Raw genomic sequence first — 338,719 nt, forward strand, 5'->3', positions numbered from 1 at the left:
CGTCCCCGCCGTCGTCGTCGCCGGAACGCTCACCACGGTCCTCTGGATGGTCACGGGCCGCCTCGGGGACTGGCTGTCCGGGGCCGCGTCCGCCGTGCCCGGCGCCCTCGTCCGCGCGCTGCTCCCCCACCCGGCCGCGCCCGTCGCGGCAGGTGTGCCGGTCTCCGGCAGCACGCTCCTCACCGCCGTGCTCGCCGGGGCCCTGGTCGCGGCCGGCACGCAGCTCGCGGTACGGCGCCTGCCCGCCGGCACGGGCCGGTGGGCGACGTTCCTCGCCGTCTGGTTCGCGGTGGTCGCGGCGTCCGCGCTCGCCGCGACGGCCGCGTGGTTCGCGGGGGTCACGCTCCCATGGCGCGCCGACACGATCACCGAGCTCGTCACCACCGCGCTCGGCGGCTGGTGGGGACTCGTGAACGGCCTGGTCGTCGGGCTCGCCGTCGCCGCGACGCGCGCGCTGACCGACCGGCGCGACGACCCGGCGGGCACGCGGCACACCCGCGCCCCCGCCACCGTGCGCGCCTGGCCGGCCGCCCTCGCGGCAGGCACGGCGACGGGCGTGCTCTGGGCGGCGGTGGGCGTCGGGAGGACCGTGCTCCCCGGCGCGGTCGACCCCCAGTCGCCGTGGGGCGTCGCCCGGGACGTGGTGCTGCTGCCCTCCGCACGGCTCGCCGTCGACCGGGACGCTCTCCTCGCCGACCCGGTGCACCTCGCGCTGCCGCTCGGCGTCGGGCTGGCCGTCGGGCTGCTCACCGCCCTCGCCGCCCGCCGGCTCCCCCCGGCGGAGGGCCGCTGGGCGCTCCTGCTCTCCACCTGGCTCGCGTGCGTCGCGGGGGCGGCCGTCGCCGCGGCGGTGCCCGTCGCCGTCTCGACCCTCACCTCCGGCGGCGTCCTGCCCGACGTCGGGCGGGTTCTCCCCGTGCTCCAGGCCGGTCTGGCGTGGGGTCTGGTGTGCGGGGTCCTCGTCGCGCCGCTCGCCGTCGTCGTGCACCGGGCGGCCGGTGCCCGGCCGCGCGACGGCGCGGAGGGTGTCGAGGAGCCGTGGCCCGCACCCGCGACGACGGAGCCCACCGAGCAGCACGACGCCGTCGCCGCCGACGTCGCCGCGGGCCCGGCGGACGCGCGTTCCGAGGCCGACGACGCGAGGACCGACGCGCACCAGCGCGACGAGGTCCCGCGCGGGCGTGAGGTCCCGGGCGGCGTGCCTCGGCCCTCGGTCGTTCCTGCTCCGGCCACGCGATCGTCACCGCGACGTCGTCGCGCCGACACCGCGACGCCCTAGCCTCGGCCGTGACCAGCAGACCGGGACGACCGGAGAGGGCACAGCGACGATGACCCTGACGATCACGCTCGTACGACACGGGCAGACCTACCTCAACGCACGACGGCACCTCCAGGGGTCGTGCGACTCCCCCCTGACCCGCACGGGGCGCGCGGGCGTGCGCGTCACCGCGCAGCACCTCGCGCGGCACGACTTCGCGGCCGCGTACTCCTCGCCGCAGGGCCGCGCGGTCCTCACCGCGATGGAGATCCTGCGCCACCACCCCGACCTCCCGCTCACGGTCGACCACGACCTGCGCGAGCTGTCGTTCGGCTCGTACGAGCGGCGTCCGGAGTCGCACCTCGACGCGGTCGAGCCGTGGGCGGAGCTCGTGCCGCGCGTGCTGGCCGGCACCCATCCCGGCGTGGGCGGCGGCGAGGCCGGCAGGGACTTCATGGCCCGCGTGCGCGCCGTCTTCGCGCGGGTCGTCGCCGCGCACGACGACGCCTCCCGCCCCGGTGCGGTGCTCGACCGGCACGTGCTCGTCGTCGGGCACGGCCTCACGCTCGGCACGTGGCTCGCGACGCTCGACCCGTCCGGGCTCGTCGCGCTGCCGAACGCCTCGGTCTCCACCGTCGAGGTGGCCGACGGCGTCCCGCGCGTCCTCGCGGTCGGCGTCGACGTCGCCGGTCACGGCCACGTCGCGGCACGCCCCGCGCCCGCGAGCGCCGCCGTCCCCGTCTGAGGACCGCTTCCCCCACCCGCCGGGGCAACCGCGTGGTCGATCGGCACCCGGGAGGTCGTCGCTACCGCGCGGCGCGGCGGACGGCCCGGGCGCGGGCGTCGTCGTGGGCGGCGCGCAGCAGGTCGAGGACGAGCTCGGTCGTGCGCTCGGCCGGGTTGACGACGCACACCCAGCCGAGCGCGCCGTAGACCGGGTGCGGCACGACGACGTCCGTCTCCCCCACCTCCGACGCCGCCCCGTCGCGTGGATCGGTGCCGAGCAGGTCGCGGAAGCGGTCTCGGCCCACGTGCACGTTGACCCTCCAGCGGCCCTCCTCGCCGAGGCGCGAGGCCGTGTCGTCCGGGTAGTCCTTGGTGACGACCGTGCCGTACGGCTGCCCGTGCGGGATCTCGCCGTCGGGGGCGTAGTAGAAGAAGTGGTCGCCCCACGCCAGCTCGGGGAGCTCGCTGCCGGGTCCCGGCGAGAGCACGAGGACGCCGTCGAAGGACCGGACCGTTCCGAGGATCTGCTCCATACTCATGGTTCGAGTGTGCTCTTGAAGTGCTTCTGGAGGGTTGGCGTGACGAGCTCGGGGCTCGGGGCAGAGGGCGAGGCACCGCGGCCGCTGCGGACGTCCGACGTCGCGCGCGCGGCCGGGTGCTCGGTCCAGCAGGTGCGCGACCTGGAGGCGCTCGGCGTCCTGCCGCCCGCCGGCCGGTCCGGGAACGGGTACCGCACGTTCGGCGACGAGCACGTCCTGGCCCTGCGCGCGTACCGCGGCCTCGCTGCCGCCGTCGGTCCGGTCGTCGCGCGGCGGGTGCTGCGCGACGCGCGCTCGCTCCCCCTCGACGAGGCGGCGGCGCTGGTCTCCGGGCTGCACGTGACGCTCGCACGCGAGCGGGACGAGGCGCTCGCGGCCCGGCGCGCGCTCCTCGTGATCCGGGCGGAGCACGACGGCTCGGCCGGCTCCCCCGACAGCGCGACCGCGGCGACAGCCGATCCCGACGGGTCGGTGCTCACGATCACGGAGCTCGCCGCCGCACTGGGCGTCCGGGCGTCGACGCTGCGGTTCTGGGAGCACGAGGGGCTCCTCGCGCCGGAGCGCGTCGCGTCGCGCACGGGCGCGGTGTCGGCCCGCCGCTACCCGCCCGAGGCCGTCCGCGAGGCCCGGGTCGTCGCCGCCCTGCGGGCTGCCGGGTACCGGGTCCCGGACGTCCGGCACGCGATCGACGCGCTCCGCGGGACCACCGGTCCGGCCGACGCCGCCGACCCGCTCGCCGCGCTCGACGCGCGGCTCGACGCGATCGCGCGCCGCACCCTCGCGCTGCTGGAGGCCGGGCACGACGTCGCACGCCTGCTGGCGCGCGAGCCGGGCCCGCCCGGGTGACGCTCGGGGAGGTGCTCGAGGATGAGCTCGGGTCGACGTCGGGGACTCGCGTCCCGTCACCTGGCCGCCCCTCGAGCGTCGCCCGGCGTCCACCGGAGCGTCATGCGGCATTCGTAGCGTCGCCGGGGCAACCGTCCCGACGTTCGGAGGACCCGATGACGACCACCCGACCACGCACCGTGCGCGGCACCGCCGCCTCGGTCGCGGGGGCCCTGCTCGCCACCACGCTCGTGACCGCCGCGGCCACGACCGCGACCGTCCCGCTCGCCGCCCCGGCCACCGCCGAGCCCGGCGACGTGCTGCTCGCCGAGTCGTTCGACGGCGACGACCTCCCCGAGGGCTGGACGCCCGTGCTGGGCGACTGGCAGGTGCGCGACGGCCGGCTCGTCGGCGACGCGCCCGACGGGTCGTCGCCCGCCCGCATCGTCTTCGGGCAGTCGGCGGAGAACTACCGCCTGGAGGCGACGCTGCGCTTCGAGAGCGTGGACAACGCCTCGCGCTGGGCGGGCGCGATCCTCGACGTCGCGCCCGACGGCGCGGTCCCGTGGTGGCAGGCGGTCCTGCGCAGCACGACGACCGCGCACAACGGCGTCGAGATCGCGCAGCGGACGGCCGCGGACGCGTGGAACGTGCCGTACACGGCGTCCGCCCCGACGGACGCGGCGACGGGTCGCGACGTGCGCCTGTCCGTCGAGGTGCAGGGCGCCGCGGTCACCTACGCGCTCGACGGGAAGACCCTCCTGGAGGGCCGGATCGACCGGTCACGCGAGGGAGCGCTCGGCTTCGTCACGGCCGGGGCGACCGTGAGCGTCGACGACGTCACCGTCACCGAGATCGAGCCCGCGTCCTACGTGGGCGACGACGGGGAGCTCCCCGTCACGGTCGCCCACCGCGGCTACTCGTCGGTCGCGCCGGAGAACACGCTCGCCGCCGTGGCGGCGGGCATGCGCACGGGCGCCGAGTACGTCGAGATCGACGTGCACACGACGGCGGACGGGCTGCCGGTCGTGCTTCACGACCAGACCGTGGACCGCACGACGGACGGCACCGGCGACGTGGCCGTGCTGCCGGGCGCGCAGGTCACCGCGCTCGACGCCGGGTCGTGGTTCTCCCCCGCGTTCGCCGGCCAGAACCTGCCCACGTTCGCCCAGGTGCTGGACCTGCTGGAGACCGGCTCGTCGACCCTGCTGCTGGAGATCAAGGGCCCGGAGACGTCCGCCGAGGTCGAGCGCGTCGTGGACATGGTCGTCGAGGCCGGGCTCGAGGACCGCGTGGTCCTCCAGTCGTTCGACGTCGCCGCGCTGCGGTACGCGCGCGAGCACGCGCCGCAGATCCCGCGCGGCCTGCTGCGCGGCTCGCTCGACGCCGACCCCGTCGCCGTGGCGCAGGACCTCGGTGCCGTCATGTACAACCCGTCGGCGACCGCGCTGCTCGCCCGCCCCGGCGTCGTCGCGGACCTCAACGAGGCCGGCATCGCCGTCATGCCGTACACCGTGAACTCGGCGGCCGACTGGGCCCGGCTCACGGAGATCGGCGTCGACGGCGTCATCACCGACCGCGCCGGCGCGTTCATCGGCTGGAAGCAGGCGCGCGAGCAGGAGGCGCCGGCCCCGGCCGCACCGACGGTCGAGGTCGTGAGCCCGGCCGAGGGCGCCGAGGTCGAGCGCGGCGGCACGCTCGTCGTCGCCGCCAGCGCCACCGACGCTGACGAGGTCACGCTCACGCTCGACGGCGAGCCAGTCGCGAACGGCGCGGCCGTCGCCGCCGCGGACCTCACGCTCGGCGAGCACACCGTCGTCGCGACCGCCCGCGGCGCAGGCGGCGAGGCGACGGCGGAGCGCACCGTCGTCGTGACGGTCACGCCCGAGGGCCTGCGCTCCCGTGTCGCGGTGCTCGACCTCCCGCCCGGCCAGCTCGTGGGCGCGCTCAGCGCGGTCGAGGCGGGTCGCTGGGAGTCGGTGCGGCGGACCGTCCAGAAGTTCGTCGACGACGCGGCGACGCGCGAGCGTCTGCTCGAGGAGATCGACCACCTCGACGGCCGCTGACGCCCCGCGGAGCGCCGTGGGAGGGGGCCCGTCCCCGGTCGTGCTGCGACCGGGGGCGGGCCCGCTCACGTGTCGGCGAGGAAGCGCCGCCGCTCGGAGCGCGCGGACCCCAGGCCGGCCCAGCCGGCGAGGGCGAGCACGCCGCCCGCGATCCAGACGACGACGGACCAGTCGGGCGGACCGTCCGAGCCGACGACGGCGCCGCTCGTCGCGAGGATCGCCGCCCCGAGCCCGAGCAGCGCGAGGCCCAGCACGAGCAGCACGACGTCCCGCACGGTCTTCCCCGTGCCGCGCCGGGGCGCGCGCGCCGCGAGCGCGTCCCTCTCGGCCGGGGTCAGGGGCGCCGTCGGGCCGAGGGGCTGGACCCGCTCGGCGCCGTGCCGGAACCGCGCCGGGTCGTCGACCGCCTCGACGAGCGCCGACGGCAGGCCGAGGAGGTACGCGAGGTCGGCGACCGGGTCGCCGGGCCACGTGGACGCGGCGAGCAGCGCGCGCAGCCGGCCCGGGTCGCGCGGCTCGCCGAAGGTCTCGACGAGCGCGTCGTACGCACCCTCGGTCCCCGAGGTGGACAGGTCCGTCCACGTGTCGTTCCAGCTCCCGAAGACCCACGGCCGCCCGGGCGTCGTGAGCGTCCACGCCACCCCGGCCCCCGCCCGCTCGAGGCTGATCATCGCCTCGCCCGGACGCAGCCCGCGCTCGATCGTCGACCGCGCGCGGAACTCCCCCGTGAGGGCCGCCGTGAACGCCTCCCGGACCTCGTCGTCGGGCGCACCCGGGACGGAGACCGGCGGCCGCTCGACGGTCCAGACGGACGTGCGCTCGTCCGTCGCGCGCACCCACGCCGACCCGGCACGGCGCACCGCGGCGCGGACGAACGCAGCGTCGGAGCGCACGAGCTGGACGACGGCGTCGGGGGCCGCCGAGTCGGTCGCCGGCAGATCGGCGACCGCGGCGAACGTGTCCAGCAGGTCGTCGGGGTGCTCGAGCTCGCGCAGGCGCTCCGGCGCGGTCGCCGCGTCCCGCAGACCGACGAGCGCGGCGACGGCCGCGAGCACGTGGCTGGGGTCGCCGTCGAGACGCATCGCGTGGTCGGTGCTCGTCCCGGACGGGTCGACCGGCGCCCACGTCACGACCGCCGGCGGAGCCACCGCGTCGGTGCGGGCCGCGAGGATCGCGCTCACGCCGTCGGGCAGCGGGTCGGACCCGGCGTCGAGCTGCACGACCCACGGCGCCGGGACCAACGCGTCGACGCGCGCGAGCGCCTCCGCGACGGACCCGGGCGCGTCCGCGTCGTCGGCGCACGTGCCGTCCTCGGTGTCGACCTCGGCGAACGTCCAGCCGCGCTCGTCGGTCGGGCCGACCCGCCCGTACTCGAGGTCCGCGGCGCGCAGACGGACGACGACATGGTCGTGCGGGGTGCGGGTGACGACGTTCACGGCGTCATGATGCCGGACCGCAGTGCCCCAAGGGACCGCGCACCACCAGGCGAGCGATCGCGCTGTCAGCGAGCCCGGTCGTAGACCAGGGCGAGCTCCCCGGTCGCGCCCGTCTCCTGGTACGCGACCGTCCAAGCGGTGGCGGGCAGGCCGTCGTCGAAGAGCCGCGGCCCGCCGCCCACGACCACGGGGACGAGCAGGAGGTACAGGCGGTCGACCAGGTCGGCCGCCAGCAGGGCCTTGATGACGCTCGCGCTGCTGTTGACGAGGATGTCGCCCTCTCCCGTGCCGCGGAGCTCCGCGACGACGTCCGCGGCGGGGCCGTCCACGACCCGCGCGCGGTCCCACGGCGCCTCGGCCAGCGACGTGGAGAGCACCACCTTCTCCGTGTCGACGAGCCAGCGCGCGTACGCGCGGTCCCGCGGGTCCGCGGTGTCGTCGTCGGCGACCGGCGGCCAGTAGCCGAGGAACCCCTCGGCGTTGACGCGGCCGAGCACGGCCGTGGTGGCGGCCGCACACATCCGGGTCATCTGGTCGCGCGCCGTGTCGGTGGCGACGTACGGGGCGAACGCGCCGAAGTCCCCCGGGCCTCCGGGGCCGTGGTAGCGCCCGTCGAGCGTGAGGGCGAGGTTCGCGGTGACGAGGCGTCCGGTCGAGCGGGTCATGAGGTGCTCCCTGTGTCGGTCATGTCGGTGTCGGTCGTGTCGGTCGTGTCGGTGTCGTGCGGGCTCGCGACGGTCGCCACGAGTGTGTCGAGGCTCTGCCCGAAGCCGATCTCGATCCCGGCGACGAAGTCGGCGGAGTCGACCGTGCTGTCGGCGACCCGGAAGCGGACGTCGAGGGTCGTGCCGTCGCCGTCCGGACGGAGGTCAAGGTCGACGTGCGCCGTGAAGGCGACCCTCCCGTCGGGGAGCACCGGCGAGAGCCGGTAGGCCAGGCGCTCGCCCGACCTCGCCTCGACCACCCGGCCCTCCGCACGTCCGACCACCACGTCGGACCCGTCGACGTCCTCGACGTCGCGGTACTCGTGCAGGATCCGACCGCCCGGCCGCGCGTCGAACACGAGCTCGGACACGCGCAGGTCGTCCGGCGTCCACCACCGGGCGAGCAACGGGGCCTCGGTGAGGTGGCGCCACACGACGTCCGGTGCGGCGGCGAGCGGCCGGGTGAACTCGAACGTGCGGCCGTCCGCCCAGCCGGACCCCCGCGCGGCCTCGCGCTCGGACGACAGGCTCTTCCCGTACTGCGCGAACGTCTCTCCCGACTCCTCCGTGGCATCGGCCAGGGCGGTCAGCGCCCCGGCGAGCTCACGGAGCGCCTCGGGGCGCACCGCGTAGATCCGACGCTGACCAGAGCGCTGGGACACGACGACGCCGGCCCGCTCGAGGGTCTGCAGGTGCTTGGTCGTCTGCGGCTGACGCGCGGCGGCGAGCTGCGCGAGCACGCCCACCGGCCGGGGACGCTCGGCGAGGAGCGTGACGAGCCGCCACCGGACCGGGTCGGCGAGCGCGGCGAGAAGGGCCTCCATGGAGGAGATGATTCCCCAGCACGAATATTCCTGTCAAGGAATATGTCCCTCGAGCAGTCAGAAGCCCTCCGGCGGTGTGTACTGCGACAGCGTGAGGAGCGCACCCTGGGGGTCGCGGATCTCGGCCTCACGCGTCCACTGCGTGTCGACCGAGGACAGCACCGTGCCGCCGGCACGCTCGGCCGACGCGGCGGCCTCGTCCCGGTCCGCGACGGCGAACGTCACGGAGTGGTGCGCCGGCCCGCCGTCCTCGACCACGCCTGCCACGACGTCGCGGAACCCCGGCGGCGCACCCTCCTGGTTCGCGTCGATCTCGGGGTAGACGGTCCGGGCGAGGTGGTCGCCGTAGCCGGGGACGCGCGCCATGCCCGCCCCGAGCTCGGGGCTGACCTCCCACCCGAGGAGCGGACCGTAGAAGTGCAGCGCCCGCGCGACGTCGGGCGTGTGCAGGACGCTGAAGTTCCACGTGCCCGGCTCGTTGACGCGCTGGGCGCCGACGCGGGTGCCGGCCTGCCAGAGCCGGAACGTGGCGCCCTGCGGGTCGCGGACGGACGCCGTGCGCCCGGGCGGCCCGATCGTCGTCGGGCCGTCCAGGACCTCTCCGCCGAGGTCGGGGACGCCGCGCGACGAGGCGTCCACGTCGTCGACCGCGACGTACGTGATCCACCCCGGCGCACCGGTCCCCGTCGCGACCGCCGCGACGTCCTGCCCGCCGAGCGACGCGACGACGTAGCGCTCCCCCGTTCCGGGCGGCAGCCTGTCCTCGAACTCCCACCCGAAGAGGGCGCCGTAGAACGCGAGCGCGGCGTCGACGTCGGGCTGCTCGGTGTCCACCCAGCACGGCACGCCGTGCGGGTAGGTGCGGACGGGCCGGGACTGCGAGGTGTCCATGGCCCCAGGGTCCCACCGCCCACCCACGTCGGCAGGTCCTGCCGGGCGTTCACCCGCCGGTCACCTCGCCGCCCTTCCGCGCGCTGACGGGCGTGCGTACGGTGGCGGAGAACCTCTCGACGACCACCGTCCCCGACGACGAGGAGCCATTGTGTCCACGAGACCCGTTCACCGGGCCCAGCCCCGCACCGCACGCACCGTCCTGGCCTCCGCCCTCGCCGCAGCCCTCGCCCTGACCGTGGGGACCGTCGGCGCCGCCGCGAGCCCCGCCGTCGCGCACGGCGGCCACGGCCACGGGAACGGGAACGGCCACGATCGCGGGACGCTGCGCGTCGCGACGTACAACGCGAGCCTCAACCGCGCCGCGGCGGGCGAGCTCGAGGCCGACCTCTCGACCCCCGACGACCCGCAGGCCGCGACCATCGCCGAGGTGCTCCAGCGCACGCGGCCCGACGTCGTGCTGCTCAACGAGTTCGACCACGTGCCGGGCGGGCGCGCCGTCGACCTGTTCCGCGACAACTACCTCGAGGTGTCCCAGGGCGGCGCGGCGCCGATCGAGTACCGCTACGCGTACGTGGCGCCGTCGAACACCGGGATCCCCAGCGGGTTCGACCTCGACAACGACGGCACGGTCGGCGGGGGCGACGACGCGTTCGGGTTCGGGGCCTTCGAGGGCCAGTACGGCATGGTCGTGCTGTCGCGGTACCCGATCGAGACGGACGGCGTCCGGACCTTCCAGCACTTCCTGTGGAGGGACATGCCCGGCGCGCTGCTCCCCGACGACCCCGCGACCGCCGCACCCGAGGACTGGTTCACGCCCGAGGAGCTCGAGGTCGTGCGGTTGTCGAGCAAGTCGCACTGGGACGTGCCCGTGCGGGTCGGCCGCGAGACGGTCCACGTGCTCGCGTCCCACCCCACGCCGCCCACCTTCGACGGCTCCGAGGACCGCAACGGGCGACGCAACCACGACGAGATCCGGTTCTGGGCGGACTATGTGACGCCGCGGGCGTCGCGGTACGTGTACGACGACGCCGGCCGCCGCGGGGGCCTGCACCCGGGCGAGAGCTTCGTCGTCCTGGGCGACCAGAACGCCGACCCGCTCGACGGCGACTCGGTCGACGCCGCGATCGACCAGCTCCTCGGCCACCGGCGCGTCCAGGACCCGGCGCCCCGGTCGGCCGGCGGCGTCGAGGCCGCCGGGCTCCAGGGCGGCGCGAACGCGACCCACCTCGGTGACCCCGCGCTCGACACCGCCGACTTCGCGGACACCGCACCGGGCAACCTGCGCGCGGACTACGTGCTCCCGTCGCGCGACCTGCGCGTGCGCGACGCCGGCGTGTTCTGGCCCGTCCAGGCGGACCCGCTGTCGCGGCTCACCGGCGTCTTCCCGTTCCCGAGCAGCGACCACCGGCTCGTGTGGGTGGACCTGGCCGTCCACGGCTGACCCACCGGTCCCGCGTCGCCCCGGGTGCTCGTCGCCCGGGGCGACCGTCCTGGACCGCGACGGCCGCCGGGTGCACACTCGGAGGTCTGTGCTCACCGCCGACGCACAGCAGACTCCCGGCCGGCGCCTCGCCGGTCGCACGGCACGCCCTCGGCACCTGTGGCGCGCCACGTCGTCCGGCCCGACGACCACCTCACCCACGTCCCCGGCGCGACGCGCACGCGTGCTGCCCCGCAGCACGGTGACGACACCCCTGCCGCGCCCGGGACCGCCGGACCTGGAGCACCCATGAGAAGACTCCGCACCGCCCTGCCCGCAGGCGTCGCCGCAGCGACCGCCGCCCTCGTGCTCGTCGCGAGCCCCGCCGTCGCGCACGGCGGCAGGCACGACCCGCGCCCACCCACCGTGACCGACGTCGCGACCGGGCTCGTCACCCCGCTCAGCCTCGCGGTCGGGCCGCGTGGCACGACCTACGTCACCCAGAACTTCCCCGGCCTGCTCACGGCCGTCGGGCGCGACGGCACGCCGAGCGTGCTCTACGCGTCGCCCGACGGCGGCGAGGTGGGCGGCGTCTCCTACGACGACCGCCGGATCACGTTCACCGAGACGCAGCTCGGCGAGCAGGGCCCGGTCGCGTCGGAGGTCTCGACGCTGCGCACGGACCGCTGGGGGAACCCGACGGGCACGCCCCGCGTCCTCGCGGACACGTTCGCGTACGAGCAGGCGAACAACCCCGACGCGGGCGTGACGTACGGCCTGCGCGAGACCGACCCGGCGTGCGTCGCCCAGGTGCCCCCGGCGCCGGTCCCGGGCCTGTACACGGGGATCGCCGACTCCCACCCGTACGCGACGACCACCTCGCGCGGCACGACCTACGTCGCCGACGCGGGCGCGAACGCGATCCTGTCGATCAGCGACCGCGGGAAGGTCCGCACGGTGGCCGTCCTCCCGGCCCAGCCCGCGGTGGTCACCGCGGAGGCCGCGGCGGCCTTCGGGTGGCCCGACTGCGTCGTCGGCGAGACGTACTGGTTCGAGCCCGTCCCCACGGACGTCGAGGTGGGACCGCGCGGCGTGCTCTACGTGACGACATTGCCCGGCGGTCCGGAGGACGCGAGCCTCGGCGCGCGCGGCGCCGTCTACACCGTGGACCCGTGGAAGGGGAAGGTGCGCCAGGTCGGGTCCGGGTTCGTGGGCGCGACCAACCTCGCCGTGACGGACAAGGGCGCGGTCTACGTGGCCGAGCTCTTCGGGGGCAAGATCTCGCAGGTCGGCAAGCGCGGCCCGAGCACGGTCGTGGAGGTCCCGCTGCCCGCCGGGCTCGAGTGGGACGGCAAGGGGCTGCTCGCGACGACGAACGCGCTGCCCCCGGACGAGACCTCACCGCCCGACGGGCACCTCGTGCGCGTCGACCTCGGCAAGCACCGCGGTCGCTGACGGCGGAGGCGGCCGCTGACCGCCCTGCTGCTCGGCCCGGGCGCCTCCGCTGCGGCGGGGGCGCCCGGCCGCGCGAGGCCGAGCGCACCCCGCCCCCTCGGGCTCGACGAGCCGCGCGTCGGCGTCGAGGGCCCAGCGGGTGCGCCGCCCGACGTCCGTGAGCACGGCCCGCAGCCCGTCCGGCAGGGCACGGTCCGCCTCAGCCCGACGACGCGGCACGACGCAGGGCGTCGAGGCTCACCCGGACGTCGTCGTCCGTCGTCGCCCACGAGCTCACCGACACGCGCAGCACCGCGCGGTCGTGCCAGCGCGACCCGGACATCCAGGCCGTGCCGTCGTCGAGCACGCGTCGCACGACGTCCTGCGTGCGCGCGTCGTCGCCGAACGCGGCGCACACCTGGGTGAAGACGACGTCGTTGAGCACGACCGCACCGTCGAGCGTCCGCATCCCCTCCGCGAACGTCGTCGCGTGCCGGCAGAAGCCGTCGACGAGGCCTGCGACGCCCGAGCGTCCGAGGGCGCGCAGCACCGCCCACACGGGGAACGCGCGCCCGCGGCGCGACAGCTCGGGCACCTTGTCGAGCGGGTCGCCCGTGTCGCTCTGGATGAGGTAGTCCCCGTGCATGCCCATCGCCGCGCGCAGCGGCGCGGGGTCGGCGACGATCGCGAGCCCGCAGTCGTACGGGACGTTCAGCGTCTTGTGCGCGTCGGTCGCCCACGAGTCCGCGCCCTCGTACCCCGCGACGAGGTGCCGGTACGACGGCGACGCGGCGGCGAAGAGCCCGAACGCGCCGTCGACGTGCACCCACGCGCCGTGCCGGTGCGCGACGTCGACGGCCGCCGCGAACGGGTCGAACGCCCCCGAGTGCACGTTCCCCGCCTGCAGCACGACGATCGTGGGCCGCGCGGTCGGAGCGAGGCCCGCCGAGGTAGAACCGTGGTCCGCCGAGGGAGAACGCTGGTCGACGGGTGCGCGCAGCGCCTCGTCGAGCGCGGCGCCGGAGATGCGGCCCTGGCCGTCGGCGGCCACGACCTCGGGCGCGCCGAGCCCCAGGTAGGACAGCGCGAGGTCGACCGACTCGTGCCGTTCGGCGCCCACGAGCACGCGGACGCGCGGCGCACCCGTGAGACCGTCGCGACGCACGTCCCATCCCGCGCGGCGCAGCACCTCGCCGCGCGCCGCCGCGAGCGCCGTGAAGTTCGCGGTCGTGGCGCCGGTGACGAACCCGACCGCGCCGGCGGCGGGCAGCCCGAGCAGGTCGAGCAGCCACGCGCTCGTCACGTCCTCGACGGCGGTGTGGGCGGGGGTCACCGTGCGCAGCGCGGAGTTCTGGTCCCACGCGCTGGTGAGCCAGTCGGCCGCCAGCGCGGCGGGATGGCTCCCGCCGATCACCATGCCGTAGAAGCGACCGGACGGCATGGCCGTGAGGCCGGGCCCGCACGCGGCGGCGAGCAGGTCGACGACGTCCGCGGCCGACGCCGGGCCGTCGGGCAGGTCGGTGCCCAGCGCGGCGACGACGTCGGCGACCGACGCCCGCGGCGGGACGGGCCGTGTCGCGAGGGAGTCGAGCCACGCGGCCGCGTGCTCGTGCGCCCGCAGGAGGGCGGCGTCGCGATCGTCCATGACCGCTCCTGACCGGGCCGGACCCGCGCCGGCCCTCCCGCCAGGCTGGACCCGCGCCGGGCCGGGGTCAACCGATGGGCGGCGATCCGGTACGCGCGTACTTCTTACGCCCAGGCAATCACCCGGCAACACGCCGTCCCTAGCGTCGGGCGGGCCAGATGTTCCCCCGACGGAAGGCCCCCTGTTGAGAACGTTCACCCTGACCCTGTCCGGCCGCGCTGTCGCGGCCGTCGTCGCGCTCGTGCTGGCGTGCGCGGCGCTCGCCGCGACGGTCGCGTACACCGTCGCCGACTCCCGGGCGTCGGCCGCCGCCGCACGCGCCGAGGGCGCCGCGGCGCCCGTGCTCGCCGCCGGGACCGCCCCGGCCAACCCGCTCGGCATCACGTCCGCGCAGTACGCGACCGCCACGGCGACCGCCGCTGCGGAGAAGCCGAAGGTCGTCGTCGTCGCGACCGGCGGCACCATGGCCGGCAAGGCGACCGGCCGCGACACGTTCACGAGCTACCGCGCCGGCACGTACCTCATGGAGGACATGCTGAACACGCTGCGGCCGGAGCTCGACGCCGTCGCCGACGTCACCGCCGTCCAGTTCGGCAACGCCGGCTCGTCCGGCTACTCGATGGAGCAGTTCCACGCGCTCACGCTCGAGGTCGAGAAGCAGCTGAAGACCGCCGACGCCGTCGTCGTGACGACCGGCACGGACACCCAGGAGGAGTTCGCGTACTGGCTCGACCTCACGGTGCGGTCGCGCAAGCCCGTGGTCACGTCCGGCTCGATGCGCCCGTGGGGGTCGGGCGCCGGGCCGGACTCGAGCCTCGTGTTCGGGACGGACGCGCCCGCGAACCTCTACAACGCGATCAAGGTGGCGGCGTCGCAGCAGACGTTCTGCTTCGGGACCGTGCTCATGCTCAACGACGAGATCCAGGCGGCCCGCGAGGTCACGAAGTCGAACTCGTACCGCACCGACACGTTCCAGACCCGCGAGTACGGCGTGCTCGGCTGGATCGACGGCGACAACATCACGCTGGGCCGGGCACCGGCACGCGTGCTCGCGTGCGACACCGAGGAGTGGTTCACGCCGTTCGACCTCGCGAAGGTCGACCCGAAGACGCTCCCGCGCGTCGAGATCCTCATGTCCTACCAGCAGGCGGGCGGCGAGGCCGTGACGGCGTTCGCGAACGCGGGCGTGCAGGGCATCGTCACCGCGGGCACGGGTGCAGGGGGCATCTCGTCCGCGATGAGCCAGGCGCGCACCGCGGCGATCCGCGACAAGGGCGTGTGGTTCGTCTCCACGACGCGCACCGGGTCGGGGTCGTCGTACGGCGGCGGCAACGGCATCATCGCGGGCGGCGACCTCACGGCCGTCAAGGCGCGGCTCCTGCTGCTCCTGTCCCGGGCCTTCACGGATGACTTCGCGACCGCGCAGGGCTGGTTCACGACCTACGGCAACGCGTCGTTCGACCAGTCCGCGACGGCGGACGACATCGGCGCCGAGCCGGGCGCCACGGCGGTCCGCTTCTCGGGCACCGCGACGCCGTCGTGCAAGGCGGCGGGCAAGCAGCTCTGGCTGACCACCTCGGTGACGAACACCGACACGGCGCCGATCGACGTCCGGGTGACGACGGTCTCGGGCGAGCACAAGTTCACGAAGATCCCCGCCGGGCAGACGGTCGAGAAGACGTTCTCGGTCAAGGGCAAGACGCTCGACGCCGGCGAGGTGTCGCTCGTGGCGTACAAGAACGTCGACGGCCAGGGCGTCCAGACGGAGGGCACGGCGGCCTACCCGGAGACGTCGTGCGGCTGACCGCCTGACCGCACGGCCGAGCACGACATGAGGGTCGTCATCGAGTCGATGGCGACCCTCACGTCGTGCTCGCGGGCGGGCGGTGTCGTGCTCGGCACGCGCAGCGGTTCCGGAGCCGGCCGGTTAAGCAGGTCTCCTCACGAATCGCCTAGGGTGGGACGTGGAAGTGCGACGCCGCGCCCGTGCCGACCCGACGAGGGGGACCCATGACCGACCCGACGCCGACCGCCGCACCGCCGACGTTCGTCGTGACCGAGCAGCAGTTCGACGCGATGTTCCCCGAGCGGAACCCCTTCTACACGTACGCCGGGCTGGTCGCGGCGACGGCCGCGTACCCCGGGTTCGCGACCTCCGGCGGCGACCGGGTCGCCCGACGCGAGGCGGCGGCGTTCCTCGCGAACGTGAGCCACGAGACGCACGGTCTGGTGCACGTGGTCGAGGTGAACACTGCGAACTACCCGCACTACTGCGACCCCGCCCAGCCGTACGGGTGCCCGGCCGGGCAGGACGCCTACTACGGCCGTGGCCCGCTCCAGCTCTCCTGGAACTTCAACTACCGGGCGGCCGGCGAGGCGCTGGGCATCGACCTCCTCGCGGACCCGTGGCTCGTCGAGCAGGACCCGACCGTCGCGTGGCAGACCGCGCTCTGGTACTGGAACACCCAGCCCGGCACGGCCTCGATGACGTGCCACGACGCGATCGTCGGCGAGCACGGCTTCGCCGAGACGATCCGGTCCATCAACGGCCCGCTCGAGTGCGAGGGCGGCAACCCCCGCCAGATGACCAACCGCGTCCGCCTCTTCCGCCACTACGTCGAGATCGTCGGCACCACGACGGGCGACCACCTCACCTGCTGACCCCGCCCCCCGTCCCGCCGAGCACGGGGTTGCTGTCGTTCTCCGGGCGATGACGACAGCAACCCCGTGCTCGGCCGCGTGCAGGGTCGTTCTCGGCGGCGGGCAGGGTCGGGGTCAGCCGCAGGTGAGCGCGTCGTACGGGACGGCGACGGTGCGGCCGTCCGCGGTCGCGGTCGCCTCGCCGGCGGGGACGGTCGCGGTGCGGGCGGGGAACGACTGGTAGGCGCTCGCCCCCGGCGCGACGTCCGCGACGACCCGCGAGCCGTACGGCGTGGCCAGCTCGACGTCGACCGGCTCGTCCCCGGTGCTCGTGGCACGCACCGCGACGTAGGCCTTCCCGGCGAGGCACCGCGCCTGGGCGGTGACGTCGAGCGTCGGGCCCGCACCCCCGCCCGGCACGACGGCGTCCCACGGCACGCGGCCCACGAACACGTCGGCAGCGCCCGCGTTCGTCGTACCGGCTGGCGCGCCGTACGTGAGTCCGGTGAGCAGCACCGCGCCGTCGCGGCCGTGGGCGGCGGGTGCGGGGGCCGCGAACAGGTTCGCGTCGTCCCACTCGTCGGCGCCGTCGCGCTCGCGCGACCCGGTCTGCGTCGCCTCGCCCGGGGTGCCGTCGGCCGCGACGGGGAACGTCACGACGTCGACCCCGCCGACGGCCGTGCCCAGCGCGCCGTACGTCGTGCCGACGACGAGCACCGCGTCGTCGGCACCGAGCACGCCGGTCACGCCGCGGTCGTCGGTCGACGTCCCGACCTGCGTCGTCCACAGGACCTCGCCCGCGGGGTCGAACGCCCGTGCCACGACGTCGTTGTCCCCGAGGTTGCCGTCCTCGCCGAGCGCCCCGCGCGTGTGCCCTACCGCGACGACCGACCCGTCCGAGCGCGCCACGAGGCCGTTGACCTGGTCGTTCTCGCTCGTCGCGACGGCGCGCAGCCACTCCTGCTCGCCGTCCGCGCCGTAGCGCGCGACCCAGCCGTCGTTCGCGCCCGCGCGCTCGGCCCCGGGCATCCCGCCGCCCGACACCCCGCCCACGTACACCCCGCCGTCGGGCGAGGCGGCGACCGCGAGCGCCTTGTCCTCGCCGGGCCCGCCCACCTGGCGCAGCCACAGCAGCTCGCCCGTCGCGGAGACCCGGCCGACCAGCGCGTCCTTGTCCCCGGCGCTCGGCGCGTCGCCCACGGCGCCGCTCGTGTACCCGGCGACGTAGGCGCCGCCCGCGCCGTCGGGCGCGACGGCGTAGAAGCGGTCGGCCGCGCCGGGGTCGCCGGTCTGCAGCGTCCAGGCGCGCTCGCCGTCGGCGGTGACGGCCGCGACGAACCCGTCGTCGCGCGTCGTGCCCGGGTGGGCGCCGTCGAGGTCGCCCTTGGTGTACCCGGCGACGAGCACGCCGCCGGCGGCGCCCGGCACGACGCCGTACGCGCGGTCGTCCGCGGCCGTCGCGACCGCGTGCCGCCAGACCTCGGTGCCATCGGCGTCGCGCCGCACGACCACGGTGTCCAGCCCGCCCGCGGGCTCGTACCCGTCCCACGCCCCGGCGAGGTTCAGCGCGACCGCGGTGCCGCCGTCGGGCAGGGCCGTCACGCCGCCCGCGCGGTCGTCGCCCGCGGAGCCGAGGAGCTCGGCGTCCCACGGCGCGGCGGGCGTGGTGCGCAGGCGCGCCGAGACGTCGACGACTCCCTCGCGGAACGCGGGCCGCCAGACGTCCCAGTCGTGGCCGCCGTCGAGCACGCGCAGCTCGGCCGTCACGCCCGGGACGCGGCGCGCCTGGTTGTAGAGGCGCGCGGACTCGAAGTCGATGTCGTGCGTGGCCTCGGCGGGGTCGGGGTTGGCCCACTCGTCGTCGCCGACGGCGACGAACAGGTGCACCGGGAGCGCCGGGTCGAGCGCCGCGAGCGCCGTCGGGTAGGACAGCTCGGTGTACCGGTCGGCGTCGAACGGCGCGGGCCCGACGCCGTAGCCGCCGTGGTCGCGGGCCGAGGAGTCGGCCGGCGGCTGCGGCACGTAGACGGCGGGGCTCAGCACGATGCCCGCGGAGAACGTGTCCTGGTGGGCGAGCGTGAACCGCAGCGCGCCCGCGCCGCCCATGGAGTAGCCGCCCACGGCGCGTGCCTCGCGGTCCTCGACCGTGCGGTAGGTCGCGTCGACGTGCTCGACGAGGTCGCGCGTGAACGCCGTCTCGACGGCCGTGCCGAAGCCGGCGCCCGTCGCGTCCCCGGTGTACAGCGAGTCCGTGTACCAGGAGCCGCGGTCGTTCCACGGCGCGTCGGGCATGACGACGACCATCGGCTGGATCTCGCCCGCCCCGATGAGCTCGTCGAGGTCGCCCGTGACCTGCCGCCACGCGGCCTGCGTGTCGCCGCGGCCGTGCAGCAGGTAGAGCGTCGGGTACTCCTGCGCGGCGTCGTCGTAGCCGGGCGGCAGGTAGACCGTGTAGTCGATCGGCCCGGCCACCGAGTCGGCGACCCGCCCCGCCTCGACCGTGCCCTGCTCCGCGGCGGTCGCGGGCAGCGCGAGCCCCAGCCCGCCCAGACCGACCGCGAGGGCCAGCGCGGTCCCGACCGCCGTCGTGCCCGGCCGCCGGTGCGGCCGTCGTGCTGCGTCCATCATGTCTCCTCGTCGAGATCCGGTGATGTGCTGCCCCCTCCCTCGTCCCGCCGAGCACGACGCTGCTGTCGTGACCGGGCCGATGACGACGGCGACGTCGTGCTCGGCCGGGAGGAGGGTCGTTCTCGGCGCGGCGCGCACCTCGGCCGCGCCGGCCCGCCGCGCTAGCCGGCCGCGCGGCGGTCCGCCAGTGCCAGCACGGTGCGGGCGCGCTCGACCATCGCGACGTCGAGGAACGTGCCGTCGGCGAGTGCGACGACGCCCGTGCCCGACGCCGCGGCGTCGCCCACGCGCTCGACGACCTCGCGCGCGCGGTCCACCTCGTCCGGGGTCGGGAGGAACGCGTCGCGGATCGTGTCGAGCTGCCCGGGGTGGATCGCGGTGCGGCCGCAGAACCCGAGCGCGCGCCCGGCGCGGCACGACGCCGCGAGCCCGTCGAGGTCGCGCACGTGCGTGAACGCGGACATCGCGGGCGACGGCAGCCCCGCCGCCCGGGCCGCGACGACGACCCGGCTGCGCGCCCACGCGAGCCCGGCCTCGTCGTCGACCCGCAGGTCGGAGCGCAGGTCGGCCTCGCCGAGCCCGAGGGACGCGACCTGCGGCGACGCCGTCGCGAGCTCGAACGCGCGCTCGACGCCGAGCGCCGACTCGACCAGCAGGTGCAGCGCCCGCCCGGGGAGCGCCGCCGCGAGCGCGCGCACCTCGTCGGCGGACTCGACCTTCGGCGCGCGCGCCCCGACGGCGAGCGGCAGCCCGGCGAGGGCCGCGACGTCGGCGGCGTGCCACGGCGTCGCGGGGTGGTTGATCCGCACCTGGACCCCGCGCGCGGCGGCGGCCTCGTCGAGCAGCGCGACGGCGTGCGCCCGTGCCTCGTCCTTGCGCGCCGGCGCGACGGCGTCCTCGAGGTCCACGAGCACGACGTCGGCCGCGGACCCGATCGCCTTCGCGACCCGGTCGGGCCGGTCCGCGGGCACGTACAGCAGCGTCAGCGGCGGCGCGGCGCCCGGCCGGTCGCCCCGGCCCGTCACACCGCCCCCTCGGCCCGGAGCTCGGCGACGCGCTCGGGCGAGAAGCCGAGCTCGCCCAGCACGGCGTCGGTGTCGGCGCCGTGGGCGCGGCCGGTGAAGCGGATGACGCCGTCGTTCTCGGACATCCGGAAGAGCGGCCCCTGCATGAGCATCGGCCCGAGCTCGGGGTCCTCGATCTCGTGGATCGTGCCGAGCGCGCGGAACTGCGGGTCGTCGACGATGTCCTGGGCGTCGTAGATCGGCGCGACGGCGGCCTGCGCCTCCTCGAACGCGGCCACGACCTCGTCGCGCGTGCGCTGCGCGATCCAGCCGCCGACGGCCTCGTCGAGCAGGTCGGCGTGCCGCGCGCGCTCGACGCCGCTCGCGAACCACGGCTCGTCGACGAGCTCAGGGCGCCCGACGAGGCGCACGACGCGCTCGGCGATGGACTGCGCCGACGTCGACACCGCGACCCACTGCCCGTCGCGCGTGCGGTAGGTGTTGCGCGGCGCGTTGTTCGCGGACCGGTTGCCGGTGCGCGGCTGCACGGTGCGGAGCTGGTCCCAGCGCGTGATCTGCGGCCCGAGCATCGCGAGGATGGGCTCGATGATCGCCGTGTCGACGACCTGCCCGTGCCCGGTGCGCTCGCGCGTGGACAGCGCGACCATGACGGCGAACGCGGTCGCGAGCGACGCGACGCCGTCCGCGAGCCCGAACGGCGGGAGGGTCGGCGGGCCGTCGGGCTCGCCGGTCATCGCGGCGAACCCGCTCATCGCCTCGGCGAGCGTGCCGAACCCGGGGCGGGTGCGGTACGGGCCGACCTGCCCGAACCCGCTCACGCGCGCGAGCACGAGCCGCGGGTTGTGCGCGGACAGCTCGTCGTAGCCCAGGCCCCAGCGCTCGAGCGTGCCGGGCCGGAAGTTCTCGATGACGACGTCCGCCCCGGCGACGAGCGCGAGGAACACCTCGCGGCCGCCGTCGCTCCCGAGGTTCGCCGTGACCGTGCGCTTGTTGCGCCCGAGCGTCTTCCACCACAGGTTCACGCCGTCCTTCGCGGCGCCGTGCGTGCGCGACGGGTCGGGCTTCGTGGGGTGCTCGACCTTGACGACGTCGGCGCCCAGGTCGCCGAGGTGCATCGCCGCCATCGGCCCGGCGAACAGCGTCGACGCGTCGACGACGCGCAGGCCCGCGAGCGCGCCCGCGGCCGGGTCGCGCGAGACGCGCGGTGCGTCCGTCATGCCGTCACCCCCGTCTCGTCGTCGGCGAGGTCCCACGCGCAGCGGAACCCGACGGTCGCGCCGCGCGCGAGCCCCAGGCCGGGGACGAGGAGCTTGACCGCGTAGTCCGCCGCGTGGCGCCCGCCCTCGACGTACCAGTCGGAGCCCTCGGCGCGGTAGTCGCTCCCGCCCTTGATCATGACGAACCGCGTGCGGCCGTCCGAGTGCTCGGAGGCCGTCCAGCTCCACACGGCGGGTTCGCCGCGCGTCCAGCCGGGCTGCTCGGCCGCGAGCTGCCACTCGTCCTCGGTGGGCAGACGACCGCCCCGCCACGCGCAGTAGGCGCGCGCGTCGTCGAGGTCGACGAACGTCACGGGCTCGTCCTCCGTGCCGGGCACGGGACGGCCGTCCGCCCAGTGCGCGAGGAAGCGGTGCGCGACGGCGGGCGTGTAGCCCGTCGCGGCGAGGAACTCCGCGAACTGCGCGTTCGTGACGTCGCCCCCGACCGCGACCGGGGTGGCGAGCTCGCCGTCGCGCTGGAGGGTCCGCGCGTCGTGCAGGCGCGGCGGGAGCGGCTTCCACTCGTCCACGTACGGCGCGCCCTGGTACATCCCGGTCTCGCGCGCGCGGTACCGGACGGTCAGCACGTACGGCCCAGCGGGCACGACGACGGCGCCCGTCCCGGGCGCCACGCTCGCCCCGGGTGCCGCGACCCTCTCGGCAGCGGGTGCGAGACGCCGCGCGAGGCGGTGCGGGAACCGCGCGTCGGGGTCGTGCGGCGCGGTCTCGTCGAGCGCGGCGACGACGTCGCGCAGGTGCGGCAGCCACGCGGGCTCGGCGGCGCCGTCGGCCACGTGCAGCACCGCGGCAATGCCGCGGCCGGGCACGCGCCCGGGCGCGCCGCCCGGGAGCAGGGGGCCGTCGTGGTCCGTCTCGCCGCGGTTGACGACCGTCCACAGGGTCACGCCGTCGAGCTCCCAGCGCGACGCGTACACCCCGGCGGCCTCGGCCTCGGGCGCGAGCTCGGCGAGCGGCGTCCACTCCCCCTCCAGGAGCAGCGGCCGCGCGGCGCGCTGGACCGTGACCAGGCGCTTGACCGTCGCGGCGTCGCGCCGCGACCAGCCGACCCACACGCCGAACACGACCTCCCACACCATGACGCCCACGCCGTTGAGCCACGCGGACTGGAGCTCCTCGGAGTGGTCGCGGTGCCAGCGGCGCACGTGGTGCTGCATGTGCCGACGCTCGTACCAGTGCGCGCGCAGCACGCCGGGCACGGGCGAGTCGGCGAAGAACTGCGCCCACGACGACGAGTGGTCCTCGATGCGCTCGACCGGGAGCTTCGACTCGCCCTCCAGGACGATCCCAGGACGCGCCGCCTCGAGGCGAGCGACGAGCTCCGGCTCCGCCTTCTTCAGGGTGTCCAGGAAGACGCCGTCGGCGCCGAGCTCGCGCACGACGGCCGCGAGCTCGGTGAGGTCGTCGTCGCCGCGGCGCGTGCCGACGTCCCACGGGTTGTAGTCGACGAACACGTGCAGGCCCGCGTCGTGGAACGTCCGCACGAGGTCGACGATCCCCGGGACGTCGCGGTAGAAGTCCCACTGGTTGCGGTCGTCGATCCCGATGACGGGGTACGCGTGCCACAGGACGACGGCGTCGAGGCCGCCGAACCGCTCGCGCGCGTCGGCGAGGAACCGCTCGGTCGTGAACCGGTGCTCCTCGAACGAGTACAGCAGCTCGTCCCACAACCAGACCTGCGCGACCGTCGAGCAGCCAGCGGCCCACGCCGCGTCCGGGCGGTCGTACGCGGCGCCCGTGTACCCGTGGCGGCGACGTGCGTCGTCCCGCCACGCGGCGAGCCGCTCGCGCCACGCGGGGCGGTCGGCGCGGTCGGCCGGACCGACGAAGATCTTCGCCTCGTCGAGCGCGCGCGACTGCTCGGGCGTGAGCGGCCCGTCGAGCGGGACCTCGGTCGGCCGGTCGATCGGGCGCGGGACGAGCGGGTCGAACGTGTAGGTCATGGTGCCTTTCCCTCGGCGGGCCGGGCCCGCGCTCGGACGTGCTGCGGACGGGCTCAGGTCGGTCGGGTGGGGTTCTCGGCCCGCTCGGCGAGCGCGACGACGTCCGCGGCGTCCGGCACGGCGTCCTGCGCGCCGGGCCGGGTCACGGCGAGCGCGCCCGCGGCGGCGGCCAGCCGGGCGGCGTCCGGCAGGTCCGCGCCGCGCGCGAGCGCGGCGGCGAGGACGCCGCAGAACGTGTCGCCCGCGCCGGTCGTGTCCACGGCCTCGACGGGGATCGCGGGGACGGTCGTGAGCAGGGGCCCGCCCGCACGACGCTCCGCCACGAGGCTGCCCTCTCCCCCGAGCGTCACGACGACGGCCGGCACGCGCTCCAGCAGCAGCCCGGCGAGCACGCTCGGCTCGCCGTCCCCGGAGGCCCCCGCCAGGTCCGCCGCCTCGTGCTCGTTGACCACGAGCACGTCGACCTCCGCCCAGAGGTCGTCCGGCAGGTCGCGCGACGGCGCGGCGTTGAGGACCAGCAGCGCGCCCGGGCGGCGCGCCGCGGCGGCGGCGCGCACGACGTCGAGCGGGATCTCGAGCTGCGCGAGCACGACGTCCGCGGCGGCGATCCGCTCGGCCTGCGCCGCGCCGACCGTCACGTGCGAGTTCGCGCCGGGCGCGACGACGATCGCGTTCTCGCCGTCGGGCGAGACGGTGATGAGCGCGGTGCCCGTCGCGGCCTCCACGCGCTCGACGAGGTCCGTCCGCACCCCGCCGCGGTCGAGCGACGCGAGCAGCAGGTCCGCCGCGTCGTCGTGCCCGAGCGCTCCGACGAACGTCGTGTCGGCGCCGCCCGCGCGCGCCGCGCCGACGGCCTGGTTCGCGCCCTTGCCGCCGGGGTTGCGCCGCAGCTCGCCGCCGAGGATGGTCTCGCCGCCGCCGGGATGGCGCGGCACGTCGACGACGAGGTCGACGTTCGCCGACCCGACCACCACGACCCGTCCGGACGTGCCCGGGACCGTGCCGTCCGGCGTCCCGTGCTGCGTCCGGTCAGGTGTCCCGTCCGACGTCGTGCTCATGCGCCTGCCTCCTCCGTGGCTCCCTGCGCGGCTCCCCCGGCCACCTCGACCGGCGTCGCCGCGAGCGCGACCGTCCGCGCCGCGAGGTCCACGATCCTCTGCTCGCCGCCGGGCAGCGAGGTCGCGATGTGGCCGTCGAGCGGGCGCGTCCACCGCTGGCCGATCCCGTCGACGCCCTGCAGCGCACCCACCACGCCGCCGACCGTCGCGCCCGCGGAGTCGGTGTCCCAGCCCGCGGTGACGGCGATCGCGACGCTCGCGCCGAAGTCGCCGCGGCCGTCCGCACCGCGCCCCGCCGAGAGCGCGTAGGCGATGACCGCGGCGTTGTTGAGCACGTGCACCCAGTGCAGGTCGCCGTACGCGGCGTGGATCGCGTCGAGCCCGGCGCGCACGCCCGCCTCCGACGCGTCGCCGTCGCGGCCCGCGTCGCGGCCGAGCCGGATCGCGGCGGCCAGCCGGCTGCCCGGCGGCACGACGGCGTCCGCCGCGTCGAGCACCTCGTCGACCGTCTCGCAGACCATGGCCGCCGACGCGAGCGCGGCCGCCCACATCGCGCCGTACACGCCGTTGCGCGTGTGGCTCAGCCGCGCGTCCGTCCACGCGAGGCGCGCCGCCTCGCGCACGTCGCCGGGCGAGACCCAGCCGAGCACGTCCGTACGGATGAGCGCGCCGATCCACTCCCGGAACGGGTTGTGGTGCGTCGCCGTCTCCGGCACCGGCCGCGCGTCGAGGATGTTGCGGTAGGCGGCGCGCTCGGCCGTGAACACGCGGCCCGCGGGCAGCGCGTCGAGCCAGAGCTGCGCGACGTCGTCCGTCGTGAAGCCGCGCCCGTGCCGCTCCAGCAGGGCGAGCGCGAGGATCGGGTAGTTGAGGTCGTCGTCCTCGGGCATCCCGTCGATGTTCTCCTCGAGCGACGTCGGGGCGCTGCGCCGGTTCCACGGCCAGCGCGCGGCGACGTCGTCGGGCAGCCCGACGGCGGTGAACCAGCGGTCGAGGGGCCACCGGCCCGTCGCGCGCAGGATCTCCTCGATCCCGGCGCGCGGGATCTTCTCCACGGGCTTGCCGAGCAGGCAGCCCGCCGCGCGCCCGGTCCACGCGCCGAGCACGCGGTCCGCGTACGCGGCGTCGGCGGCGGTTCCGGTTGCCGCACCGGCCGCGATGCCGGCGGAGGACCCGACGGCGCCCGGGCGGGTGGGCAGGCCGGGCGCCGCCGGGAGCGTGGTGAGGATCGCGTCCCAGTCGTCGGGCTCGTGCGGCGCGGGCGCCGCGGGCAGCGCGTCGAGCTCCACGAGCAGGTCGCGCGCGAGCGCACGCAGCTCCGGGGTCGCGGGGACGGGGCCGGCCCCGCTCACCGCGGGGGCGGGGTCGCCGCCCGCGGCGACCCAGCGCTCGCGCACGTCCGCGAGCGCCGCAGCGTCCTTGCCCTCCGCCGCGGACTGGACGAGCTCGTGCGCGAGCAGGTCCTCGGGCTGGGCCCAGGTCAGCCTCACGCCGGGCCACCCGCCCGCGCGGCCCGCGCCGCGCCGTCGTGCACCCCGGGGGCCGGCCCGTCCACGGACGCGTTGCCGAGCTCGGCGAGCGCGCGCAGGCGCGACGTGGCGCGCTCGCGGTCCGCACGGAGGATGTCGGCGGCGGCCGACGCCATGAGCCGGCCGGTCTCGCGGATGTCCATGCGGCTCGCCTCCTCGATCGCGTCGAGCCACTCGTCCGGCACGACGGCCGTCCCGCCCAGCCCCGCGCACACCGCACCGGCCATGACGGCGATCGAGTCGGCGTCGCGCCCGTAGTTCACGGCGCCGAGGACCGCGCCGCGGAAGTCGCCGCGGTGCCCGAGCACGAAGCCGAGCGCCGCGGGAAGCTCCTCGATGGACTTGGTGCGCGACGGGCGGCGCGCGTCCATGGACATCTGCCGGTACGCGGGCCCGACGGAGTCGAACGGCGCGACCGTGTCACGGATGAGCCGCGCGAGGGCGCGCTCCTCCTCGTCCGTCGTGGGCGCCGTCGTCCAGCCGTCGAACGCGTCGACCACGGCCCGGAGCGCCGCGGCCGTGCCGTCGTGCGCGACGTCGAGCGCGGCGTGCACGACGTCGTCGACCGTGGCCCCCGGCGCGACGGACGCGGCGACCATGGCCGCGAACACGCCCGCGGCCTCGCGGCCGTAGCTCGACTGGTGCGCGCCGGTGAGGTCGATCGCCTCGGCGTACGCGCCGCGCGGGTCGCCCGCGTTGGCGAGGCCGACGGGCGCGACGTACATCGCGGCGCCGCAGTTGACGACGTTCCCGACGCCCGCCTCGCGCGGGTCCACGTGCCCGTAGTGCAGGCGCGCGACGATCCACTTCTCGGCGAGGAACACGCGCTGGAGCAGCAGCGCGGTCGACTCGAGCTCGGGGATCCAGCGTGGCTCGCCGATCATGAGCGGCACGAGGTCCTCGGCCATCGCGTACGCGTCGAGGTGCTCGCGGCGCTTCGCGTACACCTCCACGAGCGCGCGCGTCATGAGGGTGTCGTCGGTGACGTGCCCGTCGCCCTTGTGGTAGGGCGCGATCGGACGCGCGTCCTGCCAGTTCGGGTACCAGGGCTCGACGATCCCGGTCACGCGCCCCCCGTGGCGCTCCTCGATCTGCTCGGGGGTCCAGCCCTCGGTGGCGCCCCCCAGCGCGTCCCCCACCGCCGCTCCGGTGATCACTGCCACCGCTCGGTCGTCCAGCCAGGTCACGGTCCACTCCCTGTCGATCTCTCTCGGCGCGGGTCGCGCCCGGTGCGACCCGTGGGGGCCGCGGTTCCCGGCGGGGCGGCCGTCCTTCGGCCGCCCCGCCGCTTGTCCTGCTACTTGGTGATCTCGTCCCAGCCCGACTCGAGCTCGGTCGCGAGCTGGTCGGCGTCGATCTCCTGGGCGAGGAACTTCTGGTACGCGGGCGTCGCGACCGTGTCCTTCCACTGCGCGTACGCGTCGACGAACAGGTACGGGGCCGAGGTGAGGTACTGGCCGGACGAGAGGATCGTCGACCAGCCGTTCTCGTCGCCGAGCGAGGCCGCCATGGCCTCCTGCGCCGACGTGGTGGCCGGGATGAGCGCGTCCGCCTCGTTGAGCGCGGCGAGGTTCTCCGTGTCGGTGAAGAACTCGATGAACTCCGCGGACTCCTCGACGTGCTCGGAGTCGATGTTCACCGAGAGCGTCTGCGGGTTGGCGGCCTGCTCGGCGCCGTCGGGGCCCTCGAGCGGGGGCAGCACGACCCAGTCGAAGCCCTCGGGCGCGTCGTTGGCGATGTTCGCGGCCTGGAACGAGCCCTGGATCGTCATGGCGACCTGGCCGCCGTAGAACGACGCGAGCGTCTCCGAGCCCGACTGCGTGAGCGTCACCGGGAGCACCGTGTTGTCGGTGTGCGCCATCTCGTCGACGAGCTCCGGCAGGGCCATCTCGCCCTCGCCGATCGTGATGCTCGCGTCGGCGCCGGTGCCCTCGAAGTACTGGCCGCCGAAGCCGGGCGCCATGGCCATGAACGCGGCCGTCGGGCTCGCGAGCCCCCACCCGAGCCCGTACGCGCCGTCCTTGGTGGTGGCCTTCGCGATCTCGCGCAGCTCGTCCCACGTCATCGTGTCGCCCGTGGGGATCTCGACGCCCGCGGCCTCGAGCATCGTCCTGTTGGCGAACACCATGTAGGACTGCAGCTCGGTCGGGTACGCGATGACCTGGTCGTCGACCGTGACGGAGTCGAGGATGCCCTCGGGGATGTCGGCGCGCTTCTCGTCCGACATGTACTCGGACAGGTCGGCCAGGTAGCCGTCCACGGCGAAGGGCACGATGCTCGCGGCCTCGTAGTGGATGATGTCCGGCGCGGCGCCGCCGTTGAACTGCGTGATGAGCTTGTCGTAGATCCCGTCCCAGCCCGCGGGCACGATCTCGACCTGGACGTCGGGGTTGGCCTCGTTCCAGTCCGCGACGATCTTCTCGGTCGCCTCGATGGCGGCCGGCTGGTCGGACAGCGACTGGAACTTCAGCGTGACCGGGCCGCCGTCGGCGCCGTCGTCCCCGCTGCCGCCCCCGCTGGAGCAGGACGCGACGAGCAGGGTCGTGATCGTGAGGCATGCGGCGATGGACGCACCACGAGTCTTCATGGTTCTACCTTTCGGGTGGGGGCGGTTCGGGGGTTCATGGGGTCACCCCTTGACGGCGCCGGACAGCAGGCCGCCGGTGAGCTTCTTCTGCATGATCGAGAAGAAGACGATGCTGGGGATGGCCGCGAGCACGGAGCCCGCGGCGAGGGGGCCGAGCGCCACCTTGCCCTCGCCGCCGATGAACATCTTCAGCGTGATGGGCAGCGTGTAGTTCTCGGGTGACTGGAGCAGCACGAGCGCGAAGAAGAACTCGTTCCACGACGACACGAAGCTGAACATCGCCGTCGCGACGATGCCCGGCATGAGGAGCGGGAAGACGATCGTGCGGAGCACGGTGAACCGGCTCGCGCCGTCCATCGAGCCCGCCTCCTCGAGGTCGACCGGGATCGCGGAGACGTAGCCCTGCATCATCCACAGCGCGAACGGCAGCGTGTACGTGGTGTGGACGAGCGTGAGCCCGACGAGCGAGTCCGTGAGGCCGATGGTCCGCAGGATGAGGAACAGCGGCAGGATGATGAGGATCACCGGGAACACCTGGCTCACGAGGATCCAGCCCACGCCTGCCGCGCGGATCTTGCCGCGCAACCGCGCGAGCACGTACGACGCGGGCAGCGCGATGACGATGACGAGAGCCGTCGAGACGACCGCGACGATCGCGCTGTTCCACGCCGAGCGCACGAGGCCCTGCCGCGAGAGCGCCTGGGAGTAGTTCTCCCAGTGAAAGTCCTGCGGGATCAGGCTCACGGTCAGCGAGTTGAGCTCGCCCGACGACTTGAGCGACGCGGAGATGAGCCAGAGCAGCGGGAAGCCGAGGAAGAGGATGTAGAACGCGAGGGCCACGTACTGGGCCGGGCGGACGAGTGCGCGCACGGGTCAGCTCTCCTTCTCGGAGCGGAACTGCGACCGCAGGTAGATCGCGAGCAGGAGGACGACGACCACCACGAGCACGACGCCCATCGCGGCGGCGTAGCCGATGTTCCGGTTCTTGAACGCCTCCAGGTAGGTGAAGAGCATCGGCAGCATGGTCCGGCCGCCAGGCCCGCCCTCGGTGAGCACGTAGACCAGCGAGAACGAGTTGAAGTTCCAGATGAAGTTCAGCGACGTGATGGACGTGATGATGGGCCGCAGGCTGGGGAGCGTCACCGCGGTGAAGCGGCGCCACGCGCCCGCGCCGTCCATCGCGGCGGCCTCGTGGAGCTCGTCCGGGATCTGCTGGAGCCCGGCGAGCAGCGTCACCGTGGTCTGCGGCATGCCGACCCACACGCCGACGACGATCACCGCGGGCAGCGCGGTCGAGAAGTCCGCGAGCCAGTTGATGTCGTCCGGCAGGCCCAGAGCGCCGAGGAATGCGTTGAGCGGCCCCGCGTTGGGCGAGTAGATCATCTGCCACATGATCGCCACGACGACCGGCGGCATGGCCCACGGGATGAGCGCGAGCACACGCGTCAGCCCCTGGAGCCGGAGCCCGGAGTTGAGCAGGAGCGCGAGGCCCATCGCCGCGACGAGCTGGAGCAGCGTCACCGAGACGGCCCAGATCATGCCGATGCGGAACGAGTCCCAGAAGAACGAGTTGTCGGCGAGGCGCACGAAGTTGTCGACGCCCACGAACTGGTAGTCCGGGTGCCGCACGAGCCGGGCGTCGGTGAACGCGAGCGCGACGCCCATGACGAGCGGCGCGACGCTCAGCACGAGGATCGGCAGGAGCGACGGCATGACGAGCGCGATCGCCTCGCGCCGCTTGGCGCGGGCCATCCCGCCGGTCCGTCGCGGGGCGCCACGGTCGGGGCGACGGGCGGCCGCGGCGTGCGGGTCGCCCGCGAGGGTCGGCGCGCTCATCGGGAACCCCCTCCGGCGTCGGCGGTCGACTCGCGCACCGCGAGCCGGGGCCCGACGGCGCGGTGCCGCCCGGCCTGCGCGTCGCCGTCCACGAGGTCGACGACGAGCTCCGCGGCGATGCGCCCGCGCTCGGTCGAGCCGAGCGAGACGCTCGTGAGGCTGGGCTGGAACACGCGGCCGATCTCGGTGTCGTCCATCCCGGTCACCGCCACGTCCTCGGGGACCGACAGCCCGCGCTCGCGCACCGCGCGGATCGCGCCGATGGCGAGCAGGTCGTTGGCCGCGACGATCGCGTCCGGGCGGGTGGCGCCGTCGGACGCGTCGAGGAGCGCGCGCGTCGCGGCGAGTCCCGCGGCCACGGTGAAGTCCGTGGCGACGACCGCGTCCGCGCGCTCCCCGCTGAACCCGTCGGCGCGCGTCGCGGCGTCGAAGCCGCGCTGGCGTGCCTCACCCGGCGTCGTGTCGAGCGGGCCGTTGAGGAACGCGAGCCGGCGGCGGCCGAGGTCGAGCAGGTGGCGCACGGCCTCGCCGATGCCGCCCGCCGAGTCGGTGGAGACCGAGTCGATGCCGTGGTCGGCGAGGCTGCGGCCGATGACGACGACGGGGACGGGCGCCTGCCGGATCTCCTCGACGAGCTCGTCGTCGGTGCGCAGCGGGCTGAGGATCATGGCGTCGACGAAGCCGCTCGACAGGCTGCGCACGAGCTCGACGGTCGAGGTCGTCGTGTCCCCCGTCGTCATGACGACGACGCGGTAGCCGTGCGGCGCGAGGACCTCGTGGATCGCCGTCATCATCTCGACGTAGACGGGGTTGCCGATGTCGGCGACGGCGAACGCGACCTGGAACGTCTTCTTCAGGCGCAGGGACCGCCCGATGGCGTCCGGGCTGTAGCCGAGCTCGGTGGCCGCGGCGCGCACGCGCTCGACCATCGCCGGGCTCGCGCCCGTCCCGTGCAGGGCGCGGGAGGTCGAGGCCAGGGAGACCCCGGCCCGCTGTGCCACCTGGATCAGCGTGGCGCGTGATGACGTCACTGTCGTCCACCTCGTCGTCGAAGGATCGCGTCTGGAAACGTTTCCAACTTCCCACCCAGGGGAACCCTGGAAACGTTTCCGGGTTGCGGACACTCTCGCACCCGCCCCGCCCGGACGTCAACCCCGCACACCCGCCTTCATCCCGGCGGCAGCGAGGTAGAGCCCTGGTCCCGCGAGATAGAACCGAGGTAGGGACCACGGCTCTACCTCGCGGGACCAGGGCTCTACCTCGCGGGACCAGGGCTCTACCTCGGCCTCCCACGGGTACGGGGATCCTCGTACGGGGGTTGTCCACGACGACACGGCGCGGTCAGGCTCGAACCGACCCGACCACCGACGAAAGGTGCACCGATGCACACCCGAGCCCCGGCGTCGTCCTCCCCCGCGGCGCCCACCGCGATCACCGCACGCCCCGCGACCCGACCCCTCGCCCTGCTCCTCGCCGTTCTTCTCGCGCTCGTGGGAGCGCTCTCCTGGACCGTCGCCGGCCCGGCGTCGCGGGCGCACGCCGCGACGTGCGCACCCGCGTGGAGCGCCGGGACGGTCTACCTGGGCGGCGCCGTCGTCTCCCACGGCGGCCAGAACTGGAAGGCCGGCTGGTGGACCCAGGGCGAGACGCCCGGCACCACCGGCGAGTGGGGCGTCTGGCGCTCGCAGGGTGCGTGCGGCGGCGGGACCGACCCGGGCAACCCCGGGAACCCCGGCACCCCGAGCGGCTTCGTCGTCTCCGAGGCGCAGTTCAACCAGATGTTCCCGAACCGGAACCCGTTCTACACGTACCAGGGCCTCGTCGACGCGCTGTCGGCCTACCCGGGCTTCGCGACGACGGGCGGCACTGAGGTCGCCAAGCGCGAGGCCGCGGCGTTCCTCGCGAACGTCAACCACGAGACCGGCGGGCTCGTCCACGTCAAGGAGATCAACACCGCGAACTACCCGCACTACTGCGACTACTCGCAGCCGTACGGCTGCCCTGCGGGCCAGAGCGCGTACTACGGCAAGGGCCCCGTCCAGTTGAGCTGGAACTACAACTACAAGGCCGCAGGCGACGCGCTCGGCATCGACCTGCTGAACAACCCGTACCTCGTGGAGCAGAACTCGGCCGTCGCGTGGAAGACCGGGCTGTGGTTCTGGAACACGCAGTCCGGTGCGGGCTCGATGTCCGGGCACCAGGCGATCGTCTCCGGCGCCGGCTTCGGCGAGTCGATCCGCTCGATCAACGGCTCGATCGAGTGCAACGGCGGCAACCCGGCCCAGGTCCAGTCGCGCGTGACCGCCTTCCAGCGCTTCGCCCAGATCCTCGGCACGACGACGGGCGCAAACCTCTACTGCTGACCTCGCCGTCCCGAGCAGGTGAACGTGGCCCGTCCCGACGCCGGGGCGGGCCACGGTCGCGCGCGTCGCGGGCAACAGCACCGGGCGATCGAACCACGGTTCTACCTCGCGCAACCATGGTTCTACCTCGCGTGACCGCGGTTCTCTCTCGCGGGGTCTCGGCTCTGGCTCGGTGCGTCAGAGGGTGGCGAGGAGGTCGCGCATACGGTCGATCTCGCCGCCCTGACCGGCCGCGGTCTCGGCCGCGATCTCGTTCGCGAAGAGGTCCTGGCCCTCGACGAGCACGACGTCGACCATGGCGAGCGCGCCCTCGTGGTGCTGGATCATCCCCTCGAGGAAGAGGCGGTCGAACTCCGCGCCGCTCGCGGCCTCGATCGCGGCGAGCTGCTCGTCGCTCAGCATGCCGGCACCAGCGCCGTGGCCCTCGTGCCCGCCCGCACCGCCACCGGGCGCGCGCGGGCCGGTCCCGCCGTCGTCGTCCACTCCGTCCGGGACGGCCAGGTCGCGCGCCTGCAGCCACGACGCGAGCGCGTGCACCTCGGGGCCCTGCGCGGCGGTGACGCGCTCCGCGAACGACCGGACGGCGTCCGACCCGGCGCGGTCGGGCGCGAGCGCCGCGATCTCGAGCGCCTGGAGGTGGTGCTCGATCATCCCCGTGACGAACGCCGCGTCCGCCTGGTTCCAGGAGCCCTCCTCGGGCGTGGCGCCGTAGTCCTCGGGGGCGACCGTCGTCGCTTCCTCGCCCGGTCGACCGGGCTGGACCACGACGCTCGACGGTGTCGGGGTCGGCGCCGGGTCGGGCGTGCACGCCGCTGCCCCCAGCACGACGCCGAGCACGACCGCGCCCCAGGTCAGGGCACGTGCGCCCATGGCCGGGGCTGCGTTACGGCTGGGAAAACTCTGCACCCGTCCTGTTCCCTCCGTGTAAAAGGTCGCCGGGAACTGCCCGGTTTGAGTGGTACAGATCACATCTGCCGGTCAGAATTCGCAGAACCCTACCAAGGAGGTGTTTCCCAGGTGCATCGAACGACGCACGGGCAGACGCGCCGGCAACGACGCCGGGTCCTGCTCGCCTCGTCCATGGCGGCCACGCTCGCCGTCTCCTCCCTCGCGGTCGCCTCGTCGGCGGCCGCCGAACCGTCCGACGGCTCTCCCGAGGCGGTGGCCGCGCTCACCGAGCAGGCCGCCGCCTCGCTCGCGGACCTCCCCGCCCAGCGCATCGCTCCCCTCGCCCAGGCCACCGACGTCCTGGCGCCCGGAGAGGTCGCCGGCAGCCCCAACCTGACCCACGTCGCGAACATCCCGAAGAACGGCGACTTCACGCCCGAGGGCCAGTACAGCACCGACCTCGCGTTCCAGGGCCGGTACGCGTTCGCCGGGAACTACGGCGGGTTCACGGTGTACGACGTCGCGAACCCGACAGCCCCGCAGCAGGTCGCCCAGGTCGTCTGCCCCGGGTCCCAGAACGACATCTCGGTCTACGGCGACCTGCTCGTCCTCAGCACCGACTCCTCGCGCAGCAACGACTCGTGCGAGAACGTCGCCCAGAGCGCCACGATCAAGGACTCGTGGGAGGGCATCAAGGTCTTCGACATCTCCGAGCCGACGTCGCCGCAGTACGTGGCGTCGGTCGAGACCCAGTGCGGCTCCCACACCCACTCGCTCGCGCCGTCGCAGGACGGCGAGGAGCTGTTCGTCTACGTCTCGTCGTACAGCCCGAACGCGGCGTTCCCCGACTGCCAGCCGCCGCACGACCTCATCTCGGTCGTGCAGATCCCGCTCGACGACCCCGCCGCGGCGGAGCTCGTCTCGACGCCCGTCCTCTTCCCCGACGGCGGCAACCCGGGCGGCAACGGCTCCAGCACGACGTCGGGCTGCCACGACATCACGACCTACCCGTCGAAGGACCTCGCGGCGGGCGCGTGCATGGGCGACGGCATCCTCATGGACATCTCCGACCGCGCGCACCCGGTGGTCACCGAGGTCGTCCGCGACACCACGAACTTCGCCTTCTGGCACTCGGCGACGTTCAACAACGCCGGCACCAAGGTCGTCTTCACGGACGAGCTCGGCGGCGGCGGCGCGCCGACGTGCAACCCGACAGTCGGGCCCGAGAAGGGCGCGGACGCCATCTACGACATCGTGGACGGCGAGCTCGTGTTCAAGAGCTACTACAAGATCGAGCGCGAGCAGGCCGCGACGGAGAACTGCGTGGCGCACAACGGCTCGCTCATCCCCGTCCCGGGGCGCGACATCATGGTCCAGGCCTGGTACCAGGGCGGCATCTCGGTGTGGGACTTCACGGACTCGGCGAACCCGGTCGAGATCGCGTGGTTCGACCGCGGACCGCTCTCCTCGGAGCGTCTGATCCTCGGCGGCTCGTGGTCGGCGTACTGGTACAACGGCGCGATCATCTCGAACGACATCCAGCAGGGCCTCGACGTGCTGCTGCTCGACGACCCGGTGACGAACGCCGCGAAGTCGGTCGTGACGGACGAGTTCAACCCGCAGGCCCAGCCGACGTACATCGAGCCGCCGGCGTGGTCGAAGACCACCGCGTACGCGGGCGGCACCACGGTCACCTACGCGGGCGCCGTCTGGCGCGCGCAGTGGTGGACCAAGGGCCAGGTGCCCGGCGCCGACGCGTGGGGCCCGTGGGAGGAGATCGCCGGGGTCGACGCGGACGGGGTCGGCGCGTGGAAACCGAGCCGGGTCTACGTCAAGGGCGACACCGTGACCCACGAGGGAACGACGTACACCGCGAAGTGGTGGACCCGGAACCAGGAGCCCGGCGACCGCTGGGGCCCGTGGGAACCGCAGGACTGACGCGCCTCGCCCGGGCGCCACGCCCGAGCGGGGCGCCGGGCTGACGCACCCGGCAGACGGCGCCCGTCCACCCCGGTGGGCGGGCGTCGTCGCGCGGGGCCCGTCAGCACGTGCCCACCCGTAGGATGCGGCCGCATGACCGGGAACCTGCTCGACGACGGCGCGCGCTGCCCGTGCCTCTCCGGCGACACCTACGGGTCGTGCTGCGGCCGGTACCACGCCGGGTCGCCCGCGCCGACCGCCGAGGCGCTCATGCGCTCGCGCTACAGCGCGTTCGCCGTCGGCGACGCCGACTACCTCCGCGCCACGTGGCACCCCTCCACCCGGCCCGCCGACCTCGAGCTCGACGACGACGTGGAGTGGCGTCGGCTCGACGTCGTGCACACCGAGGCGGGCGGCCCCTTCGACACGACAGGGGTCGTGGAGTTCGTCGCGCACCACCGCTCGCGCGCCCACCCGGCCGACCGCGGCCGGCTCCACGAGGTCAGCCGCTTCGTCCGGGAGGGCGACCGCTGGTCCTACGTCGACGGCGTGGTGCAGGGCTAGCGCCCTCCAGTCCGGCACCCTCGGGGCGTCCCGGAGGCTCAGGCGACGCGGTGGCGCAGCGTGCCCACCCCGCCGACCTCGAGCGCGACCTCGACCCCGCCCTCGACGGGCACGGCCGACCGGTGCGCACCCGTGAGCACGACGTCCCCCGGGCCGAGCTCGAGGTGGCGCGTGAGGAACACGAGCTGCTCGACGACGTCGTAGGAGAGCCCCGCGGTGGTGGACCGCGCTCGCTCCACCCCGTCCACCGCGACGACGAGCGCGGCGTCGTCGAGCGTGGCGGCGGTGTCGATCCACGGGCCGAGCGGCGTGAACCCAGTGCCGTTCTTCGCGCGCGTCATCATCGCGTCGAGCGGCACCTGGTCGTCGGCCGTGAGGTCGTCGGCGACGGTGCAGCCGAGGATCGCCCCGGGGACGTCGTCGGGCCGCAGGTCGCGGCACGGTCGCCCCACGACGACCGCGGCCTCCGCCTCCGCCACCAGGCGCCCCAGCGCGCGGTCGTGCCGGACGACGGCCCCCGGCCCGACGACCGTGCGCGCCGACTTGAGGAACGCCTGCGGGGGCAGCGCCCGCCCCTCGGGTCCGCTGTTGTGCGCCATCCCGACCACCACGCGCGGGCGGCACGGCGCGAGCAGGGCGCCGTCGAGCCCGGGGTCGTCGGCGCGGACCCGCACGCCGCTCGACGCGGGCAGCGCCGGGCGGCCGTCGCGACCTGTCGCGGGCTCGGGGACGTCCGCGACGAGCACGTCCCAGGCGTCGCCGTCGAGCACGGCGGCGCGCGGACCGTGCGCGGTGCGCAGGCGCGCGATCCTCATGACGACCCGGCCCGGTCGCCCGCGGCGGCGCCCTCCGGCCGGTCCACGAGCCGCAGGGGCACGCGCGCGAGGACGATGCCCCGGCGCTGCCAGGTGTAGGCGACGAGCAGCGTCGTGCCGTCGGTCGTCGCCGCCGGGTAGGAGTACTCGCCGCGCCCGTCCGTGACGATCCCCGTGTCGCCGGCCGCGAACCCGCTCGGCGGCCCGTCCCCCCGCAGCGCGGGCACGGGGGCGCCGGGGAGCGTGGCGGGTGCCTCGGTCCCGTCCTCGAGGTCCAGCACGCGGTGCCAGGTCAGCCCGTCGTCGTCCGAGATCGAGACGCTCAGCGGGCACCGCGCGCCCCACGCCTCCCCCACCGGGTTGTGCACCAGGGCGACGCGCCCGCTCGGGAGCCGGACGGCCGTGAGGCCCGAGTTGTTGTTCGGCAGTCGCGTGGGTGCGGCGGGCGTCCACGTGCGGCCGTCGTCCGCGGACGTCGTCCGGTAGACGACGCCCTCGCTCGACCGGCAGACGGCGACGAGACCGGACCGCCCCGACCAGAGCGCCGGCTGGATGACCCCGGCGCCGCGCAGCCTCGACCGGTCGAGCGGGACGTCCGCGAGCGCCCAGCTCGCCCCGGCGTCCTCGGAGCGGTCGAAGCGCGCTCGCCAGACGGGGTCCGGTCCCCCGCTCTCGACCGAGGACGGGGCGAGCCACGCGCCGCTCGGGGTGACGACCGGCGGGTTCTTCACCGGTCCCCGGCCACCGCTCGCGTCCCCGGGGACGAGCTCGCGCGGCGCCGTCCACGTCCGGCCGTGGTCGGCGGACGTGCGGTACCAGGTCACCCAGCGCGAGATCCGGGCGCCCCGGTGGGCGAAGAGCCAGAGCCGCCCGTCGGGCGCGACGGCGAGCACGGGGTTCCACCACGCCACGTCGTCGTCCTCGCCGAGCACGACCTGCGGCTCGCCCCAGGCGCCGTCCTCCTCGCAGGCGAGCCAGATCGCGTTGTCGGGCGTGCCCTCCCGGGTGCCGGCGAACCATGCGACGAGCGTGCGCCCGCCCGTGCGGGCGACGGTGGACGCGTGGCACTGGGCCCACGCCTCGCCGTCGCCCGACACGAGCAGGCGCTCCACGGGCGTGGTCACCGGACGGTCTCGCCGACGACGTTGAGGTCGCGCCGGAAGGTCTCGGGCGTCTTCCACACGGTGACCATCGTGATGAGCGCGCCGACCATGACGTACAGCGCGACGAGCTGCCAGCGCGACCCGTCCTCGCCCGCGAGCGCGGTCGCGATGAACGGCGTCAGGCCGCCCGCGACGATCGACGCGATCTCGCGCCCGGTGGCCGCGCCGGAGTAGCGGCGGTCCGCCGGGAAGAGCTCGGCGAAGAACGCCGGCTGGATGGAGTTGATGGCGTTGTGCCCGAGGTTCAGCATGAGGACGTACCCGAGCACGATGAGCACGAAGCTGCCCGTGTTGAGCAGCCCGAAGAACGGGAAGGCCATGACGAACACGACGAGGGCCCCGAAGAAGTAGACCGGCCGGCGACCGATCTTGTCGGAGACCCAGGAGAAGATCCCGTGGGCGGGGAACGCGAGGACCGCCATGATGAGGATCGCGGTGTTGAGGCTCTCCTTCTCGATGCCGAGGTGCTGCGGGCCGTAGCTGAGCACGAAGACCGTGAGCAGGAAGTACGGCAGGGCCTCGGCGAAGCGCAGCCCGACGATGCGCAGCAGGTTGCGCCAGTCCTCGAGGAAGACGCTCGCCAGCGGCCCGCGGGCGGGCGCCTGCGGCGCGGGCTCGGCGGCCGCCGCAGCCTCGCGCTCCTGGCGCTCACGGATCGCGGCCTGGCTGGCCTCGAGGTTCTCGACGGTGAGCGAGCGGTTGCGGCCCTCCTTCTCGAGCCCGGCGACGGCGTCGGTGAAGACCGGCGTCTCCTCGAGCGAGCGGCGCATCCACAGGCCGACGGCGAGCACGACGGCGGAGAGCCAGAACGGCACGCGCCAGCCCCACGACTGGAGCTGGGCGTCGTCGAGCGTGTACACCCAGGCGAACACGAGGGTGATGAGGATCTGCGCGGAGAAGCCGCCGGTGTTCGGCCACGACGTGTAGAAGCCGCGGTGCCGCGGGTTCGTGGACTCGAGCACGATGATCATGGACCCGCCCCACTCGCCGCCGACGGCGAAGCCCTGGACGAGCCGGAGTAGGACGAGCAGCGCGGGCGCGAGGAGGCCGATCGAGTCGTAGGACGGGAGGAAGCCGATGAGCAGGGTCCCGGTCCCCATGATCGCGAGCGTGAGGACGAGCGTGGACTTGCGCCCCTGCTTGTCGCCGCGGCGGCCGAAGAACATGCCGCCGAGCGGGCGGGCCAGGAACCCGACGGCGAACGTGCCGAGCGACGACAGCGTGGCGACGAACGGGTTCTCGGACGGGAAGAACACGGCGGGGAAGACGATCGCGGCGGCGGTGCCGTAGACGAGGAAGTCGTAGTACTCAAGCGTGTTGCCGACGAAGCTCGAGAGCGTGACCTTCCAGGCGTACCGCCTGCTCGTGAGCGGGGCCGCGGGTGCGGTGACGGACATCGTTGTTCCTTCGGTGCGGGTTCCGCTGATCTCAGTGTGAGGGCTCCCGGGTCTCAGCGGCGAGGGCCCGGGCCCCTCCCGTGGCACCCGTCCGGGGTGCCGCGGGTCGAGCGGTGTGGAGCGTGGTCAGGCGGCCGCGAGGTCCTGCCCGGCCGCGGCGAGAGCCGCGCGGATCTCCGCCTTCACGGCGTCGGACGGCGGGTCGACCGGCATGCGCGTCGTCCCGCCGGGCAGCCCCTGGACGTCGAGGCCGTACTTGAGCCGCGCGATGCTGGGCCCGAGGGCGGCGACGAGCCGTTGGACGACCGCCTGCGCCCGCACGACGGCGGCCGCGTCGTCCGCGGCGAGCGCCGCCCGCAGGTCCGCGAACGCGCGCGGCGCGACGCCGGAGACGCCGGACACCGTCCCGCGCCCGCCGGCCGCCACGACGTGCGGGAGATCGGCGTCGTTCCCCGACCAGAGCGCGAGCCGCGGGGCCGCGTCCCGGTACGCGTCGACCCGGGCCGAGGCGGCGCCGGACGTCTTGACGCCGTCGAGGCCGAGCTCGGCGAGCTCGGCGAGGAGCTCGGGCGAGACGTCGGAGCACGCGACGTCCGGGAAGACGTAGGCGTAGAGCTCACCGTCCGTCGCGGCCCGCAGCGTGGCGTAGTAGCGCACGACGCCCGCGTCGCTCGCGGTGAGGTAGTAGGGGGTGATCGCGGCGAATCGCCGGACACCCGCGTCCTCGGCCGCGCGCAGGTGGCCGAGCGCCTCGTGCACGGAGGCGGCACCGACGTGCGCGATCGTCCGGTCGGGGCCGAACACGTCGGCGGCGGTCCGTACGAGCGCGGCGCGCTCCGCGGCGTCGAGGGCCGGGAACTCGCCCGTCGTCCCCACGGCGAACACCCCGTCGACCTCGGGCTCCACGTGGGCGAGCAGCGCGCGCAGCGCCCCCAGGTCGAGCGCACCCGACGCGTCGTAGGTCGTGACGGGCGGGGTGATGATCTCCGGTGCCGTGGTCATGGCACGTCTCCTTCGGCTCTCTCGCGTCGCTGCGCGGGCGCTGCTTCGCGCCGCCGTCAGCATGGCATCGTTTACTGTTAACAGTCAACCGTCAACGAAGCATGGCCGGTGACACGACGACGCCCCGGCCTGCCGAGGCAGACCGGGGCGTGCGGGAGGGGGCTCAGCGGCGGGGCTGCTGCAGCGCGTCCTTCATGCGGCGGCGCGAGCCCGCGAGGTGCTCGTCGAGATAGGCCAGCGCCTCGTCGAGGCGCGGCGTCCGGATCGCGTCGAGCAGCCGCTCGTGGTCCGCGCACGACGGGTGCAGGTCGACGTCCTGCTTGTTCGTCTCCTGGAGCATGACCGCGAACGTGGGCTCGATCTGCTCCCACAGCGTGCGCAGCCGGCGGTTCGGCACGGCGGCGTACAGCGTGGAGTGGAACGCGAGGTCGTGGGCGGCGTACGTGTACCAGTCACCGGCGTCCGCCGCCTCGCGCATCCCGGCGAGAGCCGCCTCGCTCGCGGACCAGTCGACCTCGTCGGCGTGCTCCGCCGCCGCGCGCACGGCGACCGCCTCCAAGGCGCTGCGCACGTCGTACAGCTCGTCGACGTCGGCGGCGCCAACGCCGCGCACGACGTACCCCCGGCGCTCGGACTCGACGAGGTGCTCCGCCGCGAGGACCCGCAGCGCGTCGCGGACGGGGCCGCGCGACACGTCGTACTGGCGCGCCACGCCCTCCTCGACGAGCCGCTCCCCCGGCGCCAGCTCCCCCCGGACGATCGCGACCCTCAGGACGTGGGCGAGACGATCCCCCAGCGACCCCGCACGCACCGTGTCGACCGACAACCTCGCCCCTTCGTCCGCACCCCCGACGGGGCCGCCGACCGGCCCCATGACCGGACCATTGTGCCGCAGGCGCGCGGGTAGGACCCGGGCGCCGGGCTACGCTCGCGGTCATGACCCGCATCGTCGACGTCGCCCGGCACGCCGGCGTGTCCACGGCCACGGTCTCGCGGGTCCTCAACGGCAAGACCGTACGACCCGAGCTCGCCGCGGCCGTCCGTGCAGCGGTCGAGGACCTCGGCTACGTGCCCGACCGGACGGCGCGCTCGCTCCGACGGCGCTCGAGCGACGTCGTCGCGCTCGTCCTGCCCGACGTCGAGAACCCGTTCTTCACGGCCGTCGCGCGCGGCGTCGAGGACGTCGCCCAGGAGGCCGGGTACTCCGTCGTGCTCTGCAACACCGACGACGACCCGGCCAAGGAGGAGCGCTACCTGGCGGTGGCGGAGCACGAGAACATGGCCGGCGTCGTCGTCGCCCCCGCGAGCGCGGCGCCCGAGATCGCCGCGCTGCGCGCCCGGCGCCGCGCGGTCGTCGTGATCGACCGCCGGGTGGTTCAGGACGTGGACCAGGTGGTCTTCGACAACGTCGCGCTCGGGCGACAGGCCGCGCAGGCCCTGGTCGAGCGCGGGTTCCGGCGGATCGCGTGCGTGACCGGGCCGGTCGCGACGAGCACGGCCGTGGACCGGGCACGCGGCTGGCGGGAGGCGCTCGACAGCGCCGGCCTCACCGCGGACCACCTCCTGGTCCACGCCAACTTCCGCGTCGACGGGGGGTACGACGCGACCGTCGCCCTGCTGAGCCGGACGGACCCGCCGGACGCCGTCCTCGCGACGAACAACCTCGTGGGCGTCGGGGTGCTCCGCGCGCTCGCCGACGCGCACGGCCGCCCGGCGGCGTCCCCTGCCGACGCGGGGCGCGACCGTGGACCGGGCGGTGGGCCGGCGCTCGGGGTCGGCATCGTGGGCGACCTGCCCTTCGCCACGTCGCGCACGTCCGACGTCGCGCTCGTCCCGCTCGACCCCCGGGCGCTCGGCACGACCGCCGCGCGGATCCTGCTCGACCGGCTGGCCGGGGCCGACGACCCGGCGCGCCGCGTCGTCCAGGGCACGCCCGCCGGGCCGTGAGCCAGTCTCAGCCCGCGGGCGCGGCGCTCGCAGCCGCGGGCAGCACGTCCGACGCGCGCCCGGCCTGGCCGAAGAGCACCATGCGCTCCTCGACGAGCCGCTGCGCCCACTCCCGGCCGAGCGCGAGGTAGCCCGCCGGGTCCACGTCGCCGGGCGACGCGGCGAGCGCGACGCGGACGCCCGCCGTGAACGCCATGTAGTGGTCCATGCCCTGGTTGATCTTGCGCACGCCGAGGCTCGCCGCCCGGGCCTTCTCGGCGTCCGGGACGCCCCACGACTCCGGCAGGTCGCCGCCGTGCGCGTTGATCGTCGCCCGGAGGTCGGCCGGGAGCCCTGACGAGCCGTGCATGACCAGGTGCGTCCCCGGCACGCGCCGCGCGATGCGCTCCACGAGGTCCATGTGCAGCACGGAGCCGTCGGGCGGGCTCGTGAACTTGTAGGCGCCGTGCGACGTCCCGATCGCGACGGCGAGCGCGTCCACCCCGGTGCGGCGCACGAACTCCTCGGCCTGGTCCGGGTCAGCGAGGACGATCTCCGCGTGGCTGCGACCGTCCTTCGAGCCGCCGATCGTCCCCAGCTCGCCCTCCACGGACACGCCGTGCGCGTGCGCGTGCTCGACGACGCGCCGCGTCACCGCGACGTTGTCCTCGAACGCGGCGGGGCGGCCGTCGGGCCCGAGCGAGCCGTCGATCATGACGCTCGTGAACCCCGCCGCGACGGCGCGCGCGCACGTCGCCTCGTCGGGACCGTGGTCGAGGTGCAGCGCGACCGGGACGTCGGGGTACGCCGCGATCGCCGTCCGCAGGGCGGACCACCACAGCGCGTCCGAGGCGTACGGGTGGGACCCGGCCAGGGTCTCGACGATGACGGGGCTCTCCGTGGCGCGCGCGGCGTCGAGCACCGCCGTCGCCATCGCGAGGTCCGCGACGTTGAAGGCGCCGACGCCGTAGCCACCCCGGGCGGCGGCGTCGAGCAGGGTACGGTTCGTGACGAGGGTCATGGCTGACCTTCCTGTCGTGTCGTCGGGAGCGTGCCGCCCGGGCGGACGGCGACGGGTGCGAGCGAGAGACGGGCGGAGGCGACGTGACGCAGGACGACGACCGGACCGCGGGAGCGGGTGGCCGGTCCGTGCGGCTCGCCGACATCGCGGCGCGCGCGGGGGTGTCCATCAAGACGGTGTCGCGCGTCGTCAACGACGAGCCGCACGTCGCGGCCGCGACGCGGCGCCTCGTGGAGGACGCGATCGCCGAGCTCGGGCTGGAGGGCGAGTCGCGCCCGCGCGGCCGCAAGCGGCGCACGGGCGTGGTCGGGCTGGTCTTCCCGGACGTGCGCAACGACTACTTCGCGGCCGTCAGCCGCGCGCTCCAGGAGCGGCTCGCCAACGTGAGCCCCACGCTGCTGTCGGCGGACTCGGACGACGACCTGCACACCGAGGAGGCGATCCTCACCGCGTTCCGTCGGCTCGACGTCGACGGCATGGTCATCTTCCCGACCGGCGCCCCGGGCCTCGTGGAGTTCGCGCAGTCGGTGCCGACCGTCGTCGTCGACCGCACGGTGCCGTCCGTGCGCGGCCTCGTCGACCACGTGCTGCCGGACGCGCGGCACGCGGCCGAGCAGCTCACGCTGCACATGATCGAGCAGCACCGCGTGCAGCGCGTGTGCCTGGTCGCGGGCGACCTCGCGGTCTCGACGCTGCGCAACCGGCACACCGCGTTCCAGCGCGTCGTGAGCCGGACGGGGACGGAGAACCACGTCCTCGCCGGCCTCACGACGTCGGAGGAGGCGGCGACCGCGGCGTACTCGCTCTTCCGGACGCTCGAGCCGCCGTTCGGCGTGCTCGCGACGAACAGCCTCATGTTCTGGGGCGTGCTCACCGCGGCGCAGCGCCTCGGTCTCAAGGTGCCGTCCGACGTCGTGCTGACGACGTTCGACAACGTGCCCGGCGTCGGGACGACGGGCCTCGTGCCCACGAACGCCGTCGCCCCGGCGGCGACGCTCGCCGCCCGGACCGTCCAGCTCCTCACGGAGCGCATGAACAACCCGTCGTTGCCGCCGCGCCTGCTCGACATGGACTACGACATCGCCTACGGCACGACGTGCGGGTGCGTGCCGATCGACCCGGCGCGCAACGTCCTCGGCTAGGCGGCCCGGCCGGGCGCCGGGCCCGGCCGGGGCGGGGCGCTGCGCGCCGGACCCGGTCACAGCGTGTGCGTGATGCCCAGCGACGCGTAGTCGAGGACGATCGGGTCGTCCGTCACGGCGCGCGCGGCGGAGAGGACCTTCGCCGCGCTCTCGACCGCCACGCTCGTCTTGAACGCGTCACGCAGGTTGGGCCCGACCGTGAGCAGGCCGTGGTTGGCCCAGACGACGGCGTTGCGGTCCTCGAGGTACCGCGCCATGTCCCGCCCGAACTCGGTCGAGTTGCTCAGGGCGAACGGCATGACCGGCACGTCGCCCTTGGTGTAGATGACCATGTTGACGAGCGCGCCGCGGATCGGCTCGCCCAGCACGCCGAACACGTTCGCGTACGTGGGCTCGGTGTGGACGATCGCCTGGACGTCGGGGCGCGCGGCGTAGACGGCGAGGTGCACCGTCACCTCCGACGACGGCTGGAGCCGCCCCTCGACGACGTTCGCGTGCTCGTCCACGACCACGAGGTCGTCCGGCGTCATGCGGTCGTACTCGAGGTCCGTCGGGGTGATGAGGAACGTCGACGTGCCCGGGATGCGGAGGCTGATGTTGCCCTGCGTGTTGAAGTTGAGCCCGAGCTTCACGGACTCCAGGCAGTACGCGAGGACGTCCTCGCGCGCGGCCTGCAGGTCGAACGTGTCCAGCGTGGTCATGCGATCTCCTTGAGTGCGGTGCCGTCGACGGTCTCGACGGCGAGGGACGTGCTGACGGGGGTGAGGAGCTGGTGCAGCGAGTCGAACGTCGCGCGCTGCCGCGCGTACCACGCGGCGTGCCGCGGGTCGGGGCTCGCCTCGTGCACGACGGCGGGGGCGGGCAGGTCGAGCACGCTCGCGAAGGTGCCGGCACCGAGCGCGGCGAGGAGCGCGGCGCCCCGCCCCGCCGCCTCGCGCACGACGGCGCGCAGCGGGACCCCGGCCGCGTCGGACCGGGCCTGGAGGGCGCCGAGGTTGGCCGAGCCGCCGCCGACGGCGTGCACGTCCACCGGGTCCACCCCGCGCTCCGCGAGCGCCGCCCGGATCTTCGCGAGCTCGAACCCCGAGGCCTCGACGAACGCGCGCGCGATCTGCGCCGTCGTCGTCTCGAGCGTCAGGCCGAGGAGCGCACCCCGCGCGGCGGGGTCGTTGTCGAGCGTGCCCGACCCGGCGAGGTAGGGCGCGACCAGGAGCGGGGGCGGGTCGACGGCACCGACCTCGTAGAGCGACGCCCACGGGTCGATCCGGTCGTGGTGGACGATCGACGAGAACCAGTCGAGCGCGAAGCCGCCCGCCGCCGTGCCCGCGAGGGTGACCCACAGGTCCGCCCCCACGGGGTAGGTCGCGAGCCCGGTCCCGCCGAGCCGCTCCGGCCGCGCGCGCGTGCCCACGGTGAGGCAGTCGCTCGACCCGAACGAGAACACGGCCCGTAGGCCGGGGCGTCCGCCCCCGCCGAGGAAGGCCGCGGCCTGGTCGTGCACGCCCGCGACGACGGGCGTCCCGGCGCGCAGCCCCGTCCGGGCGGCGGCGTCCGCGGAGACCGCGCCGATCACGTCGCCCGCGGCGACCACCGGGGACAGGAGCGCGGCGGGCACGTCGAGCGCGTCGAGCACCGCGTCGGACCAGGCGCGGGTCCGCACGTCGAACGCCCCCGTGCGGGCGGCCATCGTCAGGTCGACGGCCGGTGCGGCGCCGAGCCGCGTCGCAACGAAGTCGTCCAGGGTGCGCACCGCGGCGGGCAGCACGCCGTCGGGCAGGAGCCCGCGCACCTTGTGGACGGAGAACATCGGGTGCAGCGGCTGGCCCGTGATCTCCTGGACGGCGTCGCCGCCGAGCAGCTCGCGGAGACGGTCCGCCGAGCCCGCGCCGCGGCCGTCCATGCTCAGTGGCGCGGGACCGAGCGCGCGGCCGGCGCGGTCGACGGGCACGACGGCCTCGCCGAGCGTCGAGAAGGACAGGGCCTCCACCGGGTCCGCGGCCACCGCGGGCTCGGCGACGACGTCGCGCACGAGCGCCTCGACGCCGACGAGCACGGCCTCCGCGTCGACGTGCGCGCGGCCCGGCGCGGGGCGCACGACCGTCGTGCGGCGCGAGCGCGCGACGAGCTCGTTCCCCCCCTCGTCGTACACGCCGACGCGCGTGCCCGTGGTCCCGAGGTCGATGCCGAGGTAGCTCACTTGACCGACCCCGCGAGACCGTTCACCAGGTACCGCTGGATGAACAGGTAGACGACGACGATGGGCACGGAGATGAGCACGAGCACGGCGAACAGCGCGCCGGGCTGGCTCAGGTAGATCCCGCGGTACGCGAGGGGGACGAGCGTCAGGGGCTTGAGGTCGTTGTCGCTGATCGCGACGAGCGGCAGGAGGAAGTCGTTCCACGTCATCATGAGCTGCCAGATCACGACGACCGCGGCGGCTGCCTTGCCGAGCGGGAAGTAGATGCGCCAGAAGATCGTCCACGCGGACGCGCCGTCGACGAGCGCGGCCTCGTACGTCTCGTCGGGGATCGCGAGGTAGGTGGTGCGGATCATGATCACGGCGAACGGCAGGCCGAGCGCCGTGTAGGCGAGGACGAGCCCGAGCAGCGAGTCGTAGAGGCCGATCGCCTGGAGGATCTTGAAGACCGCCACGACGATGCTCGCCATGGGCAGCACGAGCGCGAGCAGCAGCCCGACGAACACGACGCCCCGGAACGGCACGCGCAGACGGGCGAGGGCGAACGCCGTCATCGAGCCGAGGAGGACGACGAGGAGGATCGACGGGACCGACACGAGCAGGCTGTTGAGCAGGTGCTGGAGGATCGGGTTGGTCTCGAAGATCGTCACGTAGTTGCGCAGCGTCGGCTCCTCGGGGAGCAGGCCGAGCGCCGTCGTCGAGGGGTTCGACGTGGGCAGCAGCGAGATGCCGACCACCATCACCACGGGGACCATCCACAGCGCGGCGAGCGGGCCGAGCACCCAGTGCGACCACCGCGGCGGGGCCTCGACGTCCTTGCTGCGACCGTGGCCGCGCCGACGGCGGGCGGGTGCGGCGGCGGGCGCCGTGGTGTCGTCGGCCGTGCGCCGCGCGCGGTCGGTGCCGGAGCTGAGCGCGGTCATGACTTCTCCCCCGTGATGAAACCGGCCCCGAACGTGCGCAGCATCGCGACGGACGAGCCGATCGCGAGGACGAGCAGGACGACCGAGATCGTCGCGCCGTAGCCGAACGACTGGAGCTGGAAGGCTTCCTTGAACATGTACGTGGGCATGAGCTCCGACGCGTGGTTGGGCCCGCCCTCGGTGAGCACCCACACGAGCTCGAAGGTCTTGAGCGAGCCGATGATCCCGAGCAGGACGAGCGAGAGGTGGGTCGGCTTGAGGAGCGGCAGGACGATGCGCCGCACGAGCGCCCACCCGCTGGCCCCGTCGATGCGCGCCGCCTCGAGGACCGAGTGGTCGAGCAGCTGCAGGCCGGCGAGGTAGAACAGCATCGAGAAGCCCGACCACATCCACACGTTGACGACGATCACCGTGACGATCGCGGTCGACGGGTCGGACAGGTAGGGGCGCGTGAGGACCTCGAGGCCGGTCGCCCGCCCGAGCTGCGCGAGCACGCCGTTGAACGGGTCGAGCAGGCGCTGCCACACGATGCCCACGACGACGGGCGACAGGACGGCGGGCAGGAAGAAGATCGCGCGGTACACCGTGCGTCCCCGCAGCCGGGTGTTGAGCAGCCACGCGAGCGTGAAGCCGATGACCGCCTGCGGCACGATCGTCAGGAGGATCCACAGCAGCGAGTTGCGCAGCGTGATGTGGAAGACCGGGTCCTGGGCGAGGTCCGCGTAGTTCTGGACGCCGACCGGCGTCCCGGCGTTGACGCCGTCCCAGTCGAGCGTGCTCGCCTGGACGTTGAACACGATCGGGTACACGACGAACACCGCGAAGAGCAGGAGCGCGGGCGCGATGAAGCCGAGCGCGACGAGCTGCTGGCGGCGACGCGTGCCGCGTCCCGTCGACGTCGTCGCGCGCGGCCCGGCGACCCGCGGCGTCGCCGCCGCGGGTCGCCCGGAGACGAGGGCTGCCATCGTCAGCCCAGCCCGTCCTGGACCGCCTGGACCGAGGCCGCGGCCTCCTCCGGCGTCGACTGTCCCGCGGCCACCGCGGACAGCGCGTCCGCGACGGCCGTGTCGATGTCCGGCGACTCGAAGTAGCGCGAGTACTGCACCTCGGGCATCCAGTCCTCGGTGAACGTCGTCCACATCTCCTGCTGCTTGTCGCTCGTGAACTCCTCGGGGTCGAGGCCCTGCACGGCGGGCAGGTCGTTGAACGTGTTGATGAGCACCTGGGCGCCGTCCCCGGCGATCCAGTCGGTGAGGACCTGGCACGCCAGCTCGGGGTTCTTCGCGTCCTTCGAGATGCCGAGCGCGACGTCGATGCCGCCGACGAGCTGCGGCTCGGGTGCCCCGCCGGGGATCGTCGGGAACAGGAAGGGCTCGTAGCCCTCCATGCCCTGCGAGAGCGGCGGGATGTCGGCGCGCGAGGGGTCGGACTGCTGGATCCACCAGGCCCCGAGGGGGATCATCGCGGCGTTGCCCGCCTCGAACTGGTTGACGCCGTTCGGGTAGGCGTCGAGCGCGAGGGCGCCCTGCTGGGCGATGCCGTCGGTGAACAGCTTCTGCCAGTACGTGAAGGCCTCGACGATCCCCGGGTCGGTCCACGACGCCTCGCCCGACTCCGCCTGGTGGACGAGGCCCGGCTCGATGTTGTTGGCGATCTGGAGGAAGACGACGTTGCGCAGCCACGAGTCCTTCGCGGGCAGGAGGAACGGCGCGGCCGAGCCGCCGCCGAGCGCGTCGACGGCGCTCTCGAGGTCGGCCCACGTGGCCGGGGGCTCGATGCCGGCCTCCTCGAGGAGGTCGGAGTTGGCCCAGAGGTTCACCGTCTGCACGAGGAGCGGCAGCGCGTAGTAGTGCTCGTCCCCCTCGGGGTTGCCCATCCGCGCCTGCTCGAGACCGATGGGGAAGAACTTCGACTCCCAGTCGTCGCCCCAGGTCTCTGCCGCGCACTCCTCGAGCGGCATGAGGTTGTCCCGGTACTGCTGGGTCAGCGCGCCGGGCTGGAGCCCCACGATGTCGGGCATCGTGCCCGAGCTCGCGCGGGTCTGCAGGTCCACGACGTACTCCGGGTAGTTGAAGATCGTGGCGTCGATCGTGACGTCCGGGTTGGCGGTGGTGAACGCGTCGATCATCTGGCGCGTGGTCTGCTCGATCGGGCTCCAGGAGCGGAACGTCACCGTCGTCCCGCCCCCGCCCCCCTGGCCCGACTGCTCAGGATCCGCGCTGCCCGCGCACGCCGCGAGCGACGTGACGATCGTGAGCGCGACTCCGGCCTGGATGCCGCGGCGCGCAGTTCGGGGAAGCTTCATCGCGTCCGTCCTCTCTCCGTCGTTGGATGCGAGGGCCTCATCGAACGTCTCCGGGTCGAGGCCGTCAACGGCACCGCCGCCTCCTCCGCGGCCGCGCCGGCCCCGTGTCGTCCGCGCCTGTCCGGTGGCCACCGCCACGCGAGCGCGGCGCTGTCGCCGGTGACGAGCCACCGGCCGACAGCGCGGTGTCCGTTGTCCGACAACGGCGCCGCCGGGGAGCGCGAGACTCTGCGGCACGCGCCGACCGTGCGGGTGCCGCCGGGGCCGGGTGACAACCGGGCCCGCCGTCGCTGTCCCGGGGCGGCACGGGTCGGGCACGGACCCCGCCACCCCGCACCGGCACGCAGGTCACAGTTGCGTCACCGCCCGCACCTGTCTCACATTTCGAGATTTCGCCGGGCAACGGCGCAGGTCGGGGCACCCGTTGTGTCTGTAATCGATTTCTGTCATGCTGATCGTCATGCCCAGACCCCTCGTGACCCCGGGCCTCGTCGGCGTCGACGTCGGCACGTCGAGCAGCAAGGGCGTGCTCGTCGGTCCCGACGGCGCGATCCTCCGCTCCGCCACGCGCGCCCACGCCGTGGACCGGCCGGCACCCGGTCAGGTCGAGATGGACGCCGCCGTCTGGTGGGACGAGCTCGTCGCGATCGTCACCGAGCTCACCTCCGACCTCGCCCCCGGCGCCGTCCGCGGCGCCGACGTGCCCGCCGACCTCGAGGTCGCCGCCGTCGGGGTGTCCGGCATGGGCCCGTGCGTCCTGCTGGCGGACGAGGCCGGGACGCCGGTGCGCCCGGCGATCCTGTACGGCGTCGACACGCGCGCGACCCGTCAGATCGCCGAGCTCGACGCCGCGCTGGGGCGCACCACCGTCCTCGATCGCTGCGGCTCCGCGCTCTCGTCCCAGGCCGTGGGCCCCAAGATCGCCTGGGTGCGCGAGCACGAGCCCCAGGCGTGGTCGCGCACCCGACGGCTGTTCATGCCCGCGTCCTACCTCGCGTTCCGGCTCACCGGTGCCTACGTGCTCGACCACCACTCCGCGTCGCAGTCGACGCCGCTCTACGACCCGCGCACGCACGAGTGGATCGACGACTGGGCCGACCTCGTCGCCCCCGGGCTCGAGCTCCCCGCCCTGCGCTGGCCGGGGGAGGCCGCGGGCACGACGCGCGAGCCCCTCGCCGGGGTCCCGGCGGGCACGCCGGTCGTGACCGGGACGATCGACGCCTGGTCCGAGGCCGTGAGCGTCGACGCGACGCACGTCGGGGACCTCATGCTCATGTACGGCACGACGATGTTCCTCGTCGCGACCGTCGCCGAGCCCCTGCGCAGCGAGTCGATGTGGGGCACGGTGGGCGCCTACCCCGGCACGCACAACCTGGCCGGAGGGATGGCGACGTCCGGCGCGATCACGTCGTGGCTCCGCGACCTCACGGGCAGCGGGTCGAGCACCGGCTACGCCGAGCTCCTCGCCGAGGCCGAGGCGTCGGGGCCGGGCGCGAACGGTCTCCTCATGCTTCCCTACCTCGCGGGCGAGCGGACACCGGTCCAGGATCCCGACGCCCGCGGCGTCGTCGCGGGCCTCACGCTCTCGCACTCGCGCGGGGACCTCTACCGCGCGGCTCTGGAGGCGACCGCGTTCGGGGTGCGACACAACGTCGAGACCCTGCGCGACGCCGGCGCGGAGATCTCCCGCGTCGTCGCCGTCGGCGGGGGCACCCAGGGCGACCTGTGGACGCAGGTCGTCTCCGACGTCACCGGGCTCCCGCAGGTCGTCCCGACGCGGACGATCGGCGCGAGCTACGGCGCGGCGATGCTCGCCGCCGGTCTGGTGCACGAGCACGGACGCCTCGTCGACGTCGCCGCCTGGAACCCGCCCGCGCGCGTCGTCGAGCCGGACCCCGCGCTCCGCGCGACCTACGACGAGCTCTACGGGCTGTACCGCGACCTGTACCCCGCGACGAGCGACGTCGTGCACGCGCTCGCCCGCCGGACGGACGGTCCCTCGGCACCCACGGCCCCGACCCGCTCCGCCCTCTCCCCCGACCGCGCCACCCTCGAAGGAGCACCCGCATGACCAGCAGCACCTACGCCGTCCCCACGCTCGCGCCGGAGCCCCAGGCCCCGGAGCGCACGGTCTACCTCGTCGCGTCGGGCGACCTGCGCGAGTCCGCGAACGTCGCGGGCTGGCCCACGCAGGTGGAGCTCGAGCGCGTCCTCACCGACGCGTTCGCCGCGAACGGCTGGAAGGTCGTGCGGGCCAACGAGGTGGACCCCGAGACGGGGCACGGGTTCATCAGCTCCCAGCGCATGGGGCTCGAGGTGTTCGCGACGATCCCGCCCGACGCGCCGCTCGTCGTCGCGGAGGCCGTGTGGCAGTACAGCCACCACGTGCTGGCCGGGCTGCGCACGCACCGCGGCCCGATCCTCACGGCCGCGAACTTCGCGGGCGACTGGCCGGGCCTCGTCGGGCTGCTCGGTCTCAACGCGGGCCTGACGAAGATGGGCCGCCCCTATTCGACCGTGTGGACGGTCGACGGGAGCGACGCCTGGTTCCAGGACGCGATCCGGTCGTGGGTGACGACCGGCACGATCGAGCACGACGACTCGCACGTCCACCCGCTCCCGGAGCTCCCGGACAGCCCCGAGAAGCAGCTCGGCGAGGCGCTCGCCGCCCAGCTGCTGCGGGAGAAGGCGATCATCGGCGTCTTCGACGAGGGCTGCATGGGCATGTACAACGCGATCTTCGACGACGAGCTGCTCAACGGCCTCGGCATCTACAAGGAGCGGCTGTCGCAGTCCGCGCTCTGGGCGGAGATGCAGCGGGTCGGCGACGACGAGGCGGACGCGGTCCAGCGCTGGCTCGAGGACGCCGGCATGACGTTCCGGCTCGGCACCGACGAGGCCACGGAGCTCACCCCGGCCCAGCTGCGCTGGCAGCACAAGATGTACATCGCCGCGCTGCGGATCGCCGACGACTTCGGGCTCGACGCCGTCGGCATCCAGTACCAGCAGGGGCTCAAGGACATCTGCCCGGCGTCGGACCTCGCGGAGGGCTTGCTCAACAACGTCCAGCGGCCGCCGGTCCGGTCGCGCGACGGCCGGCGGGTGCTGTGGGACGGCCAGGCGTTCCCGCACTTCAACGAGGCGGACGAGGGCGTCGCCGTCGACGCGCTCGTGACGAACCGCGTGTGGACCGCGATGGGCCTGGACCCGGCGACGACGCTGCACGACGTGCGCTGGGGCGAGGAGCACGACGGCCGGTTCGTGTGGGTCTTCGAGATCTCGGGCTCCGTGCCCGCCTCGCACCTGGAGGGCGGCTACGCGGGCGCCGAGGGGTGGCGCCAGGACCCGGTGTTCTTCCCGGCGGGCGGGTCGACGATCAACGGCGTCTCCAAGCCCGGCGAGATCGTCTGGTCGCGCGTCTACATCGCCGACGGCGTCCTGCAGGTCGACCTCGGGCGGGCCTCGGCCGTCTCCCTGCCCGCAGAGGAGACGCGCCGCCGCAAGGAGGCGACGAACCCCGAGTGGCCGATCATGCACGCGGTGCTGCACGGCGTGAGCCGTGACCAGTTCATGGCCCGCCACAAGGCGAACCACCTCAACGTCGCGTACGCGCCCGACGCCGCGACGGCCGACCGCGCGCTCGAGGCGAAGGCCGCGTTCTTCGCCGCGCTCGGCATGCCCGTCCACCTGTGCGGGGACACGGCGCTCACGCGCTGACCCCCGCTCCCGCGACCCCGGGCGGGTCGCTCCGCCGCGCTCGTCCCCCCGGCCGCGGCGGGGCGGCCCGCCCGGCCTCTTCCGCGTCAGCGGGCCGGCCTGGCGGCACGGGCGGGCTCGGCGGCACGGAGGGGCCGACGGCGCGCGAGCCCGTGCAGGACGAGGGCCACGAGCACCGCTCCGAGCAGCGCTCCGGCCGTGTTCATCACGACGTCCTGCACGGTCGGGACGCGGCCGGGCAGGAGGTTCTGGGTCAGCTCGATCGCGACCGACAGCGCGCAGCCCGCGAGCGTCGCGACCCCGACGGCGCGCCGTACGCCCAGTGCCGCGCCGCGCCGTCGTGCGGTCACGCCCCGCAGGAGCGGGACCCCGAGCACGCCGAACGGCCCGAACATCACGACGTTCGCGAGCGCCTCGAGCACGGCCAGCGTGAGGGGGATCCCGAGGCCCTGGAGGAACCCCAGGGTGGCCGTCGCCCAGCCCGGCGCGTCCGTGGACTGCGGCGAGGGCCACAGCGTCACGACGAGGACGGCGGCGAGGTAGGCGGCGAACGTCCACGTCAGCAGGCGCATCCGGTCAGCGTACGGGGGCGGGCACGGCCCGAGGCGGGACCCGTGGGACGGCCACGCTCCCTCCACCGTTCCCCCTCCGGCGCGCCCCGACGTGGCCGTCTCGCCGCGCGTGTCACCCGGACCCTCGGTTCACTGGGCGCCATGGTCTCCCTCGGTTTTCACGCGTCCCACGAGCAGATCGCCCCGGCCCCCCTGCTGCGTGCCGCGCGGCGCGCGCAGGAGGTCGGGTTCGACGTCGCGATGTGCTCCGACCACCTCGCGCCCTGGAGCGCGCGACAGGGCGAGTCGGGCCACTCCTGGTCGTGGCTCGGGGCTGCGCTCGCCACCACCGACCTGCCGTTCGGCGTCGTCACCGCGCCCGGCCAGCGCTACCACCCGGCGGTCGTCGCGCAGGCGATCGCGACGCTCGGCGCGATGTTCCCCGGCCGCTTCTGGGCCGCGCTCGGCTCCGGCGAGGCGATGAACGAGCACGTCACGGGCGCTCCGTGGCCCACCAAGGCCGACCGGGACGCCCGCCTGCGCGAGTGCGTGGACGTCATCCGCGCGCTCCTGGCGGGCGAGGAGGTCACGCACCACGGCCACGTCACGGTGGACCGTGCGCGCGTCTGGTCGCTGCCCGACGTCGTCCCGCGCCTCGTGGGGCCCGCCGTCACCCCGGCGACGGCGCGCCGGCACGCGGACTGGGCCGACGGCCTCGTCACCGTGAACCAGCCGGTCGAGTCGCTGCGCCGCGTCGTCGGCGAGTACCGCGACGCGGGTGGGCGCGGCCCGCTCGCCCTGCAGGTCCACGTGTCCTGGGGCGACGACGACGAGGCGGCCTACGCGGTCGCGCACGACCAGTGGCGCTCCAACCTGCTGCCGCCGAGCGTCAGCTGGCACCTCGAGACCCCGGAGCAGTTCGACGCGGTCGCGGACCTCGTGCGCCCCGAGGAGGTGCGGGGGACGGTGCTCGTCGAGCACGACGCCGAGCGGTTCGCGGACCGCGTCGCCGAGCTGGCGGCGTGCGGGTTCGACGAGGTGTACCTGCACCACGTGGGCCAGCAGCAGGACGCGTTCCTCGACGCGGCGGGCGCGACGCTGCTGCCGCTCCTGCGGTCGGCGACCACGACGACCGGCGGAGGCGCCGCATGAGGATCAGCGACACGGGCGACCTGTGGTGGAAGAACGCGGTGATCTACTGCCTGGACGTCGAGACGTTCATGGACTGGAACGACGACGGCGTGGGCGACTTCGCCGGGCTCGTGCAGCGTCTCGACCACCTCGCCGACCTCGGGGTCACGTGCCTGTGGCTCATGCCGTTCTACCCGACCGCCGACCGCGACGACGGCTACGACATCACCGACTTCCTCGCGGTCGACCCGCGGCTCGGCGACGTCGGGGACCTCGTCGAGCTGATCCGCACGGCGCACGACCGCGGTATCCGGGTGATCGCCGACCTCGTCGTCAACCACACCTCCGACCGTCACCCGTGGTTCAAGGCCTCGCGCTCCAGCACGGACAACCCGTACCGCGACTTCTACGTGTGGCGCGCCGACGAGCCGCCGCCCACCCAGGACCAGGTGATCTTCCCCGACCAGGAGGGCGGCATCTGGACGCAGGACGACAAGACCGGCGAGTGGTACCGGCACCGCTTCTACCGCCACATGCCGGACCTCAACACCGCCAACCCGCACGTCCGCGACGCGATCGCGAAGACGATGGGTTACTGGATCCAGCTCGGCCTGTCGGGGTTCCGCGTCGACGCGGTCCCGTTCTTCCTCGGGGACGCGGCCTCGAACCCGTCCGACGAGATCGAGGACCCGCACGACTTCCTGCGCGCGCTGCGCTCGTTCCTCTCGCGCCGCACGGGCGACTCGATCCTCATGGGGGAGGTCAACCTGCCGTTCGAGGAGCAGCGCCTCTACTTCGGCGACGACGGGACGGGTGACGGGAGCGAGTCCGGGCCGTCGAGCTCGGAGCTCACGCTGCAGTTCGACTTCAACGGCATGCAGGCGCTGTACCTGTCCCTCGCGCGGCACGACGCCGGCCCGCTCGCCGCGTCGCTCGCCGCACGTCCACCGATCCCCCACGACGCGCAGTGGGCGACGTTCGTGCGCAACCACGACGAGCTCACGCTCGACAAGCTGTCCGACGAGGAGCGCCAGGAGGTCTTCGCCGCGTTCGGCCCCGAGGAGGACATGCAGCTCTACGGGCGCGGGCTGCGCCGTCGGCTCCCGCCCATGCTGGGCGGGGACCCGCGCCGCGTGCGGATGGTGTACTCGCTGCTCTTCGCGCTCCCGGGGACGCCCGTCCTCTACTACGGCGAGGAGATCGGCATGGGCGAGAACCTCGCGGCGGACGGGCGGCTCGCCGTGCGGACCCCGATGCAGTGGACGTCCGGCCGCAACGGCGGCTTCTCGCGAGCCCCCGCACGCCGGCTCGCCGGGCCCGTGCCCACGGACGGCTACGCACCCGAGCACGTCAACGTCGCGGACCAGCGGCGCGACCCGGACTCGCTGCTGACGTTCGTGCGCCTGCTCGCGCACCGCTACCGCGAGTGCCCCGAGCTCGGCTGGGGCGACGTCGACGTGCTCGACCAGCCGGAGCCGGCGGTCCTCGCGCTGCGCAGCACGTGGCAGGAGGCGTCGATGGTCACCGTCCACAACCTGTCCCCGGACCCGGTCGTGGTCCGGCTCGCGCTCGGGGAGCTGCCCGCCGAGGCGCGCCTCGTCGACCTGCTCGACGCGGACGACGTCGAGCCGGACCCCGACGGGAGCGCCGAGGTCCGGCTCGACGGCTACGGCTACCGCTGGCTGCGCGTCACGCACCCGGGCTCGCGGCGGCTCCTGTGATCCGGCGGCCGGTCAGCGGTGCCCCGGGCGCGCGACGCGCGACGGTCGTCAGCCGTCGTGGCCCGGCTCGTCCGGGCCGACGGGCCGGCCGGGCGAGGACGGCCAGTCGGGCGGCGAGTCCGGGACCGGGTCCGAGGGCCGCGGCTCACCGGGCACCGGGTCAGCGTGGCTCGGGTCGTGCGGCGGCTCCGACGGGTCCGGGGGCGGCCCCGGGGACTTCGGTGGCTCGACGGTCGGCTCCGCAGGTCGAGCGGGCTCGACCGGTCCGCCCGGCTCGACCGGTCCGCCGGGCTCGACCGGTCCGCCGGGCTCGGCGGGGCGGTCCGGATCGGCAGGGCCGGGGCTGTTCGTGGTCATGGCTGCACCTCCGCTGCTCACGGCGCCCGGTCGGGCGTCCCCTCGACGCTAGGCACGTGCGCGCCCGCTCGCTCGCCCCGGCGACCCTCCGGGCGCCCGCAGGCCGCGGTGCGTTCCTCCGATGACCCGAACGAGCGTCGTGTACACGGTGGGGCACTCCACGCGTCCCGTCGAGGACTTCCTCGCCCTCCTGCGAGAGAACGGGGTGCGGCGGCTCGTGGACGTGCGCACCGTCCCGAAGTCGCGGCACAACCCGCAGTACCACCGGGACGCGCTGGCCCCCGTCCTGCGCGCGCACGGCATCACCTACCGCTGGGTCCGGGAGCTGGGCGGCCTGCGGCGCGCACGGCCCGACAGCCCGAACGCCGCATGGCGCAACCTCTCGTTCCGCGGCTACGCGGACCACATGCAGACCCCCGAGTTCGCCGCGGCGGTCGACGACCTCGTGCGGCGCAGCACGCACGACGACCTCGTCATCATGTGCGCGGAGGCGGTGCCGTGGCGGTGCCACCGGTCTCTCGTCGGGGACGCCCTGGTCGTGCGCGGCGTGGAGGTGCGCGACATCGTCTCTGCCGCACGCCCGCGTCGGCACACGCTCACCTCGTTCGCGCGCGTCGAGGGGACGCGCGTCTGGTACCCGCCGACCACGGACGACCCCGCGCACGACGCGGACGGAGCACCGGCACCTCCCCCTTCCCCGGGGACCGCCCGTTCTTCGCGGTGAGCGCCCTCACGGGTCACCCCCCTGCCGGTGACGCGCCGTCGCCGCCCTGGAGTGCGGCGGCCACGATCTCCTCGACCGTGGCGGTGTCCGGCGTCTCGCCGGCGAAGAGCAGGTGCCCCGTGCCGATGAGGGTGCGCGCGAGCGTGTCGGGATCCACGCGCGTGGCGGACGGCCCGCGAGTCGTCTCGACCCGGAGACGCTGTGCGAGTGCGACGGCCGCCTCGGTCAGGACCGGGATCCCGCGCGGGGTCGACGACCGGAGACGTGCGCGCAGGCCGTCCCGGGCGATCGTCAGCCGGACCAGCTCCAGCGTGACGGGCGTGAACACCACTTCGAGCGCACGGACCATGCTCGACACCTGGTGCACCTCTGCGAGTCCGGCGAGGTCCGCCTCGACGCGCGCGACGTGCCTGCGCACGAGCTCGGCCAGGAAGTCGTCGAAGTCGTCGAAGTGCCGGTGCAGCACCCCTTTGGCGACGCCCGCCTCGTCGGTGACGGACCGGCTCGTCAGGCCGCCCGCGCCGTCGCGCGCGAGGACGCGCTCTGCCGCTTCGAACAGCTGCGACTGAGCGTCGCGCAGGGCCACTCCGGTCGGCATCCTTCTCCCGTCACGTCGACAGTGGGCATGCGCCCACTTAAAGTGGGCGCATGGTCACTTTATCGCCCTCGCCCGAGCCCCTACCGCACGAGCAGCGCCGGATCGCCGAGTCGTTCGGCACCGATGCCGCCCGCTACGACCGCACCCGGCCTCACTATCCGCGGGCCCTCGCCGACGCCGTCCTCGACGGGCTCGGCGGTCTGCACGTCCTCGACGTGGGCATCGGGACCGGGTTGTCCGCGCTCCCGTTCCGGGCGGCCGGGGCCGACGTCGTCGGCATCGAGATCGACGAGCGGATGGCCGAGGTCGCGCGGGCCAAGGGGTTCGTCGTCGAGACGGCCAGGTTCGAGGAGTGGGACCCGGCGGGACGCATGTTCGACACGGTGATCGCCGGGCAGACCTGGCACTGGGTGGACCCTGACGCGGGCGCCCAGCAGGCGGCGCGGGTCCTGCGCCCCGGCGGACGCGTCGCCCTGTTCTGGAACGCCGCCGAGCCCGAACCGGCGGTCGCGTCCGCCTTCGCCCAGGTCTACCGGGACATCGACACCGGTCTGCCGTTCACCCCCTTCGCCGCGCCGGCCACCACCGGGCAGGACCGGTTCCTCGAACCGGCCGAGGCGGGGCTGGCGCGGACCGGCGACTTCGCCGCGCCCGAGCGGTTGCAGCTCGCCTGGACCGCCACGATCACCCGGCAAGCCTGGCTCGACCAGGTTCCGACCAACGGAGGTCACCACCTCATCCCCGCCGACCGGCTCAGTCGGCTGCTGGACGGGCTCGGCGCCGCCGTCGACGCTCACGGCGGAACGTTCACGATGCGGTACACCACCCACGCCACGGTGGCGCGGCGCCTCTGACGGAGACGCACCGACGAGCGCCGCCAGGCGATCGGGTCCTTACGCTGGGCACGTGACCTCGTTCGCCTCGGACAACTACTCCCCCGCCCACCCCGACGTCCTCGCCGCGCTCGCGGCCGCGAGCGCCGGGCACGAGATCTCCTACGGCGAGGACCCTTGGACGGCGCGCCTCCAGGACGCCGTGCGCTCGCGCTTCGGACCGGACGCCACGGCGTACCCGGTGCTCACGGGCACGGGCGCGAACGTCGTCGCCCTCATGGCGATGCTGCCGCGCTGGGGTGCGGTCGTCGCGACCGAGCACGCCCACCTCAACACGGACGAGAACGGCGCGCCCGAGCGCGTCGGCGGAGTCAAGGTGCTCACCGTCCCGGCGCCGGACGGGAAGCTCACGCCCGACGCCGTGGAGCGGTTCGCGGGCGACCTCGGCGACCCGCACCGCGCGCAGCCGCTCGTCGTGTCTCTCACGCAGTCCACCGAGCTCGGCACGCTCTACACGCCTGCCGAGATCCGTGCGGTGGCCGACGCCGCGCACGCCCGGGGCATGCGCGTGCACCTCGACGGCTCGCGCCTCGCGAACGCCGCCGCGGCGCTCGACGTCCCGCTGCGCGCCCTGACCACCGACGCGGGCGTGGACGTGCTGTCTTTCGGCGGCACCAAGAACGGGCTCGCGCTCGGTGAGGCGGTCGTCGTGCTCGACCCGTCGGCCGTCGACGGCGTCGAGTTCGTGCGCAAGGCGACGATGCAGCTCGCGTCGAAGATGCGCTACGTCTCCGCCCAGCTCCTCGCGCTGTTCGAGCCGGTGGGCGACGTCGTCGCCGAGGTCGACGAGGTCACGGACGCGGACGAGCTCTGGCTGCGCAACGCGCGGCACGCCAACGCGATGGCGGCGCGCCTGCGCGCCGGGCTCGCGGACGTCGTCGTCCCCGCCGCGCTCGGTCCGGACGAGTCCGTGCCCGCCCCGACGTCGGGCCTGGCCTTCACGCAGCCCACGCTCGTCAACGCGGTCTTCGCGACGCTCCCTCGCGCCGCCGTCGAGCGCCTGCGCAAGCGGCACCGCTTCTACGACTGGGGACCGGGCGAGACGCCCGACCGGGTCGAGGTCCGCTGGATGTGCGCCTGGGACACGACGGCGGACGACGTGGACGGGTTCGTCGCCGACGTGCGCAGCGTCCTCGCGGTCGCGCGCTGACCGGGCGAGGATGGGCGCCATGACTCCCGTGAGCCTCCCCACCCCTGACGACCTCGTGCACCTGCGTCGCTGCGTCGAGCTCGCGCGCGAGGCGCTCGACGACGGCGACGAGCCGTTCGGCTCGCTGCTCGTCGACCGCGACGGTGCCGTGCGGTTCGAGGACCGCAACCGCGTGAAGGACGGCGACGCGACCCGGCACCCGGAGCTCGAGATCGCGCGCTGGGCCGCGGAGCACCTGACGCCCGAGGAGCGGCGCGGCGCGACCGTCTACACGTCCGGCGAGCACTGCGCCATGTGCAGCGCGGCCCACGCCTGGGTCGGGCTCGGCCCGATCGTCTACGCGTCGAGCACGACGCAGCTGCTCGGCTGGCTCGAGGAGTGGGGCGTCGCACCCGGGCCTGTGCGACCGCTCGCGATCGGGGACGTCGCCCCGGGTGTCGCCGTCCGCGGGCCGGCCTACGAGCTGGGCGCCGAGATCCGGACCCTGCACGCGCGTCTGCACGGCGTCGGCTGAACGCGACCGGTCGCGCCGAGACGCCGCCGCGGCGGGGGGCGCCCGTCAGGCGCCGAGCGCGTCCGCCACGGTGCGCGCGACCTCCGGCCGCGCGAGGTAGCCCGCCGGACGACCGTCGTCGAGCACGACGGCCGCAGCGTGGTGGCCGGGCGCCGCGTTCGCGACGACGAGGTCCTCGATCGCGGGCGTCGCCGGGTCGAGCGGGAACGCCGCCCGGCCGAGGCCGTGGAGCGCGAGCGCGTCGCGGCGGTCGCGCACCGCGACCCAGCGGCGCACCGGGGCGGGCACGCGCAGCGGCGCGCGGGCGGCGAGGACGTCACGGATCGCCCGGATCGCGAGCGGGGACCCGAGCGTGAGGAGCAAGGGCACGTCCCACCGCGCCGCGCCCGGGTGCTCGCGCAGCACCGAGTACGCGACGACCGACCCCAGCGAGTGCGCGACGACGACCGCCGGCCCGTCGACCGGGATCGCCGCCGCCACGGCGTCGTCGATCGCCGTGCGCACGGCGTCGTCGTGCAGGTACGCCCACACGTCGCGCGCGAGCAGCACGACGACGGCGCCGCTCAGGCCGGGCACGTACCGGTCGAGCGCCGACAGCAGCAGGTTCAGCCACTCCCCGCCGTCTCCCGACGTGGCGCCCTCGGGACGCGCAGGCACCGTCGCGCCCGCCGCGCGCAGCACCTCCTCGGCGACGTCGGCGACGAACGCGACCTCGGCGTCGGGCAGCGCCCGCGCGGCGTGCACCGTGACCGGCGGCGGCTCGGCGTCCCCCGCGACGAGTCCCGCGAGGGTGTCGCCGTAGAAGACGAACGACGTGTCGGCGTCGTCCAGCACGAGGTCTGCGCCGGCCGACGCGAGGCCCGCGTCCAGCACGGCGGTCCACGTGCGATCGAGCGCGTCCGCGTCGAGGCCCTGGCTGTCGCGGCCGTGGACGAGCACGAGTCGGGTCACGCGCCGAACCTACCGGCTGCCGGTGTCGCCCGGAGGGTCTACCGTCGGCCCCAGGAGCTAGCCCCCGAGCACCCGAGGTACCCATGAGCGAGCCGACCCTGACGGAGCACAGCACGACCGCCGAGATCCACGTCGCACGCCCCCCGCAGGTCGTGTGGGCCGAGCTCATGCACCCGAGCGCCCGCTGGATGCTCGGCATGAACGTGGAGACCGACTTCCTGCCCGGGAGCCGGGTCACGTTCGAGGGCCACTACATGGGCCGCGAGTTCGCGGACTGGGGCACCGTCGTGGCGGTCGAGCGCCCGCGGCTGCTGCACTTCACGCACTTCTCCCCGACGATGGGCCTGCCCGACGTCCCCGAGAACTACCACGACATCGCCATCACGCTCGAGCCGGACGACTCCGGGACGCGCGTACGCGTCGTCGAGCGCAACATCGAGACCGCCGAGCGTGCCGAGCGTGCCCACGCGCTGTGGAGCAAGGCGCTCTCGACGCTCGCGGGCCACGACTGAGGACGGGCTCTCGCGCGAGAGCAGCAGCCCCGGTACGACGACGGGCCGGTCACCCCGCGAGGGATGACCGGCCCGTCGTCGTGCGGCCGGGACCGCCGCACGCCCGCGCGTCAGGCGCTGCGGCGGCGCCTCGTCACGACCAGGAGCGCGGCGCCGCCGAGGACGAGCAGCGCCCCCAGCCCGGCGAAGAGGGCCGTGCTCGCGCCGGTGGTGGCGAGCGCACCGCCGTCGGACCTGGCCGTGTTGGTGAGCGTCACGTCGATCGACCCGCCGCCCGTCACGGTCACCGTGGTGACCTTCTCGCCGTCGACCGCGAAGTACGGCGTGCCCCAGTCGACGCCCGCGACCGCCGGGAGGTCGACCTCGCGCAGCGTCACGACCGTGCCGTGCGGCAGGCCCTGGGGCCCGTCGACGACGGTCCCGTCCGCACGCAGCGCGAGCGTGCCCGTGACGGCCTGGTCGCCGACCGTGTACTCGTAGGCGACGGTGAACGCCGTGTCCGCGGGGACCTTGGACTTCGACTCGCCCGCGACGACCTTGTGGACGGAGAACCCGCCCACCGCGACGTCGGCCGTGTTGGTCAGCGTGACGAGCGTGCTCTCGCCGTCACCGACCGTCACGGACTGCGGGCTGAACTCCGCGGCGCCCCACGTCACGCCCGGCACCGCGGGTCGGACGGTCTCGGCGAACGTCACGACCGTCCCGACCGCGAGGTTCTGCGGGCCGTCGACGACCGCCCCGTCCGCGGTGACGACGAGCGTCCCGGTGGTCGGCACGCCGTCGAGCTCGTAGGAGTACTCGACCGTGAACTGCGCGTCGCCCGGCACGGAGCCCGCGGCACCGCCGACGACCTCCTTGGCGACCGAGAAGCCGCCCGCCCGGCCGTCCTGCGCGGTGTTCGTCAGCGTGACCAGCACGTTCTCGCCGTCGGCGACGGTGACGCTGGCCGGGCTGAACACCGGGGCACCCCACACGACGCCCGGCACGTCCGGCAGGTTCGTCTCGGTGAAGGTGACGACCGTGCCCACCGGCAGGTTCTGCGGGCCGTCCGCGACGCTGCCGTCCGCGAGGACCGTGAGCGTGCCCGTGACCGGGGTGCCGTCGAGGTCGTACGCGTACTCGACGGTGAACGCGGTGTCGGCCGCGACCAGCGACGCACCCGCGCCCGTGACCGCCTTCGCGACGGAGAACCCGCCCGCGGCCGCCGCCGTCGCGTCGTTCGTCACGACGACGGCGGCGGTCTCGCCGCTCTCCGTGACGGTGAGCGAGCCGGGCTCGAACGTCGGGGTGCCCCACACGACGCCGTCGACCTCGGGGAGCCCGGTCTCCGCGAACGTGACGACCGTGCCGAGCGGGAGGCTCACGCCCGCGTCGACCGCGCCGCCGGCCGCGGCGACGACGACCTCACCGGTCGTCGAGCCCTCGTACGACGAGCCCTCCGGGAGCTGCGCCGTCCACGCGACCGTGAACTCGGTGCCGTCCGGGACGAGCGCCGCGGTCGCGCCGGAGAGCTGCTTCTCCACGGAGAACGACCCGAAGAGCTCGGTCGCGGTGTTCGTCACGCCGACGGTGACGATCTGGCCGTCGGCGACGGTCACCGACGCGGGGTCGAACGTCGGGGTGCCCCACTCGACGCCCTCGACCTCGGGCAAGGTCGGCTCCTCGAACGTCACGACCGTGCCGGCCGGCAGGTCGCGCGGACCGGCGACGACGGTGCCGTCCGCGAGCAGGACGAGCGTGCCGCTCGTGTCACCGTCGTAGGAGATCCCGTCCGGGACCACGGCGGTCCACGCCACGGTGAACTCCGTGCCGGCCGGGACGCGACCGGCACCGGTGCCCTCGACGGACTTCGCGGCCTGGACGCCGCCCACCTGGAGGGTCGCGGTGTTGGTCACGACGACCTCGGCGTTCTCCCCCTCCGCGACGGTGACCGCCGCCGGGCTGATCTGCGGGGCACCCCAGATCACGCCGGGCACGCTCGGCAGGTCCACCTCGGTGAACGTCACGACGGTGCCCACCGGGAGGTTCTGCGGGCCGTCGACCGGCGTGCCGTCCGCCAGGACGGTCAGCGTGCCCGCGACGGGCGCACCACCGAGCTCGTAGGAGTACGAGACGGTGAACTCGGTGTCGGCGGGCACCGACGTGGCGCCGGTGCCGGCGAGGGCCTTGGCGACCCGGAACCCGCCCGCGGCGGTCTGCGTCGCGGTGTTCGTCAGGGTCACCAGCGTGTTCTCACCGTCGCCGATCGTCACCTCGGACGGGGAGAACTCCGGTGCGCCCCACACGACACCCTCGACGTCGGGCAGCTGCACCTCGGTGAACGTGACGACCGTGCCCACCGGGAGGTTCTGCGGGCCGTCGACCGGCGTGCCGTCCGCGCGGACGGTCAGCGTCCCGGTGACCGTGGTGCCGTCGAGCTCGGCGGAGTACTCGACGGCGAACGCCGTGTCGTCCGGCACGAGCCCGGACGCCTCACCGACGACCGACTTCGCGACCGAGAACCCGCCCGCGGGCGCGTCCGTGGCGGTGTTCGTCACGGTCACCAGGGCGTTCTCGCCGTCGGCGACCGTCACCTCGGACGGGGAGAACGACGGCGCGCCCCACACCACGCCCTCGACCTCGGGCAGCTGCACCTCGCTGAACGCGACGACCGTGCCGACCGGAAGGGTCTGCGGGCCGTCGACCGGCGTACCGTCCGCCCGGACGGTCAGCGTGCCCGAGACGGGGGTACCGTCCAGCTCGTAGGAGTACCCGACCGTGAACTGCGTGTCGGCCGGCACGAGGTCGGACGCCCCGCCGACGACCGACTTCGCCACCGCGAACCCGCCGACCTGCCGGGCGGCGGCGTTGGTCACCGTGACCAGCGTGTTCTCACCGCCGCCGATCGTCACGGTCGACGGGTCGAGCACGGGCGTGCCCCACGCGATGCCGGGCACCTCGGGGAACACCGTCTCCTCGAACGTCACGACGGTCCCGACGGGAAGGTCCTGCGGCCCGTCGACGACGGTCCCGTCCGCGAGGACGGTCACCGTCCCCGTGGTCGCGCCGTCGTACGCGATGCCGTCGGGGACCTGCGCGGTCCACGCCACCGTGAACGACGCGTCCGCCGGGACGGCGGCCGAGCCGGAGCCCTCCACGGCCTTGCTCACGGAGAACCCGCCGACGGCGAGCGTCGCGGTGTTGGTCAGGGTGACGGCGGTCGTCGAGCTCGCGCCGATCGTGATCTCGGCGGAGGGGTCGAACGCGGGGGTTCCCCAGACGATGCCCGGTAGCTCCGGGAGGGTCGGCTCGGCGAGCACGACGACGGTGCCCTCGGGCAGGTCGGAGGGGCCGTCGACCACGGTGCCGTCGGCGCGCAGCGTCAGGGTGCCGGTCGTCTCACCGTCGTACTCGACGCCGTCCGGGACCTGCGCGGTCCACGTCACCGTGAACTCGGTGCCGGCCGGGACGGAGGCCGCACCGGTGCCCTCGACGAGCTTCGCGACGGAGAACCCGCCGTCGCCGCCCGCGACGCAGTCGAACGGTCCCGGGCCGATCCACGGGTAGTTGTGCTGCTCGTTGCCGGATCCGGCCGTCGTCAGGTCGTTCCCGACGTAGACCCGCCCGTTGGTGCTCGACGTGATGGTCGAGCTCGCGACCGGGGCGAGGATCGACCCGATGAACTGGCCGCTCCCGGTGATGTCCACCTGCTCGGCGTCGACGAAGTTCCACAGGATGCGCGACGAGGCCTCGCCGAGCGCGGCGCTGCCCAGGTCGTCCACGCGGACACCGTTGTAGTCGACGTAGTTCGCCGACACGGCGACCGGACCGCCGACGACGTTGATCACGACCGGTGCGTCCGCCGGGATACCGCTGAAGAAGAACTCCGAGGCGCCGTCGAGGTCCGCCGCGTCGATCGTGAACGCCTGGAGCGTGGAGTTCGACGGGTCGGTGCTCGTGAACGTCACGCGCCCGCCGGACCGCTCGACCTCCCCGGTGGCGGTCGTCGTGCCGAGCGAGGCCGACGTCGCCGTGATGACGTCCTGGAAGTCGGCGAACGGCGACATCGCAGCCGCCTGGCCCATGCCGTCGGTCACGGGGGCGCCGTTCGTCTCGGGCTGGGCCGCGGGCGCGGTGACGGTCCCGCCCACCTGGACCGCACCGCCGGGCGCGAGGCCGGCCCCGACCTCGACCCGGTTCTCCCCCACGATGGTGAGGTCGCCACCGACGGCGAGCATGAGCGCACCCGGGTCCGGGGCGATCTGCGACCCGACGCCGACGGTGCCCACGTTGAACAGCCCGTCGGGGTTCTTGTCGAAGGTCGCGTCGCCGCGCACGAGGAGCAGGCCCTCGGACTCGGCCGCCGCGCCCGTCGCGAGGTAGTTGCCCCCCGCGTACACGGCCACGTTGTTGTCGGTGAACGCCGGCGGCAGGTTGCCGATGCCCGGCATCTCGCCGGGAGCGGGGCACTGCCCGGGGGCCGCCGCGGCGGGTGCGGCACTCGGTCCGGCGACGACGACGAGCGCTCCGGACAGCGCGAGCGCTCCGGCCGTGGCTGCGGCGAGCAGCCGGCGCGGGATACCGGCCCGCGGGGCCGTGAGGGGGGACGGTCTCCAGGTCATGGCTTCTCCAGTCGACGAGCGCCGAGGTTCTCCCGGCCTGCGCTTCCTCTCGTAAGAGCGCTTTCCGACTGGGTCATGACGACGCCTCCGTCGTGACGTCCGTCACACGATGCCCGGAGGGGCGCGGGCTCGGTAGCGTAGGGCGCGGAGGTGTCACGTGACCGCTCGCGCACGCACGGTGTGGATCGTCGCCGCCGTCGTCACCGCGGTCGCCGCCGTCGCGGCGGTCGCCTGGTACGTCACCCGCCCGGGCCCCGCTCCGGCGCCGTCACCCTCGGGCGCGCCGACCGCTTCCCCCGACCCGTCGCCGTCGGGCACTCCCCCGACTCCGTCCACCCCGCCCGAGGACCCGCTGGCCGGGTGGACACTCGAGCAGAAGGTCGGCCAGCTGTTCATGGTCGGCGTCGACGTGAGCGACCCGCAGCAGGTGAGCTACGACGCGGTGTCGCAGCTCCACGTCGGCAACGTGTTCCTCGCCGGGCGGTCGCAGGCGGGCACGGGCCCGACGGCGGACCTCGTCGCCGGCTTCACGGCGCTCGTCTCGCCCGAGACCACGAACGGCACCCCGCTGTTCGTCGCGACGGACCAGGAGGGCGGCTACGTGCAGGTGCTGCGCGGACCCGGGTTCTCGCAGATCCCCACGGCCACGGACCAGGCGACGCTCGACCCAGCGACGCTGCAGGCGGACGCGACGACGTGGGGCGGCGAGCTCGCGGCGGCCGGCGTGAACCTCAACCTCGCGCCGGTGATGGACCTCGTGCCCGAGGGCACGGCTGCGCAGAACCCGCCGATCGGGTACTTCCAGCGGAACTACGGGTTCACGCCGGACGCGGTGACGGCCCACGCGAACGCCTTCAGCGCCGGCATGGAGGCGTCCGGCGTGGACGTGGCGATCAAGCACTTCCCCGGGCTGGGCCGCGTCACCGAGAACACCGACACCGACGCGGGCGTCACGGACGACGTGACGACCCGTGACGACCCGTCCGTCGCCGTCTTCGCCTCGGGGATCGAGGCGGGCGCCGCGTTCGTCATGACGTCCACCGCCGTCTACACGCAGATCGACGGGTCGCTGCCCGCCGCGTTCTCGCCCGTGGTCGTCGACGGGATGCTCCGCGGCGACCTGGGTTTCGACGGTGTCGTCATCACGGACGACGTGTCCGCGGCGCAGCAGGTGCAGGCGTGGTCGCCCGCCGAGCGCGCCGTCCTGACGATCGACGCGGGCGGAGACATGGTGCTCGCGTCCGCCGACCCGAGCGTCGTGCAGCCGATGGTCGCGGCCGTCGTCGAGCGCGCGACGACCGACCCGGCGTTCGCGGCCAAGGTGGACGCCGCGGTGCTCCGCGTGCTCGCCGCGAAGCAGCGGCTGGGCTGAGCCCGGGCGGTATAACTGACGCCATGGCTGCCCGACGCCCCGCCCCCCGCCCGACGCTCGAGGCCGTCGCGGCCGTCGCGGGCGTCTCCCGCGCCACCGTGTCCCGCGTCATCAACGGCGTGCCGACGGTCGACCCGGCGATCGTCGAGGTCGTCGAGAAGGCGATCGACGAGACGGGCTACGTCCCCAACCTCGCGGCCCGCACGCTCGTCACCCGACGGACCGGGTCGGTCGCGCTCGTGGTCTCCGAGCCGACGGAGCGGCCGCACGCCAGCCCGTTCCTGGAGCGCCTGTTCACCGACCCCTACATCGGCCGGGTGACGGCCGGGGCGCAGCAGGTGCTGCGCCCGCGCGACATCCACCTGGCGATCCTGCCCGCCGACCCGCCCGCGCACGACCAGGTGGTGCGGTACGTGCGGCAGGGCCACGTCGACGGCGTCCTGCTCATCACGTCGAGCTCCGGCGATCCTCTTCCGGCACGGTTCGCCGCGCTGTCCACGCCGGTCGTCCTGTCGACGCACCTCGACGGGGCGGACGAGTCGGCCGGGGTGAGCTGGGTCGACCTCGACCAGGCGGCCGGCGGTCGGCTCGCGGCGGAGCACCTCGTGGCACGTGAGCGGACGCGCCTGGCGACCGTCGCAGGGCCGTCCGACGTCCCCTTCGCGCGCGCCCGCCTCGACGGCTTCCTCGACGCGGTGCGGGCCACGGGCCTCCCGGAGCCGCTCGTCGTCGAGGGCGACTTCACGCGCGCGGGCGGCGAGGCGGCCGCGCGCGAGCTGCTCGCGGCGCGACCGGACGTCGACGGCGTCTTCGGGGCGAGCGACCTCATGGCCGACGGGGCGTCGACGGTCCTGCAGGAGTCCGGGCGCCGCGTCCCGGAGGACGTCGCCGTCGTCGGCTTCGACGACTCGACGGTCGCCCGCCAGGCGCACCCGCCGCTCACGACGGTGCGGCAGCCCGTCGAGGAGATGGCGGCCGAGATGGCGCGCCTCCTGCTCGCGGCCATCGACGACCCGGAGACCGAGGCCCGCTCCGTCCTGTTCGACCCGAGCCTCGTGCTGCGCGACTCCGCCTGACGCCGCCTCGCGTGCCGCGCCAGGTCAGTGGCCGCCGCCCGCGACGAAGGCGATGCCGCCCGCGATCGCCAGGACGACGACGCCGAAGCACACCAGAGCGCCGACCTGGCGACCGCGCGTGGCGCGCTCGACGCGCACCGTGCGACCGTCGGACGTGAAGCGACCGTCAGGGGTGCCGACCTCGACGGGGACGGCGCGACCGGCGGCGAGCCGGACCCCGAGCGCGAAGAGGGCGGGCAGGCCCGCGCCGACGACGAGGCCGGCGACGACGACCTTGAGCAGCGAGTCGATCTCGACGAACACGGTTGTCTCCTCCGGGCTGCCGGGGTCAGACGCTCGCGCGCTGGCGCGCGGCGGGCGGGGTCACGGTGGGTGTGCCCGCGGCGGGCACGGGCGCCGCGGCGGCCTGCGGCTCGGCGTCGGTGAACGGGTCGGCCGCGTCGAGACGGCGCTCCAGCGCGACCTCGCGCGCCTCGACGACCTCGGTCTCGAGCCCGGCGTCCACCGCGCCCTCCTCCCAGGCGTCGTTGACGTTGTTGTGGTCCACGGGCTTGCGGCGGGACGCGACCCAGATGGCGACCGAGGTGGCGACGAGGATCGCGAACACGACGACCGTCCCGGCCACGCCCCCGATCCCGTGCTGGATGCCGTAGCACGCCGCCCCGACGAGGCCGGCGGCCGGGAGGGTGAGCCCCCACGCGGCGAGCATGCGGCCCGCGACGCCCCAGCGGACCTTGGCGCCCGGCATGCCCACGCCCGAGCCGAGGATCGAGCCGGTGGCGACGTGCGTCGTCGAGAGCGAGTAGCCGAACAGGCCGGACATGAGGATGACGGCCGCGGACGACGTCTCGGCGGCCATCCCCTGGCGCGTGTCGATCTCGACGAGGCCCTTGCCGAGCGTGCGGATGATGCGCCAGCCGCCCAGATAGGTGCCGAGCGCCATGAAGAACGCGCAGGACAGGATGACCCAGAACGGCACGCTCGAGTCCGCCGGGACCGCGCCCGCCGCGATGAGCGCGAGCAGGATGATGCCCATCGACTTCTGCGCGTCGTTGGTGCCGTGCGCGAGCGAGACCAACGACGCGGAGCCGACCTGGCCCCAGCGGAACGCGCGCGTCGAGACGTCCTCGGGGACGTCGCGCGTGAGGCGCGCGACGGCCCACGTGCCGACGCTCGCGACGCCGACCGCGATGAGCGGGGCGAGCAGCGCCGGGATGAGCACCTTGGCGGCGACGCCGCTCCAGATGACGCCCTGCGTCCCGACCGCCGCGAGGACCGAGCCCACGACGCCGCCGACGAGCGCGTGCGACGAGCTCGACGGGATACCGAACAACCAGGTCAGCAGGTTCCAGGTGATGCCACCCACGAGCCCCGCGAGGACGACCTCGAGGGTGATGACGTTCGCGTCGACCAGCCCCTTCGCGATGGTCGCCGCGACGGCCAGGGAGAGGAACGCCCCGACCATGTTGAGGACCGCGGAGAGGGCGACGGCGGTCTTGGGCTTGAGGGCCTTGGTGGCGATGGACGTGGCCATCGCGTTGCCCGTGTCGTGGAAGCCGTTGGTGAAGTCGAAGGCCAGTGCGGTCACGACGACGAGCACCAGCAGGAGCGTCTCGGTCACGTCGTCCATGGTGGGGTCATCGCCGGAGCGCGCTCGACCATCCTGTGGATTCTTCCGCCACTGTTCACCGACAGTTCATCCGGCGTTCGAAGCCGCTGTTCGAACGCCGGACGAGGCCTGGCCGAGCAAGGTCGGACGCCCCGCGAGCACGGGCGGTCCGACCGTGACGCGGCACGGCGCGAGGTCAGGCGGAGGTCGGTGCACCGAGCGCGGCGAGGGCGTCGTCGAGGTCGTCGACGACGGTCGCGACGGCCTCGCGCTGCGTCCGCGCACGGTCCGCCTCCGCGGCGACGGCGGCACGCGCCGCGCTCAGATCGGCGTCGAACTGCTCGGCGCGCGCCTGCGCGTCCGCCCGCTGGCCGCGGGCGCGCCGCTCGCCCGAGAACCACTGCCACGCCGCGACCACGCCCGCGACGACGGTCACCGCGAACCAGGCCGGCGCGACCGCGATCCCCAGCACGAGCGTCGCGACGGCGATCGCCCCGACGCCGCCGACGACGCCCCACGACACCCCGTCGACGGGTCGCGCCAGGAGCTCGGCGCGCGCGGTCGCGGCGAGCGTCGCGCCGTCCTCGGTCGGCGAGACCGTGACGGTGCGGCCCGCGAGGCGCAGCACGCGCGACGGCGCCGGGGTCGCAGCCAGCTCGGACGCGCGCGCGTGGCTCGCGACGCGCAGGTCGTCGACGAGCAGCGGGGCGGCGAGAGCCGCGAGCCCGGGCTCGGAGCCGCGCGCGTCGTCGACGAGCAGGTCGACGAGGGTCCCCGCGGGCGCGTCCCACCCGGGGCCGTCGTCCTCGGGCGCGCGGCCCACGCGATCGGCCAGCAGCTCCGCCCGCTCGAGGAGGTCGCGCTCCACGGGCGCGCCCTCGTCCACGAGCGACCCGACGACCTGGAGCAGCGCAGCGCCCGGGGCCGGTGGGCCGCTCGGCGTCGCGGCGGTGCCGGGCGCGGCGGGCGCACCGCCCGTGCTGCCCGACGACGCCCCGGGCGCGAGCGGGCCGGGCGCCGCCATGGGCAGGGCGATCTCCCCGGCGACGACGGCCCGCGACCATGCGGCCCAGGACCGCAGCAGCGGCAGGGCGTCGGGCGCCGCGGCCCGGCGACGCGCCCCGGACGCGTCGGCCTCGGGCGAGCCCCAGTCGTCCCCGCTCCCGGGGAGCGCCGGCGCGGCCTCGAGGAGCCGGGCGCGCCAGCGTGCGTGCGCGTCGTCGTCGAGCAGGGCCACGCGCTCGGCGAGTGCCGCGCGGACGACCGCGACGCCGTCGTCCCCGAGGTGCCCTGCGGCCGCCGCGCGCCACAGCGCTCGCTCGGAGGTCGTCACGAGGACCTCGTCCGGTGCCTCGCCGGGACGTTCCGGCGCCGCCTCCGGCGCGTCGTCGGCGCTGCCCCAGCCGGCCGCCGGCAGGACGGGGGCGTCGAGCACCCAAGGCGTCCACTCGCGCGCGAGGGCGGGCTGCCCGACGAGCGCGCACACCGCGACGAGGTACGTCGCGGCCCGACGGCGGTCGCGCAGCAGCGCCTCCTGCGCCGCCTCGGGGTCGAGGCGGCCCGCGGGCAGCTCGGCGACGGCGAGCGCCGCCGGCACGAGCCAGTACGCGGGCACGTCGACGAGGTCGGGCGACCGGCGCAGGTGCGACACGTCGCCCTCACCCGTCACGACCGCGCGCGTCAGGGCGCGCGCCGCGTCCCGGGCGCGCCGGGCGGGGGCGAACAGCGCGAGCTCCTCGCGCACCTCGCCCAGCTCGATGAGCGCGTTGACGAGGCGCGTGAGCACCTCCACGCGGCTCGACAGGTCGCCCTCGAGCGAGCGCAGCCGCCGGTTGAGCGACGCCTCCCGCGACCGCGCCATCGCGGCCTGCGCGGCGAGCTCGTCCGAGAGGGCCTGCATGTTGCCCTGGTCGCTGCGCCAGTAGCTGTACGTCGACATGCGCGCGAGCGTACTCAGCGCAGCGCCGCTGTCGAGGGGGAGTTCTCCCCGGGGTCCGCTGCCGAACCCGGCGCTATCGCCGGGTTCGGCAGCGGACCGGCCCACAACCCCGGGTTCGGCGGGTCGGTGGCGGGCGTCGCGGCGGTCAGCGACGCGGGCGCATGAGCGGCGGGTCGAGGACGGCGGGCACGCTCGCGGGCGCGAGGTCAGGGTCCGCTGCCGAACCCGGGGTTGTGGTCACGCCGAGCGCCGAGCCCGGCGACAGCGCCGGGTTCGGCGCGGCGCGGTAGAGGGTCGCGGGGCGGCCCGTGCCGCCCGACGTCGTCCGGCCCGTGTCCTCGAGGAAGCCCGGGGTCGTCGTGGCCTTGCGCGAGAAGTTGCGCGGGTCGAGCCGCACGCCCCAGACCGCCTCGTAGACACGCCGCAGGTCGGCGACGGTGAACTCGGGCGGACAGAACGCGGTCGCGAGCGCCGAGTACTCGAGCTTGGCGCGGGCACGCTCGACGCCGTCGGCGAGGATCCGCGCATGGTCGAACGCGAGGCCCGACGGCGCCCGGTCGCCTGGCTCCGTCGCCCCGCCCGGCGCCGCCGCGAGCAGCGGCTCGACGCGGTGCCAGGCCGCTCCCCCGGCGTCGGACCCGGCGCGCACGACGCCGAACTCGGGCGCGAGCAGGAGGTAGGCGACGGAGAGGACCGGCCCGCGCGGGTCGCGGTCGAGCGGGCCGTACGTGCGGAGCTGCTCGAGGTGGCCGGGCGGACGGACGCCGGTCTCCTCCGTGAGCTCTCGCCGTGCCGCCCCGGCGAGCCCCTCTCCCGGCAGGACGAAGCCGCCGGGCAGGGCGAGCGCGCCACGGAACGGCTCGATGCCGCGCTCGACGAGCAGCACGTGCAGGGCGTCCTCGCGCACCGTGAGCGCGACGACGTCGACGGTGACGGGCAGCGTCGCGGCGGTCGGCGGGATGTCGGGGTTCGGGCTCGCGGGCGGCGTCATGCGGCCATCGTCGCACGTTCGCGTCAGGTTGACGAGAACGGCGGACAGGACTAGCGTCATTTTCGTCAGAACGACGAAAAAGATCGGAGCGACCATGGCCACCATCCGCACCTACCCGTGGACCCGGCACTTCCTCGGCAGCCCCACCGGGCACGTCGTGCACCTGCGCCGCGGGCGCGTCGCGCACGAGGGCGTCGGGCAGGCGTTCTGGTTCCGCCCGACGACGTCCGTCCTCTCGGAGGTCCCCGTCGACGACCAGGAGCTCCCCGTCTTCTTCCACGCCGTGACCGCCGACCACCAGGACGTCACCGTCCAGGCCGGGGTCACCTACCGGTTCGCCGACCCGGTGACCGTCTCGCAGCGCCTCGACTTCGCCGTCGACCCCGGCAGCGGCGAGACGAGCACCGCGGGACGCGACCAGGTGACGAGCATCGTCGGACGGCTCGCGCAGAGCCGCGCCACCGACGCGATCGCCACGATGCCCCTCGCCGACGCGCTCACGGCCGGCGTGCCGCGCGTGCGCGAGGTGCTCACCGAGGCGCTGACCACGGACCCCCGGCTCACCGCGACCGGGATCGTCGTCATCGGCGTCCAGGTGCTCGCCGTCCGGCCCGAGAAGGACGTGGAGCGCGCGCTCCAGACGCCGGCCCGCGAGCAGGTCCAGGCCGAGGCGGACCGCGCGACGTACGAGCGCCGTGCCCTCGCGGTCGAGCGCGAGCGCGCGATCGCCGAGAACGAGCTCGCGAGCAAGATCGAGCTCGCGACGCGACGCGAGCGCCTCGTCGCCCAGGAGGGCGCGAACGCCCGGCGAGAGGCGGAGGAGAAGGCGGCCGCCGCGCTCGTCGACGCCCGCGCGACCGCCGAACGTGCGCAGCTCGCGACGGACGCGCAGGCCGAGCAGGTGCGAGTCGTCGGCGCGGCCGAGGCCGCCGCCGAGCAGGCCCGCATGGACGTGTACGCGAGCGCCGGCCAGGGCACGCTGCTCGCGCTCGCGCTGCGCGAGGCCGCCGGGTCGCTGCCCGCCGTGCAGAACCTCACCATCACGCCCGACCTGCTCACCGGCGTCCTGTCGACGCTCGTGCGCGGCCTCGGGCCCGACGGCGGCCCGGCCGGCCCGCTGGACGGCGCCGGCGCTCCGGTGGGGACCACCGGGAAGGCGGCGTGACGATGCTGCGACGGCGCGCCGTCGTCGTGCACCGGCGGACCGAGCTCGACGACCTGCTCGACCGGCACGGGACCCGCGGCCAGGCGGAGTTCTTCCTCCGCTCGCGCGGCCGGTCGCTCGGCGAGGTCCAGGCGCGGCACGACGCGCTCGCGGCGGCGCGCGACGCCGTCGTCGCCGCCCTGCCCACCGGCTGGGCGCGCGCGGACGTCGAGCGCGCGGACCTGTCGCGCTTCCTCGTCGCACCCGAGGACGTCGTGGTCGTCGTGGGGCAGGACGGCCTCGTCGCGAACGTCGCGAAGTACCTGCGCGGCCAGCCGGTCCTCGGCGTCGACCCGGAGCCCGGCGTGAACGCCGGCGTGCTCGTGCGGCACACGGTGGCGGCGGCGACGGCCCTCCTCCGTGGGCTCGGGGCCGAGACCGAGGCAACCGGCGGCGCGCCCGACCGGGTGGCGGTCCTGCCGGTGGACGCGCTGACCATGGTCCGCGCCGACCTCGACGACGGGCAGCACCTCACCGCGCTCAACGAGGTGTTCGTCGGGCACCCGAGCCACCAGAGCGCGCGCTACACGCTGCGGTGCGCGGCGGGCGAGGAGCGGCAGTCGTCGTCGGGCGTGCTCGTCGCGACGGGCACGGGCGCGACCGGCTGGTGGGCGTCGCTCGCGCACGACCGCGGAGGGCGGCGGGCCCCGGGGCGCACCGAGCACCGGCTCGGCTGGTTCGTCCGCGAGGCGTGGCCCTCGCCCGCGACGGGCGCCACGCTCACGGAGGGTGTCGTGGAGGAGGGCGCCGACGTCGCGCTCACCGTCGCGTCGGACCGCCTCGTCGTGTTCGGCGACGGCGTGGAGGACGACCGCCTCGTCGCCTCGTGGGGCCAGACCGTCACGGTGCGCACCGCCGACGCCCCGCTCCGGCTCGTCCGCCCCTGACCGCCCGGGACGGGCGACAACCACATGATCGACGGGCGACAGCCGCATGCCCGCCGACTCCGGGGTCAGTCGGCGCCCGACGCCGTCCCGTCCGGCCGGCCCCGCCGCGCCCGCTCGCGGGCCTCGCGCGCCTCACGCTCCCGGCGCGCGCGGAGCACCGCCTCGCGCCGCTCGCCGATCTCGTCGCTCGTGAGGCCCGACAGCCGGTCCTGCGTGCCGCGTGACGCCGCCCGCTCGGCCTCGACGCGCGCTCGGTGCTCGGCCGACTGCGGGCGCGTGCGCACGACGCGTGGACCGTCGCGCAGGTCCCGACCGTCTCCGTGCTGCGCGATCCACCGCTCGCGGCGCGTCTCGCGCACGCGCTCCCGGTGGAATCGCCACCGCCACGCCCGGCGCAGCGCGACCACGGACCCCAGCGCGAACGGGACGGCGGCCACGACGAGCCCGACCCGCCAGCCCGACGGCAGCGCCGTCGACGCCGCGGTGCTCGCGAGCGCCCAGGCGATCCCCGCCGGGACCGCGGGCCAGAACTCGCGGAGGTCCAGGTTCCAGCCGCACACGGAGAAGCGCACGAGCGTGTCCGTGAGCCGCGAGCGCCGCTGCGGCTGGAGCGACATCGCCACCGGTCCCGGTACGGGCGGGCCGAGCGTCGTGCCGGGCGCGACGCGGCTCGTGAAGGACAGCCGGTCGCCGCGGTACGACGGCCGCAGCGCGCGCCCGGCGTACACGAAGGACAGCGCCGCGAGCGGCCAGATCGCGCACGACAGGTACCACGCGACCGGCCCCGCGAGCACCACGACGATCGGTGCGACCACGGCGAGCCGGCCCAGCACGGCCCCGGGCGAGGCGACGAGCTCCGACCAGAGCTCCTGGTCCGCGGGCGGCTCGAACAGCCCGTAGGCGGCGACCGCGAGGTACAGCCCGACGACGAACAGCCCGATCGTCGTCCACACGAGCCCGATCGCGAGGTACCCGAACGGACGCAGCAGCAGCGCGGCCGTCCCGGGCGGCGTGGCGTCGCGCGCGACCCGTGGGTCGGGCGTCGCGCTCCGGTCGGTCATCGCTCCCCCTCCTCCCGCGGCCTCATGCCCGCGCGCGCGTCACCGGTCGGCCAGCCCGAGCACGTCGAGCACCCACGCGTCCTCGTACGCGACCTCGCGCCAACCCTCGTACCGGCCCGAGACGCCGCCGTGCCCCGCGTGCATCTCGATCTTGAGCAGGGCGGGCGCCCCGGCGGCGCGCAGGCGCGCGACCCACTTGGCCGGCTCGACGTAGAGCACGCGCGTGTCGTGGAGCGAGGTCACGGCGAGGATCCGCGGGTAGTGCGACGCGTCGTCGGGCACGTTCTCGTACGGCGTGTACGTGCGCATGTACCGGTAGACCTCGGGGTCGTGCAGGGGGTCGCCCCACTCGTCCCACTCGACGACGGTCAGCGGCAGGGACGGGTCGAGGATCGAGGTGAGCGCGTCGACGAACGGCACCTGCGCGAGCACGCCCGCGAACAGCTCGGGCGCGAGGTTGGTCACCGCGCCCATGAGCAGGCCGCCCGCGGAGCCGCCCTGCGCCACGAGGCGCTCGGGGCTCGTCCAGCCCGCGTCGACGAGGTGCCGCGCGACGGCGACGAAGTCGGTGAACGTGTTGCGCTTGGCGAGCGTCTTGCCGTCGTCGTACCAGCGCCGCCCCATCTCCCCGCCGCCGCGCACGTGCGCGACCGCGAACACGACGCCGCGGTCGAGCAGCGACAGGCGCGAGATCGAGAACCCCGGGTCGATGCTGATCTCGTACGACCCGTACCCGTAGAGCAGCAGCGGCGCGGGCTCCGCGCCCGTGCCCGTCGCGTCGAGCCCGACGGCGTCGCGCCGCCACACGAGCGAGACCGGCACCCGGGTCCCGTCCTCGGCCGTGGCCCACTCGCGGCGCTGCACGTAGTCCGCGGCGTCGTACCCGCCGAGCACGGGCTGCTGCTTGAGCAGCGTGAGCTCACCGGTCTCGACGCGCAGGTCGTACACGGTCGACGGCGTGACGAAGCTCGCGTAGGACAGGCGGACGTTCGGCTGGTCCCACTCCGGGTTCCCGGCGAGCGCCGCGGTGTACAGGGGCTCGTCGAACGCGACCTCGTGCACGTGCCAGCGGTCGGCCGGGGGCGCCGGCGTGTCGCCCGTGCGGATCGGCGTCGGCAGGCCCGCGGGGCGCGGCCGCTCGGCCGCCGCGAGGTCGATCACCCCGACCCGCGACAGCGCGTCACGCCGGTAGGAGAGGACGAGGTGCGAGGCGAAGGCGTCGACCCCTTCCAGCCGGGTCTCGGGGTCGTGCGGCACGACGACGGTCGCCTCCCCCGGGCCGGCCGGACCGCCCGCGGAGGCACCGCCGTCGGGCAGGTCGGTCACGACGAGCTCGAAGTTCTCCGCGCCGTCGTTGTGCAGCACGAGCAGCACGTCGCGACCATGCGCCTGCTCCCCGCCGACCATGCGGTCATCGCCCGTCCCGGCCTCAGGACGGGCCACATCCGCATGGTCGGCGGGGAGCCAGGCCGCCGGGACGACCGCGTGCTCGACCGTGTACTCGACGCCCTCGCGCCGCGGCCACACGACGCGCGGCTCGCCCGTGGGGTCGTCGGCGTCGATCAGCCACGTCTCCGACGTGATCTTCGAGCCCACGTCGATCTGCACGAACCGCTGCGAGCGCGAGACGCCCACGCCGACCCAGTAGCGCTCGTCGGGCTCCTCGAAGACGACGACGTCCTGCGTGGCCGCAGTGCCCACCTCGTGGCGCCACACGCGCCAGGGCCGCCACGCGTCGTCGACCGTGGGGTAGAAGACGTACCGCCCGTCCGGGGAGAAGACGGCGCCCGGGAACGTCCCGGGGACCTCGTCGACGAGGTCGGTGCCCGTGTCGAGGTCGCGGATCCGCAGGGTGTACCGCTCGTCGCCGACGACGTCGACCGCGTACGCGAGGCGGGTCCCGTCCACGGACACGTCGAACGACCCGAGCGAGAAGAAGTCGTGGCCCTCGGCCTCGACGTTGTCGTCGAGCAGCACCTGCTCGCCCGGCACGGGCACGCCCGGCTCCAGCACGGGCGGCACCCAGGCCGACGGCGCGTCGCTGCCGAGGCTCGCGTCGATCGGGGCGCGGGCCCGGATCGGGTACTGCGACCCCTCGACCGTGCGCGCGTAGTACCAGTGCGCGCCCTGGCGCACGGGCACGGAGAGGTCCGTCTCGAGCGTGCGCGCCTTGATCTCCTCGAAGATCCGCTCGCGCAGCGGTGCGAGGTGCGCGAGCCGCGCCTCGGTGTACGCGTTCTCGGCCTCGAGGTGCGCGACGACCTCGGGCGACTCCTTGTCCCGCAGCCACTCGTAGTCGTCGTCCACGGTCTCCCCGTGGTGCGTGCGCGGCACCGGGCGGCGCGGCGCGACGGGCGCCTGCGGCTCCTTCCGCTCCGCGGGGGTCGGCGTGGCGGTCTGCGTGAGGTCGTCAGGCATCTGGCCAGGGTAGTGCCGCCCGACGGCGGCCGGTCGCCGGCGGCGCCACGTGAGGGGTCGTCTCGCTGGACCCGGGGCTCAGGCGAGCAGGGCGACCGACTCCCCGTCCCAGCGCAGGAGCCGGCCCTGGGCCGGGACGAACGACGCCCACTCGCCCTCGAGGTCGTCCTCCCAGACGAGCGAGCCCGACGACAGCTCGAGCGCGACCGCGCGCGGGTGGGTGCCCGTGGCCGGGTCGACCAGCACGAGGATCGCGCACCGCCCGTCCGTGAACGCCTGCGTCACCATGGCGGACCGCCCCTCGTCGCCCCGGAGGTCGTCGAGGAAGCGCGACCACGTCTGCTTCCCCGACAGCGCGTCGAGCCCGAGGAGCGTGTTCGCCGTCCCGACGACGGCCGTCCCCTCCGCGAGCACGTAGACGGACTCGGGCACCCGGGCGCCGTCGTAGGTCCACAGGCGCGCGCCCTCGTCGTCGTACGCGCGCAGGTCGATCCCGTCGCGCACGAGGAGCACGCCGGGCGCCGGGTCGTCGGTCGCCCGCGGGTCGAGCACCTCGCCGGGGACGTCGAGCACGGGCACGCCCTCGGCGTCGAGCACGCGGTCGGCACGCAGCGCCCCGGTCGAGCCCTGGCGGTCCGCGTCGACGAGGAACCGGCCGCCCGCGAGCGGCACCGCACCGTCGGTCGGCACGTCGGGGTCGTCCAGCCGCACACCGTCCGGGAGGAACGACGCCGCGACGCCGCACCCACCGACGTCGACCATCGTCTCCGTGGCGACGAGCGTGAGCCGGTCCGGGTCGATCTCCTCCCCGCCCGTCTCGGCGTCCCACGTCGTGCACGACCACGGCACGTCCTGGAACGGGAGCTCGCTCCGCCACCGCACGGCGCCGGTCACGGCGTCCTCGACCGTGACGACCACGTCGCGCCCCGCGACGCCGTCGACCGTCTCGCCGGCACCCGGGTCGACCAGCACGGGCGGACCGCTCGGTGGCCCCGGCTCTCCGACACGCTCGGCCCGGACCAGACCGCCGTCAGGGCCGGGCGCGAGCACCGCGCCGTCGATCTCGACCTCGCGCTCCCCCACGACCCGCCCCGCGGAGTCGAGCACGATCGCCGTCGCGGTCCCCTGGCCGGGAGGCGGCTGCGCCGCCGGGTCGTACCAGTACGGGGCGACGCCGGCGCCGGCGACGCACACCACCGTGCTCGACGGTGCGCCCGACAGCTCCCACGGGCTCCACGACCCGCACACCGCCTCGTCCCCGCCGAGCGGGGCGCGCCACGCCTCGGCACCGGTGTCCAGGTCGAGCGCGACCGCCTCGTCGCCCTCGACCGTCACGAGCAGACCGGGCAGGAAGCCCACCCCGCGGTCCGCCGCGGCCGGCGCCGTCCACTGCTCGGTCGGGGCGCCGTCGAGCGCGTGCACCGCCCCGCGCGCGGTCTCGAGCCGCTCCTGCGCGTCGCGGCTCGTCACGTGGTCGACGACGAGCATCCCGCCGACGAGCAGGACCACCACGCCGACCACGACCGTGCCGGCGACGAGCCGTCTCCGACGACGGTCCGGCCCCGGAGCGTGGGCCCCTGCCCCTGGGACACCGGCCTCCGGCCCGTCCGGGTCGTCGTCCGCGGACCGCGCCAGGTCGTGCGTCTCGAGGCCGGGCGGGGCCTCGCGCGGGAGCGCGCCGAGCAGCACGGGGTGCAGCGCGTCGAGGAGGTCGGGGTCCACGTCGACCCCGGCCGTCTCGACGAGCTCGAACGTGCGGCGGTCGTCGCCGCCGTCTCGTCGTCGGAGCGGCACGAGCCCAGCGTAGGACGACCGTCAACCGAGCCGGGTGAGGGCGTCCTCCGCGATCTGCAGGAGCCGCCCCTGGAACGGGGCGACCCAGGCGCGGGCGTTCGCCCTGCCCTGCGTCGCCCAGGCGACGCGACCGTCGGCGAGGTCGATCGCGAGGAGCGACGTCTCCTCCGCTTCCCAGTCGGAGACGACGACGATCGCCCGCGTGCCATCCGTGTACGCGGTGTCGGCGTTCCAGGCCGGCCCCAGGTCGGTCGCGGCCTCGGCACCCTCACGGTCGAGCGTCCAGCGCTCACGTCCCGTCGCCGCGTCGAGCGCGGTCAGGAACCCCTCGCCGTACCCGTCCGAGACGACCACCGTGTCGCTCGTGGCCACGAGCACGGTGTCCGGCGTCCCGACCTCGTCCGTGCGCCAGAGCTCCCGACCCGTCTCGTCGAACGCGACGAGCTCCAACCCCTCGCTCACGAGAGAGGGCGTCGGCCCGCCGTCGGTCGACCGCGGCACGACGACCGGACCCGGCGCCTCCCAGCGCACCGAGCCGTCGGGGTCGAGGATCGCCGGTGCGGCCACGTCCTCCAGGTCCGGTGGGTAGCCCCAGCTGAAGTCGTTGCTCGTCGGGTCGCGGTAGTAGGTGCCGTCGCCGAGCGCCACGACGCCGTCGCCCGGGACGCCGACGTCGTCCAGGCGGGTCCCGTCGGGCGTGAACCAGGCGCTCACGCCGCAGCCCTCGACACGCACGAGGCGTGACTCCGCCGCGACCCACAGGTTCTCGAGCTCGGCACGGGTCGTCTGCTCGCCGTCGGTCTCGCCCCACTCGACGCACTGCCCCGATCGCGCGACGAACGGCAGCTCGGTCTCCCACCGTGCCTCGCCCGTCAGGGCGTCCTCGACCCGGACGACGGCGGGACGACCCTCCGGGAGGTCGCTCACCTCGCCCGTCGTCGCATCCGGCTCGACCACGGCTCCGTCGCCCGCCGGTGCCTCGCCCACCCGCTGGGCGCGGACGATCGTCCCGCCGAGCCCGGGCGTCGGGAAGCCACCCTCCGAGGTCGTGCCGCGGCTCCCGAGCACCTCGCCGTCCTCGTCGACGACGGTCACCGTCCACGCCGAGGCCTCGACGCGCCCGGTCGTGGGGTCGATCGTGAGCTGCGACTCGTCGAGGGGGGTGCCGTCCGCGTCCTCCAGGACGGGGGCGACGCACACGAGCGTCGGGTCCGGCCTCCCGGACGGCAGCGACCAGATGATCGGGTTCCCGCACTGGGCGTTCGCGCCGACCTCGACGCGCCAGCGCTCCTCCCCGCTGTCGAGGGAGTACGCGACGGCCTCCTGCTCCTCGAGGGCCACGACCGTGTCCGGCAGGAACGCGAGGCCGGTCATGACGCCGACGTCGGCCGTCCACAGCTCCCGCGGAGCGTCGGGGAGCGGCTCGACCCCGCCGGGCGCGGCGCGCAGGCGGTCGAGGTCGGCCCGGCCGTGCCACGCGTCGACGGCGAGCATCCCGCCGAGCACGAGCGCGACCCCGGCGGCGACCGCCCCGACGACGGCGGCGCGTCGACCAGGACGGGCCGCCCGGGCCCGGTCCGGGTCGTCCTCCGCCGCCGGGGGCTCCTCCCCGTCGGCGGCGTCCTCGGGCTCCCGACCCTCGGTGTCCGGCCCGGGACCGCGCATGTCGAGGCCGACCGCTCGCGTCGTGCCCGACCAGGTGGATCCTGCGGCGCTTCCGCCCGCCGCGGGAGCGAGGCCGGGCGCGGAGCCCCAGGCGGGCGCGTCGTCCTCGACGTCCGCGTCCCCGTCCGCCGACTCGACCAGCTCGAAGGTCAGTCGGTCCCGGGCGTCACGGCGTCGGAGCGGCACGCCGTCCAGCCTAGGGGACCGCCCGGTCCGCTCCCTGCCCACGCGCCGCGGCCCCCGGTGACGCCCGGCGACCGCCGCATGACGCGGTCGTGAACTCTCGACGAACGCTCGTGCTCGTCCCGGCCACGACCGTCGCGGCGCCGCCACACTGCCCCTGTGCACGACGAACTCACCGAGCTGGCACAGCACACGGCGATGCGACCGCCCGCCCGCGCGAGCGGCACCGTCGCCGACCTCGCGCGACCCGTGCTGTCGGTCGGCTCGTCCATGCCCGTGGGCCAGCTCGAGGTCGTGTTCCGCAACCCCGACGTCTCGTGCGTCGTCGTGCTCGACGACGAGGTTCCCCCACCGGGCGCTCGGGCCGCACGCACCGGCGTCGTCGTGCGCACGAGCCTCGTCGCCGCGCTGACAGGGCGGCTCGGCTACGGCCGCGCGGTCCTGGAGCGTCGACCCGTCGCGAGCGTCACCGACTGGTCGCCGCTCGTCGTCGCGCCGACGGCGGCCGTCACCGAGGTCGCGACCCTCGCCATGTCGCGGCCCGCCGACCGCCGGTACGACGACGTCCTCGTCCGCGGCGGCCACTGGGCGAGCGTCGGCGCGGCGGAGCTGGTGCGCTCGCTCGTCGGGACGCTCGCGGAGCGCTCCACGCACGACGCGCTCACGGGCCTGCTCTCGCGCCGCAGCACGTGGCACTCGCTCACCCGTCGCTGCCGGCTGGTCGCGCGCAGCGGCACGCGCGTCGCGCTGCTCCTGCTCGACGTCGAGGACATGTCCGGGGTCAACGCGCTCCACGGGCAGGACGCCGGGGACGCGCTGCTGGCCGGCGTCGGCCACCGGCTGCGGTCGTGGCTCCCCGGAGGATGCGAGGCGGGCCGCGTCGACGGCGACCGGTTCGCGGTGCTCGCGACGCTGCCCGCGATGGGTGACGTCGAGGCCGCTGCGAGCGCCGAGGCCCTGCGCCAGGAGGTCCTGGCCCGGCTCGGCGCCCCCGACGGCCCCGTGCGGCCGGTCTTCCGCACGTCGCTCACGTGGTCCGTCGCCGGTGCGGCGGACGCCGAGGAGCTCGTGCGCGAGGGTGAGGCCCGTCTCGCGGCGGCGCGCCCCTCGCCGAGCGCGGCACGGGCGCCGCTGTCCGTCGGATAGCGGCACCCGTGTCGTCCGCGGCAGCCCGCGGCGGCGTGCTCGACGCGCGTCAGGCCACGCCCAGGTATGCCTCCTTGATGCTCGAGTCGGCCAGCAGCTCCTTGCCGCCACCGCTTCGCACGACCTCCCCCGTCTCCAGCACGTAGGCGCGGTCGGAGCGCGAGAGCGCCTGCTGGGCGTTCTGCTCGACGAGGAGGACCGTCGTCCCCTGCGCGTTGATCTCCGAGACGATGCGGAAGATCTGCTGGATGACCATGGGCGCGAGTCCCATCGACGGCTCGTCGAGCAGGAGGAGCCGCGGGCGAGCCATGAGCGCGCGCCCGATCGCGAGCATCTGCTGCTCGCCGCCGGACATCGTGCCGCCCACCTGCTCCTTGCGCTCGGCGAGGCGCGGGAAGAGGTCGAACACCCGGTCGACGGTCTCGTCGTGCTCGGCCTTCGACGCGAACGTGCGCGCGTACGAGCCCATCTCGAGGTTCTCGATCACGGTCATGCCGGGGAAGATCCCGCGGCCCTCGGGCGCCTGCACGATGCCCTCGAGCACGCGCAGGTGGGCCTTCATCTTCGTGATGTCCTTGCCGTCGAAGAGGACCTTGCCGCGCGCGACCGGGCGGATGCCCGAGATGGCGCGCATCGTCGTCGTCTTCCCGGCGCCGTTCGCCCCGATGAGGGTGACGAGCTCGCCCTCCTCGACGGTGATCGAGATGCCCCGCACCGCCTCGATGCGCCCGTAGGCGACCGTCATGTCCTGGAGCTCAAGCAGGGGCATCGCCGCTGCCTCCTTCGGTCGTCGGCCCGGCGGCACGGTCAGCGCCCGTGCCCCCCTCGTCGGCGGTCAGCTCGGAGTCCGGCACGCCCAGGTAGGCCGCGACGACCTTGGGGTCGCTCGTGACCTCGTCGGGCGTGCCGTCCGCGATCACGCGCCCGAACTCGAGCACGACGATGCGGTCGGTCACCCCCCGCACGAGGCGCATGTCGTGCTCGATGAGCAGGACCGTGTAGCCGTCGTCGCGGATGTGACGGATGAGGTCCATGAGGGCCTCCTTCTCCGCCGGGTTGAAGCCCGCCGCGGGCTCGTCGAGGCACAGGAGCTTGGGCTCCGTGGCCAGGGCCCGCGCGATCTCCAGACGGCGCTGGTCGCCGTAGGAGAGGTTGCGCGCCTTCTCCGTCGCCCGCCCGCCCACGCCCACGAACTCGAGCAGCGCGAGCGCCCGGTCGATGGCGTCGCGCTCCTCGCGCCGGTGGCGCGGGGTGCGCAGCAGCGCGCCCGGGACGGACGTGCGGTGCCGCGCGTCCGAGCCGACGACGACGTTCTCGAGCGCCGTCATCTCGTTGAACAGACGGATGTTCTGGAACGTGCGGGCGATGCCGCGCTGCGTGATCCGGTAGCGCTTGAGCTTGCCGACCGGGGAGCCGTCGAACACGACCTGCCCCTTGGACGGCCGGTAGACGCCGGTCATCGCGTTGAACGCCGTGGTCTTGCCCGCGCCGTTCGGCCCGATGAGGCCGAGGATCTCGCCGCGCCGGATGTCGAACGTCACGTCGTCCAGCGCGACGAGGCCGCCGAACTGGACGGTGACGTTCTGCATCTGGAGCAACGGCTCGCCGACCTTCGCGTGGACCGTGCGGTCCGGCGCGACCATCGCGTCGACGAGGTCGGGGTTCGCGAGCTCGGGCCGCACGTCCGCGACGTCGACGATCGCGGGCTCCTCCAGGACGGCGCCCGGCATGTAGAGGTCGGCGCGCGACGAGTCGGCGCGGCCCGACGACGCGAGGTGCTCGTCCCCGTGCTCGCCGCCCGCCCCGATGCCGCCGGGGTCGTGGGTGCTCATCGGGTCTCCTTCCCGTCCGTCGTGCTCTCTCCCGTGGCGACGGCCGGGGTCGCCGGCCGGGCGCCGTCGTCGGACCCGGACCGCGTGGTGGCCTGTGCCGCACGGCGCGCCGCCACGTAGAGCTCGCGCCCGTAGGTGAGCAGCTTCTGCCGGACGGGGATCAGACCCTGTGGACGGAAGATCATGAGCACGACCAGCGCGATCCCGAAGAACAGGTACCGGTAGCTCGCGATCTCGTTGCCGTCGATCGGGATGCCGAACAGCTCGGTGCGGCCGAGGAAGAAGTTCGGCAGGTACACGATGATGAACGCTCCGAGGATCACCCCGAGCTTGTTCCCCTGGCCGCCGAGCACGACCGCGCAGAGGAAGAGCACCGAGTTGATGACGTTGAAGTTCGTCGGGATGACGAACTGGACCTGGCCCGCGTAGAGCGCGCCCGCGACGCCGCCGATCGACGCTCCGATGACGAACGCCCACAGCTTGAAGCGGAAGGTCGGGACGCCCATGATCTCCGCCGCGTCCTCGTCCTCGCGGATCGCGACCCACGCCCGCCCGACGCGCGAGCGCTCCAGGTTCCCCACGAGAAGCAGCGAGATGACGATGAAGACGAGGCTGAGCCAGTACCACCACACGCCCGAGTTGAGCGTGCCCGCGGCGTTGCCCGCGGAGAAGACGCCGTTGGGCAGCTCCTCCGTGACCCCGACGCGGGGGTAGGCCACGCCGCGCAGGCCCTGGCCGCCGCCCGTGAGCTCGTCGAGGTTGTCGGCGAGGAGGCGGACGATCTCGCCGAAGCCGAGCGTGACGATGGCGAGGTAGTCCCCGCGCAGTCGCAACGTCGGCGAGCCGAGGATCAGCCCGGACAAGGACGTGATCGCGACCGCGATCGGCAGCGCCGCCAGCCACGCCCAGTCCTTCGAGAGCCACTCGTCGGTCTGGTTCCACGGGCTGTCGGGGCTCGTGAGGATCGCGACCGTGTACGCGCCGATGGCGTAGAAGCCGACGTACCCGAGGTCGAGCAGGCCGGCCTGGCCGACCACGACGTTCAGGCCGATGGCGATGAGCGCGATCATGCCGAACTGCGCCATGACGCCGCCGAAGTTGGTGCCCACCGTGGTGAGCACCGGGATGTTGAGGATCGGCACGAGCGCCATGAAGACGAGGAACGGCACGCCGATCAGCCACTGGGTGGGTCGCGCCTGGGCGTCCCACCACAGGCGCAACCAGTCGCCGACGCCGCCGTGCGGGCGGTCCTTCGTCGCGACCCGGCCCACGGGGGGCATGGAGGTCGGGCGCCCCTCGGGCGCCGGCCGGGGTGCAGGGGTCGAGGTGCTCATGCGCGCGCCCTCCCCAGCGACTCGCCGAGGATGCCGGTCGGGCGGAACATCAGGACGACGATGAGGAGCACGAACGCGACGACGTCGCGCCACTCCGTCCCGAACACGACCTGGCCGTAGTTCTCCATGACGCCGAGCAGCAGGCCGCCGAGCAGCGCGCCGCGCAGGTTGCCGATCCCGCCGAGCACCGCGGCGCAGAACGCCTTGATGCCGAGGATGAAGCCGCCGGAGTAGATGATCCCGTTCGGCACGCGCAGCGTGTAGAGCAGCGCGGCCGCGCCGGCAAGGATGCCGCCGATGAGGAACGTCAGCATGATGACGCGCTCGCGCGAGACGCCCATGAGGGTCGCGGTCACCGGGTCCTGCGCGACCGCGCGGATGCCGCGGCCGAACTTGGTCCGGTTGATGAACATGTCCGTCGCGAGCGCGAGGACCAGCGCGGACAGGATGATGACGAGCGTGATGTTCGTGACCGGCGCGCCGCCGATCGTGAACTGCACCTCAGGCTGCACGAGCCGGATCGGCTGCTGCGCGTTCACGCCGCCCAGGGTGCCCCCCGTGAGCTTCGGCAGCACGAAGTGCACGAACTCCTGGATGATGAACGACATCCCGATCGCGGTGATGAGGAACACGAGCGCCGGTGCGCCGCGCCGTCGCAGCGGTCTGTAGGCCACGCGTTCCAGCCCCACGGCGGCGCCGCCCGCGACGAGCATGCCGCCGAGCATCGCGATGCCGAGGTAGAGGACGGTGAGGGCGACGCCCTTGTCGTACACGTTCCCGCTCGGGTAGAAGCCGAGGAGCATGAGCGTCGCGTACTGCCCGAACATGCCGAGCATGAAGACCTCGGAGTGGGCGAAGTTGATGAGCCGCAGCACGCCGTAGACGAGCGTGTAGCCGACGGCCACGAGCGCGTAGATCGCGCCGTAGGTGAGGCCCTCGATGGTGAGGCCCCAGAAGTTCCGGGCGAGGCCCGCGATGTTGAAGTCGATGAGTGACTGGTGGACGAGGGGGCCGGCGGTCGCGCTGTGCATCAGCGCGTCGGCAAGAGCGGGCATGACGCTCCCTGGTTCTTTCTCCGGTGTACGAGGTCGTGGTCCACGACGGGCGCCCCGCCCGCCCGCCTCCGCGCGGTGCGGGGGCGTCGGGGCAGGGCGCCCGTCGTCGTCGGACTACTGGACCTCGTAGATCCAGATGAGCGCCGAGGCCAGCTCGCCCGTGTCGTCCCACTCGTAGGCGCGGGCGAGGCCCTCACCGGAGTAGTTCGCCACGTAGTCGATGAGGCCGGCACGGTCGGTCACGCCGGACGCGATGCCCGTGAGCATGATCGTCGCGAGGTCGTAGCCCTCGACCGAGTACACGCCCGGGGCCTGGCCGTTCGTCTCCTCGTACGTGGCCGCGAAGTCTTCCGGGGCCGGGCCGCACGGGCAGGAGAGGATCGCACCCTCGGACGCGGCGCCCGCCTGCGAGACGAACTGCGGGTCGTTCGTGCCGTCGGCCGAGACGAACGGGATGTCGACACCGCCGTCGCGCAGGCCCTGCACGAACGGCGCGGCCTCCGCGTAGTAGCCGGCGTAGAAGATCGCGTCGGCGTCGGCACCGGAGATGATCTGGACGGCGGCCGAGAAGTCCTTGTCGCCGGTCTTCACCTCGGCGGCGCAGTCCTCGTTCGCGGCGTCGCCCAGGCCCTCGGTGATCTGCTGGGCGAGACCGATGCCGTAGTCCGAGTTGTCGGAGACGACGCAGACGCTGGAGAAGTTCTTCGTGTTCACGAGGTACTTGGCGACCGACGGGCCCTGGACGGCGTCGTTGGCGAGACCGCGGAAGAAGTTCGTCCAGCCGTTCTTCGTCAGGTCGGGGTTCGTGGCCGACGCGGTGAGCGACAGGAGCCCCGCCTGGTTGAACACGTCGCCGGTGGCCGCCGTCTCGCCCGAGAACGCCGGGCCGAGCAGGCCGAGCACGGACGAGTCCCCGACGATCTGCGGCGCCACCTGGGTGGCCTTCTGCGGGTCGCCCTCGGTGTCGAACGGCTTGAGCGTCACCTGGCAGCCGGGGTTCGCCTCGTTGAACGCGTCCACCGCGACCTGCGCGCCGTACTGGATGTTGAGGCCGAGCGCGGCGTTCGGGCCCGTGAGGGCCCCCGCCACCGCGATCGAGGTGCCCTCGGCGCACTCGGCGCTGCCGTCGCCCGCCGGGTCCGCCGGGTTGCCGGCCTCGGTCGCCTCGACCTCGGCGCCGTCGATGTCGATCTGGACCGACGGGACGATGCTCAGCTCGGCCGAGCCGCCGCCGTCCTCGGTCTCGGTCGACGTCCCGGTCGTCTCGTCGCCGCCGCCCTGGGACTGGGGACCGCAGGCGGTGAGGACGAGAGTGGCCGCGAGGAGCAGGGCAGCACCCCCGCTCGCCCGTCGTGCTGTGCGATGCATGCCAACCTCCGTGGTCCTGATCCCCGCGGAGGGCCGCCAAGCCGCTTCTCCCGCGGTCGATCGCTGAATTCAACACTGAATTGCGTGCTGAATAGTGACACAGGTCACCCGGTGACGAAACCTGCCCGCGGACGTGTCGCCCGGAGCCCTCCGCGGCATCTCGGAGGGCTCCGGACCCACGGATCCGCGGGAGGTGGCGCCTCCGCGTTCCTGGGTGACGCGAACGTAGGCGGATCGGATTTCGTGGGACGCAGGGAGTTGTTACCGACTCGTAACGTGAGGGTCTCGTTTCGTTCCGCGGACGGTACGGATGTGCCGTTTCCGGCGTCGCCCTACGGTGGGTCGATGACCCTCGCGTCCCGCCTCCTGCACACCCGCTGGTTCGTCCGGGCCCCGATCGTCCTCTTCCGCTCCGGCCTCGGCTTCCTCGCGGGCGGGCGGCTCCTGCTGCTCGGCCACCGCGGCCGGACGACGGGCGAGGCACGGTACGTCGTTCTCGAGGTGACCGACCGACCCGCACCGGGCTCGTGGGTCGTCGTCGCCGGGCTGGGACCCCGTTCGCAGTGGTACCGCAACGTCGTCGCGGACCCGCGCGTGCTCGTGTGGGCGGGGCGCCGTCGGCACGTGCGGAGCACCGCCCGCACGCTCCCGCCCGACGACGGCGCCCCGCTCCTGCGCACGTACGCCTCCCGGTACGCGCGCGGCTGGGCCGTTCTGGAGCCCGTGCTCCGCGAGTGGGCGGAGCCCCTCGCCGCCGAGCGCGGGGAGGCCGACTGGCGACGGGTCGTGCCGGTGGTCGAGCTGACCGCGCTCGCGCGGTGACCTGCGGCGTCGCGTCGCCGTGGGGTCGCCACGACACTCTCGGGGCAAGCCATGGCCAAGAAGGGGCATACCCTGTACGGTTGACCCCGAGATTGCAGTGCCTCGCTTGTCCTCGCGTCGACGTGACCGCCACCCGGCGGGTGCCCGGCGGACCTTGTTACCCAAGAGTTGACGACGAACACCGTGATGTACTCCCCTGCAACCCGCGGGGGGTGTTTCCACACTCTTGAAGGAGTAACAATGGCTACCGGAACCGTGAAGTGGTTCAACAGCGAGAAGGGCTACGGCTTCATCGCCCCCGAGGACGGCTCGGCCGACGTTTTCGCGCACTACTCCGCGATCCAGTCGCAGGGCTTCCGCACGCTGGAGGAGAACCAGCGCGTCGAGTTCGACGTGACGCAGGGCCCCAAGGGCCCGCAGGCGGAGAACATCCGCGCGATCTGATCCGATCTCCCCGGTGACGACCCTCGCGGGTCTCGCCGACCGATCGTTCACCGAGCGCCCCCGACCCTCCGGTCGGGGGCGCTCGTGCGTCCGGGACCGGTCGTGCCCCGGGTGCGATCGTCCCTCGAGGCGGTGCCGCACCCGGGAGGGCTCCGCACCGGGCGGTGCGGTGAGGAACGACACCGGCCGGTCGACGCGGACGGAACCGGGACCCGGGGCTCGGCGTTGATCCGAGAGTGCGCCGTACCCGGCCACGACCCGTGCGCGAGCGACCGACGCCGCGCCACCGAACTCGGAGGACGACCCATGGGATTCCTGGACCGGCTCCTCGGCCGCGAGCCGCGCGACCCGCACGGCGCCCCGCAGGCGGGCCCCTACGGCTCGCAGGCACAGCACCCGACGCAGTACCCGACCCAGCCCGCCTACGGGAGCGCTCCGCAGGACGCGCGCACCGGGACGGCCGCGCCCCGCACGCCCGACCAGGTCGCCATCGACCGCTACCGGTACCTGCTGCGCACCGCCCCACCGGACCAGGTCGAGCAGGCGCACGCCGAGGCGTTCGCCCGCCTGACGCCCGAGCAGCGACGCCAGGTGCTCGCCGAGCTCGGCGAGCAGGTCCCGGCGTCGGAGCGCGCGACGTCCGACGCACCGCAGGACCTCGCCCGGATGGCGACGCGCGCCGAGATGCGCCAGCCCGGCACGCTCGAGCGTACGTTCGCCGGCCGTGGCCAGGGCGCGCCCGGCTTCGGCGCCATGGTCGGCTCGAGCCTGCTCGGCACGATCGCGGGAATCGTCATCGGCTCGGCGGTCGCGAACGCGCTGTTCGGGCCGGCGTTCGCCGACCCGACGCAGCCCGTCGCGGAGGACGCGGCGGCCGAGCAGGGCGGCGAGGACCCCGGCGCGGCCGAGGGCGGCGACGGCGGAGCGGTCGAGGCGGCGGCCGAGGACCCCTCCGGCGGTGGTGACCTCGGCGGCGACTTCGGCGGAGGGTTCGACGACTTCGGCGGCTTCGGGGAGTTCTGACCCGGCGCCGCCGGCGCACCGCCCGGCCGGGCGGATGCTCGGCCGGACGGGACGTCCTCGACCGGACGACGCTCAGCCGACGGGCGCGGAGCCCGTCAGCCCGAGGAACGCGCCGAGCTCCTCGACACCCCGCGGGGAGTGCGGCAGGAGGTCGGTGAGACCGGGCGAGCGCACGACGACCGCGCTCCACTGCGCGCGCGACACCGCGACGTTGACCCGGTGCCGCGAGAGCAGGAACCCGAGCCCGCGCGACGCCTCGCGACCCGACGAGGCTGCGAGCGTCACGACGACGACCGGCGCCTCCTTGCCCTGGAACCGGTCGACCGTGCCCACCTGGACGTCCGGGTACCCCGCCTCCTCGAGAGCGCCGCGCACGGCCCACACCTGCGCGTTGTACGCCGCGACGACCAGGACGTCCCCCTGCCCGAGCGGACGCCGCTCCTCGATCCCGTCGACCGTCGTCGTCCACGTCCGCCCGAGGACCCGTTCGACCTGGCGGACGACCTCGGCCGCCTCCTCCGGCGACCGCACCGAGTTCCCCGCGTGCTCGACCAGCACCTGCTCGACCCCGGGCGGCACGCCGTCGAGCTCGCGCTCCGCCGTGCACGGGTGCGCGTGGAGACGGTCCTCGTACGCGAGCGTCGAGACGGCCTGCGCGAGGCGCGGGTGCATGCGCCAGGTCGTCGGCAGGAAGTAGCCGCGGCCCGGTGGCAGCACGCCGTGGCCGTCCGCGAGCCACCCGAGCGCGGACCGGTCGACGGGCTCCGGGTGGCGGCCCTGGCTCACCTGCGGAAGCTGCTGCGGGTCGCCGAGCAGGAGGAGCCGACGAGCGGCGCGTGCCACCGCGACCGTGCTCGCGAGGGAGAACTGCCCGGCCTCGTCGACGACCAGCAGGTCGAGCGTGCCCGCCGGGAGCCGGTCGGCCGCGAAGTCCCAGGCGGTCCCTCCGACGACGCGCGGTCCCGGCTGCGACGCGAACGCCGCGAGGTGGGTGCCGTCGAGCTCGTCGTACACGGCGCGCGACGACGGGCCGTCCGCGGCGACCTTCTTCGCCACGACCTCGCGCGGGACCCCCGCCCCGAGCACGACCGCCCGCAGCATGTTCTCGACGACCGCGTGCGACTGCGCGACGACGCCGACCCGCCAGCCCTGCGCGACGAGCCGCGCGACGACGCGCGACCCGACGTACGTCTTGCCCGTCCCGGGCGGGCCCTGGACCGCGAGGTAGGAGTCGTCGAGGCGCGCGACGGCGGCAGCGACCGCCGCGACGACGTCGCCGTCCACGACGGGCGGGAGCCCGGGCCCGCCCGCTCCGTCGGCGGCCTCCGGCGGGCGCGCGCCGTCCGAGCGTGCGGCGGCCGCCGGCACGAGCCGTGGAGGTCGCCGCAGGAGCACGTCGGTCACGGCGTCGCGCGGCAGCGCGCCGGTGGCCCGCCACGTGTCGAGCGCGCGTCGGGCCGCGGCCTCCGCCGCCGCCTCGAGCGGCTTCGCGCTCGGCCCCGGCGACGGCGTGAGCGCCACGGGGGTCGCGTCGAACGTCTCGGCACCCGTCGGGAGCTGCTCGCGCACGATCAGCACGTCCCGCTCGCCCGCGGGCGTGACGCGACGGCCCGCGTCGACGATCGATGCCCCCGTGAGCCAGCCGCGCACGCCGTCGACGGCGGTCTTGGCGCACGGCGGCAGGGGCGGGTCGTAGAGGACGTACGGCGCGACGCCGACGCGCAGGTCGCTGCCCTCCGGGAGCCGGCCCACGAGCTCGAGCCGGCGCGACCACGTCCGCCGACCCGGCTCGACCTCCCAGTCCGACACGACCTCGGCGCCCTCGACGAGGAACGCGTTGCGCCGCCCCAGCCACTCGTCGGTCGGGAGCGAGAGCCGCGAGTAGTGCTCGTGCCAGAACGGCTTCGCCTCGCGCCGGAAGTACCCCGCCGCCGCACCGTACAGCGCGAGCGCCCGCTCCTCGGCCCCGCGCCGCGCCCGGTCCTCCCCCACGACCTGCCGGATCTCCTCCTCCAGCACCACCGCGGACGCCCGCTCCCGCCGCTCGGCCTCCGCCGGATCCTCGCCACGCCCGTCGGGCGCGACCTCGCCCCCGGGAGAGGTGACGGACATGGCGGGGTCGGGGGAGGCGACCCCCTCGGAGGCGAGAACGGCATGACGCAACCACTCCCCCAGCCGCAGCGTCGACACGCAGTCGTACCGGTTGTAGTCCGCGATCCCGCGGAGCAGCTCGTCCGCCTCGTCGTCGCGCCCGGCCTCGCGCAGCGCGGTGTACTCCGCGTACGCGACGACGGACGCGGCGGCGGTGGTCACGTCGCCGGTGCGCAGCTCGTCCCCCATGTAGAGCGGCTCGAGCTTCTTGATCGACCGCGACTTGTCGGAGACGTGCAGCGCCTGGCGCACGACGGCGTAGAGGTCGACGAGGACGCCGTCGCGCAGGAGGTCGTCCACCTCCTCCTCGTACACGCCGTGCCGCGCGGCGATGGCGAGCAGGTGCGCGCGCTCGTAGTCGGCGTAGTGGTACACGTGCAGGTCGGGGTACGTGCGGCGCCGCGCGTTGACGTGGTCGACGAACGCGACGAGGGCGTCGCGCTCCGCCGCGAGGTCGTGCGCCCACAGCGCGTGGAACGGTGGCCGGTCGTCGGGCGTGACGGGACGCTCGACCCAGCCGAACAGGTAGTCGAGGCCCCAGCTCGTGCCGCCCGCGTCCGTCCACAGCGGGTCGCCCTCGAAGTCGAAGAAGAGGTCGCCGGGGCTCGGCGCGGGCAGAGCCAGCACGGGGCCCGGGTCGTCGATGCGCCACGAGAGCTCGTGCGGTCCCGACGCGTCGGCCCACACGACCGTGCCGTCGGAGGGGCCCGTGCCGAGCTGGAGCGCGGCCTGGCGCCGGACCTTGGCGAACGTGGACCGGCTCATGCCGTCGGGGACCGGCGTCTCGTCGGTCGCGGTCGCGAGCTCGTCGATCGTGCGGATCCCCGCCGCGTGCAGCCGTGCGCGCTGCTGCTCGTACACGCCGCCGACGAGCAGCACGTCGCGGTGCGCCTCGATCTGCGCCCGGCAGTCGGCGCAACGCCCGCACGCCCGGACGCCCGGGTCGTCCCAGGGTGCACGGCCGTCGCGCGCGACGTGCTCGGCCGTGAGCCGGACGAGACGGTCGCGGCGGTCCCGGAACACGGGCAGGAGGTCGGCGAGGCGGTGCGACGTGCGCTCGCGCGTGCCGAGGACGAGCGAGACGTCGGGGTCGACGGGCACGCCCGCGGCCTGGAGCTGGTCGCCGTACGCGGCGAGCTGGAGGAGCGCGGGGACCTTGGCGCGCCGTGCGAGCTTGGTGTCCACGACGGCGTACCGGGCCGTCCCGGCGTCGTCCGTCCCGGTGCGCACGAGGAAGTCGGCCCGCCCGTGGAACGAGCCGTCGAAGAAGGCCGCCTGGTGCACGACGTCCGCCCCGGCCTCGAGCGCGGCGAGCGTGCGCGCCTGGGCTGCCACGAGCTCGTCCCAGGAGACCCCCCGCGGTGGTTCGAGGCGCACGACGCCGCGGCCCGTCGTCGGGTCGAACGCACCGTGCTCGGCCTCGTACCCCGCGAGGACCTCGCGCTCGTGCCGCGCGCCGAGCGCGGCGGTGCGCGCGAGCATGGCGTCCTCCCCGGCGTCGGGACGCGGGGCTCGGCCGAGCTGCTCGTCGAGCCGGCACAGGAGCCGGTACTCGCATTCCGCGGCGACGACGAGGTCGCTCGCCGAGTGCACGAGGACGCGTTCGCGCGCGGGCGCGCCCGTGGCGGTCCGGCCGGGGCCGGCCGCGGCGGTCCGCACCGCCGGCTCGTCGACGAGGAACACGCACACCTCCGGGTCAGGGGACGGCCGCCGCCGGGGCGGGAGCGGGGCCGCTCGTCCGTCTGCGTCCGTTCTACCAGCGACCACCCACGTCGCCGGGCGGACGGCGACCACGCCCCCACGCGCACCCGGGGCACGGCCGGCTCGCGGCGGATCGAGCGCGGGTCCACGGCCGGTGCGATTCGTGCCGGGGGCCACGGCTCCCCTACTGTTCCCGTCGAACCCGGAGCCCCGTCGAGACCCCGCGTCCCGGTCGAGCGCGCACCGGGCGCTACCGAAGGAGGACCCCATGGCCGTGCGGTTCGTACCGCCCCCGGGGTGGCCCGTCCCCGAGGGCTTCACCCCGACGACCGACTGGCACCCGGACCCGTCCTGGCCCTCCCCGCCCCCGGGCTGGGTGTTCTGGGAGGACGCCTCGACCCCGCCACCCGCTCCCGTGCCGCTCCCGGACGCACCGGTCGTCCGCTCGACCGAGCCGCTGCCCACCGGGACGCCCACCCGGCGCTCGCTCCGTGCGCGTCCGTCCGGCCCGACCCCCGCCGTCGGCGCGCCCGCCCCGGGGGGCGATGCGACGCACGTCGCGACGCTCCCCCCGGTCGCCGCGCCCGCCGTCGACGACCACCCGGTGGCCGGCTCGACGATGATCCTCCCGGCGCTCGGCGCGGTGCTCGACGACCCGGCCCCGCGCCCGACCGTCGCGCCGCGGCCGACGGTCTCGGCCGGGGCCGCCCGTTCGGGCGTCGTGCCCGTGGGCCCGGCACCGGAGCGCCTCGCACCCGCCACCCCGACGCGGGGCACCACGGGGGTGGGCCCGCTCGCCCTCCCGGTGGCGGACGACGACGGCGACGACGCGCCCGACCGGGGACGGCGCTGGCTCGTCCCGACCGCCGTCGGGCTCGCGGGCGTCGCCCTGGGCCTGCTCGTCGGGATCGGCCTGACGCTCTCCGCGCAGGGCGAGGCGCAGCGCGAGAAGGCGGAGGCGCAGCGCGTGCAGAGCGAGGTCGCGGCCGAGCGCGAGCAGCTCGAGTCCGAGCGGGCCGACCTGGAGGCCCAGCGCGCCGAGCTCGACGCCGCGACGACGCAGCTCACCGAGCGCGAGGAGGCCGTCGCGAAGGCGGAGGAGGACGCGGCGAAGCGGTCGCAGGAGCTCGACGACCGGCAGAAGCAGCAGGACGAACGCGAGAAGCAGCAGGACCAGCCGGGTCCCGGGGGCGACGGGAACCAGAACGGGAACGGCAACGGCAACGGCAACGACGACAGCGGGGACGACGGCGGCTGGGACTGGGGCGACTGGGGCTGGTGAGAGCACGTGCCCCGGGGCTCGCTTCTCCGGCTCGGGGGTGCTTCGCGGGACGCGGGTCGCCCGTTCTCCACGAACGTCTCACGGACACGTCACCGCTTCCGGTCGCGGAACGCACGACTCTCACCGACAGTGGGAGGCGTGCTGACGCGATCCCCCTCCCCTGCCCCGGACAGTGAGACCCCGATCTACGACGCTCTCGTGGTCGAGCACGAGAACATGCTGCCGCTCGTGCACCTCGGCCGGGCGCTCAGCGGGGAGATGGTCACCGTCGCACGCCCCACCGGGCTCTCACCCCGCCTCGCTCCCTCGCACGGCGCGACCGCGCTCCCGCGCCGCCGCCGCGCGGGCTGAGGCGCAGGGCCCGAGATCGACCCCGCGTCACCGGGTCGGCCCGTCGAGGGCCGGGCTCGGACGCTCCGGCGATCCCGCGGCCCCTCTGCCTCCTCGACGACGCCCCCTACAGCACGTGCGCGAGGAACGACCGCGTGCGCTCGTGCTGCGGGTCCCCGAGCACCTGCTCGGGCGTGCCCTGCTCGACGATGACGCCCTCGTCCATGAAGACCACGGTGTCCGCGACCTCGCGCGCGAACCCGATCTCGTGCGTCACGACCATCATCGTCATGCCGGACCGCGCGAGGTCGCGCATGACGGCGAGCACCTCGCCCACGAGCTCGGGGTCGAGCGCCGACGTCGGCTCGTCGAACAGCATGAGGTCGGGCTCCATCGCGAGCGCCCGCGCGATGGCGACGCGCTGCTGCTGCCCGCCCGAGAGCTGCGCCGGGTAGTGGTCCGCGCGGTCGGCGAGCCCGACGCGCTCCAGGAGCTCGGCCGCCCGGGCCCGGGCCTGCGCCTTGCTCAGCCCGCGCACCTGGACCGGCGCCTCCGCGACGTTCTCGAGCGCGGTCATGTGCGGGAACAGGTTGAAGCGCTGGAACACCATGCCGATGCGTGAGCGCTGGCGCGCGACGACCTTGGGGTGCAGGCGGTGCAGGCGCGTGCGCCCGTCCTTGGTCACCTCGCGGTAGCCCATGAGCTCGCCGTCGACGCGGATCCGCCCGCCGGTGATCTCCTCGAGCTCGTTGACGCAGCGCAGCAGCGTCGACTTGCCCGAGCCCGACGGGCCGAGCACCACGCACACCGAGCCGCGCGGGACCTCGAGGTCCACGCCCTTGAGCACGTGCAGGTCGCCGAACATCTTGTGCAGGCCCTCGACCTGCACCATCGGCGTGGCGTCGACGGCCCGGTCGGCGGTGCGGCCGACCGCCGAGGTTGCCGCGTCGTGCGTCCCGCTCACGGGGTCACCTCCAGGAAGGGGTCGTCCTTGGTCGTGCCGGACGCGGCGATGAGGTCCTGCCTGCTGGGCTTCTTGCGACCGCCGCCCGTGCCTCCCGGCCCGCGCCCGCGGCGCCGGGCCGCCGTCTGCGTGCCGAACCCGCGGCCGTAGTACCGCTCGATGTAGTGCTGGCCGACCATGAGCACGCTCGTGATGAGCAGGTACCAGATCGCGGCGACCATGAGCAGCGGGATCGGCAGGAAGAGCCGGTTGCCGATGGCGTTGGTCGAGTACTGGAGGTCGAGCGTGAACGGCACGGCGAGGACGAGCGACGTCGTCTTGAGCAGGGAGATCGTCTCGTTGCCCGTCGGCGGCACGATGACACGCATCGCCTGCGGCAGCACGATGCGCCGGAGGATCTTGCCGTCCTTCATGCCGAGCGCCTTGGCGGCCTCGGTCTGGCCCGGGTCGACGGACCCCAGGCCCGCGCGCACGATCTCCGCGAGGTACGCCGCCTCGTTGAGCGAGAGCCCGATGAGCGCGCACACGAACGCCGTGAACAGGTCCGCCGTGCGGAACTCGAAGAACTCGGGGCCGAACGGGATGCCGAGGCTCAGGCGCGGGTAGAGCACCGACACGAGCCCCCAGAACACGAGCTGGGTGTAGATCGGCGTGCCGCGGAAGAACCAGATGTAGCCCCAGCTCACCGACTTCATCACGGGGTTGTCCGACCGTCGCATGATCGCGAGCAGCACGGCGAGCACGATCGCGATCGCCATCGAGCAGAACGTCAGCACGAGCGTCCAGCCCACGCCGCGCACGACCGTCACGTCACGGAAGTAGAGCCAGACGACGTCCCACCGGAACTTCTCGTTCGTCAGCAGGGCGTTGGCGGCCATCGCGGCGAGGACCAGCAGCACGACGGCGGAGATCCACCTGCCGGGCCGCGGGACGGGTCGGGCGTGGATGCGGTCGGGGACCGGGTCGTCTCCCGGTGCGCCGGCGGCGTCGCCGCCGGGTGTCCTACCGGTCATGGTGCACCTCGGGGTGTCGGGGCTCGGAGCACGAGCCGGGCCGCGCGGACGGCGTCGTCCGCGCAGGCCTCCAGTGTGCCGGTCGCGGGCGCCGGGAGGGCGCCCGTGACACGACGGCACTGGGGTGAGGGATGAGCTGAGGGCGGTGCGAAGGCGTCAGCCGACGGACGGGTTGAGCTCCGCGGTGTCGAGCGCGGCGTCGCCGCTGCCCCACGCGCCAAGGATCTCCTCGAGCTGGCCGCTGTCCATGAGCGACTGGAGCGCCGCCTGGATCGCGGCGGCGAGCTCGGTGTCGTCCTTCGCGACGACGACGCCCTGGGGCGCGCTGTCGAACACGTCGCCGAGCTGCTCGAGCTGGCCGCCGGTCTGCTCGACGGCGTAGCCGATCACCGGCGAGTCCGCGTAGAGAACCTGCGCCTTGCCGCCCGCGACGTTCGTCGTGGCGTCGGACTGCGAGTCGTACTGGAGGATGTCGATCTTCTCCTCGCCCGCGTCGGTGCACGCCTGGCTCTGCACGGCGATGTCCTCGTCCTGGATGGTGCCCGTCTGGACGGCGACGGTCAGCCCGCACAGGCTCGCGGGGTCGACGTCGTCCGGGTTGCCCGACGCGACCGCGTAGGCGGAGCCCGCGTTGAGGAAGGAGATCATGTTGGCCTCCTGCATGCGCTCCTCCGTGATCGTGAAGGAGGAGATGCCGGCGTCGTACTTGGTGCCGAGGGCCGGGATGATCGCCGGGAAGTCGGCCGACTGGACCTCGACCTCGAGGCCGAGCGTCGCGCCGACCGCCTTGATGACGTCGATGTCGAAGCCGATCGGGGTCGTGCCGTCCGCGTCGATGAACTCTGCGGGCGCGTACTCCGTGTTCGAGCCGACGACGAGCGTGCCGGCGGACGCGACGTCCTCCGGCAGCAGGGCGGCGGCCGCCTCGTCCACCTCGATCGTCGAGGGGTCGAACGACGGCGCGGCCGACGTCTCGTCGGAGCCCCCGGTGCTGTCGTCCGTCCCGGTCTGGGACGCGTCGGTGCACGCGGTGAGCAGGAGGGCGCTCGTCGCGGTGAGCGCGACGAGGCCGAGGGGAAGCTTGCGTAGGGTCGTACGCACGATGTTCTCCGATCGGGTGGGGGCCGGGCAGGGGCAGCGTAGACACCGATCGTCTCCGTCGTGTTACGTCAGCACCCGGCCCGGGAGGGCCGAGGAACGTACGGGGAACAGAGGACCCGGCGGTGCGCAGCACCTGCGCACGAGTGTGAGGCCGCACCGTCCCACTCACCAAACCGGCGGGGACATCGACGCCGAACCGTGACGAACGACCCTGCCGCACGGACTACGTGTCGCGCTCGACGGGCGCCTCGTCCTCGCGGTGGTCGTCCTCGTCCCCCGGCGGGTAGTCCGTGCGCTCGGGCCGGGCGCGCAGCCGCAGGATCGCGGCCAGCAGCCCGCCCCACACGACGACGATCGCGAGCACGAGCAGGGTCAGGGCGGAGGTGGTCATCGGGCTTCCTCCCCGTCGGGGCCGGTCGCCTCGCCCGTGCCGGCCGCGCGGCCCGACGGCGCACGGCGCGGACCCGGGGCGGGGTCATCCGGCGGGTACGGCGGCCAAGGCACGAAGTCGTCCGGGCTGCGGCGCCAGCGCATCGCGGTGAGCACGAGCGCACCGAGAACGATGAACGCGATCGCGCCCCACCCGACGAGGAGGAGGTACCACGAGGGGTACCCCTCGTAGCCGTCGACGATCAGCGTGACGATGCGCGACACGAGCATGTACCCGAGCACGAGCGGCGCCAGGACGGCGACGAGCACCTGCCACCAGGCGCCGAGCCGGAACGTCGAGACGGCGTTGAGGTGGTACCGCAGCTCCGGCCCGCGGCGCAGCACCCACAGCACGAGGACGGACATGAGCACGGCGGACCCCACGATGCCGACGTTGTTGGCCCACTGGTCGGCGGTGTCCAGGGCGATGAGGCCGGTCGTGGTCGAGAAGAGCAGGACCGAGACGATCGCGCTCACGACGCCGAGACGCACGGACGCCTGTCGCGGCGTCCAGCCGAACTTCTCCTGGAAACCCGCGGACACGACCTGGAGGATCGACAGCAGCGACGTGAACCCCGCCATCGCCAGGGACCCGAAGAACAGCGCGCCGAAGATCGGCCCGCCCGGCATCTGCGACACGATCGCGGGGAACGTGACGAACGAGAGGATCGGCCCGCTGATCCCCTCGAGCTCGCCCACGCCGATCCCTTGCTCGTGCGCGAGGAAACCGAGCGTCGCGAAGACGCCGATGCCGGCGAGGATCTCGAACGAGGAGTTGGAGAACGCGACGACGAGGCCCGGGGTCGTGAGGTTGGACCGGCGTCGGCGGTAGGACGCGTACGTGACCATGATCCCGAACGCGATCGACAGCGAGAAGAAGATCTGGCTGTAGGCGGCGATCCACACGTTGGCGTCGCCGAGCGCCGACCAGTCGGGGGTGAACAGCGCGTTGAGCCCGTCCGCCGCGCCCTCGAGGAACAGCGAGCGCACCACGAGCACCGCGAACGCCACGACGAGCAGCGGCAGGAACACGGTGTTCGCGCGCTGCACGCCCTTCGCCACGCCGAGCGCGAGGACGACGATCGTCACGACCCAGACCCCGACGAGCGGGACCAGCACCGACGGCACGAAGTCGAGGCTGACGCCCGGGTCGGCGAGCTGCAGGTAGTCGCCCGTGAAGAACGCGGCCGGGTCGTCTCCCCAGCGCAGGTCGAACGAGAAGACGAAGAAGCTCACCGCCCACGCGATGACCGCGGTGTAGTAGAGCGCGATGACGAAGCAGATCATCACCTGGAACCAGCCCAGGCCCTCGAGCCACCTCGCGATCCGACGGAACGCCGTGGGCGCGGAGCCGCGGAAGCGGTGCCCGATCGCGTAGTCGAGGAACAGGATGGGGATGCCCGCCGTGAGCAGGGCGACGAGGTACGGCACGAGGAACGCCCCGCCCCCGTTCTCGTACGCCACCCCCGGGAACCGCCAGATGTTGCCCAGCCCGACCGCCGAGCCGATGGCGGCGATGATGAAGCCGACCTGTCCGGTCCACTCCTCGCGGGGCTTCTGCGTCGCGGGCCCGCCGCGGGCCGTCTCGGTCGCTGCCACAGTCCTCCTCGGTGCCGTGCCCGCGCACGTGCCGCGGGTCGGCGCGTCGGCGAGCCTGTCGGTGCTCGTCCGACGGTAGCGACCGTGCGGGTCGCGTGCGACCTCAGCGGCCCTCGCGCACCACGTCCGAGGAGCCGCACCGCTCGTGCCCGGGGAGGCGGTCAGCCCGCCAGGAGGCGCTCGACGTACCCGCCGAGGAAGCGGCCCTGCGGGTCGTACCGCTGCACGAGCTCACCGAAGTCGTCGAAGCGCGGGTAGAGCGTCGCGACGGAGCCCGGGTCGTGCACGAGAGCGTGCGAGAGCTTGCCCCAGTGCGGGCGCGCGCCGAGCGGGAGGAGCGCGGCCTCGACGTCGGGCAGGACGCGCGCGACGTCGTCGGGCAGGGGCCTCCACGTGAGGTGCACGCCGACGGCCGGGCCGTCGAACGGGCTGAGCCACAGCGGCTCGGCGTCGGCCGCGACGGTGCGGATCTCCCCGACTTGGAGCAGCGGGGTCACGCGCGGTCCGAGGTCCCGCATCGCCGCGAACGCCTCCTGCGCGCGGGCGCGCGGCACGAGGTACTCCGACTGGAGCTCGGCACCGTTGCTCGGCGTGAAGTCGAGCCGGAAGTGCGGCAGCCGCTCGTTCCACGGGCCCGGCTCGCCGAGCTGGGGCGTGCAGTGCACGGGGTCGATGCCCGGCAGTGGGTGCAGCATCGACCGGGCGGGCGTCGCGCCGTAGAGCTCTGCCCGCGCCGCGCCGGACTCCCCCGGCGCGAGACGTGACTTGCGCCAGACCTGCTGCACGCCGTCCGGCCCCCAGTCCGTGAAGAGGCTCACCGAGTACGCCGACGCCGCGATCTCGTCGTAGTGCGCCGTCACCGCCTCCCACGGGAGCCCCACGTGCACGTCCTGGCGCACGTCGAACGTCGGGACGGTCTCGAGCTCCACGCGCGTGACGACGCCCAGCGCCCCGAGCGCGACGACCGCGCCCGCGAAGTCCGCGTCGCCGCGCCGCAGCGTCCGGCGCTCGCCGTCGCCCGTGACCAGCTCCAGCCCGACGACAGCGCTCGCGAGCGAGCCGACCTCGTCGCCCGAGCCGTGCGTCGCCGTCGCGACGGATCCTGCGACGGAGATGTGCGGGAGCGACGCGAGGTTCGCGAGCGCGCGGCCCGCCGCCTGCACGTGCCGCGTCACGTCGCCGTACCGCAGCCCGGCCGCGACCGACGCCACGCCCGAGGCCGGGTCGACCTCCACGGGGGCGCGACCGTCGTCGTACCGGTCGAGCACCAGGTGCGTCCCGGTCGTGTCCGCGACGTCCCCGAACGAGTGCCGCGACCCGAGCGCCTTGACGCGCCGCGAGCGCCGCACGACGTCGGCCAGCGCGTCGGGCGTCGCGGGGCGCGCGACCTCCGTCGAGGAGTAGGTGAGGTTACCCGCCCAGTTGGCGGGGCGCGGGGCGTCGGGCGTCGTCGTCACGCCCCCACCCTGCCACCTCCCCGAGTCAACGCGTCCGCAGGGTTGTCACCACCCCGGGTCGGGGCCCCGGCTCCCCGGGACGGGACGACGCGGTGAGATCGACGCATGACGACCAGCGCCCCGCCCTCTGCTCGTCGCGACGCGGTCCCGGCGCGCCGCTCCCACCCTGCTCTCCGGACGGCCCCGAGCATCCCCTCCGCGGTCGGCTCGCCGCGTTCTGGACGCTCGCGTCCGGGCTGTTTTGGGCGTCGTGGGGCGCCGCGTGGCTGCTCGGCGGCGACCTCGCCCCTGAGCCGGGCACGGTCAGGACGTCACGAGCTCCACAGGGTGCTCAGCCAGGACCTCGCCCGTCTCGGCGTCGAGCACCACGACGGTCGACGGCGGGAGCTCGGACAGCTCCGGCGCCGTCCAGCCCTCGACGCCCGTGCACGTGCGGCGGTCGAACGACTCCAGGACGGTGCCGGTCGTCGTCTCGACGGTGACCGTGGCCGGGTGGTCGAGCACCTGACGGGGCCATTCCTCGACGTCGAGCCACCCACCGGCGTCGCTCGCCGGGGTGCTGTTCCACCAACCCTCGAGCCCGCCGAGCTCATCCGGCTCGCCGTCGTCGCCCCGGACCTGGATCGGCGTCCCCGCGGAGCCCGCGAAGCCGCTGCACGGCTGCACCCCGTTCGTCTCGACGGGTGGCGGCGCCGAGGTCTCGGCGGCGAGCGCCGGGTCGTCGCCGGGTGCCTGCGCGGCCGGCGCACCGCCGACGGCGTCGCTCGGCTCGGTCCCTGCCGCGCGGCCGGTCAGCGCCGCGGCGATCCCGACCCCGAGGACGGCGACGGCGAGCACTCCCCCCACGACCAGGGCCCGCGCCCGCGGGCCACGCCCTGGCCCGCCGTCGTCCACCGACCTCTCGACGGGAGTCCCGTCCCTGGGCGTGGCGTCGTGCATCGTCGTCCCCCTGTCCCGGCGTGGCCCGCCTCGCTGCGGGTGTCCGCACCCTACCCGCGCGGCGCGGCGGTGTCAGCGGCCCGCGCCCAGTGCGCGGAGACGGCGGCGACCTGCTCGTCGAACGCCGCCGTCTCCGCGGGCGTCGGCGCGCGGCGCCACTGCGGCTCGACGACGACGTCGCGCGTCCCGACGACCCAGCGCCACCGTCCGACGACGACCCCGTCGACCGCGAGGGCGTGGATGAACGACCCCAGCCGGTCGCCGAGGTCGACACCGTCGGCCACGACGACCGCGCGCGTCTCCCCGTAGGACGCGAAGAGCTCGTCGTAGCTCTGGAGCAGGTCGACGACCGGTCGGGCCGGTTCGCCGTCGGGCGCGAGGGCGCCGACGAACGTTCCGGGTTCGAGCACCCGTTCGCCGGGGTCCGCGAGCCGCCAGAGGGTCAGGCCCTCGAGCAGTCCCGCGCCGGGCACCGCCACGACCTCCTCGCCGAGCAGGTCCAGCGCGTGCCGCACGTCCGTGAGCGTGAAGCCCGACCACTGCGCGACGTCCTTGACGGTCGCGTACGCACGGCCCGCGAGGTAGCGGCGCAGCAGCTCGACGAGCGCGGCGTCCCGGTCGAACCGCTCGCCGAGCGGGCCGTACCCCGCGGGCACGCGATCGTCGAACGCGGCGTACGTCTGCTGCTTGCCGTCGAGCGGCCCGCTGACCAGGAGCAGGTCGAGCTCGGCGCGCATGAGGACGTACCCGAGCGCGATGCCCTCGAGCGGGCGGCCGTGGGCGGCGAGCAGGCCCGCGAGCTCGCGGCGCGTGCGGGGCCGCTCCTGCACGGCCGCGAGGACGAGGTCGGTCTCCGCGCCGTGCCCGTCCGTCCCCACCTGCCGGTACATCGTGCCGTTGGCCTGGTGCACGCGGGGCGCGCTGAGCTCGACGAGCCACCGCGCGTCGTCGGGCCGGACGAGGTGCCACGTGGGGCGCAGCACGTGCGTGCGCAGCACCTCCCCGCGGTCGCAGGCGGCGACCGCGCCGGCCGCGCCGGGCCGCGCGTGCGGCCGCAGCCGCCGCGTGAGGCCCCACAGCGCGGGGTGGAACTCCTGGCCCTGCACCGCGACGAGGTGTCCGACGGCGGTCGGCACGTCGGGCAGGTCGGGCGAGCGCAGGCGGTGCGCGGCGAGGCGCGCCGCGAGCACCTGGCGCTCGTCCACGGCCGCCTCGCTCACCGCACCGCCCCCGGCCCTGCCCCTGCTCCGGCCCCGGCTGCGACGGTCACGACGCCACCAGGTCCTCGGCGACGACGTCGGTCCCCGTGACCGCGACCCGCACCCCGTCCTCGGCGACGGACACGGAGTCGAGCGCGATGCCGTCGGGCAGGTCGAGCGGGACCCGCAGGTCGGACAGCGCGCCCGCGATCCCGGACGGGAGGTCGTCGACGGAGACCGTGCCGAGGCCCGTGCGCACCGCGACCACGTCGACGCCGAGCTCGGCCGGGCCGGAGACGCGCGGCGTCACGTCGACCGTGATCGTCGCGCCGAGCAGGTCGAACGCGAGCGACAGGACGTCGCCCGAGGCGGTGAGGCCTAGGTCGAGGCCGGTCTGCTCGGCGACGATCTGCTGCAGCGACTCGGCCGCGATGACCCCCGACGCCGTCCCGGACGCGATGCGGTACGGCTCCGACGTGCTCACGCCGTCGGCCTCGACCTGGAGGTCGGAGATCGCGTAGCCGCCGAACGACGCGGAGTCCGCCGAGCCGGTGACGTGCGTGAGCTCGCCGCGCGCGAGCTGCGTGAGGAACGGGAACCCCGTGATGTCGAGCTGCGCGCCGCTGACGTCGTCGGCCTGCTGCTCGAACGCCGTGACGGCACCGCGCTCGGCGGCACCGACCGCGACCCGGTCCGCGACCACGGCGACCGCCACGAGCACCACGAGCGTCACGAGCAGGCCCACCAGTCGCTTCATGCGCCCACCCTAGGTCCGCCGACCATGACCTCGCCGTCGTTCCGACGCTCGTGGCGGCGGCAACCTCGTGCTCGACACGGGGTGTCGTCGTCTCGACCCGGACGTAGATTGCCCCGCATGACCTCATCCCGGCACCCCTACCGCATCGGCGTCCAGCTCCAGCCGCAGCACGCCGAGTACGCCCAGATCCGCGACGCCGTGCTGCGCGCGGAGGACCTCGGCGTCGACGTGATCTTCAACTGGGACCACTTCTTCCCGCTCACGGGTGACCCCGACGGCAAGCACTTCGAGTGCTGGACCATGCTCGGCGCGTGGGCCGAGCAGACGGAGCGCGTCGAGATCGGCGCCCTCGTCACGTGCAACAGCTACCGCAACCCGGACCTCCTGGCCGACATGGCGCGCACGGTCGACCACATCAGCGGCGGGCGACTCGTCCTCGGGATCGGGGCGGGCTGGTTCGAGAAGGACTACGACCGGTTCGGCTACGAGTTCGGGACCGCGGGCGGGCGCATCGCGGACCTCGCCGAGGCGCTGCCGCGCATCAAGGCCCGCTGGGCGGCGTCCAACCCGGTGCCGACGCGCGACATCCCCGTGCTCGTCGGTGGCGGCGGCGAGCGCAAGACCCTGCGCGTCGTCGCGGAGCACGCGGACGTGTGGCACTCCTTCGGCGACGCGGAGACGCTCGCGCGCAAGAGCGCGATCCTCGACGAGCACGGCGAGACCGTCGGTCGCGACACCGCGGCGCTCGTCGAGCGCTCGGTCGGCGTCTCGCGGCCGCCGTCGGAGTCCGCGGACGCGCTCGTCGCCGCGGGTGCGACGCTGTTCACGGTCGGCACGAGCGGGCCGGACTACGACCTGTCGCTCGTGCGCGAGTGGGTCGCCTGGCGCGACGCCCAGGGCTGACCACCGCGGCGAGCACGACCTTGCTGTCGTTCTGCCGCTCGTGGCGACAGCGAGGTCGTGCAGCCGGCGGGATCCTCTGCGGGCCGCGGGCGGCCTCGACCGCGCCGCTCGCCGCGGGCTCCGTCCTGAGGCCGCTCAGCCGTCTCAGCATCCGATCACGTACGCCGTGCGGGAACACGCGGCGCACCGGCGGTGGTTGCCGCTGTCATGGCCTCCACACCCCCCGAGACCCCGGCGTCGACCGCGCCCGTCGCCGCCCCGTCGGGCACCGGCTCCACGACACCCGCCGCTCCTGCCCAAGCCGGGCGCATCAGCGCCGGTCTCGTCCTGCTGCTCTCCGCGCTCACCGCGATCGGGCCGCTGACGATCGACCTCTACCTCTCCGCGTTCCCGCGCATCGTCGACGAGCTCGGCACGACCGAGTCCCGCGTGCAGCTCACGCTCACCGCGACCCTCGCCGGGCTCGCGATCGGCCAGCTCCTCATCGGCTCCGTCTCCGACGCGATCGGCCGCCGCGCTCCCCTGCTCGTCTCCCTCGCGGTGTACGTCGCCGCGTCCGTGGGGATCGTCTTCGCCGGGTCGGTCGCGGCGCTCACCGGTCTGCGGTTCGTCCAGGGCCTGTCCGCGGCCGCCGGGATGGTGCTCTCCATGGCGATCGTGCGCGACTCGTTCGAGGGCTACCAGATCGGCAAGGTCATCGCCCGCCTCATGCTCGTCGTGGGCGTCGCGCCGATCCTCGCCCCGACCATCGGCGCCCAGTTCCTGCGGCTCGGGTCGTGGCGCGGCATGTTCGTCGCGCTCGCCGTCGTCGGCGCGGTGCTGTTCGTGCTCGTGCTGCTCCGCCTGCGCGAGACGCTGCCGGCCGAGCGCCGGCGTTCCGGCGGGACCGTCGCCGCCCTGCGCTCCTACGGCTCGCTCCTGGGCGACTGGTCGTTCATCGGCCTCGCGCTCATCGCCGGCTTCTACATGGCCGCGATGTTCACGTACATCTCGGCGTCGACGTTCGTGTTCCAGGACTACTTCGGCATGTCCGCCCAGCAGTACGCGATCGTGTTCGGCGTCGGCGCGGTGTCCGTGACGGCGGGCAGCCAGATCAACGGCGCGCTCGTGGGCCGCGTCGCGCCCGAGCGCATCCTCCAGGGCGCGGTCGCCGCCGGGTTCGTGCTCTCGGGCGGGCTTCTCGTCGCAGCGATCGCCGGCGGTGGGCTCGCGTGGCTCGTCCCGCTCATCGTCCTCACGCTCGGCACCGCGGGCTTCGTCATGCCCTCGGTCCCGGCCATCGCGCTCGAGCGCAACGCGCACCGCGCCGGGAGCGCCGCCGCGCTCATCGGGGCCTTCCAGTTCGGCGTCGGCGCGATCGTCGCACCGGTGACCGGCCTGCTCGGCGGCTCGCCGCCCGTGACGATGGCCGCCGTGATGTTCGGCGTCGTCGTGATCGCCGGCGCGGTCCTCCTGGGCCTGCGCCACACGTTCGGAGCGCCCGTCCCGGACGACGCCGTCGACGCGCTCACCGCGCACGACCAGCCCCGCCACGAGGCGGACGTCGACGTCCCCGACGACGCCGCGACGCTCGCCGAGGCCGCGGTGCTCGCCGACCGCCCCACCTGACCCGGTCGGGTCCCGCGCGGAGACGACGGCAACGTCGTGCTCGACACGGAGAATGGGTGGGTGACGCCCGACGACCCCGACTACCCGCTCGCGGCCCGCACCGCGCCGTCGCTCGCGGCGCTCGACGCGCGCCTCGTCGAGTGCCGTGCCTGCCCGCGGCTCGTCGCGTGGCGTGAGCACGTCGCCCACGTCAAGCGCGCGTCGTTCCGCGACGACGACTACTGCGCCCGGCCCGTGCCCGGGTTCGGCGACGAGCACGCGGGGATCCTCGTCGTCGGGCTGGCCCCCGCCGCGCACGGCGCGAACCGGACCGGCCGCATGTTCACGGGCGACCGCAGCGGCGACTTCCTCTTCGCGTCCATGCACCGCACGGGCCTGGCCAACCAGGCGACCTCGGTGTCGGCGGACGACGGCCTGCGCCTCACCGGGATCCGCGTCACCGCCCCGGTGCGGTGCGCCCCGCCGGACAACAAGCCCACCCCTGACGAGCGGCACCGCTGCGGGCCGTACCTCGCGCGGGAGGTCGAGCTGCTCGGGGAGACCGTGCGCGTCGCCGTCGTGCTCGGCGGCTTCGGGTGGCAGGCGCTCCTGTCCACGCTCGCCGAGCAGGGGTGGGACGTGCCGCGCCCCCGCCCACGGTTCGCGCACGGCGCGGAGGTGACGCTGCGTCGTCGGGCACCGGCGCCGGGCGCCGCGGTGGCTCGCCCCGAGGGCCAGGTGCCCGACGGCGGGCAGACGCCCTCCGAGCAGAGCCTCACGCTCCTGGGGTGCTTCCACGTGAGCCAGCAGAACACCTTCACCGGGCGTCTCACGCCCCGGATGCTCGACGACGTGCTGCTCCGCGCCCGCCACCTCGCCGGCCTCGGTGCCCCGGGCTGAGCCGGCGACGCTCCGAGACGCACCCGAGCGAGGACCCGCGCGGGGGCGGCTCACCGTCCGGCGCGTCGAGCGGTGACGAGCCGACTGTGCGGGCCCCGCGGGCGGCTACCGCGTCGCGGTCGTCGGGGACTGGCGCCGCGGGGCGTCCGCCCAGCGGAGACGCTCGGCGACGCGTGGCAGGGCGCGGCCCACGAGCCGGAGCTGCTCACGACGCGCGATGACCTCCATGCGCCGCAGCTCGCGCTCGAGCGGGGACGATGCTGCTGACATTGCTGCTCTCCTTCGACGGCGCCGGGACGCCCCGGCCGGACCGGGCGCCCACCCGGCGATGACGCTCGACGACCGCGAACCTCGGTCGCCGCTCCTGCCCCCGTACGAGAGAGACGGAGGAGGGACCGTCTTGTGACATCGTGACCCGGTCAGGACCGCGACGATCGCACGACGGCCGCCTCCCCTACGGTGGGTGCCGATGACGGGAGGATCCATGGCGGAGGGCGGTGAGACCCGGCCCCGGGCGCGGACGGCGGTGCTGGTCGCCGTCCTCGGGATCGCGCTCCTCGCGTGGGCCGCGTCGTTCCCCGTCGTGTGCCCGCTCGCCGGCGCCGTCCAGTGCGGCACGTCGGCGGACCGCTGGCGCACCGCGGCCGTGTGCGCCGTGGTAGTCGTCGTCGCGCTCGCGCTGTATCTCGTCGCGCGTCCGCGCGTGCGTCCAGGACCGCCGAGCACGACGCTCCTCGCCGCGTTCGTCGCGGTCGTGCTCGTCGCCGGTGTGGTCACGACCGGCTCGACGGGGTTCCTCCCGCCGACGTTCTGAGGGGACGCCCCGCGTCAGCCGGCAGGAAGAGCCGACTCCTCGTACTGCTCGACGAACTCGCCCGTCGGGGCGATGGGCGTGATGACGTCGATCAGGACACCGTTCGGGTCGGCGGTGATGAAGTGCCGCTGGCCGAACGCCTCGTCGCGCAGCGAGCGCAGGATCGGCAGGCCCGCCGCGACGAGGCGGTCGTGGACGGCGTCGACGTCCTCGACCTCGAGGTTGAGCAGCAGCCCGCTCGCCCTTCCCCGCCCGCGCTCGGGGATCGTCTCGTGGTCGCCGTCCAGGACCGCGAGGTTCACGGACTCGTCGTCCGTCGACTGCAGGTGGACGTACCAGTCGCTCGTGAAGAGCGGCCGGAAGTCGAGGTGCTCGACGTAGAACGCCGCCGTCGCGGCGACGTCGCCGGTCATGATCACCGGGTACCAGCTCGTGATGCGCACGGTCCTTCTCCTTCTGATCGACCTAAGAAACAAACAGGCTGCATGTATCTAAGAATGACCTACAGTCTGTCGGTATGCAAGAGACCCGCCGCACCAACGCCGAGCGCACCCTCGCTACCCGGACCGCTCTCGTCGCCGCGGCGCGCGAGCTGTTCGTCGACCCCGGGTACGCGGCCGCCTCGACGCCGCAGATCGCCACGGCCGCGCACGTCACGCGCGGCGCGCTGTACCACCACTTCGCGGACAAGCGCGAGCTGTTCCGGGCGGTCGTCGAGGCCGAGGCGGAAGCCGTCGCGCGGCAGATCGAGGAGCGGACCGACGCACCCGACGCTCCCGACGCACCCAGCAAGCTCGTCGAGGGCGCACGCGCCTACCTCGACGCGATGGCGGTCCCCGGCCGGACGCGCCTGCTGCTCGTCGACGCCCCGGCCGTGCTCGGCCCCACCGAGTCCGACTCGCTCGATGCGCGCCACGCCCGCCGGACGCTCCGCGCGGGCCTCGCCGCCGCGCTCGAGGCCTCGCCCGACGGCGGACGCGCCGCCGACGCAGCCCGCGTCGGGGACGACGTCGCGCAGGACGACCGCCTCGATGCGATGACCCTCTTGCTCTCCGCAGCCTTCGACCGCGCCGCGCTCGCGCTCGACGGCGGCGCCCCGCCGCACGCGGTGCGCGCGGCGGTCACCGAGCTCGTGGAGCGGGTGTGCGCGCCGCGACCCGCTCGATGACACCTGTGTCGCCCAGGCGCAGGTCGACGTCGATCCCGAGCTCCGCGGTCCGGCGCCGCGCGACCTGGAGCATCCCGGGGCTCCGCTCGACGCCCGTCAGGTGGCCGTCGAGCACCGCCGTCGGGTAGTGCGCGAGGTTGAGCCCCCGCACCCAGCTCTCGTCCGCCCGGCACCGCCCTGCTCACGCTCGCACGGTCAGCGTGCTCCCACCTCCGGGCACGCGGCGGACCTCGATGCGCTCGGCGATGGACTGCTTGAGCGCCTCCACGTGAGACACGACGCCCACGACGCGCCCACCCGCCCGGAGCCGCCCGAGTGCCGCGAGGACGGCCTCGAGCGTCTCGGGGTCCAGGCTGCCGAAGCCCTCGTCGACGAAGAGCGTCCCCAGCTCGACGCCTCCCGCCTCCGCGGTGACGACGTCGGCGAGACCGAGCGCCAGGCACAAGGACACGTAGAACGTCTCGCCGCCCGACAGCGTGCGGGGGTCGCGCTCGCGTTCGGTCACGTGGTCGAGGACCTTCATGGCGAGCCCGCGCTTGTGCGCGCGGACGTCTTCGCGCGTCGCGCTGCGCACGAGCTCGTACCGGCCCGACGACATCTCGGCGAGGCGCTCGTTCGCCGCCGCGACGACGTCCTCGAACCGCTGGACGAGGACGAACGTGGCGAGCGTGAGCGCGTGCTCGTTGTCGCCGGAGCCCGCCGTGAGCGCGGCCATGCGCGCGACCGGGCCGGCCGCGTCCCGGGCTCGCACCCAGTCGTCGACGGCCGCGCCGACCCCCTCGGCGGCGGCGTCCGCCGCCTGCGCCTGCCGCGCGACGAGCTCGTGCCGTCGCGCGGCGGCACGCGCGGCCGCCTCCGCCTCGGCGACCACGGCCCGCGCCGCCGTGACGTCCGGGCGCGCGTCCTCAGGCAGGTCCGCGAGGGCGGGTTCGGCGAGCCCCGCCGCGGTGGCGGCCCGCGCCGCCTCGTGCTCGGCGACGCGCTGCGCGAGCGCGCGACGGTCCTGCTCGCCGAGGACGGCGTCCAGCGCCTCGGACGCGTCCGCGAACCCGGACCTGTCGACGAGCGCGCCGAGCTCGGCCGCACGCTCGTCGACCGCCTTCCGGGCGCCGTCGACCGCCGCCCCGGCGTCCGCGAGCGCGTCGATCGTCCGGACCCGCTCCTCGAGCGCCGCGGCGAGCACCGCGACGGGGTTGCGCGGGCCGCCCTCGTCAGCGAGCACGTCCGGCAGGTCGACGTGCGCCACTAGCGGTCCCGCCGCAGCGAGCTCCGCGCGGATCTCGGCCCGGTCGGCGTCGAGCGCCGCCTCCAGCTCCTCGAGGCGGGCCGTCGTCCCGGCGATGACCTCCGCGAGCGCGGCGGCGCGCTCCTGGAGATCGGCGGTCGCGCGGTCGAGGGCATCGAGCTCGCGCTCGGCGTCCGCGCGCTCGCGCGCCGCCCTCCGCGCGTCCGCGACCAGCGCGTCCACCTCGGCGACGCGTCCCGCGGCCTCGTCAGGCGTGAGGCCCTCCGCGTCCCGACGGCGCGCGGTCAGGCGCTCCGCCAGCACCTCGGCGCCCGCGGAGGCGTCGTGCAGCGCCCGCTCCGCCTCGACCCGGTCACGCTCCGCGTCGTCGACGTCCTGCGCCGACGGGTGGCCGTCCGCGAGCGGTGCCGGGTCGGGGTGGTCCGTGCCGCCGCACACCGGGCAGGGGCACGCCTCGGTGAGACCCGCCGCGAGCTCGCCCGCGAGCCCGGCGATACGGGCAGCCCGGACGCGCGCCTCGTGCTCGACGGCCGCCGTCGCGACCACGGCGGCCTGCGCCCGCTCGGTGCGTGCCACCTCCTCGTCGCGCGCGAGCGCCGCCGCCTCGCGCGCGGCGCGCTCGACCGCACGAGCGCGCAACGCCCTCTCCTGGAGCGCCCCGAGCGACCCCGCGGTCTCGGCGAGCCCCGCGAGCCGCACACGGAGCTCCTCGCGGCGAGCGGGCCGCGCGGCGAGCTCGTGGAGGACGCGCGCCCGTTCCTCGGTCGCGTGCGCGACGTCCTTGCGGCCGTCGGCGAGCTCACGGTCGCGGGCCGGGAGCGACGCGCCGACGGCGAGCAGGCGCGTCGCGCGCACGGCGGCCGTCGCGACGTCGGCACGCAGCGCCTCGAGCGTCGTGGCGTCGGCATCGGCGAGGTCCACGGGCACGCCCGTCCGGGCGAGCGCGAGCCGGTCCCGCGCAGCGGCGAGGAGCTGCTCCGCGCGCGCGAGACCTTGCGCCGCGGGAGCGACGACGGCGGCACGCGCCGCGGCGTCCAGGCGGCGTCGGTCCGCGGCGACCCGCGGTTCCTCGTCCGCGAGGCGGGCGGCCTCGGCGCGCAGCCGCGCGCGTCTCGCGACGGCGTCCGCGAGCGCGCGCTCGGCGTCGAGGCGGTCCCGCGCCGCGACGAGAGTCGCGTTCGCCGCGACCTCGTGCGCGGCCAGCGCGTCCGCCTCGGCGGCGAGCCGCCGGGCGTGCGCGACGGCGAGCGCGTGGACCCCGGCAGCCCGCGCCGCCGTGCCCTCGTCCGCCTCAGGGCGGGTGTCGCAGGGGTCGGTCACGACCACCGGCACGTCCTGCCCGGCCTCGGGAACGGGCACTCCGTCCGGAGCCGGCGACTCGTCCGGGCCGGCCGCGTCGCCCGCCGGCCGGATCTCGGCCACGGCCCGCGCGACGTCGTCCTCGTCGGCCCGCCGCAGCCGCGCGTCGTCCTGCGCGGCCTCGCGCAGCCGCCGGGCGACGTCGGGCACGAGCCCCGCCGCCCCGGTGAACCGCTCGACCGCGCCGCGCACACCCTGCCGCGCGCCGTCCGACCGTGCGCGCGCCGCGCGCGCGAGCTCCGCGAGCCGCACCGCGGCGCGGTGGTAGAGCTCGGTGCCGAAGACCTTCTGCAGCAGCACGGCCCTGTCCTCGGGCTTCGCGCGCAGGAACGTCGCGAACTCGCCCTGCGGCAGCACCACGGTCTGCACGAGCTGGCGCCGGTCGAGGCCGACGATCCCGCGGATCTCCTCCCCCGCCTCGTCGAGCCTCGCGGACAGCAGCTCGCCCGGCGGGTCCGGGGCGTCCGGGTCGGCGTCGGACGACGGCACTCCGGCGAGCCGCCAGAGCCGCACCGACGCCTGCTGGACGGTCGTGCCGGTGCCGCGCTTCTTGGGCCGGCGGTACTCGGGCGTCCGGCGTACGCGGTACACGCCCGACGGGACCTCCAGCACGAGGTCCACGAAGGACTCGACCTCAGGTGCCGCGAACGCCGAGCGGAGGCGGTCGTCGCTCGCCGCGTCGGACGCGACCTTGCCGTACAGCGCGAAGACGATCGCGTCGATGACCGTCGACTTGCCCGCGCCCGTGGGCCCGTCGAGCAGGAAGATCCCGGACGCGCCGAGGGACGCCAGGTCGATGCGATGGCGGCCGGCGAACGGTCCGATCGCCTGGAAGGTCAGCGAGTGCAGGTGCATCAGGCGCTCCGCTCCTCCGCCAGCGCGAGCTCGAACGCCTCGCGCAGCACGGCGACCTCCGCGTCGCTCGGCGCGTGGCCCGCCACGTGCTCGACGAAGTCCCGCGCGACGTCGAGCGGGTCGCGTCCTGGCCCGACGGCGGTCACGACCTCCCGCTCGGCGACGCGCGGTGGGCGGTGGGTCACCTGGAGCGCGTGCGGGAAGCGTGCCCGGACGCGCGCATAGAGCTCCGCGGGTCGCACCGCGTCCGTCACGACGACCCGCAGCCAGTCGTCGACGTGCGGCTCGCCCGCGGCCCCGAGGAGGTCGTCGAGCGTCCCCGTGACCTCGGCGAGCCGCCGCGGGACGGGCGCGGGGACGAGCTCGACCGCCGCGTCCCGGTCACCGCCGGCGCGACCCCCCAGGGCGTCCAGGTCGACGAGCGTCGTGGACTTGCGCTGGTGCAGCTCGGAGAACGAGAAGGCGAGCGGAGAGCCGGAGTACCGCGCGACCGGCGCCCGCCCGTGGTCGTGACCTGGGGTTCCACGTGAAACGTCGGGCACGGTGACGCGCTGCGGCCCGTGCAGGTGCCCGAGCGCGACGTAGTCGACCCCCCAGCCCCCGAACGTGGCGGCGGGCACGGCGTCGACGCCGCCCACGCGGATGTCCCGCTCGGACTCCGACGCGAGGCCGCCGACCACGAACGCGTGGCCGACGACGACGGCCCGCGCGGCCGGGTCCTGCGCGCGGCGACGCGCGAGGTCGACCCCGACGCGCCGCATCGCCGCGCCCATGACGGCCTCGTGCGACCGGGCGAGCGGTGCCCGCGCACCGCGGGCGGGCACGTCCGGGCCCGGCTCCGCGCCCACGGGCCCGGCGTCGTCGGCCAGCGCGTGGCGCGCCGTGTCCGGGTCGAGGTACGGCAGGGCGTAGACGAGCACGGGCGCGCCGCCCCGGCTGCCCGCGCGTGGTGTGAGGGTCACGGGCGTCCCGACGTCGACGAGCCGCGCGCGCAGGTGCACGCCGGGGCGCATCACCCGGTCCCCGAACCCGAGCCGGATCGCGGAGTCGTGGTTGCCCGGCGTGACGACGACGTGCGCGTGCTCCGCGAGGCGCGCCACCGTGTCGGAGAGGAGCGACACCGCGTCGACGGGTGGGATCGCGCGGTCGTACACGTCGCCCGCGACGACGACGGCGTCGACGCCCTCCGTGCGGGTCAGCTCGACGAGGTGGTCGAGGTGCGCAGCCTGGTGCTCCAGCAGGTCGACCCCGTGCAGCGTGCGCCCGAGGTGCCAGTCGGACGTGTGCAGGATGCGCATGTCCGCACCGTACCGGCCAGGTCCCACAGCCTCCGGGACCCGGGCGGTCGGGCGCGGGACGCCGTCAGACCGCGCCGACGACCTCGATGGGGCCCGTCGACGCGCCGCTGCGCTCGACGGGGATGCGACCGCCCATGCCGATCATCTCGAGCAGCTCGACGATGCTCGTCGACGGGTCGCGGAGCACCACGTCCCGGCCGTCCTCCTCGCCCAGCATGTAGAGCTGGATGATGAACGCGATGCCCGACGAGTCGATGAAGGTCACGTCGGCGACGTCGACCACCACGCGGCCGCGCGTGTCCAGCACGTAGGACATCGCCTCGCTCGCGCGGTCGCGCAGCGCCGCGTCGATCTCTCCCCACATCGTCACGACCACGCCGCCGTCCGCCGGGGCGTAGACGATCCCGCTCGTCCGGTCGATCGCGCTGCCTGTGTCCACGGTTCCCGCTCACCGTCTCTCTCGAGTCGTCCTGCGTGCTGTCGGCCGCCCCTCCGGACAACGCCCGGTGGTGACGACCTGTTCCCCGCGCGCCCCCGCGAGGCTCCGTACCGTCGCGCGCGCCGCCGTCGGGCGACGGTCGCGCCGGGCGACCGTGACCGGAGCAGAACGAGTCTGCACCCGACCCGCGGCGCACACCAGCCCTCGAGCGGGTGGTCCTCGACCTTTCTCCGAACCCACACAACCGCCGCGCGCCCGACCGGCGGCACGCGCTACAGCGGCTCCGTGACGTCCGCGACCTGCGCGCCCAGCGCACCGACGAGCGCCTGCCCGTCCACCGTCGCGGCGACGCCGTGCGCGCCGCCGCCGATCGAGACGAGGCGCGCCGCGGCGTCGGGCTCCGCGCCTGGCTCACGCGTGTCTCCCGCGACGTCGACCTCGTCGCCCGCCCCCGTTCCGGCCACGACCCGCACGTCCGCGACGACCGGCCAGGCGTGCGTCGAGCCGAACGGCGTGATCGTCCCGCGCTCGTACCCCGTGACGTCGCGAGCGACCTCCTTGTCCGGCATCGACAGACGCGAGACGCCGAGGAGCGCACGCAGCTTGGGCCAGGAGATCTGCCGGTCTCCCGGGACGAGCACGAACAGGTAGTCGTCCTCCGCGCGCCGCACCACGATCGTCTTGAGGACGCGCGACGGGTGCACGCCCCGGGCCGCGGCGGCCTCCTCGAGCGACCCCACCCGGCCGTGCCGCGTGACGGTGTAGTCGATGCCCGACGCCTCCAGCGCCGCGAGGGCGCGCTCGCTGCTCATGGCCCGACCCTAGCCGCCGCGTCCGACGCCCACCCCGCCGCGCGACGCCCGGCGGCCGGGCTCAGACGTCGTCGAACTCCGTCACGACCGTGCGCCAGTACTCGGCGCCGTCGCGGGTCCGGTGGACGAGGCCGGCGTCGACCATCGCGCGGCGCAGCGACACCGGGTCCGCCGCGCGGGCCGCGAGCCGCTTGGTCAGGGTGAGCTCGGTGACGGGCTCCTCCAGGGGCAGCACCTGCGCCGCGAGGAACCGCACCACGAGCTCCCGGTCGCGCAGGCGCTTGGGCGAGCGCACCAGGCGCCCGTCGACGAGGAACCGCTCGGGACCTGTCTGCCGGGGCGTGGGCGTCGTCGCGAGGAGCGCCGCGAACCGCTCGGGCGCGGCACGCAGGAATCCGCCGGCGTCGCGCACGACGACCCCCGCGGCGAGGAGCGGCGCGAGCCTCCGTCGTTCGTCGGTCGACAGCACGGCCTCTGCGGGGCGCTCCGTCACGACGCGCGCGAGCACCTCCAGCCGACCCGCGTCCGCGAGCGACGCGACGACCTGTCTCCACGCGTTGCCCGACGCCGGGGCGCCGGTCTGTTCCTCGTCCACCCACCGACCCTAGGCACCCGGCGGCGCCCGGGGCCAGCGAGCTGCGCCGGTCAGGACAGGTGCACGACGTCGCCCGTCCAGCGCTGTCGCAGCCACCGGTCGTGCGACGCGACGACGACGGCCCCCGGCCACTCGTCGACGGCCTCCATGAGCTCGCCCGCGAGCGTGAGCGACACGTGGTTCGTGGGCTCGTCGAGGAGCAGCACGTCCGGGGCCTGCGTCACGAGCATCGCGAGCACGACGCGCCGCCGCTGGCCCACGGACAGCTCCGCGAGCGGACGCCCCAGGTCGCGCGGCGCGAGGAGCCCGTGCGCCTCCACGGCCGCCTCGCGCGCGCCCGCACGGTCGGCCGGGTCCCAGCCCTGGGCGAGGGCGAGGAGCTCGCGTGGGGTGCGGTCGTCGTCGTGCAGGTGGACGTCCTGCTCCAGCAGACCCACCCGCACGCCGCGCGCCCGGCCCACCGTTCCCGCGTCGGGGACCAGGTCTCCCGCGAGGACGTGCAGGAGCGTCGACTTCCCCGCGCCGTTGGCGCCCGTGACGAGCAGCCGCGTGCCGCGCGCGACCTCGATGGAGGGCACGCCCGACGCCACCATGTCGAGGCGGTCCGCGCGCTCGCCGGGCGCGCCTGCCTCCGCCGCGCCGGCGGGCCGGTGCACGACGACACCCCGCGCCCAGGCGACGACGTCGCCCCCGCCGGGGGTGACGTCGCCGCCGCTCGGCGCCGCGAAGCGCAGCGGCGGCGGGGGCTTGCGGACCTGGTCGCGCTCGAGGGTGTCGAGGCGCAGCTGGGCGTTGCGCACGCGCCGCGACACCTGGCTCTGGACGCGCTCGCCCTTGAAGTCGTAGAGGATCTTCGCCTGGTTGCCGCGCTCCCGGTTCTTCGAGACGTCGCGCGCGGTGACCGCGACGGACCGGCGCAGCTCGGCGAGCTCCGCCTGCTCGGCCTCGAACCGCTGCTCCCAGCGCGCGCGCTCGACGCGCTTCGCCTCCAGGTAGTCGCTGTACGTGCCGCCGTACAGGGTGGCCGTGCCCCCGGGGCGCGACGCGCCGTCCGCGGCGCCCCGCAGCGGCTCGGCCACCGGGTCGAGGTCGAGGATCTCGGTGCAGACCTCGTCGAGGAAGACACGGTCGTGGCTCGCGAGGACGACGGCGCCCGGGAGCGCGCGCAGCGCCGCCGCGAGGAACTCGGCCGCGTCGTCGTCGAGGTGGTTCGTCGGCTCGTCGAGCAGCATGGCGCCCGGCTGGCGCACGAGGAGCGCGGCGAGCCCGAGCCGCGTCCGCTGCCCGCCCGAGAGCGAGCCGACCGCGCGCCCGGCGACGCCGTCGACGTCGAGGCCCAGCCCGGCGAGCGTGCGCGCGGCGCGCGCGTCGGCGTCCCACACGTCCGCGAGCTCGGCCCGGTCGAGGGCGCGCGCGTACGCCGCGTCGGCACCACCCCCGCCGGGCCCCGCGCCGTCAGGGCCCGCGAGGGCGAGCGCCGCCTCCTCGAGCTCGCGCTCGATCGCCCGGACGCGGGCCAGCGCGTCGTCGACGACCGCGCGCACGGTCGTCGACGGCGGGTAGGGGAACTCCTGGTGCAGGTACCCGAGGTCGTCGGGCCGGGTCACGGCCCCGACGTCGGGCGCGAGCGTACCCGCGAGCACGCGCAGCAGGGTGGACTTGCCGACGCCGTTCTCGCCGACGAGGCCCGTGCGGTGGCCAGGGTCGACGGCGAGGTCGACGCCGCGCAGCACGGGACGGCCCCCGAAGGACACGCGGACGTCGGACGCACGGAGGACAGGGGTGGAACGGGCCATGGGGCGATCACCTACCAAGGTGCCCGGGCGGCACGCGCACGCGCCGGAACGGCGCGGGGGCCACGACGACGGGCTCGACGGGACGGAGCGGTCGGGGCAGGTGAGGATCACATCGCCGACGAGGCTACGCGGTCCCCGCGCGCGGCGCACGGGATTTGCGCGACCGCGCGGCACAGGTGCCGTGTGCCGCCTTCTCCGACGCCGCCGACGACGTCGCGCGTCAGGGCGTGGCCGTCTCCGTCGCCTCCGAGGTCGGCTCCTCGGGCGCCGCCGACGTCGGTGCGGCGGTCGGCTCCTGCGTCGGCTCGGGGTTCGTCGGCTCGGGATCCGGCGTCGGCTCGGGCTCGGGCTCGACGACCGCGGGACCGGACGAGACGACGATCGTCACCGTGCTGCCCGGCGCGACCTCGGTGCCGGAGCCCGGGTTCACCGCGATCACGGTGCCCGCCGCGGCGGCGTCCTCCTGCGTCGTGACGCTGACCTTCAGCCCGGCCTTCGTGAGCGCGGCCTCGGCCTGGGCCCGCGCCGTGCCGACGAGGCCGGCCGGCACGGCGACCTTCGCGGGCTGCTCGGGCTCCGGCTTCGGGGTGGTCGGCGTGGTCGGCTTCGGGGGCGTCGTCGGCGTGGGCGTGGTCGGCTTCGGGGGCGCGGTCGGCGTGGGCTTGGGCGCCGGGGCCGGCGCCCCCGGGGTCGACGGCTTCTGCGGGGTCGTCGGGGTCGTGCTCTCCGACGGCGTGTAGCGCGTCGGCATCTTGCCCGCCGCGAAGAACTCGAAGTGCCACGGCTCCGGCTTGGACCCGTTCGGCCGCGCCCAGGCGGGGTTGTCCCAGCCGTAGTCCGGGCCGTGCATGCGGAGCCACACGTACTCGCGCGAGGTCCCCGACGGGACGTTGCCGCCGATGTCGATCGCCAGGCCCCAGCCGTGCTGGGACGTCCCGGGCACCGCGGCGAGGTGCGGCTTGATGGCCTTCAGCCGCACCTGGTCGTCGTAGGGGCGGTACGCGTCGGTGATCTTCAGCGCGTACCCGAACTCCTTCTGGAACTCGGCGGCGAGCGCCTCGAGCTGCTCGGCCGCGTCGCAGCGCAGCGTCTTGCCCGGCGCGAAGTCGAGCTCGCACAGCGCCTCGGGCGGAATCCGCCCGTTCTGGTACTGCGCCGTCGAGCCGGCGTACTTCTCGACCACCTCGGCGAGCCGCTCCGCGAGCGTCGTACCCGCGAGCGCCGTGGCCCCGGCCGCCGGGACGACGCCGACCGGGGAGTAGTCCGTGCCGAGCAGGTCCGCGAGGTGGGTCGCCGAGACCACGACGTCCTCGAGCGTCACGTCGCCGTGGGCGTGGTCGTCGTCGGCGTGCTCGCCGTCAACGCTGTCACTCGACGGGTCGTCCAGGTCGCCGTGGGTGCCGCCGAGCTCTCCCGGGGCGACGCCGTCGGGAGCAGGCACGGCGTCCTCGGGGAGCGTGCGGTCTCCCGGGGTGCCTCCGATGCTGCCGGGCGCCGTCGGACCCGTCGGAGCGTCGGTCGAGGGCGACGGGCTCGGCGAGCCGCTCGGGCTCGGGGACGCGGCGGGGTCGGGGCTGCTCGTCGGGCTCGGGCTCGGCGCGGCACGGACCGCGGAGGTGCGCACGGCGTCCGCGTCACCTGCGGCGTCCACGGACGCGGGCTGCTGCGCGCGGCCCCCGGGGGCCGTCGTCCCGTCTTCGTCCGCGCCGGGGAGGTTGGGGTCGTCGGAGTCGGCGCCCGGACCGACCGGCTCCGGGAGGTCGGGGACCTCGGTGTCGTCGAGCGACTCGTCGAGGTCCAGCCCGCCGTCGGGGACGACCTGGACCGGCACCCGACGCGCCGCGTCCTGCTGGGCGAGGTACGTGGCGAGGAGCATGCCGAGCTCGCTGCGCGCCTGCTCCACGGGCGCGGTGACCTGCCCGTCCTCGAGCGCGTTCGCGGTCGCGAGCACCTCGATCGCCCCGTCGAGCTGCTGGTCCTCGTCGAGGCCGGCGCCGAGCGTGCTCGACAGCGCCGAGACCTGCGTCGCCGTCGTGGTCTCGGCAGCGAAGAAGGACGCGCCGGGGCGGGGCTCGACGCTCCCCGCGAGGGCCGCTGCCAGCGTGATCGCGAGCGCCGAGGAGATGAGGACGTGAGAGACGGTGCGCGCCCGGCGCGCGAAGGTCGGGTTCGGCGCCGGTGCGGGCACGGCGGGCTCGGACGTCTCGGGCACGTCGTCCGCCGCGCCCTCGTGCTCCGCCGTCGTGCTCACTGCTCACTCCCGTGCTCGGTGCCGTGCCACGGACCTGCGGTCCCCGCGCGCCGGTTCTGCGCGTCGTCGCGCCCGACGTCACGGCTGTGCGCGCCCACCGGTCGGTGTGCTGCACACCACAGTGCCCTCGTCCGCTTACCGTACACCGCCTCCACGAGGCTCTCACCTCGGTCTCATGGTCGCGGGGGAGAATTCCGCCATGAGTTCATCCACGCGTCACCGCAGGTCAACGTCGCGCCGGCTCGCTCTCTGCGGGGCCGTCGTCGTGACGCTCGCGCTCTCCGGGTGCGCGGAGGACGGGTCCGTGAGCGTGCCGGAGTTCACCCTCACCGGCGACCAGGTCCAGCAGTTCCTCGACGACGCGCGGTCCCAGGCCGAGACCATCGGCGAGGACGTCCGGTCCCTCACCGACGACCTCGGCTCGCTGTCCGGCGAGGCCCGCACGCGCGCCGAGGACGCCGTCACGGCAGCACAGGAGGCCGCGGACGAGGCCCGCGCGGCAGCGGACGAGGCGGCCGCCGCGACCGACGACACCCGCGCCGAGGCCGAGCAGCGCCTCGCGGAGGCGGAGACCGCGCTCGACGACGCGTCCTCCCAGCTCGAGGCGGTCGCGGACTCCCTCTCCGGCGCCGACGCCGCCGTCCGGGACGGGATCGAGAGCCTGCGCACGCGCGTCGACGAGCTGCGCGCCGAGCTCGACGGCTCCACCGGCTCCTGAGCGGCCCGGCCGCAGCCCCCGGCGAGCGCTGCACCCGCGCTCACCGAGGACCTAGGTCCCCGGGGGCGGCGACCTTCGCCTGACGTCCACCCTTCCTTCACAGGGGTTTGCTTGGTCTCAGGAGCCCGACCGCACCGGCCGGGTCGATGAGAGGGGACAGTGATGAAGGGGACGATCGAGCGGAACGCCAACGCGCCGCTCCCCACGGTCGAAGGCAGCGAGCCGGAGACCCTCAGCCTCGCGGAGCGCGCCCCGCGACACACCCAGGTCGTCCTCGGCGTCCTGCGGATCGTGATCGGCTTCTACTTCCTCTGGGCGTTCCTCGACAAGACGTTCGGGCTCGGGTTCGCGACCCCCGCCGAGCGGTCGTGGATCAACGGGAACAGCCCGACCACCGGCTTCCTGTCGAACCTCGAGGGCACGTTCTCAGGCTTCTTCGCCAGCCTCGCCGGCAACGCGTTCATCGACGTGCTGTTCATGGTCGGCCTGCTCGGCATCGGGCTCGCCCTCGTCCTGGGCATCGGGATGCGGGTCGCCTCGGTGAGCGGCACGCTCCTGCTCCTGCTCATGTACCTGGCCGAGCTCCCGCTCGTGACCAACCCGATCATCGACGACCACATCACGATGGCCCTGACCATCATCGCCCTCACGCTCCTCGGGGCGGGCAGCGTGGTCGGCCTCGGCAAGGCGTGGCAGAAGCTCCCGCTCGTCCAGCGCAACGCCTGGCTGGTCTGACGGTTCCGACAGCCCGCCGTGTGCGGCGGGCCTACGGGGCGACCGGTACCGCGCGACGATTCTGAGGCCGTCGCTGCAGGGAGTCGCTCCCGGGGGAAGAGGGACGTGCGGGCGGTGGGGAGACCACCCGCACGTCCCGCCCTCCGCGCCCGGCAGGGCGACCGACGCTCGACGGAGCGGGTCGCCCGCCGGGCGCCCTTCCGTCCGCACCCGAGCAGCCGCGCCCGTGCTCAGCCGAAGCGCGCGAGCAGCTCCGCGGCCTGGGGGTCGCCCTGGGCGGCGGCCTCGCCCCACAGCGTCATCGCCTCGGCGACCCGGCCGGCCCGCAGCCGCAGGACGCCGAGGCTCGTGCGCGCGGTCGGCTCGCCCACGAGCGCCGCCTGCTCCAGCAGGTCCTCCGCGTCGAGGGCGCGGCCGGCCCGGACGTAGAGGTCCGCCAGCACCGCCGCGACGCGCGCCTCGCCCGCCTCCGCCCAGCCCTCGAGGAGCGCCACGGCGTCGTCTCCCGTGAGCGCGCCGCTGCGCGCCAGCTCGACGGCCGCCTCCCAGCTCTCGCCCGACGTCGCGAGGAGGAGGTCGTCCGCGGCGTCCCGCTCCCCCAGCTCGGCCAGCACCTGCGCGAGCCGGACGGAGGCGCCCTCGACCTCCTGCGCCTGCTCGTACCACCGCCGGGCGGCGTGCAGGTCGCCCCGCTCGGTCGCGACCTGTGCGGCCATGAACGCCCCGAGGACGTCGCCCGCGAGCCCCGCGAGCTCGAAGCAGCGGAACGCCTCGGCGGCGTCGCCCGCCTCGTGGTGCGCGACGCCCAACCGGTACAGGGCCCCAGAAACTCCGTGCTCGACGGCTGCCTCGTAGAACGGCACGGCCGCCGCGGGACTGCCCAGGGTGCGCAGGTCGTCGGCGATGGCGACGAGCTCGGCGGGGTCGTCGGGGTGCAGGTGCCCGACGGCGGCCCGCAGGTCGGCGAGCGCGGTGGTCGTGGCGAGGTCCGTGCTCCGGTCGGTGGTCGGCATGCGCACCGCGTCCCTTCGGCCCCCTGCGTCGACGGCCTCGGTCGGCTCGCGCCTGCCGGGCCGCGCGGGCGACCGCAGGACGGCGGCGGGCGTCCCGAGATGTGGACGCACGATAGCGCGGCTGTCGCCCACGTCACACCCCTGCGTCCGGCCGGGTGCTGTCGGCGGTCCGGCGTCTGGGAGACTGGCTCGGGTGAGCGGAACGACGGACCTGCCGGCCACCGCCGGGCAACGCGTGCTGGACGCCGTCGTGGCGGTGACGAGCGACCTCGACCTCCCGCAGGTGCTACGCCGCATCGTGGACGCGGCGATGGAGCTGACCGGCGCCCGGTACGGCGCGCTGGGCGTGCTCGACGCCTCGGGCCGCGAGCGCCTCGCGCAGTTCATCCCGCTGGGCCTCTCGGACGACGAGGTCGCCGCGATCGACCACTGGCCGCACGGCGAGGGCCTGCTCGGCGAGCTCATCGACCACCCGGAGCCCATCCGCGTCCCGGAGATCGCCGACGACGTCCGCTCCGCGGGGTTCCCCGAGGGCCACCCGCCGATGCACACGTTCCTCGGCGTCCCGGTGCGGGTGCGCGAGACGGTGTTCGGCAACCTCTACCTCACGGACAAGCGAACGCCCGGGGCGGGCGGCGACGGCTCCACGACGGAGTTCACGGCGGAGGACGAGGCGGCCGTGATCGCGCTCGCGGCCGCGGCCGGCGTCGCGATCGAGAACGCGCGGCTCTACGGGCGCGCCAAGCAGGTGGGGGTGCTCGAGGACCGCGACCGCATCGCGCGCGACCTCCACGACGTGGTGATCCAGCGTCTGTTCGCGTCGGCGATGACGCTCATGAGCGTGCAGCCGCTCGTCGCCGACCCGAACGCGCGGACGCGCATCGAGGAGACCGTCTCCGACCTCGACGAGACGATCCGGCAGATCCGCTCGACGATCTTCGCGCTGCACACGGCGACCGACCCGGACGCGCCGTCGATCGAGGACCGGTTCCGGGCCCAGGCGGAGGCCGCGACGACGGTCCTGGGCTTCGCGCCGGAGGTGAGCGTCGAGGTCGCGGCCGAGGGGTCGGGCGCAGGCGTGTCCGACGGCGGCCCGAGCCTGCCGGCCGAGGTCGCCGACCAGCTCGTCGTCGTGCTCGGCGAGTCCCTGACCAACGTCGCCCGGCACGCGCAGGCGAGCCACGTCGTCGTGCACCTGTCCGTGACCGCGCACGAGGCGCGCCTCACGGTCACGGACGACGGCGTGGGCATCCAGCCCGGGGGGCGCCGCTCGGGCCTGCGGAACATGCAGGCGCGCGCGGCGGCGCTCGGCGGGTCGAGCACCGCGACCGCGCTGCCCGACGGCGGCACGCGCCTCGAGTGGTGGGTGCCGCTCGGCTGACGAGGCGTCCGGACCGGTCTCGGCGTCGGCTCAGCGGCCGGCTCGGCGGCCGGCTCAGCGGCCGTCTCAGCGCAGGATCCGTCGCCCGGTGACGATGCGCGGGACGACCTTGATGACGCGGTCGCGCACGCCCGGCACGAACGTCACGAGCGGGAGGGCGAGCAGCCGCGCCCGCTCCACCGGCTCGGTGACCTCGTACGTGCGGCCCACGAGCACGACGGACCAGCCGGAGCGCGCCTCGGCGTCGAACTGGTCCACCTCGAACGCGACGACCGCCCGGCTCGCGGCGACCGCGAGCTTGGAGCCCTCGGCGGTGCGGAACACGACGTCCGGCCCGTCGAGGACGAAGTTCACCGGCTGGATCGCCGGCAGCGCGTGGTCGGTGTAGACGATCCTGCCCACGGGGACGGTCGCGAGGAGCGCGTAGCTCTCCTCGGGCGTGAGCTCCGCGAGCCCTGCCGAGGCGCGCGGGCGCTCGGCCGTCGTGGCCCCCGCCCCCGCCACCGGTGCCCCTGTGCCGGTTCGCTCGACTGTGTCCATCTCCACATCGTCGCGCCGCGGTGTCAGATCGGCGAGAGCCGAAGGTCCTGACGCCGCCCGGTCGCCCGGACCCTCGCCGTCGACCCCCGGTCCGTGGGCGGACGAGCCCTCGGGCCCCCCGGGGCGCGCCCCGGCGTCGCCCTCAGGGACGGAAGGGCTGGCCACCGTGCTGCCGGTCCGCGGCCGACGCGCCCCCTCCCGGGGCGCCGCCCTGGCGCGTCGCCTCCTCCTGGCGCATCTCGGTCGCGAGCACCGCGACCTGGGTGCGCCGTTGCAGGCCGAGCGTGGCGAGGACGTGCGAGACGTAGTTCTTGACCGTCTTCTCCGCGAGGTAGAGACGCTTGCCGATCTCGCGGTTCGTCAGGCCCTCGCCGATGAGCGCGACGATCTGGCGCTCCTGCTGCGACAGGCCCTCGAGCCGGTCGGGCGTCTCGTCCGCGGCGTGGCGCAGGCGCTCGAGCACGCGCGCGGTGCTCGCGGGGTCGAGCAGCGAGCCGCCCGCCGCGACGGTGCGGACCGCGCCGACGAGGTCGGACCCGTGGATCTGCTTGAGCACGTACCCCGACGCGCCGGCGAGCACCGCCTGGAACAGCGCCTCGTCGTCGGCGAACGACGTGAGCATGAGACAGCCGACCTCGGGAAGCTCGGAGCGCACCTCGCGGCACACCTCGACCCCGGAGCCGTCGGGCAGGCGCACGTCGAGGATGGCGACGTCGGGACGCGTCGCCTTGATGCGCGCGAGCGCGGAGGCGGCGGTGCCGGCCTCGCCGACGACGGTGATGTCACCGGCCGCCTCGAGCAGCGCGGCCACGCCACGGCGGACCACCTCGTGGTCGTCGAGCAGGAACACACGGATCGGGTGGGGAGAGCCCATGTCCTCAACGTAGCCCGTCGAGGGCGGATTCTCGCGCGCGCGAGGGTGCGACGCCGCAGGTGCGGGACCTTCGTCCCGCGACCTGGAGCCGTGGGTCCCCGCATGCGGGGGCGCTCGCAGGGTGCGCTCCCCCGGTCTCGGGGAGTATCCAGGAAGTATGCAGGCGGCGGGCTCGGCCCGGCCGCGAAGGGGACGAGGGACAGAGGTGGGAACCGTGAGCGGATCGACGCAGCAGGTCGTGCTGGTCGGTGTGGACGGCAGCGCGACGAGCGGCAAGGCCCTGGACTGGGCCGTGCGCGAGGCGGCTCGGCGCGGCGCCCAGCTCCGCGTGCTGCACGTCGCCTACGTGCCGGTGGTCGCGACGCCGTTCGTCGGGGGCGCGTACTACCCGAGTGTCGAGGAGCTCGGGGAGATCGCCGGGCCCATCCTGTCGGCCGCCGCCAAGCGCGCCGCGCACGTCGACCCCACCGTGCCCGTGCGCACCCTGCTGCGGTCCGGCCCGCCCGCCGAGGCGCTGCTCGACGAGGCCAAGGACGCCGACCTCGTCGTGGTCGGGTCGCGCGGCCTGGGCTCGGTCGGCTCCATGTTCTTCGGCTCGGTCGGGACGCGGCTCGCCGCGCGCTCCCCCGTGCCCGTGGTCGTCGTGCCGCCCGTCGTGGACCGGAGCGAGCGGACGACCGACGTCGTCGTCGGCGTCGACGGGTCCGTGCACGGCGACGCGGCGCTGCGGTTCGCTCTCGACGAGGCGGCCCGCACCCGGTCGCGCGTCGTCGCGGTGTGCGCGTGGCGCCTGCCCACGGGTCCGCTGTGGGAGGAGAACCCGTCGTTCTACACGTCGGCCGAGCGCGACGCGCGGGCCGAGGCGTCGCGCACCGTCGATGCGGCGCTCGCGCGCGTGCGGACCGCCGCGCACGACGACGTCCTCGTCGAGACGTTCGTCGTGGACCGCGAGCCGTCCGCCGCGATCCGGGAGGCCGCGGCGGGAGCCGCGCTGACCGTCGTCGGCTCGCGCGGCCGGGGCGACCTGCGCGGCATGGTCCTGGGTTCGGTGAGCCAGCAGGTGCTGCACCACGCGACGCACCCGGTCGCCGTCGTGCACGCCGAGAAGGCGTAGCCCGAGGTCACGCAGGTGGTGGTGCGCCCGCTGCCGGACGGGCACACCACCCCTGAGAAGCGGGGCGGCATCGGCCGCCGCCCCACGTGGCGCCCCGGTGACGCCGGGCGAGACGGTGTCGGACCCCCGTCTCACCCGGCGCTCGGGTCACGTCAGCCGCACGAGCGCGCGGCGTACCCGGCCGTGACCGTGTCGGTGCCGCCGTCGGCGTCCGTCACGGTGACGGTCACCTCGCCGGCCTCGATCTCCGTGGCACGCGTGCTGAACGACTGGTAGGCGTTCTTGCCCGGGGCCACGTCCGTGAAGGTCTTGCTGCCGAACGGCGTCTCGATCGCGACGTTCAGCGCGGAGTCGTCCACGTTGAGCGCACGCACCGCGACGTAGACCTTGCCGGCCAGGCAGCGCGGCTCGACCGTCACGTCGGCGTCCGGAGTGTCCGCACCGGCGGGGATGCCGGTGAGGTACTCGAAGCCCTTGGCGGAGAACTCGTCGTTCGCCGGCGAGCCGTCGTACTCCATGACGAAGTACGCCACGTCGGCGTCGAGACCGGCCTGCAGGATCTCCTGCAGCGGCATGTCGCCCTCCCCGAGGTTGGTGAACGTCGGACGCCCACCCTCGTTGAGGTTCGTCGCGTCCTTGATGTGGAGGAGCTCGATGCGGTCCGCGTGCTCGTCGATCAGCGCGGGGACGTCCACACCGGCGTTCGCCGCCCAGGCCGTGTCCAGCTCGAAGGCGACGAACTCGGGGTCCGTCTCCGCCACGAGGATCTCCCACGCGGAGGTCAGCTCACCGTTGTACTCGTACTGGGTGGTGAACTCCTGGTCGTGGTTGTGACCGAACAGCTTGCCGGTGCCGTTCGCGACCGAACGCTCGCCGAGACGGTTCATCGCCTCGGCCGTGGCCAGCACGTTCTCCAGCCCGCCGGCGATGCCCGGACGGGGGAACCCGCCCGACCCGACGTACTCCTGGCCCATCGTCTTGACGAACGCGAGCGTCGAGTCGAACGTGTCCTCGTTCACGTCGTAGTGCGACGACGGGACACGGAGACCGGCGGCGTCGAACTGGGCGCGAGCCTGCTCCGCCGTGAGGCCGGAGTAGTTCGACCCGAAGGGCTCGACGTTCTCGAAGCCGATCTCGCCCAGGCGGTCGTAGACGCCCTCCCAGCCGATCTGGCGGCTCCACGAGCTGAGCGAGAACAGCTGCATCGAGACCTTGTCCACCGGGATGGTGACCGGCTCGGTCGGCTCCTCGGAGCCGCCCGCGGCCTGACCGGTGAGGTACTCGAACCCGGTCGTGGCGAAGGACTCGCCGTCGGCGGCCATGTCGTACTCCATGACGTAGTACGCGACGCCCGCCTCCTGACCGGCGGCCAGGATCTCCTGCAGCGGCATGTCGCCGTCGCCGAGGTTGGTGAACGTCGGGCGCCCGCCGGCGTTGAGGTTGACGGCGTCCTTGATGTGCAGGAGCTCGATCCGGTCGCCGTACTGCTCGATGAGCGCCGGGACGTCGACGCCCGCGTGGGCGGCCCACGCCGTGTCCAGCTCGAACGTCACGAACTCGGGGTCCGTCTCCGCCACCAGGATCTCCCACGCCGACGTGAGCTCACCGTTGTACTCGTACTTGGTGGTGAACTCCTGGTCGTGGTTGTGGCCGAACACCTTGCCGACGCCCGCCTCCACGGAACGCTGGCCGAGGCGGTTCATCGTCTCGGCCGTGGCGAGCGTGTTCTCCAGGCTGCCGATCCCCGGGCTGGGGAAGCCGCCGGAGCCCACGTACTTCTGTCCCACCGTGGCGACGTAGTCGAGCGTGTCGTCGAAGTTCGCCTCGCCCACGTCGTAGTGCGAGGACGGGACGCTCAGGCCCGCGGAGTCCGCCTGCGCGCGGAACTGCTCGGCCGTCAGGCCGGAGTAGTTGCCACCGAAGGGCTCGATGTTCTGGAGCCCGATCTCACCGAGGCGGTCGAGCACGGCCGACTGGCCGTCGGCGGTGACCCAGGGGATCAGCGAGAACATCTGGAGCGAGACCTGGTCGGCCGGGATGATGACGGACTTCCCGAAGAACACGTTGTCGACGTCGACGCCGCCCGTGCTCGTCACGACGACCTTGCCCGAGCCCTCCGGCACGCTGGTGAGCGTGCGGGTGACGTCGGTCCAGCCCTCGCTGTCGAAGCGGAGCTCGGCGAGCGACTCGTCGGTCGTGCCGTCGGCGCCCTCCCAGCCCAGCGTGACGGTGCCCTCGCCGCGACCGAGGACGGTCACGCGGTTGATGGCGTCGCCCGACGGGGCGTGCTCGAAGGCCACCGGCTCGTAGGCGAACGAGTCGCCCGCGTCGAGGGAGGTGACGTAGCCACCGGCGTCGGCGCTCTCGTCGACGACGACCTCGATGCCCTCGGCCTCGTCGTACCACTCGGCCTGCTGCTCCTCGGGCTTGAAGATGCGCGTGAGCTCACCGGTCGTGGCCGGGACGTCGCCCTGGGCCTTGTCGGTGTAGGTCACGACGAGGGTGCCGAAGATCTTCTCGCCCTCACCGTGCTCCACGGCGTCCGCGTTGGTCGCGATGGTGATGCCGCAGCCGTCGGCCGTGGCCTTCGCCGACCCCGTGACCTCGGGGTGCGCGTGGGTGTTGTGGCCGAGGCCGAACGTGTACTTGACGTCGCTGCAGACGACCTCGTCGCCGTCCTCGGCGTCGTGCACCGAGACCCCGAGCGAGAGCTCGTCGCCCCAGTTGAAGATCGCCCCGTCGGCGACGTCGACGCTGATCTCGGGTGCGGTGTTGCCGACCGTGATCTGCTTCGTCGAGAGCGTGAAGAGACCCTCGGGGTCCGTGACCCGCAGGATGACGTCGTACTGCCCGAGCTCGGTGTATTCGTGCGTGACCCTCACGCCGGTGGCGTCGGTCTGACCGTCACCGTCGAAGTCCCACTCGTACGTGAGCTCGGCGCCCTCGGGGTCGCTCGACCGCGAGGCGTCGAACGTGACCTCGAGCGGGGCCTCGCTGCTGGAGATCGCGCTGGCGGTGAACGACGCCTGCGGGTGCCGGTTGCCCTCGCTGTAGGACACGCGGTACAGGCCCGCGTCCGGGTTCTGGCGGAAGAAGCCGTCACCGTACTCGAGGACGTACAGGTTGCCGTCCGGACCGAACTCGAAGTCCATGACGTTGTCCCAGATGGGCTGTGCGGAGCTCGTGAGGTGCGCGTTCGGCAGGAACTCCTCCACGGCCGTCACCACACCGTCGCTGCTCAGCTCGTCGAGCGTGAACGCGGCGACGTAGTCCTGGGAGAACTCCGCCATGAACGGCTTGCCGTCCCAGTAGTCGGGGAACTTGCCCGGTGCGTCAGGGTAGTCGGCCGAGCGGTAGACCGGGCCGCCCATGGGGGCCTGGCCCGTGCCGCCCCACTCCGTCAGCGGGTCGAGCAGCTCGGGCTGGTCGCCGGCCTTGTCGCCGTAGTACACCTGCGGCGCGGTCGCCGGCGGCACGACGTCCAGGCCGGTGTTCCACGTCGAGTTGTTCACGGCGCCGGCCTCGCAGTCGAAGAACTCGCCCGGCGTCGAGGTCGCGTAGTCCCACTCGTTGTAGTTCGCGTTGGGGCCGTGGCAGTAGGGCCAGCCACCGTTCATCGGCTCGGTCGTCAGCTGCCACTCGACGTAGCCCATGGGCCCGCGGTTCGGGTCCGCGGCCGCCGCGTCGGGGCCGTAGTCGCCCCACACGAGCGCCCCGGACTCGACGTCGTAGTCGATCCGGAACGGGTTGCGCACCCCCATGACGTAGGTCTCGTCGCGGACCAGGTCACGGACGTCGTCGTACTGCGGGTCGTCGAAGAGGTTGCCCTCCGGGATGGTGTACGTGCTGCCCGGACCCACCTCGGTGCCGGGCGCGAGGTTCTCGATCGGGTTGATCCGCAGGATCTTGCCGCGCAGGTCGTTGGTGCTGCCCGCACCGCGACGGTCGTCGAAACCGGGGTTCATGCCCGGGGCGTTGTTGTTCGGCGCGTACCCGGCCGCGCCCGGGGCGCTCGCCGGGGTGTTGTCACCGGTGGAGAGGAACAGGTTCCCCTCCTCGTCCCACGCCATGTCCGCACCGACGTGGCAGCACTGGCCGCGCTGCGCGTCGATCTTGAGGATCGCGCGCTCGGTGGACAGGTCGATCTCGTTCGTCGCCGGGTCCCACGTGAACCGCGACAGCTGGTTGTAGCCCAGCCACCGGTCCCAGTAGCTCTCGTCCTCGCCCGCGGGCAGCGAGTTCGGCGCGCTCCCGTTCGGCGTCGTCTCCGGGTACTCCACGCCGGAGGGCGACGTGCCCTCCATCACCCGAGGCGCGTACACCATGTACAGGTAGTGGTTCTCCTCGAAGTTCGGGTCCAGGGAGATGCCCTGGAGCCCGTCCTCCGAGTTCTTGTAGACGTCGAGCTGCGCGATCTGGCTCGTCAGACCCGTCATCGGGTCCGTGAGTCGCACGACGCCGTCGCGTGCCGTGTGCAGGACGCGCGAGTCGGGCAGGACGGCGAGGTCGATCGGCTCGCCCGTGTCCTTGCTGAGCAGCACCTTCTCGTAGTTGTCCCAGTCGAGCGCGGCGACGTCGGCGGCGACATCGCCTCCGTCCTCGTGCCCGGGGTGGGCGTACGCCCCTGCGACCGTCAGCGGTACCAGCATCGCTGCTGAGACCGCCGCAGCGGCGTATCGGGACCACCTTCGGTGGCCTGGGGAAAATTCGTGCACAACGTCCTCCTTGACGCACTCGGGGAACCAAGCAGCCTGCATCGTGAGGGCGCGGCACAGGATCTCTGGCCGCACTCCTGCGTGGCTCGCGCCGGTCGACGCATGCGAGCGCTCGACGCTGAGGCTGCACGTGCGACCGACCGAGGGTGCCCGTGTCAGCCGACGAAACCCGACCGTACCTTCGGGATCGACTTTTGTCGACGTTTAGGCGAAAGATGCCTGCCGTGGATCTTTGTTATGTCCGCTCTCTATGCACAAGTGGAGCATCCGCTGAGCGGAGGCTCCTCACGAGTGCGCGGCGCTGCGCGACGCGCTTGTCGACGGCGGACCGGCCACGTCCGCCGCCTGCGCTGAGCTCGAGGCCTACGCCCAGGGATCGGTGATCTCCCGCAGACGCGTGAGCTGACGCCGCAGGGACGCCATCCCGCGCGCACCGAGGTGCGCGGTCCACTCCTCCTCGACCCGGGCGAGCTCCGCCGCGGCGACGCGGGACGCCGCCTCCCCCCGGGCCGTGACGCGCACGAGCCGCGCCCGGCGGTCGGCAGGGTCAGGGACGCGCTCGACGTACCCGGCGGCCTCGAGCTGGTCGACGAGGAACCCCGCGGTCTGCTTGGTGATCTCCGCCGCCTCGGCGAGCTCCGTGAGGCGCGTGCCGTGCGGCCCGATGCGCTGGAAGACCCGGAGCTGCGCCGGCGTCGCGTCGTCGAACCCCGCGTCCCGGACCGCGGCGTAGACCCGCAGCTCGAGCGCGCGGTAGGGGATGAACAGGAGCAGCCCGGTGTTGAGCTCGTCCTGCTCGCTCACGCGCGCCTCCGCGGGGTGCCAGGGGTTGACCATCGTCAGCCAGACTGACTAAAGTAGTCAGATCATCGTATCAGTTCTGGAGGCGCTCCGATGAGTGCACCCGACTACTGGATGACGGAGGACGACGTGTGGGCGGCCGTCGCGACCGCCCGGGCCTCCTTCGCGGACCTGGTCGCCGGTCTCGACCCCGCCGACTGGGAGCGTCCCAGCCTGTGCGCGGGATGGCGCGTCCACGACGTCGCCGCGCACCTCACCCTCGCCCCCACCTCCTCGCGCGCGGCGCTCGCCCGCGGGCTCGTCCGGGCGCTCGTCCGGGGCCGCGCGAGCTTCGACGGGATGATGGACCTCCTCACGCGCGAGGCCGGGACACGCCCGCGCGAGGACGTCCTCGCGGCCCTGCGCGCGGCCGTCGGGTCGCGCCGCCTCGCACCGGGGACGACGCCGCACGTCGCGCTCGTGGACGCGCTCGTCCACGCCCAGGACGTCGCCGTCGCGCTCGGGATCGACCTCCCCGCACCACCCCTCGCGTCGCGCGAGGCGGCCGAGCGCGTGTGGGCGGTGTCGTTCCCCTTCCACGCCCGACGGCGCCTCGCCGGGTTCCGTCTCGTCGCCGCCGACGCGCCGTGGCAGCGCGGCGAGGGGCAGCAGGTGACCGGGTCGATGACCGCCCTGCTCCTGCTGCTCACCGGGCGACCCGCGGCCCTCGCCCTCCTGGACGGTGACGGCGCACGCCGCCTCGCCCGCTCGTTCGCGCCGCACGACCGGGAGGAGCTCCCATGAGCACGATCGCCCAGGTCCTCGCCGTCGCCGCCGGCGTGCTGCACGTCGGCGTCGGGGTCGTCGAAGCCTTCTTCTTCCACCGGCCCTGGGCCCAGCAGTTCCTGCTGCGCAAGCGCTTCTCACCGCCCGAGGTCGGGCTGTGGGCGTTCAACGTCGCGTTCTACAACATGTTCCTCGGCGCCGGGACGGTGCTCGGGGTCGTGCTCGCCGCGAACGGCCTCGTGGACGAGGGCCGGACCCTCGTCCTGTACACCGCGGGCTTCATGACCCTCGGTGGGGTCGTGCTGTGGGTCTCCGACCATCGCCTGTGGACCGGGACCCTCGGACAGTCCGGGTTCGGGCTCGCGACGCTCGTCGTGACCCTCGCGTCCTGACCGGCGCCGCTCGACACCTTCTGGGCGTTGCTACGGTCGAGAGGTGAGCAGCGCCGCGCAGCCCCTGTCCCACGACCCGTCCTGGCCCCGGGCGGGCGACTGGCCCCCGCTCGGCGGGGACGCCGACGTGGACGTCGCGATCCTGGGCGTCCCGGCCTGGCGTACCTCGCTCTCCCCCACCGGCGCGCACGCGACCCCCGCCGCCGTGCGCGACGCGCTGCGCCGGTTCAGCCCCGCCCTCGCTCCCGACCGCCCCCTGCCCGACGGCGGTCCCTCCCCCCGCGTGCAGCCCGCCGCTGCGACCGGACCCGCCGCGACGGGGGCCGTCGGGAGCGAGCGAAGAGCGTCGCCGGGCGGTGCCGGGCCCGTCGACCTCGCGAGCCTCGCGTTCGCCGACCTCGGCGACGTCGACGAGCCGGACGGCGCGGAGGGCGAGGCACGGACGCGCGCGGCGGTCCACGCCGCCCTGGAGCGCGCACGCCTGCTCGTCGCGCTCGGCGGCGACAACTCCGTAACCGTCGCGACGGCGCTCGGGGCGTGGGGCGACGACCTCGCGACCGCGGGCCTCGTCACGCTCGACGCCCACCACGACCTGCGCGACGGCGTGTCGAACGGGTCGCCCGTGCGACGGCTGGTCGAGGCCGGACTCGACCCTCGGCGGGTCGTGCAGGTCGGCATCGCGGACTTCGCCAACTCGGCCGAGTACGCGCGCCGGGCGGTCCAGCTCGGGATCACGGTCGTGCACGTCGACGAGCTGCGCCGCCGCGGCCCCGAGGACGTGATGCGCGCGGCGCTCGAGGTCGCCGGTGCCGCCGGCGGGCCCGTCCACCTCGACGTCGACGTCGACGTGTGCGACCGGTCCGTCGCCCCGGGCTGCCCCGCCAGCGTCCCCGGCGGCATCGCGGCGTGGGAGCTGCGCGCCCTCGTCCGCGCGGCGGCCCGTGACGACCGGCTCCGGTCCGCCGACGTCGTCGAGGTCGACGCCACCGCCGACACCCCCGACGGCCGCACCGTCCGCCTCGCCGCCCTCTGCGTCCTCGAGCTCGCGGCGGGACTCGCCCTCCGCCCGTCAGCACCGGAGCCCGTGCGCACCTAGAGCTGCGGTGACACAGCAGAGCCGTGGTGACGCGAGAGAGAACCCTGGTCGCGCGAGGTAGAACCGCAGTCGCGCGAGGTAGAACCGTGGTCGCGGGACCAGGGTTCTACCTCGCGCTACCGGGGTTCTACCTCGACGGTCCGGGGTTCTCCCTGGCCGGGAGGCGGGCGCCGTCCTTCCAGGTCGCCGCGACGAGCGGGACGCCCGGGCGGTACGCGAGGTGGGTGCGGCTCGGGGCGTCGAGCAGCACGACGTCGGCCCGCGCGCCGGGGGCGAGGTGCCCGACGTCGTCGCGCCGCAGCGCGAGCGCCCCGCCCGCGGTCGCCGACCAGACGGCCTCGGCGACCGTCATCCCCGTCTCGCGGACCGCGAGCGCGACGCACAGCGGCATCGACGACGTGTAGCTCGACCCGGGGTTGCAGTCGCTCGCGAGCGCGACGACGGCGCCCGCGTCGAGGAGGCGTCGCGCGTCGGGGTAGGGCTGACGCGTCGAGAACTCCACGCCCGGGAGCAGGGTCGCGACGGTCCCGGGGACGCCCGCGGGGGACCCGCCGGCCGACCACGAGCCCGCGAGCGCCGCGACGTCGTCGTCGGTGAGGTACGTGCAGTGGTCCACGGCGGCCGCGCCCAGCTCGACGGCGAGCCGCACGCCCTCCCCCGGGCCGAGCTGGTTCGCGTGCACGCGCACGCCGAGTCCGGCGTCGGCCCCGGCCTGGAGGACGCGGCGCGACTGCTCGGGCGTGAACGCGCCGGTCTCGCAGAACACGTCGACCCACCGCGCGTGCGGCGCGCACGCCGCGAGCATGTCGCCGCACACGAGGTCGACGTACGCGTCGTCACGACCCGCGTACTCGGCCGGCACGACGTGCGCCCCGAGGAACGTCACCTCCGGGGTCCTCTCGCGCGCGAGGCGCACGGACCGTTCCTCGTCTGCGACCGTGAGCCCGTACCCGCTCTTCACCTCGACCGTGGTGGTGCCCTGCCGGGCCGCCTCGTCGAGGTGCCGCGCGAGGCCTGCCCGGAGGTCGTCGTCGGACGCCGCGCGCGTCGCCGCGACGGTGGACCGGATGCCGCCCGCCGCGTACGGGCGCCCGGCCATGCGCGCCTCGAACTCGGCGGCACGGTCGCCCGCGAACACGAGGTGCGTGTGCGAGTCGACGAACCCGGGGATCACCGCGCGCCCGCCCGCGTCGACGGTGACGTCGGGCTCCCGCCCGCCCAGCGCGCGCCCGACGGCGTCGCGCGCCTCCCGCGCCGGCCCCGCCCAGGCGACCCGGCCGCCGTCGAGCAGCACGACGGCGTCGGTCACCAGCCCGGTCGGGTCGCCCTCGCGCGTCCCCGGCCCGCCGGCCACGTTGGTCGTCAGCTCCCCGATCCCGCTGAGGAGCGTCGACCCACCGGCGAAAACCGCCGTCGCGCCCCACCGGGCAGGTGCCGAACCCGGGGTTATGGGCGTGCGAGCCGCCGAATCCGCCCGTATCCCCGGGTTCGGCACCGGAGGGTGGGCCATCAGGACTCCCGCGTCGGGATGCGGAGGCCTCCATGCGCGGCCGCCGCGACCGCGTCGTCGTAACCCGCGTCGACGTGGCGCAGCACCCCGAGGCCCGGGTCGTTCGACAGCACGCGCGCGAGCTTGGCCGCGGCGAGCGGCGTGCCGTCCGCGACGGACACCTGGCCGGCGTGGATCGAGCGGCCCATGCCGACGCCGCCGCCCTGGTGGATCGACACCCACGTCGCGCCGGACGACGCGGCCGTGAGCGCGTTGAGCAGCGGCCAGTCGGCGATCGCGTCGGAGCCGTCAGCCATGGCCTCCGTCTCGCGGTACGGGGACGCGACCGACCCGGCGTCGAGGTGGTCGCGGCCGATGACGACCGGAGCGCGTACCGCGCCCGACGCGACGAGGTCGTTGAACGCGAGGCCCGCGCGGTCGCGCTCGCCGTGCCCGAGCCAGCAGATGCGCGCGGGCAGGCCCTGGAACGCGACGCGCTCCTGGGCGGCGCGGATCCAGCGGTGCAGGTGGTCGTCGTCGAACAGGTCGAGCACGGCGGCGTCGGTCGCGGCGATGTCGCGCGGGTCGCCCGAGAGCGCGGCCCACCGGAACGGGCCCTTGCCCTGCGCGAACAGGGGCCGGATGTACGCGGGCACGAACCCCGGGAAGTCGAACGCCCGGTCGTAGCCGCCGCGGCGCGCCTCGTCGCGGATCGAGTTGCCGTAGTCGAACACCTCGGCGCCCGCGTCGAGGAACCCGACCATCCCCTCGACGTGCCGCGCCATGGACTCGCGCGCGCGGTCGGTGAACTCGTCGGGCTTGGCCACCGCGTAGTCCGCCCACTCCTCGACCGCCACCCCGACCGGCAGGTACGACAGCGGGTCGTGCGCCGACGTCTGGTCCGTGACGACGTCGACCTCGACCCCGCGCCGCAGCAGCTCCGGCACGACCGTCGCGCTGTTCCCCTCGACCCCCACCGACAGCGCCCGGCGCTCGCGCCGCGCGCCCTCGACGAGCCGGACCGCGGCGTCGAGGTCGTCGGCGACCACGTCGAGGTACCGCTCGCGCACGCGCCGGTCGAGGCGCGACCGGTCGACGTCGACCACGAGGCACGCCCCGCCGTTGAGCGTCACCGCGAGCGGCTGCGCGCCGCCCATCCCGCCGCACCCGCCGGTGAGCGTGAGCGTCCCGGCGAGGGTCCCGCCACTGAGCCCCTGCCCGCCCTGGCGGGCGGCGAGCTTCGCGGCGACCGCGGCGAGCGTCTCGTACGTGCCCTGGAGGATGCCCTGCGCGCCGATGTAGATCCACGACCCCGCCGTCATCTGCCCGTACATCGTCAGGCCCATCGCCTCGAGCCGCCGGAACTCGGGCCACGTCGCCCAGTCCCCCACGAGGTTGCTGTTCGCGAGCAGCACGCGCGGCGCCCACTCGTGGGTCCGCAGCACCCCGACCGGCTTGCCCGACTGCACGAGGAGAGTCTCGTCGTCCGCGAGCGTCGTCAGCGTGCGGACGATCGCGTGGTAGCTCGGCCAGTCGCGCGCCGCCCGGCCGGTGCCGCCGTAGACGACGAGGTCGTCGGGCCGCTCCGCGACCTCGGGGTCGAGGTTGTTCATGAGCATCCGCAGCGGCGCCTCGGTCTGCCACGACCGCGCGGTGAGCGTCGTGCCGCGGGGCGCGCGGACGGGGACGGGGGTGCCGAGGCGGTGGGTCGGCTCGTGGACCATGGTCGTCTCGCTCCTTCGGGGTCGGGCGGGCGGGAGGTCAGGCCAGGTGCCCGACGGCGGCGCTCGCCGCCGCGGTCACGGCACCCGTCGCGACGAGGTGGGTCACGGCCTCGATCTCGGGCGCGAGGTAGCGGTCCGGTCCGGGGCCAGCGGCGGCCGTGCGCACGAGGTCGCGCACGGCGCCGGTCCCCCGCGCGGGGTGCAGGGACCCGCCGTCGCAGCGGAGGTCGAGTGCGCGCGTCGCGGTGAGGAGCTCGATCGCGAGGACACGGCCCAGGCCGTCGACGGCGCGCCGGAGCTTGCGCGCCCCGGCCCACCCCATGGACACGTGGTCCTCCTGCATGGCCGACGACGGGATCGAGTCGACGCTCGACGGCACCGCGAGCCGCTTGAGCTCCGAGACGATCCCCGCCGCCGTGTACTGCGCGATCATCAGGCCGGAGTCGACGCCCGGGTCGTCGGCGAGGAACGGCGGCAGGCCCTCGTTGCGGGCCTTGTCGAGGAACCGGTCCGTGCGGCGCTCGCTCATGCTCGCGACGTCGGCCGCGGCGATCGCGAGGAAGTCGAGCACGTACGCGACCGGGGCGCCGTGGAAGTTGCCGTTCGACTCGACGCGCCCGTCCACCGTGACGACCGGGTTGTCGATCGCCGCCGCGAGCTCCCGGCGCGCGACGGCGGCCGCGTGGTCGAGCGTGTCGCGCGCGGCGCCGTGCACCTGGGGCGCGCACCGCAGCGAGTACGCGTCCTGCACCCGCGTGCACTCGGGCCGGCCGTCGGCGTCGAGCGTGCGGTGGCTCGCGACGACGGGCGAGCCGTCGAGCAGCGCGCGCAGGTTCGCGGCCGACGCCGCCTGGCCGGGGTGCGGGCGCATCCCCACGAGGTCCGCCGCGAACGGCGCGTCGGAGCCGAGCAGCGCCTCGACGCTCGCGGCGGCCGCGACGTCGGCGGTCGTGAGCAGCGCCTGGAGGTCGTGCAGCGCGAGCGCGAGCATGCCGAGCATGCCGTCCGTGCCGTTGATGAGCGCGAGGCCCTCCTTCTCGCGCAGCGCGAGCGGCGCGATCCCGGCGGCGGCGAGCGCGGCCGCGGCGGGCACGAGGGCTCCCGTCGCGTCGCGGACCTCACCCTCGCCGAGCGCCGCGAGCGCCACGTGCGCGAGCGGCGCGAGGTCGCCGGAGCAGCCGAGCGAGCCGAACTCGCGCACCACGGGCGTGATCCCGGCGTCGAGCATCGCGGCGTACGTCTGTGCGACGACGGGGCGCGCCCCGGTCCGCCCGGTCGCCAAGGTCGCGAGCCGCAGGAGCTGCAGCGCCCGCACGACCTCGCGCTCGACCTCCGGCCCCGACCCCGCGGCGTGCGACCGCACGAGGCTGAGCTGGAGCTGCGCGCGCCGCTCGACCGGGATGTGGCGGCGGGCGAGAGCGCCGAACCCGGTCGAGACGCCGTAGTGCGGCCGGTCGTCGTCCGCGAGCCCCTCGACGACCGCGCGGCTCGCGGCCATCGCGTCGACCGCCGCGTCGGCGAGCCGCACGCGCGCCCCGTGCCGTGCGACGTCGACCACGTCGTCGATCGTCAGCGGCCCGTCGCCCACGACGACCACGCGCGCGGCGCGGGCCGGGTCGGGGGCGGAGGACGCCGTCGTGCCGGGTGCGGGGGCCGCCGTCGGGCCATGGCGCACGGGGTCGGGTGCGCCGGCGCCGGAGCGGTCGGGGACGGACGGGGAGTGCGTCGTCGCTGCCATGCCCCTAGGACACACCGCGCCTCGACGCGCCGGGAGCCCGGCACGGGAGGTTCAGTCTGGGATCCCAGACACCTGCCGCCCGTCGGCCGCGTCAGGCGCCCACGTACGCCGCCAGGTGCTCACCCGTGAGCGTGGACCTCGTCGCCACGAGATCGGCCGGCGTGCCCTCGAAGACGACGCGACCGCCGTCGTGCCCGGCGCCGGGGCCGAGGTCGATGATCCAGTCCGCGTGCGCCATGACCGCCTGGTGGTGCTCGATGACGATGACCGACTTGCCCGAGTCGACGATCCGGTCGAGCAGCCCGAGGAGGTTCTGCACGTCGGCGAGGTGCAGGCCCGTCGTCGGCTCGTCGAGGACGATCACGCCGCCCTTGTCGCCGAGGTGCGTGGCGAGCTTGAGGCGCTGACGCTCGCCGCCGGACAGGGTCGTGAGCGGCTGGCCGAGGCTCACGTACCCGAGGCCGACGTCGTCGAGCCGCTCGAGGATCGCCTTCGCCGCGGGCACCTTGGCGTCGCCGGACGAGAAGAACTCGCGCGCCTTCGCGACCGGGAGGTCCAGCACGTCGGCGATGTTCAGCCCGCCGAGCGTGTAGTCGAGCACCGCGGCCTGGAACCGGCGGCCCCCGCAGTCCTCGCACGGGGTCGAGACGGTCTCCATGAAGCCGAGCTCGGTGTAGATGACACCCGCGCCCTTGCACTCGGGGCACGCGCCCTCGGAGTTCGCGCTGAAGAGGGCCGGCTTGACGCCGTTCGCCTTGGCGAACGCCTTGCGGATCGGCTCCAGCAGGCCCGTGTACGTCGCGGGGTTGCTGCGACGCGACCCCCGCACCGCGCTCTGGTCGATCGTCACGACGCCCTCGCGCCGCGACACCGACCCCTCGACGAGCGAGCTCTTGCCCGACCCGGCGACGCCCGTCAGGACGACGAGCACCCCGAGCGGGATGTCGACGTCCACGTCCTGGAGGTTGTGCGCGTCGGCGCCGCGGATCTCCAGCGCGCCCGACGGCGTCCGCACCTCGTCCTTGAGCGTCGCCCGGTCGTCGAGGTGGCGGCCGGTCACGGTGTCGCTCGCGCGCAGCCCGTCGACCGTGCCCTCGAACGTCACGTGCCCGCCGGCCGTGCCCGCACCCGGGCCCAGGTCGACGACGTGGTCAGCGACGACGATCGTCTCCGGCTTGTGCTCGACGACGAGGACCGTGTTGCCCTTGTCGCGCAGCTGGAGCAGGAGGCCGTTCATGCGGTCGATGTCGTGCGGGTGCAGGCCGATGGTCGGCTCGTCGAAGACGTAGGTGACGTCGGTGAGCGACGACCCGAGGTGGCGCAGCATCTTGATGCGCTGCGACTCGCCCCCGGACAGCGTGCCCGACGGCCGGTCGAGGCTGAGGTAGCCCAGCCCGAGCTCGACGAACGACGCGAGGTTCTCGCCGAGCGCGTTCACCACGGGTGCCATGTTCGGGTCGTCGAGGTCGCGGATCCACGCGGCGAGGTCGGTGATCTGCATCGCGCACAGGTCCGCGATGTTGACCCCGCGGATCTTCGACGAGCGCGCCGACTCCGACAGGCGCGTCCCGCCGCAGTCGGGACACGGCGCGAACGTCGCCGCGCGCTCGACGAACGCGCGGACGTGCGGCTGGAGCGAGTCGACGTCCTTGGAGAACATCGACTTCTGGATCTTGGGGATCAGGCCCTCGTAGGTGACGTTGATCCCCATCGCCTTGATCTTGGTGGGCTCCTTGTAGAGGAAGTCCTGCCTCTGCTGGTCGGTGAACTCGCGGATCGGCCTGTCCGCCGGGAAGAACCCGGACTCGGCGAACCCGCGCACCATCCACCCGTCGGCGGTGTACCCCGGGACCTTGATCGCGCCGTCGAGCAGGGACTTGGAGTCGTCGACGATCTCCGCGAGGTCGAGGTCGGAGACCGCACCGCGCCCCTCGCACCGCGGGCACATCCCCCCGTGGTAGATCGCGTTGCGCACGATCGTCTTCTCGCCCGTGGCCGACGTCATGATGCCGCTCGCCTTGCGCGCGGGGATGTTGAAGGAGAACGCCGTGGGCGGCCCCACCTGCGGCTCGCCGAACCGGCTGAACAGCACCCGCAGGATCGCGTTGGCGTCGGTCACCGTGCCCACGGTGGAGCGCGGGTTCGCGCCGAGGCGCTCCTGGTCCACGACGATCGCCGTCGTCAGCCCCTCGAGGACGTCGACGTCGGGGCGGTCCAGCGTGGGCATGAAGCCCTGGAGGAACGCCGGGTAGGTCTCGTTGATGAGGCGCTGCGACTCGGCGGCGATCGTGTCGAACACGAGCGAGCTCTTGCCCGACCCGGAGACCCCCGTGAACACCGTGAGGCGCCGCTTGGGGATCTCGACGCTCACGTCCTGGAGGTTGTTCGCCCGCGCCCCCTGGACCCGGATGACGTCGTGCCCGTCGGGGTCCTGGGGCACCGAGGTCTGCGTGCGGTTCGTCGTTGCCGTGCTCATCGTGTCTCCTCGTCGTCGAGCCTCGTCGCGCCTCCACCGGCGAGCCGGCCGATGAAAGTCTGCCCGAGTGCCGTGCGGTCCCGCGCGGGGATTCTGGTGCGCCGCACGGCAGACCTGGCGACAGGACCGGTCGCGCGGGCGGAGCTCACCGCGGCGTGAGCGGCACGAGCGGGTACTGCCGCTCGGTCTTGCTCTGGTATCTGGCGATCCGCGGCTGCGCCGTCGCGACGCACTGCCACGCGCGCTCGCGGTCCGCGCCGTCCAGCTCGTGCGGCGTCGCCGGGACGGGCGCGCGCCCCGGCAGCTCGATCGCGACGTCGTCCGGGCGGGCCGCGAGGTTGGCGTGCCAGTCCGGGTTGCGGCTGCCGCCACCCGAGGCGACGACGAGGACCGCGTCCCCCTCGTCCGGCAGCCACATGAGCGGCGTCTCGCGCGGTGCCCCGCTGCGGCGGCCGACCGTGTGCAGCACGAGGACGTCCATCCCCAGGAACGTGCCCTTGCCGCCGCGGACCTTGCGTACGAGCCGCGCGTTCGAGCGGCGCTGCATCCAGCGCGAGAAGCGTCCCGGCGCGCCCGGGACGTGACCCGCGCCGTTCGTCGTCCGTCCTTCGGTGCTCATCGTCCTGCTCCTCCTGTGTCGGTCAGCCGTGCCCTGCGTGGCCGCGTCGGTCGCGGCCGCCCGTCGGCGCCGTCGTCCCCGGGGGTCACCGGGGACGACGGCGCTGCTCACCGCTCGTCCAGCACCTCGCCGTCGAGCGCCTCGTGGTCGGTCGTCAGGCCGAGCGTCGCCCCGACGAGCGGGACGTCGCGCGCGGCCTGCGCCGCCGTCTGCATCGCGGCTGCCGAGTCCCACCGCCAGATGTCGAGGTACGTCCCGTCCTCCAGCCGGACGAGCGTGGCCGCGGTGAACGCGGGGTTCGCCGCGCGCAGCCCCTGGATCAGCGCGCTGCGCTGCTCGAGCATCTGGGCCAGCCGGCCCGTCTCCACCGTGTACCGGTGCGTCCTGACGACGGCCATGGTCGTCTCCTCTCGATCCCGCCCGGCGCCTCTCGCCGTGCCCCTCCAGGCTCGGGGTGTGCGGTCGCGCGAACAACGGCCGATCCCGCAACGCTGGTTGCGCCCGGAGTTAACGAACGCGACGATCGTCGGGTGGAGCTGCGCGACATCGAGATCTTCCTGACGCTCGCCGAGGAGCTGCACTTCGGGCGCACCGCCGAGCGCCTGCACGTGTCCCCGCCCCGGGTGAGCCAGGCGATCGCCAAGCAGGAGCGCCGGATCGGCGCGCCCCTGTTCGAGCGCACCAGCCGGCGCGTCACGCTCACGCCCCTCGGGGAGCAGCTCCGGGCCGACCTCGAGGCGGGGTACCGCCGGATCCTCGAGGGCGTCGAGTCCGCCGCGAGCACCGCACGGGCCGCGCGGGAGACCCTGACGTTCGGCGTCATGGGACCCCTGTGGCAGGAGCTCGCTCCCGTCACCGCGCTGTTCCGCGCCCGCAACCCGCACGTCGACCTGCGCATGCGCGAGGTCCGCATCGACGAGCCCTTCCGCCTCCTGCGGGAGGGCGAGGTCGACGTCGCGCTCCTGTGGCTGCCCGTCGAGGAGAGGGACCTCGCGGTCGGCCCGGTGACCTTCACCGAGCCGATCGTGCTCGCCGTCGGGCGCACGCACCCGCTGGCCACGCGCTCGTCGGTGTCCGTCGCGGAGCTGGCTGACGAGAACGTCCTCCCGTCCGGGCTGCCCGTCCCCGACTACTGGGAGGACGCCGTCAGCCCCGTCCCCCGCAGCGAGCCCGACCGCGGCGGCACCACCCCGACGCGCGAGGAGGTGCTGTGGCGCGTCATGTCCGGCGACGGCGTCGCCGTCGCGTGCGCCCAGGGCATCCGCTACCTCGAGCGCTCCGACGTCGCCTACGTGCCGCTCGACGAGCGGCCCGTGCTGCGGTGGGGACTCGTCCGGCGCGCGGGGCCGATCCCCCCGCTCGTCGCCGAGTTCTCCCAGGTCGCCGCGGAGCTCGGTCCGCTCGCCCTCGCTCTCGACCTCGAGACCGTCGGGTCGCGGGGCCGGGGCTGACCGGGCCGACGCGGGCCGTCCGTCGCGGCGCGCTCAGCGGCGCTGCTGGATGCGGATCTCGTTGCCCGCGGGGTCGCGGAACGCGCAGTCGCGGACGCCGTACGGCTGGTCGATCAGCTCCTGCACGACCTCCGCGCCCGCGGCCTCGATCCGGGCGAACGTCTCGTCGACGTCCGTCGTCGCGAGGTTGACCCCGAAGTACGCGCCCTTGGCGACGATCTCCAGGAGCGCGCGCTTGTCGTCGTCGCTGAGGCCCGGCGTCGCGGCCGGCGGGTGCAGCACGATCGCCGTGTCCGGCTGGTCGGCCGGGCCCACGGTGATCCATCGCATCCCCTCGTACCCGACGTCGTTGCGGATCTCGAAGCCGAGGACGTCGCGGTAGAACGCGAGCGACGCGTCGGGGTCGGTCTGGGGCAGGAAGCTGGAGTTGATGGTGAGGTTCATGGGAACGACGCTAGGACCGTCGTCCCGCCCGCGCTTCTCGATTCCTGACCGGTCTCGTGACGCGTCGCGCGACGCACGCCGGCATCCCGTCCAGGCGCTCCGCACCGGGGTCCGTGCTGGTCCCGCCCGGACGCGCCCGCCCGGCGGCCGCCGTGCCGCCCGAGGCCGCCGCCGCGGCCGTCCGGGACTCCGCAGGCGCAGGGGACCCGGCGTCGGACGCCGTCGCGCGGCGCCGGTACACGCTCGGCGGCACGCCGACGAGCTCGGTGAAGCGCGTGCTGAACGTACCGAGCGACGAGCACCCCACCGCGAAGCACACCTCCGTCACGCTCAGGTCGCCGCGGCGCAGCAGCGCCTTCGCGCGCTCGATGCGCCGCGTCATGAGATACGCGTAGACCGTCTCCCCGTACGCAGCCCGGAACGCGCGGCTGAGGTGCCCTGCGGAGACGTGCACGCCGGCCGCGAGCGCCGCGACGTCGAGGGGCTGCGCGTACTCGCGGTCGATCCGGTCGCGCACGCGCCGCAGCCGCGCGAGGTCGCGCAGGCGCTGGTCGTCGGGCAGGGTCGTCACGCCTCGATCGTGCCACGCGCCTACCGTGGTCTCCATGCCGAGCGACGTCCCCGCCGCGCGCCAGGCCGTCCGCGTGCTCACCTACCTCGCCGCGCAGGCCGGTCCGTCGCCCGCGGCCGCCGTCGCGCAGGGCCTCGGGCTCCCCCGCTCGACCGTCTACCACCTCCTCTCCGTGCTCGTGGACGAGGGGTTCGTGACCCACCTCCCCGAGGAGCACCGGTACGGGCTCGGGACGGCGTCGCTCGCCCTCGGCTCCGCGTACGCGCGTCAGGCGCCCCTCGCCCGGCTCGCGCGGCCCGTCGTCGCGCGCCTCGTCGAGACGACCGGTGAGAGCGCGCACCTCGCCGTGCTCAACGGGCGCGAGGTCCTCTACCTCGTCGAGCAGCGCGCGCCGCGCCGCCCCACGCTCGTGACCGACGTCGACGTCCGCCTCCCCGCCCACCTCACCGCGAGCGGGCGCGCCGTCCTCGCCGGTCTGCCCGCCGCCCAGGTGCGCGCCCTCTTCCCGAACACCGCCGCGTTCGCCGACCGCACCGGCGTCGGGCCGCAGTCCCTCGGCGCCCTGCGCGACGTCCTGCGCGGCGTCCGACGGCGCGGCTGGGCCGAGGAGGACGGCGAGGTCACCCCCGGCCTCGCGTCCGTCGCCCACGCGGCCGTCGACCACACCGGCCTCCCCGTCGCCGGCATCGCCCTCACCTTCTGGGCCGACGACGCACCGCCTGCCCGCCGTGCCGAGCTCGCCGCCGCCGTCGGCCGCGCCGCGACGGAGGTCAGCCGCCGCCTCGGGGCGCGGGAGAACCCTGGTCTCGCGAGAGAGAACCCTGGTCTCGCGAGAGAGAACCCTGGTCGGCCGAGGTAGAGCCCCGGTTGCGCGAGATAGAGCCGTGGTTGCGCGAGGTAGAGCCGTGGTTCTTGTGCTCGACGGCGTGTGGTCGCCTGGGGTGGTCGGGGTGGGTGGTGGTGCCGCGTCTACCATCCGCCGCTCGTTCCTCGCGGCTCCCGCCAGGCCCGACCACGACGCGGCACCACCACCCACCCCGCCCGGCGTCGTCTCGCCCTGGTCTCCACTCGCCCCGGGCGACTCCTGCGTTCTCACCACGACGAACGTCCACCGCAGCCCGGCACCGGACCGAGGTTCCGGCTCGCGAGACACGGTTCTACCTCGTCTGACCGCGGCTCTACCTCGGCGGACCATGGCTCTACCTCGGCCGACCATGGCTCTACCTCGCGCGACCGGGGCTCTACCTCGGCCGACCACGGCTCTAGCTCGGTCGGCCAGGGTTGTTCCTCGGTGGGCCTGGCGTCCGTGGCGGTAGCCGTTGCGCGCGACGGTGAGGCGCACTAGATTTTTCGGCATGCCGAACTTTGTCTCCCGGAGTGCCGGAAGAGCGGTCGCTCGGGCCGCCGCCGTGGCGGTGCCGGCTGCGCTCGCGCTCGCCGGGTGCTCCGCCGGGACCGACGCGGGCGGCGAGACGCCGGTCGACGACGGCCGGCCCGTGGTGCTCACGACGTTCACCGTGCTCGCGGACATGGCGCGGAACGTGGGAGGCGACCACCTGCGCGTCGAGTCGATCACCAAGGTCGGCGCGGAGATCCACGGGTACGAGCCGACCCCGGGCGACGTCCGCAAGGCGGCGGACGCGGACCTGATCCTCGACAACGGCATGGGGCTCGAGGCGTGGTTCGGCCGGTTCGTCGACGGGCTGGACGTGCCGCACGTCGTCGTCAGCGAGGGCGTCGACCCGATCGCGCTCGGCGACGACACCGCCGAGGAGTACCAGGGCAAGGACAACCCGCACGCGTGGATGTCGCCGGTGAACGGGCAGGTCTACGTGCAGAACATGGCCGACGCGTTCGCCGAGCTCGACCCCGCGCACGCCGACGACTACGCGGCGAACGCCGCGGCCTACTCGGCCGAGCTCGCGGCCGTGCACGACGAGCTGACCGACGCGCTCGACGCGCTACCCGAGAGCCACCGCGCGCTCGTGACGTGCGAGGGCGCGTTCTCCTACCTCGCGCGCGACGCGGGCCTCGCCGAGCAGTACCTGTGGGCGGTCAACGCGGAGCAGCAGGCGACCCCGCAGTCCGTGGTCGGCGCGATCGAGTTCGTCGAGGAGCACGACGTGCCGGCCGTGTTCTGCGAGTCCACCGTCTCGGACAAGGCGATGCGGCAGGTGGCCCACGAGTCCGGGGCGGCGTTCGGCGGCACGCTCTACGTCGACTCGCTGTCCGAGGCCGGCGGCCCGGTGCCGACGTACCTCGACCTCTTGCGGCACGACGCGGAGACCATCGCTGCGGGCCTCGCCGGGACGACGGCGGGGGGCGACGCGTGAGCGCGGGCGAGCGGACGCCGTCGGCCGTGCCCGCGATCGACGTGCGCGACCTCACCGTCCACTACGGCGACGTGCTCGCCCTCGACGGCGCGACCCTCGCCCTGGGCTCGGCGCACGGGCCGGGGACCGTGTGCGGGCTCGTCGGCATGAACGGCTCGGGCAAGTCGACGCTGTTCAAGGCGGTCATGGGCATGGTCCGTCCCGACCGCGGGACGGTCCTGGTCGACGGCGCACCCCCGGCACGCGCGCGTCGCGCCCAGGCCGTGGGGTACGTGCCGCAGAGCGAGGACGTCGACTGGGCGTTCCCGCTGAGCGTGCGCGACGTCGTCATGACCGGTCGCTACGGCTACCAGGGGTTCACGCGGCGCACCCGGCCCGCCGACCGGGAGGCGGTCGAGCACGCGCTCGCGCGCGTCGAGCTCACCGACCTCGCGGACCGGCAGATCGGCGCGCTCTCGGGCGGTCAGCGCAAGCGCGCGTTCGTCGCGCGCGGGCTCGCGCAGGGCGCGACGATCCTCCTGCTCGACGAGCCGTTCGCGGGCGTCGACAAGCGCACGGAGGCCACGATCACCGCGCTGCTGCGCGAGCTCGCGGCCGACGGCGCGACCGTCCTCGTCTCGACCCACGACCTGCACGCGCTGCCCGCCCTCGCGGACGAGGCGGTGCTGCTCCAGCAGCGCGTCCTGCTGCACTCGACGCCCGCCGAGGTCCTGCGGCCCGAGAACCTCGCGCTCGCGTTCGGCGTGGAGGTGGCTCCGTGACCGACCTCCTCTCCTTGCTCCTCGAACGGCTCCTCGAGCCGTTGTCGTTCGAGTTCCTGCGCACCGCTCTCGCGGTCACGGTCACCGCGGGGATCGTGTGCGGGGTGCTGTCGTGCTGGCTCGTGCTCGTCGGGTGGTCGCTCATGGGCGACGCCGTCTCGCACGCCGTGCTGCCCGGCGTCGTGCTCGCGTACGTGGTCGGTGCGCCGTTCGCGCTCGGGGCCCTCGTGTTCGGGCTGCTCGCCGTCCTGCTCATCGGCGCGGTCCGGGACACGAGCCGCGCGAAGGAGGACGCGGCGATCGGGGTCGTGTTCACGACGCTCTTCGCGCTCGGCCTCGTCCTCATCTCCGTGACGCCGAGCCAGACGGACCTCAACCACATCCTGTTCGGCAACCTGCTCGGGGTGTCGCGCGCGGACCTGCTCCAGGTGTTGGCGCTGGGCGCGGTGACGCTCGCGGTCGTCGTGCTCAAGCGGCGTGACCTCACGCTCTACGCGTTCGACCCGACGCACGCCCACGCGATCGGCCTCTCGCCCCGACGGCTCGGTGCGCTGCTCCTCGGTCTGCTCGCGCTGACGGTCGTCGTCGCGCTCCAGGCGGTCGGCGTCGTGCTCGTGGTCGCGCTGCTCATCACGCCCGGCGCGACGGCCTACCTGCTCACCGACCGGTTCTCCCGCATGCTGTGGATCTCGCCGCTCGTCGCGGCGGTGTGCGGGGTCGTGGGCATCTACGTCAGCTACTACCTCGACACCGCGTCGGGCGGCACGGTCGTCGTCGCGCTGGGCGTCGCGTTCGCGCTCGCCTACCTGCTCAGCCCGCGCCACGGACTGATCGGGAGCCGCCTGGCCGCGGCCCGACGCCGCCGCCTCGTCCGTGTCTGACCCACCGCCGCGCCGGTTCCGGGTGTCGGGCGACGTGACCCCCGCGTGCGCTGTGTGCGAAATCTCCATGAATTCGCCCACGATTCCCTGGCTCTTCTCAGGTTCGACCGGGAGACTGGGTGCCATGTCAGCGAGGACGAGCGAGCCCACGACGCCGCAGCGCACGCGCACGTCCGCCCGGTTCGCCGCGGCGAGCCTGCTCGCGCTGTCCATGATGCTCCCGATGTGCTCGACGGCGAGCGCCGCCGAGGTCCAGCAGCTCATCGCCGACGCCCAGGTCCAGACGGAGACCATCGGCAACGACCTCGACCGCGTGCACGCCCAGCTGCCCGCCCTGCACCCCGTGCTCCGCAACGACGTGCTCGACGCCGTGGAGTCGGTCCAGGCCGCGACGGACGAGGCCCGCTCCGCGCTCGACCGCGCGGCCGACGACGACGAGGCCGCCGACGGCCGGGCCGCCGTCGCGCTGGCCGACGCCCAGGTCGCCCTCGACGCGGCGTCCGCGCAGCTCCGGCACGTGACCGACCTCGCGCACGACGCGGGCGAGGGCGTCGCCGTCACGCTGGAGCGGCTGCAGGCCCACATCGACGTGCTCCGCGGCGAGACGAGCCGCGCCGGGGTCTGACCCGCCCCTCCGTCGTCGCACGATCGACCGGTACGGTCCCGATCGACCCTCGCTGGGTCGATCTCGTGACGGAGAGGGCGATCTCGCGGTGCACGACCGCCGCCGCGCGGTCCGTCGCGGTGCTTCCTACGATGGCGGGATGCCGCGCGTCACCGGGGTCGTCAAGCCGCACGAGGCGTTCCCCGGCGTCGCCCGGCTCGATCGTGCGGTGAACGACTGGACCAACCGTCGCACTCTGGGACCCCTCGCGGACTCCGCGCTCTCGCGCCTGTCGACCGCGGCCGACCGCAGCGTGCTGTGGGCGGGGACGGCGCTGGGCATCGCGGCGACCGGCCGGCGCGGGCGCGAGGCGGCGCTGCGCGGCTACGGCTCGCTGCTCGCGTCGAGCGTCCTCGCGAACGTCGTCGGCAAGACCGCGTTCGGCGGCGAGCGACCGTCGCTGGAGCCGCTCCCCCTGTGGCGCCGCCTGGCCGACCCGCCGACGTCGCCGTCGTTCCCGTCGGGTCACTCGGCGTCGGCGGCGGCGTTCGTCACGGGCGTCGCGATCGAATGGCCGTCGCTCGGCCTCGCGCTCGCCCCGCTCGCCGGCGCGGTGATGTACTCGCGGCTCCACACCGGCTCGCACTGGTTCTCCGACGTCGCCGCGGGCGCCGTGCTCGGGGCGGGGGTCGCGCTCGTCGGGCGTGTGCTCGTCCCCGGCCGGGCCGAGCACGGCCCCGACGTACCTGCCGGCCCGCCCGCCGTCGTCCCGGCGCTCGACGACGGCCTGGGCCTCTTCGTCGTCGTCAACCCCGCCGCCGGGTCGGGCCGCCTGCTCAAGGAGGACCCTCTCGCCGCGCTGCGCGCGAACCTGCCGCGTGCGGACGTGCACGTGCTCGGCGAGGGCGACGACCTCCGGCGACTCTTCGACGAGGCCGCCGCACGCGGCGCCCGGGCGCTCGGCATCAGCGGCGGCGACGGCACCGTCGCCACGGCTGCCGCGGCCGCCCGCGCGCACGACCTCCCGCTCGCGGTCTTCCCGGGCGGCACGCTCAACCACTTCGCGCGTGCCGCCGACCTCACGTCGATGACCGCGACGGCCGCCGCGGTCCGCACCGGCTCGGGGGTGACGATCGACGTCGCGGACCTCGAGGTCGACGGGCACGACGGACCGCCACGGACCGTGCTCAACACGTTCTCCGCCGGGGTCTACCCGGAGCTCGTCACGGAGCGCGAGAAGCACGAGCACCGCCTCGGCAAGTGGCCGGCAGCGGTGCTCGCCGCGGCACGCGTGCTGCGGCGGGCCCACCGCGTGCGGATGGCGGTGGAGGGCCACGAGGGCGAGTACTGGTCGCTGTTCGCCGGCGTCAACCGCTACTACCCGCAGAGCCTCGCTCCCGTCGAGCGCCACCGCCTCGACGACGGCGTGCTCGACGTCCGCACGGCGCGCGCCGAGCGGCGCGCGAGCCGGCTCCGCACGTTCCTCGAGGTGGCCGCGGGCGACACGGGGACGCGGGTGGCACGACGGGTACCCGGCGTCCGGAGCCATCTGGTCGTCGACGCGACGGTCGTCCCGACGCTCGAGCTCCGGTTCCCCGCCCGGGGCGCGGTGGTCGGGCCGGGGGCGTCCGTGCCCGACGGCGGGGACTCGGCCGGGGCCGCCGCGTCGCCGCCCGTGGTGCTCGCGCACGACGGTGAGACGCTCGCGCTCGACGGGGCCGGGAGGGGCGGGCCGGTCACCGTCCGCCTCACGATGCGGCACGGTGCCGTGCGGTTGTACGCCCCGAACGACCCTGCCGCGGGATAGGCCGTCTATCTCGTCCGTTTCGTCCGCTTTTCACGGACATCGGGGAGAACTCCCCCTGTTCAGACACACGCGGTATGGCCCACAATGAGGCCCGCAGTCGCGCGGGCCCGTCCGCGCCTCCTCAGAACCCGGCCTCGACGGCCCACCCAGAAAGCAGAACAACCATGGCCCAGCAGTACCCCGCCGCCCCCCAGGCCCCCGCCGGCTACGCCGCCCCGATCGAGGACCCGGGCAAGACCCTGGGCATCGTGGGCTTCGTGCTCGCGTTCGTCGTCTCGGTCGCGGGCATCGTCGTCAGCGCGATCGCTCGCAAGAAGAGCAAGGAGGCGGGCTTCGACAACCAGCTCGCCAAGTGGGGCCTCATCCTCAGCATCATCTTCACGGTGCTCGGTGTCATCGTCGGGATCATCTACTTCGTCGCGATCGCCGCGCTCATCTCGAGCGGCGAGCTGACGTCGACCTACTGACACCACCGCGCCGTCAGCCGGCGCCGCACGCCACGGCCGTCGCCCCGCCCGGGGCGGCGGCCGTCGTCGTGCCCCGGCCGTGTGACGCGGCCCGGACGGGTCGCGGAAGAAGGACCGGCCGGGCACGGTTGAGACGGCGCACGACCGCGCCGCCGGTGAGAGCACCGGTCCGCCGACGGTCGACCGACCGCAGGAGCAGACGATGACCGACGACACGACCTCCCCGACCGCACCCGAGCGCACCCCGGCCGACCCCGCCGCCGTCGAGCTCGGACTCGACACCTTCGGCGACGTGACCGCCGGCCCGGACGGCGCGCTGCTCAGCGGGGCGCGCACGATCCGTGACGTCGTCGAGGAGGCGGTCCTCGCGGACCAGGTCGGCGTCGACTTCTTCGGCGTCGGCGAGCACCACCGCGCGGACTTCGCGATCAGCGCGCCGGAGGTCGTGCTCGCCGGGATCGCGACGCGGACGTCGCGCATCCGGCTCGGGTCCGCGGTGACCGTGCTCAGCTCGGACGACCCGGTGCGCGTGTTCGAGCGGTTCTCGACGCTCGACGCGCTGTCCGGCGGGCGCGCGGAGGTCATCCTCGGGCGCGGGTCGTTCATCGAGTCGTTCCCGCTCTTCGGGTACGACCTCGCCGACTACGAGGTGCTGTTCGAGGAGAAGCTCGACCTGTTCGTCCACCTGCTCGACGAGGGACCGGTCACGTGGTCGGGCACGACCCGCGCGGGCCTCACCGACCAGGAGGTCTGGCCCAAGACGGAGAGCGGTCGGCTCCGCACGTGGGTCGGCGTGGGCGGGTCGCCCGAGTCGGTGGTCCGGACCGCGCGGCACGGCCTCGGCCTCATGCTCGCGATCATCGGCGGCGAGCCGGAGCGCTTCCGCCCGTACGTGGACCTGTACCACCGCGCCGTCGAGGAGCTCGGCAACCCGGTGCTGCCGGTCGGCGTCCACTCGCCCGGCCACGTCGCCGACACGGACGAGCAGGCGCAGGAGGAGGTCTACGAGCACTTCGCGGCGATGAACAACCGCATCGGCCGCGAGCGCGGCTGGCCCGCGTACCACCGCGGTCGCTTCGCGCACGACGTGCGCGACGGGTCGCTCTACGTCGGCTCGCCCGAGACGGTCGCGCGCAAGATCGCCCGCACGGTGCGGCTCCTCGGGGCCGGCCGGTTCGACCTCAAGTACTCGACCGGCACGCTCCCCCACTCGGCCATGCTCCGCAGCATCGAGCTCTACGGCACGCAGGTCATCCCGCGCGTGCGCGAGCTCCTCGCGGAGGCCTGACCGCGCCCCCTCGGTTCAGCGCCCGGCAGCGTGGAGCGCGGCGGCCTCGAGGTCCGGCGGGAGCCCGACGGCGGGGCGGTCCGCGCGCCGCGGCGTCGCCTCGCCCGCGGCGTCGAGCGCGCGCAACCACGCCCAGGTGTCACGCACGGTCTCACGCACGTCCCGGGGACGGAGCCCGAGGGCTAAGGCGTGCGAGGTGTCGGAGCCGTGGAGCGCGTCGTGCAGCTCGCCCGGCGGGAGCCAGACCGGGAGCTGGCTCCACGGCTCGATCCCCGCGGCGAGCACGACCTCCGGCTCGACCCACACGAGCTCGGCGGGCGGGTTGCCGGCCGCCGCCGCGTCGTCGGCCGTCACGGAGACGCACGCCGCGAGCAGCTCGCCCATGGTCGTGTGGCCCGGGGCGCTGACCACGTCGACCGGCCCCGACGCGCCCGCGAGCGCCGCGTCGAGCGCGAACGCCGCGAGGTCGCGCGCGTCGACGTACTGCAGCGGCAGGCCCGCCGGTCCGGGTGCGAGCACCGGCCCGCCCTGCGCGACGCGCCGGAGCCACCACGGCAGGCGGCCGACGTTCTCGCGCGGTCCGAGGATCAGCCCGGCACGCAGCAGGACGGCCCGGTCCCCGAGCGCGTCCACCGCGGCGATCTCCGCGCCCCGCTTGGCGCGCGCGTAGTCGTCGGAGGTCGTGTCGTCCGGGTCGCCGTCCACGAGCGGAGCGGACTCGTCGGCGCCGCGGGGCGTCGGGAACGGGTAGACCGAGCGCGACGACACGTAGACGTACCGGTTGTCGCCGGGGAGCCGGCCCGCGAGCGTGCGCGCCGCGTCGCGCACCGCGACGGGTGCCCACGACCACGTGTCCACCACGACGTCCCACTTCTGCGGGACGTCGTCGGCGTGCAACGCGTCGAGGCCGTCCGGCCGGGTGCGGTCCCCGACGAGCTGCCGGACGCCGTCGGGAACGGGGGTGCTGCCCCGGTTGAGGACCGTGACGTCCCACCCACGGGCGAGGGCGTCGTCGACGACGGCGCGCCCCACGAAGTCGGAGCCGCCGAGGACCAGGAGTCGCGTCATGGCTTCACTCTCCCCTGACGCGGGGTCACCCGCAGCCGGTTTACGCCTCCGGCAGACGACGCGCGCTCAGTCGGGGTCGGTGGGATCCAGCGGCGCCTCGGGCTCGAGGTTGACGACGCCGCGACGCCAGTAGCCGCGCAGCTCGACCTGGTCCGCGCGCGCCCCGGTCCGCCGCAGGTCGCGGCGCACCTGCGCGAGGTCGGTCGCCTCGCCGGCACCGAACACGTACTCGCCGGAGTCGAGCGGGCCGAGCGCGCGCACCGCCTCCGCGAGCTGACCCGGCCCGTCGGTGCGGTAGAGGATCTCGACCGCCGCGCGGCCGAGCTCGTCCTCGACGAACGACTCGTCCACGTCGTCGCCGATCTCGACGATCGCCGTGACCGGCACGTCCGCCCCGACGGCGTCCACCCACCGGGCGAGCGCGGGCAGACCGGCCTCGTCCCCGACGAGCAGCAGGCGGGCGACGCCGTCGGGCACTCCCCGGCTCGTCGTCGGACCGGCGAAGACGACCTCGTCGCCGGTCTCGGCGCCCACAGCCCAGGAGGACGCCGGGCCACCCTCCCCGGTGGGCGGCGCGCCCGGGTCGGAGCCGCCGTGCAGCACCCAGTCGACGTCCACCTCGGCGACCCCGTCGACGACCCGCGTCGCCCGGACCGTCAGCTCGCGCGAGATCGACACGACGCCGGTCGGGCGCTGGAGCGCGCCGTCGGCCGTGAGCGTCGGGGCGTGCAGGACGCCGGTCGCCGGGTCGGGCAGGAAGACCTTGACGTGGTCGTCCGGGCCCGGGGCGCGCAGCGTCGCGAGCGAGGTCCCGCCCGAGCCGTCGGCACCCGGCCCGGCCGCCCGCCCGTCGTCGTCCCCGACCGGGGCGGCGTCACGGAACGTGATGCGCCGCAGCGCGCCGGACGTCTCCTCGACGCGGTGCACGCGGACGCGGCGCGGGACGGGCTCGAGGCGGGTGACGGGTCGGTCGAACACGGCCCCATTCTGCGCCGAGCACGACGTTGCTGTCGTCATCCGGCCGACGACGACAGCAACGTCGTGGTCGAGGACGCGTCACCCCGGCCTCGCCGAGCGTGCGAGTCAGGAGAAGAACTCCCGGAGGTCGGCCACGACGTCGAGCGGGACCTCGAGCGACGCGTAGTGGCCGCCGCGCGGGAACTCGGACCAGTGCTCGATCCGGGCGTTGTCGCGCTCCGCGAAGGCGCGGATCGTCTGGAAGTCGTCGGCGAAGACGGCCACGCCGATCCGGCCCTGGCTCACGACCGGCTCGGCGCCCGCGCGCTGCTCCGCGTAGTGGTAGCGCGCCGCGGTCGCGTACGAGTTGGTCAGCCAGTAGAGCGTCGCCTGCGCGAGCACCTGGTCGGCGCTCACGAGGCTCGTCCCGTTGCCGAAGCTCTCGAACAGCTCGTGGTAGGCGAGGACGGCGACGGGCGAGTCGGCGAGGCCGGCCGCCATCGTCTGCGGCCGGGACGCGTTCATCGTGTTGTACGCGCCGACCGACTGGAACCACTGGAGGTGACCGAGCGCCGCGAACTCCTTCTCCCCGAAGCCGTCCATCTCGCCCGGCGCGCCGGACGGGAAGGAGAAGAGCTGGAGCACGTGGGCCCCGAGGAAGCCCTCGGGGTCGAGGATCGCGAGCTCGCGCGAGACCATCGCGCCGCCGTCGCTCCCGTGGATCCCGTAGGACGCGTAGCCGAGGTCGCGCATGAGCGTGTCGTACGCGCGGGCGACGCGCGCCATCGTCCAGTCCGTGTCGCCGACGACGGGCGTGGAGAACCCGAAGCCCGGCATGGACGGGACGACGACGTGGAACGCGTCCTCGGGCCGGCCGCCGTGCGCGACGGGATCGACGAGCGGGTCGATCATGTCGAGGAAGTCGAGGATCGACCCCGGGTAGGTGTGCGCGAGCAGGAGCGGAGTCGCGTCCTCGTGCTGCGAGCGGACGTGCAGGTAGTGGATCGGCTGGCCGTCGATCTCGGTGCGGAAGCCCGGGTAGGCGTTGACCCGGTCCTCGACCGCGCGCCAGTCGAACGACGTCCAGCGCCCGACCATGTCACGCAGGTAGGACTCGGGCGTCCCGTAGTCCCAGGAGTCGCCGGGCGCGGCCGGCGCGAAGCGGGTCCGCTCGAGTCGCTCGCGCAGGTCGGCCTGGGGGACGGCCACGGAGAACGGGCGGTGCTCGAGGGTCGTGCTGCTCATGATGCCTCCTCGGTCGGAGCGGGCCTCGTGCCCTGCTCTGAGACCGACGTTACGGAGGGTTCAGGAACGGTTTCTTCCGCTATCCTGGCTAGGTTTCGACCTTTCTTCCGGCAATGCCTCGGAGGGACCTCGTGGCCTCCACCTCGGCCCGCATGCTCGCGCTCCTCGGCCTGCTCCAGTCGCGCCCGGACTGGTCTGGCGCCGAGCTCGCCGAGCGCCTGGACGTCAGCGACCGCACGGTCCGCAACGACGTCGCGCGTCTGCGCGAGCTCGGCTACCCCGTCGACGCCGTGCGCGGCCCGGGCGGACGGTACCGGCTCGGCGCAGGCGCCCGGCTGCCCCCGCTCCTGCTCGACGACGCCGAGGCCGTCGCGGTCGCCGTCGGGCTCCAGGCGGCGACCGGGACGGCAGGGTTCGAGGAGTCCGGAGCGTCCGCGCTCGCGAAGCTGGAGCAGGTCATGCCCGACCGCCTGCGCCGTCGGCTCGCCGCGCTCCGGTCCGCGAGCGCCGCCGGCCCCGCGAACACGGACTCGAACGTCGAGGACCCGGTCGTCGACCCGGACACGCTGACCGCACTGGCCGACGCCGTGCGCGACCACCAGGGATTGCGCTGCTTCTACCGCGACGCTCCGGTCGAGCTCGAGCCGTACCGCCTCGTGGCGTGGCAGCGCCGCTGGTTCCTCGTGGCGCGCGACCCGGCGACCGGTGCGTGGGCTCCCTACCGGGTCGACTGGCTCGTGCTGCGCGTGCCGGGCGGGCGGCGGTTCGCGCCCGTCGACTTCCCGGGCGACATGACCGAGTTCGTCGTGCGGGAGGTCGCGCGCACCGGGTGGGCCGTGCACGCCCGGATCGTCGTCGACGCGCCCGCCGAGGAGGTGCTGCGGCGCATCAACCCGACGGTCGGCACGGTCGAGCCGCTCGATGATGACCGCTGCGTCCTCGTCACCGGCGGCGACAGCGTCGAGGTCGTCGCGGTGTGGGTCGGGATGCTCGGCCTCGACTTTCACGTGACGGCGCCGCAGGCTCTCGTCGAGCACGTGCGCACCCTGGCAACCCGGTACGCCCGCGCGACCCCCGCCTGACCCGCCTGCGCCGCCCGCACGATGCCCGACGGCGGCGCTCGCCCGCGTGGGTGGGCGCGCCTAGCGTGGGTGGGATGGACGTGGAGGTGCGCTCCGCCGTCGGGCGCTTCGACGACTTCGCCACCGTGGTCGGGCCGCGGAAGGCCGGCGTGCGCGGGTGCTGGTGCATGTCCTACCGCGACAGCCGGGTCAGCGCCGAGGAGCGCCCGGCATTCATGGCCGACCTGTGCGCGACCGACCCCGGGCCGGGCGTGCTCGCGTACGTCGACGGCGAGGTCGCGGGCTGGTGCTCGGTGGCGCCGCGCAGCACCTACCGGCGCCTGATGAACGCCCGGACCATCCCGTTCGTCGACGACCTCGACGCCTGGAGCGCGGTGTGCTTCGTGGTTCGGGCCGGGTACCGGCGTCGTGGGCTGATGCACGACCTGCTCGCGGGCGCCGTCGAGCACGCCGCCGCGCACGGCGCGCCGGCTGTCGAGGGCTACCCCGTCGACGCGGGCGGCGAACGCGTCGACGTCGTCTCCGGGTACGTCGGCACCGTCGCACTGTTCGAGAAGGCGGGGTTCGTGCGTGCGGCCCCGACCACCGGCGTGAGCGGCGGCGTGCCGCGCGTCGTGATGCGCCGCGCGCTCGGCTGAGCGTGCAGGGTCAGGAAGACGCCGAGTCCCACGGGTCGACGACGGCCACGCCGGTGCCGACGAAATCGCGGACGTCGCGCGTCGCGAGCGTCGCGTCGTGCACGCGACAGATCGCGGCGATCTGCGCATCCGCGGTACCGATGGGTTGCCCGGCGCGGTCTCGTCCGGCCATGACTGCGCCGAACGCGTGCGCGGCCTCCTGGTCGAACGACAGCACCTGACCGCCGAGACCGTCGAGAACGGTCTCGACGCGCACGACGAGCTCGTCGCGGCGACGACCGGCCATCAACCGGGCGATGCCGTACGACATCTCCGCGATCGTGATCGACGTGAGCCAGACGTCCAGCGGCGACAGGCCGTCGAGCCATCGCACCACCGAGCGCTCCGGGGACGTTCTCGTGAGCTCCGAGACGACGTTCGTGTCGAGGACGATCACGTCGGGTCGCTGAGGTCGACCACCCGAGGGCGATCGTCACGGCGCACGTCGAACACGTCCGCCTCGGCCCCACCGATCCCGGCGAAGGTCTCGGCGATCCAGGTCCCGAGACCGCGCTCGACCCCGCTCGGAGAGCGGACGGCAGCGGCCAGGATCTCGCGCACCTCCGCCTCCATGGACCGCCCGTGCTCGACGGCGAGCAATGAAGTTGCAGCGGGTTGAGAGAATGGACCGTCGTGAGTACCGAGCCCGCAGCGAACCAGCCTGACGCGCGCCCTCCCCAGCGGGACGGCGCCGCCGAGGGCACCCCGCGCGAGGGTCGCGGGCGCCGCGGGAACCGGCGCAGGCGAGGCGACCGCCCGACGTCGAGCACCCCGACGAACGCGGCGCCGACGCGACGCAGCCGGGGGGAGCGGACGCGGTCGGGCCCGCGCCAGGTGAGCCGCGCGCAGCTCGAGCGGGCCGCGCAGGCGCGCGAGACCGTGACGGTCCCGCCGATCACGTACCCCGAGCAGCTCCCCGTCAGCGCGCGACGCGCGGACATCGCCGCCGCGATCCGCGACCACCAGGTCGTCATCGTCGCGGGCGAGACGGGGTCCGGGAAGACGACGCAGCTCCCCAAGATCGCGCTCGAGCTCGGCCGTGGCCGCAAGGGTCAGGTCGGGCACACGCAGCCCCGCCGCATCGCCGCGCGCACGGTCGCGGAGCGCATCGCGGAGGAGCTCGGCACGGAGCTGGGCGGCGTCGTGGGGTACCAGGTGCGGTTCACCGACACCTCCAGCGAGGACACGCTCGTCAAGGTCATGACCGACGGCATCCTGCTCGCGCAGATCCAGCGCGACCCCGAGCTGCTCGCGTACGACACGATCATCGTCGACGAGGCGCACGAGCGGTCGCTCAACATCGACTTCCTGCTCGGCTACCTCGCGCGGCTCCTGCCGCGTCGCCCCGACCTCAAGCTCGTCATCACGTCGGCGACGATCGACTCCGAGCGGTTCGCGCAGCACTTCTCCCCCGCGCACCTCGCGTCGCTCGGCGGCGCCCCGGACTACGTGGTCGACGCGCTGCCCGACGCCGCGCCCGTCGTCGAGGTGTCCGGCCGCACCTACCCGGTCGAGATCCGGTACCGGCCGCTCTCCCCGGACGTGGACCCCGGCGCCGGCACCGGCACGAAGGCGAAGGGGCGCGCCGGTGCCGAGGAGAAGGACCTCGTGACCGGCATCGTCGACGCGTGCGACGAGCTCATGCGCGAGGGGCCGGGCGACATCCTCGTGTTCCTCTCCGGCGAGCGCGAGATCCACGACGCCGCCGACGCGCTCACCGGTCACCTCAAGGACCGCGTCACCGACCCGAAGCACCCGCAGCGCGTCGAGATCCTGCCGCTGTACGCGCGGCTGTCGTCGGCCGAGCAGCACCGCGTGTTCCAGGCGCACTCCTCGCGGCGCATCGTTCTCGCGACGAACGTGGCCGAGACGTCGCTCACCGTGCCGGGCATCCACTACGTCGTCGACCCGGGCACGGCCCGCATCTCGCGCTACTCCAAGGCGACCAAGGTCCAGCGCCTGCCCATCGAGCCCGTCTCGCAGGCGAGCGCGAACCAGCGCTCCGGCCGCTCCGGGCGCGTCGCCGACGGCATCGCGGTGCGCCTCTACTCCGAGGACGACTTCCTCTCCCGGCCTGAGTTCACCGAGCCGGAGATCCTGCGCACGTCGCTCGCGTCCGTGCTGCTCCAGATGATCTCCGTGGGCGTCGTCGAGACCCCCGACGAGGTCGCGCGCTTCCCGTTCGTCGAGCCCCCGGACACGCGTGCCGTGCGCGACGGCGTCCAGCTCCTCACCGAGCTCGGCGCCCTCGCCACGTCCGACGGCGTCACGCGCCTCACCGAGGTCGGGCGCGTGCTCGCGCAGCTCCCCATGGACCCGCGCCTCGCCCGCATGATCTGGGAGGGCTCGAGGCTCGGCGTCGCGCGCGAGGTCGCGATCATCGCCGCCGTCATGTCGATCCAGGACCCGCGCGAGCGCCCCGCCGAGGTCCGCGCGCAGGCCGACCAGGCGCACGCGCGCTTCACCGACCCGCACTCCGACTTCCTCACCTACCTCAACGTCTGGGAGTACGTCCGCGAGCAGCAGCACGAGCTCTCCTCCTCGGCCTTCCGCCGCCTGTGCAAGGCCGAGTACCTGAACTTCCTGCGCATCCGCGAGTGGCAGGACGTCGTCGCCCAGCTCCGCGAGATGTCCAAGCCCCTCGGCATCGACATGTCGTACGCGCCGCGCGCCGGTCGATCCGGCTCCGGATCGGCGGCGGAGGGGGCGTCGGGCTCACCCGCGGCGGACCCGACCACGGCTCCCGAGAGCCAGGCGTACAAGCGCGTCTGGGACGGCGACACGATCCACAAGGCGCTGCTGTCCGGGCTGCTGTCGCAGATCGGGATGCAGGACACGGGCGACGTGAAGGCGTCGTCGGTCGCGCACCTCAAGGGCGAGGCCCGGGCCAAGGCGCTGCGGCGCGCGCAGAAGCAGGCCCGCAACGAGTACACCGGCGCGCGGGGTGCGCGGTTCGCGATCTTCCCCGGCTCGCCGCTGAGCAAGAAGCCGCCGGCGTGGATCATGGCGGGCGAGCTCGTGGAGACGTCGCGGCTGTGGGCGCGCGACGTCGCCCGGATCCAGCCCGAGTGGGCCGAGGACCTCGCGGGCGACCTCGCGCGGCGCACGTACTCCGAGCCGCACTGGTCGACCAAGCGCGGCGCGGCGATCGCGACCGAGAAGGTGCTGCTGTACGGCGTGCCGATCGTCGCCGACCGCAAGGTCCTCTACGCGAAGGTCGACCCCGAGGCCGCGCGCGAGATGTTCGTGCGCCACGCGCTCGTGCAGGGCGAGTGGACGACGCACCACCGGTTCTTCCACGACAACCGCAAGCTCCTCGAGGAGGCCGAGGAGCTCGAGGCGCGCTCGCGCCAGCGCGGGCTCGTCGTCGACGACGACGTGCTGTTCGACTTCTACGACGAGCGCGTGCCCGACGACGTCGTGTCCGCCGCGCACTTCGACCGCTGGTGGAAGACGGCGCGGCGCCGCGACCCCGACCTGCTCACCTTCACGCTCGAGCAGCTCGTGCCCGACGCCGAGCAGATCGACACCTCGCAGTTCCCCGAGACCTGGCCCCAGGGCGAGCTCACGCTCCCGCTCACCTACCAGTTCCAGCCCGGGACCGAGGCCGACGGCGTCACCGTGCACGTCCCGATCTCCGTCCTCAACCGCGTCGTCCCCGACGGGTTCGACTGGATGGTGCCGGGCCTGCTCGACGAGCTCGCCACCGCGACGATCCGCTCGCTGCCCAAGCCGGTCCGCGTCCAGCTCGTGCCCGCGCCGGACGTCGCGCGCGACGTCGTCGCCTGGCTCCGCGAGCACACGCCCGCCTGGGAGGACATGGCCCGCGCGGGGGACATGGCCGAGCCGTTCCACGTCGCGTTCACGCGCGCCGTCCGGGCGCTGCGCGACGTCGTCATCCCCGACGACGCGTGGGGCCCCGAGCAGGAGGCGCGCCTGCCCGCGCACCTGCGCATGACGTTCCGCGTCGAGGACCCGCGCGGCCGGGGCGGGTCCGTCGTCCTCGACGAGTCGAAGGACCTCCTCGCGCTCCAGCGCCGCCTCGCCACCCAGAACCAGGCGGCGGTGCGGGCAGCGGTCAAGGGCGCGGTGGGCGCTGCTCTCCGCGAGGCGGCGTCGGGGTCGGGTGCGTCGGTCTCTGGGTCGGGTCCGGCGGCGGAGGGGGCGTCGGTGCTCGGGCTGCCATCCGCGCCGCTCGTTCCTCACGGCGCTCCCGCCAGGCCCGCCACGCCCTTCGCATCCGACGCCCCCTCCCCCGCCTCCGCGTCCGGCTCGCCGACACGCCGCGGACGGGGCACGGCGCAGGACAGCGCAGGGTCGCCCTCGGCGTCCGGTTCGCCACGGCGAGGCGACGCGCCGCCCGCGGACCCCACCACGGCCACGCTCGTCGGCGAACGCACCAACCTGACCACCTGGCCCGACGACCTCACCGACGGGCGGCTACCCGCGGCGGTGTCGACGGACCTCGGAGGTGGGGTCGTCGTGCGGGGGTACCCGGCGGTCGTCGAGGAGCAGGACGCGAAGGGCGAGCCGGTCGTCGCGCTGCGCGTGCTGGCCGACGCGAACGCGCAGGCGCGCGAGCACGCGCGGGGCGTGCGGCGCCTGCTGCTGTCCGAGACGGCGCTCCAGACCGGGCGCATCACGAGCCGGTGGAACGGGACGCAGTCGCTCACGATGGCGGCCAGCCCGTACCGGAACACGGACGCGCTCGTCGCGGACCTCCAGCTCACCGCGGTGGTCGCGCTGACGAGCGGAGGCAGCGGGCAGTACGGCACGCAGCCGGACGTCGCGGCGATCCGCGACGCCGACGCCTACGCGGCGGCGCGGGCGTTCGTGCGGACGCACCTGGAGGACCAGGTGCACCAGGTCGTCGGGCACGTGGTCGCGGCGCTCACGGCGTCGCGGAACCTCGACGCGGAGATCCGCGCGTCGAACAGCCTCGCGCTGCTCAACACCCTCACCGACCTGCGCGACCAGGCCGCGGGCCTGATCCACGACGGCTTCGTCTCCCAGACCCCGCCCCGACGCCTGCCGCACCTGACGCGCTACCTCCGGGCGGCGTCGTACCGGCTGGAGAAGGCGCAGGGGAACCCGAACCGCGACGCCGAGCTCGCGTGGCGCGTGCACGACGTCGAGGAGGCGTACCAGCGCGCCCGCGCCGCCTACGCCCAGGGCCCGGCCGACCCGGTCCGCGCCGCGGACCTCGCCGAGGTCAGGTGGCTGATCGAGGAGCTGCGCGTCTCGCTGTTCGCGCAGCAGCTCGGGACCGACGGGCCGGTGAGCGAGAAGCGCATCCGCAAGCTCCTCACGCCTGACGGCTGGTGACACGGGGCGGCGCACGGCGTGGGCGCCGCCCGCCGCCCGGCGGTCAGCAGGTCTCGAACACGTACGAGTAGGGCTCGCCCGTCTCCTCGACGGGGTCGAACCCGCTCACGTCCGTGTCGGGCGTGACGAGGTAGAGGTCGCGCAGCACGGTCAGGGGTGCGCGGTCGCCGAGAGCGCAGACGTCGGCGAACGTGAGGCCCTCGCCCGCGAGCGGGCCGGGGTACTCGACCTGCAGCACGTGGTCCCCGTACACGTCGGTGTACGCGGAGCACTCGTCCCAGACCGCGCACTCCTCGGTCACGGCGAAGTCAAAGCCAAGGTCGTCGTGCGCCACCTGCGTGATCTCCGCGGCGTTCTTCTGGGCGATGGCGAGCCCGGCGTCGTGCGCGAGACCGACGTACGCCGTCGCGAGCGCGTGCGCGCCGGCCTCGTCGAACTGGTCGAACCGGGTCCAGGTGTCGAGGTTGTCGATCTCGACGGCGTCGAACCCGTCGTCGGCGCACCCCGTGACGACCGGGCCGAGGAGGTCGAGGATCCCGTCCCGCTGCGCGGCGGTCGAGGGGTCGAGCACGAACTCGTCCGGCCAGTCGGGGTCGATCACGAGCTCCCCGCCCGCGTCGTGCAGCAGGAGCTCCTCGTGGTCGAGCCAGAGGTCGGCGTCGTCGGGCTGCGTCTGGAACCCGTTGACGTAGCAGACGTTGTACGCGCCCGGGAGCGGCGCTGCCGTCGCGTCGCGCACCACCACGTCGGGGGTGACCGGCCCCGATCCCGCGTCGACCTGGTCGTAGGCACCGCCGAGCTGGTAGTCGAGGATCCCGCTCGTGGGCGGCAGCTCGACCGCCCCCGCGGTCGTCGCGTCAGTCGTGGCCGTGCGCGCCGCGTCCGGGACCGGGCTCGTGCCGCCGACGGCGGGCCCGCCCGCGCACGCGGTCAGCACCAGCGCCGAGCCGAGCGCCAGGCCGGTCGTCGTTCGTCTCATGTGCTCGTTCCTCTCGTCGTGACGCGCTGCCCGCGCGCCATGGTGGGGGTGCCGATCAGGAGATGCAGGACGGTCCGAGGTGTCAGGCGAACACCTGGGTGCAGAGCCGGTCGACGGCGTCGCGCACAGCCCCTCGCGCCGGGGCGAGGTACTTGCGGGGGTCAGTAACCCCGTCGTTCGCGTCGAGGAAGTCTCGCACCTGACGCGTGTAGCCGACGTTGAGCGCGGTCCCGACGTTGATCTTCCGGATCCCGCGTGCGACGGCGTCGCGCAGCATCGCGGCAGGCACGCCGGACGACCCGTGCAGCACGAGCGGGACGGGGACCTCGGCGGCGATCCGCTCGACGAGGTCGAGGTCGAGCTCCGCGGTCGTGCTCGTCATGGCGTGGGAGCTGCCCACGGCGACGGCGAGCCCGTCGACACCGGTCGCGGCGACGAATGACGCCGCCTCGTGCGGGTCGGTCCGCACGCCGGGTGCGTGCGCACCGTCCTTGCCGCCGATCGCGCCGAGCTCGGCCTCGACCCACAGCGTGGTGTCGTGCGCGGACAGGGTGAGGTCGCGGGTCGTGGCGACGTTGTCCGCGTAGTCGAGGTGGGCGGCGTCGACCATGATCGACGTGATCCCGAGCCGCCACGCCTGGTCGACGACCTGGCGCGCGAGGTCGACGTCCTGGACGTGGTCGAGGTGCAGCGAGACCGGGACCCGTGCCGCGACGGCGATCTCCCGGCACGCGGCGACCAGCGCCGTCATGCGCCCCTCGTGGTAGCGGACGGCGTTCTCGCTGATCTGCAGGATGCCGGGAGCCCCGGAGTCCTCGAGGCCGGCGACGACGCCCTCGGCGTGCTCGAGCGTGATGACGTTGAACGCGAGCACGGCGGCGCCGTCGCGCGCTGCCGCAGCGACGAGGTTCCCCGTCGCGGCCAGGGTCACAGGGCACCCGCCGGGACGAGGGCGCGGAGCGGCTCGGGCAGCAGGTCCCCGTGTGCCGCGACGAGCTCGTCGCACAGGGCCCAGATCTGCTCCGGCGTGAGGGTCGAGGACGCGTTCGGGTCCATGAGCACGGCCTGGCGGACGAGCCGGGGGTCGCCGGTGCGCGCTGCCTCCACGGTCAGCGCCCCGACGGAGACGTACGGCTGGTTGAGCGCCGCGCACTGGACGGGCAGCAGCCCCATCGGCACAGGACGCAGCCCGTCGCCGTCGACCGCCGCCGGGACCTCGACGACCGCGCCCTGCGGCAGGTTGTCGATCAGGCCGCGGTTCGGGACGTTGACGTGCACCTCGCGCGGCGTCCCGGTGACGAGCGAGTGGATGATCTGGGGCGCGTACTCGCTCGCGCCGTCCTCGAGCGCGAGGTCCTCGCCGGCGGCGAGCGCACGCCGCGCCGCCTCGAACTCCGCGACGTTCTCCCGGCTGATGCCGACGTACTCGAGCGGCTGGAGGCGGTAGCGCTCGACCTGCTCGTCGGAGCGGAGGAACCACGGCAGGTACTCGGAGGAGTGCTCGCTCGTCTCCGTCGGGTAGTAGCCGAGGCGGCGGAAGATCTCGACCCGGACGCGACGCTCGAGCCCGGGGTCTCGGCGGATCGTCTCGCGCAGCCGGGGGTACAGCGACTCGCCCCGGTGCTCCCACTCGAGCAGCCACGCCTGGTGGTTGACGCCCGCGGCCCGGTACCGCGTCTCCTCCACCGGGACGCCCACGAGCTCCGCGAGGTCGTGCGCGGTCCAGTAGACGGAGTGGCAGAGCCCGGCGACCTTGAGGTCGGGGGCGACGCTGGAGACCCACCACACGTTCATCGCCATCGGGTTCGTGTAGTTGAGCAGCCACGCCTGAGGGCACAGCTCGCGCATGTCGGTCGCTATTCCCTCGAGCACCGGGAAGGTGCGCAGCGCGCGGAACACGCCACCGACGCCGGTCGTGTCGCCGATGGTCTGGCGCAGGCCGTGGCGTGCGGGGATCTCGAGGTCCTTCAGCGTCGCGTCGATGCCGCCGACCTGGATCATGTTGACGACGAAGTCGGCACCGTCGAGGGCCCGGCGACGGTCGGCGTACGCCTCGACGGTGGCCGACGCCCCGAGCTGGCTGCTCACCTGACGCGCGGTGCCCTCGGCGACGCGGAGCCGCTCGGGGTCGATGTCGTGCAGCACGAGGCGGGCGTCGGCGAGCTCCGGGTAGCGCAGGATGTCGGCGACGAGCTGGCGGGTGAAGACGACGCTCCCGGCGCCGACGAACGCGATGCTGACCATGTCGACGATCCTCGGCGCCGTCGAGCGCACTGTGCAAGAATGCGATCAGATTTCGCTGATAACACTCACTTTGATTGAGCGATTTGCCTCGTCCGGGCACCGAGAGCCTCGGGCGTCCGCCCACCCACCGCCGGAAGGAAGCGCATGTCCGTCGCACCCGACGCCGCGCCCCGCGCGATCTCCCACAAGCGCAGCGACCGCATGATGCGGGCGTTGACGTACGTCAACGAGCACGGCACGGCACGCCTCACGGAGCTGGTCCGTGAGCTCGGCGTCTCGTCGGCCACGATGCGGCGCGACCTCGCGGACATGGAGGAGCAGGGCCTCGTGCTCCGCACGCACGGCGGGGTGCGCGCCCTCGACCCCACGACGGAGGTCCCGGTGCTCCTGCGCGACTCCCGGTTCCGCGAGGCGAAGCTGCGCATCGCCCAGCACGCCGCCGGGCTGCTCCCGCCGGGGCGCTACTCCGTCGCGATCAGCGGCGGCACGACGGCGGCGGCCGTCGCGCGCGCCCTGGCGACACGACCCGACCTCGCGATCGCCACGAACGCGCTGACGACGGCGACCGAGCTCGCCGCACGCAGCAACCTGCAGGTCATCATGACCGGCGGGTTCGTCCGGTCGAGCTCGCTGGAGGCCGTCGGCGTGCTCGCCGAGCACACGTTCAACGCGATCAACGTCGGCACCGCGTTCCTGGGCACGGACGGCATCAGCGTGCGCGGCGGCGCGACGACGCACGACGAGACGGAGGCGCGCACCAACCACGCGATGGTCGCGCACGCCGAGCGCGTCGTCGTGGTCGCGGACGGGTCGAAGGTGGGGCGCGTGACGCTCGCCAAGATGGCGGACCTCGAGGAGATCGACGTGCTCGTGACGGACTCGTCCGCCGACCCGGCGGCGCTCGACGCGATCGCCGCGGCCGGCGTCGACGTCCAGGTCGTGCCCGACGACGGTCCGGTCGCGGCCGTGCAGCCGGCCGAGAGGCCGACCGCGCAGCCCTGACCCCCGCAGCGGGTCTACGGCACCGGGAGCGCCACGGTCTCGACCTCGACCTCGCCGACGAGACGGCGGGCCAGGTCCGCGTCCAGGACGGCCGCACCGGGGACCTGGGCGTTGGCCGTGCCCGCGGCGGCACCGAGCGCCACCGCCTCGGCGAGGGACGCTCCCGCGTCGAGCGCGACGAGCATCCCGCCAAGGAACGAGTCGCCGCTCCCCACCGGGAAGCGGCCGACGTGGCCCTCGAGCCGCACGCGCAGGACGCTCGTGCCGTCGCTCGCCCACGCCCCCTCCGCGCCGTCCGTGACGACCACGAGGCCGCCCGATCGGTCGCGGAGCCCGGTGACGAGCCCCGGCCCCCGCGTGTCCACGGGGACGCCCAGCAGCTCCGCCGCCTCGGCCCGGTTCACCTTGACCAGGTCCGGACCCTCGCCCACGGCACCTGCGAGCGCCGGCCCGTGGCTGTCCACGGCGACGCTGGCACCCGCCGCCCGCAGCCGGCCGACGACGGTGCCGACCACGCTCGGCGCGATCGTGCCGGGGAGGCCGCCGGACAGCAGCCACCACCCGCTGTCTCGCGCGGCGAGGTCGAGCGCGAGCCCCACGGCGCGGTCGAGCGTGTCCGGCTCCACGGGGACGGCACTCTCGTAGATCTCGGTGAGCGCACCGGTCTCTGCGGCAAGGACGGAGACGCACGTGCGGGTCGGGTGGGTTCCTGGCACGACGTGCAGGTCCACGCCGTCGGCCCTCGCCCCGGCCGCGACGTCCTCGCCCGACCCCCCGGCGAGGACCGCCACCGCCGCCGTACGGGCGCCGAGCGTCGCGGCGGCACGAGCCGCGTTGAGCGCCTTGCCTCCGCCGACGCGACGGACCTCGCGCGGGCGCTGGATCCCCTCGAGCGCGTCGACGACGTACGTGACGTCGAGCGACGGGCTGAGGGCGAGCGCGGAGATCATGCGAGCGCGGCCCGCAGCGCGGCGAACGTGGCCTGCGCTCCGGTGCCGCCCGGGCCGAGCGTCGACAACGAGCCGGCGCAGGCCGCCCAGCGCACGCGCTCGGTCTCGTCCTCGATCCCGTGCGCGAGCGCCGCCAGGTATCCGGCGTCGAAGCTGTCACCGGCCCCGGTCGTGTCGACCACCTCCACAGCGAGCCCGGGGGCCCGCACGACGGCCCCGGCCGGTCCCACGGACCACCCACCGCGCGCACCGTCCTTGACCACGACGCGGGGGCCGCGCGCAGCGACCGCCCGGGCGAGCGCGACGTCGCGGTCACCGGTGTGCGCCGCGTCCTGAGGACCTGGGCCGAGCGCGCCCGCGACGGCGCGCAGCTCGTTGCGGTTCGGCAGCAGCACGTCCACGTGGGGCAGCAGGTCCGCGAGCCCGGTCCAGCGCTCGGCGGGGTCCCAGTTCGTGTCGAGGCTCGTCGTCCACCCCCGCTCGCGTGCGGACGCGAGGACGGCGGGCAGGTCCGCGGCGAGTCGCGGCTGGAGGAAGTACGACGCGACGTGGACGACGCCGGGCGGCCCGTGCCAGCCGTCGAGCACGGCGAGCGCGTGCGAGCCCGTGAGGGTCGGGATCGTGCCCGGGACCGTGAGGATCGCCCGGTCGTCCGGCGTGGAGAGGATGACCGAAAGCCCCGTCGCCTCGCGGCGGGCGACGTCGACGGCGGACACGTCCACCCCGGCGGCGCGCAGCGCGTCGAGGGTGAAGGTGCCGAACGTGTCCGCGCCGACGCGCGCGACGAGCGTCGTCGGCACCCCGAGGCGCGCGACGCCGGCGGCCGCGATGCTCGCCGAGCCGCCGAGGACGAGGTCACCGGAGTCCGCGAGCTGCTCGGCCTGGCCGAAGCGCGGGACGACGTCACCACGCAGCACGAGGTCGACGTTCGCGTCCCCGACTACGACGACGGGTCGTGGGGCGGCGGTCCGGTCGGGTGCTGCGGGAACGGTGGGGGGCGTGGTCATCCCTTGACTCCGGTGAAGGTCATGGTGGCGATGAACTGGCGCTGGGCGAACAGGAAGAACAGCACCAGCGGCAGGGTCGCGACGACGTTGCTCGCCATGAGCAGCGACCAGTCGGTCCGGCGCGCGCCCTGGAAGTTCGTGATCCCGAGCTGGAGCGTGAACGACGACGGGTCGTTGATCGCGATGAGCGGCCAGACGAGGTCGTTCCACGAGCCGAGCAGCGTGAAGATCGCGAGCGTCGCGAGCGCGGGCCGCGCGAGCGGGAGGATGATCCGCCAGAACGTGGAGAGCCGTGAGCACCCGTCGAGGACGGCCGCCTCCTCGAGCTCGGGCGGGAGCGACAGGAAGAACTGGCGCATGAGGAAGATCCCGAACGCCGACGCGAGCCACGGGACCATCGCGGCGGCGAGCGTGTCGATGATGCCGATGCGCGCGAAGAGGACGTACGTCGGGACCATGAGGAGCTGGGTCGGGATCATGATCGTCGCCATGATCGCGAGGAATCCGAACGTGCGGCCCGGGAACTTGAGCCGCGCGAACCCGTACCCGGCGAGCGAGCAGAGCACGATGTGGGACGCGACGGCGACGACCGAGACGAGGACGGTGTTCGTCGTCCAGCGCAGCACGTCCGTCTCGGTGAAGAGCTTGACGTAGCCGTCGAGCGTGAGCTGCGAGGGCCAGAACCGCGGAGGGAACCGGTTGATCTCCGCCTCGGGTGTGAGCGACGTGAGGAACATCTGCACGAACGGCGTCGCGAACAGCACCGCGACGGGCACGAGCAGCAGGTGCCAGAGCCAGGTGCGTCGCCGCCGACGCCGCGGCGCTGCGGTGGCGGTGGTGGATGCCGGGGGCGGGCCGTCCGGGGCGCCGGGCGGCGCCGCCTGCGGTCCGCCGGGCGCCGCGGCGTACGCGGCGGGTCCGGGAACGGTCGTCGGCATCAGAGTCCACCAACCTTCGTGCGGCGGGAGTAGAGCGTCACGGCGATGGTGATGAGCAAGGTCACGGCGAACAGCCCGTACGCCACGGCTGATGCGTACCCGAACTCGAGCTCCTTGAACGCCGCCTTCCACAGGTAGTACACGACCGTCTCGGTCGACCCGAGCGGGCCGCCGCGCGTCGTCGTGTAGACGAGGTCGAAGAGCTGGATCGCCTGGATCGTCTGCCAGATCGCGACGAACACCGTGACCGGGGCGAGCTGGGGGAACGTCACGTGCCAGAAGGACTGCCACCGGTTCGCGCCGTCCACGCGGGCCGCCTCCGCGAGCTCGACCGGGATGTCCTGGAGCGCGGCGAGATAGATGACGGTCGTGAACGCGGCCTGGCCCCACAGCGACATGATCGTGATGACGACCATCGCCTGCGACGGGTCCTCGAGCCAGCCCTGCTGCGGGAGGCCGAGGACGCGCAGCACGTTGTTCACGAACCCGAACTGCGGGTTGAACAGGTAGGTCGTGAGGATGCCGGTGGCCGCCGCGGAGACCACGAACGGCAGGAACACGAGGGTGCGGTAGACCCCGACCAGGACGAGCCGGCGGTTGAGCGCGACTGCGAGGCCGAGCCCGAGGAAGAGCGAGGCCGGGACGAACAACGCGGTGTACAGGAGCGTGTGCCCCACCGCGGCGCCCAGCTCGGTGTCCGTCAGCATGCGCCGGTAGTTGTCCGCGCCCACCGGCTCCGGGGTGGAGAAGCCGTTCCAGTCCTGCAACGACAGCAGGAACGCCCAGACCGCGGGGAAGATCGACAGCCCGACGACGAGGAGCGTCGCGGGGGTGACGAAGCCCCACCCGGCGAGCGCCTCCCCCGTCCGGCGGCGCCGCGGGGCGCGCCGGGCGGGGGTGGGCGCAAGCGTCGTCGTCACTGGTCCGCCAGCGCGTCGTTCGACGCGGCGGCGGCACGCTCGAGCGCCTCGCGCGGCTCGCCCTTGCCCTGGAGGACCTCCGAGACGGCCGTGCCGACCGCCTCGGAGAGGTTCACGTACCCCGGCACGGTCGGGCGCGGGATCGTGGCGTTCTCGCTGTTCTGGGCCATCACGTCCAGGCCGGGCATCGCCGCGACCTGCGCCTGGAACTCCGGCGAGTCGATCTCGCTCTCGCGCAGCGGGAGGTTGCCGTAGACGACGTTCCAGCGCACGTCCTGCTCGGGGTCGGTCAGCCACCTCGTGAACTCGTAGGCCCAGTGCTCGCGGTTCGCGTCCTGGTGGTCGAACAGGACCCACAGGTCGGCGCCGGAGATCGTCGTGTGCTCGCCGTCGTAGGCGGGCAGAGGGACGACGCCGTACTGCGTGCCCGCGACCTGGAGGTCGTACAGCGTCCACGGACCCGACGTGACCATGCCGATCTGGTCGCTCGCGAAGATCTGCGTGAACTTGGTGTCCGTCTGGTCGAGGTAGACCGACCCGTCCTCGACGGCCATGTCGCGCAGGAACGTCAGCGCGTCCACGCCCGCGTCGGAGTCGAACGTCGCCGTGGTGCCGGACTCGTCGAGGATCTCGCCGCCCCGCTGCCACAGGTGCGGCCAGAACTGCCAGGTCGTCTCCTCGGAGCCGGAGACGCCGTACGCGTAGCCGTAGGTGCTCGTCGCGGGGTCCGTGAGCTCTTTCGCCGCGGCACGGAAGTCGTCCCAGGTCCAGTCCTCGGTCGGGTAGTCCACGCCGGCGGCGTCGAACACCGTCTTGTTGTACAGGAGGGAGAGGTTGTCGACGACCGCAGGGAAGCCGATCGTCGTCTCGCCGTCCGGCTGCGCGGTGGCGCGAGCGGCCCCGGAGAACTCGTCCCAGCCGACGTCGGGGTCGCTCACCTGGTCGGTGATGTCGAGCGTGCGCTCCGACTCGGCGAGCTCGCTCGCCCAGGAGCCGAACGCGTAGGAGATGTCCGGGTAGGTGCCGCCCGCGAACGAGGACGACAGCTTCTGCAGCAGGTCCTCCGTCGACGGCGCGCCCGAGGACACCTCGATCGTCACGTTGGGGTGGAGCTCCTCGAACTCCTCGGCGAGGCCCGTGAGGATGGTCTGGGCCTGGTCGGCCTGGCCGGTCCACCACGTGAGGGTGACGTCGGCCTCGGGGTCGAGGGTCGTGGCGCCCGGCGTCCCGGACGAGCACGCCGCGAGCAGCAGCGCGCCGGAGACGACGACCGCTCCGGCGGCTCCCCGGGCCGCGGTGAGAGGACGGTCGGGACGGCGGCGGGTGGGATGACGGAACATTGTCGGCCTTGTCTCTTGGGCGGTCTCTTCGTCGAGTGTCCGGGTACTGCGTCCCCGTCGGTGACGGGCTGTCGCGGGTCGTCCTCAGCCGAGGACGACGGAGCGGGTGAGGTGGCGCGGCGCGTCGGCGTCGAGGCCGCGGTCGGTCGCGAGGGCGACGGCGAGGCGCTGGCACTGCACGAGCTGGACCAGCGGGTCCCCGGCGAGGTGCACGACGGTCGCGCCGGTGCGCCGCACGTCCTCGGCGAGCGCCGGGTCGTCGTCGCCCAGCAGGATGACGAGCGTCGCGTCGGTCGCGACGGCGACCGGCCCGTGCCGGTAGTCGAGCGCCGGGTAGGACTCGGACCACGCCTGCGCCGCCTCGCGGACCTTCAGCGCCGCCTCCTGCGCGAGGCCGTAGGCCCACGAGCGGCCGAGGAACACGAAGTGCTCGAACGCGCCCGGCTCGACGGGCAGCGGCGCCGCGAGCGCCCGCTCGGCCTGCTCGACGAGGTCGGAGAGGTTCTCCCCGAACGTCTGGCGGGCGACGGCGAGCACGGTGGTCGGGAACCGCGTCTGGACGACCGACTCCTCGTCCGCGAGATCGAGCACGAGGACCTCGTCCGCCGCGAGAGCGACGGGCGTCCCGGCGACCCCGACGACCGCGGCGGTGCGCGTGCCCGCGGGGACGGCCGCGAGCGCCTCGAGGCACTCGCTCGTGGTCCCGGAACGGCTGATGACGACCACGCGGTCGTAGGGCCGCGTCGGGTGCCACTCCGACGCGTACGCGGCGTCGGTCTCGCCGAGGCCCGCGTCCTCACGGAGGACCGCGATCGCCTCGGCGACGAACGCGCTCGTCCCGCACCCGAGCACGAGGACGCGCTCGCCGGGCGCGCCGAGCACGGAACCGGTGGCGGGTCCGCCCGCGAGGGCCCTGGCCCACACCTCGGGCTGGCTGTGGATCTCTCGCTCGGTGACGGCGCTCGGGCTCACGTGCTTGTCCTGTCGTCGGCGGGGCGGTGACCCCGGGTCCTGCGGTGGGTGGGTGCCGCGCGGCGCGGACCCGATGCCCACGATCCTGCTCATGATCTGCGCGATAGTCACGCAGAATGGCACATTCACTCACTCTAGATGAGCGGTTCGCGTAACATCCGTGAAATCTGTGCGCGCAGGACCGATGCTCGGGACGTGACCGATCCTCTCCACCACACCGCCCCGCCCCCGGCGCCGCCCGCACCCGACCTGCGGCTCGCCGACTGGGAGCCGCGTGCCCGCGTGCAGCTCCCCCGGACCGACGTCCCCCGGGCCGCGGTGCCCGCCGTCGACGTCCACAACCACCTGGGCCGCTGGCTCACCACCGACTGGTGCGCGCCCGACGTCCCGGCGCTGCTCGACCTGCTGGACCGCACGAACGTGCGCACGGTCGTCAACCTCGACGGCCTGTGGGGCGACGAGCTCGAGGCCAACCTCGACCGGTACGACCGCGCGCACCCGGGCCGGTTCCTCACCTTCTGCCAGGTCGACTGGACGGTGCTCGCCCACGCGGGCGGCGAGCGCGCGGTGCAGCGCCAGCTCCGCGACGCCGCGGCGCGCGGCGCCCGCGGGCTCAAGGTGTGGAAGAACCTCGGCCTGACCGTCACCGGCCCGGACGGCGCGCTCGTCGCGCCCGACGACCCGCGCGTCGTCGAGACGCTCGCGCTCGCGGGCGAGCTCGGGCTGCCCGTCCTGATCCACGTCGCCGACCCGAAGGCGTTCTTCGACCCGCTGGACCGGTACAACGAGCGCATCGACGAGCTCGCCGCGCAGCCGTCGTGGTCGTTCGCCGACCGGTCCCGCTTCCCGTCGTTCGAGCACCTGCTCGACGCGTTCGAGCAGCTGCTCGTCGCGACGCCGGGGACCACCTACGTCGGCGCGCACGTCGGCTGCGTCGCGGAGGACCTCGACCACGTCTCCCGGCTCCTGCGGGCCGCGCCGAACCTCGTCGTCGACATCGCGGGCCGGCTGGGCGAGCTCGGGCGTCAGCCACGGCGCTTCCGTCGGCTCGTCGAGGACTTCCCCGACCGGGTCCTGTTCGGCACCGACGCGTTCCCGTTGTCCCGCGCACAGCTCGAGACGCACTTCCGGTTCCTCGAGACGGCCGACGAGCACTTCTCCTACGCCCCCGACGACCCCGTCCCGCCGCAGGGCCGGTGGGCCATCTCGGGAGCGGACCTCCCGGCGCACCTCCTGCCGGCTCTCTACGCGGACAACGCACGCCGCGTGCTCGGCCTCGACGGGGCCTGACCCGCCGGGGTCAGGACAGTGCCACCTCTCGCGGCGGGTGCACCGACGCGTCGAGCACGACGCGGTCGCCGAGGGGCTCGTCGAGCTCGACGACGAACGGTGTCGGCGGGTTCGACGGGCAGTTCGCCTCGCCCGTGCGCGGCTCGACGCCGACCGTCACCGCGACGGCGTCGTCACGCACGGCGAGCGCTGACAGCCGCACCCGGCCCTCGGCGTCCTCCCCGTTGTTGCACGCCATCTCGGTGACGAGGAGGTGCAGCTCGCGTGCGTCGGGCACCGGCGGTTTCTCCGGGTCCAGGGTGAGCGTCGCGGCGGCGAGCTCGCCGAGGTCGGCGCGCAGGGCGCAGGTCTGTGCGGCGGTGAGGACCCACGTCGGCCTGGGGTCCACCTCCGTGGCGTCGGTCAGCTCGACCACCAGCATCTCGTGCGTGCGCACGTCGCCCGCACCCAGGTCCTCGGGGTCGTCGAGCTCGCGCAGGAGGGCGACCCGCTCGGCGCCGTCCTCGACGACGGTCCACTCGGCAGGGTCGATCGGCGGTACCTCGAGGCCGTCGATCGCGGCCCGCCCGTCCCCGCTGAGGTGGTCGGCCGTCACGCCCGACTCCAGCACGTCGTCGGGGACCACCGTCTCCCAGCACCGGTACGACTCCTCGCCGCCGGCACCGTCCGCCGTCGCGCAGCCCGCGAGCCCCAGCACGGCGGCCGCCACCGCACCGACCGCCCCCGCTGCACGACCCACGTGGCGCTCCTCCATGTCCCGTCTGTGTGCCGACCGTACGCGACCTTGCGAGCCCGCCGCGCTCGGATCGCCGGCCCGCCGCTTCACTCGTGGTGAGCGACAGCGTGCGCACCGTCACACTGTCGGACAAGACAAAACCCGTGCGGATGTCTTGAAATGGGACCCATCGACCACAACCGTCGCCGCAGAGGCGGCGCCCGCAGTAGGGGGACACCATGACACGAGCCGTCGTCACCGGCTTCGGGGCGGTGACCCCCGTGGGGCTCACCGCGCAGGACACCTGGGACGCGCTGCTGCGCGGAGAGCCCGGCGTGCGGGCCATCAAGGAGGACTGGGCCGCCGACCTGCCCGTGCGCATCGCGGCACGGGTGGACGACGCCTTCGCGGAGGGGCTCGCCGTGCGCGAGGCCCGCCGCACCGACCGGGCCGAGCAGCTCACGCTCGTCGCGGGCCGGGAGGCCTGGGCCTCGGCCGGGTCGCCCGACGTCGACCCGACGCGCCTGGCCGTCGTCGTCGGGTCCGCGAACGGCGGCATCGCGACGACGCTCGACCAGTCGCGCGTGCTCGACGAGCAGGGACCCCGGCGGGTCTCGCCGCACACCGTGACCATGCTCATGGCCAACGGGCCCGCTGCCTGGCTCTCGATCGACCTGGGGGCCAAGGCGGGCGCGCGGGCGCCGATCAGCGCGTGCGCCGCGGGGTCGGAGGCGATCACGATGGGGCGGGAGATGATCCTCGCCGGGTCTGCGGACGTCGTCGTGTGCGGCGGCGTGGAGGCGGGCGTCCGGCCGTTCTCCCTCGCGGCCTTCGCCGCGGCGCGGGCCATGTCGACCCGCAACGACGAGCCCGAGCTCGCGTCGCGACCGTTCGACGCGCACCGCGACGGCTTCGTCATGGGCGAGGGCGCGACGCTCGTCGTCCTCGAGAGCGAGGAGCACGCGCGGGCTCGCGGCGCCGCGGTGCACGGTGTCGTCTCCGGCGCCGCCCTGACCTCCGACGCGTTCGACATCGTCGGCGGCGACCCCGAGAACCAGGCCCGGACGATCGGGATGGCCCTGCGCGCGGCGGACCTCTCCCCCGGCGACGTCGGCCTCGTCCACGCGCACGCGACGTCGACCCCCGTGGGCGACGTGAACGAGTCCGACGCCCTGCACGCCGCGCTCGGCGCGCCCCCGCCCGTCACGAGCACCAAGGGCGCGACGGGCCACCTGCTCGGCGCCTCCGGTGCACTGGGCATCCTCGTCGCGCTGCTCGCCGTGCGCGACGGCCGTGTGCCGCCGACGCTCAACCTCGACACGCTCGACCCGGCGATCGACCTCGACGTCGTGCGCGGCGCGGCGCGCGACACCTCCGCCCGGCACGCGCTGGTCAACGCGTTCGGCTTCGGCGGCCACAGCGCGAGCGTCGTCGTCTCGCGCGACTGACCTTCCCGCGCCGAGAACGAGGTTCCCGTCACCCTCGGCGTCAGGACGCCGTCAGGCCCGTGCTCGACGGCGAGCAACCCGGTGCCCGCGTGAGGATGGGGGCATGGACCTCGACGCACGGCTCGCCGACATCACGACGCTCACGGTCGACGCGATCGTCAACGCCGCCAACTCGTCGCTCCTCGGCGGCGGTGGCGTGGACGGCGCGATCCACGCCGCCGCCGGGCCGGGGCTCCTGGAGGAGTGCCGTCGGCTCCGACGCACGACCCTCCCCGACGGCCTGCCCGTCGGCGACGCCGTCGCGACCGGCGGCTACGACCTCCCCGCCCGCTGGGTCGTCCACACGGTCGGGCCGAACCGCCATCGGGGGCAGACCGACCCCGCGCTCCTCGCGTCGTGCTTCAACCGCTCGCTCGACGTCGCCGCCGACATCGGCGCCGCCACCGTCGCCTTCCCCGCCGTGAGCGCGGGCGTCTACGGCTGGGACGTCGACGACGTCGCGCGGGTCGCGGTGGAGGCCGTGCGCGGGTGGTCCGCCGCCCGTCCGGCCGCCGACCCGGGCGCCGGCGTCACGGCGGTGACGTTCGCGCTCGCGTCGCCCCGCGCTTTGGCCGCGTTCGAGGCCGCACTCGGGAACTGAGCCGGGCTCCCGGAGCTGAGCCCGGGGTCAGGGTCGGCGTCGGGAGGATCAGGGTCGGTTCGGGGGACTTCCCGATACCGCCGCGACGAGCGTGCTCCTACCGTCGAGGTATGAGCACCTCAGACGCCTCCGCAGCCTCGTACCGGCCGACCCTGTCGCGGCCGCGCCACGGCCGGATGATCGCGGGCGTGTGCGCTGGGATCGCCCGTCGGTCGGGTGGGACCCGACCGTCGTGCGCATCGTCGCCGCGGTCTCGATCCTGCTCCCCGGCCCGCAGGTCATCGCCTACCTCATCCTCTGGGCCCTCATGCCCAACGACCGCGACTGACCCAGTCGCGGGGGTACCCGGTCCGCCGAACCCGGGGTTGCGGCCGGTCTCGGGCTCGAGACCGGCCACAACCCCGGGTTCGGCGTCGTGCTGAGCCGTCAGCCGGGGAGGCCGCGCATGCGACGGCGGGCGACGACGATCGTCGCGCCGCCCGCGATCAGCACGATCGCCAGGCCCACGAGGGCGCCGACGTGCGCACCGGTCGTGGCGAGCCCGTCCGGTCGGCTCGACCCCTCGCCGTCGGACCCGCCGGGCGTGCCGTCCGCCGCCAGCACCTCGAGCTCCGTCCACAGGACGCGGCCGTCCACCTGCCCGACGAGCGCGAACCGGTGCTCGCCCGCCGCGACGTCGACCGGGACGGTCACGGTCGCGGTGAGCGTGCCCGACGCGTCGGCGCGGTACATCCCGAGGTCCGTCGGGGTCGAGAAGAGGGTCGCGGAGACCCACTCGCCGGGCGCGAAGCCCTCGGCCATCACGGTGACCCGCTCGCCCGCGCGGACCCGCGCCGGGGAGAGCGTGACGCCGCCGTGGTTCGCGTCGGTGAGGTCGTCGGCGTCGACCGTGTGGAGCGGGGTCGACGGCGGCTGCTCGCCCGCGCCGGGCGTCTCGCCGGGCTCACCCGGTCCGCCCGGGTTCTCGCCGTCGAGGTGACCCTCGAACACGTCCGACGCCGCGCCGAGGCGCAGGAGCACGGTCTCGCCGGTGGCGTCGTCGAGGCCGTCGTTGTCGGTGATCGCCCAGACCGTGCCGTCGCCGCCGACCGTGAGGCCTTCGAGCTTCTCCTGCGTCCAGCCGTTCGTGGCGCGCAGGTCGGGCAGGACGTCGTGCGCGAGCGCCTTCTCGACCGCCACGGGGGTCGTGCTCGCCGCGCCGACCGCAGTCTCGGGGACGTCGACGGCGTACACGCGCTTCACCGCGGCCGCGGGGCCGTTGAGCTTGTCTCGCTCGATGACGGCGAGGGTGTCGTGGTCGACGACGGTCACCTCGCTGAGCCCCATCCAGTCGCCCTCGGTCGTGGTCTGCTCGAGCGGGTACGCGAACCAGTCCCACGTGCCCGACGCGACGTCGTAGCGACCGAGGCGCGCGGTGCCCGCCGTGCCGCCCTCGTCCGTGGTCAGGCCGCGCTGGAGCGCGACCCACACCTGCTCGCCCGCACCCGCGCCCGCCGTCGAGACCGCCGGGGCGACCGCGACGCCCTCGATGCCCTGCTTGCCGAGGCCCGCGGCGACCGCCTCGGGCAGCGCGACGGACTCGACGACCGCGCCCGCGGCGTCGACGCGCACGATCGCGTTCTCGGCACCGGTCGCGCCCTCGACGCCGAGCCAGAACCCGCCGTCGGCACGGGCCGCGACGCCCTCGACGTCGAGGCCCACCGGGGCGCCGTCGCGCGTGAGGGTCACGGTCCGGTCGATGACGGCCGGGGAGCCGGCGCCGTAGCCGCTCACGTCGAGCGACAGGAGCTGCGTCGTGGAGTACGCGGCGTCGGTCGCCGTCCACAGGCGCTGGGGATCGCTCGGGTCGGCAGTCAGCGCACCGAGCGCGCCCCAGCCGATCGGAGTCCCGGCCTGCGGGCCCTCGGTCGTGTCCGCCGAGACGACGCTGGGGAACTGCGGCGACCCGGCGCCGTCGGCCCACTGCGCCCCCAGCCCGAACACGGTGACGGCCGACCGCACGCCCGCCCCGGCGTCGTCCTCCTCGCTCGACACGACGAGCAGGTCGCGCTCCGGCACGGCGAGCAGGCCCTCGGGGCCGTTCGTCGTCGCGAGCACCTGGACGAAACGCGGGGCGGTCGCATCGGTCACGTCGTAGACCGCGACGAAGTTCGAGCGCTCGGAGCCGACGAACGCGTAGCGCGTCCCGCCGAGCGTCGCGACGGTCAGCCCCTCGGGCTCGACGCCCTTCTTGGCCGCGCGGTCCTCGGTGTGCAGGCCGACGCGGACGGCGAGGCGCTCGAGCTCTGCGCCCGCGTCCCACACGACCTCGCCCGAGGTCGCGTCGAACACCGACCAGCCGCGCGAGCCGCCCTTCCAGTCGCCCTCGTTCGCGGTCGCGACGTGCGCGTCGTCGAGCCAACCGATCGCGTCGGGCTCGCGCGGCGTCGCGGGGATCGACCCGGTCTGGTCGATCACGCCGTCCTTCTTCACGTCGATCCCGGACACGGCGACCGCACCCGCCGAGAAGACGGTCTCGACCTCGCCCGAGGCGACGTCGACGACGGCGACGCCGTTGTTCTCCTGGAGCGTCACCGCGACCTTCGTGCCGGCCGGGTTGACGGCGACGTACTCGGGCTCGGGGTCCTGCGGGGTGTCCAGGCCGGCCGCCTCGACGACCGGGAGCGGCACGCCGCCCTCGTCGAGGAAGGAGACGGCGCGGGTCGACCAGGCCGCCGGGTCGTGGCCGGGCAGGTCGAGGATCTGGAGGAAACCGGCGGGGAGCTGCGGAAGGTCGCCCTCGTCACCACCCTCGGGCGCCGCCTCCTCGTCGCGCTGGTTCTCGATCGCGACGACGGCGTGCGTGCCGTCGGGCGTGACGGCGATCGAGTCGGGCTGTCCGCCGAGGTCGAGCGACCGGACGCGCTCGCGCGTCGCGAGGTCGACGACGTCGAGGCGCCCGCTCGGCTCGGTGAAGCTCACCGACGTGTCCACCACGACGAGGACGTACCCGCCGACGATCGCGACCGACGTCGGCTCGTCGTGCTCGGAGCCGAGCTCGGCGAGGCTGAGCGTGCCCAGGCCCTTCGGCGCGCTCGGGTCGGTGATGTCCAGGAACCCGATGCGGCGCGCGGCGGCGTCGGTGTGGACGACCGTCTTCCCGTCCTCGCTGACCGCCGAGATCTCGGCGACCGTCTCGGCCGCGGCGTCCTCGCCGGCCGGGCGGTTCTGGAACACGGGGTACGTGGCGAGGCGGTGGAACGTCTGGTCCACGGCGGGCGTCGTCCAGGCGTCCGCCACCGCGCGGGCCGTCCAGGTCGACGGCGCGGCGTCCGCCGGGTGCGTGGGAGCCGCGGCGAGCGCGGGCAGCGCGCCCAGGCCCAGGGTGAGCGTCGCGCCCGTGGCGACGAGCGCCGCGAGGCGTGTGCGGCGGGCCGGGACGCGCTCGACGGTGCGCCGCGAGGTCCGCTCCGGGGCCCGCTCAGGGATGGCTGACATGTCTCTCCTTCGACGAGGGTCGAGCAGAGGGTGGTGTCCCGCGGTGGCGGGACGGCGACCGGATCCGGACCGACGGGTGGCCGTCCGGTGAACAGTGCGCGGCAAGGCCCCTGACGGCCCCGGGGAGGTCCGGCGACGGCGCCACTTGCCCGGAGCGACGGGTTCTGGAGCGGAGTACCTGATACTTCGGCCTCGTGACCGAATCGTGACGGCAGAAGTACCTAGTACTCGCTGTCCGACCTGTCCCGGCGGTTGCTAGCGTCGTTCGAGATTTACCTGCTACTCCACGTCCCGCCAACGATGGTGGTCGTGGTCCCGGCCACTCCTGCGGCGGGCACCCCCGTGTCCCGCCTCTCCGCCCTCTCCCCCGCTTGTCTCCTCCCCTACTGCCGACCGCCCCGCGACGACGCCGGGCGCGAGGAAGGACGACAGATGACGCAGCACGCCTCTCCCCGACCGTCGCGCACCCACACGGTCCTCACGTCCGTCGCGCTCGCCGTGCTCGCCCTCGCGGCGGCCGGCCTCATCGCGTTCCTGCTGGTGTACAACGGCAAGGTCGCCGACGGCGCGACGCGCCTCGACGACGGGGCCGCACAGCTCTCCGTCGGCGCTGCGACGCTCGCCGACGGGACCGCCGAGGCCCAGGCCGGTGCCCAGCGCCTCGCCGACGGGGCCGGCGACCTGGAGGACGGCGCGGGCGACCTCGTCGCCGGGGCGCAGAAGGCGTCCGACGGCGCGGCCCAGCTCGCCACGGGCGGCACCACCGCGCTCACCGGGGCGACCGAGCTCGCCGTCGGCGCGGACGAGCTCAACGCCGGCGCGGCGCGGCTCGCCGCGGGCACAGGTGACGCCGCGAGCGGCGCGGCGCGCCTCGCCGCGGGCAGCAAGGACCTCGACGCCGGGGCCGCTCGCCTCGCCGCCGGGACCGCGCGCGCCGCCGACGGTGCGTCGCAGCTCGCCGCGGGCGCGGGCGACCTCGAGTCCGGAGCGGGCGCGCTGAGCGCGGGAGCCGCGCGCGCCGCGAACGGCTCCGCCGGCCTCGCGGCCGGCGCCGAACGGCTCGCGACCGGGGCCGGCACCCTCGCCGCCGGGACGACCGCGCTCCGGGCGGGCGTGCGCGAGAGCCTCGGCGGAGGCGTCCAGGCGCTCGACCAGGGCCAGGCCCAGCTCTCCGAGGGGGCGGCGCGCCTCGCCGACGGGGTCGCCGCGGCAGGAGCGGGCGTCGACACGATCCAGGCAGGAGTCGACGCGCTGCGGGGCGGGGCGACCCAGGTGCGCAGCGGCACGGCCGCCCTCGGCGGGGGTGCCGACCAGCTGCAGGGTTCCGCGGGCGAGCTCCAGCGCTCGGCCGTGACCGTCGGGACCAACCTGGACGGCCTCGCGGCACAGCTGGACAAGATCGCGCGCGGAGAGGTCGAGGCGTCGCCGGAGGCTCTGGGGACGATCGCCGCGAACATCCGCGCGCTGGGCAACGGCACCGACGCGGCGCCCGGCGCCTCCGCGCGGCTCGCCGTCGGCGCCGGGAAGCTGGCGTCGGGCGCGGGCCAGCTCTCCGTGGGGGCGGGCGACGTCACGGCGGGAATCGACCGGCTCTCGGCCGGCCTCGGGACCGGCACCGCGGAACAGCCCGGGCTCACCGCGGGGCTCGCGCAGCTTCGCGCAGGCCTCGGTGAGGGCACCCCCGCACAACCGGGACTCGCCGCCGGGGTCCAGCAGCTCCGCACGGGCATCGACGTCCAGCTCGCGGGCGGCATCGACGCGCTGGCCGCCGGCGCCACGACGCTGGACGGCGCGATCGGTGAGCTCGAGGACGGCGCCACGACGCTCCATGGGAAGGTCGGCGAGCTCGGCGCCGGAGCGACGCAGGTCGCACAGGGCAACGCCGACCTCGCCGCGGGTGCCGCTCGTGTGAGCGGCGGCAGCGCGCTCCTGGCGACGAAGACCTCCGAGCTCGCCACGGGCACGTCGGCGCTCGCCACGGGTGCCGCCGACCTCAAGGCGGGAACCGCCAGGGCCACGACCGGCGCCGCGGACCTCTCCGCCGGCACGGTGCGGCTCCGCACGGGCGCGGGCGACCTGTTCACCGGGACGACGCTCCTCGAGGACGGGACGCTGCGCCTGCAGAACGGGCTCACGACGCTGTCCACCGGCGCGACGACCCTGGCGGCGGGGAACGCCGCGCTCGCCGAGGGCTCGACGACGCTGCACGGCGGGACGACGACGCTCGCCGACGGTGCGTCGGACCTGCGCGACGGGAGCACGCGGATCGCGGACGGCGCCGCCGAGCTGTCCGACGGCACGGGAACCCTCGCCGACGGCACGGCGGAGCTCAAGGACAGCGTCGAGGGCAGCCCCGTCGGACGGGTGTCGCTCGGCATGTCGGCGCTCGTCGGCGGGACCGTGCTCGCGGGCGTCGCGGGCGTCGGGCTCGGGCTGCGCCGCCGGCTCGCGGCGGTCTGACCGACCGCCGCGCACGGCCGGGCGGAGCCTCCTCGCCGCCCGGCCCCCGACTCGGGGGCGGCCTCACGTCGACGGTGTCGCCCCCGCGGGCGGCGGTCCCGGTGGACAGGACTCCGGGACCGCCGCCCCTCTTCGTGCGCGGCGGCGCGCCGGCTGCCGCGAGCGACGCCGCGCCCGGAGGTCCCGGTCAGGCGTGGCCGTGGCGGCGCGCGGCAGCGTAGCCGGGAGCGCGCAGCGCGTCCTCCCACGCGTAGGTGCCCAGACGGTGCGGAGCGTGCCGGGTGGGCTCGAACCGGAGGCCCGGGTCGTCGCCGTCGGGCGTGGCGCCCGCGACGGGGCCGTGCAGCTCGATCGCGCCGAACCGCCGCCACGGCCCGAGCGGTGAGGCCTCGAGCACCTCGAGCGTCGGCGTCCCCGAGGCCTTGGTCGCGTCCCGGTCCGGGCGCACCGCGAGGAGGACGGGGCCGTGCGGCGAGCGCAGGGGCATGAGCGTCGAGAACCAGCCGCCGAGCAGCCCGCGCCGGGGCACGAGGACGTAGCGCGTGCCGCGCCCGTGCCCGGTGGACGCGAGCAGGAGGTCCTGCGCGGCGCCGTCGTCGGTCCAGCGCACCGCGATCCCGACGACGTCCGGCCAGCCCCGCGGCAGGCCCGCGCCGAGCGACACGCGCACGGTCGCAGGCGTGCGGCCCTGCGGCACGCTGGCCGCACCCGCCTCGTCCTCGGCCACCACGAGCGTCGCACGCAGGACGACGCCGCGCGCGTGCATCGGCCGGCCGCTCCGTACGCGCGCGACCGTCCCGGTCACGGCGGCGAGCGCCGCGCCCACCGGCCGCGCGAACGTCTCCAGGAGTCCTGTCACGCCGCCACCGTCGCACCGCCCCGGCTCACCCGCACGGCCGCGCGTGCTCCACGGTGGCACCAGGTGCGGCGCGTCGCCGTCGACCTCGCCGGCGCCGCGGGCCTTCCCGAGGCGTCCATGGCGCGTCGCCGAGTCGCTCGGGTGCTCGTCGACGGCGCTCTACCGCTACGTCGAGAGCAAGGACCAGCTCCTCGTCCTCATGGCCGACGCCGCCGCGGACGTGCTCGAGGTGGCCCCCGTACGACGAGGGTGACTGGCGCGCCGGGCTCGCGGCATGGACGCGCGCGCAGATCGACGGCGTCCTCACGCCGCACGTGCTCGGCGAGGGGCGCGTGCAGGTCGAGACCCGGCGCGCGCGGTGCCGGGTCAGGGGGTCGGCTGGACGGGGGCGTCGGGAACCTGGACCTCGGGCAGGTCCGGCAGGTCGAGCGTCGGGACGTCGATGCTCGGGATGTCGATGTCCTCCATCCGGTCGCGGAGCTCCTCCTGCCGGATGCGGTTGTTCTCCTGGATGCAGGAGAGACGGGTCACGGGCCGGCCGCCGCACTCCTGGACGTCGGAGTCGTGGTCGCGCGGTGCCTCCCGCTCCTGGACGTAACGCCCGTCGGCGTCGTGCTCGCCCGGGCTCACGGGCAGCGCGGCGAGCGCCGCCACGCCGCCGAGCGCCAGGAGCGCCGTCGTGACGAGGAGGACCGCTGCGCCCAGCCCGGCGCGCACGGCCGCTCCGGCGCTGACGGCGGGGCGCTCGTCGGACGCGGCGCGCTGCTGGGCGGCCACGCGCCAGGCGACCCACAGGCCGACCGTCACCGGCAGCACGAACGCGACGGCGGCGAGCGCCGCGACGGGCCGGGCGTCCCCGCGCGCGAACCCGCCCGGCCCGATCGCGGCGACCACGGTCGCGACGAGGCCCATGACCACCGCGCGGCGCACGACGGCGCCGCGCAGCCCCGACCGCAGCCCGGCGATGCGGGCCGCCCCCCTCGGACCGGGCGGGAGGTACCCGAGGTCGCGCGTCTGGGTGAGCATGGTCGCGTGCAGGACCGCCGACGTCACGGCCGTGATCGCGAGCACGACGCCCAGGCCGACGAGGAACCAGCGGACGACGACGGCGTCGCGCACGACGTAGAGCAGGGCGAGCCCCGCGAGCACGCCCGCCCAGCCCACGACCACCGCGGCGACGGTCCCCCCGCGGAACGGAGTCAGGCGCAGCGTGCGTCGCAGCAGCCCGCGCGGCACCTGGAGGAGGACGGGCAGCACGCGCAGGACGGTGATCCCGGTCCACAGCAGGACCACGATCCCCCAGACCGGGATGCTGCCGACGTGCGAGTCGCTCATCGAGAAGGCGACGACCAGGGCGACGGCGCCGACGAGCAGGACCGGCGTCTCGACGAGACGCAGGATCTGCTGCCACACGCTGAGGTGCAGCAGGTAGCCGGCCTCGGCGTGCTCGGGGTTCATCGCGAGGACGCCGCTGTATCCCTGGGCGCTGCGGCCGGCGTCGAGCGCGAGCGCGGCGTCGAGGTAGAGCAGGTCCTCGTGCTCCGGTGCGACGGCGAGGCCCTGGCGCACGAGCGTGCGCGCCCGGTCGTCGTCCCCGAGGCGCGACCAGAGCCGCGCGGCCTGCGCGAGCCGGTCCGGGTTCTCGGGCGCGAGCTCGAGCGCGGACGCGATGCGCTCGCGCGCGAGCCTCCGGTCGGCGCCGCGCACGCGACCCGACAGGTGCGTGTCGGCGAGCTGGAGGTGGTACCGCGCGTCGTCCGGGTCGAGCTCGAGCGCCGTGGCCGCGGCGTCGCGCGCCCCGGCCACGTCGCCGGTGTTCTGGCGCGCGATCGAGAGCAGGTACAGCGCGCCGTCGGCCGCGGGCTGCGCGCCGACGACCTGCTCCAGGAGCGGCAGCGCCTCCGTCGAGCGCTGGAGGCGCAGCCGCACCCAGGCGGCGGTGAGGAGCAGGCGCGGGTCGTCGGGCAGGCTCGCGAGCGCGTCGTCGACCTCGTCGAGCGCGCGCTCGGGACGCCCCATCTGGACGAGCAGCTCCGCGCGCGAGGCGACGGCGCGCGGGTCGGTCGTGGTGCCCACGGTCCGGGCCCGGCTCAGAGCATGCGCCGCGCACGCAGGTACGCGGCGAGGTCGTCGTAGCGGCCGTCGTTGTTCGCGAACGTGACGACGTTGCGCGCGGACTGGAGCCACGCCGTCGTCGAGGGCCGCACGTCGGCGAGCGCGGCGTCCAGGTCCGCCATGGTGATCGGGCGCACCTGCCCCGACGCGATCGAGTCCATCATCGCCTTCTCGGCCGCCGTCGCCGCGAGGTGCTCGAGGTCGGCACCGGAGAACCCGTCGGTGCGCTGCACGATCGCGCGCAGGTCGATCCCCGCGACCGGGCGGCCGGCGAGGTGGTGGCGCAGGATCGCCTCGCGCGCGGGCTCGTCGGGCGGCAGCACGAGCACGACGCGGTCGAACCGCCCGGGCCGCAGGAGCGCGGTGTCGACGTCCCACGGGTGGTTCGTCGCCCCGAGGACGAACAGCCCGTCGTTGTCGGAGCCGATGCCGTCCATCTCCTGGAGGAGCTGGTTGACGACGGTCCGCATGCCGGACGAGCCGGAGTACTGCGCGCGCTTGCCGCCGATCGCGTCGACCTCGTCGAGGAACAGCACGGCGGGTGCGAGCCGGCGCGCCTTCTGGAACAGCGCGTGCAGGTTCTGCTCGCTCTCCCCGATGTACTTGTCGAGGATGTCCGCGAGCGTCACCGTGAGGAACCGCGCGCCGAGCTCGCCCGCCACGGCACGCGCCATGTACGTCTTGCCGGTCCCGGGCGGGCCGTAGAGCAGGAGCCCCCCGCGCAACGACTTGCCGAACGCCTTCGCGATCGCCTGGTGGCGCATCGGCTCGAGGAACGCCTCGCGGATGCGCTGCTTCACCGGCTCCAGGCCCCCGACGTCCGCGAGCGTCACCGTCTCGCGCGAGACCTCGAGCAGCCCGGACCCGTCGTCGGGGACGTCGTCGCGCGCGGGCACGAGGAACGGCTGCCCGCCCGGGGAGGACGCCGCGCCGGCGTCGTCCCGGCCGGGCGCCACGCCCGGTCCGGGCGGCGGGGCGACGGGCGGCTCGGCGGCCCGGTCGACCGGCGGCGCGTCGACGAACGGCGGCGGGACCCGCACGCCCACCTCGTGCTCCAGCCGGTCCCAGTCGATGCCCGACGGCGCCGCGGTGCCGGGCGCGGGAGGGACCGCGGGAGCCCCGGCCCCGGGCGGCGCGCCGGGGTTCGTGGTGCCGGGCGGCGGCGTGGCCGGTGCGCGCGGGATCGTCGCGTCCGACGGCACGCCCGTGATGAGACCGTCGTCGAGGCCCCCCGGCGCGGAGGTCGGCACGTGCAGGCCCGCGCCCGAGTGCGCGGCGTCCGGGTCGATCGCCGGCCGGGCTCCCGTCGCCGCCGCGGCGGCCGACTCCTGGACGAGGCGGAGCGCCTCGCCGTCCGCCGGGTCGATCCGCAGCGCGGCGCTCGCCTGCTCGAGCGCCTCGACCGGGTGTCCGGCGGCGAGCAGGAGGCTCGCGTAGTGCACGCGCAACGGTGCGCTCGACGGCGCTGCCGCGACGGCGGCGGCGAGCGCGGCCAGGGCGTCGGACATGGCTGCTCCTCGGGGAGACGATGGTCGGGACGACGGCGTCGTCGCGCCGGGTGCGCCCGGCCGGGACCCAGTGTGCCCTGGACGGCTGACGCCCGGCCATCGGCAGAACTCCCCGCGGCAACTAGTTGCCAGATTGGAAAGTGGATGCTTGGATGGCATCCATGAGCACCGACGACACGACCTCCCGCACCGCGCCCAGCCCCGCCGAGGCTTCCTCAGCGCTGGCGGACGCGTCGCGGCTCGCCGCCTCCACCCGCGCCAGGGGCTGGCGATGGGTCCGCCTCTACCTCACGGGCTGGGCTGCGGCGAGCGTCGGCCTCGTGCTCGCGCTCGGCCTCGGTGGCCGGGTCGGCTTCGTGGTCGGCATGAGCGCCTGGGCGCTGCTCGTGACCGCGGGCGTCACCTGGGCCGCGCGCCAGGGCGCCATGGTCGCCGGCGCGCGCCCGCGACTGGCCCTTGGTGCCGGTGCCTGGGCCGTCGTCTACGGCGCGACCCTCTTCGTCGGTCTCGACCGGTTCGCCGGCGACGTCGCGTTCTGGGTCCCCGCGGCGCTCGCCAGCGCCGTCCCGCTGCTCCTCGCGGCGTGGATCCCCGCGCCACGAGAGACGGCGGTGACGGCGTGACGACCGAGCCCGCCGGGTCGTCGACGGGCGACGCCACCGAGCACCACCCACGCCACACGCTCGACGAGGTGATCCACTCCCCCGTGCGCCTCTCGGTGGTCGCGGCGCTGTCCGGCGTCGAGAAGGCCGACTTCAAGACGCTGCGCGACACCATCGAGCTCTCCGACCCGACGCTGTCCAAGCAGCTCACGGTGCTGGAGGCCGCGGGGTACGTGGAGATCTCCAAGGAGCGCTCGGGTCGCCGGGCGCGCACGTGGGTCCGCCTGACGAGCGCCGGCCGCGCAGCGCTGGGCGCGCACCTCGACGCGCTGCGCGCGATCGCGGACCTCCGCCTGCCTCCCACGCCGCCTCCGGGAGCGTGAGCGTGCACAGGCCCGGACACCGCGGTCCCCGTCCACAGCGGGCGCCGGAGCGTGTCGCCGTGTCGGCGGGAGCGGGCAGAGTGGACGCATGACGACCGACACGACCGCGACGACGCCCCTCGCGGTGCCCGACGACGCGCCCGCCGCCCCGCAGCCCGGCGCCCGCTGCTTCGGTGACGGCGACCCGCTCTACGAGGAGTACCACGACACCGAATGGGCCGTCCCGGTGCACGGGGACACGGCGCTGTTCGAACGTCTGGCGCTCGAGGGGTTCCAGTCGGGTCTGTCCTGGATCACCGTCCTGCGCAAGCGGCCCGCGTTCCGCGAGGTCTTCGCGGGGTTCGACCCGCAGGCCGTCGCCGCGTTCGACGAGCACGACGTCGAGCGACTGCTCGGCGACGCCCGCATCATCCGCAACCGGCAGAAGATCACCGCCACGATCGACAACGCGCGCGCCCTGCTGGCGCTCCAGGAGAGCGGGCGCACGCTGGACGCGCTGATCTGGTCGTTCGCCCCGCCGGCCCGCCGCGAGCGCCCCGCGACGTGGGGCGACGTGCCCGGGTACACGCCCGAGTCGACCGCGCTCTCGAAGGCGCTCAAGAAGCACGGGTTCCGGTTCGTCGGGCCGACGACGGCCTATGCCGCGATGCAGGCGTGCGGGCTCGTCGACGACCACCTCGCGACGTGCCCCGTCGTCCTGGGGAGCACCGCCTGACCCGCCGTCCCGAGCATTCGCTATAGCAAAAACCGCCCGCATCGTGGGACGAGGTGCGACGATGGGGTCCATGAGCGCGTACGTGTCGGTCCTCGACCTCTTCTCCGTCGGCGTAGGGCCGTCGAGCTCGCACACCGTCGGCCCGATGCGGGCGGCGAAGGCGTTCGTCGCGACGCTGGAGGCCGACGGCGTGCTGGACTCGGTCACCGGCCTGCGGGTGGTGCTCTGCGGGTCGCTGGGGGCCACGGGCGTCGGTCACGGCACGCCGGACGCCGTCGTGGCCGGCCTCCTCGGCCTCGACCCCGAGACGTGCGACCCCGCCCGGGTCCCCGGGTCGTGGGAGAAGCTGGGCGACGGCGCGCCCGTCGCGCTCCTGGGCCGGCACCGCATCACGATGACGAGCGAGGACGTGCGGCTCGCGCCGCTGACCCGCATGCCCGGCCACCCCAACGGCATGGGCTTCACCGCGCTCGACGCCGACGGCGTGACGCTCGCCGAGGAGGCGTACTACTCGGTCGGTGGCGGGTTCGTCCTCACGGCCGCCGAGCTCGAGTCCGCGGCGGCGAACGAGGCCGCACAGCTCGGCGCCGAGCTCGCGGGCGAGGCCATCGACCCGCGCACCGAGCCCGCCGGCGTCCCGTTCCCCTTCGCCAACGCCGCCGAGCTCCTCGCCCTGTGCGAGCGCGAGCGCACCTCCATCGCGGCGGTCGCATGGGCGAACGAGTCCGCGCTGCGTCCCGCCGCCGAGGTCGAGGCGGGCGTCGACCGGATCTGGGACACCATGAGCGCGTGCGTCGACGCGGGGCTCGAGCGCGACGGGGTGCTGCCCGGGCGCCTCAAGGTCCGCCGTCGGGCGCGGGCCCAGCGCGAGCGCCTCGAGCTCGCGGACGAGCGCGGGGCCGACACGACCATCGAGTGGCTCCAGGCCTTCGCCATGGCCGTCAACGAGGAGAACGCCGACGGGCGCCGCGTCGTCACAGCCCCGACGAACGGCGCCGCCGGCATCATCCCGGCGGTCGGTCGGCACTTCCTGCGCACCCACCCGGACGTCGCCGCGGACCCCGCGCGCCGGCGTCGGGCCATGCGCACCTACCTCCTCACGGCCGCCGCGATCGGCGCGCTCTACAAGCGCAACGCGTCCATCTCCGGCGCGGAGGCGGGCTGCCAGGGCGAGGTCGGCTCGGCGTGCTCGATGGCCGCGGGCGCGATCTGCGCCGTGCTCGGCGGCACGCCCGCCCAGGTGGAGAACGCGGCCGAGATCGCGATGGAGCACAACCTCGGGCTCACGTGCGACCCCGTGGGCGGGCTCGTCCAGGTCCCGTGCATCGAGCGCAACGCCATCGCCGCCTGCACCGCCGTCTCCGCGGCGCGCCTCGCGCTCCAGGGCGACGGCTCGCACGTCGTCTCGCTCGACACCGTCATCGAGACGATGCGCCAGACCGGCGTCGACATGTCGACCAAGTACAAGGAGACCTCGACCGGCGGCCTCGCGGTCAACGTGGTCGAGTGCTGAGCCGGAGGCCTCCGGTCACCACGTGCGGCGCACCGCCGCCTTGGTGCCGGTGACGAGGCTGCGCGGCGGGACGTCGTCGGTCACGACCGCGCCGGCGGCGACGACCGCGTCGCGACCGATGGTCACCCCGGGCAGGATCGTGGCCCCTGCGCCGATCCACACGTTCTCGTGGACGTCGATCGGGCCGCCGGTGAGCCAGACCTTGCGGTCGTCGGTGTCGACGGGGTGCCCGACGGTGATGAACGTGACCTTCGGCGCGACCATGACGCGCTCGGCCAGCCGGATGCCCGCGTAGTCGAGGAACGTGCAGTTCTGGTTGACGAACACGCGCTCCCCCAGGTCCAGGTTCAGGCCGTGGTCCGTGAAGAAGGGCGGGTAGATCGTCACGCGCGGACCCAGCGGGCGGCCCAGGATCTGCTCGAACAGCTGCGCCCGGCCCTCCTCGTCGTCGAACGGCAGGACGTTGAGCCGCGAGGTGAGCTCGGTGGCGCGCAACACCCTCTCGGACATGGCCCGGAACTCGGGACCGTGGATACGCATGAGCAGGTCGCTGGACATCCCCCGATCTTCCTCGCCGCCGGGCGCCGCGTCGTCCCGCAGCCCTGGCGCACCGTCGGGCACCGCGCCTACCGTGTGCCATGAGCACCCTCACCCCCGGCTTCCACGGCCGACCGCGCCCGCAGGGCGTGGCGCTCCCGCCGGGCCAGTACGTCGAGACCGGGTTCCCGGTGCTCTCGGCGGGGCCCACACCGCGCGTCGACACCGCGACCTGGCGGCTCGACGTCACGACCGAGACCGGCACGACCCACGCGTGGTCGTGGGCGGACCTCATGGCGCTCCCCCAGGACGAGCCGACCGTCGACATCCACTGCGTGACCCGCTGGTCCAAGTTCGGGACGTCGTGGCGCGGCGTCTCGCTCGACACGCTCCTCGCCGACGTGGAGTCGACCGCGGACTTCGCGATGATCGGCTGCTACGGCGGCTACACGACGAACCTTCCGGTCGCGGAGCTGCTGGGCGGCAAGGCGTGGGTCGTCCACACGTTCGACGGCGCCCCGCTGCACCCCGTGCACGGCGGCCCGGCGCGGCTGCTCGTGCCGCACCTGTACTTCTGGAAGTCGGCCAAGTGGGTCAACAGCATCACGCTCATGCCCATGGACCGGCAGGGCTTCTGGGAGCGCCTGGGCTACCACGACCTCGGCGACCCGTGGCGCGAGCAGAGGTACCAAGGTGATTGAGGTCCCACGATGACCGAGGCTCCCGTCCGCCTCGGTGCCCGGTACGCGACGCCGTCGCGCTGGCAGGTCGCGACTCTCGTCGACGCGTGGGAGGAGAGCCCGACCGCGCGGACGCTCGTCCTCGAGGTCCCCGCCTGGCCAGGGCACCTGGCCGGGCAGCACGTGGACCTGCGTCTCACCGCACCCGACGGCTACACCGCCGAGCGCAGCTACTCGATCGGCAGCGCGGCGACGCGCGCGAGCGTGCCCGACGACGGCTCCCCCGCGCGCGTCGAGGTCACCGTGCAGCGCGTCCCGGGAGGGGAGGTCTCGACGTACCTCACCGACGTCTTCGCGATCGGGGACGCGATCGAGCTGCGCGGGCCGATCGGCGGCTGGTTCGTCTGGTCCCCGGACCGCGACGCCGGGACGCCGGTCCTGCTCGCGGCCGGCGGGTCGGGGCTCGTGCCCCTCATGGCGATGCTGCGGACCCGCCGCGACGCGGGCGACCGGACGCCGTTCCGGCTCGTCTACTCCGTCCGCCGCCCCGAGGACCGGCTGTACGTCGACGACCTCGACCGGCTCGCCTCCGCGCACGACGGTCTCGACGCCCAGGTCGTCTTCACGCGCTCGACGCCGCTCGGGTCGATGCGCGGCCCCGGTCGGCTCGAGCGTCGCGAGCTCGCAGCGTGGGGCTGGCCGGCCGAGATCGAGCCCGCGTGCTTCGTGTGCGGGCCGACGGGGTTCGTCGAGGCAGTCGCCCGCCAGCTCGTCGCGCTCGGCCACGACCCGGCGCGGGTCAAGACCGAGCGCTTCGGTCCGGCCGCGGACTGAGGGCGGACCGCGGGACCACGCCGACGGCGCCGTCCACCCCGCGCGGACCCGGGCGTCGCGCTCGCGAGTGAACAACCCGGGCGAGCCGAAACGGAACCCTGCTTGGCCGGAGGAGAACCGCAGTCGCACGAGCGAGAACACCGGTCCGCCGAGGTAGAACCGTGGTCGCGCGAGGTAGAACCGTGGTCACGCGAGGTAGAACCGTGGTCGCGCGAGGTAGAACCGTGGTCCGCCGAGGTAGAACCGTGGTCCGCCGAGGTAGAGCCATGGCCCGCGCGCGCGAGGTGACCGGTGTGCGCGAGCGCATGTGGTTCACTGCCGAGCCGGAGAGCCAGCCGTAACCAGCCCGCGCCGACGGCGTCGGGTCGTCCACCGCGGGCGGTCGCCCGGGCGCGCGTCGGACCAGGGCGAGACGACGCCGGGCGGGGTGGGTGGTGGTGCCGCGTCGTGGCGGGCCTGGCGGGAGCCGCGAGGAACGAGCGGCGGATGGTAGACGCGGCACCACCACCCACCCCGACCACCCAACCCGACCGCACGCCGTCGAGCACAAGAACCACAGTTCTACCTCGCGCGACCACGGTTCTACCTCGCGCGACCCGGGTTCTATCTCGCGGGACGGGGGTTCTACCTCGACGAACATGGCGCATCGGGCGCTTGCGGGATCTCTTGACGGCCCCTTCAGCCGACAGTAGCGTTCTTGCGTGTTGATGCAAGAATTCAACACACCGTTGTGCGGTGCGGCACAGCGGGTCCGCAATTCTCGAAGGTACTGACCCGAGCCACCCGGCCCCGGCCGGACGTGCGCCGCGGCCCGTCCTCCGACCCGGGCGCCCGCTCCGGTGCGGGGTCGCGCTCGGCGCGGCCTGACGCCCGTCGACGACGACGGGAGATCGAGGACATCGATGAGACATCGACCCAGCACGTCGAACCGCACAACCGCCCAGGCGCCGCGGCGCCGGCTCCGCCTGCTCGCCGCGGCGGCGGGGGCGGCGGCCCTGCTCGTCCCGCTCGGCCTGACCACGACGGCGACGGCGGCGCCCACGGTGCTGTCCGCCGGGAAGTCGACGGCGGCGAGCAGCAACAACTCCCCGTACCTGTCCGGCAACCTCACCGACGGCAACCAGGGCACCTACTGGGAGTCGACCAACAACACGTTCCCGCAGTGGGCACAGGTCGACCTCGGCGCGGCCGCCACGGTCGAGGACCTCGTGCTCAAGCTGCCCACGGGCTGGGAGACCCGCAACCAGACCCTCAGCGTGCAGGCGAGCACCGACGGCGCGAGCTTCTCCACGATCAAGGCGAGCCAGGCGTACGCGTTCAACCCCGCGTCGGGGAACACCGTGACGGTCGACGTGCCGGACACGTCCGCGCGCTACGTGCGCGTGCACATCACCGCGAACACGGGCTGGCCCGCGGGGCAGCTCTCCGAGCTCGAGGTGCGCGGCACGGCGGGCACCACGGACCCGGGCGGACCCGGGAACCCCGAGCCGCCCACCGGTACCAACCTCGCGCTGAACAAGCCGATCGAGGCGTCGTCGACGGAGTGGCAGTTCGTCGCGAAGAACGCGAACGACGACAGCACGTCGACCTACTGGGAGGGCGCGGGCGGCCAGTACCCGAGCACGCTCACGGTCTCGCTCGACGCCGCGGCCCAGCTCACGGACGTCGTCGTCAAGCTCCCGCCCGCGTCGGTGTGGGGCCCGCGCACCCAGACGTTCGAGGTCCAGGGTCGCGCGACCGCCACCGGCGCGTGGCAGACCCTCAAGGCCTCCGCGGGCTATGCGTTCTCCCCGAGCACGGGCAACACCGTGACCGTCCCCGTCACCGGCACCGCCAAGGACGTGCGACTGCGGTTCACCGGCAACACCGGCTCCGGGAACGGTCAGGTCGCCGAGCTCCAGGTGTTCGGCACCGCGGCTCCGAACCCCGACCTCGTCGTCACGAGCGTCACCGCGACCCCCACGTCGCCGCTGGAGTCGCAGGCGATCACGCTGTCGGCGGTCGTGAAGAACATCGGCACGCAGGCGTCCGCCGCGACCGACGTCGCGTTCACGCTCGACGGTGAGACCGTCGCGACGAAGCCGGTCGCCGGCCTGGCGGCCGGCGCCCAGGCGACCGTCACCGCCGACGTCGGCGCGCGGCCTGCCGCGAGCTACACGATCGGTGCGGTCGCCGACGCGGGCGCCACGGTCGCGGAGCAGAACGAGGGCAACAACGCCTACGCGAACCCGACCCCGCTCGTCGTCACGGCCGTCCCGAGCTCGGACCTCGTCCCGACGCTCACGTGGTCGCCCAGCAACCCGTCCGCGGGGAGCACGGTGACCTTCTCCGCGACGATCGCGAACCAGGGCAACGTCGCGACCTCCACGGCTGCCCACGGACTCACCGTGACCGTGACGAACAAAGCGACGGGCGCCGTCGTGCGCACCCTGACGGGCTCCGCGAGCGGTGCGATCGCCGCGGGCGCGAGCAGCACGAGCGTCGACCTCGGCACGTGGACCGCCGCCGACGGCAACTACGACGTCAAGGTCGTCGCCGCGCCGGACTCGACCGAGGTCTCCGCGAAGCAGGCCAACAACACCGTCACCCGCCCGCTCTTCGTCGGGCGCGGCGCCAACCTGCCGTTCGACACGTACGAGGCGGAGGACGGCGTCACGGGCGGGGGCGCGACCGTGCTGGCGCCGAACCGCGTCGTCGGCGACCTCGCGGGCGAGGCCTCGGGCCGTCGCGCGGTGACGCTCGACCAGACCGGCGCGTACGTCGAGTGGACCACCAAGGCCCCGACGAACACCCTGCTGACCCGCTTCTCCATCCCCGACTCGGCGGGCGGCGGCGGGACGAACGCGACCCTCGCGATCTACGTCGACGGCCAGTTCCTCAAGAACATCGATCTCACGTCGCGCTACGCGTGGCTCTACGGCAACGAGACCAACCCGGGCAACCAGCCGGGCCAGGGCGCGCCGCGGCACATCTACGACGAGGCCAGCACGCTGCTCGGCACGACCGTCCCCGCGGGCTCGACGATCCGTCTCCAGAAGACGGCGAGCAACACGAGCCGGTACACGATCGACTTCGTCGACCTCGAGCTCGCGACGCCGCAGGCGAACCCGAACCCCGCGCAGTACACGCAGCCTGCGGGCTTCACGCACCAGGACGTCCAGGCCGCGCTCGACAAGGTCCGGATGGACACCACGGGCACGCTCAAGGGCGTCTACCTGCCCGCCGGCGACTACCAGACCGCGAACAAGTTCCAGGTGTACGGCAAGGCGGTCGACGTCGTCGGCGCCGGGCCGTGGTTCACCCGGTTCTTCGCGCCGCAGGGTCAGGAGAACACCGACGTCGGCTTCCGCGCCGAGGCGAGCGCGAACGGCTCGACGTTCCGTGACTTCGCGTACTTCGGGAACTACACGTCACGGATCGACGGCCCGGGCAAGGTCTTCGACTTCGCCAACGTGAAGGACATCCGATCGACAACATCTGGGTCGAGCACATGATCTGCATGTTCTGGGCGTCCAACATGGACGACTCGGAGGTCAAGAACTCCCGCATCCGCAACACGTTCGCGGACGCGATCAACATGACCAACGGCAGCGCGAACAACCACGTGCACAACAACCAGGCACGCGGCACGGGCGACGACTCGTTCGCGCTCTTCGCGGCCACCGACAACGGCGGCAGCGGGCAGCGCGGCAACGTGTTCGAGAACCTCACGTCGACCAACACGTGGCGTGCGGCGGGCCTCGCGGTCTACGGCGGGCAGGACAACACGTTCCGCAACATCTACATCGCGGACACCCTGGTCTACTCGGGCGTCACGATCAGCTCGCTCGACTTCGGCTACCCGATGGAGGGCTTCGGCCCGGCGCCGACGGTGTTCGACGGGCTCACGGTCCTGCGCTCCGGCGGGCACTTCTGGAACGGCCAGGTGTTCGGGGCCGTGTGGATGTTCTCGGCGTCGAAGGCGTTCGGGAACATCCAGGTGAACAACCTCGACGTCATCGACCCGACGTACTCCGGGATCATGTTCCAGACGCAGTACCTCGGCGGCCAGCCGGTCAACCCGATCCAGAACCCGACCTTCACCAACGTCACCATCACGGGGGCGAAGAAGAGCGGTGACCAGTACGACGCGAAGTCCGGTTACGGCATCTGGGCCAACCCCATGCCGGAGGCCGGCCAGGGTCCGGCGGTCGGCATGGCGACGTTCACCAACCTCACGTTCTCGGGCAACTTCCGGGACATCGAGAACACGACGTCGACCTTCACCATCACGCGCAACTGAGCACGTCCCGGCCCGACGCCGCAGCCCGCCTCACGGGGCGGGCTGCGGTGCGTCGGGGGCAGGCAGGGCGGGCCGCTCGTCCGGCCCGAACCGCCACCGCATGGCCGCGTGCTCGGCCGTGCGCTGGTAGGCGAACACGACCTCGGGGCGCACGGAGAAGACGAGCGACTCGCCGGTGTCGGAGTTCCGGAACGCCCCGTCCTGCACGGTGAAGGTCCACTCGTCGCCGTACTTGCAGCGCCACCGCTCGGCGAGCCGGTGCAGCGTCGCGTCGTCCGTGACGCGGACGGCCGTCCCCTCCACGACGACGTCGAGCGCGTCCTCGAACGCGTTCGTCCCGGTCGTGAGCACCACGTGCGCGTTCTCGGCGAGGTTGCGGGCCTTGCGTTCGTGCGGCCCCGTGGTGACGTGCACGCAACCGTCCGCCACGACCGTCATGAGCGGCGTGACGTGCGGGCGCCCGTCGGGTCGCACGGTCGAGATCCAGGAGATCTCCGCGCGCTCGAGCGCGCGCCGCACGGTCTCCCACGGCACCGGGGCGGCACCGGGCGAGCTGTAGTTCGGGATCAGCGTCCCGTCCGGCGCGTCGGACGGGACGGGGTGGGCAGCGGCGGTCATGGCCGGTCCTCTCGTCGGTCGGCTCTCGGTCCTCCTCCTGACCGACGCCAGGTCCCGGACTCATCGGTCCGATGCTCGTGGTCCTCAGCGGAGCCCTTCGGTCCCCGCCTCGTGGCCGGGACGCCCGGCCGTGCGACGCTCCTGCTTCATGCGCGCCTCGAAGAGATGGCGCACGCCGCCCGCGAGCTCCTCGCGCGCCGCGCGCTCGTGGTCGCGGAAGACCGACCAGTAGCCGTCGTCGTACTCCTCGACGAGCTGGAACGTCCAGCGTCCGGGCGCGACGTTGCGCCCCACCAGGTCGGCCGCGATCCGGTCGGCGACCTCAGCGTGCCCCGCCGCCCGGAGCTTCTCGACGGCGTCGCCGAGCGCGAGGTCCGCCTCCCCGGTGAGCTGGTGGAACGTGTAGAGGTGCCCGCGCGCCCGCTCCGTCGTCTCGAGCGCCTCGCTCAGCGCGCCGAGCGCCTCGACGGTCGCGTCGCTCACGCCCGGCGGGGTCGCCCGCGTGGGCAGGTCGGCAGGGTTCGGGGGCGTCTGCTCGCTCACGCGCCCACGCTAGGTTCGGGCGCACCCGCCCGCACCCCGCCGGGCCCGGGCCGCGCGCCGAGGCCGGCCGGCGCCGCGCGCGTCGGCGGGCTGTGACAGGGTTGACCAGCCACCCCCGACCGAGGACACCGCTGCGCCCATGCCCCAGACCGCACCCGTACCGACCGTCACGACCGAGGCCACGCCGAGCCAGCGACCCCACCGGGCGGCGCGGCTCGAGGACCGGTGGCGCGCCGTCGTCTCCCGCTTCCAGAAGGCGCGCGGGTGGCGCCCGCGCGTCGAGCCGTTCGCCGGGTACGGCAGCCCGCGACGCGTCCGCGTCCTGGGCCGTGTGCTCCTCGCGAGCCCCGCGTTCGACCCCGCGCTGCACGAGCGCGAGTCCGCGGACCGCCGCGGCTGGCGGTACTTCTTCACCGCCCCGGCACCGCGGGAGGAGGTCCGGGTCCACGTCGGCGACACGACCGTCGACCTCGTCTCCGACCGCGGCGGCTACCTCGACGCGACGATCGACGTCGCGCTGGACCCCGGCTGGCACGACGTGACCTTCCGTCCGTCGTCGGGCGCGGTCGCGAAGGGTCACGTCTTCGTCGTGGCCGACGGCCGCCGGCTCGGCGTCGTGTCCGACATCGACGACACCGCGATGGTGACCGCGGTCCCCCGTCCGCTCATCGCGGCGTGGAACACGTTCGTGCGGCACTCGAGCGCGCGCGTGCCCGTGCCGGGCATGGCCGCCCTCTACCGCGGCATCGCGACGGAGCGCCCCGGCACGCCGTTCGTCTACGTCTCCACGGGCGCCTGGAACACCGCCGCGAACCTGCGGCGGTTCCTCCAGCGGCACGGGTTCCCGCCCGGCCCGCTCCTGCTCACCGACTGGGGCCCGACGAACACCGGCTGGTTCCGCAGCGGCCCCGAGCACAAGGACACGTCCCTCGACCGCCTCTTCCGCGAGCTGCCCGACGTCGACTGGCTGCTCGTGGGCGACGACGGCCAGCACGACCCCGAGATCTACGCGCGCGCCGCGCGGCGGTACCCGGACCACGTCGCGGCCGTCGCGATCCGCGAGCTGACGCCCGCGCAGCAGGTCCTCGCCCACGGCTCCCCGCTGCCCACGCCGGGCAGCCTCCCGGGCGAGGTCGGCAGCGGCGTCCCGACGGCGTTCGGCCCCGACGGCGACGCGCTCACCCGGGCCCTCGCCCGGGCCCTGCGCCGCTGACCGGCAGCGGTTCGGCGCGCCGGGATGCCGCGCGTCGTCGCGGGTGGTTGCCTGAGGGAATGACGACGCCCGAGCTGCCCTTCCCCACGCCCGACCCCGAGCCCGAGCAGCCGCGGCGCACCTGGCCGTGGATCGTGCTCACGATCGTCGCGGTGGTGGTGATCGGTGTCGTCGTGTGGCTCGTCAACCGCCCGGCGGACGACGCGCCTGCGGCGGAGACCCCGACCGCCACGGAGTCCCCGAACCCGTCCCCGGCGGACTCGGGCTTTCCCACAGACGCGACGTCCACGCCCGCCGCCGAGGGCTGCCCTGCGACCGGCGACGGCGTCCCCGCCGGGGCGGGCACGCACGAGATCGTCAACGTGGACGGCGACGGCCGCCCGGACACCGCGTGGCTGACCGGCGGAGCGGACCGTGCGTTCGGGATCACGACCGCGTCGGGCGCGACGTTCTCCGCGCCGATCGAGTCCGCGAGCCCGGTCGCGGCGAGCGCGATCGTCCAGCTCGTCGCCGCGGGCGACGCCACGGCGCCGATCGCCCTCGTCGACACGGGCCGCGAGGTCCTGCTGTTCTCCGCCGCCGACTGCGCCGTGACCCCGACGCAGAACGCCCAGGGCGAGCAGTACACGTTCGACAAGGGCTTCACCGGGTTCGGCACGGGCGTCGGCTGCACGGAGGTCGACGGGGAGCTGCACCTCGCGGGCCTGGACGCCGTGTCCGACGACGGCACGTCCTTCACCGTGTCTCGCACCTTCGTCGACCTCGCCGCGGGCGCGAAGACGGCGACGAACGGCGAGGAGGAGACGGTCGCGCAGGACGCCGCCGCTGACGACCCTGTCGTCACGACGGCCCAGGAGACCACCTGCGGCGACCTGGTCGCCGGCCAGGACGGCCCGGTCGAGCCGCAGTAGCCCCGCCGAGCACGACCTTGCTGTCGTCATCGGGCTGATGACGACAGCAGTGTCGTGCTCGACGGGGAGCTTCCTCGGGGTCGCCACCGCACCGGGGGTGTCGGCGGCAATCGGGGGTCAGCGGGCGTCGGCGAAGCGGTCCAGCTGGCTCGGGGACAGCGTGACGTCGCGCGCGGACATCGCCTCGTCGACCTGCTCGATCCTGCTCGCCCCGACGATGGGCGAGATCCCCTGGCTCATGAGCCAGGCCAGGACGACCTGGTTCGGCGTCGCCCCCGTCTCCCGCGCGACCTCGCCGAGCACCCGGAGCACCCGCTCGGTGCCGGGGTGGTCGTAGCCCGCGGAGAACGGGCGGTCCGCACGGGTGTACCCGCCCATCATCAGGGGCGTGTAGCACCACAGGTCGAGCCCTTCCGTGCGGGCGTGGTCGAGGTCGTCCGGGGCCAGGAGCTTGTGGCCCGCCTCGGGGACCGTCGTGCCCGGGCGCGGCTGCACGAGGGAGTGCCGGAGCTGCAGCGCCGACCACTCGGCCACGCCCTGCCGACGCGCGAGGTCACGCGCCTGCTGCACCCGCCACGACGCGTGGTTGGCCGCGCCGATCCGGGTGGCACGCCCCTCGGCCACCGCTTCCCCGAACGCGGCGACGGTCTCGCCGAGGTCCACCGTCCGGTCCTCCGCGTGCGCCCACAGCAGGTCGACGTGGTCGACGCCGAGGCGCTCGAGGCTCCCGTCGAGGCCGGCCCGGACGGCGGGCGCGGAGAGCCCCTCCGCGCTCTCGGGCCACGCGTGCGCGACCAGCGGGTCCTGACGGACCTTGGTCGCGAGGCCGACGGCCGAGCGCGCCCCCGGGTTCGCCCGCAGCCACGCGCCGAGCACGCGCTCGCTGGCACCGCCCAGACCGCTCGGGTCGGTCCAGAAGGCGTAGCAGTTGGCGGTGTCGAGCCAGTGGCCACCGGCCTCGACGAAGCGGTCGAGCAGCCGGAACGCGGTGGACTGCTCCACGCGCGTGCCGTGGTCCATGGTCCCGAGGACGATCTGGGGATCGTTCATCTGTGCGGTCATGCCTTGATGCTCGATGCTGGAGCGCGCTCCAGGTCAAGCGGTGCTCGACGGCGGAGCCGGCTCCCCCTCGACGCTCGGGCCCGGGCTCCCTCCCGACTGCTCGCGGTAGTACGCGATCTTCTCGTCGAGCACGCCGAGCGCGAGGTCGATCCGCGCCCTGCGCTCGTGCAGCTGCCGCCGATGACCCTGGAGGAACGCGACGCGGTCCGCGGGGCTCCCCTCGCGGCGGAGGAGCGAGGTGAACTCGCGCAGCTCGGAGATGCCCAGCCCGGCGTCCCGGAGGCACGTCACCAGCCCGATCCAGAACAGGTCGTCCCCGTCGTAGGCCCGGTGCCCGCCGGCCGTCCGGGCGATCGGCCCGATGAGGCCCTCCCGCTCGTAGTAGCGGAGCGTGTCGAGGCTGACGCCTGCTCGGGCGGCGGCCGCCTGCGGCGTGAGCGCGTCGGACATGAGGAGCCTCTCTCTGCGCGATCGGTACCCGCTCCTGATTCTGGGTCCTGGTGCGCGCTCCAGGCCAACGCCACCCGGCTCACCCGCGCCCGCACACCCGGCACGTGCCACGGCGCCGGAGCCAGTACGCGTAGGTGGCGGCGCCGAGCGCGAGCGACCAGACCGGCCACAGGAGCGTCGGCCCGACGGCGCCCCACGAGTCCGCGGTCAGGGCCAGCCGGCTCTCGCCGAGCCCGAGGACGATGAGCGAGAGCCCCGCGGGGAGCACCGCGACCGCGACGATCGTGGCGGGGACGACCGCCAGCCCGACCGGGACCCTGCGGCCCGCGAGCCCGACCATCCACCGGGGGAAGACCTCGCCCCAGCGCTGGAACAGGCCGAGCGTGAGCACCGCGCCGACGAGCGCGAAACCGCCCAGCCCGAGCGCGGCGACCCAGCCGTCGTCCCCGGCGAGCTGTGCGACGTCGTCGGGCGAGAAGCCGAGCGGGATGCCGAGCACCCAGGCGATGCGCGTCACCGCGTAGAAGGCGGGGATCGCGGCGGCGACGAGCGCGGCGGTCCGGCCCCAGCGCGCGGCGGCGGCGGGCGTGGTCCACGCCGGGTCGTGCCCGTCGTGGCGGCGCCCGCAGGACGCGCACGCCCCGGCCCCGCGGCGCACGAACCGCCACGTCGAGGCGACGAGCAGGACGCCGCCGGCCAGGAGCGCGAGCTGGGTGAGCGGGCCCGGGCCCAGGAAGTCCTCGAACGCCGCCCGGATCACGGGGTCGAACGGCGCCATGACGAGGGTGACCGGGAGGTACCCGAGCCGCGCCAGGATCGACGCGTCGGTGAGGGCGAGCACCCCGGCCGAGACGAGCGCGGTCGCCGCGACGGTCAGCGCGCGGTCGGCCCGCGCGACGGGGCGGTGCCGAGCCCCGAGCCACGCCCGCAGCGCGGTCGTCGCACCGACGAGCGCGAGGACCGCGACCCACGGCGTGAGCGTCGCGCCCGCGACCCCGCTCAGGGCGCCGAACGACAGGTCGTTCGCGTCGCCGACCGCGAGCGTGCCGCCGGTCAGGGTCACGACGAGCGCCGCGAGCCCTCCGGCGGCCCACCACACGGCGGCGGTCGGGGCGATCCACCGGTCGCGGACGCCGTGCGCCCCGGGACCGGGCGGCGTACCGGCGAGGGACCCGACGACGACCGTGCGCGGTCCGGGAGAGGCAGTGGCGGAGGACGGGGGCGGGGTTCGCGTGCTCATGACTCGACCCTGGCGCCCGCCGTCGCGCGCCGGATCCCCCGCGACGACGACGTCGCTCCCCCGTGCGGGGGATCAGCCGTGCGTACCGACCGGGAGCCAGGACGGCACCTGAGACTGGAGCTCCTCTCGCGCGACCGTGAGTTGGCCGACGCCCGCGTCCACCGGGGCGCGCCCGAGCGTGACGCCGGCGAGCGTGGCGGTGCGTGGCGGGTGAGCACGGCGAGGTCCGTGGCGCGATCGTCGCACCGGCCCGGGCACCCGCGGCTCCGCGCGTCGGCCCGCTCGTCAGCCCGCCCGCACGAACCCGGACTCGTAGGCGCGCACGACGGCCTGGGTGCGGTCGCGCACGCCGAGCTTGGCGAGCACGTTGCCCACGTGCGTGCGCACCGTCTCGACGCCGAGGTAGAGCTCGGCCGCGATCTCCGCGTTGCACAGGCCCCGCGCGACGAGCCGGAGCACCTCGCCCTCCCGCTCGGTGAGCCGCGCGTCGCGCAGCTCGTCGCCCGCGGGCGGCCGCGCCGTCGCGAGCCGGCGGACGGCGTCGGGGAACAGGAGCGAGTCGCCGCGCGCGACGACCCGCACGGCCTGCGCGACCTCCTCCGGCCGCGCGCGCTTGAGCAGGAACCCGTGCGCGCCCGCCCGCAGCGCGTCGAGCACGTGGTCGTCGTTCTCGAACGTCGTGAGGACCAGCACCCGCGGCGCGTCGGCGCGTGCGAGGAGCGCGCGCGTCGCGGCGATCCCGTCGACGCGCGGCATGCGCACGTCCATGAGCACGACGTCGGGGCGCGCCCGCGCGACGGCGCCCGGCACCTCCGCGCCGTCCCCGGCCTCGCCGACGACCTCGAGGTCCGGCTCCGCGTCGAGGATGACGCGCAGCCCCGCCCGCACGAGCGGCTCGTCGTCCGCCAGCAGCACGCGCGTCGTCCCGTCGGTCATCCGACCGATCCTGCCAGCGGGAACGTCGCGCGCACGACCCACGCGCCGCCGTCGCGCTCAGGGCCCGCCGCGAGCTCTCCGCGCAGCAGACGGGCCCGCTCGCGCATGCCCGCGAGGCCACGGCGCTCGCGGCCGGACCCATCAGGTGCCCGACGCCGCGTGCCCGGCCCGAGCGGGTTGCGCACCTCGACGACCAGCGCGTCGCCCGGACCCCGCGCCACCGCGACGGCGACGGGCTCGCCCGGGGCGTGGCGGAGCGCGTTCGTGAGCGCCTCCTGCACCACCCGGTACGCCTCCTGGGACACCGCGCGCGGGACGTCCGGCAGCGCGGCGTCGTCGTCGCGCGCGAGGCGCACCTCGACGCCCGTGCGGCGCGCGTCGTCGAGCAGGGCGTCGAGGTCGGCGAGCGTGCGCGCCGGGCTGCGCACGGGGGCGGCCGCTCCACCCGTGTCCGTCGGCGCGGCCGGCGCCGCCTCCGCGCGGAGCAGCCCGAGGACGTGGTCGAGGTCCGCCATCGCGGTACGACCCGTGTCCTCGATCGCGACGAGCGCGGCGCGTGCCGCGGCGGGGTCGGAGTCGAGCAGGCGGGCGGCCGCGGCCGCCTGGAGGGTCGTGACGGTCAGCGCGTGACCCACGGAGTCGTGCAGCTCGCGCGCGAGCCGTCCGCGCTCGGCGGCGCGGTCCGCCGCCGCCTCGAGCTCCGCGATGCGCTCCGTCTGGTCGGGCCCGAGCAGCGGGAGGGCGGCCTGGCGCAGCACGCCGCGCGCGAGCACGACCGCGTACGGGACGGCGAGGAGCGCGAGCACCGCGGTGAGCAGCCACGCCCACGGGGGCAGCGCCTCCCACGGACGCCAGTCGGCGAGGAGCACCGGCTCGACCCCGGTCGCGGAGAGGACGAGCTGCGTCGCGACCGGGACGAGGAACAGCACCACGACGAGCACCGCGGCGCCGAGCGCGAGGTGCAGCCCGTACCAGGCGGCGCCGCGCCAGCGCGTGGCCGCACCGGGCGGGGTCGCCCCGGCCGCGGGCAGGGGCACGTCGACGTCGAGGAACGTCCGCACGGCCGCGATCTCGAGCGTGCGGACCGGGGCGAGGAACGGCGGCGTGCTCACCAGGACCGCGGAGACGAGCGCGAGGACGACGGTCGCGACCCGCGGCGTCTGCAGCGAGGCGAACATCTGCACGAACCCGGCGACGAGGACCACGTACGCGCCGGCGACCACGCCGCCGACCACGAGGTAGACCCCGGCCCGCACCGTGGCGGCGCTGCGCAGCGGCGCGACGACCCGGCCCCACGCGCCCCGCCCCGAGGCGGCGGTCGCCCGACGGGTCGGGCGCGCGTCGTCGAACGTCATGGCCCCAGTCTCGCGGGACCGGCCAGGGCGCGCCTCCCCCGACCGGGGGAGCCCGCCGCAGCCCGGTCGCTCCCCGCCCGTGCGCGCGCTCGGCTCCCGGCCCACGCCCGCGCGCGCTCCCGCGCGAGCGCTGGTCCAATGGGCGCATGCTCGGGTTCTGGTGGGGCCTCGTCGGCGCGTCGTCGCTGCCCCTCGGAGCCGCGCTCGTCTTCTGGCGGCCGCCGGGCCAGCGCCTCGTCGGGCTCGTCATGGCGTTCGGGTCGGGCGTGCTCATCAGCGCCGTCGCGTACGACCTCGTGGAGGACGCGTCCACGCACGCGAGCGGGCTCGTCCTGCTCGCGGGCCTCGCGGGCGGCGCGCTGACCTTCTTCGTCGGCGATCGCATCATCGACCGGATGGGCGGTGAGGGCCGCAAGCGGTCCACGGGCGTGCAGGCGGGGTCCGTCCAGGCGGCAGGGGGCACCGGCGGCGCGGCGATCGCCCTCGGCACGGTGCTCGACGGCGTCCCCGAGTCGGTCGTCCTCGGCGCGACGCTCATCGGGGGCGGCGGTGTCAGCGTCGCGATGCTCGCCGCCGTGTTCGTCTCGAACCTGCCCGAGGCCATGTCCGCGACGTCCGGGCTGCTCAAGGCGGGGACGAAGCCCTCGCGGCTCTGGGTCCTGTGGGGGTCGACGACCCTGGTCTCGGCGCTCGCGGCCGGTATCGGCTACGTCGCGCTCGACGGCGCCTCGCCCGCGGTCGTGGCGGTCACGCAGGCGTTCGCCGCCGGGGCGCTGCTCACCATGCTCGTCGACACGATGATCCCCGAGGCGACGGAGTTCGGCGGCCCGGTCACCGGGCTCGTCACGGTGCTGGGTTTCGCGACGGCGTTCGGGCTGAGCTCGCTCTGAGCGTCAGGCCGCGAGGTCCTGGCCGCTCATGCGGTGGATCGACGCCATGACCTCGTCCGTGAGCTCGCGCCGCGCCTGCGCGGGCTTGGTGCCGGCCGTGATCTGACGCTGCGGGTCGATGGGCTTGCCGAAGTGCACCTCGACGCGGTGCAGGCGCGGGATCCTCTTGCCGATGGGCTGGACCTTGTCCGTGCCGCGCACCGCGACGGGAACGACGGGTGCGTGCCCGGCGAGCGCGAGCCATGCGACGCCCGTGCGGCCCGGGTGGAGCTTGCCGTCGCGCGAGCGCGTGCCCTCGGGGTAGATGCCGAACGCGCCGCCGCGCTGCAGGACCTCGAGCGCGTCCTCGAGCGAGCGCTGCCCCGCGCGCGGGTCGTCGCGCTGGACGGGGATCATGCCGATCGTCGTGAAGAACCAGCGCGTCAGGCGACCCTTGAGCCCGCGCCCGGTGAAGTACTCGGCCTTGGCGAGGAACGTGACGTGCCGGGGCGCGACGATCGGGATGAGGATCGAGTCGATGAACGACAGGTGGTTGCTCGCGAGGATGACCGCCCCGCTGCGCGGGATGTTGTTGCGCCCCGTCACCTGAGGCCGCAGCAGCACGTAGGCGAGCAGAGACAGGATGAGCCTCAGGACGCGGTAGGTCATCCGTTCATTGTGCACTCTCGTCGGCGCACGTCCGTGCACGCGGCGTTCGTCCCCGGTGTCCCCGCGGGCCCCCGCGTCACCTCCGGTTCACGCGTCCCGGCGCGACGCCGCCGACGCGACGCGGCGTGCGCGGCCGGCGCGGGTCACCGCGTAGAGGGCCAGGATGACGGCGACGAGTCCCGCCGTGGACACGAGCTGGGCGCGCGCTGCGTCGTCGGTCAGCATGAGGACGGCGAGCGCCGCGAGCCCGGCGAGCACGGCCCAGGTGAGCCACGGGAAGCCCCACATGCGCAGCGTCATCGGCTCGCCCGCCGCGCGCGCCTGCGCCTCGATCCGGCGTCGCAGCCGGAGCTGCGACACCGCCACGAGCACCCACACGACGAGCAGCGCCGCGCCCACGGCGTTGAGCAGGATGCCCAGCAGCGCCTCGGGCAGGAGCCAGTTGAGCCCGACCGCGACGAGCGCGAAGAACACCGACACGAGCACCGAGACCCAGGGCACGTCGCGGCGCGACACCCGCCGCAGCGCGCGCGGGCCGTCGCCGCGCCCGGCGAGCGAGTACGCCATGCGCGACGTCCCGTAGACGTTCGCGTTGAACGCCGACAGCAGCGCGACGACCACGACGACCTCCATGACGCGCGCCGCCCCGGGCAGCCCGGCGAGGTCGAGCACCGCGACGAACGGGCTCTCCGCGAGCAGGGGCGAGTCCCACGGCAGGACGAGCACCATGATGGCGACCGAGCCCAGGTAGAACACGAGGATCCGCCACACGATGCTGCGGGTCGCACGCGCGACGGCGGTGCGCGGCTCGCGCGCCTCCGCCGCCGCGATCGTGACGATCTCTATGCCGCCGAACGCGAAGACGACGACGAGCAGCCCGGCGGCGATCCCGCCCCACCCCTCGGGCGCGAAGCCCCCGTGGCCCAGGAGGTTCGACGTGCCGACGGGGTCGGTCCCGGGCAGCAGCCCGAGGACCAGCAGGACGCCGACGACGAGGAAGCCGACGATCGCCGCGACCTTGACGAACGCGAACCAGAACTCCAGCTCGCCGAACTGCCGCACGCCCCACAGGTTGATCACCGCGAACACGACGACCACGGCGAGCGCGACACCCCACTGCGGCACGTCCGGGTACCAGCCCGTGACGATCCGCGCCGCGCCCGTGATCTCGGCGCCCAGGACCATGACGAGCATGAACCAGTAGAGCCAGCCCAGCAGGAACCCGGCCCACGGCCCCAGCGCCTCCTCCGCGTAGACGGAGAACGACCCGCTCACCGGTCGCGCGCTCGCCATCTCGGCGAGCATCCGCATGACGAGGATGACGACGACGCCCGCGATCGCGTACGACACGAGCACGGCCGGGCCTGCGGTCGCGATCCCGACGCCCGAGCCGAGGAACAGGCCTGCGCCGATCGCGGAGCCGAGCCCCATCATCGTCAGGTGCCGCGTCCGCAGCCCGGTGCCCAGGTGGTCGGCGGAGGTCCCGGGTTCGGAGGTGCCGCCGGACGCCGGCGGTCGCCCCGAGGGAGACGGGTGCCCGGTCGGTGCCGAGGGTTCGGGCATGGGGGTGCTCATGGTGCGGTCCTGCGGTCGGGTCCCGGTCGCCGTGCTCGACGCCGACCCACGACGCTACACGGCCCGTCGCCACCCTCTGCCCGTCGCCCCGCCGGGCCACCCCGGACGCTCCGTACGACGGCGCCCCGCACCCGGCGCGAGGGGGTCGCTCGGGTGCGGGGCGGCGTCGGGCACGACGCTGTGCCTGTGTCTACGGGGTCGCGGTCCGCGGGAGCGGCGCGACGGCGTGGTGCCGTGGAGCAGCGGTGCCGTCGCCGGAGGTCGGTCCGGTCGGGTCGTCGGCGCGGTCGCCCGCACCGTCGGGGGTGCCGGTCCGTCGGTCGCCGTCGCCGGTCGCCGGGGCGTCAGCGGACGGCGCCGCGGTGTCGACGGCGGCCGGCCGGCGCGTCGAGCCGTTGAGGACACCGTCGTCCTGGAGGTCCTCTAGGTCCTCGTCGTCCACGGCGTTGGCGCCGTGCTCCGCGCCCGCGGCGAAGACGGACGGGTCGGGCGGCGTGCCGAACTTGAGGTGGTTGAACAGCAGGTTGAGCAGGATCGCCATGACCGCGGCGGAGCTGATGCCCGAGTGGAAGATGATGCCGAACCACGTGGGGAACTGGTCGTAGAAGTCGGGCTTGGCGATGGGGATCATGCCGAACGAGATCGACGCCGCCACGATGATGAGGTTCATCGGCCGGGAGTAGTCGACCTTCGCGAGCGTGCGGATGCCCGACGCGGCGACCGAGCCGAACAGCACGACGCCCGCACCACCGAGGACCGGCGTCGGGACCGCGGCCACGACGCGGCCCAGGACCGGCAGGAGGCCGAGGACCACGAGGATCGCGCCGCCCGCCGCGACGACGAACCGCGACTTCACGCCCGTGATGGCCACGAGCCCGACGTTCTGGGCGAACGCCGACTGCGTGAACGAACCGAAGAACGGCGAGACGACGGACGACGCCATGTCGGCGCGCAGACCGTTCGCGATGCGCTTGCGGTCCACCTTGGTGTCGACGATCTCGCCCACGGCGATGATGTCCGCCGTCGTCTCGGTGAGGGTCACGAGGATGACGATGAGCATCGAGATGATCGCGGCGATCTCGAACGTCGGGGCGCCGAAGCCGAGGAACGACGGGAACGCGGCCACCGGGCCGTCGCCGACCCCGGAGAAGTCCGCCTTGCCGAGCGCGAGGGCGATGAGGGTGCCCACGACGATCGCGATGAGGATCGACAGCCGCGAGATCGTGCCGCTGCCGACCTTCGACAGCAGGATGACGATCGCGAACGTCAGCGCGGCGAGGCCGATGTTGCTCACCGAGCCGTAGTCGGGCGAGCTCGCGTTGCCGCCCATCGCCCAGTTCGCCGCGACGGGCATGAGCGTCAGGCCGATCGTCGTGATGACGACGCCCGTGACGACCGGCGGGAAGAACCGGATGATCTGCGCGAAGAACGGCGTGATGAGCAGGCCGATCGCCGACGCGACGAGCACGGCTCCCAGCACCCCGGGGATCCCTCCCCCGCCGTTGACGATCGCGACCATCGTCGACACGCCCGCGAACGACACGCCCTGCACGAGCGGGAGCTGCGACCCGAAGAACGGGATGCCCAGCGTCTGCAGGATCGTCGCGAGGCCGCCCATGAAGAGGGACGCCGCGACGAGCGTCCCGATCTCGGACCCGGTCAGCCCGGCGGCGCCGCCCACGATGAGCGGCGGCGCGATGATGCCGCCGTACATCGTCAGCACGTGCTGGAACCCGTACCCGAACGTCGACCCGATGGGCAGCCGCTCGTCCTCGGGGCGTACCGGACGACGTTCGGCGCCGTCCGTGGTCCTCGTGGCTCGCGCGTTCATAGCGGACCTCCTCGTCAGCTATCGTTCCGCTTGGCGGAAAACTACTTCCACTATTCGAACGCCAAGTGTGACGTGTGTCAAGTCCCGTCCGGCAACTCGGGCGTGGCCTGCGGCGACGGGCCTCAGCCCACGAGGCGGCGGGCCGCCGCCGAGTGCTCCGCGACCAGGGCGTCCAGATCGAGGCCGGGGATCGCGCCGTCGACCACGCGCCACTCGCCGCCGACCATGACGCGGTCCGCGCGGTCGGCCCCGCACAGCAGGAGCGCGGCGACCGGGTCGTGCGATCCCGAGAAGCGCAGCTCGTCGAGGCGCCACAGCGCGAGGTCCGCCTGCTTGCCGACGGCGAGCACGCCGACGTCGTCGCGGCCCAGGACGCGCGCCGAGCCGCGCGTGCCCCAACCGAGCGCGCGGGTCACGGGGATGTCGGCGCCGTACTTGAGACGCTGGAGGTAGAGCGCCTGGCGGGCCTCGAGGATCATCGTCGACGCGTCGTTCGACGCCGAGCCGTCGACCCCGAGCCCGACGGGCGCGCCCGCGTCCTCCAGCTCTACGGCACGGGCGATGCCGGAGGCGAGGCGCATGTTCGACGTCGGGCAGTGCGCGACGCCGGTGCCCGCGACCCCGAGGCGGCGCACCTCCTCGTCGTCGAAGTGGATGCCGTGGCCGAGCCACGCGCGGTCCGTGAGCCAGCCGACCGACTCGAGGTAGTCGACCGTGCGCATCCCGAAGCGCTCGCGGCAGAAGTCCTCCTCGTCGATCGTCTCGGCGAGGTGCGTGTGCAGGCGGACGTCGAGGTCCTCCGCGAGCGCCGCGCTCTCGCGCATCGCGTCGGTCGTCACCGAGAACGGCGAGCACGGCGCGAGCGCGATCTGGACCTGCGCCCCGGCGCCCCGCTCGTGATGGCTCTCCACGAGGCGCTGGGAGTCGGCGAGGATCACGTCCAGGCTCTGCACGACCGACTGCGGCGGCAGACCGCCGTCGTCCTGGCCGAGCGTCATGGACCCGCGCGTGAGGGTCGCGCGCATCCCGAGCCGTCTGACGGCGGCGACCTGGAGGTCGATCGCGTCGTCGAGGCCGGCCGGGAACACGTAGTGGTGGTCGGCCGCCGTCGTGCAGCCGGAGAGCAGCAGCTCGGCGAGCGCGACCGTCGTCGCCAGCTCGTGGTCGCGCGGGGTGAGGCGCGCCCACACCGGGTAGAGGCGCTGCAGCCAGGGGAAGAGCGGGGCGTCGGCGACCGGCCCCCAGGCGCGCGTGAGCGTCTGGTAGAAGTGGTGGTGCGTGTTGATCAGCCCAGGCGTGAGCACGTGCTGGGACGCGTCGAACGTCTCGTCGGCCGGCGCGGACGGTGCGGCGCCTGCCGCGACGACCTCGACGATCACCCCGTCCTCGACGACGACCCCACCGCGCGCGTCGGGCGCGTCCGGGGAGTCGTCCGCGGTGAAGACGCCGAGCGGGTCGCGGACCCAGGTGCGGGTGCCGGCTGAGGGGCTGGTCATGGTGCCTCCTGGTGGCTCGTGCTCACCGGGGCGCGGCTCCGGCGCCACGGTGCGCCGGCTCAGTGGTCCTGTCTGCCGATCCAGGTGCCGCGGGACCCGCGGCCGGGCCGACCGTAGGCCGGGTCGCGACGGGCCGTCAACCCCTGGTGGACGACGACGCGGACGCACGCCGCGCGCGACCTGCGGCGCTGCGGGATCCTGGGACCGGCCGACCGCCGAGACCCGGAGACCCGCCCGTGAACGTCTACGCCCCGCTCGTCCCGGTGTTCGTCGTCGCGCTGCTCGCGCCGCTGCTCGCGGGCCTCATGCCGGTGCGGTCGCGCGTGCCGCAGGTCGTCGTCCTGCTGCTCGGCGGCATCCTCATCGGTCCTTCCGCGCTCGACCTCGCGACGCCGGACGACGTCACGCTCCTGTCCGACCTCGGCATGGGCTTCCTCTTCCTCCTCGCCGGGTACGAGCTGGAACCGAGCCTCCTGCGCGAGCGCGTCGGGCGGCGGGCGGGGGCCGCGTGGCTGACGTCGCTCGTCGCCGGGGCGGTGCTGGTCCTCGTGGTCGTGGGCGACGGCTCGCCGCACCGCGTGGCAGCAGGGGCGATCGCGCTCACGACCACCGCGCTCGGAGTCGTGCTGCCCATCCTGCGCGACGGTGGCCAGCTCGGCTCACGGCTCGGCCGCGCGGTGCTCGTGGTCGGGGCGGTGGGCGAGCTCGCCCCGATCGTCGCGATGGCGGTGCTGCTGGGGACGCGCGAGAGCGGTGTGGCGGCGATCCTGCTGGTCCTGTTCGCCGCCGTCGCGATCGCGGTGTCCGTGCTGCCGGGCCGGCTGGGACGCATCAAGGCCCTCGGTGGCGACCGCCTCTTCAGCGCCGCGGAGCACGGGACCGGCCAGAGCACGCTGCGCCTCACGGTGCTGCTGCTCGTCGCGCTGCTCGCGCTCGCCGCAGGGCTCGGGTTCGACGCCGTGCTGGGCGCGTTCGTCGGCGGCATGGTGCTGCGGCGCTGGGCGCCCGGCGACGTCGAGGCGCTGGAGAAGAAGCTCGACGCGGTCGCGTGGGGCGTGTTCGTCCCGGTGTTCTTCGTCAGCTCCGGCATGGGCCTGGACATCGACTCCATCGTCGCGTCGCCGCTGCTGCCGCTGACGTTCTTCGCGCTCATGGTGGTCGTGCGGGGCGGGCCGGTGCTCCTGTGGTTCCGGCGCGAGCTGCCGTCGGTCGAGCGTGTCCAGACCGCGCTGTACGCCGCGACGGCGCTGCCGCTGCTCGTCGCGCTCACCGAGATCGCGGTCGAGCAGGGCGCGATGACGTCGCGCGTCGGCGCTGCGCTCGTGGGCGCGGGCGTGCTCTCCGTGATCGTGCTCCCGATGGTCGCGAGCCGGCTCGGCCCGCGACCCGCGGAGCCCGACGACGTCGCGGCCCCGCCGACGGAAGAACGCGGCGCCGGATGACCCCGGACGAGCGACGCGTCCGTGCGCGAGAGATGCGCCCAGGGGACGCAGCGCTCGCACACGGACGCATCGGTCGGCGGCGGACCGGTCAGAAGGTCCACTGCTGGTTGGTCGACCCGTGGCAGCCCCAGATCACGAACCGCTGGCCCTCGTAGAGCGGGTTGCCGCCCTCGGCGTCCAGGCACTTCCCCGACTGCGGGTTGCGCAGCGTCTTCGCCGACGCGTCGTAGGCCCACTTCTGGGCGCCCGTGCCGTTGCAGGTCCAGAGCTGGACCGCCGTCCCGTCGGCCGTGCCGCTGCCGCTCACGTCGAGGCACTTGCCGAGCGCGCGGATCGTCCCGTCGCTCCCCCGCGTCCAGGTCTGCGCGACGTTGCCGTTGCACGGGACGATCTGCACGCGGTTGCCGTCGTGCGCCTGGCCCCACGGGACGTCGAGGCAGTACCCGTTCGCGATCCGGATCGTCCCGGTCCCGGTCGGGAGGCTGCCGCCGGGGTTCGGCGGGTTCGAGGTCCCCGAGCCGTTGTCGTAGACCCGGACGTAGTCGACCTTCATCTGCTGGGGGAAGGTGGTCGTACCGTCGGGATACCCGGGCCACTGCCCGCCGACCGCGACGTTGAGGATGAGGAAGAACGGCTGGTCGAACACCCACGCGTTCGCACCGACGCTCGCGCGCGTCACACGGTGGAACTGCTGCCCGTCCACGAACCACGTGATCTCACCGGGCTTCCAGTCGACGGCGAAAGTGTGGAACGTGTCCGCGAACGACCACCCCTGCGGGTGCTGGTACATGCCCGTGATGCCGGCGCCGCCCGAGTAGCCCGGTCCGTGCACCGTGCCGTGCACGCGGTGCGGCTCGAAGCCGACGTTCTCCATGACGTCGATCTCGCCCGACGACGGCCACGGCGTGCCGGGGAAGCTCCCGCCGAGCATCCAGAACGCCGGCCAGATGCCCTGGCCGCGCGGGATCTGGATGCGCGCCTCGATGCGCCCGTACTGCGGCTGGTACTTGCCCTGGGTCGTCAGGCGCGCGGACGTGTACGACCCGTCGGCCTCGCGGCGGGCCGTGATGACGAGGTTGCCCTGGCCGTCGAGCGCGGAGTTGGCGCGCGAGGCCGTGTAGTTCTGGAGCTCGGCGTTGCCCCACCCGTGCGCGCCGGTCTCGTGGTTCCACACGGCGGGGTTCGGGGCCGCGCCCGCGGCGCCGTCGAACTCGTCGGACCAGACGAGATCGCCTGGCGCGGCGGCGGCCGACGTCGCCGGGACGGTCACCGCGAGCGCAGCCGCGGCGGCGGTGAGCGCGGCGACGACGGCGCCCGCGACCCGCCGCCGGGGACGGGCACCGGTGCGGGCCAGGGATCTGGGCGGGGTGCTGGGCAGGGAGCGCTGACGTGCGAGGTCCATCGATCCTCCAGGTCCGGCGGCGGGTGCCGCCTGCGTCTCGCCACGGTGCGCGACGTGCTCTCGGCGCGACTCTGCACCGGGCGGGGGCCGTTCCTCGACCCTCCGCCCGCGAACCTACGGGCGCGGCGCGCCGCCGAGCAAGCGCTCTCTCGGCGTGTCGTGGAATCGCTCCCACATCGTCCATCACCCGCGGGAGCGACGACGCGGCGCCGCGGCTGCGCTCAGGCTGCCGTCGACGGGACCGCCGCGTCGAGGATCGCCTCCGCCGCCCGGCGGGCCTGGCGCGCGACGTCGACGTCCTGGGTGATGGCCGCCGTCGTCTGCGCGCCCTCGGCGAGCAGCACGACCTGGAGCGCGACGTCGTCGGGCAGTCCCGCCTCGCGCACGACGCCGCGCGCGTACCGCTGGAACGACTCCTTGTGCTCGCGCACGGCCGCGGCCACGGCGGGGGACGTCGCGCCGAGCTCGCCGAACGAGTTGATGAACGCGCACCCACGGAACCCGTCCTCGCGGAACCACGCGTCGAGGAAGTCGAACACCGCGAGCAGACGCCCGCGGGGCGCGGTCGCGCCGGCCGCCGCGCGCGCGATCCCCGCGTCCCACTGCTCGGTGCGGTGCCGCAGGACGGCGACGACGAGGTCGTCCTTGGACGGGAACAGCGAGTAGATGCGCTTGAGCGACACCCCGGCCTCGGCACGGACCGCGTCCATCCCCACGGACTGGACGCCGCGCGCGTAGAACAGCCGGTCGGCCGCAGCCACCACGGCTGCGCGGGCGCTCGCGTCGTCGAGCATCGTCATCTCCTGTTCACGTCGTACCGCTTGCGCGGAGAACCATCGTTCTCTAGTGTAGCGACCCACGGGAGAACGCTCGTTCTCCCGACTTCCGCGAAGGGAGCAGGACCATGGGGTACATCACCGTCGGGCAGGAGAACTCCACCGACATCGAGCTCTACTACGAGGACCAGGGCACCGGGCAGCCGGTCGTCCTCATCCACGGCTACCCCCTCGACGGGCACAGCTGGGAGCTCCAGAAGCGCGAGCTCCTCGACGCCGGTCACCGCGTGATCACGTACGACCGCCGCGGGTTCGGCGCGTCGAGCAAGGTCGGCAGCGGGTACGACTACGACACGTTCGCGGCCGATCTGAACACGGTCCTCGAGACGCTCGACCTGCGCGACGTGATCCTCGTCGGCTTCTCCATGGGGACCGGCGAGCTCGCCCGCTACGTGAAGAACCACGGGCACGAGCGCGTCGCCAAGCTGGCGTTCCTCGCGTCGCTCGAGCCGTTCCTCGTCCAGCGCGACGACAACCCCGAGGGCGTCCCGCAGTCCGTGTTCGACGGGATCGTCGACGCGGCCCGCGCCGACCGGTACGCCTGGTACACGCAGTTCTACGAGGACTTCTACAACCTCGACGAGAACCTCGGGAAGCGCATCAGCGAGGACGCCGTGCGCGCGAGCTGGATCACCGCGATCGGGTCCGCTCCCGTCGCCGCGTACGCCGTCGTGCCCACGTGGATCGAGGACTTCCGTGCCGACGTCGAGGCGGTCCGCGCGGCCGGCAAGCCGACGCTCATCCTGCACGGGACCAAGGACAACATCCTCCCGATCGACGCGACCGGGCGCCGCTTCCGCGAGCTCGTCCCGGACGCCGAGTACGTCGAGGTCGAGGGCGCGCCCCACGGCCTGCTCGTCACGCACGCGGCCGAGGTCAACGAGACGCTGCTCGCCTTCGTCGCGCACTGACCCGGACCGGGCGCCGGGACGACCGGCGCCCGGCGCCGCGGCGGTCGGGCGGCAGCGTCAGGCGACCGTCACGCGGTAGTCGTCGGCGTCGTCGTCCCACGCGAGGTCGACGGCGCCGGCGGCCTGCGCCGCCTTGCAGAACTGCAGGAAGCCGCGGTACCCGAGCGCCTTCTCGCTGAAGTCCGGGCGCTTCTTGCGGATGGCGTTCTTCAGCCCGGACAGGACGGTCGAGCCGCCCTCCTCCCGCACCACCTCCTGCACGAGCGCGAACGCCTGGTCGGTGTCGCCCTGCGCGGGCAGGGAGACCTCGGGGTCGCCGGTCGCGGGGCCGGGAGCGAGCTCCACGAAGCCCCGGTCGGCGAGGAACCGCAGGAACTCGCCGAAGTTGCGGAACCCGTAGTCGGCCTCGCTGAACGTCGGGTCCTTGCGCAGGAGCGTGCGCTTGAGCACCGACGCGGTGACCGCCCCGCTCGTGGACGCCTCGAGGTCGGCCAGCGTCTGCGCGACGCGCACCTCCATGGGGACGTCCTCGCCCGACGGCGCGTCGTCGTCGGCCTCGGGGGCGGCCGCGACGGCCGCGGGCTCGTCGGCGGGCTGCTCGACGGGCGTCGTCTCGCCGTCGACCTGCGCGTTCTCGGTCACGACGGGCTCCCCGCGACGCGACGACCGCCCGACGGCCTCGCCCAGCTCCGCGAGCGCCGCCGCCGCCGCCGGCGTCTCGGCCTCCGGCTCCGCGATCTCGGTCGCCTTGCGGCGCCCGGACGTGCGCGCGCCGGAACGCTTCGCCTTGGCGGCGCCCGACGTCGTCGCGCCGGACGCGCGGGAGCCGCGCACCGACCGGGGCTCCGGCTCGTCCGGGACGTCGACGCCCTCGAGCCGGTCGTAGAAGAGGAACTCGTCGCACGCGGGCGGCAGGAGCCGGGACGTCGACTTCTCGACGCCGACGCCGATGACGCGCTTGTTCAGCTCGCGCAGCTTGTGGACGAGCGGGGAGAAGTCGCTGTCCCCCGTGCACATGACGAACGTCGAGATGTAGTCGCGCTCGAACGCCATCTCGATCGCGTCGACGACCATCTTGATGTCGGCCGCGTTCTTGCGCGACGCGCCCATGCGCTGCGGCATCTCGATGAGCTCGACCTGGTGCCGCGTGAGCGAGCGCCGGTCCTCGTCGAAGTACGACCAGTCCGCGTACGCGCGCCGCACCACGACCCGCCCGCGCACGGCGAGCGCGTCGGCGATCGGGCCGAAGTCGAACGTCATGCCGCCCAGGTGCTCGCGCGCCCCGAGCGCGAGGTTCTCGTAGTCGATGAAGACGGCCAGGCGCTCCTCGGTGTCCATGCCCGCCAGCCTAGGCGCAGACCACCGCGCCCCGCCGCCGGACCCCGGGTCGTGCGTCACGTACCACCGCACGCGACGCACGACCCGGGCCGTCGGGCCCCGCGCTCAGCGGACGGAGCGGACGAGGAGGATGAGGACGGCCCCGACGAGGGCCAGCCCGGCGGCGACGGGGAACATCGCCTGGTAGCCGAGCGCCGTGATCGCCGCCGCGGCGAGGACGGGGCCGAGGATCTGCCCGCCCGTGTTGGCGAGGTTGAGGATGCCCAGGTCCTTCGCAGCCGTCTCCGGGTTGGGCAGCACCTCGACGTTGAGCGCCTGGTCGACGGCGTTGAAGGCGCCCATGCCGATCCCGGCGACGAGGCCGTAGACGAGCATCGTCCACGGCTCGGCGGACACGAACGGCACGAACGCGCCGAGCGCGACGAGCACGGCCGCCACGACGACGGGCAGCCGCCGTCGCCGCAGGCGGTCCGAGACCGGGCCGGCGACGGCGGACATCACCAGCGCCGTGACCATGAGGAACAGGGACACCAGCGACACGTACCGCGACGTCTCGTCCTCGCCGAGGCGCATGTAGTCCGTCAGGATGTAGAGCTGGTACCCCGAGATCGCGAACGTGGCCGCGATGATGAGGAACTTCCCGAACAGCGCCAGGTAGTAGTCGCGCGCACCGCGTCGAGGGAACGAGAAGTTGTCCAGCAGCATCCGCTTGTCGAAGCGGCGCCGAGCCATCCCCAGGCTCGACCCCTCGCGCATGAGCACGGCGGCGACCGGGCCCGAGAGCAGGGTCAGGGCGGCCAGGACCGCGAACCCGGCCGTCAGCGAGCCGAGGAACTGTGCCCCCACGATCTGCCCGCCGTACAGGCCTGCGGAGTACCCGAGGGCGTAGACGGACGAGATCGTGCCGCGGTGGCGCGGGGCGACACGGTCGGAGATCACGGCGATGAGCGGCGCGACGATCGCGTTGAGGAAGAACTGGTACACGCACCACACCACGACGAGCAGCCCGACGCTGCGCACCGAGCCCACGACGAGCAGCATCGCCGCCGACGCGACGGACCCCCCGACGATCCACGGCGTGCGCCGCCCCCCGCGCGAGCGCGTGAGGTCGGACAGGGCGCCGAACAGGATGTTCGCGATCGTGGCGACGACCATCGCGCTCGTGGCGAGGAGCGCGACGACCGCCTCCTTGTTCGCTGGCGCGACCTCCGCGACCCGCGCGGGGAGCAGCACGGCGTTGACCCCGAGGTACGGTCCCAGCCACAGCACCACGCCCAGCGCCAGGGCGACGCCGACGCGCAGCGGCCGGCGAGGCTGCTGGCCGTCCTCGACGGTGCCGGTCCACTCGCTCACGACCTCGGGCGCGACGGCGCCGGGTCCCGTCGTGGTCACAGGTCGGCCTCCGCCCGCGCGGCACCGGTGTCGCCCCAGTGCGACGACGCCTCCAGCACGACCGGTCCGGCCGCGACGGTGACGGCGCGGGCCCGCTCGTCCCAGCGCCCGACGGGCGTGAGGTCGAGCGCCACGGGCACGGTCACGCTCGAGCCGGCCGGCACGTCCGCCACGGCGAAGCCGAGCAGCTCGCGCTCGCCCGCGCGGTCGCCGTCCGCCCGGGAGCCGTACACCTGGACCACGTGGCGCCCGTCGCGGCCGCCCGTGTTGCGCACGGCCACGCGGACCTCGCCGCGGCCCGCGGCTCGGTCGAGCACGCCGACCTCCATGCCCGTCACCTCGTACGTCGTGTACGCGAGCCCGTGCCCGAGCGGGAACAGCGCCTCGACGCCGTCGCGCTGGAGCAGCCGCTGCCCGTACCAGCGGTCGTACGTGATCGCGGTCGCGTCGATGTCGAGCGGCGGCAGGTGGTCCGCGGACGCCGGGATCGGGTAGGGCAGGCGACCGGACGGGTTGTGGGCGCCGAGCAGCACGTCGGCGAGGGCGTGGCCGCCCTCCATGCCCGCGTACCAGCCGAGCAGGACGGCCGGGACGTCGTCGACCCACTCCTCCATGAGCACGGCGCCGGCGCTGACCACGACCACGACGGTGCGCGGGTTGGCCGCCGCGACGGCGCGGACCGTCTCGACGTCCTCGGGCCGCAGGTGCAGGTCGCGGCGGTCGCCGCCCGCGGTCCCGCTGCCCACGACGCTCAGGCCCTGGCCCATCGCCGCCATGACGGCGTCGCGGTCGGCGCGCTGGGCGTCGTCGACGGGGTCCGGGTAGAGACGCAGCAGGTCCTCGCGCGTCGCCACCGAGCCGTCGACGAACTCGCCCTCGTCTGCGGCGGTGTACCCGACGACGACGACGGCCGCGTCGGCACCGCGGGCCGCGTCCGCGGCGGCAGGGGCGCCCTGCTGCGGGTCCGCCGTGACGATCTCGGCCTCGGGGAGCGCGGCGCGCAGGCCCTCGACCGCCGTGACGACGTACGGCGCCCGCACGTCGGACGACCCGTGGTCCCCGGTGTTCGCGACGTCCGCGAGCCGGCCGACGACGGCCAGGCGACGCAGGGCGGCGGCGTCGAGCGGGAGCGCCGGGGCGCCGGACGCCTCGTCGTTCTTGAGGAGCACGACGGCGCGTCGCGCCGCCTCGCGCGCCAGGTCGACGTGCTCGGCGCTCGCCACGGTGCCCTGCGGCTCGTCGGCGTCCCGCCCGGCGTGGTGGCGCAGCTGGGTCGCGAGGATCCGCACGCCGGCGCGCTCGACGTCCGCCCACGTGGCCCGGCCGTCGTCGAGCGCGTCCCGCAGCCACGCGCCGCGCTGCTGGTGGAACGGCGCCTCGACGTCGAGCCCGGCGGCGAGCGCCTTCGCCCCGTCGCGCATGCCCCAGATGAAGTCCGTGACGACGGTGCCCTCGAAGCCCCAGTCCTCGCGCAGGACCGTGGTGAGGGTGTAGGGGTTCTGCCCGCCCCACTCGCCGTTCACCGAGTTGTAGGAGCTCATGACGGCGGCCACGCCCGCGTCCGACACCTGCTTGAAGTGCGGGAGGTAGACCTCGTGGAGCGTGGCCTCGTCGACCGTGACGTCGACGGTGAAGCGCGCGTTCTCCATCGAGTTGAGCGCGTAGTGCTTCATGCACGCCATGGCGTGGTGCTGGACGCCGCGCGTGAGCGCGGCCCCGAGCGCGCCGAGCAGCACGGGCTGGTCGGAGTACGTCTCCTGCGAGCGGCCCCACGCCGGGTGGCGCGGCAGGTTGATGCACACGCCCCCGAAGAAGTTGCCGCCCTGCTCGCGGATCTCCGCCCCGATCGCGTGGCCGACGCGCTCCTCGAGCTCGACGTCCCACGTCGCGCCGCGCGCCATGGAGACGGGGAACGCGGTCGAGCGGCCCACGACGCACCCGCGCGGTCCGTCGACGAACCGGAGACCGGGGATGCCGAGGCGGTCCACGGCACCCATCACGTAGGGGAAGACGTTGTAGCCGTCCTCGACGAACGAGCGCATCCCCTTCCAGAACTCCAGGTCACCGTCGAGGAGCCAGAGCCGCTCCTCCTCCGTGAGCCGGTCGTACAGGCCCTGGGCCTGGGCGACGGGGTCCGCGCCTGCGCGCACCTCGTCGGTCGCGAGGCCGAAGGCCTCCGTGTCGGTCGGGACCGTCGTCGTCCCCGCAGCGTCGTCGCTCGTCATCCTGCACACCTCGTCCGTGAGTCGTGAGTGGTACTGAGTACCTAGTAGGTATTCAGTAAGATAGGTCGTGGCGGCTTCCCCAGGCAAGAGGGCCTTCGTCCCGCGTCTCGTCGGGGCCCGCCGTCACGGGGGCCCCGACCCGCCTGACCAGCCGCGACGCCTCGGCGTAGAGTGGCGGAGGACGACCCGACGAGGAGCGATGACCACAGCCCCCTGGAGCGCACGACCCCGCACGCGCATGGCCGCGGCAGACCGCCGCGCGCAGATCCTCGCGTCCGCGAGCCGACTCATCGCCGAACGCGGGTTCTGGGGCCTGACCCTGCGCGACGTCGCGCTCGACTGCGGCATCACCGAGGCCGGGGTCCTGCACCACGCCGGCTCGAAGGACGGCCTCCTCGTGGCCGTGCTCGAGCACCGCGACGAGGTGGACATGGCAGCGCTCGCCGAGCGCCTCGCGGTCCCCGTCACCGCCATCGACGACGACCCCCTGCCCGTGGGCCTGCGCGACCTGTGCGCCGCGCTCGTCGCCCGCAACGCCACCCAGCCGGAGATCGTGCGCCTGTACACGGTGCTGCAGGGCGAGTCGCTCGACGAGTCGCACCCCGCCTACGCCTACTTCCAGCAGCGCGAGGAATGGGTCATGGACCTGTTCTCCCGCGCAGCCCGTACCGACGGCGTCCCGGGCCCCGCCGTCGTGACGACGGCCCGCGAGACGCTCGCCGCCATGGACGGGCTGCAGCTGCGCTGGCTGCGCTCCCCCGCGACGGTGGACCTGGTCGCCGAGTGGGACGCCTTTGCCGAGAGGCTCCTCGCCGGACGCTGACCGGTTCATGCGTACGAACGTACGCAGCATGTGTACGATCGTCCGCATGACGTCCCCCACCCTCGCGCGCCCGGCGCCGGACGTGCGTCGGGCACGGGTCGCCGTCGCCGCGCTGTTCCTCACGAACGGCGCGCTGTTCGCGAACCTCGTGCCGCGCTACCCCGAGATCAAGGCCGGTCTCGACCTCGGCAACGCCACGTACGGGCTCGCCGTCGCGGCGTTCCCCGCGGGGGCCATCACCGCGGGCCTCGCCGCCGCGGCGCTCGTGCGGCGGTTCGGGTCGGCGCGCGTCGCGGTCGCCGGCACCGTGCTCACCGCGGCCGGGCTGCTGCTCGCGGGCCTCGCGCCCGTGCTGCCGCTGCTCGTCGTCGCGCTGTTCGCGGCGGGCGCGATGGACGCGTTCACCGACGTCGCTCAGAACGCGCACGGACTGCGGGTGCAGCGCCGCTACGGCCGCTCGATCATCAACGGCTTCCACGCGCTGTGGTCCGTCGGCGCGGTCGTGGGCGGCGGCATGGCGGCCGCCGCCATCGCGCTCGGTCTGCCCCTCGGGGTGCACCTCGCGATCACGGGCGGCCTGTTCGCCACCGTCGCTCTCGTCGCGCTGCGCTGGTGCCTGCCCGGGCTCGACGGCACGGCGCCCGACGCCGCCGAGGCCGGGGCCTCGCCCGGCGCCCCGGCAGGCACCGAGGGCTCGGGAGCCCGCGCCGGCGCGGCCCTGGCGCGCACGTCCCGCGCGCGCACGGCCGCCGTCCTCGCCGCGCTCGTGCTCGTCGCCGTGGCGGGCACCCTCGTCGAGGACGCGGGCAGCACGTGGGCCGCCGTCTACCTGTCCGGGCCGCTCGGCGCCCCCGCGACGCTCGCCGCCGCCGGCTTCGTCGCGCTCGTCGGCGCCCAGTTCGTCGGCCGCCTCGTGGGCGACCGGCTCGTCGACCGGTTCGGGCAGCGCACCGTCGCCCGGGTCGGTGGCGCGCTCGTCGCGCTCGGCACCGGCCTCGCGCTCGCGTTCCCCTCCGTGCCCGGCACGATCGCCGGGTTCGCCGCGGCCGGGTTCGGCGTCGCGACGCTCGTCCCCGCCGCGATGCAGCAGGCCGACGAGCTCCCGGGACTGCGCGCGGGGACCGGCCTCACGCTCGTGTCGTGGCTCATGCGGCTCGGGTTCCTCCTGTCCCCGCCGATCGTCGGGCTCGTCGCCGACGCCACGAGCCTGCGCACCGGGCTGCTCGTCCTCCCGCTGGCGGGCGTCGTCGTCGTGCTGCTCACCGGCGTGCTCGCCCCGCGCCGGCCCGCGAGCGGACCGGGCGCCGGCGACCGGCACGACGACCCCGACCACCGCAGGACCCCCGCGACCGAGGAGGCCGCCGCATGACCACCGACTACTTCGCCGGCGACGACCGCACGAGCTACGAACGGATGGCCGCGGGCGACCTGTACGTCGCCGACGACCCGGAGATCGCGCGCGGCGTCCACCGGGGCATGCGCCTCGTCGACGCGTTCCACCGCGCCGTCCTCGACGGCGACGGCGACGAGACGCGCGCCCGCGAGATCCTCGCCGACCTGCTCGGGTCGCTCGGCGAGGGGTCGTGGGTCAAGCCGCCGCTCGCGGTGGACTTCGGCAGCAACGTGCACCTCGGTGACCGGACGTTCGTCAACTCCGGGCTGACCGCGCTCGACGTCGCGGCGATCACGATCGGCGACGACTGCCTCCTGGGCCCGAACGTCCAGCTCCTCACCCCGACGCACCCCGTCGACCCGCAGCCCCGGCGCGACAAGCTCGAGGCCGCCGAGCCCATCACGCTCGGCGACAACGTGTGGCTCGGTGGCGGCGTGATCGTGTGCCCGGGCGTGACGATCGGCGACAACACCGTGGTGGGCGCGGGGTCCGTCGTCACGCGCGACCTGCCCGCGAACGTCGTGGCGGTGGGCAACCCGGCACGCGTGATCCGCGAGAACATCTGACCATGAGCGCCCCCCCGGACCCGGCCGGACCGATGCCCCGCGCCCGCCGCCACGACCCGGAGCGACGGGACCGCATCATCGACGCGTGCCTCGACGTCGTCGCGGAGCACGGCGTCGCGGGCACGTCGCACCGGCGCGTCGCGGCCGCGGCCGACGTCCCGCTCGGGTCGATGACGTACCACTTCTCCGGGATGGAGGAGCTGCTGCGCGAGGCGTTCGGCCGGTTCGCGCGTGACGCCGCCGCCCAGTTCGAGCGGCGCATGAGCGACGCGCGCACGCCCGAGGAGGCCGTCCAGGCGGTCACGACGCTCATCACGCACGACGTGTTCGCGACGCAGCGCGACCTCGTCCTGTCGCACGAGCTCTACACGCTCGCGGCACGGGACCCGGCCTACCGGACGCTGACGAACGACTGGATGCGCCGCAGCCGTGACGCGCTCGGCCGGCACTTCGACCCCGCGACGTGCCGCGTGCTCGACGCGTTCATCGAGGGCATGACCATCCACCGCGCGCTCGACACCGAGCCGCACGACGACGTCGACGTCCTCGGTGCGGTGCGGCGCCTCACGCGGGTGCCCTGAGGGGCGCGCTCCGTCAGGGCGCGGTCACGTCGAACAGCTCGCACGTCGTGTCGTAGTACGCGTCGGTCGTGCCGCGGTGCGTCATGCCGATCCGCCGGCACACCGCCTGGGACGCCGCGTTGTCGGCGTGCGTCACGGCGACGACCCGGTCGAGACCCCGCGCGAACGCGTGCGCGAGCACCGCGGCCGCCGCCTCCGTCGCGTACCCGCGGCCCCACGCGTCGGGGTGGAAGTGCCACCCGATCTCCGTGTCGCCCGACGGCTGCAGCGGGTCGCCCGTGCCCGACGCCGGGATGAGCTTGAGCAGGATGGTCCCCACGGGCGCGCCGTCGGGCAGCACCGTGCCCTCGCTCTCGCGCGGGACGACCGCCCACACCCCGTGCGTGCCGTCGTCGACGGCGGCCCAGCGCTCGACCCGCTCCATCGCCTCGTCGCGGTGCTCCAGGACGCGCGGCGTCACCCCGACGTACCGCACGACGTCCCAGCGCGAGTAGATGTCGAGGACGGCGTCGGCGTCGTCGGGCCGCCAGGGGCGGAGGGTGAGGCGGGGCGTCGTCAGGATCTGCACCGCCCCAGGCTACGAGCACGCCGCGGGCACGGGCACCGCGGCGTCAGACGATCTTGGGGAACGCGAGGAGGAACCCCACGCCGACCACGAACAGGAGGCACGCCATGCCGACCATCCCCCACTCGGCCCGGTCGGAGCGGAACCGCCCCGCGAACGCACCGAAGAACAGCACGAGCGCGAACAGCACCGTCACGAGCGTGTAGTTGTCGCCCCGCTGGTTGTTCGCGAGCGCCTGCTCGAAGAGCGCGTCCGCCCGCGCGTCGGCCTCGACCGCCTCGACCTCGCCGGGCGGGACGTACGAGTCCAGCGCGAACGGGCTCGGCGCCGCGTCGGGGTTCTGCAGGGGGCGCGACGCGAGCCACTCGTCGAACGCCGGCCGGAAGTGGGGCGTGAAGCGCTCGCTCGCGAAGTCGGCGAGCAGGTCGTTCTCCTCGGCGACGCCCTGGAGGTACAGCGCGAACACCTGGAGGTCGATCTCGCGGGCCGCGTCCGCGTGCGACCGCTCCGTGGATGCCTCGATGCGCTGCGTCGACGCGCGCGAGAACGCGATCGACATCTCGCCGCCCCACTTGCTCGCCTCGAACCCGCTCCAGGCCGTGAGCACGGCCGTCACCGAGAGCAGCACCACCGTGACGGTCTCCCGCAGGGACCTGCCGCCCTTGCTGTCCGCTTCCTCGTCGGCCACGTCAGGACCGTAGCCCGCACGGGCCTGCTGCGCGCGGCGACCGGCGCACGCACTCCCGGGCGCCGCCGGGAGCTGTCATCCCGCTCCGTCGCGCCCGTGGCGGCGCCGCAGGGCGAGCACGACGACCCCGGCCAGGAGGGCGGCAAGAGCCACCGCGAGCAGCACGCCGACGTCGGAGCCCGTCGCGGCGAGGCCGTCGTCGGGCGTCGCTCCCGGTGTCGCCGTGCCGTCCGGCTCCGGGGCGTCCGACGTCGGCCCGTCGGTGGGCGCGGCCGTCGGGGCGGTGGGGGTGGGGGTGGGAGTCGGCGGGTCGAGGACCGTGTTCACGACGGTGCACCCGACGTCCGCACCGTCGTCGACGCGCACGGTGTCGGCGCCGACGAGCTCGCCGCCGTCGCACACCCACTCCTGCTGGGCGTAGTCCCACTCGCCGCCCGACTCGGACAGGCGGTACGTGCCCTCGGCGACGGGCACGGCCGTCACGTCGGGGGCCCCGTCGTGCCCGGAGAGCGGCGTGGGGCCCATGGCGGTGAGCTCCCAGTCGTCGGCGGGGGCGACGTCGTCGACGACCTCCTTGTGGAGCGTGAGCGTGCCCGCGAGCCAGTGGTTCGTCACGGTGCACACGACGTCCGCCCCCGGCGGGACGATCACGGTCGAGCCCGCGACGCGTGCCCCCTCGCACCACCACCCGAGGGACGTCCACCCGGCCGGCCCGCTCTCCGCGAGCGCGTAGCGCCCGGGCTCGACGCTCACGTGCGAGACGGCGGCGCTCGCGCTCGGGCCGGAGGCCGAGAACCCTGCGCCCTCGGCGGAGAGCGTCCAGTCGGTGACCTCGACCTCTCCGGTGAACCCGCGGTCGTCGAGCGCCTTGACGAGCGTGAGGTGCGGGAGCTGCGCGACGTTCGTCACGGTGCACGTCGCGACGCCGCCCCGCGGCAGGGAGACGGTCGAGCCCGTCAGCGTCGCGTGGCCCGTGCAGGACCATCCCGCGCTGTCGTAGCCGCTGAACCCGCCGGACTCGGAGAGGTCGTACTCGCCCGCCGGCAGGTGCCGGCGCGTCGTCGCGGCCGTGCCGCTCGCGCCCTCGACGACGACGCCGCCCGCCGCGTCGGTCGCGGTCAGCGTCCACGCGGCCGGGTCGGCGGACCCGCCCTCGACGTCCTTGACGAGCGTGAGCGTCGCACCGACGTAGGTGTTCGTCACGCGGCACACGACGTCGTCGTCCGGCGCGATCGTGACGACGGGCCCGCTCTGCCCGGACGCCCCGTCGCACACCCAGTCCCCCGCCTCGTGGTCGGGCCGCTGCGTCAGCTCCGCGAGCGTGTGGTCGCCCGCCCCGACGTGCACGTGGGACACCTCGACGCCGCCGGAGGGGCCGCTGATCGTCGCCGTCGTGCCGTCGGGCTGCGGCCCGGTCGCGGCGAGCTCCCAGTCGGCGGGCTCGGTGGGCCCACCGGTGAGCTCCTTGACGAGCGTGAGGTGCGGCAGCACGACGGCGTTCGTCACCGTGCACACGACCGTCGCACCGGGCGCGACGCTGACGACCGCACCGTCGAGCCCGCCTCCCGTGCACTGCCACGCGCCCGGGTCGAACCCGGTCCAGCCGGACTCGGAGAGCGCGTAGTCGCCCGGCGGGACCGGGACGGCCGTGACCGCGGGCGAGCCGCTCGGCCCGGTGACCGTGGTGGCCCCGCCAGCAGCCGTCAGCGTCCAGTCCGCGGGGACGGCCGTCGTCGTGCCCGCGAGCTGCTTGACGAGGGTGAGGGTGCCGCCCTGCCAGGTGTTGGTCGCGGTGCACGTCACGTGCTCGCCGGGCGCGACGGTGACGGTGCCGCCGTCGCCCTCGCCAGCCGCGGCGCCGGTGCACGACCACGTCGCGGCGTAGCCTGCGGGGCCCTGCTCCGTGAGCGCGTACTCGCCCGGCTCGACGACGACCGCCGTCACCGCCGGGTCCCCGGTCGCGCCGGAGACCTGCTCGGGCCCGGTGGCGGAGAGCGTCCAGTCGGCGACGGCGGCCGGTCCGCCCACGACCTCCTTGACGAGAGTGAGGGTCGGCTCGTCGCCGACGGCGTCCGACACGTTGCGGACCGTGCACGTCACCGACCGGCCGAGGTCGAGGGTGACGACGTCGCCGGACAGCGGGGCGCCGTCGCACCGCCAGCCCTCGCTCCGGTACCCGACGGGATCGCCTTCCTCGGAGAGCGTGTACTGCCCGATGCGGACGGCCTGGTTCGTCACCGCGTCGGACCCGGACGGTCCGGCGATCGACGACGGCCCCTGCGCGCGCAGCGTCCACTCCTCGGGCGACGCCGTGCCGCCGACGACCTCCTTGACGAGCGTGAGCGTCGGGGAGATCGCCTCGTTGTCCACCGTGCACGTGAGCGTGCCGCCCGGCGGGACGACGACCTCGGGCGTGGGGTCGAGGATGTCCTCCCCGCCGCAGTTCCAGTTCTGGAACCGGAAGCCGGCGACCCCGCCCGTCTCCCAGATCCGGTAGGTGCCCGCCGGGACCTCGAGCGACTGGACGCCGTTGAGCCCGTCGCCCTCGACGACCTCCCCGGTCCCGAGGTGACGTGCGTGCATCGTCCACAGCTCGCGTCGGCCCTCCGACGAGCCCGTGTCGAGGTTCTCGATGCGCTTGAAGAGCGAGAGCCTGCCCGTCTCGGCCTGCGCGGAGGCGGGCAGTGCACCGGCAGCGGCGAGCGCGAGCACGGTGCCGAGGGCGAGGACGAGCGCGACGACCACCGCCGTCGGGCGGGACGCGCGGGGCGAGGAGGAGGACGGCATCGGCAGGGGCACCTCCGAACGGGGTCGCGTCGAACGTATCGCCCGGCTCGGCGGGGCGCGCGACGACCGCCGTTCGTCGCACGTGGGCCACCGTTCGTCGCACACCTCGACCGCCGGTCGACGTGACGTGGATCACCCGCTCACGGGCTCCCTAGCCTTCCGTGGTCGGACCGCAACGACGCGACCCTGGAGAGGCTCGATGACGACAGACACCCGCGCGGCGCGGAACGCCGCGGACGACGACCCGGAGATCGTGCCGGACCCGTCCCTGCCCCCCACCGCGGTGCCCGAGGAGCTTCCCGGAGCACAGGCGCGCACGCGCTGGACGCCGCAGAAGATCGCGCTGTGGGCCGCGATCTCGCTGCTCGGCGGCGTCGCGTGGGTCATGCTCGCGGTGGTCCGAGGCGAGACGGTGAACGCGATCTGGTTCGTGTTCGCCGCCGTGTGCACGTACCTCATCGGGTACCGGTTCTACTCCAAGGTCATCGAGCGCTACATCACGCGCCCCGACGACCGCCGGGCCACCCCCGCCGAGGCGCGCGAGGACGGCAAGGACTACGTCCCGACCGACCGGCACGTGCTGTTCGGCCACCACTTCGCCGCGATCGCCGGCGCGGGCCCGCTCGTCGGCCCGGTGCTCGCCGCGCAGATGGGCTACCTCCCGGGCACGATCTGGATCATCGTCGGCGTCGTGCTCGCGGGCGCCGTGCAGGACTACCTCGTCCTGTTCTTCTCCATGCGCCGCGGCGGGCGGACCATCGGCCAGATGGCGCGCCAGGAGCTCGGGCGTGTGGGCGGCACCGCCGCGATCGTCGCGTCGCTGCTCATCATGATCATCATCGTCGCGATCCTCGCGCTCGTGGTCGTCAACGCGCTCGGCGAGAGCCCGTGGGGCGTGTTCTCGGTGTCGATGACCATCCCCATCGCGCTGTTCATGGGCGTGTACCTGCGGTACATCCGCCCGGGCAGGATCACCGAGGTCTCGATCATCGGCTTCGCCCTGCTGCTCGCCGCGATCGTCGGCGGCGGCTGGATCGCGGACACCGCCTGGGGCGCCGAGCTCTTCCACCTCGACCGCACGACCATCGCGGTCGGCGTGATCGTCTACGGCTTCGTCGCCGCGGTCCTGCCCGTGTGGCTCCTGCTCGCCCCGCGCGACTACCTGTCGACGTTCATGAAGGTCGGCGTCATCGTGGTCCTCGCCGTCGCGGTGATCGTCGTGCGGCCCGAGATCACGGTGCCCGCGATCAGCGAGTTCGCGAGCGGCGAGACGGGCCCGGTCGTGTCCGGGGCGCTGTTCCCGTTCCTCTTCGTCACCATCGCGTGCGGCGCGTTGTCCGGGTTCCACGCGCTCATCGCGTCAGGGACGACGCCCAAGCTCGTCGAGAAGGAGCGCCAGACGCGCTTCATCGGCTACGGCGGCATGCTCATGGAGTCGTTCGTCGCGATCATGGCGCTCGTCGCCGCGATCTCGATCGACCGCGGCATCTACTTCGCGATGAACTCCTCGGCGGCCGCCACGGGCGGCACCGTCGAGGGCGCCGTCGCGTTCGTCAACGGGCTCGGCCTCATGGGCGTGAACCTCACGCCGGACATGCTCACGTCCACGGCCGAGGCGGTCGGCGAACCGTCGATCGTGTCCCGCACGGGCGGCGCCCCGACGCTCGCCCTGGGCCTCGCGCACATCATGCAGCAGCTCGTGGGCGGCACGGCGATGATGGGCTTCTGGTACCACTTCGCGATCATGTTCGAGGCGCTGTTCATCCTCACCGCCGTCGACGCCGGCACGCGCGTCGCCCGGTTCATGCTCCAGGACACGATCGGCAACGTGGCGCCGAAGTTCCGGGACGTGACCTGGCGACCGGGCGTGTGGTTGTGCACCGCGATCATGGTCGCCGGGTGGGGCAGCATCCTCTACCTCGGCGTCACCGACCCGCTCGGCGGCATCAACACGTTCTTCCCGCTGTTCGGCATCGCCAACCAGCTCCTCGCGGCCATCGCGCTCGCCGTCGTGCTGGCGATCGTCGCCAAGCGTGGGCGCAGCTACCAGCGCTGGCTGTGGATCGTCGCGGCGCCGCTCGCGTTCACCGCGGTCATCACCATCTGGGCGTCGATCGAGAAGATCTTCTCCCCCGTCCCCGCGGTGGGGTACTGGGCCAACCACGACGCGTTCAAGGACGCGCTCGCCGCGGGCGAGACGTCGTTCGGCACCGCCGGCTCGGTCGAGGCCATGGAGGCGGTCGTCCGCAACACGTTCGTCCAGGGCACGCTGTCGATCGTGTTCGTCGTGCTCGCGATCGTCGTCATCGTCGCCTCGGTCCTCGTGACCGCGAAGGCGCTGCGCGACGGCGGCGGCACGAACCACGAGGACCCGCCCGTGGCGTCACGCCGCTTCGCCCCGGCCGACCTGGTCGCGACGAGGGCCGAGAAGGAGATCCAGAAGGAGTGGGCGGCGCTGCCGCCCGAGAAGCGCCCTGCCGCGACGGGGCACCGGTGACGGTGCGGCAGGGCTCGCAGGGTCCCGCCACGACGGTCCGCGCGACCGTCGTGGCGGGGCTCCGCGCCGCCCGCTGGTACGTGCGGCAGGTCATGGGCGACGACGCGTACGCGACCTATGCCGCGCACCAGCGCGCGGTGCACCCGGGCGGGGTCGTGATGACCGAGCGCGAGTTCTGGCGCATGCGCCACGCCGAGCAGGACGCCAACCCGGGCTCGCGCTGCTGCTGACCGCCTAGGCTCGGCGCCGTGCTGCGCGTACCCGTCGACCTGCTCCTGCCGCGGGTCTCGACCGCCGATGTCCGGCGACGCGCCGCGGAGCTCCCCCGGCGCGGGCAGGAGGTCCGGGTCCGCGTACGGGGCGACCTGCTGGTCGCGCGCCGCTGGGCCAGCGGTGCCCACGCGAGCGGCCACAGCGTGCTGCGGGCCCGTCTCACCCAGGAGCCCGGCGGTGTCCGGGTGCGCGGGGCGGTCGTGCCGAGCGGGCTCGACCTCCTCCTGGTCGCGATCTGGCTCGCCGCGGCCGGCGGGCTCGCGGCGCTCGGCGCCGTCTACGACAGCGAGGTCGCGTGGTTCGTCGCGCTCCTCCCGCTCGCGTTCGGGGCCGTCTTCGCCGCCTGGCTGCCCGGGGCCGCACGGGCCGGTCACGCGGTCCTGCTCCGGGCGCTCACCGGTCTCGGCGAGAGACCCACGTCGCAGGGACTACGGTGACGGGCGTGGCTCGCCCTCCCGTCCCCATCACGCTCGACCCGCCGCGGGGTCAGATCCCCACCGTCTCGGTCCTGCTCGCCACCGACGCGTCGACCGCGGCCGGCTGGGTCGCGGAGGCGTTCGGTTCCCAGCGCTGGAAGCGCCGCGCCTCGGACGCCGCCCACCGGGCCGGTGCGGCGCTGTGGGAGATCGGGGGCGCCGGTCGCGCCTTCCTCCTCGACGACCTCGACGTGCTGCGCTGGGTCTCCCCGCGCGCGACGGCGTTCGTCTCGCACGGCCGGGCCGTCGCGACGGTCGGCGCCCTCGACCGGGGAACGAGCGAGCCTCCCGCCGCGACCGTCGCCCTGTCCCTCGTCGACGGCGCCTTCTCGTGCCGCGAGAGCCTCGCTGCCGTCGCGCGCGGTCTGCGCGACCGCGCCGTCCGCGCCGGGGCGCTGCACCCGGACGACGTCCCGGTCTGGGCGAACGCCATCGAGCTCCCGGCCGGGTCGCCCCTCCACCCGGCCACAGGGCGAAAGCTCTTCCGCCGTGGCTGACACGACGACGCCCGGACGTGGGATGATCCCACCCGTGATCGAGCTGGCCATGGGCGACGCCGCCAAGCGTCAGGTGCTGCGTTCCAACATGACGATGATCTCGATCTTCGCGCCGCTCGTGGGCCTCGCCCAGCTCCCCGCCGCGATCGCGAGCGGGAACCCGGCCCTCGCGCTCGGGTTCCTCGCGTTCGCGCTGTCCATGATCCCGCTGACGTACGCGACCGCGCGCCGCATGGTCGACCGCACGCGGATCGTCCTCGGCGACGGGACGTACACGGTGCACGGCTGGGGCCGGACCAAGCGCTTCACCGTCGCGGACGTCGACCGGGTCGTCACCGTGGACCGCATGGCGTTCGGGCCGGCCAAGGCGACGCACCACCTCATCGTCGTCGGCCCGACGACGCGGCTGCTCCTGCTCGTGGGTCAGATGTGGGACCGCGAGCAGCTCTCGACGGTCGCGCTCGACCTCGCGCGCCGGGGCGTCCCGCTCACGCCGTGGCACCGACCGGTCACACCGGCCCAGCTCCGGGCGTTCGACCGGCGGCTCGTGCCCTGGCGTCAGGCGCACCCGGTCGCCCTCGGCCTCCTGGTCGGGCTCGGCACGCTCCTCGTCCTCGTGGTGCTGCTCGTCGTCGTCGTCGCGCTCGTCGTCTGAGCGTTCGCGAAGGCGCGTCCCCGGGCGGCCCGTGGGCTCCTCAGGCTCGCGGCGCGTCGACGTCCCGCTCCGGCCCTGGCCGGGCGCGGTCGTGCCAGTAGCCCTGCGCGTGCACGCGCGACCTCGCGATCCCTGCCGCCACCAGCTCGGCGCGGACCCGCGCGACGGTGGCGCTCTCGGTCGCGCACCACGCGTAGAAGCCGCTGCCCGCGTCGGCCGCGGACCGTCCGTGCTCCGCGGCCCAGGCCCGGACCGCGCCCAGCACGGCCCGCTCGCGCCCACGGTGCTGCCGGGGCACGTGCGCGACCCGCACGGTCCCGCGCACGTCCCCGACCGGCGCGTCGGCCGGGTCGCCGGCCTCCACGAGCACGTGCACCCGCACGTCGGGGCGCAGGCTCGCGAGGATGCCGCGCACCGCGGGCGCCGAGGTCTCGTCCCCCACGAGCAGCACGTGCGCGACGTCGGGCCCCGGGTCCCACTGGGTGCCGTGGTCGGTCACGCCGAACCGCGCGTGCGGCGCCGAGAGCAGCACACGGTCCCCGGGCGCCGCGCGACGCGCCCAGGCGCTCGCCGGCCCGGCGGGCTGGTGCAGGTACAGGTCGAGGTCCACCTCGGCGTCCCGCGGCCGCACGGCCACGGGCGTGTACGAGCGCATCACCGGCCGCACGTCGTCACGGAGCGCGGACCACTCGCGCCGCCACACGCTCTCGGCCGCGAGCCCCGCCCGCCGCGCGAGCTCGTCCGCGCCCGGCCCCGGGAGCAGGATCTTCACGCGCTGGTCGAGCCCGACGTCGGCGCACCCCGCGAGGTCCGGGCCGGCGAGGGTCACGCGCACGAGGCGCGGGCCGACGTCGTGCACGCGCGCGACCGTCGTCCGGAAGAGCACGTTGGGCGACCGGTGGAACCGGCACCCGACCGCGCCGCCGGCCGCGCTCCCGACCGTGGCCGACGGCCCGGCCGGCCGGTCAGGACCCGGCACGGTCCTGGAGGAACCGCTCGACGTCGTCGAGCACGGCCTGCCCACCGAGGGGGCCCACGCCGCTGATCCAGTACGACTGGTCGACGACGCGCACGTCGGGGAACGACGCCGCGTTGAGCGGGATCTCCGCCGGGACCGCGGCCGGGTCGGCGGGATCTGCGGCCGAGACGAGGACGAGGTCGGCGGCGGCCTCGGTCACGCGCTCGGGCGACAGGTCGACCGAGATGTCCTCGCCCCAGTCCTGCTCCGGCGTCGAGAACCCGACGCACTCGAGCGTGCTGCCCGCGAACGACCGCGGTCCGTAGGCGGACACGATGCCGTCGCGCGGGCGCAGGAGCTGCGCCGTCCCGGAGACGTCGTAGTCCTCCTGGAGCTGCGCGCACCGCTCGTCGTAGGCGTCCAGCAGGGCCTGGGCGTCGCTCTCGCGGCCGAGCGCACGACCCACGAGCAGCACGTTCTCCTGCCACGGGTCGGTCTGCGTCGCCATGAACACCGTCGGCGCGATCCCGGCGAGCTGGTCGTAGAGGTCGGCGTGGCGCGACTCCGTGCCGAGGATGAGGTCGGGCTCGAGCGCGGCGATGGCCTCGAGACTCGGCTCGGGCACGGTGCCCACGACCTCGATCGCCTGCGCCTCCTCGCCGAGGTAGGTCGGCACCCCGGCCTCGACGCTCAGCACGGCGGCACCGACCGGCACGACGCCGAGCGCGACCGCGGTGTCCGTCTCGACGGGCTCCAGCGTCACGACGCGCTGCGGCGCCGCCGCGAGCTCGGCGGTCCCCCGCGCGTGCTCGACGGCGTACCCGGCCGCGGTGGCGTCCGTCGTCGCGGTCGGTGCGGGCTCCCCCGGGCCGGACGAGCAGGCGGCGAGCAGGGCGGAGACGAGCACGAGCGCACCGACGAGGGCGTCGCGGCGCACGCGGGGGCTGGACGATGCGGTCCGGGAGATCGGCACAGGGGTTCCTTCACCACGAGTAGGTTTGCCTCACCTTACCTGGCGGCGGAGGCGGGCGACGACGTGACGCTGGTTACGATCGCTGCATGTCCGGGCCCGTGTTCGCCGGCGCCGTCGCCGGTCTCGTCGTGGGCGTGCTGCTCACCCTCGGGCTCGTGCTCGCCTGGCGGCTCGCGCGCGGGTCGCGCGAGCTCGGGAGCGACTCCGACCGGGCGACGTTCCGCACCCTGCACCTCGCGTCGCGCGCCGCGACGCACCTGCGGGGCGGGCTCGACGGCGACGACGTCGGCCGCGCGGCCCGCTCGCTGCGCCAGCTCCTCGGCGCGGACGCGCTCGCGGTGGTCACCGCCGAGGGCGCGGTCGCGCTAGACGGCAGCACGACCCTCGAGCCCGACGCGCGCCGGGTCGCCGAGCGCGTGCTCGCCACCGGTCGGCGGCACGTCGAGAGCGGGGCCACCGGGAGCGAGGGTGGCGACGTCGCCGACGCCGTCGGGGCGCCGGTCGTCGCGGGCGGGCGCGTCGCGGGCGTCGTCGTCGCGTTCGCGGGGACCGTCCGTCCGCCGCTCGTGCGCGCGACGGGCGAGGTCGCGCAGTGGTGCTCGGCCCAGCTCGAGCTCGGCGAGCTGGAGGCGTCGCGCACGGCGCTCGCGCAGGCCGAGCTGCGCGCGCTGCGCGCCCAGATCAGCCCGCACTTCGTCTACAACGCGCTCGGCGCCATCGCCTCGTTCATCCGCACGGACCCGGAACGGGCGCGCGACCTCGTGCTCGACTTCGCCGACTTCACGCGCTACTCGTTCCGGGGCCGCGGCGACTTCACGACCCTCGCGGACGAGCTGCGCTCCATCCACTCCTACGTCGAGCTGGAGCGCGCCCGGTTCGGCGAGCGCCTCGCCGTGACCCTCCAGATCGCGCCCGAGTCGCTGACGACCGTCATCCCCTTCCTCTCGGTGCAGCCGCTCGTCGAGAACGCCGTCCGGCACGGGCTGGAGCCCAGGGAGCGCGGCGGGACGATCGTCATCACCGCGCGCGACGAGGGCACCCAGACCGAGATCACGGTCGAGGACGACGGCGTCGGCATGGACCCCGCCGTCGTGCGCGAGCTCCTCACGTCCCGCGGGAGCGAGCACGTGGGCCTGCGCAACGTCGACCGGCGCGTGCGCCGGCTCTACGGCGACGACCACGCGCTCGACATCGAGACCGCGCCCGGCTCGGGCACGCTCGTGCGTCTGCGCGTGCCGCGGTCCCAGCCCTTGCACGAGACGGAGGTGAGCGTGCCGTGACCGGCACCGACCCGGCAGCGGACCGGGCCCCGGGGCGGACGCCTGCCCTGCCGACGAGCCGGCCGACGAGCCGGCCGACGGGCCCGGGCGCCGCGGCCGAGGAGGACCCGGCCGACGTCGGGCTCGACGTGCTCGTCGCCGACGACGAGCGGCCCGTGCTCGACGAGCTCGTCGCCCTGCTGCGGCGCGACCCGCGCGTGCGGACGGTGCTCGGGGTCGCGACCGGCTCGGAGGCCTTGCGCGAGCTCTCCTCGCGCACGGTCGACGCGGCGTTCCTCGACATCCACATGCCCGGGCTGACCGGCCTCGACCTCGCCCGCGCGCTCTCGCGCTTCGCCGACCGCCCTGCCGTCGTGTTCGTCACCGCCGACGAGGCACGCGCGCTCGAGGCGTTCGACGTCGAGGCCGTCGACTACGTGCTCAAGCCCGTGCGGCGCGAGCGCCTGACGCGCGCCGTCGACCGGGTCGTGGAGCGCGTCGCGGACCGCGCGGGTCGAGCCGGCGCCGCCCCGGACGCCGGAGCGACGCCCGCGAGCGCCGCTCCCCCTGCCGCGGGGTCGGGTGCGGGGCGCGAGGCGCCGGACGACGAGACGCTCGTCGTGACGGTCGGCACCACGACGCGGCTCGTGCGCCGCAGCGCGGTGCGGTGGGTCCAGGCTCAGGGCGACTACTCGCGGCTCGTGACGGACTCCGAGCAGTTCCTCGTGCGCGAGCCGTTGTCCGACCTGGAGGAGCGGTGGGCTCCGGCGGGGTTCCTGCGCGTCCACCGGTCGTACCTCGTCGACCGCGCGGCCGTGACGGCGGCACGGTTCGGCGGGGCGCAGCCCGCGCTCGTCGTGGCGGGGCAGGAGGTGCCGGTGAGCCGACGCATGGTCCCGGCCGTGCGCGAGGCGCTGCTCGGTCCGCACCGGGGCCCGTCGTGAGCGACCCGGACCCCACGGCGGACCCGAGCCGGCCGCCCGCCGGAGGCGTCCCCGCCGCCGCGTGGCGTCCCGGGACGCAGCACTCGGACACCGAGGCAGTTCTCGGCCGGGGGCGTGTGCGTGTCCGGTCGACGGACCCGTGGCCCGACGCCGGCGGCCCGGCCGGGGACTCGCCGCCGGGCGGCTCCCGTGCGCACCCGGAGGAGGGGGACGACGACGTGGCCCACTACACGCGCGGCCTCGTCCGGGCGCAGCTCCGGCTCGGGCTCGCGTGCGTGGTCTCGTTCCTCGCGGTCGTCACGCTGCTCACGGTGACGATGAGCGCCGTGCCCGCGCTGGACGCCGTGGTGGTCCTCGGCGTCCCGCTGCCGTGGCTCGTGCACGCGTACGGCTTCTACCCCGTGATCGTCGCGTTCGCGGTCGTGTTCGCCGTCGCGGCGGCGCGCAACGAGCGCCGGTACCGCGCGCTCGCCGAGGGATCGACCGGGTCCTCCGAGCCCGGACCCGACGAGGCAGGCGCCCCGTGAGCGCGCTGCCCCTCGTCGCGATCGGGCTGCTCCTGCTCGCGACCGGTCTCATCGGGTTCTACGGCCTGCGCATCTCGCGCACCACGAGCGACTTCTTCGTCGCGTCGCGCACGGTGCGGCCCGTGTGGAACGCGTCGGCGATCAGCGGCGAGTACCTGTCGGCGGGCACGTTCCTCGGCCTCTCGGGGCTCGTGCTGCTCTCCGGCGCCGAGGCCTTCTGGTTCCCCGTGGGGTATGCGGCGGGCTACCTGCTCGTCCTGCTCTTCGTGGCGGGACCGCTGCGCCGCAGCGGCGCGTACACGATCCCCGACTTCGTCCACGCCCGGCTCGACTCCGTCGTCGCACGCCGCGTCACGAGCGTGCTCGTGCTCGTCATCGGCTGGCTGTACGTCGTGCCGCAGCTCCACGGCGCGGCGCTCGTCATCACGAGCGTCGCGCCCGTCCCGCCGTGGGTCGGGTCGGTGGGGATCGCGGTCGTCGTGAGCGCCGTCGTCGCCGCGGGCGGCATGCGCTCCATCACGTTCGTCCAGGCGTTCCAGTTCTGGGTCAAGCTCACCGCGCTCGCGCTGCCCCTCGTGTTCGTGCTCATGGCGCTCGGCGGGGCGTTCGAGCCCGGCGGCGCCGTCGTGACGTTCGACCCCGCCGCCGTGTTCCCCCACGACGCCGGGCCCGGCGGCCTCGACGCCTACGCGACCGTGTCGCTCCTGCTCGCCCTCCTGCTCGGCACGACCGGCCTTCCGCACGTCCTCGTGCGCTTCTACACCTCGCCCGACGGCGGCTCGGCCCGCCGCACGACCGTCGTCGTGCTCGTGATGATCAGCGTGTTCTACATGGTGTCCAGCACGCTCGGGCTCGTCGCCCGGGTCGTCGCGCCCGACCTCGCCGAGCCCGGGGTCGCGGACACCGTGGTGCTCACCCTGCCGACCCGCCTCGTGCCCGGGCTCGGCGGAGAGCTGCTCGCGGCACTCGTCGTCGCCGGCGCGTTCGCCGCGTTCCTCGGCACGTCGTCCGGGCTCGTCGTGGCGCTCGCGGGCGTCGTGAGCCAGGACCTGTTCGGCGGGACCGTGCGGTCGTTCCGGTGGTCGGCGGTCGCGTGCACGCTCATCCCGCTCGCGTTCGCGCTGGTCACCATCCCGCAGGGCCTCGTGACGAGCGTCGGGACGGTGTTCGTCTTCGCCGCCTCCGCCCTGTCCCCCGTGATCCTGCTCGGCGTGTGGTGGCGCCGCCTCACCGCGCGCGGCGCGGTGGCGGGGATGGTCGTGGGGTCCGTCCTGTGCGCGACGGCGCTGCTCGCCTCGTCCGCGCTCGTCGCCGCCGGGTACGGGGCCGGCCCGTCAGGCGTGACGGCGGACGGCGTCCCCGGCGTCGTGCGCGCCCTGCTCGCCCAGCCCGCGGCGTGGACCATCCCGCTCGCGACGGCGACCGTCGTCGTCGTGTCGCTCCTCGACCGCCACGGCCCGCCCCTGCGCACCGACCGGTTCCTCCGGCGCCTGCACGTGCCGGAGCGCCGCCGGCCGTGACCTCCGCCAGACAGGCAGGGTGAGGAGGCGAGCGCCCGGAGCGCCCGGGGTAGCGGGGCCTGGGATCTGTAGCGTAGGAGGCCGAGGAGCTCCGCGTCGGTTTCCTACCGGGGCGGGAGCACGCGAGACCCGTCCACTCGGGAGCAGGCCGGTTCGTCACGTTTCGCATACGTCCTATGAGCCTCCTGGAGCGAGGGTTCGCAGAACCCACCGGCAGCCTCGGCGACCTGCTGGACGGGTCTCGGCCCGAGATCACCGGGTCGTCGAAACACGGCACACGTGACTACGTCGACGAGATCGTGCGTTCTGGGTTCCCGGACATCCACGGCCTCGCACCGCGCGCCCGCCGGCACCGGCTCGAGGGATACGTCGACCTGATCGTCACGAGGGCGTTCCCCGAGCAGGGACTCGTCGTGCGTCGCCCCGGCGTCCTGCGCGCCTGGCTCACCGCCTATGCAGCCGCGACGTCGACGACTGCGACCTACCAACGAATTCTCGACGCCGCCACACCCGGCCTCTCCGAGAAGCCCGCTCGGAGCACCCTGACCGCGTACCGCGACGTTCTCGAACAGCTCTGGATGCTCGATCCCGTCGAAGCGTGGCTCCCAGGCCGGAACCACCTCGGCCGGCTCGCGCGCGCACCCGAGCACCAGCTGGCGGACCCCGGTCTCGCCGCTCATCTGCTCGGTGCAGACCAGTCCGCGCTTCTCGGGGGCGGCGAAGGCCCCGTCCCCAACCTCCGCGACGGAACCTTGCTCGGATCGCTGTTCGAACACCTCGTCACTCTGGACGTCCAGGTCTATGCCGAACGGTCCGCAGCACGGGTACGTCACCTCCGGACGGCCGACGGCGCGCACGAGGTCGACATCATCGTCGAGCGTCCGGACGGCCGGGTCCTGGCGATAGAGGTCAAGCTGGCGACCACGGTCACGGACCACGACGTCCGGGACCTCGCTTGGCTGCGCGACAGGATCGGCGACGACCTCCTCGACATGGTCGTCGTCACCCCCGGGCCGCACGCCTACCGACGCAGGGACGGGGTCGCTGTGGTGCCAGCCGCGTTGCTCGGCCCCTGAACCCGCGCGCCACCAGGATCGTCGCTCTCAGATCCAGCGCGCGCCGATCTCGTCGTGGAGCTGCTGCGTCTTCTGCACGCGCAGGACGCCGTCCTCGACCGCGGCCTCCAGGCCGACCTCCCGCGCGATCGCGACGATCGCGTCGCGCTGCTCCGGGTGGTCGTCGGCGTCACCGCCGTCCCACAGCTCGAGCCACCGGTCGGTGGGGTCGTCGCTGCCGCAGTCGGCCCACACCCGGCAGATCCGGTCGAGCTCGTCCTGCGTCATCGGGCGGGTCGGGGTCGCGTACACGGCGTGCTCCTGTGCTCGCTCGGCGTCGGTGAGAAGTCGTGGCTCACCCTAGACCCCGGCCGGCGCCCCCCGCGCGTCGGTTCCCCCCGACCTGGCTGCCGACCGCGCGGCGGACCCCGCCCGGTCGAGCGCGTCGTCGACGAACGGGGCGAGGAGTGCGGCGACCTCGCTCGCGTGCGTCTCGAGCAGGAAGTGGCCGGCGTCGTAGACGTGCACGGCGAGGGTCTCCATGACCTCGTGGTACGCGAGGACCTCGCGGATGTCGAAGAACGTGTCGAAGCGGCCCCAGAGGACCAGGCACGGGGGCTGGTGGCGCCGGTGGTAGGCGGCGATCGCGGGGAAGCGTGCGACGTGCGACCGGTAGTCGGTGAAGAGCCGGAACTGCAGGTCGGTCATGCCCGGGCGCGAGAGCCGCTCCCAGTCGAGGTGCCACGACTCGGGCGGATGAAGCTCCTGGACGCTCGGAGGCGACCCGGCGAGGTACTGGTCCCGGGTCCCTTCGAAGGTCAGCCAGTCCGGGAGCGCCGCGCGGTTCTCCGGGGTCGGGTCGGCCCAGAATCGCCGGGCCGTGTCCCACGCGTCCCCGAGGCCCGCGTCGTGCGCGTTGCCGTTCTGCACGACCAGTCCCAGGACGCGGCCGGGGTCGCGCATCGCCAGCGAGTACCCGACGGGGGTGCCGAAGTCGGTGACGTAGAGGACGTAGCGCTCGATCCCCAGGCTCGCGACGAGCGCCTCGGTCACGTCCGTCAGGCGCTCGAACGTGTACTCCTCGGGCGGGAGGGCGTCGGAGAAGCCGAAGCCGGGAAGGTCGGGGGCGACGACGTACGCGTGGTCGGCGAGCACCGGCAACACGTCCCGGAACGAGTGGGACGAGGCGGGGAAGCCGTGCAGGAGCAGCACCGCGGTCGACGAGGGCACCCCGGCCTCGCGGTAGTGGACACCTACCCCGTCGACCTCCCGGGAGCGGTGCCGCGGTCGGGACGAGTGCTTCACATCGGATCCTCCTGAGCGCTCCGAGCGACAGGTCATGGCCGTCCGCCCATCATAGAAAGGAGGCCTCGACCGGGCGGGCGTCTCAGCAGGCGAGCACCCTCGACCGCATGGCGGATGCGCCGTAGGATCGTCTCAACCATCCAGAGCGGTCGAGAGTCCTGGCTCGACGACACCGCAGCAACCCGCCGACGGAAGCCTCCCGAGGACAAAGGTGCTAACGCCAGGGTCGATGGAGTGACGCATGGTCTCAGAGGCATCCTTCGCGCACCTTCCGGGCAGCACGTGCCCGACGACGGTCGCGCACGCACGTACCTCCGGCGGGGCGGCGTCGTGAGCGTCGCGGACGCCGTCGGGCAGGCCTACGGCGGAGCGGCCCGGCCGACGGTCTCGTTCGAGCTCATGCCCCCGCGGCGCCCGGACGCGGCGCCCAAGTTCTGGGAGACGGCACGCCGCCTCGTGGCGACGCACCCCGACTTCGTGTCCGTGACGTACGGCGCGGCCGGGACCGACCGCGCGACCGCGCGCCAGGTCGTCGGCCGCCTGCTCCAGGGCACGCCCGTGCTGCCGATCGCGCACCTCACGTGCGTCGGGGCGTCGCGCGAGGACGTCGAGGAGGTCATCTCCGACTTCCTCGACGAGGGCGTGCGCAGCTTCCTCGCGCTGCGGGGCGACCCGCCGCGCGACCAGCCGGACTGGCAGCCCGCGCCCGACGGCGTCCGGTCGTCGACCGAGCTCGTCGCGCTCCTGCGCGAGGTCGAGGCGTCGCGCTGCGCGTCCGACCCGGCCGCCGCGCTGCGCGGTGCTGCCCGCCCGCTGACGATCGCCGTCGCGACGTTCTGCGACGGCAACCCCGCCGCCGGCACGACGCGGAGCCAGGAGGTGCGCCGCCTGTGGCAGAAGCAGCAGGCCGGCGCGAGCTTCGCGATCACGCAGCTCTTCTACGACGCGTCGTCGTACACCGACTTCGTCGCCGAGGCCCGCGCGGCCGGCGTGACGATCCCCATCCTCGCCGGGCTGCTGCCCACGACGGAGCCCGCGCGGCTCCGCCGCGTCGAGGAGCTCACGGGCGTGCGCGCGCCCCAGCACCTGCTGGACGCGCTCGACGCCCTGCCCGACCCGGAGGCGCAGCACGCCTACGGGATCGCGTACTCGGTCGACCTCGCGCAGCGCGTCCTCGACGCCGGCGCGCCCGGTCTGCACGTGTACACGTTCAACAAGCACCGCGCCGCTCTTGACCTGCTCGAGGGTGTCCACCTCGGCGGCGGGTCGGGCGGGACGGGAGACAGCACCAGCGCTGCCGCCGCCCCGCTCGTCCCGGACCTGGCCAGCGGGCCGTGGGTCACCGGCACCTCCCTGCCCACGACGAGCGCGGCCACGCACGGCACGCCCGTCTGACCGGTCCTCCGGACCAGCAAGAGGTTTCGATCATGGCCACTTCCGTACCCTCCCCTACCCAGATCCAGGCCGGCTTCCCCGCCGGCACCGTGCTCGGCTACCCGCGCATCGGGCGCCGCCGCGAGCTCAAGAAGGCCGTCGAGGCGTTCTGGGCCGGCAAGACGTCGGCCGACGAGCTCGAGGCCACGGCTCGTGAGCTGCGCCTCGCGACCGTCCGCCGGCTCGTCGACCTCGGCCTCGGCGCCGGCGACGCGTCGGTCCCCGGCTCGTTCTCCTACTACGACCAGGTGCTCGACGTCGCCGCAGCCCTCGGGGCGGTCCCGTCGCGGTTCGCGTCGCTCCTCGGCACCGGGCCGGCCGACGCGGGCCGCCTCGACCTCGCGGGCTACTTCACCGTGGCGCGCGGTCAGGGCGACGACGCCCCGCTCGAGATGACCAAGTGGTTCGACACGAACTACCACTACCTCGTGCCCGAGATCGGCCCGGACACCCCGATCCGGTTCGTCGACGACCGTGTGGTGCGCGAGTTCGTCGAGGCCAAGGAGGCGGGCGTCGTGACGCGGCCCGTCGTCGTCGGGCCGGTGACGTTCCTCGCGCTGTCCAAGGCCGCCGACGACGCGCCCGCCGGGTACTCGCCGCTCGACCGTCTCGACGACGTCGTCGCCGCCTACGCCGACCTGCTGCGCGCCCTCGCTGCCGCCGGCGCGCCGTGGGTCCAGCTCGACGAGCCGATCCTCGTCACCGACTCGGTCGACGTGCCGTTCGCCGACCTCGCCGCCGCGGTGGAGTCGGCGTACCGCGCCCTCGCGACCGACCTCCGCCCCGTGCCGAACCCGGGGTCTTCACCGGACTCGTCCGCGAACCCGGCCGCAACCCCGGGTTCGGCACAGGACGTGCGACCCGCGATCCTCGTCGCCGCGCCGTTCGGCGGGCTCCAGGCCGGTGCCGAGACCGCCGGTGGGGCGGTCCGGGACGGGCTCGCGCTCCTCGCGGGCACCGACGTCGACGCGATCGCGATCGACCTCGTCAAGGGCGCCGTCCCGACGGCGGCCGACGGCGGCGTCCCCGGCCTCGCCGGCAAGACGCTCGTCGCGGGAGTGATCGACGGGCACAACGTGTGGCGCGCGGACCTCGCGGCGAAGCTCGACGTGCTCGAGGCCGTGCGGGGCCTGGGCGCGGGAGCGGTCGCCGTCGGCACGTCGACGTCGCTGCTGCACGTGCCGCACGACGTCGAGGACGAGGTGTTCCGCTCGACGGACGACGCGACCGGCCCGGCGTCGGGCACGACGCTCGACCCGCGCCTGCGCGACTGGCTCGCGTTCGCGGACCAGAAGGTCGGCGAGGTCGCGACGCTCGCCCGCGCTCTGACCGAGGGTCGCGACGCCGTCGCGGCCGAGGTCGAGGCGTCCCGCGCGGCGGTGGCGTCGCGCGCGGAGGCGAGCGGCGTCGTCGTGCCGGCGGTGCGCGAGCGCGCGGCCGCGCTGACCGACGCGGACTTCGCGCGCGGCGACCACGCCGGGCGCGCGGCCGCGCAGCAGGAGCGCCTGAACCTGCCGCTGCTGCCCACGACGACGATCGGCTCGTTCCCGCAGACGCCCGAGATCCGCCGCGCCCGCGCGCTGTGGACCAAGGGCGAGCTCTCGGACGCGGACTACACGACCGCGATGCGCGAGGAGATCGCGCGGGTCGTCGCGCTCCAGGAGGAGCTGGGCCTCGACGTGCTCGTGCACGGCGAGCCGGAGCGCAACGACATGGTGCAGTACTTCGCGGAGCACCTCGACGGGTTCGCGGTCACGGCGAACGGCTGGGTCCAGTCGTACGGGTCGCGCTGCGTGCGCCCGCCGATCCTGTGGGGCGACGTGACGCGCCCGGAGCCCATCACGGTCGAGTGGTCCGCGTACACGGCGTCGCTCACCGAGAAGCCCGTCAAGGGCATGCTGACCGGGCCGGTGACGATCCTCGCGTGGTCGTTCGTGCGCGACGACCAGCCGCTCGGCGACACCGCGAACCAGGTGGCCCTCGCGCTGCGCGACGAGATCGCGGACCTGGAGGCCGCGGGCATCGGGATCGTGCAGGTCGACGAGCCCGCGCTGCGCGAGCTCCTGCCGCTGCGCAAGGCCGACCAGCCGGCGTACCTCGACTGGTCCGTCGGGTCGTTCCGCCTCGCGACGTCGGGCGTGGCAGCGGCGACGCAGATCCACACCCACCTGTGCTACTCGGAGTTCGGCGAGGTCATCGGGGCGATCGACGGCCTCGACGCCGACGTGACGTCGCTCGAGGCGGCGCGCTCGCGCATGGAGATCGTGCCGGAGCTGCGCGACGCCGGCTACGCGCGCGGCATCGGGCCGGGCGTCTACGACATCCACAGCCCGCGCGTGCCCTCGACCGAGGAGGTCACGGAGCTGCTGGAGCTCGCCGTGAAGTCGATCGACCCGACGGTCGTGTGGGTCAACCCCGACTGCGGCCTGAAGACGCGCCGCTACGAGGAGACCGTGCCGTCGCTCGAGCACCTCGTCGCGGCGGCGAAGGCGGTCCGGGCCACGCTCGGCTGACCCGCACGGGCGCCGGAGGCCGGGTCCCCTCGGGACCCGGTCTCCGTGTCGCGCGCGTCAGCGCTCGGTCGTGCCCGTGCCGGCCATCGGGAGGGCGAACGCGAGCGTCGCCGCGAGGAGCCCGCCGACGAAGAGCCACACGCCGCCGTCGACGCCGGACATGCCCGACCCCATGAGGACCAGGCCCCCGATGAAGAGGGCGAACGAGACGACGAACCGCGCCAGCGCACCCGCGTGCCCGGGGATGTCGCGGCCTTCCGTCCCGGTGGGGAGGGGGCTGTCGGCCGCCTGCTCGCTGGTCGTGGTCATGGTGGTCTCCTTCTGAGGTCGGTGCGGGAGCCCGGACGTCGTCGTCCGCGACGATCAGTCCAGGTAGTTCTCCACCGTACCGGGGTCGCGCACGGTCGCCGCATCCGGGTCGCGGCCGAACTCCCGCGCGGCGTCGCGCTGGCGCAGCAGGTCCCAGCACTGGTCGAGCTCGACCTCGATCGCGCGGAGGCGCTCGTGCTCCTGGCCCCCGGTGATCTCCCCCTGCGCGAGCTGCTCGCGGAGCTCGCGCTCCTGCGCCACGAGGTCGCTGATCGTCCTGCGGATGCCGCCGTCGGTCGCCATGCGGTCCACGGTATGCCCGACGGCGCACGCGCGCCCGTGAGGGCGGGCGCCGGGCGGGTGCGGTGTCGGCGGCACGGCCTAGGCTCGCCGCATGACGACGACGATCGGCCGCACGGTCCTGCTCTGCCGTGACCTCGACGCGAGCGCCGCGTTCTGGGCGGACGGGTTCGGTTTCGGCACGCTGTTCCGCGGCGAGACCGACGGGTTCCCGCTGCTGCACGTCGGCCCCGGCCGCGTCGACGAGCCCGGGCTGTGGCTCGTCCCCCTCCCCGACGGCGGCGCACCCCTCGTGCGCCACGGGCTGCCGAACCTCGTGCTGTACGTGGACGACCTCGACGCCACTCTCGCGCGCCTCGCCGACGTGGGGGTCGAGCCGTTCGTCGGCCCCGACGCGGACGCGGAGTCCGGTGACCGTTACGCCCACGTCCACGACCCCGACGGGCACCGGATCGTCGTCGTGCAGCTCGGAGCGGTGACCGAGCCCGCGTAGGGGCTACCGCGCCTGCACCCAGGTCGCGTCGTCGGCGAGGATCGTCACCTCGTCGTCGTCGACCACGAGCAAGCCGCCGCCGATGCGCAGCTCGGCCGTCGGGCGGTCGGGCGTGCGCAGCCGCACGCGCCCGGCCTTCAAGGTCGCCGCGACGGGCTGGTGCCGCGCGAGGATCCCGAGCGTGCCGGACACCGACGGGACCGTGACGCTGCGCGCCGGGCCCGACCAGAACACCCCGGACGGCACCACGACCTCGACGGACACCAGGCGCTCCCCCACGGGTGCGGCGGTCTCGGACGCTGACGGCGCGACGGGCACGGAGGATCCTCCTCGACGACGGGTGGCGGAGCTCTGAGTCTCGCGCCCGCGAAGAGCGGGGCTCGTCGTCTTTCGTCCCTTTCCGGGCGCCGGAGGTCACCGGACACGACGCACGTGCCGAACCCGCGGCGACGCCGAGCGACGGCAATCACGTTGACGACAGCGGTGCGCGAGGCGCACCATCGAGGGTGACGGTTGCCGAGGGGCAGCCGTTCGTCGTGCCGGACGGGCACGACCACGGATCAGGGCGCGCCGGACGGCGCGTCGCACGGGACGAGGAGACGCGGATGCACGGCACCGCAGGCTGCGAGGTGGCCATGGCGGCCTGCTCGGGCGCCCTCCCCTCCCGCACCGTCACCCGCTGAGGTCCTCAGCCGGGCGCCGCCTCCGGCGCCCCACCCGGTGGTGGTGCGGGCATGCCGTCATCCCCGCCTTCCCGGCCGTGGCCGAGCGGCGCGGTCGTGCGCCACGGCGACCCGCGTCGTCGTGAGCCGACCGCCCGTGCCGCCGCACGCCGTCGGGCAGGGTGGGACCGCACCGACACGGAAGCCCTGAGACCATGAACCCCCTGACCGAGAAGCAGATCCGCGCGTCGTTCGTCAACGCGTCCAAGCGAGAGGCCGCGCAGGCCACCCTTCCCGACCTCGACACGCTCGACTGGGACCGCCTCGACTACCTCGGGTGGCGCGACCGCAAGGCGCCGCTGCTCGCGTACGCCGTCGTCGAGGTCGACGGCGAGCCGCGCGGCGTCCTGCTGCGCTCGACCGACGCCAAGACGGGCGGCATGCGCAAGCGCGCCCTGTGCGCGTGGTGCGAGGACGTCGTCGTGACGGACGACGTCAGTCTCTACGTCGCCCGCCGCGCCGGCGCCGCCGGGCGCCGCGGCAACACCGTCGGCACCCTCATCTGCACCCAGTTCCTGTGCTCGCAGAACGTCCGCCGGGCCCCCACCCGCACCGAGATGGGCGACGACGGGTCGATGCGCGAGCTGTTCGTCGAGCTCCGTGTCGACGGCCTCCGCGAGCGCTCCGCCCGCTTCGTCACCGAGGTCATGCGCGACGTCTGACCAACCTCGGCTCTACCTCGGCGGACCGGGGCTCTACCTCGCGGGCGCGAGGCTGTCCCTCGCGCCACCACGGCCACCAGTTCCGGCGACCGAGGAGCGTCATCGTCGCGGGCAGCAGGAGCCCGCGCACGACGGTCACGTCGAGCAGCACGGCGACGGCCATGCCGACGCCGACCTCCTTCATGGCGACGAGCTCGCCCGCGGCGAAGCCGAGGAACACGATGCCGATGGCGACGGCCGCCGTCGTGACGACCGGGCCGGTCGCGGTGATGCCGCGGAGCACGGCCCGGTCGTTCGCGGCGCGCGGGTCCTCGCCGGGCGTGCGCGCTCGCCACTCCTCGGCCGTGCGCGCGAGGAGGAACACCTCGTAGTCGGTCGACAGGCCGAACACGAGCATGCCGATGAGCAGCGGCGTCGTGACGTCGAGCGCGCCCCAGGGTTCGAACCCGAGCAGCGAGGCGCCGACGCCGTGCTGGAACACCGTGACGAGGACGCCGAGCGTCGCGGCGAGCGTGAGCAGGTTGAGCACGAGCGCCTTGAGCGGCACGACGAGCGAGCCGGTCAGCAGGAAGAGGAGGACGAACGTCGCGAGCACGACGACGCCCGCCGCGAGCGGGAGGCGCTGCGCGAGGTGCTCCTGGGTGTCGACGACCTCGGCGGCCGGGCCGGCGACGTGCACGTCGAGGTCGCCGGTGTCGATCGCGCGGATGGCACGCAGCAGGTCCTGGGCCTCGGCGGCGGTCGCGTCGCCACCCTCGCCGACGTCGGGCGTGACGTCGACGACGAGGACCTCGGGAGGGTAGTCGGTGTCCTGCATCGCGTCCTCGACGCCGGGCAGGGCCGCGACGCGGTCGAGGTAGGCGGAGGCTGCCTCGTCCCCGCGCGGCGCCTCGACGAGCACGGTGATCGGGGTGACGCCGAGGTCGGCGAAGCGCGAGGTGGACGCGTCGGCGGCGAGCCGCGCCTCGGCGTCGGCGGGCAGGGAGCGGACCTCCGAGCTGCCGAGCGTCATCGAGCCGAGCGGCGCCGCGAGCGCGAGGAGGAGTGCCGTCGCGCCGAGCGTGACGAGCACGGCGTGCCGCTGGGCGGTGCGCGCGAGGCGGCCGAGCGTCCCCGCGCCGCCGCGCCCGGTCCACGGGTGCGACCACGTGCGGGCGCCCGGGGCCGGGACGGCGCGGTGCCACGTGGCGACGAGCGCGGGCACGAGCGTGAGCCCGGCGGCGGTCGCGACGAGCACGACGACGGCGCCCCCGACAGCCATGCCGGAGAGCAGCGAGTCGCCGAGCAGGAGCAGGCCGGCAAGGGCGATCGCGACGGCGAGCCCCGACGCGAGGACGGCGCGCCCGGCGGTCGCGAGCGTGCGCCCGACGAGCTCGTCGAGCGGGAGACCCGGGCTCTCGGCGCGTTCCTCGCGGAAGCGCGCGAGCACGAGCAGGGAGTAGTCGACCGTGAGGCCGAGGCCGAGCAGCGTCACGACGTTCACGGCGAACTCGTTGACGGGCACGATCCCCAGCAGGCCGCTGAGCACGAGCAGCGCGACCGCGATGGCGGCGAGCGCGGACAGCAGCGGCACCAGGCCGGCGCGGAGCCCGCCGAGCACGACGACGAGCACGACGAGCAGGACGGCGATCGCCACGCCCTCGCCCACCGCGGCGTCGGTGATCGCCTGGTCGACGAACGCCTCCTCGGCGAGCAGGGCGCCGCCGACGAGCACCTCGGGGGTGTCGATCGTGTGGAGCGCGTCGGCGACCTGGTGCGCGAGGGCCAGCGCCTCGTCGTCGGACAGCGCGGGGTCGAGCTCGACGACGACGAGGGAGCCCTGGCCGTCGTCGGCGATGAGGCCGCCGCCGGTGTAGGCGTCGAACAGCTCGACGACGCCGGGCATCGCGCGGATGCCGTGCATCACCTCGCTCGCCTGGGCGATGAGGTCCGTGGAGAAGTAGTCGCGCCCGGACAGGACCGCGACGACGGTCTCGCCCTCGGGCTTCAGCTCGTCGAGACGCTCGGCGGCGAGCGCGGAGGCGCTGCCGGGCGGGGCGGGCTCGACGTCGGTGGTCTTGTCGAAGACCGCGCCGCCGAGCACCGCGCCGACGACGAGGAGGACGGCCCAGACGCCGAGGACGACGGCGCGGCGGCGCGCGGCGAACCGTCCGGTCCGGTGCAGGAGGCGTCCGAGCGCCATGGGCTGTCCTCCTCGTCGAGGGACGTCGTCCGGGGGTGTCGTTGCGAGAGGCGTCCCCGCGGGGTGCGCGAGGACGTGAGGTGAGCACCCTACGCGAGGGTGGGAGCGCCGTCGGACCACGCTCCGCCCGGGTGCGGGTGCTCCTCGGGGTCACCGAGGAGGGCAGGGGGTGAGACAGACCGGGCGGGGACGGCTCGTGCTGCCGCCCCCGCCCGGTCTCGGTCCCGAGGCGGACGACTCACGCCGCCCGCCCCGGGGTCTCAGCTCAGCCGCAGGACGCGGCCTCGTAGGCGACGTCCTCCTGGAACGTCAGGTCGCCGCCGGTCGCGGACACCTGGGCGGTGCCCGCCTCGACCGAGGTCGAGCGCGACGCGAACGACTGGTACGCGGAGGCACCCGGCTGGACGCCGGTCACCGTCTTCGTCCCGAAGGGCGTCGTCAGCGTGATGTCGGCCGGCACCGTGTCGTCGTTCGTGGCACGGACCGCGACGTAGACCTTGCCCGCCATGCAGCGCGTCTGGACGGTCGTCGAGATCGCGAGCTCCTCGGCCGGCTCGTCGGTCAGGTCGTTGAACCGGATGTTCCGGTAGCTGACCATCTCGCCGCTGCCGTGGTTCTGGATCCCGACGAAGCTGTTCACCAGGCGGGCCGGGTCGGTGCTCGTGAAGTCGTTGACGAGCACGTCGTTGAGGTAGACCCGGATGCGGTCGCCCTCGACGCGGATGTCGTACGCGTTCCACTGGCCGACCGGCTTGAGCGAGGCCTCGACGGCCGCCGCGTCGGCACCCTGGAACGTGTAGATGGCACCCGTGGTGCGGTCGGCCGCGTCGGTCGCGTCGATCTGGATCTCGTAGCCCTTGTTGACGGCCACCCACGGGTCGTCGCCCGGGTTCGGGAACCCGACGAACACGCCGCCGTTGTCGTCCTTGGTGAGCTTCCAGTCGAGCTTGAGCGAGTACGACTCACCGAGCTCGGCGGCCGTGTACCAGAGCAGGCCCATGCCACCCGCACCGCGGATCGAGCAGTCGTCCTGTCGGCCGAACCCGCCCGGGCCCGCCATGCGCCAGCCGGCCTGGAGGCTCGCGAGGGTGCCGTCGAAGAGCGCCGTGTAGCCGTCCTCGACCTCGCCCGGCGTGCAGATGTCCGGGTTCTCGCCGACGGACAGGACGTCGAGGTTGATGTTGCCCTCGTCGCCGGTCTCGTACGCGAGCGTGATGGTGTTCGTGCCGGCCTGGAGCTCGAGGTCGCGCGTCTGCACGCCCCAGTCCTTCCAGCTGCCCGTCGTGGGGAAGTTCCACTGGCCGAGGTCCTGGCCGTTCACGTGGAGCGAGACGTTCTTGGAACGCAGCTCGGTGTACGGGTGGATCCCGTTGGCGTAGCGGACGTTGACCGGGTAGGTGCCCGCCTCGGGGACGGTCACGGAGAACGTGCGGCCGGAGCCGACGCTCGTCATCCCGGCCGCGAAGCCGGAGCCGGAGTAGTTGCTGTGGTCGGACGCGATGCTCGACCCGCCGAGCGGCTGCGCGAGCTCCGCCTCGTACCAGCCGCGGTCGGCCGGGGCGACGTAGCCGGGGAGCGAGTTGAGCGTGTACCAGGCCTCGGTGCTGAGGAGCTCGGCGCCCTCAGCCGACGCGAACGGGCGCGGCGACCGGATGTAGACGACGTGACCGGGCTTGAGGCCGTCGATCTTCAGCGTGACGGTCGTGCGGTCCTCGGACACCGTGGCGTCCGTGACGAAGAGGGGCTCCTCGTCGACCTTCGGGCCGCCGTACTGCTGTGTCGGCACGTAGCGCCACTGCTTGACCTGGTACGCCTCGGCGAGCTTCTCAACGACCTCGTCGGACACCGGGTCGGTGTACTCGATCTCGAAGCCGCCCTCGACCACGCGCATCTCCTTCATGTCGAAGGAGTCCTCGTTGACGGGGACGAGCTTCTGGAGGCCGAACCGGAGCTTGCCGGACTCGCCCCAGTTGCCGCCCTCACCGGTGCCGCCGGCGTAGAGCGCGCCGTCGGGGCCGTAGATGACGCGGTTCACGCCGACCTCGAGGCCCGCCGTGTGGCGGAAGACGGCACCCTGGAACTCGCCGTCGACCTTCTCGAGGAACGCGCGCTGGATACCGCCGTACGTGACGTCGCCCAGGAGCATCTGGCCCGCGAACTCGCCGTCCTCGACGAGGATCGGGTTGCCCGGGGAGTTGGCGATCTCGTTCTGCGGCAGCCACACGGCCGGCGGGGCGACGGGGTTCGAGTCGAACGGCCCGGCCGGGTTCGTGTAGTGGTTGTAGAACTTGTCCTGCTGGATGTGGATGAGCTTGTTCGACGGGAGCCAGGCGCCCTGGTTGTCCGTCGCGAAGATCTCGCGCTCGGGGCCGAAGCCGATGCCGTTCGGCGTGCGGAGGCCGCCGGCGACGTAGGTGACCTCGCCCGTCTCGCGGTCGATCTTGATCGACGTGCCGCGGTTGGCCGCGGGCTGCGGGTTGGTCGTCGCGCCGCCGTTGTTGATGGCCACGGAGAGGTTGACGTAGAAGTAGTCCTCGTCGTGGATCAGGCCGAACGCGAACTCGTGGAAGTTGCCGCCGTCGGGCCACTCCGCGATCTTCGTGTGCTGGTCGTAGAACCCGTCGCCGTCGGGGTCGGTGAGCTGCGTGAGCTGGTACCGCTCCGAGACGAAGATCGAGTCCTCGACGACCTCGATGCCCATCGGGTTGAGCAGCTCGTCCGCGACCAGGGTCGCCGTGACGTCCTCGGGGCCGTCGGCCGTGGTGACGCCATCGAGGAAGTAGACCTCACCGGACACCGGGTCGGGGCGCCAGCCACCGGAGCTGACCTCGCCCGTCGTGACCACGGCGAGCTTCTCGTCCGGCGTGAACGCCAGGCCGGAGACCTTGGGCTCGAAGCCCTCGGGGCGCAGGTCGACGAGGTCGTAGTTGGGGTTGACGGAGTCGAGCCGCAGACCGTCGCCGGCCGTGTCGGTCGCGCCCTCGCAGTACTTGTAGCCGGGCGCGGTCACGCGCACGACGCCGGCCTCGGTGCTGAGCGCCGAGGTCGGGATCACCTCGAACGCCGAGCTGCCCGGCGTCTTCCACGCGAGCGTGAGGCGCTGCTTGTCGCTGCCCTCGTAGTAGTCGACGCGGAGGTCGTGCACGCCCGCGGTGAGCGTGGCGCTGCCCTCGACGGAGGTCGAGTCGTTCGGGCCGTCGTTCTCGAGGACGAGCTGGCCGTCGATGTAGACGAGCGCGCCGTCGTCGTTCGTGACGCGGAACTGGTACTGGCCGTCGGCGGGGACGTGCAGGTTGGCGCTCACCTGCGAGATGAAGTTGTCCTCCGCGCCGAACTGCTCGGCGGTCGACCAGTCGATGGTCGGCATGAGCTTGTCGACGTTGGGGGTCTGGCCGGACTTCAGGGTGCAGACCCCACCGGGGTTCTGCGCGAGCTGGAAGGTCCGCAGCGTGACGCCGGGCTCCTGCTCGGGGAGATCTGCTGCGGCGGGGACGGCCCAGCCCGCGACGACGACGGCGCCGAGGGTCAGGGCGGCCGCGCCGCGTCGGTACCTGATCCGGCGGGACACCGGCAGGGTGGTGCGTTCGAGCATCGTTGCTCCTTACTCGGTCGGACTTCGAGTCCACGGAGCGTAACCCCTGCCCGGCTCCGTCGATGACAACGCTGGACAGGCTAGTCCTCGTTCTATCGATGTGTCTACAACTTCCGACTTACCACCGACAAAAGTGCCCTGGCCTGCCCCGACGTACGCTCGGAGCCATGAGCGCACGCCACGGCGACATCGCCGACAGCACCGCGTCCCGGCCGTTCGCGCAGGTAGACGTGTTCACCGAGGCCCCTACCCTCGGCAACCCCGTCGCCGTGGTCCTCGACGGCGACGGCCTCACCGACGAGGAGATGGCCGCGTTCGCCCGCTGGACGAACCTCTCGGAGACGACATTCCTCCTCCCGCCCAGCCCCGCGGGGGCGGCCCGTGGGGCCGACTACCGCCTGAGGATTTTCACCCCCGGCGGCGAGCTCCCCTTCGCCGGGCACCCGACGCTCGGCTCGTGCCACGCGTGGCTCGAGGCGGGCGGCGTACCCCGGGCGGACGACGTCGTCGTGCAGGAGTGCGGCGTGGGCCTGGTGACGATCCGGCGCCGGGCGCGCGCCGCCGTCGGGCCGGACGGCGAGTCGGAGGGCACCGCGGCCGGGCCCGGTCGGCTCGCGTTCGGCGCGCCGGACCTGCTCGCCGACGAGCCGGTCCCGGCCGCCGACCTCGCGGCGATCGTCGCCGCGCTCGGCGTCCCCGACGACGCCGTGCTCGACCACCGCGTCCTCGACAACGGGCCGGGGTGGCGCGTCGTGCTGCTCGACTCCGCCGAGCGGGTCGCCGGGCTCGCACCCGACTGGACGCGGCTGCGCGTCGAGCACCCCGACCTCTCCGTGGGCGTGGCCGGCCTATACGGGGACGACGGCGGCCCCGACGGCGCCGCGGTCGAGGTCCGCGGGTTCGCGCTCGCCATGGGCATCCCGGAGGACCCGGTCACCGGGAGCCTCAACGCCGTCGTCGGGCAGTGGCTCGTGCGCGACGGCCGACTCCCGGAGCGCTACGTCGCCGCCCAGGGCGCGTCCCTCGGCCGGGCCGGCCGCGTGCACGTCGAGCGCGACGCGTCGGGGACGGTCTGGGTCGGCGGCGCGAGTGTCACGTGCGTCGCGGGGACCGTCCGCCTCTGACCCTGCGCCGGCGCAGACCCGACGCCCCACCGCCGAACCCGGGGACACGGCCGGGCTCGGCGCTCGAACCCGGCGATATTCACGGGTTCGGCGCGTCCCGGGCTCCGTAGACTGGGGCAAGTGTCAACAACCCCATCAGTTTGCGCCGACCGCGCCGTGACGGACCGCGCGGTCGTCGCGCGCGCCCGCTGGGCGCTCATGGCGCAGTTCGGGCTGTTCGGGGTCGTCGGTGCGTCGTGGATGAGCCGCCTCCCCTCGGTCCGCGAGGCGCTCGGCATCAGCTCGAGCCAACTCGGTCTGCTGCTCGTGGTCGGTGGCCTCGGCTCGCTCGTGTCCGTGGTGTCCGCGGGTGCGGTCGTGGCGCGGTTCGGCAGCCGCACGACCCTCGTCGTCGCGACCGTGGGGAACGTCGTGGGGTTCGGGCTGGTCGCGCTCGGCGCCGGGACGGGCGGCGTCGTCCTCTTCGCGGTCGGCGCGTTCCTCAACGGCGTGTGCGGCGCCCTGACCAACGTGCCGATCAACATCTGCGCGGCGTCCGTCGAGCAGCACGTCGGGCGGGCGATCCTCCCCCACTTCCACGCCGCGTTCTCCATCGGTGCGGCGGGCGGCGCGCTCGTCGCGGCCGCGTTCTCGTGGGCGCACGTCGGCATCACCGCGCAGATCCTCGTCGTGACGCTCGCCGTCACGGTGGCGCGCGCCGTGCTCATCGCCCCCGCGACCGCGCTCGCGCCGGACCGGGCGGGGCCCGCACGTGCGCCCGCGACCTCGCCGCGCCGCGGTGCCGGGGTCCGCGCCGCGCTCGCCGCTTGGCGCGAGCCGCGCACGCTGCTCATCGGGCTCGTGCTGCTCGCGTCGTCGCTGTCCGAGGGATCGGCGGGCAACTGGCTCTCCATCGCGGTCGTCGACGGGTTCGCGGTGCGCGAGGCGCTCGGCGCGGTCGCGTACGGCACGTTCGTCGGCGCGATGACGGTGTTCCGGTTCGCCGGGACGGGCCTCATCGACCGGTTCGGGCGGGTGTCGGTGCTGCGCGCGTCGGGCGTCTCCGCGCTCGTCGGTCTCCTCGTGTTCGGCCTCGCGCCGACCCTCCCGCTCGCATGGGTCGGCATCGTGCTGTGGGGCTGCGGGGCGGCGCTCGCCAACCCCGTGGCGATCGCCGCGGCCTCCGACGACCCCGCCCACGCCGCGCCGCGTGTCGCGGTCGCGACGTCGTTCTCGACCGTCGCGATGCTCACCGCGCCGCCGCTGCTCGGCCTGCTCGTCGACCAGGTCGGGGCCCGCCACATGCTCCTGGTCATCTGCGCCGCGACGGTCCTGTCGCTCGCCGTGGCGGGGCAGGTGCGCCCGCTCCCCGCCCGGTGCCCCAGCCCGCCCCCGCCCCGCACCCCGAGCCGGCGACGTAGGACCGCGACCGCGTGACCGAGAATCGTCCCGTGGAGCTCACCGAGAGGGTCGCGACGCTGCGCCGTCAGGCGCGCGAGCGCGCCCTGGCCAGGCCGCGGCACCCGTTCGCGGGCACGGTCAGCGACGAGGTCCGGGACGGCGTCGCGATGCGCCGCTACGTCCCGGAGGCGCACGAGTCCGGCTCGGCGGTCGTCTTCCTGCACGGCGGGTACGGGCTGTTCGGGGACCTGGATCTCCAGGACGCCTCGTGCCGACGCATCGCGACCGTGCTCGCGACCGCCGTCGTCTCGGTCGACTACCGGCTCGCGCCCGAGGGCACCCTCGCCGAGGCAGCCGGGGACGCGGTCGTCGCGCTCACGCTGCTCGCGGCGGAGGGCGTCGGACGCCGGGCCCTGTTCGGCGACTCCGCGGGCGGGACGGTCGCCGTCGCGGCCGCCCGCCAGGTCCACGGGACGCCGCTCGCCCCGGCCTGGCTGGCGCTGACGAACCCGAACCTCGACCTCACGCTCGATTCCTTCGACCCGGCTCGACCGGGCGGGCCCGACGCCGCGCTGTCGGCCGAGTCCTTCCGCGCCTGGGCAAGGGTCGAGCACCTCGCGGACGCGCCGCGGTTCGACGTCGACGCGTCGCTGCTCCCGCCGACCTTCCTCGCGGTCGGGGACCAGGACGCGCTGCTCCCCGAGGCCAGGACCCTCGCGGCGTCGTGCGCGCGCGACGGCGTCCGCTGCGAGCTCGTCGAGGTGCCCGGCGCGAGCCACGGGTTCCTCGGCGGCGACGACGGGCCCCCGGTGCTCGCCGACCTCCGGGCGTTCGTGCGCGACGTCTGACCCCACACGCGCGAGAGCCCCGCCCGCGCGTGCGCGGACGGGGCTCTCGGGGCCGGTGCCTCAGCCGCGCAGGCCGAGGATCGACGTGTAGCTGCGCCGGGCGTTGCCGAACGAGTCGACCGGGTTCGGCGGGACGGCCGTCGTGGGGGCGTTGTCCTGCTCCCAGATGCCCCAGCGCGTGCCGCGTGCCTTCGTCGCACGGAGGAACTCGCGGTAGGGCAGGTCGCCCGCGTCGAACTCGATGATGTCGAACCCGTTGGGGTTCGCCTCGTTGCGCGCGCCGTCCTTGAGGTGCAGGAGCGGGTAGCGGTGCGGGTTGTTGCGCACGTAGTCGATGGGCTCGAAGCCGGGGAAGCGGTACTGGCCCACGAAGGCCCAGTAGACGTCCATCTCGAGGAACACCGTGTCCGGGTCGGTGTTGTCGAAGAAGACGTCGTACAGGCGCACCTCGGGCTGGTCGGTCGCGAACGCGAACTCCCCGGCGTGGTTGTGCTGGTAGAGCTTGAGCCCCGCCGCCCTGGCCTGAGCGCCCCACGCGTTGAACTCCTCCGCGGCCGCGCGGTACCCGTCGACCGTGTTGACGTTCGTCGGGGCGTTCGCCGTACCGACGTGCGGCATGCCGAGGATGTTGGCGATCTCGAGCTGGCGCGGGAGGTCGTTGCGCAGCGCGTTGAGGCTGACGTGGGAACCGACGGCGCGCAGCCCGTTGTCGTCGAGGAGCCGGCGGATCTCCTCCGGGGTGATCGCGCCGACCTGACCCTGGGTGTAGCCGGCGAACTCGATCTCGGAGTAGCCGATGTCGGCGAGCTGCTCGAACACCGTCCGGAACCCGAGGCTCGAGACCTTGTCGCGGATCGAGTAGAGCTGGATGCCGATCTTCCCCGGGGGGACCAGGCGACCGTTGCCCGCGGCCGCGAGCGGCCCGGCCGCGGTCGGAGCGGGGGCGGCGTTGGCCGCCGGGGCGACGGCGGCACCGAGGCCCACGGCCACGGTCGACGTCGCGAGCGCCTTGATCAGGCTGCGGCGCGTCATCTGAGACTTGCTCATCGTCTCTCCTTCGAGGGATGTGACGGTGCGGCTCGGGCGAGTCGCACCGCGGTGGTGCAGGTCGGCAGCGAGCCAGCCCCCCGCTTCGCCGTCCGTCCTGGTCAGGGCCGAACAGCGCCCTGCGTCTGGTCCTCCTCGTCTCGTCCTCGAGCGAGTCCTCCGCACGTCGTCGTGCCGGAGGAGCGCGTCCGACCGTTCCTGCGGGTGGGCTCTCACCTACCACCCGGTCGACATCCTATGAGCCTTCTGTCGAGTGTCAATCAAAAGTCGAGACGTCATCGATGCACCGGCGTCCGAGCCGGTCAGCGCGCGAGCCACTCCTTGCGCTCCGCGGGCGGCAGCTTCTCCACGGCGGCGCGCAGCACGTCGCGCGGCATCGTGGCGGCGTGGTGCTCGAGGAACGCGCGCAGCCGCTCGGGCTCGACGTCGCCCGCGTGGCGCAGCATCCACCCGACGCCCTTCTGCACGTAGGGCTCGGGGTCGTCGACGAGGAGCTCCGAGAGCCGGAACGTGTCGTCGACCTGGCCGCGCCGCAGGAACGCGGCCGTCGCGACGATCGCGGTACGTCGGCGCGGCCAGTCCGGCGCGCGGGCGAGGTCGTCGAGGACGTCGCGCGGCCGGTCGAGGAGCCACGACCCGAGCACCTGGTACGCGGTGAGGTCGACGAGGTCCCACGTGTCGATCCGGTCGTGACGACGCAGGAAGAGCTCGACGAGCTCCGCGTGCCGTTCGACGGTGACGCGCCGGGCCGTCGCCGACTTGCCCATGATCGAGCAGCCGCCGGCACGGACCTCGTGGACGCGGTCCTCGAGCAGCAGCTCGATCTGGTCCACCGGCAGGGCCAGCGCGCTCTTCGCCAGGGTGAACACGTCGCCCATGCGTACCCCGGCGAGCGTGTCGTCGCCGGGAAAGTACCGGGTGTACGCGCGGCGCTGGGCCGCGGTCGCGCGCGCGAGCAGATCGGCGCGGAAGTCGGTCGCCGTCGTGTACGGCGGCATCGTCCTTCTCCTCTCGTGCGGGCGGTCGCCCGCGGTCCTGCGGTCCGCGCGTCGGCGCGCCCGGGGTCCGTGCGCTCAGCGGGGTGCCATCCGGATCCCGCCGTCGAGGCGGATCACCTCGCCGTTGAGCATCGGGTTCTCGACGATCGCGCGTACCAGCTGCGCGTACTCCTCCGGGCGGCCGAGCCGGCTCGGGTGGGGAACCTGCGCACCGAGCGACTCCTGCGCCGCCTCGGGCAACGACGCCATCATGGGCGTGCTGAAGATGCCGGGCGCGATCGTCATGACGCGGACGCGGTGCTGCGCGAGGTCGCGCGCGAGCGGCAGCGTGAGTCCCGCGACGCCCGCCTTGGAGGCCGCGTAGGCGGCCTGGCCGACCTGCCCGTCGAACGCCGCGACCGACGCGGTCTGCACGACGACGCCCCGCTCCTCCCCGTCGGGCCCCAGGGGGTCGAGGGCGAGCATGCGCTCGGCCGCCAGCCGGACGACGTTGAACGTCCCGACGAGGTTGACGTCCACGACCCGCCGGAACGCGTCCAGGGCGTGCACGCCCGACCTCCCGAGCACGCGCTGCGCGAGCACGACGCCGGCGCAGCTCACGACGACGCGCGCTCCGCCGAGGGCGTCGGCCGCGTCGAGCGCGCGCGCGACGTCGCCCTCGCTCGTCACGTCCGTGGGGACGAACCGCGCCGCGTCGCCCAGCGCCTCGGCGACCGCGACGCCGTCGGACGACGCGAGGTCCGCGAGGACCACCCGCGCCCCCGCCGCGACCAGGCCCTCCGCCGTCGCGCGCCCGAGGCCCGAGGCCCCTCCCGTCACCAGGGCGACCGTGCCCTCGATCCGCATGTCTCGTCCTCCGTCAGCCACGCGGGCCTCGTCGCCCGCCCCGCTGACCGTACCCAGGTCGACCCGCAGGTCGCGAGACCGACCCACCGGCGGTCGGTCCGGCGCGCTCGGGCCGATCTCGCAGCAGCATCCGGGGGACGTCAGTGCGCCGGCATCTCCAGGCACCCGCCGTCGGCGATCGGTCCGCCGGCGTCGAGCGTCACGGCGTCGGGGGCGATCGTCCCGTACACGCACCCACCCGGGACCGCGACGCCCACGCCGACGACCGCCGCGACGTCTCCGCCCGCCGTCCGGTCGGAGACCTGCACGGTCTCGAAGCCGGCCGCCTCGAGCGCCGCGACCACCTCGTCGCCCTCGACGGCGGACCCGTCCGCGACCGGGTCGAGGGCGGCCTCGACCGCGGGGACGGAGCGCGCCGCCTCGGCGTCGCTCTCGGGCGTGCCCGTCCGTTGGCGATAGGCCTCGTTGGACGCGTCGAGCCCGTCCCCAGACCCGGCCGCGCCCGTCTCCTCGGTCTGCGCGGTCACCGTCGCGCCCGGGTCGGCGCTGCCGTAGGCGTCCGCCCACCCCTGCATGCCGACCGCCACGACGACGAAGTACCCGACGACGCCCACGAACGCGAAGATCGCGATCCCGACGACGACGCCGACGACCGCCCGGGTCACCGGCGAGGTCGCGTCCGCGCCCGGTCCGTCGTCGTGCGCAGGAGTCGTCATGCCCCGAGTCTGACCCGGGGCACCGCCCATGACCACCGAGATTCCGCTGCGGGCGTCATTCCTCGCGCGCCGCCCGGACGCCGTCGAGCCACCGGTCGAACTCCTCGGCGAGCTCCTGCTGCGTCATCCTCAGCGCCTCGGCCGGGCTCGTCGCCTCCCGACCGGCGACGTACAGCCGACGCACCATGTCGGTCTGCGGGGTCCACGGCCGCATGCCGGCGTCCCTTCTCTCGTCTGCTGGTACCGCGCACATGATCCTGCACGCCGCCGCCGCTCGCTCGCCGTCCGCGCCGCCCCCGCAGCACGTCACACCGGCGGTGCGAGGATGGGCGCGGGCCGGACGCACCGGACCCGCCGCGAGGAGGTCCCATGACCCTGTACGACATCCCGTTCGCCGCCATGGACGGGACGACGCACACCCTGCGCGAGCACGAGGACGACGTCGTCCTCGTCGTCAACGTCGCGTCGCGGTGCGGCCTCGCGCCGCAGTACGCGACGCTCGAGGCGATGCAGTCGACGTACCGCGACCGGGGGTTCACGGTGATCGGGTTCCCCAGCAACCAGTTCCTCCAGGAGCTCGGCACGAACGAGGCGATCCAGGAGTTCTGCTCGCTGACGTACGGCGTGACGTTCCCCGTGGTGGACCGCGTGCGCGTCAACGGCCGGCACGCCCACCCGCTCTACCAGGAGCTCAAGAAGACGCCCGACGCCGACGGCAAGGCCGGTCGGGTCACGTGGAACTTCGAGAAGTTCCTCGTGCTGCCGGGTGGCGAGGTGCACCGGTTCCGACCGCGCACCCTGCCCGACGACCCCGCGATCGTCGGCCTCGTCGAGGCGCACCTCCCGCGCTGAGCGCCGCCCTCACCGCACGACCATCGCGGGGTGCCGCGCGTCGTCGACCCGCGCGACGACGTCGGCCACCTCCTCCGGCCGGACCTCGCGCGCGTAGCGCGCGTACGCCGCGAGCGTCCACGCGTCCTCGGGCGCGGTGCGGCGCGCGAGCGTCGGCTCGCGCAGGGCGAGGTGGACGGAGAGGTCGACGGCGAGCCCGCGGCCGACGGCCAGCGCGCCGTCGAGCACGACGACGAGCCCCGGCTCCGCGGTGACGTACGCCGCGCGCGTCGACCGGCTCGTCACGGGGTCACGCAGGCTCGGCAGGTAGCGGCCCGTCCCGCCCGGGCCGAGGGCGTCGAGCACCTCGCGGTTCAGGCCCGCGACGTCGATCCACGCGTCGAGCAGCGCGTCCGGGTCCTCGCGGCCGTGCTCGAGGCGCAGCGACGCGGGACGCCAGAAGTCCTGCACGCGGACCCGCGCGACCGGTCGGCCGGCGGCCCGCAGAGGTGCGACCATCAGGTCGGCGAGCGCTTCCGGGCGCGTGGACGGGTGGCCGTCGACGAGGACCCGCACCGCGCCGTCGGGCACGGCCGCACGGTCGCCGCGCGGGAACCCGAGGACCAGGTCCACGACCCGGTCCACGAGGACACCCTCCGTCACCGGTTCCACGCGCACGGCGTCAGGAGGCCTCGGCGCGCCGCAGCATCCCGCGCAGCGCGGTGTCGACGAGCGCCTCGACGTACTCGTCGGTCAGGGGGCCGCTGCGCTGGAGCCACCGGTTGAGCACGGGACCCCAGATGATGTCGGCCGCGACGTCGAGGTCGAGGTCGTCGGGCAGCTCCCCGGCCTCCTGCGCGCTGCGCAACCGGGCCCGCTTCGCCTCGCGGAGCGGGGCGTCGAGCCGCTCGTGGTATGCCGCGGCCAGCGCCTCGTCGTGCGCGACCTCGGTGGCCAGCGCGCGCATCGGCTCGGCAAGGCGAGGGTCGTTGAGCTCGGCGACGGTCGCCCGGAGCACGAGGGTCAGGTCGGCCCGGAGGTCTCCGGTGTCGGGGAGCTGCGGCGCCGCGCCCTCCCCCGCCTCGCTGAGGAGGAGGAATGCGTCGAAGAGGACGGCCGCCTTCGAGGGCCACCAGCGGTAGATCGTCTGCTTGCCGACGCCGGCGCGCGTCGCGATGCCCTCGATGCTGAGGCGCGCGTACGGCACCTCCTGGAGGAGGTCGAGCGTGGCGGTGAGGACTGCGCGGCGAGAGCTCTCGTTGCGGCGCGCGGGGTCGGGGGTCGACATGCGTTCAGCCTAGCGCCCCCGAGACGAGACGTTGCGTATTGCCAAACTCGAGCCCATGCCGTACGGTCGAGACCACAACGAGACGCAACGTCTCGTCTCACCAGAGGAGCCCCCTTGCGCCACACCTCCCCCTCTCCCCGCACCTGGTTCGTCACCGGCGCGAGCCGCGGCCTGGGGCACGCGCTCGCCGTCGCGGCGCTCGAGCGTGGCGACCAGGTGGTCGCCACGGCGCGGACCGCGAACGTGAACGCGTTCGACGCCCAGCACCGTGACCGCGTCCTCGCGCTGCCCCTGGACGTCACCGACAAGAGCGCGGTCGACGCCGCGGTGACGGCGGCCGTCGACCGCTTCGGCCGCCTCGACGTCGTCGTGAACAACGCCGGGACCCTGTCCATGGGCATGGTCGAGGAGTTCACCGAGACCGAGGCCCGCGCCCAGCTCGAGGTCAACTTCTTCGGCGCCCTGTGGGTCAGCCAGGCGGCTCTGCCGCACCTGCGCGCGCAGGGCTCCGGCCACCTGCTGCAGGTCTCGAGCATCGCCGCGCTCGGCGGCTTCCCGAGCACCGGGCTGTACAGCGCGAGCAAGTTCGCGCTCGAGGGCATGAGCGAGGCCCTCGCGGCCGAGGCCGCGTCGTTCGGGGTGCGGGTCACCGTCGTGCAGCCCGGCGGCTACTGGACCGACCTCTACACGAGCATGGCCTCGACCACTCCGGCCGAGCCGTACGCACCCCTGCGCGCCGAGCTCGAGCGCCAGTGGGCCGACGGGTCCGTAGACAGCGACCCGCGGCTCGCCGCCGAGGCGATGCTCACGCTCGTCGACAGCGACGACCCGCCGCTGCGGCTGCTCCTCGGCAGCATGGTCTACGACGTCGCGCAGCACGTCACGGCCCAGCGCCTCGAGACCTGGGCCGCGTGGGAGCACGTCAGCCGCGCGGCCGAGCAGGCCGTGGCCCAGCCCGAGGTCGCGCGCTGACGGCGCGGCCCTCGCGGCCACGTCCAGAGCGACCACGCGTCGATCCCCCGGGGCATGGCCTCCTAGGGTGGGGTGCGGCGATCCGGAGGAGGACGACGTGCCCGACCTGAGCGACACCGACGCACGGCCCGACGAGCGACCGCACCGACCGAGCGCATGACGGCCCCCTTCCGTCCGGGCACGGTCCGCGAGGCCACGGGCGGCATCGTCGCCCTGGGCCTCGCGACGTTCGTCGCCATCACGACCGAGCTGGTGCCGGTCGGGCTGCTCCCCCTCATCAGCGCGGACCTGGACGTCACCGAGTCCGTGGCGGGGCTGCTCGTCACCGCGTACGCGGTCATGGTGGCGGCGCTCGCCGTGCCGCTGACGCTCGGGTCCGCCCGGCTCCCGCGCAAGGGCCTGCTGCTGACGACGCTCGTGCTCTACACCGTGAGCAACGTGCTCGTCGCCGTCGCGCCGACGTTCGCGGTCGTCGCGGCGGCACGGGCCCTGGGCGGCGCGTCGCACGCGGTGTTCTTCTCGGTGAGCATCGGGTACGCCTCGCGGCTCGTGCTGCCGCACCTCACGGGGCGCGCGCTCTCGCTCGTCACCGCCGGCGCGGCCGTCGGGTTCGTGCTCGGCGTCCCGCTGACGACGACGCTCGGCACCGCGATCGGCTGGCGCCCCGCGTTCGGCGTCCTCGCGGGCGCGTGCGCGCTGGCCACCGTGCTCGTCGCGTTCCTGCTGCCGCCCGTGCCCGGGGGCGGGGCTCCGCCGTCGGACGCATCGAGCGCGAGCCGACGCTCCGCGCTCGCGGTGGCCACGACCACGAACGCGCTCACGTACCTGGGCCAGTACACGGTCTACACGTTCGTGTCGCTCCTGCTCCTGGGTGCGGGCGTGCGGGAGTCGGCGCTCGGCCCGGCGCTCCTCGTGCTCGGGGCGCTCGGGCTCGTCGGGACCGCGTTCGCCGCCGCGCGCCTCGACCACCGGCCGCGGCGGACGACGGTCCTGACGCTGGTCGCCGTGGTCGCCGGCATGCTCACCGTGGGGCTGACGTTCCCCGGGACGCTCGGGGTGCTCGTCGCGGTCGGGGTGTGGAGCGCAGGGTTCGGCGCGGTCGCGCCGGTGTTCCAGGCGGCGGCGATCCGCGCGCACGGGGCGTCACCCGACCTCACCGGGGCGCTCGTCAACGCGACGTCGAACGTCGGCATCGGCGGGGGCGCCGCGCTCGGCGCGCTCGTCCTCGCCCGCTCCGGGCTCGACGTCGTCCCGCTCGTCGGGGCGGGGGTCGTCGCCCTCGCGCTCGTGGTGGTGCTGGTCGCGCGACGCGCGTTCCCTGCGCGGCCGACCGCACCCCCGCCGGAAATGCCCTCCGACCGGGAGGACCCGCCCGCCTAGGGTGGCGGGATGACGACGGTCAGGCAGGTCCAGGTCACGTTCGACTGCGCGCATCCCGAGCGCGTCGCCCGGTTCTGGTGCGAGGTGCTGGGCTACGTCCCTCCGTCGCCCCCGGACGGCTTCGCGACGTGGGACGACGCGAACGCCGCGCTCCCGGCCGAGGAGCGGGACAGCTGGTTCGCGTGCAGCGACCCCACCGGTGTCGGCCCGCGCCTGTACTTCCAGCGCGTCCCCGAGGGCAAGGTCGTGAAGAACCGGGTGCACCTCGACGTGCGCGCCGGCGCCGGGCTCGTGGGCGCCGAGCGCCTCGCCGCGCTCGAGGCCGAGCGCGACCGGCTCGTCGCCCTCGGTGCGACGTGCGTGCGCGTGATGGTCGCGGACGAGGAGAACGAGTCGTGCATCGTCATGCAGGACGTCGAGGGCAACGAGTTCTGCCTCGACTGACCGCGGTTCAGCGCATGAACGGGTCGAAGATCGCGGTCACCGACGCCACGGCGCGGTCGGCGTCCGCGTCGGCGATCGCCTCGACGAGCTCGTGGTGGTGCCGGTGCGCCGCGCCCTCGTCGTCGTTCTCCTCGTCGCGCATGTGGACGGCGAAGACGTCGAGCATGCTCGAGTAGAGCGTGACGTAGAGCGGGTTGTGCGTCGCCGCGACGATCGCGCGGTGCAGGTCGAGGTCCGCGCTCGCGCGCGCATCGGGGTCGTCGGCCGACCACGCCGCCTCCCGGCGGTCGCGCAGCTCGCGCAGCAGCGCGACGTCGGCGTCCGTGCGGCTCGCGGCGGCGAGCGAGGCCGCGGTGCTGTCCAGGGCGAGGCGCAGCTCCAGGTAGTGACGGCGGGTGCCTCCGGCGAGCTGTCGCTCGAGGGTGCCGGTCAGCTCGGAGCTCGAGATGACGAACGTGCCGCGACCCTGCTCGCGGCGCAGCAGACCGGCGTGCACCAGGGACTGGAGCGCCTCGCGGACGGTGTTCCGCCCGATGCCGAACTCCGCCACGAGCGCGGCCTCGGTCGGGATGCGCTCACCGACCGGCCAGCGTCCCGAGACCACCTCCTCGCGGAAGCGTGCCGCCGCCTGGTCGATGAGCCCTACTCGACGCATCGGCTCGCGCGTGTCAGACTGCTCGCGATTCATCCCATGATCCCATCATCGGCCGATACACACCGGAGTTTATCGTGACGACACTCTCCCCCTCGCGCATCCCGGCGAGCCGCGTCCGGCTGACTTTGTGGGCCGGGCTGGCCGTCGCGCTGACGGCGGTCAACCTCCGGACGGCCGTCACGGGATTTACCCCGCTCCTCGAGACCATCGGCGCGGAGCTCGGCTACGGCGTCGCGGTCGCCGGCCTGCTCGGCACCGTGCCCGCCGTGTCGTTCGGCCTCTTCGGCTTCCTCGCCCCCGTGGTGACGCGCCGGTTCGGGCTCGAGCGCACGGCCACGGTCGCGCTCGGCCTGACGGCACTCTCGCTCGTCCTGCGCGCCGCTTCCCCGACGACCGCCTGGCTCGTGGCGTCGACCGTGCTGGCCCTGGCGGGGATCGGGGCGGCGAACGTCGTGATCGTCCCCCTGGTGAAGGCATGGTTCCCCGAGCGCATCGCCCTGTGGACGTCGCTCTACCTGATCCTCATGCAGACGGGGCAGTTCGTCGCGCCGCTCCTGGCCGTGCCGGTCGCCGAGGCGACGACCTGGCGGTTCTCCGTCGGGATCTGGGCGGGCCCCGCGGCGCTGGCCGCCGTCGTCTGGCTCGTCCTCGCGGCACGGCTCCCCGCGGACCACCACGCCCCCGCCGCCACCGCCGCGTCCGGGGCGAGGCCGCGGATCGGCCGGTCGTCGACCGTCTGGGGCCTCGTGGTCCTGTTCGCGGCGATCTCGCTGTCCAACTACGGGATCATCACCTGGGTCCCGGCCGTGCTCACCGACGCGGGCGGCAGCGCCGCGCTCGGCGGCACCATGGTCGCCCTCTACTCGGCCTGGGGCATGGCCGCGGCGCTGGTCGTCCCGCACCTGGCCACGCGGATGGCGAACCCGTTCGTCGTGGTCGTCGTGTGCGCCGTCGTGCTCGTGACCGGGTACGTCGGCCTGCTCCTGTCCCCGCTCGACGGGACGGCGCTCTGGATGTGCGCGCTGGGGATCGGGGTGAGCACCTTCCCGCTGTGCATGACCCTCATCAACCGGCGGACCCGGACGCCGCAGACCGCCTCCGCCGTGTCGGGCTTCGTCCAGGGGATCGGCTACGCCCTGGCGTGCTTCGGCCCGATCGGTCTCGGCCTCCTGCGCGAGGCGACCGGCTCCTGGTCGGTCCCGCTCCTGGTGCTCGCCGCCACCGCCGTACCCGGCGTGGTCGGCGGCTGGTTCGCCTGCCGGCCCCGCTTCGTGGAGGACACCCTGGTTTCCGTACCCGAGCCCGTCGTCGACGCGCCGTCGCCGCGCTGAGCTCCCACCTCGCGGACCCTTCCGAGAAGCGCAGCGTGTACTCGCCGGTGCGGAAGGGAAAGGTCTCCTCCAGGCCGAGGGGACCGCTGCGCGACGACGCGGCCGGAGCTGGAGCAGACCGTGACCGTCCCCGTGTCGCAGGACGGCTCCGCTCGACCCGAGAACGAGGTCGGTGTCGTGATCCACCGGATGACGACACCGACCTCGTCCTCGGCGAACCCCCTTACTGGCCCGTGAAGACGAACGGCGAGCCGGGCTCCTTGACGACGTCGCCGTCGCGCGAGCCGGTGACCGTCACGTCCGACAGGATCGCGTTGCCGCGCGCGCCGGCCATCGCGAGGATGCCGGAGCCGTTGTTCGACTTCTCGATCCGCACGTTCGTGATCCTCACGTCCGGCATGTTCCCCCCGCCGTTCTTGAACTGGATGCCGTCATAGGTGGAGTCGACGATGTCCGTGTCGCGGATGGTGACGCCGACGATGTCGTGCGTCTGCGGGAAGATCGTGATCGCGCCGAACTCCTGGTCCTCGTTCCAGAACGCCCCGCCGGTGCGGTAGAGCCCGTTGTTGGCGATGAGCGTCGTCCCCGAGAACGGCAGGGGGTCGTGGTCGGTCGCCAGCATGATGCCGGGGTAGTTCATGGTGTCGTAGACGAGGTTGTTCTCGATCGAGTTGTCGTAGCCGCCGTAGATCGCGATGCCGTTGGCGCGCCACGGGAGCTGGACGGTGTTGTTCCGGAACGTGTTGCTGTGCCCGATGTCGACGTTCCGGTCCTTGACGTACGGGTTGGCCCACACGGCGAGCGCGTCGTCGCCGGTGTTGCGGAACGTCGAGTTCACGACCGTCGAGTTGCGCGTCCCGTTGCTGAAGTTGATGCCGTCCGCGTACGTGTTGCGGATGCGCATGCCGGAGAACACCAGCCCGTCGCCCGGGTTCCACAGCTCCGGGATGTTGGAGTAGTCGCGCCCGACCCACACGCCGACGTTCGCGTGCTCGATCCACACGTTGGTGATCTTCGTGTTCTTGCCGAACCGGCCGTTGAGGCCGACGCCGCCCTCCTCCTGTCCGTTGTTGCCGCGGATCGTGCCCGAGCCGAAGATCGCGAGGTCGGAGATCTGGGTGTTGTCGTCGATGTCGAACCCGAAGTTGCCCTCGTGCGGGTGGTTGATGACGCCCGGGGCGAGGTGCGGCGGGATGAGGCTGTAGAGCTGCGAGTGCCACATGCCCGCGCCGCGGATCGTCACGTCGCGGATGCCCACCTGGTTGTGCATCCCGCGGTTGAGCGGGTCGTCGGTGAGGATCTTCTTCTCCTGGCGCCACTGCCCCGCGGGGATCCAGACGCAGTCGATCTCGCCGTTCTGGTTCGCGGTCACGGCGGCCTGGATGGCAGCCGTGTCCTCGATGCCGTCGTCCGGAACCGCGCCGTACTCGGTGATCGACGTGCACTGCGCGGGCTTGCTCAGCGGCGGCGCGACCTGCTCGAGCTCGACGAGGTCGATGACGTAGAACGCCGCGTCGTCGCCGGCGTCGCGCTGGAGCCGGAACACCGTCCCGGCCGGGAACGACCGCCCGAGCAGCGCGTGCGACTCGTCGAAGAGCCGGCGCGCGTCCCCGCCCGGGGTGTTGACCAGGCCCTCGGGCTGGTCGGTCGTGCCGTAGAGCCAGGAGTGCTTGGAGGAGAGCGTCAGCTTCTGCACGAACTGGCCGTCCGCGTAGAGGCTGATCGTCTTCTCCTGGCCCCCGCCACCGGGGGCGTCGGGGATCGAGTTCCGCACGACGATCGAGTTCGTCGGGTTGGTGGACGTGAACTGGACGTACTGGCCCGTGCTCGTCAGGCGCACGGACTCGCGGCCCGACGACTCGGTCGCGAAGTTCGTGTGCCCGAACGTGCGCAGCGCGTCGGTCTGGAGCAGCGTGCCGGTGTACTGGCCGTCCTCGGCCTCGTACGTCGTGTACGGGACGGCGGCGCCGCGCCCGACCGTCACGGCGAGCGTGCCGGTGTTGTTGTCCTCGTTCGTCTCGGCGACGACGCCCGTCGCGTCGGCCGTCGCGGTCACGGTCACCCCGCCGCTGGTGGCGGTCCACGAGCCGCTCGGCGTCACGGTGACGGTCGCGCCCGCGGGGACGGCCGGCGTCGTGCCGTCGAGCGTCGTGGAGCCGGCGACGACGCGTGTCACCGAACCGGCCGCGACGGGCTGGTTGCCGCGGTTGCGGACCTGGACCGAGAACGTCACGGCCGAGCCGACGGCCGGGTTGGCCGGGTTCGACGACACCGAGACGACCTCGAGGTCCGGCCCGGGCGCCTCGCCCACGACGAGCTTCGCCGGGGCCGTGAACGCGTTGTCCGTCTCGTCCTGCTCGGCCACGGTGTCCGCCGGGTCGACGACGGCGCCGACCGTGTACTCGCCCGCGGGCCGGGTGCCCGCGGCGACCTGGACCTGCGCGCTCGCGCCGGGCTGGAGCGCGGCGACGGCGGCCGACCCCGCAGTCGAGCCGCCGAGCTTCCCGTCGAGCGTCGTGGCCGACGACGCGCGGTCGCCCGTGTTCGTCACCGTCGCCGTGAGCGTCACGGGGGTCGTCGCCGTGGGCGACGCCGGGGACGCGGTCACCGCGGTGACGGTGAGGTTGGGGTTCGGTGCAGGGGCGCCGTAGACCTCGAGCTCGGCGACCTGGCCGTTGCCCGCGCCGGTGTTGCCCGTGAAGCGCAGGCGCACGTCGGTGGCGGTGCCCGTCACGGGGACGTCGACGAGGTTGCCGCTGCCCGGCGCGAACGCGTAGCCGGCGGACGCCTTGAGCTCCTGCCAGGCGCCCGTGCCGGTGCGCCCCCACACGGAGAACGTCTGCGTGCGTGGACCCCACGCGGCGTCGGGGTTGAGCCGGACACGCACGCTGCTGAGCTGCGTGGGCGCGGCGAGCCCGACGTCGAGCGTCGACGGGTACTGCCCGCCCGCGCCCTCCCAGTAGGTGGTCGCGCTGCCGTCGACCGCGTTGGCGGCGACGAACTGCCACTCCGTCGACGAGGCCGTCGCGGGACGGCTCTTCGCGTAGTTGGTGCCGGTCGGGTCGGTCGGGTCGGTGGGGTCCGTCGGGTCGGTGCCGCCGGTGGGCGTGCCCCACACCTGGAGCTCGGACACCTGACCGTTGCCCGCGCCGGTGTTGGCCGTGAAGGCGAGGCGAACCTCGTCGACCTCGGCGTCGAGAGGGATCTCGACCCGGTTGCCGCTCGCGGGGTCGAACGCGTACGCCGCCGACGCCTTGAGCGTCCGGAACGACGGCTCGCCGTCGGAGCGGCCGAGCACGCTGAACGTCTGCGTCCGCGGCGACCACACGGACGGCGGCGGCAGCGTGACGACGACGCGGTCGACGTCGGCCTCCGCCCCGAGGTCGACGGTGAGGTGCGACGGGTACTGCCCGCCCGCGCCCTCCCAGTAGGAGCCGGTGTTCCCGTCGTTCGCGTTGCCCGCGACGTACGTCTGCGTCACCGACGACGCGACGATCGGCTTGCCGAGCGCGAGGTTGGTGGCGTCCGCGGCGTGCGCCACGGCGACGACGCCGAGCGGCGCGACGAGCGCCAGCGCGGCGCCCGCCACGACGGTGTGCTTCCAGGGGGTACTCATGAACGTCCTCGTTCTCCCGCCGGGGCGGGCTCGTCCACCCGCGGCAGCGGTGCCCGACGGCGGGCGCGACCGTGCTGGTGCCGCGCCCACCGTCACGGGTGGGTCGGGTCAGGGCTGGTTTCAAGGCCGGGACCGGGATCGACCCCAGGTCCAGACCGGTCGGCCGGAAGTGCCACGAACGACCCGTCAGGGATGGTCACCGGTCGGACCCGTGGCGAATTCGAGAGTTGCAGCGTGTGCACTGCTTTGTGCTGGACTTCTGTCAACTTCTTGCGTCACGCAGTACGGACGTTACGAGACGGGCATCATGGGCGTCAAGCGTGGGTGAAGGGCGTGCCGGAATGTCGCGCTCGGGCCGGGGCGTCGGGGCCCGAACGAGCTACGCGTCCATCGCTGACGTGAGTCACGGCTGGCCGCGAGCGGGGCGCAGGGCATCCAGCACGAGACCCAACAGTCGTTCGGTCTGCGCCTCGTCGGTCTGGACCGGCATCAGAGAGCCGGCGACCAGGAGCACGACGTCGGCGGGTTGCGCGTCCGCGCGCAGGGAGCCGTCGCGAGCCCCTGCATCCAGCATCGGGGCGATCGCGCCTGCCATTCGGTCGCGCATGGCGGCCACGTCGTGCTGCTGCGCGGACTCGATCATCCCGAGGCGCAACGCATCAAGCATGCCGCGCTTGGTCGACACGAACCGCGCGAACTGCCCGAGCCACTCCCGCAGCGCTTCGCGGGGGGGCATGGCGTCCAGCAGCGGCCCGACCTGGGAGAGCAGGTCCTCGACCTGTGCCTCGTAGGCGGCGGTCACGAGCGCCTCTCGAGTCGGGAAGTGCCGGTACAGGGTGCCGATGCCCACACCGGCCGCCCTCGAGACAGCCTCGAGGGAGAACGGGCCGCTGCCTTCAGCCAGCGCCTCGCGGGCCGCATCCAGCAGCGCCTGCCGATTGCGCTCGGCGTCGGCACGGCGCCGTCGCGATGTCGGCGCGGCGGCAGACGACCCGAGCGGCTGGGGCACACTACTCATAGCGGAGGCACCTCCGTTTGTGACATCCTGGGCTTACCGGAGGTCCCTCCGGTTCCTCCATGGTCTCACGAAGGCAGGCCCCGAGATGTCCGACACCACCCATGACGCCACGCGCTCGACCCGCCCCGGCGGCACCTTCGTCCTCGGCGGACGAGAGGTCGGGCGCGTCGGGTACGGCACGATGCAACTACCCCGCCTGGCGGACCCGAACGCCGCACGAGCTGTGCTGCGACGGGCGTACGAGCTGGGCGTGAACCACTTCGACACCGCCCACTTCTACGGTGACGGCGTGGCCAACCGCTACCTCGCGAGCACCCTCGGCGCCGAGCAGGACGTCGTGGTGGTGACCAAGGTCGGCGCCCGACCTGCGCGCCGCGGGCCGATGCCGCTGGTGCCCGCGCAGCGTCCCGAACAGCTCCGGCAAGAGGTGCACGACAACCTGCGCAGCCTGCGTGTCGAGCGCCTGGACGTGGTCAACATGCGCCGCATCACCCCTCGGTCCTTCCCCCTGGCCCCGAGCCAGATCGTGAAGCTCGACGACCAGGTGGCCGAGATGGTCACCCTGCGCGACCAAGGCCTCATCGGTCACATCGGGCTCAGCACGGTCAGCGCCGCCGAGCTCCGGTCGGCGCTGCCGGCCGGGATCGTGTGCGTGCAGAACCGGTACGCCCTCACGTCCCGCCGGCAGGAACCGGTCCTGGACATCGCCCGAGCCGAGGCGGTGGCGTGGGTGCCCTACTTCCCGCTGGGCGGCGCGTTCCCCGGCTCCGCCAAGGTCACCCACGAACCCGTCGTCCAGCAGATCGCACGGAAGGTCGGCGCGAGCCCCGCACAGGTAGGCCTGGCCTGGCTGTTGCAGCACGCCCCCAACATGCTCGTCATCCCCGGTACGACCTCGATCTCCCACGTCGAGCAGAACGTCGCCGCTGGATCGATCGAGCTGAGCGCCGAGCAGGTCGCCCGGCTGGACGCCATCAAGCCCGCCGCCGGAGTCCGCGGCGCGCTCAGCCGCCTGCGCCGGCCCTGAACCAGTCCGCCCCCACCCCCACCGCGAAAGCCGAGGAAGTTCCATGTCGCTCACCATCATGCAGATCCGCCGCACGAGAGCGGAGCTCAAGGCGAACCTCCATCGGTCCGGCCTCACCCTCGACGCGATCCGAGCCGACCTCGGGTTCAGCGCCGAACGGCTCGACCGCGCGCTGCGCCTCGGACGCGGGACCACCGGGACCGACATCTGGCTGCTGCGCGACTACCTGGAGCAGGCCGTCACCGACGCCGACGCCGAACCGGTCCGGTACACGGTGCTCACCGAGGAGTCGCGCAGCAGAGCACGGCAGTGGTTCGACCTCCTGCCCGCACCACACCACGACTTCTCTGCCTCCGTGCCCCGGTAGCGGACCGCATCGAGACCGGTTGTCCCTGACGTGGCAGCGGGCGCGCTCCGGAGCCCGAGAACTCGCACCTCCCGAGCACGCACGTCGACCAGTTCGTTCGTTCGTGCTGGAAGGCCCGGCTCTCGCGCTCGGTCCTGTGGTCGGCTCAACCGCGGTGGGGTACGCGATCAGCCTGGTCAGCGAGAGGATCGGCGCTCTCCGGCAACCAAGCCTTGGCGGGGTGCGTCGAGCGCCAGTGGCGCGCGATGTCGACGCGGCGGGCGACCCAGACGTCCGGGTGGTTCGCGACGACGTCGAGGAACCGCTTGAGATCCGCCGCACGGCCTGGGCGACCGGAGATACGCAGGTGCAGGCCGATGCTCATCATCCGGGGACGCTCCGCGCCCTCCTCGAGCAGCTGCTCGAGCGCTCGCGTCAGGTAGGCGGAGAACGACTCGGACTGGAAGCCGTACGTGTTGACGTACCGCCCGTCGTTGTTGTCCAGCGTGTAGGGCACGACGAGCTGGGCGATACCGTCGACGTCGACCCAGTAGGGCAGGTCGTCGCTGAACGAGTCGGAGTCGTAGAGGAAGCCGCCGTGCTCCACGACGAGGCGACGGGTGTTCTCGCTGTTGCGTCCGGTGTACCAGCCGACGGGCCGCTCGCCCGCGACCTCGCGGTGGATGCGGACCGCCTCGGCGATGTGGTCGCGCTCGACGTCGGAATCCATCTCGGCGTAGTTGACCCAGCGCAGCGAGTGCGAGGCGATCTCCCAGCCGGACTCACGTGCAGCGGCGACGAGCCCGGGGTTCCGCCGCATGGACTCGGCGATGCCGAAGACCGTGACGGGCAGCGAGCGCTCGTCGAAGAGCCTGCGGAGGCGCCAGAAGCCCGCCCGGGTCCCGTACTCGTACTGCGACTCGACGTTGAGGTTGCGTCGCCCGGCGAGCGCGGTGGTGGGCTCCTCGGTGAGGAACGCCTCGGACGCGGGGTCCCCGTGCAGGACGTTGTTCTCGCCGCCCTCCTCGAGATTGAGCACGAACTGGACCGCCACCTTCGCCCCGCCCGGCCACGCCGCGTGCGGAGGGTCCCCCGCATAGCCCGCGAGGTCTCGAGGGTAGGGCCGCTCGGTAGGGTGCGTCGTCGTCATCGCGTGTCTCTCCGTGGGTGTGCAGTCGGGCTTCGGCGCCACCGACTAGAATGCGTGGTGCGCGTTAGTCAGATTTGACCAATGCTGCCCAACGATGGCTCGCAGCAGCGGTCCGCGTCAAGCGGACCCGGAGGAGAGGACGCACATGAACGATCGCGAGGGCGCGATGCTGGCACTGGCACACGCCATCTCGACGTCGGACGCCCCGGTGGGCACGCGCAACGCCCAGCGCGAGCTCGCGGCGCGCGGGATGGTGCTCAGCGAGTCCTCGGTGTCCCGCCTCCTGCGCGAGATGGACCGCCGCGGGTGGACCACCCCGGCCGGCACCAAGGGCCGCACCCTCTCCGCCGAGGGGCGCCGGCGCGCCGCCGAGGCCGTCCTGGCCGAGCGCACGTCCGACTCGCTCCAGCACGCGGTGCGCGACGTCCAGGACCTGCTCGACCTGCTGCGGGCGCGCCAGGCGGTGGAGAGCGCCGTAGCGGCCGACGCTGCACGCGAGCCGGCCGAGGAGGGTCTCGCAGAGCTGCGACGGCTGTGCTCCGACCACGCCGCCGCCGTCGGCAGCGCGCCGATGATCGAGCAGCCCGGGCTGCAGTTCCACCGCGGGGTCGTACATCTGGCGAGCAACCGGATGCTCAAGCTGGCCGCCGACATGATGCTCGCGCCCCACCTCGACCGGGTCGAGGCCGTGCTCGACGCGATCCTGTCCACCCGGCGCGACGAGGAGCGCGTGGTCGCCGAGCACCGGGACGTGCTCGAGCGCATCGAGGCGCGGGACCCCGACGGCGCCCGCGCGGCGATGGACGCCCACTTCGAGGACATGATCGCCGCCGCGGAGAACGCGCTGGTGGGCAGCGGCGGCGCGCTCGTCGAGCGCTTCCTCGGTTGGGTCGATCCCGCACCCGGCGGCCGGGCCCGTTGACCAGGGTCAACGTTAGTCAGAATTGACAGACGGACGAACGCCTGTGCAGACTGCCGCCGTCGACGGAAAGGACCGTCGGTTCGACGACGCAACGACGGCAGGAGCAGAAGGTGGCCTCAGGCACGATGGCCCCGGCACGGGTGCTGACCAACCCGACCGAGGACCGGTTCCAGGACGAGCACCGCATGTGGCAGGGCATCCCCTCGATCGAGAGGACGGCCGGAGGTCGCCTCTACGTCGACTGGTACTCCGGGATGGAGACCGAGACGGGCGGCAACTTCGTGGTCGTCACGACGAGCGACGACGACGGACGTACGTGGAGCGGCCCACGGTTCGTCGTCGAGCACCCGGACCCCGAGGTGCGCGTCTACGACCCCGCGCTCTGGCGCGACCCGTCCGACCGGCTCTGGATGTTCTGGAACCAGAGCCGCGACTTCTTCGACGGCCGGGTCGGCGTGTGGGTGTCCGTGAGCGACGACCCCGACGCCGACACGCCCTCGTGGTCGGCCCCGCGCCGCATCGCCAACGGCCTGCAGATGAACAAGCCCACGGTGCTCTCGGACGGCACCTGGCTCTTCCCGACGGCGATCTGGGCATGCCACGAGCCCACCGAGCAGCACGCGCTCGAGGCGGAGCGGTTCTCCAACGTCTACGCGTCGACCGACCAGGGCCGGACGATCGAGTATCGCGGCAGCGCCGACGTCCCGAACCGCAGCTTCGACGAGCACATGGTCGTCGAGAAGCAGGACGGCACGCTCTGGATGCTCGTGCGCTGCTTCGACGGCGTCGGTGAGTCGTTCTCCTCCGACGGAGGCAGGACCTGGACGCCCGGGCGACGCAGCCATGTGGACGGCCCCTGCTCGCGGTTCCACGTCCGTCGCCTGCCGTCCGGCCGGCTGCTCATGGTCAACCATGTCGACTTCGGCGAACGACGCACCGTCGAGGAGCTCGAGCTCCAGGGAAACGTCAAGGAGTGGAAGGGCCGCACCAACCTCACCGCGCTGCTCAGCGACGACGACGGCGCGACCTGGCCCCACCGTCTCCTCCTCGACGACCGCGAGGACGTGTCGTACCCCGACGCCGCGATCGGTCCCGACGGCCAGATCTTCGTGACCTACGACCACGACCGGTTCGGCGACCGCGGGATCTACCTCGCCCGCATCACGGAGGACGACATCCTTGCCGGCTCGGTCTCCAGCCCCGGCTCCGCGCTCCGCGTGCTCGTCAACCGCGCGCTCGCCCGAGCGGTCTGACCCAGTCCCCCGGGCGCGGCTTCCCGCCGATGCCCGACCGGGCCGCGACGCCGGCCCACGGTCGTCCGTCCGCGTCGACGCCGACGGACCACGCCCCGACCGGTGCTGTCACCGACGACCGCACCACGACACGTCCCCGGAGGGACACCATGACCCGAGCTCAGCAGACCACGACCCGCTGGACCGTCCTGCCCAACTGGAAGTTCCAGATCCTCCCTCGCGACACGCGCACGATCATCACGTGCGTGTTCCTCGGCCTGACGATGGCCGTCATCCTCCAGATCACCGAGCGCATCGACCTCGCCCTGACCGGTGGGAGCATCCCCATCGTCTCCGCGATCGTCGTGTGCGCCATCTGGGTGCCGTCAGCGGCCTTCTACGGGCTGACCGGCGCCCTGATCACGGCCTGGATCAACCCGATCATCTCCAACCTCACGGCGTCCCAGCCGATGGCGCCGTTCCTGTTCCTCACGAACGCGGCGCACACCGTCCCGGTCGCGCTCCTCGTCTGGGCGCTCAAGCCGCGCGACCGGGGCCTCAAGCTCTGGCAGGTCCTCGTCATCGGGCAGATCGCCGGACTGTGCGACGCCGTGATGTTCGGGATCGGCAACCGTGTGATCCTCCACCTGCCGTGGGACTTCATCACCGTGCAGATCCTCGTCGTGCAGCCGTGCTACCTCGTGGGGTCCTTCATCACGTACGGCATCATGCGCCGCCTGGTGAACACCGGCCTCGTTCCCAAGGAGCGCGCGACCGCCGGGAGCCTCGATGCGGTGTGAGCCGACGCCCGGGTCGACGGGAGGTGCGCGATGAGCGGCACGATGTTGTTTCGTCCCGGCCGGTCGTTCCTGCACCGTGCCGACGCACGAGCGAAGCTCGGGGTGATCCTCCTCGTCCTGGCCGTCGCCCTCAGCACGACACGGCTCGACGTCCTCGTCGCCCTCACGGCGGTGGTCGTCGTCGGGCTCGCCGTCCTCGCGCGCATCACCCCGGCGTCGTACTGGAAGGCGCTCGTCCTCATCGTCCCGCTCATCGCGCTGCTCACCCTCCTCCAGGCGCTCGTGCAGGGCGGGCCCGCGCTGCTCGAGGTGGGCGGGGTGTCGCTCTCCCGGGCGGGCGTCCTCCTGGGGCTCGGCATCGGGATGCGCCTGTTCGCGATGGGCATCTGCTTCTACGGGTTCTCGGTCACCACGAGCCCGTCGGACATCGCGCTCGCGCTCGACCGGCTGGGCGTCCCGTACCGGTTCGCCTACCTGACCAGCTTCGCGTTCCGGTTCCTGCCGCTGCTGCAGGACGAGGCGCGGACCCTCCTGACGGCCATGGCCGTCAGGGGGTCCAGCGAGAGCGGCTCGACGAACCCGTTCCGGCGCGGGCGAGCGATCGTGCGGATGCTGTTCCCCATGCTGGCGGGATCGATGAAGCGCAGCGGCGACATCGCCCTGTCGATGGAGCTACGGGGGTACGGCCTGCGAGGGCAGCGCACGTACTACCGCGCCCCGGTCTTCCGGGCCGCCGACGCCGCCCTGCTGCTGTGCACCCTGCTGCTCGCCGTCGCCCTCGTCGGTGCGCAGTGGTGGGCCCCGACACCGTTCCTGGGAGGGACGTGACATGACCACACCAGCCATCGAGGTCTCCGGCCTCAGCGTCCGGTACGACGGCGCCGCGCGCCGCGCGCTCGACGAGGTCGACTTGACCGTCGCCCAGGGCGAGATCGTCGGCGTCCTCGGCCCGACCGGGGCCGGCAAGTCGACGCTCCTGCAGTGCCTGTCCGGCGTCATCCCGCTCCACGAGCACCACGCGAACCTCCGCGGGACGGTGCGCGTGCTCGGCCGCGAGCTGTCCGAGTACGACGGGCTCGCGCAGATCACCGAGGACGTCGGTCTCGTCATGCAGGATCCCGAGGTCCAGCTCGTCAACACGGTCGTGCGCGAGGAGCTCGTCTGGGGCATGGAGAACCGTGGGGTGCCCGTGCCGGAGATCGAGCGTCGGCTCGAGCGCGCGGCCCGTCTGTTCGACATCGAGCGGCTGCTCGACCGGTTCACCCACGCACTCTCGGGCGGGGAGAAGCAGCGCGTCGTGGTCGCGTCGATCTTCTGCCTCAGCCCACGGATCATGCTCCTCGACGAGCCGACCTCCGAGCTGGACCCGGCGGGCACCGAGAACGTCATGGACGCGATCCGGGTGCTGGCCGACGAGGGCGTGACGATCGTCGTCGTCGAGCACAAGGTCGAGGAGCTCGCCGTGTACGCCGATCGCCTGGTGGTCCTCGCCGAGGGTCAGGTCCGGGCGGTCGGCACCCCCCGGGAGGTGCTCGAGGGGCCCTCCGCCCCCGAGCGCCCGCAGGTCCTCGACGTCGCGCTCCACCTGCGCGACCAGGGCTTGTGGCCGGGTGCGCTGCCGCTGTCCGTCGAGGACGCGGTCGAGACGTGGCGCGGCGCGGGCACCCCCGCGCCCGTGCCCCACGAGGGGAGACTGGCATGACGGGCACCGACACGGTCATCGAGATCGACGACGTCGAGCACACCTACGGCGGCACCAAGCGCGCGCTCGCCGGGGTGTCGCTGTCCATCGGCCGCGGCGAGTTCGTCGCGGTGATCGGGAAGAACGGCTCGGGCAAGACCACCCTGGCCAAGCACTTCAACGGGCTGCTGCGGCCGACCAACGCCACCGGCTCCGTCCGGCTGCGCACGCGGGACGGCGTCGTGGACACCCGGCGCACCAAGCTGCACCAGCTCGCGTCGACCGTCGGGTACGTGTTCCAGAACCCGGACCGTCAGATCTTCCACGACACGTGCCGCGAAGAGCTGGAGTACGGGCCGCGCAACCTCGGCGTGGACGAGTCCGCGCTGGAGGAGCAGGTCGCCCGGACCCTCGCGCTCGTCGGCCTCGCCGGTCGCGAGGACGCCAACCCCGTCCACCTGTCGCGCGGCGAGCGACAGCGGCTGGCCATCGCGTCGACGCTCGTCATGGGGTGCGAGGTGGCGGTCATCGACGAGCCGACCACAGGGCAGGACCGCGCCGAGTCCCGCAAGATCCTCGACGCGCTGGCCCACCATCACGCCCTGGGCCGCACGGTCGTGATCATCTCGCACGACATGGCCCTCGTCGCCGAGTACGCGACGCGCGTCATCGCCATGCGCGAGGGGGCCGTTCTTGCCGACGGTACGCCCGCCGAGGTGTTCTCCCGGCGTGCGGTCCTCGAGGAGACCAACATCCGCCCACCCCAGGCCGCGGTGCTCGCCGCCGAGCTCGGCCTGCACGGTGTGCTGACGGTCGACGACGCGGTGCGCGAGATGGCGCGCCAGCGCGCCGCCGTCCCGACCGCCGTGCGACCCCTGACCTGAGGAGAGACCCGTGCACCACCTGATCACCGGCGCGAACGGCTTCGTGATGAGCGTCCTCGCCGCGAGGATCCTCGCCACCGATCCCGAGGCACGGATCACCGCGATCGACCTGCGCCTCCCCGACGAGTCGGTGCTTCGGCACCTGGGCGGCGCGGCCGCCGAGCGCACGCGCTTCCTGGCCGTCGACGTCACGGACGCCGAGGCGGTCTCGCACGCTGTCGCCGAGGCACGTCCGGACACGGTCGTGCACGGCGCGACCGTCACCCACGACGCCCGGAGCGAGGTTGAGGCTCCGGCCCGCTTCACCGGGGTGAACGTCGAGGGTACGGTCCACGTGCTGGACGCCGCACGCCGCCTGACGAGCCCGCCGACGGTCGTCCTCGTGAGCAGCGGCGCGGTCTACGGGTCGTCGCCGCAGACGCTGCTCACCGAGGCGAGCGCGCCGTGCCCGGACGAGCTCTACGGCATCAGCAAGTGGGCGGCAGAGCTCGTCGCCCGCCGCTTCGCCGAGCTGCACGGTCTGCCGACGACGGTCGTGCGGCTGACCAAGATGTTCGGTCCGATGGAACGACCGACGGGCGGACGCGCCGTCATGTCGCTCCCGTACCACCTTGCGGCCGCCGCCGTGCAAGGGCGGCCTGCTCGGCTCACCGCACGGACGCTCGACGCGGGGGGCGACTGGCTCAGCGCGCAGAGCGCGGCTGCCGCGCTGCACGCCGCGGCTCGGCGTCCTCCGGCGCCCGGCACCGTGGCGACGTTCAACGTCTCGTCGGGCCGCTGGACCAGCGTGCGCGAGCTCGTCGCGGCGTTCGGCGTGGACGTGGTCGAGACGCCGGTGGACGCGGCGGACGCGGACATGGACCCGGCGGACGGCTACGGCAAGAACGGCGTCTACGCGTGCGACCGCGCCCGGTCCGAGCTCGGTTGGACGCCAGGAGACCTCGGCGCGCAGGTCGCCGAGCACCTCGCGTGGGCCCGGGCCCACCCGGACCTGTTCGAGCACACCGGCGGGCCTGCGTGATGCCTGGCCTCGTCGCCCTCGACTGGGGCACGACGACGTGCCGCGCCTACCTTCTCGATGAGGACGGGGTGGTGGTCGAGCAGCGGACGAGCGAGGACGGCGTCGCGGTGCTCGACCGCCGCGCGACGTCGGGCGGCAGCCGGGCGCGTGTCTACGAGGACGCGTTCGCCGGGCTGTGCGGGGACTGGATCTCCGGCTCACCCGGGCTCCCCGTCGTCGCGAGCGGCATGGTGGGCAGCGACCGGGGATGGCTGCGGACACCGTACGTGTCCCTGCCGTTCGACATCGTGCGGGATGACCTCCCACTCACGACCGTGCGCACCTCGCTGGGGGACCTCCACCTGGTTCCCGGCGTCGCCTGGACCCGCGGGGCGTCGGCGGACGTCGTGCGTGGCGAGGAGGCTCAAGCCCTCGGCGCGCTGCTGCACGTCGACCCGGCCGAGCACGAGGAGACCGTCCTCGTCCTGCCCGGGACCCACTCCAAGTGGCTCCGCGCACGAGGCACGACCCTCACCGAGATCGTGACGGCGCTGACCGGCGAGCTGTACGCCACGCTGCTGGAGCACACCGTCCTCGGCCGGGGTGTCCGCCGGCCCGGGTCGCCCCAGTGGTCAGCGTTCGACCGCGGCCTCGACACCGCAGGGGAACGCGCGGCCGAGGGTGTCGTCCTGACGCTCTTCTCGGTGCGCTCCCTCGCGGTGACCGGCGCGCTGCCCGCCCACGAGGCACCGGACTATCTCTCGGGCCTGCTCGTGGGCGCGGAGCTCGCAGGCGTGGCCGACGACTGGCTCGGCTCCTCGTCCGTCGAGCCCGTCGTCGTGGGCGCGCGCCACCTCCAGCAGCGGTACGCCCGTGCCCTGGCCCGGCGCGGAACGCGTGCGCGCCTCGTCGACGGCGACGTCACACCGGCCGCGCTCCACCACATCGCGCTCCGCGCCGGCATGGTGCCGGCCCCGCGCACCGCACGTCGTACCGTGCCCGGATCCACCGGAGCACGCGCATGAGCGCCCCGGTCGACCCGCGACGGCTGGTCGCGATCCTCCGCGGCCTGCCGCCCGAGGACGCGCCGGCGGTCGGCGCCGCTCTCTACCGCGCGGGCGTCCGCGTCCTCGAGGTGCCCCTCACGGGGCCCGATCCTCTCCGCAGCATCACCGCGCTGCGGTCCACGCTCCCCCACGACGCCGAGGTCGGAGCCGGGACCGTCCGCTCCGTCGAGGACGTCCGGAGAGCGCAGGGCGCGGGCGCGTCGCTCGTCGTGTCCCCGCACCTCGACACCGCGGTCGTCGCGGCCGCGCTCGCGCGGTCCATGCGGTGTCTTCCGGGGGTCGCGACCGTGACCGAGGCGTTCGCGGCGCTGGCCGCAGGGGCGCGGGAGCTGAAGGTCTTCCCCGCGGACCAGGTCGGCACGAGCGGGCTCCGGGCCTGGCGGACGGTCCTCCCGCCGGAGGTCGCGCTCTATCCCGTGGGCGGCGTCGACGCCACGAACCTCGCCCGGTGGGCCGCGGCCGGCGCTGACGGGTTCGGCGTCGGGGGGTCGCTGTACCGGCAGGGGCAGCGAGCCTCCGACGTCGCCGCGTCCGCTCGAGATCTCGTGCGGGCGTACGGGCTCACGCGGCTGCGCGACTCGTCGCCATGACGTGCCTCATGAGGCCTGACTCCCTCTCGCGTGCGTTCCCCGCCCCTCAGGTCGGCTGAGCTCGACGGTCATCGCAGCGCGCGCACCGTCTCGAGCGCGACGACCCCGACCCCCGCCGCGACGGCCAGAGGCGCGAGCACGAGGCCCTGCCGGACCACGTGCCACGCGGGCGGCGGCCCGTGCTCGAACGCGTGGCGGCGGTACTGCTGCCACCACAGCACGGTCGCGAGCGACGCCCACGACGTGACCAGCGGCCCGGCGTTCACCGCGACGAGGAGCGTGGCGAGCCGGTCGACGCCCTCCCCCGCCGCAGGCAGCAGCGCGAGGAACGCGGGCAGGTTGTTCACGAGGTTCGCCGCGACGACGCCGGTCGCGGCGAGCCGTGCGAGGTCGCCCGGCCCGTCGCCCGTGCCCGCGACGGCGGCGAGGAGGTCGCCGAGCCCGTGCGCGTGCCACGTCTCCACGACCACGAACAACGCGGCGACGACGAGCGCCGACCGCCACGGCAGCATCTCCCGCACGGGCACGAGGGGCTTGACGCGCCGCCACCACGTCGCGAGCCCCAGGACCGCCGCGCCCGCCACCGCCGTCGGCGCGACGGGGAGCTCGGCCGCGAACGCGACCGCGAGGAGCGCGACCACGGCGGCGGTGACCCGCAGGAGCATAAGGTCGGGGGGCGTCGGACCGGTCCCCTCGAGCGCGAAGCGCCCCCGCAGGTCGCGACCGTGCAGCGCGAGCAGCACGACGACCGTCACGGCCAGGACCGCGAGCGCAGGCGCCCACATCACCCCGACGTACCCCGTGCCGAACCGGTGCGCCGCGAGGAGGTTGGTGAGGTTCGAGACCGGGAGGAGCAGCGACGCCGTGTTGGCGAGCGCGAGGACCGTGAGCGCGAGCGGCAGGGGCCGCGTGCCCGTGCGTCGCGCGAGGGCGAGCACGACGGGCGTGACGAGCACCGCCGTCGTGTCGAGCGAGAGCACGACCGTGCTCGCCGTCGCGAGGAGGACGACGAGCCCCCACAGGGCGAGGCGCCGCCCCCGGGCGAGCCGCGCCGCCCGGGCCGCGACGGCGTCGAACAGGCCCGCGCCCGCGCACAGCTCCGCGACGACGGTGATGGCGAGGAGGAAGACCAGGACCGGGCCCGTCCGCGAGAGCAGGTCGCGCGCGTCGTCGGCCGGGAGCAGCCCGGTCGCGGGGACCACGACGACGACCACCGCCGCGACGAGCCACAGCGGCACACGGCGGCGCGCCGGTGCTCCCGAGGCGTTCACGTCGTGATCGTAGGCCCGCGACACGGGCACGGACGCTCAGGGACGCGACGGCGGCCCGTCGCCGCGGGGTGCGCAGCACCCGTCCGCGCAGGTGCCCGCCTCGCCCTCGCCCACGAGGGCGGACGCGGGTACGCAGCACGCGTCACCGCGCCAGGACTCGACGCCCTCCTTGACGGCGACGGCCGCGATGACGAGTGCGGCGAGCGGGTCGGCCCACGACCAGCCCAGGGCTGCGTTGAGGACGAGCCCGACGAGCAGCACCGCGGACAGGTAGGTGCACAGGAGCGTCTGCTTCGAGTCCGCGACGGCGGACGCCGACCCGAGCTCGCGGCCCGTACGGCGCTCGAACCAGGACAGGAACGGCATGACCGCGAGGCTCACCGCCGCGAGCCCGATGCCCACGGCGGAGTGCTCGGGCTCGGCCGCGCCGAGCAGCGACCGGGCGGCGTCGACGGACACGAAGGCGGCGAGGCCGAAGAACGAGACGGCGATGACGCGCAGCGCGGCCCGCTCGCGCCGGTGCGGGTCGGGCGCGGCGAACTGCCACGCGACCGCGGCGGCGGACAGCACCTCGACGAGCGAGTCCAGCCCGAACCCGACGAGCGCGGCCGACGACGCGACCCGGCCCGCGGTGATCGCGACGACCGCCTCGACGACGTTCCACGTGATCGTCGCCGCGACGACCCAGCGGACCCGCCGCTCCAGCACGGCGCGGCGTGCGGCGGTCGGGGCGGCGGGACGGGCTGGTGTGCGGCCGACCGAGACCGACGTCATGGGCACGTGCACCCGTCGGGGCCGCAGCACGTGGGGTCGACCTGGACGACGAGGCGCAGCAGGTCGTCGAGCGCCGGGGCGAGGTGGGGGTCGGCGAGGCGGTACCAGGTGCGACGGCCGTCGGGGATCGCCTCGACGAGCCCGCACCCGCGCAGGCACGCGAGCTGGTTCGACATGACCTGGCGCGAGACGCCGAGCGCATCCGCGAGGTCGGACGGGTAGGCCGGCGCCTCGCGCAGCGCGAGCAGCACCCGCGCGCGCGTCTCGTCCGACAGGGCGTGCCCCAGCCGCGCGAGCGCCGCGGTGTGGGTGAGCGTGACCGTCTCGACCATGGACTCGACAATACAGGAATCCATGTATTCACGGAACCATGTATCACCGCGCGCCACGCTGCCGACGAGCCCGCCGAACCTGGGGATGCCGCCGGGTTCGCGGCGCTACGGAGCGACAACCCCGGGTTCGGCGCCGACGGCGGGGCGCTTTCCCGTAGTATCTGCGTATGCGTGAAGATGCGAAGGCGTGCACCTTTGGGGTGGAGAGCCAGTACGTGGAGCTCGCGGCGGAGGTGTTCTCGCTGCTCGCGGACGCGACGCGCGTCCGGATCGTCCTCGCCCTGCGGGACGCCGAGCTGCCGGTCAACGCGCTCGCGGAGATCGTCGGCAAGTCGCCGACGGCGGTGTCGCAGCACCTCGCCAAGCTCCGCTGGGGTCGCATCGTCCGTGCCCGCCAGGAGGGCAACCGCGTGTTCTACTCCCTCGTCGACGAGCACGCCCGCACGCTCGTGACTCAGGCCGTCTTCCAGGCGCAGCACGCCGTCGACGACCATCCCGCGCACCACGCCGACGACGCGCACGCCGCGCTCGACGGGTCCTCCCCCGCCGCCGGGGACGCCGAGGCACGGCGGTGAGCACGACCCGCCCGGCCGCCGTCGACCACGACCACGACCACGACCACGACCACGACCACGACCACGACCATGGTCACCCGACCGGCCTGCGCGGCTGGCTGCACGAGATGTTCGTGCCGCACTCGCACGACGCCGCCGACTCGATCGACGACGAGCTCGTCGCGAGCGGTCAGGGCATCCGGGCGGTCAAGGTGTCCCTCGTCGTGCTGGGCGCGACGGCGCTCGCGCAGCTCGGCATCGTCGCGGTCAGCGGGTCCGTGGCGCTGCTCGCGGACACCGTCCACAACCTCTCCGACGCACTCACGGCCGTGCCGCTGTGGATCGCGTTCGTGCTCGGCCGTCGGGCGGCGACGCGCCGGTACACGCACGGCTACGGCCGGGCCGAGGACCTCGCGGGGCTCTTCATCGTCGCGATGATCGCCCTCTCGGCGGTGGTCGCGGGCGTCGAGTCGGTGCGGCGCCTCGCCGATCCACAGCCTGTGGAAAACCTCGGCTGGGTGATCGCGGCGGGGATCGTCGGCTTCGCGGGCAACGAGGCGGTCGCGGTCTACCGCATCCGGGTGGGGCGCCGCATCGGCTCGGCCGCGCTCGTCGCGGACGGCGTGCACGCGCGCACCGACGGCTTCACGTCGCTCGCGGTCGTGCTCGGCGCGCTCGGCGTCCTCGCGGGCCTGCCCCTCGCGGACCCGCTCGTCGGCCTGCTCATCACCGCCGCGATCCTCGTGCTCCTGTGGGGCACCGCGCGCGACGTCGGGCGCCGGCTCCTCGACGGCGTCGACCCGGACCTCACCGACCGGGCGCGCCACGCGCTCGACGGCGTGGCCGGGCTGGAGGGCGTGGACGACGTCCGGCTGCGCTGGTCGGGACACCGCCTGGCCGTCCAGGCGCGCGTCCTCGTACCGCCCGAGACGCCGGTCGCCGCCGCCGACCAGGTCACGACCGCGGCCGACACCGCGCTGCGACGTGCGCTGCCGTCGGTCGGGACGGTCGACGTGGTGATGGCTCCCACCCGCTGACCCGCCCCAGGGCAACGCGTCGCCGAGCCCGGGGATATCGCCGGGCTCGCGGCCTGGACGAGCGACAACCCCGGGTTCGGCACCGGTGGGAGCGCGGACGTGGGTGGTCGGCGTGAGGATGGAGCATGCTGCTCGCCGAGGTCGCCGCCACGTCCGACGCCGTCGCCGCCACGCGCTCGCGCCTCGCCAAGCGCGCGGCTATCGCGGACCTGCTGCGCCGCGTCGCCGACGACGCCGCTCCTGCCGGCACCCCGGACGACGCCCCAGACGACGCCTCCGGCGACGGGGGCGGGCGCGACGAGGTCGAGATCGCCGTCGCGTACCTCGCGGGCGAGCTGCGCCAGCGGCGCACGGGCCTCGGGTGGCGATCCCTGCGTGACCTGCCCACCCCGGCCGAGGAGCCGGGCCTCACGCTGACCGCCGTCGACGCCGCGTTCGCCCGCATGGCCGACCTCTCCGGCCCCGGCTCGGCGACGGCCCGCCAGGCCGAGGCCGCCGCGCTCTTCGGCGCCGCGACGGTGCGCGAGCAGTCGCTCCTCGCAGGGCTCGTCTCGGGCGAGCTGCGGCAGGGCGCGCTGGACTCCGTGGTGGTCGACGCCGTCGCGGAGGCCGCCGGCGTGCCCGCCGACGCGGTGCGTCGCGCGGTCATGCTCGCGGGGGCGACGGGACCGGTCGCGCGCGCCGCGCTCACGGCCGGGAGCCCCGAGGCCGCGGCGGAGGCGCTGACGGCGTTCCGGCTCACGGTCGGTCGACCCGTCCGGCCGATGCTCGCGCAGTCGGCGCCCGACGTCGGCGCCGCGCTCGAGAAGCTCGGCGCCGGACCCGGCACGGACGACGACGCCGACGACGACCACCCGTCGTCGGGCACCGCCGTCGCCGTGGACGTGAAGCTCGACGGGATCCGCATCCAGGTGCACCGCGACGGCGACGACGTGCGCGTGTTCACCCGCTCGCTCGACGACATCACCGAGCGCGTCCCGGAGATCGTGGCGGCGGTGCGGACCCTGGCCGCCCGGACGCTCGTGCTCGACGGCGAGGCGCTGGTCGTCGGGCCCGACGGCGTCCCGCGCCCGTTCCAGGAGACCGCCGCCCGCTCCGCGACCCAGGGCGAGCGCAGCGCCGCCGAGGAGGCCGAGCTCGCGGCGTCGCTCGAGCTGTCGCCGTTCTTCTTCGACGTGCTGCACGTCGACGGTCGCGACCTGCTCGACGAGCCGCTGCGCGACCGGCTCGCCGTGCTCGACGACGTGGCCCGATCACACGCCGTGCGGCGCCTCGTCACCGACGACCCCGACGCCGCGGCCGCGTTCTTCCAGGGCGCCGTGGCAGAGGGGCAGGAAGGCGTCGTCGTGAAGTCGCTCGACGCCCCCTACGCCGCCGGACGGCGCGGCGCGGGCTGGGTCAAGGTCAAGCCGCGGCACACGCTCGACCTCGTCGTGCTCGCGGTCGAGCAGGGCTCGGGCCGCCGCCGCGGGTGGCTGTCGAACATCTGGCTCGGCGCGCGCGACCCCGACGGCGGGTTCGTCATGCTCGGCAAGACGTTCAAGGGGATGACGGACGAGATGCTGGAGTGGCAGACCCGTCGCTTCCGTGAGCTCGAGACCTCCGACGACGGGTACGTCGTGCACGTGCGTCCCGAGCAGGTCGTGGAGATCGCGTTCGACGGGCTCCAGCGCTCGACCCGCTACCCCGGCGGCCTCGCGCTCCGGTTCGCGCGCGTGCTCCGGTACCGCGACGACAAGACCGCCGCCGAGGCCGACACGATCGACGCGGTGCGGGCGCTCGCACGGTAGCCGCGGTAGCCGCGCTCAGGACGGACGCGTCGAGGGGTCGGGCTCGACGAGCCGGACGGCGCCGTCCCGGTCGACGAGCGCCCGCCGGCCGGTCGCGTGTTCACGGACGTCCACCACGTCGCCCTCTGGCCGCACCGTGACGGTGAACAAGAGGCGGCCGCCCATGGGCGGCGGGTACGGGTGGAGCGCACCCACAGCGGCCTCGGCGCGCGACCGCTGCTCCGGTGTCAGCCGTGCCCAGGAGAGCCGCTCGCGCAGCCAGGACGGCTGTGTCTCGACCGCCCGCGGGAACCGCTCGAGGTCCCGGGCAAAGTCCTCCGGTCCCGCCGGAGGCAGGAACCCCGGCTCGCTCTCGAAGTCGTACGACGCACCGACCTCGCCGCCGGCGCGCACGGTCAACGAGACGGAGAACCAGGCGCCGAGCCGGGGCGTGGCGGTGACGCGACGCAGCTCGGCGAGGGCCTCCGCGAATGTCGGAGAGCTCGGCTTCTGCGCGCGGGGCGGGGGCCATCCGCCGAGGGTCGACACGTGCTCCTGCGTCCGGTCGGCCACCACGAACGCGCGGTACGACAGCTCGTCCCACGGCTCGGTCTGGGCCGCCGCCAGCTCCCGCGCCAGCACGCTCAGCAGCCGCGTCTGCGCCTCGGCCGCGGCGGCCTGCTCGGCGGAGGGCCGCTCCTCACCGTGCCTGCGCCCACCGAACGGCCACCAGCCGCCGCGCGGGCTCACGGGCGTACCGCCCCGACCCGCACCGGGCCGCGACCCGACGCTCCGCACCCGACGACGACCATCGCACGCCTCCCCGTCCCGGCCCCTCGACCGAGGCCGACCTCCGCGCATTCTTCCGCACGCCCGAACTCTCCCGCCCCGGGAGACGACCGTGCCCGCGTCACGGCGCGAGGCCGTGACGCGGGCACGTCGGCTGCGGTCAGCAGGTCGGGACGGTGACCGTCTGCTCGACCGTCTGCTCGCCGTCCGGGCCGGTGGCCGTCACGGTGACCGCGAGGTCACCCGTGACGCCGCGCGCCGCGAACGACTGGTAGGCGTTCGCCCCGGGCGCGACGTCCGCGAACGTCTTGGCCCCGAGCGCCGAGGCCAGCTCGACGTCCACCGCGGCGTCGGAGACGTTCACCGCGCGGACCGCGACGTACGGCTTGCCGGCGAGGCAGCGCGGGCTGAGCGTGACCTCGACGAGCTCGACGTCGGCCGGCTCCTCCAGGGCGTCGATCGCGCCCTGGAGCGCGAGGCGCGCGTCGCGCAGCGCCTCGTCCGACGCCGCGGCGTCGTCCCGGGTCTCGGTCGCCGCGGCGAGCGCCGTGCGGAACGCCTGCCACGACTCGGGGCTGTACCCCTCGTCGGTCAGGGCCTCCGCGCTCGTCACGAGGTTCTCGAGCCGACGACGCTCGGCGGGCACGAGCTGGTCGGTCGCCAGCCCGAGGCGCCGTGCCCGCTCGTCGACCTGCGCCTGGGTGGCACCGGCGTCGGCGAGGAGCGACCGTGCGGCCGCGAGCTCGCGCGTGAAGACGCCCGCGTCGATCCGGCCGTACCGCTCGATCTCCGCCTCGGGGGTCTCGGCCTCCCCGACCACCGCCGCGAGCGCCGCCGTGTCGGTCGGCGGGACCTCGACCTCGTACGCGTCGGTGAAGAACCGCATGCTGTCGAGGTTCGCGACGTACGGGTGGTCGGCGTACGCCTCGGTCGACAGGCGCACCCATACCTGGTGCTTGCCGCGCACCGCGCTCGGCAGGTCGACGACGGCCGTGCCGTCCGTCGTCCAGCTCGAGCCGGTGTTCACCAGCGGGACGGTGACGAACGGCTCGCCCGGGTTCGCCGGGTCGAACGCGTCGAGGTAGACCGACAGCGCGGAGTTCCGCCCGGACCGGTTGGAGTTGTGGACGTAGTGCACGGCGAGCTGGTCGAGCGCGGCGGAGCCGAGGTCGATCTCGCCGTAGGCGAGCCAGTCGCCGTCCGCGGTGCCGCCGACGTTCGTCACCGGCCCGCTCGTCCACGTCGAGCTCTCGTTCTTCAGCCCGCGGCCGGAGTTCGACGTCCATGCCTCCGACTCGACGACGACCGACGTCGGGCCGCCCGGCGCGAACGTCAGGCTGTCGAGGTTCGCGACGTACGGGTGGTCGGCGTACGCCTCGGTCGTCAGGCGCACGAACACCTCGTGCGTGCCCTGCACCGTCTCGGGCAGGACGACGGTCGCCGTCCCGTCCGCGGTCCAGCTCGACCCGGTCGTCGGCAGCGGCACGGTGACGAACGGCTCGCCCGGGTTCGCCGGGTCGAACGCGTCGAGGTACACCGACAGCGCCGAGTTGTTCCCGGACCGGTTCGAGTTGTGGACGTAGTGGACCGACAGCTCGCCGAGCGGGAGCTCGCCGAGGTCGACCTCGCCGTACGCGATCCAGTCGCCGTCCGCGGTACCGCCGACGTTCGTCACCGGCCCGCTCGTCCACGTCGAGGACTCCTTCTTGAGCCCGCGCCCGGAGTTCGCGGTCCAGTCCTCGGCCTCGATCGTGACGGTCGGGGACTCGCCCGGCTGGCCCGGGGCCGCCGGGTCCTCGGCGCTGAACCGGAACCAGTCGAAGTTCCCGACCCAGCTCCGGCCCGAGGGCGCGAGGAGCTCGAACGTCACGACCTTCGCGTCGAGGAGCGCCTGCACCTCCCCGAGCTCCGTCGTCACCTCGGTGTACTTGCCCCAGCCGCTCGTGCCCTCGAGGTCGACGGTCGCGACCACGGGGCCGCTCACGTCCCCGGCGTGCACGCGCACGGTGCTCGGCGTCTCCGTGGGGCCGAAGCTCGTGTCGTACCGGACCGTGAGGAAGCGCGGCGGGGTGTCGCCGGCGGCGGTCTCGAAGGTCATGTCGCGGTACTGCACCCACGACCCGGAGCGCACGCCGCCGAGGTTCCCGTTCGAGCTGTTCGCCTCGTTCTTCAGCTCGCCGCCGGACCACGCCTCAGACTGCTCGGCCTCGAGCGTGCGGTAGCCGCCGCCCGTGAGGTCGAGCGCGTCGATCGCCGCGCCCAGCCGGTCGGCGGCGAACCGCAGCGCGACGCTCGTCGCGGCCTCGTCACCGAGGGCCTCCTGCGCCTGCGTCAGCGCGGTGGAGAACCGGTCGAACGTCGCCGAGGAGTAGTTGCCGTGCCGCACGAGCACGGCGTCGTCGACGAGCCCGGCGAGCGCGTCGCGCTCGGCCGACGCCACGGACAGGCGCAGCGGGGAGAGCACCGACACGCCCTGGCCGCGGAGCGAGGACGCGGCGACGCCGTCGGCGAGCGCGCCGTCGCGCAGGTGCACGAAGAAGCGCGCGTCCGCGGACGCCGCCCCCGTCAGGGTGACGGTGAGCGCGGTCGGTGACGCGACCGTCACGGCCGCGGTGACGCCGTCGGGCAGACCGACGACGCTCGCGTCCCCGCGGGCGACGAGGTCCGTGCCCGCAGCACCGGCGAACCGCGCGCCGTCGAGCGTGAGCGTGACGGTCGCGTCGAGCGCGCCGCCGTCGCCGGTCCGGACCGTCGTCGGGTCGGCGCTGACGCGCGGTCCCTCGGCGGGCTCGTCGGTCGCCGTGCTCATCGAGAACGCGGGCTCGGTGTCCGTTCCCCAGTCGCTCGGCTGCTCGCCCATGCGGAACGCGAGGTCCGCGCCCCCGATCACGGTTCCGTAGTCGACCCAGGTGTTGCCGAACGGTGCGCCGTCGAGCGTCGCCGACTGGACGTAGAACGCGTCCTCGGAGACGCCGTCGGCCGTGACCGTGAAGGCGCTGCCGTCGTCGTAGGTGATGGTCGTGGAGTCGAAGAACGGCGACCCGATCTGGAACTCGGACGACCCGGCGGTGACCGGGAACAGCCCGACGGCGGCGGCGACGAACATCGTCGACATGGTGCCCGCGTCGTTGTCCATCGTGGGGAGCATGCCGCGGGGGTCGAGCTGGTAGACCTTCGTCTTCACGGGCGGCGTGAACTCGCCGCCGCCGCTCGGGACGGCGCTCGAGGAGCCGGTCGCGATGTACCGGTTCCAGGTCTCCTTCGTGTAGATGGCGCGCGTCCACTTCTGCGTGAGGCTCGGCTCGCCCGTGTAGTTGAAGAGGTACGGCGCCTGGAGGTCGATCTCGTTGGCGTTCGAGTGGAGCATGGCCCTGCCGTCGTCCGGTGCGTGCTCGCCGAACATGTGGCGCATCGCGAGGCGTGCCGCCTCGGTGCCGCCCATCGCCTCGATGAGCGCGTCCATGTCGTACGCGTCGTACCAGTGGTACTGCCAGAGCGTGCCCTGGTAGAGGCTCGCGGCCTCGAAGCGCTCGTAGTCGGCGCTCTGCCACGAGCCGTCGGCGGCCCGCGGGGTGAGGAGCCCGACCTGCGTGCCGTCGGCCGCGGTCCACGCGCCCGGCTTGGTGAGCTTGTCGATCGGCCACGACGCCTGCTCGCGCATCGTCTGCGCCTCGTCGGCCAGGCCGAGCTCGTCCGCGATCACGGACAGGCCGTACTGGTCGTAGCCGCGCTGGACGGACGCGCCGGGGTTGCCCGCCACGTAGCCGCGCTGGAGCTCGTCCGCGCTGTACTGCCCCACGAGCCGCTTCAGCGCGGGGTACGCCTCGTCGAGGCGGTCGAACCCGTCGAAGCCCTTGGCGATCGCGTCCGCGACCACGACGGACGACCGCTCCCAGCGGACCGTCGGGACCGAGTGCACGTACCCGCCCAGGCCGCTGCCCGTGCCGGTCGCCTCGGCGTCGGCGAACAGGTAGACGAGCGACTGCACCATGTCGCGGTACAGCGCCGGGTCGATGTAGGCGATGACGGAGAACTTGCGGAAGTCGTCCCACGTGGCCCACGAGTCGTAGTACGTGAAGCCCTGCGCGGCGTGCACCGCGCCGTCGACGCCGCGGTACGTGCCGGACGTGCTCGTTGCGTTCATCGGCATCGCGAACATGCGGTACAGGTGCGTGTAGAAGAGCTTCTGGAGCTCACCCGTCGGGTCGGTCGCCGTCGAGGCGTCGATGGCGACCCGCCCGAGCGTCGCGTTCCACTCGGCGCGCGTGCGGTCGCGGATCGCGTCGAACGACAGGTCCCCGAGCTCGACCTCCTGGTCGGTCCGCGCCTGCTCGACGCTCACCGGCGACAGCGTGACTTGCAGCCCGATCTCCCCGGCGTCGGCCGGGTCGAAGGTGAGGATCGCGCCGGTGTCGACGCCGTCCTGGGCCGTGGCGTCGACGAGCTCGTCGTCGTCGCCCCACGTCTGCACCGTCGCGGGCTGGAGCGTGCGCGCGGTGTAGTACAGCGTGTAGGCGGCGTTGTAGAAGTAGCCCGTGACCTGACCGGACAGCTCCACGGTGCCGTCCGCGCGCGTCTCGGCCTGCACCGAGGACGACCGGCGGCTCGTGTTGTTGGTCTCGAGGTCCACGACGAGGCTCGGCGTCGAGCCCTCGGGGAACGCGTAGCGGTGCACGCCCGAGCGCGTGGTCGCGGCGACCTCGGCCTCGATCGTGCCCGGCGCGGCCGCGATGGCGCCGTCCGTGCCCGCGATGTTGCCGAGCCCGACGGAGTAGAAGCCCGGGCCGGCCTGCTCGTCGTCGTGCGAGAAGGTGTGCGCGTACGTGCCCGTGCCCGGCCGCGCGGTGTACGACCCCGACGTCGGCACCACGAGGATGTCACCGCCGCCGCCGGAGCCCCCCACCCCGTCGAGGTTGGTGTGCGTGAAGCCCGAGATCCTCGACTGCGCGTAGTCGTACCCGGTGTTGTTGCGGCCCGGCGTCGTGCGCGGGTTCACCTTGGCGAGGCCGTTGGGCGCCTGCGCGGCGGGCATGTCGTTGCCGTAGTCGCCCTCGGTGCCGACGAACACGTCGACGAGCGACGCGAGGTCGCCCTCGGCCGTGTCGACCGCGGGAGCCGCGACCGCTGCGGCGGCCGGCAGGACGCCGACGGCGAGCGTCGCGGCGAGCGCGCCCGCAAGGGCGCCGCCGAGCCGGCTACGGCGGCCACGTCGAGGGTGGGGGACGGACATCGGGCTGGCCCCGCGTCGTCCGACAGCGCTGTCACGACGCGCGGCAGATGGTCTGGCCACGAAAGCTCTCCTTGGGGGGTCGTGCCGAGGCTGCTCCGCCTCGCCGCCCTCAAGGTACGTGCCGTACCGCGCGACCTCAAGACCCCGCCCCCGAAGTTCACCTGCCCGACCAGCGGGGTTCCCGGCCCCGACACCGGCCGCGCCGCGCGGCCCGCGCCCGCCCCGGGACGCGCACGCTCACCGCGCGGCGGCCTGCCCGACCGGCGCCTGCCCGGTGCGGGGCCGGAGCTCTCACGCCCGCGCGTACTCCGCGAACGTCACCCCGGAGCGGAAGGTCTGCGTGCTCGTCGACCGCCAGGCGAGGGGCGCGTAGCCGCGCTCGCCGAACAGCGGGATCCCGGCCCCGAGCATCACCGGATTGATCTTCAGCGCGAGCCGGTCGATCTCGTCGACGAGCACCGCGGCCAGCGCGCCCCCGCCGCACAGCCAGATGCCCTTGCCGTCCTCCCGCTTCAGCGCGCGCACCGTCTCGACGGGGTCGGAGCCCGTGAACTCGACCCCCTCGCTCCCCCTCGGCGCCTCGTGCGACCGGGTGAAGACGACCTGCCGCAGGTGGCGGTAGGGGTTCGGCAGGTGGTGGTCGGGCAGCCCGACGGCATAGGTGTTCCACCCCATGAGGACGGTGTCGAAGGGGCTGTCGACGATCGGGAGCCCCGCCGCGGCGGCCAGGTCCGTCGGTGCGGTGCCGCCGTACCGGGCCCAGATCGGCTGCATGTGGTCACCCTCGGCGAGGAACGCGTCGAACTCCCCGCCGGGGCCCGCGATGTACCCGTCGAGGCTGACGGCGACGTAGTAGGTGAGGTCTCGCACGTCTCTCCAATCACTACAGGTGAAGTGGTCGATGGCAGACTACAACAGGTGCAGTGGTTGCGATACCCTCGGCGCATGGCGAGGAACACCACGCGCCGGAGCGCCCTGGCGGACGCGGGCATCGCGGTGCTCGCCCGTGAGGGGTCGCGCGGTCTGACGCATCGCGCGGTCGACGAGGAGGCGGGCGTCCCGACCGGCACGACGTCGAACTACTTCAGAAGCCGCGACGCCCTCGTCGCAGGACTCTTCGAGCGCATCGGGGAGCGGCTCGCGCCCACGCCCGAGGACCTGGCCCGACGCGCGGCGCAGCAGCCCGACCGCGCCCTGTTCGCGGACTACCTCCGCGACATCGTGCGCCGACTGACGGTCGACGCCGACGTCACCCGAGCCCTGTTCGAGCTGCGGCTCGAGTCCGGCCGTCGCCGCGAGCTCGCGGCCGTGCTCGGGCCGTGGCTCCGCGCGGGGTTCGAGGCCGACGTCGAGTTCAACCGGTCGGCCGGCCTGCCCGGAGGGCCGCGGGAGATCGCCCTGTTCCACTACGCGATCGACGGGCTGCTCCTCGACCGCCTGACCACGCCGATCGACGCCGGGCTCCCGACCGACGACGTCATCGACGCGCTCGTGGCGGGGTTGCTCCCGGAGCGCTGAGCCGCCTCGCTCCCGCCGCGCCCCGGACCGTGCGCCCGTCCTACGGCGCGCGGCGGTGGCCGTCGAGGCGGTCGAGCCAGTCGCGGACGGGGCCGAGGGAGACGAGGCCCGACCCGGCACCCGCGACCTCGTCGGGGGTGCGGGCGAGCGCGCGCCGCGCCCGCCCGGCGAGGGTGGGGTCGCCGAGCCGGAGCGCGGTCTCCGCGCGCAGCGCCCACAGCAGCTCGCGCAGGTGGTCGGCGGGCGGCTCGGGGCTCGCGAGCGCGAGCCGCGCGGCGGCGCCGGGGTCACCCGCGTCGAGCACGAGCAGCGGCTCCGCCCACGGGGCGTAGGGGCCGAGGTCGGCGGCCTCGATCCCGGCGAGGGGGCGCCCGTGACGCACGCGGACGGTGAGCAGCGCGAGCGGGAGCAGCCCGTCGCGCACTCCCGGCATGCGCACCCCCGCCAGCAGGTCGTCCGCCGCCCGGTACGCGCGCGCCGCCACGTCGGCAGGCGCGGTCTCGGCGTCGCGCATCGCGCGGTACCAGGCCGTGAGCATCGGCACCACGGGCGACTCGTACTCCGCGGCCACGCCCTCGGCCGCGGCGGCGTGGGCGTCCGCGTCGCCGAACCGCCCGGCCCCCGCGGCGGCCTGCATCCGGACGAGGTGCCCGAGGATCGCGAACGTCGGCAGGTCGTGGGCCTGGGCGAGCGCGACGAGCTCGGCACCGGTCCGCTCCCGCTCGGCGCCGGCACCCGGCCGCTGGAACGACTGGAGGAACCGGGCGTTGAGCGCGAGCGCGAGGGTGCCCGGGTCGCCGACGTCGCGCGCGATCCCCACCGCGTCCTCCGCCGCGGCCCACGCCCACGCGTCCCGCGTCCCCCGGTGCTCGACCCCGACGACGGCGAGCAGCCGCGCCCGCAGGACGGGCGCCGCGTCGGGGCCCAGGCGGCGCAGCGTGCGGCGCGCGACGCCGACGAGCGCGTCGGCCGCGCCGGGATCGTCGCTCCGGGTCCAGACGGCGGGGACGTCGTAGGCGGTGACGGTGCGGGCGGTGAGCACCGGGTCGCCCGTCGCCTCGGCGGCGAGCGCCGCGGCGACCCGCTGCTGCTGCGCGGTCGCGAGGTGGTCTCCCCCGGCGATCGCGAGCGTGCGCGCGACGTCGACCGTGGACCGCAGGTGGGTGCGCGAGGTCGGGGCCGTGACCGCGAGGCGCGGGCCCGACGTCGGCCCGTCGAGCGAGGGCGCCTGGTCGAGCACGTCCCGCTCGAGGCGGGCGAGCTCGGGGCCCGGGTCGAGGCCGAGCTCGTCGGCGAGCCGGCGGCGCGCGCGGCGCAGGACGTCGAGCGCGTCGGTCTGGCGGCCCTCGCGGTACAGGGCGAGCGCGAGCAGCGCCCACGCGTGCTCGCGCCACGGGTGCGCGGCGGCGTGCGGGTCGAGCGCGGCGACCGCGTCCCCGGGCCGGCCGTCCGCGAGCAGCGCCTCGGCGAGCAGCTCGACCGCCCGCGCGTGCACGTCGGCGAGGTGTCGCCGCTCGGTCCGCACCCACTCCCGGTCCGGCAGGTCGGCGTAGGGCTCGCCGCGCCACGCCGCGACGGCGTCCGCGAGGGCGCGCGCCGTGCCCGACGGCGCGTCCCCGGCGGTCGCGGTCGCCCGGACGACGGCCGCCTCCAGGCGCGCCGCGTCGAGCGCGTCGTCCGGGAGCCGGAGCGCGTAGCCGCCGTGCCCGGTGACGAGCACGCGCGCGGGCGTGCGCGGGGCCCGCTCGGGTTCCAGGCGACGGCGCAGGTCGCCGGCGAAGGTCGCGAGCGCGCCGCGCCGGTCGCGCGGGTCGCGCTCCGCGTCGTCGTCCCAGAGGTCTGCCGCGAGCCGCTCGAACGACACCGGACGCCCGCGGGCGGCGGCCAGGCGCGCCAGCAGCTCGCGCTGTCGCGGGCCGCCCGGGTCGACCCCCGCGCCGTCGCGCAGCACCCGGACCGGCCCGAGCACCTCGACGCGCAGCTCCACCACCCCGCCATTGTCGCCGCACCGGGACCACGCGGCGCGGGCGCGGGGGCGGACGGTGGCACTGATCGGACGCTGATCCGCCGCTCGGAGGATGGCCACGAGCCGGTCGGGCACGACCCGGCCCGGAACCCGCCCGAGAGAGGACACCCCATGCACATCCCCGGCTTCGAGACCCGCACCGTCGAGGTCGCCCCGGGAGTCACCCTGCGCGCCGAGACCGCGGGCGAGGGCACGCCCGTCGTCCTGCTGCACGGCTTCCCCCAGACTCGCCACATGTGGCGCCACGTCGCCGCCGACCTCGCGCGCGACCACCGCGTCGTCGTGCCCGACCTGCGCGGCTACGGCGACAGCGCCAAGCCCGTCGCGACCACGCCCGACGTCTACGCCAAGCGCACGATGGGCGCCGACGTCGTCGCGCTCGCCGACGCGCTGGACGTCGACCGGTTCGTCCTCGTCGGCCACGACCGGGGCGCGCTCGTCGCGTTCCGCGCCGCGCTCGACCACCCGGACCGCGTGAGCCACCTGGGCATCCTCGACGTCGTGCCCACGCTCGACACGTGGGGCGTGCTGCACGGGGTGGACGCCGCGGTCGCGTTCCACCTCTACCTCATGGCGCAGCCCCCGGGCCTGCCGGAGACGATGATCCGCCACAGCGCCGACGCGTTCTTCGGATCATTCCTCGACTCGTGGACCCAGGACCCCGCCGCCATCCCCGACGACGTCCGCGCGCATTACCTCGCGGCGAGCCGCGACGCGGTCGACTCGATCGTCGCGGACTACCGCGCGACGGCGACCGTCGACGTCGAGCACGACCAGGCGTCGCTCGACGCCGGCGACCGGCTGGCCATGCCGGTCACCGTGGTGCAGCAGGACTGGGGCGCGCAGCTCGGGTACGACGCCGCGGGCGTCTGGCGCCGCTGGGCGCCCGACCTCGAGCACCTCACGACGACCGCCGGGCACTTCATGGCCGAGGAGGCCCCGGCTGACGTCGCGGCGGTCGTGCGGGCGCTCGGCGCGAGGCGTACGAGCGTGGATCGTCCCGTCGACGCGCCGTAGGCCGGGACCGGCCGGGAGCCAGCGTCTCGAGCGCGACGGGGCACTGCGCGGCGCGTGGCGGCGCGACGGCGCCGGCGGCGACTACGACAGCAGCGTGGTGACCCGCTCCACGCGGTCGCCGTCGGGCCGAGTGCCCTCCTCGACCACCTGCCGGGCGAGCTCGCGCAGGCGGACGTTGCGGTCGTTCGACACCCGCTTGAGGACCGCGAACGCCTGCTCGGGCCCGACGCCGAACGCGGCGGCCACGACGCCCTTCGCCTGCTCGATCGGGCCCCGGCTGTCGGCCGCGGCGGCGATGTCGCGCTGCGCCTGCCGCCCGGCCTGCGTCCGGACGGGACGCGTCACGTCGACGAAGTAGCCGAGCAGCTCGACGACCCGCCCCGTGTCGTGGTCGCGGCGGCCCTGGCCCACGACGACGAGGACGCGTTCCCGTCCACGCGCGTCCATGATCCGGTGCAGGCTCGAGAAGGGCGCGCCGTCGCGACGCGCGCGCTCCAGCATGTCCCGGACGCGGTCCCGGTCGTCGGGGTGCTTGTGCGCGAGCACGAGCGACGTGGTGGGCACGACGTCGCCGGGCTCGAAGCCGTGCATCCGGTACGTCTCGGCCGACCACCACCACGTGTCGGTCGCGAGGTCGACGCGGTACTGGCCCAGCGTCGTGTCGTCACCGAGGAACATCGGGTGCAACGTCGTGCGGTTCTCCACGGACATGTCTCGTCTCCGTCGTCGTCCAGCGGGTCGTGAGCCAGGTCCAGACTCGAACTCCGGACTCTAGTCCGCCGGCGGCTTCCCGCAACCGGACGCCTGCGCGGCTACGGCGACCAGGCCGGGTCGCCGAGCGAACGCACGAGGTGATGAAAAACTGGACGCGGTGCACGAGGACCGGACGGAGGCGGACGTGGGCGCGTCGGAGCTGCTGGGACTCCTGGCCCGCGCGCTCGCCGACGCCGACGACACCCTGTCGATGCCCGCGCGCATGTGTCAGGCGTGCGCCACGGTGCTCGGTGCCGAGAGCGCCGCGCTGACCGTCGCCGCGACGCCGGACGACCGCCTCACGGTCGCCACCTCCGACGGCGTCGCCGCACGCATCGAGGGCCTCGAGGAGATGCTGGGCGAGGGGCCCGCCCAGCTCGCGCTCGCCGAGGACCGCGTCGTGGTGAGCCGGGCCGACGGAAGCCGCGACGGCAGCGCCTTCCCCGTGTTCTCCCGGGTCGTCGGGACGATCAGCGGGCCCGCGACCTACCACGCCGTCCCCATGCACGCGGGGGGCCAGGTGGTGGGGGTGCTCGGTCTCCTCACCGCCTCCGCCGGGCTCGCGCGCGAACCGGACGACGTGCAGTTCCTCGCCGACGTCGTCGGGCTGTCGCTCCTGGCCGATCTCGACTCGCTCGACTGGTCGACGCCCGCCGAGGTGCACCAGGCGACGGGGATGGTCACGGCCCAGCTGCGCGTCGCGCCCCGCGACGCGCTCGCCGTGCTCCGGGCGCACGCCTTCGCCCGGTCGACGACGCTCGAGGAGGTCGCCGCGGAGGTCGTCGGGCGACGGCTGAGCTTCACCTACGACGCGAGCAACGCCGTCCAGACACGGCGGACCGAGGGGAGCTGACGCCCGCCCCCGGACGGGCCCGGGCAGACGCGCGGCCGTAGGCTCGACGGCGTCCCGTCCGCCTGTCGAGGGAGCCACCGTGCGCGCGACCGTCATCCATGCCCCGTACGACGTGCACGTCGAGCAGCGCGACGACCCACGCCTGCTCGCGCCCACCGACGCGATCGTGCGCGTCGAGGCGGCGTGCGTGTGCGGGTCGGACCTGTGGACGTACCGCGGCGTCAACCGGGTCGAGCACCCCGTCGCGATGGGGCACGAGTACGTGGGCACGGTCGAGGAGGTCGGCGCGGACGTCCGGACCGTGCGCCCCGGGCAGCTCGTCGTCGGGTCGTTCTTCGCGTCCGACAACACGTGCCCCATCTGCCGCGCCGGCTACCAGACGTCGTGCGTCCACCGCGAGCCCGTGCGCGGCGCCCAGGCCGAGCTGCTGCGCGTCCCGCTCGCCGACGGGACGCTCGTCGCGACGCCCGAGCGCCCCGACGACGACCTCCTGCCCGGGCTGCTCACCGCGTCCGACGTGCTGGGCACCGGCTGGTTCGGCGCCCGCGCGGCCGAGGCGGGGCCGGGCCGCACGGTCGTGGTGGTGGGCGACGGCGCCGTCGGGCTGCTCGCGGTCCTCGCCGCCGTACAGCTCGGGGCCGAGCAGGTCATCGCCATGAGCCGGCACGCACCCCGCCAGGAGCTCGCGCGGGCGTTCGGCGCGACCGAGGTCGTCGCGGAGCGCGGTGACGAGGGCGTCGCGCGCGTCCTGGACCTCACCGACGGGCTCGGCGCGCACGGCGTCGTCGAGGCCGTGGGGACGCCGGACTCGGTCGCCCAGGCGCTCGGGTCGGTGCGTCCCGGCGGGCACGTCGGCGTCGTCGGGCTCCCGCACGGCGTCGAGCTCCCGGTCGTCGACATGTTCTACCGCCACGTGCACTGGTCGGGCGGCCCGGCGCCGGTCCGCCAGTACCTGCCCGAGCTGATGGACCTCGTCCTCGACCGACGCATCGACCCCGCACGCGTCTTCGACCTCGAGCTCTCCCTCGACGACGCCGCCGAGGGGTACGCCGCGATGGACGAGCGCCGCGCGATCAAGTCCCTGCTGCGCCCCTGAGGCCCGGCCGCGCGGGCGGGGTCCGGCGTCAGCCGAGCCAGGACGTCGCGGACCGGTGCTCGTCGACGCGTGGAGGAAGTGCTCGAAGTGCTCGCGGCGCGTCCAGGTCTCGAGGTCGAGCGGCACAGGGCTGTCCATGCCGCCAGCATCACAGTCGCCCGTGCGGCGAGCACGGGCGTTTCGGCCGCACCGTCGCGGTCGCGGCCCCGTCACGCCCGGTACGGCGTCGTCCGCGTGCGGACGTCCGTCGGGAGCGGCACCATCGCTGACGTGGGACGTCGCGAGCGCATCACCCGGTCCGTGGTCGTGCTGGGTCTCGCGCTCGTCCTCGGCACGACAGCGGGCTGCACCGTGAGCCGACAGGAACCCGGGCAGGCGACGGCCGCCGTCGCCGACGCGCTCGCGCAGGCCGGGTCGGCGGTCGAGACGACGCGGCTCACCGTGCGGCTGCTCGACGCCGACCGCGTCACCACGCCCGTCGCCGACGCCGCCGTGCTCGACCAGGTGCGTGTGCTCGAGGAGTCCAGCGCGGCGCTCACGACGCTCGTCCCGCCCGACGACGTCTCGTCCGCGCAGCGGGACGCCGGGCTCGTGGCCGTCGCGGACGCGACGCGCGAGGTCGTCGCGGCGCGTGCCTGGGTCGCGCGCGAGGCGGGCGGCGACCTGTCGGAGGCGGGCGCGGTCCCGCTCACCGCGTCCGAGCTCGAGGCCGACCTCGCCCGCGCCGCCGACGACGTGGACTCCGCGCTGGCCCTGGCGGGTGGCGCGTGAAGCGGCTCCTCGGCGTCGCGCTCGGCATCCTCACCGCGATCGGCGGGTTCGTCGACATCGGCGACCTGGTGACGAACGCCGTCGTCGGCTCGCGGTTCGGGCTGTCGCTCGTGTGGGTCGTGGTCGTCGGTGTGGTCGGCATCTGCCTGTTCGCGTCGATGTCCGGGCGCGTCGCGGCGGTCAGCGGGCGCGCGACGTTCGAGATCATCCGCGAGCGCCTCGGCCCGCGCGCCGCGGGCGCGAACCTCGCGGCGTCGTTCGCGATCAACCTGCTCACGCTCACCGCGGAGGTCGGGGGCATCGCGCTCGCGCTGCACCTCGCGAGCAGCGTCGAGCCGCGCCTGTGGATCCCGGTCGCGGCCTTCGCCGTCTGGCTCGTGCTGTGGCGCGTGAAGTTCCAGGTCATGGAGAACGTCGCGGGCCTGCTCGGGCTGCTGCTCGTGGGGTTCGGGGTCGCGCTGTTCCTGCTCGGCCCGGACTGGGGCGAGCTGCTGCGCCAGGCGGTGCCGCCGTCTCCCCCGGCGACGGAGCACGTCGCGACGTACTGGTACTACGCGGTCGCGCTGTTCGGCGCGGCGATGACGCCGTACGAGGTGTTCTTCTTCTCCTCCGGCGCCGTCGAGGAGGGGTGGACCGCGAAGGACCTCGCGCAGAACCGCGTCAACGTGCTCGTCGGGTTCCCGCTCGGCGGGCTGCTGTCCGTCGCGATCGCCGCGTGCGCGGCGGTGGTGCTCCTGCCGGCGGGGATCGAGGTGTCGTCGCTGTCGCAGATCGTGCTGCCGGTGGCGGAGGCCGGCGGCACGCTCCTGCTCGCGCTCGTGATCGTCGGGATCGTCGCGGCGACGTTCGGCGCCGCGCTCGAGACCGCGCTGTCGAGCGGGTACACGCTCGCGCAGTACCTCGGCTGGTCGTGGGGGAAGTTCCGCCGCCCGGCGCGCGCCGCACGCTTCCACGTGACGATGGTCGTCGCGCTGCTGCTCGCCGTGGCGATCCTCATGACGAGCGTCGACCCGGTCGCCGTCACGGAGATGTCGGTCGTGTTCTCGGCCGTCGCGCTGCCGCTCACGTACGTGCCGATCCTCCTCGTCGCGAACGACCCGGAGTACATGGGCGAGCACGTCAACGGGCGCGCGACCAACGCGCTGGGCATGGTGTACCTGGTGATCGTGGTCGCCGCTGCCGTCGCGGCGATCCCCCTGATGATCGCGACGGGAGCGGGCTCATGAGCCGGGACGACTCCACGCCGACCGGGGCACGCGTCGTGGACGCACGCCTGCACCTGCTGAGCCGCCAGGTGCTCGACGTCGACGGCGAGCCGGTGACGACGGTCGACGACCTCGAGCTCGTCGCCGCCGACGGGCCGGAGGACGGGCGCCGTGACGCGGTGCCCGGGGAGCCCGCCGAGGTCGGCGCGATCCTCACCGGACCGGTGCTCGTGACGCGCCTCCTCGGCGGCCGACCGCCCGCGTCGCGCTGGGAGCGGGTCTCGTGGTCCGACGTCGGGCACGTAGGGACGGCGATCGAGCTGACCGTCCAGGCCGACTCTCTCGACCTGCACTGGACCGAGGACTGGCTGCGCGAGCACGTGGTCGGGCGCATCCCCGGTGGGCGGCACGACCCCGAGGAGGACTCGTGATCCTGGGCGACCTGCTCGACGCGCGCGTCCTCGGACCCGACGGCGAGGACCTCGGGTTCCTCGTGGACGTCCGGCTCGCGCTCGACACGCTGCCCGACGGCGGACCCTCCGGCCGCGACACGGCGGACGACGCCGACCCCGACGACGCCCACCCCGACGACCGCGCGCTGAGCGAGAGCGTCCGGCGTCGCGCACGGGCGGGTCGGGCCCGCGTCGTCGGCGTCCTGGTGAGCCCGCGCACGGGCACCTCGTTCCTCGGGTACGAGCGCACGGACGTCACGGCCCCGTGGCCGGTCCCGCAGCTCGTCCGTCGCCGCCACCGCGGGACGTTCCTCGTGCCGTGGGACGACGTCGCCGCCGTCGCGCCGGGCGAGGTGCGCCTCGCCGCGGGGTACCGGCAGGAGGACGCGGCCCTCCCCTGACCGGCCGCCGCCACCGGCGCGTTGCGAGCGGGACGCGGCCCCGTGACGCTGGACGGGACGGTGAAGCCACCCGCCGTCGGCCGCCCGGGCGCAGGGACGGGAAGTACGTCACCCAGCCCGGCGACACGGGAGGACCCATGAAGGCGCTGTTCGTGAGCTGCACGCTCAAGAAGTCCCCGGAACCGTCCAACACCGAGGCGCTCGGGCGCGTGGTCGCCGAGGCGCTCCAGGACCGCGGTGTCGAGGTCGAGCACGTCCGGCTCGTCGACCTCGACGTCCCGCCGGGCGTCGTCACCGACGTCGGCGAGGGGGACGGGTGGCCGCAGGTGCACGAGAAGCTGCTGGGATCGCAGATCCTCGTGGTGCTCACGCCGACGTGGCTCGGGCGCCCGTCGTCGATCGCGCAGCGCATGCTCGAGCGCATGGACGCGATGATCTCCGAGGAGGGTCCCGACGGCATCCCCGTCGCGTACAACCGGGTGGCGGGCGTGGTGGTCACGGGCAACGAGGACGGCGCGCACCACGTGATCTCGGAGGTGAGCGGCGCCCTGGCCGACATCGGGTACACGATCCCCGGCCAGGCCTGGACCTACTGGAACCAGGGTCCCGGCCCCGGCCCCGACTACGTCCAGACGGGCCACGGCCACGAGTGGGCCCGGGAGACGGGACGCCTCATGGCGCACAACCTGCACGCCGTCGCGACGGCGCTCGAGGCGCATCCCGTCCCCGCTCCCGGCTCCTGACCGACGACCGCCGAGCGCCCCGCTGAGCGCCCCGCGAGGAGCCGACCCGGTCTCGACGACGACCTGCCCCACCGGGGTCCCCCACCGGAAGGCGAACGCCGTCGTGGGGTCGTACTCCTCGATGCGCACCCCGCAGGCGCGACCCCGCGGTTGCATCCGGCGGACGGGCGGTCAGGCGCTCGCGAGCGCGATCCCCGCGACCGCGGCCGCGAGGCACACGACGAGCATCCCGAGCGCGTGCAGCAGCGCGACCGCGCCCCGGCCCGCGAGCAGGAGGCGCGCGCCCTCGACCGACGCGGTGGAGAACGTGGAGTAGCCGCCGAGGAACCCGACGCCGAGCACCGCGGCGACGTCGCCGTGCCCCGGGTGCGTGGCGCCCCACCCCGTGAGCAGCCCCAGCAGGAAGCACGCGGTGACGTTCACGACGACCGTGCCGAGCGGCGTCGACCACCGGTTGTGGCGGGCCACGAACGTGTCGAGCAGGAAGCGCGACGCCGCGCCGAGCCCGCCGCCGAGGGCCACGAGCGCGAGCTCCGCGACCGCCGTCACCGGGCACCGCCACCCCGGGCGACCACGCGCCGCCGGACCGTCCCGGCGAGCGCGATCCCGCCCACCGCGGCCGCGACGCCGAGCCCGACGCTTCCCAGCGCGTACGCCGCGCCGAGGGCGGCGTGCCCCCCGCTCGCCAGCCGCTCGACCTCGACGGCGAACGTCGAGTACGTCGTGAACCCGCCGAGCACCCCCGTCCCGCCGCCGAGCCGCACGCCCCGCCGCCACCCGGCGTCGGGACCCGCGCGGAGCAGCGTCTCGAGCAGCGCGCCGAGCACGAACGACCCGGCGAGGTTGATCCAGAACGTCGTCCACGGCCACGACCCGGGCGCAGGGGTGAACGCCTGCTCGAGCAGCGCGCGCGCCGTCGTGCCGACCGCTCCGCCGAGCGCGACGAGGCCCGCGAGGGCGAGGAGCGGCGTCGGTCGTCTCACCTCTCCCACGGCGTGCAGAGCTCCTTCCAGTCCACGACCGCGAGCGGGACCGTGAGCACGGGCCGGTGCTGGTGGTGCGCGAGGTGCGCGGCCACGGACCCCTCGACGAGCTCGCGCAGGTGCGCCGCGGACCCGGGCGCGCGCGTCCCCACGACGATCACCGCGGCGTCGACGGCGCGTGCGAGGTGCGTCAGCGCGCGGTCCGGTCGCCCCGCGAGGTAGCGCAGCTCCCACGCGACGCCCGTGCCCCGCAGACCCTCGTCGACCTCGGCCCGCAGCCGGGACTCGACCTTCTGCCAGGAGTCGTCGGCGGAGTCGGGGTCGAACGGCGCGTGCGTCACGGAGCCGTCGGGGTGTTCTTCCACGACGTGGCGGGACGTGTCGGCGTACGCGGCGACCACGCGGGATCCGACGGCGTCCGCCCAGGCCGCGGCCGTCCGGACGACCAGCAGGTCACCGCCCGGCACGACGCCCACGACCACGGGGTGCCCGGCGAACGGGACCATGCGGTCGAGCGACGGCTGGGGCACGGCTCTGGCTCTCATGCGGACCTCTTCCCGCGGGCAGCACCCTGCCCGCCGACGTGCGACGAGACAGGAACCATCAGCCCTGGCGGCGGTTCGGGCGGCTATGCCCCGGCGGGATCCATCACCGCCACCAGGGTAACGAGCCCGCCCGCAGGCCGCTCAGCCGGCCTTCGTGTCCAGCCACTTCTTCTCGCCGAACGACTTGGCCAGCTCGTAGTCCGTGACGACGAACCCGACGGCCTGCGCGACCGGCAGCACCTGCTCGCGCTCCACGCCGTCGTCGATCCCGAGCCGGTACATGACGACGACGGTGCCCGTGCTGAGCATCACCGCGGGCGCGTCCCCGTCGTCGAGGAGGGCGTAGGAGCCCTGGAACCCCGGCTGCGGGACCGCGGCGGCGAGCGTCGGGTGCGCGGCGCCGCTCGTGTCGGCGACGGGGTCGCCCTCCGGCGCGTCGTTGAACGCGGCGGCGGCGCGCTCGGCCTCCTCCTTGGAGCCCACGTCCACCACGACGACGTCGAGCGCGACGGTCGGGCCGTCGTCGGACACGACGCGCGCCTCGAACCCGGCCTGGCACGACCCCGCGAGCGCCTCGATCGCGGGGATCGCGGGCAGGTCGTCGCACGCGAAGTCCCGCCGCGCCACGAGCGCGACGCGGTCCTCGTTGACGAGGTAGTCGTTGTCGGAGAAGTACTCCCACGACATGGGTGCGAGAGCCGGCCCCGACTCCGGGTCCATCTCCGCCCCCGCGCGGTACTGCTGCTCGAGCCACGGCTCGTCGTCCGTGACGTCGGTGTCCACGGGCTCCTCGGTCGGCTCCGGCTCGTCGGTCGGCTCCGGCTCCGCCGGTGCGTCCGTCGCCTGCTCGGCGGCCGTCGGCCCGGGGACGGTCGGGGCGTCGTCGCGCACCGCGAGCCACACGCCGAGGCCGCCCGCGACGACGACGAACGCGCCCACGCCCGCGAGGACGGGCACGAGCCACTTCCGCGAGCCGCGCCCGGGCGGCGTCGCGTACGGGGAGAAGCCGTAGGGGTCCGACGGCGGAGCGGGCGGCCCCGGCACGACCGTCGCGTCGTCCGGCGCGCCGTAGGCGGGGCCGGACGGGGTCGCGTACGGAGCCGTCGGGGTGCCGTACGGGGCGCCGGGCGGCGGGGGTGGCGGCGCGTACCCGGGCGCCGTCCTGGCGGGCGGCCAGGTCGCCCCCGTGTCCGCGGGCGGGAGCGTCGCGTGCGGGTCCCCGCTGGGGGGCGGGTAGCCCGGGCCCGCGTGGCCGGGGCCGGACGGTGCGGCGGGCCCCCTCCCGTAGGGGTCGGTGTCGTACGGCGCCTGCGCGTGCGGCCTCGCGTAGCCCGGCGACGGGGCGCCCGACCCTCCCGGGGCCGCCCCGTCGTCCTCCCCGTACCGTCGCGGCGGCCGCATGACGGTGTGGTCGTCGACCGGCTCGTTCGGGTCGGTGGGGTGGGACATCGGGCGGGTCCTCTCGTCGCGGGCGGCTCGTGCAGGGTAACGGAGAGGCGCCCCCGGGTGCCGCGCGCGGCCCCCCGACGTCCCCCGCGCGGCGGACGTCGTGTGACCTGCTCGACGGGTGATCTCCTCCTCAGGGTGGACACGTCCGCGGCACCGGCCGCGTACGCTGCGGGTGGGTCACCGGACGACGGCAGGGGGGACAACCGCTCGACCGCCGAGTGACCGGACCGCCGTCCGACCCGCACCAGCGCTCATGAACACACTCACCTGGAATGCCGAAGACGACGCGACCTGGCGCGCCCGCAGCGCGTCGCGCGAGTACGTGATCCGGCGCGACGACGCCGACGGCTGGACGCTCGACGGGCCGGAGCGCACCTGGGTCGCGCTCCCCGACCTCGAGGTCGCCAAGGAGGTCGCCGCGCTCGCCGACGAGGTCCACCACGACGACGACAGCATGACCAGCTACCGCGTGGTCACGGCCACCGGCGCGCGCCGCGGCGAACCGTTCGGCGCGGACAGCGACGAGGACGCGATCGACGTGCTCCGTGCGCGCCGCCGCGCCGGCAACCTCCCGCTCGCGCCGTTCCGGCTCGAGACGAGCGACGGGCGGCTGGTCGGGTCGTGGCAGAAGGCGACCGAGATCCCCGCCCGGCCGGCCACGTCGCACGACGGGACCGCCGGGCCCGTCTGAGCCCGTCCCGAGCGAGCGCACGGCCCTGGCGGCGGGCCGGGTCAGGCTCCCGAGCGCCGGGCCGCGGCGTGCGCGGCACGCTGGCGCCGGCTGCTGTCGACGTGCGCCTCCGCCAGCGCGGCGGCACGTTCGCCGTCCCGCGACCGGACCGCCTCGAAGAGCTCCGCGTGCTCCTCGGTCACGTGCGCGAGGTCGTCGTGCTGCGAGAGCGCCCAGCGCACGCGGCTGCGGATGCCCTGCATCATGTCCCGCAGGAGCCGGTTGTCCGCGAGCTCGGTCACGATCTCGTGGAAGTCGGCCGCGGACCGGCGCGAGCCGACGCTGTCCGCCGTGCGAGCACCCTCCTGCTCGCTCGCGAGCGCGCTCCGCAACCGGTCCAGGCCCTCCGGGCCGTGCCGCTCCGCCGCGAGGCGGAACGCGAGCGGCTCCAGCACCTCACGGACCTCGTCGAGGTCGGCGAGGTCGGCCTCGGAGAACTCCCGCACCACGGCCCACGTGTGCGGGCGCAGGACGACGAGCCCCTCTCCCTCGAGCGCCTTCAACGCGTCGCGCACGGGGATGCGGCTCACGCCGAAGTCGGCCGCGAGGTCCCGCTCGACCAGCCGGGACCCCGGGACGCGCACGCCGTCGAGGATCTCGTCGCGCAACGTCGTCGCGACCCGGGCGGACTCCAGCACTCGCTCCTCGGCTCCGGACACCGGTCGATTCTCGCACCGCGACCGACGCGCGCACGTGGGTCCGGGCGACCCCTCGGTGCACGCTCGTGCCCCGTGCCGTGGAGAGCGTCCGGCATCCGTGCGAGGGTGGAGGGACACGCGTCGAACGAGGGAGTTCCGATGTCGAGCACCACCCGCCCGCCCGCCCGTCGCCGGGCCCACCGCGCCCGCCTCGCCGGGGCGACCGCGCTCGCCGTCGGGATCGCGCTCGCCGCCCCGGCCGCGGCCGTCGTGCCCGCGGCTCCCGGGCCCGCTGCTCCCGAGGTCGCCGCCTCCGAGGTCGCGCCGCCCGACGACGGGTACGACGTGATCTTCGACGGCACCGCGGAGTCGTTCGACGCGTGGGAGTACGCGGGCGAAGGCGGGTTCGACCTGCTCGACGACGGCACCCTCCGCTCCCGGGCGGGCGCGGGCGGCGGGTTCGGCACCCTCTGGTACCCGGTGCGGCAGTACGGCGACTTCTCGCTCGTCGTGCAGTTCCGCGACGACGCGCCCGGTGACGCGCGCGCCAACAGCGGCGTGCAGGTCCGGTTCCCCGACCTGTCCGCCCCCGTCGAGGGATGCCCGACGACGTTCAACGGCAACGAGACAGGCAACCTCTCGTGGATCGCGGTCAACTGCGGGCACGAGATCCAGGTGAACGACTCGCCCGAGGGCCGGTCGAACGACCCCCGCAAGACCGGGTCGGTCTACGGGTTCGCCGACATCGGCCTCGACCGCGCGCGGCCCACCGCCAAGGGCACGTGGAACGAGCTGGAGGTGCGCGTCGTCGGGCAGCACTACACGGTGATCCGCGACGGCGTCGTGATCAACGAGTACGAGAACCTGCCCGGCGTCCCGTTCCCCGACCGCCCGCTGGACCCGGACTCGAGCAGCCGCGGCCTCGTCGGGTACGTCGGGCTCCAGGCGCACGGCTCCGCACCCGACGTCGTGTCCTACCGCGACGTGCGGATCCGCGAGCTCCCGCCCGTCCACGTCGAGGTCGACGCACGGTGCCTGGCCGGGACGGCGCACCTCGCCGTGCGCGCGCTGAACGTCGGGGAGGACGCCGTGGACCTCAGCCTCGGCACCCCCGCGGGCGAGCGTTCGTTCGCCGACGTCCAGCCGGGCCGCAACGCCTACCAGTCGTTCAGCACGCGGTCGACGGCGGTCGAGCCGGGCACGGCCACGCTGACGGTGGCGACGGACGACGGCCCCGCCGTCGTCCAGACCCCGTACGCGGGGGTCGACTGCGGCTGACCTGCCGGGACGGGTGATCCCGTCCCGGCTCTCCCGTCAGCCCGCGAGCTCCTGGAAGTTCTGGACGCCGCTGATCGCGCCGAGGATGAAGCCGACCGCCGTGCACGCGATCGCGACCCCGAGCGCGATCTTCGCCGTCTTCTCGTTGCGGCGGACGGCGATCGAGGAGAAGACGATCGCGAGCACGCCGAACACGATCGGCAGGAAGAGCACCGCGATCGGGCCGAACACGTACGCGAGGATCGTGCGCCACGTCATGGGCTGCGGTCCGGCGGGGGCGTAGGCGCCGTAGCCGGGCTGGCCGTAGGGCGCGCCGTACGGCTGCTGGCCCTGGGGCGGGTACGGCGTCCCGTAGGGCTGCTGGCCCTGCGGCGGGTACGGCGCCGCGGGAGGAGCCTGCGGCGCCATCTGCCCGTAGGCCGGCTGGTGCTGCTCGGGCTGCGCGGGCTGCCCGTAGGCGGGCTGGCCCTGGCCGTACGGCGCCGGCGCACCGTAGGGCCCGGGGGCCGGCTGCCCGTAGGCGGGCTGGCCCTGCCCGTAGGACCCAGGGGCCTGCGGGGGCTGCTGGGCGTCGCCCGGGTACTGCTGGTACGGAGGCTGGCTCACGGCGTGTTCCTTCGTCGCGGGTGGCGCCGTCCCGACGGCGGCGTGGTCCGAAGGCTAGCGCCTCCGGACCGCGCGCGGGGCCACGCCCGGGGACGGTGAGATCTCGGGGTGCTACGACCCCGCGGGCACCGTGACCTCGACGAGCGCGGCGTCGCCGAGGTCGCGCGTCGCGACGACGACACCGCGCTCGCGGTAGTCGCCGGGCCGTGCGGTCGCGGAGACGTCGGCGAGCGCGTCGGGGCCGGCCCCGGCGCGCACCCGGACGCCCTGGCCGGGCTCGGCGACGCGGTAGACGACGCGGCGCGTCCGCCCGGCGAGCTCGAGGTCGACGGCGAGCCCGTCGGCCGCCGCGGGCAGCACGGGGTCGACGACGAGGGTCCCGGGCTGCTCCGTGAGCCCGAGCACGCCCTGGACGAGCTGGCGCAGGTAGATCCCCGGGCCGCTCGAGTACACGCGCCACCCGCCGCGCACGCCCACGGTCCCGTCGCGCAGCCGGTCGAACTCGCGCGCGAAGCTCTCGCGGTCCGGGAAGTCGGCGTCGCTCGACGAGAAGTACGCGTTGCGCTGCCGGGGCGCGGCGTGCGCGAGGCGGCGGCCGAGGTCGACGGGGCTGATGCGCAGCAGCTCGTCGAGCGCGCGCCCCCGGCCCAGGGCCGCGAGCGCCTCGACGTAGCGGATGTGCGCGTGCACGTACATGAGCCCGATCTCGCGGCCGACGTTCGCCGCCTGCTCGGCCCGCAGGAACGTGCGCGGGATCCCCTCGTCGAACGCGGCGGGGTGGTCCATGAGGCGCACGCCGTCGGGGAAGTGCAGGTGCTCGACCACGAGGCGCTCGTGCTGCTCGGCCTCCTCGGGCGTGAGGATGCCCGCGATGATCGACTGCGTCATGGGGATGAGGCGGTACCGCATGCCGGAGACCGCGTCGGACGGGTGGATGACGAGCTCGTCGCCGTCGGCACCGTGGCGCACGTACCCGGCCATGACGCCGTCGACGAGCGCGCGCTCGCGCAGGTCCGCGCGCACCTCGGCGGCCAGGGCCCCGGCGCGCTGCGAGAGCGCGGCGTGGTCGTCGCTGCCGGACGTGGTGCGGGCGAGCAGCCCGGCGGCCTGCACGAGCAGCGCGGACGTCCACGTGGACGCGAGGTCCGTGCGCATGCGCGGGTCGGCGGGCTGGAGCGTGTCGTCCCAGTCGCCCTCGCCGTACGCGGGCAGCGCGGTGCCGGGCAGGCGGTCGCGGTCGAGGTGGTCGAGCAGGCGCGCGACGTGGTCGCGCACGGTCGCCGCGGCGTCGGGCCCGGACGCGGCGGGGCGCCGGTGCGCGTGGTCCCAGAACGGGACCGGCTCGTCGAGCACCGCGAGGTCGCCGCTCGCGTCGAGGTACTGGGCGAGCGCGAACAGCGGCCACACCACGACGTCGCCGTGCGAGGAGTCGTTGTAGCGCTCGCCGTACGCGTCGAACATGAACCACTGCGGGAACTCGCCCCACGTGTGCTGGTGCGCGAGGACGCGCAGCACGATCGCGCGCGCGACGTCGTACCGCCCGCCCGCGAGCGCGAGCTCGAACGGCCCCTGGCACACGTCGCGCGTGCCCCACGCCGCGCCCGAGTACTGCTCCAGACCGTGCGGCACGAGGAAGTGGATCAGGGCGTCGTGCGCGTACCAGGGCACGAGGAGGTCGAGCTCCTGCGTCTCGAGCGCCGCGTGCGGCGTGAACCGCAGGCCGCGCACGACGCCGCGGACGGTCGCGACGTGGCCCGCGAGCGTCGCGTCGAGGTCCGCGAGCGGGTCGTGCGCGGGCGCGGCGAGCGCGAGCGCGGCGTCGGCCCCGTCGAGCGCGCCCGTGATCGCGACGCGGAGCGCACCGGTGTCGGTCGCAGTCGTGAGGCGATGGGCCACGGTGCCGCCGGTGCGGTCGGCGTCGTCGAGCACGACGGGCGCGCTCGACGCGACGACGTACCGCAGGTCGGGGTAGTGCGCGTCGACGTCGCCGCCCGGGACGGGGTGCACGACGACGGCCTCGCCGGCGTCCGACGTCGGCGCGACGTGCTCGACGACCCAGCCGCCGGCCTCGTCGTCGAGCTCGAGCGTCGCGGTGACGTGGAGCGGTCGTTCGCAGCGCACGTCCACGTCGATCCGGTTCTCGCGGTCGTGCGCGACGGTCCGCACGTCGACACGGCCGAGCGGCGTCTCGTAGACCCAGCGGACGCCGCCGACGTCGAGGACGAGCGCGGAGGGCAGCCCGAGCAGCCGCGGTCCGCGGCCGTCGTCGACGAGGACCCGCAGGCCGCTGCTGCGCAGCAGGTTGAGGTGGTGGCGGTGCACGGTCGCGAGGCGGTTGGCCGTGGTGTTGCCGAGCACGACGTGCGACGCGAAGACGCCCGGCGCGAACGCCGTCGTGGAGAGCACGTCGTCCGTGGGCAGCACGTCGTCGCCCGCCTTGAGCACGTGCCCGTGCGAGCGCTCGGTCACGGTGTCCTTGCGCGCGTCGACGACGTGCGTCCCGGCCGCGGTGAAGAACGAGAGCAGCGTGCCGTCGGCGTCGCGCTCGGGCAGCAGCACGTCGTCGGCGCGGAGCCCGACGGCCGCGAGGAGGCCGGCCTCGTCGAGCTCGTCGCCCGCGAGGACCGGGGCGTCGCGCAGCACGGACCCGGTCCGCGGCAGCGGGGTCGTCGCGCGGTCGTCCGCGGCGGCCGCGACGGCGGCCGCCGCCCAGCCGGCCACCTCGTCGAGGTGCGCGGCGAGCGGTCCGGGCGCGTCGGGGTCGACGACCGTCACCGCGTGCACGCGGGCCGTGCCGCCCGACAGGTCGAGGGGTCGGGACACGAGGGTCGGCATCGCGTACTCGTACTGGAGCACGCCGGACTCGACGGTCCCGAGCAGGCCGTGCGGGACGCCGTCGCGCCGCGACCGCGCCGTGAAGACCTGGAGCGAGTCCGTGAGGTGCGCGACCGCGCCCTCGACGAGGAACGCCACGGCGAGCGGCAGGCGCGGCTGCGCGGACATGGTCTGCCGGCTGACGAGGACGGTGCCCGCGTCGGGGTGCTCCATCGCGCGGTGCAGCAGATACTGGCACACGTACGGCTCGCTCGACAGCGCCGCCGCGGGCGGCGCGAGCGCGAGGTCCTGCGCGTGCACGACGTCGTAGCGCACGTCCGCGGGCGTGCGCGCCCCCGCCGTGAGGTCGACGCACCAGACGAGCGTGCGGCCGTCGAGCGTCAGCGCGACGCGCGTGGCGAGCCCCAGCGCCTCGCCCGACCACACGACGCGGTCCGTGCCGACCTCGACCGACGCGACCGCGGGCGCCGACCCGGTGAGGCGCGCGACCTCGACCGTGCCGTCCGCGCGCGTCGCCCGCAGGAGGATGCCGCCGGGCATGCGGTCGTGCTCGCCCGGCAGGTACTGGTTGACGAGCAGGCCGCCGGTGCTGACGGCGCGCACGTCGCCGCCGCCGGTGAGCTCGACGGACAGGTCGCCCGAGGCGAGCGTCGCGCCCGCGAGGGTGGTCGTGCCTGCGGGGCTGGCGGTGAGGGTCACGCGGTCTCCTGCTCGGTGGTACGGGTCTCGGGTGCTGCGGGCGGCGTGCCCTCGGGGCGCAGCAGCGCGAGGAACTGGTCGAAGAGGGCGACCATGTCGACGTTGTCGGGGTCCAGCAGCCACTGGAGCTGGAGGCCGTCCATGACGGCGGAGAAGAGCTGGCCGATCGCCTGCGGGTCGACCTCGGGGCGCAGCTCGCCACGCGCGACGGCGTCCTGGAAGCGCGTGTCGTCCTGGTGGCGCAGGGCGCGGTAGCGGTCGCGCACGACGTCGTGGGCGGGGTGGGCGGCGTCCGTCGCCTCGGCGGCGACCACGACGTGCAGCGAGACGAGACCCGGCGTCTCGGCGTTGCGCCGGACCTGGTCGCGGATGGTCGTGAGCAGGTCGGCACCCGCGGCCTCGTCCTCGGTGCGGCGCACGCGGTCGCGCCGGTCGCGCTCCTCGAGCGTCGCGGTCAGGAGGCCCGCCTTGCTGCCGAAGTGGTGCAGGAGCCCGGCCTCGGAGATGCCGACGCGCGCGGCGATCTCGCGCAGCGAGCTGCCGCGGAAGCCCTGCTCGCCGAACACCTCGACGGCCGTGCGCAGGATCTCGCGGCGGCGCTGCTCGCCCCGGACGATGCGTCGGTCGGGCAGGCCGGCCGCCGTCGTGCCGCGGGTCGCGGCCGTCGTCGCCACCCGGCTCCCCACGACCCCTGCCGTCCCCGTCGTGGCGCCGCCACCTGCGGAGTCGCTCTCGTTCATCACCGTCTCCTTCGCCAGTCCTCGGCGCCAACGGTACGGCCTGGACGCCCCGGTTGAAAATACTAACCGAGCGCACGCTAAGGTAGTTTCCACAGCGGCTCACACCAGACGAGCCGACTGCTCGATGAGGAGGATTGCTCATGAAGCTCGGACGCAAGGCGGTCGCCATCGGCGTCGTCGGACTCCTGGCCCTGACCGCGTGCGGTCGTGCGGACGACGAGTCGACGGGTGGCGAGACCGGTGCCGGGTCCACCACGACGGTGGACGACGCGCCCGCGGAGGGTGACATCACGATCTGGGCGATGGGCGAGGAGGGCGAGAAGCTGCCCGACTTCGTCCAGGGCTTCACGGAGGAGAACCCCGACGCGAACGTCGAGGTGACCACCATCCCGTGGGCCGACGTCATGACGAAGTTCCAGACCGCCGTCGCCGCGGGCACCGTGCCCGACGCGATCATGATCGGCTCGTCCTTCATGCCGACGATGGTCGCCACCGGCGGCCTCGCGCCCGTCCCGGACGGCCTCGTCGACAGCGCGGACTTCGTCGAGGGCGCCGCGGCCTCGACGGTCGCCGACGGCGTCGACTACGGCGTGCCGTGGTACGTCGAGACGCGCGTCCTGTACTACCGCTCCGACCTGGCCAAGGCGGCCGGGGTCGAGGCGCCCACGACGTGGGAGGAGCTCACGTCGTTCGCCGAGGCGATGAAGGCCAACGGCTCGACCTACGGGCTCCAGCTCCCCATGGGCGACGCCGAGGACTCCACGCAGGTCATCCTGCCGTTCTACTCGCAGGCCGGCGGCTCCGTCCTCAACGAGGCCGGCGACGCGTTCGACCTCGACAACCAGGCGATGGTCGACGCGCTCGACTACTACGCGTCGTTCTTCACCGAGGGCCTGTCGCCGCTGTCCGGCTACGGCGACTCGCAGAACAGCGCGTTCGTCGACGGCTCCGACCCGGCCTTCATCTCCGGCCCGTGGATGGTCAACGTGCTCGCCGACCTCCAGGGCGAGGACTGGGTCGAGCAGAACGTCGCCACCGTCCCGGTGCCCGCGGGCTCCGCGAACAACGACTCGTACATCGGCGGCGCCCACCTCGGCGTGTTCGCCGAGGCCAAGAACCCCGACGGCGCGTGGAAGCTCATCCGCTGGCTCTCCGAGCCCGAGACGCAGCAGGCCTGGTTCGACGCGACGAGCGACCTGCCCGCCCTCACCACCGCGTGGGACTACGAGCCCCTCACGTCCAACCCGCGCACCCAAGTGCTCCAGGAGCAGCTCGAGAACACGATCGCCCCGCCGACCGTGCCGAGCTGGGACGAGCTCTCGGCGACGATCGAGACCGAGGCCGAGAAGGTCGCCAACGGCCAGGTCACGTCCGAGGACGCCGCCAAGGCGATCCAGGCCAAGGCCGACACGCTCGGGCTCGGCTGGTAACAGGGCCCGTCATGACCACCATCACCGAGGGACGGCGCCGGCGCACGGCCGGCGCCGTCCACCGGCGACGGCAAGCGCTCGTCGCCTGGCTGTTCGCTCTCCCGTTCGTCGCGGTCTTCACGGTCTTCATGCTGGGGCCGCTGCTCGCGTCGTTCGGGATGTCGTTCTCGGACCTCACGATCCGTGACATCAAGACGCCGTTCGCGGTGAACTTCGTCGGGCTCGAGAACTTCACCGGCGTGTTCCAGGACGAGCTCTTCCGCAAGGCGCTGGTCAACACCTTCTACTTCGTCCTCGTCGGCATCCCGCTGACGATGGTGCTCGGCCTCGCCCTGGCCGTCGCGCTCAACTCGGGCATCGAGAAGTTCCGCAGCGTCTTCCGCGTCGGCTTCTACACCCCCGTCGTGACCTCCATCGTCGCGGTCGCCGTCGTCTGGCGGTTCATCCTCCAGGACTCCGGGCTCGTCAACACCGTGCTCGGCTGGGTGGGCGTCGACGGGCCGGACTGGCTCAACGACAGCGCGTGGGCCATGCCCTCGATCATCCTCATGGCCGCGTGGCGCAACATGGGCACGCTCATGATCATCTTCCTGGCCGGCCTCCAGGCGATCCCGCGCGACGTCTACGAGGCCGCCGAGGTCGACGGTGCCGGCTCGTGGCGCCGGTTCCGCTCCATCACGGTCCCGCTCATGCGCCCGACCCTCCTGCTCGGCGCGGTGCTGCTGTCCGTCGGCTTCCTCCAGGTGTTCGAGGAGCCGTTCGTCATGACCAAGGGCGGCCCGGTCAACTCGACGCTGACCATCAGCTACTACGTCTACAACCAGTTCGGGTACGGCAACTACGCGTTCGCCTCCGCGGCCGCGTACGTCCTGTTCGCGCTGATCGCCGCGCTGGCCGCCGTCCAGTTCCGCCTGCTGCGGTCGAAGGAGGATTGACATGACCGTCACGTCCTCGCGGACCACCCCCGCGACGTCGACGCCGGAGGGCGCGCCCCGCCGTCGGCCGCGCCGCCCCGTGCGCTGGTCGCGCGGCGCCACGTACACGGCGCTCGTCGTCGGGCTGCTCCTGACCCTCATGCCGTTCATCTGGATGGCGCTCGGCAGCTTCAAGACGCAGGGCGAGCTCCTGCAGCGCCCCATCACGTGGTGGCCGCAGGACCCGACGCTCGACAACTACGAGCGCTGGCTCTCCCAGCTCAACTACGGGCAGTACTTCACCAACTCGATCGTCGTCGCGGTCGTCGTGGTGCTCGGCAACATCGTCTTCTGCTCGATGGTCGGCTACGCCCTCGCGAAGATGCAGTTCCCCGGCAAGAAGGTGCTGTTCGCGCTCGTCATGCTCACGCTCATGGTGCCGGGCGTCGTCACGCTCGTGCCGATGTTCGTGCTCGTGTCCAACATGGGGCTCGTCAACACCTACCCGGCGCTCATCCTGCCGTTCCTCGCAGGCCCGCTCGGCGTGTTCCTCATGCGGCAGTTCATGCTCGGCATCCCGGACGCGCTCATCGAGGCCGCCCGGATCGACGGCGCGGGCGAGTTCCGGGTCTTCTTCCGGATCGTGCTGCCCCAGTGCGGCCCGCCGCTCGCGACGCTGAGCATCCTCACGTTCCTCGGGTCGTGGAACAACTTCCTGTGGCCCCTGGTCGTGGCGCAGACCGAGAACATGTACACCCTCCCGGTCGCGCTCTCGCTGTACTCGGTCGGCTCGAACGGCACCTACTACGGCCTGCTCATGGCCGGGTCCGTGCTCGTCGTGACGCCGATCCTCATCCTGTTCCTGTTCCTGCAGCGCTACTTCGTGCAGGGCATCGCCATGACCGGCATCAAGTGACCGGCGACCGACGAGGAGAGCCCGTGTCGATCACCTTCCCCGAGTCCTTCCTCTGGGGCGCCTCGACGGCGGCCCACCAGATCGAGGGCAACAACGTCAACAGCGACTGGTGGGCGCGCGAGGTCGACCCGGCCTCGACGCTCGCCGAGCCGTCGGGCGACGCCGCCGACTCCTACCACCGGTACGCCGAGGACATCCGGCTGCTCGCCGAGTCCGGGCTCACCGCCTACCGGTTCTCGATCGAGTGGGCGCGCATCGAGCCCGCCGAGGGCCGCTTCTCGCGCGCCGAGCTCGACCACTACCGCCGCATGGTCGACTGCTGCCTCGAGCACGGGGTCACGCCGCTCGTCACGCTGCACCACTTCACGTCGCCGCGCTGGTTCGCCCAGGACGGCGGCTGGACCGACCCGCGGTCCGTCGAGCGGTTCGCGCGGTACGTCGAGCACGTGCTGCCGCTCCTCGACCGCGCGTCGCACGTGTTCACCATCAACGAGCCGAACATCCTCGCGATGATGGTCACGGCGGCCAAGGGCACCGAGCAGCTCCAGGCGGGCTCGATGCACGCACCCGACCCGGTCGCGACCGAGCACCTCATCGCCGCGCACCGCCGGGCCGTCGACCTCGTGCGGACGGTCGGCGTGCCGGTCGGCTGGCCCGTCGCGCCGCAGCAGTTCTTCGCCGACCCGGGCGCGGAGGAGGTCCTGCGCGAGTACGCCTACCCGCGCGAGACCGTCTTCCTCGAGGCCTCGCGCGGCGACGACTTCGTCGCCGTCCAGGCCTACACGCGCACGCGCATCACCGTGGACGGCCCGCTGCCCGCCCCGGAGGACGCCGAGAAGACCCTCACCGGGTGGGAGTACTACCCGCCCGCCATCGCGGAGGCGGCGCGGCTCGGGCACGAGATCACCGGCCTGCCGGTCCTCGTCTCCGAGAACGGCATCGCGACGGCCGACGACGCGCGGCGCATCGACTACACGCGCGACGCCCTGCGCGCGCTGCACGCCGAGATGGAGGCGGGCCTGCCGCTGCTCGGCTACCTGCACTGGTCGCTGCTCGACAACTACGAGTGGGGCTCGTTCGCCCCGACCTTCGGGCTCGTCGCGTGGGACCCCGAGACCTTCGAGCGCACGCCCAAGCCCAGCCTCGGCTGGCTCGGCGGCGTCGCCCGCGGCACGGTCTCGCTCGACGGCTGACGCGACGCAGGCACGCCGCGCACGCCGCGCTCCCCGCAGGTCACGACGCGGGGCGGGGACATCGTCCCCGCCCCGCGTCGTTCGTGCGTCCAGGGGTCGCCGTCACCCCGCCGCGCGCGCGTCCGTCTCGAACTGCGCCGCCGCGGCGACGGTGTCCGGGTTCTCCAGGAGCGCCGCGCAGAGCGCGGTGGACAGGGTGAAGTCCTCGACCCCGCGAGCCGCGAGCGCCGCGACCTGGGTCGTGTCGCGCAGGCTCGCGGCGAGCACCCGGCATCCCTGACCCGACGCGAGCAACGTCGCGTGCAGGTCGGCCGTCTGCTCGACGCCGTCGAGCCCGAGGTCGCTCATGCGCCCGACGTAGGGCGCGACCCAGCCCGCACCGGCCGCGTCCGCGAGGAGCGCCTGGGACGCGTGGTACACCGCCGTGACCAGCACGGGCACCCCCTCGCGCGTCAGCCGGCGGGAGACGGCGAGGCCGTCGCGCGTCGCGGGCAGCTTGACGACGACGTCCGGTCCGAGGTCGACGAGCTCGCGGCTGTGCGCCTCGAGCGCCGCCTCGTCGGCGCCGACGGCCTGGAGGAAGACCGTCCCCGCGCCCGCGGCGCGCGCCCATGCGTGGACCGTGGGGACGTCGTCGACGGTGAGGCCCGCCCGACGCAGGATCGTCGGGTTCGTGGTGACGCCGGCGAACAGGCCGGTGGCGAGGAGCCGCTCGACCTGGTCGCGGTCGGCGGAGTCGATGTACAGCATGGTTCTCCCTGGTGGTGCGGTCAGGTCGTGGACGGCCGGGGCCGGTCGGCGACCGTGGCGAGCAGGTCGTAGTAGGGCTCGTCGATCGTCGCGGGCACGTCACGGGGCGGCACGACGTCGAGCACGGCCGGCGCCCACGACGAGGCGACGCCCGCCACGGTGGCGCCTTCGAGGACGGCGACGGCCTGGACGCACGCCCCGCGTGCCGTCGCCTCCGGTGCCGCGCGACGCACGACCGGGCGGCCCAGGGCGTCGGCGAGGACCTGCCGGTACGCGAGCGACCGGGCTCCCCCGCCGTTGACGACGACCTCCCCGGTCGTGTCGACGCCCACCCGGTCGAGGGCCCGGGCGGCCCCGACGAGGCCGGCCACGACGCCCTCGAACGCCGCCAGGGCGAGGCCCTCCCGGGTGGTCTCACCGGTGATCCCGCCGAGCACGCCGGTCGCGCCCGGTCGCCGCGGGGTGCGCTCGCCGTCGAGGTAGGCGACGAGCGTCGGCCGCTCCCCGCGGACGGGCGCGGCGAGGGCGAGTCGCTCCAGGGTCGCGTGGTCGACGTCGAGGAGCCGCGCGAACGTGTCGGTGACTTTGGCGGCGTTGAGCGTGCAGGCGAGGGGCAGGTACCCGCCGGTCGCGTCGCACACGGAGTCGACGGTCCCGAGCGGGTCCACCACCGACGCGCGACGCGGGCTGAAGACGACGCCGGAGGTCCCGAGGGAGACCCCGAGGTCGCCCTCGACGAGGCCGAGCCCGACGGCGGCGAGGTGCTGGTCTCCCCCGCCCGGGCCGACCACGACGCCCGGCCGGAGCCCGAGCTCGGCCGCGACGTGCGGGCTCACGGTCCCGGCGGGGGTGTCGGGCCCGAGGACGGTGGGCAGGACGTCCCCCCATCCGACCTCCGACGAGACGAAGCGTTCGAGGAGCTCGGGGCGCCAGACGCCGCGGTGGACGTCGAGGTAGCCGGTCCCGGCGGCGTCGGACCGGTCGGTGACCGTCGACCCGGTGAGCCGGTAGGTGAGGTAGTCGTGCGGCACGAGGACGTGGGCGACGCGCTCGAGGAGCGCGGGGTCGGTCTCCGCCACGTGCGCGAGCTTCATGATCGTCAGCGCGGACGACGGCGCCATGCCGACGTCCTGCATCCACGGCTCGAGCCCGTACTCCTCGGTGATCCGGGCCGCCGCCGGGCCCGCCGTCGTGTCGTTCCACAGCGGCGCGGGAGCCAGCGGCTCCCCACTCCGGTCGAGCATCACGAGCCCGTGGCACTGTGCGCCCACGGCGAGCGCGACCACCTGGCTCGCGTCGGCGTCGGCGTCGCGCAGCGCGCCGGAGAACGCGGCCCGGAACGCGGCCCACCAGTCCTTCGGGTCCTGCCGGCTGACCGGGGGCGCGGTCCGGGGGTGGGGTGCGGAGGCGGTACCGACGAGCGCGCCGTCGTCCCGGCGGCGCAGCTCGACGGTGCAGGACTGGGTCGAGGAGTCGACCCCTGCGACAAGGTCCATGGCTACTTCCAGTAGGGCTCGAGGGGTGGCAGCTCCTGGGGTGCCTCGTCGATCTTGCCGACGGCCCCCGACGGGTGCGAGTGCAGGACGTTCGCCCACGAGTACCCGCGCATCCGCATGAGGACGACCGCGAGCGCGTCGCCCCACGCGGCCGTCACGAGGGTCGAGCCCATCGCGATGACCTCGCCGGGGTCGATCCCGGGGATCATCGTCAGCTCCACCACGACGTCCGCGTTCCGCGCCAGGCGCGAGGTGGCGTCCGCCGTGACCGCCACGACGGTGTCGACGCCGCGCTCCTTGGCGCGCACGACCAGGTCGTTGATCTCGTCGCTCCCGCCCCCGCGGGAGATCGCGACGAGGATGTCGCCCGCGGACATCGCACCCATCGTGCCGTGCAGCGCGTCCGCGCCCGAGATGAAGACGGACGGGGTGCCGGACACGGAGAGCAGGTGCGCCATGCGGCGCGCGACCGCGCCGGACGTGCCGGCCCCGGTGACGAAGACCTTGCCCGTGCACTCGTACACCCGCTGGACCACGTCCAGGAACACGTCACCCAGGTCGGTCACGCTCGCCGCGACCCCCTGCGCCTCGTGCGCGACGACGGCCCGGGCGGTCTCGAGCACGGCGGCACGGCGTCGCGTCGTGGTGTCGGGGATGGTCATGGGTACTCCTCGTCCTGGGGTTCTCGGTGTGGTCACGCGGCGCTCCAGGCCGCGTGCCGCAGGTCCACGGAGGACAGGTCGCCGGCCGCGACGACGTCGCCGTCGCACCGGCCCTCCGTGAGGGTCACGACGTCGTCCGCGAGCTCGAGGATCTCCTCCTCCTCGCTCGACACGACGACCACCGTGAGCCCGTCGTCGTGCGCGAGCGAGCGCAGGAGCCGGTGGATCTCGCTCTTGACGCCGATGTCGACGCCCTTGGTGGGCTCGTCGAGCAGCAGCACGCGGGGCGCCTGCGCCAGGACCCGGGCGAGCAGCACCTTCTGCTGGTTCCCGCCGGACAGCCGCTCCACGGGTCCCTCGCGGTCCCCGCGGACCTGCATGCGGTCCATGAGGGCCGCGGCCTCGCGGCGCATCCGCCGCTTGTCGAGCAGGCCGAGCCGGCGGTACCGGTCGAGGACCGGGAGGACGACGTTCGTCGTCGCGTCCAGCCCGCCGACGATGCCGTCGACCTTGCGCTCCTCGGTGAGGTAGACGAGGCCGCGCCGCTGGGCCTCGGCGGGGGCCGTCGGCCGGTACGGCGCGCCGTCGAGCTCGATGCTCCCGCCCAGGACCTTGTCGAGGCCGACGAGCGTGCGCAGCAGCTCGGTGCGCCCGGCGCCGATGAGCCCGTAGACCCCCAGCACGCGACCGGGGTGCGCCGTGAGACTGACGTCGGCGAGCGCGGGCGTGCGCAGGTTCCGCACGACGAGGGACGGGCGCGCGTCCGGGTCGAGCGGGACGACGTCGGTGCGGTGCGCCGCCTCCGTGACGCCGCCGGTCGAGGCGACGGCCTCGTCCCCGGCGATCGCGTGCACGACCGCCTGCCGGTCGACCGTGCCGGCCGGGCCCGCGATGCGGACCTCGCCGTCGACGAGCGCGACGACGTGGTCGGCGACCGCGTACAGCTCGTCGAGCTTGTGGTCGACGAGCAGGATCCCGAGGCCCTCGGTGCGGGCCAGGTCGCGCACGGTCTCGAGGAACCGCTCGACCTGCCCGCCCTCGAGGCTCGTCGTCGGCTCGTCGAGCAGCAGGTAGCGCGCGTCGCGCGCCACGGCCACCGCGATCTCGAGGAGCTGGCGGGTCGCGACGGGGTAGGCGCCGAGCTTGCGGTCGACGTCCACCGCGAGGCCGAACCGGTCCGCGAGCGCCCGGGCCTGCTCGCGCATGGCACGCCGGTCGAGCGGTCCCTTGCGCGTCAGCTCGCGACCGAGGAACACGTTCTGCGTGACCGTGAGGTTCGCCAGGAGCGACAGCTCCTGGTAGACGGTCGAGATGCCGGCGTCGAGCGCGGCGGTCGGCGAGCCCTGGGGCAGCGCCCGGCCGTCCACGGTGACCGTGCCCTCGTCGGCGGGGTGCGCCCCGGCCAGGACGCGGAGCAGCGTCGACTTGCCGGCGCCGTTGTGCCCGACGAGCCCGGTCACGGTCCCCGCCTCGAGCGTCAGGTCGATCCCCTTGAGCACGCGCACGTGCGAGAAGCTCTTGACGATCCCGCTGGCCCGCAGGGCGCCGCGCTCGGCGGCGCCCCGCGGGACCGACGTCGTGACGTCGGTCATGTCAGCCGACCTCCCCCGGCGCAGGGGTCTCGCCGACGGTGAACGCCTTGAGCGGCAGGAGGATCTCCGGCTCGACGTCCTCGCCGTCGACGTACGCGCGGATCTGCTCGGTCACCTGGGTGCCGTAGCTCTCCGGCTCCTGGGCGACGCAGCCGCGGTACACCTCGGTGAGCGGCTCCTCGGACGCGCAGAACCCGTAGAGCGCGACGTCGGTGCGGTTGCCCAGCGCCTGGAGCGCGCCGTAGACGGCCGGTCCGGTCGAGGCCCAGATGACGTTGACGTCCTGGTTGCCCTGGAGCATCTCGCCCGTGACGCGCAGCGAGTCGTCGGGCTTGACGTTGCCGTCGACCTTGGCGACGACGGACGCGTTCGGGTTGGCCGACACCGCGTCGGTGAAGCCCTCGTCGCGGATGACGACCGGACGCTCGTCGGGCTCGGTGATGAAGCCGATGCTCAGCGCGGCGTCGGCGCCGAGGTCCTCGAGGACCTTCTCGCCCATCGCGCGGCCGCCCGCCTCGTTGTCCGCGCCGAGGTACTGGACGATCGTCGCGCCCTGGGCGGCGAGCGCGTCCTCGTCGACGATGACGTTCACGGTGAAGACGGGCACCCCCGCGTCGTTCGCCGCCTTGACGATCCCGGCCGCGGGCTCCGACTTCACGGGGTTCAGCGCGAGCGCGCACGGGTCCTTCTGGAGCATGGCCTCGACCTGGGCGAGCTGCTGGGCGTCGTCGTCGTTCGCGACCTGGACCTCGACGTCGAACCCGTTGGCGGCGCCACCGTCCTCGAAGCCCTGCTTCATGGCCACGTAGTACGGGTTGGTGAGGTTCGGGAGGCTGACCGCGACGTACGGGTTCTCCGCGTCGCACGACGCGGGCAGCGTGGTCTGGGCCTGGTCGGTCGAGCCGCTCCCGCTCGTGCCGCCGGTGCCGGTGCCGGTGTCGACGGCGGAGCAGGCGCCCGCGAGGGCGAGGGCGGTCACGGCGAGGGCCGAGACGATGATCTTGCGTCGCATGAGAACTCTCCTTCGAGCGGTGGGGGTCAGGACGTGGCGCCGGAGGCGCGGCGTGGTTGGAGGAGCTGGAGGAAGAGGCGACCTCGTCCTCCGGTGGTCGAGAGCGAGCGGCGGTAGGTGTCGAGGCTGACGCCGGCGAGGATGATCACGCCGATGACGAGGGGCTGCCAGAAGCTGTCGACACCGACGACGTTCATGCCGTTCGAGACGGTCGCGATGAGCACCGCGCCCAGGAGCGCGCCACCGATAGAGCCGACGCCGCCGAACAGGCTCACCCCGCCGACGACCGCGGCGGCGATGGAGTAGAAGAGCTCGTTGCCCGAGCCGGCGGACGGGTACCCGACCATGAGGCGCGAGGTCGTCACGACGCCGGCGAGCGCGGCGCACAGGCCGGAGACCGCGTAGACGAAGAGGGTCGTGCGCCCGGTGTGGATGCCCGCGAGGCGGGCCGTCTCCTTGTTGCCGCCGAGCGCGTAGATGTGGACGCCCGTGCTCGTCCGTGCCAGCAGGACGCTGAAGACGACCGCGACGAGCGCCACGACGAGGATCGGCGTCGGGATGCCGAAGACCCCGCCGCGCCCGAGGAAGGCGAACATCGGGTCGCGCACCGTGACCGACGCGGCGCCCGTGAGGATCATCGGGATGCTGCCGGCGATGCCGAACATCGAGAACGTCGCGATGAACGGGGGCAGGCGCAGGTAGTGCACGAAGATCCCGTTGACGAGGCCCACCGCGACGCCGACGACGAGCGCGAGGATCGTCGCGGCCCACCAGGGGAGGCCGGCCTGCATCCCGAGCGCCGCGGACATGCCCGTCAGGGCGAGGTTGGACCCCGTCGAGAGGTCGATGCCACCGGTGAGCAGCACGAAGGTCTGGCCCAGCGCGAGCAGCGCCACCACGGCACCGTTCAGCAGCAGCACCTCGAAGTTCCCGGCGGTGCGGAAGTTCGGGGACAGCAGACTCATCACCACCACCACGAGGACCAAGATCCCCGCGATCCCGACCTCGTCGGGGACGCGTCGTCGCGACATGTACTTCTCGCCTCCTTGCGGGTGCTCATATGAGCACGCGATTGCTCGTATGGCGATAGTATGGAGCCGCACTCGCGCGGAGCAACCGGCGCCGGTCACGGATCGATAACATGTGTGCAACTGAGCGCTCAGATGAGCAAGAATGAGGGACATGACGGACTTCTCACGCCACGAGCTCGCTCAGGTGGCGCGCCGGTACTACGTGGACTCCGCCTCGAAGGTGGAGATCGCGCAGGAGCTGGGGATCTCCCGCTTCAAGGTCGCCCGCATGCTGGAGCAGGCGGTGGCGACGGGGATCGTGACGATCACGATCGACGACGCCGGCGTCGTCGATCCCGCGCTCTCGGCCCGCCTGCGCACCCACCTCGGCCTCGACGAGTGCCTCGTCGTCCAGGGGCGCGAGACCGTCGCCGAGCTGCGCGAGGACGTCGGTGCCGCGGCCGCCGAGCTGCTGACCCGCTCCCTGCGCCCGGGGAACACGCTCGGCTTCGCCTGGGGGCGGACCCTCACCGCCATGACGGAACGCCTCACCACGCTGCCGCCCGTCACCGTCGTGCAGCTCACCGGCGCTGTCGGCTCCGACCTCTCCGACTCCCCCGTCGAGGTGATCCGCCGCGTCTCCCTGCGCTCCGGCGGCGACGCGCACGCGATCTTCGCGCCGTTGGTCGTCGAGGACGCCGCGACCGCCGCGACGTTGCGCCGCCAGCCCGACATCGCCCGCGCGCTCTCGCTCTTCGACCGGGTCGACGTCGCCGTCGTCGCGATCGGCTCGTGGGACCCGCCGATCTCCCAGCTCCGCGAAGTCCTCGGACGTGACGAGCGGGACGAGCTGACCGCGCGCGGGGTCCGCGCCGAGATCGCGGGCATCCTCCTCACCGCCGACGGCGACCTCGTCCCCGACTTCGCCGAGAGGTGCCTCTCGATCTCCGCGCGCCAGCTCGCCCGCGTGCCCCAGGTGATCGCCGTGGCCGCCGAGCAGGAGAAGGCCGGCGCCGTGCATGCGGTCACCCGTTCGGGCCTCGTCTCCGCCCTCGTCACCGAGCAGCGGTGCGCCGAGGCCCTGCTCGACCTCCCGGCCGTCGTGCGCGGGGCCGGCCGATGAGCACGGCCCCCACCCGCGTCGCCGCGTCGTTCTGGTCCACCCCGCGCGACCGCGTCGCCGCGGAGGCCGACCGGCTCGCCCGGGCCGGGCTCCGCACGGTCCACTGGGACCACACCGACGGGCGCTACGCCGCGGCAGGCGGGTTCTCGGCGGCGGAGGCCGCAGCCGTGACCGCCGACAGCGGGCTCGCGGCCGAGGCGCACCTCATGGTCGAGGAGCCGCTGGGCGAGGTCGACCGCTGGACGGACTTCTGCGAGCTCGTCGTCGTGCACGCCGGGACGCGCGGCTGGCGCGCCGCCCTCGACCGCGTCCGAGCCCGGGGCGCGCGCGCCGCGGTCGCCCTCTCGCCCGGCATCGGGGTGCCGGAGGTCGACGCCGGGACGGACGTCCTCGTCATGTCGATCACCCCCGGCCGGGCCGGTTCGACGTTCCAGGTCGACGCGCTCGGCACGGTCGGGCAGGTCGCCGGGCCGGGTCACGACGTCGGCCTGGACGGCGGCGTCACGCGCGAGATCGTCCCCCGCGCGCTCGACGCCGGGGCCACCTGGCTCGTGTCCGGGACCGACCTCGTCGCGAGCGAGGACCCCCGCGGCTGGCTCGCGGCGGCGCGAGGTCTGCCCACGACGGGTGACCAGGTCCGTGCACGGCGCGGAGAGCACGAAGGAGTCGGATGACGACCTCGCAGCCGGGTCGGCGGAACGTCCCGCTCGCCGCCGTCGCGGCCGAGGCCGGGGTGTCCGTCCCGACGGTGTCGAAGGTGCTCAACGCACGGCCCGACGTCTCGGCGACGACGCGCGAGCACGTCGCGGCCGTCCTGCGTCGGCACGGCTACGAGATCCGCCCGCGCACCGCGAAGCGGACCGGTCTGGTCGACGTCCGCATCGTCGACTTCGAGGGGCCGTGGTCCGAGGCGGTCGTCCGCGGCGCGGTGGCCGAGGCACGACGCCTCGGCCTCGACGTGGTGCTGTCGGTGGAGCTGGATCCCGACGACTGCGGCGCGTGGGTCCGGCATGCGCTCGCCCGGGGCACGGACGGGCTCGTGAGCGTGGTCGCCGTGCCCGACGCCGAGGCGCGCGGCACGTTGGCCGAGGCGGGCGTGCCGCTCGTCGTCGTCGACCCGCGCCGCCGCACCGCGGAGGACGTGCTCAGCGTCGGGGCCGCGAACTACCAGGGCGCGCTCGAGGCGACGGCGCACCTGCTGTCCCTCGGGCACCGGCGCGTCGCGACGATCACCGGCGTCCCGGAGCAGGACAACGCGATCGCGCGCCTCGCCGGCTACCGTGCCGCGATGATCCGGGCGGGCGTCCCCGTCGACGACGACCTGGTCTGCCTGAGCACCTACGGCGTGCCCGCCGGCTACGAAGGGGTCCAGCGGCTCCTCGCCCTCGACGAGCCCCCGACCGCGATCTTCGCGTGCAGCGACGACACGGCCCTCGGCGCGCTGCGGGCGCTGCGCGAGGCCGGGCTCTCGGTGCCGCGCGACGTCTCGCTCGTCGGGTTCGACGACCTGCCCGTCGCGGCGTGGACCGACCCGCCGCTCACCACGGTCCGCCAGCCGCTCGTCGAGATGGGCGCGTCGGCCGTCGAGCTCGTGCACCGCGCGCGCACCGCGAGCGGCCACACGCTGCGCACGGAGCTGGCGACGAGCCTCGTCGTCCGCGAGTCCACCGCTCCCCCGCGCTCGTGACGCGGCAGCCCCGGCCCGCGACCGGCTCGCCCAGGGCACGCCGGACGGGAGGGACGCGGTCCGCGCCCCTCCCGTCGCCGTGCGCCGGCCAGCGGGTCGCCGCTCGGCCGGTCGGCCGGTCGGCCGGTCGGCAGGTCAGCCGGTCAGCCGGTCAGCCGCAGGAGACTCCGGCGTAGCGGTAGGTCAGCTCCTGGGTCGCCCCGTCCGCGGACGTGACCGTCACCGTCGCGGTACCGGACGGGATCTCCGCCGCGCGCGCCGCGAACGACTGGTAGGTGGTGCGGTGCGGGACGACGTCGTCCACCGACCGCGTCCCGTAGGGCGTGGCGAGCGTGACGTCCGCGCGACCGTCCCCCGTGCTCGTCGCCCGGACCGCGACGGCCGCCCGGTGCCCCAGGCAGCGCGCCTGGACCTCGACGTCGGCCCCCACGCCGGGCGTGAGGTCCGCCGTGGCCGAGAACGTCTCCGCCTCCATGAGCGGGCGCAGGGCCTGCTCGAGCTGGTCGTCGACGAAGTAGTCCTTGAGGCGAGAGTCGTCGAGGACGTTGCCGATCGCGGCGACGATCATCGCCTGGTCGAGCGACAGGTAGCGCTCGGCGACCGTGCCCGAGCGGACCGCGACGGAGTCGTAGAACCCGCCCGGCCCGTACGCGCCGAGGTCGTCGGCGAGGTGGCCCAGGTTGTCGAGCACTCCCTCGGTGTCGTACGCGAGGCCGAGGAACGACGCGTGCGGCGTCACGACGCCGTCGCCGAACTCCGGCGCCGGGTTGGTCGCCTCGCGGCAGCCCTCGAAGCCCAGGTCGACGTCGGTCTCGCCGTCGGACAGGTAGCCGTCCGAGCGCAGGCCGATCGCGTCGACGCCGTACTCGGCGTACCCGCCGGACGGGTTGCTCGCGGGCGAGAATCCCCACGCCCCGTAACCGGCCTCGTCGAGTCCGTGCTCCTTGTGCGCGCGCACGACGAGCGGGTGGTTGACGCCCCACGACGTCGGGCCCCACTCCGCCTCGGGCACCAGCATGTCCGGCATGAGCGCCTCGAACATCGAGCCGCCCCAGCCGGGCACGACCGCGAGGTCGCGGTAGCGGTACGCGCCCTCGAAGACCGGGACGCCCAGGTACTCACGCGTCTCGCCGATCGGCTTCTGCTCCTGCCACGCCCAGTCGCACGTGTCCGGGAACGTCCGGTAGCTCGCGTAGTACGCCTCCGGCGGCACCTCGCCCTCCGCGATGCCGAGGTACGTCGCGATGCGCGTCTCCGAGACCGTCGTGTCGTAGTGGTGGCACGTGTAGAACACGTCCGTCCCCGTGCCGAGGTAGTCGCCCGCGACCGAGCAGCCGGGCGGCTCCTCGTCCCAGAACCCGCCGCGCAGCAGCCCGACGCCGAGGTCGGGGCGCGCCTCCGGGTTGTAGAACGCGCCGAAGTGCATGTCGTCGTAGATCGCGCGCGCCTCGTCCGCGAGGCTCGGCTCGGCCTCCGCGACGACGCGCAGGCCCGCGGCCAGCCAGCCGTTGTCCACCGAGCTGAGGAACTGGTGGACCGTGTTCCCGTCGTCCGGCCACGTCTCGACCCGGTCACCCGTCGCCGGGTCGTACCAGTTGTAGAACATGCCGCTCGCGTCGTGCCGGTCGAGCGACGCGAGCGTGTCGAGCGTCGTCGCGAGGCGGTCGCGCGCCTCGGCGTCGTCCACCAGGCCCAGGTCGCGCGCCACGACGGTGGACCAGAGCCAGCCGCCGATGTTCGTCGGCGACGTGTACGCGCTGCTCGACGCCGGGTCCAGGTCGCCCTCGATGTTGTCCGCGGGCAGGCCGGTCTCCTCGTCCGTCATGGCGACCAGCGACGCGTACGTGTCCTCGAGGTACGTCTCCAGCGTCGCGCGCTGCGCGCCGGTCAGGCCCGACGGCCCGACGCCGGGCGCCGCCTTCGCGGAGACGCCCTCCGCCGCCGCGGGGGCGGCGAGACCGGCCGCGAGGGCCAGGCCGCCGGCGAGTCCGGCCGCGACGAGCGCGGCGCCACGTCGGCGCTGCACCGCGCGGGGGGTGGGCGCGGTCGTTCCGTCCATCAGGCACTCCTTCGTGTCGCGACGGTCGAAATTTCGACCGCACTTTCCGAATGGGGGCGCAGAGAGTAGCCCGGTCGCCCGGAGGGGTCAACGGGCGCCGCGCCGCACGTCGAGGCCGCACCCGACCGCGACGCGAGACGCGCACGCGGAACCCGCGTCATGATCCGCGCGCCCGCGCGTCCCTCTCGTGGAGGGTCGCGGACCGGAACGCGACCGAACAGGAGCGGGCGTGCACACGCAGGATCTGACCGAGCTCGGCGACGAGCAGCTGGCCGACGCCGTACGTGGCGGACAGGCGGAGGCGTTCGCCGTGCTCTGGGAGCGGCACGCGGCCGCCGGTCGGGCCGCGGCCCGCCGTCTCACCTCGACCTACGACCCCGACGACCTGGTCCAGGAGGCGTACCTGCGCATCCTGAGCGCGCTGCAGTCCGGCAGCGGGCCCACCGGGCCCTTCCGCCCCTACCTGTACACGACCCTGCGCCACGTGGCCGCCGGCTGGGCCCGCACCCCGGACCCCCTGCCCGTCGAGGACGTGCCCGAGGTCGTCGACCCCCGCGACCTCTCGACCGAGGTCCTCGAACGCTCGGTGACGGTCCGGGCGTTCCGTCGGCTGCCGGACCGGTGGCAGTCGGTGCTCTGGTACACCGAGGTCGAGGGCATGGAGCCGCGCGAGGCGGCACCCCTGCTCGGGCTCTCGGCGGGTGCCACCGCCGCCCTGGCCTACCGCGCCCGAGAAGGCCTGCGCCGCGAGTGGCTGCAGGCGCACGTCAGCACCGAGTCGGTGGCACCCGAGTGCCGCTGGACGGTCGAGCGGCTGGGCGACCACGCTCGCGGAGCACTCTCACGCGCCGCGCACGACCGGGTCGAGGAGCACCTGACCGGGTGCCTGTCGTGCTCGATCCTGGCCGAGGAGGTCGACGACGTCGCCTCCCGTCTGCGGCTCGTGCTGATCCCGCTCGTCCTCGGCGTGCCCGCGGCCCTGGGCGCCGCGGCGCCCGTCGTCCCGTCCGCCCCGACCCCCTCGAGTGCACCGGCGCCCGACGCCGCCGCGCCTCCGCACGGGCGGCCGGGCGCTCGAGAGGCGGCGGGCAGCTCCGGTCCGGGCGTCGTGGTCGCCGCCGTGGCCGCGGTGGTGGTCGCGGTGGCCCTCGGGGCGCTCGCGGTGGCACGACCCTGGGCCAGCAGCGAGCCCGCCCCGGTCGTCGCGGCCTCCGAGCAGGATGCCGACGCCGACCACACCGCGCCCGCGCCGCCGGCCGTCCCCACGCCCGCACCGGACGAGGGCCGGCCGGACCCGGCGGCCACGGACGGCGCCTCCTCGGGCGGCCTTGCGACCGACGGCTCCCCGAGTCCTGACGACGTCGCCGAGCCGCGTGACCCCGGACCGGCCGGGGCGCCGTCCACCGGGACGCAGACGTCGTCCGGGGCACCGTCCCCCGCGCTCACCGCCCCAGGGCAGCCGGCGCCCACCGAGCCCGCGGCGCCCGCGGCGCCTGCCCCGACGACTCCGCCGCGGCCGACCGAACCGCCCCCGGTCACGACGACACCGCCGCCCCCGGTCGTCGAGACCGCGCCCTCGGCCGGTACCCTCGCCGTCTTCCCCGTGCTGCGCGGCACAGGTGAACCAGGAGCGGTCGTCCACGTCCGCGACGCGTCGGGCGCGGCGGTCGGGAGCGCGACCGTCGCTCCTGACGGTCGCTGGGAGGCCGTGGTCTCGGGGCTGGCTGCGACCGGGGAGCACGTCGTGCGGGTCGTCCAGGAGGTCGACGGCGTGACGTCGGCGCCCACCGAGCCGTGGGGGCCGTACGTGTTCGACCTCCCCGCCCTCCTGTCGCCGTCACCCGGCGAGACCGTGACCGGCGTGCCCCAGAACCTGCCCTGGCAGGACCCCGTCTACGCGGTCACCGTGACGTTCTCCGGCACCCCGGGGCTCGTCGTCGAGGCCTTCGTCGACGGGCGCTCGACCGGCAACCTCCACGTGCTCGACGACGCTCCCGCCGTCCGCCAGGTCTCCGGCCTCGCACCGGGGCCGCACACCTTCGGGCTCCGGTTCGTCGACCCCGGCTCGGCGGGCTCCGCGTACGGCCCCACGACGACCGTCGACTTCGTCGTCGCGGGCCCCTGACCTCTCAGATCTCTCGCGGATCCGCGTGGAAGAGACCGTGAGCCCCGGTCACCGCGAGGATGTCGCGGACGTGCTCGCTCGCGCGGAGGAGGACGACACGGTCCGCCACGACCGTGGTCCGCACCAGCAGGGCGAGGCCGGCGCTGTCCATGAAGGTCACGTCCGCCGCGTCGACCAGCAACGCCCCTCGGACCAGTCCGAGGCGCGCCTCGAGCGTGTCGGCGACCACCGTGGCGAGCTCGTAGTCGACCTCGCCCCACAGACGCAAGGTCGAGCCGACCAGCTCGACACCTGCTCCGGCAACGTTCGTGTGACGGAACATCCCCACTCCTCCCCAACGCTGTCGTCTGGGGAAGAGGACGTCATCACGCCCTACGACATGACGCGTGCCACCGGGTGAACAGGTCGGCACCGTGGTGCGCGCTGCCCGGTACCGCTAGTTGTACTGACCGGACAGGTTGGTCAAGCGTGTGATGGGTGGCTTGTTCCCGCAGGCGGTGTGGGGACGGTGGTGGTTGTACTCGTGGAGCCATG

The 338,719-nt window shown here is 74.4% G+C and carries 295 protein-coding genes, 2 pseudogenes and 2 riboswitches (1 of these 299 running past the window's edge); of the genes and pseudogenes, 134 read left to right on the forward strand and 163 right to left on the reverse strand.

Annotated features, from left to right (window positions below):
• Positions 1 to 1,279 carry the 3' portion of a hypothetical protein gene (locus tag JN535_RS10390; protein WP_205205492.1) on the forward strand. The gene continues 17 nt to the left of window position 1, outside the view, so the window shows 1,279 of its 1,296 coding nt (coding positions 18-1,296); the start codon falls outside the window, past its left edge; the stop codon is at positions 1,277 to 1,279.
• A gap of 49 nt (positions 1,280 to 1,328) precedes the next feature.
• Entirely contained in the window at positions 1,329 to 2,003 is a 675-nt protein-coding gene (locus JN535_RS10395) for a histidine phosphatase family protein (RefSeq protein ID WP_205205493.1), read from the forward strand.
• Positions 2,004 to 2,064: 61 nt separating this feature from the next.
• On the opposite strand, the gene JN535_RS10400 is transcribed toward JN535_RS10395, so the two are convergent.
• On the reverse strand, positions 2,065 to 2,523 hold the full coding sequence (locus tag JN535_RS10400; RefSeq protein WP_205205494.1) for a DUF6194 family protein: 459 nt from the start codon (positions 2,521 to 2,523) through the stop codon (positions 2,065 to 2,067).
• Positions 2,524 to 2,562: 39 nt separating this feature from the next.
• Here JN535_RS10400 and JN535_RS10405 point away from each other — a divergent pair, with 39 nt between their 5' ends.
• Both JN535_RS10405 and JN535_RS10410 read left to right on the forward strand, forming a co-directional pair.
• Positions 2,563 to 3,369, forward strand: coding sequence for a MerR family transcriptional regulator (locus JN535_RS10405; RefSeq protein WP_307868556.1), 807 nt, complete (start codon positions 2,563 to 2,565; stop codon positions 3,367 to 3,369).
• A 155-nt stretch (positions 3,370 to 3,524) separates the two neighbouring features.
• A complete protein-coding gene (locus JN535_RS10410) occupies positions 3,525 to 5,414 on the forward strand; it encodes a glycerophosphodiester phosphodiesterase family protein (RefSeq protein ID WP_205205495.1) in 1,890 nt (629 codons plus the stop codon).
• A gap of 65 nt (positions 5,415 to 5,479) precedes the next feature.
• Here JN535_RS10410 and JN535_RS10415 read toward each other — a convergent pair whose 3' ends face one another.
• From JN535_RS10415 to JN535_RS10430, 4 genes are all read right to left on the reverse strand, one after another.
• Positions 5,480 to 6,850 carry a hypothetical protein gene (locus JN535_RS10415; RefSeq protein ID WP_205205496.1) on the reverse strand — a complete coding sequence of 457 codons (1,371 nt, stop codon included), beginning with the start codon at positions 6,848 to 6,850 and terminating at the stop codon, positions 5,480 to 5,482.
• A 65-nt stretch (positions 6,851 to 6,915) separates the two neighbouring features.
• Positions 6,916 to 7,515, reverse strand: coding sequence for a dihydrofolate reductase family protein (locus JN535_RS10420; protein WP_205205497.1), 600 nt, complete (start codon positions 7,513 to 7,515; stop codon positions 6,916 to 6,918).
• The gene (locus JN535_RS10425) at positions 7,512 to 8,378 is read right to left on the reverse strand and encodes a metalloregulator ArsR/SmtB family transcription factor (RefSeq protein WP_205205498.1); all 867 of its coding nucleotides are present in this window, start codon (positions 8,376 to 8,378) and stop codon (positions 7,512 to 7,514) included. The genes JN535_RS10420 and JN535_RS10425 overlap by 4 nt, the downstream gene beginning before the upstream one ends.
• Before the next feature lie 57 nt (positions 8,379 to 8,435).
• On the reverse strand, positions 8,436 to 9,269 hold the full coding sequence (locus JN535_RS10430; RefSeq protein WP_205205499.1) for a VOC family protein: 834 nt from the start codon (positions 9,267 to 9,269) through the stop codon (positions 8,436 to 8,438).
• 151 nt (positions 9,270 to 9,420) lie between these two features.
• On the opposite strand from JN535_RS10430, the gene JN535_RS10435 reads away from it, so the two are divergent.
• A complete protein-coding gene (locus tag JN535_RS10435) occupies positions 9,421 to 10,713 on the forward strand; it encodes an endonuclease/exonuclease/phosphatase family protein (RefSeq protein ID WP_307868559.1) in 1,293 nt (430 codons plus the stop codon).
• A 288-nt stretch (positions 10,714 to 11,001) separates the two neighbouring features.
• Positions 11,002 to 12,147, forward strand: coding sequence for a ScyD/ScyE family protein (locus tag JN535_RS10440; protein ID WP_205205501.1), 1,146 nt, complete (start codon positions 11,002 to 11,004; stop codon positions 12,145 to 12,147).
• Between the two features lie 199 nt (positions 12,148 to 12,346).
• On the opposite strand, the gene JN535_RS10445 is transcribed toward JN535_RS10440, so the two are convergent.
• The gene (locus tag JN535_RS10445; RefSeq protein WP_205205502.1) at positions 12,347 to 13,771 is read right to left on the reverse strand and encodes a pyridoxal phosphate-dependent decarboxylase family protein; all 1,425 of its coding nucleotides are present in this window, start codon (positions 13,769 to 13,771) and stop codon (positions 12,347 to 12,349) included.
• A 184-nt stretch (positions 13,772 to 13,955) separates the two neighbouring features.
• Here JN535_RS10445 and JN535_RS10450 point away from each other — a divergent pair, with 184 nt between their 5' ends.
• Both JN535_RS10450 and JN535_RS10455 read left to right on the forward strand, forming a co-directional pair.
• Positions 13,956 to 15,575, forward strand: coding sequence for an asparaginase (locus JN535_RS10450; protein WP_240200976.1), 1,620 nt, complete (start codon positions 13,956 to 13,958; stop codon positions 15,573 to 15,575).
• Between the two features lie 206 nt (positions 15,576 to 15,781).
• Positions 15,782 to 16,432, forward strand: coding sequence for a chitinase (locus JN535_RS10455; RefSeq protein WP_205205504.1), 651 nt, complete (start codon positions 15,782 to 15,784; stop codon positions 16,430 to 16,432).
• A gap of 114 nt (positions 16,433 to 16,546) precedes the next feature.
• Here the strand turns inward: JN535_RS10455 and JN535_RS10460 are convergent, their stop codons facing one another.
• The 11 genes from JN535_RS10460 to JN535_RS10510 all read right to left on the reverse strand — a co-directional run bounded on the left by JN535_RS10460 (position 16,547) and on the right by JN535_RS10510 (position 31,322).
• Positions 16,547 to 19,036, reverse strand: coding sequence for an alpha/beta hydrolase-fold protein (locus tag JN535_RS10460; RefSeq protein WP_205205505.1), 2,490 nt, complete (start codon positions 19,034 to 19,036; stop codon positions 16,547 to 16,549).
• Between the two features lie 164 nt (positions 19,037 to 19,200).
• Positions 19,201 to 20,064 carry an HpcH/HpaI aldolase/citrate lyase family protein gene (locus tag JN535_RS10465; RefSeq protein WP_205205506.1) on the reverse strand — a complete coding sequence of 288 codons (864 nt, stop codon included), beginning with the start codon at positions 20,062 to 20,064 and terminating at the stop codon, positions 19,201 to 19,203.
• On the reverse strand, positions 20,061 to 21,281 hold the full coding sequence (locus JN535_RS10470; protein WP_205205507.1) for a CaiB/BaiF CoA transferase family protein: 1,221 nt from the start codon (positions 21,279 to 21,281) through the stop codon (positions 20,061 to 20,063). Before JN535_RS10470 ends, JN535_RS10465 begins: the two co-directional genes overlap by 4 nt.
• A complete protein-coding gene (locus JN535_RS10475; RefSeq protein ID WP_205205508.1) occupies positions 21,278 to 23,281 on the reverse strand; it encodes an SUMF1/EgtB/PvdO family nonheme iron enzyme in 2,004 nt (667 codons plus the stop codon). Before JN535_RS10475 ends, JN535_RS10470 begins: the two co-directional genes overlap by 4 nt.
• Before the next feature lie 53 nt (positions 23,282 to 23,334).
• Positions 23,335 to 24,339 carry a ribokinase gene (locus JN535_RS10480; protein ID WP_205205509.1) on the reverse strand — a complete coding sequence of 335 codons (1,005 nt, stop codon included), beginning with the start codon at positions 24,337 to 24,339 and terminating at the stop codon, positions 23,335 to 23,337.
• Entirely contained in the window at positions 24,336 to 25,829 is a 1,494-nt protein-coding gene (locus JN535_RS10485) for an ADP-ribosylglycohydrolase family protein (protein ID WP_205205510.1), read from the reverse strand. The genes JN535_RS10480 and JN535_RS10485 overlap by 4 nt, the downstream gene beginning before the upstream one ends.
• Entirely contained in the window at positions 25,826 to 27,055 is a 1,230-nt protein-coding gene (locus JN535_RS10490; protein WP_307868562.1) for an ADP-ribosylglycohydrolase family protein, read from the reverse strand. Before JN535_RS10490 ends, JN535_RS10485 begins: the two co-directional genes overlap by 4 nt.
• 110 nt (positions 27,056 to 27,165) lie before the next feature.
• Positions 27,166 to 28,455 (reverse strand): ABC transporter substrate-binding protein, encoded by a 1,290-nt coding sequence (locus JN535_RS10495; RefSeq protein WP_205205511.1) that lies wholly within the window; start codon positions 28,453 to 28,455, stop codon positions 27,166 to 27,168.
• Between the two features lie 42 nt (positions 28,456 to 28,497).
• Entirely contained in the window at positions 28,498 to 29,325 is an 828-nt protein-coding gene (locus JN535_RS10500; RefSeq protein ID WP_053370538.1) for a carbohydrate ABC transporter permease, read from the reverse strand.
• A gap of 3 nt (positions 29,326 to 29,328) precedes the next feature.
• Positions 29,329 to 30,291, reverse strand: a complete 963-nt coding sequence (locus JN535_RS10505) for a carbohydrate ABC transporter permease (protein WP_052877368.1) — start codon at positions 30,289 to 30,291, stop codon at positions 29,329 to 29,331.
• Positions 30,288 to 31,322: a LacI family DNA-binding transcriptional regulator gene (locus JN535_RS10510; protein WP_307868563.1), complete on the reverse strand. Its 1,035-nt coding sequence runs from the start codon at positions 31,320 to 31,322 to the stop codon at positions 30,288 to 30,290. Before JN535_RS10510 ends, JN535_RS10505 begins: the two co-directional genes overlap by 4 nt.
• Before the next feature lie 351 nt (positions 31,323 to 31,673).
• Here JN535_RS10510 and JN535_RS10515 point away from each other — a divergent pair, with 351 nt between their 5' ends.
• Positions 31,674 to 32,654: a glycoside hydrolase family 19 protein gene (locus JN535_RS10515; RefSeq protein WP_205205512.1), complete on the forward strand. Its 981-nt coding sequence runs from the start codon at positions 31,674 to 31,676 to the stop codon at positions 32,652 to 32,654.
• A 177-nt stretch (positions 32,655 to 32,831) separates the two neighbouring features.
• On the opposite strand, the gene JN535_RS10520 is transcribed toward JN535_RS10515, so the two are convergent.
• Positions 32,832 to 33,524, reverse strand: coding sequence for a DUF305 domain-containing protein (locus JN535_RS10520; protein ID WP_205205513.1), 693 nt, complete (start codon positions 33,522 to 33,524; stop codon positions 32,832 to 32,834).
• Positions 33,525 to 33,671: 147 nt separating this feature from the next.
• On the opposite strand from JN535_RS10520, the gene JN535_RS10525 reads away from it, so the two are divergent.
• Positions 33,672 to 35,480, forward strand: a complete 1,809-nt coding sequence (locus tag JN535_RS10525; protein ID WP_240200977.1) for a carbohydrate-binding protein — start codon at positions 33,672 to 33,674, stop codon at positions 35,478 to 35,480.
• A gap of 135 nt (positions 35,481 to 35,615) precedes the next feature.
• The gene (locus tag JN535_RS10530) at positions 35,616 to 36,026 is read left to right on the forward strand and encodes a YchJ family protein (RefSeq protein WP_205205514.1); all 411 of its coding nucleotides are present in this window, start codon (positions 35,616 to 35,618) and stop codon (positions 36,024 to 36,026) included.
• Positions 36,027 to 36,064: 38 nt separating this feature from the next.
• Here the strand turns inward: JN535_RS10530 and JN535_RS10535 are convergent, their stop codons facing one another.
• The 5 genes from JN535_RS10535 to JN535_RS10555 form a co-directional block, all read right to left on the reverse strand.
• Complete coding sequence (locus JN535_RS10535) at positions 36,065 to 36,841, reverse strand: fumarylacetoacetate hydrolase family protein (RefSeq protein ID WP_205205515.1); 777 nt, start codon at positions 36,839 to 36,841, stop codon at positions 36,065 to 36,067.
• Positions 36,838 to 37,965: a sialidase family protein gene (locus tag JN535_RS10540; RefSeq protein ID WP_205205516.1), complete on the reverse strand. Its 1,128-nt coding sequence runs from the start codon at positions 37,963 to 37,965 to the stop codon at positions 36,838 to 36,840. The genes JN535_RS10535 and JN535_RS10540 overlap by 4 nt, the downstream gene beginning before the upstream one ends.
• Positions 37,962 to 39,401, reverse strand: a complete 1,440-nt coding sequence (locus JN535_RS10545; protein ID WP_205205517.1) for an MFS transporter — start codon at positions 39,399 to 39,401, stop codon at positions 37,962 to 37,964. Before JN535_RS10545 ends, JN535_RS10540 begins: the two co-directional genes overlap by 4 nt.
• 126 nt (positions 39,402 to 39,527) lie before the next feature.
• Positions 39,528 to 40,403, reverse strand: a complete 876-nt coding sequence (locus JN535_RS10550; RefSeq protein WP_205205518.1) for a dihydrodipicolinate synthase family protein — start codon at positions 40,401 to 40,403, stop codon at positions 39,528 to 39,530.
• A gap of 163 nt (positions 40,404 to 40,566) precedes the next feature.
• A complete protein-coding gene (locus JN535_RS10555) occupies positions 40,567 to 41,229 on the reverse strand; it encodes a GntR family transcriptional regulator (protein WP_021483304.1) in 663 nt (220 codons plus the stop codon).
• 110 nt (positions 41,230 to 41,339) lie between these two features.
• Here JN535_RS10555 and JN535_RS10560 point away from each other — a divergent pair, with 110 nt between their 5' ends.
• Positions 41,340 to 42,350: a LacI family DNA-binding transcriptional regulator gene (locus JN535_RS10560; protein ID WP_205205519.1), complete on the forward strand. Its 1,011-nt coding sequence runs from the start codon at positions 41,340 to 41,342 to the stop codon at positions 42,348 to 42,350.
• Positions 42,351 to 42,357: 7 nt separating this feature from the next.
• Here JN535_RS10560 and JN535_RS10565 read toward each other — a convergent pair whose 3' ends face one another.
• Positions 42,358 to 43,350 (reverse strand): ketose-bisphosphate aldolase, encoded by a 993-nt coding sequence (locus JN535_RS10565; RefSeq protein ID WP_205205520.1) that lies wholly within the window; start codon positions 43,348 to 43,350, stop codon positions 42,358 to 42,360.
• A gap of 83 nt (positions 43,351 to 43,433) precedes the next feature.
• Here JN535_RS10565 and JN535_RS10570 point away from each other — a divergent pair, with 83 nt between their 5' ends.
• Entirely contained in the window at positions 43,434 to 44,492 is a 1,059-nt protein-coding gene (locus JN535_RS10570; protein WP_076404334.1) for a LacI family DNA-binding transcriptional regulator, read from the forward strand.
• Positions 44,493 to 44,548: 56 nt separating this feature from the next.
• Here the strand turns inward: JN535_RS10570 and JN535_RS10575 are convergent, their stop codons facing one another.
• Genes JN535_RS10575 through JN535_RS10595 form a run of 5 tightly spaced genes read right to left on the reverse strand, consistent with a single transcriptional unit; the run spans position 44,549 to position 49,917 of the window.
• Positions 44,549 to 45,193 carry a class II aldolase/adducin family protein gene (locus JN535_RS10575; RefSeq protein ID WP_205205521.1) on the reverse strand — a complete coding sequence of 215 codons (645 nt, stop codon included), beginning with the start codon at positions 45,191 to 45,193 and terminating at the stop codon, positions 44,549 to 44,551.
• Complete coding sequence (locus JN535_RS21240) at positions 45,190 to 46,689, reverse strand: FGGY-family carbohydrate kinase (protein WP_205205522.1); 1,500 nt, start codon at positions 46,687 to 46,689, stop codon at positions 45,190 to 45,192. The genes JN535_RS10575 and JN535_RS21240 overlap by 4 nt, the downstream gene beginning before the upstream one ends.
• Entirely contained in the window at positions 46,686 to 47,612 is a 927-nt protein-coding gene (locus JN535_RS10585) for a carbohydrate ABC transporter permease (RefSeq protein WP_205205523.1), read from the reverse strand. The genes JN535_RS21240 and JN535_RS10585 overlap by 4 nt, the downstream gene beginning before the upstream one ends.
• Entirely contained in the window at positions 47,609 to 48,577 is a 969-nt protein-coding gene (locus JN535_RS10590) for a carbohydrate ABC transporter permease (RefSeq protein WP_083711552.1), read from the reverse strand. Before JN535_RS10590 ends, JN535_RS10585 begins: the two co-directional genes overlap by 4 nt.
• Before the next feature lie 2 nt (positions 48,578 to 48,579).
• Entirely contained in the window at positions 48,580 to 49,917 is a 1,338-nt protein-coding gene (locus tag JN535_RS10595; RefSeq protein WP_205205524.1) for an ABC transporter substrate-binding protein, read from the reverse strand.
• A gap of 460 nt (positions 49,918 to 50,377) precedes the next feature.
• Between JN535_RS10595 and JN535_RS10600 the strand changes: the two genes are divergently transcribed.
• Both JN535_RS10600 and JN535_RS10605 read left to right on the forward strand, forming a co-directional pair.
• Complete coding sequence (locus tag JN535_RS10600; protein ID WP_205205525.1) at positions 50,378 to 51,988, forward strand: FGGY-family carbohydrate kinase; 1,611 nt, start codon at positions 50,378 to 50,380, stop codon at positions 51,986 to 51,988.
• On the forward strand, positions 51,985 to 53,634 hold the full coding sequence (locus JN535_RS10605; RefSeq protein ID WP_205205526.1) for a fucose isomerase: 1,650 nt from the start codon (positions 51,985 to 51,987) through the stop codon (positions 53,632 to 53,634). The genes JN535_RS10600 and JN535_RS10605 overlap by 4 nt, the downstream gene beginning before the upstream one ends.
• 86 nt (positions 53,635 to 53,720) lie before the next feature.
• Here JN535_RS10605 and JN535_RS10610 read toward each other — a convergent pair whose 3' ends face one another.
• On the reverse strand, positions 53,721 to 54,206 hold the full coding sequence (locus JN535_RS10610; RefSeq protein ID WP_205205527.1) for a VanZ family protein: 486 nt from the start codon (positions 54,204 to 54,206) through the stop codon (positions 53,721 to 53,723).
• A 141-nt stretch (positions 54,207 to 54,347) separates the two neighbouring features.
• On the opposite strand from JN535_RS10610, the gene JN535_RS10615 reads away from it, so the two are divergent.
• On the forward strand, positions 54,348 to 55,337 hold the full coding sequence (locus JN535_RS10615; RefSeq protein ID WP_205205528.1) for a TIGR03885 family FMN-dependent LLM class oxidoreductase: 990 nt from the start codon (positions 54,348 to 54,350) through the stop codon (positions 55,335 to 55,337).
• Entirely contained in the window at positions 55,334 to 57,037 is a 1,704-nt protein-coding gene (locus tag JN535_RS10620; RefSeq protein WP_205205529.1) for an alpha-amylase family protein, read from the forward strand. The genes JN535_RS10615 and JN535_RS10620 overlap by 4 nt, the downstream gene beginning before the upstream one ends.
• A gap of 48 nt (positions 57,038 to 57,085) precedes the next feature.
• On the opposite strand, the gene JN535_RS10625 is transcribed toward JN535_RS10620, so the two are convergent.
• Positions 57,086 to 57,394, reverse strand: coding sequence for a hypothetical protein (locus JN535_RS10625; RefSeq protein ID WP_205205530.1), 309 nt, complete (start codon positions 57,392 to 57,394; stop codon positions 57,086 to 57,088).
• Positions 57,395 to 57,515: 121 nt separating this feature from the next.
• Here JN535_RS10625 and JN535_RS10630 point away from each other — a divergent pair, with 121 nt between their 5' ends.
• On the forward strand, positions 57,516 to 58,118 hold the full coding sequence (locus tag JN535_RS10630) for a DUF488 domain-containing protein (RefSeq protein ID WP_205205531.1): 603 nt from the start codon (positions 57,516 to 57,518) through the stop codon (positions 58,116 to 58,118).
• 13 nt (positions 58,119 to 58,131) lie between these two features.
• Here the strand turns inward: JN535_RS10630 and JN535_RS10635 are convergent, their stop codons facing one another.
• Entirely contained in the window at positions 58,132 to 58,716 is a 585-nt protein-coding gene (locus JN535_RS10635; protein WP_205205532.1) for a TetR/AcrR family transcriptional regulator, read from the reverse strand.
• Positions 58,717 to 58,766: 50 nt separating this feature from the next.
• Between JN535_RS10635 and JN535_RS10640 the strand changes: the two genes are divergently transcribed.
• The 3 genes from JN535_RS10640 to JN535_RS10650 are packed head-to-tail and all read left to right on the forward strand — an operon-like array spanning position 58,767 to position 61,273.
• Entirely contained in the window at positions 58,767 to 59,570 is an 804-nt protein-coding gene (locus tag JN535_RS10640; protein WP_205205533.1) for a class I SAM-dependent methyltransferase, read from the forward strand.
• A 52-nt stretch (positions 59,571 to 59,622) separates the two neighbouring features.
• Positions 59,623 to 60,759 (forward strand): threonine aldolase family protein, encoded by a 1,137-nt coding sequence (locus JN535_RS10645; protein WP_205205534.1) that lies wholly within the window; start codon positions 59,623 to 59,625, stop codon positions 60,757 to 60,759.
• 19 nt (positions 60,760 to 60,778) lie between these two features.
• Positions 60,779 to 61,273: a nucleoside deaminase gene (locus tag JN535_RS10650; RefSeq protein WP_205205535.1), complete on the forward strand. Its 495-nt coding sequence runs from the start codon at positions 60,779 to 60,781 to the stop codon at positions 61,271 to 61,273.
• A gap of 45 nt (positions 61,274 to 61,318) precedes the next feature.
• Here the strand turns inward: JN535_RS10650 and JN535_RS10655 are convergent, their stop codons facing one another.
• A complete protein-coding gene (locus JN535_RS10655; RefSeq protein WP_205205536.1) occupies positions 61,319 to 62,224 on the reverse strand; it encodes a hypothetical protein in 906 nt (301 codons plus the stop codon).
• 83 nt (positions 62,225 to 62,307) lie between these two features.
• Here JN535_RS10655 and JN535_RS10660 point away from each other — a divergent pair, with 83 nt between their 5' ends.
• Positions 62,308 to 62,736 carry an SRPBCC family protein gene (locus tag JN535_RS10660; RefSeq protein ID WP_205205537.1) on the forward strand — a complete coding sequence of 143 codons (429 nt, stop codon included), beginning with the start codon at positions 62,308 to 62,310 and terminating at the stop codon, positions 62,734 to 62,736.
• 110 nt (positions 62,737 to 62,846) lie between these two features.
• On the opposite strand, the gene JN535_RS10665 is transcribed toward JN535_RS10660, so the two are convergent.
• Positions 62,847 to 67,337, reverse strand: coding sequence for a DUF5979 domain-containing protein (locus JN535_RS10665; protein WP_205205538.1), 4,491 nt, complete (start codon positions 67,335 to 67,337; stop codon positions 62,847 to 62,849).
• Between the two features lie 157 nt (positions 67,338 to 67,494).
• Here JN535_RS10665 and JN535_RS10670 point away from each other — a divergent pair, with 157 nt between their 5' ends.
• Together JN535_RS10670 and JN535_RS10675 are read left to right on the forward strand one after the other, a co-directional pair.
• Entirely contained in the window at positions 67,495 to 68,709 is a 1,215-nt protein-coding gene (locus tag JN535_RS10670) for a glycoside hydrolase family 3 protein (RefSeq protein WP_205205539.1), read from the forward strand.
• 23 nt (positions 68,710 to 68,732) lie between these two features.
• Positions 68,733 to 69,785, forward strand: a complete 1,053-nt coding sequence (locus tag JN535_RS10675) for a LacI family DNA-binding transcriptional regulator (protein ID WP_205205540.1) — start codon at positions 68,733 to 68,735, stop codon at positions 69,783 to 69,785.
• 24 nt (positions 69,786 to 69,809) lie between these two features.
• Here the strand turns inward: JN535_RS10675 and JN535_RS10680 are convergent, their stop codons facing one another.
• From JN535_RS10680 to JN535_RS10695, 4 genes are all read right to left on the reverse strand, one after another.
• The gene (locus JN535_RS10680) at positions 69,810 to 70,088 is read right to left on the reverse strand and encodes a hypothetical protein (protein WP_205205541.1); all 279 of its coding nucleotides are present in this window, start codon (positions 70,086 to 70,088) and stop codon (positions 69,810 to 69,812) included.
• 25 nt (positions 70,089 to 70,113) lie between these two features.
• A complete protein-coding gene (locus JN535_RS10685; protein ID WP_205205542.1) occupies positions 70,114 to 71,415 on the reverse strand; it encodes an inorganic phosphate transporter in 1,302 nt (433 codons plus the stop codon).
• A gap of 175 nt (positions 71,416 to 71,590) precedes the next feature.
• Positions 71,591 to 73,333, reverse strand: coding sequence for a hypothetical protein (locus tag JN535_RS10690; protein ID WP_205205543.1), 1,743 nt, complete (start codon positions 73,331 to 73,333; stop codon positions 71,591 to 71,593).
• A 145-nt stretch (positions 73,334 to 73,478) separates the two neighbouring features.
• Positions 73,479 to 74,324 (reverse strand): NUDIX hydrolase, encoded by an 846-nt coding sequence (locus JN535_RS10695; RefSeq protein ID WP_205205544.1) that lies wholly within the window; start codon positions 74,322 to 74,324, stop codon positions 73,479 to 73,481.
• Positions 74,325 to 74,418: 94 nt separating this feature from the next.
• On the opposite strand from JN535_RS10695, the gene JN535_RS10700 reads away from it, so the two are divergent.
• Positions 74,419 to 75,489 (forward strand): SPFH domain-containing protein, encoded by a 1,071-nt coding sequence (locus tag JN535_RS10700; RefSeq protein ID WP_205205545.1) that lies wholly within the window; start codon positions 74,419 to 74,421, stop codon positions 75,487 to 75,489.
• Between the two features lie 2 nt (positions 75,490 to 75,491).
• Positions 75,492 to 76,415 carry a hypothetical protein gene (locus JN535_RS10705; RefSeq protein ID WP_205205753.1) on the forward strand — a complete coding sequence of 308 codons (924 nt, stop codon included), beginning with the start codon at positions 75,492 to 75,494 and terminating at the stop codon, positions 76,413 to 76,415.
• Between the two features lie 65 nt (positions 76,416 to 76,480).
• Here JN535_RS10705 and JN535_RS10710 read toward each other — a convergent pair whose 3' ends face one another.
• From JN535_RS10710 to JN535_RS10725, 4 genes are all read right to left on the reverse strand, one after another.
• Complete coding sequence (locus tag JN535_RS10710; RefSeq protein WP_205205546.1) at positions 76,481 to 77,476, reverse strand: hypothetical protein; 996 nt, start codon at positions 77,474 to 77,476, stop codon at positions 76,481 to 76,483.
• Between the two features lie 39 nt (positions 77,477 to 77,515).
• A complete protein-coding gene (locus JN535_RS10715) occupies positions 77,516 to 79,894 on the reverse strand; it encodes a S9 family peptidase (protein ID WP_205205547.1) in 2,379 nt (792 codons plus the stop codon).
• Between the two features lie 78 nt (positions 79,895 to 79,972).
• Positions 79,973 to 81,688, reverse strand: coding sequence for a PQQ-binding-like beta-propeller repeat protein (locus JN535_RS10720; RefSeq protein ID WP_205205548.1), 1,716 nt, complete (start codon positions 81,686 to 81,688; stop codon positions 79,973 to 79,975).
• A 21-nt stretch (positions 81,689 to 81,709) separates the two neighbouring features.
• Positions 81,710 to 83,539, reverse strand: a complete 1,830-nt coding sequence (locus tag JN535_RS10725) for an outer membrane protein assembly factor BamB family protein (RefSeq protein WP_205205549.1) — start codon at positions 83,537 to 83,539, stop codon at positions 81,710 to 81,712.
• A 156-nt stretch (positions 83,540 to 83,695) separates the two neighbouring features.
• Between JN535_RS10725 and JN535_RS21550 the strand changes: the two genes are divergently transcribed.
• On the forward strand, positions 83,696 to 84,682 hold the full coding sequence (locus JN535_RS21550; protein WP_205205550.1) for a GGDEF domain-containing protein: 987 nt from the start codon (positions 83,696 to 83,698) through the stop codon (positions 84,680 to 84,682).
• Positions 84,683 to 84,731: 49 nt separating this feature from the next.
• Here the strand turns inward: JN535_RS21550 and JN535_RS10735 are convergent, their stop codons facing one another.
• The 5 genes from JN535_RS10735 to JN535_RS10755 form a co-directional block, all read right to left on the reverse strand.
• On the reverse strand, positions 84,732 to 85,451 hold the full coding sequence (locus JN535_RS10735; protein ID WP_205205551.1) for an ABC transporter ATP-binding protein: 720 nt from the start codon (positions 85,449 to 85,451) through the stop codon (positions 84,732 to 84,734).
• Complete coding sequence (locus JN535_RS10740; protein WP_205205552.1) at positions 85,438 to 86,514, reverse strand: ABC transporter ATP-binding protein; 1,077 nt, start codon at positions 86,512 to 86,514, stop codon at positions 85,438 to 85,440. The genes JN535_RS10735 and JN535_RS10740 overlap by 14 nt, the downstream gene beginning before the upstream one ends.
• The gene (locus tag JN535_RS10745; RefSeq protein ID WP_205205553.1) at positions 86,511 to 87,848 is read right to left on the reverse strand and encodes a branched-chain amino acid ABC transporter permease; all 1,338 of its coding nucleotides are present in this window, start codon (positions 87,846 to 87,848) and stop codon (positions 86,511 to 86,513) included. Before JN535_RS10745 ends, JN535_RS10740 begins: the two co-directional genes overlap by 4 nt.
• Positions 87,845 to 88,903, reverse strand: coding sequence for a branched-chain amino acid ABC transporter permease (locus JN535_RS10750; RefSeq protein ID WP_240200978.1), 1,059 nt, complete (start codon positions 88,901 to 88,903; stop codon positions 87,845 to 87,847). The genes JN535_RS10745 and JN535_RS10750 overlap by 4 nt, the downstream gene beginning before the upstream one ends.
• Before the next feature lie 114 nt (positions 88,904 to 89,017).
• Positions 89,018 to 90,271: a branched-chain amino acid ABC transporter substrate-binding protein gene (locus JN535_RS10755; RefSeq protein WP_205205554.1), complete on the reverse strand. Its 1,254-nt coding sequence runs from the start codon at positions 90,269 to 90,271 to the stop codon at positions 89,018 to 89,020.
• A gap of 345 nt (positions 90,272 to 90,616) precedes the next feature.
• Between JN535_RS10755 and JN535_RS10760 the strand changes: the two genes are divergently transcribed.
• The 3 genes from JN535_RS10760 to JN535_RS10770 all read left to right on the forward strand — a co-directional run bounded on the left by JN535_RS10760 (position 90,617) and on the right by JN535_RS10770 (position 92,560).
• The gene (locus JN535_RS10760; RefSeq protein WP_205205555.1) at positions 90,617 to 91,093 is read left to right on the forward strand and encodes a nitroreductase family deazaflavin-dependent oxidoreductase; all 477 of its coding nucleotides are present in this window, start codon (positions 90,617 to 90,619) and stop codon (positions 91,091 to 91,093) included.
• A gap of 240 nt (positions 91,094 to 91,333) precedes the next feature.
• A complete protein-coding gene (gene cspE, locus JN535_RS10765) occupies positions 91,334 to 91,537 on the forward strand; it encodes a transcription antiterminator/RNA stability regulator CspE (RefSeq protein ID WP_047231069.1) in 204 nt (67 codons plus the stop codon).
• A gap of 306 nt (positions 91,538 to 91,843) precedes the next feature.
• Positions 91,844 to 92,560, forward strand: coding sequence for a hypothetical protein (locus tag JN535_RS10770; protein WP_205205556.1), 717 nt, complete (start codon positions 91,844 to 91,846; stop codon positions 92,558 to 92,560).
• 72 nt (positions 92,561 to 92,632) lie between these two features.
• Here JN535_RS10770 and JN535_RS10775 read toward each other — a convergent pair whose 3' ends face one another.
• Complete coding sequence (locus tag JN535_RS10775) at positions 92,633 to 96,394, reverse strand: TM0106 family RecB-like putative nuclease (protein WP_307868567.1); 3,762 nt, start codon at positions 96,392 to 96,394, stop codon at positions 92,633 to 92,635.
• A 286-nt stretch (positions 96,395 to 96,680) separates the two neighbouring features.
• Here JN535_RS10775 and JN535_RS10780 point away from each other — a divergent pair, with 286 nt between their 5' ends.
• Positions 96,681 to 97,694 carry a hypothetical protein gene (locus JN535_RS10780; protein WP_205205558.1) on the forward strand — a complete coding sequence of 338 codons (1,014 nt, stop codon included), beginning with the start codon at positions 96,681 to 96,683 and terminating at the stop codon, positions 97,692 to 97,694.
• A gap of 138 nt (positions 97,695 to 97,832) precedes the next feature.
• Positions 97,833 to 98,045 (forward strand): hypothetical protein, encoded by a 213-nt coding sequence (locus JN535_RS10785; RefSeq protein ID WP_205205559.1) that lies wholly within the window; start codon positions 97,833 to 97,835, stop codon positions 98,043 to 98,045.
• A 106-nt stretch (positions 98,046 to 98,151) separates the two neighbouring features.
• On the opposite strand, the gene JN535_RS10790 is transcribed toward JN535_RS10785, so the two are convergent.
• The 9 genes from JN535_RS10790 to JN535_RS10830 all read right to left on the reverse strand — a co-directional run bounded on the left by JN535_RS10790 (position 98,152) and on the right by JN535_RS10830 (position 107,482).
• The gene (locus JN535_RS10790) at positions 98,152 to 98,916 is read right to left on the reverse strand and encodes an amino acid ABC transporter ATP-binding protein (protein ID WP_205205755.1); all 765 of its coding nucleotides are present in this window, start codon (positions 98,914 to 98,916) and stop codon (positions 98,152 to 98,154) included.
• Between the two features lie 68 nt (positions 98,917 to 98,984).
• Positions 98,985 to 100,001 carry an amino acid ABC transporter permease gene (locus JN535_RS10795; protein WP_205205560.1) on the reverse strand — a complete coding sequence of 339 codons (1,017 nt, stop codon included), beginning with the start codon at positions 99,999 to 100,001 and terminating at the stop codon, positions 98,985 to 98,987.
• 156 nt (positions 100,002 to 100,157) lie between these two features.
• The gene (locus JN535_RS10800) at positions 100,158 to 101,102 is read right to left on the reverse strand and encodes an ABC transporter substrate-binding protein (protein WP_205205561.1); all 945 of its coding nucleotides are present in this window, start codon (positions 101,100 to 101,102) and stop codon (positions 100,158 to 100,160) included.
• Between the two features lie 223 nt (positions 101,103 to 101,325).
• Positions 101,326 to 101,493, reverse strand: a complete 168-nt coding sequence (locus tag JN535_RS10805) for a methionine/alanine import family NSS transporter small subunit (protein ID WP_205205562.1) — start codon at positions 101,491 to 101,493, stop codon at positions 101,326 to 101,328.
• Complete coding sequence (locus JN535_RS10810; RefSeq protein ID WP_205205563.1) at positions 101,490 to 103,130, reverse strand: sodium-dependent transporter; 1,641 nt, start codon at positions 103,128 to 103,130, stop codon at positions 101,490 to 101,492. The genes JN535_RS10805 and JN535_RS10810 overlap by 4 nt, the downstream gene beginning before the upstream one ends.
• A 161-nt stretch (positions 103,131 to 103,291) precedes the next feature.
• Positions 103,292 to 104,587 carry an FAD-binding protein gene (locus tag JN535_RS10815; protein WP_205205564.1) on the reverse strand — a complete coding sequence of 432 codons (1,296 nt, stop codon included), beginning with the start codon at positions 104,585 to 104,587 and terminating at the stop codon, positions 103,292 to 103,294.
• Positions 104,588 to 104,890: 303 nt separating this feature from the next.
• On the reverse strand, positions 104,891 to 105,526 hold the full coding sequence (locus JN535_RS10820; RefSeq protein WP_205205565.1) for a hypothetical protein: 636 nt from the start codon (positions 105,524 to 105,526) through the stop codon (positions 104,891 to 104,893).
• Between the two features lie 50 nt (positions 105,527 to 105,576).
• The gene (locus tag JN535_RS10825) at positions 105,577 to 106,746 is read right to left on the reverse strand and encodes a DNA glycosylase AlkZ-like family protein (protein ID WP_205205566.1); all 1,170 of its coding nucleotides are present in this window, start codon (positions 106,744 to 106,746) and stop codon (positions 105,577 to 105,579) included.
• 46 nt (positions 106,747 to 106,792) lie between these two features.
• Entirely contained in the window at positions 106,793 to 107,482 is a 690-nt protein-coding gene (locus JN535_RS10830) for an LmeA family phospholipid-binding protein (protein WP_205205567.1), read from the reverse strand.
• A gap of 117 nt (positions 107,483 to 107,599) precedes the next feature.
• Here JN535_RS10830 and JN535_RS10835 point away from each other — a divergent pair, with 117 nt between their 5' ends.
• The 3 genes from JN535_RS10835 to JN535_RS10845 all read left to right on the forward strand — a co-directional run bounded on the left by JN535_RS10835 (position 107,600) and on the right by JN535_RS10845 (position 110,872).
• The gene (locus JN535_RS10835) at positions 107,600 to 108,385 is read left to right on the forward strand and encodes an LLM class F420-dependent oxidoreductase (protein WP_205205568.1); all 786 of its coding nucleotides are present in this window, start codon (positions 107,600 to 107,602) and stop codon (positions 108,383 to 108,385) included.
• Between the two features lie 207 nt (positions 108,386 to 108,592).
• Positions 108,593 to 109,993, forward strand: a complete 1,401-nt coding sequence (locus tag JN535_RS10840; protein ID WP_205205569.1) for a multidrug effflux MFS transporter — start codon at positions 108,593 to 108,595, stop codon at positions 109,991 to 109,993.
• A gap of 60 nt (positions 109,994 to 110,053) precedes the next feature.
• On the forward strand, positions 110,054 to 110,872 hold the full coding sequence (locus JN535_RS10845; RefSeq protein WP_307868569.1) for a uracil-DNA glycosylase: 819 nt from the start codon (positions 110,054 to 110,056) through the stop codon (positions 110,870 to 110,872).
• 105 nt (positions 110,873 to 110,977) lie between these two features.
• Here the strand turns inward: JN535_RS10845 and JN535_RS10850 are convergent, their stop codons facing one another.
• Entirely contained in the window at positions 110,978 to 111,142 is a 165-nt protein-coding gene (locus JN535_RS10850; protein WP_205205571.1) for a hypothetical protein, read from the reverse strand.
• A 199-nt stretch (positions 111,143 to 111,341) separates the two neighbouring features.
• Between JN535_RS10850 and JN535_RS10855 the strand changes: the two genes are divergently transcribed.
• The gene (locus JN535_RS10855; RefSeq protein WP_205205572.1) at positions 111,342 to 111,686 is read left to right on the forward strand and encodes a hypothetical protein; all 345 of its coding nucleotides are present in this window, start codon (positions 111,342 to 111,344) and stop codon (positions 111,684 to 111,686) included.
• Between the two features lie 14 nt (positions 111,687 to 111,700).
• On the opposite strand, the gene JN535_RS10860 is transcribed toward JN535_RS10855, so the two are convergent.
• Positions 111,701 to 112,129: a VOC family protein gene (locus JN535_RS10860; protein WP_307868570.1), complete on the reverse strand. Its 429-nt coding sequence runs from the start codon at positions 112,127 to 112,129 to the stop codon at positions 111,701 to 111,703.
• Between the two features lie 74 nt (positions 112,130 to 112,203).
• Between JN535_RS10860 and JN535_RS10865 the strand changes: the two genes are divergently transcribed.
• Positions 112,204 to 112,854, forward strand: coding sequence for a TetR/AcrR family transcriptional regulator (locus JN535_RS10865; protein WP_205205573.1), 651 nt, complete (start codon positions 112,204 to 112,206; stop codon positions 112,852 to 112,854).
• Here JN535_RS10865 and JN535_RS10870 read toward each other — a convergent pair.
• The 8 genes from JN535_RS10870 to JN535_RS10905 form a co-directional block, all read right to left on the reverse strand.
• Positions 112,808 to 113,005, reverse strand: coding sequence for a class I SAM-dependent methyltransferase (locus JN535_RS10870; RefSeq protein WP_205205574.1), 198 nt, complete (start codon positions 113,003 to 113,005; stop codon positions 112,808 to 112,810). The genes JN535_RS10865 and JN535_RS10870 overlap by 47 nt on opposite strands.
• A 30-nt stretch (positions 113,006 to 113,035) precedes the next feature.
• On the reverse strand, positions 113,036 to 116,314 hold the full coding sequence (locus tag JN535_RS10875) for an AAA family ATPase (protein WP_205205575.1): 3,279 nt from the start codon (positions 116,312 to 116,314) through the stop codon (positions 113,036 to 113,038).
• Positions 116,314 to 117,612 (reverse strand): exonuclease SbcCD subunit D, encoded by a 1,299-nt coding sequence (locus JN535_RS10880; protein ID WP_205205576.1) that lies wholly within the window; start codon positions 117,610 to 117,612, stop codon positions 116,314 to 116,316. Before JN535_RS10880 ends, JN535_RS10875 begins: the two co-directional genes overlap by 1 nt.
• A gap of 64 nt (positions 117,613 to 117,676) precedes the next feature.
• Positions 117,677 to 118,051, reverse strand: coding sequence for an STAS domain-containing protein (locus tag JN535_RS10885; RefSeq protein WP_307868574.1), 375 nt, complete (start codon positions 118,049 to 118,051; stop codon positions 117,677 to 117,679).
• A 272-nt stretch (positions 118,052 to 118,323) separates the two neighbouring features.
• Complete coding sequence (locus tag JN535_RS10890; RefSeq protein ID WP_205205577.1) at positions 118,324 to 118,863, reverse strand: aminoacyl-tRNA deacylase; 540 nt, start codon at positions 118,861 to 118,863, stop codon at positions 118,324 to 118,326.
• Between the two features lie 61 nt (positions 118,864 to 118,924).
• Positions 118,925 to 119,458 carry a DUF2087 domain-containing protein gene (locus tag JN535_RS21555; protein WP_307868577.1) on the reverse strand — a complete coding sequence of 178 codons (534 nt, stop codon included), beginning with the start codon at positions 119,456 to 119,458 and terminating at the stop codon, positions 118,925 to 118,927.
• 50 nt (positions 119,459 to 119,508) lie between these two features.
• A complete protein-coding gene (locus tag JN535_RS10900) occupies positions 119,509 to 121,254 on the reverse strand; it encodes an ABC-F family ATP-binding cassette domain-containing protein (protein WP_205205578.1) in 1,746 nt (581 codons plus the stop codon).
• 220 nt (positions 121,255 to 121,474) lie between these two features.
• Positions 121,475 to 123,505 (reverse strand): M15 family metallopeptidase, encoded by a 2,031-nt coding sequence (locus JN535_RS10905; RefSeq protein ID WP_205205579.1) that lies wholly within the window; start codon positions 123,503 to 123,505, stop codon positions 121,475 to 121,477.
• 199 nt (positions 123,506 to 123,704) lie between these two features.
• Here JN535_RS10905 and JN535_RS10910 point away from each other — a divergent pair, with 199 nt between their 5' ends.
• Both JN535_RS10910 and JN535_RS10915 read left to right on the forward strand, forming a co-directional pair.
• Positions 123,705 to 124,223, forward strand: coding sequence for a hypothetical protein (locus JN535_RS10910; RefSeq protein WP_205205580.1), 519 nt, complete (start codon positions 123,705 to 123,707; stop codon positions 124,221 to 124,223).
• Positions 124,224 to 124,385: 162 nt separating this feature from the next.
• Positions 124,386 to 124,958, forward strand: coding sequence for a hypothetical protein (locus tag JN535_RS10915; RefSeq protein ID WP_205205581.1), 573 nt, complete (start codon positions 124,386 to 124,388; stop codon positions 124,956 to 124,958).
• A 230-nt stretch (positions 124,959 to 125,188) separates the two neighbouring features.
• Here JN535_RS10915 and JN535_RS10920 read toward each other — a convergent pair whose 3' ends face one another.
• Entirely contained in the window at positions 125,189 to 125,971 is a 783-nt protein-coding gene (locus JN535_RS10920) for a tetratricopeptide repeat protein (protein WP_205205582.1), read from the reverse strand.
• Positions 125,972 to 126,164: 193 nt separating this feature from the next.
• Between JN535_RS10920 and JN535_RS10925 the strand changes: the two genes are divergently transcribed.
• Entirely contained in the window at positions 126,165 to 127,352 is a 1,188-nt protein-coding gene (locus tag JN535_RS10925) for a GAF domain-containing sensor histidine kinase (RefSeq protein ID WP_307868581.1), read from the forward strand.
• A 66-nt stretch (positions 127,353 to 127,418) separates the two neighbouring features.
• On the opposite strand, the gene JN535_RS10930 is transcribed toward JN535_RS10925, so the two are convergent.
• Together JN535_RS10930 and JN535_RS10935 are read right to left on the reverse strand one after the other, a co-directional pair.
• Entirely contained in the window at positions 127,419 to 127,892 is a 474-nt protein-coding gene (locus tag JN535_RS10930) for a pyridoxamine 5'-phosphate oxidase family protein (RefSeq protein ID WP_205205584.1), read from the reverse strand.
• A 142-nt stretch (positions 127,893 to 128,034) separates the two neighbouring features.
• Complete coding sequence (locus tag JN535_RS10935; protein ID WP_205205585.1) at positions 128,035 to 128,766, reverse strand: response regulator; 732 nt, start codon at positions 128,764 to 128,766, stop codon at positions 128,035 to 128,037.
• Between the two features lie 214 nt (positions 128,767 to 128,980).
• Here JN535_RS10935 and JN535_RS10940 point away from each other — a divergent pair, with 214 nt between their 5' ends.
• Positions 128,981 to 129,880 carry a universal stress protein gene (locus tag JN535_RS10940; protein WP_205205586.1) on the forward strand — a complete coding sequence of 300 codons (900 nt, stop codon included), beginning with the start codon at positions 128,981 to 128,983 and terminating at the stop codon, positions 129,878 to 129,880.
• A gap of 152 nt (positions 129,881 to 130,032) precedes the next feature.
• Here the strand turns inward: JN535_RS10940 and JN535_RS10945 are convergent, their stop codons facing one another.
• Both JN535_RS10945 and JN535_RS10950 read right to left on the reverse strand, forming a co-directional pair.
• Positions 130,033 to 134,529, reverse strand: coding sequence for a TIM barrel protein (locus JN535_RS10945; RefSeq protein ID WP_205205587.1), 4,497 nt, complete (start codon positions 134,527 to 134,529; stop codon positions 130,033 to 130,035).
• 429 nt (positions 134,530 to 134,958) lie between these two features.
• Positions 134,959 to 135,399, reverse strand: a complete 441-nt coding sequence (locus tag JN535_RS10950) for a MarR family winged helix-turn-helix transcriptional regulator (protein WP_307868583.1) — start codon at positions 135,397 to 135,399, stop codon at positions 134,959 to 134,961.
• A 90-nt stretch (positions 135,400 to 135,489) separates the two neighbouring features.
• Between JN535_RS10950 and JN535_RS10955 the strand changes: the two genes are divergently transcribed.
• From JN535_RS10955 to JN535_RS10965, 3 genes are read left to right on the forward strand one after another with little or no spacing between them, the layout of a single operon-like run.
• Positions 135,490 to 136,179, forward strand: a complete 690-nt coding sequence (locus JN535_RS10955) for a maleylpyruvate isomerase family mycothiol-dependent enzyme (protein WP_205205589.1) — start codon at positions 135,490 to 135,492, stop codon at positions 136,177 to 136,179.
• Positions 136,176 to 136,553: a DUF1304 family protein gene (locus tag JN535_RS10960; protein ID WP_205205590.1), complete on the forward strand. Its 378-nt coding sequence runs from the start codon at positions 136,176 to 136,178 to the stop codon at positions 136,551 to 136,553. The genes JN535_RS10955 and JN535_RS10960 overlap by 4 nt, the downstream gene beginning before the upstream one ends.
• A gap of 43 nt (positions 136,554 to 136,596) precedes the next feature.
• The gene (locus tag JN535_RS10965) at positions 136,597 to 137,649 is read left to right on the forward strand and encodes an arginase family protein (RefSeq protein ID WP_374100498.1); all 1,053 of its coding nucleotides are present in this window, start codon (positions 136,597 to 136,599) and stop codon (positions 137,647 to 137,649) included.
• Positions 137,650 to 137,776: 127 nt separating this feature from the next.
• Here JN535_RS10965 and hutI read toward each other — a convergent pair whose 3' ends face one another.
• The 6 genes from hutI to JN535_RS10995 form a co-directional block, all read right to left on the reverse strand.
• Positions 137,777 to 139,003 (reverse strand): imidazolonepropionase, encoded by a 1,227-nt coding sequence (hutI, locus tag JN535_RS10970; RefSeq protein ID WP_307868584.1) that lies wholly within the window; start codon positions 139,001 to 139,003, stop codon positions 137,777 to 137,779.
• Between the two features lie 155 nt (positions 139,004 to 139,158).
• Entirely contained in the window at positions 139,159 to 140,862 is a 1,704-nt protein-coding gene (locus tag JN535_RS10975) for a urocanate hydratase (RefSeq protein WP_205205592.1), read from the reverse strand.
• A 37-nt stretch (positions 140,863 to 140,899) separates the two neighbouring features.
• Positions 140,900 to 142,600: a histidine ammonia-lyase gene (hutH, locus tag JN535_RS10980; protein ID WP_205205593.1), complete on the reverse strand. Its 1,701-nt coding sequence runs from the start codon at positions 142,598 to 142,600 to the stop codon at positions 140,900 to 140,902.
• A gap of 91 nt (positions 142,601 to 142,691) precedes the next feature.
• On the reverse strand, positions 142,692 to 145,076 hold the full coding sequence (locus tag JN535_RS10985; RefSeq protein ID WP_205205594.1) for an ATP-binding cassette domain-containing protein: 2,385 nt from the start codon (positions 145,074 to 145,076) through the stop codon (positions 142,692 to 142,694).
• A 145-nt stretch (positions 145,077 to 145,221) separates the two neighbouring features.
• Positions 145,222 to 145,695 carry a nitroreductase family deazaflavin-dependent oxidoreductase gene (locus tag JN535_RS10990; RefSeq protein ID WP_205205595.1) on the reverse strand — a complete coding sequence of 158 codons (474 nt, stop codon included), beginning with the start codon at positions 145,693 to 145,695 and terminating at the stop codon, positions 145,222 to 145,224.
• 107 nt (positions 145,696 to 145,802) lie between these two features.
• The gene (locus JN535_RS10995) at positions 145,803 to 146,093 is read right to left on the reverse strand and encodes a hypothetical protein (RefSeq protein ID WP_205205596.1); all 291 of its coding nucleotides are present in this window, start codon (positions 146,091 to 146,093) and stop codon (positions 145,803 to 145,805) included.
• Positions 146,094 to 146,225: 132 nt separating this feature from the next.
• On the opposite strand from JN535_RS10995, the gene JN535_RS11000 reads away from it, so the two are divergent.
• Complete coding sequence (locus tag JN535_RS11000) at positions 146,226 to 147,146, forward strand: LysR family transcriptional regulator (RefSeq protein WP_205205597.1); 921 nt, start codon at positions 146,226 to 146,228, stop codon at positions 147,144 to 147,146.
• Between the two features lie 33 nt (positions 147,147 to 147,179).
• Here the strand turns inward: JN535_RS11000 and JN535_RS11005 are convergent, their stop codons facing one another.
• On the reverse strand, positions 147,180 to 147,590 hold the full coding sequence (locus JN535_RS11005; RefSeq protein WP_205205598.1) for a VOC family protein: 411 nt from the start codon (positions 147,588 to 147,590) through the stop codon (positions 147,180 to 147,182).
• A gap of 220 nt (positions 147,591 to 147,810) precedes the next feature.
• Positions 147,811 to 148,197: pseudogene (locus JN535_RS20785) on the reverse strand (helix-turn-helix transcriptional regulator); the annotation flags it as partial.
• Between JN535_RS20785 and JN535_RS11015 the strand changes: the two are divergent.
• From JN535_RS11015 to JN535_RS11050, 8 genes are all read left to right on the forward strand, one after another.
• The gene (locus tag JN535_RS11015; RefSeq protein ID WP_205205600.1) at positions 148,196 to 149,020 is read left to right on the forward strand and encodes an IclR family transcriptional regulator; all 825 of its coding nucleotides are present in this window, start codon (positions 148,196 to 148,198) and stop codon (positions 149,018 to 149,020) included. The pseudogene JN535_RS20785 and the gene JN535_RS11015 overlap by 2 nt on opposite strands.
• A 496-nt stretch (positions 149,021 to 149,516) precedes the next feature.
• Entirely contained in the window at positions 149,517 to 150,494 is a 978-nt protein-coding gene (locus JN535_RS11020; RefSeq protein ID WP_205205601.1) for a metal ABC transporter substrate-binding protein, read from the forward strand.
• Positions 150,491 to 151,255: a metal ABC transporter ATP-binding protein gene (locus JN535_RS11025; protein ID WP_307868586.1), complete on the forward strand. Its 765-nt coding sequence runs from the start codon at positions 150,491 to 150,493 to the stop codon at positions 151,253 to 151,255. Before JN535_RS11020 ends, JN535_RS11025 begins: the two co-directional genes overlap by 4 nt.
• Complete coding sequence (locus JN535_RS11030) at positions 151,252 to 152,136, forward strand: metal ABC transporter permease (RefSeq protein WP_307868587.1); 885 nt, start codon at positions 151,252 to 151,254, stop codon at positions 152,134 to 152,136. The genes JN535_RS11025 and JN535_RS11030 overlap by 4 nt, the downstream gene beginning before the upstream one ends.
• 124 nt (positions 152,137 to 152,260) lie before the next feature.
• Positions 152,261 to 152,761 (forward strand): hypothetical protein, encoded by a 501-nt coding sequence (locus JN535_RS11035; protein ID WP_205205602.1) that lies wholly within the window; start codon positions 152,261 to 152,263, stop codon positions 152,759 to 152,761.
• A 139-nt stretch (positions 152,762 to 152,900) separates the two neighbouring features.
• Positions 152,901 to 154,547: a bifunctional phosphatase PAP2/diacylglycerol kinase family protein gene (locus JN535_RS11040; protein WP_205205603.1), complete on the forward strand. Its 1,647-nt coding sequence runs from the start codon at positions 152,901 to 152,903 to the stop codon at positions 154,545 to 154,547.
• 164 nt (positions 154,548 to 154,711) lie between these two features.
• Positions 154,712 to 155,014, forward strand: a complete 303-nt coding sequence (locus JN535_RS11045; protein ID WP_205205604.1) for a hypothetical protein — start codon at positions 154,712 to 154,714, stop codon at positions 155,012 to 155,014.
• A 202-nt stretch (positions 155,015 to 155,216) separates the two neighbouring features.
• Positions 155,217 to 156,302 carry an LLM class flavin-dependent oxidoreductase gene (locus tag JN535_RS11050; protein WP_205205605.1) on the forward strand — a complete coding sequence of 362 codons (1,086 nt, stop codon included), beginning with the start codon at positions 155,217 to 155,219 and terminating at the stop codon, positions 156,300 to 156,302.
• A gap of 15 nt (positions 156,303 to 156,317) precedes the next feature.
• On the opposite strand, the gene JN535_RS11055 is transcribed toward JN535_RS11050, so the two are convergent.
• The 3 genes from JN535_RS11055 to JN535_RS11065 all read right to left on the reverse strand — a co-directional run bounded on the left by JN535_RS11055 (position 156,318) and on the right by JN535_RS11065 (position 159,572).
• Positions 156,318 to 157,370, reverse strand: coding sequence for an NAD-dependent epimerase/dehydratase family protein (locus JN535_RS11055; RefSeq protein ID WP_205205606.1), 1,053 nt, complete (start codon positions 157,368 to 157,370; stop codon positions 156,318 to 156,320).
• Between the two features lie 66 nt (positions 157,371 to 157,436).
• Positions 157,437 to 158,348, reverse strand: a complete 912-nt coding sequence (locus JN535_RS11060) for a siderophore-interacting protein (RefSeq protein ID WP_205205607.1) — start codon at positions 158,346 to 158,348, stop codon at positions 157,437 to 157,439.
• Between the two features lie 105 nt (positions 158,349 to 158,453).
• A complete protein-coding gene (locus JN535_RS11065) occupies positions 158,454 to 159,572 on the reverse strand; it encodes an epoxide hydrolase family protein (protein WP_205205608.1) in 1,119 nt (372 codons plus the stop codon).
• 131 nt (positions 159,573 to 159,703) lie between these two features.
• Here JN535_RS11065 and JN535_RS11070 point away from each other — a divergent pair, with 131 nt between their 5' ends.
• Positions 159,704 to 160,654: a helix-turn-helix transcriptional regulator gene (locus tag JN535_RS11070; RefSeq protein ID WP_205205609.1), complete on the forward strand. Its 951-nt coding sequence runs from the start codon at positions 159,704 to 159,706 to the stop codon at positions 160,652 to 160,654.
• A gap of 74 nt (positions 160,655 to 160,728) precedes the next feature.
• Positions 160,729 to 161,292, forward strand: a complete 564-nt coding sequence (locus tag JN535_RS11075; protein ID WP_205205610.1) for a GNAT family N-acetyltransferase — start codon at positions 160,729 to 160,731, stop codon at positions 161,290 to 161,292.
• Positions 161,293 to 161,302: 10 nt separating this feature from the next.
• Here JN535_RS11075 and JN535_RS11080 read toward each other — a convergent pair whose 3' ends face one another.
• Together JN535_RS11080 and JN535_RS11085 are read right to left on the reverse strand one after the other, a co-directional pair.
• Positions 161,303 to 161,728: a type II toxin-antitoxin system VapC family toxin gene (locus tag JN535_RS11080; RefSeq protein ID WP_205205611.1), complete on the reverse strand. Its 426-nt coding sequence runs from the start codon at positions 161,726 to 161,728 to the stop codon at positions 161,303 to 161,305.
• Entirely contained in the window at positions 161,725 to 161,931 is a 207-nt protein-coding gene (locus tag JN535_RS11085; protein ID WP_374100499.1) for a FitA-like ribbon-helix-helix domain-containing protein, read from the reverse strand. The genes JN535_RS11080 and JN535_RS11085 overlap by 4 nt, the downstream gene beginning before the upstream one ends.
• 33 nt (positions 161,932 to 161,964) lie before the next feature.
• On the opposite strand from JN535_RS11085, the gene hrpA reads away from it, so the two are divergent.
• A complete protein-coding gene (gene hrpA / locus JN535_RS11090; protein WP_205205613.1) occupies positions 161,965 to 166,656 on the forward strand; it encodes an ATP-dependent RNA helicase HrpA in 4,692 nt (1,563 codons plus the stop codon).
• Positions 166,657 to 166,699: 43 nt separating this feature from the next.
• Here the strand turns inward: hrpA and JN535_RS11095 are convergent, their stop codons facing one another.
• From JN535_RS11095 to JN535_RS11105, 3 genes are all read right to left on the reverse strand, one after another.
• On the reverse strand, positions 166,700 to 167,635 hold the full coding sequence (locus JN535_RS11095; RefSeq protein ID WP_205205614.1) for an endo alpha-1,4 polygalactosaminidase: 936 nt from the start codon (positions 167,633 to 167,635) through the stop codon (positions 166,700 to 166,702).
• Positions 167,636 to 167,717: 82 nt separating this feature from the next.
• Entirely contained in the window at positions 167,718 to 168,566 is an 849-nt protein-coding gene (locus tag JN535_RS11100) for a class II fructose-bisphosphate aldolase (protein WP_205205615.1), read from the reverse strand.
• The gene (locus JN535_RS11105) at positions 168,563 to 169,879 is read right to left on the reverse strand and encodes an alpha-glucosidase/alpha-galactosidase (RefSeq protein ID WP_205205616.1); all 1,317 of its coding nucleotides are present in this window, start codon (positions 169,877 to 169,879) and stop codon (positions 168,563 to 168,565) included. Before JN535_RS11105 ends, JN535_RS11100 begins: the two co-directional genes overlap by 4 nt.
• Positions 169,880 to 170,023: 144 nt before the next feature.
• On the opposite strand from JN535_RS11105, the gene JN535_RS11110 reads away from it, so the two are divergent.
• A complete protein-coding gene (locus JN535_RS11110; RefSeq protein ID WP_205205617.1) occupies positions 170,024 to 170,881 on the forward strand; it encodes a DeoR/GlpR family DNA-binding transcription regulator in 858 nt (285 codons plus the stop codon).
• Between the two features lie 14 nt (positions 170,882 to 170,895).
• On the opposite strand, the gene JN535_RS11115 is transcribed toward JN535_RS11110, so the two are convergent.
• From JN535_RS11115 to JN535_RS11140, 6 genes are all read right to left on the reverse strand, one after another.
• Positions 170,896 to 171,831 carry a 1-phosphofructokinase family hexose kinase gene (locus JN535_RS11115; protein ID WP_205205618.1) on the reverse strand — a complete coding sequence of 312 codons (936 nt, stop codon included), beginning with the start codon at positions 171,829 to 171,831 and terminating at the stop codon, positions 170,896 to 170,898.
• Positions 171,828 to 172,838 (reverse strand): carbohydrate kinase family protein, encoded by a 1,011-nt coding sequence (locus JN535_RS11120; RefSeq protein ID WP_205205619.1) that lies wholly within the window; start codon positions 172,836 to 172,838, stop codon positions 171,828 to 171,830. The genes JN535_RS11115 and JN535_RS11120 overlap by 4 nt, the downstream gene beginning before the upstream one ends.
• The gene (locus JN535_RS11125; protein ID WP_205205620.1) at positions 172,835 to 173,776 is read right to left on the reverse strand and encodes a carbohydrate ABC transporter permease; all 942 of its coding nucleotides are present in this window, start codon (positions 173,774 to 173,776) and stop codon (positions 172,835 to 172,837) included. The genes JN535_RS11120 and JN535_RS11125 overlap by 4 nt, the downstream gene beginning before the upstream one ends.
• Positions 173,776 to 174,696: a carbohydrate ABC transporter permease gene (locus JN535_RS11130; RefSeq protein ID WP_205205621.1), complete on the reverse strand. Its 921-nt coding sequence runs from the start codon at positions 174,694 to 174,696 to the stop codon at positions 173,776 to 173,778. The genes JN535_RS11125 and JN535_RS11130 overlap by 1 nt, the downstream gene beginning before the upstream one ends.
• Positions 174,693 to 176,036, reverse strand: a complete 1,344-nt coding sequence (locus tag JN535_RS11135; protein WP_205205622.1) for an ABC transporter substrate-binding protein — start codon at positions 176,034 to 176,036, stop codon at positions 174,693 to 174,695. The genes JN535_RS11130 and JN535_RS11135 overlap by 4 nt, the downstream gene beginning before the upstream one ends.
• A gap of 84 nt (positions 176,037 to 176,120) precedes the next feature.
• On the reverse strand, positions 176,121 to 177,101 hold the full coding sequence (locus JN535_RS11140; protein ID WP_205205623.1) for an SIS domain-containing protein: 981 nt from the start codon (positions 177,099 to 177,101) through the stop codon (positions 176,121 to 176,123).
• A gap of 102 nt (positions 177,102 to 177,203) precedes the next feature.
• On the opposite strand from JN535_RS11140, the gene JN535_RS11145 reads away from it, so the two are divergent.
• The gene (locus JN535_RS11145; protein WP_307868593.1) at positions 177,204 to 178,298 is read left to right on the forward strand and encodes an amidohydrolase family protein; all 1,095 of its coding nucleotides are present in this window, start codon (positions 177,204 to 177,206) and stop codon (positions 178,296 to 178,298) included.
• A gap of 10 nt (positions 178,299 to 178,308) precedes the next feature.
• On the opposite strand, the gene JN535_RS11150 is transcribed toward JN535_RS11145, so the two are convergent.
• Positions 178,309 to 179,037, reverse strand: a complete 729-nt coding sequence (locus JN535_RS11150) for a hypothetical protein (protein WP_205205625.1) — start codon at positions 179,035 to 179,037, stop codon at positions 178,309 to 178,311.
• 215 nt (positions 179,038 to 179,252) lie between these two features.
• On the opposite strand from JN535_RS11150, the gene JN535_RS11155 reads away from it, so the two are divergent.
• From JN535_RS11155 to JN535_RS11165, 3 genes and pseudogenes are all read left to right on the forward strand, one after another.
• The gene (locus JN535_RS11155) at positions 179,253 to 180,461 is read left to right on the forward strand and encodes a beta-ketoacyl-[acyl-carrier-protein] synthase family protein (protein WP_205205626.1); all 1,209 of its coding nucleotides are present in this window, start codon (positions 179,253 to 179,255) and stop codon (positions 180,459 to 180,461) included.
• A 103-nt stretch (positions 180,462 to 180,564) separates the two neighbouring features.
• Positions 180,565 to 181,101, forward strand: coding sequence for an O-acetyl-ADP-ribose deacetylase (locus JN535_RS11160; RefSeq protein ID WP_205205627.1), 537 nt, complete (start codon positions 180,565 to 180,567; stop codon positions 181,099 to 181,101).
• A 176-nt stretch (positions 181,102 to 181,277) separates the two neighbouring features.
• Positions 181,278 to 181,429, forward strand: a pseudogene (locus tag JN535_RS11165) (PspC domain-containing protein).
• Between the two features lie 98 nt (positions 181,430 to 181,527).
• Here JN535_RS11165 and JN535_RS11170 read toward each other — a convergent pair.
• Positions 181,528 to 184,578: an esterase-like activity of phytase family protein gene (locus JN535_RS11170; protein WP_205205628.1), complete on the reverse strand. Its 3,051-nt coding sequence runs from the start codon at positions 184,576 to 184,578 to the stop codon at positions 181,528 to 181,530.
• 432 nt (positions 184,579 to 185,010) lie between these two features.
• Between JN535_RS11170 and JN535_RS11175 the strand changes: the two genes are divergently transcribed.
• Entirely contained in the window at positions 185,011 to 187,038 is a 2,028-nt protein-coding gene (locus tag JN535_RS11175) for a hypothetical protein (protein ID WP_205205629.1), read from the forward strand.
• A 187-nt stretch (positions 187,039 to 187,225) separates the two neighbouring features.
• Here JN535_RS11175 and JN535_RS11180 read toward each other — a convergent pair whose 3' ends face one another.
• The 3 genes from JN535_RS11180 to JN535_RS11190 form a co-directional block, all read right to left on the reverse strand.
• Positions 187,226 to 187,897 (reverse strand): hypothetical protein, encoded by a 672-nt coding sequence (locus tag JN535_RS11180; protein WP_205205630.1) that lies wholly within the window; start codon positions 187,895 to 187,897, stop codon positions 187,226 to 187,228.
• A 366-nt stretch (positions 187,898 to 188,263) separates the two neighbouring features.
• Positions 188,264 to 189,973, reverse strand: coding sequence for a tetratricopeptide repeat protein (locus JN535_RS11185; protein WP_205205631.1), 1,710 nt, complete (start codon positions 189,971 to 189,973; stop codon positions 188,264 to 188,266).
• Positions 189,974 to 189,987: 14 nt separating this feature from the next.
• The gene (locus JN535_RS11190; RefSeq protein ID WP_205205632.1) at positions 189,988 to 191,520 is read right to left on the reverse strand and encodes an ATP-binding protein; all 1,533 of its coding nucleotides are present in this window, start codon (positions 191,518 to 191,520) and stop codon (positions 189,988 to 189,990) included.
• Positions 191,521 to 191,681: 161 nt separating this feature from the next.
• Between JN535_RS11190 and JN535_RS20790 the strand changes: the two genes are divergently transcribed.
• From JN535_RS20790 to JN535_RS11205, 4 genes are all read left to right on the forward strand, one after another.
• Complete coding sequence (locus JN535_RS20790) at positions 191,682 to 192,143, forward strand: hypothetical protein (RefSeq protein ID WP_240200982.1); 462 nt, start codon at positions 191,682 to 191,684, stop codon at positions 192,141 to 192,143.
• Positions 192,140 to 192,505: a winged helix-turn-helix domain-containing protein gene (locus JN535_RS20795; RefSeq protein WP_307868598.1), complete on the forward strand. Its 366-nt coding sequence runs from the start codon at positions 192,140 to 192,142 to the stop codon at positions 192,503 to 192,505. Before JN535_RS20790 ends, JN535_RS20795 begins: the two co-directional genes overlap by 4 nt.
• Positions 192,506 to 192,593: 88 nt before the next feature.
• Complete coding sequence (locus JN535_RS11200; RefSeq protein ID WP_205205634.1) at positions 192,594 to 193,220, forward strand: DNA-3-methyladenine glycosylase I; 627 nt, start codon at positions 192,594 to 192,596, stop codon at positions 193,218 to 193,220.
• Between the two features lie 70 nt (positions 193,221 to 193,290).
• Positions 193,291 to 194,733, forward strand: coding sequence for an L-serine ammonia-lyase (locus JN535_RS11205; protein ID WP_205205635.1), 1,443 nt, complete (start codon positions 193,291 to 193,293; stop codon positions 194,731 to 194,733).
• A 15-nt stretch (positions 194,734 to 194,748) separates the two neighbouring features.
• Here the strand turns inward: JN535_RS11205 and JN535_RS11210 are convergent, their stop codons facing one another.
• Complete coding sequence (locus tag JN535_RS11210) at positions 194,749 to 195,291, reverse strand: DapH/DapD/GlmU-related protein (protein WP_205205636.1); 543 nt, start codon at positions 195,289 to 195,291, stop codon at positions 194,749 to 194,751.
• An 80-nt stretch (positions 195,292 to 195,371) separates the two neighbouring features.
• Between JN535_RS11210 and JN535_RS11215 the strand changes: the two genes are divergently transcribed.
• The 4 genes from JN535_RS11215 (at position 195,372) to JN535_RS20800 (ending at position 201,066) form a co-directional block, all read left to right on the forward strand.
• Positions 195,372 to 195,971 carry a sulfite oxidase-like oxidoreductase gene (locus tag JN535_RS11215; RefSeq protein ID WP_047231004.1) on the forward strand — a complete coding sequence of 200 codons (600 nt, stop codon included), beginning with the start codon at positions 195,372 to 195,374 and terminating at the stop codon, positions 195,969 to 195,971.
• 9 nt (positions 195,972 to 195,980) lie between these two features.
• A complete protein-coding gene (locus tag JN535_RS11220) occupies positions 195,981 to 196,784 on the forward strand; it encodes a ferredoxin reductase (protein ID WP_205205637.1) in 804 nt (267 codons plus the stop codon).
• Positions 196,785 to 197,686: 902 nt separating this feature from the next.
• Positions 197,687 to 200,278 (forward strand): discoidin domain-containing protein, encoded by a 2,592-nt coding sequence (locus JN535_RS11225; protein ID WP_240200983.1) that lies wholly within the window; start codon positions 197,687 to 197,689, stop codon positions 200,276 to 200,278.
• Positions 200,275 to 201,066, forward strand: a complete 792-nt coding sequence (locus JN535_RS20800) for a hypothetical protein (RefSeq protein ID WP_240200984.1) — start codon at positions 200,275 to 200,277, stop codon at positions 201,064 to 201,066. Before JN535_RS11225 ends, JN535_RS20800 begins: the two co-directional genes overlap by 4 nt.
• Before the next feature lie 30 nt (positions 201,067 to 201,096).
• On the opposite strand, the gene JN535_RS11230 is transcribed toward JN535_RS20800, so the two are convergent.
• On the reverse strand, positions 201,097 to 201,684 hold the full coding sequence (locus JN535_RS11230) for a pyridoxamine 5'-phosphate oxidase family protein (RefSeq protein ID WP_205205638.1): 588 nt from the start codon (positions 201,682 to 201,684) through the stop codon (positions 201,097 to 201,099).
• Between the two features lie 84 nt (positions 201,685 to 201,768).
• Positions 201,769 to 202,227, reverse strand: a complete 459-nt coding sequence (locus JN535_RS11235; protein ID WP_307868600.1) for a hypothetical protein — start codon at positions 202,225 to 202,227, stop codon at positions 201,769 to 201,771.
• Between the two features lie 139 nt (positions 202,228 to 202,366).
• Between JN535_RS11235 and JN535_RS11240 the strand changes: the two genes are divergently transcribed.
• Positions 202,367 to 203,440: an App1 family protein gene (locus JN535_RS11240; RefSeq protein WP_205205639.1), complete on the forward strand. Its 1,074-nt coding sequence runs from the start codon at positions 202,367 to 202,369 to the stop codon at positions 203,438 to 203,440.
• A 59-nt stretch (positions 203,441 to 203,499) separates the two neighbouring features.
• Positions 203,500 to 204,351, forward strand: a complete 852-nt coding sequence (locus tag JN535_RS11245) for a hypothetical protein (protein WP_205205640.1) — start codon at positions 203,500 to 203,502, stop codon at positions 204,349 to 204,351.
• A gap of 117 nt (positions 204,352 to 204,468) precedes the next feature.
• Here JN535_RS11245 and JN535_RS11250 read toward each other — a convergent pair whose 3' ends face one another.
• The 5 genes from JN535_RS11250 to JN535_RS11270 form a co-directional block, all read right to left on the reverse strand.
• A complete protein-coding gene (locus JN535_RS11250; RefSeq protein ID WP_240200985.1) occupies positions 204,469 to 205,413 on the reverse strand; it encodes an aldo/keto reductase in 945 nt (314 codons plus the stop codon).
• Positions 205,414 to 205,446: 33 nt separating this feature from the next.
• Positions 205,447 to 205,863: a MerR family transcriptional regulator gene (locus JN535_RS11255; RefSeq protein WP_205205641.1), complete on the reverse strand. Its 417-nt coding sequence runs from the start codon at positions 205,861 to 205,863 to the stop codon at positions 205,447 to 205,449.
• Positions 205,864 to 205,942: 79 nt separating this feature from the next.
• Entirely contained in the window at positions 205,943 to 207,103 is a 1,161-nt protein-coding gene (locus JN535_RS11260) for a hypothetical protein (protein ID WP_205205642.1), read from the reverse strand.
• Positions 207,104 to 207,388: 285 nt separating this feature from the next.
• Positions 207,389 to 208,039: a response regulator gene (locus tag JN535_RS11265; RefSeq protein ID WP_205205643.1), complete on the reverse strand. Its 651-nt coding sequence runs from the start codon at positions 208,037 to 208,039 to the stop codon at positions 207,389 to 207,391.
• Positions 208,036 to 209,394, reverse strand: coding sequence for a sensor histidine kinase (locus JN535_RS11270; protein WP_205205644.1), 1,359 nt, complete (start codon positions 209,392 to 209,394; stop codon positions 208,036 to 208,038). Before JN535_RS11270 ends, JN535_RS11265 begins: the two co-directional genes overlap by 4 nt.
• A 146-nt stretch (positions 209,395 to 209,540) precedes the next feature.
• Between JN535_RS11270 and JN535_RS11275 the strand changes: the two genes are divergently transcribed.
• The gene (locus JN535_RS11275) at positions 209,541 to 210,284 is read left to right on the forward strand and encodes a ZIP family metal transporter (protein WP_205205645.1); all 744 of its coding nucleotides are present in this window, start codon (positions 209,541 to 209,543) and stop codon (positions 210,282 to 210,284) included.
• Positions 210,285 to 210,287: 3 nt separating this feature from the next.
• On the opposite strand, the gene JN535_RS11280 is transcribed toward JN535_RS11275, so the two are convergent.
• From JN535_RS11280 to JN535_RS11295, 4 genes are all read right to left on the reverse strand, one after another.
• Positions 210,288 to 210,932 (reverse strand): lysophospholipid acyltransferase family protein, encoded by a 645-nt coding sequence (locus tag JN535_RS11280; protein ID WP_205205646.1) that lies wholly within the window; start codon positions 210,930 to 210,932, stop codon positions 210,288 to 210,290.
• Between the two features lie 87 nt (positions 210,933 to 211,019).
• Complete coding sequence (locus tag JN535_RS11285) at positions 211,020 to 212,507, reverse strand: amino acid permease (RefSeq protein ID WP_240200986.1); 1,488 nt, start codon at positions 212,505 to 212,507, stop codon at positions 211,020 to 211,022.
• 190 nt (positions 212,508 to 212,697) lie between these two features.
• Complete coding sequence (locus JN535_RS11290) at positions 212,698 to 214,338, reverse strand: solute carrier family 23 protein (protein ID WP_240200987.1); 1,641 nt, start codon at positions 214,336 to 214,338, stop codon at positions 212,698 to 212,700.
• A 122-nt stretch (positions 214,339 to 214,460) separates the two neighbouring features.
• Complete coding sequence (locus JN535_RS11295; protein ID WP_205205647.1) at positions 214,461 to 215,834, reverse strand: 8-oxoguanine deaminase; 1,374 nt, start codon at positions 215,832 to 215,834, stop codon at positions 214,461 to 214,463.
• A gap of 236 nt (positions 215,835 to 216,070) precedes the next feature.
• Between JN535_RS11295 and JN535_RS11300 the strand changes: the two genes are divergently transcribed.
• On the forward strand, positions 216,071 to 217,276 hold the full coding sequence (locus JN535_RS11300; protein WP_205205648.1) for a cation:proton antiporter: 1,206 nt from the start codon (positions 216,071 to 216,073) through the stop codon (positions 217,274 to 217,276).
• Positions 217,277 to 217,364: 88 nt separating this feature from the next.
• Here JN535_RS11300 and JN535_RS11305 read toward each other — a convergent pair whose 3' ends face one another.
• Positions 217,365 to 218,678: a glycoside hydrolase family 16 protein gene (locus tag JN535_RS11305; RefSeq protein ID WP_205205649.1), complete on the reverse strand. Its 1,314-nt coding sequence runs from the start codon at positions 218,676 to 218,678 to the stop codon at positions 217,365 to 217,367.
• 221 nt (positions 218,679 to 218,899) lie between these two features.
• The gene (locus tag JN535_RS11310; protein WP_374100500.1) at positions 218,900 to 219,478 is read right to left on the reverse strand and encodes a TetR/AcrR family transcriptional regulator; all 579 of its coding nucleotides are present in this window, start codon (positions 219,476 to 219,478) and stop codon (positions 218,900 to 218,902) included.
• A 104-nt stretch (positions 219,479 to 219,582) separates the two neighbouring features.
• Between JN535_RS11310 and JN535_RS11315 the strand changes: the two genes are divergently transcribed.
• Entirely contained in the window at positions 219,583 to 220,425 is an 843-nt protein-coding gene (locus JN535_RS11315) for an alpha/beta fold hydrolase (RefSeq protein WP_205205650.1), read from the forward strand.
• 57 nt (positions 220,426 to 220,482) lie between these two features.
• Here the strand turns inward: JN535_RS11315 and JN535_RS11320 are convergent, their stop codons facing one another.
• The 3 genes from JN535_RS11320 to JN535_RS11330 form a co-directional block, all read right to left on the reverse strand.
• Complete coding sequence (locus tag JN535_RS11320) at positions 220,483 to 221,763, reverse strand: NYN domain-containing protein (protein WP_205205651.1); 1,281 nt, start codon at positions 221,761 to 221,763, stop codon at positions 220,483 to 220,485.
• A gap of 105 nt (positions 221,764 to 221,868) precedes the next feature.
• Positions 221,869 to 223,155: an MFS transporter gene (locus JN535_RS11325; RefSeq protein WP_205205652.1), complete on the reverse strand. Its 1,287-nt coding sequence runs from the start codon at positions 223,153 to 223,155 to the stop codon at positions 221,869 to 221,871.
• Positions 223,152 to 225,380, reverse strand: a complete 2,229-nt coding sequence (locus tag JN535_RS11330; RefSeq protein ID WP_205205653.1) for a beta-glucosidase — start codon at positions 225,378 to 225,380, stop codon at positions 223,152 to 223,154. Before JN535_RS11330 ends, JN535_RS11325 begins: the two co-directional genes overlap by 4 nt.
• A 199-nt stretch (positions 225,381 to 225,579) precedes the next feature.
• On the opposite strand from JN535_RS11330, the gene JN535_RS11335 reads away from it, so the two are divergent.
• Genes JN535_RS11335 through JN535_RS11350 form a run of 4 tightly spaced genes read left to right on the forward strand, consistent with a single transcriptional unit; the run spans position 225,580 to position 228,743 of the window.
• A complete protein-coding gene (locus JN535_RS11335) occupies positions 225,580 to 226,203 on the forward strand; it encodes a TetR/AcrR family transcriptional regulator (protein ID WP_205205654.1) in 624 nt (207 codons plus the stop codon).
• A gap of 46 nt (positions 226,204 to 226,249) precedes the next feature.
• Positions 226,250 to 227,572 (forward strand): MFS transporter, encoded by a 1,323-nt coding sequence (locus JN535_RS11340; protein WP_205205655.1) that lies wholly within the window; start codon positions 226,250 to 226,252, stop codon positions 227,570 to 227,572.
• The gene (locus JN535_RS11345) at positions 227,569 to 228,162 is read left to right on the forward strand and encodes a sugar O-acetyltransferase (protein WP_205205656.1); all 594 of its coding nucleotides are present in this window, start codon (positions 227,569 to 227,571) and stop codon (positions 228,160 to 228,162) included. Before JN535_RS11340 ends, JN535_RS11345 begins: the two co-directional genes overlap by 4 nt.
• 2 nt (positions 228,163 to 228,164) lie before the next feature.
• The gene (locus JN535_RS11350; protein ID WP_240200988.1) at positions 228,165 to 228,743 is read left to right on the forward strand and encodes a TetR/AcrR family transcriptional regulator; all 579 of its coding nucleotides are present in this window, start codon (positions 228,165 to 228,167) and stop codon (positions 228,741 to 228,743) included.
• 13 nt (positions 228,744 to 228,756) lie between these two features.
• Here JN535_RS11350 and JN535_RS11355 read toward each other — a convergent pair whose 3' ends face one another.
• From JN535_RS11355 to JN535_RS11365, 3 genes are all read right to left on the reverse strand, one after another.
• The gene (locus JN535_RS11355) at positions 228,757 to 229,311 is read right to left on the reverse strand and encodes a GNAT family N-acetyltransferase (protein ID WP_205205657.1); all 555 of its coding nucleotides are present in this window, start codon (positions 229,309 to 229,311) and stop codon (positions 228,757 to 228,759) included.
• 43 nt (positions 229,312 to 229,354) lie between these two features.
• Complete coding sequence (locus JN535_RS11360; protein WP_205205658.1) at positions 229,355 to 229,996, reverse strand: hypothetical protein; 642 nt, start codon at positions 229,994 to 229,996, stop codon at positions 229,355 to 229,357.
• Positions 229,997 to 230,071: 75 nt separating this feature from the next.
• Positions 230,072 to 232,783, reverse strand: coding sequence for a hypothetical protein (locus tag JN535_RS11365; RefSeq protein ID WP_205205659.1), 2,712 nt, complete (start codon positions 232,781 to 232,783; stop codon positions 230,072 to 230,074).
• A 199-nt stretch (positions 232,784 to 232,982) separates the two neighbouring features.
• On the opposite strand from JN535_RS11365, the gene JN535_RS11370 reads away from it, so the two are divergent.
• The 5 genes from JN535_RS11370 to JN535_RS11390 are packed head-to-tail and all read left to right on the forward strand — an operon-like array spanning position 232,983 to position 237,181.
• Positions 232,983 to 235,280 (forward strand): carbon starvation CstA family protein, encoded by a 2,298-nt coding sequence (locus tag JN535_RS11370; RefSeq protein ID WP_205205660.1) that lies wholly within the window; start codon positions 232,983 to 232,985, stop codon positions 235,278 to 235,280.
• Positions 235,277 to 235,510, forward strand: coding sequence for a YbdD/YjiX family protein (locus JN535_RS11375; RefSeq protein WP_374100501.1), 234 nt, complete (start codon positions 235,277 to 235,279; stop codon positions 235,508 to 235,510). Before JN535_RS11370 ends, JN535_RS11375 begins: the two co-directional genes overlap by 4 nt.
• 18 nt (positions 235,511 to 235,528) lie before the next feature.
• Positions 235,529 to 235,990 carry a hypothetical protein gene (locus tag JN535_RS11380; RefSeq protein ID WP_205205661.1) on the forward strand — a complete coding sequence of 154 codons (462 nt, stop codon included), beginning with the start codon at positions 235,529 to 235,531 and terminating at the stop codon, positions 235,988 to 235,990.
• Between the two features lie 5 nt (positions 235,991 to 235,995).
• A complete protein-coding gene (locus JN535_RS11385; RefSeq protein WP_205205662.1) occupies positions 235,996 to 236,526 on the forward strand; it encodes a hypothetical protein in 531 nt (176 codons plus the stop codon).
• Between the two features lie 34 nt (positions 236,527 to 236,560).
• Entirely contained in the window at positions 236,561 to 237,181 is a 621-nt protein-coding gene (locus JN535_RS11390; protein ID WP_205205663.1) for a hypothetical protein, read from the forward strand.
• A gap of 40 nt (positions 237,182 to 237,221) precedes the next feature.
• Here the strand turns inward: JN535_RS11390 and JN535_RS21560 are convergent, their stop codons facing one another.
• Both JN535_RS21560 and JN535_RS11400 read right to left on the reverse strand, forming a co-directional pair.
• Complete coding sequence (locus JN535_RS21560) at positions 237,222 to 238,040, reverse strand: siderophore-interacting protein (RefSeq protein WP_205205664.1); 819 nt, start codon at positions 238,038 to 238,040, stop codon at positions 237,222 to 237,224.
• Positions 238,041 to 238,146: 106 nt separating this feature from the next.
• A complete protein-coding gene (locus JN535_RS11400) occupies positions 238,147 to 239,112 on the reverse strand; it encodes an ABC transporter substrate-binding protein (protein WP_307868605.1) in 966 nt (321 codons plus the stop codon).
• An 86-nt stretch (positions 239,113 to 239,198) separates the two neighbouring features.
• Here JN535_RS11400 and JN535_RS11405 point away from each other — a divergent pair, with 86 nt between their 5' ends.
• From JN535_RS11405 to JN535_RS11425, 5 genes are all read left to right on the forward strand, one after another.
• Positions 239,199 to 240,392: a sensor histidine kinase gene (locus JN535_RS11405; RefSeq protein ID WP_205205665.1), complete on the forward strand. Its 1,194-nt coding sequence runs from the start codon at positions 239,199 to 239,201 to the stop codon at positions 240,390 to 240,392.
• A 128-nt stretch (positions 240,393 to 240,520) separates the two neighbouring features.
• Complete coding sequence (locus JN535_RS11410) at positions 240,521 to 241,315, forward strand: LytR/AlgR family response regulator transcription factor (RefSeq protein WP_205205768.1); 795 nt, start codon at positions 240,521 to 240,523, stop codon at positions 241,313 to 241,315.
• Positions 241,312 to 241,842 (forward strand): hypothetical protein, encoded by a 531-nt coding sequence (locus JN535_RS11415; protein WP_205205666.1) that lies wholly within the window; start codon positions 241,312 to 241,314, stop codon positions 241,840 to 241,842. Before JN535_RS11410 ends, JN535_RS11415 begins: the two co-directional genes overlap by 4 nt.
• Positions 241,839 to 243,362 (forward strand): sodium/solute symporter, encoded by a 1,524-nt coding sequence (locus JN535_RS11420; protein ID WP_205205667.1) that lies wholly within the window; start codon positions 241,839 to 241,841, stop codon positions 243,360 to 243,362. Before JN535_RS11415 ends, JN535_RS11420 begins: the two co-directional genes overlap by 4 nt.
• 176 nt (positions 243,363 to 243,538) lie before the next feature.
• A complete protein-coding gene (locus JN535_RS11425; protein ID WP_205205668.1) occupies positions 243,539 to 244,438 on the forward strand; it encodes an ATP-binding protein in 900 nt (299 codons plus the stop codon).
• Positions 244,439 to 244,465: 27 nt separating this feature from the next.
• On the opposite strand, the gene JN535_RS11430 is transcribed toward JN535_RS11425, so the two are convergent.
• Both JN535_RS11430 and JN535_RS11435 read right to left on the reverse strand, forming a co-directional pair.
• On the reverse strand, positions 244,466 to 244,729 hold the full coding sequence (locus JN535_RS11430) for a hypothetical protein (RefSeq protein WP_087470335.1): 264 nt from the start codon (positions 244,727 to 244,729) through the stop codon (positions 244,466 to 244,468).
• A gap of 48 nt (positions 244,730 to 244,777) precedes the next feature.
• Positions 244,778 to 245,722, reverse strand: coding sequence for an alpha/beta fold hydrolase (locus tag JN535_RS11435; RefSeq protein WP_205205669.1), 945 nt, complete (start codon positions 245,720 to 245,722; stop codon positions 244,778 to 244,780).
• 133 nt (positions 245,723 to 245,855) lie between these two features.
• A riboswitch (SAM riboswitch) is annotated at positions 245,856 to 245,958 on the forward strand.
• Positions 245,959 to 246,121: 163 nt separating this feature from the next.
• On the opposite strand from JN535_RS11435, the gene JN535_RS11440 reads away from it, so the two are divergent.
• Both JN535_RS11440 and metE read left to right on the forward strand, forming a co-directional pair.
• Complete coding sequence (locus tag JN535_RS11440; protein WP_205205769.1) at positions 246,122 to 247,117, forward strand: methylenetetrahydrofolate reductase; 996 nt, start codon at positions 246,122 to 246,124, stop codon at positions 247,115 to 247,117.
• Between the two features lie 32 nt (positions 247,118 to 247,149).
• Complete coding sequence (metE, locus tag JN535_RS11445) at positions 247,150 to 249,669, forward strand: 5-methyltetrahydropteroyltriglutamate--homocysteine S-methyltransferase (RefSeq protein WP_205205670.1); 2,520 nt, start codon at positions 247,150 to 247,152, stop codon at positions 249,667 to 249,669.
• Between the two features lie 57 nt (positions 249,670 to 249,726).
• Here the strand turns inward: metE and JN535_RS11450 are convergent, their stop codons facing one another.
• Positions 249,727 to 249,978, reverse strand: coding sequence for a hypothetical protein (locus JN535_RS11450; protein ID WP_240200990.1), 252 nt, complete (start codon positions 249,976 to 249,978; stop codon positions 249,727 to 249,729).
• A 54-nt stretch (positions 249,979 to 250,032) separates the two neighbouring features.
• Complete coding sequence (locus JN535_RS11455; RefSeq protein WP_205205671.1) at positions 250,033 to 250,281, reverse strand: DUF2630 family protein; 249 nt, start codon at positions 250,279 to 250,281, stop codon at positions 250,033 to 250,035.
• Positions 250,282 to 250,372: 91 nt separating this feature from the next.
• On the opposite strand from JN535_RS11455, the gene JN535_RS11460 reads away from it, so the two are divergent.
• The gene (locus tag JN535_RS11460) at positions 250,373 to 250,771 is read left to right on the forward strand and encodes a VOC family protein (protein WP_205205672.1); all 399 of its coding nucleotides are present in this window, start codon (positions 250,373 to 250,375) and stop codon (positions 250,769 to 250,771) included.
• A 3-nt stretch (positions 250,772 to 250,774) separates the two neighbouring features.
• Here the strand turns inward: JN535_RS11460 and atpC are convergent, their stop codons facing one another.
• Positions 250,775 to 251,089, reverse strand: a complete 315-nt coding sequence (atpC, locus tag JN535_RS11465) for an ATP synthase F1 subunit epsilon (RefSeq protein WP_205205673.1) — start codon at positions 251,087 to 251,089, stop codon at positions 250,775 to 250,777.
• 559 nt (positions 251,090 to 251,648) lie between these two features.
• Here atpC and JN535_RS11470 point away from each other — a divergent pair.
• The gene (locus JN535_RS11470) at positions 251,649 to 252,155 is read left to right on the forward strand and encodes an FBP domain-containing protein (protein WP_205205674.1); all 507 of its coding nucleotides are present in this window, start codon (positions 251,649 to 251,651) and stop codon (positions 252,153 to 252,155) included.
• Here the strand turns inward: JN535_RS11470 and JN535_RS11475 are convergent.
• Entirely contained in the window at positions 252,139 to 254,337 is a 2,199-nt protein-coding gene (locus JN535_RS11475; protein WP_205205675.1) for an MMPL family transporter, read from the reverse strand. The genes JN535_RS11470 and JN535_RS11475 overlap by 17 nt on opposite strands.
• Before the next feature lie 265 nt (positions 254,338 to 254,602).
• On the reverse strand, positions 254,603 to 257,929 hold the full coding sequence (locus JN535_RS11480; RefSeq protein ID WP_240200991.1) for a family 16 glycoside hydrolase: 3,327 nt from the start codon (positions 257,927 to 257,929) through the stop codon (positions 254,603 to 254,605).
• A gap of 167 nt (positions 257,930 to 258,096) precedes the next feature.
• Between JN535_RS11480 and JN535_RS11485 the strand changes: the two genes are divergently transcribed.
• The 3 genes from JN535_RS11485 (at position 258,097) to JN535_RS11495 (ending at position 261,281) form a co-directional block, all read left to right on the forward strand.
• Entirely contained in the window at positions 258,097 to 259,053 is a 957-nt protein-coding gene (locus tag JN535_RS11485) for a PhzF family phenazine biosynthesis protein (protein WP_205205676.1), read from the forward strand.
• Between the two features lie 120 nt (positions 259,054 to 259,173).
• Positions 259,174 to 260,469 (forward strand): MFS transporter, encoded by a 1,296-nt coding sequence (locus JN535_RS11490; protein WP_205205677.1) that lies wholly within the window; start codon positions 259,174 to 259,176, stop codon positions 260,467 to 260,469.
• Between the two features lie 14 nt (positions 260,470 to 260,483).
• Entirely contained in the window at positions 260,484 to 261,281 is a 798-nt protein-coding gene (locus tag JN535_RS11495; RefSeq protein ID WP_205205678.1) for an alpha/beta hydrolase, read from the forward strand.
• Between the two features lie 60 nt (positions 261,282 to 261,341).
• On the opposite strand, the gene JN535_RS11500 is transcribed toward JN535_RS11495, so the two are convergent.
• The 5 genes from JN535_RS11500 to JN535_RS11520 form a co-directional block, all read right to left on the reverse strand.
• Positions 261,342 to 262,328, reverse strand: a complete 987-nt coding sequence (locus tag JN535_RS11500; protein WP_205205679.1) for a sugar phosphate isomerase/epimerase family protein — start codon at positions 262,326 to 262,328, stop codon at positions 261,342 to 261,344.
• Positions 262,329 to 262,630: 302 nt separating this feature from the next.
• Positions 262,631 to 263,326, reverse strand: a complete 696-nt coding sequence (locus JN535_RS11505) for a DNA alkylation repair protein (protein ID WP_205205680.1) — start codon at positions 263,324 to 263,326, stop codon at positions 262,631 to 262,633.
• Between the two features lie 75 nt (positions 263,327 to 263,401).
• The gene (locus tag JN535_RS11510) at positions 263,402 to 264,172 is read right to left on the reverse strand and encodes an SDR family NAD(P)-dependent oxidoreductase (protein WP_205205772.1); all 771 of its coding nucleotides are present in this window, start codon (positions 264,170 to 264,172) and stop codon (positions 263,402 to 263,404) included.
• Between the two features lie 140 nt (positions 264,173 to 264,312).
• Complete coding sequence (locus JN535_RS11515) at positions 264,313 to 264,888, reverse strand: DUF6993 domain-containing protein (protein WP_205205681.1); 576 nt, start codon at positions 264,886 to 264,888, stop codon at positions 264,313 to 264,315.
• Between the two features lie 55 nt (positions 264,889 to 264,943).
• A complete protein-coding gene (locus tag JN535_RS11520) occupies positions 264,944 to 265,102 on the reverse strand; it encodes a hypothetical protein (protein ID WP_205205682.1) in 159 nt (52 codons plus the stop codon).
• Positions 265,103 to 265,257: 155 nt separating this feature from the next.
• On the opposite strand from JN535_RS11520, the gene JN535_RS11525 reads away from it, so the two are divergent.
• Positions 265,258 to 265,740 carry a glutathione peroxidase gene (locus JN535_RS11525; protein ID WP_205205683.1) on the forward strand — a complete coding sequence of 161 codons (483 nt, stop codon included), beginning with the start codon at positions 265,258 to 265,260 and terminating at the stop codon, positions 265,738 to 265,740.
• A gap of 9 nt (positions 265,741 to 265,749) precedes the next feature.
• Here JN535_RS11525 and JN535_RS11530 read toward each other — a convergent pair whose 3' ends face one another.
• Together JN535_RS11530 and JN535_RS11535 are read right to left on the reverse strand one after the other, a co-directional pair.
• Complete coding sequence (locus tag JN535_RS11530) at positions 265,750 to 266,391, reverse strand: uridine kinase (protein ID WP_307868611.1); 642 nt, start codon at positions 266,389 to 266,391, stop codon at positions 265,750 to 265,752.
• Positions 266,392 to 266,401: 10 nt separating this feature from the next.
• Entirely contained in the window at positions 266,402 to 267,007 is a 606-nt protein-coding gene (locus tag JN535_RS11535; protein WP_205205685.1) for a TetR/AcrR family transcriptional regulator, read from the reverse strand.
• A 114-nt stretch (positions 267,008 to 267,121) separates the two neighbouring features.
• Here JN535_RS11535 and JN535_RS11540 point away from each other — a divergent pair, with 114 nt between their 5' ends.
• From JN535_RS11540 to JN535_RS11550, 3 genes are all read left to right on the forward strand, one after another.
• Positions 267,122 to 267,979 (forward strand): SDR family NAD(P)-dependent oxidoreductase, encoded by an 858-nt coding sequence (locus tag JN535_RS11540; protein WP_205205686.1) that lies wholly within the window; start codon positions 267,122 to 267,124, stop codon positions 267,977 to 267,979.
• Positions 267,980 to 268,135: 156 nt separating this feature from the next.
• A complete protein-coding gene (locus JN535_RS11545) occupies positions 268,136 to 269,359 on the forward strand; it encodes an MFS transporter (RefSeq protein ID WP_205205687.1) in 1,224 nt (407 codons plus the stop codon).
• A gap of 9 nt (positions 269,360 to 269,368) precedes the next feature.
• Entirely contained in the window at positions 269,369 to 269,803 is a 435-nt protein-coding gene (locus JN535_RS11550; protein WP_205205688.1) for a VOC family protein, read from the forward strand.
• Between the two features lie 7 nt (positions 269,804 to 269,810).
• On the opposite strand, the gene JN535_RS11555 is transcribed toward JN535_RS11550, so the two are convergent.
• Positions 269,811 to 270,491: a FadR/GntR family transcriptional regulator gene (locus tag JN535_RS11555; protein WP_240200992.1), complete on the reverse strand. Its 681-nt coding sequence runs from the start codon at positions 270,489 to 270,491 to the stop codon at positions 269,811 to 269,813.
• A 41-nt stretch (positions 270,492 to 270,532) separates the two neighbouring features.
• Between JN535_RS11555 and JN535_RS11560 the strand changes: the two genes are divergently transcribed.
• Positions 270,533 to 271,789: an MFS transporter gene (locus tag JN535_RS11560; RefSeq protein ID WP_205205689.1), complete on the forward strand. Its 1,257-nt coding sequence runs from the start codon at positions 270,533 to 270,535 to the stop codon at positions 271,787 to 271,789.
• A 223-nt stretch (positions 271,790 to 272,012) separates the two neighbouring features.
• Here the strand turns inward: JN535_RS11560 and JN535_RS11565 are convergent, their stop codons facing one another.
• Together JN535_RS11565 and JN535_RS11570 are read right to left on the reverse strand one after the other, a co-directional pair.
• A complete protein-coding gene (locus JN535_RS11565) occupies positions 272,013 to 275,405 on the reverse strand; it encodes a CARDB domain-containing protein (RefSeq protein ID WP_240200993.1) in 3,393 nt (1,130 codons plus the stop codon).
• A gap of 403 nt (positions 275,406 to 275,808) precedes the next feature.
• Positions 275,809 to 276,423 (reverse strand): TetR/AcrR family transcriptional regulator, encoded by a 615-nt coding sequence (locus JN535_RS11570; RefSeq protein WP_205205690.1) that lies wholly within the window; start codon positions 276,421 to 276,423, stop codon positions 275,809 to 275,811.
• Between the two features lie 85 nt (positions 276,424 to 276,508).
• On the opposite strand from JN535_RS11570, the gene JN535_RS11575 reads away from it, so the two are divergent.
• The gene (locus JN535_RS11575; protein WP_205205691.1) at positions 276,509 to 277,450 is read left to right on the forward strand and encodes an aldo/keto reductase; all 942 of its coding nucleotides are present in this window, start codon (positions 276,509 to 276,511) and stop codon (positions 277,448 to 277,450) included.
• A 43-nt stretch (positions 277,451 to 277,493) separates the two neighbouring features.
• Positions 277,494 to 277,817 carry a DUF2316 family protein gene (locus tag JN535_RS11580; RefSeq protein ID WP_205205692.1) on the forward strand — a complete coding sequence of 108 codons (324 nt, stop codon included), beginning with the start codon at positions 277,494 to 277,496 and terminating at the stop codon, positions 277,815 to 277,817.
• A gap of 145 nt (positions 277,818 to 277,962) precedes the next feature.
• On the opposite strand, the gene puuE is transcribed toward JN535_RS11580, so the two are convergent.
• Complete coding sequence (gene puuE / locus JN535_RS11585) at positions 277,963 to 278,946, reverse strand: allantoinase PuuE (RefSeq protein WP_205205693.1); 984 nt, start codon at positions 278,944 to 278,946, stop codon at positions 277,963 to 277,965.
• A gap of 145 nt (positions 278,947 to 279,091) precedes the next feature.
• Between puuE and JN535_RS11590 the strand changes: the two genes are divergently transcribed.
• From JN535_RS11590 to JN535_RS11630, 9 genes are all read left to right on the forward strand, one after another.
• Positions 279,092 to 279,868 (forward strand): FCD domain-containing protein, encoded by a 777-nt coding sequence (locus JN535_RS11590; RefSeq protein WP_205205694.1) that lies wholly within the window; start codon positions 279,092 to 279,094, stop codon positions 279,866 to 279,868.
• A 110-nt stretch (positions 279,869 to 279,978) separates the two neighbouring features.
• The gene (locus JN535_RS11595; RefSeq protein ID WP_205205695.1) at positions 279,979 to 281,121 is read left to right on the forward strand and encodes a sialidase family protein; all 1,143 of its coding nucleotides are present in this window, start codon (positions 279,979 to 279,981) and stop codon (positions 281,119 to 281,121) included.
• A gap of 149 nt (positions 281,122 to 281,270) precedes the next feature.
• Entirely contained in the window at positions 281,271 to 281,900 is a 630-nt protein-coding gene (locus tag JN535_RS11600; RefSeq protein WP_205205696.1) for a hypothetical protein, read from the forward strand.
• Between the two features lie 30 nt (positions 281,901 to 281,930).
• A complete protein-coding gene (locus JN535_RS11605) occupies positions 281,931 to 282,728 on the forward strand; it encodes an energy-coupling factor transporter transmembrane component T family protein (RefSeq protein WP_205205697.1) in 798 nt (265 codons plus the stop codon).
• A 1-nt stretch (position 282,729) separates the two neighbouring features.
• Entirely contained in the window at positions 282,730 to 283,602 is an 873-nt protein-coding gene (locus JN535_RS11610) for an energy-coupling factor ABC transporter ATP-binding protein (RefSeq protein ID WP_205205698.1), read from the forward strand.
• Positions 283,599 to 284,465, forward strand: a complete 867-nt coding sequence (locus tag JN535_RS11615; RefSeq protein WP_205205699.1) for an energy-coupling factor ABC transporter ATP-binding protein — start codon at positions 283,599 to 283,601, stop codon at positions 284,463 to 284,465. The genes JN535_RS11610 and JN535_RS11615 overlap by 4 nt, the downstream gene beginning before the upstream one ends.
• A gap of 10 nt (positions 284,466 to 284,475) precedes the next feature.
• Positions 284,476 to 285,486 (forward strand): NAD-dependent epimerase/dehydratase family protein, encoded by a 1,011-nt coding sequence (locus JN535_RS11620; RefSeq protein ID WP_205205700.1) that lies wholly within the window; start codon positions 284,476 to 284,478, stop codon positions 285,484 to 285,486.
• Positions 285,486 to 286,490, forward strand: coding sequence for a 2-dehydro-3-deoxygalactonokinase (locus tag JN535_RS11625; protein WP_205205701.1), 1,005 nt, complete (start codon positions 285,486 to 285,488; stop codon positions 286,488 to 286,490). Before JN535_RS11620 ends, JN535_RS11625 begins: the two co-directional genes overlap by 1 nt.
• Positions 286,487 to 287,122 carry a 2-dehydro-3-deoxy-6-phosphogalactonate aldolase gene (locus JN535_RS11630; protein ID WP_205205702.1) on the forward strand — a complete coding sequence of 212 codons (636 nt, stop codon included), beginning with the start codon at positions 286,487 to 286,489 and terminating at the stop codon, positions 287,120 to 287,122. The genes JN535_RS11625 and JN535_RS11630 overlap by 4 nt, the downstream gene beginning before the upstream one ends.
• Before the next feature lie 68 nt (positions 287,123 to 287,190).
• On the opposite strand, the gene JN535_RS11635 is transcribed toward JN535_RS11630, so the two are convergent.
• The 3 genes from JN535_RS11635 to JN535_RS11645 are packed head-to-tail and all read right to left on the reverse strand — an operon-like array spanning position 287,191 to position 289,523.
• A complete protein-coding gene (locus JN535_RS11635; RefSeq protein WP_205205703.1) occupies positions 287,191 to 288,393 on the reverse strand; it encodes an SLC13 family permease in 1,203 nt (400 codons plus the stop codon).
• A gap of 36 nt (positions 288,394 to 288,429) precedes the next feature.
• A complete protein-coding gene (locus tag JN535_RS11640) occupies positions 288,430 to 289,167 on the reverse strand; it encodes a cation transporter (protein ID WP_205205704.1) in 738 nt (245 codons plus the stop codon).
• A complete protein-coding gene (locus tag JN535_RS11645) occupies positions 289,164 to 289,523 on the reverse strand; it encodes an ArsR/SmtB family transcription factor (RefSeq protein ID WP_240200994.1) in 360 nt (119 codons plus the stop codon). The genes JN535_RS11640 and JN535_RS11645 overlap by 4 nt, the downstream gene beginning before the upstream one ends.
• A 143-nt stretch (positions 289,524 to 289,666) precedes the next feature.
• On the opposite strand from JN535_RS11645, the gene JN535_RS11650 reads away from it, so the two are divergent.
• The 3 genes from JN535_RS11650 to JN535_RS11660 all read left to right on the forward strand — a co-directional run bounded on the left by JN535_RS11650 (position 289,667) and on the right by JN535_RS11660 (position 292,880).
• Positions 289,667 to 290,074: an ArsR/SmtB family transcription factor gene (locus JN535_RS11650; protein WP_205205705.1), complete on the forward strand. Its 408-nt coding sequence runs from the start codon at positions 289,667 to 289,669 to the stop codon at positions 290,072 to 290,074.
• Positions 290,071 to 291,090: a cation diffusion facilitator family transporter gene (locus JN535_RS11655; protein WP_205205706.1), complete on the forward strand. Its 1,020-nt coding sequence runs from the start codon at positions 290,071 to 290,073 to the stop codon at positions 291,088 to 291,090. The genes JN535_RS11650 and JN535_RS11655 overlap by 4 nt, the downstream gene beginning before the upstream one ends.
• Positions 291,091 to 291,215: 125 nt before the next feature.
• On the forward strand, positions 291,216 to 292,880 hold the full coding sequence (locus JN535_RS11660) for an ATP-dependent DNA ligase (RefSeq protein WP_205205707.1): 1,665 nt from the start codon (positions 291,216 to 291,218) through the stop codon (positions 292,878 to 292,880).
• 15 nt (positions 292,881 to 292,895) lie between these two features.
• Here JN535_RS11660 and JN535_RS11665 read toward each other — a convergent pair whose 3' ends face one another.
• The 3 genes from JN535_RS11665 to JN535_RS11675 all read right to left on the reverse strand — a co-directional run bounded on the left by JN535_RS11665 (position 292,896) and on the right by JN535_RS11675 (position 299,748).
• Entirely contained in the window at positions 292,896 to 293,609 is a 714-nt protein-coding gene (locus JN535_RS11665) for a hypothetical protein (protein ID WP_205205708.1), read from the reverse strand.
• Between the two features lie 199 nt (positions 293,610 to 293,808).
• On the reverse strand, positions 293,809 to 298,878 hold the full coding sequence (locus JN535_RS11670) for a glycoside hydrolase domain-containing protein (protein WP_205205709.1): 5,070 nt from the start codon (positions 298,876 to 298,878) through the stop codon (positions 293,809 to 293,811).
• 291 nt (positions 298,879 to 299,169) lie between these two features.
• Positions 299,170 to 299,748, reverse strand: coding sequence for a dihydrofolate reductase family protein (locus JN535_RS11675; RefSeq protein ID WP_205205710.1), 579 nt, complete (start codon positions 299,746 to 299,748; stop codon positions 299,170 to 299,172).
• A gap of 75 nt (positions 299,749 to 299,823) precedes the next feature.
• On the opposite strand from JN535_RS11675, the gene JN535_RS11680 reads away from it, so the two are divergent.
• Positions 299,824 to 300,396: a TetR/AcrR family transcriptional regulator gene (locus tag JN535_RS11680; RefSeq protein ID WP_205205711.1), complete on the forward strand. Its 573-nt coding sequence runs from the start codon at positions 299,824 to 299,826 to the stop codon at positions 300,394 to 300,396.
• A 40-nt stretch (positions 300,397 to 300,436) separates the two neighbouring features.
• Here JN535_RS11680 and JN535_RS11685 read toward each other — a convergent pair whose 3' ends face one another.
• Complete coding sequence (locus JN535_RS11685; RefSeq protein ID WP_205205712.1) at positions 300,437 to 302,386, reverse strand: BTAD domain-containing putative transcriptional regulator; 1,950 nt, start codon at positions 302,384 to 302,386, stop codon at positions 300,437 to 300,439.
• 147 nt (positions 302,387 to 302,533) lie between these two features.
• Between JN535_RS11685 and JN535_RS11690 the strand changes: the two genes are divergently transcribed.
• Positions 302,534 to 303,439 (forward strand): alpha/beta fold hydrolase, encoded by a 906-nt coding sequence (locus JN535_RS11690; protein ID WP_205205713.1) that lies wholly within the window; start codon positions 302,534 to 302,536, stop codon positions 303,437 to 303,439.
• Positions 303,440 to 303,520: 81 nt separating this feature from the next.
• Here the strand turns inward: JN535_RS11690 and JN535_RS11695 are convergent, their stop codons facing one another.
• Positions 303,521 to 304,150, reverse strand: a complete 630-nt coding sequence (locus JN535_RS11695; protein ID WP_205205714.1) for a PAS and ANTAR domain-containing protein — start codon at positions 304,148 to 304,150, stop codon at positions 303,521 to 303,523.
• 160 nt (positions 304,151 to 304,310) lie between these two features.
• Between JN535_RS11695 and JN535_RS11700 the strand changes: the two genes are divergently transcribed.
• From JN535_RS11700 to JN535_RS11730, 7 genes are all read left to right on the forward strand, one after another.
• The gene (locus JN535_RS11700; RefSeq protein WP_205205715.1) at positions 304,311 to 305,045 is read left to right on the forward strand and encodes a GAF and ANTAR domain-containing protein; all 735 of its coding nucleotides are present in this window, start codon (positions 304,311 to 304,313) and stop codon (positions 305,043 to 305,045) included.
• Positions 305,046 to 305,124: 79 nt separating this feature from the next.
• Entirely contained in the window at positions 305,125 to 306,141 is a 1,017-nt protein-coding gene (locus JN535_RS11705; protein ID WP_205205716.1) for a zinc-dependent alcohol dehydrogenase family protein, read from the forward strand.
• A 270-nt stretch (positions 306,142 to 306,411) separates the two neighbouring features.
• Positions 306,412 to 306,912 (forward strand): hypothetical protein, encoded by a 501-nt coding sequence (locus JN535_RS11710; protein WP_205205717.1) that lies wholly within the window; start codon positions 306,412 to 306,414, stop codon positions 306,910 to 306,912.
• Entirely contained in the window at positions 306,909 to 308,138 is a 1,230-nt protein-coding gene (locus JN535_RS11715; protein ID WP_205205718.1) for an NRAMP family divalent metal transporter, read from the forward strand. The genes JN535_RS11710 and JN535_RS11715 overlap by 4 nt, the downstream gene beginning before the upstream one ends.
• Positions 308,135 to 308,548: a hypothetical protein gene (locus JN535_RS11720; RefSeq protein WP_205205719.1), complete on the forward strand. Its 414-nt coding sequence runs from the start codon at positions 308,135 to 308,137 to the stop codon at positions 308,546 to 308,548. The genes JN535_RS11715 and JN535_RS11720 overlap by 4 nt, the downstream gene beginning before the upstream one ends.
• On the forward strand, positions 308,545 to 308,970 hold the full coding sequence (locus tag JN535_RS11725; protein ID WP_205205720.1) for a PRC-barrel domain containing protein: 426 nt from the start codon (positions 308,545 to 308,547) through the stop codon (positions 308,968 to 308,970). Before JN535_RS11720 ends, JN535_RS11725 begins: the two co-directional genes overlap by 4 nt.
• A 137-nt stretch (positions 308,971 to 309,107) precedes the next feature.
• Positions 309,108 to 309,713 (forward strand): flavodoxin family protein, encoded by a 606-nt coding sequence (locus JN535_RS11730; protein ID WP_205205721.1) that lies wholly within the window; start codon positions 309,108 to 309,110, stop codon positions 309,711 to 309,713.
• Between the two features lie 171 nt (positions 309,714 to 309,884).
• On the opposite strand, the gene JN535_RS11735 is transcribed toward JN535_RS11730, so the two are convergent.
• The 4 genes from JN535_RS11735 to JN535_RS11750 form a co-directional block, all read right to left on the reverse strand.
• Positions 309,885 to 310,262, reverse strand: coding sequence for a fluoride efflux transporter FluC (locus tag JN535_RS11735; protein WP_205205722.1), 378 nt, complete (start codon positions 310,260 to 310,262; stop codon positions 309,885 to 309,887).
• Entirely contained in the window at positions 310,259 to 310,696 is a 438-nt protein-coding gene (locus tag JN535_RS11740; RefSeq protein WP_205205723.1) for a CrcB family protein, read from the reverse strand. Before JN535_RS11740 ends, JN535_RS11735 begins: the two co-directional genes overlap by 4 nt.
• Positions 310,693 to 311,241 carry a universal stress protein gene (locus JN535_RS11745; RefSeq protein WP_205205724.1) on the reverse strand — a complete coding sequence of 183 codons (549 nt, stop codon included), beginning with the start codon at positions 311,239 to 311,241 and terminating at the stop codon, positions 310,693 to 310,695. Before JN535_RS11745 ends, JN535_RS11740 begins: the two co-directional genes overlap by 4 nt.
• Before the next feature lie 42 nt (positions 311,242 to 311,283).
• A riboswitch (Fluoride riboswitch) is annotated at positions 311,284 to 311,358 on the reverse strand.
• A 24-nt stretch (positions 311,359 to 311,382) separates the two neighbouring features.
• On the reverse strand, positions 311,383 to 312,690 hold the full coding sequence (locus tag JN535_RS11750) for a hypothetical protein (protein WP_205205725.1): 1,308 nt from the start codon (positions 312,688 to 312,690) through the stop codon (positions 311,383 to 311,385).
• A 253-nt stretch (positions 312,691 to 312,943) separates the two neighbouring features.
• Between JN535_RS11750 and JN535_RS11755 the strand changes: the two genes are divergently transcribed.
• On the forward strand, positions 312,944 to 313,381 hold the full coding sequence (locus JN535_RS11755; RefSeq protein WP_205205726.1) for a hypothetical protein: 438 nt from the start codon (positions 312,944 to 312,946) through the stop codon (positions 313,379 to 313,381).
• Positions 313,382 to 313,422: 41 nt separating this feature from the next.
• On the opposite strand, the gene JN535_RS11760 is transcribed toward JN535_RS11755, so the two are convergent.
• Complete coding sequence (locus tag JN535_RS11760) at positions 313,423 to 314,079, reverse strand: GntR family transcriptional regulator (RefSeq protein ID WP_205205727.1); 657 nt, start codon at positions 314,077 to 314,079, stop codon at positions 313,423 to 313,425.
• A 138-nt stretch (positions 314,080 to 314,217) separates the two neighbouring features.
• Here JN535_RS11760 and JN535_RS20810 point away from each other — a divergent pair, with 138 nt between their 5' ends.
• Positions 314,218 to 315,336 (forward strand): 3-keto-disaccharide hydrolase, encoded by a 1,119-nt coding sequence (locus JN535_RS20810; protein WP_240200995.1) that lies wholly within the window; start codon positions 314,218 to 314,220, stop codon positions 315,334 to 315,336.
• Between the two features lie 36 nt (positions 315,337 to 315,372).
• On the opposite strand, the gene JN535_RS11770 is transcribed toward JN535_RS20810, so the two are convergent.
• From JN535_RS11770 to JN535_RS11780, 3 genes are all read right to left on the reverse strand, one after another.
• Entirely contained in the window at positions 315,373 to 315,942 is a 570-nt protein-coding gene (locus tag JN535_RS11770) for a hypothetical protein (RefSeq protein ID WP_205205728.1), read from the reverse strand.
• A 111-nt stretch (positions 315,943 to 316,053) separates the two neighbouring features.
• Positions 316,054 to 319,476, reverse strand: coding sequence for a GH36-type glycosyl hydrolase domain-containing protein (locus JN535_RS21565; protein ID WP_205205729.1), 3,423 nt, complete (start codon positions 319,474 to 319,476; stop codon positions 316,054 to 316,056).
• Positions 319,473 to 320,216, reverse strand: a complete 744-nt coding sequence (locus JN535_RS11780) for a TetR/AcrR family transcriptional regulator (RefSeq protein ID WP_205205730.1) — start codon at positions 320,214 to 320,216, stop codon at positions 319,473 to 319,475. The genes JN535_RS21565 and JN535_RS11780 overlap by 4 nt, the downstream gene beginning before the upstream one ends.
• A 140-nt stretch (positions 320,217 to 320,356) precedes the next feature.
• On the opposite strand from JN535_RS11780, the gene JN535_RS11785 reads away from it, so the two are divergent.
• Genes JN535_RS11785 through JN535_RS11800 form a run of 4 tightly spaced genes read left to right on the forward strand, consistent with a single transcriptional unit; the run spans position 320,357 to position 324,669 of the window.
• Entirely contained in the window at positions 320,357 to 321,646 is a 1,290-nt protein-coding gene (locus JN535_RS11785; RefSeq protein WP_205205731.1) for an extracellular solute-binding protein, read from the forward strand.
• 11 nt (positions 321,647 to 321,657) lie between these two features.
• Positions 321,658 to 322,581, forward strand: a complete 924-nt coding sequence (locus tag JN535_RS11790; RefSeq protein WP_205205732.1) for a carbohydrate ABC transporter permease — start codon at positions 321,658 to 321,660, stop codon at positions 322,579 to 322,581.
• Between the two features lies 1 nt (position 322,582).
• Positions 322,583 to 323,476, forward strand: coding sequence for a carbohydrate ABC transporter permease (locus JN535_RS11795; protein ID WP_205205733.1), 894 nt, complete (start codon positions 322,583 to 322,585; stop codon positions 323,474 to 323,476).
• A 23-nt stretch (positions 323,477 to 323,499) separates the two neighbouring features.
• Positions 323,500 to 324,669, forward strand: coding sequence for a glycoside hydrolase family 1 protein (locus tag JN535_RS11800; protein ID WP_307868619.1), 1,170 nt, complete (start codon positions 323,500 to 323,502; stop codon positions 324,667 to 324,669).
• 102 nt (positions 324,670 to 324,771) lie between these two features.
• On the opposite strand, the gene JN535_RS11805 is transcribed toward JN535_RS11800, so the two are convergent.
• The 6 genes from JN535_RS11805 to JN535_RS11830 are packed head-to-tail and all read right to left on the reverse strand — an operon-like array spanning position 324,772 to position 331,212.
• A complete protein-coding gene (locus JN535_RS11805; RefSeq protein ID WP_205205734.1) occupies positions 324,772 to 325,419 on the reverse strand; it encodes a transaldolase family protein in 648 nt (215 codons plus the stop codon).
• A gap of 20 nt (positions 325,420 to 325,439) precedes the next feature.
• The gene (locus JN535_RS11810) at positions 325,440 to 326,915 is read right to left on the reverse strand and encodes a xylulokinase (RefSeq protein ID WP_205205735.1); all 1,476 of its coding nucleotides are present in this window, start codon (positions 326,913 to 326,915) and stop codon (positions 325,440 to 325,442) included.
• 2 nt (positions 326,916 to 326,917) lie between these two features.
• Positions 326,918 to 327,577, reverse strand: coding sequence for a KpsF/GutQ family sugar-phosphate isomerase (locus JN535_RS11815; protein ID WP_205205736.1), 660 nt, complete (start codon positions 327,575 to 327,577; stop codon positions 326,918 to 326,920).
• A 32-nt stretch (positions 327,578 to 327,609) separates the two neighbouring features.
• A complete protein-coding gene (locus tag JN535_RS11820) occupies positions 327,610 to 329,169 on the reverse strand; it encodes a sugar ABC transporter ATP-binding protein (RefSeq protein ID WP_205205737.1) in 1,560 nt (519 codons plus the stop codon).
• A gap of 1 nt (position 329,170) precedes the next feature.
• Positions 329,171 to 330,181, reverse strand: coding sequence for a substrate-binding domain-containing protein (locus JN535_RS11825; RefSeq protein ID WP_205205738.1), 1,011 nt, complete (start codon positions 330,179 to 330,181; stop codon positions 329,171 to 329,173).
• Between the two features lie 26 nt (positions 330,182 to 330,207).
• On the reverse strand, positions 330,208 to 331,212 hold the full coding sequence (locus JN535_RS11830; RefSeq protein WP_205205739.1) for an ABC transporter permease: 1,005 nt from the start codon (positions 331,210 to 331,212) through the stop codon (positions 330,208 to 330,210).
• Positions 331,213 to 331,363: 151 nt separating this feature from the next.
• On the opposite strand from JN535_RS11830, the gene JN535_RS11835 reads away from it, so the two are divergent.
• Genes JN535_RS11835 through JN535_RS11845 form a run of 3 tightly spaced genes read left to right on the forward strand, consistent with a single transcriptional unit; the run spans position 331,364 to position 334,001 of the window.
• A complete protein-coding gene (locus JN535_RS11835) occupies positions 331,364 to 332,314 on the forward strand; it encodes a sugar-binding transcriptional regulator (RefSeq protein WP_205205740.1) in 951 nt (316 codons plus the stop codon).
• Positions 332,311 to 332,988, forward strand: a complete 678-nt coding sequence (locus JN535_RS11840; protein ID WP_205205741.1) for a hypothetical protein — start codon at positions 332,311 to 332,313, stop codon at positions 332,986 to 332,988. The genes JN535_RS11835 and JN535_RS11840 overlap by 4 nt, the downstream gene beginning before the upstream one ends.
• Positions 332,985 to 334,001, forward strand: a complete 1,017-nt coding sequence (locus JN535_RS11845) for a LacI family DNA-binding transcriptional regulator (RefSeq protein WP_205205742.1) — start codon at positions 332,985 to 332,987, stop codon at positions 333,999 to 334,001. Before JN535_RS11840 ends, JN535_RS11845 begins: the two co-directional genes overlap by 4 nt.
• A 151-nt stretch (positions 334,002 to 334,152) precedes the next feature.
• Here JN535_RS11845 and JN535_RS11850 read toward each other — a convergent pair whose 3' ends face one another.
• Positions 334,153 to 336,060, reverse strand: a complete 1,908-nt coding sequence (locus tag JN535_RS11850; RefSeq protein ID WP_240200996.1) for a glucoamylase family protein — start codon at positions 336,058 to 336,060, stop codon at positions 334,153 to 334,155.
• Between the two features lie 229 nt (positions 336,061 to 336,289).
• Here JN535_RS11850 and JN535_RS21245 point away from each other — a divergent pair, with 229 nt between their 5' ends.
• Positions 336,290 to 338,185 (forward strand): sigma-70 family RNA polymerase sigma factor, encoded by a 1,896-nt coding sequence (locus JN535_RS21245; protein WP_205205743.1) that lies wholly within the window; start codon positions 336,290 to 336,292, stop codon positions 338,183 to 338,185.
• A gap of 4 nt (positions 338,186 to 338,189) precedes the next feature.
• Here JN535_RS21245 and JN535_RS11860 read toward each other — a convergent pair whose 3' ends face one another.
• The gene (locus JN535_RS11860) at positions 338,190 to 338,507 is read right to left on the reverse strand and encodes an STAS domain-containing protein (protein WP_205205744.1); all 318 of its coding nucleotides are present in this window, start codon (positions 338,505 to 338,507) and stop codon (positions 338,190 to 338,192) included.
• Positions 338,508 to 338,719 lie beyond the last annotated feature (212 nt).

It is taken from the genome of Cellulosimicrobium cellulans (assembly GCF_016921195.1).
Taxonomy (GTDB): Bacteria; Actinomycetota; Actinomycetes; order Actinomycetales; family Cellulomonadaceae; genus Cellulosimicrobium; species Cellulosimicrobium cellulans_F.

What these genes read in the sequence shown, in the direction of transcription:
- JN535_RS10395 (WP_205205493.1), top strand. Translation starts at nt 1,329, where the DNA reads ATGACCCTGACGATCACGCTCGTACGACACGGGCAGACCTACCTCAAC.
- JN535_RS10400 (WP_205205494.1), bottom strand. Translation starts at nt 2,523, where the DNA reads ATGAGTATGGAGCAGATCCTCGGAACGGTCCGGTCCTTCGACGGCGTC.
- JN535_RS10410 (WP_205205495.1), top strand. Translation starts at nt 3,525, where the DNA reads ATGACGACCACCCGACCACGCACCGTGCGCGGCACCGCCGCCTCGGTC.
- JN535_RS10420 (WP_205205497.1), bottom strand. Translation starts at nt 7,515, where the DNA reads ATGACCCGCTCGACCGGACGCCTCGTCACCGCGAACCTCGCCCTCACG.
- JN535_RS10425 (WP_205205498.1), bottom strand. Translation starts at nt 8,378, where the DNA reads ATGGAGGCCCTTCTCGCCGCGCTCGCCGACCCGGTCCGGTGGCGGCTC.
- JN535_RS10430 (WP_205205499.1), bottom strand. Translation starts at nt 9,269, where the DNA reads ATGGACACCTCGCAGTCCCGGCCCGTCCGCACCTACCCGCACGGCGTG.
- JN535_RS10440 (WP_205205501.1), top strand. Translation starts at nt 11,002, where the DNA reads ATGAGAAGACTCCGCACCGCCCTGCCCGCAGGCGTCGCCGCAGCGACC.
- JN535_RS10445 (WP_205205502.1), bottom strand. Translation starts at nt 13,771, where the DNA reads ATGGACGATCGCGACGCCGCCCTCCTGCGGGCGCACGAGCACGCGGCC.
- JN535_RS10455 (WP_205205504.1), top strand. Translation starts at nt 15,782, where the DNA reads ATGACCGACCCGACGCCGACCGCCGCACCGCCGACGTTCGTCGTGACC.
- JN535_RS10460 (WP_205205505.1), bottom strand. Translation starts at nt 19,036, where the DNA reads ATGGACGCAGCACGACGGCCGCACCGGCGGCCGGGCACGACGGCGGTC.
- JN535_RS10470 (WP_205205507.1), bottom strand. Translation starts at nt 21,281, where the DNA reads ATGACGGACGCACCGCGCGTCTCGCGCGACCCGGCCGCGGGCGCGCTC.
- JN535_RS10475 (WP_205205508.1), bottom strand. Translation starts at nt 23,281, where the DNA reads ATGACCTACACGTTCGACCCGCTCGTCCCGCGCCCGATCGACCGGCCG.
- JN535_RS10480 (WP_205205509.1), bottom strand. Translation starts at nt 24,339, where the DNA reads ATGAGCACGACGTCGGACGGGACACCTGACCGGACGCAGCACGGGACG.
- JN535_RS10495 (WP_205205511.1), bottom strand. Translation starts at nt 28,455, where the DNA reads ATGAAGACTCGTGGTGCGTCCATCGCCGCATGCCTCACGATCACGACC.
- JN535_RS10505 (WP_052877368.1), bottom strand. Translation starts at nt 30,291, where the DNA reads ATGAGCGCGCCGACCCTCGCGGGCGACCCGCACGCCGCGGCCGCCCGT.
- JN535_RS10515 (WP_205205512.1), top strand. Translation starts at nt 31,674, where the DNA reads ATGCACACCCGAGCCCCGGCGTCGTCCTCCCCCGCGGCGCCCACCGCG.
- JN535_RS10520 (WP_205205513.1), bottom strand. Translation starts at nt 33,524, where the DNA reads ATGGGCGCACGTGCCCTGACCTGGGGCGCGGTCGTGCTCGGCGTCGTG.
- JN535_RS10530 (WP_205205514.1), top strand. Translation starts at nt 35,616, where the DNA reads ATGACCGGGAACCTGCTCGACGACGGCGCGCGCTGCCCGTGCCTCTCC.
- JN535_RS10535 (WP_205205515.1), bottom strand. Translation starts at nt 36,841, where the DNA reads ATGAGGATCGCGCGCCTGCGCACCGCGCACGGTCCGCGCGCCGCCGTG.
- JN535_RS10545 (WP_205205517.1), bottom strand. Translation starts at nt 39,401, where the DNA reads ATGTCCGTCACCGCACCCGCGGCCCCGCTCACGAGCAGGCGGTACGCC.
- JN535_RS10550 (WP_205205518.1), bottom strand. Translation starts at nt 40,403, where the DNA reads ATGACCACGGCACCGGAGATCATCACCCCGCCCGTCACGACCTACGAC.
- JN535_RS10560 (WP_205205519.1), top strand. Translation starts at nt 41,340, where the DNA reads ATGACCCGCATCGTCGACGTCGCCCGGCACGCCGGCGTGTCCACGGCC.
- JN535_RS10565 (WP_205205520.1), bottom strand. Translation starts at nt 43,350, where the DNA reads ATGACCCTCGTCACGAACCGTACCCTGCTCGACGCCGCCGCCCGGGGT.
- JN535_RS10575 (WP_205205521.1), bottom strand. Translation starts at nt 45,193, where the DNA reads ATGACCACGCTGGACACGTTCGACCTGCAGGCCGCGCGCGAGGACGTC.
- JN535_RS10585 (WP_205205523.1), bottom strand. Translation starts at nt 47,612, where the DNA reads ATGACCGCGCTCAGCTCCGGCACCGACCGCGCGCGGCGCACGGCCGAC.
- JN535_RS10590 (WP_083711552.1), bottom strand. Translation starts at nt 48,577, where the DNA reads ATGGCAGCCCTCGTCTCCGGGCGACCCGCGGCGGCGACGCCGCGGGTC.
- JN535_RS10595 (WP_205205524.1), bottom strand. Translation starts at nt 49,917, where the DNA reads ATGAAGCTTCCCCGAACTGCGCGCCGCGGCATCCAGGCCGGAGTCGCG.
- JN535_RS10600 (WP_205205525.1), top strand. Translation starts at nt 50,378, where the DNA reads ATGCCCAGACCCCTCGTGACCCCGGGCCTCGTCGGCGTCGACGTCGGC.
- JN535_RS10605 (WP_205205526.1), top strand. Translation starts at nt 51,985, where the DNA reads ATGACCAGCAGCACCTACGCCGTCCCCACGCTCGCGCCGGAGCCCCAG.
- JN535_RS10610 (WP_205205527.1), bottom strand. Translation starts at nt 54,206, where the DNA reads ATGCGCCTGCTGACGTGGACGTTCGCCGCCTACCTCGCCGCCGTCCTC.
- JN535_RS10615 (WP_205205528.1), top strand. Translation starts at nt 54,348, where the DNA reads ATGGTCTCCCTCGGTTTTCACGCGTCCCACGAGCAGATCGCCCCGGCC.
- JN535_RS10620 (WP_205205529.1), top strand. Translation starts at nt 55,334, where the DNA reads ATGAGGATCAGCGACACGGGCGACCTGTGGTGGAAGAACGCGGTGATC.
- JN535_RS10625 (WP_205205530.1), bottom strand. Translation starts at nt 57,394, where the DNA reads ATGACCACGAACAGCCCCGGCCCTGCCGATCCGGACCGCCCCGCCGAG.
- JN535_RS10630 (WP_205205531.1), top strand. Translation starts at nt 57,516, where the DNA reads ATGACCCGAACGAGCGTCGTGTACACGGTGGGGCACTCCACGCGTCCC.
- JN535_RS10635 (WP_205205532.1), bottom strand. Translation starts at nt 58,716, where the DNA reads ATGCCGACCGGAGTGGCCCTGCGCGACGCTCAGTCGCAGCTGTTCGAA.
- JN535_RS10640 (WP_205205533.1), top strand. Translation starts at nt 58,767, where the DNA reads ATGGTCACTTTATCGCCCTCGCCCGAGCCCCTACCGCACGAGCAGCGC.
- JN535_RS10650 (WP_205205535.1), top strand. Translation starts at nt 60,779, where the DNA reads ATGACTCCCGTGAGCCTCCCCACCCCTGACGACCTCGTGCACCTGCGT.
- JN535_RS10660 (WP_205205537.1), top strand. Translation starts at nt 62,308, where the DNA reads ATGAGCGAGCCGACCCTGACGGAGCACAGCACGACCGCCGAGATCCAC.
- JN535_RS10665 (WP_205205538.1), bottom strand. Translation starts at nt 67,337, where the DNA reads ATGACCTGGAGACCGTCCCCCCTCACGGCCCCGCGGGCCGGTATCCCG.
- JN535_RS10675 (WP_205205540.1), top strand. Translation starts at nt 68,733, where the DNA reads ATGGCTGCCCGACGCCCCGCCCCCCGCCCGACGCTCGAGGCCGTCGCG.
- JN535_RS10685 (WP_205205542.1), bottom strand. Translation starts at nt 71,415, where the DNA reads ATGGACGACGTGACCGAGACGCTCCTGCTGGTGCTCGTCGTCGTGACC.
- JN535_RS10690 (WP_205205543.1), bottom strand. Translation starts at nt 73,333, where the DNA reads ATGTCGACGTACAGCTACTGGCGCAGCGACCAGGGCAACATGCAGGCC.
- JN535_RS10695 (WP_205205544.1), bottom strand. Translation starts at nt 74,324, where the DNA reads ATGACGCCGCCCGCGAGCCCGAACCCCGACATCCCGCCGACCGCCGCG.
- JN535_RS10700 (WP_205205545.1), top strand. Translation starts at nt 74,419, where the DNA reads ATGGCCACCATCCGCACCTACCCGTGGACCCGGCACTTCCTCGGCAGC.
- JN535_RS10705 (WP_205205753.1), top strand. Translation starts at nt 75,492, where the DNA reads ATGCTGCGACGGCGCGCCGTCGTCGTGCACCGGCGGACCGAGCTCGAC.
- JN535_RS10710 (WP_205205546.1), bottom strand. Translation starts at nt 77,476, where the DNA reads ATGACCGACCGGAGCGCGACGCCCGACCCACGGGTCGCGCGCGACGCC.
- JN535_RS10715 (WP_205205547.1), bottom strand. Translation starts at nt 79,894, where the DNA reads ATGCCTGACGACCTCACGCAGACCGCCACGCCGACCCCCGCGGAGCGG.
- JN535_RS10735 (WP_205205551.1), bottom strand. Translation starts at nt 85,451, where the DNA reads ATGCCCCTGCTTGAGCTCCAGGACATGACGGTCGCCTACGGGCGCATC.
- JN535_RS10740 (WP_205205552.1), bottom strand. Translation starts at nt 86,514, where the DNA reads ATGAGCACCCACGACCCCGGCGGCATCGGGGCGGGCGGCGAGCACGGG.
- JN535_RS10745 (WP_205205553.1), bottom strand. Translation starts at nt 87,848, where the DNA reads ATGAGCACCTCGACCCCTGCACCCCGGCCGGCGCCCGAGGGGCGCCCG.
- JN535_RS10750 (WP_240200978.1), bottom strand. Translation starts at nt 88,903, where the DNA reads ATGCCCGCTCTTGCCGACGCGCTGATGCACAGCGCGACCGCCGGCCCC.
- JN535_RS10755 (WP_205205554.1), bottom strand. Translation starts at nt 90,271, where the DNA reads ATGCATCGCACAGCACGACGGGCGAGCGGGGGTGCTGCCCTGCTCCTC.
- JN535_RS10760 (WP_205205555.1), top strand. Translation starts at nt 90,617, where the DNA reads ATGACCCTCGCGTCCCGCCTCCTGCACACCCGCTGGTTCGTCCGGGCC.
- cspE (WP_047231069.1), top strand. Translation starts at nt 91,334, where the DNA reads ATGGCTACCGGAACCGTGAAGTGGTTCAACAGCGAGAAGGGCTACGGC.
- JN535_RS10770 (WP_205205556.1), top strand. Translation starts at nt 91,844, where the DNA reads ATGGGATTCCTGGACCGGCTCCTCGGCCGCGAGCCGCGCGACCCGCAC.
- JN535_RS10780 (WP_205205558.1), top strand. Translation starts at nt 96,681, where the DNA reads ATGGCCGTGCGGTTCGTACCGCCCCCGGGGTGGCCCGTCCCCGAGGGC.
- JN535_RS10790 (WP_205205755.1), bottom strand. Translation starts at nt 98,916, where the DNA reads ATGGTGCAGGTCGAGGGCCTGCACAAGATGTTCGGCGACCTGCACGTG.
- JN535_RS10795 (WP_205205560.1), bottom strand. Translation starts at nt 100,001, where the DNA reads ATGACCGGTAGGACACCCGGCGGCGACGCCGCCGGCGCACCGGGAGAC.
- JN535_RS10805 (WP_205205562.1), bottom strand. Translation starts at nt 101,493, where the DNA reads ATGACCACCTCCGCCCTGACCCTGCTCGTGCTCGCGATCGTCGTCGTG.
- JN535_RS10820 (WP_205205565.1), bottom strand. Translation starts at nt 105,526, where the DNA reads ATGCACGACGCCACGCCCAGGGACGGGACTCCCGTCGAGAGGTCGGTG.
- JN535_RS10830 (WP_205205567.1), bottom strand. Translation starts at nt 107,482, where the DNA reads ATGAAGCGACTGGTGGGCCTGCTCGTGACGCTCGTGGTGCTCGTGGCG.
- JN535_RS10835 (WP_205205568.1), top strand. Translation starts at nt 107,600, where the DNA reads ATGACCTCATCCCGGCACCCCTACCGCATCGGCGTCCAGCTCCAGCCG.
- JN535_RS10840 (WP_205205569.1), top strand. Translation starts at nt 108,593, where the DNA reads ATGGCCTCCACACCCCCCGAGACCCCGGCGTCGACCGCGCCCGTCGCC.
- JN535_RS10850 (WP_205205571.1), bottom strand. Translation starts at nt 111,142, where the DNA reads ATGTCAGCAGCATCGTCCCCGCTCGAGCGCGAGCTGCGGCGCATGGAG.
- JN535_RS10855 (WP_205205572.1), top strand. Translation starts at nt 111,342, where the DNA reads ATGACGGGAGGATCCATGGCGGAGGGCGGTGAGACCCGGCCCCGGGCG.
- JN535_RS10865 (WP_205205573.1), top strand. Translation starts at nt 112,204, where the DNA reads ATGCAAGAGACCCGCCGCACCAACGCCGAGCGCACCCTCGCTACCCGG.
- JN535_RS10875 (WP_205205575.1), bottom strand. Translation starts at nt 116,314, where the DNA reads ATGCACCTGCACTCGCTGACCTTCCAGGCGATCGGACCGTTCGCCGGC.
- JN535_RS10880 (WP_205205576.1), bottom strand. Translation starts at nt 117,612, where the DNA reads ATGCGCATCCTGCACACGTCCGACTGGCACCTCGGGCGCACGCTGCAC.
- JN535_RS10890 (WP_205205577.1), bottom strand. Translation starts at nt 118,863, where the DNA reads ATGAGCAGCGAGCGCGCCCTCGCGGCGCTGGAGGCGTCGGGCATCGAC.
- JN535_RS10900 (WP_205205578.1), bottom strand. Translation starts at nt 121,254, where the DNA reads ATGGCCCGTTCCACCCCTGTCCTCCGTGCGTCCGACGTCCGCGTGTCC.
- JN535_RS10910 (WP_205205580.1), top strand. Translation starts at nt 123,705, where the DNA reads ATGAGTTCATCCACGCGTCACCGCAGGTCAACGTCGCGCCGGCTCGCT.
- JN535_RS10915 (WP_205205581.1), top strand. Translation starts at nt 124,386, where the DNA reads ATGAAGGGGACGATCGAGCGGAACGCCAACGCGCCGCTCCCCACGGTC.
- JN535_RS10920 (WP_205205582.1), bottom strand. Translation starts at nt 125,971, where the DNA reads ATGCCGACCACCGACCGGAGCACGGACCTCGCCACGACCACCGCGCTC.
- JN535_RS10930 (WP_205205584.1), bottom strand. Translation starts at nt 127,892, where the DNA reads ATGGACACAGTCGAGCGAACCGGCACAGGGGCACCGGTGGCGGGGGCG.
- JN535_RS10935 (WP_205205585.1), bottom strand. Translation starts at nt 128,766, where the DNA reads ATGGGCTCTCCCCACCCGATCCGTGTGTTCCTGCTCGACGACCACGAG.
- JN535_RS10945 (WP_205205587.1), bottom strand. Translation starts at nt 134,529, where the DNA reads ATGCTGGTACCGCTGACGGTCGCAGGGGCGTACGCCCACCCCGGGCAC.
- JN535_RS10955 (WP_205205589.1), top strand. Translation starts at nt 135,490, where the DNA reads ATGAGTGCACCCGACTACTGGATGACGGAGGACGACGTGTGGGCGGCC.
- JN535_RS10960 (WP_205205590.1), top strand. Translation starts at nt 136,176, where the DNA reads ATGAGCACGATCGCCCAGGTCCTCGCCGTCGCCGCCGGCGTGCTGCAC.
- JN535_RS10975 (WP_205205592.1), bottom strand. Translation starts at nt 140,862, where the DNA reads ATGGTCCACGAGCCGACCCACCGCCTCGGCACCCCCGTCCCCGTCCGC.
- hutH (WP_205205593.1), bottom strand. Translation starts at nt 142,600, where the DNA reads ATGGCAGCGACGACGCACTCCCCGTCCGTCCCCGACCGCTCCGGCGCC.
- JN535_RS10985 (WP_205205594.1), bottom strand. Translation starts at nt 145,076, where the DNA reads ATGAGCACGGCAACGACGAACCGCACGCAGACCTCGGTGCCCCAGGAC.
- JN535_RS10990 (WP_205205595.1), bottom strand. Translation starts at nt 145,695, where the DNA reads ATGAGCACCGAAGGACGGACGACGAACGGCGCGGGTCACGTCCCGGGC.
- JN535_RS10995 (WP_205205596.1), bottom strand. Translation starts at nt 146,093, where the DNA reads ATGGCCGTCGTCAGGACGCACCGGTACACGGTGGAGACGGGCCGGCTG.
- JN535_RS11005 (WP_205205598.1), bottom strand. Translation starts at nt 147,590, where the DNA reads ATGAACCTCACCATCAACTCCAGCTTCCTGCCCCAGACCGACCCCGAC.
- JN535_RS11015 (WP_205205600.1), top strand. Translation starts at nt 148,196, where the DNA reads ATGCCGAGCGACGTCCCCGCCGCGCGCCAGGCCGTCCGCGTGCTCACC.
- JN535_RS11020 (WP_205205601.1), top strand. Translation starts at nt 149,517, where the DNA reads ATGCCGAACTTTGTCTCCCGGAGTGCCGGAAGAGCGGTCGCTCGGGCC.
- JN535_RS11035 (WP_205205602.1), top strand. Translation starts at nt 152,261, where the DNA reads ATGTCAGCGAGGACGAGCGAGCCCACGACGCCGCAGCGCACGCGCACG.
- JN535_RS11040 (WP_205205603.1), top strand. Translation starts at nt 152,901, where the DNA reads ATGCCGCGCGTCACCGGGGTCGTCAAGCCGCACGAGGCGTTCCCCGGC.
- JN535_RS11045 (WP_205205604.1), top strand. Translation starts at nt 154,712, where the DNA reads ATGGCCCAGCAGTACCCCGCCGCCCCCCAGGCCCCCGCCGGCTACGCC.
- JN535_RS11050 (WP_205205605.1), top strand. Translation starts at nt 155,217, where the DNA reads ATGACCGACGACACGACCTCCCCGACCGCACCCGAGCGCACCCCGGCC.
- JN535_RS11055 (WP_205205606.1), bottom strand. Translation starts at nt 157,370, where the DNA reads ATGACGCGACTCCTGGTCCTCGGCGGCTCCGACTTCGTGGGGCGCGCC.
- JN535_RS11065 (WP_205205608.1), bottom strand. Translation starts at nt 159,572, where the DNA reads ATGAGCAGCACGACCCTCGAGCACCGCCCGTTCTCCGTGGCCGTCCCC.
- JN535_RS11075 (WP_205205610.1), top strand. Translation starts at nt 160,729, where the DNA reads ATGGACGTGGAGGTGCGCTCCGCCGTCGGGCGCTTCGACGACTTCGCC.
- JN535_RS11095 (WP_205205614.1), bottom strand. Translation starts at nt 167,635, where the DNA reads ATGAGACGAACGACGACCGGCCTGGCGCTCGGCTCGGCGCTGGTGCTG.
- JN535_RS11105 (WP_205205616.1), bottom strand. Translation starts at nt 169,879, where the DNA reads ATGGTCAGCATCGCGTTCGTCGGCGCCGGGAGCGTCGTCTTCACCCGC.
- JN535_RS11110 (WP_205205617.1), top strand. Translation starts at nt 170,024, where the DNA reads ATGTCCGTCGCACCCGACGCCGCGCCCCGCGCGATCTCCCACAAGCGC.
- JN535_RS11115 (WP_205205618.1), bottom strand. Translation starts at nt 171,831, where the DNA reads ATGATCTCCGCGCTCGCCCTCAGCCCGTCGCTCGACGTCACGTACGTC.
- JN535_RS11120 (WP_205205619.1), bottom strand. Translation starts at nt 172,838, where the DNA reads ATGACCACGCCCCCCACCGTTCCCGCAGCACCCGACCGGACCGCCGCC.
- JN535_RS11125 (WP_205205620.1), bottom strand. Translation starts at nt 173,776, where the DNA reads ATGCCGACGACCGTTCCCGGACCCGCCGCGTACGCCGCGGCGCCCGGC.
- JN535_RS11135 (WP_205205622.1), bottom strand. Translation starts at nt 176,036, where the DNA reads ATGTTCCGTCATCCCACCCGCCGCCGTCCCGACCGTCCTCTCACCGCG.
- JN535_RS11140 (WP_205205623.1), bottom strand. Translation starts at nt 177,101, where the DNA reads ATGAGCAGGATCGTGGGCATCGGGTCCGCGCCGCGCGGCACCCACCCA.
- JN535_RS11155 (WP_205205626.1), top strand. Translation starts at nt 179,253, where the DNA reads ATGACACGAGCCGTCGTCACCGGCTTCGGGGCGGTGACCCCCGTGGGG.
- JN535_RS11160 (WP_205205627.1), top strand. Translation starts at nt 180,565, where the DNA reads ATGGACCTCGACGCACGGCTCGCCGACATCACGACGCTCACGGTCGAC.
- JN535_RS11170 (WP_205205628.1), bottom strand. Translation starts at nt 184,578, where the DNA reads ATGTCAGCCATCCCTGAGCGGGCCCCGGAGCGGACCTCGCGGCGCACC.
- JN535_RS11175 (WP_205205629.1), top strand. Translation starts at nt 185,011, where the DNA reads ATGACGCAGCACGCCTCTCCCCGACCGTCGCGCACCCACACGGTCCTC.
- JN535_RS11190 (WP_205205632.1), bottom strand. Translation starts at nt 191,520, where the DNA reads ATGTCCGACGCCCTGGCCGCGCTCGCCGCCGCCGTCGCGGCAGCGCCG.
- JN535_RS20790 (WP_240200982.1), top strand. Translation starts at nt 191,682, where the DNA reads ATGAGCACCGACGACACGACCTCCCGCACCGCGCCCAGCCCCGCCGAG.
- JN535_RS11200 (WP_205205634.1), top strand. Translation starts at nt 192,594, where the DNA reads ATGACGACCGACACGACCGCGACGACGCCCCTCGCGGTGCCCGACGAC.
- JN535_RS11205 (WP_205205635.1), top strand. Translation starts at nt 193,291, where the DNA reads ATGAGCGCGTACGTGTCGGTCCTCGACCTCTTCTCCGTCGGCGTAGGG.
- JN535_RS11210 (WP_205205636.1), bottom strand. Translation starts at nt 195,291, where the DNA reads ATGTCCAGCGACCTGCTCATGCGTATCCACGGTCCCGAGTTCCGGGCC.
- JN535_RS11215 (WP_047231004.1), top strand. Translation starts at nt 195,372, where the DNA reads ATGAGCACCCTCACCCCCGGCTTCCACGGCCGACCGCGCCCGCAGGGC.
- JN535_RS11220 (WP_205205637.1), top strand. Translation starts at nt 195,981, where the DNA reads ATGACCGAGGCTCCCGTCCGCCTCGGTGCCCGGTACGCGACGCCGTCG.
- JN535_RS11225 (WP_240200983.1), top strand. Translation starts at nt 197,687, where the DNA reads ATGAGACATCGACCCAGCACGTCGAACCGCACAACCGCCCAGGCGCCG.
- JN535_RS20800 (WP_240200984.1), top strand. Translation starts at nt 200,275, where the DNA reads ATGATCTGCATGTTCTGGGCGTCCAACATGGACGACTCGGAGGTCAAG.
- JN535_RS11230 (WP_205205638.1), bottom strand. Translation starts at nt 201,684, where the DNA reads ATGACCGCCGCTGCCCACCCCGTCCCGTCCGACGCGCCGGACGGGACG.
- JN535_RS11240 (WP_205205639.1), top strand. Translation starts at nt 202,367, where the DNA reads ATGCCCCAGACCGCACCCGTACCGACCGTCACGACCGAGGCCACGCCG.
- JN535_RS11245 (WP_205205640.1), top strand. Translation starts at nt 203,500, where the DNA reads ATGACGACGCCCGAGCTGCCCTTCCCCACGCCCGACCCCGAGCCCGAG.
- JN535_RS11250 (WP_240200985.1), bottom strand. Translation starts at nt 205,413, where the DNA reads ATGACCGCACAGATGAACGATCCCCAGATCGTCCTCGGGACCATGGAC.
- JN535_RS11255 (WP_205205641.1), bottom strand. Translation starts at nt 205,863, where the DNA reads ATGTCCGACGCGCTCACGCCGCAGGCGGCCGCCGCCCGAGCAGGCGTC.
- JN535_RS11260 (WP_205205642.1), bottom strand. Translation starts at nt 207,103, where the DNA reads ATGAGCACGCGAACCCCGCCCCCGTCCTCCGCCACTGCCTCTCCCGGA.
- JN535_RS11265 (WP_205205643.1), bottom strand. Translation starts at nt 208,039, where the DNA reads ATGACCGACGGGACGACGCGCGTGCTGCTGGCGGACGACGAGCCGCTC.
- JN535_RS11270 (WP_205205644.1), bottom strand. Translation starts at nt 209,394, where the DNA reads ATGACGTTCGACGACGCGCGCCCGACCCGTCGGGCGACCGCCGCCTCG.
- JN535_RS11275 (WP_205205645.1), top strand. Translation starts at nt 209,541, where the DNA reads ATGCTCGGGTTCTGGTGGGGCCTCGTCGGCGCGTCGTCGCTGCCCCTC.
- JN535_RS11280 (WP_205205646.1), bottom strand. Translation starts at nt 210,932, where the DNA reads ATGACCTACCGCGTCCTGAGGCTCATCCTGTCTCTGCTCGCCTACGTG.
- JN535_RS11285 (WP_240200986.1), bottom strand. Translation starts at nt 212,507, where the DNA reads ATGAGCACCCCCATGCCCGAACCCTCGGCACCGACCGGGCACCCGTCT.
- JN535_RS11290 (WP_240200987.1), bottom strand. Translation starts at nt 214,338, where the DNA reads ATGAACGCGCGAGCCACGAGGACCACGGACGGCGCCGAACGTCGTCCG.
- JN535_RS11295 (WP_205205647.1), bottom strand. Translation starts at nt 215,834, where the DNA reads ATGACCAGCCCCTCAGCCGGCACCCGCACCTGGGTCCGCGACCCGCTC.
- JN535_RS11305 (WP_205205649.1), bottom strand. Translation starts at nt 218,678, where the DNA reads ATGGACCTCGCACGTCAGCGCTCCCTGCCCAGCACCCCGCCCAGATCC.
- JN535_RS11310 (WP_374100500.1), bottom strand. Translation starts at nt 219,478, where the DNA reads ATGACGATGCTCGACGACGCGAGCGCCCGCGCAGCCGTGGTGGCTGCG.
- JN535_RS11315 (WP_205205650.1), top strand. Translation starts at nt 219,583, where the DNA reads ATGGGGTACATCACCGTCGGGCAGGAGAACTCCACCGACATCGAGCTC.
- JN535_RS11320 (WP_205205651.1), bottom strand. Translation starts at nt 221,763, where the DNA reads ATGGACACCGAGGAGCGCCTGGCCGTCTTCATCGACTACGAGAACCTC.
- JN535_RS11330 (WP_205205653.1), bottom strand. Translation starts at nt 225,380, where the DNA reads ATGACGAGCGACGACGCTGCGGGGACGACGACGGTCCCGACCGACACG.
- JN535_RS11335 (WP_205205654.1), top strand. Translation starts at nt 225,580, where the DNA reads ATGACCACAGCCCCCTGGAGCGCACGACCCCGCACGCGCATGGCCGCG.
- JN535_RS11340 (WP_205205655.1), top strand. Translation starts at nt 226,250, where the DNA reads ATGACGTCCCCCACCCTCGCGCGCCCGGCGCCGGACGTGCGTCGGGCA.
- JN535_RS11345 (WP_205205656.1), top strand. Translation starts at nt 227,569, where the DNA reads ATGACCACCGACTACTTCGCCGGCGACGACCGCACGAGCTACGAACGG.
- JN535_RS11350 (WP_240200988.1), top strand. Translation starts at nt 228,165, where the DNA reads ATGAGCGCCCCCCCGGACCCGGCCGGACCGATGCCCCGCGCCCGCCGC.
- JN535_RS11365 (WP_205205659.1), bottom strand. Translation starts at nt 232,783, where the DNA reads ATGCCGTCCTCCTCCTCGCCCCGCGCGTCCCGCCCGACGGCGGTGGTC.
- JN535_RS11370 (WP_205205660.1), top strand. Translation starts at nt 232,983, where the DNA reads ATGACGACAGACACCCGCGCGGCGCGGAACGCCGCGGACGACGACCCG.
- JN535_RS11405 (WP_205205665.1), top strand. Translation starts at nt 239,199, where the DNA reads ATGTCCGGGCCCGTGTTCGCCGGCGCCGTCGCCGGTCTCGTCGTGGGC.
- JN535_RS11425 (WP_205205668.1), top strand. Translation starts at nt 243,539, where the DNA reads ATGAGCCTCCTGGAGCGAGGGTTCGCAGAACCCACCGGCAGCCTCGGC.
- JN535_RS11440 (WP_205205769.1), top strand. Translation starts at nt 246,122, where the DNA reads ATGCCCCCGCGGCGCCCGGACGCGGCGCCCAAGTTCTGGGAGACGGCA.
- metE (WP_205205670.1), top strand. Translation starts at nt 247,150, where the DNA reads ATGGCCACTTCCGTACCCTCCCCTACCCAGATCCAGGCCGGCTTCCCC.
- JN535_RS11450 (WP_240200990.1), bottom strand. Translation starts at nt 249,978, where the DNA reads ATGACCACGACCAGCGAGCAGGCGGCCGACAGCCCCCTCCCCACCGGG.
- JN535_RS11455 (WP_205205671.1), bottom strand. Translation starts at nt 250,281, where the DNA reads ATGGCGACCGACGGCGGCATCCGCAGGACGATCAGCGACCTCGTGGCG.
- JN535_RS11460 (WP_205205672.1), top strand. Translation starts at nt 250,373, where the DNA reads ATGACGACGACGATCGGCCGCACGGTCCTGCTCTGCCGTGACCTCGAC.
- JN535_RS11470 (WP_205205674.1), top strand. Translation starts at nt 251,649, where the DNA reads ATGAACCCCCTGACCGAGAAGCAGATCCGCGCGTCGTTCGTCAACGCG.
- JN535_RS11475 (WP_205205675.1), bottom strand. Translation starts at nt 254,337, where the DNA reads ATGGCGCTCGGACGCCTCCTGCACCGGACCGGACGGTTCGCCGCGCGC.
- JN535_RS11480 (WP_240200991.1), bottom strand. Translation starts at nt 257,929, where the DNA reads ATGCTCGAACGCACCACCCTGCCGGTGTCCCGCCGGATCAGGTACCGA.
- JN535_RS11485 (WP_205205676.1), top strand. Translation starts at nt 258,097, where the DNA reads ATGAGCGCACGCCACGGCGACATCGCCGACAGCACCGCGTCCCGGCCG.
- JN535_RS11500 (WP_205205679.1), bottom strand. Translation starts at nt 262,328, where the DNA reads ATGAGCAAGTCTCAGATGACGCGCCGCAGCCTGATCAAGGCGCTCGCG.
- JN535_RS11505 (WP_205205680.1), bottom strand. Translation starts at nt 263,326, where the DNA reads ATGCCGCCGTACACGACGGCGACCGACTTCCGCGCCGATCTGCTCGCG.
- JN535_RS11510 (WP_205205772.1), bottom strand. Translation starts at nt 264,172, where the DNA reads ATGCGGATCGAGGGCACGGTCGCCCTGGTGACGGGAGGGGCCTCGGGC.
- JN535_RS11515 (WP_205205681.1), bottom strand. Translation starts at nt 264,888, where the DNA reads ATGACGACTCCTGCGCACGACGACGGACCGGGCGCGGACGCGACCTCG.
- JN535_RS11520 (WP_205205682.1), bottom strand. Translation starts at nt 265,102, where the DNA reads ATGCGGCCGTGGACCCCGCAGACCGACATGGTGCGTCGGCTGTACGTC.
- JN535_RS11525 (WP_205205683.1), top strand. Translation starts at nt 265,258, where the DNA reads ATGACCCTGTACGACATCCCGTTCGCCGCCATGGACGGGACGACGCAC.
- JN535_RS11535 (WP_205205685.1), bottom strand. Translation starts at nt 267,007, where the DNA reads ATGTCGACCCCCGACCCCGCGCGCCGCAACGAGAGCTCTCGCCGCGCA.
- JN535_RS11545 (WP_205205687.1), top strand. Translation starts at nt 268,136, where the DNA reads ATGACGGCCCCCTTCCGTCCGGGCACGGTCCGCGAGGCCACGGGCGGC.
- JN535_RS11550 (WP_205205688.1), top strand. Translation starts at nt 269,369, where the DNA reads ATGACGACGGTCAGGCAGGTCCAGGTCACGTTCGACTGCGCGCATCCC.
- JN535_RS11555 (WP_240200992.1), bottom strand. Translation starts at nt 270,491, where the DNA reads ATGAATCGCGAGCAGTCTGACACGCGCGAGCCGATGCGTCGAGTAGGG.
- JN535_RS11565 (WP_240200993.1), bottom strand. Translation starts at nt 275,405, where the DNA reads ATGAGTACCCCCTGGAAGCACACCGTCGTGGCGGGCGCCGCGCTGGCG.
- JN535_RS11570 (WP_205205690.1), bottom strand. Translation starts at nt 276,423, where the DNA reads ATGAGTAGTGTGCCCCAGCCGCTCGGGTCGTCTGCCGCCGCGCCGACA.
- JN535_RS11575 (WP_205205691.1), top strand. Translation starts at nt 276,509, where the DNA reads ATGTCCGACACCACCCATGACGCCACGCGCTCGACCCGCCCCGGCGGC.
- JN535_RS11580 (WP_205205692.1), top strand. Translation starts at nt 277,494, where the DNA reads ATGTCGCTCACCATCATGCAGATCCGCCGCACGAGAGCGGAGCTCAAG.
- puuE (WP_205205693.1), bottom strand. Translation starts at nt 278,946, where the DNA reads ATGACGACGACGCACCCTACCGAGCGGCCCTACCCTCGAGACCTCGCG.
- JN535_RS11590 (WP_205205694.1), top strand. Translation starts at nt 279,092, where the DNA reads ATGAACGATCGCGAGGGCGCGATGCTGGCACTGGCACACGCCATCTCG.
- JN535_RS11600 (WP_205205696.1), top strand. Translation starts at nt 281,271, where the DNA reads ATGACCCGAGCTCAGCAGACCACGACCCGCTGGACCGTCCTGCCCAAC.
- JN535_RS11605 (WP_205205697.1), top strand. Translation starts at nt 281,931, where the DNA reads ATGAGCGGCACGATGTTGTTTCGTCCCGGCCGGTCGTTCCTGCACCGT.
- JN535_RS11610 (WP_205205698.1), top strand. Translation starts at nt 282,730, where the DNA reads ATGACCACACCAGCCATCGAGGTCTCCGGCCTCAGCGTCCGGTACGAC.
- JN535_RS11615 (WP_205205699.1), top strand. Translation starts at nt 283,599, where the DNA reads ATGACGGGCACCGACACGGTCATCGAGATCGACGACGTCGAGCACACC.
- JN535_RS11625 (WP_205205701.1), top strand. Translation starts at nt 285,486, where the DNA reads ATGCCTGGCCTCGTCGCCCTCGACTGGGGCACGACGACGTGCCGCGCC.
- JN535_RS11630 (WP_205205702.1), top strand. Translation starts at nt 286,487, where the DNA reads ATGAGCGCCCCGGTCGACCCGCGACGGCTGGTCGCGATCCTCCGCGGC.
- JN535_RS11640 (WP_205205704.1), bottom strand. Translation starts at nt 289,167, where the DNA reads ATGACGTCGGTCTCGGTCGGCCGCACACCAGCCCGTCCCGCCGCCCCG.
- JN535_RS11645 (WP_240200994.1), bottom strand. Translation starts at nt 289,523, where the DNA reads ATGGATTCCTGTATTGTCGAGTCCATGGTCGAGACGGTCACGCTCACC.
- JN535_RS11650 (WP_205205705.1), top strand. Translation starts at nt 289,667, where the DNA reads ATGCGTGAAGATGCGAAGGCGTGCACCTTTGGGGTGGAGAGCCAGTAC.
- JN535_RS11660 (WP_205205707.1), top strand. Translation starts at nt 291,216, where the DNA reads ATGCTGCTCGCCGAGGTCGCCGCCACGTCCGACGCCGTCGCCGCCACG.
- JN535_RS11670 (WP_205205709.1), bottom strand. Translation starts at nt 298,878, where the DNA reads ATGTCCGTCCCCCACCCTCGACGTGGCCGCCGTAGCCGGCTCGGCGGC.
- JN535_RS11680 (WP_205205711.1), top strand. Translation starts at nt 299,824, where the DNA reads ATGGCGAGGAACACCACGCGCCGGAGCGCCCTGGCGGACGCGGGCATC.
- JN535_RS11690 (WP_205205713.1), top strand. Translation starts at nt 302,534, where the DNA reads ATGCACATCCCCGGCTTCGAGACCCGCACCGTCGAGGTCGCCCCGGGA.
- JN535_RS11695 (WP_205205714.1), bottom strand. Translation starts at nt 304,150, where the DNA reads ATGTCCGTGGAGAACCGCACGACGTTGCACCCGATGTTCCTCGGTGAC.
- JN535_RS11720 (WP_205205719.1), top strand. Translation starts at nt 308,135, where the DNA reads ATGAGCCGGGACGACTCCACGCCGACCGGGGCACGCGTCGTGGACGCA.
- JN535_RS11730 (WP_205205721.1), top strand. Translation starts at nt 309,108, where the DNA reads ATGAAGGCGCTGTTCGTGAGCTGCACGCTCAAGAAGTCCCCGGAACCG.
- JN535_RS11745 (WP_205205724.1), bottom strand. Translation starts at nt 311,241, where the DNA reads ATGAGAGCCAGAGCCGTGCCCCAGCCGTCGCTCGACCGCATGGTCCCG.
- JN535_RS11750 (WP_205205725.1), bottom strand. Translation starts at nt 312,690, where the DNA reads ATGTCCCACCCCACCGACCCGAACGAGCCGGTCGACGACCACACCGTC.
- JN535_RS11755 (WP_205205726.1), top strand. Translation starts at nt 312,944, where the DNA reads ATGAACACACTCACCTGGAATGCCGAAGACGACGCGACCTGGCGCGCC.
- JN535_RS20810 (WP_240200995.1), top strand. Translation starts at nt 314,218, where the DNA reads ATGTCGAGCACCACCCGCCCGCCCGCCCGTCGCCGGGCCCACCGCGCC.
- JN535_RS11780 (WP_205205730.1), bottom strand. Translation starts at nt 320,216, where the DNA reads ATGAACGAGAGCGACTCCGCAGGTGGCGGCGCCACGACGGGGACGGCA.
- JN535_RS11785 (WP_205205731.1), top strand. Translation starts at nt 320,357, where the DNA reads ATGAAGCTCGGACGCAAGGCGGTCGCCATCGGCGTCGTCGGACTCCTG.
- JN535_RS11790 (WP_205205732.1), top strand. Translation starts at nt 321,658, where the DNA reads ATGACCACCATCACCGAGGGACGGCGCCGGCGCACGGCCGGCGCCGTC.
- JN535_RS11795 (WP_205205733.1), top strand. Translation starts at nt 322,583, where the DNA reads ATGACCGTCACGTCCTCGCGGACCACCCCCGCGACGTCGACGCCGGAG.
- JN535_RS11805 (WP_205205734.1), bottom strand. Translation starts at nt 325,419, where the DNA reads ATGCTGTACATCGACTCCGCCGACCGCGACCAGGTCGAGCGGCTCCTC.
- JN535_RS11810 (WP_205205735.1), bottom strand. Translation starts at nt 326,915, where the DNA reads ATGGACCTTGTCGCAGGGGTCGACTCCTCGACCCAGTCCTGCACCGTC.
- JN535_RS11815 (WP_205205736.1), bottom strand. Translation starts at nt 327,577, where the DNA reads ATGACCATCCCCGACACCACGACGCGACGCCGTGCCGCCGTGCTCGAG.
- JN535_RS11820 (WP_205205737.1), bottom strand. Translation starts at nt 329,169, where the DNA reads ATGACCGACGTCACGACGTCGGTCCCGCGGGGCGCCGCCGAGCGCGGC.
- JN535_RS11825 (WP_205205738.1), bottom strand. Translation starts at nt 330,181, where the DNA reads ATGCGACGCAAGATCATCGTCTCGGCCCTCGCCGTGACCGCCCTCGCC.
- JN535_RS11830 (WP_205205739.1), bottom strand. Translation starts at nt 331,212, where the DNA reads ATGTCGCGACGACGCGTCCCCGACGAGGTCGGGATCGCGGGGATCTTG.
- JN535_RS11835 (WP_205205740.1), top strand. Translation starts at nt 331,364, where the DNA reads ATGACGGACTTCTCACGCCACGAGCTCGCTCAGGTGGCGCGCCGGTAC.
- JN535_RS11840 (WP_205205741.1), top strand. Translation starts at nt 332,311, where the DNA reads ATGAGCACGGCCCCCACCCGCGTCGCCGCGTCGTTCTGGTCCACCCCG.
- JN535_RS11845 (WP_205205742.1), top strand. Translation starts at nt 332,985, where the DNA reads ATGACGACCTCGCAGCCGGGTCGGCGGAACGTCCCGCTCGCCGCCGTC.
- JN535_RS11850 (WP_240200996.1), bottom strand. Translation starts at nt 336,060, where the DNA reads ATGGACGGAACGACCGCGCCCACCCCCCGCGCGGTGCAGCGCCGACGT.
- JN535_RS11860 (WP_205205744.1), bottom strand. Translation starts at nt 338,507, where the DNA reads ATGTTCCGTCACACGAACGTTGCCGGAGCAGGTGTCGAGCTGGTCGGC.